Raw genomic sequence first — 339,639 nt, 5'->3', positions numbered from 1 at the left:
GCATTGTGGTTGGAATATCAGGGCTATTGTTGCCGTGCACACCATTTTGGTGTGGAAGGCGACCAGTCCAAAACGAGGCACGCGAAGGGCCACATAGTGGGTAAGCGGTAAAGGCTGAATTGAACCGCGTACCTTTATTTATTATCGAGTCGATTGCTGGGGTGTTTGCAACCGTATTACCATAGGCAGCAATGCCTTTTTTAGCCAACTGGTCGGCGGTAATGATGAGGATATTCACCGGTTTACCGTTGACCGTTTGGCCTTTCATTTTTTCTGCTATTTGCTCTGCTGGCGTGTTTGCCGATGCAGAAAAGGTCGTCGCTACACCAGTTGTGACGGCTGCGCCAGCGACTCCTTTTATAAACTTACGTCGGGAAAGAGACATAATTCATCCTATTATTTCAGTTTGTTATTGATTTGGTAAACTTTAAATTGCTCGATCTCTAGGTGGCTTTTCCAAGTTCTGAACCCAAACATACCGCTAGGAATTCGTTCAACATCACTGATTTCATAGAGTTTTTTGTCATTAGCGAAGACGATAGTCTTATCTTCTAGACTGATGATCTTGATATTGGTCATCACGTTCGGCGTGTTCATAAATGCTTTTTCGCTAACGTCGTACTCTGGTAAAAGTGGTCTCGTGCCATCACCTGGATAGTGTCTAAAACGAGTCGTTGAATTGTCGTTAGCGCCATAGCCAATGTAGTAAAGCTTGAAGGGGTCATACTTACGCATATCGCCTTCTCGCCATTGCGAACGTTCGAAGAAACCTTCTCCTTCTGGCGCGTTAGCCATCCAGAAAAAGTTTAAATCGGTCCCTCTATCATTAGGTCCGCCTTGAACGACTACAGCGCCGTCAAATTCAATCACAGACGGTGCGGATATTTCGTTTTTAAACCAAACCGTTACGCCAGCACCATCATCAATATCCAGCTTGTTATCGATGATTGAAACGTGTGACGCAGCGGTTTTTTCAATGACCCATTTATCGAGTCCTTGCTGGAAATTATCTTGGTGTATGAGTGTGGTATTTTCCTCTATGAATGTAATGGGATCGGAGATTGCGAAAACGCTAATTGGGGTTAGCGTTGCGGCGATTAAGCCAGCAGTGAGCATCATGTTTCTATAGGTTGTCATTATCTTTTCTCGAAGTCAGTTGAAAACTTTCAATATATTACGCATCGTAAGCAATCGAAGGGGTGTAATCAAGAGGTGTCATTTAAAAGTGTGACTAAAATAACGCCAGATTAAATTAAGCTGGTGGTTGTTACTTTGGTTTCTCGTTATGGCTTTGTTTATTAGTTGTTTATATAGCTTTGTTAGAATAAATCGTCTTCATGTAAAGTGAAGCTTGCTGTGACAGCCGTCACTTTCGCTTGAAAATGTGGTTTTCATATACTTTCGTTTTGTTATATTAACGACAAGATTTGAATGACAAATAAAAGAGGCATCACTCATGGCTAAGGCAAATGCTCGATCTACTCGATTTCATATGATGGCTAAGCCAGCAAGCTATCGATGCAACCTAAAGTGTGATTATTGCTTCTACCTCGAGAAAGAAGACATGATGTCGAGTGGGGAGAGTACCGAATCAAGCAATGAAACCAGTGCCCACAATATGTCTGATAGGCTGTTGAAGAAATATGTACGCGACTATATCGCCTCTCAAGATGGCGAAGAAATCGACTTTGCATGGCAAGGCGGCGAGCCGACATTGGCTGGCATCGATTTTTATAAGAAAGTGGTGGAGTACCAAAAACGCTATAGTGGCGGCAAAGTTATCACCAACAGTTTTCAAACCAATGCGGTGGCTATTAATCGTCAGTGGGCGCAGTTTTTTGCAGACAATAACTTTCTTATTGGCGTATCGGTTGACGGTGTGGCTGACGTTCATGATAAATATCGAATTTCCGTTAACGGACGTCCAACCTTTGAGCGTGTGCGCAAAGCCATTGAGCTATTGAAAGAATATAAGGTCGAGTTTAATACGCTAACGGTTATCAACGATCAAAACTGGGACAAAGGAAAAGAAACTTACCATGCGCTTAAGGCGTTGGGTTCTGTTCACTTGCAGTTTATTCCTATTGTTGAAGTTGATGCTTCTTGCCAGCAAAGTACCACAGGTCATTATTCTCCTAGCGCTGACGCCAAATTAACCTCATTTTCTGTGCCTTCTCATGGTTATGGTCAGTTTATGACGGAAGTGTTTAATGAGTGGGTTAAGGAAGATGTAGGCACTATTTTCATTCGCATGTTTGACAGCATGTTAGCGACTTGGATGGGCTATCCTGCTTCTATTTGCGTTCAGTCGAAAGAGTGTGGTCAGGCGCTAGTGATTGAATCTAACGGCGATCTCTATTCTTGTGACCACTATGTCTATCCTGCCAACAAATTAGGCAATATCGAAGATACCGATATTGCAAAACTAGCCACAAGCAAGCAGCAAAAACGCTTCGGTGCGGCTAAGTTTTCTCGTCTAACCACACAGTGCCAGCAGTGCCAATTTCAAGCACTGTGCTACGGCGGGTGTCCAAAACATCGCATTATTTCTAAAGAAGGCGAAAAGCATAAACAGAACTATTTATGCGAGTCATATGCTCAAATTTTCAATCATACCGCGCCAGTTATGCACTTAATGGTGCAGGAAATTCAGCGGGGCGGGATTGCAGCAAACGTCATGCCTATGTTGGCTGGCTATCGATAGATTCACAGTATTCATATTAACAGGAGATAACAATGAAACTGTCCTCGTTTAAGAAGACGGCTGTAGCGGGCATTGTGGCGGCAGCATGCGCGACTGTGCCATTTACATCCACCGCGAATGATCAAACAGAGCAACCTAATGTACTGGTCATTGTGATGGATGATCTCGGTATAGCACAAATGGACTTTATGCTTGATACGGTAGATAAAAATACGCTGAAGAAACGGCCCGTTCCTATGAGGTATGACGGTGATTTCGAGAAGTTATATGACGCTGCCAAACGCTCGATGCCCAATGTTACACAGTTAGCCAATGATGGTGTTCGTATGACGAATGCTTACGTGGCGACGCCTGTGTGTGGCCCTTCTCGCGCTGCGATGATGACGGGGCGAAATCCCCATAGCTTTGGTACCTATAGTAACGATGATGCATCATTAGGTATTCCAAAAGATATTACGCTTCTACCTGAAGTAATGAATGACAATGGTTACGCGACAGCCAACATTGGTAAGTGGCATAACGCTAAGGTTCGTAAAGAAAAGATCGCTGAAGAACTGCGTAGCCGTGATTATCATGAAAATGAAATCTCTATCGCAGAACCAGGCTTTGGGCCTGAAGAGCGCGGCTTTGATTATTCCTATAGCTTTTATGCTTCAGGGGCTGCGTTATACAACTCACCATCCGTATTTGAAAATGGCGTCAATGTACCCGCTCCAGGTTACTTAACGAAAAACTTAACGGATAAAACGATTCAGTTCATCGAAAGCCAAGCGAAAGACAAGCCATTCTTCGTTAACTTGGCATTAAGTGTGCCGCATATCCCGTTGGAGCAACACGCTCCTGCAAAGTATATGGACCGATTCGATACCGGTAATGTTGAAGTGGACAATTATTATGCTCACGTTAACGCAGCGGATGAAGGCATTGGTCAAATTATCGATAAGCTCAAAGAGTTGGGTGAATTTGACAATACGTTAATTTTCTTCCTTTCAGACAATGGTGCGGTGTTTGAATCTCCAATGCCAATGAATGGAATGGACCGAGCCTTTAAGGGCCAGCGCTATCGTGGCGGTGTACATGTCCCATTTGTGGTGCATTGGAATGGCGTGATTCCAAAAGGCCAAGTTAATGACACGATGATTTCGGCGATGGATATCATACCAACGGCGATGGGAGCCGCAAATATTGATGTTCCTAAGAGCTTAGATATTAACGGACAAAATATCTTGCCGTTGCTAAAAGGTGAAGATCAAAAGCCTCATGAGTATTTATATTGGGCGGGCCCAAGAGCGCATCACTATGACGCGACTAATGCGGAATTTTGGAGCCATTACTGGCAGTGGATTACTTATAACGAGAACGAGTTTGTTCCAAGTAAGCATATTGAAAGACTGTCGAAAGGTGAGTGGGCGATAAAAGACCAAGAGTGGTCGCTGCATTATTATGATGATGGTAAGGCTGAATACGAACTTTATCATTATGCACAAGATCCAGCAGAGTCGAAAAACCTTGCCGATAAACACCCGGAAAAAGTCGCGGAGCTTAAGGCGGCGTTTTATGAGTGGATCAAAGAGAAGCCTGCACCTGTCAATTGGGGGCAAGATCGCTACGAAGTGCTAACTGAGTCAGCAAAATAACCTGAAAAGTCAGTCTCATTGCGATGAGGCTGACTTTTTTGTTGTGCCTTTAATTTCATTTAGAGCCGAGTTTCGTGAGAGTGTGATATCTCGGATAACGGCTTTTCACCTTCACCCCTTGGAATACTAGTAGGTTGCGTCATGTCAAAATTCATTGCTTCTACCCCACGCCCTGTTATCGCATACGAACATCCCGACTTTAAAATGCACCTTGCTACGCTGCGAGAGCATGTCATTCGTCAATGTAAAAAACGAACGGCATTGAATCGGAATGATGAAGCGATTCAGGCGGCCTTTTCTGGGGGAGAAAATGATCTGAAAAAGCAGTGCGAAGCGTTGCTTAAATATTTTGCCGAGGCGTTTGTCCATTATTCGGTTTGGGATCACAGCCATGCCTATTATCCAGGAAGACCTAGCCAACAAAATGCTCGAACTGATGCACTAGAAGGCTGTTCTCGATTGCTTCCTCTGTTGGCGGCTTGGCTGAATCAATCTTCTACTCAGTCGCCGTATTTAACCGGACTCAACGGTGAGAGTTTTAACGTTGTTGAGATCATTAAGAAAGCATTTTTAGCGGGCACCAACCCCAAGCATGCTGGCTATTGGGGCACCCTCACTGATTACGACCAAAAGGTGTGTGAAAGTGCCGATCTTGCGTTAACGCTATGGCTGTGTCGACGCTGGGTTTGGAAAACGTTGAAAGCGTCGCAACAACAACAGATTGCTGATTGGTTTTTGCAAGTGAATGACTGTAAAACCGTGGATAACAATTGGCACTTGTTTCCGCTTACCGTACAAGTGGTCATGAAAAGTTTGACTGGGCAAGACCGAGTCCAGCGAGAACGGTACCGTCGCGTGAAAGAGTTCTATGTTGGTGATGGTTGGTTTAGAGATGGTGCCAATGGTAATTACGATTATTACAATGCTTGGGGGTTTCACTACTCTCTCTACTGGATAGATCAAATTGATCCCACGTTTGATGCGACGTTTATACGCCGCTCTGCCGTTGAGTTTACCAATAACTATCGTTATTTCTTTTCTCCGCACGGATTTCCATTTTTTGGGCGCAGCGCGTGTTACCGACTTTCGGCACCTGCGCCACTGTTATCCGTTCTTGAGTACGCCGATTCAAAAGTGTCGGTTAGGCAAGCAAAGCGAGTGTTCTCCTCTTGTTTGAATACCTTTATCAGTAACGGGGCGCTTAAGTCAGGCTTACCGACTCAAGGGCTTTATGGTGATGATGTTCGTTTGGTTGATAACTACAGCGGTCCTGCGAGCAGCCTGTGGTCGCTGCGAGCTTTGATTATCGCTTTTTACAATGGGGAGAAGACCGGGCTGTGGTCTGCCTACGAAGGAAAATTAGAAATTGAACTTGCTGATTTTTGTTTTCAGATCGAAAGTATTGAAGCCATGGTATCAGGTTGTCAGAAAACTCAAGAAGTCGTAGTGACCTTCCAGCATGACTATACCCAGGAACAGTCGCCGTTCACCCGTGCACTCAAAAGCCAGTCATGGCTTGCTAGTACTCAAGAAAAGCTGACTGGGCGCGCGCAAAGACCCAAGAACAATCTATTACGTCAAGGTGTCACTACTTACTCTTCAAAAATGAATGGTTTCTTTTAGTTTCACTTTTCTTTAATTCGAAAGTATTTGTGTGATCTTGATCCTCTAATTTGCTTTTGTTTTCGGGTAGTATGCTAATTGAAAGCTAACGAAGGATTCTTTTGGGGTAATTTATGTTTTTAGTCTCTTCGCGAGAAATGTTATTGAAAGCGCAACTGGGTGGCTATGCTGTCCCTGCGTTTAATATTCACAACTTGGAAACCGTTCAGGTTATTGTTGAAACCGCGTCTGAAATGGGTTCTCCAGTTATTCTAGCGGGCACACCAGGCACGTTCTCTTATGCGGGCACTGACTATCTAGTGTCTATCTGTCGACAAGCTGCGGTGAAACATAAAATGCCGATAGCGCTGCACTTAGATCATCACGAATCATTTTCAGATATCAAAACGAAAGTGGAAGCGGGTATTAAGTCGGCAATGATTGATGGTTCACACTTTGATTTTGAGCAGAACATCGATTTAGTACGTCAAGTTGTACAATTCTGCCACGGCTGGGATTGCTCTGTTGAAGCTGAGTTGGGTCGCTTAAGCGGTCAAGAAGATGACTTGATCGTTGATGCAAAAAATGCGCTGTTTACCGACCCTGACGCAGCGGTTGAATTTATTAACCGTACTGGTATTGATTCACTTGCTATCGCTATCGGTACTGCTCATGGAATGTACAAAGAAGACCCTAACCTAGACTTTGACCGTCTTGGCGAGATTCGCAACAAGACCGATCTTCCATTAGTTTTACATGGCGCATCGGGCGTGCCTGATGAAGATGTACGTCGTTGCATCGAGCTCGGCATTAACAAGGTAAACGTTGCGACAGAGCTTAAGATTGCGTTCTCTGATGCAGTGAAAGGGTACTTTGCAGAAAACCCAACCGCGAACGATCCAAGACACTACATCATCCCTGGTAAGCAAGCGATGAAGGAAATTGTTCAACAGAAAATTCGTGTCTGCGGAAGCGAAGGTAAGTTGTAATTTTCGGTTAGCGCTGCATTAACGCGATTGTTTTGTTAACGCCATGCTTTATTAACGCTACTGCCGTATTAACGCTTTCGCTTTATTAACAATAGTGCATCCATCACAGACTCTAAGCGGGATTGATTTTCAATGCCGCTTTTATTTTTCCCAAATAAAACAATCAGAATCTCGCTGAAGAGGTTGGAGTGACAATCATGACTAAGGTTCAAGCCACTAACCCAGTTAAAACAGTAGCAGTATTACTTGCCGATGGCTTTGAAGAAGCAGAGGCGGTCGTATTTATTGATATTATGCGCCGTCTTGATATCAGTGTTGATGTGTTATCTTGCATGGAAACAACCACACTGAATAGCTATTTCGAAACTCGTATCTCTGCGGATGATTTGTTAACGAATAAACTAAACGAAAGTTATGATGCGGTTATGATGCCCGGTGGTCCAAAAGGAACGGATAACCTTACCGTGAACGCTAACGTACTGGCGTTTTTGAATAAGCATATTGAACAGGGCAAATTGATTTGTGCCTTGTGTTCTTCAGGCGCTAAAGTGCTGGCAGCCAATGGATTACTCCAAGGTCGCTCCTACACAACGGGTGGCGGTTTGGAGAAGAAATTTGAAGACGGTAACTTTGTTGATAAGAAAGTTGTGATTGATGGCAACTTTATTTCAGGTAAAGGGCTTGGCGTGAGTTTTGAATTTGCGTTTACTGTCGCGAAAATGTTGCTAGCGGACAATCAGGAAAAAGTGGATTGGCAAGCGCAGCACATCTATTTTGATCATTGGCCATTACAAGATTGATATGCCTTCCGATCGCTTTCGGAAAATAGGGTAACAAAAACGGCAACGGAAACGTTGTCGTTTTTTATTATAATAAATAGCGATACATAGCCATCAAAACGTTACGCAATGTGTCCACATCATGTAACGATATCAAATAAAAAGCCTCAGTAATAAACTGAGGCTTTAACAATAGCACGCGAATGCTTACTAAGTGTAGGCGTTAAGCACGTGCTCAGGCACTTCGGTTGGTCTCCATGGATCACCTGTGCGCTCAAGCCATGGTAGCAGCTCTTCTTTAATGAGCTTTTCGACGATTTGTGGTTGTTGATCGGCCACGTTTTTCATTTGATATGGGTCATTGGCCATATCATGCAAAACGTAGCTAAGCGGCTTGCCTACTTTCCGGTCGACTACCAAAGTATAGTCATCCGTTCTCACGCCTCGGCGACCATACGACTGCCCACCATAAGGCATAAAGGTATAGAGCTGGGACGTTGGTCTTTCATCTCCTGCAATCCCTTTTACCGTGTTGGCAAAGTTACTGCCTTCTACAGTACCAGGGATATGTTCTGCTAGTCCTAACAGTCCCATGAGTGTTGGGTAAATATCCGGAGCAGAGAACAAAATATCATCTTGGTTTGGATTCAGAGTCCCAGGCCATCTGAAGACCATTGGGATGCGCATGGCTTCTTCGTAATGGACATTTTTAGTTGGATGACCGTTTGAACCAAGGCAGCAACCATGATCTGAGAAGAACACTACCAGCGTATCCTCTGTGAGCTGTAATCTGTCGAGTTCATCAACAATGCGACCGATTTGCTCGTCCACACCATAAACCATAGCAAGGTACTCTTTGAAGTACTTAGGACCATAGCCTTCATCATAGTCTTTATCCCAGACAACATTCTTACGAGTATTGAGCGATTCAGACGTTTCACCGTCGAATTTGTCGAGATATTTTTGAGGAACCTGATCATAAGGCGAGTGAGGAGGGTTCATTGAAACCACAAGCGTAAATGGCTTGTCATTGTCGCGATACTTACCGTCAGTATTACGAAGGTAGTTGATAGCAATATCCGCTTCGTGCTCTGCGCTCCACTGATCAATAAGTAGAGGCTTATCTCTTGGCGTGTCATTGGTCCAATACATCGGATTCATATGCAGATCATACGTACCATAGCTGTACCAGAAGTCAAAACCATGACGGCGATCGGGTGCTGTCCAGTCATTCCAGTAGCGTCCACCCATTGGGTTGTTATAGCCAGGAACAAATGGCGCTTCCGGTGCATCTAAATGCCACTTGCCAATGTAGCCCATGCTATAACCTTGATCTTTTAGAACGTCAGACCAAGTAATGTCATTTCTCTTTAGTTCAATACCAAAGTCGTGTCCGCCAAAGTTGCCAGGGACACCAGTGTGACTGTTTCCTTGAATACCATTTCGATATGGATATTGCCCAGTCATGAGCATGCCACGAAACGGAGTACAAAGCGGGAAGTTTGAAACCGCCTGTCTAAAGAACACACCTTGCTTAGCCAGCTTGTCCATATTGGGCGTAATAGAGCGGTCTTGTTTCATAAAGCCAAGCGATTGAGTACGAAGCTCGTCTGGAAATAGTACAAGTAGGTTTGGTTTTTTTTGCGATGCACCTTCTTTATTTTCGGATTGATCGGCGGCAAGGGCTTTCGGAGTGAAAGAGGAGCAACCAGCAAGTGAGGTCGCTAACCCTCCAGCGCCAGTAATTGCAATGCCTTTAAGAATGTTTCTTCGTGATATTGACATATTATTCTCACATGTTGAGTTTTTGCTTGTAATCCTGCAAGGAAGATTTATTCTATTCGAAAACGTAGTAGGTTTACGTTGATGTCCATCGCAAGATAACGAAAGTTACACTTTTATTAATAACGACAAGAAGCAACGTCAATTGCGTGCGTTAAAAGGTGATTCAACCGTTATTTCGTTTACCAAGTAACCTAAGTAGAACAAAGGTTGCAAGGTAAATGAATAACATGATTACGATTGTTATTATGACGATAGTTATAACTTTCTTTTAGTAAAAAATCGGAATCATACGAAAGATTGTGAAAGAGATCTCAAGTTTTCACCTTTCGAGTTGTTACGGTGTTTTTTGGGTGTAGTATTAATTTCGAAAGCAAACGAAGGTTTGTTTTCAGTAGGAGACTAAAGAGTGAAAAGTGCGATCGAAAGGCGGATGGAAATCGTTGATGTTATCAACAGCGACGGTAAAGCGCGTGTAGAAGATTTAGCATCCCGATTTGGTGTCTCGAGTGTCACTATTCGAAGTGACCTGAGCTTTTTGGAAAAGAATGGTTATGTTGTGCGTTCGCATGGCGCCGCTATTCCAAATTCTGGGGTTTTAGCTGAGCTGACTGTTCAAGAAAAGCGCCATCAAAATGCAGGCACAAAAGGCTTGCTAGGTGCAGCAGCAGCAGAGCTCATTAAGAGTGGTGACACAGTCATTCTAGATTCTGGTACTACCACGCGAGAGATCGCGTCAAACCTCAAAAATATTGAGGATGTGGTAGTCATGACCAATGGTCTGGATGTTGCGATGGAGTTGTCATCATCTTCGGGTGTAGAAGTATTGATGACGGGTGGAGTCCTTCGAAAGAAGGCGCTATCTTTTTCAGGTTCACAAGCAGAAAGCAGTTTAAAGAATTATCGCTTTGACAAAGTCTTTTTGGGCGTGGATGGATTTGATTTACGAACCGGTATTTCCACATACAATGAACAAGAAGCCAGTTTAAATCGGCTGATGTGTGAAATTTCCGAACAAGTGATTGCAGTCGTTGATTCGAGTAAGTTTGGCAAGCGTAGTTGTCATATGATTCGCGAATTTGGTGACATACATACACTGATTACTGACACCGATATCCCACATGAGTATGTTCAGGGGTTACGCGAGTTAGGTGTAAATCTTATCTTAGTAGAGAAAAAATAGTTATTTCCTCCCTATCAAACTAACTCCATAGCAGGCATTCAGTCCTGATTGTGGAGTTAGTACATGAACACCCTTTTAAATATTATTCAACGTCATAAGCAGGGAGAATGCAACGGCATCTATTCCGTTTGTTCTGCTCACCCGCTTGTCATCGAAGCTGCATTGTTGCAAGCCAAAAATGACAACTCTGTATTATTGATCGAAGCTACGTCAAATCAAGTCGATCAGTATGGTGGCTACACTGGAATGACTCCAGAAGATTTTCGAAACTTTGTTTTTGAATTAGCTGAAAACTGTCAGTTCCCCCTATCTAATCTTATTCTAGGCGGTGACCATTTAGGTCCAAATCGCTGGCAAGATCTGCCTGCCTCTGAGGCAATGGTTAAAGCCGATGCATTGATCGCAGCGTATGTTGCGGCTGGATTCAAGAAAATTCACTTAGATTGCAGCATGTCATGTGCCGATGACCCAGTACCGTTGACCGACGAAATCGTCGCTAAGCGTGCGGCTCGTTTGGCCAAAATTGCTGAAACGACCGCGACTCAAGAGTTTGGCAAAAGTGATGTGGTTTACGTTATTGGGACTGAAGTACCAGTTCCAGGTGGGGCTGCTGAAGAGCTTGAAGAGCTTGAAGTTACGACTGCGGAAGCCGCAACGGAAACCATCAATAGCCATCGCGTTGCATTTGAAAACGAAGGCATTACTGACTGTTGGCCACGTGTTGTTGGGCTAGTAGTTCAGCCTGGTGTTGAGTTTGACCATACGTCAGTCATTGACTACCGCCCAGAAAAGGCGACAGAGCTTAGCAACATGATAGAGCAACATGAGCACATGATCTTTGAGGCTCACTCTACCGATTACCAAACACTGCAAGCTTATCAAGATTTAGTTCGTGACCACTTTGCCATCCTTAAAGTTGGTCCGGCATTAACATTCGCCATGCGCGAAGCGTTATTTAGCCTTTGCAATATCGAAGAAGAAATCGTAACGAAAGCACATTGCTCTCATCTAAAAGAGCAAATTGAACAACAAATGTGTTTGAAGCCAGATAACTGGAAAAAATACTACCAAGGTGACTCTCATCAGCAGCGTTTCGCTAGAAGCTATAGCTTTAGTGACCGTATTCGCTATTACTGGCCAGATGAAGCCATTAGCGTGGCGCAAAACAAACTGTTTGAGAACTTAACTCAGTCAGGCTTGCCTTTCCCGCTACTCAGTCAGTATTTACCTGACCAATTTAATGCCATCCGTAAGGGTGAGCTGCAAGGCACGCCAAAAGCCGTTGTTATCGACAAAATCCAGCAAGTACTTCGTTCTTACGCGAAGGCTTGTAAGCTTCAAAACTAAGGAAAATCAATGAACAGTTATCTAGGTTATACCGAATCTGAACTTAATAATAATAAAGGCTATTGGACTGCAAAAGAAGTGATGCAGCAACCTGACTGCTGGCGTAAAACGTTCGATATCGTGAGTGAGTGCCGTCCTGCGTTAACTGACTTTTTAAGTCCGATCATTAACCAACCTAACTTTAGAATCATTTTAACAGGTGCGGGTACGTCAGCGTTTGCTGGTCGTGCGGTTGCTCCGGCGCTAACGAAAGTGACCAAGCATCGCATTGAGGCGATTGCTAGTACTGACCTTGTTTCAAATCCGACAGAGTATTTTTCTGAGGACTACCCAACACTGCTAGTTTCATTTGCTCGTTCAGGTAACAGCCCGGAAAGTGTCGCTGCGGTGGAATTGGCTGATCAGTGTTTGAGCAACTGTTACCACTTGTTCTTAACGTGTAACACTGAAGGCGAACTTTATAAAAGTAGTTTAAATAACGAAAGACGCTTTGCATTGGCAATGCCTGAAGAAAGTAATGACCAATCTTTCGCCATGACATCAAGTTTCACTTCGATGATGCTTTCACTATGTATCGCTTTTTCCGAAAATACTTTCAATAAACAAGAAATCGAAAATATTTGCGCGAATTCTGAGGCATGGATCAACGAAATAAATCCATTATTGACTAATATGTCAGGCGAATATGTTGAGCGAGTAATTTACCTTGGTAGCGGGGGATTACAAGGCTTGGCACAGGAATCTTCGCTGAAGCTTCTAGAGCTCACTGCGGGCAAGATTGTGTCTTGTTTTGACTCTCCGTTGGGCTTCCGCCATGGACCAAAATCTATCGTTGACGATAAAACAATTATCTTTGTTTTTGTTTCTAACGACCCCTACACGCGCAAGTATGATCTTGATTTAATTGCTGAATTACGTCGAGACAACATTGCCAAGCGGGTAGTTGCAATCACGGCTCAAGCCGATGATATCTCTGTCGATGAAAATTGCTCTCTTGTCCCAGGCATGTCTGCAGCTGCTGATGTACAACTCTTATTCCCTTATATCACTTTTGCCCAAATCTATGCATTCCATAGCGCATTGGGCCTTGGAAATACCCCTGATAACCCTTGCCCAACCGGTGAAGTAAACCGCGTGGTTCAAGGTGTGAATATCCATAAATTAAATAATTAATAAAGGTATGACTATGACTTCACCAAATATTGTATGGACCCGTATCGACGAACGTTTGCTACATGGCCAAATTCGTATCACTTGGGGTAAACACACAGAAGCGAACTTAATCCTAGTGGCGAATGATGACGCCGCTGAAGGGCCAAACGCAGCCTTTATGCAAGCAGGCATGAAAGCATCAGCAGGTGGCGAATACGCCGTGCGTTTTTTCTCTATTCAAAAAACCATTGAGGTGATTCACAAAGCCTCGCCAAAACAAAAGATTTTCGTTTTATGTAATACCCCTGAAGATGTTGCTCGCCTTGTTGAAGGTGGTGTGCCAATCACGCACTGCAACGTGGGCAACATGCATTTCCATGAAGGAAAACAGCAAATTGCAAAAACGGTATCAGTAGATGCTAAAGACATTGCAGCGTTTGAGCGTTTAACCGCGAAAGGCGTGACATGCACGATTCAAAATACACCCGACCAAACACCAATTGATGTTTTGGAACAAGCGAAAGCGACGGCATAACCGAGGACTTAGACGATGGTAATGGAAGCACTTCTGGTCGCACTTTGGGCGTTTTTTTGTGGTATCGATAAATACGATGTCGCATTAAACATCCACCGACCACTAATTACAGGCCCTGTAGTGGGCCTGATCATGGGAGATATGCAAATCGGCCTTATCGCTGGTGCAACTCTTGAACTTGCATGGCTTGGCTTAGTGCCAAACGCAGGAGCTCAGCCGCCTGATGTAACGCTAGGTACGATTGCAGCAGTTGCGTTTGCAGTGATGACAGGTCACTCAGCAGAAGTGGCGATGGGTGTCGGTATGCCGATCGCGGTTCTTATGCAAATGCTAGTAATTGGTTTCTTTGCGATGACATCATTCACGATGGGTAAAGCAGACCGATTTGCGGAGCGGGGGAATAGTGGCGGCATAGATATGTTGTTGATTGTCACTATCACGTTACGTGCCTTACTTTACGCTGTGGTTGCATTTGTCACTGTTTACTTCGGTGAGCAAGGTGCGAAATGGATTGATGAGAATGCTCCAACTGTCATTCTTGAAGGTCTTGGTATCGGTGCTCGTATGGTTCCGGCAATCGGTTTTGCGATGCTTCTTAAAATCATGTGGTCAAAAGAAGTGGCGGGTGTGTTCTTTATCGGTTTCGTTATGACAACGTATTTAGAACTACCAATTATGGCAGTAGCGGTAATCGGTGCATCAATCGCGGCTCTGTACTACTTCTTTAGCGGCAATGGCGACTCTAACAATAACAACCAGGTTGAGGAATTTGAAGATGGCATCTGATACCACACTACTTGACACTTTGGACGTGAAAACGGGCAAAGAAAATGACCAACACGTAAGCCTTATTGATGACGTTGATGGTTATGAAGATACAACGGTTAGACAGGTTATTAGCAAGAAAGATTTGTGGATTTGTTCAATTCGCGGACTTTTCATGGAAGGTAACTTTAACTTTGAGCGTATGCAAGCCGGTGGTTTCGCTTACTCAATTATCCCAGCACTGAAAAAAATTCACGGCAATAACAAGCGTGACTTTGCTAAAGCACTAAAGAACCACCTTCAGTTCTTTAACGCGAGCCCAAAACTATTTACGTTCCTACTCGGTACCGCGATAGCGATGGAAGAAAACAAAGAAAAGCCGTCTACGGTTAACGTGGTTAAAGTCGCGGGTATGGGCCCTACAGGCGGAATCGGTGATGCGATTGACCACATGACGCTAATGCCACTGACTCTTGCTTTAGGTGCATCGATTGCACTTGAAGGGTCGATTGCTGGTCCGTTTGTGTTCTTCATCTTATACCAAGCAGTGCACTTCTTTGTTTACTTCTGGTTGATGTTCATGGGTTACAAGGCGGGTACTGCTGCCATGGTGAACCTAAGTGGTGCTACTGAGAAGTTGGCTAAAGCGGCGAACATTATGGGTATCTTCGTAATTGGGGCCTTGTCCGCCACCTTTATACGGGTACAGACCACCGCCACCTTGGAGTTGGGAGGGGCAGTGGTTAATCTGCAAACCGATCTCTTCGACAAGATAATGCCAAACTTATTACCGCTTGGTTTGGTGTTCTTAATGTTCAAAATGGTGAAAGGAACAGGCTTCTGGGCTAAACCACCTGTTCTTATCTTCTCAGCCTTGATCGGTGGTGTAATCGGTCACGCTCTCGGTATTTTGTAAGTGTTATAGAGGGGCGTTCGCCCCTCTCTTTTCTTGAGGTTTTATTATGATAGGTCTGGTTATCTCCGGTCACCTAAACTTTGCTACGGGTATGCAATCTGCAATGCGTGCAATCGCTGGTGAACAGCAACATGTTGAGTTCGTCGATTTTCTTGAAACAATGTCTACTGATGACCTTGAAGTTCAGTTAAGAGCGGCACGAGATAAAGTGGAAACGGGTAGTGGTGTGTTGTTTCTAACAGACATTCCAGGTGGTTCGCCGTGTAATCGTGCAATGACGATCATGATGGATACGCCTAATGTTGAATTGCTGGCTGGCGTAAACTTACCGATGATTGCCAATGCTGCGTTTGAGCGCGAAGACACAACGTTAAACGAGCTAGTTGAGACGCTGCAAGAAATTGGTATCAGCTGCCTTCAAGACATGCGTAAAGTGCTTGAAGAGTCTATGAAAGCAGAGCCAGTGCTGTGCGATGAGGAAGGACTATAAGTGATGACTTTTGCTGTGAAGTGTGCACGAACATTTACTGGCGCTGGTATTGAATCAGACAGTTATGTTGTGATAAATAGCGGCAAAGTCGAAGCGATAACTAAGCAGAAACCAGAAGGTATGCCTGTGCATACCTTCCCAAATCTCTCTTTATTGCCTGGCTTTATCGATATTCATATTCACGGACGCGGTGGTTCGGATGTTATGGATGCCTCCACCGAGTCTTTACAAACGATAGCCAATGCACTTCCTGAAACGGGTGTTGTTGCATGGGTAGGAACGACGGTCTCTGCGCCATGGCAAGATATTCTTGATGCATTGAGTAACGTTAAGCACTACCTGACTGAAGACCAGAAACATGGCGCTCGTCTGCTAGGTAGTTTCCTAGAGGGACCTTATTTCACTGAACCCAATCGTGGTTCTCACCCAACTGCGTTTTTAAAATCGGCCACCATTGCTGAATTGGATGAGTTGGTCTCTGTTGCTGATGGCACGCTAATGCGTGTGGCCATTGCTCCCGAAACAGAGGGTGCGATGGATTGTATTGAATGGTTAAAACAGCGAAATATTCAAGTTTCTGTCGCCCATACCGCTGCCGATTATGCCCAAGTCACAGAAGCTTTCCATAAAGGCGCCGATTGTGGTGTTCATCTGTTTAATGGCATGAGTGGTTTGCATCACCGTGAACCGGGCTGTGCTGGCGCTATTCTTTACCACGACATGCTAGCGGAATTGATTGCCGATGGAGTTCACGTCAACCCTGTCATGATGCAACTCGCTTATCGCATGAAAACATATCAAGGCATTGCCCTTATTACAGATTGTATGAGAGCAGGTGGTCTAGAAGATGGTGATTACCAACTGGGCGCTCAAACCGTTTCAGTAAAAGATGGCCAAGCCAGAACAAAATGCGGCTCTTTAGCGGGCAGCACTTGTAGCATGGACCAAGCAGTTCGCAACATGATCTTTAGCGCGGGTGTTCCTGAATGGGAAGCGGTGCAGATGGCGAGCTCGGTACCGGCTAAATACCTTGGTCTAGACAATCAGCTTGGCAGCATTGCTGTTGGTAAGAACGCCTCGTTCACCTTGGTCGACAGCGACCTAAATATACATCACACAATGATTGATGGTGATTGGGCATACCAATCCGTAAGTAAATAAAATTTCAGGGATAATTATGAATATTCGTCAACCGATCCACAGTGATCATGCTAAGCAACTGGATACCGCGGGGATCCGTGAGCAATTCTTGATTGAAGACATGTTCCAGCCAGATGCGATCAATCTGACATACAGCCACATTGACAGAATTATTGTTGGTGGCGCGGTACCTACTGCGAGTGCGTTGGCGCTGCAAGGTGGCAAAGAGTTAGGCGTTGATTTCTTTTTAGAGCGTCGTGAGTTGGGTGTGATCAACATTGGTCATCCTGGGATCATCACGGTTGATGGCGTCGAGTATGAGATTGGTACTCGCCAAGCCCTTTACGTTGGTAAAGGGGCAAAAGATGTCCAGTTTAGTAGCACATCAGCAGAGTCTCCAGCGCGTTTCTATATTAACAGCGCACCTGCCCATCAAACGTATCCAACGCGTAAAATTGGCGTTGAAGATGCGTCGGTAGAAACGTTAGGTTCTCCTGAGAACTGTAACGTGCGAACCATCAATAAGTATTTGCACCCAAGCGTACTGCCGACTTGTCAGCTATCAATGGGCTTAACAGAACTCGCACCAGGAAGCCTTTGGAATACGATGCCATGCCATACCCATGAGCGTCGCATGGAAGTGTATCTCTATTTCAACATTCAAGCGGATAACTTGGTGTTCCATTACATGGGCGAGCCACAAGAGACTCGTCATATTGTGGTTCGCAATGAACAGGCGGTAATCAGCCCAAGCTGGTCGATACATTCCGGTGTCGGTACCGCGGCGTACACGTTCATATGGTCAATGGTCGGTGAAAACCAGACATTCCATGATATGGACCATGTAAAAATGAGCGACTTGAAATAGCCAAAAAATAACGACTAGCGTGAGGAAATAACGCTGATCTGTTTTTAATCTGTTATTTGAAAGTCATCTCGTAGATAGAATTATTAATTTTAAAGAACAGTAATAAGGGCAAATACAACTTGTTGGTATTACTGTTTCTTTAGGTAAGGATTGAATGATGAGCTTAGGAACAAAAGAAGAAATTTTGGCGACGATGAAGCGTGTATATCGCTATCAAGCCAACAATCAAACACGTAGTGTTGTTCGTCGTAGTGGTAAAACGCGCTTTATTAAAGATACCGATTGGGAGCGTGGTGTGTTTTGGTCGTGTACATCGGCGGCTTGGAAAGCAACGGATGACAATGAATATCTTGAAGGTGTTTTAGATTACGCCCTTCATACAGGCTTTAGAACGGGCCCCAATGCTCGCTTTGCGGATGATCATATCTGTTGCCAAGCGTATATCGATGTCTACCCAACCGTTGATCAAATTGAAGCGCTAGAGCCAACCATCAAAGCACTCGATATTATGGTCGATGAGCCAGCGCCTGGCCGCAAAGATTGGTGGTGGTGTGATGCATTGTTTATGGCTCCGCCTTCTTTTGCTGCGCTCTCTCAGCAAACGGGCGATGAGCGCTACCTAAATTATATGCATACTGCTTATTGGGATAGCGTCAATCATCTATTAGACCCTGAAACTGGCTTATTTTACCGAGATCACCGCTATATCCCAGACGGCAAAGGTGGAGAGCTACGTGAAAGCAATGGCGAAAAGGTATTTTGGAGCCGTGGTATTGGTTGGGTGTTAGCGTCAGTACCTCGTTTAATGGAGCGTATGCCAGAAGACTTTCATGGCAGAGAGCAGTACTTGGCCATGTACAAAGACCTTGCGGCTGAAGTGATTAAGTATCAGCAGGCAGATGGTTTTTGGCGAACAAGCTTGCTAGACCCAGAAAGCTTCCCTGCACCAGAGAGCAGTGCTACATCATTGTTCTGTTACGGTTTGGCATGGGGCATCAATAATGGTCTTTTAGACCGTGAAACCTACATGCCAGTGGTAGAAAAAGCATGGGCAGCGCTACAGCCATGTATCCATGAGAATGGAATGATGGGATGGGTTCAACTGCCTGCATTTAACCCAAGAGATGTTAAGTTTGAGCACAATATTGACTATGGCGCGGGTGCCTTTATGTTGGCGGCCTCTCAAGTCGCAATATTGAGCGAGTAATTACATAGTTAGCGTTTACAAGGCCGATTTTGACTTGATTGAAATCGGCCTTTTTATTAGTAAAGGAAATAAATATGATAAAGAAATTAGCACCAGCGTTACTACTCCTTAGTGGTTCACTTATTGCTGCTGAAAAAACTAACGATATTGAAAATATTTACCAAATCCAATACACAAAAATAACGCCACAACTCGGTGATAAAGACAGTAATACACTGTGGGAGAGCGCCAATACATTAACGAGCTTTACATTACCTTGGAGAACGACTACACCACCAAAAACTCAATTTAAAGCACTTTGGAACGAAGATGCTATCTATATTCGCTATATCGTAGAAGACCGCAATGTTGTCATTGGAAGCGATCCACAGCGTGGCGCATTAGATTCTGATCGTGTGGAAATATTCTTAGCGCAAGACCGTCAGTTAACGAATTACTATACCTTGGAAGTAGATGCCACCACCCAGTTTTACAGCATGCACGCTCAATATGACCAAGAAGCGAAAAAGATCGGCAGTCGCGATGATGTCTGGCATTGGAACAATGTTGAAACTTATGGTGACACCACGCCTGATGGTTATCATGTAGAAATGAAAATCCCACTAGAAACGATTACAGAACTCAAGCTTTGGCAAAATGATGATCAAACCCAGCTACTGTGCGCTCTGATGAGAGCGGAGTTTTCCAAAATGGAGAATGGAGAGATAGATATGGCGTGGATGACTTGGATCGATCCGAATACCCCTAAGCCTAACTTCCACAATCCAGGCACATTTGGTGAGTGTCAGTTAGTCAAATAGTGGACTGTTTCTGATATAGATTGCTACTTGCAATCGTAAATAAGGGTCACTTGGTAGCGACCCTTATTAATATGGTTAATAGTTAATAGTTAATAGTTAATAGTTAATAGTTAATGGCTAATAGCTAGCTAGGATGAATTAGCGAGAAAACAGTAATGAAGATTCTTGACTTAAATTGGTCAAAAGAAGAGTTTTGTTGTTTACGATATCAACTCGGCGACTTTGCTGCGCTTCAATTTTCAGAAATCGCATAATAATAGCGAGTTGCGCTGTAGTTAGTGGCTCGGATGGGTTAACGCTCGTATCTTTAAACTCATGGGGAGACACTAGCAGATAATTATCGGTCACTTTCCAAGTACCAAATTCAGATATTTTTATCAGTGAAGACTCGTTTGACGAGTCTGTTGACCACTGCATTGACGATTCTCGAAAGTATTCACCATTGGGTAGGTAGCGAACGTTTGCCGTGATTTTCAAGTGACGCAAAGGGACGATTTCAGTGTCCAGATAGTGATGTTCATTGACCACGCCTGAAATATGAGTTTGCCATTCATTGGCCATAAGGGCTCGCTCTATTTTTCGGTCGCTCTTATTATACAGCCAAAAGCTGAATATCGCAGAGGTGAAAAATAAAGTGAAAACACACGACCGTTTCATATTATACGTCTCGTGCACATATATTATTTAGAAGACCGGATGTGCTGCTAAATAGATGCATAGTTGTATTCTGGCTTGACTGTTCAACTGAGTGAATGAAGTTGAGAGCGAGCTGGGCACTTTTTCCACCTGTGACGATGACTTCAGTTGGACGTTGGTCCTGCGGTACCCCTTGAGTGTAGTTGGTTACGCATCGTTCAATTGTTGAGTGCCACTGAGACAGCGTAGCGTGTGGCGTAGAAGTCACGATGTCTATGCTATCAATTTGGCCAAGCGATTGAAACGAATGGGTTGGCGAATCTGCATATGCGTAAGCCAAAATTGGCAATAGTAGCGTTGCAACGATCACCGCCCACATTGCACGTAGTGACGAAGGCGGTTTAATGGCCGGAACAATATCGACTACTGGTTCTGATTTCATGACGGTAGTTGATGCCCAATTTTGGTTTTCCGCTACGGAGTCACACCAATCGGGAACGGTCGTCGAAAGTGGTATTGGTGCTGCCTGAAATGATGTAGTTTCTTCGGAAAATTCGTCCGTTTCTGAGGGTTGAATAGACGCGATGAGCTTGTAGCCTCGTCTTGGAACTGTCTTAACAAAAAGTGGTGTTTTTGTTGGGTCTTTTAGCTGCTTTCTAAGTGTGGATATCGCTTGAGTTAGACTTGAATCTTCCACTTCAATTCCTTGCTCACGCCAAACAAAGTCATGAAATTCACTGCGGCTTATAATTTCATTAGGGCGTGCAATGAGCAGTTGTAAAATACGGTTTTCATTGTTGCCCAGCTTTACTTCTTTATCGTTGTTGGTTTGATCCACAAGTGAGTGGTTAACTGGATTGAATAGATAAGTTTGGCCGAGAATGAATGTCTTCCCTGAATGATTCATGATGTTTTCTCGCTATTTGAAAGTGATTAATTCTGATAACTGAAATGGTACAAATAATAAAAGTCGTAAAGATAAATAAGCTAGCTTATTGAATAAGCTAGCTTTTATAGTGGTTGTTATAGGTTGAATTTGTAGCTTAGAGCAAACTTGGTTGCGGTTCTGTCACCACGGTTCGGGAATGGGTCATTATCAATGACGCCAGCCATCGTATCGTCAGGTCTAAAGAAGGCTTGTTGCAGATTGAAGACGACACCTTTGAACATACCAGTGCGTGGACGGTAGCGGATCGTGATTGCGTGCTCTTCTTCACGACCGTAGTCTGTCCCACCTGATATTTTGTTCATGACCGGAGCTTCGCCCCAGTGATAACCATACTCAATGAACAGATCGGGCTGACCGAAGTTACGGAAGTCATATTTGACTTGCACAACTCGTGCATCTTCACCATCACGTCGGAATCCATGGTAGTTACCGTTAGTTGGTAGGTTGAGGTAACCTTTTGCGTTACCAAATCCATAACTAAAGGAACCATTACTGCCCTGTTTAGGGGCATCAATATGGGTGAAACCGTACATAAATTCAAAGGCATCGTGCTGAACGCGGAATTCATAAGTAGCGGCAGACGCGTAGTGATCGAAGGCTGCCATGCCTTTCTTGACATCTTCTTCCCATAAGTCGCCCGCGGCTTGGTTATAGTAGTATTGCCCTTTCATATAGACATTGGTCATGGCTGATAAGTTATGGCGATACCAAACTTCCGCATGACTACGTCTTAGGTAATTTTGTGCTTCACCATATGCCGCTCGATAGCCTGCATTTTGGTAGTTTTTACGTATTCTCATCGTGTATAGATAATCGTACGTTAGTGGGTTAGGGTCGTAATAGTTGGAGTTACCCGTTAGGCTGCCCATCTTGGCTTCATTACCACCCATAAAACCGGTGACGAAACCTGCGTCAAAGGTATAGCCATTTTGCGAGTGTTGCATCATGGCACCGCGGTAACTTGATAGTAGTGCACTGTCCAAGTCTGCCGAGGTGATCATACCGGTATTAAAGAAACCATCACCGACACGAGCGTAACCACGATCTCGTCCTTTACCCCAGTCGAGTCGGACATTGGCAACAGCAAGTTTGCCATAGCCACTACTGTCATTACATTTGTATTGTCCTTTATAAGGTTCACCGCCTGTCCAAAAACAGTCTTCACTGATGAATATTTTCTCACCAGCGTTCCAGTTGTGAACGTCACCTGGATAAGATGAGCCAAGCTTAAACATGTGGTTGTAGCCCAAATCAAAGCTCATCGCGAGAGTGTTATCTTTGGAAAAACTCGCTTTGCCTGAACTGTAAAATAAACCGACCGATTGCCCCCACTCATATTGGCGATACATACCATCCACATTTGCATCTGGATAGCGAGTATATCTTTCAGTTGTTTTCAAATGATTCAAAAAGGTCATTGAAACTTGTTGCCCAGCAACAAGTTCATTATAAAATTGGCCAACTGTTGTTGCAGTTGCCGTGGGAATATTTGATAACAAGGTTATCGCAGCTGTCATGGCAAAAGCATTAACCTTCATGGTTTTGCTCCTTTCGCTGCCTGCTTTTAAAAACATGGGTTACATAGTCTCCACAATTTTCTTAATCCAAAAATCGAATTCGCCGTTAATGGTTCATTGGATGCCAAAATCTTGTAGATAATCTTACATTATGTTTTCGAAATCTTTCGTGTTATCCATCACGAAAATAAAAATAAGGTATAATTCAAAAATAACGTCGTGATCACTGAAAATATAATTGAAATATTATAGATTGAAAGCATGTGAAAGCTTTGGTTCGTTTAAACGCTTTTAATTACGGAATTATTAACAAGTTTAACTTTTGTTTTATTGCACGAGGAATTCATGATGGCAGTACAGCATGCCAGCCAGATATCATCACGGTCTAAACTATCAATCGCGGTGTTGTTTGGTTTATTTTTTGTTTCAGCTCAATCTAATGCTGAAAGCAGTACACACTCATATGATGCATTACCGTCGACAACACTTTATTCATTGGCGAATAAAGGTGGGGTTACTGATGCAGCTGCTTGGTCTCAATATCAAGCGGGAGCAGCTTCAAGCTCTGTTGTTGATTCTGCAATTAGAGGTGGCGCAGATTCAACTGAAGCTTACGTATTAAATACATTGCTAGAGCAAGCGCAAGCGAGTGGCAATACCGAGCTACTTGCTTTGTTATCATCGGCAACCACCGATGAAGAAGCGGCTCGTCTAGCGCGAACCATCACGCCAGATCGCAGTGGGGCGAATGTTTATGCCGTACTTCAATCGCAAGAACTGTTTGCTAATGCTATTAAGAAGCGAACTCGCGACAATATTCTTGGCATTCCAGCACAATCGAACTTTTGGGTTAGCGCGTTAGGTAATGACCAAACCTCTTATGTCACCTCTGATGGCGCAAATCGATACGATGGGTTCAATTCTTCATCTGCGGGTGCGGCATTCGGTTTTGATAAAATTCTAGCCAGTGGCAGTCTTGTTGGTTTGGCATTTAGCCATCAATACATCGAAACTGGTTCACGTATGTCGACGAGTTCTTCCGAAATCGGGACGTTTCAAGCCGCAGTCTATGGTCAAACCATGTGGCAAGATGTGAACTTTTCTGGCCGAGGCATTATTGGTCGCGGCGCGCACAAGATGACGCGTACGATTGAAGGTGGCTCAAGCTTTGCTGGGCATGATAATGCTGATGGGCGTACTCATAGTACGACTACCGCTTTTCAGTTAGACATGAGTTACCCACTTTATGTTTCAAGCTTCTCTATCGTTCCTGTGATGTCTGCCAGTTATAACACTGTGATGTTAGACGGCTATTCCGAAGATTATGTTCGTGAGTACAACAACAATGGCGTGTTAACAAAGTCGACAGGTTCCGCTGCGGCACTTGTCTATGACACTCAGTTTTACGACGAGTTATTGCTTGGCGTTGGCTTAGAGCTGGGTCATACCTGGTTTACCGGTATTGGCGCGATTCATACTAGGCTAGGTGGCCATGTTAACTACGACACACTGGATAAGGATTTAACCGTTACGGCGCGTTTAGCAAGCGGTGGCGATAGCTTTACTGTCAAAGCAAACTCTCGAGAAAATATCCGTTATCAAAGTTACCTCGATATGATGCTGGAAACGGATGGACGCTTTTCGTACAGCCTAGGTGTTCAGTATGACTGGGATGACACATCAAAAAATGCCATGGCGTACGGTCGTGCGATTTACTCCTTTTAATCCCCCATTAAAGACAGACTTTTGTATAAATGAATATGTATAAATTATCTAAATTAGCATTAGTTATCGGCTCCATCACTTTGATGGGGTGCGGTGACAACGAGGCCAATACAGAGACGTTAGACAAGCAGTCGTATTTACAGCCTGGTGGCTATATGTACTTCTTCGAAAACGGGATGCCAGATACGATTCATCCTTCTGAAAAAGACTCGCTAGTATTGAATCAGAAATACGCCAAAGATGGCGAGCATAGCTTAGCTTGGAGTTTTACTCCGGGAGCGTCACTTAATTTTGACCAGCCAGTTGGCTACCGACACTTTGTTGCTAATGACACCGATCAGTCAATCAGTACGTTCTCGACTTGGGTTTATAACGCCGTCGCGCAAGAGGAATCGGTACGGTTCAATTTTGGTACTGACGGTGAAGCACAAGTGTATTTCGATATAGACTTCAACTTTACAGGTTGGCGTCATTTGCTGATTCCTTTTAGAGACATGACAGGTTCGCCACAAGAAGGAATGAACTTCTTACGAGTCGATGTCCCTGAAAGCATTCAACCAGGCACGCTTTATTTCGATCAGCTCATGCCAAGTATTCCAGTTGATCCGCGTTGGCCTACTCGTGATAACGTGGTTTCTTTTATCAACTTAGCCGCTGATAGCGCACCAAACCGTCACTGGTTGGCCCATTATTTATATGATGGCTACATGCGCGACGGATTAAGTGGTGCTAAAAATGCTCCGATTGATGCGGAGAGTGTCGAAAAGGTCAGCACACGTCTGGAGTCGTTCATTTTACAAGGCGGAAAGCGTACTGTTGACCTTACCGATATTCAGCAACGCTATGACGAATTCGGCCTTCAAGATATCGATGGTTACGTATCGGGTACCACGATTGGCAACGGCAACCGCCTTAAGATCTTCCTTGATAAAGGCGTGAATAAGGGGCTGCTAAATGAAGATGGCTTTGACACGCTCTTTGATGTTATCGATGTGCGTCAGTACAGCGATCTTGTGCTGCAAATTACTCGTGCGTTACATAGCGATATTTCCGCGCAAGAAAAAGCAGAGTTAACTCAAAAATATCTACTGCTGACTCGATTTGCGTTGGATCAAGGTTATGAGTCAGGCAGCGGTTTAGGTACTTCTCACCATATTGGCTATGGTTTTAGACCTTTATTCGAAGCGCACTTCCTAAATAGAGAACTGCTAGAAGAGCATGGCTTGTTAGGCGATGTAAGCCAAATGATGGCATGGTTCTCAAATGCAGGCCGTATCTATACGCCAGACAATGAGTTGACCAATTTCAACGTTGATATCATGAACACCCAATTGCGCGCCATGCTCTATAGCATTTTGATGCAACCGAATGACCAGGTGCAAGCGACGTTGTTAGCGCAGTTCTCCGCTTGGTTATCACAGTCAATCGTCACTTCGGAAGGCATGTCTGGTGGCTTCAAAGCGGATGGTTCAGTGTTCCACCATATCCAGCATTACCCTGCGTATGCCAGTGGTGCACTTAAGGGCTTAACCCCTGTGGTTGAGGCATTAAGCAAAACCACTTACGCAATAGATAGACCCGCGCATGAGCAACTGAAACATGTTGTCGAGATGGGGGAAATCTATAGCCAAGATATGCATACCTTGATGTCCGTTTCGGGCCGTCACCCAACGGGTAAGCAAACGATCGATCTAGAACCATTCCAACACCTTGCCAACGCAGGTTCTCCTGATGGCAAGCAAGCCATTGATGTTGATATGGCGCAAGCGTATTTACGTTTGGCTCCGGCCAAAAACAACTATCGTCAGCAGTTGCTTGAATTGGGCATTGAAGAGGCGCCTGTTGCTAGCGGAAACTGGGCGATGAACTTTGCAAGCCTTTCTATTCAGCGTCGTGCTGACTGGGTTGCTGCGGTTCGAGGTTTCAGTCGTTATTTAGTTGGTAATGAAAGTTACGCTAACGCCAACCGCTACGGCCGCTATATCAACTATGGTCAGTTAGAGATCATGTCGGGCGACGCCGAAAATCGTGCCTTTAGTCATGATGGTTGGGATTGGAATCGCTGGCCGGGTATTACTTCGGTTCAATTGCCTTTTGAAGAGCTTAACGCACAGCTGCGTAACGTTGATCGATTCAGCGGCCTAGAAGAGATGTTGTTAACCGAACAAACGTATGTCGGTGGATTAAGCCACAACGGCAATGGTTTGTATGCGTTAAAGCTTCAAGGGCACCCTAAATATGATGCCTCTTTCTATGCCAACAAATCGGTGTTTTTCTTTGATGATCGCATTGTAGCGCTCGGGACGGATATCGCGTCTAAAGATGCTCGTTATCCAACTCAGACGACCTTGTTCCAGCATGCGATTCGTCACGAAGGAGAGGATGCCATCGTCAATGGTGCCACATTCTCGGTTGATGGACGCAGAGTGTCCACTACTGAAGAAGCGCCAACGGTATTGATGGATCCTGCCAATAACGCTTACGTTGTTCCAAGTGGGCAATTTGTACAGGTAAAGCAGGGCGAGCAAGCTTCTGTGCATCAGAAAACCAGTAAGCCAACTGCGGGTAAATTTGCCACAGCAGTGATTGATCACGGCAATGCCCCAGAGTCAGCTAGCTACCAATACATCGTCTTGGTTGATACTGAGCAAAAAGTGGCAGAGCAGTTTGCTGAGCAAATGATGTTGGAAGACAGCCCTATGGATGTTTTACAGCAGGATTCGACGGCGCATATCGTGTGGGACAAAGCAACAAACACAACCGCATACGCGATGTTTGAAGCGAGCACGAAGCTTGATGATGATTTGATACGCAGTATTGATGCGCCCGCTATGTTGATGGCATCGCCGAACGGCAGCGCGCTTTCACTATCTATCGTCAATCCAGACTTCAGTTTTTACCAAGGTAAAGATGAGAGTCAATACGACGAAAATGGCGTACTTCAAGAAGTTAGCATTTACTCACGTCCATGGAAAGACCACCCATCTCAACCGGTTGTAACCAATGTTGTGCTAAATGGTCAATGGCAGCTAGCGCAGCCAATCGAAGGGGTATCAGTCACGGTAAACAAAGCGGGTAATACGCTATTGAGTGTGACTACGGTTAATGCTGAAAGCGTGCAACTGAATTTAAAACATATCTAATTATCATCGCTTAACATGAGCCGAACAACATTAGCTTGGCTCAATTACAAAGGTGAGGTGATTCTCACCTTTGACAAGGAATCTTATATGAAGACGAACGTATCTTTATTGAAAACAACGTTTCGAGCTATGCCATTTAGAGCTACGCCGATTGCAGCGATGGTTTCTTCATTGCTTCTATGTGGTGTCGCGATAGCGGAACCTGTGGTAACAGAAAAACCAGCACAAGAAGTGCAAAATGTACAAGATCTACCAAAAGGTCAAGAGACCCAAAAAGCTGGCGAAGAACCACAAGTTCAAGAGACAGCAGTAGACGTTGTAGAACACAACCCACTTGAATCTCAAATTATTGGCTTTGAAGAAGAGACGCTTCCAGATTACATCACCGTCAATGAAGACTCTGCGATTGAGTACACGAAGAAACGCTCCATTTACGGTGAACAATCACTGAAATGGAATTGGAAAAGTGGCGATGAGTTACACATCGATCACACCTTCAATTACTACACTCCAGAAGAGTCGTTCCGCGCCTTTGGCCGTGGCGCATCTTCTGTTTTCTCCCTATGGGTTTACAATGAAAAAGCCAGCGATGGCGAGTTGAAATTTGAGTTTGGCTCAAGTAGCAGTAACTTCACGATGAAACTTAATTTCACTGGATGGCGCACCGTTGGTTTGGCGTTCCATCGTGATATGCAAGGGTCGCCTTCTGCAAAAATGAAAGGTCTGACTGTGACGGCGCAAAACTCCGAGGAAGGTGGCGAAGTCTACATCGACCGTATGATGGTGAGCTTGGATGATATTCGTTATCAATGGTCGGACGATATGGTCACGACCAAGATTACGCTACCTGAAATTGATTATGAGTTGCCAAGTGAATTGCCAGAGCCAACAGAGCAAGAATTGGCGGCACTCGATAGAATTAAAACGGAATTGATTGATTACCATGTTGCCAACATGGGATCTGGCAAGCGTGTTATCGAAGAGATCCGTAATCAATACGACAAGTACAACTTACGCAAAGAAGATGGCGTGATCACGGGTGCTCACCTACTGACTCAGAATCAGATTAAAATCTATTTGCCAGAGCATCTTAACGAAACCGATGCTGCTTACGTTGGCGAATATCAGCGCTTACGTAGTTATGCCGAGTTGATGGAGCGTGTTGCTCGTCTTTGGAAAGTCACCAAAGATCCAGAAATCAAGCAAGAAATGCATGATAAATACATGCTAATGACCGAGCACCTATTGGATCAAGGTTTCCAAAAAGGAGCGAGCTTAGTGGCAACGCACCACTGGGGTTACCCAACGCGTGGTTGGTATGCTTCTGTGTTATTAATGGAAGAGCCGATGCGTGAAGCTGGACTATTAGAGCCAATTCATGACTCATTGATGTGGTTCTCACGTGAATTTAGAGAGCGTGGATTTGCCATGAAGGTCGGGCCGAAAAGTTCAGATATGGACTATTACAACACCCTACTACTGGCGCAAATGATCATGTTGTTACTTGAAGATGATGTGAAAGAGCGCGTTGCCTTGTATCACAAATTCTCTGGTTTCATTTCCGGTAACTTAGCGCAAACACCTGTGGGTTATGCGGATGGTTTCCGACCAGATGGTACAGCTTGGCGACACCGTGGTAACTACCCAGGCTACTCATTTGCGGCATTACGCTTTGCATCATTTGGTGCCTATTTGCTACGTGAATCTCCATTTGAGCTGTCTCAAGAATCGCGTGATTACCTCAAGCACGCCATGATGTCGGCGCGTATTTACAGTAACCCTAACCCTGGGGTTGGTACTAATGGTCGTCGTCCTTTCTTTGGTGTGTCTATTGAGAGAGTCGCGAACGGTTATGAGTGGCTCGCGAAAGCGGGGGTTCATGGTGAAGGCTTTGATAGAGAACTTGCCCAAGCTTACCTGCGAATTACCGATAAATCCGCAGAAGAAGGGAAAGCAATTTTTGGTGCTGACGTCGCACCAGAAGCTCACCCACAAGGTGCGTATACGTATAACTACGCTGCAATGGGAATCTATCGCTACCAAGACAAGATGGTCACAATGAAAGGCTGGAACCGCTACGTTTGGTCTTCTGAGATCTATCAAAAAGCCAACCGCTTTGGTCGTTACCAAAGTCATGGCAGCGTGCAGATCCACAAGTGGGGCGATGAGAAAGAGTATGGTTTTTATGAGGAAGGTTGGGATTGGAACCGCATGCCTGGTGCAACAACCATTCACTTACCATGGGAACTGCTAAATTCACCTCGTGAGCACACGACCATGTTGCACAATGAATCCCGATTCAATGGGGCGACTGATCTAAAAGGTCAATATGGTGCGTTTGGTTTTACCCTAGAAAACCCAACACGTTGGCCTGAGTTTATCGACCCAAGCTTTACGGCGAAGAAGTCGGTGTTTAGTTTTGATAATCGTCTGATTCTGGTCGGCAGCAATATTAGTAATGGTCGCTCTGCTTACAATACTGAAACGACGTTGTTCCAGCACGGTTTAACGGATAAAACGCAAAGTATGTACGTGAATGGTGAGCTCATCACCGAATTCCCATATGAAGCGACCCTTTCTCAAGGGGATTGGGTCATTGATGGGATGGGGAATGGTTATTATGTGGTCAAAGGAGGGGATGTTCATGTACGACGTCAACACCAAGAGTCGCTTGATAACCAGCGAATGAAACCCACAGAAGGCAACTTCTCATCTGCGTGGATTGACCACGGTAAAGCCCCGAAAGGTGAGGAGTATGAATATATTGTAATTCTTGATGCGACGCCTGAAAAAATGGCTGAAGTTGCAAAAGAAATGACCTATTCACCGAGCCAGCCATACGAAGTGATACGTAAGGATGGTAATGCGCATATTGTTCACGACAAAGAAACTGGCGTAACTGGTTATACCGCTTTCGGTTTTGTCCGCACGAACGATAAATGGGTACGTGCAATCAGCACTTCTGCGGTGGTCATGGCAAAAGGTGAAGATGACAAGCTGGCGCTTAGTGTCGCAAACCCAGATTTGAATATGGAACGACACACATTAAGCCGAGTTGCACCTGTGGCGGTCACCTTGATCGGTGCCTGGGAGCTGAGTGAGCCTATGGATAACGTGACATTGCGCCGTAAAGGACCAACCACGGTTGTGAGCGTAAACTGTAAAGATGGGCTGCCTGTTCAAATTGATTTGATTAAGCAATAAGCAACAAATAGCACTTAGAAAACACAATGTAATCATCAAAATAGCCTCCTGTGGAGGCTATTTTTTTTGCTTACGAGATCTGAATAACACATTTTCAATAACTATCATTTCTAGATCACACATTTCGCTATGAAAGCTAATCGAATGAGTGTGAAAGCTCGTATAATTCAATCAAAAGCAAGTGAAAGTGTGGTCGTGTCAGTTGATCATGAAATAATTTAGCGGAAGAGAAATATATGAAGTTTAGAAAAAGTGCCCTAGCAGTCGTGGTGATGACAGCCTTAATAGGTTGTTCTGAAGACAATATGGATATTGGTGAAGGTAATAATACCTATCCTCCACGCGCAACAGAAGTGTCTAGTCCTGCGTTGAACGTAGGGGAGAGAGTAGAAGGGGTCTATACCTATTTTGATCCGAACCCTGAAGCGAGACCAGAAGCGGATAGTCGTTATCAGTGGGTTAATGAATCAGACGAAGTATTGAGTACAAAGCGCGATATTTTGTTGACGAACGAAAGCGTTAATGTTGGTGATATGCTTCAGTTCTGTGTGACACCGATTGCTCGTGGTACCGTAAATACTGTCGGTGAAGAGGTTTGTAGTTCAGCGAGAGAAGTCGGTGAACCGTTAGGTGATGCGCCAGAGGCGAGCAATGTTGTGCTGGATAATACTAACCCAGTTATCGGTGATACGGTGACGGGCAGTTATGACTATTTCCATCCAGAAGACATTCCGGAAGGAAACAGTGTGCTGGAGTGGCAGGCGAACATGACGCCAATTGCTGGTGAAGCATCTGAGACGATAACACTGACCGCAGAAAATTCAGAAAATAAAGCGATTCGTTTTTGTGTCACACCAAAGACCCAACAAAATGTCCCTATTATTGGTCAGCAAGTGTGTTCTGATGCCACAGGCATTATTGTACCCGTACCAGGATCGGCGCCAGAGGCGAGAACGGTTGTCGCTGGTGGTGAACCTTACGTTGGCGCACGAGTAACGGGTAGTTATGAGTTCCATGATGAAGATGGTGATAAAGAAGGGCAATCGACGTATCAGTGGCAACGAAATAGTACCGCGATTGATGGTGCGACGGATCTTTCTTATAACGTCGTCGATCTCGATGACAAAACTCGATTGTCATTCTGTGTGACACCAGTATCCGCAACCGGTACTCCAACGCATGGTACAGAAACATGTGCTGAAATGGACAAAGATATTTCGGTTAAACTAGAAACGCCTCCGACAGCAACGGATGTGGCGTTTACCGGTACTCAAGAAGTGGGTGAGATGATTGTTGGTACCTATACCTATAATCAAGTAGATGGTGCTCCAGAAGGTGACTCAGTTGCGCGTTGGGCTATTGGTGGAATAGCACAACCTAATTGTGCAGATGCAAAAAATTGTGAGTTAACGGTAACGCAGGAGCATGTTGGTAATTCTCTGGAGTTTTGTGTTGAACCGCGTACCCAGTTGGGCACGCCATCTAACACCAGTTTCTGCTCTGCACCTGCAGACGCAATGGGTATCGTGTTGACTGGTGCACTTGAGTATGACAAAGAGCTAACTGCTGTGGTTCATGGCTATAAAGAGTCAGCATCAACGGGCGTTTGGAATGTAGCGACAGACAATCAAAATGGCCCTGCGGGTGATAGCGCTGGTACCGAGCAGCACGCGGGTAATATCTATAAGATCGGCTTGCGAGATAACGTCACCGATTCGAACGGTAATAGCGTGATTGATGACTACGACTGGCTTGCTGACGGCACCCAAACCGTCGATGCTCGTAACTTCGTTGGCAAAAACGTGAACTACTGTCTGACAACCGAATTTGGTGAGCGCTGCGTATCAAGTGCTTCGGCAAAAGGTGTGACTGGTGGTCTTTACTTTGACGCCACTGATGCAACTAAACGTGGTATCGAACCTATTCGTGAGATGGAAATTGGTGCACTTGCCTACCACCGTCCGCTGACGGTTGCTGAAACAAAGCTGAAAGACCAAGCAAACTTAGGGGCATTGATTCCAGACGCCCATTATTTTGAAACCATCAATGGTATTGAATGGGCACTTTATAATCATGTTGGTCTAGATGCTGACCCTCAGATTGTTAAATCTTGCCGTAATTTATACACTGAAAATAGCCAATGGTATTTGCCGATGGGGACGAGAAGTTCTGTCTACAACAATAACTTTTATGAGAATAGTGGTAATGCGGGCGTGCCTGAATTCACTAATAAGCTTGACGGGATGATTGATTTGACGACAACAATGATCAGCTCTAATGGCGATACCAATTACCAAATGGGTCCGGTAACGGGTTGGCCGGTCAGTACCGGTGAAAATGCAGGCTCTGATCGTAGAATCTATACCAATGCCACTAGACGTACTGACCCAGGTCATGCTCAAGATGGAAACTTCTATGCGCTACGTTTTTATGTTGGTGCATCAGGTAGTAATACACAGACAACGACGGTCGATACGGCTGGTTACGTGACTTGTGTGAGTGTTCGTTAGACTGCTGTGAAAGAGTAACACAAGCAATCTAAACATAAACAAAGCCCCTTACCTTGTGTGTGGGGCTTTGTTGTTTTTCCTCTAGACCTAAACAATATACCCATCACTATTCATTTCTAATACTCCTATCATCGTCTAATAATCGTATTAATATTAATCTCCTTTGCAAATTTGGCTGCGAATAAAGCAACCGACAAATATGGAGAGTGTGTCAAGGAACGGCGACTGAGCTCAGTGTTCAAGCTCATCGATTTATCTAACCAAAGGTTCTCTTGATGTTTTACAAAATCTGCTGTCATCCGCTTGTTTTCGTTATAGCGCTTATAACAAGTGCTACCGCAAGTGCTCATAGTCAAATTCCCAAAACCTATAAAAAGTTTGTCGCAACCGAGCAAGTGAGTGTGCCAGTCACCGTCGAGAACTTGAACGCCTACCCGCAAAGCTATGACTTGTTTGTTGATGAAAAACGCATTGGTCGGTTTACGTTAGCGGCTAAAGCTAAGCGAAGTCTACGAGTCATTGTCGATATTGATAGAGCGGATGCTTGGGTTATCAAAGAAATTTCTACTCGTTCAGTGCCACGTGAAGAAGACACGATCGTCAGCCAAATTTACACCAAGGTTGAGCTCTATCGTCCAACACTGAAAGAGGAGCTCTAATGAAAAATTCGTTACTTATCACGCTGGTGACTGGCTTGACGTTTTTTTCGCTTGCCGTTGAGGCTGCGTATATGCCATCCCCCACGCACGCCAAAGGTGACCGAATTAGAGTCAAAGGCGAGTCAGGAATTGAAATAGATGCGGAGTATAGCCCAGATATGACGGTTCAGTTTGGCACGGCTTATGGAAAAGACTTAAACAACGAATATACCCGTGATCAATATCATCGCCATTCTGATCGCGAACGCAACGAAGGGTCGCTTTACATACAAGCTGTCGTTCCGATTACCTTTGGTGATCGCAAGCGACCAGACGCCAACCGTTTGTACGATATGGAACTGCAAAATAGAAAATTAGAGATAGATCGGTTGCAAGCAGAAGTGGCGTTAATGAAAGCCGCGTTAGAAGCTGGCGCAACAAGTAGTGAGCAGATTTTTAGCGAGAGTGCGGGTTAGTCGTCGTTCCATTTAGCGACTTGAGGAGTAGAAAGTCATCGCTCAATAAACAGTCTTTTGGGGGAGGCAACATAAGAACAACAATAGTGGGAAAGGGATAGTTGAATGACAAAAGCATGGTGCTGGGGTGTATTGGTTGCGTTGAGTTTGCCGCAGCTTCACGCCGAGGATGAAATAGAGTTTTCTCGACACATCCCCTCTGTACGAGGAGTGGAAATTATCGATGCACAGGGAGAATTAGCGTTGGCCGATGAGGCGTTTTCTGATGGGCGTCCCATTACGTTTCGCTTGTTTACGAACAGCGACACTCACTCTGAGACGGTCTTTATTGGCAGTGACGTGTCCTACGGTAGCTTGACCATGAAACCGGATGTTGAACTCCAAGTGAATGGTGGAAAAATTATTCGCAATAAAGACGAAATAGAGCTTTTTGAAGGCGTGCATACTGTGCAGGCGCGAATCGATGCCACTCATCATCAATTAACGAGTGGATTGGTAAAGGTAAAAACGTTTATAGAGTTACGTTAATTATCCAGATTTTTCGGAGAGAAAATCCATGCATAAAGGCATTTTTATATCGTTGATATTGGCGATGTCGTCAACGATTCAGGCGCGAGAAGCGGTTGAGTTTGCTCGTGATGTTCCGCAAATGCGAGGGATTGAAATATTGGATGGTCGCGGCACGTTGGCGCTTGGTGGTGAGTCATTTAGCCAAGGTAACGCGGCTAGATTTAGACTCACCACCAATTCAGAAAGTCGAATGGAATCGGTGGTTTTTATTTCAAGATCCGTATCGAGAAATACCCAAGGAATGGATGACAAAATTGAAATTTCTGTTGGCGGCTATGAGCTAGACAATAGAAATGATATCACGTTAGAAAGTGGGGTGTATTTAGTTCAAGCTCGGCTGAATGTTCCTGCTCGTGATATCACTCAAGGCGAAGCTAAAGTCATGACGATCATTGAGATCCGTTAATTGGAATAAACTAGGAATAGAAATGAAAAAATGTATTATCGCAGCCGCTCTTTTGGCTACATTTTCGGTAAGTGCGAGCCAGTCAAATGAAATTGAGTTTACTCGTGATATCCCAGCTGTACGTGGTATAGAGATTGTTAAAGGTAACGGAACGATCGCCTTAAAAGGCGAGAGTCTCGCGCTTGGCGGTGCGATTGCCAAGCTCTATACAAATAGTAGCGAAAAAACGGAACTCATAGAGGTAGAATCTCGCGCCGTATCGGATAACTTAAAAGGTCACGAAGATAAAATTGAAGTTCTTCTTGGTGGTATTGAGTTAGAGCGCAACTATGCGAGGATGGAAGCGGGCGAATTTCCAGTTCAAGCACGCATAGACCTTGCTGCTGGCGAAATCGAACAAGGCCAAGCCAAAATCATCACTGTGCTAAAAATTCGCGGTTAATCGCAACCGTCCATTTTGGTGCAGTATTCAAGAAAGAGCAGGTATTTATCTGCTCTTTTTTTGTTTTCCCTCTCTTCTTGTTGTCGCACTTTGCTAGATTCGATATGTTTATTCCTTGTTTATAAAACGAAAAAGGAAGAACGCTGATGAAGCTAGTTTCCCCTTCCATGAAATTCGAAGCGGCTTTTAGTGAGTTTTATAACGATTTCTCAAAGCATGATGCGGGCAACAGTGACTATTACCGTGAGGGCGTGTTGGACTTCTCTGGTTATGTGCAACGCTTGTTGGACGAAGCTCAAGGGGTGAACTTAAAGCAAGGGTATGTGCCCTGCAGTCACTTTTGGTTAGTGCATCAAGGCACTATTGTTGGTGCGATTCGGATTCGGCATCGTATTGACACGCCATTCCTTTCACTTGAAGCTGGGCACATCGGGTATGATATAGCGCCAAGATTCCGTGGGAGAGGGTTAGGTAAGCGTATGTTGGCTGAAGCTTTGCCTAACGCGCGGCAGCTTGGCTTGGCTCAAGTAATGATCACCGCAGATGAAGACAATATGGCGTCTCGCGGTGTAATTGAAGCCAATGGCGGGATATTGCAGGACGTAGTGATGGGAAAGGTTTTTCCCAATCTTTTGGCAAGATATTGGCTGAGCTGCAGCAAGTTATCACCGCCCCGATCTGAGTAGAATACTTTTAACTGGCAGTAGGAAGAACAATGGATATTACTATCACGACTAACCCATCCGATGAAGATGTCGCGGACATTAGAAACGGCGTGATTGCCCACAATGTGGCGCATTTAGGGGATGTGTTTTTTACTGAGTTTGCGTGTTTCACGTATTATGAAAATGGCACCAAATCGGGTGGCCTGACGGCTGAGATTTTGGGTCAATGGCTGAGTATTAAATTTCTTTGGGTTGATGATGGCGCTAAAGGGAAGGGAATTGGTAGTCAGTTACTGAATGAAGCGGAACAATTCGCTAAAGAGCATCATTGCCATTCCAGCTTGCTAGATACCTTTAGTTTTCAGGCGAGACCGTTTTATGAGCGCCATGGCTACCAAGTGCAAATGACGCTAAGTGAGCACCCATTTGCTTCCTATGAGCGGTATTACCTCACTAAATCGCTGTGATAGTGATGAGCACTTGTACGGTTCATTGTTAATAAAAAAGCCAGTTCATCGTTATGACTGGCTTCTCTGTATGTCGCTATACGTTGGCGTGAATGATTTGCCAGCGTCAACCGTAGCATGCTATCGCTAAGGTTTATCCTTCTGCGCGTTTTACTCGGATCTTGCTCTTCGCAACGTCACTAAGGTTCAGTGCTGCAATGGCTGTTTTTGCTTCATCGTCGTTTGGCATTTCAACAAAAGCAAAGCCTTTAGACTGACCCGTTTCTTGGTCTAGGACGAGTGTGCATTCAGCCACTGAGCCGTGAGTTGAAAAAAGAACACGAATTTCATGCTCTGTCGTTGTACGCGCAAGGTTGCGAACTAAAAGTTTCATAATGAACCGTTTGATATAAGAATTCCGTTGGTGATTGTCTCAGGTTAGCCGATGCAAACCAAGGGATTATTGATACTAACTCCGCTTTATTATTCTAACTCTCGAAAGTGGATGGTTATTTTTGAGCAATGGCTTATCTCAGAGTAGACTGTCTCCTATGAAATTTTTGATAAAACGACAGATTCGAAAGGGGAACAGGTGAGTATTCATCGTCATAATATCGTGGGTGGGCTTTTCGCACTGATCGCCCTATTTTTGAGTGTCTTTGTAATAGTGGAGGGCTCTCAGTTTCCTATTTACCAATGGATCCCAGAGGCGTTTAACGGCTTGGTATTTAGTTTCGTTTGGGGCTTTGGCGTGTCGAAGTGGGTAGGCAGTGCTTATGCTGTGATGAGTTTTGTCACCATTGCTGTCGTGAGCTTTGCTTGCGGACATAAAGTCAGTCGTATGCTGAGTTCTGACCAAGCTGAATAGTTCGCGCTAAGGTAGGCGCAGAAACACAAGGAGTGTGTTGATGAAAAAATTTGCAGTGATCTCAGACATTCACAGTAATGTGTATGCCTTAAAAGCGGTGGTTGCCGATGCTCGCGCTAAAGGAGTAAGCGATTTTATTAACTTGGGCGATATACTTTATGGGCCTATCGCGCCTCGCGAAACGTATGAATATTTACGGACATTGAACGCACTGACAATTTGCGGTAACCAAGATCGTCAGATCTTTCAAGCGACAGATAGTGAAGTGCAAGCCAATCCAACCATGCAGTTTATCTTGAATGACTTAGGGGCAGAGCCATTAGCGTGGATGCAGCAGCTCCCTTTTGATACACGTGCTTTTCCTGATACATCAACTTTTCCCAATACTTTCTCCCTGCCCAATGGCATTTATGCCTGTCATGGTACGCCTAGCGATGATCTTACCTACTTGTTAGAGGACGCTTCTTCTGGACGTGCCGTTGTTCGCGCTGATGGTGAAATTATTGAGCTATTGGCTGGTGTGACCGCGCCTATAGTCCTTTGTGGGCATACTCATTTGCCACGATGTGTTCAATTATCGACTGGGCAATGGGTTGTGAATCCGGGAAGTGTCGGTTTGCCTGCTTATGAAGATGATGAGCCCTTTTCTCATGCGATGGAAACCTATTCCTCTATGGCGTCTTATGCATTACTTACCCAAGCTGAAGATGGGGGCTGGAATGTGTCATTGAATAAAGTGGTTTATGACGTATCGAAGGCCGTCGCTGCTGCTCGTGAACAAGGGCGTATGGACTGGGTTCACTTTCTGACGACAGGGCGTCGTCAGGAATGAGGGAGGACTCGCTCGCATTATATTTACTGTTAACGTCGAGTCCTTGGACTTTGCGGCCACAATGAAAGGAGCACATGTGGTTTATTCTGAGAAATTATCGATATCAGAGGCACAAAAGTTGGTGCTATTGTCACAGCTGCTGCCTGCTAAACATCAAAAGGGTAAATCGCATGACGCGACTCTGTCGGCGATTGAACATCTAGGCTATGTTCAGATTGATACCATATCGGTGGTTCAACGTGCCCATCACCATACCTTTTGGAACAGAAATCGCCGCTATTTGCCAGAGCATATTGATCAACTCACCCAACAACGCGCGATTTTTGAATATTGGGCTCACGCCGCCGCGTATCTGCCTATGCGTGATTATCGTTTCAGCTTATTTCGCAAACAAGCTTTTAAGGAAGGGCGTTTGCGCCATTGGTATAACCACGACCGAGCGCTAATGGAACAGGTACTGGAGAGAATTAGAGAAGAAGGTCCCTTAATGGCAAAGGATTTTTCGGGGGCCAGCAATAGCAGCAAAGGTTGGGGCAGTAAGCCTACTAAGCAAGCGCTCGAGTGCTTGTTTATGCAAGGCGATTTGATGGTCAGCGAACGGCGTAATTTTCATAAAGTCTACGATTTGACGGAACGAGTGATCCCCATAGATACTGACGTGAGCGTCCCAACGGAACGAGAGTATGCGCGCTTTTTAGTCACTAAATATTTGCAGGCCAACGGTCTTGGACGCGTTTCTGAAATGACCTATTTACTCAAAGGATTAAAAACGGTGGTCAGCGGCGTGATTGATGACATGCTCGAAGAGCAAGCGCTGGTCACCATTGATGTAGAAGGAAATCATTATGTCGCGTGCCTCGGTGCTATTGACCAATTGAAGCGTCCAATATCTCGAACAAAGGCCGTTATTTTGTCCCCCTTCGATAATTGCCTTATTCAACGTCAGCGTCTAAAAACGTTGTTTGATTTTGATTATCTTCTTGAGTGCTACGTGCCAAAAGAAAAGCGCCAGTTTGGCTATTTTTGTTTACCAATATTGTGGGCGGGGGAGCTGGTGGCAAGAGCGGATTGTAAGGTCAATAAAGCAACGGCGACGCTTGAAGTACTGCATTTAGCCTTAGAGCCCAAGTTAGTAGATAAAGCTGCGTTTATGGAGGCGATTGAGCAGGAACTACAGCAATTTGCTCGCTTTAATGCGTGTGATACGTTCAAGATCATACGGGTCACTCCGTAAATCTTTAAACTTATCACTTGAGCACTTTTCAATAGCAAAAAAAAACGCAGCGGGTGAGCGCTGCGGAATATAAAGATAGTAATCAAAACCAGAGGGCTGAGTTTCCGGTTGAATTCTCTATAGGATGATCGGCTACTTTGTGAGTAGTACTTGGATCTTATCGGGATCCATCAGTTTGAAGAATTAGACTAAAGAGGTATAAATAGTATGATACTTACAAACTTAGATTGCATCTTTGTCGTGTGCTTTTAGTGTAAACAAGTATGTGATCATTTTTGATGGACACTCGCTTATGTCCTCTGGGCTACTTCTGCAAGAACACAGCAGTGGACTTGCTCTAAGACTGACGTCTGATCACGATGGTGAAGGTGTTGCTATTGCTCGGTTAATAAGCCGTATTGCTTCATTTCACTTTGGCTCATTGTATGTATACCGTCAAATGGCGCCGCAGAAAGGGTATAAAAATAGAATTTAGGGCCTGTTTCCTTGCCCAACATCTTACTGAAATAGGTAAGTTGGTCATGGTGCGCAGGATCGTTTGTTTTTAGTTCACTGGCTGTTTTTCCATCATCTGAACAACACCAGGAGTGGACTCCAACGCGTGCGCCGGGTTCTATCGTTCTTATCACACCAGCGCTGAACAGATCGACGCCTCCTGAATAAGCAAACCCATTCTCGGGGATCTTAGTATTCAGGCCTGCATTTCGTAGTAAGTTTCCAGTATGTAAGTTGATATCGTCATTCAATGAGCCACGAACGGCTTTGATGACAATGGTGTCGACTTGTTGGTGGTTTTGAACAATATCTTTCAGCTGCAAGTAGGTTTTAGTCCCTAACTCGCCCGTCAGTACTGCTTCGTTAGCATCGAACTTGAATTGGCTGGTGCCTGCATCAATGAGGGAGTCATTAAAGTTGAGTGTAAATTCAGTGCTAGGGTCGCCAGCATGGCTCAATGTGCCGCGGTATCGATAACTATCGTCAGATTCATCAATGCTGACGTGAGAAGACACCCATACACTGTCGGCGTTATCCATTGGTTCGACACTACTGAGTTCGTCATCAAGTGCCCCTTTTAGTACGGTTACTTTTTTCCCTGGACCACTTTCAAAATCAAACGAAATGTACACTAACCCTTGTGAGTAACGAGTGACTAAGGCGTCTTCGGTAATTGTCGCGAGAGTAAGCGGATAACGCTGTCCGTCGTATTTTATCCACAGTTCTTGCTGTTTCTGTTGGAAGGTATGGATATAACGATTGAGTTGGGATTCCGGTATTGCATTGAGATGAAGTTCTGTAGCCCCTGCAAAGAGAGGAAAAGAGAGAGTGATCAATATTAATTGGCTGAGTGCTTTCATTTTGGCATTCCGTTGCTTTTTTAATCAAGTTAGCAAAGGTTCGTGTTGCCGTCTGTACAGGTTTGTTTAGTTGTCTGTACAGGTTTGTCAGAGTTTGAAACCATAAAGAATGGCGTCGACGTATTTCAAACAACAGCATGGTAATGTTTTGATAGGATTTGCCAATTGAATAGATAGGAACAGACGAATTTCCTAAAACTCTCCGATGTTGCAATATACCTCCATCGGCGCAAAACAGCGCTTAACCTTCTAAAAAAGAACAAGTTAAGAGAGAGCGATATTATGATTAACACGACTATCAAGCCATTTTCAGCAACGGCATTCAAACAAGGCGACTTCGTAGAAATCACAGAGCAAGACGTGAAAGGTAAGTGGGCAGTCTTCTTCTTCTACCCAGCAGATTTCACGTTTGTATGTCCAACAGAGCTTGGTGACCTTGCAGACCATTACGCAGAGCTACAATCGCGTGGCGTAGAAGTGTACTCAGTATCCACAGATACTCACTTTACTCACAAAGCATGGCACGACAGCTCAGACACAATCGGCAAAATCAATTACTACATGGTTGGCGACCAAACGGGCAACATCACCAATAACTTCGGTGTGATGCGTGAAGGTCAAGGCCTTGCAGACCGCGCAACGTTCTTAGTTGACCCAGAAGGCGTGATTCAAGCAATGGAAATCACAGCAGAAGGTATTGGCCGTGATGCAGAAGACCTAATGCGTAAAGTCAAAGCAGCGCAATACGTAGCGGCTAACCCAGGTGAAGTTTGCCCTGCAAAATGGAAAGAAGGTGAAGCGACACTTGCTCCGTCTTTAGACCTAGTTGGCAAAATCTAAGCGAGCATCTTAAGTTAGCGAATACCAACTAACTAAGAATGAGTTTAAACGGAAGTTTGAGTCCGTGTTACACGGCCCAATATCGCCTAGCGAATTGGGGCGTGTGCTTTTGTGGCAAAGCAAAGGGGCTGTTCCAGGTGATAAGCTAGCGGCGAGCTCGTAACTGTCCGTCACAAGTTTTTCTGCTTTTGTATCGCCACCTTATATTTATCTGATGATATAGTGCGGTTTCTTATCAATAGAGAGGGACGAGATAATATGGATAAATTTCTAGAGTTGCTGGCGACAAAGCCGAATGAAGTCATGTTTGAGCAGACGATGCAAGTGATTGACGAACATTTTGATTTTAACCCAGTCAGCTTTGTAAACGGAGAAACCGAAAACCAAGCAGGCCAAAATAATGGGTCTTGTAAGATTTTTGCTTTTGCTCAGATACAGGGATTAGATGAGTCATCTACGCTGGCCTGTTTTGGTCAATTCTATCGTGATGACGTTTTAAAGAATCCAAGCGGCAGCGACCATGCCAACATTCGCAACTTTATCCAACACGGTTGGGCAGGTATTCGCTTTGATGGTGCAGCGTTAACAGCAAAATAAGCCATTGACATGATTCATGTTAGCAATACTGACGAATAGAAATAACCTTCGAATCATCAGTGAAAAACGATATCTTGCTCACTTCAGAGATTAAGTTGAGCAAGATGCTATTATGTAATGACAGATTGAACTTGGTCACTTAGATAGAGGTATAATCTGACTTTAATTCCGTATTTTGGGAATGACTAAATGTAGCTCAAATTATACCTCCGTGAACTGAGTGGCTAATCGGTCGTAGTTCATGATGGTACAAAAATGCGTTAGCTAAGATCGAGTTAGCACACCACACCTTTGGACTATTATTTACCCGTGAGTTTCCTAGATTAGCAATTCATGAATAACTATTAGTATGGAAAGTTACGTAACTTGGTGTCCAGTATTAATAATACGTAACGGCATCAACGTGAGCTATTTAAAGAGGTAGTTGGTACTTTTGTGAATTTATTAAGAAGAAAAAGGTAACCAACTACCAAAATAGGTCAGAGCCATCAATGCGTAAGTCCTATTATTATCTAGAACTGCTCACATTGACCTTGGCGTGTTTTTTCATCAAAAATATACTTGAACTGAGTTACACCCGAAAATACAAGATTCTCTGAACATGTCACGTATTCTGTAGTAGTTTGATCGTAGAAACCTACTTGTTTAATTGTATTGCCATATGAAATACCAATTGATGACAGAAATTTATTATTAGGAGTATATAGCTGACTTTGCTCTTTCTTTAGGAAGCCAAAGATTGAATCGGCAGCATAACCCCATCCCGCATCAAAAGCTGGGTAAATATCATTCAGAGAATCGTTCTGTAAGACGATTCTCTCTGGTGGGCTGTCAAAAAGTGAGGTGCAATACCCACCGTTTGATTGATATTTTCCATCCTCACTAAACATAAACGTGTAATTACAACCATAGGGTGCGTAAGTACCACGAGACGTAAGCATTTGGTACTCTTCTTGACCTATAATCATTTTAACATTTGATGCTGTCGGCCTGAATGAGTAGCCAATACGCCCGTTTGCATTAGTGTATGGTTTAATATGATTTGTGCCATCATATATCTTTATGTCTTCACCTAAATAATCTTCAATCCATATAGTGTCAGCGAAAGCAGCTGACGTAGATAGTGAAGCAAGGGTTGCTAATAGCGTTATATTAATTTTCATGACCAATTACTCCTAAAGGTATTTGCCCTTTGTTGGGCAGATAAAGTATAGGTGTGCAGGTGCATATAGGTAGAGGAAAAATGTAAAACTATGTGTGTAAGTGGTGGTAAATGTTACGGCATATGTCTTGGGGGGGGAGGGCATAGGTTTTACTGTGGCAACAAGCCCACTAAAACTCACTTTTGGACAGAGATGAGTTAGCGCTGCATGCAGATTTAGCCACTCAACGCGCTTGGATAAGATTCCATTTTTCTAGGGAATGGCGAAGAAACTTCTTTAGGCATGTGATTCACAATGGAGCTACAATCTTTTTTCATAGCTATAGTCACTGCCTTCCGATTTATTAAAGCCAACTTGTATTAAATAATCGCTATGCTCAGAGGTACTTGCCGTTGCTTTAAGCACACTTATTCCTCGACTTTTTATTAGCTCAGGGTTGGTTTGATAAAAATAGTAAGCCAGCTTTAAGTCTCGATATTCAGGAGTCACGTAATCTAGTGAAACGTTGAATACTCCATTATCTTGCTTAGTCCCGACTAGAAGACCGGCAATGGCGTTATTTCTTAGTAGATAAAATGCTGAGTTTCCTGCTCTCAATTCCTTTACGGTGGTCTGTTTTTCGATATCTTTAGCATTGGTTGAAACAAAATGCTCGAAGTATTCAGAATCGATGGTGGCCGCTACCAGTTTGAACTTATCTTTCGACCCCGCAAGCTGGTAAAGGTAGTAGACATTGATGCAAGCAATACCAAGATTCATCAACATCGTTGGATAAGAGTTAATAAAATAAGCAAATGCTGCAAACAGTAAGCAACCGATGAAGTTAATCACTCTTAGCTTGACTATTGATGTCATCGTTAGAGAGATAAGCACCACGAGCGATGCCAGATAACCAAACCATTCAACCCAATCAAATTCCATAGCACTGTCCTTGTGTCTTGGTTTTTTATAAAGATAGCAAATGACTCATCACTCAGTCAGATCTCGCTAACAGTTATATCAACCTTGTCACAATCAGGCCTCAAAATGGCACGCGACTTGTTCTCTAACGTGGAGGCCAACCTCGCTTTTGGACAGGAGCTTGTTAGCGATCTTAGTAAATAATGACTCACTCCATGTATTGCAAGCTCAAGTCGCTTATCTTGGTGTTCAGCATGTCTGGAGCTGATCATTCTCTAGTAATGAATAGAACTAAGGCCTCGTGTTTACGAGGCCTTAGTATTTTTGAGTGTATCGATCGTTAACGAGACACTAGCGCATTAGCACGTTACGAGTGAATTGCTTCTTCAGGTAAGCACTATACTCAGAGTTAAACGGTTCAGTTGAGTTACTGCGCATCTCTTGTGAGATTAGTGCGTTAGATGCGTCGGCATCAGGGTGCTGTGGTGCTGTGCCAAACTCTGCGTTTAATGCGGTTTGAGTCTCGGCAGATGTTAACCAGTTAATGAAAACTAAAGCAGCAGCTTGATGTTGGCTGTTCTTTGCAACTGTAACGAAGTTACCGCCACCCGACATACCAAACTCAGGGATGTAGAATTTGATGCGATCAGTAATCGCGCCACGCTTTTGTAAACCGGCTAGGTGATCTTCCCAAGCCGGAGCTAGTGTGATTTCACCATCGTTGATACGAGTTAAGCTGTCTGCGTTAGATGCTGTGATCAGCATATCTTCTTCGTTTGTTTGGTACCAATCCCAAGTTTGCGCCCACGATTTTACGACTTTTTTATCAAGTTTGTCCGTCATATCGAACGTGCCTGATACATGACGAATGCTTGACTCGATGAAACGCTGACCTGCGCCACCGCCATTAGGATCATTCACAGCAAATGCCTTAGGGTTGCTTTTGATGTAGCTCTCCATCTCTTTGAACGTCTGTGGTAAATCAGATTCGCTGATACGGCTAGGGTCGTAAGCAAGTCCGCTTTGGTTGCCCCAAAACGTCACACCATAGCCTTGAGAATTAATCCCTTCTGCTGATTGATTCAGCTTCTTAATTTCTGGCAGTTTATCTAAGCTTAATAGAGTGTTTTCTAACTTGAATGTGTTTAATGCTGTTGGGCCAAGTGCCACGACATCCATAGAGCCCTCATTACGACGGCTTTCAGCTTGAAGCTTGTTGCGGTTACCATCGTGAGTGCCTTCAGGGATACGAACTTTAATCCCCGTCTCTGATTCAAAGCTTTTCACAAATTTTCGAAAACCAGGTTGAAGATACCAAACTGAGAAAGTTACCGAGCCCTCTTCTTTCGCTTGAGTTTCAATTTCTTCCCAGGTCATTGTATTTACATCGTATGCAAAGCTAGAAAATGCTGTGGTGCTTAGTAGTGCTGCTAGTAGAGTTTTTTTCATTGTATCCTCACGAAATTAAGCTTTACCTGTCGATTGAGACAAGTAGTTTCCTTTCAATAGACGTTCAATTAGTAACATCAGTAGTACATTTGGAATTACAAGGATCAGAGATACAACGGCAGCATCAGGCCTGATAAAGGAGTAACCCAAAAATGAATATAAGATGGTTGGAACCGTAATAAAATCAGGTGCACCAAGTACGTAGGACATGTTGAATTCCTCAATACTGATAACCAAACAGAAGATTGATGATGCAAGTAAGCTTGGCTTAAGCATAGGCAAAAAGGCGTGCTTAAAAGTCCCAATTTTGCCTGCGCCCATGTCTGAACAGGCATCAATCAAATCTTGCGGAATGGCTTTAAAACCGGCCGACAAAATACGAATAGCATAAGGTAAAGCCAATACTGTGTGAGCGATGACAATGTTGACGTATGGGTCGGTTAACCCTAGTTCAAGGAGCATTGCACTGAAAAAGACTGCCAAAATCATTGAAGGCATAACCATAGGTAGCAGTGACACCATTTCAGCAAGCTTTTTGCCACGAAACTCCATGCGGCCAAAGGCATAGGCTGTCGGCATTGCTAGTGTTATGGTTAAAATAGCTACCGCAGGTGCAACCGAATAACTGTTGCGCAGCGCTTCAGGGAGGGAAGTATTTTCCCACACTTCAACCCAACGCCCAAAAGAGAGAACTTGTGGGAATAAGTCTGGGTAGCTCCACGGGTGGTTTGGATCCACAAGAGACCAGATGATAGCCATCGCAAATGGCACACCAAGCCACAGTAAGTTGACTAGCACAAAGAAGGCAATGGAAATCAACATGACCCATTGGGTGTTCGTTAAGTTGCGTAGGCGACTCATGATGCTTTCTCCATATCCACAACAACGCTTTTACGTGTAACAAATGGTTGAGTTAGTAAAGTTAGAACAACAGCGGATAAACCGGCTAGAAGCATAATGACCATCGCGATAACTGCCGAGTTTTCCCACTCGTAGTACTGAGTTGCGGTAATGTTCATTAACATAGCCAGTGAGTAGCTACTGCGTGAACCAGCTACTGAAGCAAATGAGAAGTCACCGAGAGCGCCAATGAAAATTAGAATAGACGCTGCTTGTAATGCTGGAATCGTTAATGGAAAAATCACCTGACAGAATCTTGCCCAGCGAGTTGCGCCAAGGTCTAGAGCTGCATCCATTAGATCGCCTCGAATGCTCGCAATTGAACCGCTGATCAGGATTAATGCGAACGGTAAGTTTTTCCAAACTTGCAGCACCACAATGCTCCAGCCGAACTTGTCGTTAGACAGGCGCATCGGTTTATCAATAATACCGAGAGCTAATAGTGACTCGTTAAAAATACCGTGATAAGCGATCACGTTCATCAGTAAAAATGCTGCAACGAGCCCAGGAACAAACATAGGTGCACGTAAAACACCAATAATGGCAGGCTTACCCGGCATAGGCTTATGTAACCAAAGCGCAATAGGGTAGGCGAGCATAACTGCGCCTAATGTACCGAGTACTGAAGTTCTTAGAGAGTAAGCCACCGAGCGCCATAGAATAGGGTCACTCAGAGTGGTTTGCCAGTATTCAAAAGTCGCATTGGTTTCGCCCATCACACTAAACAAACCAAAGCTTTGCGCGACCACCACGTAGAGCGCGCTTCCCATGAGCAAGGCAATGGTGCCTACTCCGGGAATCAGCAATAAGTAGGGTTTTAGATTCATGCTCCAACTCCCTCTAAGAAACGAATACCAAACTCAGGCAGTTTGACGTGAATGGTTTCACCTTGGTGAGCTGAAACTCGGCCACTCAGCTGTAAACGGATTTTTTGTGGAGTCTCTGTCCCAATCCAACCAAATACGTCCAAGTTATTGCCTTGGAAAGCCGATGATTCGACTTTGACTTCAAAGCTGTTCGGTTCGCCTTTCTTACAAATTTCAGCGTCTTCTGGACGCCAGCAAAGAAAGATCTCACTCGCTTGTGGTTCCTCTGCGGACTCAATGATGAATTCACCCATGTTGCAGCTCACGCGGTATTGGTGGCTCTGTGAAGTTGGCTCAACATAAGCTTGGTGGATATTTGCAGCGCCGATAAAGTCTGCGACAAAGCGATTCGCTGGGCGGTAATAAATATCTTCAGGTGTCCCTATTTGTTCAATGTTGCCACCGTTAAGTACGACAATTCGGTCACTCATTGCCAACGCTTCAGCTTGGTCGTGCGTTACATAGATAGAAGTTAGATTATGCTGACGTTGCAGCTCTTTTATTTCGAAACGTACACCTTCACGCATTTTCGCATCAAGATTAGATAATGGCTCATCAAATAGGATGATGTCAGGACGAGTCACCATCGCACGAGCCAGTGCTACACGCTGTTGTTGACCACCTGATAGTTGTGCTGGCAGCTTATCCTTGTGCTCAACGAGACCAACCTGAGATAAGATTTCCGCTAAACGACGTTTTTGCTCATTTTTGTCGATTTTCTGTTGAACCATACCGAAACAAATATTGTGTGAAACACTTAGATGTGGGAATAAAGCATAGGATTGAAAGCACATTGCCGTCTCGCGCTTTTCTGGTGGAATTCGGTTTACTACACGCTCGTTCATCAAGATTTCACCTGATGTTGGCGTTTGGAATCCGCCGATCATTTTTAGCAATGTTGTTTTGCCACAACCACTTGGGCCAAGCAGAGTGACAAATTCGCCTTGTTCTACAGAGAAAGTGATCGCTTTAGACGCGTAAAAGTCACCATAAGTTTTAGTAACAGAACGAAGTTCCAAAATTGCCATGATTAACCTTTTTTTGAAAGTTTAAATTTGTAGTTAGATTATTTGTAGTTTATTTCAGTTTTGTTATTGAGCGGATTTTTTTACGCTAAAATCACTTGTCGATCACAGAAAGTTTAATAAGTAATTGTTTTAAAGTGTGTTTTGTTTTTGGGTTTTTGTTGCATTTTGTTTGTTGACAGTAAGTGTTATATCTCTGTATTCTAGATTAACCTTTTCTATATAGCTTAATGTGCGGTGCTCGATGTTTACTTTTAATGTGGCGAAAACGGGAAAAGTGCTAGTAAATAGCCATAGAGGTGACTGTATACGCTGCCCCGAAAATACCATGCCAGCATTCATTAGTGCCGTTGAGCGAAATACCAGCTGTATCGAGATCGATATCGCAATGACATTAGATGAAGAGCTGGTGGTGATCCATGACCCAAGTGTTAACCGCACTTCTAATGGGTGTGGCTATGTAGAACAAATGACGTTAGCAGAACTAGAAGCTTTGGATTTCGGTAGTTGGTTCCACTCGTCATTCGAAAGTACGCCTATTCCTAAATTTAACGCAGTGCTTGAATGGGCGATTGAACATGACGTTGGGTTAATTGTTGAGGTGAAACAAAGGCGAAACCATCACCGTTTTGCTGAAAAGTTTGCAGAATTGATCGAACACACTCCGAATTCATCAGCGTATATCCAACTACTGGGGTTTGACCATACTGTAATTAATCTGGTGAAAACTCGTTTGCCGGACATTCAATTGCAAGCCGTGACGTTAGCTCGCTATCAAAATCAGTTAAATGCCGTATTGGAATCAAATGCTTCTGCTGTGTGCGTGGAATACCCTTATACAACGCGAAGTGTGCTCGAAGATTATAAAAACTCGGGCTTAGTCACACGTTTGTATTTACCAAACAAAGATAAAAATATGAAACCAACTCAATGGTTTAATCAATATTATGGCTACGACGTACATAGTGACATTATTCAATGGTTGCGCGAAGGTCTCATTGATATGATTAGCCATGACGATATTGATATGCTGAAAGAGCTAGTACAAGAAGCGGGTATGGAGGCGATTTAACGCCGCACTTTTTGACTGATTATGCACTATCTACATAACTAATAATGCACGACTGAACCATAAATAGAGAATAGCTGAACATGTTAACTCCGATAAAACCATTACAACTAGAATTGACACCAGGACAGAAGAAGTTACTGGCGGTTTGTCGACAGCATAGCTCAGTACCGCGTGCAAAAATTGTTGAAAAAACAGGTTTGCGTAGTGGTTCTGTGACTAGCATTTCTAAAGAGTTACTGGCAATGAACATGATCAAAGAAGGACCAAGAGAGAAAATTGGTCGTGGCCAGCCAATCATCCCGTTGCAGTTGAACCCATATGCAGCTTTTTCATTTGGTATCGCCTTCCATATTCATAGGATTGAAGTAGGTTTGGCAAATTTCTGTGGTGAAGTGATTGATACTGAAATCATCGATTACGCTGAAGAGGCACCCATTGTCGATGTACTGCAGAATATTAAAACCCAAATCGACATACTAGTGGATAAGCACAAAATCCAACATGCTCGCATTCTTGGTATTGGTGTATCTATGCCGGGGCCTTCAGAGGGCGACGGAAAATCGATTCGTACGATTGTTCAGATGGAACATTGGCGCGATGTCGATTTAGCCACGGTTTTTGGTGACGTGTTCGAGTGGCCAGTGTGGATTGATAATGACTGTAACGTTGCAGCCGTTGGTGAGTTTTATTCTGGTCAGTGGCCAGAAGTAAGAAATATGGTGTTGTTCGAATTAGGCCATGGTGTGGGTGGTGGTGTGATCATCAATCGTAAACTTTACCGTGGTAGCCGCCATAATGCCGGTGAAATCGGAACGTACTTTAACCTGCTTGGTGAAGAAAATAAGCCAACGATCCGTGGCTTGTTGGATCAATTAGTCGCGTCAGGTTTAGAGCTAGATGGGCCTGAAGATATTCCCGGTTTGGAAAATGCGGTAGTGGCTGAATGGGTTCGATTTGCTGCTATTCAATTAAAGCCAATGCTGGTCCTGACGCTAGGCTGGTTTGACCCAGACTGTGTGATCATTGGTGGTTCTTGCCCGCAACATATCAGCCAAGCCCTTATTGATGAAATGGCGCTTGAAAAAAATTGGATCGAGTTTGAACGTTCGTACCCAATGGCTCAGTTTTCCCCTTCAAAAGTTGGATCGTCGCTAAATACCTATGGGGCATGTATGTTCCCTGTATTTCGCACGCTAGGTATTTAATAAAAACATCGGATAATTGTTATGAAATATGCACCAAGTGTGGGTGTTAAGTTCCATGAAAATGGAAGTGTAAGAACATTCCCAGGAAACACCTTTATTTGTCATCTTAATCAATCGTTACCTTTAATTGACGAATTGCGTTGGGCACAAAATCAGCTTAAGTCTATGAACTGCGGGAATAAATTTGCTTTTCTGCCGATTGAAAGTATGCATATGACGGTTTTTGAAGGCGTATGTGATCAGGTTCGTGAAGCACATAAGTGGACATCGAAATTAGACCTAGATGCTGAACTTTCAGCAACAACCGACTTATTTGCGACTAGAGCAAGCCAAGTGGGTGCGCAAGGTGGTTTCGAAATGATGTTTGACTACGTTTATAACTGCCCGATTGGTGGCACTGCAATCCGCATTAAACCGGCGAATGAGCAATCGACCCAAGCACTTAAACAATGCCGTGAAGTTTTAAAGTTAACGACAGGCATCAGTGTGCCGGATTTCGACGATTATCATTTTCATATTACATTAAGCTACCGTGTTATCGAGCTGGAAGAGCAGGATAAGAGCGAAATTGAACAAGTCACACAAAATATAAGTGAACGTATGAGTCAGTCTTTTGGAAGATTGACTCATGGACCCGTTGAGTTCTGTACTTTCCAAGACATGTTTAAATTCACACCTGTGCTTAAATTAGTCTAACCTTTCATTCGCTGCTATAAAGTGAACATTAAATACGGCATTAATCTCATCCAAGATTATGTTTTTCCCAGATTTTTGGGCGTTTATTAATATGTAACACTGTGTCTATTCCAATATTGGAAGTAGCCAAACATCAACATTCTTAGCCGCTTTGAACAGTGATACCGATGGCATTATCTGTCAAGCGGCGCTTCGTTGAATGATCAGTGCCAGTTCATCTGGCATTACACCGTTTCCGTTTCATAAAGATTTTTCTCGAACTGCACTCCTTTAATAGGAAACTCCTATCAAATAGATAGGAACAGACGAATTTCCTAAAACTCTCCGATGTTGCAATATACCTCCATCGGCGCAAAACAGCGCTTAACCTTCTAATAAAGAACAAGTTAAGAGAGAGCGATATTATGATTAACACGACTATCAAGCCATTTTCAGCAACGGCATTTAAACAAGGCGACTTCGTAGAAATCACCGAGCAAGACGTGAAAGGTAAGTGGGCAGTGTTCTTCTTCTACCCAGCAGACTTCACATTTGTATGTCCAACAGAGCTTGGTGACCTTGCAGACCATTACGCAGAGCTTCAAGCACGTGGCGTAGAAGTGTACTCAGTATCAACAGATACTCACTTTACTCACAAAGCATGGCACGACAGCTCAGACACAATCGGCAAAATCAACTACTACATGGTTGGCGACCAAACGGGCAACATCACCAATAACTTCGGTGTGATGCGTGAAGGCCAAGGCCTTGCAGACCGCGCAACGTTCCTAGTTGACCCAGAAGGTGTGATTCAAGCAATGGAAATCACAGCAGAAGGTATTGGCCGTGATGCAGAAGACCTAATGCGTAAAGTCAAAGCATCGCAATACGTAGCGGCTAATCCAGGTGAAGTTTGCCCAGCAAAATGGAAAGAAGGTGAAGCGACACTTGCTCCGTCTTTAGACCTAGTTGGCAAAATTTAAGCTGGCGTCTTAAGCCCACCGAGAACTCGCTAACAACCAATTAGCGTTAGCAGAAATTCGAGTCCGTGTTGCACGTCCCGCTGTCGCTTTTATTGTCTCTACCATTGGCACATAAAAGTGGGGGCGTGCAGCCCTTAAACAGTAAATATAGTTATTAACCAAACATCAAAAGGGTCTCTTTTTTATTCATCCCTTTTTAATTCCTTCTGATGTTAAGCAGTCTTATAGAGTAGGTATCGTTATGTTAGATCAAGCAATGAAGCAGCAGCTAAAAGCGTATTTAGAAAACGTAAAAACCCAAGTTCAATTGGTTCTCAGCCTTGATGACAGTGATACAGCAAGCAAGATCCAGTCTCTTGCCGATGATATCGCATCACTAAGCAGCAAAATTGACGTCGTTCGTGACGACGCTGCAAGTCCGAGAAAGCCTGTGATGCGCGTTGTTAACCCAGAAAAAGGCACGGCAATTGGCTTTGCTGGCCTGCCAATGGGTCATGAATTTACCTCACTTGTGCTCGCGCTGCTGCATACAGGTGGTCACCCAATCAAACTAGAAGCAGAAACGATTGAGCAAATAGCGCAGCTCAACTCGCCACTTGATGTAGAGATTTTTATCTCGCTATCATGCCAGAACTGCCCAGAAGTGGTGCAATCTTTCAATATGATGGCAGCCATTAACCCACTGATTAATGTCACTATGATTGACGGTGCAGCATTCCAAGATGAAGTGAAGCAGCGCGATATTATGGCGGTGCCAAGTGTATTCATTAATGGTGAGTTATTCGGTCAGGGCCGCATGTCGCTAAACGAAATCTTGAATAAAGTGGACACTGGTGCCGCTGAAAAGAAAGCGAACCAACTTAATGAAACTGCACCTTTTGATGTTCTGGTTGTTGGTGGTGGTCCTGCGGGTTCATCTGCAGCTATCTATGCGGCGCGTAAAGGCATTCGTACTGGTGTGGTTGCCGATCGCTTTGGTGGTCAAGTCATGGATACCATGGCAATTGAAAACTTTATCTCAATGAAATCCACTACCGGCCCGAGTTTAGTAGCGAGCTTAGAAGAGCATGTAAAAGAGTACGGGGTTGAAGTGATTACAGAGCAGCGCGCGGCAACCATCATTGACGCAGAAGATACCGAAGACGGCTACACGCATGTGGTATTGGAAAGTGGCGCAGTACTCAAAGCTCGATCTGTTATTACCAGTACTGGTGCACGCTGGCGTGAAATGAACGTTCCGGGTGAGCAAGAGTATCGTAATAAAGGTGTGGCTTACTGTCCTCACTGTGATGGCCCGTTATTCAAAGGCAAGCGTACTGCGGTTATCGGTGGTGGTAACTCAGGTATTGAAGCCGCTATTGACCTAGCTGGCATCGTTGAGCATGTTACCGTGCTTGAATTCGCCGACACGCTTCGCGCTGACCAAGTATTGATCGACAAAGCAAACAGCACAGCTAACATTGAGATCATTACGATGGCTCAAACCACGGAAGTACTGGGTGATGGCACGCGAGTTACTGGTCTTGAATATAAAGACCGTAATACGGATGAAATTAAGCGTGTTGAGCTGTCAGGTATCTTCGTTCAAATTGGTCTAGTACCAAACAGTGAATGGCTGAAAGGTACTAACGTTGCATTGTCGCCGCGTGGCGAAATCGAAATTGATGCGCATGGCGCGACGAGTATGAAAGGTGTATTTGCGGCGGGTGATGTGACCACAGTGCCATACAAACAAATTATTATTGCGATGGGCGAGGGTGCGAAAGCAAGTTTAGGGGCGTTTGATTTCTTGATTCGTAACCCTGCACCAGTGAAGCAAGCTGAAATCGCGTAACTCTAATCATTGGTAAACAAAGCGCTGTCCGCATAGTCGGGCAGCGCTTTATTGTGTTTAGTTAGTTGGTAAAGAACTCTCGTCGAAAGTTGGCTATCTGCTGTTGGTGGTGGTGCTGCCATTGCAATGCCGACAAATTCGCGTAGATAGTCGCTCGTTGTTGCGATAATTCTGATTCGAGTTGCTGTAATTCGCTCTGATAATCCCGAACAAGCGACTGTTGTTGTTTGACTTGCTGTTGCCGAGTGTCGATAGCATCACTTTCAGCTGGGGTTAGATAAGTCTGCTTGAGCTCGTTTATTATTGCTTGTCGTTCTGCTTCGTCTATGGCGCCTGGAATCAAAGCAACAGCACGCTCAAACTTAGCTTGATTGCTGTCTAGTCCAAGCGTCTCTTCTTTACCCTGCCATGTTTGCAATAGTTCTTCAAATGATGCTAGGTAATTTTGGATAGGTTCATTGTTAAGCTGTTCGGCTTGTAAACTAAAATCATAGAGTGCAAATTCATCTTCTAAAATCACGTTGGCCAATGGACCCCAAATCCTGTGAGCGTCGGCCTTAAATTGTGCAATTCTAGACGCTAAAGTCTGCTGTTTATCGAACAAGAGGTTACCAATGCTCTGTTGCCATTGGTTGTTTAATTGCTGGAAGTTCTTAACCAGTTCATAGCGATCGTGGGACAAATATGTTTCCAATTCGGATAACAGGTTGTCGCAGTTTTGCTCAGACATGCAGGTACGCCAAAAAACGTCGATTTCTCTGACTAATGCTCGCCCTTTGAGCGTATTCAATTGCTCAGCGAGGGTTGGCATCGTAGCCGATGTCTTGTGCACTGGCAGTTTCATCCCCTTCGTTCCCCCTATCGTAGAAAAAACTGGGGAGTCATAGTCTGGACGGGGCGGGTCATCCTCTATGATGGGAGTGACGACTTGGTTTTCACTTTGTTGCTTTTTAATCGAGAACAAATTAATCGACAGCAAAGCTGTGCCCGCCAATACGACGGACACAATGATTAGAGAAAATCGTTTCATGGTTTAATCAAGGAAGTGACAGGGAAGTGATCGGATAGGTTGTAGTGTGTCCACAAACTATCAGCGGTCGAACGCGGTACATCAACGCGGTTATCATTAAACGACTTTTTACCATATTCGTTGCTGACCATGACGTAATCCAAGTATTCGACGTTCTCACCTCCGGATAAGGCTTCACCAGCAAAATTATTAACACGTGGGTCGAAGGTGGAAGCGGTGTAACCGGAATAGCTAGGTTCTACGGCGCTCAGATTCGCGACCATCTGTTGGTAATCACCGGGGAATTTGAGTTTATTGACGTTAAAATCACCACTGTAGATAACGGCTTCATTGGTTGGAATCTTGAGTGATGTTGCCAGTGCTCTTATTTGCTGGAATTGGCGCTGACGGTACTCACGCGCCGTGTCAGTATCAAAGGATGCAGTGTGAGTTGCAAACACGTGGTAAGCCTGACCTCCTTTGATTACCTCAGCGTAATTCACGCCTTTGTCTGCGAAACAGTCGGTGCCTGTGCAGTCTGGGAAGACGTATTGTGCTTCGTTTACGATAGGGTAGCGACTGACGATGATCACGCCTCCGTCATAGATATTGAAGCCGTCTTTATCGAGCATTTTTGTTTGGTATGGATACTCCTTAGCTAGTTCTCGCAAAAACGCTTCACGGCCGCTTGCAAACACTTCTTGCAGTGCTAATACGTCATAACCTTTGACGTATTCCGGAATCAGTTGGTAACGATCACCAATATGCGAGGCAATGGCTGGCAGTGCCCAGATATTGTAGGTCATCAACTTAAGATTTTGTTCGTTGTCGTCGACCTTTTCAATGATTTTCGTTGGTGTGATGGTGTAATGCAGATCGTCGTAGCGTGCTGTGCTCGTAGATTTAAACGCCAACTCTGCGCTTCGCGAACCAAATGAGTCGGTACTAGCACGGTGAATATTTCGGTCATCTTTTAAATCTAAGGCAACATCGACGGCTGACATACCGTACTCAATGGTTGAGTTGTACCAGTGGCCCTCCATCAGTTGATTTAACGAAACGCTCTCTCCTTGAGGGTTGGAAACGACGGTTTCAAATCGGTACGTTTGATTGGATTTCACGCCTTCCCAGCGATTAAAACTTAGTACTGATTTGGTTTGCCAAGGCCCAAGCTCTTGCACGTGCTGTTGCCACTCATCACCGTACTGAAGTAAGTCACTGCCTTCATGTGTGACTTGTATTGTTAAAGGCTGATCTGAATTGTTCGTTAGGTAAACATCGGTGTCTGCCAAAGTTGGCAAGGCAACGAAACCACTTAATAAAAGACACCACTGCGAAAATTTCATCTTGTTATCCATAGTTAGTATTAGAGCAATAAGTCTGATTTACAAATGTTACTCAAGCGTTAAATTTTAATTACGCAAACTTAAATAGTGAATTTTGTTGAATAGATGTGATCTGAGTTCAAATTATTCATTGGTATTGATATGTCTAATAATTAAATAAGCCACAAAACCGAGTGTGAGGGCTCGTTCTGCGACCCACCACTATGTATGGGAGGGATTGGGAAGACGATATTCTGGCTCAATATCACATTTATTTAACATTCTTTGGCGATTGAAAAGCGAGCAAACTACGCTCACTTACTCATCAGAGGTCTGACAAGGAGGTGTTAAATGAAAGCGTTATATTCACTTATTTTATGCAGTGTGGTGGCATTTAATGTTCAAGCCATCAGTTTTGGGGCGAGCAAAGGTTACACGGAAACGAAGTACCCTATTGTGCTTGTTCACGGTTTATTTGGTTTTGATACATTGGCCGGTTTTGATTATTTTTATGGCATTCCGCAATCGCTAGGGAAAAGTGGTGCCGACGTTTACGTTGCACAAATATCGGCGACGAATAGCTCAGAAGTAAGAGGTGAACAATTACTGGCACAAGTCGAGAACGTGCTGGCACTGACCGGTGCAAAAAAAGTGAACCTCATTGGGCATAGCCATGGTGCCCCAACTGCGCGATATGTGGCGGCGGTTGCACCAGAAATGGTGGCGTCAGTGACCAGTGTTGGTGGGGTAAATAAAGGATCTCAGGTGGCGGATCTTGTTCGTAAAACGATACCGGAAGGGTCACCCCCCGAAGCAATAGCAGTGCAACTGGCCAATGCATTAACAACGTTAATTGGTGTGTTGTCAGGAGGAAGCGATTTGCCACAGGATGGGCTAAGTTCATTGCAAGCGTTAACGACGGAAGGTTCGTTGGCATTTAATGCGCATTATCCAGAGGGGGTGCCCACTTCTACATGTGGCGATGGTGAATGGCAGGCGGATAATGGCGTATTTTATTATTCGTGGACGGGTATCTCAACGTATACCAATCTTCTTGATCCCATCGATCCTGCGCTGTTGATTCTGGGTTTAACTTTTGATGAGCCAAATGACGGATTGGTTGGACAGTGCAGTAGTCATTTAGGTCGAGTCATTCGTGATGACTATAAGATGAATCATTTAGATGAAATCAACGGGTTGCTTGGTATCCATCACCTGTTTGAAACTGATCCAAAAACCGTTTATCGACAACATGCCAATCGCCTCCAGAGACAAGGATTGTAAGTGATGAGACGGCTGTTAAAAGTTAAGGTGTTGATTGCCGTTATAAGCGTTGTGACCATGGCTATAGCAGCATGGTCTACGTTGACGGATGCGCCAGCAAGTTTGCTACAGGCACCATCACAGCGCGGTACCGTTATTGACCAAGCATCAGAACGAGATACGTTTGAGTATTTTATTTCAGCGTTAGATCAAGAAAATAAGACGACCATTACGCAAAGGTTTGAACGCTATAACCAGCAGTTGCCAAATTCTGAGCAGTTAGAGTTTGAGCTGTTTGAAAAATATATGCGCTACAAAGCTGCATTGGCCAATCTTGAACGATCTGGGGAATCGACCACGGACTTACATGCGTTGCATGAGCAAATGCTATTGATTCAGGCGCAGTTCTTCACGGATACAGAGCAAGAGCGTTTGTTTGGCGAAGAAAACTTACTGCGGCAACTTGCGCTGACCAAAAAAGTAATACAAGCGTCGGCGCAAAGTGCTGAGGAGTTTCAACTGCGGTGGCAAAGTGAACTTGATCAGTTATCTCCAGAACTGCAAAAGAGCTTTTATAATGCGAGCGTGCTGACAGCGTTAAATGACACCAACTCGATGGAAGAACAAAGCCAATTTATCGCTAGAGAGGCGCTTGTCGGCGGCGAGGCGACACAGAGATTAGTGATACTTGATGAAAAGCGAGCGGCATTTGATCGACAGGTTCAATCTTATTTGGTTGCTAGAGCGGATATATTGAACAATGAATCGTTTGATGAAAACGAGCGACAATTAGAAATTCAAGCATTGAGAAAGCCTCTATTTGATAGTAATCAATTGCGTCGAATTGAAGCATTAGAACGAATTCACGATCAACAGAGTGGGGAGGGAAATGACAACTGAGTGATCCTTGTCGGGATTGGTAGGCTTAATCTCCAAATAGCCATAGTCAAATCTCGTGCTGGTACAGAACGGCAACCCACCGTATAATCGCAGGTTCATCAAAAACAAGGTAATGAAATGAAAATTTGTGGTGTTGAAATTAGTGGTAATGACGCGATTGTAAGTCTGTTGTCACTTTCTGATGGGGTGTTTACCATTCTTGATTGCCGAGTGGCAAAAGTATCGATAGGCGATGCAAACGACACTCAAAAAATGAAAGATTTTCAGTTTTCGTTCGCTAAATTAATGCAAGACTATCAGATTGAAAAGGTGGTCATTCGCCAACGTCAGACTAAAGGCAAGTTTGCTGGTGGTGCTGTTGGCTTTAAACTGGAAGCGGCGATTCAACTTATTGAAGGGATTTCCGTTGATGTTGTACCTGCAACAGAAATCAAAGAGCACTTGAAACGAAACCCACTTGCGGTTCCGTTTAAAGAAATTGGCCTTAAGCAATATCAAGAGCAAGCCTTCCTTGTGGCTTATGCATGTGTGATGGGCTCAAATAGTTAATTGCAGAGCTTTAAGATTAGGAGAGAGTATTTGATTGCTCTCTCTGATCTCTTGATAACTAAATTGCAATCACACGTAACATTGCTTTGTTTTTTCTATCTGTGTAGATAAGGTAGAATCGTCTAAAGCATTAATATTAGCCAAGTAATATTAACCAAGTAGAGGAGTTGAAGAGTGACCATATTAGCGAACTTTCCATCCTCGAATCTCCCTTCCCAATGCGATGCTGTCGCCATTTACCTCCCCTGTCACTAATATTTCGCTCGCTCAAAGTATAAGAGAATTATGAGTCGAGAGGCTGAACGCGATTAGCCTTTATGAACAGTAACTTTTATGCAGTTTGAGTAAATGACCCAAATTTCTTTAATTTTGTGTTCTTTTTGACTGGTAAGTGGAGGGTTCATGTCCCTTTTTTTTGCGTCCCAAATATTGGTTGGTTTGGCGGCTTTATTCGATATCGCGTCATTTCAGTTTAAAAATCGTACGTTTTTGTTGTCGTCCTTAAGTATTTCAGCGCTATTGATTGCTTCGCATTTTGCTTTGTTGCAAGAGTGGACTGCGGCTTGTTTGCTTGTGATTGGCGCTTGTCGTTATTTTACTGGCATTTTTATCTCTGATCCTAGAATGAAATGGTTATTTTATTTTGTAACTGTATTGGGGGCTATTTATACGTTCAGTGGGCTAACGAGTTCGTTAAGTTGCCTTGCTTCGCTGCTTCATACCAAAGCATCGTTTAGCCGTAACGATAAGTTAATGCGCATTCTCATGGTAATAGGAACGATAGTTTGGGGGATACACGATGTTATTGTTGGTTCACCTGTTGCAGTTCTAATCGACATTTTATTTGTTGTTAGTAGTGTTATTGGCTATTACAGGATTTATATTAAAGAAGCCATTTTGATAGACTAATTATGCGTTGAACAAAGCATTATGATTAAGTATTGCCATTCGCTTTGCACTAAATGAAAATTGTAGAATGATCAGTAGCTTATGATACTAGTTTTGATCATTCTACAAAACGCTGCAGCGTCAGTACTGATTAGCGAATGAGTAATAAGGGAACCGTGCTATTGGCTAACACTTGCGTTGTATTACTGCCAACAAAATATTGCCTTAATTTTGAGTGGCCGTAGGCTCCCATGACGATCAATCCGATCTGATGTTGTTGTTGATAGTGAAGTAATGCCTCATCAACGGGGCCGTTAAGTTTTGCTGCTGTAACCTCTACGCCTGCGTTTTGCAGTTGTTGTTTCGCTTGCTCAAACGCGACACTTTTGTTTCCTGACTCATCAATGGTGGTGAGATGGCAGGGCAAATCTTTAAGTAAAGCTGTTCGGGTGGCTTTTTCAATTAGCTTTTGGCTAATTGGGCTACCGTCAAAAGCAATCATATAAGAGGTAGGGGCGGTGAAGTGGTCAGTGACCACGAAAATGTGCTCGTGGACCGCTCGAATCACGCTCTCTAGTTGGGACCCGATGGTATTCTCAGTGTTGTGATGTTCTCCCGACTTGCCAATGACTAACACTCGTAATTCGCTGGTGAGATCGGACAGGCTTTCGACTAGGCTGCCATGCCGTTGCAATTTACTGACGTCATTGACCCCGTCTCGACATGCCCATTCATAGGCAGACTCGAGCATTTTATGACTGTGTTTAAGCATTATTTTGCTTCGTGTTTCGTCAAGCTCCGCCAATTCTTCTAGCAACTCTTCTTGGCTTCCAAGCCCAATTTGACCAGAAAACTCACTAGCAACAGGACGCGTTGTTTTATCCAATGCATGGAAAAGAATGAGTGGGGCAGCGAGTTTTTTTGCGACCCAAGCACTGCCTTCACAAGTTGAAATAGTGGACTGAGAACCATCGATACAAGCAATTATGTTTTTCATTTTTTCTTCCTTAATGTCCGGCCAATAATTTTTCTACTTCTTCTGGCTTATCATGTACGCCAAATTTGTCCACGATGGTACGTGTTGCTTGGTTCATGCCGATTAAGTTGACTTGGGTGCCTTCGCGGCGAAACTTGACGACGACTTTATCTAACGCAGAGACGGACGTGACATCCCAAAAGTGCGCTGAGGATAAATCTATACTGATGGTCTCAATGACTTCTTTAAAATCAAACGATTCAATGAATTTATCTGAAGATGCAAAGAATATCTGTCCTACCACCGTATATTTGCGAACATGATCCTCTGCCGGCTGATTTTTTATGATCATCATGCGACTAATCTTATTAGCAAAGAACAAGGATGCGAGCAAGACACCAACCAATACACCAATGGCTAAGTTATGGGTAGCGACGACAATGCTGACGGTCGCAAGCATAACGATATTAGTGGAAATAGGGTGTTTTTTAAGGTCGGCAATCGAGCGCCAAGAGAAGGTGCCGATTGATACCATGATCATGACTGCGACCAACGCCGCCATGGGTATTTGTTTTAGCCAAGGCCCAAGAAAGACCACCATGATAAGTAGGAATACTCCGGATGATAGGGTGGATAGACGTCCTCGTCCGCCCGATTTTATATTGATCATCGATTGACCAATCATGGCGCATCCCGCCATTCCTCCTAAGAATCCGGTAAAAACATTGGCGATTCCTTGGCCTTTGCATTCTTGGTTTTTGTCACTGTTGGTATCGGTCAAGTCATCCACAATAGTGGCCGTCATCATTGACTCTAAGAGGCCTACAACCGCAAGTCCAACGGCGTAGGGGAAGATGATCTGCAGGGTCTCCAAGTTGAGTGGAACATCTGGCCAAAGGAAAATGGGTAAAGTATCAGGTAAATCGCCCATGTCACCGACCGTTCGAATATCAATATTAAACATCATGGTGAATATGGTGAGGGTGACAATGCAGACTAAAGGGGAGGGAACCAATTTTCCGACAACAGGAAGGTAGGGAAAGAGGTAGATAATCGCTAACCCAGCACCAGTCATAGCGTAGACATGCCAAGTGACGTTAGTGAGTTCAGGAAGTTGAGCCATAAAAATGAGAATGGCTAACGCGTTAACAAAGCCAGTAACGACTGAACGAGAGACAAAACGCATCAGATTACCGAGCTTTAGATAGCCAGCTAAAATTTGTAGCAGGCCCGTTAGAATGGTCACCGCGAGTAGGTACTCTAGGCCATGCTCTTTAACGAGGGTCACCATTAAGAGTGCCATTGCTCCTGTGGCGGCGGAGATCATGCCAGATCGTGCACCGGTGAACGCGATTACGACGGAAATACTGAAGGAGGCATATAACCCTACTTTTGGGTCGACTCCCGCAATAATTGAAAAAGCGATTGCTTCAGGGATGAGAGCGAGGGCGACGACGATACCTGCGAGCAGGTCGCCACGGATGTTAGACATCCAGTCAAGTTTGAAGTTTGTATACATTGAGTTCTCAATTTTTGCACGGCAAAACGCACCAGATAATATCTGGGGTAAGTGCTGCTGATCTGAATTTTTGGCGCGACAAATTAGCCTAAATTGGCTGATTATGAGTAAGCGCAAAGGTGAGCATGGTACTAAAGGTAGTACAGTGCTTAAGTTAGCAATGAGTGCTATAGAGGGGGGGATGGAGCGTTTAAGGCGGCGTAATTAACACTGTGATTAATATCCTCTTACATTTGAATGTGGCGGGATTGTACCCTGATATTTAGATAAAGCATACCTCTAATTGGATTGATTCGCATGTGTGTTGTTTTGGATGAATGTCGGGGACTTTTGCATAGAGGACAACGTCACTCTCTATTAGAAATGATGATCCATTGACATTGATGATCGATCTATTGGTTTGAGTTTTAGTGATATTTATCAATACTTCGTATCATATTGATTGGTGTGATGTGATATGTGGCAAATGGCGTGGTAGGGTGATGGTTATTTACAAAATCATGTCGATGGGCGTATATGTATAGTGACGAACAGCTGAGAGTCTTCTCTAAGGTTGCTGAGAGTGGCTCCTTTAGTAAGGTTGCATCCGAAATAGGGCGAACGCAATCTGCGGTCTCATTATTGGTGGCTAAACTTGAAACTGAGCTAGGTTATCAGGTGTTCGATCGTATTGGGAAAAAAATAGAAATCAATTCTCGTGGCCAAAAGCTTTACCGATTATGCCAACAACGGGCGCTAGCCATTGGTCGACTATCTTCTATTGCTAACGCTTTGCAACAACAAGTTGAAAGTGAAATCAGGATATTTATTGACCGTGAAATTAACCCTGCGTCCACCATCGCAGCCTTAAAAGAGTTCCATCAACAGTTTCCCCATACACAAATCGTTATGCAAGAAGACTGGAAATGTTCGGATTTGGCGCTAGTGGCGGATGAGTTAATCGAAGAGTCTGACAAACGCGATAAATTATTCAGGCTGTTTGTAGAAGACACATTTATCCCTGTCACTGCTCCGGAAGGCTATAAATATGAGTGCTATATTCAGGTGCCTTGGGGGCCTCAAAGCGTGACTAGCCACCATTTGATGACGTCGTGCCCGAATGTCGCTATTCAAATGGTCGTGAATAATATGGGGTGGTGTTGGATTCCAGAGTATTTGCTAGAGGGTTACCACTGTGGAGTTGATTACATCATCATGGAAGGGGTCTCGCCTATTTTCAAGAGATACAGCCTTGCAAGCCGGATCGATAGTGGGCCTGGAGTGACTTGGTTGGCAAAACAAATATTGGCGATTCAGAATAAAGGACACGATCATGCAGATTGATGCGCTAAAATCGCTACTTGCGATTAAACAGGCTGGGTCGATTAGCATTGGCGCCAAAATGCTGGGTAAGAGTCCATCTCAAGTGAGTGTATGGCTTAGTAGTTTAGAGGCGGACTTAGGCGTCAATTTAATTGATCGCGAAGGTTATCGTGCTAACTTGACGCCCGAAGGCGAGGTTATTGCCCGTCATGCAAAAGATGTCTTGTCTGAGTTTGAAAGTATTGATAAAAAAATACTTGAACACAGTGCTTCTGATCCCACACAGCTTAATATAGCGTTGCTAGATGCCCTTCCTGTTTATCCATTTAGTGATACGTTATGGCAACTACAAAAATTTAAACCTGATCTTGGGATTCAAGTCGAGCATCTCCATACCAAAAATATTTTAGCGGGTGTAGAGAATGGCGATGTGGATTTTGGTGTGATATTTTTTCATGGCAATGTCTACTCAGGAATAACAGAACATATAATTGGTTATACTGAGATAGTCACTGTTGTTGCAAAGCAGCATCCCCTTGCTCAGTATCCCAATGAATTTAGTACAGATGACCGAGTCGGCCATTTACACCTACTACCTAAAAGTTATTTGGGCTTTGGGATTGATAGGGTATCAAAGTACAGTGAAAACTATTGGCTGATGGACAGCTTTGAAATGTTGATATCGTTATTAATTGAAGGCGTTGGATGGGCTGAACTTCCCTATCATTGGGTTAGGCCATACATTGAGTCGGGAAAATTAGTACAGCTAAGGCCAAAGGGTGCCAGCTCTCTATGGTGGCCGTTACAGCTTATTTGGCGCAAGCATCGTCCATTGGATAGTACTGCACTTTGGTTTATTGAACGTATGAACTGCCCAAAACCTGGGTTATCAGTAACGGGTATCCCTTTTAACCGCTAGGCATGATAAGCAGTGACCATGAAGAGATGGTCATTCTTATCGCTATATTTTCTTCCTTTTAAAATTGTACAAACCTTGTCCTAATATGGTGGACGGCTCGCTAACACATCAACGTTACCACCAAATATATGAAGATATAGGTCAATAATTTCATGTTTACTTCAGCCTCTTATTAGTTTTTTTAACTAAGCTTGACCTCAATTGTTTATTTTCTTTGTCGACCGACCTCTCAAATCCACATTATTAGTACGACAATTTTATTCTTTGTCGTTCGCTTATAAGTTTTTCCGCTCGACTCTAATTTAGTTCGTACGATGCAATGCAATAGACTTTGGCTTATTCAATCACATGGTTGCGAGTGTCATAGCTCCAATCAGTAAGCACGAAAGGAAGTCATTAGAATGGCGAATATTGCACGATTTTTAGCGCAAATCAGTAAACGCAACATCGGATTAAAGCACGTCGTTGTTGCCGCGCCCCATGACGTAGCGACGCTCTTGGCAATTGACCTAGCCCGACAAGAGCTAAACATTGAAGCGATTCTTGTTGGCGACAGAAAGAGAATTTTGGTCGCAGCAGAAATGTCTGGAGTGAATTTAGAACATTACGAAGTTTTATCGGTAGTCGGCGACCTGCCAATTGCTGAGTCTTCCGTCAGACTGATCTCTGAAGGGAAAGGGCATGTATTAATGAAAGGGATTATTGATACCTCAGTCCTATTGAAACAAGTACTTAAGAAAGAGTATGGGCTAAGAACGGGCAGTTTGTTGAGCCACACTGCACTTTTATTGCCTCCTAATGAAGACCACTATTATCTGCTCACCGATGCGGGAATGAATATCTCGCCTTCGTTATTAGAAAAGAAAAAAATAATCGAGAACTCTGTGCAAATGGCGCATGCATTAGGTAATCCAAAGCCTAACGTTGCAATGCTTTGTGCGAAAGAAAAAGTGTATGAAAAAATGCCGGCGACATTGGATGCGGAGGCGCTAAAAAAACTCTGTGCAGAAGGAGAGATTGAAGGTTGCATTGTAAGTGGCCCTTTGCAGTTAGACCTCGCTATCTCACGTGAGTCAGCAAGCATGAAAGAGTGCGATGATCCTGTGGCTGGCAACGTTGACATCTTTGTTGCTCCAACGATTGAAGTAGGGAATGTTTTTGGTAAAGCACTCAAGTACATGGGAGGTTATGCCTATGCGGGGGTAGTGCTAGGCGCCAAGATTCCGGTTGTTGTTGTATCACGATCCGATAGCGAACAAGAAAAGCTGCTTTCAATTGCAATGGCGTGTGCCGGTGATTTTGGCAGTGCGAATCAAAATACTAAAGCAGAAAGTGAATTGGAGGGGGCGTTGTGAATATTTTAGTCATTAACCCAGGTTCGACTTCGACAAAAATAGGGCTCTTTGAAAATAAAAATAAATGCTCAGAGTATGTTATTCGTCATACAAGTGAAGAGCTGTCAGTCTTCGAAAATGTAACCGACCAATATGAGTTTCGTAAGCAACTTATTGTCAATGTACTGAACGAGAATGATATTTCACTCACCGATATTGATGCCATTGGTTGCCGAGGAGGAGCGCTAAAGCCAATTCCTGGTGGAACTTATCTTGTTGATGAACAAGTTTGTCAGGAGCAGGCTAATAGCCTGATACAGCACCCCTCTAGTTTGGCATCACTCATCGGTTTTGACTTAGCAAATGAATTGGGCATCAAAGCTTATTTTACCGACTCTCCTGTTACTTATGAGTTGAGTGACCTGGCGTCATACAGCGGACATAGAGACATTAAGCGACAGGGCCGTTTTCATGCCTTAAACGCAAAAGCCGTCGCCCAGACTTTCGCAGAGGAAAACCAGCGTAGTTATTCCGATATCAATGTGATTGTGTGTCATATGGGCGGAGGTATTACGGTTAGTGTTCATGAACAAGGGCAAGCAGTTGATGCTACTGACGCTATTTCTGAGGGACCAATGACGCCAGAGCGTAGTGGCAAACTCCCTTCACGTGAGCTGGTTGATTTGTGTTACTCGGGCAAATACACCCATGCCGAAATGAAAAAACAGCTGCAAGGAAAAGGAGGGATAGTCAGCTACCTCGGAACTGCAGACATGGTTGAAGTCGAGCGTGCAGCACAAGCCGGTGATCAGGAAGCGCAAAAAATCTTGGATGTGCTGATTTATCAGGTAGCTAAAGAAATCGGCGCTATGGCACCTGTGGTCAAAGGTAAGATCGATGGCGTCCTCCTAACAGGTGGTATTGCTTTTAGTCAATATGTTGTTGAAGGCATCAAAGCGCGTGTTGGCTATCTCGCTGATATAGCGTTATTTCCTGGTGAGATGGAGCTAGAAGCTTTGGCGGCTGGCGTTCTACGAGTTTGCAAACTAAACCAACCCGTTAAACGTTATGGCGAACATGTTGAAGTGTGCGATTAACAAGACAATAAAAATTAGGAAAACCCAATGAATCCAATAACTCCAGAAAAAAACAAAAGTAATCAAACCACATTATTTGGTGTCTATGACACTGTAGAAGAGGCGGTTTCTAAAGCGAGTAGCGCACAAAAGCAATATCAAAAAACACATGGTGTGGGAAACCGGAACAAATTTATCACGGCTATTAGAAACACGGTTATGGAGCTATCAAGCGTGCTTGCTGAAATGGCTGTCGAGGAAACAAAGCTTGGTAGGGTAGCTCATAAAATAGCGAAAAACCAATTGGCTGCGACGGCTTCACCGGGTACCGAATGTCTATTAACCCATGCCGTTTCAAGTGATGAAGGTCTGACAATAGAAGAGCGAGCCCCAGTTGGTTTAATTGGTGCGGTTACGCCAGTCACAAATGAAATCCCAACCATTGTTAATAATGCAATCTCCATGCTCGCTGGCGGAAATGCCGTCATTTTTAATGTGCATCCTTCCGCAAAGAATACTTCGGCATTCGCAGTTGACCGTATCAATCGAGCCATTATGGAAGTAGGTGGTCCTCAGGATCTGGTTACCATGATTAAAGAGCCAACCTTAGAGACGTTACAGCAGATAGCGAATGCTAAAGAAATAAGAATGTTAGTAGGGACTGGTGGTCCCGGATTAGTAAAAACCTTATTGCAGTCGGGTAAGAAAGCGATTGGTGCTGGAGCTGGTAATCCCCCCGTCATCGTTGATGAAACGGCAGATGTTGCCATTGCGGGTCCATTCATTGTTGCAGGAGCCTCGTTTGACAACAATCTGTTGTGTATCGGCGAGAAAGAAGTATTTGTAGTGGAGTCACAGACTGATGCTTTGATAGAGAGCATGACTCAATCAGGCGCTTATTTACTTACCACGGAGCAGATTGCGCAAGTTACCGAGCTTGTACTGGTCGTGGAGGAACATGCTACGACTACAAACCGATGTTCCTATGGAATGGAGCGTGAATATCACCTTCGCAAAGAATGGGTCGGTCAAGATGCTAGCAAAATACTGTCTGCAATAGGTGTGCATGTTACAGAACCAATAGAGCTCCTTATTTTTGAAGCTGAATTTAATAATCCATTTGTCCAGTTAGAGCAGATGATGCCCGTATTACCGATAGTTCGTTGTGAGAGTTTTGAGCAAGCTATGGATTGGGCGGTTGAAGCAGAGCATGGTAACCGCCACTCTGCATGCATTTATTCCAATAATGTAAACAACGTCACTGCTTTTGCAAAACGAATCGACACGACGGTGTTTACTCAAAACGGGCCAACCCTAGCTGGCCTTGGCTATGGTGGTGCGGGTTCAACATCCTTCACAATTGCTGGCCCGACGGGAGAAGGGATAACAAACGCACGAGATTTTACTCGCGTGAGACGTTTCGCGATGGCGCAAGGAGCCAATCGAATTATCTAGCTTGTTGAACGCTAACCAAGATTAATTTTATAAGTATTTAAATATCACAATAAAAGGAACATAAAATGTCTGATAATTTTTATCGCAACCCTGAACTTTGGTTACCTGAAATAGCAGGAACTCATGTCGATGTAGATAATCTGGAGCAGTTGTATCAACAAGAAACAGAATTGTATATATCTCGTATGACGAAGAGTAAAGAGATGCATGAACGTGCGTCATTATCTATGCCTAACGGGGTAACCAATTCTTGGCAAAGTGTTTGGCATGTGCCGCACCCCTTTTATATAGAACGTAGTAAAGACAATATTGTTGTGGACGTGGATGGAAATAAATACGTAGATTTTAATTTAGGTGATACACCGGACTTTTATGGTCACTCTCCAAAAAATGCGGTGACGGAAGGTATTATTGAATTATTACAGAATAGCGGAATTAATACCCTTGCGACGAATGAAGATGCTGTAGTTGCGTCAGAGCTTCTACGTGAGCGTTTTGGTATGCCATATTGGTTTACTGCTTTGTCGGCATCTGACGCAAACCGATTTGCCGTGAAATTGGCAAAATTAGCCACAGGCCGAAGTAAGGTTATGCAATTTAATATGGCTTATCACGGTACGCTTGATGAGACGAATGCCTGGATGCCCGAAGACGGGGTCATTGAGTATCGAGTACCGGAGATCTATCCGGGGCAAGATCCTTCTCAGTTTACGCGTGTTGCAACGTTCAACGATTTAGAATCAGTTGAAGAGCAACTGAAACACGGTGATGTTGCTGTTGTACTTACAGAGCCTGCGCTATCTAACTCGGGTTTAACTTTGCCGAAGCCTGGTTTTCATGATGGGCTCCGCGAACTATGTACCAAATACGGCACTCTTCTGTTGATCGATGAGACTCATATGCAGACAACGGCTCACCATGGAGCGACGGGTGAGTGGGGACTTAAGCCAGATATTTGGGTTGCGGGTAAATGTATCGCAGGCGGTATTCCGTGCGGTGTTTACGGTTTTTCAGAGGACGTTGCCAACTTATTTCAGGCTACGATAGGCAAAGGGCCATGGCATATGGCAGGTCTTCTTGGGCAACAAACAACGATGACCGGCAATGCTTTATCCTTGAGAGCGCTACGTTTGAATCTTGAGCATAATGTTACAGAGTCGACATTTGCGGGAATGATTGAAACCAATACTTACTTAACAAAAAAATTAAATGAGATTATCCATAAATACGGCGTGCCTCTAAGCACGGAACAAGTTGGTGCGCGTACTTGGATGCATTTCTGCCCAGAGACACCAGTAGAGATTAAAGATTGTATTAAGGGTATTGGTATTGTTGGTCACTTTATCGATTACGTTTTCTTATACCTGTTCAACAGAGGTGTAATGATTATTCCTTTCGGCCTGAATATGTGGTTGGTATCTCCACAAACCACGAAAGAAGACTGTGATGTATTTGCTAAGCATTTTGAAGGTGCAGTGCTAAATATGTTCCAGATTAAAGACAAAATTGCGTGATTGACCCATTAATGTAGATAGCGGGTCATTAGACCCGCTCGCTTTATAGGACGAGAGTGAATGTTGAGATATAAAGTCGTTATTGCTTTAAGGAAACAAATTAACAAATTAGTCAAAATTCCATTTCCCGATGTGCATCAGGGAAATGGAAGTGTGAGTACGATTGGCGAGTTACTTGTGTCGAATCGAATAATTAAACCGCTGATCGTTACAGACAAAGCGCTAAATTTGTTGGGGATGGTAGACAAAGTTACTTGTTCTTTAGTTAAAAAGGGCATTGATTTTGAGGTATTTGATGAGGTTAATCCTGATCCGTCGGTTGAGAGCGTGTTACGAGGCCTAAGCCGTTACAAGAGCAATGGTTGTGATGGAATTATAGCGTTAGGTGGTGGCTCATCGTTAGATTGTGCGAAAGTCATAGGAGCTAAAGTTGTTAGGGACATTGATATTGAAGCGATGGCTGGGCAGCTCAAGGTTCGTAAAAAGCTCCCACATATTATTGCTATACCGACAACCGCAGGTACCGGCTCTGAAGCGACAATAGCGGCGGTCATTTCAGACCACAATGCAAACAGAAAGTTTGCGATACTCGACCCGGTGCTTGTACCTCAAACGGCCATACTTGACCCCGAGTTAATGGTTGGGTTACCGCCAGCAATCACCGCGGCGACAGGTATGGACGCATTGACGCATGCGATTGAAGCGTATATTGGTGAATTCAGTAATCCGTTAACAGACGAATTTTCTGAAGATGCCATAACAAAAATCTTCAAAGCGTTACCTGAAGCATATGAAAATGGGGGGAATTTGGTTGCTCGTGAAGCAATGGCGATAGCATCTTACAAAGCAGGGTGTGCTTTTACTCGTGCGTTTGTAGGGTATGTGCATGCCATTGCTCATCAATTGGGTGCGATTTATCACATTCCTCATGGATTGGCGAATGCCATTCTTCTGCCTCACGTTTTACGCTTTAATCTTGCCGATTGTGAAAGCCGATTTAAGCAGATGGCGCAAATGATTAGTGTCACGGATGGAGAAGCATTTATTTCTGCAGTCGAAAATCTGAATAGACAACTTAATATCCCGAGCTTTTTTGAAGAATTGAAACCTGAAGATATTCCTGAGATTGCAAAGCGTGCCTTAATAGAAGCGCATGGTACTTATCCTGTGCCGTGTTATATGAGTCAGCAACAGTGTGAAACGTTAATTAGACACGTTTTACCCACTGAATATATTTAATTACCGATAAGAACTGAGGTTGGTAGCTCAACAAATTAAGTGATCACTATGAGCATATTTGAAGATTTAGCGAACTCTGAGATAGATGAAGTGGCTCAGCTTTCTAACATGATAAGGTTGGATAAACGACTAGATATACATAATCTTGTCAGCGGAACATTACTCGATGATGAAGGGATGCCTTTCACTCTACCTACAGTTCTTAAATGTATTAACAAGCATGTTCGCTCTTGGGACGTGGATCGTACTGAGTCATTATACCATTGCCGTCGATTTGCGTCCTTAGTCACAAGCTTGGTGTTTGGGCATGCATTTGCTCAGGAAAACGCAGCCAAACTTGTGACTGTCCGTACCCTTGGTGGTACAGGAGCGTTGCGTTTAGCGCTAGATTTTTACTCGAAAAAGCTGTGCGGAAAAAATATTTGGGTAGGGTTTCCTTGTTGGGACAATTACCATTTTACTGCAACGGCAGCAGGACTGGATGTACGTTATTTTCACTATCAGGGTTCGATAGATCATTGGTCACAACACCTCAAAAACGCCCAGCCTAATGATGCAATTTTGATACAGTCAGGAGCATATAACCCAACAGGGACGATGTTTTCTAGTGAACAGTGGCGCGCTATAGCAACATTATGCCTCCAGAAGCGATTAATTCCCATTTTGGATAACGCCTGCCAAGGAGTAGGGAAGGGAGTGTGGGAAGATAGTGAAGGGATACGTATTCTATCAACGTACTGCCCGAATCTTTTAGTCGTGACGTCTTTTTCTAAGAATTTCACTTTGTATAATGAACAAGTTGGAGCACTTTCAATTAAGTTAGAAGCCAGCAGTCAAGTTGAGCTTGTTGAACGAGCACTTTGTTCAATTCAAAGGACTAGTTATTCATCAGCGCCACAACTTGGCGCATCGATTGTCTCGCTGATTTTAGGTGACACTAAGCTGTTTACAGAATGGTGCAGTGATTTGGGTGATGTTCGTTGTGCATTGGATAAACGAAAAAACAGGTTTCTAGGTGAGATTTCCAAAGAAAAAATTAAGCCGACTTTTCAAACCAATGGGCTATTTTTTCAGTTGAATTTGGATAAGCGAGTTATCGGCTTACTTCGTAAAGTTGATGGGATTTATCTTTTGGATGGCGGTAGGGTGAGTTTGGCTGGCATAAGTTTATCGAGAACTACAGAAATTGCAGCCCAAATCAATCGACGCTGTATAGAGAACTCATGAACTTAGTGTACTCTCAAGTGACCAATTAAAATAGGCAACAACATGGCATAGATGTTTTGTCTAATTTGATATAAAAGACAAGGTTCTAACTAAGATCTTTAGTACGCGGAACTACCCATATATTGGCGAAGTTGCACCAACCAATAGAGTTTATTTTGACATTTTTAACTCTAGTCGGAACCGTCAAAGTTAAGTCTTCTGATTTAAATATCACCAGTACATTATTTTCGTATAAAAACTCGATCAATTTATCAAGTAACCTCTCCTGTTGGATAGGAGAGTGACAGCTGCGTACAGACTTTAATGTGTCTACTAAGTGGTCATATTGCTCCCAGCTTAGGTTATGCTGCCAATAGGGATAGAGCTTAAAGAAGGCAAATAGGCTGGTGGCTCGACCACCTTCGAGACGAATACCTCCAATAGCCAAATCCTGATTTGGCAGAGCCTCTCCGTATGTTACCTGTCGGCCGATGCTGTTGGTCTCTAGAGTGGAGTGAATTCCATTTAATTTTGAGGCGAACTCAAAATTGTCATTGTTGTTCTCATAGCTAAATGAGATTGGGAATGGCAATTCAAATGAGGCAGGCTCATCGTTTTGTAATAGTTCAAGTAATGAGTCTTTTGTTGACTTTATCTGCAATTCTTTATGGTTTAGGAGAATGAAAAAGTACCCGATATCGGCTGTTGATACTTGGTAAGTATCTTCATCATCATCAATAAAAAAAAAGTTTTCGGCGCATTTTTTATCCGGAGCCCACTCTTCGTGAATCCAAATCTCTATTTTTTCAATCAAAGCGTTATGGCCGCTATATTGATGGTTTCTTACCAGCCTCAACACTCTATCTGAATAGATATCAACGAAGAATGGTCCAGAGCCAATTGGCTTGTAGCTTGTATCAGGCTGATAGATATTTTTTGAAGGCAAAATTGCGGTTTCAGCTCTGCTTAGCAAGTGGGGAAGGTTAGGGTCAGGATCTTTCAATATGACGACGATACAGTGCAGTGAAATAGCCTTTATTTGAGTGATATGGTCGTATAAATTTTGCCAATACTTCGAGCGAGTCAACGCTTTTAGACTTTCCACGACATCGTTTGATGTAACCGCCGATTGGTCATGAAATTTTGCCGCCGAACTAAGGTGAAAGCGCCATTGGGTATGCTGTTCATTGCTTTCCCAGTAATGGGCAAGTTCCCCTCTCAGTGTGGAACCATCGTAACTCACGAGAGTTTGGAACACCTCATGAATTAGGTGTCTTTCGGTCCGGTTCATTGAGTAATGAGGGTGTAATTGTTCGATTTTTCGGTGAAATCGAGCGTACACAGTGTTCTCATTTTGGTTAGCCGACCTTCCCAAGTATTGCTTTAAACCTATCGCTATATCGCGGTCATTAAAACTAATAAGCTGATGAGCCAAATTGTATTTTTCGTCTTCTATGGCTTGACCTACCAGTGTATAGCAGGCCTGTATTGGCTCTATATGACAGTTGAGCGTACCTTTATGACCACGCCCCCTCGTTGGACGCCAAGTAAGTAAGCCACCATCGGACATTTGCTTTAGTAGTGTCCGGGCATGCCGATTACTACACTGAAAAGCGCTTGCGATATGTTCGATGGTTACTTTATTAATACCGGGACCCATTTTTTTAAATAGGTCCTCGTATAATTCTAACTTACGCTTGTTCATTTGGTTGTTCTGCATGGTGGCTAAATTCGTTTTCCTCTCCAAGTTTTATATGAACAGGTTCGTCATGCGGTGTGCTTTCCCAAAAATCGTCCGTATCAAATATACTGTTAAGCCTTTGAATTCTTTGGGCTGGTGTTAAATAAAAGAACCGAGCTAGAAACCCTTCGGTCTTATCATATTTATAAGTTAATTGAATGAAATTTGCAATGTAGTCATGGGTGTTCATCACGGATACCTTTAGAAACTAATGTCGGGGTAGATTAAATGGCAGGAGAAAAATAAAATCGGAACAGTCAAAGAATCTGTTCCGATTTTAGGTTTGAGTGAGATGCGAGCCGTTTAGAAGAGAGTCAAGTGGAAGGCGATTTTCTAAAGGCGTGAGGAGAACGAACCCAATTATTCAATAATTAGAAAATGGAGCAAAGGTGATACAAGTTATTCTAGAAAATGAACACATGACATAACTTGTATTCATTTTAGACGGTTTAGTTAATTTCAAACTTAATACGCTATGTAAATAATAAGGTATAGAGTCTGCCGTGAAAGAATTTTTAGGAGGAGCATACTGCTCCCCTAGTTAATATGGCGGTTTCGCGGGCATGATAGTTACGACGATATTGTTGTTTTATTCTGGGTTGCAACCATTTTGGCTAATATACATTTCAACATTCCATAGTCATAGCTTTGTTCGAAGTGTTCATAGAGAGGCTTTAACTTACCTTCTTGTAAAGTATTCAGCCTATTGGCTTGTGAGATTATTGTCTCAACCTCTGGTGAAGGTAAATCAATCACTTGCTCTAGGGCGCATGCACCGTTTTCAATGGCGATGGCCAAGTGCGCGAGTACTGTCGAATGCTTAATTTGGCGCTGCTCGGCAATGTCATCCACACTCAATCCTTGTTTTAACATCGACAAAGATTCTAGCTCGGTATCAGAGAGGGTATTTTCTTCTTTTGTTTTAGGCAAAATGGCGGTCAAAAAGCGTTCACCATATTTTTCAATCTTGGTGTCACCGAATCCGGAGATTTGGTTGAGTGCTTCTTTAGATTGCGGGCGTTCGGTTGCTAAAGCTTGAAGGGTTGCGTCGTGACAAATCATATACGCCGGGACCTGCTGCTCTGACGCTAAAGCGGCGCGAACTTCCCTTAATGTCTCGAATTGCTTACTGTCAGCTGATGTTAAACCAAGATGCTTCTGTTTCTTTGTTGTTTTCTTACTCGTCGAGCTATTTCGTAATGTTCTTAGCTGTATAGGGCGTTGACCTTTTAAGAAGGGACGACAAAGCTCAGTGAGTCTTAGGCTGCCATGACTGCCATGCACCTCGAGCAGATTCATCGCCAGCAGCTGCCTAAAGACACCTTGCCATTGTTTCGCCGACAGATCGGTGCCAATACCAAAGGTAGATAACGTGTGGTGCTGGTTTTGTTCTATTCTTTGATCAGATTTGCCAAGTAAGATATTGATGAGGTAACTTGCGCCAAATCTCTGCTCGGTTCTGAATACCGTCGAGAGGGCTTTTTGCGTCGCTTCAAGACCGTCCCACGTTTCTGGTGGTGAGACACAGTTGTCACAATTTCCACATGGTGTCTCTAAGGTCTCACCAAAGTAGGCAAGTAAAGATTGTCTGCGGCAGCTAGCAAGGTCGCAGTAGCCTAATAAAGCATTGAGTTTTTGCAAAGAGGTGAACTTAAATTGTTCATTTGCATCAGAATTTTGCACCATCTGCCTTTGCAGTACCATGTCTTGCATGCCATACGCCATCCAAGCGTTAGCTGGTTCGCCATCACGACCCGCACGTCCGGTTTCTTGATAGTACGCTTCAATACTTTTCGGCAAGCTTAGGTGGGCAACAAAACGAACATCTGGTTTATCGATGCCCATTCCAAATGCGATTGTGGCCACAATGATGATGCCATCTTCACGTAAAAAGCGCTGTTGATTTTGGGCGCGTTGCTCGTTGGACATACCCGCATGATAGGCGAGCGCTTGTTTTCCTTGGTCACATAGCCACTTTGTGGTCTCTTCTACTTTTTTACGCGATAAACAATAGACGATACCGGCATCCGAGGCATGGTTCGTTTCAATAAAAGACCACAGCTCTTGCTTAGCGTTACTGAGATCGGAGACATGATAGTGGATATTCGGTCTATCAAAACTATGTACAAAGATTTGGGCATTTTGCAGCCCAAGTTGCTCAATGATCTCATCTTTTGTTCGACTGTCTGCAGTCGCGGTGAGTGCAATTCTTGGCACAGAAGGAAAACGTGTTTTTAGGATGCTGAGTTTTTGATACTCTGGTCTAAAATCATGTCCCCATTGGCTTACACAGTGCGCTTCATCGATAGCAAATAGCGACAGGCGTGTTTGCTCTAATAGCGATAATGTTCTCTCCATTAACAGCCTTTCTGGCGCCACATACAGAATTTGAATTTCACCCATTAATAGCTGCTGTTCGACGGCCTGCTGATCATATGGACTGAGAGAGGAATTGAGGTAAGCGGCTTTCACACCAATTTGATGCAGAGCATCCACTTGGTCTTGCATCAGGGCGATCAGCGGTGAAACGACGATGCCTACGCCTTCACGAAGGATTGCCGGAATTTGGTAGCAAATTGACTTACCGCCACCAGTAGGCATCAGTGTTAGCGCGTCCTGACCCGAGATTAAGGTGTCAATGATAGTGGCTTGCTGGTGACGAAAATCATCGTAACCGAAAAGAGATTTGAGCAGCTGCTTTGGTGTCATTATTGTCATAGAGAAGAGAGTAATGAGGGTAGTTTCGCAACCTAGCACACTCTTTTCAAGCCTTGTTCGGTCTTGTTAGAGATTGCTCGCGATAATTTGATGACTTAATGTTGGCAAAGTCGTAGCTGAGGAAGACTATTTCTAGAAAGAAAGAAAGAAAGAAAGAAAGAAAGGGATGTCGGGCCTAGCTTGGCATGTAAGCCCGACATTTACGGAGCTTTGGAATACGTTAGCACTCCATTGCTAATCACTTTTTGTATCAAGTGATGCCTTTTTAGAACAAAAGGTAACAGAAAAGTTCCGTTTCCCTTTGTTAAAAAGTCTTGTTATAGATCTTTGATGTTTTCTACTTCAAGCTCGTTGAAGTATTTAACAGTCTTCACTTTTAGCTCTTGCTGCGCGGCTTCATCAGCAACGATGATAGCTTTAGGGTGCATTTGAAGGGCTGTCACTGTCCACATGTGGTTTACAGAGCCTTCAACCGCCATTTGCAGTGCAAGTGCTTTGTTGTGACCGTGCGTTAGGATCATCACTTCTTCTGCATCAAGTAGCGTTGCAACACCAATAGTTAGTGCGTATTTAGGTACTTGGTTAATGTCGCCATCGAAGAAACGAGAGTTAGCAATACGAGTATCTTCAGTCAGTGTTTTGATACGAGTACGAGACGTTAGAGAAGAACCTGGCTCATTGAATGCGATGTGACCGTCGATGCCAATACCACCCATGAATAGGTTGATCTTGCCGTATGAACGAATCTTTTCTTCGTATGCTGCGCAGTGAGCGTTAACGTCTTCTGCTTGACCATCAAGAAGGTTAATGTTTGCTTCTTGGATATCAATGTGATTGAAGAAGTTGTTGTACATGAAAGAACGGTATGACTCTGGGTGGTTAGGGTCGATGCCGACATACTCATCCATGTTGAAAGTCACAACGTGTTTGAAACTCACTTCTCCAGCATTATGAAGCGCAATCAGCGCTTTATAAGTAGATAAAGGCGTACCCCCAGTAGGCAGGCCAAGTACAAATGGCTTGTCTGCAGTTGGTTGGAAAGCATTGATACGTTCAACAATATGACGCGCTGCCCATTTACCTACTTGTTCTGCTTTTTGTAATGGAATAAGTCTCATGTTCTTCCCCTGATAGAAAATTTTGTGTGTGCTGAAACATTAATTCGCATTATAAAATAAGTTTTTCGAGTCGGCTATTACTTTTCTTTGAATTTTATGTTTTTTCTTGATCGAGATCGCTAATGTGGCGAAATTCTCGCTGCGTGGCATTAATGTGCAGCTGGTTAGCACGCTAATTTTTGCGAGTGAATAAAGTGGCGGTTTTGTTGCACCGCTCATTAGTGATGCAATCACTCAGATTGTGAATGAAAGAATGCAACTAGTTGCCTTGTGGCGAGTGGTGTCAACGTCGTGGTGACCATCGTCGACGGAGTCATGATATTCGCTATTGCTGATAGGTAAAAGAGCACCATGTGATGTGACGAAATGATGCTGTCATCGCGAAGCCGTACGATATTTTTCTTGTGTTAGTGAGCATGAAAAAAGCGCTCCAGCCCAGCTTGGATGCGCTTTTTTTGTTTGAGATAACATATTAAGTTGGGCGATAGTTAAAGAGGTTGGCCATTCGCAGTCACTTTGACGTCTACATTGCCTCGCAACGCATTCGAGTATGGACAAACTTGGTGGGCAACTCGTACAAGTTCAACGGCTTCTGATGTCTCTAATTCCAGAGTAACGTTTAGCGACACATCTAAAACAAATCCACCATTTTCATTCGCTTTTAAAGCCACGACTGCTGTTGTTGGAGCTTGCTGTAATTGAATTTTTTGTTGTTGTGCAACATGCAATATGGCGTTAGAAAAGCAAGCAGAATAGCCTGCAGCAAAAAGTTGTTCTGGGTTGGTCGCGTCTCCCGTTCCACCGAGTTGTTTTGGGTAGGATAGGGCAAGGTCGAGCATGCCATCATCGGTTTTAACTTGCCCGTTGCGGCCAGCCAGTGCAGTTGCAGAAGTAGTATATAGAGCGCTCATCGTTAATTCCTGTCGTTATTGGGTTATAAATATTGATTTGATGTCAACTAGGTTGTGCGCAAACTATATTGATCATTTATGCTATTTGCAAGTATATTGTGCACAACTTAATTTTTGGATTCATAATGATGGATGTAAATAGCCCCGATAACTTAGATCTGGATAAGCAGGTTTGCTTTGCTTTATACAGGGCAAGCAACACGTTAATACGCGCATACCGTCCTATTTTGGATGCGTTAGACTTGACGTATTTACAATATATGTCGATGTTAGTGCTGTGGAAAAAGTCGCCAATGAATGTCAAAAATATTAGTCAGGATTTGAATATTGATTCTGGCACCTTGACCCCATTGTTGAAACGATTAGAGCAAAAAGGCCTGGTGCTGCGTCGGCGTTGTGAAATAGATGAACGTGCAAGACTGATCTCTTTAACCGATGCCGGTTGGGCGTTAAAAGAGAAAGCAGAGGCAGTACCTTCGGCGATTGCGTGCAAAGCAAAACTTTCCGCAAAGGATGCCATTGAACTTAAGCGCCTTTGTGACCAACTAACGATAAATCTAATGGAATAGATAATGGACTTTGACGGACTGTCTCGTGTTAGCTTTAAACATTTGACCGCTTTACACGTTATGCTGAATACCAATAGTGTGACGAAATCAGCAGAGATCTTATCCGTGACGCCATCAAGCGTGAGTAAGACGATCGCTCAGCTACGGGAAATTTTACGAGATGAACTGTTTTACCGCGATGGTACACAACTTACCCCCACCCGCTATGCGTTAAAGATTGCACCATTAGTGCACTCGATGCTAGCGAGCATGAACGGGTTATTGAACCAAACAAACTTTATCCCTCATCGATTCGAAGGGCGATTTTCTTTGTCGATGCGTGAAAGTACGTTTGAACTGTTCGCGAAACCATTGGCTCATTTGACAAATGAATGTATCCCTAACGGCAAGCTTAATATTCTGACTAAGGCAAAGTATGGCTTTGATGCGCTAATGAGCGGACAGGTCGACTTTATTATTTTGCCTCATGATGTGAGCCAGTCACCCACTAACATGAAGGATTTGATATGGGAGCCTATTTTAGAAGATGAGTTTGTCTGTTTGATGTCACCAAGCCACCCGCTAGCCAATCAAGAGCTCACTATTGAAGCCTACTTAGACAGTCAACATGTCGGGATTACTGATTCCGAGTTGAATCGTCCTTATTTCGAACAGACGTTACGGCAAACTCATCGTGCTCGTGATGTAAAAGTGATGCTGCCAGATTTTGGTTCGGCAGCGATTTTGTGTCATCAGTCCAATTTACTGTTTACTTGCTCTAAAAAGTGGGCTGACGTTGCAATGCAAGCAAAAGGGTTGGTAGCAAAACCAGCGCCTTTTGATTACGGTCGATTGGGTTATAGTCTAGTTTGGAACAAAGCGAGTATTAACGATCACTCAATTCAATGGTTATGTAATTATCTTAGAGGGCTAATTGATATTACTTCTGTTCACTTACCGGAGTGATGGAATAGTCGGGATGCTATTGACATAGGTTGCACAACGGTTGATTTGTCCGTAGTGTAATCAATGTTCATTTATGGAGAATCAAATGATACACGCAATGACTTACCTCTGGCTTCTGCTGCTTATACCTGTAGTCCGGTAGGTAACATTGTGCCTGGCTACGAGTGACGTAGTTAGGTTAGCCCTTCTCAACTTCTCGTAGCCCAAAAATATAGGGAGATGAGAATGACCAACCGCGACATAGCGAATGATAGTAACTCAGACAATCGCCAAGCAAACGTTAGCAATACGGAAAATAACGAAGCATCTAAGCAAGACGCCGGAGTGCGCGCGACCGACGCGACTCATGATGCGTTGCCCTCAAAAAAGCTGCTAACGGGAATACTGCTAGCGTTGCTCGGAGCAGCATTATTTTCAATCAAACCTATTTTGATAAAAATTGCTTATCAGTATGGCGGTGACACAACGGCGATAATGTCGCTTCGTGCATTTAGTTCGTTGCCTTTCTATTTGGTCGTGTTGGTGATGCTATGCCGTGACAAACAGCAACGAACAAAAGTCAAAAATCACGGTTTGATGGCCGCAGCATTGGGTATTCTCGGATATTACTGTGCCAGCTATTTGGATATTGAGGCACTAAGTTATATTTCAGCTCAATTGGAGCGCTTATTGTTGTTTCTATTTCCAAGTTTTGTGGTGCTTATTTCATGGGTTTTCTTAAAGAAGAAACCAAGTGCTAACGTGTTAAAAGCCGTGGTGATTGGGTATACCGGCATTACACTTATTGTGGCACATGATGTGTCTTCATTGGGTAGTGATGTTTGGCGAGGGAGTGCATTGGCGGTGAGTTCGGCGTTGATCTTTGCCTGTTACTTAGTGTTAAGCAAACCCGTTATTACGCAGTTAGGGAGTACTGCGTTTACCAGTATAGGTATGGGGAGTGCCGGCCTTGCGATTCTGGTGCATTTACAATGGTCAGAAACGGAAGTTATGCAATGGAGTGTGGAGCTTGTGTCACTGGGCATCACTTTGGGTGTGTTTTGTACGGTTATACCGTCTTACTTGATGGCAGGGGCGATGGCAAGGTTAACGGCAACGGAGTTCAGTTTGACGGCTAATGTGGGGCCGGTCATTACCGCTATCGCGGCAGTGACCGTACTGGGTGAAGAGTTTACGGCTTTTCATGCTTTTGGGATGGTACTAGTGATTACTTCGGTGTACTGGATGACAAGACCTAAAACCGAATGATGTGCAGCGCACCAGCCCAGTGATAGAATTAACTAAGCCTATAACATAGGCTTAGTTAATTCTGTTGGCTACCATGCCCCGCCGAATTGAATATAAGTCGTCCATTCTTCTGGACCCTTCGCGACATCCACACCCATTCTCAACCCGAGTTGTTTTGCCAATAAATAGCGAAAACCACCGCCGCGAGTGTAGTGTAATTTGGCCTGTCCGATGCTTTGGTCATGATCGAATGCCGTACCTGCTCCGGCAAATGCCAACACCGTCCAACGGTCATCAATATCATAGCTTAGTTCCACTTCTCCGAGCGCGGTGTTGTCTGCTTGGTAGCGCATGGCTGCGATGCCGCGCATTTCGACAAACGGCTTGGCGTAGATAGACGCAGGAAAGTCGACATTATCTGAGATGGATTTGGCATCAGCACGTAAACCCAGTCCCCAATCTTCTGATAAACGTCGATAATTATGAACGTAGGCATGATATTTCTGATAATTGAATTGCCCACCAAACGCTTTTCGATGGTGATCGACTTGAAATTGCGCTTTGGTTCCAATACGAGGTGCAAATTGATTGTTTCGGCTATCGTAGGAGACTCGCCACCCTAAACGCCCATCTTGAGAATCGGTATTGAGGTCCTTTTGCCCCGCAATGGTCGACTCCGAAGACATGTAACTGTATGAACCACCTACAAAAAAGTTGCTATCTCCTAAACGCACATCTAAATCTTGAAAAAAGTAGCTGCCTTTGAGGCTTAGGTCCGTTGCTCCTAGTTCTGGAATGGGATAGAACTTTAGGTTGAAAGTTGCACTAAATATTCCGCCTAAGTACCTCACGCGATCATTAAGCCAGTTTCCAGAATGAAAGCCCCCAACCATGTTACTACCATTGCTGGTTCCTAAGGCCATAACACCCGATACACTGGCAGGAATATCACCCACATGTTCACCGGCGAGACGCTTCGCTTTACGCTCTTCTGATTCATGAAAAAAGAGCAATGCTGCACCGCCGCCAAATCCGACGGCTGGGTCGGTGACAGTGAGAGGGATTGGTAAGAATCCTACGGCATTATCTAGGATAAACTGACTACCATCTAGGCGCCCATCGTCGGGGTCAATGAATGAATCCATTAGACTGGCGTGTACATAAGGAGCGGAAAAAAGTGTAGTAGCGAGCAGAGAGGTGAACGAAGATGTATAGATTTTTTTCATGGATTGTGTGTTCTTAATATTGAGGCTAGAAGGTGCTCCTTGCAACTAATGGTATTATAAACAGTAACTTTGGGTCCTGAAGTCAGCTGGGTGTCTATTATTACTATTTAATAGTGAACGACAAGTATCGACTATTGGCATAACGAATGATTTCTGACTTGACATTCCCTGTTTGCATTTTGTTGTCTTTTTTCCGTAGTGCAATCGTGTTGTCAGTGCTCATTGTCACTGCGAGTTTTGAAGTGTTCACGCTGTTGTTCCAGAATGGTAACAAAGCGATCAATACCAGTTCTCCATGCTCGATTGTCGTGAAAATTGGCGACATTAAAACGTAAGCAGTGCGCGTATTGTCCTTTACTGCCAAACAATGTCCCGGGTAATACTGAAACACCTTGTATTAAGCATTGATCATAAATTCGTTGACTGTCGTAGTGGGTGGGCAGTGTCAACCAACATAAAAAAGAACCTGTAGGACTTGTGAGTGAATATTGATCGTGAAAGTGGCTGTCCAAGCGCTGACGAAGCAGGGCGATAAAGTGGGTCAGATTGTTTTGATAGTAGCGTGTCATACGGCGAACATGTTGCTTATATTTTCCAGTGGCGAGAAACTCCCCAACAGCCGATTGGATCAGGTTTTGACTGCCCATATTGTCACTGATGAGCGAGCGCTCGATATGATGACGATATTGCCCCGCGATAAGCCAGCCGATTCTAAGGCGTGAGTCCAGCGTTTTTGAAAGTGATGTACAGTAGATCACTCGCTTTTGTGTATCGAGTTGCTTGAGCGATGGAATGGCAGCATTGTTGCCTAATGCACCAAAGACATCGTCTTCAATAATAGGAATATTTCCGCTGCTTTTTAGTAATTGTCTCCGAGCATCTAACGGCATTAAAGCTCCCGTTGGATTGGTATAGTTTGGCGTTACTACGATAGCCGCAACAGGCCATTGCGTGAGGGCAGATTGTAACGAAGGGACATGCAGACCAAACTCCGATGAGCTTGGGATCTCCAACGCTTTTAAACCTAATGATTCAAGCATTAATAAGATACCGAAATAGCAAGGAGACTCAACTGCGATAGTATCTCCAGGCTTGGTTACCGCTCGTAAAGCTTGGCTGATGGCCTGTTGTGAACCATTGGTGACAAATACTGACTCTCCTTGAAGTTCAATACCTTGGTCAATGGAAATTTTTGCGATTTGTTTGAGGAGTTTTTCGTTTCCCGGGGGGAGCTGATAGTGGCTAGGGATGTGCGATTGCGCGCGGCTGTGGCGACCAATTTCTGCGTACAGGCTACTAATTGCAGGGCCTTCGGTGTTTGGGTGAGCTGAGCCTGCGGGCATTAACAATGTGCCTGGAGATTGACCAAGGATTTGTTTGGTCATTGACAGTAAGTCGACCGTCGTGGGGACGGTATCAATCTGTGCTGAAATAGAAAACGGTGCCAAGCTGTTTAAAAATGAGCGATGCACAACAAATCCTGAACGGTCACGGGCAGTAATCTTACCTACGGCTTCTAACTCTTGATATGCCCGAATGACGGTGTTCTTTGCAACTCCTAATTTACTGCTGGTGGCACGAATTGACGGAAGCTTATCGCCCACATTTAAACCTCCGCTTTGTATTAGTCTTTCGATATATTCTTCGACCGCTTTATATCGAGAGACGACTTTGGTTTGAGTTGTAGGCATCATCATTCCTTAACATAGCGGCGGAAACATAGCGACGGAAACATAGCCGCGGGCTTCCTGAGCCGTGCGACAACAATCTGTACCCATAAAATAAAAGAAAACTGTATCTTACTGTTAATTTTGTACCCTGTTAATTTAGCACCATCATGGAGCGAATGACTAGGTAAAATCATGTTGAAACAGACTATCCCTTTTATTTTTGTTGTGCTTTGGGCATCGGGTTTTGTGGGCGCCAAAATTGGGTTGGTGTATGCCGAACCAGCAACGTTACTAACTATCCGTATGTTGGGTAACGTTGTGCTATTTTCAGTGCTTATCATTTTGCTTAGGCGCTCGATACCAAAAGGAAAAGCGCTGCTGCATTCTTGTGTTGTAGGTATGCTTATTCATGGTTTCTATCTAGGTGGTACTTATGAAGCCATTAAATATGGTATGCCTGCAGGGTTAAGTGCGCTATTAGTTGGCATTCAGCCACTTTTGACGGCAATAGTTGTCACTAGTTTTGCTAAGCAGGTTTTAAAGCCTTCCCAGTGGCTTGGTTTAGTTATCGGGTTTATCGGTATTGGCTGTGTTTTAGTGGGTAATATCCATTGGCAAGAGGGAAGTGAAAAGCTTGCCGCGTTCATTTTTGTCTTTGCTGCGTTGTTGGGCATTACTTTTGGCACGCTTTATCAAAAGCGATTTTGTCAGGGAGCCGATATGATTGGAGGCGCGATGACGCAATATGTTGCTGCTGCGATGTTATTTATTCCCGTGGCGGTGATGACAGAGACTCGAGAAGTGAATTGGACGTGGGCGTTTTCATTGACCATGTTGTGGCTGGTGGTCGTGTTATCTGGTGTCGCGGTGTTATTGCTGCTTTATATGGTAAAGCATGGCGAGTCTTCTAAAGTTGCCTCAGTATTCTATTTAGTTCCTCCGGTTGCCGCTGTGCAAGCATGGCTATTATTTGGTGAATCTTTTGACCAATTTGGTATGTTAGGCTTTGCTCTAGCCTCTACTTCGGTCTATCTCGTGGCGAAAGCACCAAGGCTAAAGTTATCGCGTTTTCATCCAGAGAAATTAATTCAAAAAAAATATAAAAATGTCGACAAAGGCATGTCCAAGCAGTATGAAATACGATAATGTCCGAGATTATTGACATCTTATAGTAAGAATCGCCATGTTAACCCGTTTTTTAAGCTCATCCGAATCAACAAAGGGCGTTGTTGCTTCTATCATTGCCTCGTGCTTGTTTGCACTAATGCCAATCTATGTTCAGTTTCAACCGGAGTTTAGTCACTGGTCTGTGGAGGGTGGAGAAGGGCATTGGATTGCCAGTCAGAGGGTGATATGGAGTGCACTCTTCATGATGATCGTGCTCAGTATTAGTGGGCGCTTTCTCCTTTTTTGGCGCGCGTTTCGTCAAACTCACCGTTGGCATCGATATCTGTTCTCAGCCTTGCTGGTAGGTCCTCAATATTGGATATTTGTATGGGCGCCTTTGTACGGTGAGACACTTTCTGTTGCGCTGGGTTACTTTTCTCTTCCGCTGGTATTGGTATTAGTTGGGCGGTTTGTTTATGGAGATCAACTGTCTCCTCTGCAAACCGTAGCATGTATTGTTGCAGCGGTTGGTGTGGCGTACGCCTATATGATGGCTGATGGTTTATCCTGGATTGTCCTGTTGATCGCTTTAGGGTACCCAGTCTATTTTGTTCACCGTCGTTCACTCAACATTCAAAGTGATGTGGGTTTTACTTTAGATAATGTATTTTTGTTGCCATTTGCACTCAGCGCGGTGTTCTATTTGCAGCCGTTGGATGTCATTCGTAACTTAGACCTATCTGTGATGGGCTATTACATTGGTTTGGCGATTACAGGCTCTGTGCCAATGCTGCTGTTCCTCTTCGCCTCGCAGTCATTATCTATGTCACTATTTGGTCTGCTGGGCTATGTTGAACCGGTATTAGTTTTTGTCGTCGGGTTGTTATTGGGTGAGCGAGTGGCAACGGCAGACTTGCCTACCTACTTACTGGTGATGGCAGCATTAATGATATTGGCTATAGATGGAATGCGTCGGGCGCGTTCTCACGGCATGGTGAAAGCCAAGCGATAGCGGGTTTCGTGAGTGAGATAACATCGGGCAATAGCGTGATGTTTAGACGTTTTAATGAAGAGGGTTTAACCATGATACCATGGTTAAACCCTCTGTCATTTTTGCAAGTCAGAGACTGAACTGCACGATTCTTGGAAAGAAACTATTATTGGAAAGAAACCATGATTGGAAAGAAACAATGACTGAAGCGAAACTATGATTGAAGAAATATGGGCCGAGTATCAAGCTAGCCTGAAACGTTTTCTGTGGACTAAGTTATCAGATCCTGAGGATGTGGAAGACGTGTTGCAGGAAGTGTTGATTAAAACTCATCAAAATTTGGAAAAACTTGAAAGTCCGGACAGCGTTAAGGCATGGCTATTTCAGATTGCGAATCGAGCGGTGATTGACTTATATCGTCGCAATGGTCGAAGTGCAGCCCTAGAGGGTGATTCGCTATGGTTTGAACAAGATGAAGAAGATGCTAAAACGCAACTGGCTCAGTGTATGCAGCCGTTGATTGACTCTTTACCAGCGGCCTCTGCTGCATTGCTTACCGCCGTGGATTTAAATGGACAATCCCAGAAACAGTTGGCACAAGAAATGGGAATTAGCTATTCAACGTTGAAGTCGCGCATTCAAAAAGGACGCAGCGATTTACGCCATACTCTGGAGCAATGCTGTCAGTTATCTTTTGATGTTAATGATAATTTGATGGACTTTCAGCCAAGGAAGAAAGGTTGTGGTAAGTGCGAATAAAGTAAGAAAATAAGGGAGGTAACACAGTTCTGCCCCTTATATTCTTCGTATGTGAGAATGCTCTCAGTGTTCGCTATATCTGGATTTTACATTGTAAATTTTATTAACCCAAAGATGATTCCGCATTAGAGAATGCATCTCTGGGTTCGCAATAAGTGTTACATTGCAGTTTCGAATATCGCCATGATTTCTTCTTTTGACGCCTGTTTTGGGTTGGTCATGCAGCAAACGTCTGTCAGTGTGCTTTCTGCTAACGCGGAAATATCGGATGCTTTAACGCCAATTTCCGTTAAATTGGCAGGGATACCGACGGTAGTCGCTAAATCAGCCATTGCATCGATAGCGCAAAGAGCGGCTTCTTCCACAGCCATTCCTGATACGTTTCTTCCCATCGCGACAGCAATATCACGGAATTTTTCAGGGCAAGCCGTATAGTTAAAGCGCTGCACGTGTGGCAGTAGTACGGCATTACAAACGCCGTGAGGTAGGTGGTAGGTCGCGCCAAGTTGGTGTGCCATAGCATGGACATAACCTAACAACGCATTATTGAAGGCCATACCAGCCATAAATTGTGCGTAAGCCATTTGTTCACGAGCTTCTAGGTTTTCACCGTTTTCGATGCACAGTGGTAAGTTGGTGTGGATCATCTCTATCGCTTTTAGGGCGACGGTGTTAGTGATGGGATTGGCAGCAGTCGAAACATACGCTTCAATGGCGTGAGTCAGTGCGTCCATACCAGTGGCCGCAGTCAGAGATTTAGGCATCGCAAGCATCAATTGCGGATCATTGACTGAGATAAGCGGTGTGACTTTTTGATCAACAATCGCCATCTTGATTTGGCGTGCTTCGTCAGTGATCACGCTGAACATTGTCATTTCAGAGGCAGTACCAGCGGTAGTATTGATTGAAATCAGTGGGAAAGGTGCTTGAGTTGCTTGGTTTATACCTTCGTAATCCTGGATCTTACCGCCATTTGTGGCTACCAGTGCCACGCCTTTCGCGCAATCATGAGGTGAGCCGCCGCCGACAGAGATGATTAGGTCGCAGTCGTTATCGACTAAATGGCTTAGACCTTGCTCAACATTGTCAATAGTCGGGTTTGGTTGAGTACCATCATAGATAGCAAATGAGATATCACGCTCTGCTAATAGGTCGGTAATTTGAGCTACAACGCCGATTTTGTTGAGCACTGCGTCAGTGACGATCAATGCTTTCTTAAATCCTTGTTGCTCAATAATATCGATGGCTTGTGTTAAACACCCGTTACCTAACAAGTTTGTAGATGGGAGGATAATAGTACTGCTCATTTGAATGCTCCTTGCTATTCGTCATGATGAATATAAGGCGTAAGCTAACACGGAGTTTTTTTGAATTTTATGACTTGTGTCAATGAGAGTAATACAGCACATTTAGTGAGCATTTTCATTTAATTTAATAAAATCAAATGCTTACCTGGCGGTATGGTTGTTATGTTATGCTAGTCGGGTAGTTCACCTTCTCAAGTATAAGGAAAGCGGATGGTTAATTGAGACTCAGATCACCTAATGTGACTTTTGATAACGCGTTGTAAGCCATGTTCGAGTAGTGAACAATTTGCGCAGCGCCTTCGAGTTCAAACCCTAATTCTAAGGATTCTTTTGTGCGTTCATCGACCTTGTTCAATAATTGAATGCAAAACGATACGTCGTCATTGGACCCTTTTATAGAGTCTAATAATTGCAAACTCATTAATTGGTCGGCGAGTTTTCTTACTGTCACTTCTAAATCATAAGCGTCTTCAGTGCGGCAAATTTGTTGTTGGTATTTCTCTAGTAATTTTAATGTGATGACAAGGTGTTCTTGTAGCGTCAACTGATCCATGTTTTTACTTATCCTATTGGAAACGAAAGGTGTATAACTTCTATGTTAAACACCAGTGTCGCCCATAAAATGTTCACATGCAGGAAACAATTAAGTAACGCGATCTATATCTCATTAAATGTCATTTGTTTCATATTATGCGCTGGAGTTAATGGATCGATAGCGCGCAACCTGTGGAGTGAAAAAGTCATTGAGTTTATTCGACGATGAGCCCTTTTAGCTTTGCCAGCCCCCAAGCGCCAGTCGTGACGATATCTTGAATGTCACCGGCGATAATCATGGCCTCAAATTCTTCGATGGAAAATGATTGTGTGATTAAATCTTCTTCTTCGATATCAAGTTTACGTTGTGCTTGGGTTAATTCTGTCGCGAGATAGATATGACAAGTCTGTTTTAGAAAACCGTAGGCGATGAGCTGTTGCCCTACAGCCACCATGTTGCCAGCGATTAATCCGGTTTCCTCTTGAAGCTCACCTTTTGCCAGAGTCAGCGGATCAACGTCAGGATTAGACTCCCAAGCTCCTTGGGGAAGCTCCCAGTATCGGGCACCAACGGAGTAGCGATACTGCTGTACTAGGTGAATATACCCATTATCAATGGCGATGATCACCGCGCAGTCTGGCTTTTCTACCACACCGTAAATCCCTTCTGTGCCACTTTCTCTTTCAATCTGATCTTCTCTGACCGTCATCCACGAGTTTTGATAGACGACTTTTGAACTTAGGGTTTTGATGGACACTGCGTTGGCTCCTTTTCGTTATCATCTAAAACGCCTAGTTATCACATAGAACGTTTGTCAGTATGTTGTTTGTACCGCATAAGCATTGTATTGAATCAGTACGATGTCACAGTTAATGAAGATGCCGTGACAAATAGGCGGAAAGTATAGGGATTTCTACTAGTTTGCAATTAAGCCGAGTGGGTTGGAGGAATACGTATGAAACCATGGATGATGATGTGGCTGTTGAGCCTAAGCATGGTGTCGTTTCAAAACATAGCTCAGAGTTCATTTCCACTGGCCCCTCCAGATACCAGTTCACCAAGTGCCACATATAATAGTTATTTAGATCTTGTAGAGGAAGCCAATCAAGCATTAAAACAGGTCGTTGAGTCGTCAAAACCGATGACGGATGCTGAAAAGCAACATATCTATAGCCTTTTTGATAAAGCCACGCAAACCTTTGACTTGTCGGGAGTGCCGGCCTCGAATCACCAAAGAATTGGCACAGAGTCAGTGATGTTATTAAAAGAGGTACTTGACCGGTTACCGCCGTTTGATCTTGATACGATCCCAGCCGATCCGGCAAGTACTAGATGGCGTGTACCCAATTCGAATATTGAGATTGTTGCCGATCCGCAAGGGCAGTTTTTGTTCTCTCAGCATACTGTAAATAATTTGTTTGAGTATTATTCGCTGGTGCAGCATTTACCGAGTCGTGACACCGCAGGGGTAGACTACTACCAGTATTATTCACTAAGTGCAGGTCGCCTAATCCCTCCCAGTTGGTTTGAGTACATTGAAGCATTACCTGAGGAGTTTATGTTGGAGTTTGCTGACCAAGCGGTGTGGCAATGGCTAGCCATTGTGGTAGTGAGCGTTTTTCTCGCGAGTTATTCTTTTATAGTGTATCGATATGTCAAGCGCGCCATTGTAAAGCCTTTGCTGATGGCAATTGGGGTGTTTGGTTATATTTGGGTTTCGGACTACCAACTTAATCTAACCGGCAGCGTAATGAACTTCATTAATATTGTTGGTGAACTATTACTTTGGCCGCTGGTTGCACAAGTCGCTTATATGTGGGGTGCGTCAACGTGCAACTGGTTACTCGGGGGCGGGCAGCAGGACAATGGATTACGCAGAAGTCTGAGACAAATTTCCGGCACAATTATAGGCAGCTTGTGCGCTGTTGGCGTGCTGGGTTTTGGTTTACATCGCTTAGGTGTGCCTGTTTATGGCATTGTCACTGGCTTAAGCTTGGGCGGAATGGCGATTGCACTTGCGATTCGTCCAACAATGGAAAATTTGATAGGGGGAGTGATTTTGTTTATGGATCGCTCGCTTTCGGTCGGTGATTTTTGTGCAGTAGGGTCAATATCTGGTGTGGTTGAGCAAATAGGCGTGCGCTCCACTCGAATTAGGGCAAAAGATCGCACCCAGGTGACGATTGCAAATGGGGATTTGGCTAAAATGCAGATTACCAATTTTAGCCGACGTGACAGGTATCCATTTTTGGTTAAATTGGGGCTGCGTTACGAGACACCGATGGAAACGATGGTGCAGATAACTCGAGGTATTCAGCAGGTTTTGTCTGATCATGAGTCGGTACTAGAAACGCCACTGCGGGTCCATTTCTCTGCTTTTAGTGATTACAGTATGGATATAGATGTTTTCGCACACATTGACACATCCGACAGGGAAACATTCCTAACTATTCAACAGGGGTTGTTAGTGAAGATTAATGCCGTGATTGTCGAGCACAATGCCAAATTCGCCTTACCTTCGAATACTACTTATTTAAACCCGGACAATTTGGCTCAAATGACAACGCCACGCAAGGTCGTAAATGATATGAGCCAGTGATATACGAAGTAAGACGATATAACAGCGTGCGTTGTACCTGTTAATTACTCGCTTTCTGAAGCAAAACCGAAAATGCCGCTAGCTCCAATCCTGACTTTTTGTTAAAAAGAGCAGATAAAATGAGAGTGCAGCGGCAAGTTATCTTCATAGTATTGTTTGTGTGCTAATCCGCATAGTGAGCGTACTAATCTGCATAGCTGGCGTGTACTCAATAACTCCCAATTGAAAAATAGTAAAAGGACATAGGCGTGCAACCCAATATTCAGTTCGAAAAATTTGTAGACCTAGATTTTGACCTTGCCGAATGCCCTCGATGGGATTGGCGTAATGACTCTTGGATGTGGGTAAACATCTGCGATGGTGAGTTATGGCGCAATAAAAACGGTGAAAATGAAAAGCTCGAATTCGGTGAGCCGATTGGCTGTTTTGCTTTGTATGGTGAGCAGGGCTTCATTGTGGCGTTAAAATCAGGAATGTACCTTGTTGATGGCTGGAATAGTGAGAAAACCTCGCTAGCACCGCTGGTTTCTGAGTACCCGAGAATGCGTTACAACGATGGGCGCGGTGCCCCGGGTGGACGCTTTGTTGCCGGGACTCGTAATGGTGCGAAAGTTGGCGACCAAGGTCAGTTTCACCAATTGAATCTTGATGGCAGCATTGAAGCATTACCTATGTTTGCTTGGACTTGTAACGGCTTAGCGTTTTCTCCTGATGGTCAGTGGCTATATTGGGCAGATACAGGGTCAAGTAAAGTCTATAAACATAGCTATAATCCACAAACGGGTGAATATGGCGAGCAGGAGCTACTTTGTGATCTTGAAGGTTATGCGGGTCGACCAGATGGCGCAAGCGTGGACGTAAATGGTAATTATTGGGTTGCAATGTATGCCGGACAATCGGTAGTACAGATTTCACCACAAGGCGACGTTATACAAGTTGTCAGCGTAGAATCAGAGAATCCAACCATGGTGGGTTTTGGTGGTGAAGCGATGTGTGATCTGATGGTGACGTCTGCTGCGGGTAAGGACGAAAAGGGTCAGCTGCTCATTGCAAAAGGGGTAGTAGAAGGCTTGAAAGAGTCACTGGTTACTGTCGAGTTATAAGTCGGTTTGATTAATTTAAACAGCGATATCAAGGATATCGCTGTTTAAGACGTCATTAATAGTCTTTGTTTTTCCGTTCTGTTCATCTCACTTAAATCATCTTCTGTGATGTATTTTTTCGCGACTACGTTGCCGGACACAACTAAGTGTGAAATGTAGTCATGCCTAGGTGATGACGGCATATTACTCCACAAAAAATCGGCCTTTGTGGTATCGGAAAATTGGATATTTAGCACAATGGCGTCTTGCTCATCTCTTACGTCATAGACGTTAATTTCACATTGCCTCATAGGTCACCTTTTTATTTAGTGGACGCACTTTGTTTAGTGAACTCACTAACGTTAAACCAAAACAAGTAATAGAAGAATGCGGTTTACTGTATTCGTCGTCTGTCTCTCAACACTGCAACATGTTCTCATATTTGTTAACGTTCAGGTTACGCGTAATCCATACGGTAAACTTTGAATTACTTCTAAATGCCTCAACCCCGTCTGGTAAAATTAGTAAATTTGGAATAGACCTCTTAAAAAACCACGCCTAACTGACGCTTTTTCTTGGGTTTTCTAAAGTCAACTTTGAATTTACAAATCTCAGTATTGATTTACACCGATCATTCTAATTATCTAAAATAACAGGCTCCTTCAAGCGATATTAGGGTCACAAGCCTTGATGGATTTTTGTTACTGGAGGTGACTATTGAACAGCAGGTGATTGTTAGAAGAAAGGGATCGTGTCGTGACTGAAAAGTGAGAGAAGGTATGATTTACCAAAATTGGTAAACCATACGAGACGGATTACTGCAGTACTTTTCTGGCGTGGATTGGCTGAGTGGGTCTAGCATTATTGCCCATGATGGCTTTTAGCTGGTCGATTTCTTGTTGATCTGCGGTTTGTTTATCTTTAAGTACAAACCAACGAACGCCTTCACTGCACGGTGGTGTGGTCAGGGAGCCACTAAAGCGATAATAACTACGAACTCTAGGAAGGAGTGAGTCGAGGGTAATAGATGCAGAAGGCTGTATAGTTTGGTTATTGTTTGGGATGTTCGACAGTACTTGCTTTAGTGCGCTGTCTTCTCTTAATCCTGCTTGATAAAAAACGCTGACGACAGCTAAGGCATTATCGCTATTGGCGTGGACAAAATGCGCCTCTAGTGGCGAATGTTTACCGTTCAGCGTATTTTCCGAAGGGGTATGGAAGTGGAACTGTTTGAGCGCAAAGGTATCCCCATCGATACTGAGCGTATTTTCTCCAGTGACATTTACTTGCACGGTATGTCCGTTATTTACTATGTCAGACACTTGGCCTGAATAGTTCATAGCTAGGTTGGCTAGCGAGGCGTCAATGGTGACGTTGCTATTGATGTCGATAGGGCTCTGATTTTTGCCGTCAGAGCAGGTAGCGCTAATGGCTCCCCAACTATCAACCCCATGCTTGCCTTGATAGCCCCACTCTGATGCGATTGTGATTGAAGGCGATAGTAATGCCCCACAACTGATGAGTGCCAATAAGCCTGTTCGATAATGCGCTGCTCGTGTTTTCATACGGTCTCCTTATCTTTGCTGAAGTGATGAGCCAGTAAGCCCAGTTCTTTTGGATGAACAAGCGTAATTATGACTTCACGACATGTCGCCCTTTTTTAAAGTGACAAAGACTAAGGGATTTATAGATATATGCTATCGAGTGAGTATGGGTTTGTGAGGCTAGTCCAAGTTTATACAACGGGTTGCTTTGCTGGGCTAAGGCCAAATTTGTCACAGTGGCAAGATAAGAATATTTGCGGGGATAAGTCCCCACCAAGGGAGGGGACGAGGTTGGTGGCTATTTTTAGACGCCGTGCGGTGATTAAAGTTGGTCCTTTAGGCGTGCCATGTAGTAGGTGGAAATAAATTCACCATCACGTAATGCGGAGCAAAGTGCTTCACCTTCAATTTCAAAGCCGTACTTCGTATACAGTGCAATTGCCGCTTTGTTGTCGGCATTGACTTCAATTTGAACGCGCTGCACATTTAGCCAGTTGTCCGTCAGCTCTAAGACGGTTTCTATTAATCGGCTGCCGATGCCCATACCGTGAAAGTCATCATGAACACCTAGGCCAAAAGTGGCGCAGTGCGCGGTTCTTGGTCGTTGTGAATGCTCAAGACCAATGTTACCAACAATTTTCCCATCCAGTTCGGCTACAAAACTGTAGACACCAACGGGCATGTTTTTTAGTCGCTCTTGCCACATTGTGATAGATGGGAAGGGGAGCTGAAGCGTTTCGCGCTGCGCTTTTGGCTGAGAATAGAGGTGTGTTAGTCCTTCAGCATCTTTAAGTTCTGTTGGTCGGATAAGGATGTTCATGCTCGCGTCCTAAAATTGGATGGTATGATATAACTAATTGATTCTAAGAGATTATGCAATAGCTTCTGCTCATTATTCTCAGTCAGCCCTGAGTTTGACCGTTATACTGACAATAGCGTGATCACTACTGACGTCATCAATGCCAAACCTTGGGTCGATGATGTGTTTGTCGATCAGTTGATAGTTCTGTAGCTCGAATAGTGGGTGAGCGTAGCTAATATCAAACTCAGGGGAGAGGAGAATGTGGTCGAGCCGGTTTCCTTGCGCACCATAGTAATGGGTCACGGGGGAAGCCGTGTTAGGTGACACTTGTCGTTGCTGAAATAGTGCCCAGCTATCTAATAAGGTAAAGGGTAAAAGAGAACTCGCCGATGAAGGTTGTCTTCTTAAGTGATTGGATCGCAGAGGGCTAAACTCAATCGCTTCAAGATTATTGTTGAAGTCTCCTAAAAGGACCACTGGGTTATGTGTGGCTTTTTTGCGCGTTACAATGGCGTTGTGCAGTGATAGCACTTCCACTTGTCTGAGTTGTGTCGAAGCATTAGAGGCATGCAGCTCATTTAGCCATTGCTCGACGGTTGACTCAAGAGTGGGATCAAGGATATCGGAAGCTGGCCGCTGAGATTTCAGATGGACATTGTATAAGTCGATATTTCTTTCGCCACCAAGGTTGAGGGTGACATGCAATGGAGGACGGCTAAACTCACCGTATGTGCTGGTTAGGAATGGTAGATTCGCTTGTTGTGTTAATGGCAAGCGAGATGCAAAGGCAAGTGAAGGCTCTGAGTAAATGTATTCCGCTTCAACATGACACTCTTGGTTTAGATAAAAGTAGCGATAGCCAAGCCTGTCTAAATGCATGCGGAGTGCCTCTGCGGAAAAGACTTCTTGAAACGCGATAATGTCGGCATCTAGCAAGCGCAGCGTTTTTTCTAACCAATTGGTCTTTTGAGTCCATTGTTGGCTGGTGTAGATATTGTCCATTTCATAGAAGGCAAATGGTGGCGCAGCGAAGTTACATAAGTTAAAAGTCGCGAGTTTTATTGTATTTATATTTTGCAACGGTTTAGACTCCACATTGGCTCGTAACATCACTCGAATAATAGAACGAGCATCTATCAGATCAATAGTATCAGTACTTCAGGAAAATAATCATGTTATCTAGTCATAAATCACAAGACTGGCGTACGCCACAAAACTTTCTCATTATCATTTCTATTATTGTTCCTATCGCGTTTTCTAGTTGGATGGCGTTGTTGAATAACTTTGTTATTGAAAAGGCCAATTTCGATGGTGCTGATATTGGTTTGTTGCAAAGTGTTCGAGAAATTCCGGGGTTCTTGGCATTTACGGTGGTGTTTGTGCTGCTGTTCATAAGAGAGCAAAAGTTTATGGTGCTTTCACTACTGATGCTAACGTTAGGAACGGCTATTACAGGGCTCTTCCCCTCCGTGGCGGGCTTATTGATTACGACATTTATTATGTCTACCGGGTTTCACTATTTTGAAACGTTAAAGCAGTCGTTATCTCTGCAATGGTTGAATAAAGAAGAAGCCCCAGAGGTGCTAGGAAAACTAATCTCCATTGGCGCTTTGGCGTCGTTACTGACTTATGGTGCACTATGGGTCATGCTCGAAATTTTTGAGTTGGATTACATTTGGGTTTATGGCATTTCTGGTGGTATTGGCTTTGTGTTGGTTTTGGTGATTGCTTTTGCGTTCCCTCAGTTTAAGACCGAAACCCCACAAAACAAGAAGTTGGTATTGAGAAAGCGCTATTGGTTGTATTACGCATTGACCTTTATGAGTGGCGCGAGACGACAAATATTCACCGTTTTTGCCGGCTTTTTAATGGTAGAGAAGTTTGGTTACAGCGTGGCTGATATCACGTTACTTTTTTTGATTAATTACTTATTTAACTTTTTATTTGCGAAAAAAATCGGTCGTTTCATTGGTATTGTTGGAGAGCGTAAAGCCCTTATTTTCGAATATATAGGTTTGATCTTTGTTTTTGTCGGTTATGGCCTAGTACAAACCGCTGAGTGGGCTGCTGCTCTGTATGTGGTTGATCACTTGTTTTTTGCGCTGGCATTGGCAATAAAAACCTATTTCCAAAAGATTGCTGATCCTGCAGATATGGCATCGACCGCAGGTGTGTCATTTACCATTAATCATATCGCAGCCGTGGTGATCCCGGTAACATTTGGCGTTATCTGGCTTGTCTCGCCTGCGAGTGTGTTTTATATCGGTGCGGCGATGGCAATGATATCGCTTGTGTTGTCTCTGAATATTCCAAGAAACCCAGAAGAAGGAAATGAAGTTCGAGTCCTTAAGTGGAACTAATGCGTTTTGGTTTCCATTTGTCTGATGTTGGATTGAATCGTTGGATTGAATCATACTCGATGTGTGATTGAGTTGAGATAGGGTTCGTTAATTCTTATGCATAGGCAGCCTTTGGGCTGCCTTTTTTAATGATCTCTATCACAAGCAATAGGGAAATAAACGCTACAACCGCACTCTGAATACTGGTATGATTATTAAAAATGAACCGCCATTTCATAAAAATAGATTTCTTTTTTCGAATTTGTAATGACTGGTAGGGAGTGGAGAAGAACACAAGGACAGGTAAAGGTTCTTGCTCATCCACACAAACAACAAATTAATATTGAATGGAACGCAACTGGACAGTCAACTATGACCCAATACAAAATTGCCATCATTGGCGAATGCATGGTGGAACTGCAACGTAAAGGTGAGCTACTAAAACAGAGTTTTGGTGGCGATACTTTGAATACGGCACTCTATCTTTCGCGTCTTACTCAGCAACATGATCTCACCGTTAGTTATGTGACGGCTTTGGGTGATGACCCTTTTTCTACTGAAATGATGAATGCATGGCAGCAAGAAGGGGTGGATACACATTTAATCTTAAAGCTGAAGGATAAAATGCCTGGTCTTTATCATATTGAAACGGATCATACCGGTGAGCGGACTTTCTTTTATTGGCGTAGTGACGCCGCAGCGAAATACGTTTTTGACCAACCTGAGTCAGCCAGTCTGTTAGAAACCTTGCTGAGTTATGATGCTGTGTATCTAAGCGGAATCACGTTGGCCATTTTAACTGATCATGGCCGTGGTAAGTTGTTTGAATTCTTGAGTGCATTCAAAGCGCGCGGTGGCAAAGTATTTTTCGATAATAATTACCGCCCGAAACTGTGGCGTGATCAAGCGCTTGCTGCCGACACTTATAAAACAATGCTAAGTTACACTGACACGGCTTTATTAACGTTTGACGATGATCAAGCCCTATTTGGTGACAAGGTTGTTGAGCAGTGTATAGAGCGAACTTATCAAGCGGGCGTGACTGAAATTGCTATCAAACGTGGTGCGGAAGATTGCTTAATATATAGCGGTAGTGAAACGACAAGTGTGGCACCAAAACCGATTAGCCATGTTGTGGACACAACGGCAGCAGGTGATTCGTTTAGCGCAGGCTATCTTGCTAAGCGACTTACCGGAGGCAGCGCTGTTGCCTCTGCCGCGATGGGTCACAAAGTCGCGGGCGCAGTCATCCAGCATCAAGGCGCCGTGATTCCAAAGAATGAAACACCAGAACTCGATTAGTAGGACAATTAAATGACAACATTGAATGAAAAACTAGCGGACTTAAAAGTCATCCCAGTTATCGCGATCAACAAGGTTGAAGATGCCGTTCCACTAGGTAAGGCGCTGGTTGAAAATGGCATGCCTTGTGCTGAAATTACCTTCCGCACCGCTTGTGCCGTGGACGCGATTGCCGCTATGCGTAAAGCGTTCCCAGATATGCTAATTGGTGCGGGAACAGTGCTAACCAATGAGCAAGTTGATCAGGCTATCGATGCTGGCGTTGACTTTATTGTCAGCCCAGGCTTTAACCCAAGAACGGTTCAATACTGTATCGATAAGAATATCCCAATTGTTCCGGGTGTTAACAACCCAAGCTTGGTCGAGCAAGCGATGGAGATGGGGTTACGCACATTGAAATTCTTCCCTGCAGAGCCGTCAGGGGGTGTGGGCATGCTTAAAGCGCTAACCGCTGTGTATCCAGTTAAATTCATGCCGACAGGTGGTGTTAGCCTTAACAATGTGGATGATTATCTCTCTATTCCTTCAGTATTGGCATGTGGTGGTACTTGGATGGTACCGACGACGCTAATTGATGAAGGCCGATGGGACGAGTTAGGCGCATTGGTTAAAGATGCGGTAGCTCATGTAAACTAATTCAAATCCGCTGCGCTCGACGGGGCGGTTTTTGATAGCGTTACAGATAATAGAAAAAGAAAAGCAGCCGCGTCATATCGATGCAGGCTGCTTTTTTTGTTTGTTAGTGATGTTGGCGGAAATTGTGTTTTGTGTTATGAACTCTAGCGTATGGCTATGAGCCAACGATGTGAAAAATCGTTGCCCATAACGGAAATGATATGATGAGAGCTAGTTACACAGGGTAGTTCTTGAACCCTAAGTGTTCCGAGATATTCTTACCAGCTTGATGCAGTAGATGTACGTAATGATCTTTTCTGTCTTCGTCAAAGCGAATCGTCGGGAAAGAGATCGATACGCCTGCGATGACCGTACCAAAACGATCATAAACTGGAGCTGCAATGCAACGAAGTCCAGGTTCTTGCTCTTCGTTGTCTTCACCAAAATGTTGTTGTTTGACGACCGCCAACTCCTGTAAAAGTTGCTCGATACTTTCTAGTGTATTCGGCGTGCTTTTGACAAACTCAGCATCGACTAATGCGTGACGAATTGAGGCTTCATCGCGCTCAGCCAGTAATACTTTACCGATTGCGGTCGTGTGCAATGGGTTTCGGCGTCCCACTCTAGAGTGCATTCTTAATGCATGGCTAGAGTCTATTTTATGAACATAGATGATAGAGCCATGATCCAACGCACCAAGGTGGATCGTTTCATTGGTTTCTTCTGAGATCACACGCATTTCTTTTTCCGCTAGCTCAACGAGATCGACCCACTCTAGCGATTTTGAACCCAGTTCAAACATCTTCAATGTTAACGAATATTTGTCAGCTTCACCTTGTTGGGAGACATAGCCAAGCCCTTTCATCGTTTGTAAAAATCGATAAGTTGTGGCTTTAGACATCATTAGACGTTGTGACAGATCGGACACGCCAATCTCTTTTTGGTCACCTAATGACTCTAGAATATTGAATACTTTTAATACCGAAGATACCGCTTCAGGCTGCGTGGATTTCTCCATGGTCATTCCTTTCTCATTATGTCCTACATGCGAAAGCTAACACTGTTCACAATTTTTAAAAAGCCTTTTTATAAAAAATGATTCAATCACGATCTGTCTCACATTTATTTTCGTCTTCAATGAATATTTTTGAAATGATGTTTTAAAAATATTGCTAATGGTGTTTTATTGCTTTATTGTAATCACATATTCAGTCAGCGATGCACATCGCTACGATGACAATCATAAGTTGAGGAAAAGGAACATGATGTTAGATTCATTTAATTTAAGCGGTAAGGTCGCGATTGTTACTGGTTGTGATACAGGCTTAGGTCAAGGTATGGCGCTTGGTTTAGCAGAAGCTGGCTGTAAAGTAGTAGGTGTTAACTACGTTGAACCAACAGAAACCATCGAGAAAATGCAGGCTGCGGGCCATACTTTCTTAGATGTACGTGCAAACCTACTTAAGCAAGAAGATATTCCAACTGTTATTGATAAAGCAGTGACTGAGTTTGGTCGAATCGATGTGCTAGTGAACAACGCGGGTATTATCCGCCGTGAAGATGCGATCAATTTCTCTGAGCAGGATTGGGATGATGTGATGAACATTAACTCTAAGACTGTTTTCTTTATGTCTCAAGCGGTCTCTAAGCAGTTCATGGCACAAGGCAACGGCGGTAAGATCATCAACATCGCATCAATGTTATCTTACCAAGGCGGTATCCGTGTGCCATCTTACACGGCTTCAAAAAGTGCCGTTATGGGTATCACACGTGCGATGGCGAATGAATGGGCAAGTCACAACATTAATGTGAATGCTATTGCACCTGGGTACATGGCAACGAATAACACACAAGCATTGCGTGAAGATGCTGACCGTAACAAAGCGATCCTAGAGCGTATTCCTGCGAACCGTTGGGGTACACCGTTAGATGTTGCTGGACCATGTGTGTTCCTAGCATCTTCAGCTTCTGATTACATCAATGGCTACACTATTGCTGTTGATGGTGGTTGGTTAGCGCGCTAATACGCAAAGAGAATAAGTGAGATGGGAGGGGAAGTAACGGCACAAGTTTTTGGCTTAATCAGTTTTGCGCTGGGTATGTCGACGTTTTATCAAAAAGACGACAAGAAACTCAAAATTTTGATGCTGTTACTTAACCTTAACCATCTGGTTCACTTTATCTTAATGGGCTCGATGGTGTCGGCGGCAAGCGCGTTACTGTCCACTTTTAGGACAGGAATGGCGATTTATACTCGTTCATTATGGGTTGCGACATTGTTTGTGATAATCAGTGTGGCAGTGGGGGTAACCCTAGCTCAGGATGCATGGCAATTATGGCCAATTGCTGGCACGGTTATCGGAACCATTTCGATATTTGTATTAAAGGGTATTCCTTTACGCTTGGGGTTCTTACTTGGCGCTACGTGTTGGCTTATCAATAATATTTCGATTGGGTCAATTGGCGGAAGTTTGCTTGAAGCGTCTGTCATCATGATGAATGTGCTGACGATTGCTCGTTTATATCGCGATAAACGCAGCGCAGATATAGTCTCTCAAGGTTAGTTTATCAATATCATGGTGCGTGAACCGTCTGAAAGACGATATAGCAAGGAGTCATGTTTAGATATCAACAAATGTGACACTGTCACTATTGGTGTCGGAGTTGAGCAAGGGACGGTAGAGAAGCACTGCCATTCACATGAGGAGCTCACACTCGTGCTAACGGGTTGCTTTGAATTTGTATCTAGAGAAGAGACCCAACGACTTCGTGCAGGTGAGGCCATCATTCATGAGGCGCATACTCCACACACAGTGACATGTATTGAAGCGGGTATGATAGTCGACAGTTTCATACCAGGTAGTAAAGAAAGATTTTAGTTATAACTTTTGATTCGCAATATAGCGGGAGAAACAAATGAAAATTGCATTGATGATGGAAAATAGCCAAGCGGGCAAAAACGCGGTGGTTTACAACGAGCTGACTAACGTGGTTGCACCATTAGACTATTCAGTCTTTAACGTTGGTATGAGTGATGAAAACGATCATCATCTTACTTATATCCATCTAGGTATCATGGCAAGCATTCTTGTAAACTCGAAAGCGGTTGATTTTGTTGTGACTGGTTGTGGCACAGGCCAAGGTGCAATGATGTCACTTAACATCCACCCAGGCATTGTTTGTGGCTACTGTTTAGAGCCGTCGGACGCATTCTTGTTTAACCAGATTAACAATGGCAATGCTTTGTCTTTAGCGTTTGCAAAAGGTTATGGCTGGGGTGCGGAACTGAATGTACGCTACATTTTTGAAAAAGCATTTACTACAGGTGAACGTGGTCAAGGCTACCCACTTGAGCGTGCTGAGCCACAACAACGTAACGCTGGTATCTTAAATGATGTTAAAGCGGCAGTGGTTAAAGAAAACTACTTAGACACGCTAAAAGCCATTGATGTTGAATTGGTAAGAACGGCAGTGACAGGTGAACGCTTCCAGCAATGCTTCTTCGAACATTGCCAAGTGCCAGAAATCGAGCAATACGTTCGTTCTCTGCTGGACTAAGAATTTGTCCACTCAAAATTACAGATAGAAAAATGGCAACCCTAGGGTTGCCATTTTTTATCTGGGTCAATCAACATTGTTGTGGCAGTCGTACTAACACGCGTTAAGACCGCTATGGTTCATGTTCTTTTAATGATCCAGATAGAGGTAGTTTTGCCAGCTTTTCATGCGAATTAAGACCTTACGCATGATCGAAACGTGTTCGAAGCTGTCTGAATAAATCGCAATTTCCGCGTTAGAGCCGGTAGGTAGTACGTATTCACTCATGTCGTCATCTAGCACGAGTTTAACCATCGCTCGTCCCGATGTATTAAAGGTTTGCGTGCCTCTTAATGTACCGCTTGCACTAATCTGACCTTCTGCGATAGTAGGCAAGACTTCAACCACTTTACCTTTAAAGACTTTACCTGGCAGTGCTCTAAATAAAAACTCCGCTTCAAAACCTGGCTGCAAGCGTTGCAAAGAGTTTTGTCTAAACGCACCCACAAAGAAGTTATCCTCTGTGTGGACGAACGTCATTAGAGGAACTAAGGGTAGCGGTACTGCCATCATGCCGGGTCTAAGAGCAAGTTGAGTGACATAGCCGTCGGTAGGGGCTAACACGACGGTTTCGCGAAGATTAAACTCCGCTTGTATTAATTGTGCTTTGAGTTGGGCAACGGTGGTATTTTCACCAAAGATCTGAGACTCAAACGCAAGTCGAGCGCTTTCTTCTTTTGCTTGCGCGGCTTCAAGCGCTGCTTGGTTAGCTTTGAATTTCTGACGGCGAGTATCCACTTGCTGTTCGGTAAATGCGCCCTTTTTAAAGCCTTTTTGATAACGGGCGAACTCGCGCTCTGCTTTGTCGCGCTCAGCGGCGGCCTTAATCGTATCGGATTGAGCAGCCTTATAATCACTCTCTAGTTGTAAAACATCTTGATTGGCATCAGCAAGGGCCGCTTTGGCTTTAATGACTTCTGCTTGGTAAGGGATAGGGTCAATTTTTAGCATGACATCGCCCTTTTTCAGTTGTTGGTTGGCTTCAACGTTGACTTCAACGACTTTGCCTCGAACACTGGAAACGATAGGGGTTGTGCTGTAAAACTGTCCACCAATTTGCGTAAACGGATGGTTATAGTTCATTAATAAGATAAGTGTACCAATGAGCACGACACCACCAAGTACCGCGGTTGGGACGGTCCATTTATTCAGCGGGATTTTGAAAATTTTAAAAATGGCGATACACAGCGCGGTGTAAGTTAATATGAGTAATAAATCCATGAATTACTTCTCCTCTTCCGCAGATTGAGTTTGCGGTACATCTTGTCTACTTTTTAAGTAATGGATTTCTTGTTCCATCGTAGCGACTTGGTCGACTAATTTCTCAAGGCGATGATGCAGATCGTGCTGTTCTTCTTCGAGTTTATGAAATCCCCAACCGCGTTCTTTTCGCCAAAGCGTGGCCCAAATCCATAGAAACGGCCAAATCGCGTGGAGGGTAAATAAGCTGACCCAACCAGCGACATGGATGGCGTCTTGATGCGGGTGGTCGCGTTCTTTTGCGATTTCAAAAGGAATATCGTGAATAACAATAATGCCGTAAAATATGACTAGGGCGACGAAAACGAGCAGTCCAAGAGCAAAGTAATCAAGAAACATAGTTCATCCTTGCGAGAGTTAAAATAGCGAATTGAAATAATTCAACTAGTTAAGTATTTGTTATATTTATGTATTGTGCAACAGATAAATGATGATTTAAGAGGAATTTGATGACTTTTATTGGAGAAAGTGCAGCGATTGGTGCTGCCATAGTTTGGGCGGTCGCGACTTGGATTTACAGCCAGTTTAGTCATCATTTTAGCTCTATGCAGCTAAATATTATCAAAGGCTCGATTGCTTCGTTGATGATGCTTATGGTGCTGCCTTTTACCGAGATGCCGGCCGTGGAGATTGATCCTAGCTATTTATGGATATTGGGTATTTCTGGGGTGATAGGCATTGCCATTGGAGACAGCGCTTATTTTTCAGCCCTTAAGCGAATCGGCGCAAATAAGACACTATTACTGGAATCGTTAGCGCCGCCTTTATCAGGGGTTTTGGCATTGGTCTTTTTGGGCAGTGCCTTACAACTTCAAAGTTGGCTCGGTGTTCTTATCACAACGATTGCTGTGACGTCGGTGGTATTTCAACCTAATGATAGTGCAGAAAAGGGCTATGATTTAAAAGGGATTGGTTTTGGATTATTGGCAAGTATTTGTCAGGCATCTGGGGTGGTGATTTCTCATTTTGCCTTGGTACAAGGTGATTTGCCACCCTTACTCGGGGCATTAATTCGTTTAACGATAGGCGTTGCGGCTGTTGCTATGGTGGTAGGGTTTGTCGAAAAGAAACCGTTTTCTGCCATCAAAAAACAGTGTACGAGGATGAACCGTAACAACTGGTTGTGGTTACTTGCCGCTATTTTTGTCGGCACATTCTTGGCGTTATGGTTACAGCAAGTGGCGTTGAAACACGCTAACCCCGCAATCGCACAAACATTGATTGCCACCAGCCCACTGTTTATTTTAATTATCTACACAATCCGTGGCGAAAAGATCAGCCGTCGTAGTGTTGTTGGTACTTTATTCGCGGTGTTTGGGGTATCGTTATTCTTTCTTTAAACGTTGTGTTTTAAAAAGATACCCCACTTATTCTAGTAGCTGCTTTAACGTCATAGGGGCCTCACAGACATTCAGTCTTTGAGCGGCTGTGAGCCCTTGTTTATCTTGATAGCAGAGGTTATGCCAAGCCCGAAAGATGTCGAGCAGCGGCATAATACCGCCCGGTCTTAATTTTCGTCTTGGCTCATTAATAAAGCTTTCAAATAGCAATTGGAAACGAGCTTGGTAAAATTCAACACTCTCAGTTGAGGCCACCTGTAGCCAATAATTGGTATCGTCCACGTTATCTGACGAAGAGTTTGTGCCTGACAGAGAATCACTCGCGGATGATAGATAGCATAACCCCTTGCTGGCTCCACTAGCCTGGTGCGCAATAGCCCAACGATCACGCCACCAGCCCATAAGAGCAATATCGGTTGTTTTTGACAGCCCGCTATTATCCCAGTTGGGATCTTGCATCACGTATAGCAGATCGACGTTGTCGTTCTTGATACGTTCAAGGTACACCGTTAATGCAGCTGAGCGAAGCACTGGGTCTTGAGGCATAAAGATAGCTAATGGTTTTTCGTTACCTATCATTTGTGAAATATGCAGGTAATGCGCATAGGAAGTGTAGGGAGCCCTTATAATCGTGCCTGTATTAGGGTAGTGGAACTTAGAAAAATTGCCCAAAGGGTCTTCAACGTTGCTTCTTGCTAGAATATTCTGATAGTTAATATCTATACGCTCTTTGATGCTAGTGGGTGTTTTTTCTACTGGAGTGTTGTTAACACGACTTTTAGGGCTTCGCTCGCTTTCGGTGCGCTCATTTGTGTTGCCATAATTTTCCGCGACATATTGATGAGGCAGAAACTGGGCATTTTTTTGATAGGCATCGTGATCAAGTTGGGTACTGGGTGTGCTTTTTAATGTGTAATTGGTGTGCTGGCACAGTACATAGCCAGAATTTACGTCACAGGTTGCGAACCAAAAAACACCGTTATGGCTAGCGGGTTGCAGACTTTGGTAACTTGAAGCAAGGGTATAATGACTCGCATGATTCAACCAGCGCGCATCAATATGGGCGAGCTTTCTACGACAACGACTCGCGATTTGGTCGATATTGTCATAAAACGTTTTAGGGTTGATGCTGAGTTTACGGCAGATTTCTCTGACGGAGTAACCGGTAAATAAGAACGCTAGCAAAGCTTCTTGAAACTCAATTTTTTTGTTGGATCCAGACCATTTATCGACAAATGTCCCTTGGCACAGTTTACATCGGTAGCGCTGCCGATCACCGCTAAACCCAAAAGCGTGATAACGCTCTTTGTGGGTATCGACCGAAAGACCAAAGTTAGCGCATTGGCTATCTTTACACGCTGGCAGTCCATCGTCGTGAGTCAGCCGCAAGCGGTTTAGCTCGCAGAGGACTTCTTGGTTGTTAAGTAGGGGGGGAAACGCACCACATTCTCGGCATACCATCGCAGGTCGCTTAGGATTACTGTGTTGCAAAATATAAAGATTTGCATCACTTTTTCCAAAATTGTCACACGCCAATGTTTTACAAAAATTGAGCTGTAATCCATTCGCGGCCAGCGGCAATTTGCCTTCTGACACGTTCACCCCCTAAGGTTTGTGAAAAAGGTTCATAAAAACAGTTTTAAAAAAAGCCAGTGCAACTTCAGGCGTTGAACTGGCTTTTAACATTTATAGGTTGATGGCAGTTTCTAGCGCGACAGTCATCATTTCGTTAAATGACTTTTGACGGTCTTCAGAACTTAATTTCTCGCCACGGATAATATGGTCGGAAACCGTAAGAATAGTCAGTGCTTTTGCGCCCAAGTCTGCGGCAACGCCATAGATACCGGCCGCTTCCATATCCACACCTAAAATACCTAGATGTTTCATTTTGTCGAAGATGTCTGCTTCTGGTGTATAGAACAGGTCAGCAGAGAAAATATTACCCACTTTAACGGGAACGTTTTGGCTACGGGCCTGCTTTACGGCTTCTTCTAAGAGACCAAAATCAGCAATAGCAGCAAAGTCATGGTCATTGAAGCGGATGCGGTTAACTTTTGAGTCGGTTGATGCGCCCATGCCAATAACGACATCCATTAGGTTAACATCGTCACGTACCGCCCCACAGCTGCCTACTCGAATCACGTTCTTAACGCCGAAATCTTTGATGAGCTCGTGAACGTAGATACAGCAAGATGGGATACCCATGCCATGGCCCATAACTGAAACACGTTGACCTTTATAAGTACCGGTATAGCCAAACATATTGCGCACATCACATACTTTTTCTACGTCTTCTAAAAACGTATCAGCGATATATTGAGCGCGAAGCGGATCGCCTGGCATCAGGACTGTTTCAGCAAAATCACCCGGGTTTGCATTGATATGAGGGGTAGCCATGGTATTGCTCCTAATATTTTAACGAATTCTGTTGAATGTAATCATTCTTTGTTGAAATGAATATTAGCTCTAATAATAAGGCTTCTATGAGATTTTAATCACATTTTTCTTTTAATGTTACTAGCTAAGTTGGCATGATAACTAAATCTGTTGAAAGTGAAAGGGCAATCGATTGACTGAGTAATCCTAGGTGCTGAAGAAAAAAAGTGCTGCATGAGTGAACTGTTACACAAGCGCTACGTAAGATTGTACAGAACAATTTTTTGTATCACTTATTTCATTGTGTCTTTGCTTGTATGCGAGCGCACTTTAAACACAAGGAGAACTTCATGAATGAGCCAGTCATCACTATTGGAATCAGTTCTTGCCTATTGGGTGAAAACGTACGTTTCGATTCAGGTCACAAGCAAAGCAGTTATGTAAACAAAGAGCTGAGGGAGTATTTTTCGTTTGTGTCTGTCTGTCCTGAGGTAGGGATGGGGCTCCCTGTGCCCCGTCCAACCATTCGTTTAATGTCAAATGAAGAGCGAATTAGGTTAGTAGAAACGAAGGATGTAACTCAGGATCATACGGACGGTATGTTGGCCTTCACTCACAGCAAAGTCGCTGAGTTGGAAAATACCCAGATGTGTGGGTATATCGTATGTGCTAAGTCTCCAAGCTGTGGGATGGAGAGAGTGAAGGTCTATACCGTTGGTCATGCCAAAGCGAATGGGGTTGGTTTGTATACCGAACATTTGATGAAGAAAATGCCATGGTTGCCCGTAGAAGAGGACGGCAGGCTGAATGATCCTGTGCTTAAAGAGAACTTTATATCTCGCGTGTTTGGGCTAAATGATTTTTACCAGTCTATGCAAGGTCAGCCTACTCCGGGGAAAATTGTTGATTTTCACTCCCGTTACAAACTGACGTTGATGGCTCATAACCCGACATCATATAAAACGCTAGGTAGATTGGTTGCTCATCAAAACGAGTACGCTCCTGATGAATTTTACCAAGCCTATCGGTTGGGGTTGATGGAAGGACTGAAGCACCGAGTGTCTCGTAAAAATGCCACTAATGTCCTCATGCACATTCAAGGGTATTTTAAGCGAGCGTTAGATGCAGATGAAAAGCGTGAACTGGCACAAGTGATAGACGATTATCGTACAGGCTTACTGCCTTTGCTTTCGCCGCTCACTTTGTTAAAGCACTATCTCCGTGCATACCCTGATGATTATCTTGCTTCGCAACGGTTCTTGCAGCCTCACCCAGAAGAAATGCGTCTGCGTTATGGGCTTTAATCATGCTCGTTACGCCATTCGAGACGTTGCACAGATGACTGGGGTAAAACCCGTCACTCTAAGAGCATGGCAGAGGCGTTATAATCTTGTCCAACCAGAGCGCACAGAGAAAGGGCATCGTTTATATACAGAAAAAGATGTGGAGACGATTAAACGTGTCCAGGGTTGGCTTGCAAAAGGGGTATCCATTGGCAAAGTCAAAGCTTTGTTGGCGTCAAATACTTTACCTACGGAGCACGAACCGTCTCAGCGCCTTGATGAAGTGGAGCAACTACTTCAAGCTCTAAGCTTATTAGATGGTGACGAGGTAGGAAAAATTCTCCGTTTTGTCTTGAAAGAGTACCCTCTGGATATCGTAGAAACGCAATGTGTTATCCCGGTGTTGATGGCGATAGATTTTGTCAAAATGGGTCAACGGTCGCTGCAATATGCGTTATTTCGCACCTTACTCATTCATCAGTTGTTACTGATGATCCAAGCTGAGTCAAAAAAGGGCGGTAAACATCAATACCTTCTCGTTAATTTGGACACGGTAGGCAACCTTTTTGCTTGGCTTTTTTACGCCCGACTCGTTGAAAAAGAGGGGCGAGTGATATTTTTAGATGGTGTTGATGATATTGGAGCCTTATTCAATGAAGAGGTGATCGCTGCGTATCATGGGGTGCACTTATTTGCGGAAAAGTCTTTATCGGAAAAGCATCTTTCTGTGATAAGAGAGCAGCGAGCCAACCATAGTGTTCCGGTTTATGTTTCACCTGTTATAGAACATTTAATTTGATGTTTAATGTGACCGCTAAGCCTAGTAACTCAACGCTTTAGGAGAGCTCAATGAAACGATTAGTGTTATTCAATCGTGATCTAAGAACTATCGATAATACCGCTTTAATTCAAGCTGTTGATGGCGAGACACCAGTAATAGCCGTATTTATAGCGACACCACAGCAGTGGGCGCAGCATGACTTGGCGCCGATTCAGGCTGATCTCATTCGCAGGCGCTTGGAGGCGCTAAATACAGAGCTTGAGCTATTGAACATACCGTTGCTCTATCATCAGTGTGACAATTTTGAACGGGCTAATGAGTGGTTGCTGGCATTGTCAATTGAGCTAGGTGTGACCGAGCTATTCTTGAATCTTGATTATGAAGTTAATGAAAGAAATAGAATTTCTGCGCTGTCAGAACAGTTTAAACAGCATGGTAAAACGGTTTGTTCATTTGATGACAAATGCATACTTCGGCCGGGCAGTGTATTAAATAAACAAGGCCAAAACTTCAAAGTTTTTACGCCATTCAAAAATGCTTGGAAAGCGCAGTTTACACTAGCCAGAGTTCGCAAGCCGATAGTCTCCGTCCCTACCGATGCTCCGTTTCATTATCGGTATGCGTCGAATGTACCGTTTAGCTATCCACTGGTGTCGAGTTTACCTCTGCCGGTGGATACCGACAGCATCATAGATAGGTTGCGGACATTTAGTCACGATAGGGTTATGTATTACCATCAGGATCGAGATTATCCTGCGATGGATGGGACGAGCCAACTTAGTGCCTATTTAGCGATAGGGGCGCTTTCAGCCAGACAATGTGTGGCTCGTCTTTATCTTGATGCGACAATGTCCGATGGTCAAGAACCGTCATTATCAGAAGGTGCCGAGGTATGGCTAAGTGAGTTAATTTGGCGAGAGTTTTATCAGCACCTAGTGAACTTTGAACCTAAATTAAGTCGTCGTCATGGCTACCTTAGCTGGGAAAAAAAACTGATTTGGCAAGGGCGTGAAGACGTCTTTAAACAATGGACTAATGGTGTGACAGGTTATCCCATTGTTGATGCGGCAATGCGTCAACTTAATGCTACAGGCTGGATGCATAACCGGTTGCGTATGATTGTGGCAAGCTTTTTAATCAAGGATCTTCACGTAGATTGGCGATGGGGTGAAGCCTACTTTATGTCCAAGCTGGTGGATGGGGATTTCGCTGCAAATAACGGGGGTTGGCAGTGGTGTGCATCTACAGGGTGTGATGGACAGCCTTACTTTCGTATTTTTAACCCTATTCGCCAGGGCGAGCGTTTTGACGCACAGGGGGAGTTTATTCGTCAGTGGATTCCGGAGCTCGCCCAGGTGCCAAATCGTCATATTCATCAACCTTGGAGGTGGGAAGCGTTTCAAAAGTTGGAATATCCTGAACCGATAGTTGATCACAAGACACAAAGAGAGATAACCTTAAGCGTATATAAAGAAGCAAGGGATCAACATTGATGTATCGTAGGACGATTTTAGCGGCTTGTCTGAGCTTCTCACAATGGATAAGTGCTGCCACCTATGCGCTTCCAGAAGATGGCAGTAACTTGGTTGGGACAATTCGGTATCACAGTATTGTCGCTGGGCAAACGATGTCTGATATTGCGAAGCAATACGACGTTGGTTTTTTGTCTTTAATGGCAGCAAATAAGGGGGTTGACCCGTTTTTACCTCCCGAAGACTATGTCTTGACGATCCCAAGTCAGACGATATTGCCAGAGGTGGAATACAAAGGAATTGTCATCAACCTTGCGGAACTAAGACTTTATTATTTTGAGCCAGAAAAAGATATCGTCCACATTTTCCCCGTCGGTATAGGTCGAATCGGGCAAGATACGCCAGAAATGACGACTAAAATCAGCCAACTACGGAAGAACCCGACGTGGACACCTCCTGCGTCAATACGTAAGGATTACTTAGCGAAAGGGATTGAACTCCCTGACGTTGTACCTGCAGGTCCAGAAAATCCGCTAGGGGACTACGCTATGCGCTTAGCGTATGGGACGGGATCATATTTGATTCACGGCACCAATAAAGACTTTGGCATCGGCTTGCGTGTCAGCGCGGGGTGTATCCGTATGGATCCCAAAGATATTGATTGGCTGTTTAATGAAGCGAAAGTTGGACTGCAAGTTCGCGTTATCGATGAGCCAATTAAAGTCGCCCTTGAGCCAGACAGAAGTGTATTTATTGAAGCACATGAGCCATTGACGAGAAGTGATGGCACGAAAAAAGCCATGTTAGTTCCACAAGAACTAGAATGGTGGTTAGAAGAGTATGGGATTTCTGACCGAATCGCTAAAGCCGTTGTGTTGGCGCAAAATGGTGTTCCCGTTGAAGTGGTACCACCGATGGAAGCGCTTGAATAGTCATCGTATTGTTAGTATGAAGCGCTAGTAGGCCAGTGTTTAGTATTAGCTCCAGATTGAAAGAAAAAAAACACCCGCATATAGCGGGTGTTTTTTATTTATCTGTGTTGCTTACTTAGTGTAAGACTGAGCGATGTTATCGATACGCTCGTTTGCACGAGAAGCTTCTTCTTGCGCAGCCATAGCGTTTTTGTTGCCCATTTGAACTTCATCTTTAAGTGCTTGTACGTCTGCACTTAGTTGGCTTACTTGATTGTTTAGATCGTCCATTTTTGCTGTTGTTGCTTCGTCTGGACCTGATGCACAACCAGCTAGTAGTAGAACCGACGATGCTGCTGCTGCAATTAACACTTTATTCATTATAAGCTCCTTGAGGATTATTATTTCAAACAGCCCTGCTACATCTAGGCAATAAGGCTATTTTTGAGTTTAGTGCCTTATTTTAAGAACGCAAACTATTTAAAAGTCAGAAAAACCAAAAAATTACGCGATTTTAACGTTAAAGTTGGTTTGTCTTATTTATGAGAAACTGAGATATCATCGAAATGTGATGCATATCACGCCCTCGGTGCTTCTTGACGTTAACACATTGTTTACAAGGCGATTGTAAGGATAAAACCTTGGAACGGTAATGTATATCAGAATGGGCCTACATGATTGGGAACCATTCAGGGTTTTGCGTGGATATGCATTATATACAAGTCACATCAAAGTGAAGAAAAGATTCTTGTTGTAGACTCATCTGGGTACGCTTAATCCTGCATCTTGATGTCATTTGGCTATATGCTGGTGGCAAGGGTAAATATCATGTATTATGCGCCCCTAATTTTTTAGTTCGTCCCACCTCGTTAGGAGTATAACCTTTGCAATTTAAAGATCTTGGTCTTGATAACCGTTTATTGAAGAATCTGAAGCACTATGACTTCAAAAAAGCGACAGATATCCAGAAGCAGGCGATTCCAGTCGCAATTGCGGGTAAGGATCTGATTGCGTCTTCGAAAACGGGCTCAGGTAAGACTTTGGCATTTGTATTGCCTATGCTTCACAAATCTTTGAAGAGTAAGTCTTTTTCAGCAAAGGACCCACGTGCAGTTATCTTAGCGCCAACTCGTGAATTGGCAAAGCAGGTATACAGCGAGTTAAGAGCGATGTTGGGCGGATTAACTTACGACGCGACCCTGATCTTAGGTGGCGAAAACTTTAACGATCAAGTGAAAGCTCTACGTCGCTATCCTAAATTTATTGTTGCGACGCCAGGACGACTTGCTGACCATTTAGAACATCGTTCATTGTTTCTTGATGGTTTAGAAACACTAATTCTGGATGAAGCAGACCGCATGTTGGATTTAGGCTTTGCACCTGAACTTATGCGTATTCATCGCGCGGCGAAGCATCGTCGTCGTCAGACATTGATGTTTTCTGCCACGCTTGATCATGCGGAAATGAATGAGATCGCGAATGAAATGCTTAATGCTCCTAAGCGTATTTCAGTCGGTGTTTCTAATGAAGAGCACAAAGACATTACGCAAAAATTCTACTTGTGTGATCATTTAGATCATAAAGAAGCTATTTTGGAGCGTGTTTTACAAGAAGCAGACTACACACAAGTCATGATCTTCACCGCGACTCGCGCGGATACCGAGCGATTGGCAACTTGGCTAAATGAGAAAAAACTGAAAGTTGTGGCGCTAAGTGGTGGTTTAAACCAAACTCAACGAAACAACATCATGAGTCAGTTTGAGCGTCATGTCTTTAAGATCCTAGTGACCACGGATGTGGCTTCACGTGGTATCGATATTAATACCGTTACGCACGTGATCAACTTTGATATGCCAAAGCATACCGAGGAATATGTTCACCGTGTTGGGCGTACTGGTCGAGCGGGTAACAAGGGTGACGCCATTTCATTGGTTGGTCCAAAAGACTGGGACAGCTTGAAGCGTGTCGAAGCTTTCTTACAGCAAGACATTACCTTCTCTGAACTAGAAGGTTTAAAAGGTAAATTTAAAGGGTTACGTCCGCGTAAGCCTGCCTTTGCTAAGAACACTGCAGCAAAACCAGCTCAGAAGAAGAAGAAACAAACGGGCACTAAGAAGCCTGTTAAGCGTGATAAAGCGTTCTACCAAAACGTAGCAGTGGGTGATTCGGTCTTTATTCCAAAGAAAAAGCCGAAACCAACACCGGAATCTGAATAAATAAAAAAAGCCTCGTTAGAGGCTTTTTTTATGAGTGGTATCTATAGCTTGTTTCTATAGATGATCTTACTGTACCCCTAACCGAATTCGTACGATCTGTTCACACTTATCAATCTCCGAGACGCTTTTGGGGATGACAAGTACGGTATCATTACCACCGACAGTACCCAAAATCTCGTTGTGGGGGTCGATATCGACCAGTCTAGCGATAAGTTGAGCGCTACCTGGGTGAGTTTTGACGACCACGACAGCTTGATTGTGGGTAATAAATTCAATCTGCGATGAGATAGAAGATTCAACGCGTACTGGCGCATTTTCGACGGTTAAGCAGTATGCTTTTTTACCACATGCATTTTGGACTTTTATGACCCCTAGTTGGGAAAGCAATCGCGATACGGTGGATTGGCTTATTCCAACAAAGCCGATACTGACTAAGGCTTCTCGTAACTTATTCTGGGTCGTAAAGCTCTGTTGCTGTAATAGTTTCTTGCACGCAGCCGTGAGTGTTTTGTCATCGGCTTCGGTTAATTCAAGAGTCTCGTTCATAGTAACTCCTTCTTATATGGAATGAACGAACCTTTCCTTGTCGTGATACACTCCAAGCCCTTGGAGTGAGAAAATCTTTTATATGAAGCCAAGAAGTCCGGATGCAGATCTAGCCAAATAGTCTGTTTTAATTAAAGTGCTTTGCAACCGTATCATCTGATCTTAGCTTCCTAGACTTTGTAGATCTTCTGGTATTCTAACACTTAATGGTTATTAATAAGTGACGGTGAGTTAACATTATTGATATTCTCTGTTTTTGTGTTGAAATGGATATTTATTCAGCTTTTAGGATAAATATCCATAATCAACATTAAGCCATCTGGATTATTTTTTCTCTTTTACGATGCTTCGAGAGAATACTTTCTCACAATAATGACATTTTAATTGAATATCACGGTTCTTATTTACGACATAAAAGCGGCTTTCAACTGGTTCGCCATGTGAAATACAATTACTGTTCGGGCATTGAAATATACTTTCAATTTGGTGGGGTAATTCAAGCGTGAGCTTATTGACGACATTGTACTCTTCTATTTGATTAACGGTAGCTTGAGGAGCATATAGTGCAAGCTGATTCGCCTGATCTTCGGTCAGATAAATATTCTCTATTTTAATGATATCTTTGGCACCTAGTGCCGATGACGGAAGATTGAGGCCAATGGTGACCCGCTGTTCACTTTTGTGCATCTTGAACAGTTTTAGTATTTTTATGCCTACATTAGCCGGGATATGGTCGATAACTGAACCATTGCGAATGGCTTCTACCTGAAGTTTGGTTTGCTTAGTCATAGTTCGGCTCCTTTTACACGTGTAGAGATTCAGATAGAACAAGGGCAAGCAGAGCCTCTCGGGCGTAAACCCCATTTTCTGCTTGTTGGAAGTAATAGGCGTGTGGTGTTTTATCAACATCGGTTGTGATTTCATCGACACGAGGTAGCGGATGAAGCACTCTTAAGTTAGGCCGTGCTCCTTTTAACGTCTCCGTTGTGAGTATAAAGGCAGACTTAATATGAGCGTATTCAGATTCGTCAAATCGTTCTTTTTGCACTCGGGTCATATACAGTACATCCAGCTCAGGTGCGACGTCTTCTATGTTGGAGTGCAGGCTGTAACGGATATCGGCTTGGTCAAGATCCTCACAGATGTAATCTGGCATCGCTAAAGCATCAGGTGCGATAAAGAAAAAGCGAATGTTATTAAATTTAGCCAGTGCTTGGGTGAGTGAGTGCACGGTGCGTCCGTATTTTAGATCCCCGACAAAAGCTACGTTCAAGTTATCAAGCGTCCCTTGTGTTTCATAGATAGAAAACAGGTCGAGCAAGGTTTGGGTTGGGTGCTGGTTAGCCCCATCACCGCCATTAATGATAGGAACGTGATTGGAAAACTCAGAGGCGAGTCTTGCAGCACCTTCTTGAGGATGACGCATGACAAAAGCATCGACGTAAGAAGCGATGACTTGAACTGAATCTGCAAGAGTTTCGCCTTTTTTAGCTAGGGAGGTGTTGCCGCCATTATCGAAGCCAATGACCGTTCCTCCTAAGCGCTGGACAGCAGTTTCAAAAGAGAGGCGGGTTCGAGTTGATGGCTCGAAGAAGCAACTGGCGATGACTTTGTTCTTAAGCAGCTCCGGATTGGGCTCCGCCTTGAGGCGTGTAGCGGTTTCTACAATCAGCTCCAACTCTTTACGACTAAGCTCCGGTATAGAAATGATGTGTTTATTAAATAGTGAATGTGGCATGACACATTTCTCCTTAATTATAGCCAATTAGATATAAAAAAGCCTCCTATGAAGAGGAGGCTATTTAGTACAACAACAATGAAAGAAATTATTTGTTGAGTTTTTATTTTTAGAGTCGATAAGTGGGTGGCTCTTATTTTTCATGAATAATCTCTCGTCAATTTATATAGATTATACGGTGAAATTACTATCGTTCAATATGCTTGGTAAAGTATCCATAAATTGGATAATTATCCAAACTGCCATCCTTTTTAGTCCCTGCCAGAGGCCTTGTTTATCTATATTGATGAATAGAATAAAGGGGATGTCAGTAAGGGAAAGTGAAAAATTATGCGAGCCTTATTCATAGTTACCTTAATGGTATATTTGTAAATAAGGCTCGGCTTGTAAACGAGATAATAATTAGTCGCCTAGCGTTGCAACCATCACCGCTTTGATGGTGTGCATTCTGTTTTCTGCCTCATCAAAAACAATCGAGTGCTCAGATTCCACTACTTCATCAGTGACTTCACACCCTTGCGCCAAGATAGGGTAGTCTTTAGCAAGAGATTTACCAACAACGGTATCTTCGCCATGGAACGCCGGTAAGCAATGCATAAACTTCACGTGTGGGTTACCCGTAGCCTTTAGCATGTCCATGTTCACTTGATACGGAAGCATTAAGTTAATGCGCTCAGCCCACGCTTCTTTTGCTTCTCCCATTGATACCCAAACGTCAGTATAAAGGAAATCACAGCCTTGAACGCCTTCGCTTACGTCGTCTGTCAGCGTGATTTTCGCACCAGTCTGCGTCGCAATTTCTTGGCATTGAGCCACTAAAGAAGCTTCAGGCCAGAACTGCTTTGGTGCGACAAGGCGAATATCCATACCCATTTTCGCCGCGCCCACCATCAATGAATTACCCATGTTGTTACGAGCATCACCCAAGTAAGCAAACTTGATTTCATGCAATTGCTTGCCACGACCATGCTCCATCATCGTTAAGAAGTCAGCGAGGATTTGAGTTGGGTGGAATTCATCCGTCAAACCATTCCAGACTGGAACGCCAGCGTAAGCACCTAACTCTTCGACGATTTCTTGTCCAAAGCCACGATACTCAATGCCATCGTACATTCTGCCTAGAACGCGAGCTGTGTCTTTCATGGATTCTTTGTGGCCGATTTGTGAGCCTGTTGGGCCAAGGTAAGAAACTTGAGCGCCTTGGTCAAACGCCGCGACTTCGAATGCACAGCGCGTACGTGTGGATGTTTTTTCAAAGATGAGAGCGATATTTTTGCCTTTTAGGCGCGGCTGCTCGTAGCCATTGTATTTGGCTTTTTTAAGCTCAGCTGACAAGTCTAAAAAGTGCTGAATTTCACGTGGAGTAAAATCAAGTAGTTTAAGGAAGTTACGGTTACGAAGATTAAAAGCCATGATGATTTCCTTTTTGATTAGTCGCGATGCATGCGACCGATATTATCTATGTGATGATAGAGTTCAGTTAGGTATTGAGTATGTTGAACTCTATCTAGTGATTTGTTTGTAAATAGGCGGTTAGCCTTTGACAATATTGGTGCCAGCAGTCCCTTCTAGGATCTTAATGCCTTGCTCTAGTGAACCGATGCCGACCACTTTTCCGCCTCGATTAATGAACTCACATGAGGCTTCAATTTTGGGTCCCATTGAACCTGCATCGAACTGGTGTTTCGCGAGCTCGTTTGGTGTAGTTGAGCGCAGAGCGTGTTGGGTTGGTTTACCCCAATCAAGGTAGACGGCGTCGGCGTCGGTTAGGATCAATAGCGCATCGGCGTTGAGTTGTCTTGCGAGGTACGCCGCAGACATGTCTTTGTCGATGACGGCTTCAACACCAACAAGCTTGCCATTTTCTCTTTTGACTGGAATACCACCACCGCCAGTACAAATGACCAAGTGTCCTTGGTCAATGAGCGTAGTGATCGCCTCATGTTCAACGATGCCAGTAGGCTGAGGGCTAGGGACGACGCGGCGGAAGAATTCGCCATCGGGTTTTACGGTCCAGTTGAATTTCTCCGCTAACTCGCACGCTTCTTCTTTGCTATAAACCGGGCCAATCGGTTTGGTCGGGTCAGCAAAAGCGGGATCGTTTGGATCAACCGTCATTTGTGTCAGCATGCATGTAACATTAACAGCAGGCATTTGATTCTTGAACTCTTGCATTAGCATGTAGCCAATCATGCCTTGAGTTTCACTGCCCAGCACATCAAGTGGATATGGATTGACTTTTTTGTACTCCAGCCCTTGTAGCGCTAACAATCCTACTTGTGGACCGTTGCCGTGAACGAGGACAACGTTATATTCTTCAGCAATCTTAGAAATGGTGTTGACAGCAATTTCTATATTATGACGTTGCACGTCAGCTTCTAGTGGCTCGCCTCGGCGCAATAATGCGTTTCCACCAAGGGCAACAACAATGGTTTGTTTAGTCATGATTAACTTCCTATTACTAGGGCAAAGTGGTTCGCTTTGCCCATAGAGATACGTGAGAGTGACGTAGTCTTGTCTATTCGTGTTTTTTAGATACCATCTCGTTCAATCGGGCAGCTCATGCAGCGAGCACCACCACGTCCACGTCCTAACTCATCGCCAGGAATTGGTAGTACTGTGATACCAGCCTTGTCGTATTTCTCATTGGTATAGGTATTACGTTCGTAACCGATAACCACACCTGGCTTCACCGTCAGCACGTTATTCGCGTCATTCCACTGTTCACGCTCTGCTTCGAAGTTATCGCCACCTGTTGTGATGAGGTTGAGTTTGTCGACTTGCAGGGCCTTCTCAATCGTATGAATGTAGGAGTCTTGCTGTTTGGCTTTAACAAAACCGGATTCATCACCCGTTAGACTCCAGCATTTCACATCGTCAGGAATGACATTTGGGTAAACGGAGAAGGTATCTTCACGCATGTGTGTCATAACGGTATCTAAATGCATACATGAACGATCTTTCGGGAGTTCAAGGGCGATAATTTGTTTCGCTTGGCCGTGTTTGAACAACCCGGATGCCAGTTGTTCTACCCCTTGAGGAGTGGTTCTTTCAGACATACCGATTAATACTGAGCCCTTGCCGATGACAAGTACGTCGCCACCTTCAATGGTAGAGCGGTCATAGGATTTTTCTTCGTCTCCGAAATACTTGACAAAATCTTGGCCAGCAAAGGTTGGGTGCCAGCGATAGATAGCCCTGACATGGTTGGTCTCTCTTTGACGAGCGACTTTAGCCATTGGGTTGATTGAAACACCGCCATAAACCCAGCAAGACGTATCACGAGTGAATAAGTGATTAGGCAGTGGGTCGATAATGAAATCGGTTGGTTTATGCATAGACTGCAATATAGAGGAAGATCTCATTGGCATTTCACCAAAGGATAAGCCGCCAGTCAGTATCTTCGCTAACTCTAGGTTAGGAATGTCGCCAAGGTAGCAACGAACGTCATTGGCAAAGGTAGGGCCAAAACGATAATTAGAGATCTGTGTATTCAATAACCATTCTTTTGCTTCTGGTACGGCAAGTGTTTCTGCAAGTAAGTTAGTGAGTAGTAAGACTTCAACGCCTTGGTCTCTTAACGTTTGTGCAAATACATCATGCTCATCGCCAGCGCGCTCTACGGACAATACGTCGTCGAACAGCAAGTCGTGGCAGTTAGAAGGCGTTAAGTGAGTAAGAGCGCGTCTTGGGCGATGAATGAGTACGCGACGTAGTTGACCAACTTCTGAACCGACATAAAGTTTATTCATGATCTTATCTCTCTTATTATATGACGGTTATTGATTGTTAATAAACCATCATAGTTAGGGTACGTTTTATTTATTAGCTTTGTCGTGGTGTTATTTATATTACTCAATATTCGAAGTGATTATTTGAGTTCAATCACAAATGTATTTTATTGCTCAAAACCTGAAATGACCTGTTAAATAACAATATGTATTCAGCGTGGATTTACGCATGCTAAAATTTAATAGCTAGTTGAATGGAATAATATTCATATTTCATTCAATCTGAGTGTTGTTTTGGTTTGCAGGCAGAATTTCATGCAATTGCAAAATCACTAAAGTGCGAGCTGTGAGAGTATTTATGCACTCATAACCGCTAGATATATTATTTTTCAATGTGAATTAATAATTTTTCAACAAACTTAGTGTGGTAATTTGCTACTTGTATCACAGTTTTATGCTGGTGGGGTTTCAGTTTTTAAGATGTGTCATTAAAAATTCTAATTAATATGACTTACCTATATTAATTCCAAGGTAAAAGAATATTAACAGGATTTTTTATTGATAGAGTATCGAATTAAGTTCGATAGTAAAATGACAACGTTGAAGCGAATATATTTGCCAGTGAGCTTAATTGGTGCGATGAAAGAGAGCGTATAAAAGCGCGTGGCCTAGGCGACTGGTGAGCCGCACGCGGTCGATTTAAGGTTTTTTTGTACCTTAGTAGGATTTAGCGTTTAGCACGGTGTCTCCGCGTTTAGATGTGAGCAGAGAGATGTAATGAAGGACTGAGGTTGGCGATATAAAAACGCAACACATCCTGATAGAGCGATGTGTTGCGTTAGGTCGTGTCCGCTATATATTTGTAGTGGTTAACTAAAATTGCAATATAGAGGAGCCTTGTATTTAGGTGTATTTGTATTAGCTGCGTTTCATTACGCGATTAGCGCACCGATACTGAGCACGATGACACAAAATACTGTCAAAATTCCGAGTAATGGTGCGACCCACTTAACCCATCGAACATAGGGCACTTTAGCAATCGCAAGACCACCCATAACCACGGCGGATGTCGGGGTGATGAGGTTGACCAGTCCCGATGCTGATTGATAGGCCGTGATCACGAGCTCACGTCCAACGCCGGCAAAATCGGCTAATGGCGCCATGATCGGCATGGTAAGAACAGCAAGCCCCGACGTTGATGGTACTAGGAATGACAGCAGTATTTCTAAAAAGAACATCACATTAATAAATACGACTGAAGACAGGCCAGTAATCATATGTTCAGCTGAATTCAGAATGGTATCCGTAATCATTCCACGGTCCATAATCACGACGATGCCGCGTGCGATACCAATAATGAGTGCAACGCCAAGAAGGTCTCGTGCGCCATCAATAAAACTATTGGTAAAGTCTTCTTCGCTCATTCTTGCGACGAGCCCAACCAGAATAGTCGCGGCAAGGAACATCGCAGATATTTCGGCCATCCACCAACCGGCGACAGATACACCATAAATCATGACAGCAAAAGAACCCGCGAAGATAGTTAAGATGACTTTGCGTGTCATGGTAAATTCAAGCTTTTCTCCGTTTTGATTGCCAAGGAAATGTGCTTTGTTCTCTTCATATTTGTCGTATACGATCGACTTAGTTTGGTCTTTTTGTACCATTCTAGCGTAGCGCATGACATAGGCGACACAAATCCCCCAGCCGGCAACCAGCATGAATACGCGCAGCATTATGCCGTCGGTAAAGGGTATTCCCGAAGCATTGGCAGCAATAACCGTCGCAAATGGGTTAATGGTTGACCCGAGTACGCCTATACCAGCACCAAGTAGTACAGTTGCCGCAGCGACCAATGGATCGAAGCGAGCCGCCATCATGACCGGGACTAACAAGGTATAAAAGGGGAGAGACTCTTCCGCCATGCCATACACTGTGCCACCTGCCGCGAATAACGCCATCAGGATTGGGATCATGAGCTCTTCTCGGCCATGCAGCCGAGCGGTGACACGTTCAATACCTGCATCAATGGCGCCAGTTTTCGTCACCAACCCTAGAAAACCACCAATAACTAAGATAAATAAAGAGACATCAATAGCGGCGGCTTCATAGGTATTGTGGTCGTAGAAACCATCAATGGGTGCCAGTAAGACATCAATGACACCTTGTGGATTACTTTCAACAGATTGATACGTTCCGGTGACAGGCACTTCACGACCTAGGTCATCGTTCATTACTCGGTCATATTGCCCAGCAGGAATTATCCAAGTCAACATTGCCACGAGTGCAATTAAGATAAATAGAATGGTATAAGCGGATGGGAACTTGAAATTAGCAAAGAACCCCCGTTTATTGGTTTTTTGGGGTATCGTTTGTGTAGTCATAGCTTTCTCCTTATTCTATTCAGTGACCACTAAATAGAACGCCAGTAGAATATATTAAATTATATCAAGCACCACGTTGAAACTAATAATATAAATATAGAAAGCAAACTTCTTGTATTAAGAAGTGTTAGTGCGGTTAGTTTATGATTAATGGATGAAAGTAACTATGTGGTTGTTCACAAAAAAATGAGTTTAGAATAGAAGGAGGAATCGTAGACTTAAATAAGCTGGATAAGATTGATGATATCTCGCATCAATATTCATCGATTAACAACTAACGTAACTATCATTACTTAATTATAAAGCAGCGAACCAATTTGTCCGAAATTCTATGCATCCTTGTTATCAAGCGACCATAAAAACAAATCGGAGCTATTATTGATTTAAATCAATTGAGTGATGACTGCGTTGCCTCAGTAGTAAAGAGACGCAACGACTCTGGTTTATGACAGCCAACAGGTTAAATTGTCGAGAAATGTGACAGCTAAACTCAGTTGAAAGTCATCTTTTTGGCGATAAAAGCATCAGTACTGTCTGTAACTTGCTGAATTTATGGTTAATGATTGTTTTTTGCTCCGCGTAAAAAAAATGGCACTGTCATACACCTTTCAATTTAGTGAAACACAACTGTCATATTTAGCCTCTAATCTTGACCTCGTTGAAATGAAACAGGCAATCAAGCCAATAAAGGAAATTGTGATGAAAAAGACAGTTATCGGTGCTATCGCACTACTAGGCGCACTCGCAGTGACTCCAGCTTCAGCTAAAGAAACTATCTCTGCGGTAGGTTCTAGCAGCGTAACGCCACTGATGGAAGTTTTCTCAGAAACATATATGAAGCAACACTCAAACGTTTACATTGAAGTCCAAGGACCGGGTTCTTCTGCAGGCGTTAAAGCAGCGAAAAACGGTTCTGCTGATTTAGGCATGTCTTCTCGTAACCTTAAAGCGGAAGAAAAAGAGTCTACTCTAGTAGAAGAAGTTGTTGCTCGTGACGGCATCGCGGTTGTTGTTAACCCAGCGAACGACCTAAAGGGTCTGACAGCTGAGCAAGTAACGGCTATCTATAAAGGTGATGTGACTAACTGGAAAGATGTTGGTGGTGCTGACAAGCCTATCGTAGCTATCACTCGTGATACAGCGTCAGGTACTCGTGGTGCATTTGAAGACATCATGAGCCTTAAGCAAAAAATCAGCGGCATGAAAGTAACCGCTATTTCTCAGCGCGCTCAAGTTGCTAACGGTAACGGCGCACTAAAAACAATGGTAGCAAGCAACCCATACGCTATCGGTTACATCTCTCTAGGTACCGTTGACCAATCCGTTCACGCACTAGAAATTGATGGTACGCCAGCAACAGTAGACAACGTGAAAAACGGCTCTTACAAAGTAGCTCGTCCATTCCTTGTCCTATACAAAGAAGGTAAGCCTTCAGCAGAAACTCAAAAATTCCTAGACTGGATGCTTGAAGATGACGCTCAAGCGCTAGTAGAACAGAAAGGTTACATCTCAGTAAACTAGTCTGTAAGTAAAGAATCAATATTGCTCAGCCCACATTTTGGGGCTGGGCCTTTTCTCTATCTTTCGAATTATCGACAAATAGAAGTTTAATTATGACCATCGCAACAAATAGTGAGAAGCTTATGAGCGAACAAGCGACTCAAGCTGCAGCACGTAGCCTGAAGGCCAAGAAAAAAGTCGATTGGAAAGAACGTATTTTCCACGGACTGTTTTTATCCAGCGCAGTGATTGGCATTGTTTCCCTTGCCGTTATCGCCTACTTCATTGTTCGAGAAAGTATTCCAGCGTTCCAAGCTGCGGGTGTTTCTGGAATCGTCCTAGGTCAAAACTGGTTACCACCTGCGCTATACGGTGTTGCAACGATGATTGTTGCCTCTGTTGTATCCACGCTTGGTGCCGTTGTGGTTGGTGTGCCAATTGGCGTATTAACGGCCATCTTTATTGCTGAAATTGCCCCGAAACGAGTGGCGGATATCATTCGCCCAGCCGTGGAACTGTTAGCGGGTATCCCATCAGTGGTGTACGGCTTCTTCGGTCTGGTTATTATCGTTCCGTTAATTCAGCAAGTGTTTCAAGTACCAGCAGGTAACACGATCCTAGCCGGTATTATCGTGTTGGGGATTATGATTCTCCCAACCGTTATTACGGTTTCTGAAACCTCGATTCGTGCGGTCCCTCATGCGTATAAAGAAGGGTCTTTAGCGTTAGGGGCTTCAAAGATATTCACTATCTTTAAGCTACTCGTACCGGCGGCGCGTTCAGGCATTATGACTGGCGTCATTCTGGGTATTGGTCGTGCATTGGGTGAAACCATGGCGATTATCATGGTGATGGGTAATGCCCCTGCGATGCCAGAAGGGATTTTAGATTCTGCTCGTACCCTGACAGCGAACATTGCCATTGAAATGTCCTATGCAAGTGGCATCCACGCCAATGCGTTGTACGCGACGGGCGTTGTGTTATTGGTCTTCATTATGATGCTCAATGCCGCACTATTGTACTTGAACCGTGAAAAAGCGAAGTAACGATTATGGATACTGTAAAACTAAAACAAGCACGTAAAAATAAAGATACGCTGCTGAGTGTATTTGTTTGGGCGTCTGCAGCCCTTACCGTTGGATTTTTGTTTTGGATCATTTGGTACATTTTATCCAATGGTCTTCAGCACGTGAGCTGGAGCTTTATCACCGACGATTACACTCGTACGGGCGATGAGCACGGCATTTTCCCGATGATCATCTCAACGATTTACATGGTGATTGCGTCTATTGCAGTGGCTGCTCCTCTTGGCATTATGACGGCAATTTACTTGACCGAATATGCCAAAGTTGGCAGTAAATTGGTTAAAGTGATTCGTTTCTGTACCGAGTCATTGGCGGGTATTCCATCGATTATCTTTGGTTTGTTTGGTATGACGTTCTTCGTTGCCATTCTAGGTCTTGGGTTCTCGATTCTGTCAGGTGCACTGACACTAAGTATTTTGATTCTTCCGGTTATTATTCGTACTACTGAAGAAGCCTTAATGTCGGTACCACAAACTTACCGTGAAGGGTCTTACGGTTTGGGTGCCTCAAAAATCTATACTATCTGGCGCTTAATCTTGCCAAGTGCAATGCCAGGTATCTTAACGTCGGTCATTCTTAGTATTGGTCGTGTCATTGGTGAGTCAGCGCCTGTGTTTTTAACAGCAGGCATGGTAGCCCGAATTCCAGATTCGCTATTGGATTCAGGCCGTACCCTAACGGTTCACTTATACAAATTAACGACTGAGCTGTTCACCATTGAAGAGTGGAACCAAGCCTACGGGACAGCCACAGTGCTTATCGTATTAGTGCTGCTAATCAACATGGTAACCAAGTTGATTGCAAGCCGCTTTAACACGGCAACCTACTAACAGGTACGCCAGTTCGAATAGCAGAACGTCTGCAACGTCACCAGAACACAAAGAGTGCACGTTGCAAAACAACGACATTAAGAATGAAGAGATTATAGATTATGAACAAATTTAATATTGAAAACCTAAACCTATTTTATGGTGAGAACCAAGCGCTTAAATCGATCAACTTGCCTATCCCAACCCGTCAAGTGACGGCGCTGATTGGTCCTTCTGGTTGTGGCAAGTCAACATTACTGCGTTGCTTGAACCGTATGAATGATTTGATTGAAGGCGTTAAAATTAACGGTTTACTTGAAATGGATGGCACAGACATCTACGGCAATATCGATGTATCAGATTTGCGCATCCGAGTGGGCATGGTATTCCAAAAGCCAAACCCATTTCCAATGAGTATTTACGAGAACGTCGCGTTTGGTCTGCGTGCTCAAGGCATTAAAGACAAGAAGCACATTGACATGGTCGTTGAGCGTTCATTGCGCGGCGCGGCGCTTTGGGATGAGGTAAAAGACCGTCTTAAGTCGCACGCATTTGGTCTGTCTGGCGGTCAGCAGCAACGTTTGTGTATCGCGCGTACTATTGCAATGGAGCCGGATGTCATCTTAATGGATGAGCCAACGTCGGCACTCGATCCTATTGCAACGCACAAGATCGAAGAGTTGATGGAAGAGCTTAAAAAAGACTACACCATTGTTATTGTGACTCACTCGATGCAGCAAGCTCGTCGTATTTCAGATCGCACGGCTTTCTTCTTAATGGGTGAGTTGGTCGAGCATAACGATACTCAAGTGATCTTCTCTAACCCTAGTGATGATCGTACTCAAGGTTACGTGAACGGTGACTTTGGTTAACTTTAACGTTTTTGTTGTTACCTTAGGGTGTCGCATGAGCGTAATCAACTAAGGTAACTTGAGCTAAATAATCACTATAACTATAAGCGATGGAACTTTTGCCCCTCTATATGAGGGGCTTTTTTTGTCTTGCTAATCGGCATCCTATTTGGGTGGTAACTATAGTTGCTAGTTGCTAGTTGCTAGTTGCTAACGGCTTATTACGTTCGCTGTAGGCGCGGGTAAGTGATGATGGTAAATAACGTGAAAGCAAATAATACGCTAAACCATAGGGGGTTAATGAATAGTGCAGTGCTTGCTGTGACAAAGAGTGCCGAGAGAGCAAAGCCTAAGGTGTGGCTGGTAGCCAGCAAACCACTGATCTGTCCCTGATGACCACTTTGTTTACTCATGGCTTTGGTCGTGTAGGCCGGGGTCAAGATGGCATTGCCTACCGACAACAGACTGATGCCCACTAGATAGGCGATGATATTGGCAAGGAGAAACAGAGAATAACCCATGATTAGTAGCAGACCACCCCAAAATAGCATTTGCTCCAGAGACAGTTTTTTCTTTTTGACAACCCCGATCTGGGTTGCGAGTGTGACGACCGCACTGAGGGTTAACAAGTATCCGACCCAATCAGAGAGAGACTCAGCCGAAAGGGAAGAGACTGCGCTTAGTAAAGGAGTTAGAGAGTAATGCAGTACACCCAGTGCCGAGCAAAGTAACAGTGCAATGATGAGATAGCGTGGAATCGTCATGGTTATTGGCTTATCTAACGCTGTGTGTGTCATGGGTTTTGGCGTCAATGCGGGTGTCATGAGACACACAACGAACAACCCTAAAGCGGCGAATCCGACCACTGTGATGGCGAACAAAGGGTCGAGTTTTATAAGGGCAACGGCCAATACAGGGCTAAGAACTCGGCCCATACTTAGCGATGCGCTGACGGAAGTGATAGCGGATAATCGATGTTGTTCCCCAACGGTCAATATCGCCCAATGCTGGCATGCTGGGACCAACCCAGAGACAGTAACACCATAAACGATTCTTAGCATTGCGAGCAGCACTAACGCTGCGGTGGTTGTCAGTAACGCTTTATCTAGGGCAAATAAGGTTACGGACATACCTGAAAAGCATAGAGAAAGCCCCAATAGCGCGGTTAAGACAATAGATTTAGGACCACGTCGATCACTGCGTTTTCCCCAGTAAGGTGCGGTAGGGATGAACAACACGGTACCAACGGCAATTAACATTGACCAGCTTGCGAGAGTGATGTCTGTGGTTGTCACCAGTATTGGCAATGAAACAAGAAGAGCGTTTTGCCCAAACCCAATAAGTGACGCAAATAAACAAATGGTGTAGAGCGATGTATTAGAAGGTCGTGTATTACCAGTGATGGACGTATCGTTAAACATATCAATGAGTTTTCATAGGGTAATGACAGTAGACTCTAAAGTAATTATAATGCGGATACAAACTTTTCTCATTCGCAATTAATTTAAGTTTACAGTTAGTTAAAATTGCGCCTAGCACGAGATGTCTCTTAGATTATGTTTTCATTAAGACAAGCCAGTTACCACATAGGGTCGCATGAAATATTAGCACCGTTTGATTTGAGCTTTAACGCAGGTGAAGTGACCTCTCTGCTTGGTCACAATGGCAGTGGCAAATCCAGCCTTATTAAATTGTTAAGCCGTCAAAACCAAGTGTCTGCAGGCGAAGTCATGCTAGAAGATCAAGATATTGAGGGTCTTACAGCAAAAGAGTTTGCAAAAAAAGTGGCATACCTTCCTCAGCACCCTCCTGTCACTGATGGTGTGACCGTTCGTGAGTTAGTGATGTTTGGCCGCTACCCTTGGAAAGGGGTGTTAGGGCGGTATACCCACGATGACCATCGTATTGTTGAAGAAGCGATTGACCGAGTGGGCTTAATGGCATTCGCCAAGCGATTTGTCAGCACGCTTTCTGGAGGAGAGCGCCAACGGGCATGGGTTGCCATGCTATTGGCTCAGCAAACGTCGTGCATCTTGCTAGATGAACCTACGTCAGCATTGGATGTGACCCATCAATATGAATTACTAAAGCTGATCCGCGATCTTAATCAAAGTTTAGGACTCACCGTGATCATGGTGATACACGACGTAAATATGGCCGCCCGGTTTAGCGACAGGCTAGTGGCACTCAAGCGAGGCAAAATCGTTGTTGATGGTGCCCCGAATGATGTGATGACAGAAGCTTCGCTGAGTGAAATTTACGGCATGCCATTAAGTATTTTTAAAGACCCTGAATCTTGCAACCTCATCAGTTACGTTCGTTAAATGAAATAGGAATGCCAACGTGTTAACTCGAATTATCTCTACATTTTTTATGACGCTATGTCTTTTGCTTTCAACGTCGACGTTTGCCCGCATGATTCAGCATGATTTAGGTGAGCAAGCGCTTAAAGGCATCCCAAAGCGAATTGTCGTGCTGGATTGGGCTTTGGCGGAATCTGTGCTGGCATTAGGCATTCAGCCTCTAGCAGTAGCTGATGTTCCAGGCTACCAAGATTGGGTAGGGGTGCCGACATTACCTTCAGACACGGTGGATGTGGGCTCTCGTCGAGAACCAAATTTGGAGCTGATTGCCAGCTTAAAACCTGATCTGATTATTATGAGTGCCCACCTTGCGCCTGCTTATGAAAAACTTAACTCGATCGCGCCCACGCTGGCCCTCACTATCTATAACGATAGCAAACAGCCGTATCAAAATGCCAAGCGTATCATCCAGACATTAGGTGATGTTTTTGAACGCCAACAAGCCGCGCAGACGTTGATTGATGACACAGCCACTAAATTGGCAACGAATGGAGAGAAAGTGGCGCAGTGGCAAGATAGTCGTTCATTTATCATGATACGTTTCATTGGTGACAAACACGTTCGGATCCATAGTGATGGCTCACTAATGAACGACACCATAGCGGCGATGTCGATGAACAATGGCTGGCAAGGTCCCACTAACAGCTGGGGTTTCTCTTCTGCTAGCGTTGAACAGTTAGCGAAGCACCAAAACAGTAACGTGTTGATCTTTGGTCCTTTGAGTGAGCAGGAACAAGCGACGCTCAATGGATCGCCATTATGGGGTGCGATGGCATTTACCCGAGAGCAGCGTGTTGCCATTGTTCCCAAGGTGTGGACGTTTGGTAGTTTAATCGCAATGCAAAGGTTGAGTGATGAAGTGGTCACTCGCGTTGCAGCGCTGAATGCGCAATAGGGTTGATGATGCAATTAGCCATTTCCCCATTGAAAACACCACAGAGCAGGTTTCACCTATTGGCGTTTATGACGCTGTTAGTACTAGGCTGGCTGTTGGTTCACGCGCTTCCCTATCAGTTAACGCTATCTGAATGGCAGACCTTTCTGTTCCATCGTGACGATAGCGACTTTAGACAACTCATTCTGCATTTTACCTTCTTCCCACGTTTATCCATGGCCTTGGTTTGCGGTGCATCATTAGCCGTTGCCGGGTGTTTAATGCAGCACTTGTTGCAAAACCCCATGGCCTCTCCAACGACATTGGGTGTTGCGGCAGGCTCTGAGCTGGGTATGACCGCAAGCTTACTCGTGGGCTCCGTCGCTGGTGGGCTCACTCAATATATGTTTGCTTTCTCCGGAGGACTGCTTGCGGCGGGCTTAGTGTTTTTGCTAACCGCTAAAAAAGGCTTCGCACCGCTACAAATGGTATTAGCAGGAATGGTTGTGACTCTGTTTCTGGGCGCGACGAACATGATGTTGGTGATGCTAAATGAGCAACAGCTAACCAGTTTGTTTGTTTGGGGTGCGGGCGCACTCACTCAGCAAGGTTGGGAAAATACGCAACTCGTTTTGGCAATTCTTACGCTTACTATTGTGGTGATTGTTGTGATTCAGCGACCACTTGCAGCGCTTGGACTAGGTAGTGAGGTGGCCGAGTCTTCAGGGGTGAATGTCGCTCGAATCAGATTATTTGGGCTGACCTTATCGGTACTCATCACCTCTATCGTTGTTGCAACGGTAGGCGTGATTGGTTTTATTGGCTTAGTTGCACCAACGGTCGCTAAAATGTTGGGTGCTCGCCGATTTATCCATCGTGTTTTCATCAGTGCTCTTGTTGGCGCGTTGTTGCTGCTTTTTGCTGATTTACTGATTCAACCATTCTCTGGCGTCTCTAGTGAGTTACTTCCCACTGGGGCAATAACCGCGTTACTAGGCGCACCTTGTCTTTTATGGCTGCTCGCAACCAACAAGTTTTCAGCGAGCTTTAAAGCCGAAGATGTCGCGACGAAGCGCTATCATCCTCGATCCTTTCCACGAATATCGAGCCTCCTTTATTTGTTATTAGTTGCACTCTTTTGTATTGCTGTGTTTTTAGGGCGAACTCAAACAGGATGGCAGCTCTCTTATGATTGGAGCATTATTGACCTAAGGCTACCTAGGGTACTGGGGGCGATATTTGCAGGTTGTGGACTGGCACTGGCTGGAACGATTGTGCAGAGGATTACCGTTAACCCAATGGCAAGCCCGGAAGTGATGGGTATTAGCTCAGGTGCGGCACTTGCTTTGGTCCTATGTGCATGGTTGGGATTAACACCAACCAGAGCGGAACAAATTCTTTATGGTGGCATTGGTGCGGCGTTGGTGATGATGGCAATTCTTCAATTTAGCAAGCGATCCAATTATGCACCCACACAATTGTTATTGACGGGCATCGCTGTTAGCGCAGCGCTTGACGCCATTTTGAGGGTCGCTTTGTCATCGGGACAAGATAATGTGCAGGCGTTACTTACTTGGCTTTCGGGGTCTACTTATTTAGCGAGTTATCAAGACGTGCTGGCGTTAGCGTTGGGGGTGTTGGTTCTGGGAGGAGGGGCGCATTTGTCCTGCCGATGGTTAGACATACTCAATTTAGGGCAAACTTCTGCCGTTTCCGTTGGTATAAACACGAAACGAACGCGTTTAGTATTGCTGATTATGGCATCACTGCTGACGGCATTAGCCACATTAGTGATAGGTCCACTGAGCTTCGTTGGTTTACTTGCTCCACACATTGCTAGGGGGCTTGGTCAATATCGAGCTCGCCATCAATTGGTGGTTAGTTGCTTAGTGGGCGCCAGCTTAATGGTTACAGCTGACTGGCTTGGCCGTACAGTATGGTTCCCTTGGCAGTTTCCGGCAGGGTTGATGGCGTCAGTCGTGGGCGGCGGATACTTTCTTTTGCTGCTGCGTAAGAATTAATACTATTGTTGGAGTGAGTACTTTTCGCTATGAGTTTGAGAGTAACTCGACGAGTGAATAGTACTATGAACTCAAATTATCAATAATACTCATGTGAGTAAAGTCACAAAAAAAGGCACGGGGACGTGCCTTTTTTATTGGTCTTTTTGATGGTTCTATCAACCTGTTACACGCTATTTCCCCGACGTTGCGTTTACATTTTGACCATATCTCGTCATCAGTTCGTCCCAATCTCGAAAATACTGCTTATTCCTCAAATTACCCGCACAACAAAGTTATTGTAATTGATTATGATAATAATTAGCATTCGCATTGTTGTTTGTGGTTCAACTTATAGAGGTAATGACAGATGAATCCTAGTCAAGCACGTACTACGGATGTAGCGGCAAATTGTTTCTTTAATGGGCTTTATCGAGAGTCTCGCTTAGCGAGTATTGTTGCGGTAGGCGAAGACCGGTTTTTAACGATACCGATAGGCAGCAATAGCGACATACGAGTCAAAGTGTTACGAATGTCTAAAACGGGCATGAATTGTTATTCATCGACGATTGTTCGAGGTGGTAGCGATGGTAAGTGGTGGGAGTTCATTACATTCGAGCGTGCGGTTGAGTGTATTCTTTCAAACGCGGAGCTTGTGGGCGATATGTCCGCTTCGCAAAAATCTGCATTTTTGGATGCGGTGATGGAAAGTCACAGAAATACTTGGGTTGCCTTGGATCGATATGGCCATCATCAGGACGATAAAATGTGGCAGTTTCTTGAAGCTGAACAAAGTTTGTTCACTGGTCACTCCATGCACCCAGCGCCAAAGAGTCGCTCTAATCTGAGTATCGAGCTAAGCCAGCAACTTTCACCAGAACTGAAAGCTTCATTTTGTCTAAGGTGGTTTGCAGCTTCTGATGACATTATGGTCGGCGATTCAGCTGGGACTGAAAGTTGGCAAGATTATTTGCTTAAATTGCGACAAAGTGACAGTAGTTTGCCAGATGAGATACATGAGTATGACCACCATCAGGGATGGAATGTCTTTCCAATGCACCCGTGGCAGGCGGAGCAAATGTTGGCGCTTAGCAGCATACAGCCGCATGTGAAATCGGGTCAGTTAGTTGATTTAGGTTTTGCTGGACAATCTTGGTCTGCTACATCCTCAACACGTGCACTGTTTAATCCAGACTCTCCTTTCATGCTCAAATACTCTTTGAGTGTCAAACTGACGAATTCGATTCGTTTACTCTCTGAAAAAGAAGTAAAACGCGGCGTTGCTTTGGCTTCTATTTGTGAACATCTCACTCCATCGCAATATGAACTCATCAGCCATGAGCTTAGGATTTTACAAGAACCCGCCTATATGGGGTTAGTTGATGGCGATGGGCTAATCATTGACGAATCGCTGCTTACCATTCGCGAGAACCCTTTTAGGGCATCACTTGAGAGCTCTCATCGCTCCCAAGCCGTGTTAGCCACACTATGCCAGCAAACGCCTTACTCCAGTGATAGCTCTGTGTTGTCATCTATGATTCATACCCAAAGTAAGAGGAAAAAAGCTTCCGCTGAGTCTGTTGCTCTGGAGTGGTTCGAGCAGTTTTGTGACAAGGTTGTGTTGCCTATTTTTACGCTTCAGAGCCAACTGGGCATCGTGCTATTAGCCCACCAGCAAAATATTGTTGTCGAAATGGAAGAGGGCTTGCCAACTCAAAGCTACTTTAGAGACTGTCAAGGCGTTGGGCTGACGAAATTGGCGTTTAGCCTATTCCCTAATTTAGGCAATCCGACTGAGACCGATAATTATTGGAATGACGATAAAGTGAATCGTTACTTTCCCTACTACCTCATTATTAACTCCGCTTATGGTGTCATTGCCAGCCTATCGAGCTTGGTGGATGAAGATCAACTATTCATGATATTAAGATTGCGGTTACTCGCGCTGTATGAAAGTAACCCAGCCGATCATGATTGCTTGAAGTACGTACTGACCTCGCCGAATTTGTGCTGTAAAGGTAACTTTTTCTGCTATTTACATGGACTTAATGAGAACTCGATTCCTGATCCGTCCATTATTTACTTTGATTTGAATAACCCCCTTGTAGCAACACAGGAGTTAGTCGATGAACTCTGATGCATTAGTTAAAAAAATAGAAGCGCAGTTAACTTACTCAACAAACAATGAGGGCGTCGCACTTTCTGACGATGAATGCCGTCGCCTAAATCTATGCCCATCTTGGCTTGAGAATAACGAGCTGTCTAAAGCCGCCTTTTATCAATTGACGGCTACTGGACACAAACATCAACCATCTGATCGCTTTCCTTTAATACTGGAACAGCGAGATCCACGAAAGGGCTATAACCCGCTTCGCCCTACTAAGCCAACAGGGGAGGTCTACAGCCGTTTTGACGTCTCGCTAGACAAGGTTATTTCGTTTCGTACCTTCGATCCAAATCGCGATATGGATAGGTTTGAAAAGTGGATGAATGATGCCAGAGTCGCCGAGTTCTGGGAGCAAGCATGGACCAAAGATAAACTCGAAGCGTTCATTCTTGAGCGACTCTCTGATTCTTTCACATTGCCGTTAATCGGAGAGTTTAATGGGCAGCCTTTTGGGTATTTTGAAGTCTATTGGGTTCAAGAGGATCGACTCGCGCCTTACTACGACTGCCAAGCCTTTGATCGGGGCATACACCTTTTAGTGGGTGAAAACAGCTTTCGGGGAAAAGCGCATTTTGACTCGTGGCTATGGGCGCTATGCCACTATATTTTTCTAGATGATGTTCGCACCACGCGAATCGTTATGGAGCCTAGAGTTGACAATGCAAAGTTATTTCATCGCTTAACGACCACCTGTTTTGAAAAGTGCTTTGAGTTTAATTTTCCTCATAAAAGATCGGCACTCATGATGATGCTAAGAGATCGCTTTTTTACGGAGGCTCGCAATGGATGATATGACCGCTATCTCTTGTTATTGGGCGGCCGCGAATCGGCAAATGGTCGCGAAAATATTAAGTGAATTTTATTATGAAGGCGCATTTGATATTGGTAAAAGTGAAGCATTTGTCAACACGCAAGAGTATTACGCGTGGGTCGGTGAGTCTAAGTATCTTTTTATGGGCCAATGGTATATTTGGGATAATATCCAGATTGATCCTGCATCGATCCGCCGGATAGATAATGGCAAGGAAAGCGACACTATCGAAGCGCTTCATCTGCTTGAAGATCTAAAACATCATTTACCAATGACCGATGAGCAAGTTGCGGAACATGTAGAAGACATGAACGCTACGCTCTATTCGGACTGTCGAATGATGGCAAACAGAGCCGATTACTCGGTAGAGCGTTTATGTGATATTTCCTTGTTACAGCAGCAAGCCATCGTTAATGGTCACCCCAAATTTGCTTTCAATAAAGGCCGACGAGGATGGGGAATTGATGACTTACAAGCTTACGCTCCTGAGTATCAAGCCCAGTTTCAACTGATGTGGGTCGCAGTATGTCGCGACACATTGCAGCAAGGTATTGCCAGCCACCTTGAGTGGAATGAACATTTGAATTCGAGCGTGCTTTCTGCCGAAGAATGGTCGCAGTTTCATCAACAAATCCACGCCTTGGGTGTTGATATCGCCAGCTATGTGATTCTACCTGTGCACCCGTGGCAATGGCGCAGCAAAGTATCGTTAGCTTTCATCAAGGAACTGAGTGACCACACACTGATTTATTTAGGTGAAGCGGGGGCTTTCGTTTCATCTCAGTTATCGATTCGAACATTATCGGTTCACCCATCTGGGGCGAATACGGCTGCGCCACAATATGATATTAAGTTGCCGCTGACGATAATGAATACCTCTTGTTATCGTGGCATACCAGGGCGATATATCAAGGCTGGACCTTATGCGTCAAGTTGGATTAAGACACTGTGCAGCAACGATAGTGAATTGCAACGCCTTGGGACACAGGCATTGGAGGAGCCAGCCAGTGCCTACATTGACGCTCAGTGTTATTCGCCGTTAACGAACGCCCCGTATCGCTATCATGAATTACTGGGAGTCATTTGGCGGGAGTCGGCAGAAAGCCAAATAAAACAAGGCGAGCATGCGTATGTCATGGCGATGCTGTTTGAGCAGGACAGTCATGGTAACTCGGTTATTGTTGAGTTGATCAAGCGATCAGGGCTTGCGCCAAAACAATGGCTAAATAAGCTATTTGAAGTCGTGGTGATCCCTTATTACCACTTGTTAGCGAAGCACGGTATTTCCTTAATTGCTCATGGTCAGAATGTGACGCTTATCTGCCGGGACAATATACCTCAGCGCATTCTATTGAAAGACTTTCAAGGTGATATGCGATTAGTTAAATCCGATATCCCTGAACTTGACGGGCTTCCCGATATTGTTAGGCAAGTGACAACTCGCCTTCCTGAAGAATTGATTATTCATGACTTGCAGACGGGGCACTTTGTTACGGTTTTGCGGTTTATTTCACCACTTCTTCATCATTTAGATGTGTCAGAGCTGGAATTTTACCGCTGCCTTTCTCGAGTTATTAGACAGTACCAACATCGACACCCTGATCTTGCTGAACGGTTTGAAAGCCTTGATCTATTCAAACCAAAAATTCTAAGACTGGGGCTGAATTTGTCTAAATTCCGACACAACACCGATAAGAGCAGCGATCGCATGCTACCGGATATGGATCGATATATGGACAACCCACTTTATATTGCCGAACAATAAGGAACATTAAATGAAACACACCACAGTTCATCAAGAGATATACGATTTGATCGGCGTAGGAGCTGGCCCATTTAATTTAAGTGTTGCCGCGTTGGTTAATGAAACATCCACGGTAAAAAGTCTTTTTCTAGAGGCCCGAAGCCAGTTCTCTTGGCATCCTGGCCTGTTGTTAGATAATGCACACATGCAAACTCACTTTCTGAAAGATCTCGTGAGTGCGGTGTGTCCTACGAGTCCATATTCATTTCTCAATTATCTAGTGACCAAGAAAAAATATTATCGTTTTTTAAGTACAGAGCAAAACTGTATCAGCAGGCAAGAGTTTTCCGATTATCTGCACTGGGCCAGTAATGAAATGCCTAACGTACAGTTTAATCACCCGGTCGAGCAGATTGAAAAGCGTGACGGTCTTTATCATGTTCACTCTAATGGACAAATATTTAAAGCAAGACACCTTTGTTTGGGAACAGGGAAAACGCCATTTTTCCCCGAATCAGCTAAGCCGTTTTTGGGAGCTAACGTGTTTCATGCCGCAGAGATTGCCTTGCGTGACCGAGACTTTTCGGGGCGTAAAGTGACGATTGTTGGCGGTGGGCAATCTGGTGCGGACATTTTCCTTAATATTCTTAATGAGAAATGGGGTAAACCAGCGAGACTTAACTGGATCTCGAGACGAGCCAATTATCAACCGTTGGATGAAGCTTCCTTCACTAATGAGTACTTTACGCCAGACTATGTTGAAAATTTTTACAAGCTAAATCATGCCATTAAGGAAAAAGAAGTGGCCAGCCAGAAGTTAACTTCAGATGGGGTGACCCAGAAGTGCTTACTGGAGATTTACCAAGCGCTGTATCAAAGGTTTGATGTCGCTGGTGAAGAACGTTGGGTGCATTTGCTGCCACATAGGACGATGGTTGAGATGAACCAAGTAGGGGACGCTTTTAGATTGCATTATCAAAATGGTCTAACTAGCGGCGCTGAACAGGAAGACACGGATATTGTTATTCTGGCGACCGGCTATCAGGGGAGTGTACCTAGCTGCGCAAAACCGCTAGAAACGTATTTTCAACGCGATCACAACCAGAATATTTGCCTTGGTCAAGGATTTAATATTGCTCAATTCGATCAACAAAATTACGGCGAGGTCTTTGTTGTTAATGCAGGAATCCATAGTCATGGTATCGCTGAACCCCAGCTAAGTTTGGCGGCGTGGCGAGCGGCTAAGATCATTAATTCGGTGGCAAATTCGATGATATTTGATATTAGCAGCCGAGGTGACTTTATCGATTGGAATACGCCTAGTAATACAAGCTTATCAATGAATCATGACGAAAATCATCAGTTTGCTTAATTGAATAGCAAAAATCATCCACTCAACTCTCGCATTTATATAATCAAGGAAAATAAAAGTACAAATATAAATGGAAATAGTAATGCTTATCATTTATGATCCTGCGAGAGTTGGATTGTGGCGTGCTACATCCGGTAGTCATTAGTGTTAGTGGTTTAAATAATAAGAGAAAACAATGAAAATCAGTTCAAGGAAATTTGCGCTCAACGGCATTCTGGCAACGATGGTTGCTTCAGGTTTTAGTGTATCCATGTCAGCACATGCTGAATCGGATACATCGGGTGTTGAACGCAAAACAGATGAAAAATTAGTGGTGGTGGCGAGTCGTGCCCCTAAAAGTATTAGTGAAATCCCAGCGACAGTTTGGTACGTAGACAATGAGGCGATAGAACGTGGTAACCGCAGTGGTAAAAGTCTCGGTCAAATTTTAGCTCAGGAAGTCCCTTCACTGGATATTTCAACGGAAGGCCGAACCAACTACGGACAAAACCTTCGTGGTCGCCCAATGCTTGTCATGATTGATGGTGTCTCTATGAACTCATCAAGAGCGGTGAGTCGCCAGTTAGATTCGATTGATCCGTTTAATATTGAAAGAATTGAGGTGTTATCTGGTGCGACGGCCATTTACGGGGCGGGCGCGACAGGTGGTGTGGTCAATATCATAACTAAGAAAGCAGATTCTGAAGCGCTACAATTTGAGTCGTTTGTGAGTGGTCAATCTGGATTTAATTCCAGCGAGGATGGAGACTTTAAAATTGCTCAGTCGGTGAGTGGCGGCAATGACAAAGTACGAGGACGTGCATCGGTCGTTTATGGTAAAACCCAAGCCTTTTATGATGCTAATGGCAAAATGGTGGTGCCGGATACCACGCAAGGTTCGTCGCAGTTCAATGAAGTACTAGATACCATGGGCTCATTAACGTTTGACCTTGCTGATTCAAAGTCCGTTAATTTATTGGCTCAGTATTACAGTAACCAGCAGTCCAGCCCTTATGGCTTAAACTACGGCCCTAATTTTGCCAACAAGACTAATCCAACGGTTTCTGATGGCTTTTCTTCTGATCGTCAGCAAGGCACGAAAAGGGTGCTACTTAACGCCGAATACTCCGATACGGATTTCATTGGGCAACAGCAACTCTTAGCTCAATTGTCGTTTAGAAATGAAGATTACACTTTCGCTCCTTACCTTTATTCAGATTCAAGAAATGGCGACCACCTCAGAGCTTCCCAGCAGAAAACTCAAGTAATTAGCTTTAAAACAGCACTAGTAAAAGACTTTGATAAACTGAGCCTAAACTATGGCTTAGATGGCTATATGGACACGTTAGAGTCGAATCAGGTTATTTTTGATCAGGCGACGAGCGCAGCTTCAGGTGGCATGGTGAATAACACCGCTCATACGATAGGGCGTTACCCTGGTGTGGAAACCTCATCGGTAGCGGCTTTTGCTCAATTGGGCTACCAGATCACGGATAAATGGAGTGTGGAAGGGGGCTATCGCTTCCAATATATGCACAATAAAGTGGATGACTTCATTGCTGCGAACGAGCAAGTCAATATCGCGATGGGATCGGCCACGTCTGCAGACGCAGTTAAAGGCGGCTCGACCGACTATAACATCGGGCTGTTTAACGCAGGCACTCTATATAAGCTCACGGATGATAGTCAGATTTGGGCGAATTTCTCGCAAGGCTTTGATTTACCCGATGCCGCTAAATATTACGGCAAAGGTAAGTACGAAGATGACGCGGCGAATCCGAGTCATAGAAAGCTGGTTCAAGCCTATGATATTGACTCCGCTCGTTTAGAAGGCGTTAAAACGAATAGCTATGAAATAGGCTACCGCATAGATATGAATAGCTTGAGTATTCAAACGGCGGCGTACTATGCGTTATCGGATAAATCAATTAAGACGAAAAACTACGACGTTATCGTTGAAAACAAAGATAAGAGAACCTATGGCCTAGAGGCATCGGTGGGTTACTACATCAATGATAATTGGAGTATTGGTGCCAACGGCCATCTTGTCGAAACGGAAGATAAAGACCAGACCACCGGCGAATGGAAGAAAGTGGGTGTAGGGTACTCCAGTGCCTCTAAAGTCGGCTCTTGGCTTGGGTATGCACAAGACAGTTACTCTGCTCGTTTACAAAGCCAAACGATGTTGGATAGAGAAGACGATCAAGGCGGTAAGCTCAATGGCTATACCACGGTTGACTTCTTAACAACGGTTCAATTACCCGTTGGCAGCGTAGCATTCTCGGTTAATAACTTATTTAATGAGGATTACACCACAGTATGGGGACAAAAAGCTCAAATCCTGTATCGTGGTGGTGAGCGTTATAACTACAAAGGACGAGGTCGTACTTTTGCTCTGAACTATCAAGTGAACTATTAATATTCAAGTGAACTATTAGTTTTCAAGTGAACTACTCGCATACATAAGCCCCTCTTTAAGAGGGGCTTATGTCATTGTTGAACTGAAACACATTTATTTTGGTTATCTAGTACTTCCCCCTCACCCCTTAATCGTTAGTGCGAGCGCAAAACGCATTCAACGTTGTACGCGATTAACTAAGCGATAGGCATTTAGAGGCTCATCGCGAGCCTCTAAAGAAAGAAACTAGTTATTGCTCGCGGCTTTTAGTGTGGAACGTAGTTTGAAAACTCCTTTTGGTACCTTAGTGAGTAAGATGCCAAACAGAAGAGGTATCATCATAACCAGTGATTGCTCAGATAGCACTTCACCGTTGATGTAACACGAAATTAGCAGAGCGACCACTGGGAAGATTAGAAAGCAGATAGACGCCTGAAATGGTGTCGATACTTGCCCCAATTTAAAGTAGGCAACAATGCCGCCAACACTTGCTATAAAGCCTAGGTAAACTACCGCTGAAATTGAGTCCCATGTGAAGGATTCGACATTGACGTTTTCACTCATAGCCGAAACGGCGAACAAGAACAGAGCGGCAATTAAACTCGGTACCGCATTGTAGGTCAGTACTTCAATGCCTTTGCAGTGCTTTTGAACCAACACATACATAACCGCGTGAATAGCGACAGCAAGGCCTAAGCAAACGGTACCAATTAGGTAGTCTTCGCCACCCATCTGCATTTCATTGCCGAGGATTAGACACAAGCTAATTACTGCTGAAATTAAACCGAATATTTGGTGCTTTGCTAGTCGTAGACCTAAGAATAAGCCAGACATCAACATGACTGCGACGGGCATGTTTGCGAAGATGATCGACGCTAATCCTGAAGAGATATATTGCTCGCCATAGATCATCAAAGTAAACGGAATAGCAAAGTACATCAGCGCAACTATCAGTAACCAGCGACGTTTACCTTTTGGAAAAAGCAGAGGCTGGTTAAAGGCTTTCGCCAATACTGCTAGTAAAGGGGCTGCTAGGATAAAACGCAGTGCAGTAGCAAAAATAGGTGGGATAGAGTGTAGTGCTACTTCCATGGCGAACCAAGTGGTCCCCCAAATTAAGCAAACTGAGACAAATAGTAAAATAGTTAGCGACTTCGAATTCATGAAAACTTCTCATTAATAATTGTTTTAAATCATAGGCTTGTGACGCCTTTCTGATGTGCCACAGTATAGGTAAGTCGCCGGAGAAAAAAATTGCCTTTTTGTCTCTAATTGGCATTGTGTGGGGAAATAAAATCTACAAACCATAAATAATGAGTGATAATTTTCTATTTGATGTGATTCTGGCGAAGTCATTGTTCTTCGTGTGGTTTTAGGTTTGAATCGCGAGTTAACTTGGGTAAACCACACTGGCGGGCTTTCGAGCACAACGTGAACCTGTCACGTATCCCCACCTTTGATTACAAATATGCCAAGGATAGAAAGCGAACTGGTGTGGAAGTTCTGCAACGTATTAATACCTATAGTACTAGTACTAGTAATGCCAAGGTCGATGGCCCCCTTACTTCGAATGACCAAGTTAAACACTATTAAATTGGTCGCCCCTCATAAATAGGGGCGTTTTCAGGGGGCGTTAAAGCCATCAGGCGACGATCTATTGTTCCTTTGATTAGCGCTTAGCCGTGATGGAGATGATTAAATCCGACACAGTCTATACCTTGGTTTTTTAGCCACGTCTTTAACTCCATTGAGGTTAAGAGTTTCCATTCATCAACGCGTTTTTGAGTATACCCGGATAATTCGACTAGCTCCGGAGTGACCGTTTGGGCCGGATGACACATTAGTTCAACCACTCCGCTCGGCATTTTATTTTGATAGCTGATAAGCATCGCTTTTAGGTGCTCAAGGCTTACTCCTTCATCATAAAAACCAAGATCAAACGCATCGGGTGTCGCGACTTTCAACACATCTTGCCCCACGATAATGCTGTCAGTGCGTCTTACTGGCAAATTAACGTCGTTAGCAAACTGAGTAAATGCGGTTTTTAAACGAGGAAAGATGCCACCAAAGTGATGTGTGTCGAGGTGGTTGATAGCTAAGCCCGCCTTGAGTGCAGCGTAGTACTGCGCTTTCAGCTCCTGATAGACTTGCTCTGAGCAGACATCGGCTTTGTCGTATAATTCGCGTCGTGTTAGGAAAAAACCTTGCTCATCAACCAGTGTTGACACCTCTTTCGCGTCTAGAATCGGCTTCCCCGCAGTGACGGTGAAATGCAGACCTAGTTCGTGAATTAACCCTTGGTGGTATAAATCTATGGCATGCTGTGTACCCGGTTGGTTCATCATGATAGTGGTCGATTTAACGATGCCTACTTTAAAGCAGTCGACGATAGCGTTATTGACGCTTTCAGTTAAGCCGAAGTCATCGGCGTTAAGAATTAGCTTCATACTTTGTCCTATCGAGTTAATACATGAGAGAATGCAGGCATGAATTCAATATTCTCTTGCACCGTTTCTTTGATCGCTTCGTCGATATGGCTACCACTATCAACAATAGGGTTGAGAATCAGCGCGCGTTTAGCTGCGTTAGTATCGCCATTTATAGCAGCTTCTACGGTGAGCGTTTCAAACTCCTTCATTAGCTGTATCAATCTCAGTGTATCTTGGTCAAATGGTGCGACATTAAGCGGTAAAATAGCGCTACTTGTAATGACGGCACTAACTTCGACAGCACAGTCATTAGGTAAACCTTGGATAGCGCCGTTGTTGCGGGTATTGACGTGCATAATGGTTCGCTTATTGTTAAAGATGCTGCTCATCAGTTCACACGCCGCTTCAGAATAGTGTGCGCCGCCACGTTCTTCTAGTATCTTAGGTTTCGTATCCAGTTTGGGGTCTCGATAGATTTCTAAGAGCTGCGCTTCTACTTTTGCGACAAGTTCAGCTCGATTCGATTTTGATTCGGATGCCGCAAACTCTTTGTGAATGATGTCTCGAGACTGGTAGTAATAACGTAAGTAGGCACATGGCACCATACCCATATTGGTAATTAATTCTGGATCCCAGCGAAATGGCGGAATGTTTTTGGGTGTCATTTGGTCATTGCCATCGAGCAAGGCTTGAGTGACTTGTGCCATTTTATCTTGACCACCGTGCAGGATTTGTCGAGCCCAAACTAAATGGTTCAGCCCGGCAATTTGCATCGTCAGTTCGTTTCGATCGACACCTAACATTTTTGCCGCGCCGCGCTCCATATTAACGGGAACGTTACAAAGACCGACAGTTTTAATGCTGGAGTATTTCAACAGTGCTTCAGTCACCATACCAGACGGGTTAGTAAAATTAAGTAGCCATGCGTCCGGGCATAAGACTTCCATTTCTCTCGCAATGTCTAACGCAATGGGAATGGTACGGCAAGCGTTTGAAAATCCGCCGAGACCATTGGTTTCTTGTCCAATCATGCGGTATTTAAGCGCAATGCGTTCATCTCGCAGGCGTGCTTCTATACGACCAGCTCGGAACTGAGAGCAAACAAAATCGGCATTTTCTAGTGCTTGTTTTCGATTGGTCGTGAGGTGAACTCGGATATTACAGCCTGCTTTTGCAATCATTCTTTTTGTCAGGTCGGCGATGATTTGCGCTTTTTCCATTCCGGCGTCGATATCGACTAACCATAGATCGGCAATCGGCAGTTCATGATGGCGAGTGAGTAAGCCTTCAACGAGTTCAGGGGTATAGCTTGAGCCACTACCGATGACAACGACTTTGAGAGTTTGCTTAGGTTTCATAGAACGACCTCTTAATTAATGTTGTTGGATTACGTGGTTTAATTTAAATCGGATTGGGTATACCCTACAAACTCGCTATTTGCTCTAATGGATTACTGGAGGTAATGCATAGTGCCATTCTCAAATCGTCAACAGCTTCTTGCGTTATTGCACACGTTCAGTATTGCGGCTAAGCACTTGAGCTTTACTTTGGCTGCGGAAGAATTATTTCTAACTCAAGGAGGGGTGAGTCATCGGATAAAAAAGTTGGAGAAACAGCTTAATTTTCGCCTGTTTGTCCGCCAAACACGTAAGCTGGCACTGACTCCTGAAGGGGAGAGAGTTCTGACAATGTTAAACACCTCATTTGAACTCATCTTTAATGAGCTCAGTGATATCCAAAATGGTGAATTAACAGGGGAGATCTATATTGCTACCTCGCCTTATTTTGCGTCGGCGTGGTTAATGCCAAGACTTAACTCGTTTCGGCGTTTATACCCGCATTTAAGTATTAAGCTGCAGACGAAACAGAATCAAATTGAATTTCAGTTTGATCCCTATGATGTGGCGATATTTTATAGTGATGGTCACTACCCTAATCACCATAGCACTCGATTATTTAACGGCATCAGAACCCCCGTTTGTTCACCTGAATACGCAAAAAAACAAGGGTTACTTGACGGCGTTGGGCACCTTGTTGATGCCAATTTTATCCACAGCGGTGATAGTAGCTCGTGGCAGCACTGGTTGCAGAAAAGCGAGTTGACGATGGATTGTCAACGTAGTTATGACCGATACAGTGATAATCGGTTAGCCATTGAGGCGGCGTGTTGCTCTATGGGCGTCGCATTAGGTCGATATGAATTTGTCAAACCATTGATAGAACAAGGGGTGCTTATTGCGCCTTTTGCAAGAGTCGATTCTGGAAAAGGCTATGATTTGGTTTGCCCGCAAGGCATGCAACATCGTTCGAAGTATCGCGTTTTTTCTGATTGGTTACACAGTCAGCTAGAAGAGGTTGAATAGGTTCGTAAGGTAGCCTCTCCTAAGAGAGGCTATGAGAAAGGGATGGTACTTGGTTAAGCCGCAGCCAAGGGCTTGAAAGTGCGCAGCGGTTTGTCATTGATAGGTAAGTGAATCAGCGCTGCTAGGAAGGCCAATACGACCGTTGACCACCAAATAGGCTCATATGAGCCATAGTAATCATAGATACGACCACCCGCCCACGCACCTAAAAAGCTACCGATTTGGTGAGTGAAGAAGACCAAACCATAAAGCGTAGAAAGGTAACGAGCCCCAAAAATCTGACGAACAAGGCCCGATGTGAGTGGCACTGTCCCTAACCAACAAAAACCAATGGCACCGCCAAAAATAGCCGCGGTACTTTCCGTGACAGGCAGAGTGACAAAGCAAGCGATAACCACAGTGCGAACCAAATATAGCGCTGACATCACGTGACGTTTACTGAATCGATCCCCCATCACGCCCCAAAAATACGAACCAAAAATATTAAAAATACCTACGTAGGCGAGTGCTAAAGCGGCGCTGCTGGCAGGCAAGTGTTTGTCCGCAAGATAGCTTGGTAGGTGGGTGGCAATAAACATGACGTGGAAACCACAAACAAAGAAGCCCGCATGAATAAGCCAATAGCTTTTATTGTTAAAGGCTTCTTTAAGGGCTTGTCCGAGCGTTTGCTCAGTCTCTGTAGCTTGGTTTGCTTGTGGAGTAGCATTTGCTTTGTTGGATTTCATAAACAAAGCAAACGCAATCATCATCGTACAAAGCATGGCAAACGCTTGTAGGGCAGCTTGCCAGCCAATGGTTTCTAGCATCATTTGTGCGCCGGGGATCATGGCAAACATACCAAATGATCCTGCTGCCGTGGTCAATCCAAACGCTTTGGCAGCGTGCTGGGCTGGCACCACTTTAGCAACCGCACCGAGCACAATAACGTAGCTGGTGGCACTTAACCCAAGCCCGACTAACGCGCCTAGTGAAAAGTACAGTTGTGAAGGGATGGTAGCAACTGATGTTAGATATAAACCAGCAGCGTACGCGACCGCACCCATTAAAATAATGCGCTTCGAACCCCACTTATCAGCAGCCATGCCAACAAAGGGCTGGAACACGCCAAACATTAGGTTCTGCAGTGCTATAGCGAAGCTAAAAAATTCACGTCCAGTTTGAAAATGCTCAGAAATAGGCATCATAAAAATGCCAAATGACTGACGGATACCTAGGCTGGTAATTAAAATGCCAATACCGAGCCAAACTAAAATTGGAAAACGGAAAATACTCATAAAAATCTGGCTCTAATGATGGTGGTGTGTTGATTGGTGTGAATGATGAGATTCACCCGTTGGGTTTTGTTGGTGGCAGCCAGAATTAATGGCTTGTCCAGCAAACAGTTCAAGCAATGTCGGGGAATGATGCACAGCAACTAACGTAACGGTGAGGAGTGCAAGCATCCGTAACAGTTGAGCCAAAATTGATTGTGAAAACATGGCGCTCAATCGTGATGTTATGGTGATAAAAAAGAGCGCGCAGTGTAATGAGATGAAAGAGGTGACTCAAATGATATTATGTGAACTAGTCTATGCATAAAATGCATAGACTAGTTTGGGTCTAAGCGTTGACACGACTTCGGGCAAGTTTGCCTCGCTTCCAGTGATGAAATGTATGAGGTGAACTGAATAAGCACAGTACAAAGGTGAGACCTAATGTTATCGACATTAAACGTAAAGAGGTGGAGAGTGTCTGCTGAATACTTTCGATAACAGAAGATCGATCTATCCAAGATCGACCTAAATCACTTTGGACAGCACCGTGTAATCTATCAATGAGTCGTTCAGTTGCGCTGCGTTCCTGTCGTAGATGACCGTTTGCGACTTGTCATTAGCTATAGGTTAAATAACCGGTGTCATGGATTGCAGTTTCTCCACCAAGAAGTCAATGAAGGCGCGAATATGAGGCTTGGGATATTGGGTGCTTTTATAGATAGCAAAAATTTCTCCGCTGCTTTGCTCACCATGGGTTGCTGTCCAAACAGGTAGCAGTTTTACTAGTTGATTATTTTCTAAGTACGGTTTTAGCATCCAGTCCGACAGTAGTAGAACACCGCTTCCCTGTAATGCCGCATACAGCAACGGTGAGCCACCTTTAGAAATTAAGTTTCCTTTGACTGACACCTTTTTATTCACGGATTTTTTACTGAAGTGCCAGTAGTGTCGTTGCCGCTCATGGCTTATGAGTAAGCAGTTATGATCTTGAAGGTCATCAGGCTTTTCTATGGGCGCATGCTGCTTTATGTACGAGGGTGACGCGACCAAGGACGTATAATTGGTCAGCAAATGACGGGCTTTGAGGCGGCTATCTTGTGGCGTTCCGATGCGGATGGCAATGTCGATATTGTCACTGTGTAAATCTACGACGTTGTTATCTAGCTCTAATTCAATGTGTATTTTCGGGTAGCGTTCAAGAAATTCTGGAATCAATGGGGTGAGGCACAAATTCCCAAAGCTCTCAAAAACCGAAATGCGTAGCATGCCTTCTGGTACACCATGGTTCCCGCGCATTTCTGCCAGTAGCTTATCGCTATCGTGTAATAGTTGCGACGCTTGTTGGTGAAAATATTGCCCCTCCTCAGTCAGTATGAGTTGGCGAGTGCTGCGCTTAAAAAGCGTGGTCTTAATTCTAGCTTCAAGGCTATCAATATTTCGTGCAACAGAGGAGGGCGCCATATTGAGCGCTTTACTTGCTTGAGAGAAACTTCCTGACTCCACCACCTGATCAAATACTTTGATTAACTCTAACATGACCCTACCTTTGCGTTTTATGCAAAACTGATTCAGTTTTATCACATATTCTGCGACTAAATCGAATGATGCACAATACCAACATCGTATTAAGGCGATGCTAAATAATCCTATGAGGGTGTAACAATGGCTAAACGTATAAATCTTGCAGAAGTTCAACCAAAAGCACTAGTCGCAATGCTATCGATAGAAAGTTATCTAACGGAAACCGAGTTAGACAGTCAGCTAAAAGAGCTGATTAAGATACGAGCTTCCTTAATAAATCAGTGTGCGTACTGTATTCAGATGCACACGACGGAAGCGATCAAGATAGGCATTGAACAACAGAAATTATTTGCGCTTGCAGCGTGGCAAGAGTCACCATTGTTTAGCAAAACAGAAAAGGCGCTACTAACGCTTACTGATGAAATGACACTGATCGCCAACTCTGGCGTATCGGAATCCACTTATCAGCAGTGCCTTGAACTTTTAGGTGAAGAGTTCGTCGCTCAAGCCATGATGCAAGTCATAATGATCAATACTTGGAACCGATTTGCGCTTGCTACCAAAATGAAGCATGCATAGGACATACATAGAGAGTAGGGGATGTCACTGATCGAAGGTCAGTGACATATCTTAGGCCATGGCGTTTTATCGGGTCCGTGCTTTGCTCTTGTTCAACCACATTACGAGAGTTAAAGGTGTCCTTATTTGAATATTCTGGGTCTCATGTCGGCGATGAAGAGAGGCGGATCGTGTCTCAATTAACGCATCATGAGTTGACCGAGTTTTGTTAAAGAGTGTAGCGTATCGATTGTCGATGTTCTGAAGTGGGCGACACCGCCCATGATGTTTCTCAATACTGATATTTGCGATACCCTCGGTTCTACACTATCGCACTCGGCCAACCAACCAATCAATCAATCAATCAACCAAATCAAGCCAGATAGCAGATAAGAGCACATATGAATTCAATTAATCTCAGCGAACCTTTCTCCCTACCTAATGGTCAATCGATTAAAAACAGGTTGTTTAAATCGGCGATGAGTGAACAGCTCGCTGACAAGCAACATAACCCTACCGCCGGCTTAGTAACCCTTTATCAACGTTGGGCTAAAGGCGGTATCGGCTTAGCGATTACCGGTAATGTTATGGTGGGTCGACGTGCGTTGGGCGAACCTAAAAACGTGGTGTTAGATGAGAAAAGTGATTTAGCACGCTTTAGGGCGTGGGCAGAAGCTGGAAAACAAAGTGGCACTCAAATATGGATGCAACTTAACCACCCAGGCAAGCAGATCCCGAAATTTTTATGTGATGAGCCGGTTGCTCCTTCTGCTATTTCACTCGGACGTGGATTAGAAAAAGGCTTCAATACACCACGTGAGCTGAGTGAAACTGAAATTTATGACATTATCAATAAATTTGCATTAAGTGCCAAACTTTCGAAGCAAGCCGGATTTACAGGGGTGCAAATTCACGGTGCGCATGGTTATTTGGTTAGTCAGTTTTTATCTGCCAGGCACAACCAGCGTCAGGATAAATGGGGAGGAACACTAGAGAATAGACTTCGTTTTGTCGTTGACGTGTATCAGGCGATCCGTCGCGAGGTGGGTGATGACTTTCCGGTGGGTATTAAACTCAATAGCGCCGACTTTATGAAGGGGGGCTTTACTGAAGAAGAGTCTATGCAGGTAGTGCAAGCGCTCAGTGCAAATGGCATCGATCTCATCGAAATATCAGGTGGGACTTATGAAAGCCCGTCCATGATGGGCTCTAAAGATAAAGATAAACCCGTTAAGGCCAGCACAGTAAAACGCGAAGCGTATTTTTTGGATTACATGGAAAAAGTGAGAAAGCTGGTAGACACACCGCTAGTGGTCACGGGCGGTTTTCGCACGGCGCCCGCAATGAATGAAGCGTTATCCACTTCCGTGACGGATTTTATTGGTCTAGCACGCACCATGGCGGTGGATCCCGATTTCCCCAATAAGCTCATCGACAACCCAGACTACGGTATGCCACTCATTGCCCCGACGACCGGTAAACCCGCCTTGGATAAAATGGCGATGGTCGGGTTGGTTTGGTACGAGCATCAAATGTGGCGGATTGCCGCGGGGAAAAATGCCGATCCTCATTTAAGTGCGCTTGGCGTAGTGGTGAAAACGATGTTAAGCGCGGGCTGGCATGCGTTTAAAAAACGTCGAGTCTAGAGCGTTAATTTGTCACATGGCAGAACTTTGCGTGTTCGAGGTTCTGCTATTTTTGAAGAGGACGCCTTCCTTTAGTCATCATTCATCGCTTACGCGACCAAAGTTGTGTTTAAACGGGGAGGGGGGAGTATTATGTGTTAGCCGGAGCACATAGGAGAAAATGTGCTAGTTTTATAGAGTTACGTTTATTTCATCGAAAGGAACTCGGCTGAATGGCAACGATCTTTAATCACACAAGAATAGCGTGTCTATGCATAGCGGCTTCTACCTCTTTTATGCTCACCTCTGCGAATAGTGCCAATTTTGAAGGTCCAAATTCGGTAGAAAATACCATCGCACAACAAAAAACACAGCAGCTCAATTGGCGTGAACAACTCACGGAGAATGGTTTTACCTTTGGGGCTGATTATTTTGCATTAGGGTTAACCTCACCTAACGGCTCTGAGGGTAACTCGGTAAGTGCGTCTTCTGGCGTCGCGCGGGTTTATGGTTCTTGGCATTTATTGAATAAAGGCAGTAATGAAAGTGGTAGTTTGGTTTGGAAGGTCGAGCATCGTCATGCCTATGGCGACAGTTCGCCCAAGAACTTTGCGTTTATCGACAATTTCTCAGGACAAGATGGCCTTGGATATGCAGGCTTGATCGCGCCTGCGTTTAGCGACCAAGGCTTTCGAGTCACAGATTTAAATTGGAAGCAAAAAGTCAACGATGGTAAAGGCACCATCATAGTGGGTTGGCAAGATGTCACCAATTATGTCGACGTGTATGCCTTAGCGAGTCCATGGTCTGGCTTTACTAACCTCGCATTTTCCACGGGTTCGGGTGTCATGGGATTGCCTGATGACGGCATATTGGCACTATCGGTGGGTCATATGCTAGGAGAGAACTTTTATGTCGTCGGTGGTATCGCCGATGCTAATGGTAAGTCCGAGGATATTTTTGACGGCTTTAATAGCGCTTTTGGTAATGATGCGGCTTACTTCTCTACACTGGAGTTGGGGTGGACGGCTTCACAAGAGCAGATCTATACCGACAACTTTCATGTGACGTTATGGAATTTTGGTGAGGGTACAAGACACAATTTGAATTATCCAACACCTGGTTTTACCGATGGAGGTAAGGGCGTCAATGTTTCTTGGAGTCAGTTTATAACACCGCAAATAATGCCGTTCGTTCGTGGCGGTATCTCTGATGGACAAGTAGCCCTTTACGACAAATCTTTGAGCGCGGGGCTTGGCTATTTTGGTCTGGGTGCGCCAACCAATAATCTAGGCTTTGCCATGAATTGGTCGCAGATAAATGAAGAAATATTGCAACCAATCGCCAACTCAGAACAACAGTGGACCGCTGAACTGTACTACAACATGCAGTTTGGTGATTACTTGCAAGTTACGCCTGATATTCAATACATCAAAGACCCTTCTTTCTCCAGCGAGAGTTCAGCGTGGGTTATGGGTATAAGGGCAAGGGTGTTTATTTAGCTAAGTTATTTTAGCTTAAGTCATTCCCTGAAGCGGTTAGGAATCATCTGAACATAACGAACGACTTCACTATAAGGATATATCATGAAGAAGACTTTACTCGCCTCATCTTTAGCGTTGATGACGTCATTTAGCTTTGCTACGGAAGAAGGCAGCGCTGCGCAAGAGACGCAACTTCCACAAACATTATTCCAAAATGTGGACATATTTAACGGTACTGAAGACAAGTTATACGAAGATCATTTTGTGTTAGTTGAAGGCAATAAGATCGCATCGATCTCAGCCAAAACGATCGAAGTGCGTGATGATGCCGTTATCATAGATGGATCCGGTAAAACATTGACGCCTGGCTTTATAGAAAATCATGCCCATTTAATGTTGATGGGGCCGACGCTACCCGCCATGGAGTCGAATACGACGTGGGAAGACTTTGCAATACATGGCACACGCATGGCTGAAATGTACTTGATGCAAGGTTTCACCACTGTTCGTGACGCTGGTGGTGCGAATGGTGGTTTAAGAAGAGCGATTGATGCGGGGGAAATTGTCGGTCCTCGTTATTACCCATCGGGTGCATTTTTAGGTACTCGTGGTGGCCATGCAGATTTTGCAAACTACACAGCGCCTGTGGGGCAAGAAACGAACTTCAGTCGTTTAAACATGGCTCAAGAAGTTGACAGTGTTGCCGACGTGAAGAAGTATGCTCGTAATAACTTTCGCATGGGAGCAACCCAGCTGAAGTACATGCAGTCGGGTGGGGTCGTTTCTGCCTTTGACCCTTGGCAGTTGTTAGCGGGTTCGCCGGAAGAAGTAGGCGCGGCTGTAGAGGTGGCGAATACTTATGGAAGCTATGTTATGGCTCACTCTTACAGAAGAGAAGCCATCTTAGCGGCGCTAGAAGCCGGGGTGAAATCAATCGAACATGGCTTTATGTTTGACTGTGAGATTTCAGATTTAATGAAGGAAAAAGGCGCGTATATCACGACTAACCTAACGGCGTTTGACCCTAATCTTTTAGAAATTCCAGCGGTGAAAAGCGTTCCGTCTAGTTTGGCTAAAGCAAAATCGGCCTCTGCCGCGTTTAAAGACTACATTCCAAACATGAAAAAATGTCCAGCGCCTCGTGGCTTCCAAACGGACTGTGTAGGCTCAGTTGATGCCTGTAATATTCAAATTGCTTATGAGAAAAAGCTAAATAATGATTTTTTTGGTGCCTATGAGTCTTTGAAAACACTCACTTCCGTAGGGGGGGAAATTGCCACGCTATCGGGTGATTTCATGAACCCGTACCCAGACGGTAAGTTAGGTGTGATTGAAAAAGGGGCGTACGCCGATATTTTGCTTCTTGATGGTAACCCGTTTGAAGATTTCTCTGTTGTGGGAACGGGTGATCAATGGTTTGGCGCAGACAAACGACCGGAGTCCCCAGAATCAATCGCATTGATTATGAAAGATGGCGTTATATATAAAAATGCTCTTTAAGTCGCATGGTATGCTTCATCGGCTTGTTATTAAGCCGATGAAGTCCTCGAAATGACCTCCCACCAACCAATAAGTGAACCCAAGCATTGAATAGATTATTTGTCCTCTTTGCATCGATTGTTTCATTATCGACAGTTTCATTTTGTAGTTTTTCTGGTGAACCAACCCAATTAGATTGGCAGGATCTAAAACCAGCCCAAGCGCAAAATCAGATGGTGTTGCCAGAGTTAAGCTATCAGCAAAAAATGATTCTTCAGCAAATATTCACGCTTAGCCAGTATGATGATCCTAAGACCAATAAAGATTTAGTTGAACTAAAAGCAACCTTAAGAGCTGACGGGCTAGATGCCGATGGATTATTAACACTTCGCGCTGAGTATATCGAAAAGCAACAACGCGCCGCGGAAGCGGTAACGTCTGATTTTGATGGGAAAAATGTTAGAATTCCGGGATTTCTCGTTCCAATAGAATTTAGCGCGCCTTTAGTTGCAACGGAGTTTTTGCTGGTTCCTACCGCTGGGGCGTGCATTCATATGCCACCCCCTCCAGCGAATCAAATTGTTAGGGTCTCTTACCCGCAAGGGTATGAAGTAGAAACTGTGCAGTATCCTGTTTGGGTTGAAGGGGTGATTTCCTCTCACTTAAAGACAGATAATGTCTATCTTGTTGATGGGGATACCGATGTGACGATGGGTTACCAACTCAGTGCTTCATCGGTCGTTAACTACCATGAATAGTCTATTGTTATCGCGTACAAAAAGAGCCTATCACTAGGCTCTTTTCGATTTCAGATTATGAACGCCCTTATATTCAGGATTAGAGAGTGTTTTTGTAGATCTCGCCGTCTTTCATGATCACTTTCTTCGCATCGTCACTCATCACACAGTCAACGCCTTCTAACGGGTTACCATCAATGATTAAAAGGTCTGCGTAAGCGCCTTCAACAATTTGACCTAACTTGCCTTCTTGGTAGGGGTGTTGGTATGTCGACATTTCAAATAAGCGACCACAGTTCGACGTCGCCATACGAAGCGCGGTAATCGTATCGAATGTTTTTTCAATCGCACCGAGCTCTTGCATTTGGGTTTCATGAACATTCGCGGTACCCACACAGTCTGTGCCGTATGCAAGATTCTCAATACCATATTTCTTAATCAAGTCCGCTGATTTGAACATCGCTTTACCAACGCGTTCGGTTTTTTTGTAAGTCTCCTCATTGGGTAGGGGAATCTTACGCTCAGCAATCAATGAAGAGGTAAAGTAAGACGGGACAACCCAAATACCTTTATCTTTAATGACCTTGGCAATGTCGTCATCCATGATGGTCGCGTGCTCAAAACACATCACGCCAGCTTCTGCTGCGCGGTGCATCGCGGGCGTCGTATGGATATGCGCCGCGACATACGTGCCGTAGTCTGAGGCGGCTTCTACTGCTGCTTTCATTTCATCAAGCGTGTATTGCAGCGTATCTAATGGATCGAATGTGGATGATGCCCCTCCACCTGCCATGATCTTGATTTGAGACGCGCCCATGAAGAGCTGTTCACGCACCGCTTTAAGCACTTCAGAGCGACCGTCTGCCACTTTAAAGGTGCCTGTTTTCATGAGTGGTGAATCTTCATGCCCATTGGTTAAACGCTCTTGAGCTTGATTCTGGCGATAGTCCGAATGCCCACAGGTTTGAGAAATGGCCGCTTGTGAAGGAAGAATGCGTGGGCCAGTAGCGTAGCCACTATCAATCGCATTTTTAAGACCTAGCGTATTACCACCGACATCGCGACAAGTGGTGAAACCACGCATGAGCATTTCTTGTGAAATTTTTGCAGATCGAATCGCTATTTCATCGCGAGTCATCGAATCCATCATGGTGAAGCCACCCGATAGCGTAATGTGTACATGCGCATCAATAAGACCCGGCATCACAGTGCCACCTTGAGCATCAATGATTTCATCTGCGAGCGTTGGGTCAATGTGACCAATTTTAGTAATCAGGTTGTCTTCAATTAAAATAGAGACGTTTTCAATCAGTTTGTTATCTGTACCGTTAAAGACATTAGCGTTGGTAATTAGCTTGTTCATATTAGATTCCCCAGTGGACTGCGATTAGCTGATGAAGAGATCATAACCTTGTCCAATGGGGGATAATTGCCATTTTACGACACGTCAACAAATAGGGTTTTCTTGCATCGTATAAGTCAATTACTCGGACTCAGTCGTTGCTACGGCCGAGTTTCTTAATGCGCTAGGTGTGCACCTAAATCAACGCTTGGGTTTGAAATCCTAGAATGGCGAGACTAACATGCTAACCTAAAGAGTATTATCGAAGGGTCGAGTTAAGCGATGCATTCATGGAACCAATCTGTAAAACTGGCGCTAGTACCTCTGGCGAACGTTGAAAATGCCTGTTTTATGAAAGCATACATGCGCGACCAATATCAGTTCTTTGGTATTCAGTCGATGCCACGAAGAACGGCATTGAAGCCGTTATTTGCTAAAAGCCAACGCCCTTCTTTCGATGAGCTTCTTGACGTGATTGATGAGTTATGGGCACAGCCCGAACGAGAGTTTCAAATGGTCGCGGTAGACCTGCTTATCAAACTAAAGAACCAATTGCCGTTAGCTATGTTAGAGGGCTTAGAGCGTTGGATCACGACGAAGTCCTGGTGGGATACGGTGGACATGTTAGCGACTCACATCGTTGCGAGCTTCTTTGTTCGCTTTCCTGAAGAAACGGCTGAGGTAATTGGGCGTTGGCGCCTTTCGGATAATATTTGGTTACGCCGCGCTACATTGCTTTATCAGCTTAAATTCAAACAAGAGACCGACAAAGATCTACTATTTGAACTTATTCGAGAGAATCGCTCAGACAAAGAGTTTTTCATTCAAAAAGCCATTGGATGGGTGTTAAGAGAGTACTCAAAAACCGATGCAGAATCTGTCGTTCGGTTTATAGAAACAGAGAAAATCGAAGGGCTTGCCAAAAGAGAAGGGTTGAAGTGGTTAAAGAGCAAACAGCTTGTTTGACTATGTTAACCACTTCACGTTCATTAAGTTGGTAGGCAAGGGTATCAACCGTTGTTTAAGTACCGTTGTTTAAGTACTGCTGCTTAGTGAGGCCATAGAACCGCTTAGAGTCAAACCCTTGTGCAGTTTTGTAATATTCAGTATGTTCACCTTCTTGAACAAAGCCACACTTTTCAAGTGTTGTGAACGAGCCTATGTTTGAGCCATAGCAGTCCGCACACACCTTATGACAGCCTAGCTCTTTAAATGCTAATTCAGTCATGAGCTGGCACGCGCGGGTAGCGATGCCTTGACCCCACGCATGTACTGGAAGTTGATAGCCTACTTCACGATTGCCGTCTAAGAACATCACTTGAGTAATCGCGGTCATTCCCATGTACTGGCCCTGATGATTTCTAATGACAAATGTTGGATTGTCTGGCCACTGTTGTTCTTTAAGTGCTGCTTCAGTGTTCTCAACGATAGGACCAAAAAAGCCTTGGTATACGCTTTCGTCTGCCGGTGCAAAGAACAGGTACTGGTTAACGTTTTCGTCTGCGAGCATCTTGAAGATATCAACGAGATCTTTCTGTTGAATTAACTGAATAGACAGCGTTTCACTAAATGGTACTGACTCGCCTTGTTTTAGTTTTGAATATGACATGGGTTACCTCGTTATTCGATCCGCTTATCGTTTTTCATGTCCCTGAACATTCTCATAAATCACCCGAATTAACTTGGCTGGAGTCCCACCATACAGAGAATCAGGTGGTACATCAGAATTGACGACCGAGTTAGCGGCAATCACAGATCTAGCACCAATAGTCACACCTTGGTTGATCACAACATTGCCACCTATCCACACATCATCCTCAATGGTAATTGGAGCGCAGATTGTTTCCCAGTTACGACGTTTGAGATAGTTTAGTTCGTGGCTAGCACAGTAAAGTTGAGTATTTGGGCCAATCAACACATTATTGCCAATTGTGATTTTAGCGCCATCTAGCATGGTCACGTTCATATTGATGAAGGTCTTTTCTCCAATAGAGATCGTCTTGCCGAATTCACAGTAAAATGGAGAGCGGATGATGCTAGAAGCGGAAATATTGCTCATTAACTGTTGAAACAGTTCACCACGTTGGTCGTCATCTGTATTCTGGTTAATAGCATGCAACAAATTCGAAGCATTTTGCCGAATATTGATAACACTCTCTGCGCCCCCGTCAAACTCCTCACCTGAAAGCATTTTCTCGAATTCGGTCATATTGTTTCTCAACTCATTATGTGTAGGTTTCTAACCGAAACATTGTATCACTGGCGGTATCATCTATGCATCAGAAGTAGAATATCGGAGGAAGTTGGCCTCATGCTCTCAATACGAACTATCCCTGTTCAACCAATAGCCCCCCCCAATATTCCGTAGAACTTTTTCACCTAAACTGTTCACTCAGCTGAAAAACGTGAACGGTAATGAGTAGGGGTTATTCCAACAACTTTTTTGAAAACGCGTGTAAAGTTACTTACATCATTATATCCAAGCATAAAAGCGACTTGTTCGATTGTACGTTTATTGACATTAATCTCCCGTTTAGCGACATCCATTTTGTAACGCAATCGATATTGCTGTGGGGTTAAGCGCAACACCTTCTTAAATGCACGAGTTAATGTCCGTTCACTTACGCAACAAAGATTGGCCATAACTTGGTTATTTTGCTCATTCCATGGGGTTTGCTCACAGTACTTTTGTGCTTTCAAAACTATTGAATTACCATGACTGTAGTCAGGTATAAACCGTTCGTAATGGGCCTGTAGTCGCCCAGAGAAATCTAACAGGCAAATATCAGCGACTTCTTTGGCTAATTCAAATCCAGCATAGCGTGCAATTATATGTAGTGTTAAATCTTGAAAAGCGAATAGTCCAGAACCGGTAATAATACTGCCTTCATCAACGATCATCTCATGGTGTTTTACCTCTACTATTAAAGGACACTCATCGGAGAGCTGCTCGCATAGCTTCCAATGTGTCGTTGCGGCGCGCTGATTAAGTAACCCTGCATGACCTAACCAGAATACGCTGGCGCAATTGGCGGCTAAAGTGCAGCCCTGCATGTGCCAACGCTTGAGCATCTCTAGTATCTCGTCATCATACTGATTGAACGAACCGAGCTTTCCTGGGGGAATAAAAACTAAATCTGGGATATGGCTAGCATCCACTTGGGACGGCGATACGGTTTGTACGTCAAAAAGGAGGGTGTCTGTTACATGATTTGCAATGGATAAAATGTCACCAATACCAGTGACAGCGGAAGCCATCGCATGCTCGGTAGCGAGGACGGTTACCTTGATTGTGTGATTGTCCATATATGACTTGGTTTAGTCTGTTTTGGACATTATACAACCAGTAGGTTGAGTGTAAAGTAGTCAGTGTCAAATCAAGGAGAACGACCATGAGCCAAGCACTGATTATTATCGATATCCAAAATGATTACTTCGAAGGCGGCGCTATGCCTTTGAGTTATCCAAAAAAGGCGGCGGAAAATGCCGAAAAATTATTGAATCACTTTCGCAAATCCAAAAAAATATAATTCATATTCAACATTTAGCCGCTAAACCAGAACTTGGGTTTATGTTAGAGGGAACAAAAGGACAGCAAATTCATTCGAGTGTAAAACCACTGGAAGGCGAGACCTTGATTATCAAGCGTTACCCCAATTCATTTGCGGGCACTAACCTAAACAATGTTTTAAGCGAACTAGGAGTTACAGATGTAGTTCTAGCAGGGATGATGACGCACATGTGTATCAGTAGCACCGCTCGCGCAACAGTAGAGTACGGCCTGAATGCCACAATCGCTCATGATGCATGTACGACATGCTCATTATCTATTTTTGAACAGATGATTCCTGCTCAACAGGTACATCTAACAGCACTTGCTGAGGTGTCCAATATCGTGAACCTTTTAAATAGTGATGAAATCATAAATAGATGAACACTTTTAGGTGTATATGCCCACCTTAAGAATAGGTGCGTGAGTTATAATTAAGCACTTAAAGGAACACACACTTTAAGAATACCCCCGTAATGTCAGAGCAAGCTTGCTCTGACACCGAGCCGCCCCTTCGGTGCTACTGACAAAAAGAACCCAAGACCAAATACCGTCATTCTACTAGCTGTGTGCCTACACGGCAGGATTCTACTCTACAGCGTTTACAGAATAACTGTGTGATCACAAGGTTACGGTTTAACTCACTTTTGCCCCAAAATCATTCAGAGTAAGTACTTATTCATATCTTGTTAATGTGAATTTTCACTACAGCAAGTTATGCGAATAGCGCTAATTTAGGAATTATGGACCTCTTAGCAAGTTAACTTCCTTGCATTGTTGATAAGGTATCGATATGTAATTGAGTCAGTAAGTGAAAGACGGCATTATGTGAGAGTTAAAGGCGGCTGTTAGTCGTCTAATTAGTGTTAGCAGTCAGAAGTAATAAGGATCTATAAATGGAATTAAAGTATCGTTCAGCTGATTTTGAAGATTTGGAAAGTCTTGTTGCTTTGCTTTCAAATGACCCGCTTGGTAGTAAAAGAGAAGATGCATCTGTTCCGTTGAATAGTGCGTATCTCGAAGCGTTCGAAGCAATTGCGCGAGACCCAAACAACGAATTACTGGTTGTTGAACTGGAAAACTCTCTAGTTGGGATGCTTCAAATTACATTTATTCCTTACCTGACGCATATTGGTAGTTGGCGTTGCCTTATCGAAGGTGTTCGAATCCATAGTGACTATCGTGGACAAGGTTTCGGTGAGCAAATGTTCGAATATGCTATTGAACTGGCAAAAAACAAAGGCTGTACAATCGTTCAGTTAACAAGTGACAAGCAGCGTCCTGATGCAATCAGGTTTTATGAGAAACTTGGATTCAAAGCGACACATGAAGGGTTTAAACTCGCGGTGTAGGTTGTCTGCTAACATAGCATTTAAGTAATAGATTAAAAGGACACACACCAAAAGTATGAAATTAGTTTGAGTTTGTCCAATTCGCCGACTCACCAAGCAGAGGAAGACAAGTGTATTGAGCTTATTGAAATATGGCGAGAAAGGCTGTGGAACTTAAGTTGGTTCATGAAAGAGCTCAATTACGAAATCGCATGTAGGGCGAATCGAGAAGATAACTGTACCGAGCACTTTTGGGAAAGCCGTTTCAAGAGCCAAGCGTTGCTTGATGAAAAAGCACTTGTAGCCGCAATGGTGTATGTCGACTTGAACCCTATTCGAGCAGGCATTGCTAAAACACCTGAAACGTCGGAGTTTACTTCGATAAAAGCCAGAATCGATGCGCTGGATAAAAACTTAGCGACAGCCCCATGTTTACACCCTTTTATCGGTAATCCGACGAATAGAATGCGTGATGGTATTCCGTTTCGGCTCATCGACTACATTGAGTTAGTCGACTGGACTGCACGTCGATTTCGCGAAGACAAAGCCAGTATGGTTGATAATCAACCCGCTATTTTGACGCGTTTGAATTTCAATCAGAAGAGTTGGTTAACGGTATGCACTGAATTAGAGAAAACACGTTCGACTGCGGTTGGGTGTCACATTAATACAGTTCAAGCTAAGGTCGCCTTAAAAAAGAGCAAGATGCACATCTACCAACTAGAATAAGCCCCACTTTCACCGCCACTCCTACCCCATAGGCCAGTGATAATGTTGGATACTGTTATTCGCCTAACTCCTAAACGCAAGTAACGTATCTTAAGAAATTAGGCAGCTTCCCAAAAATAGATTGAAGAAAGCTAAAGTATGCAGTTAATTGCTTCTTTGAATACGGGAGTGCTTTTGATTTCTTTTAAAGTGTGTGTCCTTTGTAAAAGGTAATAGCGCATATTTTGGGATTAGAGCGATTAACTAATTTGTCCTACTTGTGATGATTGAACAATAAAAACGCTCACATCATTATAGCTGTGAGCGTAACAGTTATGGTTTGGAATTAGGCCTGTTTTATCTCCATGTTTGCTCATAAACTCGCATTAGATTACCGCCGAATAGCTTGGCTAAATCATTATTTGAATAGCCCATATCCCATAAGCTATCTACCACACCTGCCATGTGTTTTGACAGCTCAGCACAGCCTGTAGAACCTTTGTTAAAGGCATTAACCATGTAGCCGTTATCCGCATACTTATCTGGGTTGGCTATGGTGAAAGGCACGACTTTTTCTGTTGTCATCATATCATCTGTAGCGATACCCACGTGCTCAATTCCTGCCACTTGTACGGCTCCATCAATCATCTCTGCAAACTGCTTAGGTGTAATATCTTCAGGCCAAACACCATCCATCATCCACTCGGTTGCAGTGACAGCGATCACCCCACCCATATTTGCGACGGTTTTTGCTTGTTCATCAGAAATCAGGCGGTAACAGGCAGCTAGACGAAATTCTGGGTCACTTTTTTTCAGGTTCTTCTTCGCCATACGTTTTTCTGTTTCCGTCAGCGTTTCATGTGGGTCACAACCATAAGTAGAAGCGATAGGTGAGTGAGAATAGATGACAGGCACACCTTTGTGATGCTCTTGCATGTAGTCCGTAATACCTTTGGTTGTGTAGTGAGAAGTATGAGAAAGGTCAACGGTAATGCCGTGTTTAACCATCTCATCAAGTACCTCTTTACCAAAGTCAGTTAGACCACTAGTATCGCCGTTGATCATTGAGATGACGCCAGAACCCGTCAGCTCGGTTTCGTTGTAAGTGAGCTGCATGGTTTTGACGCCATACTCAGCCATGACTGCCACGTTTGCAGCGTCGCCTTCTAACGGCATAGTCGTTTGGCTTGCCCACATAATGGCGTATTCACCATTGTCATGCGCTTTTTGAAAATCATCGACGGTCTTAACGTAACGAATCGGCGTTTTGGCCGAAGAAGACGCTTTAGTCCATTTTCCGTGCTCTGATTTAAAGGCAAGTAGGTTAGGCGTGTGGGGTGCACCAAGTGTCACCGATGCGCCAGTAATACCGCGTTCATGCGCCAAATCAATATAGTTTGCTACTTCAGAATCTTTGCTAAACCCTGTACCGCTTGGGGAGGCGTAGAAGTCGAGTACAATGTTGTCAGCGACGTATTGCTTGGCTTCATTAGAGGCAAACTCGTGCCAATCTTTGGTCTCAACTGATGCATGTGCGTTAAAGGTTGCTGCGGAGATTAACGTTGCGATTAGAAGTTTTTTCACCTGTTTACCCTCGAATTAGTCTACGAGTGCAAATATATCGATTTGAAAGATTCAAAATGTGCAGTTTACGACAATGTATAACAGTGTGATGAATCGTTAAGACTGCTGCGTCTGTTTAAGCCATTGCAGCGGCGTTGTGTTCTCTGATTTTTTGAAGGCTCGGATAAATTGAGAAGTGTCAGCAAAGCCAAGATGTTCTGCCACATCAGATATGGATGCATTGCGCCCAACCAAAACTCGTTTTGCAAAAGTGATATTTAAGGTTTCTTTGATTTTTCTAAAGGTACGCCCTTCGCTCTTTAAGCGTCTTTGAATCGTGCGTTCATTCACTCCTATGATCTGGCTTAGTTGCTCTATAGAGAGGTCTTTTCGTCCTATATAGCCTTCAAGCACAGCGGAGACCTGATCTGAGTAATTGCGCAATTTGCTATGAAATGTCACTGGATAAGTACCACTGAGGTTTGGTTCAAGTGTAACGGTCTGCTTGTAGAAAAGAGCCGTGTACTGTTGGCCTAAGAACTGAGGCGTTCGGCTATCTATATTAAGTTGCTCAAGGTCAGAGGCGTATGGGTGCATCAAATGATACTTAATTGGTGTGTCTAAATGGGCATTTATTCTTTTGCAGTAACAGTGTGTGGTGGCTAACAAGTAGAGCTCAGCCAAAAATAGCAGCTGGTTTTGGTGCGATGCATCAAGGTCTACAGAGTACGAGTCGACGCTTTTATTCAAGGTAATCGAATTGACAGGTATAAGCTCTGCAAGATGCGGTAATAACTGTGCTTTTTGGTTATTCTCAGGCAGTGTTTGCTCAACGAACCTTTCCGCAGACTGCTGCATAAGTGCGATGAATTTTGAAGAGGGTAACTCATTATGAGCTTTTTCAAGTAACTTTGAGAAGGCAGAGAATGGCGTAAATTGAGCTGAACTGGTTTCCAAATAAATAGGCAAGTTGGCACTTTCCACTAATGGCCAGACATCTTTAATTTCATTCTTGAGCGACTCAATAAAAGTGATGACTGCGTATTTATGGATCAAAGGGATCAACTGACACTCTCCTGTCTCAAATGTCGTGGCTTATTGTGACCTAACGCTCACAATGTTAGATTGCGAGCATTAGGTCATATGCTATGAAAAAGAGGAGTTAGACTCTATTTCCAAGTTTGCTCATATACTCGCAATAGGTTACCACCGAATAGCTTGGCGAGATCATCGTTTGAATAACCCATTTCCCATAAGCTATCAACAACGCCTGCGATGTGTTTTGACAGCTCTGCACAGCCTGTCGCCCCTTTGTTAAAAGCACTTACCATGTAGCCGTTATCCGCATACTTGTCTGGGTTAGCAATAGTGAAAGGAACAACTTTCGCTGTTGTCATCATATCATCGGTTGCGATACCTACATAGTCAATACCGACAATTTTTACTGCCCCATCAATCATTTCGGCAAACTGCTTAGGTGTAATATCTTCAGGCCAAATGCCATCCATCATCCACTCAGTTGCGGTCACTGCGATAACTCCGCCCATATCGGCAACCGTTTTTGCTTGTTCATCAGAAAGTAGGCGGTAACAAGCGGCTAGGCGAAAGTCTGGGTCACCTTTTTTCAGGTTCTTCTTCATCATGCGCTTTTCTGTTTCAGTCAGGGTTTCGTGTGGTTCACAGCCATAAGTCGAGGCGATAGGAGAGTGAGAGTAGATGACAGGCACACCTTTGTGGTGTTTTTGCATGTAGTCAGTAATGCCTTGCGTTGTGTAGTGAGAGGTGTGTGAGAGGTCGACGGTAATACCGTGTTTAACCATTTCATCAAGTACCTTTTTACCAAAGTCAGTCAAACCACTGGTATCGCCATTGATCATCGAGATAACACCAGAACCCGTCAGCTCGGTTTCGTTGTAAGTGAGCTGCATGGTTTTGACACCATACTCAGCCATAACCGCTACATTTACAGCGTCACCATCTAATGGCATGGTGGTTTGGCTTGCCCACATAATGGCATATTCACCATTGTCATGTGCTTTTTGAAAATCCTCGACAGTCTTAACGTAACGAATCGGCGTTTTCGCCGAAGAAGACGCTTTGGTCCATTTTCCGTGTTCAGATTTAAAGGCAAGTAGGTTCGGTGTGTGTGGTGCGCCAAGAGTAACTGATGCGCCAGTAATGCCACGTTCATGGGCTAAATCGATATAGTGAGCCACTTCAGAATCTTTGGTAAAGCCGGTACCACTTGGAGAAGCGTAGAAGTCGAGCACGATGTTATCGGCGACATATTTTTGAGCGTCTTTAGATGCAAGCTCATGCCAATCTTTGGTTTCAACAGATGCTGTTGCAGCTGTAGAGAGTGAGGCAATCGTCGTTGCAACTAGTAATTTACGCATGGTAGTCCCTTATCCAATATGTGTAATGTTTAATAATTATTCAATTTAATTGTATTGAAATAGTTAATGATTTAAACCAAGTGTAGGACACCATTAAATATATAAAGTGACATGTGAGTTATAGCTTGAGTTGCGAGAAGGATTAAATCGTAATGTTTGAGGTTCGTCACTAGAGGCGTTGGAAAGAGAGCGCTGCTCTTTATGTCATCAAATAGCAATTCCGTTGTACCTAAGTTGAATATGATGTCTGCGAACTTTGCAGAGTCATTGAGAGGGGCTTAGTGGTTGACCCGAAGTTTATCGATAGGAAGAACTCCTCAATGTCGTGAAATGCCTATATTTACCCAATATGAGCTCTACACTCATCGAAAGGAAGTCGAAATAATGAGAGTAGCTTTAATGAATATGAAATTGTCCTCAATAAGCTTAGCGATTGTGGCAACTATGGGCTCTGCGCCTATTTTTGCTGCCAATTTCGATAGCCCAGATTCAGTTGAAAACACCATAGACCAGCAGCCGTCTGAGCAACTTGATTGGAGAGAGTCGTTAGCGGCTGATGGCTTTACTTTTGGTGCGGATTATTTCTCTTTGGCGTTGCAGTCACCAGATGGAACAAATGGTGATCCGGCTGATGCATCTTCAGGTGTAGCGCGTGTTTATGGTTCTTGGCACCTAGCGGGCAAAGGAACAGAAAATAGCGGCAGTATTGTTTGGAAGGTTGAGCACAGACACTCATACGCAGGTACGTCACCGAAGCAGTTTGCTTGGTTTGGGCAAGATCAAATTGGCTACGCAGGTATGATTGGCCCGGCGTATAGTGACCAAGGTTTCCGCGTGACTGACCTAAACTGGAAGCAAAAAATCAGCGACGGCAAGGGGACGATCATTGTCGGTTGGCAAGATATCACTAACTACGTTGATGTCTATGCTCTGGCGAGTCCGTGGTCGGGTTTTACTAATCTTGCATTTTCAACGGGGGCAGGTGCGATGGGGTTACCCGATGATGGTGTTTTAGCGCTATCTGCTGGTCACATGCTGGGGGATAATTTCTACGTTGTAGGCGGAATTGCCGATGCTAAAGGTAAATCGGATGATATTTGGGAAGGCTTTGATACGCTGTTCAATGATACGACCTTATTTACCACATTAGAGCTTGGCTGGACCGCATCACAAGAGCGAATCTACACTGACAATTTCCACGTGACGTTCTGGCATATGGATGCGGGCTCAAGACACAGTTTATCTTCAACGGTATTGGCTGATGGTACAGTCGTAGGTGGCGAATCAGGTCAAGGTGTTAACTTCTCTTGGAGCCAATTTGTTACACCTCAAGTCATGCCGTTTGTTCGTGGCGGAGTCTCGGAAGGTGATGTTGCGCTGTATGACAAATCGCTATCGGTCGGTGTTGGCTACTTTGGCCTTGGTAAATCGGCGAACAATCTCGGCTTTGCGATCAATTGGTCAGAAACAAACAGTGATACATTGCAAACTTTCTTGAATGCAGGAAAAGACCAACTGGCTACTGAGCTTTACTACAACATGCAGTTTGGTGAACACGTACAAATAACGCCTGATATCCAATACATCAAAGATCCAGCATTCTCAAATCAAAGTAGTGCATGGGTGTTTGGTGTGAGAGTACGCGTGTTTATTTAAGGAAGAAATTAGCTATCTACGTTTAACCAAAAGTGTTACCACCCAGTATCCCATGATGTGACATAAATTTCGCCTCAGCCTTTGAATAGCACTGACCATTTACATAAATGCTGCTTTGTAGAAAATGCACCCTTCGCTTGCTTTTTAGGCAATGAGCCTGAACCTGAATGGCTGTATTGAGCGGGATAGGTTTGATAAAGCGGACATCCAATTGCGCTGTCATTGCGTAAACATGGCGAGAAAACAGGCAGTTATCTGGCTGGTAGGGACACTATATTGGTGGTTGTTGGCGTATGCCAATAACCACTTATGGGAAATTAGGATCCATATTGCGAAGGTGATAGGTATTTATCTATTCGTGTGGTGACTCAAAGCCCTAACGTTTCATTAGGGCTTTGTTGAGTGGCGAGTAGTTAAATCGCTAATTGCTAATTGTAAATGTCACTACCCTTGTATGAGCTCAGTCGCTTTTTTCATCGCCTCTTTAGTTGAGCATTCAATCACGTTTGCATTGGCAAAGCGGTGCGCGTCTTTTACTTGAATATCATGGGCTAAGATAACCAATTTCGCATTGCGTACGTCTAAGTCCGTAATTCGGTTTTTCACTCCGTTTTGGCCTTGAGTTTCCACTTTTATTTTTATGCCAGCCATTGCCCCTGCCTTTTCTAGCGCTTTTGCTGCCATGAATGTGTGCGCAACCCCTGATGGACAACAGGTCACGGCAACAACATCGTACTCGCCTTCCCCTGCCTCTGGAGCGGTGACTTGAACCGGGGCTGCTTGTTCTTCTTCAGACTCTTCCGCAACAGGCTTCCAGAATCCAACGATAAGAGCCGTGGTTAAAGAACCAAGAGCGATACCCACCACATACATTGGGATGTTGCTAGAAACGGGAGCGGTGATAAGGCCACCCCAAGGGGCGTGAAGCAGTACGTCAGTCAAGAAACCAAATACACAACCAACGATACCACCCGCAACGATGGAAGGAAGCACGCGCATAGGGTCGTTTGCCGCAAATGGGATTGCACCTTCAGAGATACCAATTGAGCCCATGATCGCCGCTGCTTTACCTGCTTCTTGTTCTTGTTTTGAAAATTTCTTCTTAAATAGGAACGTTGCCAGTGCCATGCCAAGAGGAGGCGTACAAATTGCGATACCAACACCGCCCATTAGCCACGGTTGCGTATCCACTTGTGTTTGTGCAAACAAAGTTGCCACTTTGTTGATTGGACCGCCCATATCAAACGCCGTCATACCACCAAGGATGGTACCGAGCACGACTTTAGACGCGCCAGCCATTGAAGCGAGGAATTCATTCATAGATGCCATGAAGAACTTAATAGGTTCGCCAATCCCCCAAAGAACGATACCTGCTGAAATGAGCGTGCCGATCAGAGGGTAGATGAAGTAAGCACCTAAAGCGGTCATGTTGGCTGAAAGCGGGATTTTCTTAAGCTGGAATACGACGCCCCCAGCAATAAAGCCAGCCACAATACAACCAAGGAAACCGCCACCCATATCGGCCATGATGCCAGATGCGATCATAGCAGGAGCAAGAGCGGGTTTATCGGCGATAGAGTAGCCGATAAACCCGCCAAGGATGATTGGGAAGAGAACCAAACCTTTAATACCAATATTGGAAATATCAGCAAGAATCCCGGTTGCCGGAACCGCGCCTTTACCAGAAGCCATGACGGCCAAAGCAAGCAATACCCCACCTGCAACGATGAATGGGAGCATGTGGGAGGTGCCAAATAAAAGGTGTCCTTTCATGGTGCTGAGGAGTTTTTTAATATCACTATTATTGTTGGTTTGAGCGGTTAGGGTACTCATGTTTATACGCCTTATGGAATGATATGAAAATATTAATGAGGTACTGCTATTCTTTTTTGTTCTTGACGGTATTTCGCTAGTTAACCAAATGCCGAGTTCTATTTATAGCGGTGAAGTTGGTATTGATTAATTCGTTTCCCTCAAGTCATACATTCAAAGTAATGGATTGTTTGATGGTTCTAAATAGTAAAAAAAATCCTTTCACTGTACATTTGTATCCAGCAAAATTAAGTGTGACAAGCATCATTGTCGCCGTGTGACGAATGTCATGATTGTTATCTAATTCAAAAGGTTGAGTCGTTATTGTGGAAATAGAAAGCACAACCAACACAGTAAAGCCAATGGGTAGAAAGTTCTCCTAGATCATTTGACTCACCTTTATCAGGTTTTTGATATCGCTATCAAACTAGTGGTTATTTAGTCAATATTAAGATAACGCCTTAAGCACAAAATAAGCTCAGTGAATTTCCTAAGATAATGAAGTTTATTTAGGTAGTAAGGAAATCAAACGAAAAGAATATAGGTTTATAGCACCGGTGTGCGATGCGTTGTGTTTTATAGGATAAAGAAACCGTAGTGCTATGCCGTTTTCAATGAGGAAGTAGCACTAGGCGATCGAGCGGTGAGCCTCTGTTATAACTTGTGCGTATACGTTGAAAAGCCAGTGGTTAAGCAATCGACTAAAACATGATGATGTGCTTGTGAATAAGGTATCGATGTTTAGCTGACAAGCATTATTGCAGTGGGGGGCTTTCTTATTTTATTTGAATATTATTTGTTCATTTTCTTTTTTGGTGATACTCTAAGTCTCACAAATGAGTTTTAGGGTATCACCATGTCAAAAAAAGACCACATCATTCAAAGCACAATAGAAATTCTTAAACAGAATCGTCAGGCTAGCATGGCTGACATTGCTGAAGCCGCGGGTGTTGGTCGTGCAACCTTGTTTCGTCACTTCAAAACGAGACAAGATATCATCGATATGATCGACATTGATTTCATCGAGAAAAAAATGGCAGCGGTCCAAACCATCGTTAACTTAATCATGCCTCCCAAAGACAAACTTGCCATGATGATCAGTAGTTCTGTCTCTTTGGGATTAGCTTTCGATTTCTTTAATTATGAAGTGCTTAACACCAATAATCCGAAAGTTATTGAAGCGCTCGATAACGATACGAACTTGTGGTGCGAAGTCATTGATGAGTTGAGAGAAGAGCACGAAATACCGGCAATATTCAGTTCTAAGTGGATAGCGCTAAGTATCAATACACTCATCATGCAAGCGTGCGAGCTTCAACAAGAACAAAATAAGACTGAGAAAGAGGTGATAGAGCTGATCTGGACCTCCGTTACTCAGCCAATGATAAAGCTATGAGAGCAATAACAACTCACTGAACTTAGTGGTTCCAACGTTAGGAATAAATTTATGTCCACTTTCAAACCAGCAATTGTGGTTGCTGTTATCTCTTCGTGTCTGTTGATCACGGGTTGTCAAAAAGACGCTCAAGCTAACGAGCCTGCAAAGCTTGTCTTTCCACCAGCTAACATTTCTGTGATTTCGGCTAAGTCGAGCGCGGTCATTTTGAGTGATGAATTTCAAGGTCGTGTTAGGGCAATTCGTTCTGCAGAAATTAGACCACAAGTGAGTGGTATCATCACTGAGCGTCTATTTACGCAAGGTCAGTTTGTCGAGAAAGGTGCACCGCTTTTTAAGATAGACGATCGTTCATATAAGCTCGAGGTGCAAAATAAGAAAGCGGACTTAGAAAAGGCGACAGTACAGCTTCAAAGGCTTGAGAAGAAAGCCAAACGTTATAAAACGTTGGTACAGTCAAGCTCTATCAGTCAAGACAAGTATGACGACGTGTTATTTAATAAACGCGCCGCTCAAGCTGAAGCACATAAGGCCAACGCATTACTTGGATTGAGTAATCTTAATTTAGAGTACACCACGATTAACGCCCCGATCAGCGGAGTGATTGGTGAGGTAAAAATTACCGAAGGCGCCTTAGTTGGGCCACAAGGTGAGAGTGAGCTGGCACTGATCACTCAATTAAACGAGGTATATGTAGATATCCGTTTGCCCTCCTCTCGATTAGCGTCTCTACTTGCTATGAAGCAATCACAGGAAAACACCACAAAAGAAGAGGGGGTTTCTTATGTCAACATCTACTCATCGTTTGACCCAACGCATCCAATTAAGGGCCGTATTCTGTTTTCGGGTGTGAATGTGGATGAGGGAACGGGTGATGTGATTGTGAGAGCGAAGGCGAAGAACGATAAGCGGCTGTTGTTAGCGGGTATGTATACACGAGTTAAGCTTGCCTATGCCTCCATTGTCGCATTTTCAGTACCGCAACAGGCTGTATTGCATTCACCTGATGGCAAAGCTTACGTTGTGGTGCTTGAAAATGGAAAGACACGTAAAGTTAATGTGACCATCAAAGAAAGCGACAAGGGTTCATACATCATCACCGGTTCGCTGCAAGACGGTGAGAAAATCGTGGTTCAGGGACAAGATAAGATCCAAGTTGGTGTAGAGCTCAATCCAATCCCATGGACCGCTAAATAGAGTAAATCCTAATGTCAAAATTCTTTATATACAGGCCCATCTTTGCATGGGTGATAGCCATACTCATCTCTATTGCAGGATTGATTGCGATCCCTAACCTTGGTGTTGAACGTTTTCCTACCGTGGCACCACCTAAAGTCGCCTTGTATTTGACTTATGAGGGCGCGACACCGAAGACAATGAACGACAACGTGATATCTCTCATTGAGAGGGAGATCTCTGGTGTTAAGGATTTGCTTTACTACGAGTCAGCGTCAGATTCGAATGGAAGCGCGTCTATCACCGTGACATTCAAGCGTGGTACCGATCCACAATTGGCACAGGTTGAGATACAGAACAAGATGAAGGCCATAGAGCCGCGTCTTCCTCAAGCTGTGCGTAATAATGGGGTGATTGTTGAGAGTTCGGCTTCCAATACACTGATGTACATCAACTTGATTTCGCCTAATGGCCGATATGACGAAGCGGCGTTAAACGACTATATGATTCGCAATATGGTTGAAAACCTAAAGCGTGTTGACGGTGTGGGGCGTGTCGAGGTCTACGGTTCTGAGTACGCTATGCGTATCTGGGTAGACACCAACAAGCTCACTGGTTACAACCTTACAATGTCTGATGTCACCACAGCAATCGCTGATCAAAACGTTCAGATAGCCACTGGTAAAGTGGGCGACTCTCCGACCGTGGCGGGTAAGATGACGGTGGCATCACTCTTTGCTAAAGGTCAGCTTGAAACTCCAGAAGAGTTCGAGAGCATCGTGCTTAGATCTGGCATTAATGGTAGCCAACTGTTGTTGAAAGACGTGGCGAGAGTTGAGCTAGGCCGAGAGAGTTACAAGTACGCTAACCGTAACGATGGACAGGAGTCAACGTCACTCGCGATCAAGCTGTTCCCTAACGCCAACGCGGTGTTGACGTCTGACGCCATCCGGGCATATATGGAGAGCGCCAAACAGGTAATGCCTGCCGGAATGGATTACAAAATCACTTCGGATTCAGCGCCATTCGCTAAGATTTCTATCAAGAAAGTAGTCGTGACGCTTGCTGAAGCGATGCTGCTAGTATTTCTTGTTATGTATCTGTTCTTACAACGGGTTATTTATACCTTAATACCGGCTATCGTGGCACCAATTGCGTTATTGGGTACGTTGGCTGTGATGTATGCCATAGGATTCTCAGTGAACGTCTTTACGATGTTCGGCATGGTGTTGGTTATAGGGATAATCGTGGATGACGCGATCATCGTGGTGGAGAACGTAGAACGAATCATGGCGAAAGAGGGGTTACCACCTCGAGAAGCGACGATTAAGGCCATGAAAGAGATCACGGGCGCAGTTATAGGCGTTACAGGTGTACTGTCTGCGGTGTATCTGCCTATCGCGTTTGCTGCGGGCTCTGTTGGTACCATCTACCAGCAATTCTCTATTACGATGGCGACTGCCATCTTGTTTTCTGCATTCTTGGCTTTGTGTCTGACACCGGCTTTGTGTGCCACGTTGCTGAAACCGATTGGTCCCGACCATCACGCGAAAACGGGGTTCTTTGGATGGTTCAACCGTTCGTTTGAGTTTGTTGGCGATCGATACCAAACATGGACAACCAAGCTTTCTGGTCGAGTAGGGCGTATAGCGCTCACTTATGTTTTGCTTATCGCGGCTTGCTTTTGGGGATTTAATAAAATCCCAAGCACCTTCTTACCAAATGAAGATCAAGGGTACTTCTTTACCTCGATACAGCTGCCGTCTAATGCAACACAGGAGCGTACAAAGCAGGTCATTACGCTAGCTGAAAACTATCTACAAGAGCAAGAAGAAGTTCGGGATGTAATGACCATTCTAGGCTTCAGCTTTAGCGGTTCGGGTTCGGCCTCTGCCTTTATGGTAACGACACTCAAAGATTGGCAACATAGAGAAGGCGTGGATATACGAGACACACTAGAAAAATTCAACATTTACATGATGGACAACGTTAAGGAAGGGGAAGCGTTCAGTATGCTACCCCCAGCCATTGATGGATTAGGTAACTCATCAAACATTTCGCTACAGTTACTTGATAAAAGTAATGCCGATCGTGAGACATTCCAGAAAGTAAAAGCGGAGTTCTTACGTAACGCTAATGCAAATAAGAAAATTGATAGTGCCTATTTTGAAGCTATCCCCGATACCACGGGTATTGAGCTCTTGATTGATAGAGAGAAAGCGCGCGCGCAAGGGGTGTCTTTTACCGACATCAGCCAAACGCTCACTACGGCATTAGGATCCACGTATGTAAATGACTTCCCAAACAAAGGAAGAATGCAAAAAGTGATTGTTCAGTCTCAAGCTGAGAACCGTATGGACATGAAAGACATCCTCAAGATGTCAGTCAAAAATAACAAAGGTGGTACTGCGTATTTGTCTGAGTTTGTGAGTACGGTATGGAAGGATACCCCGCTTCAATTGAAACGCTTTAATGGTTCGCCCGCAGTCGCGGTTTCAGTGATGCCAAAACAAGGCTATTCAAGTGGTGAGGTTATGAAAGAGCTCGAGAGCATTGTTAAAGGTCTTTCGTCACCCACACAAATAGAGTGGACAGGGCTATCAAGACAGGAGCGACAAGCTGAAGCACAAACCAATGTATTGTTGGTGTTCTCAATGCTGGTTATCTTTCTCGTTTTGGCGGCGCTATATGAGAGCTGGTCTATCCCATTGGCGGTAATCGTTGCAACGCCATTAGGTATTCTTGGCGCCGTGGCAGCAATGTTGGCAACGGGGTTGCCTAATGATGTGTTCTTTAAAGTAGGGCTGGTGTCCATTATCGGCTTAACGGCTAAGAACGCGATTCTTATGATAGAGTTCGCTCAACAGCAGGTTGTGAAGGGCTTAAACGTTATTGAAGCAATCAGCCTTGCCGCGAAGCTTAGGTTGCGCCCAATCATCATGACCTCGCTTGCATTCACATGCGGAATTATTCCGCTTGTGTTGGCGTCCGGGCCGAGTTCAGAGATACAAAATTCACTCGGTACGGGGGTACTGGGAGGAATGATTAGTGGTACCGTTCTTATCCTGATCTACGTTCCAATAGCGTTCATATTGGTGAGTAAACTGACTTCTATGAAGCGCTTTAAAGCAAAAGATAACTAAAAAAATGGGTCCTGTAAAAGCAGGGCCCATTTTGATCTGATGGTTAGCTGTAAGCGCGGGCAACCCGACCGGAACAATGAATGGTGTAATTATCGGCATAGGCAGGGATAAATACCGAATGCCCTTTGTTTATTACACAGGTTTCACCGCTTTGATGGCTTAATGTCATGGCTTCATCGAGTGGCAGAAGAATTTCGGCCCCTTTCGTTTTGATTTGACGTTGCTGAGAGTGTTGCACAATGGCGAAATTGAAATCCTCCACGGGAATAGGGTACTCCAGTACGCCGTTTATCGCTGTTGGAGCCAGTAACAAGTGGTCAGCGGGCTTTTCATCAAAACGGGTGCAGGAGACGAGTTCATTCACATCCATGAACTTTGGCGTTAAGCCAGCGCGCAGTACATTATCGGAATTCGCCATAATTTCTAGCCCCGTCCCCTTAATGTATGCGTGTGGGGTTTCGGCATCTAGATACATCGCTTGCCCTGGCTGTAAGGTAACGACATTGAGTAATAGTGGTGTGAATAGCCCAACATCACCGGGGTATTGCTGTTCTAGTTCGGCGATTAAAGCGAAAACGGGACCATTTTCCCGCTGAGTTTTCATTAACAGCTTCATCAGCGCAGCTTCTTTCTGTTCGCCTTGCAGCGAAAGAAGGCCAGAGAAAAAGGCAGACAGTCCGTTTGGTGTTGGATCACCTGATAAATCGTTAACCAATGAATTGAGCTCAGCAATGTCGAGGGACATGAAATGTTTAAGAATATCGGAGATGGGTCTAAATCCATTCATTGCGGTGTAGTCAGTAAGTGCATAAACCAGTTCTGGTTTGTGATTGGCGTCTTTGTAGTTTCTGTTCCCTGCGGTTAGCGGCACCCCTCGTTGCTCTTCAAGTGCGTAACCTTGCTCAGCCTGCTGCTTATTAGGGTGAACCTGAACGGATAGTGCTTTTTCCGCGGCGAGTACTTTGAATAGATAAGGCAGTTCACCGAAACGGTTAGCAATGCTTTCGCTCAAAAATAGGCTTGAATCCTGAGAAATTAGACTCGATAGTTTCGTCTCTTGATTGTTAGACATAACCGTCGAGCAGCCATTTGGGTGTGCACCCATCCATATTTCGGCTTGTGGTTCACCGGATGGATTCGGTGTGCCAAATAGGAGCCCAAATGACGATGGGCTACCCCACGCATAGTTTTGAATGACGTTGGTCATTGGATAGAAAATACGTTGTATTACGACATGATCAGCGATAGAAAAATCAGACATCAAAATCACCATGAATTGAAACATGGCATGAACGAATAATCCGCTCATGCCATGGTATTGGTAGGAAGGGGAGGCTTACGCGGTCGCTGCCGTTAGTTTTGCTTTGCGTAGGTTTTTAAGTGCGATACACGTTACTGCTGTCACACCTGCACCTGTTGCCATGCATAGCAACGCAAGCAATGGGAAGTTCATTGCCCCGAGTAAAGCCACAACTGGGCCGCCATGCGCCACGCTGTTGGTGATGCCAAAAGAGAAGGCCATGACAGCCGCAACCATGGAACCAAGCACATTGGCTGGAATCACGGACATTGGATCTTGAGCGGCAAACGGAATTGCGCCTTCAGAGATACCAACCAGTCCCATTGCACCTGCCGCTTTACCTGCTTCAATTTCAGAGGATTCAAACAGGTCAAATTTACGTCCAAGCGTGGTGGCTATGGCCATACCGAGCGGGGCAACAGGAATGGCACACGCCATTGCACCCATGAACTGGGTTTGACCGCTGGCAATCATGCCAACAGAGAATAGGAACGCCACTTTGTTGAATGGGCCACCCATATCAAAGCCCGCCATTCCACCAAGAACGATACCGAGCAGAACCACGTTACCTGTGCTCATGCTGGTTAATAGCGCAGTCAATCCGTCCATTAACCCTGCAATAGGCGCGCCGATCACGAAGATAAAAAGACCTGCGATGAAAAGCGAACCCGTGATAGGAGCAATCATGATAGGGACAAGTGGTTGAACAAATTTGTGGTAGTTAAACGAAACGATCCACTTGACGAAGTAGCCCACTAATAGGCCTGCAATGATGGCACCGATGAATCCTGTGCCAGCGTCAGCGCCGTAGAAAGAACCATTGTTCGCAATCCAACCGCCAATTAAGCCAGGGGTGAGCGCAGGGCGGTCAGCAATGGCATAAGCGATGTAGCCGGCAAGAATTGGGATCATTAAGGTGAAGGCAACCACGCCGACTTCAAGAATTTGGTTCCACATGCTGCCAGCAGGGATAGCCATGCCCGCTTCTGTTGGCTCTCCGCCAATAGCAAGTGCAAGCGCAATTAACAACCCACCCGTGACCACAAATGGGATCATATGAGAGACGCCATTCATCAAGTATCGGTAAAGATCCGACCGCGCCTGAGAAGCTTTGCCGGCAACAGATTGATGGGATGTGGACTGCTGTGTTTGATAAATAGGGGCGTTCAAGGCTTTCTCTATCAAACCTTGTGCGTCGCGAATCGGGGCTTTTACGTTAGTTTCGATGACGCGCTTACCGGCAAATCGTGCCATGTCCACTTGCTTATCACATGCGACAACAATTGCATCTGCGCGTTCAATCTCAGCTTGGCTTGGGCTGTTCTTCACGCCAATTGAGCCGTTGGTCTCGACTTTGATGTCGTAACCCAATGCTAGCGCGCCTTTTTCAAGGGCTTCTGCTGCGAGGTAGGTATGGGCCACGCCTGCAGGGCAGCCAGTCACGCCAATGATGAAGCCTTGCTTCTCGGTGTTGGTTTCTGGGATGGACGCCTGAGGTTTTTCTAATAATAAATTCAGTGCAGATTGTGGTGAATCGGCATTGAGGAAGTTTTCAATAAACCCCTCTTCAATCAATTTGGAAGAGAGCTCGGCGAGCACTTCAATATGGTGGTTATCACCACCATCAGGGGAGGCGATCATGAAGAATAGCTTTGATGGTTGACCGTCGTCGGCACCGTATTCAATTCCCGTCTTATGAACGCCAATGACAACCGCAGGCTCGATAACTGCGGCGCTTTTTGCGTGTGGCAGCGCGATCCCGTCTTCAAAGCCGGTGTTACCTAGTGCTTCTCGCGCTTTAATGTCGGCAAGAAATTGTGCTTTGTCTGAGATACGTCCTTGTGCATGAAGTACCTCTATCAACTCTTTAAACACGGCTTCTTTTGAATCAGCTTCAAGCGACAGCTTAATCAAATCTTGATTGATCAGTTTCGTGATCATAATGAACCCCTAATCTATTTATTGTTTTGTTAGGGGTATTTTGAAACGTGTAAGTCGTTTTCTGTAGTGAAGAAAAAATGCATTCACTGGAAGATTGTTGCGTTGTGGTTGGAGTGTGATTTTGATCGGCTGTGGTATTTAAAAAACCACTGGTATGACAAAGAGAAGTGGAGAAATCAATATACTTATTAGGTATTTATATTGATTGTGAGAATATTTTTTGGTTCGGTATATACTGATAGTGGACTGTAAATTTATCGCTTTAACTGGATTATTGTAACCTAGTTTGATAATTGTGATTTTGCTCAATAGCACAATATTTCACTTAAGGGTATATCTATGCTTATAGCACTAATGCTACGTGCAAAGAGTTCGAACAATGATATTTCATGATTTAATCTCATCGGTATTAAGTGAGCGAGAACCGTTTCATCACATCTGGTTTGCAGGCGACTTTCATACGCCACCAGCGTTTAGCTATCAGGTGAACTTCCCTCGTTTAGAGTTGGTGTTAGACGGTGAATATATCAACGAAATGGAAAGCTACGAACGCAAGGTGACGAATATCGTTGCTAAAGCAGGGGATGCGATTTTTATTCCGCCAAACTGCTGGAATAAGCCGGATTGGGATACGAATTGCTCGGTACTGAGTATGCTATTTGGCCGCAGACAGCTGGGACTTAGTTTGGTCAGTAAGCGTAAAGGGGAGGCAAATTTTTATGATATTCAAAAACACAGCCTACAAACCCGCTCTGGATTCGCGATCGATAACATATTAGAGGCGCTGAGTTCTTTAGCGCGTGAAAGCCACAAACAGCCAATGGATGAGTTATTGCTGCAAGCGTTACTTCAGTACAGTAAGAGCATGTTGGATGCGCCAGAGGAGAAATCACATAGCCGTGTTCAAGATTTGTATCAGGGCATTTGTATCTATATTCAAGAGAATTTCCACAGACAAATCACCCGTGATAGCATCGCCGCCCGTTTTAGTCTCTCTGCTAATCATTTATCGCGTATGTTTCGTCAGCAAGGGCATATGACGTTGGCAGACTACATCACTTGGGTCCGTATTGACCGAGCCAAGTTCATGCTCAAGAAGTACAATTTCAAGCTCAATGAAGTGTCGGTACGTTGTGGCTTTAAAGATGTGAATTACTTTTGCCGTGTTTTTAAAAACAGAACAGGCAAAACGCCAACGGAATATCGAGGTTCAATTTAGGATCTTAAGGTAGTAGCCGAGACATGAAGTACATTAATAGCGCCTGTAAATCGACACGACTTCGAGTTGTTAAAAGGCGCTCTGAAATTTGATCGCACAATAAGTTTCGTGTCAGGTTTGTGGCGGCGATAATCTGTTCTCGGTTAGGCGTTTTTGGCATCACCAGTGCTATTGCTAGGTTGACATGTCCCATCTTTGATGTCCAATCAATAGGAGTATCACTGGCAATGACAGCGATGGCGATGTGATCAATATCCTCAAACATCACATGGGGCAGGGCGATACCTGGTGTGACACAGGTGGATGAACGCTCTTCACGTTTGATAAAGGCAAGAATGAGCTCATCGGGATCATCTGGGTAGATCAGGTGTGCCAGCCCTTTTAGGCATTCGAACTTAGTGAGCACCGTATGCGCTTTGGCATAATGCCATTGAGTATCGCTCGGTGGACAAAGTTGTGGCAGGCGCTCTGCGAGTTGGCTAGAGAATTCATAATTGATGCAAGAGCCAATGAGAGTGTAATGTTCGGCGATGATGTCTTTGAGCACAAAACAGGTGAGTTCAGCATCAATACCAATCGCGGTAATCTGACATAAGTCGCCTTGATTTAAGCCAGCTTGAAGCATGGCGAGAGAGCGAGTCAGATCCGCTGAGCGGTTTTGAGTAATATTAATGATGTGAATAGTCGATTTGAATTTTCTGGCCAGAGTACGTAAAGGCTGGGCTGCGAGCACATTGGCTTCTGTGCTGTCGACAAGAAAAGTGATCTGATATTCGTTCATCTTAATGGTTTACCGGCGGCAGTGAACAAGAAAGACTTTGTCGACATTAAGTAACACGTCTTCAATGGAAATTCGAACCGTGTTTGCCCCTTCAAAACGAGACTGTTGGTCGACATCAATGTCAGATACGATGAGGACTTTATCGGCCTGTGCGATATCGTGAGCGGAGAGCAAGTTTTCGATCCCCATTGCGCCTTGCGTTTCGACTTTGATCTGCACGTTATGCTTAGGCGCCGCTTTGACCAATGCATCAGCGGCCATATAAGTGTGTGCAATGCCTGTCGGGCAGGCGGTGACAGCGACAATTTTCACGGTTTATCTCCGCGGGTGATTTTTGCGGATATTAGCACAGTGTGACGGGGATTAATTAATTTAGCAGCCACAATTGAAAGACAAGCGTCACAGTTTGGTTGGACTGTTACAATAATCCAGTTAATGACTTTTCCGTCCTATATCTAAGGGTATGGAGGCTGATTAATCTATGTTCAAGCGTGATCATTTCAGGGTAGGAATAGGCAAGGAAGAAACAATGGATATTACTCATCTTATTGGGCTAGACACGATCTGCTTAGATCTTAAGGCAAAAACCAAAGAAGACGCGCTTAAAGAACTAGTGGAGTTACTCTCCGCTGCGGGAAAATTGGCAGACAAAGATCAGTTTCTTACGGATTTGTGGAAGCGTGAAGCGATAGGCAATACTGGCTTTGAAGATGGTGTCGCCATCCCTCATGCAAAAAGTGATGCGGTTGCTCAGCCTGCGGTTGCGGTGGGTATTAGCCGTACCGGGATTGACTATGGTGCTGAAGATGGTGAACTTTCCGATGTTTTCTTTATGCTGGCCTCGCCTGATGGCGGTGATCACCATCATATTGAAGTTTTAGCGCAGCTTTCTAGTAAACTCATCGAAGAGGGGTTTGTTGATAAGCTTAAAGCCGCAGAAAATACCGAGCAAGCCAGAAAGTTACTGACCGACATCCAACAACCGCCTGTATACGCCTATCAAAATGATTTATCTGAATCCAATCATACCCCGTTAAGTCCGTGGAAACTTCGCGTTGCCCACATTAAAGAACACTTGCTGTTTGGCACGTCACATATGATCCCTTTTATTGTTGCGGGAGGGGTATTGTTGTCGTTGTCTGTGATGATGTCCGGTCATGGCGGTGTACCTGAAAGTGGGGTATTGGCAGACATCGCACAGATGGGGATTGCAGGGCTGACCTTATTTACCGCGATACTGGGCGGTTACATTGCTTACTCCATTGCCGATAAACCAGGCCTTGCTCCCGGCATGATTGGTTCATGGGTGGCGGTCAACCAATACAGTACGGGTTTTCTCGGCGCGATTGTGGTGGGGTTCTTTGCTGGCTTTGTGGTGCAATTACTCAAAAAAATAAAGCTACCGGATAGCATGAGTTCACTCAATTCAATCTTTATTTATCCACTCGTTGGCACCTTTGTCACTTGTGGGATGGTTATGTGGGTGATTGGCTCACCTATTGCCACTGCCATGTTCGTGATGAATGATTGGCTAACCAGCATGGCAGGATCGGGGAAGATTGCGCTAGGTGCCATCTTAGGCGCCATGACGTCGTTTGATATGGGAGGCCCGATAAATAAAGTGGCAACCTTGTTTGCTCAAACCCAAGTCAATACCCAGCCTTGGTTGATGGGTGGGGTAGGCATCGCCATTTGTACGCCCCCGCTTGGCTTAGCTCTCGCAACGTTTTTATCGCCCAATAAATTTAAGCGAGATGAGCGTGAAGCGGGAAAAGCCGCAGGTATTATGGGAATGATAGGGATTAGTGAAGGCGCGATACCTTTTGCCGCGTCTGATCCTGCTCGCGTGTTACCAGCCATTGTTGCTGGTGGCATTGTGGGCAACGTGACGGGCTTTATGTTTCACGTTGTTAATCATGCGCCTTGGGGAGGGTGGATTGTTTTACCTGTTGTGGATGGAAAGCTTGGCTACATCATAGGAACATTGTTAGGCGCGCTCACTACCGCCTGTATCGTTATTGCATTAAAGAAAACCATCTCTGAACAAGATGATAATGAAAGTGAATTGGTTCGTTCTTATCGCTCTGTGAAAGGGGAAGGACAGGCGGAAGTGTTGGCTGTGACGGCGTGTCCGTCGGGTGTCGCTCATACCTTTTTGGCCGCTAAGTCATTAGAAAAAGCGGCTTACTCAATGGGCGTCAAAATTAAAGTCGAGACGCAAGGCGCGGATGGGGTGAATAATTGGCTAACAGCGAAAGATGTAGAGCACGCAAGAATGGTGATATTGGCGCATGATGTCGCCATTCAAGAGCCTGAGCGATTTAAGAACATTAAGGTTGTGGATGTATGCACGAAAGACGCCATTCTTAATGCCGTTGGATTACTCCACACAAGACGGTAAGTGACTTATTTTTTGCTCGGCAGTAGTCTATCTATATTGCCCTAAGTTGTGAGGTTACCTTTGAGGCCTTTATTTAGAGCCGTTTTGTGGCTAAGAGGTAAATCACGTCGTTTTATCCAAAGTAGAGTTAGGGCGAGTGAAAAATCATACTATTACGGGATACTTATCGAAAGTACCCAAGTCCAAACTTGCAGCCTTTTTTAGAATATCCTTTTCTTCTTCTGCTTGTCGAATTTGTCCTTTCTGGAGTCAAATTTCCTTTTTGGCTTCGATAAATTGACAGTCATCTTGAGCATTGACCAAAAAACACATGTGGGATTCGGATCAACGGTACTTGACGATCTTTGGATATACATCGGCATTTATACTCAAAAACACTGACTGGCAAGTGCACAGTAATAATGGCGAGATCGGTTCACTCATAAATGTGTTGCCCCCCTATTTGATCAACTCCTTATCAGGATTGACCATAATAGGCCCCCGACCCATGCTTACGTAGGTAATGTTTATCTAACAGCGATTGTGGCATTGAACCAAGGTTAGGTGACAACTGTCGTGAAAATAGTCCCATGTACGCCACCTCTTCAAGCACCACGGCATTGTGGACTGCAGTTGAAGCATCCTTTCCCCACACAAACGGCGCGTGAGCATTAACTAATACAGCTGGCATTTTGTTGGGGTCAATTCGACGATCGGTAAACGTCTCAACGATCACTTCACCAGTTTCCCATTCATATTCACTTTGTATTTCTTCTGTCGATATAGGACGTGTGCAAGGGATAGAACCGTAAAAGTAATCTGCATGGGTGGTACCCCAAGCCGGAATATCAAGTCCCGCTTGCGACCAAATGGTGGCATGTCGAGAATGCGTATGAACAATACCGCCTATCTCATTGAAAGCACGATACAAGCAAAGATGAGTTGGCGTATCAGATGAGGGTTTTTTGTGTCCTTCTACCACCATACCAGTTTCAAGATCGACTACAACAATGTCATTTGCCCGCATCACTTCATATTCAACTCCAGAGGGTTTGATAGCCATCACACCTCGTTCGCGATCCACGGCACTGACATTCCCCCAAGTGAACGTTACTAGCCCATGTTTTGGAAGAGCAAGATTAGCTTTAAGAACTTCCTCTTTGAGTCGCTTATACATTCCAGCCTCCTTGTTCCATTTTGTTTTCAATCCAACGACGGGCATTAATCAGCTCAGCCACCGGCTCGTCTGCCTTCTCCGTCCACATTTCAATTAAAAAGCTACCGCGGTAATTCAACGACTTGAGCGTTTTGAAAACTTGGACAAAATTAACACAACCCTCACCAAACGGAACGTCTCTGAATTGGCCCTCACACGTATCTGTAACCGCACAAGTATCTTTGAGATGAAGGGCTACAATTTGATTAATACCCAATGTCAATTCAGCGGTGACGTCGTTGCCCCATGCGGATAAATTCCCAACATCTGGGTACACGGTAAACCAAGGCGAATCGATCTTTTCTTGCCATGTTTTCCATTTAGTAATTGAGTTTATAAATGGCGTATCCATGATTTCAACCGCTAGCATCACCTGAGATTTAGCTGCTAAATCAACCGCCCACTTTAAGCCATGCTCGAAGCGTGTAAGTGTCTCGTCATCCGGTGTCTCGTAATAAACGTCATAGCCTGCTAACTGGATCGTTCTAATACCAAGATCCTGAGCGAGTGTGATGGCTTTCTCCATAATTGAGTAGGCACGCTGACGCGTCGCAGTATCGTGACTACCAAAAGGAAACCGGCGATGGCCCGACAAACACATCGATGGCACATGAATACCAGTTTCAATGATAGCGTTGACTAGGGCTTTACGTTCTTCCTTAGCCCAATCCAACCGAGCTAACCTATCATCGCTTTCATCAATGGACATCTCAACAAAGTCGAAGCCACAGGACTTGGCAAGCGCAAGCCTCTCGGGCCAATTCAGATGTTTTGGTAATGCTTTCTCATAAATACCAATAGGATGAGTGCGTGAGGCGTTAACGTATGTCATTCTTTACTCCCCAGAGTGAAGTCAATGTTTCTTTAAATGAAATAGCAGCTTGTTGTGGATCAGGAGCATCAAGCAACGTTCTGCCAGCAATAAAAGTGTCGATAGGTAAATGGGCAAACATTGGTAACATATCTTTAGTGAGCCCCCCGGTCACCGACATTTTGAATCCTAAATTACACATGCGTTCCAACCAATCAAGGTCTTCTTGCGACCAAGATTGGCCTTTCGCTTGAGCGTCTCTTCCTAGGTGATAGATCGCTTGAGATATCCCAACCTTGCGCCACTCTTTCGCTTGATCGAATGTCCAGTCACCGAATAATTCTATTTGAATGTCGCCCTTGTATTTATTGGCAACTTGCAAAGCACTTTCCATCGTTGCAATTGGCGCGGCACATATGACAGTGAGTAACGAGCCGCCTGCACTAAACGCTATTTCACCAAGATCGTTTCCGGCATCGGCTAACTTCATATCTACAACGAGTGGCTTAGTAGGATGCTGGGAGTGCAATGCACGCACGACAGATATACCTTCCGCAAAACAAATCAAGGTTCCTGCTTCCAACACATCAACGAACGGTGCTAACGTCTGTGCCGCTCGGAGAGCCTCTGCTTCAGTAGTAACATCCAAAGCGACCTGCAGCTTAGGTATCATAATTCTTTCTCCAACCGTGATTCACCAGAAGTTACTGTGCTTAATGCAGTTTCAAGTTGGCTTAGAGATTCAACGTACACACGATACTTTTCCTTTTTAACTTGATAAAGAATAAACGCATCATGGTCAGGTAGAATCTTATCGTGGTCGATACTCATTCCCTCCAAGGCCTGATCAACAGAGTCATAAACACCGCTGCCAACCATTGCGACAATCGCAGCGCCAAAGCAGCCCGTCTCTTCAATTTTGGGTAGTACAACAGGAAGTCCGCTAGCGTCTGCTAGAATCTGCATCCATTCTTTCGAACGGGTAGGCCCACCACACACAACTAGATACTCTAGGTTTGAGTACAGGCGACGAACATGATCAAGGTGATACAGGTGGCTAAAGACAACTCCCTCATAAATAGCCTGATATATTTGTGGCTTAGTATGAAGTGACTGGACACCATATAGGCCGCTTTTGACACCCAACCCAGCATTTGAACCATACAAAAATGGGGCGAATAAGACTGATGAACTGACCTTTGGCAATACACTGATTGAGCGATTTATTTCTATGAAGTCTTGATCAACAAACAACTCGGTGAACCATTCTAAATTACCAGAAGAAGTAGGGCTCGCATCGTGGGTAATGTATTGCCCCTTTTGCGCATGGTGTCCAAACACATGTGGCTTAACATATGGGTCACTGATCTCAATCAAGCGATCCGTGACACCTGTGGTTACCGACCAAGTACCCATCGTTAAGTTCAATGCCCGCGAATCTCGAACACCAGAGCAAATGGTGGTCGATACCACATCAAAAACACCACCAACGACGGGCGTGCCGACCTGAAGACCCGTTAATTGGGAGGCGACTTCATTCACTACACCTGCAACGTCTGTTGCACCAATTATAGGGGGGAGTGCATCAAATATTTCAGGGATACCCAGCAGCTCTGCGAGATCATGATCGTACTGACCCGTTTCGAAATTATAGAGATTAGATTCGGATATATTTGTAATTTCGCAGTGCTTCACCCCTGTTAAACACCACCTAAGATAATCATGACTCATGAATATCGTTCCTATTTGGTAGTATTGTTCAGGCAACGATTCTTTAAACCATCGTAGAATCGACACGGGGTGTCCCGTCCACAGGGTTTGTCTCGTTTTCGGATGAATCGTTTGCGGTATGCCCTCCTGCTGCCATCTTTTCACTACATCAATTGCACGTTGATCCGCAGAAAGCACCGCGCGTTCCATGGGTTTGTCTTGCTTATCTAGCAAGAATGCCCCTTTACCTTGAGCCGAAATTCCAACACCGTTAATTTGTGCCGGGTTAATTTGAGTATCCTCGATAGCTTGCTTAATCACTGCGCAGGTAGACGCCCACAGCTGCGCAGTGTCTCTCTCAACCCAACCTGAATGCTCAGAAATAAGTTCAAGAGAGCAGCGAGACACACCAATTTCTTGCCCTTTTTGATTGTAGATACCCGCTTTTAAATACGTACCTCCACAATCAATGCCTATCCAATAGTTCATGATCCACATCCATATACTTTATTTACAATCGTCACATCGCAAGAGAATCAGCATCGTATTTAGCTCTTCCCCTGGTGTCACAATGTCACATATCTCATTGCCGATGCGACATCCGTGTGGAGCGATACAAACCCGTTATGCATCGCCGCTTATACAGTTAAACGAAAACCTCACAATTCCAAAAAGCGGATATAGTTAGGCGCAGGGACTTCGATGATTTCATCTGTCATCTTAATCAAACCTGTCTCTACGTTTCTAGAAAATACGATCACGTTCCCAGTATCTTGGTTAGAAATGATAGCCGCTTTCCCACAAGGAGAAATCGCGAAGTGACGAGGGAATTTTCCTTGCGTTGAGGTGATATCAATACGCTTTAACTTTCCATCTTGCAGCACTTTGAACACTGCAATTGAGTTATCTCCACGATTAGAGACATAAAGGAATTTCGCATCTGGAGACAATTTAATCTCTGAGACATAACTGATTTGATCGTGGTTATCCAAAGTCGATTCATATTGAATTGGGATTAGGCGTGATTTGACCTCTGACGGGGCAGTACTGTCTAACTGAGCGACACAAACTGTATTGAATAGCTCATTAGAGACATAACAAATATCTAAATCTGGATGCATTACCATGTGCCTGGGCCCTGAACTGGGTTCAAACTCAATCCAAGTGTCACGCGTCAGCTGACGTGTTTCTGGATTCCAGCGATATTGGAACACTGCATTCTCCCCGAGATCAGGTATGAACACCCACTCATGCCAAAAGTGTGCACAGTGTGCGTGCGGGCCAACTTGTCGATGACCCCAATGATCTTCACGGTCTTGTACTTGTCGCCACTCTGATTCATGTCGATAATACTGCTTGAAGCTTTGCAAGACTTCTCCGAGACGACCGCGTTCGTCTACATCGACGACGTCGATGATGGCATCCCAATAGTTAATGACGATCGCGGCGTCATTATTTGGGGAAAAAGATAAGTAACAGGTTGATTTTCCGTTCGCCTGAAAAGAGGATAACTCAGTCAAGCTTCCATCAGCTTGGACTTCATATTGAACAATAGAGCCGTTCTCTCTGATCGTTTCCAAAATCGCGTATAAGTATTTCTTATCTGAGCCCGGAATCAGCACGGCAGGGTTAAGGGACACCACGGAGCTGTTGACGATAAGCTGGCCACTCTTTGTTAATGTGGCGCAGTACATACCCGCCCCCGGTTTCGGGGAATACGGCTGGTGAGCCAACGCATCGATATCACTGTATGTTCCAATCACTAGTTGATAATCTTTCTCTAAATTCATGTGTACACCTAAATAGCTGTTGATAAAATGAATCTGTTAACCTTTGACCGCACCAGCAGTCATCCCAGTGATAATTTGTTTTGATGCTATGAACGTGAATATGATGGGAGGAACCGCCAACAACATACCTGTTGCCATAATGACGCCCCAATCAATATCATACTCTGTCAAAGAGTTAACGATGGTTACGGGTACTGTCCGAGTATCACGTTGTAACAACGCGTTCGCTAATAAGAACTCGTTCCAAGCGATTCTGAATGTGAAGATCGCGGCAGCAGCTAATCCCGGTTTAATGATGGGTAACACCACCAAAAAAAAGATTTGCATAGGTCTAGCACCATCGACCTTAGCCGCTTCTTCCAAGGGCAATGGCACTTGGACAATAAAACTCTGTAAAATCCATATTACGAACGGCAGGTTCATAGCTACATACAGTAAAATGATGCCACTGAATGTCCCGTCCAAACCGTAGTCGAACGTCCAAATACCGAATACAGGCACTAACAACACCGCTGGCGGTACCATACGCATCATCAAAGTCGTTAGGGACACAGTGCTTCTACCCATGAACTTGAAACGAACCAACGCGTAGGCCGCCATACAGCCAATAGTCAAGGTGATGATAGTTGACACTATTGCAATAAAAATGGAATTCCCCAGAGAACGAGTGAACGTTGGACTACAAAAATCGACGTGTTCCGGTGTATACCACAACACATCACACAAGACGGTCTCATAGTTTTTAAGCGTGGGTGTGAAGAACAGGCTGCTAGTGTCACTCATGATGTCAACGTTCAATTTTAGTGACGTTATCACCATCAACATAATTGGGCCGAGTGACATCACAATTAGCGCTACAATTAAAGCGTAGAACGCTGGGTTTTGTTTATTTTCATTAGAGTTGCTCATTCTTCTTCATCCTTTTTAGTAATCGCTAGCTTCTCGATTCGTTTTTCATTTATCCGGTTGTAAATGAACATAGTGAGCGTTAACACCAACAGCACCACAAGAAGCATATTGGACATAGCCGCTGCTTCTCCAAGCTCTCTAAACTCAGAGGCTGTGCGGGAAATCCTGAGTGAAAGAATTTCAGTTGATAAACCAGGACCACCATTGGTCATGACCAAAATGACCTCAAGTACCTTAAATGCATCGATCAATCGAAGTAACAAAGTTACGATAAGTACGGGCATCATCAGAGGAATCTTGATGTAGACAACTTGTTGCCATTGTGTCGCGCCATCAATTCTGGCGGCTTCTAGGGTCGATTTAGGCAGAGACTGCAAGGCAGCAAGCGAAAGGATGAAAATAAAGGGTGTCCACTGCCAAATATCCGCAATGATGATCGACGACAATGCCCAATCGGAATCCGAAAGCCAAGGTATGGATTCAAAGCCTAACGCGTTTAACGTGCGATTAAAAATACCGATCGTTGGGTGGTACATGTAGCGCCACATCAATCCAACAACTATCGGAGCAATCATCATTGGTAAAATAAATATTGTTCTCAATATAGACATCCCGCGAATGTTTCGATCAAGTAATAACGCCAGACCTACACCAAGTACAACTTCTAAAAAAACGATAACGCTAGCAAATTTTAAAGTGACTCCTAGAGACTCACGGAATGATGCATCTTGAAATAAGTCAAAATAATTCTTGAGACCGACCCAATCTGCTTCACTAATTAACTGGCTTGGGTTCCAAGCTAGGAAACTTGCATACATCATATATAAAATTGGGTATAGAAGACCAAATATTAAGAAAATGCAGGCAGGAGCCAAGAATACATAAGGAGTTATGCGATTAATATTAATAGCTTTCATTTGGAATACCGATTTATAGTTAGATTATCTCGCCCAAATACATCAGCGCGAGATTGTTTCCTATTTAACTAATATTTATTATTAGAGGTTAATTACTTTTCGTCCCAAGAATAATAGCCAGCATCAGCCATTATTTTTTCTGCACGCTCAGCAACGCCATCAAGTGCGTCTTGGATATCCAGATCTTCAGTTAGTACTTTCGATAAGGTAGTCCCTAAATCAGCATTAATTTTCCCCCAAACTGGGATAATTGGACGCCAATCTGGGTCAGCGTCTTTCAATGCTTCACCAAATACTGCCATGTGAGGGAATTTTGTGTTTACGTCTTTATCAAAATGCGTAGAGTAACGAGAAGGGTTTCCTCCGGCCAAAGCAACGAGCTTGTCTGCTTTCTTAGACGTAAGCCACTGCATCAGCAAAAATGCCGCTTCTTTGTGTTGCGCATTTTTCGGAATACCGATACCAAAGCCACCAGTTTGCGACCCTCTACGGACGCCCATTGGGTGTGGCGCCCAACCGATTTTACCGACCACTTTAGACTTGCTTGGATCATTCACTTGACCTGCGAAAACCGTAGAATCGAGGAACATTGCAGACTGGCCTTGTAAGAAGGACGTACCAGCCTCTGCGAAACCGAATGTTTGCGCGCCTTCAGCGCCACAGTCTACAATAGTTTTCAATGCGTTAGCTGCTTCAATACCTTGAGCGTTGTTGACGATTGGTTTCCATTGGTCATCAAAAATACGTCCCCCTAAAGGTGCTAGGTGAAGCAGAAACGCGTGTGAAGCGTGGTGGCCTGAAGCCGCACGAGATGCTAAACCGCCCATACCAGGTTCTAATTTAGGAATTTCACAGGCGAGGGACAACAGCTCTTTGTAGTTGGTCGGAACTTCTAAATTGTGCTTTTCAAAAATGTCTTTTCTGTACCCTAAAATTGAAGTTTCAGAGCCATAAGGTAGCCCAAATAAGGAGCTCGTAGGCCCTTTTAGGTAGCCTTTTTTACCACCAACAACACCAACATTCTCGACATAACCATCGATGAGGTCTTCCGCGTCAAAATTCGGATCAGCCAACTTTGGATTCATAAAGTATTTGGCAAGGTTTTCTAGTTGATCGGCGTATACATAGTCCGCCTTTGAGAAGACGACATACGCGATTAGGTCATAGTCACCTTTACGTTTCGTTAATTCTAGGGTTTGCTTCTCACGCATTCTTAGGTATTGAAGTTGGTCGACCTCAACTTTAATACCTGTTTCTTTAGTAAACTCAGGCAGAACCTTCATGACCGAATTATAATGAGGGTGTGCAGGGAAATTAACTACCAAAGTTGTGTTTTTATATTTGTCGTATGGACTTGCATGCGACAAAGATGCCACCGTGCTCAGTGCTAGCACTGTGATCGTTGACTGGGTAAATACCTTTTTAATGTTCGTAATCATTTTGCCTCCTAAGAGCAAGAGAATGAATTATATGTCCTTGTCGTTTTTTTATTTACGGCTTAATTTTCGAAATTATTTTTATAATTAGTAAATAGCTTCTTCCGTATGTTTGTTAAAAAGATAAATATCGTCCGGCTTTACTTGAAATTTGACGGTATCACCATCGTTATATTCATCGAGTGAATCGACTTCAACCATAAATCTTTTTCCTTGAATTTCCGAAATTAAGACGGTTTGATTTCCTATATATTCCATCACGTTAATAGTGAATGTAACGATATTTTTGGACTGGTAAGATGTAAGTGATGTCAATGCGGATGGACGGATTCCTACCGTGATTTCCCCCGAAACTGGTAGATTAGAATTGTCCTCTGGCTCTGGCAATTCGAGCTTACAGCCAGCACCAACGGCATAAATCTTATCGCCCATATGTTCGAGGTGCATGTCTAGGAAATTCATTGGCGGCATCCCCATGAAGCCCGCGACGAACTTATTGCTCGGTTTCTCAAACAACTCTCTTGGCGTCCCGTGTTGTTGGATGTAACCATCTTTCATTACAACGATTCGGTCTGCAAGTGTCATCGCCTCGATCTGGTCGTGAGTCACGTAGATAATGTTTTTCTTGATGTTTTTACTCATCATCGCGAGTTCAGCACGCATTTGTCCACGCAATTTAGCATCAAGGTTTGATAGAGGCTCGTCCATCAGCAAGGTCGAAGAGTTTCTGACCAAAGCACGACCCATTGCAACTCTCTGCCTTTGACCACCGGATAACTCCGCGGGTTTTCTGTGCAAGTATTCAGTAAGACCGAGCATTTCCGCGGCTTCAGCCACACGCTTTTCGATGTCACGTTTAGGGTGCTTCGCAAGACGCAACGCAAAGGACATATTTTTGTATACATCCATGTGTGGATAGAGTGCATAATCTTGGAACACCATCGCGATATCACGGTCGATAGGTTCGAGGTTAGAAATCGGACGGTCGTCCATTCTAATCTCGCCATTACTCACCGTTTCTAGCCCTGCGATCATTCTTAGCGTCGTCGACTTGCCACACCCAGACGGACCTACAAACACCGTAAATTCGTTATCGTCCATCACTAAATCAATTTGGTGAATAACTTCGGTAGAGTCATATCGTTTTGTTAGCTTATTTAACGTAATTACAGGCATAATCGGTTACTCGTCATCCTTGTTTTGCATGATCAGTGTTGATTTAAAGATGCTGTCCACGTGCCCCAATATGGAACGCTCAGCGGCATCAGGGTCATGGTTTTTAAGTGACCTAAGAATTTGGTGATGCTCCCGAATACTTCTAACGGTTGATTTTTCTTCTGCCAACGCAGCTGTCCGGTGCTCTAATGCGTAGGAGTAAACGTCGATGGCAATCTTAGATAACAAGTTGTTCCGGCATGATTGATAGATAATCGTGTGAAACTCTTTATCCGATACTTGAAACGCCACGTGGTCATCAAGTACGGTCTCTTGGTATTCGACCAAAGATGACAACTTATCGAGATCCTCGTCCTTGATATTAATCGCTGCAGAGCGCAATATCGCTCGCTCGATTACCTTACGTGTTTCGGCGACAGTGAAAGCATCAAAACTTTGGATGTTGTCTACCAAATGGTTTGACTGAATAATTTTGGTCGCCCCTTCGGCTACGATACTTTTCCTGCCCCGAGACACTGTAATCAATCCTCGCTCGCTGAGGATGTTTAACGAACCACGTATTGTTTCTCGGCTGACGTCATACGATTTGGCCAGCTCGCGCTCTGATGGCAATGCCTCTCCTTCATCAATCATCCGCGACGCGATCAAAGCGCTTAATTTGTCCGATATTTGCGCCTTTAGTGTAAGCCTAGACACGTCAGAGCTGTATTTGGGTGATTCCTTCAAATCATTGGGCATAGTGTTTCGATCCTTGTTAGATAACCACGTTTTTCTTCTGGTATTTAAATAATACCAATTTGTTCTTTTTTGCTGTGATTGGATGGCTTAGTTTGATAGAGGACAACCAAGTAGTGTTAAAAATAATGGCAAGTCGGTATAATTTACAATCAAATTGATTGTTTTTTGATCGTTTTGTTGATCGGGTTATCAAAAATGCCTTTTTGCAGAGTGTTAAATCTCTATATTGGTATGAACTAAATACCAGTTTTGATGGGTTTGGCAGGAGCTTTGATGCATTTATTTCAGTCGATTGCGATTTTTTCTACGATGGTGGACTGGTAATCATCTAAAAATGGTGGTTTTTTTGTAACAAAAATAAAGAATTAAAAATAAACAACCGTTTATAGTTATGCTTGACGGCTAAGTTGTTTGGAATAGGACTTACTTTTAGTACTGACCCCCCTTAGAGCAGAGCAAAATATCTCTACTTTTTCGTCACAAAATTTATTTCATGCATTACATCGCTTGTTCTCAATATTATCGCATTATCAAAGCAGCGCTTTGCTTGGCTTCGGGCAGTACGGAGCGCAGGGCAACGAGTGTGCTTAAACGCTCTTTTGCGTATCAATGCTACAGGTGGGTGTAAAAAGTCACACACTCTATCTGATTATTCTCGGTCATCCTTGGTAGACTCCATAACCACATGAGTTGTAATCATGGCAACGTGAGGGAGCATTCCAAGGGTGTTAGAATGAAATGCTTTGTAGCTTTTTAAATCTGTAGTTTCTACACGTAATAAATATTCAAACCCCCCAGTCACGTTATGACATTCCACGACTTCGTGTGATAGAGAAATCGCATCTTCAAAACTTTTTTGTGCTTCACTTGTATGTGTAGAAAGACCAACTGTAACGTATGTAACAAAACCGCGGCCAAGAGCTTTAGAATCAAGTACTACACGATAGCCTTTAATGATTCCTTTACTCTCTAACTCTTGAACACGGCGTAAGCATGCGGATGCCGACAGGCCTATCTTTTGTGCCAGCTCTGCATTTGTGATTCTTCCATTTGCAGTCAACTCTTGCAAGATTCTTTCGTTGTAGCCATCCATATGTCACTTTTATTGTGAAATTTTCTTATTCTTCACAATATACGCAAGCACATTTCGTGGAAAGGTATATATAGTAGGTTCAACAGTCACATGAGTCATGCTTTAACTAATAAGGTTAATCAATGAATAACCTATCAGATGAAACGAAAAAACGATTTGTTGCGATTCTGAATAAAAAAATGGATGCAGGGCGTACAGTCAATGTACTTGGTCACATTAGCGTTGGCTTGTCGAACCTGCTGACATCTGATGATGCGGTCTATGTTGACTATACGGACCAGGACAACAATCTACACCGTAGTGTATCTCATTACCCATTTATCGTTTTGAAAGCAGATAATTCAAATAAAATTAGGAAGGTGAGAGAAGAAGCGATTGCCCGAGGAATTAAATTCACAGTTTTTACCCATACCATGATTGAAGGTGGCTCAATAGTACAGTTGTCTAAGACAAAGAAAACACCGGAATTAGAACTGAATTACTTAGGGATATGCCTATTTGGTGAAACAGATGTAATTCGAGAGGTGACAAAGAAGTTTAGCTTGTTCAGATAGGATAACTATTGTGGCTGTTCCGTAAAAAACACTCATGGAACTTGGGAACTCATTTAGCAGAGGCTTCAGTGTGTCTAATATATCAACCTTTAGCCTGTATTATCCCGCCCCCTAAATTTAGCCTTATTACACAAACAATCGGATTACTATGAAAAAAACCATCTTACTTTCGAGCTGTTTGTTCATTTCTTTTCTATCGACAGCTTCAACATTAAACGATTCGATCTATTCAATAGAGCAGCGTACCTCGGGGCGCATAGGTGTATCAGTTTTAGATTCCAACGATCAACAATGGCACTATAAAGGGAATGAAAGGTTCCCTATGATGAGTACCTTCAAGACATTAGCATGTGCGAAAATGCTACAAGACTCTGATAGAGACATATTAGATATAAATACACTGGCGCTAGTAAAGTCGGATGAACTAATCGCTTGGTCACCAATCACAAAAAAAATGGTTGGTGGTTCAATTACCATTGAAAATGCTTGTGAAGCTACGATGAAAACTAGTGATAATACTGCTGCAAATATAGTCTTACAGCATATCGGAGGCCCACAGGGCGTCACTGAATTTCTACGTTTGACCGGAGATGATGTAACTCAATTAGATCGCTTTGAGCCTGAACTAAACCAAGCCAAAGCTGGTGACCTAAGAGATACAACGACACCAAATGCGATGAATAAGACCTTACGCCATATTTTATTCGAAGATGTATTGGCTCAAGATTCAAAAAACCAACTTAAGGAATGGATGCAAGGGAACACTGTTTCCGATTCTTTACTCCGTTCTGTTTTGCCACAAGGGTGGTCTATTGCAGACCGTTCTGGCGCAGGTGCTAACGGCTCCCGTGGTATTACAGCAGCTATTTGGACTAACGAGCGCGAGCCACTAATCATTAGTATCTACCTGACACAAACCAACCTATCAATGCCAGAACGTAATCAAGTAATTAGTGAAATTGGTAAGGCTATTTTCGAAGAGTATGCTGCAAAGTAACGCTAGGAGATTGTCATACTATTGACAATAGATATGCCGTGAAGTGCCAAATTGGGTTGTACGGCATGCTCATCATCAGCACGTAGAAAAGCGGAACTTATGCCCCATGCTAGGGTGATGGATAAATCTGAAAAACTTTTTGGTAAAACTAAAGGCTAGAAATCTATAATGCCCTGATTTTAATATGTTATTGCTGAATCCTAGCGAGTCAATAGGCGGCGGAATTTGCAGGAAAAGAAAGGCAATAGTTGATTGACAAATTCCTCATTTGTAGCAAAATTCGTTGCACTTATTGCCCCTGTCATTACCTAAGGAACACGATTGATGAAATACGATTGGATTTTGTTTGACGCCGATGAAACCATTTTTAACTTCGATGCATTTGCTGGCATGAGGCTGATGTTTGAAAGGTTCGGTGTTGATTTCACTCGTGATGATTACGCAGAGTATCAGTTGGTTAATAAGCCGCTTTGGGTTGACTATCAAGATGGAAAAATCACCGCAGCACAGCTAAAACAGATTCGCTTTGAAGGTTGGGCAGAGAGGCTTGATACCACACCACTCGCTTTGAATAGCGCCTTTTTAGATGCGATGGCGGACATTTGTACCTTGCTGCCGGGTGCCCGAGAGCTGATGGATGCGTTATCTGGTAAGGCGAAGCTCGGTATCATTACCAATGGCTTTACCGAACTACAGGCAATTCGATTGGCGCGCACCGACATGACGCATTACTTCGATCATGTGGTGATCTCTGAAGAAGTGGGCATCGCCAAGCCGGATGAAGGCATTTTCTCTCATGCGATGACCTTGATGGGGAATCCATGCAAAACACGCGTGCTAATGGTGGGGGATAACCCGCATTCAGACGTGCTAGGTGGGCTCAATTTTGGTATTGAAACGTGCTGGCTTAATACACAAGGGCATGAGAAGCCGCAAGGTATTGAGCCACATTATGAAGTGAACTCGTTGCTGCAGCTGCAACAAATTCTGGTTGCTTAAGCGCGGTAATTGCCACTCTACCATTAGTGACTAGTCACTAATGGTAGAGTAAGTCGACTGAATTGCCAGTAAGCCAATCAACGCAGCATTGTAATCAATGGCAAACTCGTTGACGGCGTAGGATTTTTCACTATCAACATAACTGAGCATGCCCATATCTTTTGGCGCAATATTGGCTTGTGCTTTGATATTGGGTCCTCCAACAAGAAAGCCGGGTAAACTCACCCCTGTGCCGATTCTGTAAAGGTGGTGTAGGTTACGAACACTGTGTGTTCCGAAGTGCGTGACAAAGCTCATATTGAAGGCGTTGGCGCCAAGCAGATAATCAATTTGTGATTGGACTAGCTTACGGTGTTTGTCTGTGTTGGAAATCATGTCGCTCCACGCTAGAACAATACCAATTTCCGCGACCATCTTGTTGGAACCCCATATAAACTTCTGATTAGCGACATAGAATGGCGATTGAGTCGCTAGTGTGGCGTAGCGCTGCGCAAGGGCGTTTAAATCATCTTTCATTTGTTGTGAGAGGGGCGTGTCTAACGCTTGCATCATATGCCAGATCCCCATGATAGCGGGATTTTTCCATTCAAAAAAATCAAACAGTGATGCGTTTTGCCTAATGGTATCTTGGTAGTGTTGTTCAAAATACGCTCGGAACGACTCATCGTTGGTAGTTAAATAAAGCTCCGCTGCTGCCCATAATCTATCATCGACGTCAGTCTGAAGAGACGCTTCCTGATCATGTTCGTTATAGATGTAGGGGCCAGAGCCGCTATCATCTGCTTTTTGCCAATCGATATATTGGCTTGGTTGAGTAGCAAGGTAGTTCCAAGCGGATTGCGCTGATTTTAGCCAGCGAGCGGCGAGTTTTTTATCGTAGGGTTGGTATATTCTTGCTGCGAACGCCATCGTGGCGGCGTACTTTGCGGTATCAGGGGTACTGACGCCAAAAATATAACGCTGTTGGGTATCAAGCCATGGTGGGATTTTTGCAGGCCAAGATGCCCCTGATAATTTACGATATACCGCACCATCACTGCGTTGCATCTTTTCCATCCATTGTAGGCCATATTGAGCTTCAGCAAGAATGGTAGGCAGGGCTTGTGGGTGGTCTGCTTTGAAGTAATCAGGAGCTTGGCGGTAGGCTTCCAATAATCGCGCGATGGTAATGGTTGCAGTGGATATATATTTGCCAAAGTCGCCCGCATCGTACCACCCTCCAACCGCGTTGATATAGGTGCCGGTTGGGTTGATGGCATCACCTCGAAAAATGACAGCATCTCGATTGTGGCTAGGTGGCCGAGCCATTCCTGTTACGGGGGAATGCACGGGAGAACCAGAGCGTTGTAGGTATAAGGCATGGATAAGGCTATCGCTTAAACTTCGGTAAACATTACTGCGAATTTCAAAAGGGACTGACCGCTGTTCACCTGTGCGGAAGTAGTACCAACCAGCCTCTGATACGGCAGAGAAATCTGCGACATGTACCGTTTTTCCGTCGCTCAATTTACTATTGTATTGCAGTTTAAATGTCGCGACTTCAAAGTCTTCTGGCATGGATAATAAGGTAATGCTATCTACATTTGAACCAAGTAAGTAGACGTGTTTATTCGCTTCTGGTTCATAGCCTAGTTGGTTTAACACGACAGTATTGCCATAGAGAGCGGCACTGAACCAAAAAAACAACAAAATAAGATATTTAGTCATGGTTAACCTTTTGAATTTGCTTATCAGTTTTCGTTCATTACGAGTGGCATCGCAACCTTGTATGCATACTAGGATTGCGTAAGCTTGTTTTCCAAAAGATTTATTAAGGTAGTGATGGAGGCAGTACGCACTTTGGTACTGCCTGTCTAATAAAGGGAGTCGAGGACTACAAGTAATTGGTTAGTTCAGCTTTAGATCACAGGGGAATACGAGTCGATCACAGAGGAGCACGACTGGTGAATGAAACATTGTTGCCTTCACCTGCGCCAATCATGACCGCTTCGAAAATAGGAGCTGTGGCACTATTTGGGTTTGACCATTGAATGTAGAAGTTAGCACCCGCGCCACCGCTGACTTCGCGTTTTTCAACTAAGTATTCTGCGCTAGACATGGCGTTGAGTTCATAGCCTTCTGCAATAAACTGCCTTAGGTGTTCACCGTTTGTATTGTAGTAATCGATACTATGGATGTTAATCGCGTTGGTTGGGTCGGTATTACGAATAACCAGGGTAGATTCAAGTAGAACGGGTTTACCACCGTCGGTGTAAATGTGTGAATAAACGGGCACATAGGCGCCTTTTGCACCGTGGCTAGTGGGGACAATCGCGGCTCTTTCAATCTGTTGTGCCTGATGGCTGAGTTTTTCTTCTATGGTATCAACCGATTTGACGAGATTGCCGAGGTAAATGGCTAAACCAAGTACTAAGATGACAGAAATAATGGAAACGAATTGGCTGGCATTATGTTTTGATCTCATAGACTCTCCTAAGGGGCTTTAGGGTTGAAGACTATTATAGCGGTATCAAGGTGATAATGGGTTATTTTCCATCAAAACACACTTCACGATAGCCATTGATTTTGTTAGAAAGTGTGTTGGAAGAGAGTGTATTCGTTTGATGAGAAAGAGGGGGCCTCTGGGAACATCCCAGTATCCAGAGGGCCTTATGTTTATTGCGTGATCAATGCCGAGATGATGGGATCATGCTTGGCTTTCATCACCGTCGGGTTGACGCCATAGTGGCGTGAGGTAAAGGTAAAGTCTTGTCCTTTTGTATCGATGTTGTTTTTCGCAGTGTCGCCGCAGTTAAAAGATACCGTAACGGTGCCATCTTTATTTTCCTGCCACGAATTCGAGCTAATATGACGGACGCCTTCTATGAGATATTTATCTGAGTCATAAGCTGTGATAGATGTGAAAAATCGGTTTTCCGGGTTGTTGAATGTTGTTGTGTAACAAGTGGCGGCCTTCATTTTAGGGCTGTTTGAATATTTATTACCGATAAACGCTTCAGGGCTTGCGCCACCCCAGCCAGCGGCATTTTCTAAGTTCCATTGATGAAGGTCGGTGACTTTGTCACTGGTTCTTGGGAAAGTGTAAGTAAAGTTTGTCATATCATTCACTTCCCGAGTGTATTTTTGGACCCAAGCTTCGACATCATCATAGTTGTAGGGTTGTACTTGATAGTCTGTTGCAAAATTAAAATCGGAAGTATCGATTTTATCGAGTTCTGCTTTTGCTTCAGCAATGCCGTTTTCTGTTCCTGAGCGGTACAATACGAATGCATATTCAGATTCCACACTCACACTGTAGTGTCCATCTTCCACGACATAATGTTGCCCATGTCCTCGTTCTGTGACTACCTGAACCGCCATATAATTATTCGTTTTAGGTATAGAGAACGTTACAAAACCATCAACAGCTTTGACAATGGCAACGCCGTATAACGTGTCGTCGTTCATCTGCACGGTAGGCGCCGCTTTGCCACGGGGAGGCAGCCCCTGCATTTTGACAAATTGGTGAGTCGCCCCTTTCTTCGCCCAATTACGGTAGTTACGCGCTGTTTCCGCGTGGGTAAAGTTTTGTTCGGTGATCTTGATGGTTTGAGCGCTGGTTACGGGCGTAGCGTTTTCGGCAAAAGCAGAGGTGGTGATAAAGGCACTCGCAATTAGGCTTAGTGTGGTGATGCTTGCTGTGTTCATATATGGTCTCTCCGTTAGTCTCTTTACGATAAGTAAAAGGGGGGCTCGATTTAATTGATGGAGTAGATGAAATCAGCAAGTCCGTTGACGCGATAAGTAGCGTTATGATTTCTAGTCACTTACTCCTGTTGCTAAGTGCTCTGCTCATCATCTGTTATTCACTATAATCGTGAGTTGGCATAATTTAAAATGATATCAGTGGATATTAGATATGTGTTTTACACATATCGATTGGTAAGTATGTATAACGGAAGTTGACTGGTAGACAGCACTGGCCTGAGGTGGAGTGACACGTTAGTTGTTACGTGGTGGAGTGTATAGTTATGCTCTAGATGTATAACTAATATGCATTATTATGATTAGCAGTAATTATTCTATTCGCGTAAGTTTTCCTCATCGGCAGGGTTTGACTCAATATAGATATGAGTGACCAGAATGTATCAAATGAGGATATGAAATTTGCGATATAAATTCCTTTTAGTGACCACTGTGATGGTTTGGTCGAGCGCATCCTACTCAAACGGAGGAGCTTTAGTAGAGCCTCGTAGCAACTTGGCTTTTGATTATGACAATGTGAGCCATGAAGTGGCGCAAGCCGAGCTAAATGAATGTGTGTCGATTGCGACCCAAGCGAGTTCGCAACCAGAAACACAAACACGGGGCTCTGGTGCTCGTGGTGCTGCGAAAGGTGCCGCCGCTGGTGCGATAGTGGGTTCAGTCAGTGGTAACAGTGGCTCTGACGCCGCGAAAACTGGCGCGGCAATTGGCGTTGTTGGCGGTCGATTGTCGGCTCGCCAAGAGAGTAAGGCTAATCAAGAGGAAGCGGAGGCTTCGTACAAAACGGTTTTGCGTAATTGTATGATTGAGAAACATTATGTTGCGTTAAATTGATCTCAGGTAGCGGTGTGTTTGCTACCTGAGATGGTCTTTGAAGCTAGTGGTTAGTGACTCACATGAGGAAGCCAAGCTTCTTGGATTGTAGAAATAATCAATTGTTTCAGCCATTGATGAGCCGCACTTGTTGCGGTTCTTTTGTGTTCGATAAGGTAAAGATCAACGGCAAGATCGGGCTCGTTATTCAGTGAGAGTACCGGAACAAGTTGATCGCCAATGTGGCTCAAATCAGTGAGCCTGTGGGAAGCGACCATAACAGTGTTGGTGTGCTGCATGAGTTCGACAAGGGTAAACAATTGTGCACTTTTAAAGACAATATCTCGCTCAATACCTTGTTTCGCAAGGTGAACATCGACGGGGTTGCTAATGCCAATTGCCGAGCGAATGTCTAAGCTCATGTCGACAAACCGATAGCGTAAACAATCTTCCAGTGTGACCGAATCTGCACGAGTAAGTGGATGGTTTTTGGCAACATAAAAAACAGGGTAAGTGGTCCCTATTTTTTGATAGGGAAACTCAATGCTATCGGCCGGTGCGTTAATATGTATTGAAAAGTCGACATCGCGTGATGCCAATTGCTGAACCGGATTGGTCGTTATAGGGAATTCAACCAGGCTTGCGTGCGGCGCTTGCTTGATAAGCGCGGTAGCAAGGGGAGCGGAAAGAAAACTACTCATCAGTGGCGGGATAGAAATAACAAAAGTTTGCTCACATTTTTCCGGAGCGAAGGCCGATTTTGCGACTAGGGATTGGGTCGCGCGCAACAGTTCTGCGAGTGGCATTTCTAAGTCTAACGCTTTCTGTGTTGGTACTAAGCCATTAGACTCCCGATAAAAAAGCGGATCGTCAAACAAGTCTCGTAGGCGACTTAGAGTGCGGCTCATAGCTGGCTGGGAAAGGTATAACGTTTGGGCTGCGCGAGTAACGTTCTTTTCTTTAAGTAAGACACTCAGTGACACCAAAAGGTTGAGATCTAACCGAGACAGTTGTTGCTCTAATGTGACCATTGAAATGCACCAAAGTAATATTTCTTAGTAAATTTGTACATCGGAATGGATAGCAATTCAAGTGTAGAGTGTCACTTAACGCCGTGAGAGCGGTTAGTTTGATGCATTGATCTTATAGCGATAATTTATGAACGAATAGGCACTTCTATTAAATGATGTTTTTATGTTGTTTATTATTTAACTTGGACTTATGACATAATAATGGCGTTGTTTCGTCAATAAAATGACCATTAATATATTCTTTGTATTTTAAGTGGATATATTGAATGTAATATTAATAAAGTCATTGTTCTATTTTTATATTGAATTTATTTTATGTTTTTAATTTGATATTTTAGTTCTGTAATGCATTTTTTTTATTGGTGTTGGTTGTTTTGTGTATTATTCCGATTCGCAGGTATTATTGGCTTGGTTATTGTTGTTGTTCTAATGAAGTACTACGGTAGTAAATGGATGTTCGGCAGTAATAAATTAGTAGGGGAATAAACTATGGATGGTTTGTCATATAAGCAAGCATTTCGATTTTTAGATTGTTCAACAATGGGAGTAAAGAAAGAAGAGGTAAGTGAGTTTTTATTAACTGACGATCGAAGTGATTGGATAGAAAAGCAAATATCGGAATCTTACACCTCTCATGTATCAAGAACTCAGGCTCAACAACAAGATCGTGGTTCTAGTACGGTCAGCGCGGAAATGAGAGTGTGCGGGTGGTTTGATATGGCACTTTGGGACCAAGCGCAATTAAGGCAACGGATGTCGTTTGCTTTGAGTCAAATTCTGGTGGTAGGGGATCACGATGCCCAATTGGCGGCTTACCCATTGGAGCTTGCAAATTACTATGATCTACTTACGACTCATGCGTTTAGTGACTACAAAACACTACTCTATCATGTAACTCGTTCTCCGGTGATGGGGACATATCTGACGATGGTTGGTAATTTGCCAAAGAGTGAGACGGGCGTTAATCCAGACCAGAACTATGCTCGTGAAGTGATGCAACTTTTTACCATTGGTTTGAATCGGCTTAATGATGATGGTTCCTTGTATCTCAACGAGTTCGGTGAACCAGAAGCTAACTATGACGATGCCGACGTAGAGAGTATGGCGCGTATTTTTACTGGCTGGTTCATGTCCGATAGCAATATGTCTGAGCCGATGATAGCGAATGATACCTACCACGATAGGGAAGAAAAGCAGGTATTAGGCGTCACGTTTCCACCGGGCGTCGGTGCTGAAGAAGAGTTGCAGCATATCCTACAGCTATTAGTCGATCACCCCAGTACCGCACCTCATATTGCCACTCTTTTGATTAAGCGTTTTGTCACCTCCAACCCAGGACCTGCTTATGTGCAGCGAGTCGCCACGGTATTTCGTCAGACTCAGGGGAATTTATCTGAAGTCATTAAAGCGATACTGCTTGATGACACTGTACTAAACGGAGAAACAGCAAAGGTTCGAGAGCCCATCTTGGCTATGAGCTTTCTTTATCGCGCTCTCAACAGTCAACCCGGCGGTGGAGGCACAACGGTGCGAAATGCCATGTTATACCAAGAAACATTTGGCCAGTACCCACTCGGTTCGCCGTCGGTATTTAATTTCTATTCTCCCGACTATATGCCTGCAGGAGAGCTAGAGGGGCTGGGTTTAACTGCACCAGAGCTGGCCATTATGGACTGGAATCAAACGATTAAAATGAGCAACATTGCATGGAAGCTGGTGGCGGATAACGGTTACAAAACGAATTCAAACAGTACTAACGAGATATATCCTGATGTGTCTGATTTTGTTGCTGCCGCGGGGGATTTTGAGGCACTGAGTCGTTTGTTTGCTGATCGTTTTTATGGTGGAGAAATACCGCTAGATATTGCTCCAAGACTAGAAGCGTTATGGAACGCCAAAAGTAGTAACAATAAGCCATACGCGATATCCGCCATGCTCTATTTTGCCTTTATTTCACCTAACTTTATGATTCAGGAGTAAGCGGCTATGAAATTATCAAGACGTAATTTTTTGAAAAGTACCGTGTATGGCTCTGCTGCAACATCAATTCCGTTGACGTTGTCACTTCCTTCAAGTGCTTTGGCTAACACGGAGGGAGATTATAAAGCGCTGGTCTGCTTGTTCCTGTTTGGAGGCAATGACTCTTTTAATATGTTGATTCCGGATTCTGGCGAGAATTTGGATAATTATCGTAATGCTCGACCTGCAATACAGCTGTGGGATCATGAAAAGGCTACGCTGGGTAAGCTATTAGATGATCAGCAAAATAATTTAGTACTCAATGGTGCGATGCCTAAAATCGCCTCTTTATTTGAAGAGAAGGTGGCGACCAGCGTTGTCAATGTGGGAACGTTATTAGAACCGACCACCAAAGCCAATTATGGCAATGTCGCACGTTCGCCCAACCTAGGGGCACATAATAAACAACAATTGGCGTGGCAAAGAGGGTGGGGCACACGACAATATCATCCTTATGGTTGGGCTGGCATGATGATGGACATTCTGGCATCCGGTGCTGAGACCATTTCACCCAATATGTCATTTTCCGGTAATGAATTGATGAATGGGCAGGGCGTGCAAGATTTGCGAGTTAGCGCTTCTGGCATTCGTGCCATGTCGTCCTTATCAGTTAATTCAGTGAATAATAATATTGGCAAATTGCTAGCAGATAACAATGCCTCTGTGTTTGGTCGGGCGTATTTACAGCGTTTTCAAGACATTTTAGATTTTCAAACCACACTTGGCGATATGCTAGATCAGCACCCAGAAGATCCTACCATTCCAGCTGGCTACTTAGGAGGCCAGTTTAAGATGGTGAAGAGGCTGATTCAGGCGAGCCAAGGATTGAATCAATCTAGGCAAGTGTATTTTATCTCGTTGGGTGGTTTTGATAATCATAGTAATCAACGCGGTAAGCATGATGATCTACTTGCAACGATTGATGATGCACTCTCCGCTTTTTATGCCTCATTGAAAGCCGATGGCTTGGAGGACAGCGTGACAACATTTACGATGTCCGATTTTGGTAGAACCATAGAGAACAACAGTAATCAAGGCACCGATCATGGCTGGGGAAGTAACCAACTTGTCATTGGCGGAAGTGTTAAAGGCGGCAAAGCGTACGGGCGATATCCGACGTTTGTTAAAGATGGTCCTGACGCGGTAGGCAACAAATTCATTCCAACCACGGCATCGGAACAGTATGCGGCGACGCTATGTCGTTGGTTTGGGCTATCCGATGCAGGAATTGATTATATTTTCCCGACGCTGTCGCCGGATAATGACAATCCATTTCCTAGCCGCTATTTGAGCTTTTTGGGCAGTGACTTAGCACAAAGCCAAAGATTAGATATTGCCCAAGTGAGCGCTTCAGAGACAAGAGTGGATCATACTCCCCAAATGGCGATTGATGGCGATCCTACGACTAAATGGACGGCGAAAGGGTTAGGGATACAGTTTGAGATTACTTTAACGAACTTAGCGATGGTCAATGTTCTTAGAGTATCGCAGGCTAAAGGGGATGTAAGGCAGTATCTGATGGATATATCGGTGAGTGGCGATGGTGTTACATTTACGCCTCTGCTGAGTTATCTTTCTCCTGGCAATAGTACTGGATTCGTTGATATTGATTTGGGCACTCAGGAAGCAAAAATTATTCGACTGACATGTAATGGCAATAATGATTCTGTTAATGCAGGTTTGGTTCGTTGGAATAATTTCCAAGAAATTGAAGTGTGGGGGATAACTCAATAGCGCGCATTCAAAGTCTGCGGATGAGATACAGGCGCATGCAGTAAGACAGAACCCACGTCCATAGAGTCGGTGTCGAGATGACTCTGTGAGCGTGGGTTGTTATTTGTACGTAGGATAGAGATCTATACAGCGAGATAAGGTAAAGGTGTTACTTTACGGCAGCAGCGCTTGGGTCTGACAGTGCTGTCACACACGCTAAGCTAATATCTTGGTTAATATAGGCCATGCCAAGTTGTTTAAGAAAAGCCATACGATCGGCATTTCGTAAATCGATATTTGGGACAGCCAGTCCGTTCTTCTCATAGAGACTCGCTAAGTGCGCCATAAATTGCTCGCCACTGTCCATGAGTAAGAGGCTCATGGCACCCACATCCGGTTTGACGTTGGCATTTTGTTTCTCTGACAAGGTGACCGCAAGTACAATAGGCTGCTCAGAACCTTCAAATCGTGCACGTCGCTCTCGTACGGTCTGCGTAGCCCAGTAATAAGCCAGTTCTTTACTCTGCGTTAAAAACACCGGTTCGACGGATTCCGTATAGTTATTGCCGATCGTGGCCATGGTATTTCTAGCGGCTTCATTTAGTGCTTTGTCACCAGAGCGTTTCAGCCCTTGACCTTGGATGGAAGCGAGCAGTGCTGATGACGTGCCGTGATACCAAATGTCACTGGTGGCAAAACCATCGTCAGACAGTAATTGTTTTGTATCTTGAAGATATAAAGGCGTATCAGTCATAGGCGTTCTCAACAAACAATGAATTTTAAGTGTAGTCGCTGTATTCACTACTTTAACAAAGTCTTAGAGATAAAAAAGCGACCCGAAAGCCGCTTTTCTCTCATTACTTCAACCAGTTTCTCTTATTACTTTAACCAGTTTTACTCATTGGCTCACGAGTGAGTTATGGGCTCGTGAGTTCATGGATTAGTTAAATTGGTTAGAAGTGTTCAATGCACCACCAGCTTTTAGCGCATTTTCGCCAGCAAAGTATTCTTTGTGGTCGTCACCAATGTCAGAACCAGACATGTTTTGGTGTTTAACACAAGCGATGCCTTGGCGGATTTCTTTACGTTGTACGTTTGCTACGTAACCTAGCATGCCCTGGTCGCCAAAGTACTCTTTAGCCAGATTATCCGTAGACAGTGCTGCAGTGTGGTACGTTGGTAGCGTGATTAGGTGATGGAAAATACCCGCTTCACGTGAAGAGTCTGCTTGGAATGTACGGATGCGCTCATCAGCACGAGTAGACAGTTCTGTTTCATCGTAGTCCGCGCTCATTAGGTTTGAACGGTCGTAGGCCGACACATCTTCACCCGCTTCAACCATTGCGTCGTACGCTTGTTGGCGGAAGTTAAGCGTCCAGTTGAACGATGGTGAATTGTTATAAACCAGTTTCGCATTAGGGTGAACAGCGCGAACACCGTCCATCATTTCTTTAATTTGACCTATGTGCGGCTTTTCAGTTTCAATCCACAGTAGATCGGCACCTGCGTTAATTGCTTCGATACAGTCAAATACACAACGGTCTTCACCAGTACCTTGACGGAATTGGTACAAACCAGATGGTAAACGCTTAGGACGAACCAGCTTGCCGTCGCGGTTAAAGCATACGTCGCCTTCTGCCATGTCCGCTACATCGATTTCTTCTACATCTAAGTAAGAGTTGTATACGTCACCTTGGTCACCTGGCTCTTTAACTACCGCGATTTCTTTAGTAAGGCCAGCACCTTGTGAATCGGTACGCGCAACAATGATGCCGTTGTCGATACCCAGTTCAAGGAAGGCATAACGAAGCGCACGTAGCTTAGCGTGGAAATCGGCATGAGGCACCGTTACTTTACCGTCTTGGTGACCACATTGCTTTTCATCAGCTACTTGGTTTTCAATTTGTAGACAGCACGCGCCCGCTTCAATCATTTGTTTTGCCATTAGGTAAGTCGCTTCTGCGTTACCAAAACCAGCATCGATATCAGCGATGATTGGCACAACGTGTGTGACGTGGTTGTCAATTTGGTCTTGAATCGCATCTTGTGCACTCACATCGCCTGCTTCACGTGCATCGTCTAGTGCACGGAATAGACCTCCTAGCTCACGGGCATCCGCTTGGCGCAAGAAGGTATAGAGCTCTTCAACAAGACCAGCAACCGAGGTTTTTTCATGCATAGATTGGTCTGGTAGTGGGCCGAAGTCAGAGCGAAGTGCCGCAACCATCCAACCAGAAAGGTAAAGGTAACGTCGGTCTGTTTTGCCACCAAAATGCTTCTTAATAGAAATCATTTTTTGTTGACCAATGAAACCATGCCAGCAACCTAGTGATTGTGTGTACTGAGAGCTATCTGCGTCATAAGCCGCCATATCAGCACGCATAATATCTGCCGTATATTGCGCGACATCTAGACCTGTCTTGAATTTATTTTGAGCACGCATACGAGCCGCAGATTCTGGATTAATAGCATCCCACGGAGCACCAGCAGTGCGTTTAGCAACTTCGATCATTTCGATATCTTGTGTGATTTGCGACATAACTCTTCCTTAGTTTCAGTTGGATATGTGGCCAAACCGGCCTGGGCTAAATCTTAACCATGGACAAAGCGTAAGCGATTGTGTGATAATTTTGTTAATTTATAGTTATTATATTCGGTATTTATTTTATGAATATTGCTCGTATAGACCTTAATTTACTTGTGTATTTAGACACTTTGCTTAGAGAGCGAAACGTAACCCGAGCAGCGAATCAGTTGGGGATCACTCAACCGGCAATGAGTAATGGACTACGTCGATTAAGGGATTTATTTGAAGACCCTTTATTGGTGAGAACGAGCGAGGGCATGATTCCAACCGAGCGGGCGCAAAAGCTACAGCCTGTGATTAGAAATGTACTCGCCAACGTTGAGAAAGCACTGCAACCCACCACTGAATTTAATGCAGAAGACAGTGAGCGAGTTTTTAGGATCATGGCTAGTGATTACGCGGAGTCAACACTTATTCAGCCTTTATTGGAACGGCTAAGTGAAATCGCACCTAAAATACGCCTTGATATCATGACGCCCAGTGATGTGAGCTACCAAGATGTTGAGCAGGGCACCGTCGATATAATTATTAACCGCTTTGATGATATCCCCCAGTCCTTCCATCAAATGAGTCTTTGGCATGACGGCTTCTCTTGTTTATTTAGTCGAGATAATCCGATTGCAGAAAACTTCGATATTTTCTCTTATCTAAAAGCCCAGCATATTTGGGTGAGTAAAACCGGAATGGGTACAGGCGTGGGTATAAACCCGAGTGAAGCGCAGAAACTGGGTTGGATTGATGAAGCATTAATGCGTATCGGTAAGACACGTAATATCACGGTATTTACTCGCCACTACCTGTCGGCAGTGCTGTTTGCACAACAGAAAAATCTTATTCTTACTATTCCGAGTAAAGCTGCGCAATCACAGCGCAATAACCCCAAACTGATGATTAAACCTGCCCCTTTTGCCATTGAACCATTTGAAGTAAAGATGGCATGGAGCCCTTTGTTACAGAGTAATCCTGATCACCAATGGATGCGTCGATTGATTAAAAGCGTCGCGAATGAAATAGAGAGTGGTGTGACGGAATAGTCCCCTTAATTGGGTATTTAGTATGTGAATGTTCACTATAAGTGGCATAAATTAGCTAAATTATCATCCATTACGTAGAGTTTTCTTTATACGTAATCGGTAAATTCGAGAGAGATCCTATGAGCAATCGTATTCAACAGGGAAGCTTGAGCATTGATAGCTCCCTCTACGCGTTAGTAAATGAACAAGCTATCCCAGGAACAGGGATTAATGCTGATGAATTTTGGCAGTCGTTTGAAACGATTCTTAGTGATTTAGCCCCAAAGAATAGGGCGTTACTCATTAAGCGTGATGATCTTCAGCATCAGATAGATGTGTGGCATCAAGAACGTGCAGGGCATGCCCTTGATGCGGCAGAATATAAAGCGTTTTTGCAACAGATTGGTTATTTGGTTGCGGAAGGCGAAGACTTCCAAGTCGAAACCGCGAATGTGGAGCCTGAAATTGCCACTCAAGCGGGGCCGCAGCTGGTGGTGCCGATAATGAATGCTCGATTCGCTCTGAATGCTGCCAATGCTCGTTGGGGGAGTTTGTATGATGCTCTGTATGGCACGGATGTTATCAGCGAAGATAATGGCGCAGAGAAAGGCGGCAGTTTTAACCCAGTTCGTGGAGCGAAGGTTGTGGCCTATGCTCGAGAGTTTCTTGATGAAGCCGCACCACTAAACGGCGTTTCACATAAAGATGTCACGCAATACAGTATTTCAGACGTGAGCATTGGTAATACTTTAACGGCGACGCTGGGGAACGGTGAGGAAGTGACGTTAATGGACGGCACCCAATTTATCGGATACCAAGGTGAGGCAACCGCACCATCCTGCATTCTTCTTAAGCACAATAACCTGCATATTGAAATTCAGATTGATCCAAGTGCTCCTATCGGCAGTGTGGACGCAGCCGGTATCAAGGACGTTGTCGTTGAAGCGGCGTTAACCACGATTATGGACTGTGAAGATTCTGTTGCTGCTGTTGATGGTGAAGATAAAGCTCTGGCGTATCAAAACTGGCTCGGTTTAATGAAGGGTGATTTACAAGAGTCGCTGGAGAAAAATGGTAAAACCATAGTGCGACGACTTAATGCGGACCGACATTATACCAGTGTGACGGGCGGAGAAATTTCGCTAAAAGGTCGCAGCATGCTGTTTATCCGTAATGTGGGCCATCTAATGACTAACCCTGCGATCATTGATGCCGATGGGAATGAAGTGCCTGAGGGTATTATGGATGGCATGATTACGTCACTTATCGCTATGCACGATCTTAAAGGGAATAGCGCGTATCAGAACTCGACGGCGAACAGCATTAATATTGTAAAACCTAAGATGCATGGCCCTGAAGAAGTGGCATTTACCAATGAATTATTTGGTCGCATTGAAGAGGCGCTAGGCCTTGAACGTAATACCATTAAAGTGGGTATTATGGATGAAGAGCGTCGTACTTCGGTCAACCTTAAAGAGTGTATTCGAGCAGCAAAAGAGCGTGTGGTCTTTATCAATACTGGCTTTTTAGATCGTACAGGTGATGAAATCCATACCAGCATGGAGGCGGGACCGTTTGCACCTAAGGTTCAACTAAAATCAATGACCTGGATCGGTGCCTATGAAGATCAAAATGTGGATTTAGGCTTAGCGTGTGGGTTGCAAGGCAAAGCTCAGATTGGTAAAGGCATGTGGCCTGAGCCAGACAATATGGCAAAGATGATGGATGCGAAAATAGGCCACCCTCAGGCAGGGGCAAATACCGCATGGGTGCCATCGCCAACAGCCGCGACGTTACACGCCCTCCATTATCATAAAGTAAGTGTACCGAGTCGTCAGAAAGAGCTCCGTGAACGTGTTCGAGCAAACGTCGATGATATTTTGACAATTCCTTTGTTAGGCAAGCAAAAGCTAACGGCGAAAGATATCCAGAATGAACTGGATAACAACACGCAGGGCATTCTTGGCTATGTGGTGCGTTGGATTGACCAAGGAGTGGGCTGTTCAAAAGTGCCGGATATTAACAATGTTGGCTTGATGGAAGATCGCGCGACATTGCGTATTTCTAGTCAGCACATTGCTAACTGGTTACGACATGGTATTTGTGGAAAAGCCCAAGTAATGGAAACCATGCAGCGCATGGCCGCAGTGGTCGATGAACAGAATGCAGGTGATCCTAGTTATCAAAATATGGCACCAAACTTTAAAGAGAGCATTGCGTTTTCCGCAGCGTGTCAGTTGGTGTTTGAAGGTTGTGCTCAGCCAAGTGGCTATACCGAACCCGTACTGCATGCAATGCGTTTAAAGCTAAAAGCTAATACATAAAACCGTTCCCCCGTAAACTGCCCAAGTTCCCGCGCTTTCGAGCGCGGTTTTTTTTGCTTTATTTCTCGTCATTAAATGCGCCGATTTTGCTGATCACCATAGTTATTTGCTGCTCACTATAGTTATTTTCTGTCCAAAATAGTTATCTCGTCCAATGATAATTACCTATCAACACAATGATATATCTATGATTTACCTTATATTCATTGTGGTGAGATTTGGATACAATCAGAAAAATTGATCTTAGGTAGTACACGATGAACAGTAATAATAACCAAGCCGCTCGTGAGTTGTTAAGTCACCGAGTTGCTGGCATGAAAGCACCACGAATGAGTGAATTGTTGCGTCCACGCACGCTTGAAGAAGCACTGCAGATCCAATCAGCAATGATTGCGCTGCATAGCGATAAAGTGGGCGGGTGGAAGTGTTTACTTCCGTTGTCTGAAGACAAATTTATAGTGGCGCCAATTTTTGCTAATAGTATACAGCGAGGCGAACGTTGCGAGCTTTTTGCTGATAACAGTCAGGCACGGGTTGAACCTGAAATTGCCTTTGTTTTAGCTAAGTCATTACCTGCCAACCCAGCAGGCTACTCTGAAGCTGAAATTAATGATGCGATTGGTTCTTGCCATATGGCTTTAGAGTTGATTCAAGCTCGCTTTGCAGAGGACAGTGGCGCTGAATTTTATGAAGTATTAGCGGATTGTTTAGTCAACCAAGGTTTGTTTATCGGCCCAGAAATTGAACGAGATAAAGCATTTTTGGCGGCGAAGGTGGGCATCTCGATAACTCAAGAAGATCTGGTTCAAGTCTTTTCTGGCAAGCACCCTAACTCGTTACCGCAAAACCCTATCTACTGGTTGATCAATACCATGACGCGTCGCGGGATGGAGTTTGCAGCAGGTGAGGCGATTATTACTGGATCGTATTGCGGGGTTGTTGAAGTGGATTTTGACCAGCCGACATTGATTCAATATGAAGGTCTAGGGGAATACTCTATTACGTTTGATGAGAAAAAATAGTGAGGATGGTGTAATGAGATGGTGTAGTGAGTTAGTGTAGCGGTATTTCAATAATGGTAGACGTGGCAGCGCCTACCATTATTTATATGAGTTCAGACTAGATCGGATAACATCGCTATACTGCGGATGTTAATTCTCACTCCAGTTGAATTTACTTTCATCAACGCCGTCTTTTGCTTCTTTCAATCGTTCTTGACGGAAGCGTTCTTCGTTACGTGCGGCGTCGATTTCTTGCATGATAGCGGCTAAATCAGCTTCGACGGTATTTTCTTGTACCTTACCCGTGAGTTCGACTTCCGGCGTAAGTTCGCCTTTTTCGTACAGCGCCCACATTTCTTTGGCATATTCTGTACTGGACAACTCTGGGGCGAATTGGCTGTAATAATCGCGGATATTGTTGACATCACGCGTTAACATCCATTCTGCATTGTTATTGGCTGAAGCGTCTACTGCTTGTGGTAAGTCGATAATAACCGGACCATATTCATCCACTAACACGTTAAATTCTGACAAATCGCCATGAATAAGCCCAACACAAAGCATTTTGACGATATAACCCATCATTACATCGTGATCCTCAACGGCTTGCTCGGCGGACATGGTCACGTCGTTGAGTCGAGGGGCAACATAGCCTTCATCATCGGTGATCAGCTCCATCAGTAGAACCCCATCAAAGCAACCATAGGGAGAAGGGACTCGAACACCAGCTTCGGCTAATTTGTATAACGCATCGACTTCCGCATTTTGCCAAACTTTCTCTTGCTGTTCACGACCAAAGCCAGATCCTTTTTCCATCGCGCGCGCGCGGCGGCTATTACGCACCTTACGGCCTTCACGATAAGCAGACGCTTTTTTAAAGCTGCGCTGACTTGCTTCCTTGTACACTTTCGCACAACGGATGGTTTCGCCACAGCGTACAATGTACACGGACGCTTCTTTGCCACTCATAAGTTGGCTTGTCACCTCGTCGACGAGACCGTCGTCGACCAAGGGCTGTATTCGTTTAGGTATTTTCATCGCATCGTTATACCTTACTTAGCGGCAAAATGGCATGTTAAGTTGAAAAATAAGCTGGGATTTTTGCGTCATGATGAGCATCTTAGCCGAAATTCGCAGTTCATTTGCTAAACCTCACTCCCCCTCCTATGGTTTTAGTCACAGTTACTTTTTGTCCATCCGCGTGTTTTGGTGCGTACAACAGGCTTGTAAGACGGATTAAGCGGTTACGTCTTCATGCTAATTTCGGGTTGCTTTTTGCGCTGAAACCAGAGGATGTCGGTAAATAGATTGAAGCAGATTTCTTCGTAGTAGCTTCAGCAACACAGAGTTTCTATCAAAAAACGTACCTATCAAGGATTTGTGTCATGGGAAGAAAGTGTGTGATGGGAAAAAATTGGGTTGCAAACAGAATGGGCGACAAGCTGTTGCTCATTGTGTTGTGTGTATTACTCTTTGGTGCGCCGAGCCTCTCAAGTGCGGATGAAAAATTTACTCTTGGAGAGCAGAAAGCCAAAGTCTGTATGGCGTGTCATGGTGTGAATGGTATATCCAGTATTGAATCCTATCCCAATTTGAGAGGGCAGAAGATGGCTTATCTCATCACTTCACTTAAGAGCTATCAGTCGAGAGAACGCTCCGCTGGACTGGCTGTGTTAATGCAGCAACAGGCCGATGCATTATCAGACAAAGACATGTCGGACATTGCTTACTACTACTCAATGCTTGGTTCCATCAGTGAGAGTACAGATAAGGCGAGTCATTCAAATAGCGATGAAAATCTGCCTGTTTCTGGCACATCTGATTAGGGGGCGTCACATGGAAGATACGTCCGCGCAATTCAATATTAACGTCGTTAAATACTTCATTGTCGCTTCGCTAATATGGGCCATTTTAGGGATGATTATTGGGGTGGTTTTGGCGGCGCAGTTATATTGGCCAGCGTTGAATTTTGACTCACAATACATACAGTTCGGTCGATTGCGTCCTTTGCATACGTCGGGCGTTATCTATGGGTTTGTCGTGAATATTTTGATGGGGACATCACTCTACATCGCGCAACGTACTGGTCAATGCAACCTCTATAACAAAAGCCTAGCTTGGATGGTTTTTTGGGGGTGGCAATTAGTATTACTACTGGCGGTGTTAACACTGCCAATGGGCTATACCACATCAAAAGAGTACGCTGAACTTGAATGGCCGATTGATTTACTCATTGTATTGGTTTGGGTGCTTTATGCCGTACTGTTTTTCGGTACCATCGGTCAACGAAAAGTGCAGCATATCTTTGTGGCCAACTGGTTTTTTGCGGCATTTATCATTGTTGTTGCGATGATTTTTGTGGTGAATAACTTAGCCATGCCAGCCTCGTTTATGAAGTCCTATTCGGTGTTTGCTGGCGCTCAAGATGCCATCGTACAGTGGTGGTGGGGTCATAATGCGGTTGGTTTTCTCCTAACGGCAGGTGTCATAGGCATGAATTATTACTTCATACCTAAAGTGTCGGAAAGACCCATTTATTCCTATCGACTGTCGGTGATCCACTTTTGGGGGTTGGTGGGATTTTACACTTGGGCGGGGACGCACCATCTTATTTACTCTTCGGTGGCGGTCTGGGTACAAAACATCGGCATAGTCATGTCTCTTATCCTTTGGCTACCGTCATGGGGGGGGGCTTTCAATAGTGCGATGACGTTACTGCAAAATAAGAAAAAATTGAAATCAGACTACATCATGCTGTTCTTCTTTTCAGCCATTCTCTATTACTGTCTTGCGACGTTTGAAGGGCCTCTGCTTGCGATTCGTTGGTTCAATATGGTGGCGCACAATACGGAATGGGTCATTGGTCACGTGCATTCCGGGGCGCTAGGTTGGGTGGGGATGTCGGGCATTGCGGTGTTTTACTACTTCATTCCGAGGCTGTGGGGTAAAGAAACGCTGTGGTCAAATAGGCTAATAAAATGGCACTTCTGGTTGGCCCATGCTGGTGTGGCGATTTATGCCATCGCCCTTTGGGTCGCTGGCATCGGTGAAGGGTATATGTGGTTGGCGCAAAGCGATAACGGGTCACTGTTATATAGCTTTGTTGAAGCAATGGATTATAAGGCACCTTGGCTGTTTTTACGTTTCTTCGGTGGCGCATTATTTGTACTTGGCTTACTTCTGATGGCATTCAATTTATTCAAAACGGTTCGCTCTCCGGCCACTGTTGTTGCAAAGGAGGCTTGATATGACAGCTGATTTCACTAAATCTGTAGGCATACTGATTGTAAGCACGGTGGTCGTGGCTTCCTTTTCTTTACTGGTTTGGGTTGTGCCTAATATTGTCAGAGGACCTGAGATTGCGATCGGAAGCGCGGCACTGCCGTTGACGGCAATAGAAGTCGCTGGGCGAGATATTTATATTAGCGAAGGCTGTCACGTCTGCCACACGCAAATGGTGCGTCCGCTTGATCCTGAGATTGCCCGGAATGGTCGCGCGAACAAAGAATCGGATGACATTTATGAGTTTCCCAATTTGTGGGGGTCGAAGCGTACCGGGCCCGATCTCACCAATATGGGCAGAAAATATTCAGACCAATGGCATACCATCCACCTTATCAACCCCCGTCAAGTTGTCCCTACGTCCATCATGCCGTCTTACCCGTGGCTGTTTGAGCAAAAACTGTCGGGTGATGATATCACTGGAAAAATGGAGACGCTTCGTGATCTTGGTGTTCCATACTCAGCTGAAGACATCGCAGATGCGCGATTACAGGTCCGAGGTAAAACAAAAGGGGAAGCACTCATTCGATACCTTCAAAGTCTAGGTGTTGATACCTCAGAGGAGGCACTGTAATGGATTCAATTGAATTGAATGGTTTTTGGAATCTATGGGCCGTGGTAGGAACCGTTGTGTTCTTTGTACTGATGGTAGGTGTGGTGATTAAATATTGGCGCAGTAATCACCATGCAGATGAGCATCACACAATTGGCTCCTTTGACGGTATCGATGAAAACGATGCGCCTCCCCCTAAGCTACTGTTTGTCTCTTATTTTATCGCTTTTAGCCTCTCACTTGGCTACTTAGTTCTCTACCCTGGACTGGGTAACTGGCAAGGGTTGATCAACTGGCAGCAAAGTGACGACAAATTAAGCCAAGTGAACACGAGCTTGAGTAATCAGATGGCGGACATCAGTGATAAACGCTTAGTGAACTTGGCAATGAATCCTGACGTTGTGAGTTCGGGTCGAGGACTGTTTCAAACTCATTGCGCGGCTTGTCACCGAAATAATGCCCAAGGTGCTAAGCATTTTCCTAATTTAATCGATAATGAATGGCTTTACGGGGGGAGTGATGCGGAAATTATTCACTCTATTACTCTGGGTAGAAATGGCGCGATGCCGGGATGGGTAGATGCGATTAACCCCGATGATATTGCCAAAATTTCCTACTATTTAGCGTCATTAAATCAGCGACACACCGATGTGCCAGCCGTGAAAGTCGCGTTAGGAAAGGGGCTATTCACTCAGTATTGTGCCTCTTGTCATGGCGATGGCTCTGTAGCCAATAGTCAGCTTGGTGTGCCAGACCTTTCTGATCATGTCTGGTTGCATGGCGGTAGTATTGAAGAGATTCAACATACGATTCGAAATGGTCTCAATAACGTAATGCCGGCCTTCGGTCAGCAGCTTTCTCAAGACGAAATCTTGGCGATTGGCGCCTATATGACGAAGTCTCGATTGGATGAGGATGCGAAATTGGCAAGTTTGGATCCTGCGTTAGTGCAGCAAGGCGAGTATTTGGCCTACGCCGGAGATTGCGTGGCTTGCCATAGCGCCGAAGGGGGAGAACCTTTTGCTGGTGGACTGCCATTTGTTACGCCATTCGGCACTATCTATTCAACCAACATTACCCCTCATATGTCAGAAGGGATAGGGTTGTATGACTATGAAGACTTCAAAGCCGCCCTAGTTGCTGGGAAGGGGTTACATGGCTATCTATACCCTGCAATGCCTTACACGTCTTATCAATATATGACTGATCAAGACATGCTTGCGTTGTGGGAATACATGCAATCTACCGCCGCAGTCTCAAGGCAGAATGATCGTAATCAAATGATGTTTCCTGCCAATATTCGTCTTGGTTTGTTGGGGTGGAATCTCGTGTTTATGGATACCGCCGTACTTGATTACCAACCTCCTAGTGAACTGAAAGGTAACATTTCTGATCTCGAAAAATGGCAGAAAGGTAAGTACTGGGTCGCAGGGCTCGGGCACTGTTCTGAATGCCATACACCGAGAAATATCGCTCAAGCGTTGGACACGGATAGGATCTTTCAAGGCAACCTTATTGATGGTTGGAATGCTCCTAATATCAGTGCTAACGAGCTCTATATGGATGGTTGGGACGAAAAGTCACTGTCAGATTTTTTACACACAGGACATTCAGACAAAGGTTCGGCCTTTGCCGGTATGGCGGATGTTATTAAGAATAGTTTGAGCCGAATGACTCGAGAAGACATCGAGTCCATGTCTTACTATCTACTAATTGGGGATACGAATAACGTTATTCACAAGGAGACGGTTGTACTAGAACCAACCGGGTTTACTGACGCAGCTTACGCCAATGAAGTCTACGCAACCTACAATCAAACCTGTGGTGCCTGTCATGGTGAAGATGGTAAAGGGCGTGACCCTATTGCACCGACGTTATTAAACAATGGCATCATCATGCACAGTGACCCTTTCAACACTATTGCAGTAACGTTGAGGGGACTGCAGCCAAGCTATCTAGATGAAGAACGTAACTTTATGCCGATGGTGAGTTTCAATGATGTTTTATCGGATACAGCCTTAGCTGAGTTGATTTCTTTTGTGCGAATACACTTGGGAGCACGTGAAATACCGGTTACCCGAGACCAGGTCAGGCAGGTAAGAGAGACGCTTGAAAAAGCGGGTTATACGGGTGGCTTGCATACCACGCCAGATATGTATGATGAGCGGGATCAAAATATTAATGTTAACTAATATTCGTTAACGCCAACTGACGAGTAACGAGGGTGACGAATGGCGTGATGGTACGATGTAGACCGTATTTTGGGTTATTATTTGACGGGAAACTAATCCGTATTGCTGTCGGTTAGTCCATTAATTGGTGTGGGTTACTTTGGCATTTTGTGTGGTATTGGTTAGGATAGTCCGATCATTAAATGAATAAAGGGCAAATATGCAGCCCTGCTCTTGGTTTATTAACTCATGTACTGTGCAACCTTATCACCAGAACTCAAAATAAGTTGGCAATCTTCCCTAGAACAATTATGTCTTGCGACACATTCAAATGGTCGATTATTGATTCTAGATAGAACGATGCACTGGTCCTGTTATTGTGAGTATAAAGTATCTGCATTAGAGGCGTGCTTTGACGACGTTCTGTCACAAACGCTGAGAGAGTTTACGTTTCCTCATCTTGAGATCTTGGCCAAGAATAAGGGAAGTACGACCCTGTATTTTGCACCTATTTGGGGGCCGAACGAGCAGTTGTTCGCTGTTCTGGTGCTGTTTTCACATTCTTCTGAGCATATAAATCCTCAGAATTTGATGGAGTCCGTTGCAGGCCGAGTGAGCTTTGATATCTATGCTCATGCGAGGAAAGAGCAACAAAGCGAAGCGGGAGTCGGTCATCACGATTTCCACAATGAAACTGTCAATGACGCAAGCCGAGTACCAACCTTGCAGGAATTCATTGATGCGCTTGAAGATCATACTTGGGTAAAAAGTGCCGATGGTCGCTATGTCATGATTAACCATAGCGTAGAAAAGGCATGGAATTACAGTAGTGCTCAAGTCCATGGAAAAACCGACATCGAGTTATTTGACGCCGATCGTGCAAAACTCTTTGCTGCCGCGGATCAAACCGTGATAGACGCTAACCATCAAGTCACTATTGAAGAATGTTTGGTGATGGATGACGAAGAAAATAAACTCTGGTTAGAAACGATTAAGTCACCTATTCGAGATAACGGCGGAGCATTGGTCGGGGTGTTAGGCATGACTCGCAATGTCACTCGTCGTAAGGTCGTTGAAACTTGGCTCTCGGTGACGTCAGAAATCTTTAATAACTTTCAAGAAGGCATGTTCATTACCGATGCACGCGGTAACATTTTGGATGTAAACAGTGCCTTTGTACGTATCACGGGCTATGAGCTGTCTGATGTTATTGGAACTAACCCCCGCTTCCTCCAATCAGGACATCACGACATCGCGTTCTATCAAGATATGTGGGCAAAACTGGCCATTGATGGGCAGTGGAAAGGGGAGTTTATAAACCGTAAAAAAAATGGTTCCATTTACCCTCAAATGACCACAATCAGTGTATTAAAGGATGAAGACAATACCTTGATGCATCATATTTGTGTGTTCGAAGATATCTCAGCTCAAAAGGCAGATGAAGAGAACTTGCGAAGAATGGCGTTTTACGACCCGCTGACTAATTTACCCAATAGGGTCCATTTAAGCAGCCTATTGGAGCAGCACATCGAAGCCGGGCGTAAGCATCACAAGTCATTTGCCACCTTGTTTCTAGATCTTGATCACTTTAAGCATATCAATGATAGCCGGGGGCACCTGTATGGTGACCAGTTGTTGGAGCAAGTGGCGCAGAGGTTAAATACCGTGCTAGAACATCGAGCAAACATTGCTCGTATCGGTGGCGATGAGTTTGTCATTGTATTATCTGATTTCGACTCTGAAGGTGAACTCCTTGATACCATCGATGGTATTATGGGGGTCTTTAATTCATCATTTATACTCGATCAGCATGAGTCGCTTAGAGTCTCTGCTAGCATCGGTGTCGCCTTATATCCTAAAGATGGCCACGATAGCGAAACCTTGTTAAAAAATGCCGATACGGCGATGTACCTTGCGAAAAAGAATGGACGCAATGGGTATGCATTCTACTCCCCGGATCTGACTAAAAGTTCGGTACTACACGTTCGGATTCAATCTGCACTTCATGAGGCGTTGGAAAAGAATCAGTTTTACTTGGTTTATCAGCCTCAATACTCGCTTGCGGATAATCGTTTAATTGGCGTGGAAGCTCTGCTCCGGTGGCAACATCCTGATTTAGGTCTTATCCCGCCGAGTAGCTTTATACCGATTGCCGAGAAAACAGGTTTAATTCAAAAAATTGGTGCTTGGGTGCTAAGAGAGTCTTGCCTTCAGGGCAACCGCTGGCTAGATGAAGGTCGGGATTTTGGCCGTATCGCTGTCAATGTGTCTGCATTACAACTACAAAACTCAGATTTTTTTCCTGTGCTTGAAGCGGTATTAGAGGAAACCCGTTTTCCAGCGAAGCGACTCGATATTGAAATTACCGAGACATTTTTACTGTTTAACCCAGAGAAAGCGATTGCAACATTGGAGCAGTTGAGTTCATTGGGGATAGAGATATCACTTGATGATTTTGGCACGGGCTATTCGTCATTGTCTTATTTAAAAGGTTTACCAATTAACAAACTTAAAATAGATCAATCATTTGTAAAAGACGTGCCGGACAATAACGACAGCAATGCCATTGTAAATGCTATTGTAGCAATGGGGCAGGCGCTATGCCTTAAAGTTGTTGCTGAAGGGGTAGAGAGCTTACAGCAATCTGAATATTTAAAACAAAAAGGCTGCGAATATGGTCAGGGCTATTTATTTAGCAAGCCACAAAGGCCAGAACGTTTGTTTATTTAGAGTGTAGAACCTAGAACCTAGAACCTAGAACCTGGAGCGTCTGCGCTAAGTGATTCAATCTCCTAATAGCTTGCTTATTTGACCTCATTTAGGTGAGGCGTAACTGAGATGATAAAGCCCCCACGTGATTCACGCGGGGGCTTTTGAGCAGTCTATGATGTTGAAGTGCTGTATTAGTTAGCTTTCAGCGTCATTAAGCTCCATGTTTTGTTGAGGTTTTGATTGTTCGGCGGCCGCCAACATTTTGCGAATAGCAATTGAGGCAAGAAATGCCACCAAGACCATGACAACCGCTAACACAGTCAGTAATGAAAAGTAACCGCCATACACTTGCTGTACAAACTCTTGAGTAATTTCTTGCCCTTTCTCCGCTGCAATTGACGTGGAGAATACCGCTCCAACAATGCCAGATAGTGCAATCGCAACAGAAAACAAACTGACTGAAAAGTTTTCAATGTGCTTAGGTGCAACAGACAAGATAAACGCCACAACAAGCGAGCCCACAATGACTTCAGCAAACGCTTGGAAGAAGTGAATTACTAAGAATACTTCTGGTCGAATGACGACGCTCTCGCCAATGTTTTTCACCGCAAATGCAAGAATACCAAAGGCGATAGCGGTCAAGATAAAGGAAAACCCTATCTTTGTAGCAGTGGTAAAGTGAATATTGCGCTTTTCTAAACTAGAAAACGTACCTGCAATCACTGGGCCTGCGACGATGCACCATAGCGGGTTCATTGACATTGAGGCTTCTGGAGCAATCGGGATCAGTCCGAATAAATCGCCACGCATGGTGTTGATCGTTACCATGGTCATAGATGTCATCATTTGACCATAATAGACAAAAAATGCAGTAGTCAGCGCCGTGACGATAAGAATGGTACCCATACGTAAACTGTCGGCTTTTTCCGCTTTTAGCATCAACGAGATGAAGTAGCCAATGGCCGCGAGCCCAATGGCATAAACGATATTTTTGCCAATATCCATGTTAGAAAACATGAAAAACACCATACCGATCATGGCAAGTGAGGTGATGGCAAAAAGTATCCAGTTTTTAGTTGAAACCGCAGCTTGATCGATGTCTGCACCAACGCCTTGAAGCTGTTTTCGGAAGAGAATAAGCATGCAAAAAGCGGCAAAGGCAAGCAATCCTGACAATAGGAAGCTACCGTAAAACCCAATAACAAGGACAAACATAGGGAATAAGTACTGGCCGAGAAGCGCACCAACATTGTTCACGGAATAGTTTACAGGGTAGCCGTTCTCAAAATCTTCTTGGCTTTTGAACGTGCGCTTATAAAGGCTTGGATAAGAAGGGGACATTAAGCCACGTGCATAACTGGCGAGAGCAATACCAGCCAAACTCATTGGAACGTTGATGGTAGACGCGCCAAGTACTAATAGAACGTAACCAGCACTAAACCCGAAATAGGCGATGCTAAGCGAGCGATACGCCCCTAAGAACTTATCGGCAATAAATCCACCGGCAATAGCAAAGAGAGGGCCAATTGATGAAAATGCCCCAACTACCATCATGGTGTCAGCTTCACTGTAACCTAAGTTTTCTAAGAAAAATCGCGTGAGGATAACCATGACACCATAGAACGACAGACCAAACATCATCTGGCAGAACATCATGGACTTATTTAGTTTATTCCACATAATAAAACCCTTAACTGTTAATTAAAACTAGTTTATAAGACTGACTGTAGAGTAACAGACACGATATGTTACATATTGAGATGTGACAGTATTGTGTGGGGTGTGAGCACGACAATTTCTAATCCAAAGCGTTAGTTTTATTTGTGCTTGATGGAATGGTGAGCGGGTTGCTCAAGTATTGAGCGAGTATTAGACCAGTGATGCGGTGTCGGGTCGTGGTTCTGATTAGTCTAAGGCAAGGTGATCAAACACGATCACCTTGCCTTGTGCATTTCGATGAGATTCTGCTTCTTTGTCAGCAGTATTACAGCACAAGCCCCCCATCGACAGCCAAAACCTTACCGTTATAAAAATCATTCTCGATGATGAATTGTGCGGATTTCGCGATTTCGACATCTTGTCCAAGGCGTTTAACGGGAGCCATTTGTTCAAGTCTGCTGAGCGCTTCTGGCTTCATAGAAGCAGTCATAGCGCTGTAACAAGCGCCAGGCGCGATAGCTGCGGCGCGAATGTTGTAACGGGACAGCTCTTTAGCCCAAACCATCGCTAAAGATGCCACGCCCGCTTTTGCTGCGCTATAGTTGCTTTGTCCCATATTGCCGTCACGGGCAACAGACGAAATATTGATGATGACGCCTTGCTGCTTAGAGCGAATCATGGCTTTTGCAGCTTCACGACCACATAAGAATGTCCCACTAAGGTTGACGCTAATGACCGCATTAAATTGGTCTAGGGACATTTCATCCAGTATCTCGCCATCTTTCGCTTTTACCATTAAGCCATCTCTTAATATGCCAGCATTGTTGATTAAGACATTCACTTTACTAAAGTCTTTTAATATTTGCTCAAACACATTAATTGTTGCTTGTTCGTCGGTAATATTGGCGCAGTAAGTGCCTATTTGTGTCCCATTAGCTTGAAGATCTGCCGCAGCAGAAACCAATTGTTCTTCATTACTATCAATGATGGCAATGTGAGCACCTGCTTTGGAGAGCATGTTAGCAGTTGCAAAACCGAGGCCTTGGGCGCCACCTGTGATGACGACAACGGAATCTTTAATATTCATGGAGCTTCCTTTTGTTATTGAGCGGCTGAGTCTCTATGTATGAAATAGAGAGCTATTTATTAAAGTGATAATTTTTGTTTGAATTTACTCACTTGGTGTCACTTTTTATTTTTATCGCAGATGATGATTATTGAAATAATCATCCCCGTGTATTTATAAGCGACTTATTAAGTGTAAGCACAAAATGAAGAGTGAAAAGTAAAAAATACGCCACAAGCGTGAGCTGACGGTGGTCAAGGAAAGATCAAGTATTGGCGCGACTCAGAATTTTAAAGTGGTCTTACCTCTTTATTTTTTGTTTTTTGATTAATGCAATGGAAGAAAAATCGGCCTCAATAGTGATATTTTTCAATTAAGCGATTTATTTTTGTCCAGAATGATGGCGGTCGATTTTTCTCTCTTTAGTGCAAGAATGGCAATAAGCAACAACGAATGTTAGCAACGGCTTTGTTTGAACGAGTCATAAAAAATCCCCAGAGAGACGATAAGTCTGCTCTGGGGATAGGGGAGGTAAATATTCAAACTAGCCTGAACTAGAACACACTATTTACGCGACATGAGTAAGGTTTGGTGTGTCAGGTTGGTTGGTTAACGTTTCTTTCATATCGTGGCTAAAATGATCCACTTGAATTGCACGGTAACGAAGCGCATCAGCTGCAACAATTTTATCCACCTCTGCTTGCGTTAATATGTCCGCTTTTAGGGCTTGTTGTAGGCGGTCTGCAAGAATACCTTTCTTCGCCACTTTGCCTGCCTTAACCCCTTTAAAGAGTTTCTTCTCTAGGTCGCGAATGTCGTACATGGCAATGAATGCACGCTCCATGATGCCGACATTGTCGTCTTCATGTTCGCCAATATAGCAAAGGTGCGTTAGGCGGTCGCGATCTTCACCGGGTACCATTAGCTTTTCGGCAATCTTAAGGCTTAGGCTATCTGTAGGTTGCTTGAAGTGATTACCAAGCGGGAACAACAGTGCTTTGAGCGTAGTGCCCGCCAAGCCACTTGGGAAGTTTCGGTAAGCCTCGTTAAGCGATTTTGCCGCGTGGTAGAAACAATGCTCAGCAGCGTAGTGAACATAATCAAGATCGGCAGCGGGTTCACCTTCATCTTGATACTTTTTCAATACCGCGGAGGCCATGTATAAATAGGCTAAGCCGTCACCGAGGCGAGCCGAAATTAGTTCTTTACGCTTAAGCTGGCCACCAAGTGTGAGCATGGCAAAGTCGGCGCTCACTGCGAGCGCTTTACTTAAACGCTTCAAGCTCTTGTAATGACGAGCGGTTTCTCCTGAAATCGGCGATGAGGTAAAAGCAGATCCGGTTAGCGCCGCAAACAAACCACCGATGGAGTTCTTCGTAGCATGGCCAATATGCTTGAACAATAAGCTATCGAAGGCTTTTGCGCCTTCTTCATGGTTCGGATTGGCAGCGGCCTCCATCTCTTGTAAGACATAAGGGTGACAGCGGGTTGCGCCTTGCCCAAAGATCATAAGGTTACGAGTTAGAATATTCGCCCCCTCAACGGTTATAGAGACTGGCATGAACAAGTAAGCGGAAGCAAGGTAGTTCATTGGACCACATTGAATTGCGCGACCCGCGTGAATATCCATTGAATCGTTAAGAATAGTACGAGAGATCTCCGTCATATGATACTTGGCGATAGCCGTGACAATTCCCGGAGTTTCTCCCATATCGAGTGAAGTAGTCGTTAGCGTGCGGTTGGCTTCTAGCAAGTATGTCATGCCGCCGATGCGTCCCATCGCCTCAGCGACACCTTCAAATTTACCAATAGACATGCCGAACTGTTTACGTACGTAGGCATAAGCTCCGGTTGTTCTTGCCGTCAAATGGCCGACTGCCGTACCAAGAGCAGGTAATGAAATGCCGCGCCCCGCGGACAGACATTCAACCAGCATGCGCCAACCTCGTCCCGCGTATTCAGCACCACCGATGAGCCAATCCATAGGAATAAATACGTCGTTCCCACGAATCGTACCGTTCATGAATGCCAGTAGCATAGGATCGTGACGTTCACCAATAATCACGCCTTCGTGATTACTTGGAATCAAGGCGCACGTGATGCCTATGTTCTTTTTGTCACCAAGTAGCTTATCAGGGTCTTCAAGCTTAAAGGCCAGTCCCATCACGGTCGCGATAGGCGCCAAAGTGATGTAGCGTTTGTTCCAGCTAAGGCGAATACCGAGTACTTCTTTCCCTTCGTGCATGCCATAGCAAACTTTACCAGTATCAGGTATTCCGCCAGCATCCGAGCCTGCCTCTGGGCCGGTTAGCGCGAAACAAGGCGTGTCGGTGCCGTCGGCTAAACGCGGCAGCCAATAATCTTTTTGTTCCTGTGTACCATAGTGAGAAAGCAGTTCACCTGGCCCTAGTGAGTTGGGCACCATAACGGTGATGGCGGCATTCATACTACGAGACGCAATTTTGGCAACAATCGTTGAGTTAGCGAGTGCGGAGAAGTGACGCCCACCGTATTCTTTGGAAATAATCAAAGAAAAGAAGCGTTCTTTACGCAGATATGCCCAAACCTCTGCGGGAAGATCGCGATCTTCTTTGACCATTTTATGATCGTCAAGCATAGACAGGAGCGTTTCTAGCTCATTGTCGATGAAAGATTGCTCTTCTTGTGTCAACGTTGGCCTTGGGTATTGATGAAGGGTCGTGAAGTTAGGGTTACCGGAAAAGAGTTCACCGTCCCACCATACACTACCGGCTTCCATTGCTTCCCTTTCTGTCGCAGACAGGGGAGGAAGTACTTTTTTAAACAAGCTAAATGCAGGTTCACTGATTAATTTTTGGCTGATAAAACTCATAAGTACTGTTCCTTTTGTTCAACTGAGTCATTGTTTAATGATTAGAGCGGTAGTTCTCACTCGTGATCGGTGTAAAAATTGGTATTCATATTGATGGTGCTGGGGTAGAGACTGTTGCGTTCGGCTCGGCGATAATACCTGCGGCTAAATAGGGGATGAGCCTATCGATAATCGCTTCTGCGTCAGCGTTATGTTGATCAAACGTACTGGATGCAATTTCCGCGAGTGCTTTGCTAGAGCCGATAGCAAAAATAAAGGTGCCGAGTGAAAAATGAAGCCGCCAGAAAAGCTCAGCATCGTCAATGTCTCCACAGCTTGAACGAACGGATTCAACAAAAAGGTTTAACGTATTTTTGTACCTTGTCAGAATGAACCAGCGCAAATGCCCTTGAATATCGGAATACCCTTTACTTAGTAGTAGTAGGAAGCGGTGCATACCATTAGGTTTGATGTCGTTTAATGAACATAATGGCGCTTTGATCGCATTGAACACCTCTTCCAATGTGTAACTTTCTTGTTGATTTAAACGCTCAAGGGATTCGTGAATGGCTGGCATTAGTTCACTTAAATAGCGATTCAATAACTGACGAATTAGAGTTTTCTTATCACCGAAATGATAATTAACAGAAGCAACATTAACCTTAGCTTTGCTGGTAAGGGTTCGTAGTGACGTCCCTTTATAACCATGTTCAGTAAATAAGGTCTCGGCAACATCTAATATTTTATCTCTAGTTTCTGTTTTATATTCCATGTGATTAAAACACTCGTATTAAACATTTGTTTTAATACTACGGGTTAAAAATTAACTCAACAAGTGATTAACATCAAATTTTTAAATTTAACAACGTTTGCTGAGTTTTGTTAACGATTAACTATATGAAACATAAGTATATTTTTAGTTAAAATTATTTTTTATTCTTTGCTGATTTTGATTTGCTGCTAGGTAAATCTATTAAAATCAGTGTGTTATGGTGTTTTTTGAGTGGCATTACTTTACTTTATTAGTGGTGCCCACTCAATAACTATAGCCCATGACTTATATTTAACGGCAGATGAGTGTATGTATTTTATTTATGTCTTGCGCTGTTGTATTGGCATATTGAATAAGTTGCCGGGCTTACTATATGGTTTAATAATGGTTGTGATTGTAGTTCTTTGTCTTGTGTATGAAACGAAGTGATAACTAAGTTTTAAATTGTGACGTGGGCTTTGTTTTTCGAATGTTTATATTGGTTGCATATGTCGTGATTCAAACGGAAAAACAGTATGTGAGCCGTTCTAAACCCTTTGTTCACTATGACTTTCATTTATTTTCAATATTTTTATTCAAACAAGAAATAATCAATAAGTGCTTTTTTTGATGACTTTCTGGTAATTATTTAGGGGTGACAAAGCGTGATGGTTTGTACAGAATGAACATATTCAAACACGTGTTTGAATATTTATTGATGAAGATCAATGAACATAAGTAAAGTCAATCAGAGCTTAGCGCGGTACGCCGCTGGCCACATTTAAAAGGGAACATATTATGTCTAACCAAGCCGCATTCGAAGCAGTAAACGCACAGCTACAAACTGTTATCAACCCATTTGCTAACTTTGGTTCGCTCGTTGCAAAAAACATGGAAACATTGTCAAAAATGCAACTAGAAACGCTAACAGCGTATAGTGAGTTGTCGAATGAAAACCTACAAAGCTTAGTGGCAATTAAGCAGCCACAAGACCTTGCTAATCACGGTAGCAAGCAACTAGAAATTATTAGCAAAGTTAGCCAGCGTCTACTTGAAGATGGTCAAAAACTTAGCGAAATCGGCAATGAGTTTAAAGCTGCAGTCGATGAGATTTCAGCAACGTCTATCAACGCTGCAAAAAGCAAGTAATGCTTAGGCGGTCTATGCTTCGAGCTATTTAGGTTGAGCGATTGTGCAGTAGAGCTCAGCTATTTTATAACTCTTTTATCGTAGAGCAGGGCCGCCACTTCATTCACAGTACAGGGATGAGATGATGAATAACAAAGCACCCTTTCAAGACATTATTAACAGTTACTTTCAAGCAAGTGAAAGCTGGCTCGGCAACTTCCAACAACCGACTCAATCGACGATTTTTAAGTCACAGGTTGAAGATTGGAGTGCATTAGCACAATCCGTCACTAAAAATCCAACAACGGTGCTAGAGCAGCAGATGAATTGGTGGAATCAACAAATCAATCTCTTCAATGACTGTATTTTAGGTGCTGGCGATCCCAACGCACCAGAAAAAGATCCCCGTTTTAGAGATGAAAGTTGGGCATCTAATCCGCTTTATCATTATATTAAAGAAAGCTACAAACTCGTTTGCCAGTCTGTGCAACAAACGATTGATGAAGCGCAAGATCTCGACCCTGATGCGAAAGAGCGCTTGGAGTTCTTCTCTCGTCAATTTCTCAATGCGATGTCACCGAGTAACTTTGTGACCACTAATCCAGAAATCATGAAGCTCACGTTGGAATCCAATGGGTCTAATTTGATTAAGGGGTTAGAACAGCTTCAAGAAGACATGACTCGTAGTGTAGATATGTTAAATATCCGCATGACAGACGCCGAAGCCTTTACGCTTGGTGAAAACATTGCCGCGACACCGGGTAAGGTTGTTTTTAAGAATCACATGTTTGAGTTGATTCAATATCAGCCGACAACGGAAAATGTTTACAAGCGCCCAATGATGATTGTGCCGCCGTTTGTAAACAAGTACTACATTATGGACCTGAGTCAAAAGCGTTCATTTGTGAAGTGGTTAGTCGATCAAGGACACACAGTCTTTATGGTGTCGTGGATTAACCCAGATGCAACATACAGCGAAACTGATTTCGGTACTTACGTCACTGACGGCCTAATCCCAGCACTGGATGCAATCGAGGCCGTAACCGGAGAGCGTGAAGTTAATGGTTTGGGTTACTGTATCGGTGGCACCTTATTGACCGCTACGATGGCCTACATGGCAGGGAAAAAGCGCAAACAACGGATAAAGTCAGCAACGCTACTCACCACTATCTTGGACTTCAAGCAACCTGGAGAGCTAGGTATCTTCATTAACGATGCGATGATCTCGGCAATTGAAGCGCAAAATTCCGTGAAAGGGTATATGGACGGTCGCCAGATGGCGGTGTCATTTAGTTTGTTACGAGAAAACAGCTTGTACTGGAATTATTACGTGACGAATTATCTAAAAGGAGAGAAGCCGGTTGCTTTTGACTTACTGCATTGGAATTGTGATAACACCAACGTTCCTGCGGCTTGTCACAACCAAATGCTTCGTCAGTTCTATTTGGAGAATAAACTGAGCCAACCAAATGCCATAGAGATTGATGGTGTGGGTATTGATTTGTCTAAAGTGAAATCCCCAATCTACTTCTTATCTGCCATTGAGGATCACATTGCCCTTTGGAAAGGGACGTACAAAGGAACTGAGCTGTTAGGCGGACAGAGCACATTTGTGTTGGCAGAAAGCGGCCATATCGCAGGTCCTATGAATCATGCTAACTCAACTAAATACGGCTACTGGACCAACCCGAATGTGAAAACCGACGCCGATACTTGGTTAGAAGCCGCAGATAAGCAAACGGGTTCATGGTGGCCACATTGGCAAGAATGGTTGGATGCGCGTAATTTCTCAGAAAAACTCGATCCAAGAACGCTGAGTGGTGAACTTGATGCCCCTGGTACGTATGTGAAACAACGTATTGAAGAAGTCCTAGCAAACGATGAGGAAAAGAAAGATGTCGCTTGAGGTTGGTCAACATACAAGTCTTACTAAGACACTAGATAAAGCGGCAGTTGAAGCGTTTGCTTCTTTAGCTGAGGATTACAACCCCGTTCACTTAGATGAAGCATTTGCCGCCATGACGCCGTTTGAGGTGCCGATTGTACACGGCATGCTAGCATCTAGCTTAGTCTCGGGATTGTTAGCATCAAAACTACCGGGTCCCGGCGCTATTTATCTGGGACAAACATTGAAGTTTACATGCCCAATTCGTGTTGGAGAAACGGTGACTGCACGTGTGGAAGTAAAACACATCCGTGAAGATAAACCGATCGTTACATTGCTCACTGAAGTGTTGACTGAAGAGGGGCAGGTAGCAATACAGGGTGAAGCTACGGTTATGCTTCCTAATTAGTCGGTGTTCGCCAATTAAAGCATGTGCCATTTAGGGTGAGTGCTAAATTTCATCGCTGTATAAAAGCTTAGTCTGCAAAGGCTAAGCTTTTTTTGATGTTAACAGCAACTGTCGGAAGATAATAAAGATTGATTAACTTTGAAAAATGTTATTGGACAGAGATGAATTTGGTGAATCACGAGTTTAGCGTTTACCAGATTGGCTGAAGTACTGTAAAACCTCAACCTTTTAACCAATTTTAATTAACTACTACATTTACATTCTCAACTCATTTTGATACCAGACTTCTTCCACCAATATACCTGCTTCGGTCTTTTTCCCAATGAGTGTCACCTCAAACTCTCCGTTAGGCAGGCGGGAATACGCTTGTTTCGAGATGCAGTAGGAAAAGGTGATAGTTCTCTCTATATCAAGTCTTATATCACAGGATTTTCGTCGATGGCTGTCGTTCTTAATTAGCTTTTCATTCACCTGTGTCTGCTGACCAAAGAGCATGGTATAAGTCGCTGGCAATGTCTGGGAGAAGTACAGATACATCATACCCCACACAAATAAGGGTGAGAGCAATAGCGAGAGCTTTATGAGCAATGGATGTTTATCTGGTTGCCGGTAATACCGCCATTGCCCTGTGCTATGCAAATGCATCACAGGCAAAATCAATGTCACAGAAGCCAACAGTGAAATGAATAGCATGTCTTGAGCGTAGCCTTGGTCAACCAGAAATTCAGAATGGATAAATGGGTTTAAGGTAACAATCAAGGTGTGTGCAGCTAAAATACTAATAATCCACGTAATGCTGCGTTGCGGCTTGGTCATGTGCTCATTCCAATGTTTGAAGCGTTTTGTTATACCCATAATTACCTAACTCATCCTTAGCACATTTTGAATTTGCATCTCAGTCTCACCCATACTGTAGTTATGGTTCGCATTTGATATGTGTGAGCATAGTGGCATATTAAGGTTTGATGGTATCACATCAATCATGCATGGATAGCTCTATTGAAGGCCGATACCGGAAGTATGCGAATCTTATTAAGGACACACACTTAAAGAGAAATCAAAAGCACTCCCGTATTCAAAGTAGCAATCAACTGCATACTTTCGCTTTCTTCAATCTATTTTGGTAAAGCTGGCTAGTTTCTTAAGGTACGTTACATACGTTTAGGAGTTTAGCGAATAACAGTATCCAGAATTTTCACTGGTCTATGGGGTAGGAGTAGCGGTGAAAGTGGGGCTTATTCTAGTTGATAGATGTGCATCTTGCTCTTTTTTAAGGCGGCCTTAGCTTGAACTGTATTAATGTGACCCCCAACCGCAGTCGAACGTGTTTTCTCTAATTCAGTGCATACCGTTAACCAACTCTTTTGATTGAAATTCAAACGCGCCAAAATAGCGGGTTGATTAAAAATCTTATAAAGGACACACACTTAAAAAGAAATCCATACTTTTGGTGTGTGTCCTTTTAATCGTACCCACAGCTTGCGTGTATCGTTGAAGGGCATGGGCGCGTTTTCATCTATCACGGCGACTACGTGGCTTTTGTCGATGACGAGCAAACCTTCATTACCCGAATGGATTAACGCCAGTGAAGTAGGGCTATTAACCCTTGATAGAAAAACTAAGGCCTCGCATGTACGAGGCCTTTGTATTTCTATCGAAGTTAACTATTAATCTAGCTTAACGAAAGCTTGGGATAATCGCTGGAATCCCTGGTAGAAGGCCAACCAACGCCATTACGCTCGTTAGCACAATAAACATAATACCAGGCAATACCCAACGGCTCATTTTACTCAGTTCACTACTACGTTCTTTACAACCAACTAAGCCTAAGTTGTCCAACAGCATGGTGAGAGCCCAACCAAATGCAGGGTTAACGAGTGCTGAAGAAAATACAACAATCGCTGCCGACTGTGTGGTTTTCCCTTCACGCGTCATTTCCATTCCAGCTTCTAGCAATGGCACAAATACCCCGACAATCAGGGCGACACACAGTACTGGCTGCCAGATAGCTAAATCCATCGGATAACCCCAAACTGCTGCGATAATACAGAACAGAGCCGTTAGCAAAGCGCCCGCGGGAATAGGGCGTTTAGCAATCGCCGCTGGTACGATGTAAGTACCCCATGAAGACGTAAAGTTAGTACCACCAAGCAGAGAACCAAACGTTTGACGAATAGACGCTGTAGTCATAGTGTCGTCGATGTTCATGTGTACTTTTTCAGTACGCTCTGGGTAGCTGATCTTCTGAAATACTTGATGTCCTAAGAAATCTGGAGACCACATAGCGACAGCCAAAATTGCAAACGGCAATACCACCATGAAGTGCTCTATCGTCGGTAGACCTAGCATCCAGCCTGTATCTTCTCCCCACCAATACATAGGGTTCATGTTAGGTAAGCCAGGCTCAGTGTGGAAAGCGAATGGGGCACCCATGGCAAATGCAATCGTACCGCCCAGCAAGCAGCTAAGAGGTACAGCTAACCAACGCTTACGGAAGTGCTCCAATAGCGCGTACAGAATAATGGTGCAAAAGATCACAACAAAAGCGATGTGGCTCATGCCGATTCCTTCAGCCCAAGCGAATAGCTTTTTCACTTGAGAAGCGGTTCCCACAAAGCCAAGGTAAAGTAGCAAACCACCACAAACGCCTTTACTGGTGAGGTTAGCTAACATACTGCCCCCTTTACTGATGGCTAAGAGTAAGCCAAAAGCGCCAATCAACAAGCCAAAGGCCATAGGGTGTCCGCCAGCTGCAACGACAATCGGAATTAAAGGAATAAGTGGACCGTGTGTACCTGCGAGGTTTGCAGTCGGCAATAGAAAACCAGAGAAAAGGATGATGAAAACAGAGGCGATGAGGAGTTCATAACGGACGTTTTCTAGAATAAAATCTTCATTTAACCCGAGAGCCCCAGCAAAGGTGGCTGCAATCGCGCCCACCATAACCACTTTACCAATGGTCGCCGCCATCGCTGGGATGGTGTCTTCAATCTCAAATCGATAATCTTTAAACGGCAAATTTGGACGCCAGCGTTTAGGCGCCATGATTTGTAATTCGTGTTCTAGATACTGTTCTCGGGATTCAAACTCTGAGCTTGGTTTGTGTTGTTGTTCATAAGTGAGTTCATCCTCATTGGCTTGAGGCTTATCTGTTCGTATATGGGCTGACTCTAAAGTAGTGCTCATTTTGATTCCTTTCGTTCACACTCTGAGGTGTGTTATTCCAACAAACGTTATTGACTCACCGCAGAAGCGTAAATAATGCGTCAACTTATAATTAAAAATTCATTAACATTTAGTTGTTGATACCTTATACCAAATCAAAAAAAACAAATAGACTCAGTCGGTTAGACATTAGTCGTAGAGCAAGCCGACTAGTATTAGACCCGGTAGATAGTATGTGTCTGTTTATTTGTAGGCCCTTAATCTCAGGAGTAACAGAGTCAGTCTCAACAACCTTATAAAAACAACCTTATAAAGGACACACACCTAAAAAGAAATCAAAAGCAATCCCGTATTCAAAGTAGCAATCAACTGCATACTTAAGCTTTCTTCAATCTATTTTGGTGAAGTTGTCTAGTTTCTTAAGAGACGTTACTTACGTTTAGGAATTGGGCGAACGACAGTATCCAGAATTTTCACTGGCCTATGGGGTAGGAGTGGCGGTGAAAATGGGGGCTTATTCTAGTTGATAGATATGCATCTTTCTCTTATTTAGGGCGATCTTAGCTTGGGCTGTATGTGCGCGACAGCCAACGGCTGTCGAACGTGTCTTTTCTAATGCGGTACATATCGTTAACCAACTCTTTTGATTGACATTCAAACGCKCCAAAATAGCGGGTTGATTMTCATCCATACTGGCTTTGTCTTCGCGAAATCGACGTGCAGTCCAGTCTACTAACTYAATGTAGTCGATGAGCCGAAATGGAATACCATCTAGCATTTTATTTGTTGGATTGCCGATAAAAGGGTGTAAACATGGGGCTGTTGTTAAGTTTTTACCCAGCGCATCGATTCTGGCTTTTATYGAAGTAAACTCCGATGYTTCAGGGGTTTTAGCAATGCCTGCTCGAATAGGGTTTAAATCGACATACGCCATTGCGGCRGCAAGTGCTTTTTCATCAAGCAACGCTTGGCTTTTGAAGCGGCTTTCCCAAAAGTGCCCTGTACAGTTGTCCTCTCGGTTCGCCCTACATGCTATGTCGTAATTGAGCTCTTTCATGAACCAACTTAAGTTCCACAGCCTTTCTCGCCATATTTCAATGAGTTCAATACACTTGTCTTCCTCTGCATGGTGAGTGAGTTGCTTATTCTGCCAACGCTCGATGAGTACCGGTAATTTATGTTCACGCCCCCAATGCTCGACCACATCGTGTAGTGACAATGCTAACGCTTTGTCTTTATTGATATGAAGCACCAAGTGATAGTGATTACTCATGATGGCGTAGGCGCAAACATCGATGCAGTATACGTGTGTCAGAGCGTGAATTTTTCGCTCTATCCACTCTCTTCTATGTTCGTAGCTCGAGTTAGTGAGCGGGTCTTCCCCGCACAAAAAGCTACGCCTCACACAACGTGATACGCAGTGGTAATACGACGTCGCATCAACGGAGATAAGTTGTTTTCTGGCTGTTGTCAAAATGAGGTCCGCTATAAAGGTTTTAAGTAACTTAGCAGTTCTCTTTTAATGGCATTGTTGGTGAGTTGGCGAATTCAATAAAATCAAACTAATTTCATACTTTTGGTGTGTGTCCTTTTAATTCTACTTTTAATCCTCTAGGCTATATTCCATCACCCAGCGCGTTTGGTTAGGTCCAAAGTAATCTGCTTCTTCAGCTATTTTACTAAAGCCAAGTGATTGATATAGACGCAGCGCCGCGGGATTTGCAGGGTCAACAGTTAAGCGCACACGAGCGTAATTCTGTTGCTCCAGTAATCGAGTCAGTAGCTTGCGCCCAATGCCTTGACCTTGCAGTTCAGGTGACACTGCAACAGATAGAATCCAACCGATATCTTGCGTTTCACTTTGTGCGAGGATCAAAAAAGCCTGCATCTTTTGCTCTTGAAACGCAGCAAAGCATCCTTTGGGCCAGCAATCGTAAGACTGACGAAAAAAGAAGTCCGGCAGAGCATGAGCGCCAAAGCATTGCTGTTCTAGCTGCGCCATCATGGCAAATTCATCTTGTTTTATTGCGCGATAAGTTACTGTCATATTGTAGTTAATCAGTATATTAGAGGTCATTCTATGCGTATTCGGTATGTTAACATCACATACGCTAAAACTAGAGGTGTATCGCAGGCAATGGGGGCAGATCCTGTCATTTGCCTACAATTAGTTCAAAACCGTGAAATTTATTTAACGAAGAGCAGTACTAACAAACTTTGGGGCAGATCTGTTTTGCTCACCTAACCCCCATCTAACTTAATATAACCAAAACGATCTATCTTTATTGTCTTCCGACAGCGAGGTAGAGACGGTGTGTAAAACATGTGAACTGGAATGAGATAGACGCTGAATAGCGTCTATCTGTAGATGATAATCTTGGTGCTAGTCTTGATATCGCTCAAAAAGTGCAGCAATTCCTTGGCCGCCACCAATACACATGGTGACGACGGCATAGCGAGCGTTGGTGCGTTGAAGCTCGTAAAGGGCTTTAACGGAAATCAGTGACCCCGTAGCACCAATTGGATGACCTAAACTGATCCCTGAGCCATTAGGGTTCACTTTTTCAGGATCTAGGTTGAGTCCTTTGGTCACAGCAAGGGCTTGCGCGGCGAATGCTTCGTTGGCTTCCCAAATGTCGATGTCATCGACACTAACTCCCGTTTTATCGAGTAATTGTCGAACAGCTGGTACAGGACCAATGCCCATAACCGCTGGGTCAACGGCTGCGATAGCGTAGCCCAACATGGTTGCCATGGGCTTTAGCCCCTTAGCTTTTGCTGCGCTTTTTTCCATAAGCACTAGTGCAGCTGCGCCATCGTTGATTCCTGATGCGTTGCCAGCGGTGACGGTACCATCTTTCTTAAACGCAGGGCGCAACTTAGAAAAGTTCTCGGATGTTGCATCAAAACGAACGTGCTCGTCGCTATCAAATAGCGTTGTACCGCGACGGGTTTTGAGTTCGATAGGTAAGATTTGGTCACCAAATCTCTGCTCTTCAATGGCACGTTGTGCCCGTCGGTGGCTTTCTAAAGCGCAAGCATCTTGTTCTTCTCGGCTAATATTGTACTGCTCGGCCAAGTTCTCCGCGGTGATCCCCATGTGGGTATCGTTAATTGGGCAGGTGAGGGCTCCGACCATAGGATCGATAAGTTGAGTATCTCCCATTTTTGAGCCAAATCGTGCGCTAGGGGACCAGTAAGGGACGCGTGTCATTGACTCAGCTCCGCCAGCAACTGCGGCATCACAGTCGCCAAGCAGAATCATTTGTGCGGCTGAAACAATAGACTGAAGCCCAGATCCGCATAGTCGATTAACGGTTAAGGCTGGCGTTTCTATTGGCAAGCCCCCTTTTAGTGCGGCGACACGGCTCATATACATATCGCGTCGGTCACTATGCGTGACGCTGCCGATAACACAATGCCCCACATCTTCGGGCGCGATATTGGCTCTTTTTACGGCTTCGGCGATTACTTGACCAGCAAGATCTGTGGGAGCCACATCTTTCAAGGCTCCACCAAAATCTGCGATTGCGGTGCGTACACCGCTTAGTACAACGACTTCTCTTTGAGACATGTAAACTCCATTTTCTTTGTTATAGGGTGACAAAGGTCATTATTGGTAATGACTTGCTATCAACAATAACATTTCACTTACAATTGCTCATGTGCTGCTACAAGGAAGTATCGGAGGTTGTTGTCATTGAGGGTGGTAAGTATCGGGATGTTTAATGGTTTAGCTTGGCGCTTTAATTATATATCTTGAGGGATGATGGCAGAGCTTGGCGGTATGGTAAGCGATGGAAAGAAGAAAGCCGCGGTGCACACGGCTTTCCATGATCTTGCTATCAGTTTCTTAGTTAATTAGTCAATCGTTAACAAGCGACTTCAATAATAACCGCTTGATACGGTTTTAGTGTTACCGCGTTGAGTGATGCCCAATTGAATTCATCAGCAGAGTAGTTGTTTAGCACCACTTTTTTGATATCGAATGAATAATGACGAGTTTGAACTTGGTCGGTAAAGTTGTTTATGACTAACAATGATCGCTGATCGTTACTGCGTAAGTAGGTATAAACGTGTTCGTCTTCTGGGTCGATGAGATCATAACGTCCATAAACAATCACATCTCGATAGGGGGATGCTTTGCGCAATTCAATCAGTTGGCGGTAATGATGGTAAATCGACGTGTTGTCATCGACGGCTTGTTGGGCATTGATCTCGGTATAATTGCTATTTAATGGCAGCCAGGGTTGTCCGTGGGTGAATCCTGCATTTTCGCTACTGTCCCAGTGCATTGGGACACGGGCATGATCACGAGAAAAGTCATTAAGAAACGCTAACCCTTCTTCTGGCGACAGACCTTTACTCATCATTTTTTCATAATGAAACCTCGCCATGAGGTCATTAAACTCTTCAATAGACTCAAAGTGTTTATTTGTCATGCCGAGCTCTTCACCTTGGTATATGTAAGGTGTGCCGCTCATACAGTGAAGCACAGTTGCGAGCATTTTAGCGCTAATGACGCGATACTGAGGACAGTCTGAACCATAACGAGAGACAGCCCTAGGTTGGTCGTGATTACTCCAGTAAACGCTGTTCCACCCTTTTTGATATAGGTCTTGTTGCCAACGTGACATGATTTCTTTGTATTGCACGAGATCAAAGGGTTTTTTAACGGCGTTGTGTTCTTCACGATCAATACTCACGTGCTCAAACTGGAAGATCATACTAATTTCGTTACGATCAGGGTGGGAGTAGTAACGCCCGTCTAAAGTGGTGGTAAAGGGTGTTTCACCAACGGTGAGCACATCATAGTGCTGCAGCACTTGATCATGCATTTCGCGCAGGTATTGGTGCGCAAGTAGGTTGTTTGACCAATGCTCCCAGCCCGCTACGCCAGCATCAAAAATAGTCGCATCTGGGAAGTCTGACGGCTTACCGATCATGTTAATGACGTCCATTCTAAAACCGCCTAAGCCTTTTTTAAGCCAGAAATGCATCATGTCATAAATGGCGTGACGGACGTCTGGGTTTGCCCAGTTTAGGTCTGGCTGTTGATGGCTAAATAGGTGTAAATAGTACTGACCTGTAGCTTCGTCTAGTGTCCACGCTTGTGGTTCGAAAAATGACTCCCAATTATTGGGTGGCGTGCCGTCTGATTTGGGATCCTTCCAGATATACCAGTCGCGTTTAGGGTTGTCTTTACTGCTTTTGGATTCTTGAAACCATGGATGTTGATCGGAGGTATGGTTGACCACTAGATCCATCACTATTTTAATTTGCCGCTTATTGGCTTCAAACAGCAGTTTTTCCATATCTGCCATGGTGCCGAACTCTTCGGCAATTTCCCGGTAGCTGGAAATATCATAGCCATTGTCTTCCATTGGCGATTGATAGACGGGACTTAACCAAATGACGTTGCTGCCCAGAGACTGAATATAATCGAGCTTTTCAATAATGCCTGGAATATCGCCAATGCCATCACCATTGGAATCATTAAAGCTGCGTGGGTAGATTTGATAAACGACAGCATCGTGCCACCATCTTGGTTCCATACTCATGGTTATGCTCCTTGAAAAGAGAGTGACACCGAACGATGCCTATACAGGTAACGGATAAACCGTGGTTAAGTAACCGGTTTATTTTAATGTTTTCATCACTGCAATAATGGCTAGGTTATCTAAGTTTTATTAAACAGTCTAAGGCGTGTAAGCAAAATAAAGCGGATGAAATTTCATGGAGCAGACTATTATTATGCGCTCCATCACTCTCTGATGGATGCTAGTTTGTAAAACATGATCTCAGGCACAACACTCAGATAAGAACTGGTTGAAGTATCAATAAGGTTTTAATGTGTGATTTATAGGTTTAGTCAATTAACCGTGGGTATAAACGGTGATGTCTGAGCTTCTTTGGCAAACAGTAAAACGCCAGAGTAATTCGTTGTAAACCGAGTAACCTATTATAAAAAGTCAAAGTACTGACTTAATAAACCAGAGTATCTAATACATGGAGTCTGACCGATGAAAACCTCCCTACTTGCTACCGCAGTAGCTGTTGCGATTTCTGCTTCTTCCGCATTCGCTGCTGATCTTAAATTTACCCCAGGTGATGACGACCGCTTTACGTGGCAAAACTACGAAGAGCTGAAGAAATTGGATCTTAAGGGTGAAACTGTCACTATTTTTGGTCCGTGGTTGACCGAAGATAAAGAGTTGGTTGAAAGCGTAATTGCGTATTTTGAAGCCGCCACGGGTGCTGATGTGAAGTATTCAGGCTCCGACTCATTCGAGCAACAAATTGCCATTGATGTTCAGGCGGGCAGCGCCCCTAACATTGTTATTTTCCCTCAACCGGGCCTTGCCGCTGATCTGGCATCGAAAGGGTTTCTTTCACCGCTTGATCCTAAAACCAGTGAATGGATTGAAGAAAATTACGCAGCGGGTTCCTCTTGGGTTGACCTTGGCACCTTCCCTGATGCAAAAGGGCAAGATCAACTGTTTGGTTTCTTCTACAAAGTGGATTTGAAATCGTTGGTTTGGTACGTGCCAGAAAACTTCGAAGATGCGGGCTATGAAGTCCCAGAGACAATGGAAGAGCTGAAAGCACTGACCAAACAAATCGTCGAAGATGGTGAGACGCCATGGTGTGTTGGCGTCGGCTCTGGTGGCGCGACGGGTTGGCCTGCAACGGACTGGGTAGAAGACATGATGTTACGTACGCAGTCTCCAGCTGATTACGACAAATGGACTACCAATGAGCTTAAATTTAACGACAAGAAAGTGGTAGAGGCGATCGAAGAATACGGTTGGTTCACTCGTAATGACCAATTCGTTGATGGTGGCGCACGCGCGGTAGCGGCGACGGATTTCCGTGATTCACCAAAAGGGTTGTTTACGTCTCCTGCGAAGTGTTACATGCATCGCCAAGCCTCATTTATCCCAAGCTTTTTCCCTGAAGGAACAGAGTTAGGCGAAGATGCAGACTTCTTCTACTTCCCATCCTACGAGTCTAAAGACTTAGGTAAGCCAGTCTTAGGGGCGGGCACGTTGTGGAGTATCACTAAGGATTCAAAAGCGTCTCGTGCGTTCATGGAATATCTACAGTCTGCGCTGGCTCACGAAGTGTGGATGGCGCAATCTGGTTTCTTAACGCCTCACAAAGGCGCTAATGTTGAGACTTATGGCAATGATACTTTGAAGAAGCAAGGAAAAATCTTGCTTGATGCCACGACATTCCGTTTTGATGGCTCAGACTTAATGCCGGGTAAAATTGGCGCGGGTGCGTTCTGGACCGGTATGGTGGACTACAGTGGTGGCAAGTCAGCGCAAGAAGTGGCGGACGATATTCAGAAAACGTGGGACGCGCTTAAATAGCTAACAGTTCAATATTGGGGTTTAGTGTTTAAACCTAACAGTAAAGTAGTATCACCGGCGATCGGTTCACCGTGAAGCGATTGCCGGTTTTTGATTGAAATTTTTGTGTAGTCTAGGGCTGCAAGTGAGGCAGTAATGGAACAACTTTATTCCTCTTTATTCATCATGGCACTGGGCGTTGCGGTTTGCGTGTTCTATTTCGTAGGCAGTAACTGGTTATTAGGCATTATCTTTCCTGCTCGCGGCGTATCTAATCAAAAAATGGCTCAGAACTTGCGCCGTGCCGCTGCGGTTAGGCCTTGGTTGTTTCTTGGACCTGCGTTAGCGTTTCTTGGTTTATATCTTGTTTATCCAGTTTTTGAGTCAGTGTTCTTGTCGCTGCACGATCGCAATGGCGATCAGTTTGTCGGCATGAGCAATTATGTGTGGCTGTTTAATGATGGTGAGTTTAGAGAGTCACTGTTTAATAATATTCTTTGGCTTTTAGTGGTGCCAGCCGCGTCGACTTTTTTTGGCTTAGTTATTGCCGCGCTGACCGATAAAGTCAGCTGGGGCAACATTGCAAAAAGTTTAATTTTTATGCCAATGGCGATTTCTTTCATTGGTGCGTCCATTATTTGGAAGTTCGTCTACGACTATCGTGCACCGGGCTCGGACCAAATTGGGATCCTGAACGCTGTTGTTGAGTTCTTTGGAGGCACGGCAGAAGCGTGGGTCACGATGCCTTTTTGGAATAACTTCTTTCTCATGGTGATTTTAATCTGGATACAAACCGGATTCGCGATGGTTATTTTGTCGGCGGCTTTGCGTGGTATTCCTGAAGAAACGGTTGAAGCGGCGGTGCTTGATGGTGCGAGTGGCGTGCAAATCTTTTTCAAAATATTGATTCCGCAGATTTGGGGCACGATTGCGGTGGTATGGACCACGATCACCATTTTGGTCTTGAAGGTTTTTGATATTGTGCTGGCCATGACGAATGGTCAATGGAGTACGCAGGTTCTTGCGAATATGATGTTTGACTGGATGTTCCGAGGGGGCGGCGACTTTGGCCGTGGTGCTGCCATCGCGGTGATTATTATGGTGGCGGTTATCCCTGTGATGGTTTGGAATATGCGCCAAGCCCACGCACAAATGGAGGGGCGCTAAATGAATGATAAAACTGCGACTTCCTCTGCTGGTCGTGTGAGTAAAGCAGCTTTTAGCTTGAGCAAACTGCGTCGTTCTCCATTAACGATGTTGGTGCATTTGTCGGTCCTTATTATCGTCATTTTATGGACGCTCCCTACGGCTGGGTTATTTATCTCATCGTTTCGAGATAAAGACCAACTTGCGCTGACAGGCTGGTGGACCTCACTGACAAACTCAGAACAAAACTTAGTTGATAGAACTGGCGCACCAGATTCGCAAGTTAAGGAGGGTGACGTCTATGTTTTAACGGGACAAGTATTGGTAGACGGCAAACCGACACAAGTCCACGCTTTTGGTTTTTCGTCTCGTGCTCCCACCGCGTATCAACCGGGCGATGTCGCTGAAATGAAAAATGGTGGCACCTTGAGTATGACGATAGATGGTCACTATAAGATGACATCCTTAAAGCCGTTTAAAGGTAAACGTGGTAAGCGGGTCTTTTATACCGCGGTTGTGCCTCCTAAATTTGGTTTGGACAACTACAAAGAGGTGTTAACTGCGGAAGGGATCGGGCGTTCATTTATTAACTCTTTAACGGTGACTATTCCTGCGACCATCATCCCGATCTTGATTGCTGCGTATGCGGCTTATGCATTGTCATGGATGAAAATGCCAGGGCGCAATTTACTGATTGCGGTAGTGGTAGGCTTGTTGGTGGTGCCATTGCAAATGTCCTTGATTCCACTACTGCGTCTTTACAATGATATTGGTGCGTTTTTTGGTGTGGGGGCAAAGACCTATCTAGGTATATGGCTTGCTCATACTGGCTTCGGTTTACCGCTGGCGATTTATCTATTACGTAATTATATCTCCAGCCTTCCAAGAGAAATCATTGAGTCAGCTCGAGTCGATGGCGCGACAGACTTTGAAATCTTTATGAGAATCGTACTGCCGCTGTCTTTTCCAGCCTTAGCGTCGTTCGCTATTTTCCAATTTTTGTGGGTTTGGAATGATTTACTCGTCGCTACGGTGTTTTTAGGCACGGGTGAAGAACACATGGTACTGACAGCTCGCCTGCGTGAATTGCTTGGTTCTCGTGGTGGGAATTGGGAAATTTTAACCGCCTCTGCGTTTGTATCGATTGCGGTACCATTGGGCGTCTTTTTCACTTTGCAGCGCTATTTGGTGCGTGGGCTACTTTCTGGTTCTGTTAAATAAACAGTACTTGATTCAACGATGAGAATAATGAGATGACAGGATTATCTTTAAAAAACATACAAAAATCATACGGTGAAACACAGGTACTTCATGGGATTGATCTCGACATCAATCAAGGTGAGTTCATCGTATTTGTTGGTCCATCTGGCTGTGGTAAATCCACACTATTGAGAATGATTGCGGGGCTTGAAGAGATCACCGCAGGCGAGCTGTGTATTGAAGGCGCTAGGGTAAATGAACTGCCTGCCGCAATGCGTGGTATTGCAATGGTTTTTCAAACCTACGCACTTTATCCGCATATGACGGTGTATGACAACATGGCCTTTGCGATGCGCATTGCGAAAGAGCCGAAAGAGGCGATTCATGAGCGAGTAATGGAAGCGGCGCGTATGTTGCAGCTAGAACCTTATTTAGATCGCCTACCGAAAGCCTTGTCGGGAGGCCAACGTCAGCGGGTGGCCATTGGGCGCGCTATTGTTCGTCAACCTAAGGTGTTCTTATTTGATGAACCGTTGTCAAACCTTGATGCCGCGCTGCGAGTACAGACGCGTATTGAAATTGCCAATCTTAAAGAGGCAATGACAGAAACGACAATGATTTATGTCACGCACGATCAAGTAGAAGCCATGACGCTGGCTGATCGCATTGTGGTGCTTTCTGCTGGGCGTATTGAGCAGGTGGGCACACCATTGGAGCTCTATACGAATCCTTGTAATGTGTTTGTGGCGCAGTTTATTGGTTCACCATCGATGAACATCAGTCCTGCATCGATGATTAAAGCAGGAGACGTCTCTCGTATACGCGCCGAGAATGGCGTTGAGGTTGACTTACCGATCTCCGCGTCCGATACCCTAAATGGGTTGCCCTTACAGATTGGGATCAGACCGGAGGATTTCTTGGTATCAAATGAGAGTGAGGCATTAATTTCCGGTGAAGTTATGTTTGTCGAATCACTAGGAGAGGTGACGTTGCTACACATCCGTGTAGAGGGTCACGAGGAAAATACGGTGGCTAAACTGCCAGGTATTTTAGACTTTCATAAAGGTGAGCGTATTCATTTGACCGCTCAGCCAGAAAAAGTGCATGTTTTTACTGAAGATGGAGATTCTCTTAAGTACCTATAATGGTAGTCTTCTGACTAAACGGCAGCCAGCATATTTTGACGCTGTCGAGTTATAACCATTGTTTGAAGTGACGCGTTAATGCCCCTTATCTTAAGGGGAATTTTTGTTAGATTGGCTTTTTTACCGCACCGTAGGGAAGTTTGGAAAATATTTTTGGCGTTAGATGTAGATTAGGTCCAGCTTTGGGTGTTTGCCAACTGAGTAGCATGATGGCAAGCACATTACGGTGCTCACCGTAAGCAAAGTCAAAGTCCCCAGATGCCGAAGGAATCATGCCTTTTTCTTTGTTGATGGCCTTGATGATGGCTTGTCGAGTTTTATGTACCACCGGGTCGTCTTCAAGACCCGCAAGTAAGAAGGTTAGCCCTACTTCGGCAATAACGTCTTCTTTAGTATGCGTAATGATATCGTCGATATTTTTTCTAAAGTAATCGAATATCCACTGATGCTCATTTTCATTGACGGGTCGTTGGTAATATTCAGAGTCTGCCAAAATGATATGAGTCATGCCATATAGCTTATTGGTAAATTGCTGTTCATTGAGGCGATAATCTTCACCTTCTGGATACGTTTCTTGGAATGCTTGTATGAAGGACTGAGTATAATCTTGCTCACCAATTTGCTTAAGCCAATAGGCTTGGTTAGCGAGTTGTGCCGCCCACGCTTTTATCATAGTCGGGTCGGTTAGGGTAGATTGAAAATCATAGCGTTTGAGACGTGCGCGAAGCGTCTTATCGTCTTTATGCTGTAGCCCATACTCGTTGAGCCTAGCCATATAACGTAACAAATCCAATCCCATATAGAAGTACTCTGGATCTGATTTTGTGGCGGCGTAGCGGCGTTGGCTACGTTCATCTTTGCCTTTTTTATAATCATTGAGGCGCTCGTTGGAATAGTCTCGAATCTCTTGGCGAGTTTTTACATATTTGGAGAGGGTATTGAGACGGTTGACGACGTTGGCCATGTCATTCCAAACCACGACAGAATATTTGGGATCTTGAGTTTGGCGATACATTCTCAATCCATAATGACCTTGCTTATACACGGAAAGCGTAAAAAGCTGCGTTTCATAGGTCTGTTTAATAATTTGAGCATAAGTATCAAACGATTTTGGAGACGTGAGTGAATCAAAGTGAACGGCTGCCGCGCCAGTGACCATACAGACACTTGCTACGATACTCAGAACCCCCAGTTTTATACGCATGCTAACGCCCCTCATTCGTGATTTGAGAGGAGAGCATATAGGGAAAAGTATTTCAAAATGTTATTTTTTGGTCAATTATCATTCATGGTTTGAATTTTTGCATCGGTGATTATTCTTAAAATACTTATTATTCTATAGACACTGCCAACTAAGTGATATTAGTCCCGAAGTTAAAGTATCCGTGAAGATAATTTTGAATTAATACATTGTTAACCTACACTTTTATTGTAGGCGCAAAGTGAAGCCTATTTATTATAAATCAAGAAAGGAAGTGCTTATGAGACTAATAATGGTTTTTTTCGGGTTACTAATAGCATCGTTTGGCAGTTTAGCGCAAGAGGGCGGAGAGCCCGGCACTATATGCCTCATGGACTCAGGGCTTGTAGTCACAACACATCTTCAGACATGCCCAAAAGATATGACAAAGCTATAATTTGACACCCCATTACTAATTACATACGACTATGAAAGAATAAAATAAATAGAGCTGGAAATTTCCAGCTCTATTTATTTAAGGTTAATTATATTTTCCATGAATGGATTGGTCGATTATAATGACAATCCCTGATAAATAGCGGTTAATCCGCTTATTGAACACAATAATAATGCTCCAACTCTAATTTTTTCTTTTGGTAAGGAATGTGTGGTTAATAGAGCCAGTTTATAGCCAAGCCATGATGCAGGAATTAGCGGGATGGTGATCATTAAATGATGGGGTGTTAAAAAACCAATTGGCGCCTGTACAAGCAGTGAAATGACTGAGCTAAAGACAAAAAACGCAGACAAATTACCACGTAACTGGTTTGCTTCTTGGTGTTGAAGCAGCAGGGCCATAGGTGGTCCACCGATACCAGAGCTTGTACCAAAAAAACCGGAGAAAAAGCCAGCAATACCCATTTTGGCCGGTGTTGGTTCAACTCGAAATGGTAACAGGCTAACGATGACTGCGAAAACGACGAGTATTCCTAGCCATAGAGATAAGACTTGCGTCGAGACGTAGAGCAGCAAGAGTGCACCAGCAAGCGAACCTGGAACTCGACCGATCAATGCCATTTTTAGTCCGCCAAGCGCAATACTACTGCGATGCTTGGCTGCATTTAGAATAGAGATAAATAGTGCAACCAAGCAAATTGGTGCCGGTACATAATCGGGTGAGACTTGAAATAGCAACGGGGCAGCAACAATCGCTAAACCAAATCCGATAGAAGTCTGCACAAATGATCCAATAAAGATCAGCAACATAGCAATAAGTGCAGGTTGACTGAACCAGTCACTGTACATAGAAGCGCCTACATAAACGTAATGAATAAAGATGAAGGAGTAGTGTATCGGATATTATGTTGAGTATCCTAATTATTGTGGCGTTGCCAAAAATATAATGAAGGCTAATGACTCAGCCCTTCTATTTTAAACGCTTTCCTTGCTGAAACGCGTTAGGTGTTGTGTCGGTTCGGGGCTTTTCACTGGATGAACGCATGTAGAAGTGAAATGTATATGAATAATTTGTTATGCTTTCGGTGATGGACGTTGTCGTTGGCGCTCTTTACCCAGCAGATTAAGCGATGATGATTAGTATCAACAATGGAAAGTTGTCGAAATGTTGAATATGGATTTTAGTAAGCGTGTTGTGATCGATACGGCATCACAACCTTGGGTCGACTCTCCTGCAAGCGGTGTACGCCGTAAACCTTTGGAGCGAGAAGCTCGGGAGTCAGGTCATGTCACCAGTATTGTTGAATACCTACCCGGGGCCAGTTTTAGCCAACATGCTCACCCACACGGGGAAGAGATACTAGTGTTAGAAGGCGTATTTTCTGATGAAACAGGAGACTATGGGGCGGGAACCTATTTAAGGAATCCACCAGGCAGTCGCCATACACCTTTTAGCGAGCAAGGCTGTATTATTTTAGTGAAACTTAATCAGTTTGCCGAAGATGATAGTCAGTTTGTACGCATTGATACAACGCAGTCCACTTGGGATAAATGTGGTGACAAGCTTGAGGTGATGGTGTTACATCAGCATGCTAACGAGCGAGTCGCGCTCATTCGTTGGACTGACGCCGACAGTTATCATTCGCATGGTCATTTTGGTGGTGAGGAGATTTTTGTTTTGGAGGGAGAGCTTAAAGACGATTTAGGCACTTACCCCGCAGGCACATGGACCCGCAGCCCACATGGAAGCCAGCATGAGCCTTATGTTAGTGGTGCTACTACTATTTGGTTTAAATCTGGGCACTTACCAGAAGTGCAATAGGCGGTGCTTCGTCGCCTATTGAGTATATACCTCAGCAATTAACGAATTGCTGAGGTATTTTATTTCTAGTTTCTAGTTTCTAGTTTCTAGTTTAAGAGCTATGGCTGCTGGCGAGTAGGAGCTAATACAATTTCGCGAATACAGACATTTTGTGGTTGCGAGTAGGCAAACTCTACGGCTCTTGCCACGTCATCAGCGGCTAATACGCCACCCATTACTTCCTTCCATTGGTCGTAACCATCTTTAATATCTTGTGATGTAGTATGAGATAACAATTCAGTTTCAACGGCGCCAGGTGCAATAGTGACGACACGAACATCTGATTCAGCGACTTCTTCGCGGACATTTTCCGAAATTGCGTGCACAGCAAATTTAGTACCACAGTATGCGGCGTGGTTACCAAATGTCTTACGTCCAGCGATTGAACTAATGTTGATGATAGTGCCGGAATTGCGCGCTTTCATTGGAGCAAGTACCGCTTGCATACCATTGAGAAGGCCAATCACATTAACGTCAAACATGGACTTCCATTCAGCCGCGTCTTGAGTATCAATCTGACCAAGCAGCATCATACCCGCGTTGTTGACTAATGCGTCTGCAGGACCGAATTGCGCTTCGGCTTTTTTGATAGCGTTTTCAAAGGTCACTTTATCGGTAATGTCTACTTTTTCACAAAGCGTATTAGGTAACCCCAGCTGCTCTAGTTTTTCAACACGGCGTGCAAGCAATAAAAGAGGGTGTCCGGCTGCACTCAAGCGACGTGCAATAGCTTCACCAATACCAGAACTCGCACCTGTAATAACGACAAGTTTTTTCATCTTATAGAACCTTTTTAGTTAAGAGGTCACACCCTCTTTTTGACGACCAATACAGTGTAGGTCAGAAATTATTGTTGATATATAGTCATTTTAACTAATCTGTGTTGCAGTGCTGCAACAATGATTTTGCTAACCCCTAACCTATACTTCTAGTAGACAACAGTGCCTTGGCATGTGGTTTGAGTCAGTATAAACTCCGGGCGAATAAAATTGGGGAAGTGGATGTTAATGAGATTCGTGGTTGTTGTATTTGCCATTTTAGTGACGTGGGCAGCGCAGGCATTTGAGCTACGCACAGATAATGCGCCTGTCGATCAGCCAGTAAATGCAGAGCCCATTAAATCATCACCACCAATGCAGCAACGAGCCGTAGTTCCAAACGGCACTAAAATCAATCCCCCCGTGAGTTCCAGCTTAGCCCTCGACTCTGAATTAAAAACAAATATTGACCGCATGGCGGTGATAGACCGTGTCGAAGTAAAAAAATCGATACGCAGAATGTTTTTAATGTCAGGTGAAATCGTCGTAAGAGAATATCGGGTCTCACTCGGCCCGAACCCGCGGGGTCATAAAGTCCAGGAGGGAGATAACCGCACACCAGAAGGAAAGTACTATTTGGATTTTGTCATGAATGATTCGGCATTTTATCGTTCGATGCACATCAGTTATCCGAACTTACGTGATCGTCGTCGTGCTGAAGAGTTAGGTGTCAGTGCTGGTGGTAATATCAAAATCCATGGACTCAAAAATGGTTACACCAAGCCAGTTGAGTTTATTCAGAGCTTTGATTGGACCAATGGCTGCATTGCCATTACTAACACAGAAATGGATGAATTGATCACCTTGGTTAAAATTGGTACGCCGATCTATATTCGATGGTAGTTATATTCGATAGTAGTTATATCCGACGGCAGCTATATTCGATAGTCGCTGTATTCGACAGTAGAGGGAGCGATGGCAACAACATAATGATTTGTTGGGGGTTGGAGCATAAACCGTGATGATGAAGCCATCGCAAATCAAGATGTGCGTCTAAAACTGGCAAAGCCCAATGAGTAGCGTTAATGCTAAGCGGTGTAGCTTGCTTTTATCGCCAGTTAATTGGTTCAGGTAGTACTTGGTCATAGGGCGACTGTTGTTGTCAGTTTGTTGTGTGGTTAAATGTTTCATAGGAAGCTACCTTGTTATCAGTGGGGGGGTAATAAACTAACGCTGATTGCTATGTTGCTATTATCGTATTTATAAGGAATAAAAAAAGAGAGTGATTTTCTTTGTGTTTGTTCCGGTTATTGTAAATATCAGTCAATAATTCAAAATTTCGCCGACTTATACTAAAATAAGGAACAAACTTAGCTTGTTGTCGGTAGGTATCTTGGAATCATCAAACCTTTTTCGCTATTACTCTAGACTGTTAGATTATCCTCTTGGTCAAGAATGTAAGGTACTGTTGGCCGATGTTGCAGAGCATTTGTTCACCAGTCCTAGGCATGCCCGCACATTACTCAAGCAGATGACGGAGCTAGGCTGGGTTAACTGGCGACCACAGTCAGGTCGGAACCAACGCTCTACACTCGCACGCTTATACAGTACTGAAGAGGTAAAGAAGCAAGTTGCTAAGTCTTGGGTAACGGCGGGTAAATATGAAAAAGCTCTCGACTTTCTTGATGGCGACCAAGTGTTGTTTGGTACTTTGCTACAGCAAACCTCGGGAGCGGTATTAAAAGAAGGGCGAGTCAATGTTCAGCTTACTTATGATCGCTCTTTTGAACGTCTTGTTCCTCACAAGCCTCAGCGAAATAGTGAGCGTTTTCTCATTCGCCAGCTTTATTCGTGTTTGGTTTCGATGGGGAAAGACGGTAATTTGCTGCCTGAACTGGCCCATTATTGGCAAAGTGAGGACTCATTTCGTAGTTGGAGCTTTCATTTAAGACCGGGACTACAATTTGATAACGGTGACGCGATCACGGCTCAAGTGGTCTGTGACTTATTATTAATGTTGTCTAAGCTGCCTTTCTATAAGTATGAGTTGGATCATGTGATGTCCGTTGAGGTTGTTCATGATCTTAAGTTTGTGGTGACGCTAGCTCAACCAGACCGCGGCTTTTGTGCACTGTTAAGTGATCTGAAATATTCAATTCAACCTCCGCAACAGCTTAATGATGCTTGGAGCCTCACAAATAGAATAGTGGGTTCAGGGGTATTTTTATTACAAGAGCATACCGACCAGAAAGTGTCTCTATTAGCCAATGAACGCTATTTTTCATTACGAGCCTTAACGGATGAAGTGACGATCTGGTTGCTTAACAACAAGGCAGTGAATGATCCTTCCGTACTTTGTGAGCATGCATTGCTTGGCGGTAAAGTCATTAATACAGACTGTGGTAATACGGCGCCGGCTGCGCCGCTGATTGACGTTCATAGTAATAACTTGTTAGCACAAGACTCAATTCGAAGTAACTCAATGACGCCTACTCAGCATCAGAGCACTTTATCGCACCACGGTTCTCAAATACGTATCGAGGATGGGTGTTTGTTTTTGCTGTTTAATCAAAACAAACGAACTCAACGCCTGGGTGTAGAGCAGAGAAAGTGGTTGAGTGAATGTTTGCGAGGGGAAGCGATTTGGCAAGCTCTAGTGGAACTTCAAATGACATTTGGGGCACAGGTTGCGCATAATTTTTTCCCTTTCTGGCATCAGGTTAAGCGAATTCGCGCAATGCCTACCGATCTTCCATCCTCTCTCACTATCGCAGTTTATGATCATCGTGGATTAATTCGCTGTAGTCGAGCCATTCAGTTTATCCTTGCGAGCCTAAAGGTGACCGTCTCGATAACGGTTTTGCCGCATCGAGAGTTTCTAAAGCAGGCGAGAGAATGCGTGTTGGATTATGATTTGGTGTTAACCAACTTCAATTTGGATGACAATCGTCAAGTATCGGCGATGCTTGCGTTTGCAAGTGATCCGGTGATTGAATCGGTATTGAGTGAAGAATCGAATGGCTGGTTACGCGATCAACTTAATACAGTAAGGGAGTCTATTGTCGCTCGAGATTATCTTGAGCATTTAGAGCCTATTTGTTCTGCTTTAATCTATGAAAGTTACGTCAGCCCAATGTTTCATCATAGACAAACATTGAGCTTTCATGGCGTGATTAAAGGGGTCGAAATTACCACATGGGGATGGCCTCAATTGAGAGAGGTTTGGTCCGACGATTAAGTTTGCGTGGTGTCTTTATCATTGAGGCGTTGGGTAATAACTTTCTGATTTTCTGTGGTTGTTTCCAGTGCGCTTGCCGTCTTGTGAATGGCGCTCGCCATTTTAGATACATTTCTTGTGGCGAGTAAAATGGTGCCTTGCATTGGGCGTAAAATAAACCAGTAAGCGGCAATTAGCGCTAATACGATAGCGAGAACGACAACACCAAGCAGTAATAAAACATTAAAACGAACGTCATAGACAAAGTTTTTGGTACTTTTTGCTATCGAATTTTGTGACTGTTCCAGCGCGCCCGGTAAAGCAATCAAAGATGCTTTTGATAATTCAGTAAGTTCGTCAATATTTTCAATCGTATCAACAAGAACTTGTCGTTGCTCTTCATTTAAACTTTCATTCTTTGACAGTAACGTTAAAGATACCGCTAGGTTATCAATGGATTGACTCGATTGATTAATAGACGCTTCAATACCCTTGAGGTCAAGCATCATGGTTAGGTTGACGAGAGGTTGTCCCGTTTCTGAGTCTGGGGCTTGTGTGTTATCAGAACTGGTATTGGCCATGCACATGACTGGAAATAATAGACTTAAAAGCAGCGATTTGAGACTGAAGTTCAACATAATTCATCCTAAAAGGTGGAAGCGTAATCGACGCTTAAACTAGACTAAATAGCTCTGAGTTACCAATTATCCTTTTGTATCTAATTTGAAGTGGTATTAGCGATACTGTTTGTTTTCTTAGCGGTATTGTTGTGAGCGCACTTTACTGTATGAGACGAGTGCAATACCACCTAGAATCAATAGGGTAGCAATACAAGAATAGACCGTTATTTCCTCGTTGATAAATATCATCCCAAGCACTAATGCAATGATAGGGACCGTAAGCTGTAACAAGGAGGCTTGTAAAAGGTCGATTTTCGGCAGCAGTAAATACCAGAAATAGTAGCCAATAGCTGATGCACCGATACCAGAAAGTAACGCAAAGCTAACGCCTTGCGTTGTCAGGTGGAGTGGGGTCATGCTGAAGAGCGCGCTACTTAAGTAGAAGATCACCATTAAACTGGCACCGAATATAAAGCCCTGTTTGGTTGCAACTAGAGCTTGGTTGGTTTGCTTACCTAAAATTGTGAAGATCCCCCAACTTAACCCCGATAGTGACATTAATATCGCTGCCCCGAAATCAGGCTGCTGTTGAGAAGGCTGCATGAGCGTGACAAACCCCGCTATGGAAACCCCAATGCCAACCACTTCCATTTTTGAAATGACGTGGCCTGTTAATCGGTGATAACCAATGAGCGTTAGTTGAACCGTTCCGAAAAGAATCAGTGCACCAACGCCGGTATCTAATCGGTCATAGGCAAGAGAAAATAAGATAGCGTACCCCAAGAGTGACACACCTAAATAACAAGAGGGTAGAAATCCAAGTGAAGATGAGTCTGAGCGACGTGCTGATTTGAATGACAGCAGTGCAAGTAATGTTAACGTGATCGCGCCACTTAACAGGCGAATAAGCGTGTAGCTCATCGGGTCGATGACTTGGAACCCCAACGCATAACGTGCAAATAATGAATTGAGCGCAAAAGCCGTCATAGTGATGGTTGCCAGTAAATAATTTGAATTCATAATCTTAACCATCGTGTGCTTTATGTGGGGTATCGAGTGTCAGTGTGAAGAGCCTGCGTAGCTTTGATAGTAGCGTGTTGAGTCTGAGAGTGAAATCACATCTATGTTCTATCTTATTCCTCCGTGTTCCTTTTTAGCGTTATCGCTGCGTTAATGACTAAGGGTATGGTTTATGCCAATAAATTCCTTTCAATCCTAAGGGGTTATCCGTTAACCTGTTTTTGTTGCACATGACTTAACATTAGTTTTGCATGACTTAACATTAATAGGAAATCATTATGCAGGTACAAATAGTAGAAATAACGGAACCACATAATGACGCCGTTAGGGACATTATTAAGCGAGTCGGTGCTGAGTTTGGGGCGATCGGTGAGGGCTTTGGTCCTTCGGATGATGAAGTGAATGCTATGAGCGCTCACTATAGTACTGGTTTAAGAAGCCTATATTTGATCGCATTACTTGACGGTAAAGTGGTTGGTGGCTGTGGAGTTGCCCCTTTGGGTCGCGAATCTAACGTTTGTGAGTTAAAAAAATTATTCTTACTCCCTGAAAGCCGGGGTAATGGGATTGGTAAGGCGCTGACGACCCAATGCTTATCTTTTGCTAAAGAGCAGGGCTTTACCTCGTGTTATTTAGATACGCTAGCTGGGATGAAGTCAGCGATTCACCTATATGAATCGGTGGGTTTTCAGCATTTAGATAAGCCTTATCCGGGTACGCTGCATAACGGTTGTGATGTTTGGATGACGAAGTCTTTACTTTAACCAAGCTTACGATTGGTGAGGCCGACTGTATGCAAGGTAAGTCATTTTGGGCTAAGTGTAAAATCATGCGCTGTAAACGATCGGTTTCAAAGGATAATTGCGCGAACCATTAGCTTTTACGTAGCATAGATTGCAATTTGTTTACATTTTATTAGTATGTAATCAATGGATATGACAATAGTTAAGCAGTAGGTACTATTAAATGGATTTTAAAATAGCAGAATATTCTGATTATAAACGTATCGCTCAGTTGCATGCTGAAAGTTGGCAATTGAGTTATAAAGGGATGATGCGACAATCGTATCTTGATGAACAAGCCTTGGACGATAAGCTGTTGATTTGGCAAGCGAGACTGTTAAACCCACCATTCAGCCAACACGTTATTTTGGCGGAGGAGCAGGGGGAGTTATTAGGTTTTATCTGCCTATTCGGTAATCACAGCGCCGAGTTCGGTACTATTATTGACAATTTGCATGTGTCTTCTTCGGCGCAAAGGCGAGGGGTCGGTCAGACTTTGCTGTCGCAAGCGATGGAGTGGGCTGGAAAATACTACCCTGACAATGGCGTGTTTTTAGAAGTGCTTGCAGATAATAAAGATGCGGTACACTTTTATGAATCTGTTGGTGGTGTAAGAGCATTAAGTCAACGAGGAGACTCACCTTGCGGGAAAAAAGTTGATGAGTTTGTTTATACATGGCCAACGCCACAGGAGTTAGCCACGGTATCGAGGTAATGGATTCGCGCACCTATTAGTGACGCTGTCACTTTATGGCTCGTGTTATCTTAGAAGAACCAAACGCAAAGAGGCCAGCATTATGCTGGCCTCTTTGCGTTTGGTTTTCTCAATTGATGACAGATAGTCTGCTATTTACGCTGATGGTGAGAGGTGAGCGAACGAATCATGTCGACCTCTTCCTCACTCAACAGTTCGCGACTTCGTTTTGTAGTCGTCATCGCTTCTATAAAGCGTTTCACTTCAAGTAACTGAGCGTTATTTAGGTCATGCACTGTCGTTACGATTTCCTTTTCTAGAGTTCTTTCCATAACGTTATGCCTCCAATCAACTAGCTTCTATGTTTTAAACTAGTTCAATCTCGGCTAATATCAAGAAGTTATTAAGAGACATGTTGCTTATGCGTTGAAATGGCGACGTGTTAGCAAGAGGCGTCTCAGTAGGAGTATAGCGACGTGTTGCCATGTCGTATTATCGAGGTTTAAATTGAACCCAGATTAGTCAGTGACTTACAATTATAGAACTATTAGTTAACACTATTGCAGCAATGTTTCTTATTGTTTCATTAGTCTACACCGTGATCTCAATCACTGAATTTATTTTTCCTGATAAAAAGTTCCCATCAATTACATTAAAAAATATCTTTTATGCTAAACATATATTTATTTATATATAACTAATTGATATATAACGATATTGGCATTTATCTAAAAGCGTGATTTAGATAGGCATTTTTAAATTATTAGGATTGTCGATATTCTTTTTTTTAGTGAAACTTTACCTCGTTCATTGGATATATAACTTTTAAGCATCTTAATTATTCCCTTTGTAAATGAGTGGCTCATAGAAGCTAACCAAACAAAGTCGGATGTATAGAGCTGAACAATAAAAACAAAACTTATTACATTTCTCGGGGTTCATAATGAAAAACACATTTAAGCTTTCGCTTGCTGCAATCTTAGTGTCAACAGCAATGGGTGCCAATGCTGGAATCAGCATTGTTGATAATGAAACAGGTAACTTCTCAATCGGCGGTGACGTTGAATTCGATTTCAACTTCCAAGATCGTGATTCTCAAACAGCGAAAGAGTTTGACCAAACAGGGCGTATCCTTCTTGAATTTGCAGGAGAGCGATACACACAAAACGGCCACGTTTTACAAGTTAACGTGCAACCGTTAATGGAAAGCAGCGGTAACGTTGCGCTAGATGATGCATGGTTTGCGTTCGGCGCTCAAGAGGGCTGGAATCTACGTATGGGTCGCTTCGAAGCATTCGATATGTTCCCGGTAGGTCAAGATACGTTCCTTGAGTACTCTGGTGATACAGCAAACGATCTTGTTCAAGATGGTTCTGCGTACGTATACCAAATGAAAGAAGGTCGTGGTCGTGGTTCTAGCGGTCAGCTAATGTATAGTCAATCATTTGACAACCTTTATGTTGAAGTTGCTTCAATGATAGGCGAGCGAGATGTGCTATTTGGCACTACCGGTAACGTAGGTCAACGTCAGTACCACGGAAAGGATGTTAAGAGCACGAAAGACGCAGTATTATTACGTCCGGTAGTCGGCTACCAAATGGGTGGTTTCGGAATTGCTGCCTCAATGGAAGCAAACCTAGTTAAAGATGCGGTAGTTGTGGATGGCGTTAATGGTGAAGTTGATATCTCAGACCGTAAAGGTTATGGCTTAACGGCGAACTACTCAACAACAGATTGGAACTTGATTGCTAACTTCGCGTACATGGATGCAGTCGATGAAAACAACATGTCTGTTGGTGTCAACGCACTATACAAAGGCTTTGGTCTTGGCTTTATCCACGCCGCTAACGAATATGAGAATAAAGAAGTATCTACTAGCTACGCTTCGGGTGATGTGAACGTGAATACTTGGTATGCATCTTATGAGTTTGCTGATGTTCTAACGGTTGATGATTTCTCAATCTACCTAGGCGCATACTATACAACAGTAGATGACAAAACTGATACGACACAAACAGTGTCAACGAACTTTGCTGAAGATGACGACAAAGGTGTGCGTGTTCGTTTCAAATACTTCTTCTAAGCGCATCGCTTAAACGTATAGAATCAAAACACTGCTAATAAATGTAGAGAAACGGAGCTGAGAGGCTCCGTTTTTTTATGTCTGGCATAAAGGAAAACAATGATCGTCACTTTGGGTATCTAGCATAGTGTTTATGAATGCGCCTTATTGCACTGCGTGTAGCAGGATTACAGTGAGGCTGCTGCTTTGATGCTCTCAGGGTAGATGCGTAGCCGTCGCTTATCTGTGGCCCAGTCGTAATTGAGTGGGCTGACATCATCACGTGCGAATCACACACCATGAGGGTTGGCTTAATAAGGCAAAGTGACGGATGAAGATAGAAAGTCGAGAAGGTAAAGATGCGTTGCAATAAAAAAGGCTCGCCGAAAGCGAGCCTTTGATTGAATTATTTATGATTAGAAAATCAGGTGAGCAACACCAGCAATCACAGGTAGCGTAATCAGTGTACGCAAGATGAAAATAGCGAACAGTTCGATAATATTAACTGGGATACGGCTTCCTAACAGCAGAGCACCGACTTCAGACATGTAAATAAGCTGCGTAACCGACATTGCTGCAATGACGAAACGAGTCATTTCGTTGTCAATGGAAGCGGCAAGAATCGACGGGATGAACATGTCAGCAAAACCAACAACAATCGTCTTCGATGCTGCCACTGCCTCTGGAACGCCCAATAACTCAAGGTATGGGATGAACGGAGTGCCTAATACTTCAAACACGGTTGTGTATTCCGCAATAACCAGAGCAACGGTACCCAGACCCATGACCACAGGAAGCACACCAAAGACCATGTCGACGGCATTCTTGATACCTTCACCAAATACTGACTTAGCAGAAGTAACAGTGCCTGCGCGTCTAAGCGCCATATCCAACCCCCAAGAGAAGGTGGACATGCCTGCAGGGGTGACTTCTGCATCGGCAGCAGGTTTGGTGCCATCAATAAATACGTCTTTCTTATTTCTAAGTGGTGGAAGGCGAGGAATAATGATGGCAGCAACGATACCCGCTAAGCAAATAGCGCCATAAAATGGTAAGAATAAGTGTTCCAATTCAACCTGAGCAATAACCACAAGGCTAAACGTAATCGACACCGCCGAGAAGGTAGTACCAATCACAGCCGCTTCGCGCATGGTGTAAAATTTGGCTTCGTATTGCTTACTGGTTAATAGAATACCGACGCTGCCGTCTCCAAGCCAAGACGCCATACAGTCAATCGCGCCACGGCCAGGTAAGTTGAATATCGGGCGCATAATTTTACTTAATAGCGCGCCAAACAGCTCTAATAGACCGAAGTTGAGCAGCAATGGAAGGAGTAATCCAGCAAAGATGAATACCGAAAACAGTGTTGGTAATAAGCCCTCTAAGACCAATCCACCAGTGTTCTCTTCCCAAATGGCTTCAGGACCAAATTGAAAGTAAGTCATGACGGCTGCAAGGCCGCCAATAAGTCTTACCGCTAACCACATTGGACTTGGGTTAAATAGGCCATTTAGGAAATCGTTATTGTTGATAAAAGCAGGCTTAAAAATGCGAGTTAAAATAGACGCTGCTGCCATCAAAGCAATAATTGCGGTGACAAGAGGGACGATAATGTCGCCAACTGCTGCTTGTAGAGATTTAGCTAAAACGGCGACAGGAATCGTCAAACCACCATCGTAGCTAATAGGTGCCATGAACAGGAATAAACCCACTAATGACGGGATGAAAAACATCCAGAAATTGCCTTTTTTGCCTGTCTCAGGGACAGGTTGAGCGCTATTTTGCATTTTTATCTCGTGTTACAACTAGTTAATATCAGCGGTTCCATCGCTTGATTATTCACTAAACATCCATATTTGCTCAAGTGGGGCAAAGATTACTTTTTTTTGCGCGCCGAAGCAATACTATTCATCAATGAAGACTAAATATTCACAATTTACGTAAACTTTGCCCTGCTTTATTCATCCTTGGTGTTAGCGATGGTTACAGTATAGTGGCTAAGAGAAGGTTTGAGTGTGCGGTTTAACTCGCTACACTATAGAATCTAAAGCAAAGGTGGTACCGAAGACATAGGGTATCGAAATGGAATTGTTTCAAAATATGGAATCAGAGCTAAACCAGTATGAAAAGAAAAAAGTTGCCTATCCCGCTCATTTTATTGGTGCCAATTGTCTTGTTGCTTATTGTTGTCATTGCAGGGGTTTATCGATTCTCGTTAACGGATGAAGAGATCTTAGCCAAATTTCCCTCACAGCAAATGCAAAGTGATGAGGTGGTAAATCAAATTCTAGGACTATCTACGCCAAACCCTTGGACGCTTCAGGTGCCAGATACCAGCGCGTTTTCTTTACTGACTGATATCGACGAGGTTAAGCAAGTCGCATCGGGACGATACGATAACGGCATGGAGCGCGGTCATGTTTACCTGTTGTATCAATTTAAACAAGAGCAAATGGAAAAAGGTGTGTTGTCCAAAGTCATTGTTCCTTTTGCGGTTAGTAATCAAGGGTCTGGTGTGTTTTATTACCTAGGATTGTTTGATTGGGATACGGCAAGACAAAGGATCATTCTTGTAGACTCTGTATTGCTTGGTGACAGAGTGCAGGTGTCTATGGTGGACTGGAAACATCACATTGAAGTGCGTTTTAAACAGCATGCAGCAGGGCAGGCGATGAGTGACAGCCCGCAGAAAGAGGTTACGCTAACGTGTGAAACTGCAAAAATCAATCAGCTAAACTGCCAATAATTCCCTTGTGTTATTGGGCTATTTGATAATTTTCTCGTGCTCTCAGTGTTGTGAATGTGAGTTTAATTGAATAGTATGCATCTAGATGTTGTTAATTTTTGTATAAATGGAGCTTGCGATGATCAATAAGCGTTTTTTTAAAACGAAAGATGAAGTAGAGGTAACGTTCGAACTCGATGCAGCGAATGTTGATAGTGTGGTATTGATGGCAGAGTTTCATGATTGGCAGCCAATTCAAATGAAGAAAGTCGCCAAATCTAAGTCGTTTAAATACCGTACTCGACTGCCAAAAGGTGCGGAGTATCAATTCCGTTATCTGGTTAATGATACGGAGTGGGTGAACGATGCCGAAGCGGACCACTATGTGCCGAATGGTTTCGGCGCTGACAACTGTATTGTTAGAACGGCTTAAGTTAGAACTGCCTAATTGAAATGGTACCATATTGATGAAAAGCGAAGCTCATAGCTTCGCTTTTTTACATTCCAATCACATGTTTTACGTTTTCTTTCCCTAACGATTGATGCAATTGACATCAGAAAAGTTTACTCTATTAGCCTTCTTATGAGCTGCATTGGAACCATTGTGCAATCAAATCAAATACCGGGCGAACCAAGTGCGGCAAGCACTCAGGCTCGTAACTCAAAATTAAAAAGAAGCATTGCTTTCACTGTGCCATTTTTGGCAGCCTTTGCTTTTTTACACAGTCTGCCTGACTCTACGTTAAAAGGAACTGTTGACTTAGATCTGAATGACTCTCCTATTGTCGAGGCGTTATCAGCCAATAAAGCCGTAGAGGTTCAGCCTCCTAAATACGCTTATACAGTTCAATCTGGAGACAGCTTAAGCCAAATTTTTGATCAGCTTGGTTTCCCTTACAGAGATATGATGTCTGTAATGGAAACAGACCTGAACTTCTTGGTGCTAGATACGCTGCGTCCTGGCGATAAAATTCGCTTTTGGCAGGATGAGGAAACTCAAGCTCTGACGAAGTTAGAATTAGGTCGTAATGTCGCGGAAAAAGCCGTTTATCATCGATTAGATGATGGCAGTTTTGAATTCGAAGACATTTCAATTCCTGGCGTTTGGAAAAGTGCTGCGCTTGTTGGTGAGATTAATGGCAGTTTTTCGGCTTCTGCTAATAAACTTGGTCTTGGTCCAAATGAAATTAGCCAAGTCGTTACCTTGTTAAAAGATAAGATTAATTTTGCTCGAGACTTGCGTGCTGGCGATCAATTTGAAGTCGTCAAAAGTAGTCAAACGGTAGAGGGTGTACCAACGGGAAACTCTGAAATTCAAGCGATTAAGATTTTCAACCGTGGCGCTATGTACTCGGCTTATTTGCACTCGAATGGTCAGTACTACGATGCCGCAGGTGAAAGTCTGCAGCGTGCGTTTATGCGCTACCCAGTAAAAAACACCCGAATTACGTCGGGTTTTAACCCTAACCGCCGTCACCCGGTGACAGGACGAGTTTCGCCTCATAATGGTACCGATTTTGGCGTGCGTACTGGTACTCCTGTGTTAACCACAGGGGACGGCGTTGTTGCCATGGTGAGGAATCACCCTTATGCGGGTAAGTATGTGGTTGTTGACCATGGTGGTCCATATAAAACCCGTTATCTACATTTAAGTAAAATATTGGTGAAAAAGGGACAGAAAATTACCCGTGGGCAACGCATTGGGTTATCTGGTGCTACTGGGCGTGTAACGGGTCCCCATTTGCATTATGAGCTAATCGTTCGTGGTAGACCGGTTAACGCTATGCGTGCAAACATTCCTATGGCAGACTCTGTGCCAAAGAGCGAGCTTAAGCAATTTATCGCCCGTCGAGATGAGCTGGATGCGATGCTTAAGAAACAAGAAATGAAAGTTGCGAGCTTATAATCGCAACCACAATATGGTGACACAAATGCAACAAGATGAATTCGAAAAGTTGGTAAAAGAGCTGTGTTTATTTAAAGCACTACCTGATGCGTTAAACGCACTAAAAGCATGTGATGATGCAGACGTTGCAGAAGCGGCAGAAAGCCTAACGGGTCAGTTTGCTTTGGCGGATGTTGATGGTGAACAACGTATCTATCATGTGTCTGTTCGAACCAATGATGCTGGTGAAGATGAAGAGTATGTCGAGCACATCATGAACGAAGGGGATGACGTCATTAAATTTGTCGCTTGGTTCTTTGATGCTCTTTTTGACTTAAAGCAAAGCGACACGTACAAAGCGGCCGGCAAAACCTATATGCAACCTAAACGTTCATAGGTCATTTGCTTTCGCAAAAACCGACAAAAACACAAAATAAAGACTAAATAGAAACGGCGCTCTATAATGAGCGCCGTTTTTTATCTTTTATTCATCATGACTAGCTGTGCAATTTGGCTAACTATGCCGATTGCCGTTACAAACCGAATCTCTGTTATAAATCGATTTGTAACTAATTAATCGAAGTAGCTAATTTATTGAAGTAGCTAATAGGAAGACTGGCAGCGTTCACAAGTGTGTTCGGTTTTAACACCTACTTTCTGCCCGTCTTGAGTATGTTGCTCATTCAGTTCAAAAACATCTTGCGTCGTGACGGCATTGCAATTTGGGCAGTAATCATGCGTTACATAAAATTGTAGATCATCCATTTCGTTTCTCCTCCGTTTTTCTACGTGTAAAAGATAACAATTCGGCAACATATCCGCATCATTTCTTCTGCGGGAAATACCGTTTTTTTGGGCTAGGTATCAAATTTAACAACAAAGGTAAAAGAAAACGCAGTTCTGACGAAAAAGAGTATAAAAACAATTATATATCACGAGTATGCTGAAGAGCTGTTTGATTGAATATTTGTATGTGTTGTATTTTAAATTAACCACTAACGGCGCTGCTATTTATGCTTTCGGTCTAAAATATAACTAGGAAAGGTGACAACAAGGTGAGAAGTACCATGGACAGTGCACAAATTCGGGCGGTGACCGCTCCACAACGATTTGGATTAGGGATACGGGTTGGAGATGCCAGTGAACCTCTTTCGCTGGCAAAGCAGCTACAGGTCGACAATGATACCCATGAATTGATCGCTGAGCTGCCATCTACCTCTGAAATGCTGGCTCATATGGGGGAGCTGAATCGCCGACGTAAGGAGGCCGCGACTCCGGAAGAAAAACAGACGTTCTCTAAAACCAATAATGCTTTCTTTCAAGAGAGTTATCGGACCCTTGTTCATGCTCGCAATCTTCAATCGTTATATTCACCTTATGGATTTCAAGAACGGCTCATTCAGTTCTGGAGCAATCACTTTGCTATTTCAGCCGATACGAGACGTGTGCGACCTATTGCGTCTGGTGTAGAAAATGATGTTATTCGTACGGCTTGGAAGTCTGACTTTAGTTCTATGTTGATTGCGGTCTGTCAGCACCCGACTATGCTGATGTTTTTGGATAACCATCAGTCTATTGGGCCGAATTCAAAAGCGGGCAAAAAACGCAATAAAGGACTGAATGAAAATCTTGCTCGGGAGATACTTGAATTACACACGTTGGGTGTGAGTGGCGGTTATACACAAACGGATGTCATAGAACTTGCGCAGGGTATTACGGGCTGGACAGTAACCATGGGATCAAAAGAGGCAGGCTATATTTTTAGACCAGCCTTGCATGAACCGGGGGCAATACAAGTATTAAACACAGTTTACTCGCAAGAGGGCGAAGCGCAGGGCATCGCGTGTTTAGCGGACTTAGCATTGCGTCCAGAGACTGCGCAGCATGTGTGTGGAAAGTTAGTACAGCACTTTTACGGCGCTGGTCATGAAGAATTAGTTGAAGCATTGGCGAACGTATGGCTGGAAAAAAAAGGTCAGTTGATGCCAGTTTACGAGATGTTAATGGCTAGCCCATTAGCAACTGAGCCTAAGTACTTAAGGTTTAGAACGCCGCAAGAGTGGTATTTCGCTGTGTTACGTAGCGCAGATTTTGAGCCTAATCAAAAGCAAATGCATTATATGCTAAGACAGCTTGGACAAGAGCCTTTCATGGCGGGGTCACCTGCAGGGTGGTCGGATCAAGATGCTGACTATAATAGTGCTTCAGGGTTGACTCAGCGGTGGCAGGTAGCGAATCAAGTCGCACAACTTGCGGTTCGACAAGTAAAGCGCAATAAACAGCGTCCGCAAGATTATATCGATAATATTCTTCAAAGGCTGTATGGCAAGAATGTTGATGAGCACACCCTTGTGGCGATTGAGAAAGCGCAAGATGCCGTGTCCAAGTTGGTGGTGCTGTGGATGAGTCCTCAGTTTCAGTATAGGTAGGTGAACAATGACGTCACGTAGAAATTTCTTGAAAGGTATTGGTGCAACGTCGCTAGTGACTTGCCTACCTAATCTCGCATTCGCCGCAACTGCAAGCCCGAATGTTTTCGTATGGGTGACACTAAGAGGCGCGATGGATGGACTGAATGTGGTGGTACCGTCATTTGACACCGCGTACTCGGCGCTTAGACCGAACCTAGCCTTTAATAGTAGTGAATTGCGTGGACTAGGTAGTGGTTATGGCTTGAATCCTGCGCTCAAAAACGTCTTTGAGTGGTATCAAAATGATGAGGCGATGTTTGTTCATGCTTGTGCCACTGGGTATCGCAGCCGATCGCATTTTGATGGTCAGAAGGTACTCGAAAATGGCACACTAAACCCATTGGAGCGAGAAGGGTGGCTGAATCGATTTTTGATGAGTGAGAAGAGTAACTTAGCGATTGCGATTGATTCTGGGTTGCCATTAATTGCTCAAGGTGAGATGAAAGTGAGCAGTTGGTATCCTCACAAACTAAAAGCGGAAGAAGAGCAGGCGCTGATCTTAGCCGATCTGTTCCAATCCGACCCCGAGCTTGGCTCGAATTTTTCGGAAGCCATGAAGTTAGAGAAAATGCTAGGGGCAGGAAGTCAAAGCAAGCAATTTACTAACTTGATGACGCAGGCGGGTAAGTTTATTAACTCACCACAAGGGCCCAATATTGCGGTGCTAGAGCTTGGTGGCTGGGATACACACTCAGCGCAGGGAACCACTCAGGGACGACTAGCAAACCAGCTGAAAAAATTGGATGAAGGATTGCTGGCACTGAAATCCGCTTTAGGTGAAAAGTGGTCATCAACGGTAGTGATGTGTGCAAGTGAGTTTGGGCGAACGGCACGTGAAAATGGTACCAAAGGCACAGATCATGGCACGGCAAATGTCATGTTATTGGCAGGTGGTGCGATCAAGAAGGGACAAGTAGTTTCTGATTGGCCGGGATTAGCCGATGATAAATTGTTCGAAGGCAGAGATTTAGCCCCTACGACGGATGTTAGAGCAGTCATAAAAGGCGTACTTGCTGATCATTATTTGGCGGATAGTGCTACGTTGCTGAATGTGTTCCCTGATAGTGAGGCGATTGCACCGATGACAGGCTTGATTACAACAAAACGAGCTTAAAAATTAAGCCATCGAGTTAGACTCGATGGCTTGTCTGCAATAGTTGCTAGAGAAACTAGCAATTGGGAGATGAGTAGCCGGAGAAATGATCAGTCGAAGAGATTACTCTCCAGCCACCATGTGCTTCTTGGTCGTAATGCTCGCAATGATCATGTAAATGGCTGTTGCCATCATAGTCGCAAGCAAGTAGGCCATTAGACCTTGGGTACCATTCATAAACCAGTCAGCAATAACAGGTCCCGCGACTGAGCCAACACTGTAGCAAAACAACATCACCTGCGTTGCAGATACAATATTGTTTTCATCCAGTTTGTCACAACCTAGGTTGATAGCAATCGGATACAGTGCGAAGCATGAAAAACCGATCAAAAATAAACTGACCGCCAGTACGCTAAGGTCACTGCTTAAAATTACTAAACCGATTGCAAATACACCGACCAAGCAAAACATACCCATCAGTGGCGTACGGCCCACTTTATGAATAAGTTTTGGCACAATAGGTTGTACTGCCATGCCGCCCAAGATCACTAATGCCATTAGAGCACTAAGGTGCCCTTGAGACACATTGCGGTGCGATAACTCTACCGGCATAAGACCGTAAATCGAACCGAGTGTTAAACCTGACACAATACATCCAATGATGGCTGCGTGGCTTAATTTGCTCATTTGCTTCCATGTTAATGGCGTTGAATGTGCACTTTGTGGCTGCTGTGTTGGGATGAAGAGCAACACCATAATGGCTGCGCTAAGCATGGTTAAAATAACGATGAAAGGCATAATGCCTTCAACGCCAATCAGACCAATACCAAGCTGCCCTAATGCTGAACCGCCATACAGTGAACCCATGTATAAGCCAAGACGTTTCGCTCGGCTTGTTTCGTCTCCGGTTAACAACCAAGACTCAACGATAACAAACACGCCCGCGACCGCAATACCAGCGATAAAACGAGCGATTAACCAGACGCTGGCTACAGGTAATAGAGGTAGAGCAATAATAGTCAGTACGAAAACGGCAAGGCATGCAACAAAAGCGATACGGTGCCCCACGTATTTTACTGCGGGTTCAATAGCCACCGCGCCTACAAGTAATCCTGCATAAAATACACTCGCCAACCAACTTGCTTGACTGGCATCAATACCATATTCGTTAAGCATTAGTGGGATCAGGCTCATTAGATAACCTGATGCAACGGCATATAGTGATAGCGCAATTACCGGTACTTTAAAGCCAGCTTTAACTGCGAAATCGTGAGTGTTTTCCAAGGCAGGATCCTCATTGGTTGGTAAAAAGAAAAGGGGGAGTGATTAAGAAATCACCGCGACTATGAGGCTTGAGTATCAAAGAGTAAAACGAATAAAAATGACCATGACGACAAAAAATCGTTATCGAAATATTTTGAAAACTGCTAAGGAAAATGAGCGTCAATGACCCTAGCGATAATTCATGTAAGTAATTGAATTCTATTGGGTGTGTGGCGCTTTGTTGACAAAGAAAATATCGGCGGGTGTGACGTGTGGTGATAAGAAAAGAAATTATGAGGTCGTTTTATATATCGTGTGTTGTTGAGTGGGTAAAGAAGAAACATATGATGCGTGACTTGTTGCGATTTAAGTCAATAGCGCGATGCAAATTGAATGACCCGTCCTCACTTTGTGATAAAAGCAAGTCAGGGTCATGGCGCTCATTTAGCGATTATGTGAAGTGCATAATCAGCCTCCAGTCACTTGTGTAGAGCTGAGGTGTTTAGGGTGCTTACCACACAGCAACCGGTAGGCTGCTGGGACATAATAGAATGAAATAATCGTCGTTAGTACGGTACCGCCAGCAATCGCAATCGCAAATGGCGGCCAGAACCCTCCGCCAGCAATGATCAATGGAATGAAACCGCCAACGGTGGTAATGGTTGTTGAGGTAATATGGCGAGTGCATGACATAACGGCATCGACGATAGCATCATTATCGCCATTACTGGTATCGGGGCGTGCTTTTAATTCAGCCAATATGACAATGGCTGCATTGATCGCAAGACCGATGACTCCCAGTAAACCAATGATCACAGTAAAACCAAATGGGTAATTGAATAAGTAAACTGACAAGATGCCTAGGCCTGCAGACAGACCAGCAACGGAGAAAATGATACTGCTGATCCGAAATGAATTAAACGACATGACAACGACCAATACCATTAAAGTCACCACAACAAATACGTTTGAAATTAAGTTATTAATAGATTCATTTCTGCCAGCAGATTCACCACCAAATTCAATATGGTAGCCGGGAGGAAGCGTGTAGTTTTTCAGTGCTTGTTTAAACGCAATGAGTACCGATTGAGGCAGAACACCAGACTCTATATAGCCTTCAATGGTGTTGACTCGTTGCCCACCGCGGCGAGTGATCGCCCCTCTGCTAGTGGTCAGCTCCATTTCTGCAAGGGTAGAGACACTCACACCTGTTGAATAGACCTCTGAGCTAATGGGTAATCGCAGGTTGCCTAAATGAGCAATATTTTCCCGTTCATCGTCGGAAACGCGAACCCGAATAGGAATGGATTCCCCACCTTCTAAAACGGTGCCACTATTACGGCCAATGAGTGTTGTTTGAAGTAAACGAGCGAATTTATTTAATGTAATGCCATTTAGTTGTGAGGCCTCTTCGTTAACCATAAGCTTCACTTTAGGCAACCCGGGCTGTAGCGTTTCTCTGGTGTGAGTAACATGCTGGGTATTTGACATAATAAGGCGAATGTCCTGGCCAATAGATTTCAGTGTATCTAAGTTGTTTCCAAATACTCTGAGTTCAATTGGCGCCTTAAATGGAGGACCTTGTTCAAGTTTGCGAACTAAAATCTGTGCCTGAGGAACTTGATGATTTAAGGCATTTTGGATCAAGGGAATAATACGGTTTGCATCAGCGAAGTCTTTAGTTTTGATCATGGCTTGCGCGAAGTATGGAGCGTTTTGTTGGTTGGCCTGCAAATTGTAGTAAAACGATGGAAAATTGGCGCCAATCATCCAGTTAGTGTGCTCCACACTAGGGTAGGTACGGATGATGTCATCAACACGCATTGCCGTATTGCTCGTTTGAACAATGCTCGCTTGTGGAGGAAGGAAAATTTGAACTTCGAACATATCTCGGTCGGAGGGAGGAAAAAACTGTTCAGTTAATTGCGTAGTACTCCAAAAACCGGTGATTGCGACGCCCAACACCAAAGCGATGGCGAACATCGGAAATCGAATGGCGGATCGAACACTAGCCTCGAACCATTTTGACATGACTGGAATCGAAAGCCCGGTATGGTACCAATGACTACCTTGATAATGTGCGGGTAAAAAGCGGGTAGCAAAGCCGGCAATTAGGGTATGAGAAATAAGGTATGAACCAATGAGGGAGAAACATACGGTAATGCCGATGCCACTGACGAACTCACCCGTTGCCCCCGGCATTAAAATTATAGGCATAAACGCAAGAACCGTGGTCAACGTAGAGCCAAGTAAAGGAAGCCATAGGTGCTTGAGCGCAGCGCGTGTGGCGTTGGATTTAGATTGGCCTAACACTCGATTATGCTGAATAGTGTCGACCATCACCACTGCGTTATCGACCATGATGCCTAAAGCAACAATGAGTCCAGTCACTGACATTTGATTAATCGGTAAGCCAGTTATTTTCATTAACGTTAGCGTCAACATGGAAGTTAACGGCAAGGCAATGGCAACCAAAATGGCAGCTCTTACTCCTAGCGTGAGTAGTAGCACGATTAAAATTAGAGCAAAGCCAAGAAGTAGACTGTTTCGAAGATCGCCCATTCTGGCATCGGTATAGCCTTGTTGGTCAAAAATAATATCAACGTGAATGTTACTAGGAATATCACGTTGAAATTGTTCGACCAGCGTTTCCATGCTTGCCGACCAACGGTCAACTCTCAGCTCCTGTTGCATGCGAGCGGCTACGATGACACCCACTTTTCCATCAATATAGGCCAGTTCGGTTGCTGGTAAACTCGGCATTCGGCTAACGGTGGCAATATCCTCAAGACGAATCATGTGCCCTTTACCATCGACGTTAATGGGGACTTGCCTTACGCGGTTGAGCGAGTCTAACTCGGACGCAATTTCTAGCCCAAAGCGATGGTTTAGGCTGAGCAGTTCGCCAGCAGGGTTTTTAGCGTCGGCACCATGCAAAGATTCAAGAACATTGCTACTAGATCGCCCCAGCGCGGCGGCAGAGGAGGTATCGAGGCTGACGAGAATTTCCTCTTTGGGTTGTGCGTATTCGTCAACAAACTCTGTACCAGAGAGGTTACGTAACCGCGAAGCTAGCTCTTTTGCATAGCGACCTAAGATTAACAGATCGGCATCGCTAGTATCCTTCCAAGTTAGTGCAATAATACTGGTAAAGGCATAGGTATGGTCGCTATCAAATTTGGGCGTGTTGCTACCATCGGGCAATAAAGAGGGGAGAGCCGCGAGTTTGTCTCTTGTTTGTGACCAAACTGGTTCTGGCTCGGTGATGTCATCATTGAGCTCAACGGTCACAATTGATACACCGGGGCGGGAGGTGGAAGTGAGTACCTTAATTTGATTGAGCTCTCGTAGCTTGTTCTCAACGACTTCAGTGACCAGTGTTTCTATGCGTTCAGCGCTGGCGCCGGACAGTACGGTGGTCACAGTTGCAAAGCGGTTACTGATGATAGGGTCTTCTGCTCGAGGCAAGGTTGAATAGGCAGCGTAACCACTAACCAATAATAGTGCTGTAATCAATATTAGTAGTCGAGTGTTGGCGATGGCCTTAACGAAATGCATGATAAGTGCCTGCTATTGTGGAGTGTTAACCTGTTGACCAGGTACAATTCTGTGTAAACCACTGGCGACAATGCGTTCTCCAGCATGAATAGCGCCTTGAACGTAGGCCTTATTTTGGTCGGCAAATAACACCTGTATGGTGCGGCTTTCTATTGTTTGGTTATCGTTGACGATGTACACATTCCAGACACCACGCATGCCATCGGTTAGGGCTGAAATAGGCACCCAAAACCCCGTCTTATCGTACTTTTCGTCAAAATTTAGGTAAGCCAGTTGTCCTTCTAATAAGCCAAGGTTGTGGGGTAATACATAGCGCAACCCAACACTTCGAGAATGGATGTCAACAATAGCGCCTGGATTGATAAGTGTTGCAGAATACGTGTTTTGCCCGACTCTAATTTGTGGGGAAGCCAGAGCAGATACCTTGTTTAACTGCTTAGCTGGAATACCGATCGCGGCTTCTTTGGCCTGATTAGATAACACGGTTAATGTTGGTTTTCCAACATTGACTACATCACCAACGGTGACAAAACGGTGGCTGATGATACCTGAAAAGGGAGCACGGATAGTTGATTTTTGCTGGCGTAATCGGTTTGCGTTTCGTGAGGCTTTCAGCCCAAGTAGGCTTGAGTTTAATACGCTAACTTCGCTATCTAGTGCGTCCATTTCGGCCTCTGCACTAAAGCCATTGGCTTTTAAGGCTTGTTGACGTTTGAGGTTGGCTTTGACCAAATCTAGGCGCGCATTGAGCTCTTTATCTCGAGCTTTAAGTTGATTAGCTTCTGTTTTGAGTAATTCGATATCCAGTGTTAGGAGCGATTGTCCCTTTTCGACGCGATCGCCAACATCAACGTAAATTTCAGATACTTTACCCGCAAGCTCAAACCCTAAATTTGCCTTCTGGGCAGCTTTAATTATTCCAACATACTCACGTTTGACGTTGTAGTGCTCCGCTTGTACAAGTTGTAAAGACTCCACGGCTAACTTAGGCTTAATTTCAGTTGGTGAAACGGCTTCGGAATCACTACATCCGACTAAGGTAGAGCCGCATAAAAGAACCCAAACTAAAAAAGGGCGGCGTAGCGTAGACGATTCCATTCATAATTCCTAACAATAACGACGATCAATACACATTATGCAACAGGTGGGATGGTGTCTAGCGAACTTAGGCTGGTTTTGTGACTGGATGTCGCATATTCAACTTTTTCTTGTCTGATTGTGTTCATTGGCAGGGAAAAGAAGACTATGTAACGACATAGCGAACGGTGCGAATCATGACGGCCGTTCGTTATGTCTGTAGTACCGTTAAGAAGAGTGATTATGAAGATGACACCGCAGCACGAATTTTAGTGACCGCTTCGAGCACGGCAACGACGAGCACACCGGCGACGATGCCAACAGCGCCATTTAACAGCACAGGGATGGTGGCTTTAGCAAAAGAGATATTAGGCAACTCCATGATAATAGGTTCTATTAGGTGGTGTACGGCCGGAACATTATGCACGACAATCCCCCCTCCGACTAAGAACATGGCGGCAGTACCAACAATGGTTAGGACTCTCATAAGCTTAGGGGCAAAAGCAATTAAGCCTCTTCCTAGCCAAGATACAATACCTTTCCCTTGTCCCTTTCTATCTAAATAGAAGCCTAAGTCATCGAGCTTTACGATTCCTGCGACTAACCCATAAACACCAATTGTCATTAACACAGCGATTAATGACACCACTGAGATCTGTATTGTCGTGGACTGACCCTGTACCGTTCCCAACGCGATGACAATGATCTCAGCTGATAGGATGAAATCGGTACGGATTGCTCCGGCTATCTTCTTCTGTTCGTATTCTTCTATGGACTCACTGTCGAGAGTGGGGACGTCTTCGGCGTTTTCGTGTTTGCTATGAAAAAGTTTTTCAATGATTTTTTCTGCCCCCTCGTAGCAGAGAAATAGACCACCTAAAAGCAGAAGGGGATTGATTAACCAAGGCGCGATAAAGCTAATGATGAGCGCTGCAGGAACCAATATGCATTTGTTTTTAAAGGAGCCTTTGGCGACAGCCCAGACCACGGGGATTTCTCGTTCTGCCGCCACACCAGAAACTTGATGGGCATTGAGTGCTAAATCATCACCGAGTACACCTGCGGTCTTTTTTGCCGCTACTTTTGATAGCAACGCGACATCGTCGAGCACTGCCGTAATATCGTCGAGGAGTGTGAGAAGACTTAAACCAGCCATATGCATCCTTAAATTTACATTATGTAAGTGAATGTAACACCAATTTGAGCCTTCTCAAGCTTTATGAGTGGATAGAGCGGAAACTTGCTCGTTTATTCCCCAGATTGAGACGGTTTTAGCAAGGGTTGTTAGTAAAGCCTGACAGTTAACGGTGAAATGCAAATATGATCAATGACAATAAAAATGCAATTAATCATAAGAATGATATTGATTCCTATTTATATTGAGGTGATAATGAGCTTGTTTAATATAACCACAAGATATATAGGGTATTAGGGAATGAATCAGGTTTTCGGTTTTATCAAGCGTGCAACCATCGTTGTTGCCGCGTGTTCGATGTTTGTTGGTCACGCCTTTGCGGTCACGATTGATCACTACAAAGGAAGTGTAGAATTCAAAGAAATACCAAAACGCGTGGTAGTACTGGGCAATGGTAGTCTAGATGTATTAGATCGTATTGGTGTGCAACCAATTGGCGCACCTCATGGGCTGTTACCGTCTTACCTTACTCAGTATAAGACTTCTACAAGTAATACTGGCTCGGTGAGCGAACCTGATTTTGAAACTATTTATACCTTGAAGCCAGACGTTATTATTGCTGAAAACCGTATGTTGAGAATCTACGATGAATTAAACGAGATCGCACCGACGGTCATGTTCTATGTGGATAACGGGCAGTACTGGCAAGATACGCAGGCAAACTGGCGTATGCTCGGACAATTATTCGATAAAGAAAAGGAAGTGGAAACACTGATCGAAGAGACACAATCGCAGCTCACGACTGCCGCAGATCAAGTCAAGGAAGAGCAACTGAACGCATTAATGCTCATGAATAATGGTAATAACGTCGCCATGTTTAATAAAGGCAGCCGATTCTCTATCATTTTTGACGACTTTAACTTTGCTGAGTCAAACAGCCAAAATGTTGCGCCTGTTGAAGGTTCCCATGGCAACTTAATTTCATTTGAATATATTTCTGATGCGAAGCCAGAAGTTATTTTTATTCTAGACCGAGAGCAAGCGATTGGTCGAAGTGTTGGTAAAGCGAAAGAAATGTTCAATAACCCACTTGTTAACTCAACGCCAGCGGCCAAAGCTAAAAAAGTGGTGTTCATTGACCCTAATGCTTGGTATCTCTCTGGTGGCGGTGTGACAGCAACGCAGACGATGATCTCTGATATCACTAGCGCTCTTTAACTTTCAAACCTTCGAACACTAGGGCGAGTCTATAGACTCGCCCTACCTACGGTAAAATGGCGTCCAAGTCATATTATTTTTTGGGTCTAATCCAATTTTCTGAGTCTAATGTTGTTTCATGGCTATTCATAAGTATCTCTTCGCGCTTGTATTATTAGGCGCTCTAGCAGTGTCGTCACTGCTAATTGGCGCCGCGAATGTCTCGCTCGCAGATGTCTTTCGTGGCGACGAACACGCCTATTCCATCTACGTGGTGAGCCGAATTCCGCGTTTAATCGCCATTATGTTAGCAGGTGCAGGGTTAAGTGTTGCCGGTCTTATTATGCAGCAGATTGTGCAAAACAGATTCGCATCACCATCCACTACGGGTACGATTGATTGTGCACTATTAGGCTACGTTGTTGGTTTGATTTTCCTTGGCGGAGCCTCTCAATGGGCTCATTTAGGCGTGATCTTTACCTTCTCAGTCGCAGGTACCTTGCTTTTCGTACGATTTTTGCAAAGGCTGCAGTTTAAGAATGCGGTTCTTGTTCCGCTGATTGGTATTATGTACGGCAATGTGGTTTCCGCGCTGACGACCTTTATTGCCTATAAATATGACTTGGTCCAAACCATGTCATCTTGGACGGTCGCCAACTTCGCCAGTGTTTTGCAAGGTAGCTACGAAATATTGTACTTAGCCATTCCAGCGTGCTTACTTGCTTATTATTATGCCAGCCAATTTAGTGCAGCAAGTGTGGGTGAAAGTTTTGCAAAAAATATCGGCTTGGATTATCAGAAAATTGTCTTTCTTGGCGTAATCCTAGTGGCTGTGAGCGCCTCTACTGTGGTGATGATCGTCGGCGTTATTCCTTTTCTAGGGCTGATTGTACCAAACATAGTGTCACTATTTATGGGTGACAACATGAAGAAGATCTTACCTTGGACCGCATATTGGGGGGTTATACTGGTATTGTCATCTGACATTTTAGGGCGTGTGATTATATTTCCGTATGAAATGCCTATCTCAATGATCATCAGTATTTTTGGTGGTGCCGTGTTTATCTATTTGGTGTTGAGAGACAAAGCCCATGCGTGATTCTTATAAAGTGGCTTTATTGGTGGCGGGTTGTTTAGCCATCATTACATGGTTTATTGGTCAAGGTTTGACGGCTGATAATTATCAGTTCTTCTTGTCTCGTCGTGCGCCGAAAATTTTGGCCATTGTTTTGGCTGCCGTCGCGATTTCCGCATCATCATTGGTATTCCAGACCATTACCAATAACCGTATCTTAACGCCGTCTATTTTGGGTTTTGATAGCCTGTATCTTATGATTCAGGTACTTATGGTTGTGATTTTAGGCAGCAGCAGTTTTTGGGTTATCCATGCAATGAGTAACTTCTTATTGTCGACGCTCATTATGGTTTTCTTTAGTTTGTTGCTGTTTCACTTCTATTTTAAACGTCAAGATAACAATGTCTTCACGTTGTTATTGATTGGTATTGTGTGCGGAAGTTTATTTAGCAGTGTGACGGGTTTTTTAACGATGCTAGTCGATCCCAATGAATTTGCCACTATTCAAAGTTCGATGTTTGCCAGCTTTAATAATATCAATGCAACATTAGTGTATTGGAGTTTGATTCCATTAGCTCTGTGCTTGGTTCTATTGTGGCACTACGCGCCGAAGCTCGATGTATTGTGGTTAGGTGTCGACAATGCAACCAGTTTGGGCGTGAATACTAAGCAGCTTACGCAACGAATCATGATGCTTATCACGGTGATGATTGCGATTTCAACCGCTCTTGTTGGGCCTGTACTGTTTTTTGGACTGATTACTGTGAGCTTAACGCGAGAAATGTTCAATAAATATCAGCATCGTTTTCTGATAATGGCGAGCAGTTTACTGGCGATATTATTGCTGGTGACAGGGCAGTGGTTTGTAGAGAAAGTCTTGGTGTTTCAAACCACAATCAGTGTGATTATCAACTTGGTTGGTGGTTCTTACTTCTTGTTTTTATTGCTAAGAAATAGAATTAATTAAGGGTACTAGAGTGATTAAGTTAACTGGGCTGAGTAAAAAGTACGGTAAGACGTTTGTGGTTCAAGACGCAGACGCTCTGTTTCCCAAAGGTGAAGTCACGTCCATTATTGGCCCTAATGGTGCAGGAAAAAGCACCTTGTTATCGATGGCAAGTCGCTTAACACAAAGTGATGCTGGCGAGGTTTTAATTGGCGATAAATTATTGGCAGAATGGGAAAGCAAAGAGCTGGCTAAGCACTTAGCGGTGTTACGACAGTCAAACAATATCAATATGCGCTTTACTATCCGAGAGCTGGTTTCATTTGGTCGTTTTCCGCACTCGCAAGGAAGACTTATTCAGGCCGATAATGACATTATTGATCAGGCTTTGGGGCACCTAGGTATTGAAGATATTCAACATCGATATCTCGACCAGCTTAGTGGCGGTCAGCGCCAGATGGCGTTTATTGCGATGGTTGTTGCACAAGACACCGATTATGTTTTTCTTGATGAGCCGCTTAATAATCTTGATATTAAACATTCGGTTGAAATCATGCACACCTTGCGTCGACTTGCCCATGAGTTCAATAAGGCCGTTGTCATTGTGATCCATGACATCAACTTTGCTTCCTGTTATTCAGACAATATTGTGGCCATGAAAAAGGGGCAGGTTATTAAATCGGGTACTGTCCATGAAGTGGTTGAGCAAAGCGTCATGGAGTCGATCTATGAAATTCCATTTGATATCAGAGAGATCGATGGTCGTCGTGTTTGTCTGTACTTTAATAGCTAACCAGTAGTCTTTAACTTTTTTGTTTTGGTGGTGCCACAAGTGGTGTTTATGCCTGAGTATTCAAATATAAACACCACGTTACTGGTCGCCGCTAATCGTTGTCAATAAATCGTAATTTGCCATTTTCTCACGTGGTGGGAAATGGCTGCTGCGAGCCTCTCGTTTCCTTGTTACATCGCGACTACGCTAAAATCTCTAACGCTATAATGCTATAATGCTTCGATGTAGAGCCAGAAGACGCCGTATACCGTGGACTATTCCATATGTGACGTTTTGTGCGGGGCTCTTTTTGTCGCATTATTCATTCGCAATATTCATTCGCAATATGGATGGCAAAGGGATCCTTGTTCGTGTTATCGCTATTTTTTAAATGTCTCATGGGCGCAATGGCAGTCTTATTGATTGCGATTCTTTCCAAAAGTAAGAGTTTTTTTATTGCCGGATTAGTGCCGCTTTTTCCTAGTTTTGCTCTCATTGCTCATTACATTGTGGCCAGCGAGAGAAATATGGAAGCATTGCGCAGTACCGCGTTGTTTGGTTTGTACTCATTACTTCCTTATGCCGCTTATCTAATCGCAGTTTATCACTTCAGCTATTTCTTTAGTTTGACTACAACGCTTGTGTCTGCAGTATTAGTCTGGGCCGTCTGTGCGTCCTTGTTATTGGCGGTATGGAGCCGAACTATGATTCCGGCGGTATAACTTTCCAAAGGTGCATCATGTTTCAATGACTTTTTGTTGTATGCAGTGCTTCACTTGGCGATACAACTAAAATATCCCCATCGGTGAAATAGTCATGGCGGCTATCTATTGCGATCGCACTCGTTAGCGCGATCTTTTCTGCGTGCCATTTAACATTACTTTTGAGCACATCAGCTTTGAGTTTGTCTCGTTCACTGTCGACATCGGGTGAAATACTATGAAGAATCGTAACAATTCCACCGTAAGGCGTGATGGTCAAACCGTTATCAAAACTAAGTGCACCAACCCAGATAGGTTGAGTCGTTGCAGCGTCAATGCCCGCTTTCCACCACCGTATGTGCGAGCGTTTTGTTAAGGTTCCTGGGAGTTGGAATGCCAAATGCTGAGGTTCTCCGTTCCATATCAGATCAGATACTGGGGGCGTTTTACGTTGAAGCAGGTTGACGTAGTCCCAAAATTCAAGCTCACTGCGAGAGAAGGTTTTATTTTGTATCCACCCGAGTGTTTGCATTAGTGGGGTCGGAGACTCTCCGAAATAAATAATGTTTAATGCTTGAGCCGGATAAATGGAAGACTGGCCAGCAAAGACTTTGTAGTTAAGTTTATCCAGGGTGACTGTCTCAGTGATGCTCGCCGTTGAGAGTGGGGAGACAGCATCGTCGCTAAACCAAAAGAAATGGGAGTAATTGAGGGTCAACATTCCAATAAGAAATCCGCTTAACGCTTTGAACCCAAGATATCGCCATTGTTTCTTAAAGCCCACATAGGTCATCACAATCGTTAAGAGAGCGACGCCTAACGTGTATTTGTGCTCAAACAGAAACTCGCTGACTTCGCCAAATATTGGAATATTGTCGATGCCAGCCGCTAATAGGTAACCCCAAACAACAAATTGTCCGATGCCCAATAATAAGCCTATGGAGGCGTAGAGTGAGAATTTTCGCCATTCAATATGATTCGATCCGGCCATAAAGGGGACTACCCATGCAACCGGACCAAGTAATCTTGAAAATGCCAAAATTAAAAACGTATTTCGTTTCATCATTAAGCGACACCGTGCAAGTGGTCGCCTAACCTTCGGCTGCCATGTAAGCAGCCTTTTTTGGAGGTTAAATCCATATTGGCGACCAATAAAATAGCTCAGTTGATCGCCTAGTAAACCGCCAAGTAATACTGCTAGCAGCGCAAGATACCCGCCACTGTAGAGCTGATATCCCGCTGCAATCATAAAAGGTTCGCCAGGAACAAATAAATTAGGACCAATAGTGGCGTCTAGTAAAGATCCTAGAAATAAGCCAAAAGTTTCAAACATAGGTACTTGTTACATCCTTATAAGCGACGGTGGTGATCAGTGGTTGGTATCAGCAGTTGGCATCATCAATAGGGCCGTTACTGGTAATGTCCAAATTGGTATTTCATTTCGTTGTTGCGCATTTCGCCAAACAAAAAGCGTCGCACGTTCGCTTTTAGGTAGGTGAGGCCCATTGTGAACAAACCATCTTGTTCTAAGCGACGAGGATCGAATTGAAAAGTCAGTGGGAGGAAGCGAAAACGCCATGTCTTTGCCGCCTTTTTAACGTAGTGGCAGTCTTCACAAAGGATGATGGCCTCATCAAATCCACCGATTTCCTTATGGGCTCTTTGAGTCGAGAAAATACAGGCTCCAACTGCAGTAGGGAAGAAGTATTGACTAGCAAATAGACCGGTATTAAATAGCGCGTAACCAGATTTGTAGCCCAGGCTTAGCTGTTGAGCGCCCATATACACTCCGGCGACTTCGAGCCTTTCGCTGTGTAGTTTGGTGATTGCCTTGTCTAAAAACTGCTTATCGAGCCTAACATCGGCATCAAGGAACAAAAGCCTTTCATGATTGGCAAGCCTCGCGCCTGTGTTGCGCCCGCGGCTGACGCCACGTTCTGTCATGGTATGCACCGTTAGGGATGGCAATGCTGGTCGAAATTTTTCAGCCACTTTTGTGGTGAGGTCATCGCTGTCTGAATCGACAAGGATGACTTCGAATTGTTGATATGTTTGCTTTGATAAATCACCGAGAAGTTTAGCGATGCGTTTTTCTTCGTTTAGCGTAATGATGACGATGCTAATTGGTTTCATATCCTGGTCCCTATTCCGTGTTGTGGTAATTATTAATACTGCTGATATCAATTCAGTTGATAACGAAATAGTAATATCAGTAAGGTTAATCAATGCTGAGGGGGAAATTCATATTGCATTCATGAAGCGCGTAACGTTGGAAAATATGTGATGTCGGGATAAGGTTTATTATTGTGATAATTCATTACAGTTTCTGACGATAGTTTTACGTACAATGGGAACAGAGGATTTAATGGATAAGGACACCGGTGTTTATGTTTAAGCGAAGCTTGAAGTGGTTAGTACCAATATTTATTGTCGGTTTAGCGGCAGTGGGTTATGGCGTAGTTGAGAAAACAAAGCCAGAAATAGAACCGCAAAAATCGTTGGAAACGATAGTGACGGTTAAAACGCAAGTGCTGGAACCTAAATCGCATAAGGTTTTGATTTCGAGTTTTGGCGAAGTCGTACCACTTGAACGCACAGCGTTAGCAACACAGGTGTCTGGAGAGGTGGTCAGTTGGCACCCAAGCTTTGTAGCGGGCGGCGTCGTCAAGCGTGGTGAGGTCCTATTTACCATAGAAAAAGACAACTATGAGGCCGCGGTATTGCAGGCTGAAGCGGAATTGGCGCAGTCACAGGCCGCTTTGATTGAAGAGCGAGCGAAAGCAAAAGTCGCGCAGCAGCAAGCTAAGAACATCGCCAATACACAAGTGTCTGATCTTTATCTGCGTATTCCTCAAGTTCTGAGTGCAGAAGCTCGAGTAAAATCAGCGCAAGCAGGGTTGAAGCGAGCCAAGCGAGATTTGGCCAATTGTGACATCGAATCCCCTTATGATGCCCTTGTTGTGTCGAGAAATATTGGCGTTGGACAGTATATTACCGCTGGCACACAAGTCGCAGAAATCAATAATATCGAGACGGCGGAAATCATGGTGCCAATCGCTGGTTTTGATGCCCCTTTCTTACCTAAAAATATTATCGGTACCAAAGCGAACATTATTGCCAAAGGACGACTTGAAACGACTCGCGAAGGGCAGGTGATGAGGGATCTCGGCGTAGTAGACAGCGCGACTCGCATGGTTAATATGGTGATACGAGTAGAAGACCCTTATGGCCTTAAGTCACAACTCTCACCATTGCCTTTTGGTTCCTACGTTGAAGTGCGTTTCTTCGGCAAAACCGTGGCTGATTTATATGCGATTCCTCAAGAGTTGGTCAGTGATGATCGAGTGTGGTTAGTCGATCCTGATGATCGCCTGATCCCTAAGCCCGTTCACGTCCTTCGTGAAGAAAAATCGAGCTTTTACATTGACTCTGGGCTTAACAAGGGCGATGTACTCGTGTTAACGGTGCCAGAGTTCCCCCAAATTGGTATGCAAGTCATACGTGCAGATAATGGAAACGCATCGGGAGAGACTCAATGAGCAACAATGTTCAGCGAGGAATTATCGCTCTTTTTGCGAGAAACTCGGTCGCGGCCAATCTGTTAATGGGCTTTATTTTGATTATGGGAACGGTGAGTTACTTTCTAATTCAGCGACAAATGTTCCCTAACTTTGAAATTAACTATATTCAAGTCAGCGCTTCGTATCCGGGTGTCTCAGCTCAGGAGATAGAAGAAAGTATTCTGATTAAAGTCGAAGAATCGCTGAAGGACGTCACGGAAATAAAGAAAGCCGTCACCGATGCCTACCGCGGAGGCGGTATGGTGACATTGGAAATAGACACCAAAGCTAACTTGATGGAGGTGCTTGATAAGGTTAAGCAGCGAGTGGATGGTATTGCGAGCTTTCCCAACGCAATGGAGCCGATTAAAGTCACCCAGATAGAGTTTAAGCAAGATGTTATTGGCATGGTGTTGTCGGGTAACACCTCGTTGCCTGAACTTAAAACGATGGCACTGCAAATAGAAAAGGAGTTATTACAACTCGGTGATGTGTCGTTGGTTGAAGTGAGCTCGCCACCCGATGAAATTGGTATTGAGATCCACCCAGATGAACTTCGTACTTATGATCTGACTTTGGACGATGTAGTCAAAGCGATTCAAAAATACTCGGCTAATTTTTCAGCGGGTCAGGTGCGTACCAGCACAGGTTTGGTGTCGATACGAATAGAGAATCAGTATTACAACGGGTTTGAATTTAGACAGATCCCTGTAAAAGTGGGGGCAAATGGCTCAAAAGTTCTTCTTGGGGATATTGCCGACATTAAAGACGCTTTTACCGAAGGGCAGCACTATTTCAAATACTCGGGAGAAAATGGTATTTACCTAACGGTCAAAGCGACGAAAACGCAGAATATGGTGCCTGTTGCTGAAACCGTAAAACGTTATATCGATGCTAAGAATGAAACGCTACCTCATGGTATTCAATTGCATACCTTAATGGATATGACGTATTACCTTAACGCTCGTTTGGACATGATGTTGAAAAACTTGCTCCAAGGTGCAGTACTCGTGGCGATATTGTTAACCATATTCTTGCGCTTTCGTTTGGCGATGTGGGTTATGATAGGACTACCCGTGTGTTTTCTTGGCGCCGTGATGCTGATGCCTTTGTTTGATGTCAGCATTAATATCATTACATTATTTGCCTTTATTATGGTGTTAGGGATCGTTGTTGATGACGCCATTGTTATTGGAGAAAGTGTCTATACCGAAGTGGAAACCAGCGGCGGTGGCGTGACGAATGTCGTTCGTGGCGCCCAAAAAGTCGCGACTCCAGCCACGTTTGGTGTACTGACCACGATTGCGGTGTTTGTACCATTTTTGTTTTCAACGGGACCGGAAAAAGCATTCTTCTATGGTTTATCTGTGGTGGTTATCTTCTGTCTGATTTTCAGTTTGATTGAGTCAAAGCTGATCTTACCTGCGCATTTGGCGCACACTAAGTTTACCCCCGTCAAAGAAAACAGTGTTCGCGCCCGTTTCAATCGCCGTTTCTTTGAGTTTGTTAATGGTCCCTACAAACGAACGGTGTCTTGGTGTGTGGAGTGGCGATGGTCTGTAGTGATGGCATTTATCGCTGTGCTTGTGGTCAGTGCGGCGATGCTAACGGCAGGGCATGTACGTATGATCCCGAGTCCTAAAGTCCCGTCTGACTTTCCTATGATCACTATTGAAATGAACAGTAATGCTTCGGATGAGCAGACTATTGATGCGTTATTAACGCTTGAACGTATCGTTCAAGAAGTGAATGACGAGATAGAGCAAGAGTATGGCCAACGAGCAGTGCGGGATATGATGACCATTAATACCAGTCGCACAAAAGGTATGATTATTATGCCTTTGGTTGATGAAGCTATTCGTCCGGTGGATGCGTTTGAACTATCGAAGCGATGGCGAGAAAAAATGCCAACCATCGTAGGACTAAAATCGATAGTGATTAATGACAATGTTGCTGGAGGCGAGGGAGGAGATGAATTTGGTTATCTACTTTATGGGCCCGATATGGATACGCTTAATGCTGCGGGTCGAGCACTGATTGCCGAACTTCAGCAACAAACGGGTTTGTATGATATTAGTTCTTCGATGGATACGGGCAGCCGAGAAGTTCAACTTTCTTTAAAGCCGGTTGCGTACGATCTTGGACTTGATCTCGCCAGTATTGCGGCGCAAGTCGGTGGCAGTTTTTATGGCGGGGAGGCGCAGAGGGTATTACGAAACACCGAAGAAGTACGGGTTATGGTGCGTTACCCTAAGTTGACCCGTGAAGCCTTTTCATCACTGCGCTATGCACTGATTACGACTCCGTCTGGAAAAAAGGTCATGTTAGGGGATGTGGTGAATATTGATAGCAAGCCTGGCATTAACCAAATTCGCCGAGAGAATGGCTATCGAACCGTGTATGTCTATGGCTCTATTGATGAGGCTCAGATTGAACCGGACAAGGCGGTTAGGAATATTGAAGAGAACGTGCTCCCTGATATGAAAGCTAAGTATCCGCAAGTCGTGACTGAGTTAGGGGGAACGATCGAGGAACAGCAGAAGCAAAAGGCAGAGCAGATAGTCTTTTTCATCGCCGGTATGATTACGGTCTATATGCTGCTGGCGATCCCACTGAAGAGCTATTCACAGCCATTTATTATTATGTCTGTTATCCCGTTTAGTTTGACGGGGGCCATTTGGGGCCATTATTTTTACGGTCTTGATATGAGCATGATGTCGACCTTTGGACTAATAGCGGCGGCTGGCGTCGTGATTAATGACTCCTTGGTCATGACGGATTATGTCAACCAAATAAAATCACGTTGCCACTGCGCCAAGCAGGCGGTAGTGGAGGCGGGCTGTGCTCGATTTAGAGCGATAACTTTGACTTCGATTACAACCTTCTTTGGTGTATTGCCCATTATGTTTGAGACCAGCTTACAGGCGGCATTTGTCAAACCAATGGCCGTGGCGCTAGGTTTCGCGGTTATGTACGCCACCATAGTGACGTTGATTCTGGTGCCATGTCTTTATGTCATGTTGGAAGATATTGGGCGCTTGTTCACCAAGCTAAAGCGGGTCTATTTCCCAGTACAGAACCAGTGAGGCAACATCAGGGAGACCGCTTCAGTGAGATAGGATGAGTAAGACAGCAATATCGTACAATCTAGATGAGTGATCCTCGCTTACCATTAGGGAAATGAGTCAGCGAGGACACACATGAATACCACTTATTTGGCTATGGCAACATTTGCTTTGGTCACCTCTATTTCACCCGGCCCTGTGAATATCTTAGCCACGGTGTCAGGGGCGAATCACGGATACATCAAATCCGTCCCTCATATACTGGGTGCGACAAGCGGTTTTGTCGCACTGTTATTTTTATCTGGAATAGGGTTGTCGGGGTTTATACAGACAGTGCCTGGGGGCTTATCTATTCTGAGCTATTCTGGAAGCGCATTTCTTCTCTATTTGTCTTATAAAGTCGCCTACTCAGAGATATCCGATAATGGTTTTGTTGATCACCTAGCTGCGCCAACGTTCCTGCAAGGTGTAATGTGTCAGGGGTTAAACCCAAAGGCTTGGATTGTTTCTTTGTCCGCGACAGCGTTATTTATTGGAGAGGGAGCGCTGGAATATAGCCAGTTGTTGGCGTTTTGTGGGTTGTTTTTTCTAGTTTGCTATAGCTCTATCTCAACGTGGGCTGTGTTTGGTACGCTGTTAAAACGTGTCCTACAAAACCCCGATCATCATCGAAGATTTAATCAAATAATGGGTGGATTATTGGCATCTGTCGTAGTCTATACCCTTATTATTTCTGCATAACGCCAAGGATGGAATAGCTATGCCTAAGTCAGAATCGAAACTTAACTCCCAAGTGAGTGCTCGGCCTATGTTTGTTCGTTCTGCCTATTTTCCTATGGAGATGAGAGTCTCGACAGATTCATCCGCATGCTATCAAAAGCATACACATCAGGAATTTTCAGTGGGCGTGGTCGATGATGGTAGGAGCACCTTTACTATCAATAATCGGGAAATATCGATCTCTAGTGGGTCAACGGTTATTGTTAACCCGCTAGAAGTACATGCATGTAACCCCAAATCTTGTGATTCTTGGAGTTATAAAATGCTCTTCGTTTGCCCTACATGGCTAGCATCACTTCAAGCGAAGCTGAATGGCTCTGATGGCAAGGACTTTGTGCCCCTCGCTCAGCCACATTTAACCGATAAAGTGGTATTTTCACAGTTTCAATCTTTAGCAGAGATGTTGCTTAATGAAGACTCTAAAGAAGCGTTGGAGCAAGAGAGTATCGCATTTTTTGCTGAGCTATTTCAGCGTAGTGGCGTCCAAGTGATTCATGAAAAGAACGTAAAAGCTAAGTTGACGAAGGCGCTACGTTTTATTCAGAGTCGCTACGATAAGAGTGTTTCGGTTCGTGAGATGGCGGAGCATGTTGGATTGAGTGAATACTACTTTATCCATGCGTTTCGTTCTGAATACGGTCTTACGCCATATGCAATGCAGATGGTATCAAGAGTGAATGAAGCGAAGCTTCGCCTAAAACAGGGACAGTCGATCGCGCACGTGGCGATCGATCTTGGGTTTAGCGACCAAAGCCACTTTCATCGCAATTTTAAGAAAATCGTCGCGGCCACTCCCCTTGACTACGTTGCTAACGTTTATAAGCAAGTGAGTTGAACCGATGTTAAGTTTGGGGTGACAGCTACGCATGATTATTCAATTATTAAATTTTTGAACTATATGATTTTCGAATAATATCCGTTTTGATGCATCTTGTTATTGTGCCTAGTATCCCCCTATCCGCAGATTGTGACAATGTCACAACTTGCTTATTAACTAGGGGAATTCTCATGAATAAAAAGATTATCGTACTTGCTTTAGCTGCGGCGATAACCAATATTATGACGACGACGGCGAATGCTTGTTCTCGGATTACGCTTGATACACCTTATGGTGTCTCGCAAGTTAGAACCTTGGATTGGGGCGAAAAATTAGGTACTGTTGCAATTGTCACACCGGTTGGTACCGCTGTGACCACCAAGGCGGTACCTTCCTACGGTAGCTCAGCATCTTGGACGGTCAAATATCCTACGTTAAATTTGGAAGAACGTGAAGTATTTGTAGATACGTCAGGTGAGGCGATCAACAGTGAAGGACTTTCAGCATCGACACTTTACCTTTACGACTCACAGGCCTTCATCAGGGACTACAAAGACACAGGTGCGCCCGCGGTCAACTGGGGAGATGCAGCTGCGTTCATGGCTCAGAATTTTAAAACAGTGCAGGAAGCGGTGTCCTCATTTAACGCCAACGAATTTCAGTTTGCGTGGGCGGATGGAATTCATGGTACTCAACATGGTCTGCATATCTCGGTACAAGATAAAAGTGGTGATATCGCCCTATTTGAATTAAATGACGGCGGCAAAATGGTGGTTCACCGTGGTTCGGTTAATGACAAGATGCGAGTTATGGCGAACGCACCATTACAACAATTTCATGATGCTAACGCGGAGAAAATAGGTGATTTAGCCGTGTTAGAAAATGGTCATAAGATTGGTTCAACGATTGCTTCCTCTGAGCGTATGCTACGAGGGCTCTATAATTCCGAACATATTCGTTTTTCGCCACAAGCAACATGGGCGCAAACAGAAGGCAAATTGCAGTCAACGTTTGATGCCGGAAACCTTGTCCCACAAGATGTTATTGACCCAACCAACGGTGAAACCTATGCAACTTGGATACAATATACCTATAACTTAGAAAATGGCTCATTCAAGATGCGTAATCTGGATACGTATAGTGATATTCGTATCGATCTCCATGAGCTAGCAAGCATTAACACCGTCTCGTGTGCAGACTTAGTTGAGCAGGCTGAAGTCTCAGGTACCGCAACATTTACGCCTTGTAAGTAGCGCGGCTCTGCTTGGTATTTCCCTCTTTCCAAGGACGACCTAGTTAAAAGGACTTATCTTAATTAGGTATTAACATGAACAAACATTATTTAGCTATCGCTTTGTGCGCGATGGCGACGGGCACTTTTGCATCCGAAAATACAGAAATTAATCACTCTCCTGTATCGGCAGATAATCTGAATTATGGTGATCCAACTGCGTCGTTTAGTACATTAGGCGTTTCACGATCGGGTGACGCAACTCAAATTAATGGTATGCTCGGACTAGGCGATAATATATTTCAGTTAGATCTCGGTTTAGCGGATAGAAACACTAAAGATGATAAGCTTGATTATAATTATCGTGGTCGGTACTTCCACGTGACCGATGGGTTAGGCTTTAGCGTTGATGTATTAGGAGACCGAGCGAGTACTACAGCGCTTGCGGGTATGATATATAAGTTTCAAGTAACGGATAATATTTTATTATTTCCGATGTTGTCGGTGGGTCGCACCGCAGTGGACGTAAAGGAACCCTTGCCTCCTGGCATCGGAATTAATGGTCAACCGACGGAGAGAGTTTTGAAACATAAACTCGATAGCACTGTTTATCAAGCGGGGTTGTACGGTATGTATGCCTTTGATGCGGGACATTGGTTGTATGCCAATCCACGCTCTACCTATGTTCAACAAGCGAAAGAATGGGTTGCGCAAGTTGAAGTTGGTGGTGGCTATATGCTGTCGGATTCCGTTTCAGTCGGATTTAAAGTTGAGCATACGGCAGATTCAGATATTTCTCGTAAGGATACGACAGGGTGGGTACAAGCGAACTACTATTTCTAACGCCGCTGGAAGCGTCTCCACGCTTAATGTTCTATCAAAATGTATTGTTTTACTACGAGTTATTTCCTATTCAAGGAGTCATTATTAATGGGTGAATATTGGTTATAAAAATAATAATCATGGTCAAACCTTAAAACGATGAGTCTTGCAGCTATATAATAATGGCCCTTTTGTAGGGCCATTATTATTAATTGATTAACACTCGTATCTGTTGAAATTGTTTAGGCGTCATTCCATATTCGTTTTTAAACAAGCGAATAAAATGTGAAATATTATTATACCCAGATTCAAAGGCTGCATCGGTCACAGACATTGACGCTAAATTTCGATAAGCCGCTTGTAATCTCAGTTGAGTGAGGTACTGATTAGGACTGACTTGTGTGACGGCTTTAAATTTTTGTGAAAAGCTCGACAGCGACATGCCGACTTCTTCAGCGATGTGCGACAAACTCATTTGCAACCCAGAGGATGAGCGCATAATACGTATCGCTTTACTGATGGGGTGTTTGTTATGATTTGTTATGATGGACTGGCAACTCGTCTTACGCATTAATTCAAATACCATCTCTTGACCTGTTAAATCAATGAGAAAGTCTATGCTGGTATCTTGTGAGCGAATAATTTCTTGCATTCTTGAGTGCAGAACTTCAATGCGTTGATCAACCGGATTGATGGCGAATTGATGCGAATTAATTGAGGTAGGGGCATTGAGTTCGAGGGTGTCAGACACTCGCTGGCGTACTTGCTCAATGATGGGCTCATTAAATTCATAGACCAGTGCTTTTGTCTCTTCTGGCATAGTCATGTAGATCGTAGAGTTTGGTGGTAACAAAATAGATTGATCGCTTTGATATTGAAAGTTACCCGACTGGTTAACGACAACAGACTTACTCCCTTGTAAAATCGTGCATAACCGAGGAGCATCGTATGAACGGTATTCATCGTGAAAGTGTTTTGGGAGATCATAATAGAGTACATTCATATTGCCGGTAGAAAGCGCGTACTCTCGCTCGTCTATTCGACAGAAGTTACTTATTTTATGCATAGACGATGGGCTCTCTCCTTTATTCAGCTGAGCTCATATACTAGGCACAACAATGGCGTGTAACATTGATCTGAAATAGGAAAGGCGAAGGGTTTATAAAATGACAAATGCAGGCAAACGATTGACCTGCATTTTTGTGAGCGATGGCAACTAATCTTCTTGTATTAGTCGAACGCGGTTAAGTCATCATTGTTACAAAGCTGCGGCTAGGATTTCTACAACCTCATCATGGCTTGCTTGTTTCGGGTTAGTGAATCCACAGGCATCTTTTAGAGCATTTTGAGCCAATACATCAAAGTCGTCTTTACTCACCCCTAACTCTTCTAAGCCAGAAGGAATGTTGACATCTTTGGAGAGTTGGCGGATGGCTTCGAGCCCCGCATTTGCGGCTTGTGCGTCGCTCATGTCTGCGGTGTCCACACCCATCGCACGTGCAACATCAGCTAAACGAGCGGGAACCACTTTAGCGTTGTAGTCTTGAACGTGTGGCAACAAAATCGCATTGCATACTCCATGTGGGAGGTCGTAGAAGCCACCTAGCTGGTGGGCGATAGCGTGTACATAGCCTAATGAGGCATTGTTAAATGCCATGCCCGCCATAAACTGCGCATAAGCCATATTGTCGCGCGCTTCTAGGTTGTCCCCATTACGTACCGCTTCTCGTAGGTTGGCTTGTACCATTTCGATGGCTTTGATTGCCACAGCATCGGTGACGGGTGTGGCTGCGACAGACACATACGCTTCAATAGCGTGTGTCAGTGCATCCATGCCTGTAGCAGCGGTTAATGAGGCGGGTTTGGCTAGCATAAGCTCTGGATCATTAACTGACACAATCGGAGTGACGTTTTTATCAACAATAGCCATTTTAATATGACGAGCTTCATCGGTAATGATGCAAAAACGCGTCATTTCAGATGCCGTACCCGCCGTAGTATTAATTGAAATTAGCGGCAGTTGTGGTTTCGCCGAGACGTCAACGCCTTCATAGTCTTTAATTTCACCACCATTGGTGGCCAGTAGCGCAATGCCTTTTGCACAATCATGTGGTGAGCCGCCGCCAAATGAAATGACACAGTCGCATTGGTGTTGTTTTAACAGTGCCAAACCATCATTAACGTTTTCGATGGTTGGATTGGGTTTTGTCGCGTCGTAGATCACGGCTGAAACATTGGCCTTGTCTAGTAGTGTGGTGAGCTTATTGACGGCGCCGATCTTATTCAAAACGTTGTCGGTTACGACTAATGCTTTGCTAAAACCGTGCGCTTTAATAGTATTGACGGCTTCGGTAAGACAACCTGCACCCATGAGATTAAGAGATGGAATGTAGAAAGCGTTAGACATGCTGTACCTCGTTCAATGTTGAATTATTTTTAGCACTTCTAAATGTCAATGATCTTTAGAGTGGCTTAGTTTTATTCATTGCAGAGTAGCAGTAGTCGTTTTGCACAAACTAGCGCGCGTTTTACGAAAATAGTCGAGATTAAATGGGTAAAGTAAATCGTGATGTTAATCCCAAAAAAAGAAGCGCAGAATCGGTGACTAGGCGATTCTGCGCTTTAGGGGGAGCGGTACGTCTTTACTAGGATAAATAACACCGCTATTTCTCATGTTTTATACGTCTAGTTGATTTACGCATAGAGAGAAATGAGTTGGGTTTTGCTCCATCGATGAGGAGCAGTGAGCCACCTTTCTATATCAGATGACTCGGCTGGTGGCTCGAATGTAAGCTTATTGAGCTAAAGCCACTTTCATTTGTTCTGCTACTTTGTCGACTTTGCCAAGACCAACGATGACTTGTATGCCATTTTTCCCAATCGGAATGACACCAGCGGCTCCCAGTTGTTTGAGTCGGTCTTTGTCAGCCAGAGCCGAATCTTTGACAGACAGTCGTAGACGTGTAATGCAGTTGTCGACTTCTGTAATGTTGTCTGACCCACCTAAAGCTTCAATATACTGCTGTGTTAGCGTTTCTAAACCGTCATCGGTAGAGGCATCAGCTTGTTGCTCTTGCGCCATGTCCTCACCGCGACCAGGGGTTTTTAGGTTGAATTTCACGATAGCGAATCGGAATACGCAGTAGTAGATAGCGAAGAACACGAGACCTTGCACAATGAGCATATACCACTGGACTGCCAATGGGTTTTGGCTAGAAAGAACTAAGTCCACGAATCCTGCAGAGAAACCAAAGCCAGCCATCCATTGCATTGACGCCGCGATATAAAGTGAGATACCTGTGAGTACGGCGTGTAGCAGATATAGAACCGGTGCTAAAAACATGAAACTGAATTCTAATGGCTCGGTTATACCTGTGAAAAACGACGCCATTGCAGCCGCAAGCATGATTGAAAATACCGCAGATTTGTTCTTTTTGTCGGCACAGTGATAAATGGCAAGAGCGGCGCCCGGTAGGCCAAACATCATAATAGGGAAGAAGCCGGCTTGATACATACCTGTGACACCCACTGTTGCAGTGCCATTAGCAATGGATTGAGCCCCACCTAGGAAGTTTGGAATATCGTTGATGCCTACGACATCAAACCAGAAAACAGGATATAACGCGTGGTGCATGCCGACAGTAAGCATTAGGCGATTGAAGAAGCCGAATAAACCAGCGCCTATCGCTCCCATTGATTGTAATTTAACGCCTAGAACGATAAGTGCGTCATACACGACTGGCCAGACATAAAGTAAAACAAAGGCCAGCACCATGCCTGCGATTGACGTTAAGATTGGGACGAGGCGTTTGCCACTAAAAAATGCTAAAGCTTTAGGCAGCGTAACACCCGAGTAGCGGTTATAAATCTCGGCAGAGACAATACCGACGAGTATGCCAATAAACTGGTTGTTTATTTTAGAAAATGCCGCAGGTACTTCATCAGCGGCAAGCCCTTTAAGCTGTTGAATAGTATCGGGAGAAAGAAGGGTAGTAAGGACTAAGAAACAAATGAATCCAGAGAGCGCAGCAGAGCCGTTTTTGTCGCGACTTAATCCAAATGCGACACCGACGGCAAACAATACTGCCATATTATCGATAATGGCAGAGCCTGATTTAATTAGAAAAGCGGCGAGGACGCTGTCTGCACCCCATCCTGTGGGATCTAGCCAGTAGCCGACACCCATTAAAATCGCCGCAGCTGGCAATGTAGCGACGGGAACCATCAGCGCTTTACCAACTTTTTGCATATAGCCAAGAATATTCATTCACACCTCATTATCTTTATAATTTGTTAAACCTAAAATGTTGTTTTGTCGCGCCTCTTTGAATTAGAGGTTTATCGATCCACTGGCTCCTATTTGAAACTTATTTATCGATGCAAACAAACTAATTCTAAAGTATGATGAATTAAGAATTTTAATGAGTAGGGCGTGAAAACTGTGGCAAATGAGCAAACCTTATTAAGAAATTTGCATACGTTTAATGTGGCGGCGAAAACACTCAGTTTTACTATCGCGGCAAAAGAGCTTCATTTAACTCAAGGTGCGGTCAGTCATCGGATTAAAGTGCTAGAGAAATCACTTGGCTTTAATCTATTTACTCGTGGAACAAGAAAGCTTGGATTAACGGATGAGGGAGCGCGATTCTATCAAACGCTTTCGAAGTCGCTGAATACCATTTTTGGTGAAATTGAAGATATTAAATCTACGGAAATGAGTGGTGAGATCACGGTGGCTAGCTCTCCGTATTTTGCTTCTTCATGGCTCGTGCCGAGATTGAAAGACTTTAAGCGTCGTTATCCCAATTTTAATGTGAATATCTTGGTGCATGAGGAGCAACAGCAGTTTCAAAAAGATCAGGTGGACATTGCGTTCTACTATGGTGATCAAAAACCAGCGGATTGCTTTGTAAAGCCTTTGTTCGGCGAGCGATATATCCCCGTTTGTACACCAGAATATGCCCAGCAGTGGGATCTCTTTGATAGAGGTGTGGATGGCCTAAAAGACGTAAACTTATTACATGCGCTCGGCTCTAACGTGTGGGAGCGTTGGGTAAAGCATCATCAGTATGATATCGATATTTTTAATTCGTTCTACTGTGTGAGTCACAGAGGGTTAGATCTGACTGGTGCGTTAAACTCTCTTGGCTTGGCGATGGGAAGGTACTACTTTGTGCAAGACCATATCAAACGTGGCGAGTTAGTTTGCCCTTATCCTGCAATGAATACGGATCAAACGTATGATCTTGTTTGCTTGTCTGGACATGAAGAGCGACCGAAAGTGAGAACGTTTATTAATTGGATTGATAGCCAGCTCTAGTCTGTACTATCAATCCATGGGCTGATATTTAGAACGGATGATCAACCATGATCCAGAAGTTGGTGCTCTCAGGTGACTTCGCAAGGTCAGCTCGAACCACTAGCCCTGCCATTAATGCACGTACTGAGCCTCCAGCATCGTACTTTAGGTCAGTGAGCAGTTCATTTGCGGTATAAGCGGCACCAACACGACCGACCTCAACAAACCCAACGAGTTGTATCCAGTCGATACGTAAGAAGTTTAACCAAGAGACGTCTTTAGCCGGGTTATAGGCTAATGTGTAGCGATATTCAGCGGAGCCATAAATGACCGCTTTGTCATGAAAGCGATTGTTGTCGTAACCGCGCATACGGGTAAACCCCCCGAGTGTTGCCCCCTCATTGTAAGGTGCGCCACCACTAACTCTTTGTTGGCCCTGGCCGTCTGTAGTGACTTCCCATGTTGGAGAAACACCAGTCCAAAAGTTCATCGCGATAATGCGTTGTGATGCCCAGTCAGACTTACCCAATGAGAAATATTTACTCAGGTCGACTTCGTTAAACGACCACTGTTGTTTGGAGTCGAACCAGCCCCAGTCGTGGGACGTGGCAATATATTGTCGGCTACCAAAGGAAGGGTTGGGCGCAAAATCAGTATTATCGTAGAGTAACCCAAATTCCATAGCGTGGATGGTGCCATCGGCGGTGCCTTGAGAAAACTCGAACGATTGGTAGCGATTAAATTGCCGAGCGACAAAAATGGTCGAACCGCTCGTCGCTGGATTCCACTCTTTTCCTCCAGAGGGTTCAGAAACTAGTAAACCGTTACGAATTGAGTAGTCAACAAGGCCGTGGTCACGGTTAGCCCCAATTGGCAGCACATATTCCATCTTAATGTCGAACCAATTGGATGCGCCATCGGCTTCGAAGTACTGAAGGTTGGAAGAGTTGTTGCTGCCTGGTAGCGGTGTTCCTGCAGGGTACGCATCTGGGCCTGTGGTATAAGCCCTTTGTTGTGGGTAATAGCCTAACATGCCGTAGGCACTTAAGAAGACTCGCTCAGTGCCGGGAATCATATAGTTCCAAACACCGCCTGCGACTGCTCGGCTGACGTCACCACCGAATACAGTGCCACCAACGGTCATTTGGTCTTGATGTAACCCTTTGACCATTCCGCCAACACCAATGTTCAGCCCCATAGTTTCTGTACTAAACAGATAGGGGAGGACCATAGATTCGCGGACACGATCAGGGGTTTCGAGTCGGTCGACTCGCGATTTTACGCTCGTTGGCGTAGAGGCGTGGCTCAATGGTGTGATGAGCGTACAGCTGAGGGCTGTAATGACACCTAAAATACGACGATATGTCATGCGGCTTCCACTTCCTTGTATTTGTTTTTGTTATTTTTAGTCTTTATGACTATAGCCTACCGCTATTTTAGGTTAGATAGAATAGCAAGGGATTATTTTGCATAATTATTGGTCTTGGGTTTATAGATTAATGCGACATCAGTGCCTGATTAATGAATTTTACTTGGAAGGCGGGAGGCATGCTGGTGGCAGATTGCTATCGATATGACTTATGTTTCAAGAGACTTGCTTTACCGATGATTTACTTTAGATATGAGAGCTTGAGTTCGTGGAGTAAGGGTGCTGATCAGCACCCTTCTAAAACTAGGCGTGTTTTTGTAGATAATGAATGGCACCTAAAATGGCTGCTACTTGCGCATCGTTACACTCTTGCTCATTCACTTTAGGGCTGTCAGGGTAGACTTCGGTTGTGGTGGAGTACATACAATCAGTCATCCCAGTACAGAGGCTGAGTTTTTTCAATGGATAGTTAATGACTCCGTGTTGAACAACAGCAGAGCCGATGATTTTGCCCTCGTTATCTGGCGGGGCGATGTGTGTCACTTTTTCAACTGATTTAATAATAGCGGTCTGGAATGCTTCGGCCGGGTTTTCCGTATTACCGACAAGGTAGAAACCGTCGGGGACACTGTCCTCAAAATAATCTAGGCCGTCACGAGCCGCAAGAGCAGGTCTAAATTCACTCTCATCGGAGTCGGTTGTTTCATGCAGGTCGATGTGTGCAAGAATTGGCACGCCCAGTTGCTCAACCAGTGCCATAACATTCGCTGACTCTTCTGCTGGCGAGTTAGCATAGAATGAACGGTTTGGGTCTACAGCGTTCGGGTTCCAGCGGTTGATGGTTTCATATCCCCAAGGGCTGACGCATGGAACGATGACGATATTAAACTCATCTTCGAAGTCTTGAGCATTGTCTTTGGCAAATTGCAGAGCGCCATGCACACCGGAGGTTTCATAGCCGTGAACACCACCAGTCACCAAGATAGTGGGTTTGTCTGCGTGCCATTTTTTGGTTTTCAGGGCAAAGAGCGGAAAGCGTTCAGTGTCGTAAGATAAAGCGCCATATTGTTCCACATCTAATGTGTCTTTTAGGGCTTCTATTTTAGGTAGAACATCTTGTTGATAGGTTCGTTTAACTGATGTCGTTGTTCGCCATTGCAGAACGTCTTGTTCTGTCCATTTTTGACCAGGGGTACCAATCGGATATTGAAAGCTATTATGCATCTTACTGTTCTCTTATTAGTCTTGTCGCTAGGATAGCGACGAGTCAGGAGAACAGCAAGGGTGGTGAGGTGAGGATTCCGTAAGTAACAATTTCTTATTTCTTATTTCTTATGTCGTACGGAATGCTGTGTTAGGGACTACGGCTTAACGTCAGAGCGATACCGTCGCGATCCCTTTAGGGTAGGTCTGCTCAATGGCTTGCATGAGTTTGTCTGGAATATTGGCTTTTTTATTGGTGACAAAATCAAACATCACAATGGTGGCGGTGCCAGTGGTTGTGACTTTGTTCATTTTTTGGCTAACGATTTGGTATTCCATGGTGAAACGGTCAGATTCTACATGGGTAATACGCGATCCGATGAACAAGGTGTCAGGATACGTGACCGGTAATCGATAGCGACAATAAGTGTCACCTAATACTGGACCAATCTTTGTGACTGCCATATCTTCCATGAGGTTTATATGGCTAAAGCACTCTAGGCGTGCGGTTTCAAAATAGCGAAAATACACAGCGTTATTAACGTGGTTCAACGCATCCATTTCCCCCCATGCCACCGATATTTCAGTGATCACAGGGTAGTCCTTAAGTAGTTCTTCCATTGTTACCATACCTTATTGAGTTGATTATTTACTCTAATTGGCAATTAACAAACTTGCAACAACATAAAGAGGAAAGTGCGTACTCAATTTGGGGAGGTCAGTAATACGCTATTTAATGGGCAGTGCCGATAAACATTGGCGGCACAAGCACTGAGTTGATGGGGTTAGAGATGAAGTCTCTCGTTTTTCTATCTCAAAGCACCAACAGCTGTCATTGCCAGCTGAGATCTCACAATAGGCGGGTTTGCCGCATAGTTCGCACTGATGCGTTGATTCTTTACCCGAAATTTGCTCAATTTTTTGTAGGCGATCGTCATTGGTGAGGTGTCGCCAGTCGGAAAGTTCGCTCATGGTGCGATGGCAACCACTGCATATCCCACCATTGTTTTTACATGCGGCTTTGCAAGGTGTATGAATGGCTACTGTTTCTTTCATTGAGTGGCTACCTAATTTGCGTTTGTCGTTAAGTGCTGTGTGAAATCGTTGTTAAAATGAGAAACGCCCCAATCGAATAGGGGCGTTTCTACGCTGGTTATTACCACCTAGAAGCTAGATGCTATTTCACTTTCCAGACAATTTGTTCGCCAGCGCGAATAGGTACCACAATGTCACGACCAAATGGCATGGTTGCTGGCACATCCCATGGTGCTTTTTCTAGCGTGATGGTATCTGTGTTGCGTGGTAGATTGTAAAAATCTGGGCCATTGTGGCTAGCAAACGCTTCAAGGTTTTCTAGTTTACCTTCTTGCTCAAACACTTCAGTGTAAAGCTCGACAGCCGCGTGCGCGGTATAAGAACCAGCACAACCACATGCTGCTTCTTTCATGCCTTTAGCGTGCGGCGCAGAGTCAGTGCCTAGGAAAAACTTCTTGCTACCACTCGTAGCGGCCTCAACAAGTGCTTGCTGGTGTGATCCACGCTTTAAAATCGGTAAGCAATAAAAGTGTGGTTTGATGCCGCCAACCAGCATGTGGTTGCGGTTGTATAGAAGGTGGTGTGCCGTAATCGTTGCTGCGACATTGTCGTTTGCGTTTTTCACAAAGTTAGCGGCGTCTGCAGTAGTGATATGCTCAAGGACGATTTTCAAGTTTGGGAAGTCATTAACAACAGGCGCTAAAACAGTTTCAAGGAACTCTTTTTCACGATCAAAGATGTCGATGTCATGTGTCGTGACTTCACCGTGAACCAAAAGCAACATGCCCACTTCTTCCATTGCTTCCAATGTAGAGTAGACATTTTTCGCCGACGTTACGCCAGAATCAGAGTTCGTGGTTGCACCTGCAGGGTAGAGCTTAGCAGCGACGACGCCAGCAGCTTTAGCTTTACGAATTTCTTCAGGAGAAGTGTTGTCAGTGAGGTAGAGTGCCATGAGTGGTTCAAATTGCTCTGATGGCTGCTCGGCCATGATACGAGCTTTATAGGCAAGCGCCATCTCGGTATCGGTGACAGGTGGGATGGTATTTGGCATGATCAGTGCGCGGCCATTGTAGCGGCTAATGTCGCGAACGGTATCTTTCAGTACTTCGCCATCGCGAAGGTGAACGTGCCAGTCATCAGGACGAGTAATAGTCAATGTAGTCATTTCGGCTCCCACCAAGGTTAAATTGTGCTTGAAACGGAGCCTAAATCGCAGCGAAAAATGTGAATGCAAACGCTTACGTTTAGGCGACAGGATGATAGTGGAATTTGAGTAAGATTTCACTAAGTTTCTGGGACTGCGCCAGAAAAGGCGATAAGATTGCCATAAAAGATAATGATGAAAGGAAGAAATCGTGACTGAAACTGCTCAACTGTCTCAAATTAACATTTACCCTGCCAAGTCGGTTGGAGGGATTGCTTTGTCATCGTCTTGGGTTGAACTACAAGGCCTCTCGTTTGACCGTCGTTTTATGGTGGCGTTAGCCGATGGTGATATGGTGACGGCAAGAAAACATCCGAACATGGTTAAGGTTTCTTCTAGCATTATCCCCTCTGGAATCGTATTCACGTACCCAGGACAACCGCCACTTAAGCTCGAGTACACGCATTTTAAAATGCAGCAAGCGCAGGCGCAGGTGTGGAGTGATAAGTTTACTGCTTACACGACAAGTGATGCGGCTGATGACTGGTTTAGCCAAGTGCTTGGTCAGAGAGTCGAGTTGCTTTACACCGGAGAACAGTCTAATCGTATTCGAGAAAAAATTGGTCACAATGTTAGTTTTGCAGATGGCTACCCTTTACTGGTTATTAGCACTGGCTCTTTAGATGCGTTGAATGCGCGCAGTTCTGAAGTACACAGTATGGATCAATTTCGTACTAACTTAGTGGTTCAGTCTGATGAAGCGTTTATTGAAGACTCTTGGAAGCGTATAAGAATTGGCGAAGTGGAATTTGAAGCAGTTAAGCCCTGTGAACGTTGTGTGCTTACTACGGTCGATGTTGAAAAGGGCGAGTTTAGAGCCAGTAAAGAGCCGTTGACGACGTTTTCCCGCTTTAGAGCCAATGAACGTGGTGGCGTGTTCTTTGGTCAGAATTTAGTGGCGAAAAATGAAGGCATGATACGAGTCGATGATGTCATCGAAGTATTGGAATATAAAACAAAAGAAGTGTACCCCGATCTTGACGCGAACAAACAAACATTTGTTTGCGTAGAAAGAGAACATATTGCCAAGAATTTTGAGACGTTTTGGTTAGAGCCGCAGCAAGGGGAGTTACCTAAATATAAAGCGGGGCAACACCTGCCTATCGAGCTTTCAATTAACGGCACAGTGGCTAAACGTTTATATACCTTGTCGTCATCTCCCAGTCGACCGGGACGACTGGCTATATCGGTGAAGCGCTTAGACAGTGGTGAAGTATCGAACTGGCTTTTTGACCACTTTCAAGTTGGTGATACTTTGCTTGCCGATACCCCCAACGGTGACTTTCATCTAAAAAGCGATGAGCATCAGCCACTATTATTGTTGTCTGCTGGCAGTGGGGTCACGCCGATGATGTCTATGCTAAGAGATCTTAGTGATAGAGCGCGAATCGATGACGTCGTTTTTTATCATCAGTGTTCAACACCCGAGGATATTCCTTTTAAGCAAGAGCTAGCGGAGTTGGTGAACAAGCACCCCAGTTTAAAGGTTGATGTAGCGCTGACACAACCAGGTAGAGACTGGGAAGGGCAGACAGGTCGCTTGAGCCTTGCTCACTTAGCGTCAATTGCCGATATCGCCACGCGCCAAGTTTTTGTGTGTGGACCAGACGGTTTTATGCAGTCTGCCAAAACCTTACTTATGTCGTTGGGGTTGCCTGCGACAAGCTATCACCAAGAAGCATTCGGTGTGAGCAGCGCGACGGCTGAGCCTGAAAAGTCCGTGAATATTTCATTTGATGGCGATGAGTTTGTCGGTAGCAACCAGCAAAATTTATTAGAACAAGCAGAAGAGGCAGGTATCAATATTGCGTACTCTTGCCGGGCTGGGTTTTGCGGTGCCTGTAAGGTAAAAGTAGAGAGCGGTTTGGTGCATCAACCAGACGTACCAGCGATTCAAGATAGCGAAATAGCGGAAGGGAAAGTACTGGCATGTTGCGCGATACCGCAAACAGATGTTGTCCTGTCTAGCTGCTAATGTACGTTAATACCCCGTTAGGTCATGGGTTTGAGTGTTAAAAAAAGGGAAGTGTGATACTTCCCTTTACTACGCCAGTCTTAAGCCATCTTCTATGAAGTTGGTGATTATTACGTAATTCTACCCATCATTTGTCAGTCTACTTTTCTAGTTCGACCAAATGTTTGTGCAGCACATCTTTTAAAACGGCTCGTTCATGTTTCAGTTGGTGCATTGCGGCGTCATCGATAGGCGCCCCATTAAGTTCTAGTACTCGAATTTCCTTATCTAACGCATCGTATTTTTTTGTTGTAGAAGCAAAAGACTCATCGCTTTTCATCAGCTCGAGGATGGTACTTTGAAAATCTGGAAATTCTTTTAGAAGAGAATGGTTTTCACCTAACATAGTTACCCCTTGTGTGTTGATAAATTAAGGCTCAAAGCAATCGCTAATGCGCGTTATTTATCGTCAGTATGACAAGGTGCACGTTAGCTTACTTTAAACATGGCACAAGAATACGGTTACGCAATATCGTAAGGTAAAGGAAGGCTAATTTGTTGAGCTAAATCACGATGAAAATAGCGGTGAGGCGTTGCAGTAAAAAGTGAAGCCAATGAGGGACTCTACATTGGCTTCATAGGATAGTAAGTGACTTAAACGATGATTAGTCGTAAATCGTTGGAATTGGCTCACGTTTGTGTTGCGTGGCTTTGTAAATGGCGACGAGACGGTCAGACACATCTTGGTCAACGGGTTTGCCTTCTAAGAAGTCGTCAATTTGATCGTAAGATAGATTCAGTGCATCTTCGTCTGCTTTTTGCGGCGCAAGCTCTTCTAAATCTGCGGTAGGTACCTTTTTAACAAGCAGTTCTGGTGCACCTAAGCAGGCGGCAACTTCGCGAACTTGGCGCTTGTTCAATCCAAATAAAGGAGCCATATCACAGGCGCCATCACCAAACTTGGTATAAAAACCAGTAATGTTCTCTGCGGAGTGATCGGTGCCTAGCACTAGTGCACCTACATAGCCGGCGATTTCATATTGAGCCACCATACGAGCACGCGCTTTCACGTTACCTTTCACGAAATCGACTTTAGCTTTGTCTGTTGGTAATAACCCAGTACCTTCAAGCGCGATATGTGATGCAGCGTGCAAACCATCTACGCCTGCTTTGATATTAACTGATACGGAATGCGTTGGCTCAATAAACGATAGGGCGAGCTGGGCTTCGTCTTCATCTTGCTGATCACCGTAAGGAAGGCGTACGGCAATGAATTGATAGTCCGAAGATCCCGCGTGGTCATTTAACTCATTGATCGCGAGCTGAGCCAATCGCCCACACGTGGTTGAATCAACACCACCGCTGATTCCTAATACAAGTGCTTTGCAGCCTGAACTGAGTAATTTGGATTTAATAAACTCAACGCGGCGCTCTACTTCGAATTGTGGATCGATAGAGGGTAGCACACGCATTTCATCCCGAATAAGTTGTTCCATTAGCGTTCCTTTTCCTGCAAGCAAGTTGAATTCTTTCTATGATACCTACGAAAAGTCATGAAAAAAAGTTACAGTAACCGAGAAAATACCGAAGATAGTGAAACAAGCAGGACATTCATGACAAAGATTGCAATATTTGGCAGTGCATTCAATCCACCTAGCCTAGGCCATTTGAGTGTAATTCAATCACTCGCTCATTTTGATAAGGTGCTCTTAGTTCCCAGTATTTCACATGCATGGGGTAAGACTATGCTTGATTATGCTAAGCGTTGTGAGTTGGTAGACTTGTTTATTGCCGACATGAAGCAAGCCAATGTGGTGCGTTCTAGCGTTGAAGAGTCTTTGGTTGAACCCAATGCATCAGTGACCACCTATGCCGTTCTTAATGCCATTCAAGATGAATACCCAGCTGCTGAGCTAACATTTGTGTTAGGTCCAGATAATTTCTTCAATTTTAGTCGCTTTTATAACGCGCAGGAGATCGTAGAGCGTTGGTCTGTACTCGCTTGTCCGGAGCGAGTAAAAGTGCGTTCAACACAAATACGAGAGCATTTACAACAGGGCTTGAAGGTGGATCACTTAACCACAGAATCTGTCGCTAAACATTTATCAATAAGTCAGCTATATTAAAAAAGACAATAAAAAAGGATTTTGATAAAAAATGAAAGCAACATTGTGTGGTATTGCTTTGTTAGTAGTGGTGAGTGCGCCAGATGCGCGTGCCTTTTGTGAAGACGAAAGCCAGCACTCGGTCGTATTTAAAGCGACAGAGGAAGAGTCGTTTTGTACTCTAGTCACTAAGCCATTTAGTTATATCGGTACTCAAGTGGTGACACTTGGGGGATTGCTCGAGCCTGAAAATCCATTAGATTCCTTACAAGATTCTTATTGGGACGAGTGGTTGCTGAATCAAGAATCCGAGCCTGTTCTTACTGGACGCTATGAAAGTAGTTTTGTTGGTATAGGGCTTTGGGCCCCTGCTGATATAGCTAGAAAAAAAGATGAAATGTCGATGCAGGAGTGGCTTATGTCACAAGGGCTGCATTTTGGCGTTGGCTTTGGTGAGAAAGGCAAAGAGCCCCGCTTACGGTTAGATTACCGTTGGCATGAAGACTACCAGGGCGACATGATGATGCAGGTTGAAGTACCGTTTTAGCACCAATACCGGATCAGCGTCATAACCTATTATTCGTTTTCTTTAAGCAGATTACAGAGGTAATCTGCTTCCTACATTACTAATTTCCTCTCTTAAAATTTACCTATATTAAATAGACACTTAAAACCGCTAGTGATAAATAATATTTATTTATCACTTTGTTTGTCAGAAATAACTTGCATACGTGAGAATTGTTGCTAAATAATAAGTGTAAGAAAAATATAAGGTGTGTAAGAAATGAATTATTTATCATCATTATTGCTATTAGTCTCTGCATCAGTCATGTCAGAAAGTAAGTTAAATAAACCCATTGACGTGGTTTCAGTGATGAACAGTAAATCTGTTAGCGGTAAAATTATCTTTAAGGGAAGGATTATGCAGGAACCTTGTACATTGAATGTAAGAAATTACTCTGTAAAAACACAACAGAAATCAAATGGCTGTGTTGAGTATACCAAAGAGAAAATTGAAATTATGAATGAACGTACTGTTGAAAAAGCATCAATTATTATCGTTAGTTACATCTAGAATTAGAGCTACTACTGAAATATTAAATTGTATTTAGTGATATTGTTCGATATTTTTCATTAATAATAATTAACGCATGATAATATAATAGCTTATTGTTTCCTTATGTTTAAGCTTGGATAGGTAAGTCGCATCGATTTACATTGAATGCTAAATATGAGGTAAGTATGAAAAACTACATTTTTATATTGGGTAGTATAGTCGGTTCTTCTTTAGCTTATGGGCTAGAAATTGAATCCGTAACAAAAAATGATAAATTTACAACAGTAGGTTTTCCGATAATTGCGTCAGATAATTCAGACTTGATATTTCATTATAAGGAAGATGGAGGTATTAATGACTATGTGTGGATGATCGATGACAAAATCAAATCAAAAGGTGTCGCCTATAGCCCTAGTGATAATGACGCTAATAAAGACGTAAAGCTCTGTTTAATTGAAAATGGGGATTTTCAATGTTCGAATACGTTAAAGGTTGTTACTTACTTTGATGATAGCAACGCTCAATCACGAAGTGCGAGGACAGAATTGGCGGATATCAATGATTATTGGCAAGTCAATAACGCAATAACGAATGAAGAAATACTCAATGATGAAGATATCTCTGTGAAAGCGAGGCTAAGCGTTGATTATATTGGCACCGCTGACTTGGACGAATTACCGTCGGGTAATCCTTATGTAACGGATCTATTCTATACATTGATGTCAGGTACAACGATACTCCAGTCAACCTCACGTTTACCGGGTTTTGTTCATAACACCTCTAACCAATCAACAAGCTATAACACAACCATCGCGCGATTAAATCTATCATCGGTACCGCTGGTAAGTCTGTGTGCTTTTGGTTTAACCTCGCACGGTGCGAGTCCTTTGGTAGAGCCTTCTTCTTGCGGTACTAGGCTAGTTATAGAAAGGCCTGATAATCTTGGAAACTGGGTTCAACCACCAACCAAAGCGCAATTTATTGCACTATTTCCAGACCAAAGTTATTTACAAGAAACAGTGGGCAGCAAGAATTATGTGGCTTCGCAGCGTTTGACAAACACAGGTGTCAATCTTGTAGAAAGCTACTGTAAACACATTTCCCCACGTGCTGTTCCACCCACAAGTAGCGAGCTTAAGTCGCTTGCTCAAGATACCACCGTATTTGATGATACTTGGCCTGGGATGACTAACTATTGGACTAATACTACAACGACTAACGGACCATTCACCTTTGCTGGGATTACTTGGGCAGAGACGGTATCCATATCAGGAACTAATACAACCCATTTAGCACCAAGTGAAGTTTACAATGGATACCTTAGCTGTATTGTTAAAGAAGATTCCTAGTAAATAGTGGCAGTGCACTTCTAAAAAAATAATTGGAAATAATAAAAATAAGAACTGGAGTTAATAATGAATAAAACATCTCTACTATTTCTATTAGGAGCGATAGGTCCGGTAGGAAATGCTTTCTCTATGTCAGTAGATATTGAGAGTAACGTTGATGACAGTGTTATCTTACTTGGAAAGATAAATAATGAACTTGCAACAAACTATGTGGATGACAAACTTATTGACTTAAAGTGGGTTAATAAGGATGGGGAAACTATTTCAAATAAACCTTATTTAATCCCTAAAATCTCGATGGGTGACGTGCGTTTTTGCGCATCGACCGAACGTAAATCCATGTGCTCAAAAACATGGCGTAGTCGTAGTGCCTTGAGATCCTCTGCTTCACCGCAGTTTACCGCAGGTAACTCGGCTAATCTAACGGTACGAGTTCTCGATAATGATTCGTTAAAGCACGAAGAACCGGCAACGTCGATCAGCAACTTCGATATTATTAGTGGTCAATTTGGTTTCCACTACACAGAACAATTGGATCAACATGGTCATGTTGTCGCGAATATGATCAGCTACGGTCAGCCATCAATTTATTTAACGCTACCTTCCATTGAATCTAGTATGGAGTCGATTAAAGCATGCTCGGTGGGTGGGTTCTATCTTGATGAACCAACGTACATAGAGTCATGTACAGCAAGTTATAAAATAGATAGCTCCCCTGTGATACCTGAACCTGAAGAATCAGTGGTATGCTTATATCAACACCCTAACTATAAAGGGAAAGAAAAATGTTTTAATGAAGAACAGATTAATCATTCAATGGATATGAGCTTTCCCAAATTTCCTCACCTAATGGCGAATTACGGATTGGTAGACTCGAGTAGCCTAACTATTAAATCAGGCTACAGAGCGACAGTTGGAAACTTTTCTGGGCATAATTCTACAGTTAATGAAACGTGGAACAAGTCAGCGGCATACTTTGGTGATGACCTTGGAGACAAAGGTGAACATGTATTTATTGAAAGGGATGATACCTACGGTTGTTTCTTTAAGCATCATGCGCTTCACTATGGGGAATTTGAAAGGGCAGCTAACCAGTGCGTGGCAGTAGGGGAGAAAATAGACCAACTTACGACTTTAAAGTCTGGGCTTCAGCGTACGTTATCCACCATTACAATGCATCCTGGCCTTGCTATAACGTTATATTCGGATCTAAATGGCAATAGTAAGCTTGGCACTTACAATCAAGCACGATTTTGGACAGGCTCTGGCTATCCAAATGATCGAGCGAAGTCGTTCAGTATTTCCGTCGATAAAAGCTACAGCTTCTATCTAGTAAACGGCAATACGCTGTTGCGTAGCCTTGAAAACAGTAGTCTGGCGTTAAAGAACCTAATTACAGAGAAAGGTGACTTACACTTGGTCACGTCTGATGGTCATTGGACGAGAAACTTTGTCCTTCCAGACGGTGTTCCTGAGTACACGAGAGTGAAATTCAAACGTAACTCGACTTATCACTTTAATGTCGTTAATGGTGAGACAACATATACGCCCAAGCGTGGAGAGACTCTGGTTGTCACTTATATAAATAATCGTTGGGTCTTGAGTGGAGATAAAACGGTAAATAAAAGTGATTCGTTCTCGATCTATAATAGTCTTTATAACGGCTGTTTTGATTTTAGAGGCGGAGCAAGCTCTAAGAATAACCTAGTTATCCAAAATAACTGTCACTCTACAGGTGCCCAGAAGCTCATTTATGATGATGCAACTAAGCAAGTTAAAGTGGAAGGAACGAATTATTGCCTTGATGTGTACGGAGGTCATAATGGCCACCGTCAACCGGTTATTGCCTACCAATGTCACAATGGTAGTAATCAAAAATGGGAGTTTGGGGCAGATAAAACAATTCGAACTTTGCTTGGTGGTACGCGCCGCTGTTTAGATGTCGATCAGCATCGAAGAGACTCGGCAGGCAACGCAACGTTAACTCTTTGGAGTTGCTCTCCTGGTTCAAGAGACCAGCAGTTTGTAAAACGTAACCTTTAGGTACTCTAGCGACAAGTAGTTTTCGAATGGTGGGAGTTTTGGTGCCTCTATCGTCCTCTATAAGCACTGTGAGTTAAGTAGTTAAAAGGTTCCTATTATATAGGAACCTTTTCATTTTATGTTACTTGTATTTTGAGTGAGTTTTAAATATGCCGACGTTTAAGTAAGAATAATCGCACTTAAAACTGTTACGTTTTATTATATAATACAATGTGAACTATATAGCTGAGCACCGTATTTAATGAACATATCTAAGTCTTTAATAATATTATTACTTCTCTCCCTAAGCAAAGGTGCCTTTGCCTTAAGTAGTGGGGAGTGCACCTTCACAAACCAAAAACTAACATACTCCGGCGTTAATTTACCTAGTTCGAACGAAATTTATAAAAATGGTGAAGTGTTAGGGCAGTTAGTACTTTCTACTAACTATACGTGTAAAACCCACTCGATTACAAATAATTCAGTCGTTTTGCAGGTTGGTACTCGTGGGGCGGCAGGGAGTTACATTAGTGACAATAAATTCCGAAGCAATGTAGGTGGTATAGTACTAGAAGGTACTTTTATGGTCGGGGGAGTTGCGGGGGTTAATAATGAAATAATCTTTTACCAGTTTAAAAAGCCATCCTATGGAAATAATCAAGATATTAGTGGCACATTCAACCAACCATTATTCAATGTGATTAAGTCTGGTGAAATTACAAATGCGAACTCAGTGGCACTGAACCTTGAAACGCAATATAAGTTAGCTAGCTTCATATACAATACTGGTGGGAGTGCCTATATTAGTACTTCAAATGTCCCTAACTCTCAACAAATCCCTGTATATAATGCATCCTGTAGCGTCACGCACCCTACTAGCGTTGAAGTTCCAGCCTTAGTTAAAGGGGTAAGAGATGAGGTAAGTAGCTACTTTAATATAGCACTAAATTGCACGGATAAGTCAGTCATGCAAAATAATGTGCAGTTGACCGTCACTCCAGTAAATATGAGCAATCTGTCATTAAGTGCTGATAAAAGTATATTATTGTTCAATGACAATAATCAGATGGTGTTAATGACGATTTTCAACAATATTGGTATGGAATCACAGATGATGTTCTCAACAATGTATGAGTTTAGTAATAACACTCAGGGAAGTAGCTTCACCATTCCTATGCGTGCCCAATTCCAACTTGGATCTTCATCGGGATACGGAAACTTTAGCTTTCAGACCCAGATATCTGTCCGATACAATTAATTTAGTAACATATCCATCAATGTTTTTGACGCATTTCCCTTAAAGCGAACTTATAAGCTCACACGTGACGTCACAAATTATGAAGCAGTTTTTAAAGTCATAGAGCAATCTATCACGTTATATAAATAATAAATTAGTGTCCAAGCATATGCATATCAATTGTAATCGAGTTGAAAGTTTAGTTTGAAACTGAAGTCGCCAGTGTGGCTGCCACTTCCTGCAGTAAAATTAGCTCGTAGAGGGAAGTTAAACGTATTGGTGTTAGTTGGATTTAGAAATAAATAACTGTCCCCAAAAAGTAAAGCGGCTGAGGAGCTGTCATTTCTAAGACTTTCAATATTCATTACGACTATAGGTAAATCATTACCGCCGTAGTATAGTGAATTTGTTTTATCGCTAGATGTGGAGACGTTTGTGCCGCTAGCACTGAACCTCCATTCGAAATTATTCTGTATTGTGGTTGCGTGTGTACATACGAGGTTGATGTCAAAGTCGATAGACTTGCTCCTTCCTTTAATCAGGTTTCCGATATTCTGGTTAGGTTGGTAGTTAAGCTGACATGTAGGGTCTACGAGTTTTACCTCTTGAGATTTTGGGAATGTTGAACCAGTATTAAATGTATCAGAAGATGTATTCTCGCCCCTAAATACGAGAATTTGGTAATTTCCGCTTAAGCCAATTTGAGCTTTTGTTGCCATAGTGGAAATCGTGCCTGTTTGGTAAACTTCAAATAAACGAAAGTTCCATGTTGCGGTTATTTCTGTATTGAGAGCTGTTTGTGATGTAGGCCACTTCCATAGCCGTACACCAGTACCTGGTTGTCCCGCAATTCGTACTGCTTGACCAGCGATTGTGTTACCAACTAAGTTAAGTTCAACTCCATCAATATTACTTCTAAAACGTGTACCACTAATATGGGAGTTATGACTGTTATTTAGGCCCAATTGAATAGATGTACCATCTGTTGCCGTCGTATAAGTACGGCACGTGTATGGCAGGTGTAATTCTAAATAACCTAGAAGTCTTTCATTTCCTCCGCTCAAAGGGCCAATTGTAATATCTGAACCAGTGTATGTAATTGTAGGGTTAACACTACATTGACCAGGTTGCAGAGCGAAGGAAGGAATTGATATCGTGATTAGAATTATTAAATAGATTAATCGCATTTTATAGTAACCTTTGATTTTAATGTACTATTTTTTCACAAACCATGCGAAAGGAAATATGATATTTTAACAAGTGGTTGCCCTAGTTTATCTTGATCTCTATACGAAGAACTAATATCGAGCCTTTGTAAATCAATACCATTTTCAGTATAAAAAACGCGTAGTCGTTCCACTCTTTTTTCTCCTAGCCACTTGTTGTAATTTGCCGTCCCACCTTTAGAATGCTTGTTAACGATACGAATACTCACGTTTGGGTGTTGGTGAAGATACTGGATACTCTCTTTGAGCACTTTTTCGTTAGTAATATAACTCGAGTTTACTTTGAATACGTGTGTAGCCTCGATAATGTCCCTTTGTGGTGGGAGTGTGGACTGCACAACCAGGTCTTCTACCGGTTGCTTACTTGTTGTAGGTTGCGGTTCTAAAGTTCTAGTACGAACTGCCTCAGAAGCAGAAAGAGCCCAAGTAATACCTAAAATGAACTCTGGAAGTACCCTTACGGAAGATTCTTTTTTGACAATGGCTGAAATACCACCAAACAGCGTGACATCGCTATCTAGCTGGTGTTTTATGACGCCAGAAAAACCTGTTCGAAATGGGTTGGTCTCGTCTTCATACTGAATGAATGGTCCGTAGAGAAACGAACTATCTGAAGAAAACTGAGAATGACCAAATAAAGAGACGCGAGCTAACATGTGTTTACTGTTAAGCTGCGTGTTGTTGTAGCCAAGGCGAGTTTCAACCACTAAAGCCGGTGCTATACCCACCCCATAAATAACATTAGGAGAAAAATAGTCGTTGGTTGGTTGGTAGCCCGCCGAAAAACCGAAATAGTCGCTATTTTCTTTGGTGGAAAATATCGTGTCGGCAGCTGACCATGCTCCCGAAGACATGGTTAAACAAATACTAAAAGTTAACAGTTTGGATTTCACTTAAGCCACCATAGTCGTTGATAATCCCGAATTCCAAAGTGATATTCTTCGAATGTAATTCGCTTGGCACCGCATACTTTTGCTGGCCAAAAGGAGGCGTCATTTTGAATCTGTCATCGAGTATTTTTGAAGCGTTACCACTGATTACCTTTAGGTGCCCAAGGCTTAGGTAGTAAGGGCTATTATTTGTTGATTGAAGATACTTTTTGCCATCCTCTTTTATCACTTTCCAAGAAAGGTTGTTCGCTGCATCGATGAGCCCTGCCATATCAAACTGTTCAGGGCGTACAATGACCTTTATGCGCGTTCTGACGGCGATATTTAATTGGTTTTGGTCCGTTTCAGACTTTTTGGGTATCTCTTGCACCGAAAGGAAGAAGATACTCTCTCTGTCTTTAGCGAGTTTGCTCTCAATAGGTAGAATTCTCACAAACCCTTGCTCGTTGGCCCCTAGTTTGAAGATGGGGGGGGTAAGTACTAATGGGAGGTTACGAGTGTTTTCATCGCTGTCTTCTATCCATGACTGAACCAGATACTCCCCAGCAGAATCGTTGATAATGTCGACTTGATGTTCTTTGGTTGTTGTTATTATTTCCCTTGTGTTAATAGGACGCACACCCGCGTGTGTTTCCATAATTGGTAAAAGACTGACAACAATAAGTAATAACGATCTCAATAACATATTTCTACCTAATTACAATTTTGCTCAATGATGTCCTGCAAACTATTGGAGTCCGGACTAACACGAATTGAAAATTCACAAAGACCAGAGCCAACAACGAATGTTGCCGATTGGTCGGGCTTAATTCCTGACAGATAAACGATATTGTCGGTTCCAACAAAGGACATCTCGTCAGATTGGTTATCTAATAAAACAACAGGCTCTCCAAATAAATTTACGTCTGTATTGAGTTTCACCAGTACGCGTTTACCGACGCGGGCTTTTAGATCGACTAGCACGGTTGCACCTCGTCTTGGGACGTAGTTCTTACTGAACTCCACGAGCTGAACGTCTGAGTTATCCTCTGCATTGATATAGACTTTATTGGATCCATAATCATTTGAGTAAGGAATAACGGCGAGACCGTCTTTGTTGGTTCTTAGTGTCGGGTTGTGGTTGACAATAAGGTTTTCAGCGTCTTCCACCTTAACCACGGCAGTGGTTTCCCCCAAATATTGAGCTGCAACTGCGCCACCCTTATAGATGAGCAGGCCGCCGTTGGCGCTCAGGCTTCCGGATGTCGTTTCTCCGTTGGATTCAACATTCGCGGAAAACTGCCCATACGGAGTCGAGTTTCGTACCATGGCAGAGACCGACGTATTACCAGTTTTGGTATCATTCGATGTTTGGCTAACGGTGGTACTGTAGTCGTAATTTCCGGCCCTTCCGTTATACGATAACTGATTGTTGAGCGCACCTGTGTTCTGTTCATGTGTCGAGGAGAACACCACGCTAGAGTCGTTATTTTTCCCAAATGGTACTGAGAGAGATAATCCGATTCTTCTGTCGCTGTTTATTCCATAATTGGCTTGCACAGTATCGCTAATGGTGTAGTTCAATCCTACGGAAACCCGACCAAGATTAAAGTTTAGCGAAGAGTAAAGTGACGTACCACTCAGCTCCGAATTATGGTAAGTATCATATTTATAGGATAAGTACAGCGTCGCCTCGCTGATTGGCTGATTCACCGATATTTCAAATCGGTTTCGAAGCCCAAGCCTTGTTTTGCTATTCGCATCGACGTCTTTTGCGGTAGCGACATATTCTTCAAAGCTGAGAAAGTCGGGAGAACGATATTGATAGCCAACCAATTGTAAACTTGTTGCAGAGCGATAAAACTGCTTTGCATACAAGCTCTTCAAGATGAATCCGTTGTGTTGACGATGGTCGTTAAAGCTGGTGTAGCGCGTTGCCCCAGTTTCAAAAGACATCGCTCCAAACTGACCTAAATCGTAAGTTACGCCTAGCTCGCCATAGTAGTATTGTTCTGACAGCAAAGATGAAAACTTAGGTGTAATTACGCCCAATCCATACTCTAAGCCACCAGTCAATACAGCGGGTTGAATAGAAGCGCTCGAATTACGGTATTGGCCAGCAGAGACAGCGTAATTAAAACTGCCCTCACGAAGTAGTGATGGCAGTTTGGTAAATGGTATGGTTCGGCGTCGAATCTGACCATTGCTTTCTTCAATGACCAGTTCTAAATCGGCACCCGTGCTTGAAACATCAAGATCATTAATTTCGAATTCACCAGGCGGTACCACTCTGCTATATAGCACTAGACCGTTCTGGAGCACCGTGACTTTGGCGGAGCTTAAGGCGACGTCTTTTAGAACCGGTACGTAATTGTTCCAATGCGATTTGTACATTCCCGTCGCTTTTACGAGGCTTAGACCTGTCAAAGGTAGTGAACCGTTAATAGCAGAAATGTTACTGGTTCGGATTTCACCGAAATTGGCTCTAGAGGTAATACTATCGATATCTCTATATACGTAAAAGTCGCTCAGATTAGCGCTAAAAATATTGCCATTTTTGTATAGGTTTCCCCCTCCTTTTAGACGCCACATACCAAATGTGGCCAGTCCTTGAATCCCAAGGTAACCATTTATATCGGATGCGTTGCTTGCTCCACTAATATAAGAATTATAGTTCAGCTTAACGCTATTAACGCCTTGGTCCCATTTAGAAGGTGGGGTTTTCAATTTTCCATCCTTCTTTTCGATATTGATGTCTGGGACGCTAAGTACTAACAATGATTGTGAAGAAATATAGTTGGCCGTCGCCATTGGACTGATATCCGCCGCGGTATAGCAGCTCTTACCGACTTCAGGCACTTTGATATTCAAATCCAGAAGCTGAGTCCTAGAAAGGCACGACTGAACATCGTTGGTAGCCGATGGTTTGAACTCGATCAGCATACGTTGCGTACTAAGCCCATTGAGCTCAACATCAACCATGTGCTTTCCAGGCGCAATAGCTTGTTCAAACCAGCGTGTGTCAAGTTTCTCCCCAGAGATGTCGCTATTCATAAAGCTCAAGTCGAACTCTGAGCCGAGCGCTTGAGAAGAAAGCAACAGTGGGATAAAACGTAAAAAATGACGATTCTTCATGCTGTACCGATAGAAATCAGGGAGTCAGTTCCGAAGAGGAACTGACTCCGGGTGGTATGCGAATGCGATAAATTTAGTTATATTCGATGGTGTAATTTGCTACTGAAGTGACGGTACCCGCAGTAGGTGCTGAGCCACTTACATTGACATAAGCTGCGTTGAAATTGAGGATGTAAGATTCTGCAGTGGCGGTGCTGATTGGTAGCGGTGTTTCGTCAGCTTTGTTGCTACCACCGTTGATGTCGATGATACTTGTGCCATCTTCTTTAAGTAGTTGGATCCCAACGCCGCTAGCGGCACCAGTACTCGCGGTGTTTTTCAAAACGTATTGGTTTGCCGGATCACCTGTGCCAGAGAAAGCGACGCGCATTTTTTCAGCAGTGGTTGATTGGCTCTTACAATCGGTCAGTGTGATGGTAAATGCCGTCATACCAGCTAGGTCATCTTTTGTAGTACCAATACTCCCCGTAGTAATGCTGGGCATTGTTACGTTTAAGCTGGTGGATGCGTTACCACCACCGGTCGCCCCCCCTGTTACCGTACACGAAGCTGCCGTTACTTTGCCGTTAAACGTTATTGTACCGTCAGCGGCGAAAGTACCTGCGCTCGCAAGTAAAATGCTACTTGTAATCACGCTCTTTAATAAAATGCTAGTTTTCATTCGATATATCCTTCTAGGAACTTTAAATTTACAATAATACCTCGATACAGATTAAATATGCTCCATAACAAAGGTGTGAGTTATTTTACTCAATATCATAATATTCGTAAGACGAATTGATGTAGGTGCTTGTGGTATTATTCCTACATTTCAGGTTTGGAGTATATCTGAAGAGCGTTATGCATGGTTTAATTAGGTGTATTAAATGTTCTTCGCGTTAGGTAAGAGATACAGTGGATGTGAGAAATATACTTTCTTGTATTCGATAATAATCTGGATAATAGGTTGTTCTAGTTGTTAATAATTAATGATAAGGATTGCGACATAGGTAGACGACAGAAGAAGTATCATAAATGTAGCGCAAGATATATTCTAGTAATGATAAATTTAGCTGTTAAATTAGGTGTAACCAGTAGATTAAATAAGAGCTACTGGAGTTAGTGGCTTAAACATTACTTTCCGATTATTTATTCTTGATTGGAGGGGACTTAAATATCGTTGCTATAGTGTCATACACAATGTTTGTCAGCATCTCATTTTGATGAGCATTGTAGTAAAGTCCGACTATCAATCCTTTTGTCGCCAAACTCCAGGAAACATAGTGGAGTTGATGATACTCAGCAATTATTTTAGGGACAATAAACCCGAGCTCTTCACGTTTAACTATCTTAATTGCTGTGCTGAGATTATCGACGAAGTGCGTATAGCGAATGTCGATGTCATTTTTTGCCGCGATACTGGTCAATACTTTTTCTACGTCGTTCCAGTCTTTTATACTGAGAAACATAAAGCTGCGGTCACTTAATATAAGTTCAATTTGTTTGTCTTTATCCTCTTCAGGGCAAACGATAGCAAGGTCATATGCAATGATACGGCGATACCTCACATTGCCGGGGTGATCAACCAAATTAAAGTGGATACCAAAGTCGATCTGCTCATTTTGAAGCTGATGGTTAGAGGCAGAATCCCAAGTGACCAATTCAATTTTTGCATTTGGGAATAAGCTAGAAAGCTGAACTGAGAGCTCATCGCCGTAGAGTTCCATTATAATATGCGCGATCGCAATTTTAATACGCTTGTTGTAATTTTCTTTGATAATGGTGTTTTTAGAGGTAAGTGTATGGCCGATGTCGTTCAGCAATCTTTCGATATCTGGCATGATATTACTGACATATTCAGTCGGTAACATGCGATTGTTTGAGCGCATAAACAGTGGGTCGTCGAGCTGTTCTCTCAATTTGGAGAGATCTTTACTCACTGAACTGGTCGTTTTGCCTAGTTTTCTGCTAGCTTCAGACAAGCTTTGTGCCTTGAACACTTCTAGTAATGAATATAGCAATTGAATATTTTCCACTTGTTTCATAGGGTTCAGTAGCTCTCAATAATTATGATTACAGTCTGTAGTATATTTCGTACTTGTTCGGTCATCCAGTCTTACATCGAAAATTAGCGTAAACAGATAGAATTAAGGAATATTATTTCTGGTTTGGCTTTTATGTAATGCGAAAGTTATACGATTCATTTTTTAGGCTAGTGGTCCTTGTTATTTCTCTCCTCTTTGGTGTGAGCTATGCATTTGTCGGCATTGAAGTCGGTACCGATGATTTTAATAGTGATGGTTTTAATCAAATGAGAAAAACTCGTTTGTTTGAGCAAGGTTTCCCTAGTTTAGGAGCATCGGTAAGGGAGGGAATCAAGATGTATGCAATCGTGGGATGGACAATAGCAGTATCGAGTTTGGCGTTAATGATATTCACATTTAAAGATTACTGGCGCTTAAAGCGGCTAACTTCAGATAGTCCCAATTGGGCGGCCAGCGTGATTTCACAGTTGCCGAGCCTAATAATTCTTGAAGGTGAATCAGAGAGAGGAGGGAGTAACTGTCCCTATTATTCGTCATGCCTTAAAACTGGGGGCTGTCATATACAGCAGCAGATCGCAGGTCAGGAAGATAGTATACATAACCTTAGAGCAAGTAATATCAAAGGATGTGAGTTTGGGTTTATTGATAAAGTTCGTGTCACTAAGAGAATAATACCGAATAGTAGCAAGATACTGACGATTGTCGATGATGTGAGTTCAGAATATGAGCAGCGTGCTGCATTAGAACAAGCACACGAATTGGCGGAGCAAGCGGTACAGAGCCGCGAGCGTTTTCTAGCGACGATGAGCCATGAGTTAAGGACGCCGATTGCCTCAATGATAGGCTTACTTGAACTGCTTTCTTTTGAGAATAGTAATATCGCCGATGATTATAAAATTAAGAGCTTAATGTCATCGGCAAAAAATTTACAATTATTAGTTAATGACATTCTTGATTATAGTAAATTGGATAGCCAAGGGATCACTCTAGTCGAAGACTACGTGTCCTATACGGATTTGCTTGGCGACTTAGTACGGTTGCATGAGGCATCTGCAAGAGAACGTGGGTTGGTGTTCGAAACAGAATGGAGTAACAACAATATAGAGCATATATTGATAGACGACCTTAGACTAGGCCAAGTGGTTAACAACGTTTTATCAAATGCGGTGAAGTTCACTGAGCAAGGGAAGATCAAAGTCAGCGTTGCTTTAACTGAACATGAAATTAAAATAAGTGTTAATGATACTGGAATAGGAATTAGTGCTGACAAACTCGAGTCAATTTTCGATCCTTTTCGCCAAGCCGATGACTCGATTGAACGCCAATATGGGGGGACAGGTTTAGGCCTCGCGATCGTCAAGAAATTGATTACCTTGATGTCTGGTTATATCTCAATTGAGTCAGCAGAAGGAGAAGGAACGAATGTCACCGTATCTTTGCCAATAAAGAGCTATAAACATAAAACGACGAAGATATGCTTCAATTATATTGGGAGTAATGCATCTATAAAAAACTGGTTTACTTCTTGTGCGGATAAAGATAACTGTATAAAAATCGTCGACTCATTGAGTGAAATATCAGCGCATGATGATAAAGAAAAATTCATACTGATAAACAATGACCGTACAGGTATGGGTTTTAACAATGAGTCTGGTATTTGGGAGATAAGCACAGAGCCTTTTTATCCAGACTTGTTCTATAAATGCAAAGAAAAGATAAGTACATCAATGGGTGGCTTTAGGAAGGATGGTGTTCATACTCTATCTGGACTTAGAGTATTGATCGCGGAGGACAATCCGATTAATCAATATATGTTAAGTGAACAGATGGATTTACTGGAGATTAATGCGGTAATTGTTTCGAATGGAATTGAAGCCAAGAATGAACTACAAAAAAATGGAGAGGATTATGACATGTTGATCACGGATGTTCATATGCCAAAGATGGATGGAATATCTCTAGTTCGATGGGTAAGGGAGACGTTGTCATCATTTAAGTATAAACCGATACTGGGTTGTACAGCAGAACACTCAAAGTCACTTAGGGCTAAGATGCTTGAATTTGATGATGTCATTTTGAAGCCATTTGAAGTGAAAAAATTATTCGATGTTATTTCTAGTAATCGCTCTAAGTACAAAATATCAAAAGGGAGAAGTAACAATAAAATTGCGAGTTATATATCGACGCTTTCGACAGATAAAAGAAGGAGGCTACAGAATATATTCTGTGAAACGATGACGAGTGACCTTTCTCTACTTAAATCCGCTATAGACGAGGAAGTCATCAGAAAAATAGCTCATAAAATAAAAGGCGGTTCTAATTCGATTGGAGAGTTTGAAATCGGTGACGTCGCCGAACTACTAGAAAGCAAATGCTTGGAATCTAAACCTATTGAAGAGGTTATAGAAAGTAAAGGTATTCTGGTTAGAATCTTATCAAACAGGTTACAAGAGATTGGATATAGTGATGTATAACAGTATATTATTAATTGATGACAGTAATATTGATAGGGAAGTGACAAGTGTCTACTTAAGTGATTTGGGAGCAGGAACCATTCAACATGCAAGTAATGGAGAGATAGCATCAAAAATTCTTGCGACGGAGTTGTTTGAGCTCATTATTTGCGATATCGATATGCCAGTTTGTGATGGATTGGACTTTATTAAGCGACTTTCCACCATCGACAAATCAGTTCCTATATTAATGATCAGTTCTATTGCACAGGGTTTTTCTCAATCTGTTGTGCTAATGGCCAATCAGCTGGGGTTTAAACATGTGAATTTTCTACAAAAACCCTTTTGTATCGACACTTTGGAGGAAATGCTGCAATCATTGATGTTGAGCGAGAGTACCAAACCAGGTATCCAAAATGATGAATTTCAGCTACATGAATTACTTACGGCGCTATACCGAAATCAAATAGTGAATTATTACCAGAAAAAGGTCGCATTACATTCAACGCAGGTTGTTGGCTATGAAGTACTTTCTCGATTTGAACACCCGATTCAAGGCATTATACCAGCGGCAAGGTTTCTTACGAGTGAATTACCAACAAGTTTTTATTGCCAATTATTCTTACTTAGCTTAGAAAAGGCAATCCGTTATTGGGAGTCAGAAGATGTCGATGTGCCATTTTCTATCAATGCACCACCTGATATATTCTCAACACCAGGAATGGTGAGTTCGATTATAGATTTGTTGGAGTCTTATGATTTTGATTTTAGCAAGGTAATTATTGAGATAACGGAAGGTCGTAGTTATCTATTAGATAGTGCATTTTTATATGCATTTAATAAGCTAAGTTTGGTTGGAATTAGGTTTTCAATTGATGATTTTGGAGAAGACCATGCGACGTTCCAAAAACTAGCTAATTTGTCTTTTTATGAACTCAAGATATCAAGAAAACTGCTTCTTTCAGGAAGTGAAAGTGAAAAGACATACGCACTAATCAAAAATATCGTGTCAGTTTGTAAAGAGCTTAATATTCAAACCGTGGCTGAAGGTGTAGAAAATCATGATTTATTAAAGCTATCTCATGATTTAGGGTTTGATATATGCCAAGGTTTCTTGTTGGGTAAGCCACACCCTAAAGTATAGAGGTTTAATGAATGAATATATTGATCGTTGATGATCATCCGTTAGTATGTGCGGCGTTAGAAAGTGTAATAAGAGACAGTTTTTCAGATGCAGTGGTGGAGCAATCATTTAGTGCCAAAAAAGCGCTGGCTTACTTGGCAGAAAATAAAATACATATCTTAATATTAGATATAGAGCTTGGTGATGATGACGGGTTTGATCTACTACATAAGGCTAAACGGTTTGGTTTTGATGGAAAAGTGATCATAATCTCCAGTAAAGATGAAAAACTGTGCTCGGATCTCGCGATTAGTACTGGCGCGTCGGGATATTTGGACAAAAAAGAAAGTGTTTCTCGAGTTGCAGATGCGATTAAGGCCGTCAACAGTGGATATACTTACTTTCGTCAGATGTCATCAAATTCTTCACAGCGAGGCAGTTCAGTTAAGCTCTCAACCCGAGAAAGTGCTGTGCTTAGATTACTGTTAGATGGTCATACGAATAAAGAAATTGCACGGAAAATGAATATTAGCGAGAAAACAGTGAGTACCTACAAGCGTCGAATTCTAGATAAGTATGATGTTCGTTCTGTTTTTATGTTAGTAAAAAACTCTAGTTACATTCTCAGGTGATTTCCTTTTCGGAAAACTAGGTTTTCCTCCAGGTAAACTTTTTTTACTTACGATGACGCCTCGGTAATGGATTACTTAAGTCAACTAATCTACGAGGTAGTCATGTTACGAGAAAATACCACTAATTTTATTGTTGTTGAATCGCAACCTTTATTATTACAATCGCTGACCAAACTTATCGAAAACCAACCGTTTACCGCAAATGTCTATAGCTTGACGCACTTGCAAGACATTGAGGATTTTATTCAATCGAAATCCATTCATTGTATTGTATTCGATCCGATGAGCGATCTTGCCGTTTCAACGTCAGTGATGTCTTCATTAGTTGAGTCTCGCCCTCATATCTATAATATTGCCTACAGCATAAATACTTCCACATCTCACATGAGGTTGTTTGAAACGATGAACATTAAGGGAGTGGTCTCTAGGCTTGATTCCATTGATACCCTTGAAGCCGCTTTTGCTGCTGCGGCTAGTGGTTATGTTTTTAAAAAGTGTCGGGTTGAAGCTGAGCCGAACGAGATACGACTTTCAAAACGAGAGCTCATCGTGTTAAAACTACTGACTGAGGGGCATAGAAACAAAGAAGTCGCTCGCCGACTAAATATAAGCGATAAGACAGTCTCGACTTATAAAAAGCGAGTGCTCGATAAATTTAATGTGGACAATATCATGGATCTTATTCCGGAAAGTAGTGTTCGTGGGGGTTTTCTTACGACTAGGTAGCCCATCCCCTATGATATGCACTCTGACAATTAGTTATCATGAATAATATGATAACTAATTGTCATCTTAAGGTGAGTATTCAGTGAAATGTGAACATGTATGCGGTATTAGTTCTTGTGGCGGTTGTAGCCAACTATATAAAATTCAGACGTATTTTGGACTTACACTAGACATTGAAGGGGATAAGGTGATGGAATCTCAGTCACTCATTAATATGTCAATGCTGACAGTACGTACGTTATGTGTTTTCTCTCGATATGGTGAGAATCATGTAGTATCGAAGTACTGCGTTAAAGACTACGTTTGGCAGCGACCCGTGACTGATAATAACTTAACGCATACTATTCATAAGTGCCGGAATGTTCTTAAGGAATCTAATACAGGGTTTGATGTGGTGAACATTCGTGGGTTTGGCTACTGTTTGATGAACGTTAATTTTAACAGCGGTGCCATAACCTGATTTTTGCTCAGCGTAGAGACTTATAAATACGCCATAGCTGGGTGTTAGATACATAGCTGGCTGTCGAAGTCTCTATTTTTGGCTGAGCGATAGACTGATCACTCGGAGAAGTCTTCACTACCTAATAGGCTTAAGGATAGTGACTGGAGCTGCATCTCGTTCCCACCAAAAAGCTTTTCGCATATGATCTCTCTTTTAATGCCAGAAAGTTTCTGTTTTCTAGCTTCTCTTACTAGTAAGACGAGAGACAGCTCACCACTGATACTAGTCGTATTGGGGCGCCACTCAGTGATCTCTTTGCACTCTTTGCTTTGAGAGAGGTGTGGGTGCAGAGCAACTACCTCGTGACGTACTACTTGAAGTAAATCTTTTCTGATTTCACTATCTAGCTGTTCATTGAGTTTATTGATCAAGGCGGTGAGTAGACTTGTTAATGTGACTCTTCCTGCTTGTGAAGGAAAGAGATCAGATAGGCGTACAGAGAATTTTGCCAAGCTTAGTTTTGTGTTGGGTAATATCGTCAAACTCGACAAACAGTCAAACGGTAGCCAAAAAGCCTCTCCAGCATTGTACACGTATTCATTTTTACCAAGCTTCAGTAGCACTTTACCGCTTTCAATACGATACAGCTGATTATGAAGCGTTTTTTTGCGCGGGGTAATCGTTAAAAACTCGTAATGAGTGGATTGGAACTCGATAGCGTGGTTCATGATTGACTTAATTTGGCTAAACTGCCCATAGATTAACGTGACTTTTTAGCAAAGCCAACCTTAGATCACGCTTTTACATGAATGAAAATGAACATTACACGAAAATAGTGGTCTGACCTTAACAGAAATAGACTTAAGATAGCTGCGGTCTTTAGAGTCTCAGCGTAGAATAGTGCAGCTTTTAATTTGATGTAGCCATAATGACTAACAATACAGACCCATATATTGAGATTCGTCCGTACAACGACGAAGAGATCCCTGCTGCGCTCGATCGCTTGATCAATGACGCGGAATTCATCGACGCCATTCTACACCACCGTTTTTCTAATCATGCCCCTTGGTTTAAGGCATTGATGAGTCCTATTCTTAAAGTGTACTTAAAGTTTAAGTGGGCGAAATTTGATAGCGTTGAAGCGATTCAGATGGAGGTGAAAAAATACCTCACGAAAACCTTGAAGGCGACCACCGATGGTGTCACGTTTAAGGGCCTGGATAAGCTAGATAAAAATACCGCTTATCTGTTTGTGTCTAACCACCGTGATATTGCGATGGATCCGGCTCTAGTGAACTATGGTTTGCATCAAAGTAAACACAGAACAGTGCGTATTGCTATTGGTGATAATCTGCTTAAGAAGCCATGTGCGACTGAACTTATGCGCTTAAATAAGAGCTTTATTGTTAAGCGATCCGTGAAAGGGCCGCGTGAGATGATGAAGGCACTCGGAACGCTATCGTCATACATTAAACATTCTTTAGATACCGAGAACTCAATCTGGATCGCACAAAAAGAAGGTCGAGCTAAAGACGGGAATGATTTTACTGACCCAGCAATTCTTAAAATGTTCCACGTTGAAGGGCGTAAACAGAAAACGCCTTTTGCTGAATACATTCGCTCGCTACGAATTGTACCAGTGTCCATTTCTTATGAGAATGATCCGTGTGATACCGCGAAGGCGAATGAGTTGTTCGAGAAAGCAGAGCATGGCAGCTACGAAAAAGGTGAATTTGAAGATATTGAAAGCATTGTTCAGGGCATCATTGGACGCAAAGGTCGCATTCAGGTTGTATTTGGCGATGTCATTGACCAAAACTTTGAGACGCCAGATGCATTAGCGGCTGAGATTGACCGTCAAATTCATGAAAACTACACCCTGTTCCCAATCAACATGTTGGCGGCTGGATGTGATGATGAGTCGATCACTCACAAAACGCGAGAGACGCTACAAAATAAATTGGATGCATTGCCAGAAGGTGCTCACACTTACTTAATGGATAGTTACGCGAATCCAGTAAAAAATGTGATTAAAGAGCGTGAAACTCAGTCTGCTTAAGACACTCTAAATCCAATGAGACAACTAACCGCTCTTAATGAGCGGTTTTTTTAGACTAATTTTCATGTCACCAAAAGGCTTCTTAAGACAGGAACTGCTGATATGCCAGAGTCGGCATTTTATTTTACGGTTTTCTTGCAAAATTGTTTGACGTGAATCACACTTTGAGTAGAATTCGCTTCAGCTGCAATACTACTACCGACGTAAGGTGATCTCATGAACTCAGCACTTCTTTCTATGCTCAATACAGACAAGGCGCAAGCGAAAGCGTCAAAATCATCAACCTCAACAAAAGCAGACATCGCGACAATCGCTTTAATGTATTTGGCGACGACCGCTGTGATCGCACTTCTTACGACGATTTGGGTTCAATAATCTTAGATACTAAAACCTTAAATAGTAGATATTAATATCATAATACTTCGTTCAGCCAAGCCAAGCGGCGCATTGGAAGCGGCAGGCTTTGGATGGACGGTGACGTCCTGTTATCCTTTCTGCTCCGTTAGGTTATTTGCCCATTTGTTACCAAATACTCGCCACGCCGCAGGAAAGACTTTCACCATCTCTTCAGACACCATCATCAACAGTACAATGGTGAATGGCCAATCAAATATAATCGCACCAAGCGCTGTCATCGGCACCGCCCACAACCACTGACAGACAAAATCCATATTCATACAGAATTTGCTGTCGCCTCCGCTGCGCAGGACACCAACAATCAGTGTAATATTAATCGTGCGCATTAAAATACTCAGAGCGATAACCGGAAAGCTAAGGGTCATTAATGTCGTCACATCTGCTGATAATGCGCCATAAAGCGATAAGATGACCGTTTGCATTATGAGTAATGTTAGCCCCAATATTGCGCCAAGAGCAATAGCGCAAAGCAGTGCCCATCTTGCGTACAAACGAGTAACCTCAAAAAGGTTTGCCCCCAGAGCGTTGCCGATCATGATCGCGACTGCGCTGGCGAGACCATGAGCGGCCGATAATCCAAGAGATTCTAGTGGCGTGATGACCGCCATCGTCGCAAGTTCAGTTTCACCCATTCGCCCAAGGATAAGGTGGAAAGTAAAGATGCCAGCACACCAGATGAAGGTTCCGATGACGATGGGGTAGGTGATGCGCGTAAAAGCAGCAACAAGTTCACGCTTTAGTGCCTGTGTGAAATGGAGGCTATTCAAAATTAGTATAGGGAAGCGAACGTAGATAGTGATCAGTGCAATGGTCAAACGAATCCCTCTCGCCATCACAGTACCAATGCCTGCACCTAGTAGGCCGAGCTGTGGAGCACCAAAGTGACCAAATATCAGTACATAGTTGAAAATGATATTTAGACCAATCTCGACGATGGAAAAATACAGGTTAATTTTAGTTTGCCCAATGGAGCGCAACGCGGTGTCAACTGATAGGGCGATACCGGAAAATAGCAATGTAATTCCAAGCAGTTGTACGTACTGCTGTGACAGTAGCAGAGTCGCTTCAGAGGGGTTAAAGAGGCGAGGCAGTAGATTGGGGAAAAAGAAGCAAACCACGAAGCAACTAAAGGCGAAGAATTGCGCTACAATCGTTCCGAGTGCAAAGTTGGTTTTAAATCCGTTATTGTCTTCAGCCCCCCAATACTGCGCCAGTAAAATCCCCATCCCAGAGCTGAGTCCCCAAAGAAAAACAATGGAAACCCAAAATATTCGAGCGCCGATCCCAGCGGCTGCCACTTCTTCTGTGCCAAGTTGGCTAATCATAAGAGTGTCAATAAACCCCAGACTACTAAAGAGTAAGCTTTGTAGCGCAATAGGAAGCCCAAGCACGGTTACTCTTTTGATAAATGTCTGAAATGTAGGCTGTTTCATTGACTGTCCTTAACTGATCGCTGACTGTCGGTAAATAATAACTGTTCGTAAATAATAACTAAGTGGCTACGGTAACGGGTTTATCTAGTGAGCTCAATTTTTTTACTGGGATAAGGTTTTGAACTCAATCGCATTTTGTTATGTACTGATGACACCGAAATGATTTTGACTACGTCTTAAGATGAAAGTGGGCGATGCGTTCATCTCAGCCCATACGTGCGTAACGACGGTTTGCTTCTGAAATGAGTTTTCTGTGTTTTTGTTGGCAAAAGACGACAGTCTCGTTATTTCGAGCTATCGGATTATACGATCTGCATTACGCTTAGTAATGAGCAGGTAATTAATGGACGACGTTATGTTTCAAGCAAAACTAATGGTTTGGTTCACTATCATTGTATTTGTCATTTTTGGCGTACTATTTGTCGTTGCGCCGAGCGTGATGTTTGAAAGGGTGACCGATGCTGAGATTACTTCGACCTCGGGCATAATTGACATTAGTGCCATGTATGGGGGCTTGTCGATTGCGGTTGGGGTGATATTGGCAAAGTTGGTGTGGGCGACTGATACGTTAAGGACAGCTGTCCTTGCTGCTACGTGGATTGCCAGTCTAATGGCATTAACTCGTTGGCTGGCTATCGCAGTGGTTCAAAGCCCTAATGATACTATGTGGGTGTTTTTCTTTATGGAGGCTGTGTTTGCTGTATGGGGAATGTTGATTCTTCGTAAGCTGCGCTCACGACGATTCTATTTTAAATAATGATTATTTAATTATTGCTCGCTGGGGGCACATAGCTTGTGGCTTGCAGTATCCGTTTTTTGTTGAATTCAGGTGGACGGGATTCGGCTTAGCCACCTGAGTTCAAAGGTAGAGCGTGACTATTTAAAAATACAGTGTTTTGCGTAATCACTTGCCTCGTTGGCAGTCCAGTCACCTTTTGGTTTCTCTTTCATATCCTGACACCACGCCTCGCTACCTACTTCTGTACAAGCCATCAGGGAGGTGGCTACGAATAACATAAGGGCGATTTTTTTCATGGTTACTTTCCTTGTGGGTTATCTAATCGCGTCATTTTATCGAAATAATCGCAACATTGTCACAGAAACTTGGCACTATCATCTATCTTCTCTACTGAAAGGGAGTCTATTTATTGTGTAGGATTGAGCCTAATTCATACTGCTAGTGTTACATCTACTTTTCATCCGTTGCTCGTATACAAGCCATTGACATTGATTATGGAGTTTGGATCGTAATGATATATTTGAATTAATCTGTCGGAGGCATACAATACATCGTGTTACAAACAGAAACACCTTGTTGGGATAGATAAAGACAATTGTCTACAAATTGAGACGAACTTAATGGCGAACATTCCATTAAAATAGCGGCTGAAACTAATTGAGATGCTACGGAAACAATGAGTAAAATAATAAATACAATAAAAAGTAAAACCATGAGGTGGATGTTTGCGGCTGTTATGTGCGTGAGTACGGTTGCGTTCGCAGACGAAGCAAAGCCTGAAGCGCTACAGACTAAAGTGGTTTCTTCAGAGAGCGCTCAAGACAGTGACCCACTTAAAGGGAACTTTGATCTCACCTATGCAGGGTGGACAGAGCATTTGACATCGACAGGACGAAATCAAGACAACTATATTGTGGGGTTTAGATACAAACAATTTGAGGCGTTTACGCTGATTAACAGTTTTGACAACCGCTCATACATTGTTTCCTATCATCCTCAATATGATTGGAAATCTTGGGCTAGAGTTGGCTTGAGGCTTGGTGGCATCAGTGGCTACTCTAAAGAGGATAACAGCGTACAGATTGGCGGTATTACACCTGTTTTCGCCCCAACGATTACTCTTCATTATAGCCATTTTGGTTTTGAAACGGCGCTGTATACCGATGTATTGGTGTTTTCCCTTAAAGTAATGATTTAGTGATTTTAGCGAATAAATAAACAAGCCGCCCCTTTGAGCAAATCAAATGGGGCGGCTTGTTTACATTATCGTTTGTTTATAATTACATTGTTGCTTGTTTATATTTAGATAGTAGCTTCTTTCATTTTCACTGCGCTCCACTTCCCAATAGGGAAAGCTAGGCGACTTTTCGTTGATTCGATTACTGCTAACGACTGGATTCGAACGCCAGAGCTTGCCTTTCTACCTTTCTAAATAGCAGTGTGAGTAACCCGTTGACGGCAAGGTAGAATAATCCCGCGATACCAAATACCGTTAATGTGTCATAGGTTTGGGCATTAATGCGCTGAGCGTAACCCATGATGTCCATAATGGTGATAGTGCTGGCAAGTGAGGTGCCTTTAAAGACTAAGATCACTTCATTCGAATACGCTGGGACCGCGCGACGAATAGCAAACGGCAGTAATACGCCAAGCGTGGCTTTCATATCCATGCCTAGTGCGCGACAAGCCTGCCATTGGCCATCAGGGATCGCACGAAAAGCGCCTTTGAATAACTGAGTGCTGTAAGCGGCAGTATTGAGTGCCAGCGCGAACATCGCACAGAACCATGGCTGGCTTAACCAGTGCCACGCAATACTCTCTCTAATAACGTCAAACTGCCCGGGACCGTAATACACTAAGAAGATTTGAATCAACAACGGAGTCCCTGTAAATACGGTAATAATGGCACGGCTCAACCAGTGGACGAGAGGGGTGCGCAGAATAAGACTCAAGGTCATGAATAAGGCTAAAATACAGCCAACAAGTAATGACGCGGCAGTAAGTTGTAAACTTGTCATTAATCCTTCAAGCATTTGCCACACGTGTTGTTGATTCATGCGGTGACTCCTTTATTCGATGTAGACATTTGCTGAACCGAGAACTTGTTGTCAATGCGCTTCACGGCTTGCTGCGTGATCAGCGTAATAGCCAAGTAGATTGCAGCAGCGGTGGCGTACCAGGTAAAGGCTTCGTGCGTTGCTGCTGACGTCAGTTGTGCCTGCTTCATTAAGTCAGTGACACCAATTAATGACACGAGCGCGGTATCTTTTAATAGCACAAGCCATTGGTTGGTAAGACCGGGAAGCGCATGTTTAACCGCTTGTGGTAAAACTATTTTGATGAAAGTACGAGAGCGACCCATACCCAGTGCGCGTGCCGCTTCACTTTGCCCGCTAGGAACCGCTTTTAATGCGCCACGAATTGTTTGCGCCGCATAGGAGGCAAAGATTAATGACAGCGCAATCACACCAGAAAGAAACGGACTCACCTCAATAAAATCGCCAGTAATAAGAAACAAAACTTGCGTAGAGCCGAAGAAAATGAAAAGCACCACTAATAATTCTGGCAGCCCACGGATGACAGTAACAATCGCGGTGGTCGGCCAAGAGATTAACTTCCTGCGTGACATTTCACCGCCTGCGAAAATCACGGCAAGAATCAACCCAACTAGCAGGCTGACAAAGGCAAGTTGGATCGTAACCCAACTTGCTTGAACGAGTGAGGAGGAGTAGCCCGTTAGTCCCATATTACTTACCAAAGTACTTGTCGAAGATAGCTTGGTATTCGCCATTTTGTTTTACTGTACTAAGCGCTACATTCAACTGGTCAAGTAGCGCTTGGTTACCTTTGTTAACGGCAATACCAAAACCATTACCAAAGTATTGTTGGTTGGTGATTTGTTCACCGACATAAGTAAGTTTGCCGTTTTTATCGAACCATTCAGCAACTACAGCAGTATCGCCAAATACAGAATCGATACGACCGTTTTGCATATCGATAAAGGCATCTTGGTAGCTTGCATAAGGTACGGCAGTCACACCTGTCATTTGTTCAAGTAGGTAGCTTTGATGAGTAGAGCCATTTTGTACGCCAACACGCTTGCCTTCGAGTGCCGTGTGGTTGGCAACTTTGCCTTGCAGGGCAACAAATGCCGCTGAGTTATCGTAATAAGGCGCTGTGAAGCTAACTTGCTGTTGACGAGCTTCTGTAATATCAATGCCAGAGATAGCAGCATCGTAACGCTTAAACTTTAGTGCTGGAATTAGGCTATCAAATGCTTGATTGTGAAAACTGCATTTTGCATCTATTTGCTTACAAAGTGCATTTGCTAGGTCAACATCAAATCCCTGAATTTGGTTGTTTTCATCGACGTACTCAAATGGTGCGTAAGTGGCTTCCATCGCGAATTTAATTTCTTGTTGAGCAACCGCGTTAGCAGATACAAGGCCGATGATTGATGCGAGTAGAATTTTCTTCATAATATTTCTCCAAGTGAGGTAAACCATGCTGGTATCCTCGTTGATATTTGTTTCGCCATCCTAAGGACTACGCCGATCTCATCTCAATAGCGGTGGCGCTAATGAGTTGAGTGGTTACGTGATAGGTTAGCGTGTGAATTAGTGTGTTAAATACTCAGCAAAGGCTTGAGTTTTAGGCTGAGTAAACGAGGCGTTAGTCCCGTGCTCAACAATTCTACCTTGCTCCAAATAAAGCACATGGCTGGCAATTTTTTTAGCAAAGTCAACTTCATGAGTTACCACAACTTGGGTGATGCCAGTGCTGCTTAACTCTTTGATGATATTTACTATTTGAGTTGTAATTTCTGGGTCAAGTGCTGCTGTCGGTTCGTCAAATAACAATACGTCTGGCTTCATCATGAGCGCTCTGGCAATCGCGACTCGTTGTTGTTGACCACCAGAAAGCTGCAGTGGCCAGGCATCGGCTTTGTCTGCAAGTTGCAGAGTGGCTAATATTTTTAACGCCTCTTTTTTAGCCTCTTCTTTATTCATGCCAGCGACTTTAATTGGTGCTTCAATCAAATTGTCCATGACTGACATGTGCGGCCACAAGTTGTATTGTTGAAATACCATGCCTACTTTTTTGCGCAGCGCTAAGCCCTGCTTTTCGGTAATACTTGTTGCAAAATCAAAGGTCTGCTCGGCGATATCGAGAGTGCCATGATTCGCGGTTTCCAATAAGTTCAGCACCCGGAGCAAAGAGCTTTTTCCTGCGCCACTTGGACCAAGTAATACCAGAGTTTCACCTTGCTCGCAGGTAAAGCTGACGTCATGGAGCACTTGTGTCTCACCATAGGATTTGTTTACTTGCTTAACTTGAATTCTCATGCTGATTTACTGCATTAATAGTCACTAGGTATGTATACTACTCAAAATGATGTTTTATGCAATAAAAATGTATAAAAATTTCAATTGTTACTATTTTGTTTCGATTTGTGGTGGTTTTTTAGTCTTGTTGACTTTGCTTTTCGTATCGCTAGGCTCACATTAACTTGGGCAATTCGAGTGCATAGTACGAGTAGGTGGTAGTAACGGTGCTATTGAGTTGAAGTGAAATTGCGGAGTACTGACATAGTATTGATGAACGCCTAAATATCTCCGTTAATACTTAAGGCACACATTTAAGGAAAAGTGACATTGTAATAGCATGAAACCGTTACCGATTATATCCACCGTTTTAGCATTGACTGTGCTAGCGGGCTGTTCATCAGTTTCAACTAACGCGTCTCCTAAAACGCAAGAGTATGCGAGAAAACATCAACTTACTGGGCTTGCTTCTTGGTATGGCAGTCAATTCCATGGCAGGCTGACCGCGAGTGGGGAAAAGTACAATATGAGAGCGCTTACTGCAGCCCATAAAACACTTCCTTTTGGTACGGTAGTTAGAGTTATCAATACTGAGAACAATAAGAGTGTGGATGTGAAAATTAATGACCGTGGTCCCTATGTTAAAGGACGAACCATTGATCTCTCTCAGAAAGCCTTTGAGAAAGTGGGCAGCACCAAGCAAGGCGTTGTTCCCGTCAGGATTGAAATTTTAGATGACACTCGTACATTTAGGTACAAACACTAAAATATCGAGCCTGAGTGATTAACCAACCGTGGATGGTGGTTCAAAGAAAGTTGTCGAAAGGCGAACTTTTCGTATTGATTCGTTCATTCCGTCGCAGAGGATAGCTGGACTTGCTATCCTCTATCTCTATCTCTATCTCTATCTCAATAAGTCACGATAGGCTTGTAGGTAATGGGGTATCAATGAGAAAAATAATAAAAGTGACTCGCTTGTTCAACAATTAGCTGTGTCGACGCAGAGTATATGTGCTCTTCTTTATTGCCGACGAGTTGGATCAAGGTGGTCTTGTTAGAGCTCATACATTGACGCAGGATCCTAAGCACCATAGATAGTTCGAGCTTTTGATTTTCTAACTTAGACATAGTTTTTGAGATAGAAGGTAGGTCGATGGTGATGATTACTTTATCGCAGTGGTGCAAAAAGCGCGCGACTTGAGATTTAATCATGCCTTTATTTCGATAGTTAACTTCACTTAGCAGTGCCCAATCGCACCCCATATCTTCGGCGTAATCTAGCTGACTTTTGCTCGCAGCATTTGGATCAATCCCAATGTGGAAGGCGCGGCATTCGTTGTGTCGATTTAGGGCAAAATGGAGCATTGAGCCAGTTTTTACTTCTAACGTTTGATCCATTAAAAAATCAGCATTGATGTTGATGATGCCAATTTGATCCGAGTCTATGATTAGGCTAGGTAGCAGGTTGAGTAGTGTTTCATGGCAGTTGGTAATGACCATAGGTGTCGCGCCATAGGAAAGCTCTTCAACGAGGAGAGTGTTCAGAGAAGTATTGGCATAGGGGCTTTCAAAGTAAGGGCGATCCGCTGAGTAGACAGAAAGTAAAGGAAAATGCCCAAGATTTCTCATTGAATGAGAATGGCTTTGTCCAGTTAGCCAGTCGTAAGCAGTCTCTAATAGTGATTCAGCGTCTTCAAATGCCACGTTACTGATCGGCTTGATTGATTCACAAACCGTAAAAATAGGCAGTTTGTGCTCAACGGTTGGATGGTAACGGTTTTTCCATAATTGCTTGAAGACGCTTAACATAGTAAATAACCTGCGAGAGTAAATAACCTTACGAGAGGTTAAATCACCTAGAAAATTAGTGATTTACCTTTCTGGTGGCAGTGCTCGGGCCGCTTGTAATACGTGCAGTATGAATCGGTCTTTATTGGCTTCGACTCGATACGCTGGAGCCATGATAGAGACCGCGCCTAATAACTTGCTTCCTTTCATAACAGGGGCACTGATACCGGTTACGCCAGGGTCGAATTCTGATGTACTGACAGCAAATCCTTGATGTCGAATGAGTGTTAGTTCTGCCATCCAGCGGTCGATATGCTCTTCTTCACCGAAATAGCGAAGAATCTTTTCACAACGCATCTCTGGTAAAAATGCGAGCATAACCTTAGACGAAGCACCGCGTAGTAGGGGTTGGCTTTGGCCGCGAACATAACTACAGCGAATGGCTTGTGCACTTTCTTGTAGGCTTACGCACAACGCACGATAACCGACGGGCACCATGTATGCTGCCATTTCTCCGGTCTGTTTTTGTAAGCGACTAAGAATGCTCTCAATCGCCTCAGAGTTGTGAGGATTTGATTGATAGCTGTGCATGAGCATCAAAGCAGCAGGACCGACAATCAGGGTTTTGTCTTGAGTACTTTCTTCTATTAAATTCCATTCTTTTAGTAATTTAATATGGCGATATAGGCTGCTCAGTGGTACACCCATTTGTATGCTGAGTGTTTTGGCTGACACAGGTATTTCTGAAAGCGCTACTTGCATCAGAAGCTGAAGAGGCTTCTCATTAACTTGATTGGTGGAACGCTGCGTGTTGTCCATATTGGTTATCTACTTTTCAGGTCGTATGCGCAATTTATATTCCTATACAGTAAGAAAGGGAATATAAATTCGCATATAGTTTCTTACTGAATGAAAAAATGACCAAAACCTTTGGGACTTTGTGGTTTCGTCAGGCTTTTGTTAAAGGAGGTAGATTACTTTGACCCTGAGCCAAGGGTTGCCTACAGTGCGGTTTACTTTCCTATAAACGTAATAAATTGAATGAACAGACCACGTAATAATATGATTTTCTGTGTTGCACTTATCGCTGCCGTGACCGTTCCCGCTTTTGCAAAAGACACGGAAGGGAAGCTATCTGTGTTAGCAGGGGTGTCTTTTCTAAATTCTACTAAAGCGTACTCTTTGGGTGTATATCAGCTAAACGGCCAAGGGCAGTGGGGTTTTGGTGGAGGGGTTGAAGCTGGGCGAATCGATGAAAATCCGGATGGCGGATACTATACGCAATCTGATTTTTATGCCGCTAGGCTTGCGCTCACTTACGGTGTGACTGATCAGATTTACATCGCACCGAGTTTAGGGGTAATTCATTCAACATTAGACAGAAGTTACTTTTATGCCGGACGCGACCATGTTGACCACCATACTTACACGGGTGTCACGCCAGGGGTTGATTTCATCATTGAAAATGAAGGGTGGACAGGCAGTGTCGGCGTCAGCCAATTGCCACTTGTTGATCGTTCTGAAACGGCATTTAACTTTAAAGTGGGTTGGTCGTTTTAACGGTTTTAACGGTATTGTGTGATTCAAGCTCGAACGTAAAGTAGACACTATAACGAAATGCGGTGTGGTTCGTTATAGGTGAATACTTTACATGCTTTGAACAAGCTGTGTGATTACCGTTTAGTCAGCCCTTTGCTGTTTAAGTAAGGGAGCATATGTGGTCGCGACTCGCCTGAAAGCTTGCTGGTTGTCTGCTGGGACCACGTTGCTTGTTTTTGGTTACTGGAACGATGAGCGTAGTAATGCTGCATCGATTCATCGTAGACGTCGATGTCGGCCATGTTTAAAGCTTGGTATTGGTTTTCATGCACAATGACATGAGGTGGTAAGCGTGGCTTTACGTCTGGATCTTGATCTGGATGTCCTAGACACATGCCAAATAATACCGCAGTTCCTACAGGTAGATTGAGTAGCTCGTCTACCTGTTGTGCGTTATTGCGTAGACCACCGATATATACGCCGCCTAATCCTAGAGACTCAGCTGCCAGTAAACAGTTTTGTGCCATAATGCCCGCGTCTACCGCACCGATTAATGTTAATTCAGTGAAGTCAGCCTGTACGTTGGGGTTGATGGCCATATGGCGTTGGTAATCAATGCAGAACACTAAAAATTCAGCAGCAGAGGCAACGTAAGCTTGCCCTCCGGCGTATTCAGCTAAAAGACTTCGCTTTTTATTATCCGTCACTCGTATGACAGAAACGACTTGCAGCAAACTTGAAGAAGATGCCGCTAGACCGGCTTGTACAATCATGTCCCGTTGTTCGGCACTTATTGGCTGTGGCGTGAATTGGCGAATGGAGCGGTGCCCCAATATGGTGGCGATAGTTTGGTTCATGATTCACATCATCCTTGAGATTTGAAGTTATACAACAAAACAGCTTATCGACATTTTATTGTCGGGTAAATGATGGACATCTCAGATGGTGAAGACGGCGCGGCTAACAATAATTTGGTTATTGCAAATTATCGGACAAATTTCATGGGTAGCGTCGGATTGGTTTTCTTCATAGCTAAGTGGAGAATGAGAGAGGTGTAAGAGCGTTAGCTTGCGTAACGCTCTTAGTTTATTCGGGGGCTTATTCAGTTATAGACAGATTGCAACAATACCAGCAGTAGTCAGTGCGATAACTGCGTACCAAATATATTGCGTGGTTTGGTTGGCTACATTGTTCTTAATGTAGGTGATTTCTTCTGTCGCAAAGTGAACAAACTCAGAGTGGCTTACTGAAAGTTCATGCTGAGTATCTTTTACATCTTGCTGCAATTTACCGAAGACAGTATTGATGAAGTTTTTTGCTTCTTCTAGTGGCGCAGGTGCAAACGCTAAACTATCCCAAATTGCCATTCGAGATTTGAACTCGTTGTCACTTACACAATTCAATTTAAGCAAATCATGCTCACGTTTAATGCGTTCTTTATTCATTTTATCGGAACATAAATTTTTAAATGCATTCACGACAATTACTCCAAACGATTCATATCAGTTTAAAAGAAAGGACGCTTTTCGCCCGCTCTTAACTTGCAGCGCATACTAGTTGATGTTTCCAAGAGACATCAACTAGCGAATTTTGTCACCACGATAGATAATCATTGTGTTGGTTTACATCGTTGATAAATAATGTGTTTGTAGAATATTTTATGTGTGGGTGATGGTATCTGATGCAATGTTAATGAGTAGCTTCAGGGTTAATGATGCGCCCCCTGAGAGTATTTAACATATTAAGGTGATGGGTTTTGTACATCACGGGCTAAATCTTGAACGTATTGTTTGAGTCGCTGTAATCCACTAATTTCACCACATTCAATATGCTCAATGGGTGCATAACCGTTAAAACGATTGGTATTACTGCGAACATTAATAAAGTTGTTGATGAAGTGCGAGTTGTCAAACGCCGTACGTAAATAGCCATCTATTTCAACGATTATGTGGATTCGCTCCATCGTCGAGGGGGTTACCGCAACCGTAGCGGGCGTAATTTTAAGGCGGGCATGTTGGGCTGGAGAAAGCTCTAATATTGCTTCTGTTTGGATATTTGAGGCACCCCATCCATCAAGAATGGTGAGGGCGTATTTAACTAATGTAAGTCGTTCATTTTGCGACAGTTCCATTATTCACCTTCAATTAAGTGCCTGAATTATTCAGCGCCTCTGTATTTACTATAGTGGTCAGTTTTTGTTCCCTCAAGATGACAGGGGTTAATTGAAGTGATGAATTTAGTATTTTTTATTTGTGTTTGTACTCAGATGGGCGAATAATGGCGGCGTAAATTCATTGAGGTTAAGTTGTGTCGAAGTCCTTGTTGTCGTTTGTGCTTTCATTTTGTGTCGTAGTTCTTACGTCCTTTGGAGTCACTGCGTCTGAAAACTTAACAGAGGCTCCGAATACGGACTATGCTGCAACTTCCTTTGAATTTAACAGTCGCTCTGTAGTAACAGAGCCTAGCATTTCTTTTGATGTAGGTTCAGGTGTTGCCTCAGGGCAGGGTACATCGTCATTTACGCCGGATGTTATTCCGATCCCTCACCGTAATCAGACGTCGTCTCAACCTGCGCACCCGATGTCCACGCATTCTGATGATAATCGAATTAAAGCGATTTTATCGAACCTTCGTTGGATCAGTAACGGCAACGAACCCCATGAGTTTGAATCTGCAAATTTTGGTGTCGTAACAGAAGTTGGCGATGCTTATTGCTGCTTCAAAGTGGGCTTAATTACAGATATCCCCCTCTCATTTGCTAACTATTATTTCCATATCAGTGAGCACCGTGTCAGTGGTTGGAAAGACAGCAATACCTTCTATGTTGCCCTAAATGGGCAGTACGCATAACGCTTTTAAATTAATTAATAACAATTTTCGGATAACAAAATAATAGAGGGTTCACGATGTGTGAATAGTCTGATTTTGTCTCCGCTCCAAAGGTCAATTTTTAATTGTCAGCCCAGTGCTGAGGAAGAATTATGCGTGTAAAAAATAAACCATTAAAGCGCTTGAACCACTATTCCAAATGGAAGTATTTGGTCCTTATTACCACGTGTTTGTTGTTGGCATTAAGTGCCTTACCATCTTGGTACGGTGAGAAGCCTGCCATAGAGTTGAAGTTTACAGATAGTAGTAGCCAGTTCGACAGTCCATTCAAAATTAGCAGTTTACTAGATGCTCAAGGTGTTAAAGCCGAATCGATAGCGCTGATTGGCAACAAAGCAACGCTAGTTTTTAATGATGAAGCGGATCAAACTAAAGCAAGAAATACCCTCAATGACGTAATAGGTAAAGGTGATAGCCTTTCTTACTCTTACACGTCGATTGCGCCAGCATGGCTAAAAGAAATGGGTTTTGCTCCAATAAAGCTCGGTCTTGACTTGCGTGGTGGTGTTCAATTTTTGCTGAATGTGGATGTTGACCAAGCGATTTCTGAGCAGCGCGATGCCGTTATCGATGAAGTTAAGCAAGCACTACGCGAGCAACGAATATTTGGTGTCACGGTTAGCCCTAAAAATAGCAACGGCATGTTAGTGCGCACCAAAGATAAAGCTGATGAAGTCTCCGTACGTCAGTTCATCAATAGCCAATACCCAGAGTGGTTAGCTAAAGGCGACAGTGAAGGACTATCTATTACTCTACGTGAGCAAAATAGTAGTGAGTTTCTTAACCTTACAATGCAGCAAAACCTAAAAATTATGCGTCAACGTATTGAGGAACTAGGGATTACTGAAGCATTAGTACAGCGCCAAGGCGAATCAGGCATTCGTATCGAATTACCAGGCGTGCAAGACCCTTCCATGGCGAAGCGCGTTATCGGTGCGACCGCGAGCTTAGCATTTTATGAGGTCAAAACTCCGGGTGGTGAAGCGGTATCAACACTAAGAGTCAAAGACGAACAAGGCAGCATGGTCGTTCTGGTGAAAAAGCCAGTTTTAACCGGTGAACACATCGTCAATGCCAGAGTGGGTTTCGACCAAATGCATCGCCCAGAAGTCGATATTTCTCTCGATCACATGGGTGGAAAAATGATGAGTGACTTTTCTGCCACTCACATTGGTAAACCTATGGCAACGGTGTATCGCGAATATGGTGTGAATGCTCGTGGAGAAACCCAAAGAAGCGAGAAAGTGATCAGTGTTGCGACCATTCAGTCTCAGCTTGGTAGCCAGTTTAGAATTACCGGATCGGGTGATTTAGAAGAAGCACAGCAGCTTGCACTATTGCTACGTGCAGGCTCTTTGACGGCGCCAGTGACCATTGTTGAAGAGCGTACTATCGGTGCTTCACTAGGTGCGGAAAATATTCAAAATGGTTTTGCTGCGCTAGCGCTAGGTCTAGGACTAACGCTAACATTCATGGCGCTGTGGTACCGACGTCTAGGTTGGGTTGCGAATGTGGCGCTGATGCTCAACATGAGCTGTTTGTTAGGCCTAATCGCATTGGTTCCTGGTGCGGTATTAACACTGCCTGGTATTGCCGGTTTAGTACTTACTGTGGGCATGGCGGTGGATACCAACGTGCTCATCTTTGAAAGAATACGTGACAAACTCGCCGAGGGGAGAAGCTTTGCTCAGGCTATTGACCAAGGTTTTAATTCGGCCGTTGCCACTATCCTGGATGCCAACATCACCACGATGATTACTGCAGTTATCTTGTACTCAATGGGTAATGGTCCAATTCAGGGCTTTGCTTTGACGCTAGGTCTAGGTCTATTGACCAGTATGTTTACCGGTATTTTTGTTTCTCGAGCCATCATCAATCTTGTGTGGGGCAAAGATGCTCGCAGAGAAGTAAGGGTATAATGATGAAAAATTATCTAACCACTCATATTCGTTCAATTCGCTATTTCACTAACATGTTGTCAATCGCTCTTGTGGTGCTATCTATCATTGTGGTGGGTATCAAAGGTCTAAACTTGGGCTTAGATTTTACTGGCGGCGTGGTCTCTGAAGTTCAGTTATCGCAGCCTACCACTCAAACGGAGCTGCGTGACACATTAAGCCCAGTACTCGGTGAAGGCATTTCAGTGACCAAGTCTGGTGATGAAGGACGTTGGACTATCCGTTACTCTGCTGACCGCGGCGACGCTGTGCATCAAGAGTTTAAGCAAGCACTAGCCAAGGCATATCCTGATTCAAGTATTGTGAGTGATAGCATCGTTGGCGCTCAAGTAGGGCAAGATCTCTACGATCAAGGTGGCTTAGCACTACTGGTATCGTTGCTGAGTATTCTAGGCTACCTGAGTTTTCGTTTTGAATGGCGCCTCGCGAGTGGTGCACTGGCGGCGTTACTCCATGATGTGGTTTTAGTCTTAGGTTTCTTTGCATTGACTCAGATGGAGTTTAACCTCACGGTTTTCGCAGCGATTTTGGCAATACTAGGCTATTCATTGAATGACTCGATCATTATTGCTGATAGAATTCGTGAAATTCTGAAGTTCAAACCTTATGAAGACACAGCGTTAGTTAGTGACCAAGCGGTATTAGGGACGTTTGCCCGCACGATGGTGACATCGGGTACCACGCTAATGACGGTAGGAGCACTTTGGTTCTTAGGTGGCGACGCCCTTCAAGGCTTTGCTACGGCTATGTTCATCGGCATCTTCTCTGGTACATGGTCCTCCATTTCAATGGGTACGGTGCTACCAGAATGGCTCAAGCTG

At 43.9% G+C, this 339,639-nt stretch carries 299 protein-coding genes and 3 pseudogenes (1 of these 302 only partly in view); 166 read left to right on the top strand and 136 right to left on the bottom strand.

Annotated elements, in window-relative coordinates; genetic code table 11:
- The coding region (locus tag L4D05_RS11065; protein ID WP_428793987.1) for a sulfatase-like hydrolase/transferase at positions 1-385 on the bottom strand (385 nt) is incomplete at its 3' end.
- Between the two features lie 11 nt (positions 386-396).
- Positions 397-1,137 carry a DUF6250 domain-containing protein gene (locus tag L4D05_RS11060; protein WP_428793986.1) on the bottom strand — a complete coding sequence of 247 codons (741 nt, stop codon included), beginning with the start codon at positions 1,135-1,137 and terminating at the stop codon, positions 397-399.
- Positions 1,138-1,456: 319 nt separating this feature from the next.
- Between L4D05_RS11060 and L4D05_RS11055 the strand changes: the two genes are divergently transcribed.
- The 5 genes from L4D05_RS11055 to L4D05_RS11035 all read left to right on the top strand — a co-directional run bounded on the left by L4D05_RS11055 (position 1,457) and on the right by L4D05_RS11035 (position 7,732).
- Complete coding sequence (locus L4D05_RS11055) at positions 1,457-2,704, top strand: anaerobic sulfatase maturase (protein WP_428751980.1); 1,248 nt, start codon at positions 1,457-1,459, stop codon at positions 2,702-2,704.
- Between the two features lie 32 nt (positions 2,705-2,736).
- Entirely contained in the window at positions 2,737-4,341 is a 1,605-nt protein-coding gene (locus L4D05_RS11050) for a sulfatase family protein (RefSeq protein ID WP_428751979.1), read from the top strand.
- Between the two features lie 141 nt (positions 4,342-4,482).
- On the top strand, positions 4,483-5,964 hold the full coding sequence (locus L4D05_RS11045; RefSeq protein WP_428751978.1) for a DUF2264 domain-containing protein: 1,482 nt from the start codon (positions 4,483-4,485) through the stop codon (positions 5,962-5,964).
- A 113-nt stretch (positions 5,965-6,077) separates the two neighbouring features.
- The gene (locus tag L4D05_RS11040) at positions 6,078-6,932 is read left to right on the top strand and encodes a tagatose bisphosphate family class II aldolase (RefSeq protein ID WP_428793985.1); all 855 of its coding nucleotides are present in this window, start codon (positions 6,078-6,080) and stop codon (positions 6,930-6,932) included.
- Between the two features lie 197 nt (positions 6,933-7,129).
- Entirely contained in the window at positions 7,130-7,732 is a 603-nt protein-coding gene (locus L4D05_RS11035; RefSeq protein WP_428793984.1) for a DJ-1/PfpI family protein, read from the top strand.
- A gap of 189 nt (positions 7,733-7,921) precedes the next feature.
- Here L4D05_RS11035 and L4D05_RS11030 read toward each other — a convergent pair whose 3' ends face one another.
- Complete coding sequence (locus tag L4D05_RS11030; protein ID WP_428793983.1) at positions 7,922-9,496, bottom strand: sulfatase-like hydrolase/transferase; 1,575 nt, start codon at positions 9,494-9,496, stop codon at positions 7,922-7,924.
- Between the two features lie 406 nt (positions 9,497-9,902).
- Between L4D05_RS11030 and agaR the strand changes: the two genes are divergently transcribed.
- From agaR to L4D05_RS10975, 11 genes are all read left to right on the top strand, one after another.
- Positions 9,903-10,676, top strand: coding sequence for a transcriptional repressor AgaR (gene agaR / locus L4D05_RS11025; protein ID WP_428751974.1), 774 nt, complete (start codon positions 9,903-9,905; stop codon positions 10,674-10,676).
- Positions 10,677-10,739: 63 nt separating this feature from the next.
- On the top strand, positions 10,740-12,023 hold the full coding sequence (gene kbaZ / locus L4D05_RS11020) for a tagatose-bisphosphate aldolase subunit KbaZ (RefSeq protein ID WP_428793982.1): 1,284 nt from the start codon (positions 10,740-10,742) through the stop codon (positions 12,021-12,023).
- Positions 12,024-12,032: 9 nt separating this feature from the next.
- Positions 12,033-13,196: an SIS domain-containing protein gene (locus L4D05_RS11015; RefSeq protein WP_428793981.1), complete on the top strand. Its 1,164-nt coding sequence runs from the start codon at positions 12,033-12,035 to the stop codon at positions 13,194-13,196.
- A 13-nt stretch (positions 13,197-13,209) separates the two neighbouring features.
- Complete coding sequence (gene agaV, locus L4D05_RS11010) at positions 13,210-13,710, top strand: PTS N-acetylgalactosamine transporter subunit IIB (protein ID WP_428793980.1); 501 nt, start codon at positions 13,210-13,212, stop codon at positions 13,708-13,710.
- 15 nt (positions 13,711-13,725) lie between these two features.
- Positions 13,726-14,496 (top strand): PTS N-acetylgalactosamine transporter subunit IIC, encoded by a 771-nt coding sequence (agaW, locus tag L4D05_RS11005; RefSeq protein ID WP_428751970.1) that lies wholly within the window; start codon positions 13,726-13,728, stop codon positions 14,494-14,496.
- Positions 14,486-15,391, top strand: a complete 906-nt coding sequence (locus L4D05_RS11000; protein WP_428751969.1) for a PTS system mannose/fructose/sorbose family transporter subunit IID — start codon at positions 14,486-14,488, stop codon at positions 15,389-15,391. Before agaW ends, L4D05_RS11000 begins: the two co-directional genes overlap by 11 nt.
- A 46-nt stretch (positions 15,392-15,437) precedes the next feature.
- Positions 15,438-15,881, top strand: a complete 444-nt coding sequence (agaF, locus tag L4D05_RS10995) for a PTS galactosamine/N-acetylgalactosamine transporter subunit IIA (protein WP_428751968.1) — start codon at positions 15,438-15,440, stop codon at positions 15,879-15,881.
- A gap of 3 nt (positions 15,882-15,884) precedes the next feature.
- A complete protein-coding gene (gene nagA, locus L4D05_RS10990; RefSeq protein ID WP_428794010.1) occupies positions 15,885-17,042 on the top strand; it encodes an N-acetylglucosamine-6-phosphate deacetylase in 1,158 nt (385 codons plus the stop codon).
- 16 nt (positions 17,043-17,058) lie between these two features.
- The gene (gene kduI / locus L4D05_RS10985) at positions 17,059-17,889 is read left to right on the top strand and encodes a 5-dehydro-4-deoxy-D-glucuronate isomerase (RefSeq protein ID WP_428793979.1); all 831 of its coding nucleotides are present in this window, start codon (positions 17,059-17,061) and stop codon (positions 17,887-17,889) included.
- A 157-nt stretch (positions 17,890-18,046) separates the two neighbouring features.
- The gene (locus tag L4D05_RS10980) at positions 18,047-19,096 is read left to right on the top strand and encodes a glycoside hydrolase family 88/105 protein (protein ID WP_428794009.1); all 1,050 of its coding nucleotides are present in this window, start codon (positions 18,047-18,049) and stop codon (positions 19,094-19,096) included.
- A 74-nt stretch (positions 19,097-19,170) separates the two neighbouring features.
- Complete coding sequence (locus L4D05_RS10975) at positions 19,171-19,896, top strand: carbohydrate-binding family 9-like protein (protein WP_428793978.1); 726 nt, start codon at positions 19,171-19,173, stop codon at positions 19,894-19,896.
- 138 nt (positions 19,897-20,034) lie between these two features.
- Here the strand turns inward: L4D05_RS10975 and L4D05_RS10970 are convergent, their stop codons facing one another.
- The 3 genes from L4D05_RS10970 to L4D05_RS10960 all read right to left on the bottom strand — a co-directional run bounded on the left by L4D05_RS10970 (position 20,035) and on the right by L4D05_RS10960 (position 23,019).
- Positions 20,035-20,553 carry a regulatory protein ToxS gene (locus L4D05_RS10970; protein WP_428793977.1) on the bottom strand — a complete coding sequence of 173 codons (519 nt, stop codon included), beginning with the start codon at positions 20,551-20,553 and terminating at the stop codon, positions 20,035-20,037.
- Position 20,554: 1 nt separating this feature from the next.
- A complete protein-coding gene (locus tag L4D05_RS10965; RefSeq protein ID WP_428793976.1) occupies positions 20,555-21,439 on the bottom strand; it encodes a winged helix-turn-helix domain-containing protein in 885 nt (294 codons plus the stop codon).
- Between the two features lie 116 nt (positions 21,440-21,555).
- Positions 21,556-23,019: an OprD family outer membrane porin gene (locus L4D05_RS10960; RefSeq protein WP_428793975.1), complete on the bottom strand. Its 1,464-nt coding sequence runs from the start codon at positions 23,017-23,019 to the stop codon at positions 21,556-21,558.
- Positions 23,020-23,343: 324 nt separating this feature from the next.
- Here L4D05_RS10960 and L4D05_RS10955 point away from each other — a divergent pair, with 324 nt between their 5' ends.
- From L4D05_RS10955 to L4D05_RS10905, 11 genes are all read left to right on the top strand, one after another.
- Positions 23,344-24,723 carry an autotransporter outer membrane beta-barrel domain-containing protein gene (locus tag L4D05_RS10955; RefSeq protein WP_428793974.1) on the top strand — a complete coding sequence of 460 codons (1,380 nt, stop codon included), beginning with the start codon at positions 23,344-23,346 and terminating at the stop codon, positions 24,721-24,723.
- Positions 24,724-24,752: 29 nt separating this feature from the next.
- Entirely contained in the window at positions 24,753-27,866 is a 3,114-nt protein-coding gene (locus L4D05_RS10950; RefSeq protein ID WP_428793973.1) for a chondroitinase family polysaccharide lyase, read from the top strand.
- An 87-nt stretch (positions 27,867-27,953) separates the two neighbouring features.
- A complete protein-coding gene (locus L4D05_RS10945) occupies positions 27,954-31,070 on the top strand; it encodes a chondroitinase family polysaccharide lyase (RefSeq protein ID WP_428793972.1) in 3,117 nt (1,038 codons plus the stop codon).
- 236 nt (positions 31,071-31,306) lie between these two features.
- Entirely contained in the window at positions 31,307-33,580 is a 2,274-nt protein-coding gene (locus L4D05_RS10940) for a hypothetical protein (RefSeq protein ID WP_428793971.1), read from the top strand.
- Between the two features lie 275 nt (positions 33,581-33,855).
- A complete protein-coding gene (locus L4D05_RS10935) occupies positions 33,856-34,239 on the top strand; it encodes a hypothetical protein (protein ID WP_428751958.1) in 384 nt (127 codons plus the stop codon).
- Positions 34,239-34,694, top strand: coding sequence for a hypothetical protein (locus L4D05_RS10930; RefSeq protein ID WP_428793970.1), 456 nt, complete (start codon positions 34,239-34,241; stop codon positions 34,692-34,694). Before L4D05_RS10935 ends, L4D05_RS10930 begins: the two co-directional genes overlap by 1 nt.
- Positions 34,695-34,799: 105 nt before the next feature.
- On the top strand, positions 34,800-35,222 hold the full coding sequence (locus L4D05_RS10925) for a hypothetical protein (RefSeq protein WP_428793969.1): 423 nt from the start codon (positions 34,800-34,802) through the stop codon (positions 35,220-35,222).
- Positions 35,223-35,250: 28 nt separating this feature from the next.
- Complete coding sequence (locus L4D05_RS10920) at positions 35,251-35,670, top strand: hypothetical protein (protein WP_428793968.1); 420 nt, start codon at positions 35,251-35,253, stop codon at positions 35,668-35,670.
- 22 nt (positions 35,671-35,692) lie between these two features.
- Positions 35,693-36,112 carry a hypothetical protein gene (locus L4D05_RS10915; RefSeq protein ID WP_428793967.1) on the top strand — a complete coding sequence of 140 codons (420 nt, stop codon included), beginning with the start codon at positions 35,693-35,695 and terminating at the stop codon, positions 36,110-36,112.
- Positions 36,113-36,258: 146 nt separating this feature from the next.
- Complete coding sequence (locus L4D05_RS10910) at positions 36,259-36,798, top strand: GNAT family N-acetyltransferase (protein ID WP_428793966.1); 540 nt, start codon at positions 36,259-36,261, stop codon at positions 36,796-36,798.
- A 29-nt stretch (positions 36,799-36,827) separates the two neighbouring features.
- Entirely contained in the window at positions 36,828-37,244 is a 417-nt protein-coding gene (locus tag L4D05_RS10905) for a GNAT family N-acetyltransferase (RefSeq protein WP_428793965.1), read from the top strand.
- Positions 37,245-37,377: 133 nt separating this feature from the next.
- Here the strand turns inward: L4D05_RS10905 and L4D05_RS10900 are convergent, their stop codons facing one another.
- On the bottom strand, positions 37,378-37,617 hold the full coding sequence (locus tag L4D05_RS10900) for an RNA recognition motif domain-containing protein (protein ID WP_428793964.1): 240 nt from the start codon (positions 37,615-37,617) through the stop codon (positions 37,378-37,380).
- Positions 37,618-37,815: 198 nt separating this feature from the next.
- Here L4D05_RS10900 and L4D05_RS10895 point away from each other — a divergent pair, with 198 nt between their 5' ends.
- The 3 genes from L4D05_RS10895 to L4D05_RS10885 all read left to right on the top strand — a co-directional run bounded on the left by L4D05_RS10895 (position 37,816) and on the right by L4D05_RS10885 (position 40,157).
- Positions 37,816-38,091, top strand: coding sequence for an Asp23/Gls24 family envelope stress response protein (locus L4D05_RS10895; RefSeq protein WP_428793963.1), 276 nt, complete (start codon positions 37,816-37,818; stop codon positions 38,089-38,091).
- 40 nt (positions 38,092-38,131) lie between these two features.
- Positions 38,132-38,923, top strand: coding sequence for a metallophosphoesterase family protein (locus L4D05_RS10890; protein ID WP_428793962.1), 792 nt, complete (start codon positions 38,132-38,134; stop codon positions 38,921-38,923).
- Positions 38,924-38,984: 61 nt separating this feature from the next.
- Positions 38,985-40,157, top strand: coding sequence for a winged helix-turn-helix domain-containing protein (locus L4D05_RS10885; RefSeq protein ID WP_428793961.1), 1,173 nt, complete (start codon positions 38,985-38,987; stop codon positions 40,155-40,157).
- A gap of 374 nt (positions 40,158-40,531) precedes the next feature.
- Here L4D05_RS10885 and L4D05_RS10880 read toward each other — a convergent pair whose 3' ends face one another.
- The gene (locus L4D05_RS10880) at positions 40,532-41,512 is read right to left on the bottom strand and encodes a hypothetical protein (RefSeq protein ID WP_428793960.1); all 981 of its coding nucleotides are present in this window, start codon (positions 41,510-41,512) and stop codon (positions 40,532-40,534) included.
- A gap of 282 nt (positions 41,513-41,794) precedes the next feature.
- Between L4D05_RS10880 and ahpC (L4D05_RS10875) the strand changes: the two genes are divergently transcribed.
- Together ahpC (L4D05_RS10875) and L4D05_RS10870 are read left to right on the top strand one after the other, a co-directional pair.
- On the top strand, positions 41,795-42,352 hold the full coding sequence (gene ahpC / locus L4D05_RS10875) for an alkyl hydroperoxide reductase subunit C (RefSeq protein ID WP_265675474.1): 558 nt from the start codon (positions 41,795-41,797) through the stop codon (positions 42,350-42,352).
- A 258-nt stretch (positions 42,353-42,610) separates the two neighbouring features.
- Complete coding sequence (locus L4D05_RS10870) at positions 42,611-42,949, top strand: HopJ type III effector protein (protein ID WP_428793959.1); 339 nt, start codon at positions 42,611-42,613, stop codon at positions 42,947-42,949.
- A 512-nt stretch (positions 42,950-43,461) separates the two neighbouring features.
- Here the strand turns inward: L4D05_RS10870 and L4D05_RS10865 are convergent.
- The 6 genes from L4D05_RS10865 to L4D05_RS10840 form a co-directional block, all read right to left on the bottom strand.
- The gene (locus L4D05_RS10865) at positions 43,462-44,112 is read right to left on the bottom strand and encodes a hypothetical protein (protein WP_428751932.1); all 651 of its coding nucleotides are present in this window, start codon (positions 44,110-44,112) and stop codon (positions 43,462-43,464) included.
- A 300-nt stretch (positions 44,113-44,412) separates the two neighbouring features.
- Positions 44,413-45,033: a hypothetical protein gene (locus L4D05_RS10860; RefSeq protein WP_428751931.1), complete on the bottom strand. Its 621-nt coding sequence runs from the start codon at positions 45,031-45,033 to the stop codon at positions 44,413-44,415.
- 330 nt (positions 45,034-45,363) lie between these two features.
- Complete coding sequence (locus tag L4D05_RS10855; RefSeq protein ID WP_428751929.1) at positions 45,364-46,461, bottom strand: extracellular solute-binding protein; 1,098 nt, start codon at positions 46,459-46,461, stop codon at positions 45,364-45,366.
- Positions 46,462-46,476: 15 nt separating this feature from the next.
- Entirely contained in the window at positions 46,477-47,322 is an 846-nt protein-coding gene (locus L4D05_RS10850) for an ABC transporter permease (RefSeq protein ID WP_428793958.1), read from the bottom strand.
- Complete coding sequence (locus L4D05_RS10845; RefSeq protein WP_428751925.1) at positions 47,319-48,188, bottom strand: ABC transporter permease; 870 nt, start codon at positions 48,186-48,188, stop codon at positions 47,319-47,321. Before L4D05_RS10845 ends, L4D05_RS10850 begins: the two co-directional genes overlap by 4 nt.
- Positions 48,185-49,255 (bottom strand): ABC transporter ATP-binding protein, encoded by a 1,071-nt coding sequence (locus tag L4D05_RS10840; RefSeq protein ID WP_428751924.1) that lies wholly within the window; start codon positions 49,253-49,255, stop codon positions 48,185-48,187. The genes L4D05_RS10845 and L4D05_RS10840 overlap by 4 nt, the downstream gene beginning before the upstream one ends.
- A gap of 241 nt (positions 49,256-49,496) precedes the next feature.
- Here L4D05_RS10840 and L4D05_RS10835 point away from each other — a divergent pair, with 241 nt between their 5' ends.
- From L4D05_RS10835 to L4D05_RS10825, 3 genes are all read left to right on the top strand, one after another.
- On the top strand, positions 49,497-50,324 hold the full coding sequence (locus L4D05_RS10835) for a glycerophosphodiester phosphodiesterase (protein ID WP_428793957.1): 828 nt from the start codon (positions 49,497-49,499) through the stop codon (positions 50,322-50,324).
- 80 nt (positions 50,325-50,404) lie between these two features.
- Positions 50,405-51,529 carry an ROK family protein gene (locus L4D05_RS10830; RefSeq protein ID WP_428793956.1) on the top strand — a complete coding sequence of 375 codons (1,125 nt, stop codon included), beginning with the start codon at positions 50,405-50,407 and terminating at the stop codon, positions 51,527-51,529.
- Between the two features lie 21 nt (positions 51,530-51,550).
- Positions 51,551-52,225 carry a DUF1868 domain-containing protein gene (locus tag L4D05_RS10825; protein ID WP_428793955.1) on the top strand — a complete coding sequence of 225 codons (675 nt, stop codon included), beginning with the start codon at positions 51,551-51,553 and terminating at the stop codon, positions 52,223-52,225.
- Here the strand turns inward: L4D05_RS10825 and L4D05_RS10820 are convergent.
- Positions 52,217-52,438: pseudogene (locus L4D05_RS10820) on the bottom strand (hypothetical protein); the annotation flags it as partial. The gene L4D05_RS10825 and the pseudogene L4D05_RS10820 overlap by 9 nt on opposite strands.
- Positions 52,439-52,629: 191 nt before the next feature.
- Between L4D05_RS10820 and ahpC (L4D05_RS10815) the strand changes: the two are divergent.
- Together ahpC (L4D05_RS10815) and ahpF are read left to right on the top strand one after the other, a co-directional pair.
- Positions 52,630-53,187 (top strand): alkyl hydroperoxide reductase subunit C, encoded by a 558-nt coding sequence (gene ahpC / locus L4D05_RS10815; RefSeq protein WP_428793954.1) that lies wholly within the window; start codon positions 52,630-52,632, stop codon positions 53,185-53,187.
- Positions 53,188-53,428: 241 nt separating this feature from the next.
- Entirely contained in the window at positions 53,429-55,021 is a 1,593-nt protein-coding gene (ahpF, locus tag L4D05_RS10810; protein ID WP_428793953.1) for an alkyl hydroperoxide reductase subunit F, read from the top strand.
- A 61-nt stretch (positions 55,022-55,082) separates the two neighbouring features.
- Here ahpF and L4D05_RS10805 read toward each other — a convergent pair whose 3' ends face one another.
- Both L4D05_RS10805 and L4D05_RS10800 read right to left on the bottom strand, forming a co-directional pair.
- Positions 55,083-56,051 carry a chromosome partitioning protein ParA gene (locus L4D05_RS10805; RefSeq protein WP_428793952.1) on the bottom strand — a complete coding sequence of 323 codons (969 nt, stop codon included), beginning with the start codon at positions 56,049-56,051 and terminating at the stop codon, positions 55,083-55,085.
- On the bottom strand, positions 56,048-57,376 hold the full coding sequence (locus L4D05_RS10800; protein ID WP_428793951.1) for a sphingomyelin phosphodiesterase: 1,329 nt from the start codon (positions 57,374-57,376) through the stop codon (positions 56,048-56,050). The genes L4D05_RS10805 and L4D05_RS10800 overlap by 4 nt, the downstream gene beginning before the upstream one ends.
- Before the next feature lie 330 nt (positions 57,377-57,706).
- Between L4D05_RS10800 and L4D05_RS10795 the strand changes: the two genes are divergently transcribed.
- The 4 genes from L4D05_RS10795 to L4D05_RS10780 all read left to right on the top strand — a co-directional run bounded on the left by L4D05_RS10795 (position 57,707) and on the right by L4D05_RS10780 (position 60,976).
- Positions 57,707-58,639 carry a lipase family alpha/beta hydrolase gene (locus L4D05_RS10795; RefSeq protein ID WP_428793950.1) on the top strand — a complete coding sequence of 311 codons (933 nt, stop codon included), beginning with the start codon at positions 57,707-57,709 and terminating at the stop codon, positions 58,637-58,639.
- 3 nt (positions 58,640-58,642) lie between these two features.
- Complete coding sequence (locus tag L4D05_RS10790) at positions 58,643-59,518, top strand: lipase secretion chaperone (RefSeq protein ID WP_428793949.1); 876 nt, start codon at positions 58,643-58,645, stop codon at positions 59,516-59,518.
- 117 nt (positions 59,519-59,635) lie between these two features.
- Positions 59,636-60,067 carry a DUF3010 family protein gene (locus tag L4D05_RS10785; RefSeq protein WP_428754727.1) on the top strand — a complete coding sequence of 144 codons (432 nt, stop codon included), beginning with the start codon at positions 59,636-59,638 and terminating at the stop codon, positions 60,065-60,067.
- A gap of 402 nt (positions 60,068-60,469) precedes the next feature.
- Complete coding sequence (locus L4D05_RS10780; RefSeq protein ID WP_428793948.1) at positions 60,470-60,976, top strand: YgjV family protein; 507 nt, start codon at positions 60,470-60,472, stop codon at positions 60,974-60,976.
- A 130-nt stretch (positions 60,977-61,106) separates the two neighbouring features.
- On the opposite strand, the gene L4D05_RS10775 is transcribed toward L4D05_RS10780, so the two are convergent.
- Positions 61,107-61,952 carry a universal stress protein gene (locus L4D05_RS10775; protein WP_428793947.1) on the bottom strand — a complete coding sequence of 282 codons (846 nt, stop codon included), beginning with the start codon at positions 61,950-61,952 and terminating at the stop codon, positions 61,107-61,109.
- Between the two features lie 10 nt (positions 61,953-61,962).
- Positions 61,963-63,450: a SulP family inorganic anion transporter gene (locus tag L4D05_RS10770; RefSeq protein ID WP_428793946.1), complete on the bottom strand. Its 1,488-nt coding sequence runs from the start codon at positions 63,448-63,450 to the stop codon at positions 61,963-61,965.
- 516 nt (positions 63,451-63,966) lie between these two features.
- Here L4D05_RS10770 and L4D05_RS10765 point away from each other — a divergent pair.
- From L4D05_RS10765 to L4D05_RS10730, 8 genes are all read left to right on the top strand, one after another.
- The gene (locus tag L4D05_RS10765; RefSeq protein ID WP_428793945.1) at positions 63,967-64,773 is read left to right on the top strand and encodes a LysR family transcriptional regulator; all 807 of its coding nucleotides are present in this window, start codon (positions 63,967-63,969) and stop codon (positions 64,771-64,773) included.
- Complete coding sequence (locus tag L4D05_RS10760; RefSeq protein ID WP_428793944.1) at positions 64,763-65,671, top strand: LysR family transcriptional regulator; 909 nt, start codon at positions 64,763-64,765, stop codon at positions 65,669-65,671. Before L4D05_RS10765 ends, L4D05_RS10760 begins: the two co-directional genes overlap by 11 nt.
- Before the next feature lie 401 nt (positions 65,672-66,072).
- Positions 66,073-67,026, top strand: coding sequence for a phosphate acyltransferase (locus L4D05_RS10755; RefSeq protein ID WP_428793943.1), 954 nt, complete (start codon positions 66,073-66,075; stop codon positions 67,024-67,026).
- Positions 67,023-68,102 carry a butyrate kinase gene (buk, locus tag L4D05_RS10750; RefSeq protein WP_428793942.1) on the top strand — a complete coding sequence of 360 codons (1,080 nt, stop codon included), beginning with the start codon at positions 67,023-67,025 and terminating at the stop codon, positions 68,100-68,102. Before L4D05_RS10755 ends, buk begins: the two co-directional genes overlap by 4 nt.
- A 27-nt stretch (positions 68,103-68,129) precedes the next feature.
- Positions 68,130-69,536 carry an aldehyde dehydrogenase family protein gene (locus tag L4D05_RS10745; protein ID WP_428754735.1) on the top strand — a complete coding sequence of 469 codons (1,407 nt, stop codon included), beginning with the start codon at positions 68,130-68,132 and terminating at the stop codon, positions 69,534-69,536.
- A 65-nt stretch (positions 69,537-69,601) separates the two neighbouring features.
- Complete coding sequence (locus tag L4D05_RS10740; protein WP_428754736.1) at positions 69,602-71,050, top strand: aminotransferase class III-fold pyridoxal phosphate-dependent enzyme; 1,449 nt, start codon at positions 69,602-69,604, stop codon at positions 71,048-71,050.
- Positions 71,051-71,110: 60 nt separating this feature from the next.
- On the top strand, positions 71,111-72,289 hold the full coding sequence (locus tag L4D05_RS10735) for an iron-containing alcohol dehydrogenase (protein ID WP_428754737.1): 1,179 nt from the start codon (positions 71,111-71,113) through the stop codon (positions 72,287-72,289).
- A gap of 48 nt (positions 72,290-72,337) precedes the next feature.
- Positions 72,338-73,516 carry an aminotransferase class I/II-fold pyridoxal phosphate-dependent enzyme gene (locus L4D05_RS10730; protein WP_428754738.1) on the top strand — a complete coding sequence of 393 codons (1,179 nt, stop codon included), beginning with the start codon at positions 72,338-72,340 and terminating at the stop codon, positions 73,514-73,516.
- Between the two features lie 85 nt (positions 73,517-73,601).
- Here the strand turns inward: L4D05_RS10730 and L4D05_RS10725 are convergent, their stop codons facing one another.
- From L4D05_RS10725 to ohr, 5 genes are all read right to left on the bottom strand, one after another.
- On the bottom strand, positions 73,602-75,200 hold the full coding sequence (locus tag L4D05_RS10725) for an SgrR family transcriptional regulator (protein WP_428754739.1): 1,599 nt from the start codon (positions 75,198-75,200) through the stop codon (positions 73,602-73,604).
- A complete protein-coding gene (locus L4D05_RS10720; protein WP_428793941.1) occupies positions 75,187-75,426 on the bottom strand; it encodes a hypothetical protein in 240 nt (79 codons plus the stop codon). Before L4D05_RS10720 ends, L4D05_RS10725 begins: the two co-directional genes overlap by 14 nt.
- Before the next feature lie 380 nt (positions 75,427-75,806).
- Positions 75,807-77,945 (bottom strand): DNA helicase RecQ, encoded by a 2,139-nt coding sequence (recQ, locus tag L4D05_RS10715; protein WP_428793940.1) that lies wholly within the window; start codon positions 77,943-77,945, stop codon positions 75,807-75,809.
- Between the two features lie 326 nt (positions 77,946-78,271).
- A complete protein-coding gene (gene nagB / locus L4D05_RS10710; RefSeq protein WP_428793939.1) occupies positions 78,272-79,072 on the bottom strand; it encodes a glucosamine-6-phosphate deaminase in 801 nt (266 codons plus the stop codon).
- Between the two features lie 488 nt (positions 79,073-79,560).
- The gene (gene ohr, locus L4D05_RS10705; RefSeq protein ID WP_428793938.1) at positions 79,561-79,983 is read right to left on the bottom strand and encodes an organic hydroperoxide reductase Ohr; all 423 of its coding nucleotides are present in this window, start codon (positions 79,981-79,983) and stop codon (positions 79,561-79,563) included.
- 125 nt (positions 79,984-80,108) lie between these two features.
- Between ohr and L4D05_RS10700 the strand changes: the two genes are divergently transcribed.
- From L4D05_RS10700 to L4D05_RS10690, 3 genes are all read left to right on the top strand, one after another.
- Positions 80,109-80,552, top strand: coding sequence for a MarR family winged helix-turn-helix transcriptional regulator (locus tag L4D05_RS10700; protein ID WP_428754744.1), 444 nt, complete (start codon positions 80,109-80,111; stop codon positions 80,550-80,552).
- A gap of 3 nt (positions 80,553-80,555) precedes the next feature.
- Positions 80,556-81,497 (top strand): LysR family transcriptional regulator, encoded by a 942-nt coding sequence (locus L4D05_RS10695; protein WP_428754745.1) that lies wholly within the window; start codon positions 80,556-80,558, stop codon positions 81,495-81,497.
- A 225-nt stretch (positions 81,498-81,722) separates the two neighbouring features.
- Positions 81,723-82,745 (top strand): DMT family transporter, encoded by a 1,023-nt coding sequence (locus L4D05_RS10690; RefSeq protein ID WP_428754746.1) that lies wholly within the window; start codon positions 81,723-81,725, stop codon positions 82,743-82,745.
- Positions 82,746-82,813: 68 nt separating this feature from the next.
- Here the strand turns inward: L4D05_RS10690 and L4D05_RS10685 are convergent, their stop codons facing one another.
- Together L4D05_RS10685 and L4D05_RS10680 are read right to left on the bottom strand one after the other, a co-directional pair.
- Positions 82,814-83,950: a BamA/TamA family outer membrane protein gene (locus L4D05_RS10685; RefSeq protein WP_428754747.1), complete on the bottom strand. Its 1,137-nt coding sequence runs from the start codon at positions 83,948-83,950 to the stop codon at positions 82,814-82,816.
- Positions 83,951-84,162: 212 nt separating this feature from the next.
- A complete protein-coding gene (locus tag L4D05_RS10680; RefSeq protein WP_428793937.1) occupies positions 84,163-85,641 on the bottom strand; it encodes an aminotransferase-like domain-containing protein in 1,479 nt (492 codons plus the stop codon).
- A gap of 171 nt (positions 85,642-85,812) precedes the next feature.
- On the opposite strand from L4D05_RS10680, the gene L4D05_RS10675 reads away from it, so the two are divergent.
- The 3 genes from L4D05_RS10675 to sigZ all read left to right on the top strand — a co-directional run bounded on the left by L4D05_RS10675 (position 85,813) and on the right by sigZ (position 88,477).
- Positions 85,813-86,766, top strand: a complete 954-nt coding sequence (locus L4D05_RS10675; RefSeq protein ID WP_428793936.1) for a DMT family transporter — start codon at positions 85,813-85,815, stop codon at positions 86,764-86,766.
- A gap of 37 nt (positions 86,767-86,803) precedes the next feature.
- Complete coding sequence (gene rarD, locus L4D05_RS10670; RefSeq protein WP_428754750.1) at positions 86,804-87,739, top strand: EamA family transporter RarD; 936 nt, start codon at positions 86,804-86,806, stop codon at positions 87,737-87,739.
- A gap of 195 nt (positions 87,740-87,934) precedes the next feature.
- Positions 87,935-88,477, top strand: coding sequence for an RNA polymerase sigma factor SigZ (gene sigZ / locus L4D05_RS10665; protein ID WP_428793935.1), 543 nt, complete (start codon positions 87,935-87,937; stop codon positions 88,475-88,477).
- A gap of 158 nt (positions 88,478-88,635) precedes the next feature.
- On the opposite strand, the gene L4D05_RS10660 is transcribed toward sigZ, so the two are convergent.
- The 3 genes from L4D05_RS10660 to L4D05_RS10650 form a co-directional block, all read right to left on the bottom strand.
- The gene (locus L4D05_RS10660; RefSeq protein WP_428793934.1) at positions 88,636-89,784 is read right to left on the bottom strand and encodes an iron-containing alcohol dehydrogenase; all 1,149 of its coding nucleotides are present in this window, start codon (positions 89,782-89,784) and stop codon (positions 88,636-88,638) included.
- Positions 89,785-89,998: 214 nt separating this feature from the next.
- Positions 89,999-90,337, bottom strand: a complete 339-nt coding sequence (locus tag L4D05_RS10655; protein WP_428754753.1) for a hypothetical protein — start codon at positions 90,335-90,337, stop codon at positions 89,999-90,001.
- Positions 90,338-90,533: 196 nt separating this feature from the next.
- Entirely contained in the window at positions 90,534-91,076 is a 543-nt protein-coding gene (locus tag L4D05_RS10650) for an NUDIX domain-containing protein (protein WP_489686383.1), read from the bottom strand.
- 198 nt (positions 91,077-91,274) lie between these two features.
- On the opposite strand from L4D05_RS10650, the gene L4D05_RS10645 reads away from it, so the two are divergent.
- Together L4D05_RS10645 and L4D05_RS10640 are read left to right on the top strand one after the other, a co-directional pair.
- Positions 91,275-92,918 carry a mechanosensitive ion channel family protein gene (locus tag L4D05_RS10645; RefSeq protein WP_428793933.1) on the top strand — a complete coding sequence of 548 codons (1,644 nt, stop codon included), beginning with the start codon at positions 91,275-91,277 and terminating at the stop codon, positions 92,916-92,918.
- Between the two features lie 248 nt (positions 92,919-93,166).
- Positions 93,167-94,021 (top strand): SMP-30/gluconolactonase/LRE family protein, encoded by an 855-nt coding sequence (locus L4D05_RS10640; RefSeq protein ID WP_428793932.1) that lies wholly within the window; start codon positions 93,167-93,169, stop codon positions 94,019-94,021.
- Between the two features lie 44 nt (positions 94,022-94,065).
- On the opposite strand, the gene L4D05_RS10635 is transcribed toward L4D05_RS10640, so the two are convergent.
- The 4 genes from L4D05_RS10635 to L4D05_RS10620 all read right to left on the bottom strand — a co-directional run bounded on the left by L4D05_RS10635 (position 94,066) and on the right by L4D05_RS10620 (position 97,426).
- The gene (locus L4D05_RS10635; protein ID WP_250618068.1) at positions 94,066-94,311 is read right to left on the bottom strand and encodes a hypothetical protein; all 246 of its coding nucleotides are present in this window, start codon (positions 94,309-94,311) and stop codon (positions 94,066-94,068) included.
- Positions 94,312-94,815: 504 nt separating this feature from the next.
- The gene (locus L4D05_RS10630; RefSeq protein ID WP_428793931.1) at positions 94,816-95,565 is read right to left on the bottom strand and encodes a carbonic anhydrase; all 750 of its coding nucleotides are present in this window, start codon (positions 95,563-95,565) and stop codon (positions 94,816-94,818) included.
- Between the two features lie 301 nt (positions 95,566-95,866).
- Positions 95,867-96,364, bottom strand: coding sequence for a GNAT family N-acetyltransferase (locus L4D05_RS10625; protein WP_428754757.1), 498 nt, complete (start codon positions 96,362-96,364; stop codon positions 95,867-95,869).
- A 78-nt stretch (positions 96,365-96,442) separates the two neighbouring features.
- Positions 96,443-97,426 carry an endonuclease/exonuclease/phosphatase family protein gene (locus L4D05_RS10620; RefSeq protein WP_428793930.1) on the bottom strand — a complete coding sequence of 328 codons (984 nt, stop codon included), beginning with the start codon at positions 97,424-97,426 and terminating at the stop codon, positions 96,443-96,445.
- A 92-nt stretch (positions 97,427-97,518) separates the two neighbouring features.
- On the opposite strand from L4D05_RS10620, the gene L4D05_RS10615 reads away from it, so the two are divergent.
- The 3 genes from L4D05_RS10615 to L4D05_RS10605 all read left to right on the top strand — a co-directional run bounded on the left by L4D05_RS10615 (position 97,519) and on the right by L4D05_RS10605 (position 100,623).
- Positions 97,519-98,706 carry an MFS transporter gene (locus tag L4D05_RS10615; RefSeq protein WP_428754759.1) on the top strand — a complete coding sequence of 396 codons (1,188 nt, stop codon included), beginning with the start codon at positions 97,519-97,521 and terminating at the stop codon, positions 98,704-98,706.
- A 351-nt stretch (positions 98,707-99,057) separates the two neighbouring features.
- Complete coding sequence (gene kdgK, locus L4D05_RS10610) at positions 99,058-99,987, top strand: 2-dehydro-3-deoxygluconokinase (RefSeq protein ID WP_428754760.1); 930 nt, start codon at positions 99,058-99,060, stop codon at positions 99,985-99,987.
- A gap of 12 nt (positions 99,988-99,999) precedes the next feature.
- Complete coding sequence (locus L4D05_RS10605; protein ID WP_428754761.1) at positions 100,000-100,623, top strand: bifunctional 4-hydroxy-2-oxoglutarate aldolase/2-dehydro-3-deoxy-phosphogluconate aldolase; 624 nt, start codon at positions 100,000-100,002, stop codon at positions 100,621-100,623.
- 214 nt (positions 100,624-100,837) lie between these two features.
- Here L4D05_RS10605 and kdgR read toward each other — a convergent pair whose 3' ends face one another.
- Positions 100,838-101,620, bottom strand: a complete 783-nt coding sequence (gene kdgR / locus L4D05_RS10600) for a DNA-binding transcriptional regulator KdgR (RefSeq protein ID WP_428754762.1) — start codon at positions 101,618-101,620, stop codon at positions 100,838-100,840.
- 244 nt (positions 101,621-101,864) lie between these two features.
- Here kdgR and kduD point away from each other — a divergent pair, with 244 nt between their 5' ends.
- The 4 genes from kduD to L4D05_RS10580 are packed head-to-tail and all read left to right on the top strand — an operon-like array spanning position 101,865 to position 104,160.
- Positions 101,865-102,626, top strand: a complete 762-nt coding sequence (kduD, locus tag L4D05_RS10595; protein ID WP_428754763.1) for a 2-dehydro-3-deoxy-D-gluconate 5-dehydrogenase KduD — start codon at positions 101,865-101,867, stop codon at positions 102,624-102,626.
- Between the two features lie 21 nt (positions 102,627-102,647).
- A complete protein-coding gene (locus L4D05_RS10590) occupies positions 102,648-103,166 on the top strand; it encodes a YgjV family protein (RefSeq protein WP_428793929.1) in 519 nt (172 codons plus the stop codon).
- A 12-nt stretch (positions 103,167-103,178) separates the two neighbouring features.
- On the top strand, positions 103,179-103,481 hold the full coding sequence (locus L4D05_RS10585; RefSeq protein ID WP_428793928.1) for a cupin domain-containing protein: 303 nt from the start codon (positions 103,179-103,181) through the stop codon (positions 103,479-103,481).
- A 37-nt stretch (positions 103,482-103,518) separates the two neighbouring features.
- Positions 103,519-104,160: an RpiB/LacA/LacB family sugar-phosphate isomerase gene (locus tag L4D05_RS10580; protein ID WP_428754766.1), complete on the top strand. Its 642-nt coding sequence runs from the start codon at positions 103,519-103,521 to the stop codon at positions 104,158-104,160.
- A gap of 129 nt (positions 104,161-104,289) precedes the next feature.
- Here L4D05_RS10580 and L4D05_RS10575 read toward each other — a convergent pair whose 3' ends face one another.
- Together L4D05_RS10575 and L4D05_RS10570 are read right to left on the bottom strand one after the other, a co-directional pair.
- Entirely contained in the window at positions 104,290-105,420 is a 1,131-nt protein-coding gene (locus L4D05_RS10575) for an HlyD family secretion protein (RefSeq protein WP_428793927.1), read from the bottom strand.
- A gap of 3 nt (positions 105,421-105,423) precedes the next feature.
- Positions 105,424-105,798, bottom strand: coding sequence for a DUF3302 domain-containing protein (locus L4D05_RS10570; protein WP_428754768.1), 375 nt, complete (start codon positions 105,796-105,798; stop codon positions 105,424-105,426).
- A 110-nt stretch (positions 105,799-105,908) separates the two neighbouring features.
- On the opposite strand from L4D05_RS10570, the gene L4D05_RS10565 reads away from it, so the two are divergent.
- Positions 105,909-106,799 carry a DMT family transporter gene (locus tag L4D05_RS10565; RefSeq protein WP_428754769.1) on the top strand — a complete coding sequence of 297 codons (891 nt, stop codon included), beginning with the start codon at positions 105,909-105,911 and terminating at the stop codon, positions 106,797-106,799.
- Between the two features lie 27 nt (positions 106,800-106,826).
- Here L4D05_RS10565 and L4D05_RS10560 read toward each other — a convergent pair whose 3' ends face one another.
- Both L4D05_RS10560 and deoD read right to left on the bottom strand, forming a co-directional pair.
- Positions 106,827-108,395: a transposase gene (locus tag L4D05_RS10560; protein ID WP_428793926.1), complete on the bottom strand. Its 1,569-nt coding sequence runs from the start codon at positions 108,393-108,395 to the stop codon at positions 106,827-106,829.
- Positions 108,396-108,485: 90 nt separating this feature from the next.
- The gene (gene deoD / locus L4D05_RS10555; protein WP_250618054.1) at positions 108,486-109,196 is read right to left on the bottom strand and encodes a purine-nucleoside phosphorylase; all 711 of its coding nucleotides are present in this window, start codon (positions 109,194-109,196) and stop codon (positions 108,486-108,488) included.
- 329 nt (positions 109,197-109,525) lie between these two features.
- Here deoD and L4D05_RS10550 point away from each other — a divergent pair, with 329 nt between their 5' ends.
- The 4 genes from L4D05_RS10550 to L4D05_RS10535 are packed head-to-tail and all read left to right on the top strand — an operon-like array spanning position 109,526 to position 113,643.
- Positions 109,526-110,479, top strand: coding sequence for a YbgA family protein (locus tag L4D05_RS10550; RefSeq protein ID WP_428793925.1), 954 nt, complete (start codon positions 109,526-109,528; stop codon positions 110,477-110,479).
- Positions 110,469-111,257 (top strand): MerR family transcriptional regulator, encoded by a 789-nt coding sequence (locus tag L4D05_RS10545; RefSeq protein ID WP_428754772.1) that lies wholly within the window; start codon positions 110,469-110,471, stop codon positions 111,255-111,257. The genes L4D05_RS10550 and L4D05_RS10545 overlap by 11 nt, the downstream gene beginning before the upstream one ends.
- 50 nt (positions 111,258-111,307) lie before the next feature.
- Positions 111,308-112,732 (top strand): deoxyribodipyrimidine photo-lyase, encoded by a 1,425-nt coding sequence (gene phrB / locus L4D05_RS10540; RefSeq protein WP_428793924.1) that lies wholly within the window; start codon positions 111,308-111,310, stop codon positions 112,730-112,732.
- Entirely contained in the window at positions 112,732-113,643 is a 912-nt protein-coding gene (locus L4D05_RS10535; protein ID WP_428793923.1) for a L,D-transpeptidase family protein, read from the top strand. Before phrB ends, L4D05_RS10535 begins: the two co-directional genes overlap by 1 nt.
- A 111-nt stretch (positions 113,644-113,754) precedes the next feature.
- Here L4D05_RS10535 and L4D05_RS10530 read toward each other — a convergent pair whose 3' ends face one another.
- The gene (locus L4D05_RS10530; RefSeq protein WP_265677971.1) at positions 113,755-114,003 is read right to left on the bottom strand and encodes an Lpp/OprI family alanine-zipper lipoprotein; all 249 of its coding nucleotides are present in this window, start codon (positions 114,001-114,003) and stop codon (positions 113,755-113,757) included.
- Positions 114,004-114,506: 503 nt separating this feature from the next.
- Between L4D05_RS10530 and L4D05_RS10525 the strand changes: the two genes are divergently transcribed.
- Positions 114,507-115,838, top strand: a complete 1,332-nt coding sequence (locus L4D05_RS10525; protein ID WP_265677972.1) for a DEAD/DEAH box helicase — start codon at positions 114,507-114,509, stop codon at positions 115,836-115,838.
- A 66-nt stretch (positions 115,839-115,904) separates the two neighbouring features.
- Here L4D05_RS10525 and L4D05_RS10520 read toward each other — a convergent pair whose 3' ends face one another.
- The 7 genes from L4D05_RS10520 to L4D05_RS10490 form a co-directional block, all read right to left on the bottom strand.
- Positions 115,905-116,384, bottom strand: a complete 480-nt coding sequence (locus L4D05_RS10520; protein ID WP_428751113.1) for an arginine repressor — start codon at positions 116,382-116,384, stop codon at positions 115,905-115,907.
- Positions 116,385-116,708: 324 nt separating this feature from the next.
- Positions 116,709-117,173: an aspartate carbamoyltransferase regulatory subunit gene (gene pyrI / locus L4D05_RS10515; RefSeq protein WP_265675407.1), complete on the bottom strand. Its 465-nt coding sequence runs from the start codon at positions 117,171-117,173 to the stop codon at positions 116,709-116,711.
- Positions 117,174-117,186: 13 nt separating this feature from the next.
- Entirely contained in the window at positions 117,187-118,122 is a 936-nt protein-coding gene (pyrB, locus tag L4D05_RS10510; RefSeq protein WP_428793922.1) for an aspartate carbamoyltransferase, read from the bottom strand.
- Between the two features lie 402 nt (positions 118,123-118,524).
- The gene (locus L4D05_RS10505) at positions 118,525-119,535 is read right to left on the bottom strand and encodes an ornithine carbamoyltransferase (RefSeq protein ID WP_265675405.1); all 1,011 of its coding nucleotides are present in this window, start codon (positions 119,533-119,535) and stop codon (positions 118,525-118,527) included.
- A 120-nt stretch (positions 119,536-119,655) separates the two neighbouring features.
- Positions 119,656-120,567 (bottom strand): carbamate kinase, encoded by a 912-nt coding sequence (gene arcC, locus L4D05_RS10500; protein WP_428793921.1) that lies wholly within the window; start codon positions 120,565-120,567, stop codon positions 119,656-119,658.
- Positions 120,568-120,653: 86 nt separating this feature from the next.
- Complete coding sequence (gene arcA, locus L4D05_RS10495) at positions 120,654-121,874, bottom strand: arginine deiminase (protein WP_265675403.1); 1,221 nt, start codon at positions 121,872-121,874, stop codon at positions 120,654-120,656.
- 911 nt (positions 121,875-122,785) lie between these two features.
- Complete coding sequence (locus tag L4D05_RS10490) at positions 122,786-124,237, bottom strand: YfcC family protein (protein WP_250617995.1); 1,452 nt, start codon at positions 124,235-124,237, stop codon at positions 122,786-122,788.
- 699 nt (positions 124,238-124,936) lie between these two features.
- Here L4D05_RS10490 and L4D05_RS10485 point away from each other — a divergent pair.
- The 4 genes from L4D05_RS10485 to pstB all read left to right on the top strand — a co-directional run bounded on the left by L4D05_RS10485 (position 124,937) and on the right by pstB (position 128,503).
- Complete coding sequence (locus L4D05_RS10485; protein ID WP_265675401.1) at positions 124,937-125,758, top strand: phosphate ABC transporter substrate-binding protein; 822 nt, start codon at positions 124,937-124,939, stop codon at positions 125,756-125,758.
- A gap of 92 nt (positions 125,759-125,850) precedes the next feature.
- Positions 125,851-126,783 (top strand): phosphate ABC transporter permease subunit PstC, encoded by a 933-nt coding sequence (gene pstC, locus L4D05_RS10480; RefSeq protein WP_265675400.1) that lies wholly within the window; start codon positions 125,851-125,853, stop codon positions 126,781-126,783.
- Between the two features lie 5 nt (positions 126,784-126,788).
- On the top strand, positions 126,789-127,652 hold the full coding sequence (gene pstA / locus L4D05_RS10475) for a phosphate ABC transporter permease PstA (RefSeq protein WP_265675399.1): 864 nt from the start codon (positions 126,789-126,791) through the stop codon (positions 127,650-127,652).
- 101 nt (positions 127,653-127,753) lie between these two features.
- Entirely contained in the window at positions 127,754-128,503 is a 750-nt protein-coding gene (pstB, locus tag L4D05_RS10470) for a phosphate ABC transporter ATP-binding protein PstB (RefSeq protein ID WP_265675398.1), read from the top strand.
- A gap of 200 nt (positions 128,504-128,703) precedes the next feature.
- On the opposite strand, the gene L4D05_RS10465 is transcribed toward pstB, so the two are convergent.
- Positions 128,704-129,903, bottom strand: a complete 1,200-nt coding sequence (locus L4D05_RS10465; RefSeq protein ID WP_428793920.1) for an MFS transporter — start codon at positions 129,901-129,903, stop codon at positions 128,704-128,706.
- A 135-nt stretch (positions 129,904-130,038) separates the two neighbouring features.
- Between L4D05_RS10465 and L4D05_RS10460 the strand changes: the two genes are divergently transcribed.
- The 8 genes from L4D05_RS10460 to L4D05_RS10425 all read left to right on the top strand — a co-directional run bounded on the left by L4D05_RS10460 (position 130,039) and on the right by L4D05_RS10425 (position 142,211).
- Positions 130,039-130,806: an ABC transporter ATP-binding protein gene (locus L4D05_RS10460; protein ID WP_428793919.1), complete on the top strand. Its 768-nt coding sequence runs from the start codon at positions 130,039-130,041 to the stop codon at positions 130,804-130,806.
- 19 nt (positions 130,807-130,825) lie between these two features.
- The gene (locus L4D05_RS10455; RefSeq protein WP_428793918.1) at positions 130,826-131,740 is read left to right on the top strand and encodes an ABC transporter substrate-binding protein; all 915 of its coding nucleotides are present in this window, start codon (positions 130,826-130,828) and stop codon (positions 131,738-131,740) included.
- A gap of 5 nt (positions 131,741-131,745) precedes the next feature.
- Positions 131,746-133,740 carry a Fe(3+)-hydroxamate ABC transporter permease FhuB gene (gene fhuB / locus L4D05_RS10450; RefSeq protein ID WP_428793917.1) on the top strand — a complete coding sequence of 665 codons (1,995 nt, stop codon included), beginning with the start codon at positions 131,746-131,748 and terminating at the stop codon, positions 133,738-133,740.
- A gap of 349 nt (positions 133,741-134,089) precedes the next feature.
- Entirely contained in the window at positions 134,090-135,856 is a 1,767-nt protein-coding gene (locus tag L4D05_RS10445; protein WP_428793916.1) for an IucA/IucC family protein, read from the top strand.
- Entirely contained in the window at positions 135,846-136,676 is an 831-nt protein-coding gene (locus tag L4D05_RS10440; RefSeq protein ID WP_428793915.1) for a GNAT family N-acetyltransferase, read from the top strand. The genes L4D05_RS10445 and L4D05_RS10440 overlap by 11 nt, the downstream gene beginning before the upstream one ends.
- Positions 136,669-138,462 (top strand): IucA/IucC family protein, encoded by a 1,794-nt coding sequence (locus L4D05_RS10435; protein WP_428793914.1) that lies wholly within the window; start codon positions 136,669-136,671, stop codon positions 138,460-138,462. The genes L4D05_RS10440 and L4D05_RS10435 overlap by 8 nt, the downstream gene beginning before the upstream one ends.
- Positions 138,463-138,472: 10 nt before the next feature.
- Positions 138,473-139,813 (top strand): lysine N(6)-hydroxylase/L-ornithine N(5)-oxygenase family protein, encoded by a 1,341-nt coding sequence (locus L4D05_RS10430; protein ID WP_428793913.1) that lies wholly within the window; start codon positions 138,473-138,475, stop codon positions 139,811-139,813.
- Between the two features lie 175 nt (positions 139,814-139,988).
- A complete protein-coding gene (locus tag L4D05_RS10425; protein ID WP_428793912.1) occupies positions 139,989-142,211 on the top strand; it encodes a TonB-dependent receptor in 2,223 nt (740 codons plus the stop codon).
- A gap of 225 nt (positions 142,212-142,436) precedes the next feature.
- On the opposite strand, the gene L4D05_RS10420 is transcribed toward L4D05_RS10425, so the two are convergent.
- The 3 genes from L4D05_RS10420 to L4D05_RS10410 form a co-directional block, all read right to left on the bottom strand.
- Complete coding sequence (locus tag L4D05_RS10420; RefSeq protein ID WP_428793911.1) at positions 142,437-143,354, bottom strand: DMT family transporter; 918 nt, start codon at positions 143,352-143,354, stop codon at positions 142,437-142,439.
- Between the two features lie 512 nt (positions 143,355-143,866).
- A complete protein-coding gene (locus L4D05_RS10415) occupies positions 143,867-144,637 on the bottom strand; it encodes a carbohydrate deacetylase (protein ID WP_428751099.1) in 771 nt (256 codons plus the stop codon).
- An 8-nt stretch (positions 144,638-144,645) separates the two neighbouring features.
- On the bottom strand, positions 144,646-145,977 hold the full coding sequence (locus L4D05_RS10410; RefSeq protein WP_428793910.1) for a 6-phospho-beta-glucosidase: 1,332 nt from the start codon (positions 145,975-145,977) through the stop codon (positions 144,646-144,648).
- A 111-nt stretch (positions 145,978-146,088) separates the two neighbouring features.
- On the opposite strand from L4D05_RS10410, the gene L4D05_RS10405 reads away from it, so the two are divergent.
- Positions 146,089-146,982, top strand: a complete 894-nt coding sequence (locus tag L4D05_RS10405) for a LysR substrate-binding domain-containing protein (protein ID WP_428793909.1) — start codon at positions 146,089-146,091, stop codon at positions 146,980-146,982.
- A gap of 53 nt (positions 146,983-147,035) precedes the next feature.
- Here L4D05_RS10405 and L4D05_RS10400 read toward each other — a convergent pair whose 3' ends face one another.
- The 3 genes from L4D05_RS10400 to L4D05_RS10390 form a co-directional block, all read right to left on the bottom strand.
- The gene (locus L4D05_RS10400) at positions 147,036-148,256 is read right to left on the bottom strand and encodes an MFS transporter (protein ID WP_428793908.1); all 1,221 of its coding nucleotides are present in this window, start codon (positions 148,254-148,256) and stop codon (positions 147,036-147,038) included.
- Positions 148,257-148,268: 12 nt separating this feature from the next.
- Positions 148,269-148,460, bottom strand: a complete 192-nt coding sequence (locus L4D05_RS10395) for a hypothetical protein (protein WP_428793907.1) — start codon at positions 148,458-148,460, stop codon at positions 148,269-148,271.
- 402 nt (positions 148,461-148,862) lie between these two features.
- Positions 148,863-149,771 (bottom strand): LysR family transcriptional regulator, encoded by a 909-nt coding sequence (locus L4D05_RS10390; RefSeq protein ID WP_428751095.1) that lies wholly within the window; start codon positions 149,769-149,771, stop codon positions 148,863-148,865.
- A 126-nt stretch (positions 149,772-149,897) separates the two neighbouring features.
- Here L4D05_RS10390 and L4D05_RS10385 point away from each other — a divergent pair, with 126 nt between their 5' ends.
- The 5 genes from L4D05_RS10385 (at position 149,898) to L4D05_RS10365 (ending at position 155,660) form a co-directional block, all read left to right on the top strand.
- Positions 149,898-150,335, top strand: a complete 438-nt coding sequence (locus L4D05_RS10385) for a carboxymuconolactone decarboxylase family protein (protein WP_428793906.1) — start codon at positions 149,898-149,900, stop codon at positions 150,333-150,335.
- Positions 150,336-150,715: 380 nt separating this feature from the next.
- A complete protein-coding gene (locus L4D05_RS10380) occupies positions 150,716-151,960 on the top strand; it encodes an NADH:flavin oxidoreductase/NADH oxidase family protein (protein ID WP_428793905.1) in 1,245 nt (414 codons plus the stop codon).
- A gap of 275 nt (positions 151,961-152,235) precedes the next feature.
- A complete protein-coding gene (locus L4D05_RS10375) occupies positions 152,236-153,441 on the top strand; it encodes a carbohydrate porin (RefSeq protein ID WP_428794008.1) in 1,206 nt (401 codons plus the stop codon).
- An 84-nt stretch (positions 153,442-153,525) separates the two neighbouring features.
- Entirely contained in the window at positions 153,526-154,923 is a 1,398-nt protein-coding gene (locus tag L4D05_RS10370; protein ID WP_428793904.1) for a metal-dependent hydrolase family protein, read from the top strand.
- An 86-nt stretch (positions 154,924-155,009) separates the two neighbouring features.
- Positions 155,010-155,660 carry a DUF3299 domain-containing protein gene (locus L4D05_RS10365; RefSeq protein ID WP_265675381.1) on the top strand — a complete coding sequence of 217 codons (651 nt, stop codon included), beginning with the start codon at positions 155,010-155,012 and terminating at the stop codon, positions 155,658-155,660.
- Positions 155,661-155,739: 79 nt separating this feature from the next.
- On the opposite strand, the gene L4D05_RS10360 is transcribed toward L4D05_RS10365, so the two are convergent.
- A complete protein-coding gene (locus L4D05_RS10360) occupies positions 155,740-157,002 on the bottom strand; it encodes a metal-dependent hydrolase family protein (RefSeq protein ID WP_428793903.1) in 1,263 nt (420 codons plus the stop codon).
- A 261-nt stretch (positions 157,003-157,263) separates the two neighbouring features.
- Here L4D05_RS10360 and L4D05_RS10355 point away from each other — a divergent pair, with 261 nt between their 5' ends.
- On the top strand, positions 157,264-157,947 hold the full coding sequence (locus tag L4D05_RS10355; RefSeq protein ID WP_428793902.1) for a DNA alkylation repair protein: 684 nt from the start codon (positions 157,264-157,266) through the stop codon (positions 157,945-157,947).
- A 55-nt stretch (positions 157,948-158,002) separates the two neighbouring features.
- Here the strand turns inward: L4D05_RS10355 and L4D05_RS10350 are convergent, their stop codons facing one another.
- The 3 genes from L4D05_RS10350 to L4D05_RS10340 form a co-directional block, all read right to left on the bottom strand.
- On the bottom strand, positions 158,003-158,590 hold the full coding sequence (locus tag L4D05_RS10350) for a GNAT family N-acetyltransferase (protein WP_428793901.1): 588 nt from the start codon (positions 158,588-158,590) through the stop codon (positions 158,003-158,005).
- A 24-nt stretch (positions 158,591-158,614) separates the two neighbouring features.
- Entirely contained in the window at positions 158,615-159,190 is a 576-nt protein-coding gene (locus L4D05_RS10345) for a sugar O-acetyltransferase (RefSeq protein ID WP_428793900.1), read from the bottom strand.
- A 179-nt stretch (positions 159,191-159,369) separates the two neighbouring features.
- Positions 159,370-160,287: a GlxA family transcriptional regulator gene (locus L4D05_RS10340; RefSeq protein WP_265675376.1), complete on the bottom strand. Its 918-nt coding sequence runs from the start codon at positions 160,285-160,287 to the stop codon at positions 159,370-159,372.
- A gap of 86 nt (positions 160,288-160,373) precedes the next feature.
- On the opposite strand from L4D05_RS10340, the gene L4D05_RS10335 reads away from it, so the two are divergent.
- The 4 genes and pseudogenes from L4D05_RS10335 to L4D05_RS10320 all read left to right on the top strand — a co-directional run.
- Positions 160,374-160,511 carry a cysteine hydrolase family protein gene (locus tag L4D05_RS10335; RefSeq protein ID WP_428793899.1) on the top strand — a complete coding sequence of 46 codons (138 nt, stop codon included), beginning with the start codon at positions 160,374-160,376 and terminating at the stop codon, positions 160,509-160,511.
- Positions 160,475-160,915 (top strand): isochorismatase family protein, encoded by a 441-nt coding sequence (locus tag L4D05_RS10330; RefSeq protein ID WP_428794007.1) that lies wholly within the window; start codon positions 160,475-160,477, stop codon positions 160,913-160,915. The genes L4D05_RS10335 and L4D05_RS10330 overlap by 37 nt, the downstream gene beginning before the upstream one ends.
- Before the next feature lie 512 nt (positions 160,916-161,427).
- Complete coding sequence (locus L4D05_RS10325; RefSeq protein ID WP_428793898.1) at positions 161,428-161,883, top strand: GNAT family N-acetyltransferase; 456 nt, start codon at positions 161,428-161,430, stop codon at positions 161,881-161,883.
- A 60-nt stretch (positions 161,884-161,943) separates the two neighbouring features.
- Positions 161,944-162,591 (top strand): annotated as a pseudogene (locus L4D05_RS10320) (transposase); the annotation flags it as partial.
- Positions 162,592-162,927: 336 nt separating this feature from the next.
- Here the strand turns inward: L4D05_RS10320 and L4D05_RS10315 are convergent.
- The 3 genes from L4D05_RS10315 to L4D05_RS10305 form a co-directional block, all read right to left on the bottom strand.
- Complete coding sequence (locus tag L4D05_RS10315; protein ID WP_428793897.1) at positions 162,928-164,154, bottom strand: dipeptidase; 1,227 nt, start codon at positions 164,152-164,154, stop codon at positions 162,928-162,930.
- Positions 164,155-164,250: 96 nt separating this feature from the next.
- Positions 164,251-165,198 (bottom strand): helix-turn-helix transcriptional regulator, encoded by a 948-nt coding sequence (locus L4D05_RS10310; protein ID WP_428793896.1) that lies wholly within the window; start codon positions 165,196-165,198, stop codon positions 164,251-164,253.
- A gap of 104 nt (positions 165,199-165,302) precedes the next feature.
- Positions 165,303-166,529, bottom strand: coding sequence for a dipeptidase (locus L4D05_RS10305; protein WP_428793895.1), 1,227 nt, complete (start codon positions 166,527-166,529; stop codon positions 165,303-165,305).
- Positions 166,530-166,928: 399 nt separating this feature from the next.
- Here L4D05_RS10305 and L4D05_RS10300 point away from each other — a divergent pair, with 399 nt between their 5' ends.
- Positions 166,929-168,185 (top strand): carbohydrate porin, encoded by a 1,257-nt coding sequence (locus L4D05_RS10300; protein WP_428793894.1) that lies wholly within the window; start codon positions 166,929-166,931, stop codon positions 168,183-168,185.
- Positions 168,186-168,629: 444 nt separating this feature from the next.
- Here L4D05_RS10300 and L4D05_RS10295 read toward each other — a convergent pair whose 3' ends face one another.
- On the bottom strand, positions 168,630-170,018 hold the full coding sequence (locus L4D05_RS10295; protein WP_428793893.1) for a PTS fructose transporter subunit IIBC: 1,389 nt from the start codon (positions 170,016-170,018) through the stop codon (positions 168,630-168,632).
- 835 nt (positions 170,019-170,853) lie between these two features.
- Between L4D05_RS10295 and L4D05_RS10290 the strand changes: the two genes are divergently transcribed.
- Genes L4D05_RS10290 through L4D05_RS10280 form a run of 3 tightly spaced genes read left to right on the top strand, consistent with a single transcriptional unit; the run spans position 170,854 to position 175,712 of the window.
- Positions 170,854-171,393 carry a TetR/AcrR family transcriptional regulator gene (locus L4D05_RS10290; protein WP_428793892.1) on the top strand — a complete coding sequence of 180 codons (540 nt, stop codon included), beginning with the start codon at positions 170,854-170,856 and terminating at the stop codon, positions 171,391-171,393.
- A 51-nt stretch (positions 171,394-171,444) separates the two neighbouring features.
- Positions 171,445-172,590 carry an efflux RND transporter periplasmic adaptor subunit gene (locus tag L4D05_RS10285; RefSeq protein ID WP_428793891.1) on the top strand — a complete coding sequence of 382 codons (1,146 nt, stop codon included), beginning with the start codon at positions 171,445-171,447 and terminating at the stop codon, positions 172,588-172,590.
- An 11-nt stretch (positions 172,591-172,601) separates the two neighbouring features.
- Positions 172,602-175,712, top strand: a complete 3,111-nt coding sequence (locus L4D05_RS10280) for a multidrug efflux RND transporter permease subunit (RefSeq protein ID WP_428793890.1) — start codon at positions 172,602-172,604, stop codon at positions 175,710-175,712.
- 43 nt (positions 175,713-175,755) lie between these two features.
- Here L4D05_RS10280 and manA read toward each other — a convergent pair whose 3' ends face one another.
- Together manA and L4D05_RS10270 are read right to left on the bottom strand one after the other, a co-directional pair.
- Positions 175,756-176,973: a mannose-6-phosphate isomerase, class I gene (manA, locus tag L4D05_RS10275; protein WP_428793889.1), complete on the bottom strand. Its 1,218-nt coding sequence runs from the start codon at positions 176,971-176,973 to the stop codon at positions 175,756-175,758.
- Positions 176,974-177,048: 75 nt separating this feature from the next.
- Positions 177,049-178,953 (bottom strand): PTS fructose transporter subunit IIABC, encoded by a 1,905-nt coding sequence (locus tag L4D05_RS10270; RefSeq protein WP_428793888.1) that lies wholly within the window; start codon positions 178,951-178,953, stop codon positions 177,049-177,051.
- 379 nt (positions 178,954-179,332) lie between these two features.
- On the opposite strand from L4D05_RS10270, the gene L4D05_RS10265 reads away from it, so the two are divergent.
- Complete coding sequence (locus L4D05_RS10265) at positions 179,333-180,172, top strand: helix-turn-helix transcriptional regulator (RefSeq protein WP_428793887.1); 840 nt, start codon at positions 179,333-179,335, stop codon at positions 180,170-180,172.
- Positions 180,173-180,176: 4 nt separating this feature from the next.
- On the opposite strand, the gene L4D05_RS10260 is transcribed toward L4D05_RS10265, so the two are convergent.
- Together L4D05_RS10260 and L4D05_RS10255 are read right to left on the bottom strand one after the other, a co-directional pair.
- Positions 180,177-180,953, bottom strand: coding sequence for a PTS sugar transporter subunit IIA (locus L4D05_RS10260; RefSeq protein WP_428793886.1), 777 nt, complete (start codon positions 180,951-180,953; stop codon positions 180,177-180,179).
- Positions 180,954-180,962: 9 nt separating this feature from the next.
- Entirely contained in the window at positions 180,963-181,265 is a 303-nt protein-coding gene (locus L4D05_RS10255) for a PTS fructose transporter subunit IIB (protein WP_428793885.1), read from the bottom strand.
- A 217-nt stretch (positions 181,266-181,482) separates the two neighbouring features.
- Between L4D05_RS10255 and L4D05_RS10250 the strand changes: the two genes are divergently transcribed.
- On the top strand, positions 181,483-183,354 hold the full coding sequence (locus L4D05_RS10250) for a fructose-specific PTS transporter subunit EIIC (protein ID WP_428793884.1): 1,872 nt from the start codon (positions 181,483-181,485) through the stop codon (positions 183,352-183,354).
- Between the two features lie 457 nt (positions 183,355-183,811).
- Here L4D05_RS10250 and araD read toward each other — a convergent pair whose 3' ends face one another.
- The 11 genes from araD to L4D05_RS10195 all read right to left on the bottom strand — a co-directional run bounded on the left by araD (position 183,812) and on the right by L4D05_RS10195 (position 195,129).
- Entirely contained in the window at positions 183,812-184,510 is a 699-nt protein-coding gene (gene araD / locus L4D05_RS10245; RefSeq protein WP_428793883.1) for an L-ribulose-5-phosphate 4-epimerase, read from the bottom strand.
- Entirely contained in the window at positions 184,503-185,381 is an 879-nt protein-coding gene (locus L4D05_RS10240; protein WP_428793882.1) for an L-ribulose-5-phosphate 3-epimerase, read from the bottom strand. The genes araD and L4D05_RS10240 overlap by 8 nt, the downstream gene beginning before the upstream one ends.
- A complete protein-coding gene (locus L4D05_RS10235; protein WP_428793881.1) occupies positions 185,368-186,033 on the bottom strand; it encodes a 3-dehydro-L-gulonate-6-phosphate decarboxylase in 666 nt (221 codons plus the stop codon). Before L4D05_RS10235 ends, L4D05_RS10240 begins: the two co-directional genes overlap by 14 nt.
- Positions 186,030-187,559, bottom strand: a complete 1,530-nt coding sequence (locus L4D05_RS10230) for an FGGY-family carbohydrate kinase (protein ID WP_428793880.1) — start codon at positions 187,557-187,559, stop codon at positions 186,030-186,032. The genes L4D05_RS10235 and L4D05_RS10230 overlap by 4 nt, the downstream gene beginning before the upstream one ends.
- Before the next feature lie 170 nt (positions 187,560-187,729).
- Positions 187,730-188,860 (bottom strand): lactonase family protein, encoded by a 1,131-nt coding sequence (locus L4D05_RS10225; RefSeq protein ID WP_428793879.1) that lies wholly within the window; start codon positions 188,858-188,860, stop codon positions 187,730-187,732.
- Positions 188,861-188,896: 36 nt separating this feature from the next.
- The gene (locus tag L4D05_RS10220) at positions 188,897-189,769 is read right to left on the bottom strand and encodes a carbohydrate ABC transporter permease (RefSeq protein ID WP_428793878.1); all 873 of its coding nucleotides are present in this window, start codon (positions 189,767-189,769) and stop codon (positions 188,897-188,899) included.
- Entirely contained in the window at positions 189,766-190,686 is a 921-nt protein-coding gene (locus L4D05_RS10215) for a carbohydrate ABC transporter permease (protein ID WP_428793877.1), read from the bottom strand. Before L4D05_RS10215 ends, L4D05_RS10220 begins: the two co-directional genes overlap by 4 nt.
- A gap of 92 nt (positions 190,687-190,778) precedes the next feature.
- Complete coding sequence (locus L4D05_RS10210) at positions 190,779-192,125, bottom strand: extracellular solute-binding protein (RefSeq protein ID WP_428793876.1); 1,347 nt, start codon at positions 192,123-192,125, stop codon at positions 190,779-190,781.
- An 84-nt stretch (positions 192,126-192,209) separates the two neighbouring features.
- Positions 192,210-193,298 (bottom strand): ABC transporter ATP-binding protein, encoded by a 1,089-nt coding sequence (locus L4D05_RS10205; RefSeq protein ID WP_428793875.1) that lies wholly within the window; start codon positions 193,296-193,298, stop codon positions 192,210-192,212.
- Positions 193,299-193,304: 6 nt separating this feature from the next.
- Entirely contained in the window at positions 193,305-194,036 is a 732-nt protein-coding gene (locus L4D05_RS10200) for a FadR/GntR family transcriptional regulator (RefSeq protein WP_428793874.1), read from the bottom strand.
- 649 nt (positions 194,037-194,685) lie between these two features.
- Entirely contained in the window at positions 194,686-195,129 is a 444-nt protein-coding gene (locus tag L4D05_RS10195) for an Lrp/AsnC family transcriptional regulator (protein ID WP_428793873.1), read from the bottom strand.
- Positions 195,130-195,251: 122 nt separating this feature from the next.
- Here L4D05_RS10195 and L4D05_RS10190 point away from each other — a divergent pair, with 122 nt between their 5' ends.
- From L4D05_RS10190 to yjjG, 3 genes are all read left to right on the top strand, one after another.
- Positions 195,252-195,683, top strand: coding sequence for a DUF2000 domain-containing protein (locus L4D05_RS10190; RefSeq protein WP_428793872.1), 432 nt, complete (start codon positions 195,252-195,254; stop codon positions 195,681-195,683).
- Positions 195,684-195,831: 148 nt separating this feature from the next.
- Entirely contained in the window at positions 195,832-196,680 is an 849-nt protein-coding gene (blaGMA, locus tag L4D05_RS10185) for a GMA family class A beta-lactamase (RefSeq protein WP_428793871.1), read from the top strand.
- A gap of 324 nt (positions 196,681-197,004) precedes the next feature.
- Positions 197,005-197,679 carry a pyrimidine 5'-nucleotidase gene (gene yjjG, locus L4D05_RS10180; RefSeq protein ID WP_428793870.1) on the top strand — a complete coding sequence of 225 codons (675 nt, stop codon included), beginning with the start codon at positions 197,005-197,007 and terminating at the stop codon, positions 197,677-197,679.
- Between the two features lie 30 nt (positions 197,680-197,709).
- On the opposite strand, the gene L4D05_RS10175 is transcribed toward yjjG, so the two are convergent.
- The 3 genes from L4D05_RS10175 to L4D05_RS10165 all read right to left on the bottom strand — a co-directional run bounded on the left by L4D05_RS10175 (position 197,710) and on the right by L4D05_RS10165 (position 201,366).
- Positions 197,710-199,386: a glycoside hydrolase family 9 protein gene (locus L4D05_RS10175; protein ID WP_428793869.1), complete on the bottom strand. Its 1,677-nt coding sequence runs from the start codon at positions 199,384-199,386 to the stop codon at positions 197,710-197,712.
- Positions 199,387-199,603: 217 nt separating this feature from the next.
- The gene (locus L4D05_RS10170; RefSeq protein WP_428754911.1) at positions 199,604-200,143 is read right to left on the bottom strand and encodes a DUF3124 domain-containing protein; all 540 of its coding nucleotides are present in this window, start codon (positions 200,141-200,143) and stop codon (positions 199,604-199,606) included.
- 191 nt (positions 200,144-200,334) lie between these two features.
- Positions 200,335-201,366, bottom strand: coding sequence for a hypothetical protein (locus L4D05_RS10165; RefSeq protein ID WP_428754910.1), 1,032 nt, complete (start codon positions 201,364-201,366; stop codon positions 200,335-200,337).
- Positions 201,367-201,825: 459 nt separating this feature from the next.
- Here L4D05_RS10165 and L4D05_RS10160 point away from each other — a divergent pair, with 459 nt between their 5' ends.
- Positions 201,826-202,257, top strand: coding sequence for a glycine zipper family protein (locus L4D05_RS10160; protein WP_428793868.1), 432 nt, complete (start codon positions 201,826-201,828; stop codon positions 202,255-202,257).
- 50 nt (positions 202,258-202,307) lie between these two features.
- Here L4D05_RS10160 and L4D05_RS10155 read toward each other — a convergent pair whose 3' ends face one another.
- The gene (locus tag L4D05_RS10155) at positions 202,308-203,267 is read right to left on the bottom strand and encodes a LysR family transcriptional regulator (protein ID WP_428793867.1); all 960 of its coding nucleotides are present in this window, start codon (positions 203,265-203,267) and stop codon (positions 202,308-202,310) included.
- A gap of 489 nt (positions 203,268-203,756) precedes the next feature.
- Here L4D05_RS10155 and L4D05_RS10150 point away from each other — a divergent pair, with 489 nt between their 5' ends.
- Positions 203,757-205,247, top strand: coding sequence for a DUF1800 family protein (locus tag L4D05_RS10150; RefSeq protein ID WP_428793866.1), 1,491 nt, complete (start codon positions 203,757-203,759; stop codon positions 205,245-205,247).
- A gap of 6 nt (positions 205,248-205,253) precedes the next feature.
- Positions 205,254-207,020 carry a DUF1501 domain-containing protein gene (locus L4D05_RS10145; protein WP_428793865.1) on the top strand — a complete coding sequence of 589 codons (1,767 nt, stop codon included), beginning with the start codon at positions 205,254-205,256 and terminating at the stop codon, positions 207,018-207,020.
- 148 nt (positions 207,021-207,168) lie between these two features.
- On the opposite strand, the gene L4D05_RS10140 is transcribed toward L4D05_RS10145, so the two are convergent.
- Together L4D05_RS10140 and L4D05_RS10135 are read right to left on the bottom strand one after the other, a co-directional pair.
- Positions 207,169-207,753: a hypothetical protein gene (locus tag L4D05_RS10140; protein WP_428793864.1), complete on the bottom strand. Its 585-nt coding sequence runs from the start codon at positions 207,751-207,753 to the stop codon at positions 207,169-207,171.
- 186 nt (positions 207,754-207,939) lie between these two features.
- Positions 207,940-209,538: an isocitrate lyase gene (locus tag L4D05_RS10135; RefSeq protein WP_428754904.1), complete on the bottom strand. Its 1,599-nt coding sequence runs from the start codon at positions 209,536-209,538 to the stop codon at positions 207,940-207,942.
- Positions 209,539-209,666: 128 nt separating this feature from the next.
- Here L4D05_RS10135 and L4D05_RS10130 point away from each other — a divergent pair, with 128 nt between their 5' ends.
- The 3 genes from L4D05_RS10130 to L4D05_RS10120 all read left to right on the top strand — a co-directional run bounded on the left by L4D05_RS10130 (position 209,667) and on the right by L4D05_RS10120 (position 213,945).
- A complete protein-coding gene (locus L4D05_RS10130; protein WP_428754903.1) occupies positions 209,667-210,620 on the top strand; it encodes a LysR family transcriptional regulator in 954 nt (317 codons plus the stop codon).
- A 119-nt stretch (positions 210,621-210,739) separates the two neighbouring features.
- A complete protein-coding gene (locus L4D05_RS10125; protein ID WP_428793863.1) occupies positions 210,740-212,923 on the top strand; it encodes a malate synthase G in 2,184 nt (727 codons plus the stop codon).
- A gap of 257 nt (positions 212,924-213,180) precedes the next feature.
- On the top strand, positions 213,181-213,945 hold the full coding sequence (locus L4D05_RS10120) for a hydratase (protein ID WP_428793862.1): 765 nt from the start codon (positions 213,181-213,183) through the stop codon (positions 213,943-213,945).
- A 129-nt stretch (positions 213,946-214,074) separates the two neighbouring features.
- Here the strand turns inward: L4D05_RS10120 and L4D05_RS10115 are convergent, their stop codons facing one another.
- Positions 214,075-214,962 (bottom strand): PA4780 family RIO1-like protein kinase, encoded by an 888-nt coding sequence (locus L4D05_RS10115; RefSeq protein ID WP_428793861.1) that lies wholly within the window; start codon positions 214,960-214,962, stop codon positions 214,075-214,077.
- Between the two features lie 347 nt (positions 214,963-215,309).
- Here L4D05_RS10115 and L4D05_RS10110 point away from each other — a divergent pair, with 347 nt between their 5' ends.
- The 5 genes from L4D05_RS10110 (at position 215,310) to L4D05_RS10090 (ending at position 222,660) form a co-directional block, all read left to right on the top strand.
- The gene (locus L4D05_RS10110; protein WP_313897276.1) at positions 215,310-215,750 is read left to right on the top strand and encodes a c-type cytochrome; all 441 of its coding nucleotides are present in this window, start codon (positions 215,310-215,312) and stop codon (positions 215,748-215,750) included.
- 10 nt (positions 215,751-215,760) lie between these two features.
- Entirely contained in the window at positions 215,761-217,170 is a 1,410-nt protein-coding gene (gene ccoN, locus L4D05_RS10105) for a cytochrome-c oxidase, cbb3-type subunit I (RefSeq protein ID WP_428793860.1), read from the top strand.
- A 1-nt stretch (position 217,171) separates the two neighbouring features.
- Positions 217,172-217,780, top strand: coding sequence for a cbb3-type cytochrome c oxidase subunit II (locus L4D05_RS10100; protein ID WP_265675345.1), 609 nt, complete (start codon positions 217,172-217,174; stop codon positions 217,778-217,780).
- 14 nt (positions 217,781-217,794) lie between these two features.
- Positions 217,795-219,951 carry a c-type cytochrome gene (locus tag L4D05_RS10095; protein WP_428794006.1) on the top strand — a complete coding sequence of 719 codons (2,157 nt, stop codon included), beginning with the start codon at positions 217,795-217,797 and terminating at the stop codon, positions 219,949-219,951.
- Positions 219,952-220,179: 228 nt separating this feature from the next.
- Entirely contained in the window at positions 220,180-222,660 is a 2,481-nt protein-coding gene (locus L4D05_RS10090) for a putative bifunctional diguanylate cyclase/phosphodiesterase (protein WP_428793859.1), read from the top strand.
- Positions 222,661-222,837: 177 nt separating this feature from the next.
- Here the strand turns inward: L4D05_RS10090 and L4D05_RS10085 are convergent, their stop codons facing one another.
- The 4 genes from L4D05_RS10085 to psrA form a co-directional block, all read right to left on the bottom strand.
- Positions 222,838-224,322, bottom strand: a complete 1,485-nt coding sequence (locus tag L4D05_RS10085) for a peptide MFS transporter (RefSeq protein ID WP_428754898.1) — start codon at positions 224,320-224,322, stop codon at positions 222,838-222,840.
- A 304-nt stretch (positions 224,323-224,626) separates the two neighbouring features.
- Positions 224,627-225,388, bottom strand: a complete 762-nt coding sequence (locus L4D05_RS10080) for an SDR family NAD(P)-dependent oxidoreductase (RefSeq protein WP_428754897.1) — start codon at positions 225,386-225,388, stop codon at positions 224,627-224,629.
- 547 nt (positions 225,389-225,935) lie between these two features.
- A complete protein-coding gene (locus L4D05_RS10075; RefSeq protein ID WP_428793858.1) occupies positions 225,936-228,218 on the bottom strand; it encodes an acyl-CoA dehydrogenase in 2,283 nt (760 codons plus the stop codon).
- 85 nt (positions 228,219-228,303) lie between these two features.
- Positions 228,304-228,969 (bottom strand): TetR family transcriptional repressor PsrA, encoded by a 666-nt coding sequence (gene psrA, locus L4D05_RS10070; RefSeq protein WP_428793857.1) that lies wholly within the window; start codon positions 228,967-228,969, stop codon positions 228,304-228,306.
- A 777-nt stretch (positions 228,970-229,746) separates the two neighbouring features.
- On the opposite strand from psrA, the gene L4D05_RS10065 reads away from it, so the two are divergent.
- The 3 genes from L4D05_RS10065 (at position 229,747) to L4D05_RS10055 (ending at position 232,370) form a co-directional block, all read left to right on the top strand.
- On the top strand, positions 229,747-230,097 hold the full coding sequence (locus tag L4D05_RS10065; RefSeq protein ID WP_265675339.1) for a phasin family protein: 351 nt from the start codon (positions 229,747-229,749) through the stop codon (positions 230,095-230,097).
- A 121-nt stretch (positions 230,098-230,218) separates the two neighbouring features.
- Positions 230,219-231,982: a class I poly(R)-hydroxyalkanoic acid synthase gene (phaC, locus tag L4D05_RS10060; RefSeq protein ID WP_428793856.1), complete on the top strand. Its 1,764-nt coding sequence runs from the start codon at positions 230,219-230,221 to the stop codon at positions 231,980-231,982.
- Positions 231,972-232,370: a MaoC family dehydratase gene (locus L4D05_RS10055; protein WP_250617939.1), complete on the top strand. Its 399-nt coding sequence runs from the start codon at positions 231,972-231,974 to the stop codon at positions 232,368-232,370. Before phaC ends, L4D05_RS10055 begins: the two co-directional genes overlap by 11 nt.
- 255 nt (positions 232,371-232,625) lie before the next feature.
- On the opposite strand, the gene L4D05_RS10050 is transcribed toward L4D05_RS10055, so the two are convergent.
- A complete protein-coding gene (locus tag L4D05_RS10050; RefSeq protein WP_428793855.1) occupies positions 232,626-233,186 on the bottom strand; it encodes a hypothetical protein in 561 nt (186 codons plus the stop codon).
- 656 nt (positions 233,187-233,842) lie between these two features.
- Here L4D05_RS10050 and L4D05_RS10045 point away from each other — a divergent pair.
- Positions 233,843-233,950: pseudogene (locus tag L4D05_RS10045) on the top strand (cytosolic protein); the annotation flags it as partial.
- A gap of 97 nt (positions 233,951-234,047) precedes the next feature.
- Here the strand turns inward: L4D05_RS10045 and L4D05_RS10040 are convergent.
- The 5 genes from L4D05_RS10040 to L4D05_RS10020 all read right to left on the bottom strand — a co-directional run bounded on the left by L4D05_RS10040 (position 234,048) and on the right by L4D05_RS10020 (position 241,090).
- Positions 234,048-235,556, bottom strand: coding sequence for a DUF3360 domain-containing protein (locus L4D05_RS10040; RefSeq protein WP_428793854.1), 1,509 nt, complete (start codon positions 235,554-235,556; stop codon positions 234,048-234,050).
- A gap of 493 nt (positions 235,557-236,049) precedes the next feature.
- Positions 236,050-237,009, bottom strand: a complete 960-nt coding sequence (locus tag L4D05_RS10035; RefSeq protein WP_428793853.1) for a transposase — start codon at positions 237,007-237,009, stop codon at positions 236,050-236,052.
- A 129-nt stretch (positions 237,010-237,138) separates the two neighbouring features.
- Positions 237,139-237,612 (bottom strand): GNAT family N-acetyltransferase, encoded by a 474-nt coding sequence (locus L4D05_RS10030; RefSeq protein WP_428793852.1) that lies wholly within the window; start codon positions 237,610-237,612, stop codon positions 237,139-237,141.
- Between the two features lie 306 nt (positions 237,613-237,918).
- A complete protein-coding gene (locus L4D05_RS10025; RefSeq protein WP_428751558.1) occupies positions 237,919-239,109 on the bottom strand; it encodes an acetyl-CoA C-acyltransferase family protein in 1,191 nt (396 codons plus the stop codon).
- 298 nt (positions 239,110-239,407) lie between these two features.
- A complete protein-coding gene (locus L4D05_RS10020) occupies positions 239,408-241,090 on the bottom strand; it encodes a glycoside hydrolase family 13 protein (RefSeq protein ID WP_428751578.1) in 1,683 nt (560 codons plus the stop codon).
- 468 nt (positions 241,091-241,558) lie between these two features.
- Between L4D05_RS10020 and L4D05_RS10015 the strand changes: the two genes are divergently transcribed.
- The 4 genes from L4D05_RS10015 to L4D05_RS10000 all read left to right on the top strand — a co-directional run bounded on the left by L4D05_RS10015 (position 241,559) and on the right by L4D05_RS10000 (position 246,381).
- A complete protein-coding gene (locus L4D05_RS10015) occupies positions 241,559-242,911 on the top strand; it encodes an ABC transporter substrate-binding protein (RefSeq protein WP_428793851.1) in 1,353 nt (450 codons plus the stop codon).
- Between the two features lie 135 nt (positions 242,912-243,046).
- Complete coding sequence (locus L4D05_RS10010) at positions 243,047-244,057, top strand: carbohydrate ABC transporter permease (RefSeq protein ID WP_428751556.1); 1,011 nt, start codon at positions 243,047-243,049, stop codon at positions 244,055-244,057.
- A complete protein-coding gene (locus L4D05_RS10005) occupies positions 244,058-245,257 on the top strand; it encodes a carbohydrate ABC transporter permease (protein WP_428793850.1) in 1,200 nt (399 codons plus the stop codon).
- A 32-nt stretch (positions 245,258-245,289) separates the two neighbouring features.
- Positions 245,290-246,381, top strand: coding sequence for an ABC transporter ATP-binding protein (locus tag L4D05_RS10000; protein WP_428793849.1), 1,092 nt, complete (start codon positions 245,290-245,292; stop codon positions 246,379-246,381).
- A gap of 106 nt (positions 246,382-246,487) precedes the next feature.
- Here the strand turns inward: L4D05_RS10000 and L4D05_RS09995 are convergent, their stop codons facing one another.
- On the bottom strand, positions 246,488-247,585 hold the full coding sequence (locus L4D05_RS09995; protein ID WP_428751553.1) for a DUF3541 domain-containing protein: 1,098 nt from the start codon (positions 247,583-247,585) through the stop codon (positions 246,488-246,490).
- 549 nt (positions 247,586-248,134) lie between these two features.
- Positions 248,135-248,866 carry a sulfite exporter TauE/SafE family protein gene (locus L4D05_RS09990; protein ID WP_428793848.1) on the bottom strand — a complete coding sequence of 244 codons (732 nt, stop codon included), beginning with the start codon at positions 248,864-248,866 and terminating at the stop codon, positions 248,135-248,137.
- A gap of 316 nt (positions 248,867-249,182) precedes the next feature.
- Here L4D05_RS09990 and L4D05_RS09985 point away from each other — a divergent pair, with 316 nt between their 5' ends.
- Positions 249,183-249,839 (top strand): cupin domain-containing protein, encoded by a 657-nt coding sequence (locus L4D05_RS09985; RefSeq protein ID WP_428793847.1) that lies wholly within the window; start codon positions 249,183-249,185, stop codon positions 249,837-249,839.
- A 98-nt stretch (positions 249,840-249,937) separates the two neighbouring features.
- Here the strand turns inward: L4D05_RS09985 and L4D05_RS09980 are convergent, their stop codons facing one another.
- Positions 249,938-250,657 (bottom strand): SDR family oxidoreductase, encoded by a 720-nt coding sequence (locus L4D05_RS09980; RefSeq protein WP_265675326.1) that lies wholly within the window; start codon positions 250,655-250,657, stop codon positions 249,938-249,940.
- Between the two features lie 453 nt (positions 250,658-251,110).
- Between L4D05_RS09980 and L4D05_RS09975 the strand changes: the two genes are divergently transcribed.
- Entirely contained in the window at positions 251,111-251,539 is a 429-nt protein-coding gene (locus L4D05_RS09975) for a L,D-transpeptidase family protein (RefSeq protein ID WP_428794005.1), read from the top strand.
- Positions 251,540-251,689: 150 nt separating this feature from the next.
- Here the strand turns inward: L4D05_RS09975 and L4D05_RS09970 are convergent, their stop codons facing one another.
- The gene (locus tag L4D05_RS09970; protein ID WP_428751549.1) at positions 251,690-251,827 is read right to left on the bottom strand and encodes a hypothetical protein; all 138 of its coding nucleotides are present in this window, start codon (positions 251,825-251,827) and stop codon (positions 251,690-251,692) included.
- A 202-nt stretch (positions 251,828-252,029) separates the two neighbouring features.
- Between L4D05_RS09970 and L4D05_RS09965 the strand changes: the two genes are divergently transcribed.
- Positions 252,030-253,874 carry an SgrR family transcriptional regulator gene (locus L4D05_RS09965; protein ID WP_428793846.1) on the top strand — a complete coding sequence of 615 codons (1,845 nt, stop codon included), beginning with the start codon at positions 252,030-252,032 and terminating at the stop codon, positions 253,872-253,874.
- On the opposite strand, the gene L4D05_RS09960 is transcribed toward L4D05_RS09965, so the two are convergent.
- The gene (locus L4D05_RS09960; protein WP_428793845.1) at positions 253,871-254,491 is read right to left on the bottom strand and encodes a hypothetical protein; all 621 of its coding nucleotides are present in this window, start codon (positions 254,489-254,491) and stop codon (positions 253,871-253,873) included. The genes L4D05_RS09965 and L4D05_RS09960 overlap by 4 nt on opposite strands.
- 117 nt (positions 254,492-254,608) lie before the next feature.
- Positions 254,609-255,493, bottom strand: coding sequence for a DMT family transporter (locus L4D05_RS09955; RefSeq protein WP_428793844.1), 885 nt, complete (start codon positions 255,491-255,493; stop codon positions 254,609-254,611).
- Between the two features lie 278 nt (positions 255,494-255,771).
- Here L4D05_RS09955 and L4D05_RS09950 point away from each other — a divergent pair, with 278 nt between their 5' ends.
- Both L4D05_RS09950 and L4D05_RS09945 read left to right on the top strand, forming a co-directional pair.
- The gene (locus L4D05_RS09950; RefSeq protein WP_428793843.1) at positions 255,772-256,257 is read left to right on the top strand and encodes a GNAT family N-acetyltransferase; all 486 of its coding nucleotides are present in this window, start codon (positions 255,772-255,774) and stop codon (positions 256,255-256,257) included.
- Positions 256,258-256,459: 202 nt separating this feature from the next.
- Complete coding sequence (locus tag L4D05_RS09945; protein ID WP_428793842.1) at positions 256,460-256,990, top strand: GNAT family N-acetyltransferase; 531 nt, start codon at positions 256,460-256,462, stop codon at positions 256,988-256,990.
- A 131-nt stretch (positions 256,991-257,121) separates the two neighbouring features.
- On the opposite strand, the gene L4D05_RS09940 is transcribed toward L4D05_RS09945, so the two are convergent.
- Positions 257,122-257,301 (bottom strand): hypothetical protein, encoded by a 180-nt coding sequence (locus tag L4D05_RS09940; RefSeq protein ID WP_428793841.1) that lies wholly within the window; start codon positions 257,299-257,301, stop codon positions 257,122-257,124.
- A 611-nt stretch (positions 257,302-257,912) separates the two neighbouring features.
- On the opposite strand from L4D05_RS09940, the gene L4D05_RS09935 reads away from it, so the two are divergent.
- Positions 257,913-259,052 carry a carbohydrate porin gene (locus L4D05_RS09935; protein WP_428793840.1) on the top strand — a complete coding sequence of 380 codons (1,140 nt, stop codon included), beginning with the start codon at positions 257,913-257,915 and terminating at the stop codon, positions 259,050-259,052.
- A 395-nt stretch (positions 259,053-259,447) separates the two neighbouring features.
- Here L4D05_RS09935 and L4D05_RS09930 read toward each other — a convergent pair whose 3' ends face one another.
- Positions 259,448-260,818 (bottom strand): YjiH family protein, encoded by a 1,371-nt coding sequence (locus L4D05_RS09930; RefSeq protein ID WP_428793839.1) that lies wholly within the window; start codon positions 260,816-260,818, stop codon positions 259,448-259,450.
- A 335-nt stretch (positions 260,819-261,153) separates the two neighbouring features.
- Here L4D05_RS09930 and L4D05_RS09925 point away from each other — a divergent pair, with 335 nt between their 5' ends.
- From L4D05_RS09925 to L4D05_RS09910, 4 genes are all read left to right on the top strand, one after another.
- Positions 261,154-261,777, top strand: coding sequence for a hypothetical protein (locus L4D05_RS09925; RefSeq protein WP_428793838.1), 624 nt, complete (start codon positions 261,154-261,156; stop codon positions 261,775-261,777).
- Positions 261,778-261,895: 118 nt separating this feature from the next.
- A complete protein-coding gene (locus L4D05_RS09920) occupies positions 261,896-262,189 on the top strand; it encodes an isoamylase early set domain-containing protein (protein ID WP_265677750.1) in 294 nt (97 codons plus the stop codon).
- A gap of 150 nt (positions 262,190-262,339) precedes the next feature.
- On the top strand, positions 262,340-263,662 hold the full coding sequence (locus L4D05_RS09915) for a peptidoglycan DD-metalloendopeptidase family protein (RefSeq protein ID WP_428793837.1): 1,323 nt from the start codon (positions 262,340-262,342) through the stop codon (positions 263,660-263,662).
- Positions 263,663-263,687: 25 nt separating this feature from the next.
- Positions 263,688-264,038 carry a hypothetical protein gene (locus tag L4D05_RS09910; protein WP_428793836.1) on the top strand — a complete coding sequence of 117 codons (351 nt, stop codon included), beginning with the start codon at positions 263,688-263,690 and terminating at the stop codon, positions 264,036-264,038.
- Between the two features lie 206 nt (positions 264,039-264,244).
- Here the strand turns inward: L4D05_RS09910 and L4D05_RS09905 are convergent, their stop codons facing one another.
- Positions 264,245-264,406, bottom strand: a complete 162-nt coding sequence (locus tag L4D05_RS09905; protein ID WP_428751535.1) for a hypothetical protein — start codon at positions 264,404-264,406, stop codon at positions 264,245-264,247.
- Between the two features lie 302 nt (positions 264,407-264,708).
- Between L4D05_RS09905 and L4D05_RS09900 the strand changes: the two genes are divergently transcribed.
- Positions 264,709-266,070, top strand: a complete 1,362-nt coding sequence (locus L4D05_RS09900) for a DUF1800 domain-containing protein (RefSeq protein ID WP_428793835.1) — start codon at positions 264,709-264,711, stop codon at positions 266,068-266,070.
- Between the two features lie 7 nt (positions 266,071-266,077).
- On the top strand, positions 266,078-267,226 hold the full coding sequence (locus L4D05_RS09895; protein ID WP_428793834.1) for a DUF1501 domain-containing protein: 1,149 nt from the start codon (positions 266,078-266,080) through the stop codon (positions 267,224-267,226).
- A 102-nt stretch (positions 267,227-267,328) separates the two neighbouring features.
- Here L4D05_RS09895 and L4D05_RS09890 read toward each other — a convergent pair whose 3' ends face one another.
- The 4 genes from L4D05_RS09890 to L4D05_RS09875 all read right to left on the bottom strand — a co-directional run bounded on the left by L4D05_RS09890 (position 267,329) and on the right by L4D05_RS09875 (position 274,259).
- Positions 267,329-268,489, bottom strand: a complete 1,161-nt coding sequence (locus L4D05_RS09890; protein WP_428793833.1) for an MFS transporter — start codon at positions 268,487-268,489, stop codon at positions 267,329-267,331.
- 447 nt (positions 268,490-268,936) lie between these two features.
- Positions 268,937-272,026, bottom strand: coding sequence for an efflux RND transporter permease subunit (locus L4D05_RS09885; RefSeq protein ID WP_428793832.1), 3,090 nt, complete (start codon positions 272,024-272,026; stop codon positions 268,937-268,939).
- 12 nt (positions 272,027-272,038) lie between these two features.
- A complete protein-coding gene (locus L4D05_RS09880; protein WP_428793831.1) occupies positions 272,039-273,124 on the bottom strand; it encodes an efflux RND transporter periplasmic adaptor subunit in 1,086 nt (361 codons plus the stop codon).
- A 220-nt stretch (positions 273,125-273,344) separates the two neighbouring features.
- Positions 273,345-274,259, bottom strand: a complete 915-nt coding sequence (locus L4D05_RS09875; RefSeq protein WP_428793830.1) for a DUF808 domain-containing protein — start codon at positions 274,257-274,259, stop codon at positions 273,345-273,347.
- 279 nt (positions 274,260-274,538) lie between these two features.
- Between L4D05_RS09875 and L4D05_RS09870 the strand changes: the two genes are divergently transcribed.
- From L4D05_RS09870 to L4D05_RS09850, 5 genes are all read left to right on the top strand, one after another.
- Positions 274,539-275,456, top strand: coding sequence for a siderophore ABC transporter substrate-binding protein (locus tag L4D05_RS09870; RefSeq protein WP_428793829.1), 918 nt, complete (start codon positions 274,539-274,541; stop codon positions 275,454-275,456).
- A gap of 118 nt (positions 275,457-275,574) precedes the next feature.
- Entirely contained in the window at positions 275,575-276,534 is a 960-nt protein-coding gene (locus L4D05_RS09865; protein ID WP_428751526.1) for an ABC transporter permease, read from the top strand.
- Positions 276,527-277,477 carry an iron chelate uptake ABC transporter family permease subunit gene (locus L4D05_RS09860; RefSeq protein WP_428793828.1) on the top strand — a complete coding sequence of 317 codons (951 nt, stop codon included), beginning with the start codon at positions 276,527-276,529 and terminating at the stop codon, positions 277,475-277,477. The genes L4D05_RS09865 and L4D05_RS09860 overlap by 8 nt, the downstream gene beginning before the upstream one ends.
- Positions 277,478-277,487: 10 nt before the next feature.
- A complete protein-coding gene (locus tag L4D05_RS09855) occupies positions 277,488-278,249 on the top strand; it encodes an iron ABC transporter ATP-binding protein (protein WP_428793827.1) in 762 nt (253 codons plus the stop codon).
- Positions 278,250-278,599: 350 nt separating this feature from the next.
- Positions 278,600-278,950, top strand: a complete 351-nt coding sequence (locus L4D05_RS09850; protein WP_428751523.1) for a GlpM family protein — start codon at positions 278,600-278,602, stop codon at positions 278,948-278,950.
- 22 nt (positions 278,951-278,972) lie between these two features.
- On the opposite strand, the gene L4D05_RS09845 is transcribed toward L4D05_RS09850, so the two are convergent.
- On the bottom strand, positions 278,973-280,262 hold the full coding sequence (locus L4D05_RS09845; protein WP_428793826.1) for an LssY C-terminal domain-containing protein: 1,290 nt from the start codon (positions 280,260-280,262) through the stop codon (positions 278,973-278,975).
- Between the two features lie 77 nt (positions 280,263-280,339).
- On the bottom strand, positions 280,340-281,092 hold the full coding sequence (locus L4D05_RS09840) for a glycosyltransferase family 2 protein (RefSeq protein ID WP_489686384.1): 753 nt from the start codon (positions 281,090-281,092) through the stop codon (positions 280,340-280,342).
- Positions 281,093-281,316: 224 nt separating this feature from the next.
- On the opposite strand from L4D05_RS09840, the gene L4D05_RS09835 reads away from it, so the two are divergent.
- From L4D05_RS09835 to L4D05_RS09810, 6 genes are all read left to right on the top strand, one after another.
- Complete coding sequence (locus L4D05_RS09835) at positions 281,317-282,468, top strand: efflux RND transporter periplasmic adaptor subunit (RefSeq protein WP_428793824.1); 1,152 nt, start codon at positions 281,317-281,319, stop codon at positions 282,466-282,468.
- Positions 282,465-285,575, top strand: a complete 3,111-nt coding sequence (locus L4D05_RS09830; RefSeq protein WP_428793823.1) for an efflux RND transporter permease subunit — start codon at positions 282,465-282,467, stop codon at positions 285,573-285,575. The genes L4D05_RS09835 and L4D05_RS09830 overlap by 4 nt, the downstream gene beginning before the upstream one ends.
- 114 nt (positions 285,576-285,689) lie before the next feature.
- Positions 285,690-286,295, top strand: coding sequence for a LysE family translocator (locus tag L4D05_RS09825; protein ID WP_428793822.1), 606 nt, complete (start codon positions 285,690-285,692; stop codon positions 286,293-286,295).
- 19 nt (positions 286,296-286,314) lie between these two features.
- On the top strand, positions 286,315-287,169 hold the full coding sequence (locus L4D05_RS09820) for an AraC family transcriptional regulator (protein ID WP_428793821.1): 855 nt from the start codon (positions 286,315-286,317) through the stop codon (positions 287,167-287,169).
- 173 nt (positions 287,170-287,342) lie between these two features.
- Positions 287,343-288,404, top strand: a complete 1,062-nt coding sequence (locus L4D05_RS09815; RefSeq protein WP_428793820.1) for a linear amide C-N hydrolase — start codon at positions 287,343-287,345, stop codon at positions 288,402-288,404.
- Positions 288,405-288,478: 74 nt separating this feature from the next.
- A complete protein-coding gene (locus L4D05_RS09810; protein WP_428793819.1) occupies positions 288,479-289,225 on the top strand; it encodes a hypothetical protein in 747 nt (248 codons plus the stop codon).
- A 187-nt stretch (positions 289,226-289,412) separates the two neighbouring features.
- Here the strand turns inward: L4D05_RS09810 and L4D05_RS09805 are convergent, their stop codons facing one another.
- The 3 genes from L4D05_RS09805 to nagE form a co-directional block, all read right to left on the bottom strand.
- Positions 289,413-290,270 carry a helix-turn-helix domain-containing protein gene (locus L4D05_RS09805; RefSeq protein ID WP_428793818.1) on the bottom strand — a complete coding sequence of 286 codons (858 nt, stop codon included), beginning with the start codon at positions 290,268-290,270 and terminating at the stop codon, positions 289,413-289,415.
- A 192-nt stretch (positions 290,271-290,462) separates the two neighbouring features.
- A complete protein-coding gene (gene yiaY, locus L4D05_RS09800) occupies positions 290,463-291,611 on the bottom strand; it encodes an L-threonine dehydrogenase (RefSeq protein ID WP_428793817.1) in 1,149 nt (382 codons plus the stop codon).
- 387 nt (positions 291,612-291,998) lie between these two features.
- On the bottom strand, positions 291,999-293,471 hold the full coding sequence (nagE, locus tag L4D05_RS09795; RefSeq protein ID WP_428793816.1) for an N-acetylglucosamine-specific PTS transporter subunit IIBC: 1,473 nt from the start codon (positions 293,469-293,471) through the stop codon (positions 291,999-292,001).
- A 174-nt stretch (positions 293,472-293,645) separates the two neighbouring features.
- On the opposite strand from nagE, the gene L4D05_RS09790 reads away from it, so the two are divergent.
- Positions 293,646-294,524 carry a LysR substrate-binding domain-containing protein gene (locus L4D05_RS09790; RefSeq protein WP_428794004.1) on the top strand — a complete coding sequence of 293 codons (879 nt, stop codon included), beginning with the start codon at positions 293,646-293,648 and terminating at the stop codon, positions 294,522-294,524.
- Positions 294,525-294,552: 28 nt separating this feature from the next.
- On the opposite strand, the gene L4D05_RS09785 is transcribed toward L4D05_RS09790, so the two are convergent.
- From L4D05_RS09785 to pyrC, 5 genes are all read right to left on the bottom strand, one after another.
- On the bottom strand, positions 294,553-295,872 hold the full coding sequence (locus L4D05_RS09785) for a BamA/TamA family outer membrane protein (protein WP_428793815.1): 1,320 nt from the start codon (positions 295,870-295,872) through the stop codon (positions 294,553-294,555).
- Between the two features lie 303 nt (positions 295,873-296,175).
- Positions 296,176-297,096 (bottom strand): M14 family metallopeptidase, encoded by a 921-nt coding sequence (locus L4D05_RS09780; RefSeq protein ID WP_428793814.1) that lies wholly within the window; start codon positions 297,094-297,096, stop codon positions 296,176-296,178.
- A 150-nt stretch (positions 297,097-297,246) separates the two neighbouring features.
- Positions 297,247-297,696 (bottom strand): acyl-CoA thioesterase, encoded by a 450-nt coding sequence (locus tag L4D05_RS09775; RefSeq protein WP_428793813.1) that lies wholly within the window; start codon positions 297,694-297,696, stop codon positions 297,247-297,249.
- A gap of 108 nt (positions 297,697-297,804) precedes the next feature.
- Complete coding sequence (locus L4D05_RS09770; RefSeq protein ID WP_428794003.1) at positions 297,805-298,113, bottom strand: cysteine-rich CWC family protein; 309 nt, start codon at positions 298,111-298,113, stop codon at positions 297,805-297,807.
- Positions 298,114-298,252: 139 nt separating this feature from the next.
- Positions 298,253-299,278 carry a dihydroorotase gene (gene pyrC / locus L4D05_RS09765; RefSeq protein WP_428793812.1) on the bottom strand — a complete coding sequence of 342 codons (1,026 nt, stop codon included), beginning with the start codon at positions 299,276-299,278 and terminating at the stop codon, positions 298,253-298,255.
- Positions 299,279-299,468: 190 nt separating this feature from the next.
- On the opposite strand from pyrC, the gene L4D05_RS09760 reads away from it, so the two are divergent.
- Positions 299,469-301,292 carry an MOSC N-terminal beta barrel domain-containing protein gene (locus L4D05_RS09760; protein ID WP_428793811.1) on the top strand — a complete coding sequence of 608 codons (1,824 nt, stop codon included), beginning with the start codon at positions 299,469-299,471 and terminating at the stop codon, positions 301,290-301,292.
- A gap of 139 nt (positions 301,293-301,431) precedes the next feature.
- On the opposite strand, the gene L4D05_RS09755 is transcribed toward L4D05_RS09760, so the two are convergent.
- Positions 301,432-301,677, bottom strand: coding sequence for an HP1242/YdcH family protein (locus L4D05_RS09755; RefSeq protein ID WP_265677527.1), 246 nt, complete (start codon positions 301,675-301,677; stop codon positions 301,432-301,434).
- A 259-nt stretch (positions 301,678-301,936) separates the two neighbouring features.
- The gene (gene nadE / locus L4D05_RS09750) at positions 301,937-302,767 is read right to left on the bottom strand and encodes an NAD(+) synthase (RefSeq protein WP_428793810.1); all 831 of its coding nucleotides are present in this window, start codon (positions 302,765-302,767) and stop codon (positions 301,937-301,939) included.
- Between the two features lie 117 nt (positions 302,768-302,884).
- On the opposite strand from nadE, the gene L4D05_RS09745 reads away from it, so the two are divergent.
- The 6 genes from L4D05_RS09745 to L4D05_RS09720 all read left to right on the top strand — a co-directional run bounded on the left by L4D05_RS09745 (position 302,885) and on the right by L4D05_RS09720 (position 309,062).
- Positions 302,885-303,397, top strand: coding sequence for a nicotinate-nicotinamide nucleotide adenylyltransferase (locus L4D05_RS09745; RefSeq protein WP_428793809.1), 513 nt, complete (start codon positions 302,885-302,887; stop codon positions 303,395-303,397).
- A 31-nt stretch (positions 303,398-303,428) separates the two neighbouring features.
- Positions 303,429-303,923 (top strand): hypothetical protein, encoded by a 495-nt coding sequence (locus tag L4D05_RS09740; protein ID WP_428751505.1) that lies wholly within the window; start codon positions 303,429-303,431, stop codon positions 303,921-303,923.
- 237 nt (positions 303,924-304,160) lie between these two features.
- Positions 304,161-304,451 (top strand): hypothetical protein, encoded by a 291-nt coding sequence (locus L4D05_RS09735; protein ID WP_428793808.1) that lies wholly within the window; start codon positions 304,161-304,163, stop codon positions 304,449-304,451.
- 167 nt (positions 304,452-304,618) lie between these two features.
- The gene (locus L4D05_RS09730; RefSeq protein WP_428793807.1) at positions 304,619-305,782 is read left to right on the top strand and encodes a hypothetical protein; all 1,164 of its coding nucleotides are present in this window, start codon (positions 304,619-304,621) and stop codon (positions 305,780-305,782) included.
- Between the two features lie 66 nt (positions 305,783-305,848).
- A complete protein-coding gene (locus L4D05_RS09725) occupies positions 305,849-307,825 on the top strand; it encodes a ricin-type beta-trefoil lectin domain protein (protein WP_428793806.1) in 1,977 nt (658 codons plus the stop codon).
- 241 nt (positions 307,826-308,066) lie between these two features.
- Entirely contained in the window at positions 308,067-309,062 is a 996-nt protein-coding gene (locus tag L4D05_RS09720) for a hypothetical protein (RefSeq protein ID WP_428793805.1), read from the top strand.
- Between the two features lie 155 nt (positions 309,063-309,217).
- Here L4D05_RS09720 and L4D05_RS09715 read toward each other — a convergent pair whose 3' ends face one another.
- The 6 genes from L4D05_RS09715 to L4D05_RS09690 form a co-directional block, all read right to left on the bottom strand.
- Positions 309,218-310,228 (bottom strand): hypothetical protein, encoded by a 1,011-nt coding sequence (locus tag L4D05_RS09715; RefSeq protein WP_428793804.1) that lies wholly within the window; start codon positions 310,226-310,228, stop codon positions 309,218-309,220.
- Between the two features lie 35 nt (positions 310,229-310,263).
- Positions 310,264-311,160 carry an OmpA family protein gene (locus L4D05_RS09710; RefSeq protein WP_428793803.1) on the bottom strand — a complete coding sequence of 299 codons (897 nt, stop codon included), beginning with the start codon at positions 311,158-311,160 and terminating at the stop codon, positions 310,264-310,266.
- Positions 311,135-311,842: a fimbrial biogenesis chaperone gene (locus L4D05_RS09705; protein ID WP_428793802.1), complete on the bottom strand. Its 708-nt coding sequence runs from the start codon at positions 311,840-311,842 to the stop codon at positions 311,135-311,137. The genes L4D05_RS09710 and L4D05_RS09705 overlap by 26 nt, the downstream gene beginning before the upstream one ends.
- Positions 311,843-311,850: 8 nt before the next feature.
- Entirely contained in the window at positions 311,851-314,271 is a 2,421-nt protein-coding gene (locus tag L4D05_RS09700; protein WP_428793801.1) for a fimbria/pilus outer membrane usher protein, read from the bottom strand.
- Positions 314,272-314,344: 73 nt separating this feature from the next.
- Positions 314,345-314,932 (bottom strand): fimbrial protein, encoded by a 588-nt coding sequence (locus tag L4D05_RS09695; RefSeq protein ID WP_428793800.1) that lies wholly within the window; start codon positions 314,930-314,932, stop codon positions 314,345-314,347.
- A gap of 463 nt (positions 314,933-315,395) precedes the next feature.
- Complete coding sequence (locus tag L4D05_RS09690) at positions 315,396-316,295, bottom strand: LysR family transcriptional regulator (RefSeq protein ID WP_428793799.1); 900 nt, start codon at positions 316,293-316,295, stop codon at positions 315,396-315,398.
- 137 nt (positions 316,296-316,432) lie between these two features.
- Here L4D05_RS09690 and L4D05_RS09685 point away from each other — a divergent pair, with 137 nt between their 5' ends.
- The 5 genes from L4D05_RS09685 to L4D05_RS09665 all read left to right on the top strand — a co-directional run bounded on the left by L4D05_RS09685 (position 316,433) and on the right by L4D05_RS09665 (position 321,689).
- Positions 316,433-318,769, top strand: coding sequence for a hybrid sensor histidine kinase/response regulator (locus L4D05_RS09685; RefSeq protein ID WP_428793798.1), 2,337 nt, complete (start codon positions 316,433-316,435; stop codon positions 318,767-318,769).
- Positions 318,762-319,892, top strand: coding sequence for an EAL domain-containing response regulator (locus L4D05_RS09680; RefSeq protein WP_428793797.1), 1,131 nt, complete (start codon positions 318,762-318,764; stop codon positions 319,890-319,892). The genes L4D05_RS09685 and L4D05_RS09680 overlap by 8 nt, the downstream gene beginning before the upstream one ends.
- Before the next feature lie 11 nt (positions 319,893-319,903).
- Positions 319,904-320,503: a response regulator gene (locus L4D05_RS09675; protein WP_428793796.1), complete on the top strand. Its 600-nt coding sequence runs from the start codon at positions 319,904-319,906 to the stop codon at positions 320,501-320,503.
- 102 nt (positions 320,504-320,605) lie between these two features.
- Positions 320,606-321,229, top strand: a complete 624-nt coding sequence (locus L4D05_RS09670) for a response regulator transcription factor (RefSeq protein ID WP_428751493.1) — start codon at positions 320,606-320,608, stop codon at positions 321,227-321,229.
- Between the two features lie 82 nt (positions 321,230-321,311).
- On the top strand, positions 321,312-321,689 hold the full coding sequence (locus tag L4D05_RS09665; protein WP_428793795.1) for a helix-turn-helix domain-containing protein: 378 nt from the start codon (positions 321,312-321,314) through the stop codon (positions 321,687-321,689).
- Positions 321,690-321,787: 98 nt separating this feature from the next.
- Here the strand turns inward: L4D05_RS09665 and L4D05_RS09660 are convergent, their stop codons facing one another.
- Complete coding sequence (locus tag L4D05_RS09660) at positions 321,788-322,399, bottom strand: AraC family transcriptional regulator (protein ID WP_428751491.1); 612 nt, start codon at positions 322,397-322,399, stop codon at positions 321,788-321,790.
- Between the two features lie 200 nt (positions 322,400-322,599).
- On the opposite strand from L4D05_RS09660, the gene L4D05_RS09655 reads away from it, so the two are divergent.
- Both L4D05_RS09655 and L4D05_RS09650 read left to right on the top strand, forming a co-directional pair.
- Positions 322,600-323,730 carry a 1-acyl-sn-glycerol-3-phosphate acyltransferase gene (locus L4D05_RS09655; protein ID WP_428751490.1) on the top strand — a complete coding sequence of 377 codons (1,131 nt, stop codon included), beginning with the start codon at positions 322,600-322,602 and terminating at the stop codon, positions 323,728-323,730.
- 216 nt (positions 323,731-323,946) lie between these two features.
- Positions 323,947-324,105 carry a hypothetical protein gene (locus L4D05_RS09650; protein ID WP_265674994.1) on the top strand — a complete coding sequence of 53 codons (159 nt, stop codon included), beginning with the start codon at positions 323,947-323,949 and terminating at the stop codon, positions 324,103-324,105.
- A 110-nt stretch (positions 324,106-324,215) separates the two neighbouring features.
- Here L4D05_RS09650 and L4D05_RS09645 read toward each other — a convergent pair whose 3' ends face one another.
- Entirely contained in the window at positions 324,216-325,580 is a 1,365-nt protein-coding gene (locus tag L4D05_RS09645) for an MATE family efflux transporter (protein WP_428793794.1), read from the bottom strand.
- A gap of 355 nt (positions 325,581-325,935) precedes the next feature.
- Between L4D05_RS09645 and L4D05_RS09640 the strand changes: the two genes are divergently transcribed.
- On the top strand, positions 325,936-326,337 hold the full coding sequence (locus L4D05_RS09640; RefSeq protein ID WP_428793793.1) for a DUF4345 family protein: 402 nt from the start codon (positions 325,936-325,938) through the stop codon (positions 326,335-326,337).
- 119 nt (positions 326,338-326,456) lie between these two features.
- Here the strand turns inward: L4D05_RS09640 and L4D05_RS09635 are convergent, their stop codons facing one another.
- On the bottom strand, positions 326,457-326,615 hold the full coding sequence (locus L4D05_RS09635; protein ID WP_428751486.1) for a DUF3012 domain-containing protein: 159 nt from the start codon (positions 326,613-326,615) through the stop codon (positions 326,457-326,459).
- Between the two features lie 416 nt (positions 326,616-327,031).
- Here L4D05_RS09635 and L4D05_RS09630 point away from each other — a divergent pair, with 416 nt between their 5' ends.
- Positions 327,032-327,517: a hypothetical protein gene (locus L4D05_RS09630; RefSeq protein WP_428793792.1), complete on the top strand. Its 486-nt coding sequence runs from the start codon at positions 327,032-327,034 to the stop codon at positions 327,515-327,517.
- A gap of 187 nt (positions 327,518-327,704) precedes the next feature.
- Here L4D05_RS09630 and artM read toward each other — a convergent pair whose 3' ends face one another.
- The 4 genes from artM to artP form a co-directional block, all read right to left on the bottom strand.
- Positions 327,705-328,376, bottom strand: coding sequence for an arginine ABC transporter permease ArtM (gene artM / locus L4D05_RS09625; RefSeq protein ID WP_428751484.1), 672 nt, complete (start codon positions 328,374-328,376; stop codon positions 327,705-327,707).
- Positions 328,373-329,065, bottom strand: coding sequence for an arginine ABC transporter permease ArtQ (gene artQ / locus L4D05_RS09620; RefSeq protein WP_428794002.1), 693 nt, complete (start codon positions 329,063-329,065; stop codon positions 328,373-328,375). The genes artM and artQ overlap by 4 nt, the downstream gene beginning before the upstream one ends.
- 1 nt (position 329,066) lies before the next feature.
- Entirely contained in the window at positions 329,067-329,798 is a 732-nt protein-coding gene (locus L4D05_RS09615; RefSeq protein ID WP_428793791.1) for an arginine ABC transporter substrate-binding protein, read from the bottom strand.
- A 138-nt stretch (positions 329,799-329,936) separates the two neighbouring features.
- A complete protein-coding gene (artP, locus tag L4D05_RS09610) occupies positions 329,937-330,665 on the bottom strand; it encodes an arginine ABC transporter ATP-binding protein ArtP (protein ID WP_428793790.1) in 729 nt (242 codons plus the stop codon).
- A 319-nt stretch (positions 330,666-330,984) separates the two neighbouring features.
- On the opposite strand from artP, the gene L4D05_RS09605 reads away from it, so the two are divergent.
- On the top strand, positions 330,985-331,410 hold the full coding sequence (locus tag L4D05_RS09605; RefSeq protein ID WP_428793789.1) for a septal ring lytic transglycosylase RlpA family protein: 426 nt from the start codon (positions 330,985-330,987) through the stop codon (positions 331,408-331,410).
- Positions 331,411-331,589: 179 nt separating this feature from the next.
- Here L4D05_RS09605 and L4D05_RS09600 read toward each other — a convergent pair whose 3' ends face one another.
- Together L4D05_RS09600 and L4D05_RS09595 are read right to left on the bottom strand one after the other, a co-directional pair.
- Positions 331,590-332,453 (bottom strand): arginase family protein, encoded by an 864-nt coding sequence (locus L4D05_RS09600; protein ID WP_428793788.1) that lies wholly within the window; start codon positions 332,451-332,453, stop codon positions 331,590-331,592.
- Between the two features lie 63 nt (positions 332,454-332,516).
- Positions 332,517-333,251 (bottom strand): IclR family transcriptional regulator, encoded by a 735-nt coding sequence (locus L4D05_RS09595; protein WP_428751479.1) that lies wholly within the window; start codon positions 333,249-333,251, stop codon positions 332,517-332,519.
- Positions 333,252-333,473: 222 nt separating this feature from the next.
- Here L4D05_RS09595 and L4D05_RS09590 point away from each other — a divergent pair, with 222 nt between their 5' ends.
- Positions 333,474-333,992: a hypothetical protein gene (locus L4D05_RS09590; protein ID WP_428793787.1), complete on the top strand. Its 519-nt coding sequence runs from the start codon at positions 333,474-333,476 to the stop codon at positions 333,990-333,992.
- Between the two features lie 113 nt (positions 333,993-334,105).
- Here L4D05_RS09590 and nfsA read toward each other — a convergent pair whose 3' ends face one another.
- From nfsA to L4D05_RS09575, 3 genes are all read right to left on the bottom strand, one after another.
- Positions 334,106-334,828, bottom strand: coding sequence for an oxygen-insensitive NADPH nitroreductase (gene nfsA / locus L4D05_RS09585; protein WP_428793786.1), 723 nt, complete (start codon positions 334,826-334,828; stop codon positions 334,106-334,108).
- Between the two features lie 249 nt (positions 334,829-335,077).
- Complete coding sequence (locus L4D05_RS09580; RefSeq protein WP_428751476.1) at positions 335,078-335,449, bottom strand: thiamine-phosphate diphosphorylase; 372 nt, start codon at positions 335,447-335,449, stop codon at positions 335,078-335,080.
- 263 nt (positions 335,450-335,712) lie between these two features.
- Positions 335,713-336,102 carry a hypothetical protein gene (locus L4D05_RS09575; protein ID WP_428793785.1) on the bottom strand — a complete coding sequence of 130 codons (390 nt, stop codon included), beginning with the start codon at positions 336,100-336,102 and terminating at the stop codon, positions 335,713-335,715.
- A gap of 176 nt (positions 336,103-336,278) precedes the next feature.
- Here L4D05_RS09575 and L4D05_RS09570 point away from each other — a divergent pair, with 176 nt between their 5' ends.
- From L4D05_RS09570 to secF, 3 genes are all read left to right on the top strand, one after another.
- Positions 336,279-336,821 carry a hypothetical protein gene (locus tag L4D05_RS09570; protein ID WP_428793784.1) on the top strand — a complete coding sequence of 181 codons (543 nt, stop codon included), beginning with the start codon at positions 336,279-336,281 and terminating at the stop codon, positions 336,819-336,821.
- A gap of 131 nt (positions 336,822-336,952) precedes the next feature.
- On the top strand, positions 336,953-338,779 hold the full coding sequence (gene secD, locus L4D05_RS09565; RefSeq protein ID WP_428793783.1) for a protein translocase subunit SecD: 1,827 nt from the start codon (positions 336,953-336,955) through the stop codon (positions 338,777-338,779).
- Positions 338,780-338,781: 2 nt separating this feature from the next.
- Positions 338,782-339,639 carry the 5' portion of a protein translocase subunit SecF gene (secF, locus tag L4D05_RS09560; protein ID WP_428794001.1) on the top strand. Its footprint extends 45 nt past the window's final position, so 858 of the gene's 903 nt are visible here — the first part of the coding sequence; it begins with the start codon at positions 338,782-338,784; its stop codon lies off the right edge, out of view.

This window comes from Vibrio nomapromontoriensis, assembly GCF_050337205.1.
Taxonomy (GTDB): Bacteria; Pseudomonadota; Gammaproteobacteria; order Enterobacterales; family Vibrionaceae; genus Vibrio; species Vibrio nomapromontoriensis.
Note: the sequence above shows the minus strand (reverse complement) of the source record. Positions and strands in the feature narration are given on the sequence as shown.

What these genes read in the sequence shown, in the direction of transcription:
- L4D05_RS11060 (WP_428793986.1), bottom strand. Translation starts at nt 1,137, where the DNA reads ATGACAACCTATAGAAACATGATGCTCACTGCTGGCTTAATCGCCGCA.
- L4D05_RS11055 (WP_428751980.1), top strand. Translation starts at nt 1,457, where the DNA reads ATGGCTAAGGCAAATGCTCGATCTACTCGATTTCATATGATGGCTAAG.
- L4D05_RS11050 (WP_428751979.1), top strand. Translation starts at nt 2,737, where the DNA reads ATGAAACTGTCCTCGTTTAAGAAGACGGCTGTAGCGGGCATTGTGGCG.
- L4D05_RS11045 (WP_428751978.1), top strand. Translation starts at nt 4,483, where the DNA reads ATGTCAAAATTCATTGCTTCTACCCCACGCCCTGTTATCGCATACGAA.
- L4D05_RS11040 (WP_428793985.1), top strand. Translation starts at nt 6,078, where the DNA reads ATGTTTTTAGTCTCTTCGCGAGAAATGTTATTGAAAGCGCAACTGGGT.
- L4D05_RS11035 (WP_428793984.1), top strand. Translation starts at nt 7,130, where the DNA reads ATGACTAAGGTTCAAGCCACTAACCCAGTTAAAACAGTAGCAGTATTA.
- L4D05_RS11030 (WP_428793983.1), bottom strand. Translation starts at nt 9,496, where the DNA reads ATGTCAATATCACGAAGAAACATTCTTAAAGGCATTGCAATTACTGGC.
- kbaZ (WP_428793982.1), top strand. Translation starts at nt 10,740, where the DNA reads ATGAACACCCTTTTAAATATTATTCAACGTCATAAGCAGGGAGAATGC.
- L4D05_RS11015 (WP_428793981.1), top strand. Translation starts at nt 12,033, where the DNA reads ATGAACAGTTATCTAGGTTATACCGAATCTGAACTTAATAATAATAAA.
- agaV (WP_428793980.1), top strand. Translation starts at nt 13,210, where the DNA reads ATGACTTCACCAAATATTGTATGGACCCGTATCGACGAACGTTTGCTA.
- agaW (WP_428751970.1), top strand. Translation starts at nt 13,726, where the DNA reads ATGGTAATGGAAGCACTTCTGGTCGCACTTTGGGCGTTTTTTTGTGGT.
- L4D05_RS11000 (WP_428751969.1), top strand. Translation starts at nt 14,486, where the DNA reads ATGGCATCTGATACCACACTACTTGACACTTTGGACGTGAAAACGGGC.
- agaF (WP_428751968.1), top strand. Translation starts at nt 15,438, where the DNA reads ATGATAGGTCTGGTTATCTCCGGTCACCTAAACTTTGCTACGGGTATG.
- nagA (WP_428794010.1), top strand. Translation starts at nt 15,885, where the DNA reads ATGACTTTTGCTGTGAAGTGTGCACGAACATTTACTGGCGCTGGTATT.
- kduI (WP_428793979.1), top strand. Translation starts at nt 17,059, where the DNA reads ATGAATATTCGTCAACCGATCCACAGTGATCATGCTAAGCAACTGGAT.
- L4D05_RS10980 (WP_428794009.1), top strand. Translation starts at nt 18,047, where the DNA reads ATGAGCTTAGGAACAAAAGAAGAAATTTTGGCGACGATGAAGCGTGTA.
- L4D05_RS10975 (WP_428793978.1), top strand. Translation starts at nt 19,171, where the DNA reads ATGATAAAGAAATTAGCACCAGCGTTACTACTCCTTAGTGGTTCACTT.
- L4D05_RS10970 (WP_428793977.1), bottom strand. Translation starts at nt 20,553, where the DNA reads ATGAAACGGTCGTGTGTTTTCACTTTATTTTTCACCTCTGCGATATTC.
- L4D05_RS10965 (WP_428793976.1), bottom strand. Translation starts at nt 21,439, where the DNA reads ATGAATCATTCAGGGAAGACATTCATTCTCGGCCAAACTTATCTATTC.
- L4D05_RS10960 (WP_428793975.1), bottom strand. Translation starts at nt 23,019, where the DNA reads ATGAAGGTTAATGCTTTTGCCATGACAGCTGCGATAACCTTGTTATCA.
- L4D05_RS10955 (WP_428793974.1), top strand. Translation starts at nt 23,344, where the DNA reads ATGATGGCAGTACAGCATGCCAGCCAGATATCATCACGGTCTAAACTA.
- L4D05_RS10950 (WP_428793973.1), top strand. Translation starts at nt 24,753, where the DNA reads ATGAATATGTATAAATTATCTAAATTAGCATTAGTTATCGGCTCCATC.
- L4D05_RS10945 (WP_428793972.1), top strand. Translation starts at nt 27,954, where the DNA reads ATGAAGACGAACGTATCTTTATTGAAAACAACGTTTCGAGCTATGCCA.
- L4D05_RS10940 (WP_428793971.1), top strand. Translation starts at nt 31,307, where the DNA reads ATGAAGTTTAGAAAAAGTGCCCTAGCAGTCGTGGTGATGACAGCCTTA.
- L4D05_RS10935 (WP_428751958.1), top strand. Translation starts at nt 33,856, where the DNA reads ATGTTTTACAAAATCTGCTGTCATCCGCTTGTTTTCGTTATAGCGCTT.
- L4D05_RS10930 (WP_428793970.1), top strand. Translation starts at nt 34,239, where the DNA reads ATGAAAAATTCGTTACTTATCACGCTGGTGACTGGCTTGACGTTTTTT.
- L4D05_RS10925 (WP_428793969.1), top strand. Translation starts at nt 34,800, where the DNA reads ATGACAAAAGCATGGTGCTGGGGTGTATTGGTTGCGTTGAGTTTGCCG.
- L4D05_RS10920 (WP_428793968.1), top strand. Translation starts at nt 35,251, where the DNA reads ATGCATAAAGGCATTTTTATATCGTTGATATTGGCGATGTCGTCAACG.
- L4D05_RS10915 (WP_428793967.1), top strand. Translation starts at nt 35,693, where the DNA reads ATGAAAAAATGTATTATCGCAGCCGCTCTTTTGGCTACATTTTCGGTA.
- L4D05_RS10910 (WP_428793966.1), top strand. Translation starts at nt 36,259, where the DNA reads ATGAAGCTAGTTTCCCCTTCCATGAAATTCGAAGCGGCTTTTAGTGAG.
- L4D05_RS10905 (WP_428793965.1), top strand. Translation starts at nt 36,828, where the DNA reads ATGGATATTACTATCACGACTAACCCATCCGATGAAGATGTCGCGGAC.
- L4D05_RS10900 (WP_428793964.1), bottom strand. Translation starts at nt 37,617, where the DNA reads ATGAAACTTTTAGTTCGCAACCTTGCGCGTACAACGACAGAGCATGAA.
- L4D05_RS10890 (WP_428793962.1), top strand. Translation starts at nt 38,132, where the DNA reads ATGAAAAAATTTGCAGTGATCTCAGACATTCACAGTAATGTGTATGCC.
- L4D05_RS10885 (WP_428793961.1), top strand. Translation starts at nt 38,985, where the DNA reads ATGAAAGGAGCACATGTGGTTTATTCTGAGAAATTATCGATATCAGAG.
- L4D05_RS10880 (WP_428793960.1), bottom strand. Translation starts at nt 41,512, where the DNA reads ATGAAAGCACTCAGCCAATTAATATTGATCACTCTCTCTTTTCCTCTC.
- ahpC (WP_265675474.1), top strand. Translation starts at nt 41,795, where the DNA reads ATGATTAACACGACTATCAAGCCATTTTCAGCAACGGCATTCAAACAA.
- L4D05_RS10870 (WP_428793959.1), top strand. Translation starts at nt 42,611, where the DNA reads ATGGATAAATTTCTAGAGTTGCTGGCGACAAAGCCGAATGAAGTCATG.
- L4D05_RS10865 (WP_428751932.1), bottom strand. Translation starts at nt 44,112, where the DNA reads ATGAAAATTAATATAACGCTATTAGCAACCCTTGCTTCACTATCTACG.
- L4D05_RS10860 (WP_428751931.1), bottom strand. Translation starts at nt 45,033, where the DNA reads ATGGAATTTGATTGGGTTGAATGGTTTGGTTATCTGGCATCGCTCGTG.
- L4D05_RS10855 (WP_428751929.1), bottom strand. Translation starts at nt 46,461, where the DNA reads ATGAAAAAAACTCTACTAGCAGCACTACTAAGCACCACAGCATTTTCT.
- L4D05_RS10850 (WP_428793958.1), bottom strand. Translation starts at nt 47,322, where the DNA reads ATGAGTCGCCTACGCAACTTAACGAACACCCAATGGGTCATGTTGATT.
- L4D05_RS10845 (WP_428751925.1), bottom strand. Translation starts at nt 48,188, where the DNA reads ATGAATCTAAAACCCTACTTATTGCTGATTCCCGGAGTAGGCACCATT.
- L4D05_RS10840 (WP_428751924.1), bottom strand. Translation starts at nt 49,255, where the DNA reads ATGGCAATTTTGGAACTTCGTTCTGTTACTAAAACTTATGGTGACTTT.
- L4D05_RS10835 (WP_428793957.1), top strand. Translation starts at nt 49,497, where the DNA reads ATGTTTACTTTTAATGTGGCGAAAACGGGAAAAGTGCTAGTAAATAGC.
- L4D05_RS10830 (WP_428793956.1), top strand. Translation starts at nt 50,405, where the DNA reads ATGTTAACTCCGATAAAACCATTACAACTAGAATTGACACCAGGACAG.
- L4D05_RS10825 (WP_428793955.1), top strand. Translation starts at nt 51,551, where the DNA reads ATGAAATATGCACCAAGTGTGGGTGTTAAGTTCCATGAAAATGGAAGT.
- ahpC (WP_428793954.1), top strand. Translation starts at nt 52,630, where the DNA reads ATGATTAACACGACTATCAAGCCATTTTCAGCAACGGCATTTAAACAA.
- ahpF (WP_428793953.1), top strand. Translation starts at nt 53,429, where the DNA reads ATGTTAGATCAAGCAATGAAGCAGCAGCTAAAAGCGTATTTAGAAAAC.
- L4D05_RS10805 (WP_428793952.1), bottom strand. Translation starts at nt 56,051, where the DNA reads ATGAAACGATTTTCTCTAATCATTGTGTCCGTCGTATTGGCGGGCACA.
- L4D05_RS10800 (WP_428793951.1), bottom strand. Translation starts at nt 57,376, where the DNA reads ATGAAATTTTCGCAGTGGTGTCTTTTATTAAGTGGTTTCGTTGCCTTG.
- L4D05_RS10795 (WP_428793950.1), top strand. Translation starts at nt 57,707, where the DNA reads ATGAAAGCGTTATATTCACTTATTTTATGCAGTGTGGTGGCATTTAAT.
- L4D05_RS10790 (WP_428793949.1), top strand. Translation starts at nt 58,643, where the DNA reads ATGAGACGGCTGTTAAAAGTTAAGGTGTTGATTGCCGTTATAAGCGTT.
- L4D05_RS10785 (WP_428754727.1), top strand. Translation starts at nt 59,636, where the DNA reads ATGAAAATTTGTGGTGTTGAAATTAGTGGTAATGACGCGATTGTAAGT.
- L4D05_RS10780 (WP_428793948.1), top strand. Translation starts at nt 60,470, where the DNA reads ATGTCCCTTTTTTTTGCGTCCCAAATATTGGTTGGTTTGGCGGCTTTA.
- L4D05_RS10775 (WP_428793947.1), bottom strand. Translation starts at nt 61,952, where the DNA reads ATGAAAAACATAATTGCTTGTATCGATGGTTCTCAGTCCACTATTTCA.
- L4D05_RS10770 (WP_428793946.1), bottom strand. Translation starts at nt 63,450, where the DNA reads ATGTATACAAACTTCAAACTTGACTGGATGTCTAACATCCGTGGCGAC.
- L4D05_RS10765 (WP_428793945.1), top strand. Translation starts at nt 63,967, where the DNA reads ATGTATAGTGACGAACAGCTGAGAGTCTTCTCTAAGGTTGCTGAGAGT.
- L4D05_RS10760 (WP_428793944.1), top strand. Translation starts at nt 64,763, where the DNA reads ATGCAGATTGATGCGCTAAAATCGCTACTTGCGATTAAACAGGCTGGG.
- L4D05_RS10755 (WP_428793943.1), top strand. Translation starts at nt 66,073, where the DNA reads ATGGCGAATATTGCACGATTTTTAGCGCAAATCAGTAAACGCAACATC.
- L4D05_RS10745 (WP_428754735.1), top strand. Translation starts at nt 68,130, where the DNA reads ATGAATCCAATAACTCCAGAAAAAAACAAAAGTAATCAAACCACATTA.
- L4D05_RS10740 (WP_428754736.1), top strand. Translation starts at nt 69,602, where the DNA reads ATGTCTGATAATTTTTATCGCAACCCTGAACTTTGGTTACCTGAAATA.
- L4D05_RS10735 (WP_428754737.1), top strand. Translation starts at nt 71,111, where the DNA reads ATGTTGAGATATAAAGTCGTTATTGCTTTAAGGAAACAAATTAACAAA.
- L4D05_RS10730 (WP_428754738.1), top strand. Translation starts at nt 72,338, where the DNA reads ATGAGCATATTTGAAGATTTAGCGAACTCTGAGATAGATGAAGTGGCT.
- L4D05_RS10725 (WP_428754739.1), bottom strand. Translation starts at nt 75,200, where the DNA reads ATGAACAAGCGTAAGTTAGAATTATACGAGGACCTATTTAAAAAAATG.
- L4D05_RS10720 (WP_428793941.1), bottom strand. Translation starts at nt 75,426, where the DNA reads ATGAACACCCATGACTACATTGCAAATTTCATTCAATTAACTTATAAA.
- recQ (WP_428793940.1), bottom strand. Translation starts at nt 77,945, where the DNA reads ATGACACCAAAGCAGCTGCTCAAATCTCTTTTCGGTTACGATGATTTT.
- nagB (WP_428793939.1), bottom strand. Translation starts at nt 79,072, where the DNA reads ATGAGACTTATTCCATTACAAAAAGCAGAACAAGTAGGTAAATGGGCA.
- ohr (WP_428793938.1), bottom strand. Translation starts at nt 79,983, where the DNA reads ATGAGCGCTCTATATACTACTTCTGCAACTGCACTGGCTGGCCGCAAC.
- L4D05_RS10700 (WP_428754744.1), top strand. Translation starts at nt 80,109, where the DNA reads ATGATGGATGTAAATAGCCCCGATAACTTAGATCTGGATAAGCAGGTT.
- L4D05_RS10695 (WP_428754745.1), top strand. Translation starts at nt 80,556, where the DNA reads ATGGACTTTGACGGACTGTCTCGTGTTAGCTTTAAACATTTGACCGCT.
- L4D05_RS10690 (WP_428754746.1), top strand. Translation starts at nt 81,723, where the DNA reads ATGACCAACCGCGACATAGCGAATGATAGTAACTCAGACAATCGCCAA.
- L4D05_RS10685 (WP_428754747.1), bottom strand. Translation starts at nt 83,950, where the DNA reads ATGAAAAAAATCTATACATCTTCGTTCACCTCTCTGCTCGCTACTACA.
- L4D05_RS10680 (WP_428793937.1), bottom strand. Translation starts at nt 85,641, where the DNA reads ATGCCTACAACTCAAACCAAAGTCGTCTCTCGATATAAAGCGGTCGAA.
- L4D05_RS10675 (WP_428793936.1), top strand. Translation starts at nt 85,813, where the DNA reads ATGTTGAAACAGACTATCCCTTTTATTTTTGTTGTGCTTTGGGCATCG.
- rarD (WP_428754750.1), top strand. Translation starts at nt 86,804, where the DNA reads ATGTTAACCCGTTTTTTAAGCTCATCCGAATCAACAAAGGGCGTTGTT.
- sigZ (WP_428793935.1), top strand. Translation starts at nt 87,935, where the DNA reads ATGATTGAAGAAATATGGGCCGAGTATCAAGCTAGCCTGAAACGTTTT.
- L4D05_RS10660 (WP_428793934.1), bottom strand. Translation starts at nt 89,784, where the DNA reads ATGAGCAGTACTATTATCCTCCCATCTACAAACTTGTTAGGTAACGGG.
- L4D05_RS10655 (WP_428754753.1), bottom strand. Translation starts at nt 90,337, where the DNA reads ATGGATCAGTTGACGCTACAAGAACACCTTGTCATCACATTAAAATTA.
- L4D05_RS10645 (WP_428793933.1), top strand. Translation starts at nt 91,275, where the DNA reads ATGAAACCATGGATGATGATGTGGCTGTTGAGCCTAAGCATGGTGTCG.
- L4D05_RS10635 (WP_250618068.1), bottom strand. Translation starts at nt 94,311, where the DNA reads ATGAGGCAATGTGAAATTAACGTCTATGACGTAAGAGATGAGCAAGAC.
- L4D05_RS10630 (WP_428793931.1), bottom strand. Translation starts at nt 95,565, where the DNA reads ATGAAAACACGAGCAGCGCATTATCGAACAGGCTTATTGGCACTCATC.
- L4D05_RS10625 (WP_428754757.1), bottom strand. Translation starts at nt 96,364, where the DNA reads ATGAACATCCTTATCCGACCAACAGAACTTAAAGATGCTGAAGGACTA.
- L4D05_RS10615 (WP_428754759.1), top strand. Translation starts at nt 97,519, where the DNA reads ATGTTATCTAGTCATAAATCACAAGACTGGCGTACGCCACAAAACTTT.
- kdgK (WP_428754760.1), top strand. Translation starts at nt 99,058, where the DNA reads ATGACCCAATACAAAATTGCCATCATTGGCGAATGCATGGTGGAACTG.
- L4D05_RS10605 (WP_428754761.1), top strand. Translation starts at nt 100,000, where the DNA reads ATGACAACATTGAATGAAAAACTAGCGGACTTAAAAGTCATCCCAGTT.
- kdgR (WP_428754762.1), bottom strand. Translation starts at nt 101,620, where the DNA reads ATGGAGAAATCCACGCAGCCTGAAGCGGTATCTTCGGTATTAAAAGTA.
- kduD (WP_428754763.1), top strand. Translation starts at nt 101,865, where the DNA reads ATGATGTTAGATTCATTTAATTTAAGCGGTAAGGTCGCGATTGTTACT.
- L4D05_RS10590 (WP_428793929.1), top strand. Translation starts at nt 102,648, where the DNA reads ATGGGAGGGGAAGTAACGGCACAAGTTTTTGGCTTAATCAGTTTTGCG.
- L4D05_RS10585 (WP_428793928.1), top strand. Translation starts at nt 103,179, where the DNA reads ATGGTGCGTGAACCGTCTGAAAGACGATATAGCAAGGAGTCATGTTTA.
- L4D05_RS10580 (WP_428754766.1), top strand. Translation starts at nt 103,519, where the DNA reads ATGAAAATTGCATTGATGATGGAAAATAGCCAAGCGGGCAAAAACGCG.
- L4D05_RS10575 (WP_428793927.1), bottom strand. Translation starts at nt 105,420, where the DNA reads ATGGATTTATTACTCATATTAACTTACACCGCGCTGTGTATCGCCATT.
- L4D05_RS10570 (WP_428754768.1), bottom strand. Translation starts at nt 105,798, where the DNA reads ATGTTTCTTGATTACTTTGCTCTTGGACTGCTCGTTTTCGTCGCCCTA.
- L4D05_RS10565 (WP_428754769.1), top strand. Translation starts at nt 105,909, where the DNA reads ATGACTTTTATTGGAGAAAGTGCAGCGATTGGTGCTGCCATAGTTTGG.
- deoD (WP_250618054.1), bottom strand. Translation starts at nt 109,196, where the DNA reads ATGGCTACCCCTCATATCAATGCAAACCCGGGTGATTTTGCTGAAACA.
- L4D05_RS10550 (WP_428793925.1), top strand. Translation starts at nt 109,526, where the DNA reads ATGAATGAGCCAGTCATCACTATTGGAATCAGTTCTTGCCTATTGGGT.
- L4D05_RS10545 (WP_428754772.1), top strand. Translation starts at nt 110,469, where the DNA reads ATGGGCTTTAATCATGCTCGTTACGCCATTCGAGACGTTGCACAGATG.
- phrB (WP_428793924.1), top strand. Translation starts at nt 111,308, where the DNA reads ATGAAACGATTAGTGTTATTCAATCGTGATCTAAGAACTATCGATAAT.
- L4D05_RS10535 (WP_428793923.1), top strand. Translation starts at nt 112,732, where the DNA reads ATGTATCGTAGGACGATTTTAGCGGCTTGTCTGAGCTTCTCACAATGG.
- L4D05_RS10530 (WP_265677971.1), bottom strand. Translation starts at nt 114,003, where the DNA reads ATGAATAAAGTGTTAATTGCAGCAGCAGCATCGTCGGTTCTACTACTA.
- L4D05_RS10520 (WP_428751113.1), bottom strand. Translation starts at nt 116,384, where the DNA reads ATGAACGAGACTCTTGAATTAACCGAAGCCGATGACAAAACACTCACG.
- pyrI (WP_265675407.1), bottom strand. Translation starts at nt 117,173, where the DNA reads ATGACTAAGCAAACCAAACTTCAGGTAGAAGCCATTCGCAATGGTTCA.
- pyrB (WP_428793922.1), bottom strand. Translation starts at nt 118,122, where the DNA reads ATGCCACATTCACTATTTAATAAACACATCATTTCTATACCGGAGCTT.
- L4D05_RS10505 (WP_265675405.1), bottom strand. Translation starts at nt 119,535, where the DNA reads ATGGCTTTTAATCTTCGTAACCGTAACTTCCTTAAACTACTTGATTTT.
- arcC (WP_428793921.1), bottom strand. Translation starts at nt 120,567, where the DNA reads ATGACTAAACAAACCATTGTTGTTGCCCTTGGTGGAAACGCATTATTG.
- arcA (WP_265675403.1), bottom strand. Translation starts at nt 121,874, where the DNA reads ATGAATAAACTTTATGTCGGTTCAGAAGTTGGTCAACTACGTCGCGTA.
- L4D05_RS10490 (WP_250617995.1), bottom strand. Translation starts at nt 124,237, where the DNA reads ATGACTACACAAACGATACCCCAAAAAACCAATAAACGGGGGTTCTTT.
- L4D05_RS10485 (WP_265675401.1), top strand. Translation starts at nt 124,937, where the DNA reads ATGAAAAAGACAGTTATCGGTGCTATCGCACTACTAGGCGCACTCGCA.
- pstC (WP_265675400.1), top strand. Translation starts at nt 125,851, where the DNA reads ATGACCATCGCAACAAATAGTGAGAAGCTTATGAGCGAACAAGCGACT.
- pstA (WP_265675399.1), top strand. Translation starts at nt 126,789, where the DNA reads ATGGATACTGTAAAACTAAAACAAGCACGTAAAAATAAAGATACGCTG.
- pstB (WP_265675398.1), top strand. Translation starts at nt 127,754, where the DNA reads ATGAACAAATTTAATATTGAAAACCTAAACCTATTTTATGGTGAGAAC.
- L4D05_RS10465 (WP_428793920.1), bottom strand. Translation starts at nt 129,903, where the DNA reads ATGTTTAACGATACGTCCATCACTGGTAATACACGACCTTCTAATACA.
- L4D05_RS10460 (WP_428793919.1), top strand. Translation starts at nt 130,039, where the DNA reads ATGTTTTCATTAAGACAAGCCAGTTACCACATAGGGTCGCATGAAATA.
- fhuB (WP_428793917.1), top strand. Translation starts at nt 131,746, where the DNA reads ATGATGCAATTAGCCATTTCCCCATTGAAAACACCACAGAGCAGGTTT.
- L4D05_RS10445 (WP_428793916.1), top strand. Translation starts at nt 134,090, where the DNA reads ATGAATCCTAGTCAAGCACGTACTACGGATGTAGCGGCAAATTGTTTC.
- L4D05_RS10440 (WP_428793915.1), top strand. Translation starts at nt 135,846, where the DNA reads ATGAACTCTGATGCATTAGTTAAAAAAATAGAAGCGCAGTTAACTTAC.
- L4D05_RS10435 (WP_428793914.1), top strand. Translation starts at nt 136,669, where the DNA reads ATGGATGATATGACCGCTATCTCTTGTTATTGGGCGGCCGCGAATCGG.
- L4D05_RS10430 (WP_428793913.1), top strand. Translation starts at nt 138,473, where the DNA reads ATGAAACACACCACAGTTCATCAAGAGATATACGATTTGATCGGCGTA.
- L4D05_RS10425 (WP_428793912.1), top strand. Translation starts at nt 139,989, where the DNA reads ATGAAAATCAGTTCAAGGAAATTTGCGCTCAACGGCATTCTGGCAACG.
- L4D05_RS10420 (WP_428793911.1), bottom strand. Translation starts at nt 143,354, where the DNA reads ATGAATTCGAAGTCGCTAACTATTTTACTATTTGTCTCAGTTTGCTTA.
- L4D05_RS10415 (WP_428751099.1), bottom strand. Translation starts at nt 144,637, where the DNA reads ATGAAGCTAATTCTTAACGCCGATGACTTCGGCTTAACTGAAAGCGTC.
- L4D05_RS10410 (WP_428793910.1), bottom strand. Translation starts at nt 145,977, where the DNA reads ATGAAACCTAAGCAAACTCTCAAAGTCGTTGTCATCGGTAGTGGCTCA.
- L4D05_RS10400 (WP_428793908.1), bottom strand. Translation starts at nt 148,256, where the DNA reads ATGAGTATTTTCCGTTTTCCAATTTTAGTTTGGCTCGGTATTGGCATT.
- L4D05_RS10395 (WP_428793907.1), bottom strand. Translation starts at nt 148,460, where the DNA reads ATGTTTTCACAATCAATTTTGGCTCAACTGTTACGGATGCTTGCACTC.
- L4D05_RS10390 (WP_428751095.1), bottom strand. Translation starts at nt 149,771, where the DNA reads ATGTTAGAGTTAATCAAAGTATTTGATCAGGTGGTGGAGTCAGGAAGT.
- L4D05_RS10385 (WP_428793906.1), top strand. Translation starts at nt 149,898, where the DNA reads ATGGCTAAACGTATAAATCTTGCAGAAGTTCAACCAAAAGCACTAGTC.
- L4D05_RS10380 (WP_428793905.1), top strand. Translation starts at nt 150,716, where the DNA reads ATGAATTCAATTAATCTCAGCGAACCTTTCTCCCTACCTAATGGTCAA.
- L4D05_RS10375 (WP_428794008.1), top strand. Translation starts at nt 152,236, where the DNA reads ATGCTCACCTCTGCGAATAGTGCCAATTTTGAAGGTCCAAATTCGGTA.
- L4D05_RS10370 (WP_428793904.1), top strand. Translation starts at nt 153,526, where the DNA reads ATGAAGAAGACTTTACTCGCCTCATCTTTAGCGTTGATGACGTCATTT.
- L4D05_RS10360 (WP_428793903.1), bottom strand. Translation starts at nt 157,002, where the DNA reads ATGAACAAGCTAATTACCAACGCTAATGTCTTTAACGGTACAGATAAC.
- L4D05_RS10355 (WP_428793902.1), top strand. Translation starts at nt 157,264, where the DNA reads ATGCATTCATGGAACCAATCTGTAAAACTGGCGCTAGTACCTCTGGCG.
- L4D05_RS10350 (WP_428793901.1), bottom strand. Translation starts at nt 158,590, where the DNA reads ATGTCATATTCAAAACTAAAACAAGGCGAGTCAGTACCATTTAGTGAA.
- L4D05_RS10345 (WP_428793900.1), bottom strand. Translation starts at nt 159,190, where the DNA reads ATGACCGAATTCGAGAAAATGCTTTCAGGTGAGGAGTTTGACGGGGGC.
- L4D05_RS10340 (WP_265675376.1), bottom strand. Translation starts at nt 160,287, where the DNA reads ATGGACAATCACACAATCAAGGTAACCGTCCTCGCTACCGAGCATGCG.
- L4D05_RS10335 (WP_428793899.1), top strand. Translation starts at nt 160,374, where the DNA reads ATGAGCCAAGCACTGATTATTATCGATATCCAAAATGATTACTTCGAA.
- L4D05_RS10325 (WP_428793898.1), top strand. Translation starts at nt 161,428, where the DNA reads ATGGAATTAAAGTATCGTTCAGCTGATTTTGAAGATTTGGAAAGTCTT.
- L4D05_RS10305 (WP_428793895.1), bottom strand. Translation starts at nt 166,529, where the DNA reads ATGCGTAAATTACTAGTTGCAACGACGATTGCCTCACTCTCTACAGCT.
- L4D05_RS10300 (WP_428793894.1), top strand. Translation starts at nt 166,929, where the DNA reads ATGAATATGAAATTGTCCTCAATAAGCTTAGCGATTGTGGCAACTATG.
- L4D05_RS10295 (WP_428793893.1), bottom strand. Translation starts at nt 170,018, where the DNA reads ATGAGTACCCTAACCGCTCAAACCAACAATAATAGTGATATTAAAAAA.
- L4D05_RS10290 (WP_428793892.1), top strand. Translation starts at nt 170,854, where the DNA reads ATGTCAAAAAAAGACCACATCATTCAAAGCACAATAGAAATTCTTAAA.
- L4D05_RS10285 (WP_428793891.1), top strand. Translation starts at nt 171,445, where the DNA reads ATGTCCACTTTCAAACCAGCAATTGTGGTTGCTGTTATCTCTTCGTGT.
- L4D05_RS10280 (WP_428793890.1), top strand. Translation starts at nt 172,602, where the DNA reads ATGTCAAAATTCTTTATATACAGGCCCATCTTTGCATGGGTGATAGCC.
- manA (WP_428793889.1), bottom strand. Translation starts at nt 176,973, where the DNA reads ATGTCTGATTTTTCTATCGCTGATCATGTCGTAATACAACGTATTTTC.
- L4D05_RS10270 (WP_428793888.1), bottom strand. Translation starts at nt 178,953, where the DNA reads ATGATCACGAAACTGATCAATCAAGATTTGATTAAGCTGTCGCTTGAA.
- L4D05_RS10265 (WP_428793887.1), top strand. Translation starts at nt 179,333, where the DNA reads ATGATATTTCATGATTTAATCTCATCGGTATTAAGTGAGCGAGAACCG.
- L4D05_RS10260 (WP_428793886.1), bottom strand. Translation starts at nt 180,953, where the DNA reads ATGAACGAATATCAGATCACTTTTCTTGTCGACAGCACAGAAGCCAAT.
- L4D05_RS10250 (WP_428793884.1), top strand. Translation starts at nt 181,483, where the DNA reads ATGGATATTACTCATCTTATTGGGCTAGACACGATCTGCTTAGATCTT.
- araD (WP_428793883.1), bottom strand. Translation starts at nt 184,510, where the DNA reads ATGTATAAGCGACTCAAAGAGGAAGTTCTTAAAGCTAATCTTGCTCTT.
- L4D05_RS10240 (WP_428793882.1), bottom strand. Translation starts at nt 185,381, where the DNA reads ATGACATACGTTAACGCCTCACGCACTCATCCTATTGGTATTTATGAG.
- L4D05_RS10235 (WP_428793881.1), bottom strand. Translation starts at nt 186,033, where the DNA reads ATGATACCTAAGCTGCAGGTCGCTTTGGATGTTACTACTGAAGCAGAG.
- L4D05_RS10230 (WP_428793880.1), bottom strand. Translation starts at nt 187,559, where the DNA reads ATGAACTATTGGATAGGCATTGATTGTGGAGGTACGTATTTAAAAGCG.
- L4D05_RS10225 (WP_428793879.1), bottom strand. Translation starts at nt 188,860, where the DNA reads ATGAATTTAGAGAAAGATTATCAACTAGTGATTGGAACATACAGTGAT.
- L4D05_RS10220 (WP_428793878.1), bottom strand. Translation starts at nt 189,769, where the DNA reads ATGAGCAACTCTAATGAAAATAAACAAAACCCAGCGTTCTACGCTTTA.
- L4D05_RS10215 (WP_428793877.1), bottom strand. Translation starts at nt 190,686, where the DNA reads ATGAAAGCTATTAATATTAATCGCATAACTCCTTATGTATTCTTGGCT.
- L4D05_RS10210 (WP_428793876.1), bottom strand. Translation starts at nt 192,125, where the DNA reads ATGATTACGAACATTAAAAAGGTATTTACCCAGTCAACGATCACAGTG.
- L4D05_RS10205 (WP_428793875.1), bottom strand. Translation starts at nt 193,298, where the DNA reads ATGCCTGTAATTACGTTAAATAAGCTAACAAAACGATATGACTCTACC.
- L4D05_RS10200 (WP_428793874.1), bottom strand. Translation starts at nt 194,036, where the DNA reads ATGCCCAATGATTTGAAGGAATCACCCAAATACAGCTCTGACGTGTCT.
- L4D05_RS10195 (WP_428793873.1), bottom strand. Translation starts at nt 195,129, where the DNA reads ATGGATGGCTACAACGAAAGAATCTTGCAAGAGTTGACTGCAAATGGA.
- L4D05_RS10190 (WP_428793872.1), top strand. Translation starts at nt 195,252, where the DNA reads ATGAATAACCTATCAGATGAAACGAAAAAACGATTTGTTGCGATTCTG.
- blaGMA (WP_428793871.1), top strand. Translation starts at nt 195,832, where the DNA reads ATGAAAAAAACCATCTTACTTTCGAGCTGTTTGTTCATTTCTTTTCTA.
- yjjG (WP_428793870.1), top strand. Translation starts at nt 197,005, where the DNA reads ATGAAATACGATTGGATTTTGTTTGACGCCGATGAAACCATTTTTAAC.
- L4D05_RS10175 (WP_428793869.1), bottom strand. Translation starts at nt 199,386, where the DNA reads ATGACTAAATATCTTATTTTGTTGTTTTTTTGGTTCAGTGCCGCTCTC.
- L4D05_RS10170 (WP_428754911.1), bottom strand. Translation starts at nt 200,143, where the DNA reads ATGAGATCAAAACATAATGCCAGCCAATTCGTTTCCATTATTTCTGTC.
- L4D05_RS10165 (WP_428754910.1), bottom strand. Translation starts at nt 201,366, where the DNA reads ATGAACACAGCAAGCATCACCACACTAAGCCTAATTGCGAGTGCCTTT.
- L4D05_RS10155 (WP_428793867.1), bottom strand. Translation starts at nt 203,267, where the DNA reads ATGGTCACATTAGAGCAACAACTGTCTCGGTTAGATCTCAACCTTTTG.
- L4D05_RS10150 (WP_428793866.1), top strand. Translation starts at nt 203,757, where the DNA reads ATGGATGGTTTGTCATATAAGCAAGCATTTCGATTTTTAGATTGTTCA.
- L4D05_RS10145 (WP_428793865.1), top strand. Translation starts at nt 205,254, where the DNA reads ATGAAATTATCAAGACGTAATTTTTTGAAAAGTACCGTGTATGGCTCT.
- L4D05_RS10140 (WP_428793864.1), bottom strand. Translation starts at nt 207,753, where the DNA reads ATGACTGATACGCCTTTATATCTTCAAGATACAAAACAATTACTGTCT.
- L4D05_RS10135 (WP_428754904.1), bottom strand. Translation starts at nt 209,538, where the DNA reads ATGTCGCAAATCACACAAGATATCGAAATGATCGAAGTTGCTAAACGC.
- L4D05_RS10130 (WP_428754903.1), top strand. Translation starts at nt 209,667, where the DNA reads ATGAATATTGCTCGTATAGACCTTAATTTACTTGTGTATTTAGACACT.
- L4D05_RS10125 (WP_428793863.1), top strand. Translation starts at nt 210,740, where the DNA reads ATGAGCAATCGTATTCAACAGGGAAGCTTGAGCATTGATAGCTCCCTC.
- L4D05_RS10120 (WP_428793862.1), top strand. Translation starts at nt 213,181, where the DNA reads ATGAACAGTAATAATAACCAAGCCGCTCGTGAGTTGTTAAGTCACCGA.
- L4D05_RS10115 (WP_428793861.1), bottom strand. Translation starts at nt 214,962, where the DNA reads ATGAAAATACCTAAACGAATACAGCCCTTGGTCGACGACGGTCTCGTC.
- L4D05_RS10110 (WP_313897276.1), top strand. Translation starts at nt 215,310, where the DNA reads ATGGGAAGAAAGTGTGTGATGGGAAAAAATTGGGTTGCAAACAGAATG.
- ccoN (WP_428793860.1), top strand. Translation starts at nt 215,761, where the DNA reads ATGGAAGATACGTCCGCGCAATTCAATATTAACGTCGTTAAATACTTC.
- L4D05_RS10100 (WP_265675345.1), top strand. Translation starts at nt 217,172, where the DNA reads ATGACAGCTGATTTCACTAAATCTGTAGGCATACTGATTGTAAGCACG.
- L4D05_RS10090 (WP_428793859.1), top strand. Translation starts at nt 220,180, where the DNA reads ATGTACTGTGCAACCTTATCACCAGAACTCAAAATAAGTTGGCAATCT.
- L4D05_RS10085 (WP_428754898.1), bottom strand. Translation starts at nt 224,322, where the DNA reads ATGTGGAATAAACTAAATAAGTCCATGATGTTCTGCCAGATGATGTTT.
- L4D05_RS10080 (WP_428754897.1), bottom strand. Translation starts at nt 225,388, where the DNA reads ATGAATATTAAAGATTCCGTTGTCGTCATCACAGGTGGCGCCCAAGGC.
- L4D05_RS10075 (WP_428793858.1), bottom strand. Translation starts at nt 228,218, where the DNA reads ATGAGTTTTATCAGCCAAAAATTAATCAGTGAACCTGCATTTAGCTTG.
- psrA (WP_428793857.1), bottom strand. Translation starts at nt 228,969, where the DNA reads ATGGAATATAAAACAGAAACTAGAGATAAAATATTAGATGTTGCCGAG.
- L4D05_RS10065 (WP_265675339.1), top strand. Translation starts at nt 229,747, where the DNA reads ATGTCTAACCAAGCCGCATTCGAAGCAGTAAACGCACAGCTACAAACT.
- phaC (WP_428793856.1), top strand. Translation starts at nt 230,219, where the DNA reads ATGATGAATAACAAAGCACCCTTTCAAGACATTATTAACAGTTACTTT.
- L4D05_RS10055 (WP_250617939.1), top strand. Translation starts at nt 231,972, where the DNA reads ATGTCGCTTGAGGTTGGTCAACATACAAGTCTTACTAAGACACTAGAT.
- L4D05_RS10050 (WP_428793855.1), bottom strand. Translation starts at nt 233,186, where the DNA reads ATGACCAAGCCGCAACGCAGCATTACGTGGATTATTAGTATTTTAGCT.
- L4D05_RS10040 (WP_428793854.1), bottom strand. Translation starts at nt 235,556, where the DNA reads ATGAGCACTACTTTAGAGTCAGCCCATATACGAACAGATAAGCCTCAA.
- L4D05_RS10030 (WP_428793852.1), bottom strand. Translation starts at nt 237,612, where the DNA reads ATGACCTCTAATATACTGATTAACTACAATATGACAGTAACTTATCGC.
- L4D05_RS10025 (WP_428751558.1), bottom strand. Translation starts at nt 239,109, where the DNA reads ATGTCTCAAAGAGAAGTCGTTGTACTAAGCGGTGTACGCACCGCAATC.
- L4D05_RS10020 (WP_428751578.1), bottom strand. Translation starts at nt 241,090, where the DNA reads ATGGAACCAAGATGGTGGCACGATGCTGTCGTTTATCAAATCTACCCA.
- L4D05_RS10015 (WP_428793851.1), top strand. Translation starts at nt 241,559, where the DNA reads ATGAAAACCTCCCTACTTGCTACCGCAGTAGCTGTTGCGATTTCTGCT.
- L4D05_RS10010 (WP_428751556.1), top strand. Translation starts at nt 243,047, where the DNA reads ATGGAACAACTTTATTCCTCTTTATTCATCATGGCACTGGGCGTTGCG.
- L4D05_RS10005 (WP_428793850.1), top strand. Translation starts at nt 244,058, where the DNA reads ATGAATGATAAAACTGCGACTTCCTCTGCTGGTCGTGTGAGTAAAGCA.
- L4D05_RS10000 (WP_428793849.1), top strand. Translation starts at nt 245,290, where the DNA reads ATGACAGGATTATCTTTAAAAAACATACAAAAATCATACGGTGAAACA.
- L4D05_RS09995 (WP_428751553.1), bottom strand. Translation starts at nt 247,585, where the DNA reads ATGCGTATAAAACTGGGGGTTCTGAGTATCGTAGCAAGTGTCTGTATG.
- L4D05_RS09990 (WP_428793848.1), bottom strand. Translation starts at nt 248,866, where the DNA reads ATGTACAGTGACTGGTTCAGTCAACCTGCACTTATTGCTATGTTGCTG.
- L4D05_RS09985 (WP_428793847.1), top strand. Translation starts at nt 249,183, where the DNA reads ATGTTGAATATGGATTTTAGTAAGCGTGTTGTGATCGATACGGCATCA.
- L4D05_RS09980 (WP_265675326.1), bottom strand. Translation starts at nt 250,657, where the DNA reads ATGAAAAAACTTGTCGTTATTACAGGTGCGAGTTCTGGTATTGGTGAA.
- L4D05_RS09975 (WP_428794005.1), top strand. Translation starts at nt 251,111, where the DNA reads ATGGCGGTGATAGACCGTGTCGAAGTAAAAAAATCGATACGCAGAATG.
- L4D05_RS09970 (WP_428751549.1), bottom strand. Translation starts at nt 251,827, where the DNA reads ATGAAACATTTAACCACACAACAAACTGACAACAACAGTCGCCCTATG.
- L4D05_RS09960 (WP_428793845.1), bottom strand. Translation starts at nt 254,491, where the DNA reads ATGTTGAACTTCAGTCTCAAATCGCTGCTTTTAAGTCTATTATTTCCA.
- L4D05_RS09955 (WP_428793844.1), bottom strand. Translation starts at nt 255,493, where the DNA reads ATGAATTCAAATTATTTACTGGCAACCATCACTATGACGGCTTTTGCG.
- L4D05_RS09950 (WP_428793843.1), top strand. Translation starts at nt 255,772, where the DNA reads ATGCAGGTACAAATAGTAGAAATAACGGAACCACATAATGACGCCGTT.
- L4D05_RS09945 (WP_428793842.1), top strand. Translation starts at nt 256,460, where the DNA reads ATGGATTTTAAAATAGCAGAATATTCTGATTATAAACGTATCGCTCAG.
- L4D05_RS09940 (WP_428793841.1), bottom strand. Translation starts at nt 257,301, where the DNA reads ATGGAAAGAACTCTAGAAAAGGAAATCGTAACGACAGTGCATGACCTA.
- L4D05_RS09935 (WP_428793840.1), top strand. Translation starts at nt 257,913, where the DNA reads ATGAAAAACACATTTAAGCTTTCGCTTGCTGCAATCTTAGTGTCAACA.
- L4D05_RS09930 (WP_428793839.1), bottom strand. Translation starts at nt 260,818, where the DNA reads ATGCAAAATAGCGCTCAACCTGTCCCTGAGACAGGCAAAAAAGGCAAT.
- L4D05_RS09925 (WP_428793838.1), top strand. Translation starts at nt 261,154, where the DNA reads ATGAAAAGAAAAAAGTTGCCTATCCCGCTCATTTTATTGGTGCCAATT.
- L4D05_RS09920 (WP_265677750.1), top strand. Translation starts at nt 261,896, where the DNA reads ATGATCAATAAGCGTTTTTTTAAAACGAAAGATGAAGTAGAGGTAACG.
- L4D05_RS09915 (WP_428793837.1), top strand. Translation starts at nt 262,340, where the DNA reads ATGAGCTGCATTGGAACCATTGTGCAATCAAATCAAATACCGGGCGAA.
- L4D05_RS09910 (WP_428793836.1), top strand. Translation starts at nt 263,688, where the DNA reads ATGCAACAAGATGAATTCGAAAAGTTGGTAAAAGAGCTGTGTTTATTT.
- L4D05_RS09905 (WP_428751535.1), bottom strand. Translation starts at nt 264,406, where the DNA reads ATGGATGATCTACAATTTTATGTAACGCATGATTACTGCCCAAATTGC.
- L4D05_RS09900 (WP_428793835.1), top strand. Translation starts at nt 264,709, where the DNA reads ATGGACAGTGCACAAATTCGGGCGGTGACCGCTCCACAACGATTTGGA.
- L4D05_RS09895 (WP_428793834.1), top strand. Translation starts at nt 266,078, where the DNA reads ATGACGTCACGTAGAAATTTCTTGAAAGGTATTGGTGCAACGTCGCTA.
- L4D05_RS09885 (WP_428793832.1), bottom strand. Translation starts at nt 272,026, where the DNA reads ATGCATTTCGTTAAGGCCATCGCCAACACTCGACTACTAATATTGATT.
- L4D05_RS09880 (WP_428793831.1), bottom strand. Translation starts at nt 273,124, where the DNA reads ATGGAATCGTCTACGCTACGCCGCCCTTTTTTAGTTTGGGTTCTTTTA.
- L4D05_RS09875 (WP_428793830.1), bottom strand. Translation starts at nt 274,259, where the DNA reads ATGGCTGGTTTAAGTCTTCTCACACTCCTCGACGATATTACGGCAGTG.
- L4D05_RS09870 (WP_428793829.1), top strand. Translation starts at nt 274,539, where the DNA reads ATGAATCAGGTTTTCGGTTTTATCAAGCGTGCAACCATCGTTGTTGCC.
- L4D05_RS09865 (WP_428751526.1), top strand. Translation starts at nt 275,575, where the DNA reads ATGGCTATTCATAAGTATCTCTTCGCGCTTGTATTATTAGGCGCTCTA.
- L4D05_RS09860 (WP_428793828.1), top strand. Translation starts at nt 276,527, where the DNA reads ATGCGTGATTCTTATAAAGTGGCTTTATTGGTGGCGGGTTGTTTAGCC.
- L4D05_RS09845 (WP_428793826.1), bottom strand. Translation starts at nt 280,262, where the DNA reads ATGTTTGAAACTTTTGGCTTATTTCTAGGATCTTTACTAGACGCCACT.
- L4D05_RS09835 (WP_428793824.1), top strand. Translation starts at nt 281,317, where the DNA reads ATGTTTAAGCGAAGCTTGAAGTGGTTAGTACCAATATTTATTGTCGGT.
- L4D05_RS09830 (WP_428793823.1), top strand. Translation starts at nt 282,465, where the DNA reads ATGAGCAACAATGTTCAGCGAGGAATTATCGCTCTTTTTGCGAGAAAC.
- L4D05_RS09825 (WP_428793822.1), top strand. Translation starts at nt 285,690, where the DNA reads ATGAATACCACTTATTTGGCTATGGCAACATTTGCTTTGGTCACCTCT.
- L4D05_RS09820 (WP_428793821.1), top strand. Translation starts at nt 286,315, where the DNA reads ATGCCTAAGTCAGAATCGAAACTTAACTCCCAAGTGAGTGCTCGGCCT.
- L4D05_RS09815 (WP_428793820.1), top strand. Translation starts at nt 287,343, where the DNA reads ATGAATAAAAAGATTATCGTACTTGCTTTAGCTGCGGCGATAACCAAT.
- L4D05_RS09810 (WP_428793819.1), top strand. Translation starts at nt 288,479, where the DNA reads ATGAACAAACATTATTTAGCTATCGCTTTGTGCGCGATGGCGACGGGC.
- L4D05_RS09805 (WP_428793818.1), bottom strand. Translation starts at nt 290,270, where the DNA reads ATGCATAAAATAAGTAACTTCTGTCGAATAGACGAGCGAGAGTACGCG.
- yiaY (WP_428793817.1), bottom strand. Translation starts at nt 291,611, where the DNA reads ATGTCTAACGCTTTCTACATTCCATCTCTTAATCTCATGGGTGCAGGT.
- nagE (WP_428793816.1), bottom strand. Translation starts at nt 293,471, where the DNA reads ATGAATATTCTTGGCTATATGCAAAAAGTTGGTAAAGCGCTGATGGTT.
- L4D05_RS09785 (WP_428793815.1), bottom strand. Translation starts at nt 295,872, where the DNA reads ATGACATATCGTCGTATTTTAGGTGTCATTACAGCCCTCAGCTGTACG.
- L4D05_RS09780 (WP_428793814.1), bottom strand. Translation starts at nt 297,096, where the DNA reads ATGCATAATAGCTTTCAATATCCGATTGGTACCCCTGGTCAAAAATGG.
- L4D05_RS09775 (WP_428793813.1), bottom strand. Translation starts at nt 297,696, where the DNA reads ATGGAAGAACTACTTAAGGACTACCCTGTGATCACTGAAATATCGGTG.
- pyrC (WP_428793812.1), bottom strand. Translation starts at nt 299,278, where the DNA reads ATGACTACATTGACTATTACTCGTCCTGATGACTGGCACGTTCACCTT.
- L4D05_RS09755 (WP_265677527.1), bottom strand. Translation starts at nt 301,677, where the DNA reads ATGTTAGGTGAAAACCATTCTCTTCTAAAAGAATTTCCAGATTTTCAA.
- nadE (WP_428793810.1), bottom strand. Translation starts at nt 302,767, where the DNA reads ATGGAACAACTTATTCGGGATGAAATGCGTGTGCTACCCTCTATCGAT.
- L4D05_RS09745 (WP_428793809.1), top strand. Translation starts at nt 302,885, where the DNA reads ATGACAAAGATTGCAATATTTGGCAGTGCATTCAATCCACCTAGCCTA.
- L4D05_RS09740 (WP_428751505.1), top strand. Translation starts at nt 303,429, where the DNA reads ATGAAAGCAACATTGTGTGGTATTGCTTTGTTAGTAGTGGTGAGTGCG.
- L4D05_RS09735 (WP_428793808.1), top strand. Translation starts at nt 304,161, where the DNA reads ATGAATTATTTATCATCATTATTGCTATTAGTCTCTGCATCAGTCATG.
- L4D05_RS09730 (WP_428793807.1), top strand. Translation starts at nt 304,619, where the DNA reads ATGAAAAACTACATTTTTATATTGGGTAGTATAGTCGGTTCTTCTTTA.
- L4D05_RS09725 (WP_428793806.1), top strand. Translation starts at nt 305,849, where the DNA reads ATGAATAAAACATCTCTACTATTTCTATTAGGAGCGATAGGTCCGGTA.
- L4D05_RS09720 (WP_428793805.1), top strand. Translation starts at nt 308,067, where the DNA reads ATGAACATATCTAAGTCTTTAATAATATTATTACTTCTCTCCCTAAGC.
- L4D05_RS09715 (WP_428793804.1), bottom strand. Translation starts at nt 310,228, where the DNA reads ATGCGATTAATCTATTTAATAATTCTAATCACGATATCAATTCCTTCC.
- L4D05_RS09705 (WP_428793802.1), bottom strand. Translation starts at nt 311,842, where the DNA reads ATGTTATTGAGATCGTTATTACTTATTGTTGTCAGTCTTTTACCAATT.
- L4D05_RS09700 (WP_428793801.1), bottom strand. Translation starts at nt 314,271, where the DNA reads ATGAAGAATCGTCATTTTTTACGTTTTATCCCACTGTTGCTTTCTTCT.
- L4D05_RS09695 (WP_428793800.1), bottom strand. Translation starts at nt 314,932, where the DNA reads ATGAAAACTAGCATTTTATTAAAGAGCGTGATTACAAGTAGCATTTTA.
- L4D05_RS09690 (WP_428793799.1), bottom strand. Translation starts at nt 316,295, where the DNA reads ATGAAACAAGTGGAAAATATTCAATTGCTATATTCATTACTAGAAGTG.
- L4D05_RS09685 (WP_428793798.1), top strand. Translation starts at nt 316,433, where the DNA reads ATGCGAAAGTTATACGATTCATTTTTTAGGCTAGTGGTCCTTGTTATT.
- L4D05_RS09680 (WP_428793797.1), top strand. Translation starts at nt 318,762, where the DNA reads ATGTATAACAGTATATTATTAATTGATGACAGTAATATTGATAGGGAA.
- L4D05_RS09675 (WP_428793796.1), top strand. Translation starts at nt 319,904, where the DNA reads ATGAATATATTGATCGTTGATGATCATCCGTTAGTATGTGCGGCGTTA.
- L4D05_RS09670 (WP_428751493.1), top strand. Translation starts at nt 320,606, where the DNA reads ATGTTACGAGAAAATACCACTAATTTTATTGTTGTTGAATCGCAACCT.
- L4D05_RS09660 (WP_428751491.1), bottom strand. Translation starts at nt 322,399, where the DNA reads ATGAACCACGCTATCGAGTTCCAATCCACTCATTACGAGTTTTTAACG.
- L4D05_RS09655 (WP_428751490.1), top strand. Translation starts at nt 322,600, where the DNA reads ATGACTAACAATACAGACCCATATATTGAGATTCGTCCGTACAACGAC.
- L4D05_RS09650 (WP_265674994.1), top strand. Translation starts at nt 323,947, where the DNA reads ATGAACTCAGCACTTCTTTCTATGCTCAATACAGACAAGGCGCAAGCG.
- L4D05_RS09645 (WP_428793794.1), bottom strand. Translation starts at nt 325,580, where the DNA reads ATGAAACAGCCTACATTTCAGACATTTATCAAAAGAGTAACCGTGCTT.
- L4D05_RS09640 (WP_428793793.1), top strand. Translation starts at nt 325,936, where the DNA reads ATGTTTCAAGCAAAACTAATGGTTTGGTTCACTATCATTGTATTTGTC.
- L4D05_RS09635 (WP_428751486.1), bottom strand. Translation starts at nt 326,615, where the DNA reads ATGAAAAAAATCGCCCTTATGTTATTCGTAGCCACCTCCCTGATGGCT.
- L4D05_RS09630 (WP_428793792.1), top strand. Translation starts at nt 327,032, where the DNA reads ATGAGGTGGATGTTTGCGGCTGTTATGTGCGTGAGTACGGTTGCGTTC.
- artM (WP_428751484.1), bottom strand. Translation starts at nt 328,376, where the DNA reads ATGAATCAACAACACGTGTGGCAAATGCTTGAAGGATTAATGACAAGT.
- artQ (WP_428794002.1), bottom strand. Translation starts at nt 329,065, where the DNA reads ATGGGACTAACGGGCTACTCCTCCTCACTCGTTCAAGCAAGTTGGGTT.
- L4D05_RS09615 (WP_428793791.1), bottom strand. Translation starts at nt 329,798, where the DNA reads ATGAAGAAAATTCTACTCGCATCAATCATCGGCCTTGTATCTGCTAAC.
- artP (WP_428793790.1), bottom strand. Translation starts at nt 330,665, where the DNA reads ATGAGAATTCAAGTTAAGCAAGTAAACAAATCCTATGGTGAGACACAA.
- L4D05_RS09605 (WP_428793789.1), top strand. Translation starts at nt 330,985, where the DNA reads ATGAAACCGTTACCGATTATATCCACCGTTTTAGCATTGACTGTGCTA.
- L4D05_RS09600 (WP_428793788.1), bottom strand. Translation starts at nt 332,453, where the DNA reads ATGTTAAGCGTCTTCAAGCAATTATGGAAAAACCGTTACCATCCAACC.
- L4D05_RS09595 (WP_428751479.1), bottom strand. Translation starts at nt 333,251, where the DNA reads ATGGACAACACGCAGCGTTCCACCAATCAAGTTAATGAGAAGCCTCTT.
- L4D05_RS09590 (WP_428793787.1), top strand. Translation starts at nt 333,474, where the DNA reads ATGAACAGACCACGTAATAATATGATTTTCTGTGTTGCACTTATCGCT.
- nfsA (WP_428793786.1), bottom strand. Translation starts at nt 334,828, where the DNA reads ATGAACCAAACTATCGCCACCATATTGGGGCACCGCTCCATTCGCCAA.
- L4D05_RS09575 (WP_428793785.1), bottom strand. Translation starts at nt 336,102, where the DNA reads ATGGAACTGTCGCAAAATGAACGACTTACATTAGTTAAATACGCCCTC.
- secD (WP_428793783.1), top strand. Translation starts at nt 336,953, where the DNA reads ATGCGTGTAAAAAATAAACCATTAAAGCGCTTGAACCACTATTCCAAA.